The following is a 335,927-nucleotide window of genomic DNA, read 5'->3' as shown; positions in this document are numbered from 1 at the left end:
TACCGGACGCCCGACATCAGCGGGCTGATCGAAACGGTGATCGGCGCCGACGGGGCCACGAACGCCGCCCTGGCCTTCATCGTCGCGGGCAGCGGCAGCCGGGTGGCGAGCAGCTTCGACAGCGGCGACGCGCCCGAGTTGGTCCTCGTGCTCGACGACGGAAGCGCGCTCACACTGTGAGCCCACGCATGCGCCCCCGGCCGGAAAAGCGGCCGGGGGCGTATGCCATTCCATGTTCCTTGGCGTTGCGGGGCATTGGGAATGGCACTTGAGTGCTCGGCAGTTCGCCCCGCATCACCCATAGGCTTCTGATCCGCTTACTGCTTATGTCGCAAAGTAGTGATTTGAAGGCTTTAGCAGGCGATACGTCGAAACCTCACGAATTTCCAAGCTGTGATAGGTTAGGACACGGCACCTACGAACAGGGTGACTTCCTACCCCGCCGCCTGATCAATTCATCTCATAAGTTGTCGGATGTGATACAGAGAGACTTCAGGCACGACCAAGCCAGTTGACCGGAACTCGAACACTGGCTTGAGCTACCAGTCACTGATCCGCCAGCCATACGTTCGCTGCCATATCCCGCCTCTCGACGACAGTCATGGGCAGTTTGACGCAGCGGGTCTGGGGCTCTCTGGCGAGACGACAGCGCAGCCAAACGCCGGCGCAATCGCGATACTTTCCCGGTAAAAACGACCTGACGAAAGCGGCTGGCCGTCGAGGATCTCCAGCCATCATTCGTCCAATTGCCCCTCCCCGACCTTGCAGGTCAGGGGAGTACGGACCAAGGCACATCCATAGCCCCGATCGGAAGTCTCAGGACCAAGTCCAAGCTACCAAACCGCAATGGGCACGGTCGAGCAACGACCCACAGCCCTCTGCCGCCGCTAAGACATCCACCGTTGTCAGCGATTGGCCCGTGCCAGAAATCCGACCGCGACCAGACCGACAGCTGTGATCATCAAAGCCGCCGGCGCCGCCTCGGCAATGTTCTCGAGGCTGGCCTTGGCATGCACCCGCGTCGCCAGCGTGTCATAGCCGAACGGCCGCAGCAGCAGCGTCGCCGGCAGTTCCTTCATGCAGTCGACGAAGACCAGCAGCAGCGCCGAGCCGACGCTGGCCCGGATCAAGGGGACATGGATGCGCCGCAAGGTGCCCCCGGCGCTCTGGCCGAGCGAACGCGCGGCCATCGGCAGACTGGGCGAAACCCGGCCCAAGGCCGCGTCGGCGGTGCCTTGCGCGATGGCGAAGAAGCGCACGCAATAGGCCAGGACCAGCCCCGCCGCGGTGCCGGTGAAGATCAACCCGGGATCGCGGCCGGTGAGTTCGAGGATCGCGTCGGCCAAGGCGTTGTCGAAGAACGCGAGCGGAATCAGGATGCCGATCCCAAGCACCGCGCCCGGAGCCGCGTAGCCGATCGCCGTCACCGGCAGCAGCAGCACCGGCAGGCGGCGCCCCGAGAGCCGGGTGCCATAGACCATGAAAAGCCCCGCCAGAACGGTCAGGAACGCCGCGGTGCCGCCCGTGGCCAGCGTGTGGAACAGCGCCCGGCTCAGCCCCGGCGCCGCCCATTCGTGGGCGTCGAGCGCGTGGCTCGCCAGCACCGCCACCGGCAGCACGAACCCCGCAAGGAAAGGCAGCAGGCAGGCGATGAATGCCAAGATGCCCTGACCGCCGCTCAGTCGCATCGGTGTCACGGGGCGCGGCTGGCGGGCCGAGCCGAAGAAACGCAGCCGCCTGCGGCTCAGCTTCTCCAAGGTTACCAGAAAGACGATCATCGCCAGCACCAGCGTCGCGATCTGCGCCGCACCACCGAGATTGCCCGCCTGCAACCAGACGGTGAAGATGCCGGTGGTCAGCGTCTGCACCGCGAAATAATCGACCACGCCGAAATCATTGACCGTTTCCATCATCACCACCGCGACGCCCGCCGCGATGGCCGGCCGGATCAGCGGCAGCCCGACCCGGAAGAACCGGCCCCACGGCCCCACGCCCAGCGCGCGGGCCACCTCGAAACCGGCGCCGGACTGTTCGCGCAGCGCCGCGCGGGCGAGCAGGTAGACATAGGGGTAGAGCGCGGCCGAAAGCACGAGAATCGCCGCGCCTCGTGATCGGATCTGCGGAAAGGCATAGTCGCGCGCGTCCTGCCAGCCCATCAGGCCGCGCAGGCCGGTCTGCACCGGACCTGCATATTCGAGGAAATCCACCAGCGCATAGGCGCCGACATAAGCCGGCACCGCGAGCGGCAGCAGCAGCGCCCATTGCAGCCAGGAATGACCTGGAAAGCGATACATCACCACCAGCCATGCCGCTCCCGCCCCCACGGCCGCCGTGATCGCGCCGACCGACAGCATCAGCAGCACCGTGTTGCCCAGATAGCGCGGCAGCGTCGTCGAAAGCAGATGCGGCCAGATGTTGTCTTCGGGATGGAAGGCAAGCCAGACCACCGAAATCACGGGCAAAAGCACCAGCGCCGCGATCGACACCGCCCCGACCGACCATGGATCGAAGCTGCGCCACGCGCCGCCGGGAGCGATTGTCTGACTGGTTTTATCGGACATGGATGCGGCGGTAGCTCATAGCGGTTTCGCTGTCCAGACAACTCATTATATTGGCCGGAACATGGGCGGAGGGGCCGGCGTCGCACCGCCCGGACCGGCCGACGGATTATGACCGCCCCGGCGGAAGAAAACAGCCCCGCAACAGGCGGGAAAGGGACCACGCGCGCATGGAGATCGCCTTTCACATCGGCGCCAACTGCACCGATGACGACCGGCTGCTGAAGTCGGTGACCAAGAACCAGCCGACGCTGGCGGAACGGGGCATCCGTGTGCCGGGACCCGCGCGCTACCGGCGCCTGCTGCGCGAGACGATCCAGCACCTGCGCGGCGCCGAGCCAGAGCCCGGCACGCGCGACGTGCTGGTCGATGCGATCATCGATCACGGCGAAACCACAGAGCGGCTGGTGCTGGGCAACCCGGCTTTCATCTGCACCCCAGCCCGCATCTGCGACGCAGGCTGCTTCCATGAGCTCGCGGGCTTCAAAGCGCGCGCGCTCGCGACGCTGTTTCCCGACGACCGGATCGAGCTGTTCTTGGGCATCCGCAACCCGGCGAGCTTTCTCCCCGCCTGCTGGGAGCAGACGCGCGGCCGAGCCTTCGAGGAATTCATGGCCGATCTCGATCCGCGCACGATTCTCTGGTCGGACGTGCTGGTGCGGCTACGCGAAGCGGCGCCCCGCGCGCAGCTCACGGTCTGGTGCGACGAGGATTCGGCGCTGCTATGGCCCGAGCTGGTCCGGGCCTTGGCCGGGATGGCATCCGACAGCCCGGTCGAGGGAGCGCATGATCTGGTGGACGAGATCATGCGCCCCGAGGGGGCCGCGCGGCTGCGCGCCTATCTCGACAAACACCCGCCGGCCAATGCTGCGCAGCACCGGCGCATCGTCTCGGCCTTTCTCGACAAATATGCCCGCGACGATGCGGTCGAGACGGTGATCGACCTGCCGGGCTGGGATGCCGCGCTCGTGGCGGAGCTGACAGCGATCTACGAAGCCGATCTGAAGCGTATCGCGGCCATGGAGGGGGTGCGCTTCATCTCACCCTGAGATGCGATGGCGCCCCCGTCGGGCTCAGCTCATGCCGAGCGCGGCCTTGTACATGTCGAGCACCGCCTCTTCCTCGGCGATGTCGTCGGCGTCGCGCTTCCTGAGCGCGATCACCTTGCGCATGACCTTAGTATCGTAGCCGCGGCCCTTGGCCTCGGCCATGACTTCCTTGATCTGCTCGGCGATGTCCTTTTTCTCGGCCTCGAGATGCTCGACGCGCTCGATGAACTGGCGCAGCTCCTCGCCTGCCGCGTTGCTCTGCACGTCGATCACGGATGCGTCGCTCATGTGGGTCTCCTGATGGGCCGATGGTCGGGCCTTCTCCCTAGCGCCGGGCCGGGGCGGCATCAAGCGCCCGGTCCAGCCTGCCGCGACGGCGCGCGGGCTTGTGCCGTATCGCCGCTGGCGCTAGTCCGATCTGCGAAAAACAGGGAGTGCTGGCATGGACATCGTCATCTGGATCGGCGCGGCGATCACGCTGGCAGGTTTCGCCGCCATCCTGTGGAGCCTGCTCGCGGTGATGCGACTGCGGCGTCAGGGCCTCGACGACGCGCAGATGCGGGCGCGGCTGGCGCGGGTGGTGCCGCTCAACATCGGGGCGCTGATGTTGTCGATGCTGGGGCTGATGATGGTCGTGGTCGGCATCATCCTGTCTTGATCTCGGCCACCCGGCCGCGTCGCAGCGCCGCATCGAGATCGCCATCCGTATCGACCGACGCGCGCAGCAATGGCGGCACCTCGAACACCGGGTTCGCCCCGGCCCAGTCTTCCATCATGGCCACGAGTTCGGCCATGCCGAAGCTCCGCGCCGCGTGAAACGGCCCGCCTGACAACCGCGACCAGCCGAGGCCATGCACTGCCAGCGCGTCGAGATCGGCGCTGCGCGCCACGCGTCCGGCGGCAAGGAGACGCGCGCCCTGCGCCACAGCCGCGGCGAGCCGCATTTCGCCCTCCAGCCCCTCGCCGCCGCGGCCCAGCGCAGCCAGCAGGCTGCGCCCCTGAGCGGTCGGTGCGGGGGTTCCGCCGTCCCGTTCGAGCAGCGACGGCGAAATCCGCCTTTCGGCAAAGTAGACATGGCGCAGCGCCGCGAATTGCGGGTCCGCCAGCGCGTCCAGATGCGCCGTCCGCTCGAAACGCAGGGCCGAGGCCGCCGGCAGCAGCAGCGCCGCCTCGATGCAATCGACGACGCGCGAGGCGCTGCGCAGCGGCGCGCCGTCGGTGGCGCGGCGGCGGCGCTGCACCGCATCGAGCCACGCCATGCCATCGACCATGAGCTCGCGGCGACCGGCGACCGGCCGGGGCCGGATGCCCGCTGCGGCGAGCTGCGCCGCCAAGGCGCGAGCCGAGGCATCGATGTCCTCCTCCACCACGCCGTCGATCAGCCCCGCCTGCCGCGCCATCTGCGCCGTGATCGGTCGGCCCCGCAGCAGCATATCGAGCGCCGTCTCGGCTCCGCACAGGGCGGCGAGCCTCTGTCCGCCCCCCGCCCCGGGCGGCAGGCCGAGAACGATGTCCGGCAGACCGATCCGGGCCGAGGGCACGGCCAGTCGGTAATGCGCGGCTAGGGCCAGCTCGGCCCCGCCGCCGATGGCGCTGCCCGGCAGCGCCGCCACCACCGGGATCGGCAAGCGTTCGATCCGCGCGCAGATCTCGTGCAAGGCGGGCGTCCCGGAAGCGGCCTCGGCATCGATCTCGCGCAGGTCGAGACCGACCGAGAACACTTCGTTGGCGCTGCCGAGCACCATGCCGCGCGGTGCCTCCGCGGTGTCAAGAGAGGCCTCGATCCCGTCGAGCGCCGCCGCGAGACCGCGCAGCGTATCGGCGCCGAGCGCGTTGCCCGGCGGGAGATCGAGCGTCACCGCCGCGATCTGGTCGGTGATCCGTGTCGTGACCGGCCCGCCACCCATCGCCGCCATCCCTCTCTGCCCAGTTGTGACCATGATCGGCGGCGGATCGCCCATGCGCAAGGCCCCGCGCGGTCGCCGTCCCAAGGAGATGGCCAAGGCGCAACGCCGCTGGACGCGCGCGTGACGGCGCGGTAATCATCCGCCATGGATATACGCCGCATCAGCCCCGACTACGCCGTCAGCCCGCAGATCGAGCCGGAGGACATTCCCGCCATCGCCGAGGCAGGCTTTGCCACGGTGCTTTGCAACCGTCCGGATGAAGAGGTGCCCGCCGAGTTGCAGGCCGAGACGCTGCGCATCGCTGCCGAGGCGGCCGGCCTGCGCTTTGCCACGAACCCGGTGACCCACCAGGGGCTGAACCGCGAGATCATCGACCGGCAGATGCAGGTGCTCGATAGTTCCGACGGCCCGGTGCTGGCCTATTGCGCCTCCGGCACCCGCTCCTCGATCGTCTGGTCCCTGGGCCAAGTCGGACGGCAGGGAACCGACGAGATCATCGCCGCCACGGCCAAGGCCGGATATGACCTCGAGCGGCTGCGCCCGCAGCTCGAAGCCCTGCGCGAAGACGAAGGCGAAGACGACGCCGCACCCGAAGAGTGAGCTCATACCCTCATCCCGGAAGCCGCGGCGGGATCTCCGGCAGGTCTTCCTGAGGCTCCGGCGGGGCAAGGCGCACCGCCCGCAGCCCTGCCCGCTGCCCCAGCCTCACCTTGGCGACCTCACGCCCCCGGGCGTCTTCTAGCCGCACCGCGGACAGGTCCACGCCCGGCAGCATCACGAGGTCGCCCGGGGCGAAACCCTCGGCTTCTCGCGCGGGGACACGCCATCGGTGAAGCACCGCCTCGAGCTCGGCCGGGGCCTGCAAGACCGTTTCTCGCAAAGCCCTCTGCCACCGCTCGGCCCCGGTGTCATCGGCGGCCTTGGCAGGTTCCGACAGCGCCAGCAGGAGACGTCCGAAACGACCGCTTGCCGGACCGATCTCCACCTCGAAACTCAGTCGTCCGTAACGCGCCTCCGGCAGAATCAGCCCCGCCGCCCGGGCATCCGGCAGCCGCTGGCCAGGTCGTACGTCGCGTATCGGCGGCAGACCCGGCATGTCGAGCGCCGCCAGACGGCTCAACAGCCCATGCAGCAATGGCGCCATCATCGCCGCCTCCGTGCCGGTGACGGGACCGGGCGTGACCGCGCTTCCGCGGGGCGCCCCGAGTGTCTGGCTCTCGACCACGGCGCAGCGCAGTTGGGGCTCGATCGCGGCCAAGCCGGTAATCGCCCCCGGTGGCCCCAATCCTACCAGCAGTGCCGACGCATCGAGCCCGGCCACGAGTTGCGCGCGCTCCTCGGACCCGCGCGCCACGCTAAGCGTGACGAGCGGCAGGCCGATGCTGTCCTGCGCCGCGCGCGCCAGCGCCAGCCCCAACGCGCCCTCTGATGCAGGAGGCGGCGCGGCGCCGGTTTCGCCGCCTACCAACCTGCGCAACACGCTCTCCAACATCATTCGGCCATCCCGTCCCACGGCAGCGGCGAAACGAACCGCTGCCAAGCGCAGATCTACACCGCGACCGGTTGATCGATCGCTAATGCCGCAGCGTTTCGCGGCAGCTCGACCCGAAAGGTCGTGCCTTCGGAGCCCGGCAGGTGCCGCACCGCGCCGCCCAGGCGCGTCATGATCTCGCGACAGATCGCCAAGCCAAGCCCGGCGCCACCGGCGCGGCCGGGGTCGCTCAGCCGCGAGAATTTTTCGAAGATCACCCGCCCCTGCTCGGCCGGAATGCCCGAGCCGTTGTCGATGAAATCGACGGCGCCGGGTTCGGGCCGCCAGACGATACGCAGCTCGGGCTCTGCCGCGTCACAGTATTTTCGGGCATTGGCGATCAGGTTGATGAAGACCTGCGCCAGCCGATCCGGGTCGGTCTCTATCTCCACCGCTTCGGCGGCGCGGTCCCGAAGAAGCCGCAGCCCGCCGGGATCGGGCAAGGCGGCGGCCAATGCCCGGTCCAGCACCTCGGCCAACACCACGCGCCGCAGATCGAGCCGCCCCTGCCCCGCCTCCAGCACCGCGAGATCGAGCAGATCATCGAGCAGCCGCGTAAGCCGTCCCGCCTCGTCGCCAATGATCGCCGCGAACCGCGCCTGCTCATCGGGGGCGAGCCCGCCCTCCCGCAGGATCTCGGCAAAGGCACGGATCGAGGTCATCGGCGTGCGCAATTCGTGGCTGACCTGGCTCAGGAAGCCGTCCTTCTGCACCGAGAGCGCTGTGAGGTTCGCATTGGCCTCGCGCAGCGCCATGGCGGTGCGTTCCAGCTCGGCCGACTTCTGTTCGAGGCGACCGGAGTATTCCATGATCTGTGCCGTCTCGTCGGCCACGGCGATCAGCTCCTCGACCGTCACGCTCGCGCCTTCGGTCATCTGGCCGATCATCGCATGGGCCGTCGCCGCGCCGACCGAGCCGGCAAGCTCGCGCTCGAGCGCACGGATAAATTCGGGCGTGACGTCGGGCAAGGCACCGTCGCGCCCCTGCGCCGCAGCGGCGCCCGCGAAGATCGCCTGCGCCTCGGCGGATCCGAGAATGCGTTGCGCCATGACCAGCAGGGTTTCGGCATCCGCGGCACCGCGAGCCCATCCGCCTGGTCCGCCGGAATGGTCGAACACGCCGACGAACTGCGCGCCTTGCAGCCGCTCCACCGGACCCGGAAAGCTCGCCAGCGACACCGCCACGAAGGCCATGCTGTTGAGCACCAGCGACCACAGCGCCGCGTGCAGAACCGGGTCGAGCCCTTCGGCCCCGAACAGTGCCTGCGGCCGCAGCCATGCCAGCCCGAATGGCCCCTGCGTCATTACGGCGGCCGGGATCGCCGTGCCGTCGCCGACGCTGGGCAGGAACATGCTCCAGAGCCAGACCGCGAAGCCGATCACGAGCCCCGCCGCCGCCCCGTTGCGTGTGGCGCCGCGCCAGAACAGCCCGCCGAGCATCGCCGGAAGCACCTGAACAACGCCGACGAATGCCACCAGACCGATCGACGCCAATGCGGCACCGCCGCCCGAGAGCCGGAAATAGAGATAGCCCAGCCCCAGCACGCCGAGGATCGACAGCCTGCGCGAGATCAGCACCATGCCTCGCACATCGCCGGACATCACCGCGCCCTGCGCCCGCGCATGCAGCCAGAGCGGCACGACGATGTGGTTCGACACCATGGTCGCCAAGGCGATGGTCGCCACCATCACCATGGAGGCGGCCGAGGAAAAGCCGCCGAGAAAGGCCCAGGCCGCCAGCCCGTCGCGCCCCTCGGCCAAGGGTAGCGTCAACACGAACATGTCCGGATTGGAGCCGTCGGGCAGACGCTCGAGCCCCATCACGGCGATCGGCACCACGAAAAGGCTCATCAACAGCAGGTAGAGCGGAAAGGCCCAGCTCGCCGTGCCCAAGTGCGATTCATCTGCGTTTTCGACGACCAGCACTTGGAACATGCGCGGCAGGCAGAGCAGCGCCGCCGCCGAGAGCAGGGTGAAGCCGATCCAGCGCCCGCCCGACTGCTCCCAGGCGGCGATTGGCGAGGCATCGATCCGCTCCAGCATCGCCGAAGGGCCGCCGCCCAGATCCCAGACCACGAAGATGCCCACCGCGAGCAAGGCGCCGATCTTGACCACCGCCTCGACCGCGATCGCCATGACGATGCCGTGGTGGCGTTCGTTTGCGTCGAGATTGCGGGTGCCGAAGAGGATGGTGAACAAGGCCAGCCCGATGGCCGACCAAAGTGCCACCGAACCGCCATCCGCCGCCGTGTCGCCGGGTCCGGCGAAGACATCGAGCGACTGTGCGATGGATTGCAACTGCAGCGCGATATAGGGGGTGACACCGACCACCGCGAGCAAGGTGACGATTACGCCCAGCAGCGTCGACTTGCCGAAGCGCGAGGAAATCAGGTCGGCGATTGAGGTGATACGCTGCGCCCGACCGACCCGCACCAGCTTGCGCAGGAGCCACCACCAACCCAGCATCACGAGGCTTGGGCCGAGATAGATGGTCAGGTATTCGAGGCCGGAGCGCGCGGCGTATCCGACCGCCCCGTAGAAGGTCCAGGCGGTGCAGTAGATCGACAGCGACAGCGTGTAGATCCAAGGGCTTCGGAGCCAGCCATCTCGGCCCTGCGCGGCACGGCGTTCGGCGGCAAAGGCGACACCGAACAGGAAGGCCACGTAGAGCAGCGCGATTCCGACCAGCCCGTTGAAGCCGAGCATCTCAGCTCTCCTCGGCGCGGGCGGCACGGCGCAGCGCGCGCGCCAGCAGCACCGCGACCAGCACGCTCAGCGCCCATGTCACGAAGAGATAGACCAGCACCCGCGAGGCCGGCGTATCGCCGCGGGGCCACAGGAGCGGCAGGGCCCAGAGAAAGCCCGCCGCGAGCGGCGCCAGCAGCGCCGCGTCGCGCAGCCTGCGACGGCGATAGGAGGCGCGGGCGAGGAAGATCGGCCGCCGCCCGGGGCGCGTGTCCTCACCCCCCGGCAAGGGCGCGGACCCGGTCGAGAACCTCGGCGTTCGAGAAGGGCTTGGTCATGAAATGCGTAGCGCCGAGGCTGAGCGCCAGTTCGCGGTCGCGGGCCTGACCGCGCGCGGTGAGCATCATCACCGGAATGCCGCGCGTTTCCTCGGCATCGCGCAGCTCCTGCAGGATGTCATAGCCCGAACGTCCCGGCAGCATCGCGTCGAGGATCACGAGATCGGGAGGATGCGCGCGGACCCGCTCCGCGGCGCTGGCGCCGTCGGAATGGGTGTGCACGGTCCAGCCGTCGCGCGACAGGATGAAGCTCACGGCCTCGATGATGTTCGGTTCGTCCTCGATCAGCAGGACACGTCTGGCCATGAACGACCCCTCCCCCGGGCCACGCCTCTCCCCCGGTGCGCGGCCGCGAGGATACTATCGTCACCCGGCGGGGCGGTGTCAAAGCATGCGCGACGGTGTCGGCAGAAGCGACGGCTCGCGACGCGCCGGACAGTTGTCGCGCGGGCACAGGCTACAGCCGGGACCGACGGCGCGGCGCGTGGTCTCCGCAGGAGCGATGTCCGAGGGCAGCATCAGCATAACCGCCACCATACGAGGCGGCGCCGTCCAATCAGGGCCAGCCTCAATCGTCGAGACCGCATAGCACAGGGCGGCCGAGGCCGTCTCACCGGGCATCATCGCCAGCGCGCGCAAGGGCCGGCCAGGCTGCGACAGCGCCTCATATATTGGCCAGAGCGGGCAGGCTACGGCGCCGCGCTGCAAGGTCAGCCCGTCGAGAGCACGGCGCGGCCCCAGCGCGCCGCCAGCGTCGCTGGTGACGAGCCCGGCGCGTGCCGGCCCGGCCCCCGGCGGCAGCGCGGCGAGGCGGCGCAACAGTCGCGGCAAGGCGCAGCCCAGACGCGACGCGAGCGCCAGCGGCTCCGGCGTTTCGCGCCAGCCCCGCGCCACGGTCTCGACCGGCAGCGCGGCCGCATCGGCGCGGTAGGTCCTCAGCCAGACGGTGAGGATATCCTGCGCCGCCTCGTCCAGTCCGGACACGCCCTTCGCCACCTCTTCCGGGCTCATCGCGGGGTCAGGGCCCTCGAGCGCCGGGACGTGATGCCCGAGCCGGTCGAGCGCCGCTTCGACCTGGTCGAGCGGCGAGAGCGCCGCGGCGCCTGCCCCGTCACCCTCACCCGGCGCCTCCAGATAGCCGGCCAATCTGCGGCTGCTTTCGGCCAGTCGCAGGCTCTCGGCATGGATGTTGCGGTGGAACCGCGCCTGCCAGTCGCGGTCGAGAGCCTCGTTCCCCGCGAGGATCGAGGCGGTCGAGCGGATCGCCGTGGCGGCAGTGATGACCTGATGCAGCGAGGCCGAAAGCTCAGGATCATGCGCCAGCCGGTCGCTCAGCCCCGCGACCTGCGCCTTGAGCGTTTCGATCATCTCGGCTTGCGTCTCGACCAGGGCCGCCCAGTCCGGAAAGCGGCTCGCGAAAGCCTCGGCGTCCGACGTCGGACGCCCGCGCGCCAAGGCTGCCGCGCTAAGCCGCTCGACACGCGCGCCCCCCGCGCCTTCAGCGATCTGCGCGGGTTCGAGATCGAGCGCCCGGGCCAAGGCATTGAGAAGCCGCCCCCCGATCCGCCGCCGATCATGCTCGATAAGATTGAGGTATGAAGGCGAAATCCCGACCTGCCGCGCGAGTTCGGCCTGCGCCATCCCGGCATCGAGCCGCCGGGCCCGGATCCGACCGCCTGCCAGCATGCGGCGCGAGGATGGTTCAGCCATAACAAAGGCCTAGCCCGATCAAGGGCTTGCTGCGTTCGCGAGAAAATGAATTTACAGCTTTTTGCACTTTCATGTCGATCAATTTACAGAAAAACTCCCTGTCTCCAAGGATTTGTTGCCTCGTTTTCAGTTTCGCCCCGATACTCGGGCTGCACTGATAGGTGTGGCGGCGCGCGGGGGCGGAGGAGGTCCCGGCCGCGTCGACCGGAACTTCAGGGAGGAGACTACATGAGACGACAGAACTTCTCGCGGCGCGGGCTGCTGAAGACCGGCGCGGTGGGCGGCGCCGGTCTGGCCTTGCCGACGATCTTCACCTCGCGCGCATCGGCTTTCACCAACGAACCGACCGGGTCGAGCGTCACTCTCGGCTTCAACGTTCCGCTGACCGGAGCCTATGCCGACGAGGGCGCCGACGAGTTGCGCGCTCTCGAACTCGCGGTCGAGCACCTCAATGGCGGCGGCGATGGCGGCATGCTGCAGACCTTCTCGAGCCAGGCGCTCGACGGCACCGGTATCCTCGGCAAGAAGGTCGAATACGTCACCGGCGACGACCAGACCAAGTCCGACGTCGCCCGCGCCACGGCGCAGTCGATGATCCAGAAGGACGGCGCGGTGATGATCACCGGCGGCTCCTCCTCGGGCACGGCGATCGCGGTGCAGGGCCTGTGCCAGGAAGCCGGCGTCATCTTCATGGCCGGTCTCACCCACTCCAACGACACCACGGGCAAGGATCGCAAGGCCAACGGCTTCCGGCACTTCTTCAACGCCTACATGTCAGCGCAGGCGCTGGCCCCGGTGCTGCAGGGTCTCTACGGCACCGACCGCAAGGCTTACCACCTGACCGCCGACTACACCTGGGGCTGGACCCAGGAGGAATCGATCGCTGCGGCGACCGAGGCAATGGGCTGGCAGACCACCGAGAAGGTGCGCACGCCGCTCGGCGCCGGCGATTTCTCCTCCTACATCGCGCCGGTGCTGAACTCGGGCGCGGACGTGCTAGTGCTCAATCACTACGGCGGCGACATGGTGAACTCGCTGACCCAAGCCGTGCAGTTCGGCCTGCGCGACCGCCAGGCGAACGGCAAGGATTTCCAGATCGTGGTGCCGCTCTACTCCGAACTGATGGCACGCGGCGCCGGCCAGGCGATCAAGGGCATCCCCGGCTCGCAGAACTGGGACTGGAAACTGGAGGATGCCGGCACACAGGCCTTCGTGAAGAGCTTCGGCGAGAAATACGGCTTCCCGCCGAGCCAGGCCGCCCATACCTGCTACGTGCAGACGCTGCTCTATGCCGATGCCGTGGCGCGAGCCGGCGACTTCAACCCCTGCGCGGTGGTCGAGGCGCTGGAGGGCTACGAGTTCGACGGGCTCGGCAACGGTCCGACGCTGTACCGCGCCGACGACCACCAGTGCTTCAAGGACGTGGTCGTGGTGAAGGGCGCCGAGAGCCCGCAGGACGAGTTCCACCTCGTGGAAATCGTCGAGGTCACGCCGACCGAGCAGGTCACCTACCCGCACGACCACCCGATGTTCGCGGGCGGTGCGCTGGGCGAGTGCAACCCGGGGGCCTGAGGCCCCCCTTCGACACCACCGGCCGCGCGGCGCGCGGCCGGTCCCTCCCGACGCGTGCCCCTGACCGGCGCGCGACTGGGGGCGGCTTGACCATCCTCACATATGGACGGGGACCATGGACGCCATACTCATCCAGATCCTGAACGGGCTCGACAAGGGCTCGGCCTACGCGCTAATCGCGCTCGGCCTGACGCTGATCTTCGGCACGCTCGGCGTGGTGAACTTCGCCCACGGCGCGCTATTCATGATCGGCGCCTTCTGCGCCGTGACGCTGCAGAAGATCCTGACGATCAGCGTCACCACCATCGACCCCGAACGCACCGATTTCCTCGGCAATCCGCTGAAGGTGCAGACCCCTTATGTGGAAAACTGGTTCGGCCCCGAGATCGGCGCCACCATCGTCGATTGGGCTGTGCCCCTGGCGATCCTGCTGGCCATCCCGGTGATGATCCTCGTCGGTTTCGCGATGGAGCGCGGCCTGATCAAGCATTTCTACAAGCGCCCGCATGCCGACCAGATCCTCGTCACCTTCGGCCTCGCCATCGTGCTGCAGGAAATCATCAAGTATTTCTACGGCGCCAATCCAATCCCGACCCCGGCCCCCAGCACCTTTCGCGGCAGCCTCGACATCGGCGTTTGGCTCGGCTTCGACCCGTTCACGATCATCTATCCCTACTGGCGACTGGTCTATTTCTTCTTTGCCGGCACCATCATCGCCGCCGTCTTCGCCTTCCTGCAATTCACCACATTCGGCATGGTGGTGCGCGCCGGCATGGCCGACCGCGAGACGGTGGGGCTCTTGGGCATCGACATCGACCGCCGCTTCACGCTGATGTTCGGCCTTGCGGCCGCGGTCGCGGGTCTTGCGGGGGTGATGTACACGCCGATCCTCAGCCCGAATTACCACATGGGCATGGATTTCCTGGTGCTGAGCTTCGTGGTCGTCGTGGTCGGCGGCATGGGGTCGCTGCCCGGCGCGGTGCTGGCCGGGTTCCTGCTCGGTATCCTGCAGAGCTTTGCCTCGATGAACGAGGTCAAGTCGCTGCTGCCCGGCATCGACCAGATCATCATTTACCTCGTCGCCATCGTCATTCTGCTGACGCGCCCCCGCGGCCTGATGGGCCGCCGTGGCGTGATGGAGGACTAAGCCATGCTCGGATTGGAGCGCAAAGACACCTACCTGATGCTGGCGGTGGCCTTCATCACCCTGTTCGCGCCGATCATCCTGAACCCGTTCCCCGCCGGATCGGCGCTGGCGCAGTTCAACGCGGGCTATCCGGACCTGATGCAGCGCTTCGTCATCTTCGGGATCTTCGCGATCGGCTTCAACATTCTGTTCGGCCTCACCGGCTACCTCTCCTTCGGCCACGCGGCCTTCCTCGGGATCGGCTCCTACTCGGCGGTGTGGATGTTCAAGTTGCTGAGCATGAACGTGATCCCGGCGATCCTCCTGTCGATCGTCATGGCTGGCCTGTTCGCACTGGTGATCGGCTTCGTCAGCCTGCGCCGCTCGGGCATCTACTTCTCGATCCTGACGCTGGCCTTCGCGCAGATGAGCTACAACCTCGCCTACTCGGTGCTGACGCCGGTGACCAATGGCGAGACAGGGCTGCAGATCAGCCTGAACGATCCGCGCATCCTCGACGGCCCCTCGAACGGTGGCCTGCCCGTGACCTCACTGTTCGGCGCCGAGATGCGCGACAGCACGACGCTCTTCGTCGGGCCTTGGAGCTGGGATTTCTCCGTCGGCTACTATGTCTGCGCAGCGCTGATGCTTCTGGCCTTCTACCTCTCGGTCCGGATCTTCCGCTCGCCCTTCGGGATGATGCTGCGCGCGGTGAAATCGAACCAGCAGCGGATGAACTACACCGGCCTCAACACCCGCCCCTACACGCTGGCGGCCTTCGTGATCTCCGGCATGTATGCCGGTCTCGCCGGTGGGCTTCTGGCGGCGATGGACCCGCTCGCCGGCGCCGACCGGATGCAGTGGACGGCGAGCGGAGAGGTGGTGCTGATGACCATCCTCGGCGGCGCCGGGACGTTGATCGGCCCGGTGCTGGGCGCGGGCTTCATCAAGTATTTTGAGAACATCTTCTCGAAGATCAACGACGGCATCCTGCACCAGTGGTTCGCCTTCATGCCCGACGGGCTGGAGAACGTCATGGTGACGCTCATCCATCCCTTCATCGGCAAGGGCTGGCACCTGACGCTGGGCATCATGTTCATGCTGGTGGTGATCTTCCTGCCGGGCGGGCTGGTCGAGGGGGCGCAACGCACCGGGCGGCTGTTCCGCCGCCGCGACCGCAACGCCGGCCATGTGGAATCCGACGCCGCGCGTCAGCGCGCCGCCGCGGAATAAGGAGGCCGATATGGGCATTCTCGAAGTCAAGGGCGTCAACAAGCGCTTCGGTGGACTGCAGGCGCTGGGGGACGTCAACCTCTCGGTCAAGGAGAACTCGGTCCACGCGATCATCGGCCCGAACGGGGCCGGCAAGTCGACGCTGCTCAACTGCCTCGTCGGCAAGCTGATCCCGGACTCGGGCAGCGTGATGTTCGACGGCAAGTCGGTGCTCGGCCGCAAGCCGCACGAGATCAACCAGATGGGCATTTCCCGGGTGTTCCAGACACCCGAGATCTTCGGCGATCTCAGCGTTCTGGAGAACGTGATGATCCCCTGCTTCGCGCGGCGCGACGGCGCGTTCCGGCTGCACGCCTACGAGACGGTGCGCAAGGAGACGGACATCCGCGAACAGGCCGAGGCGATGCTCGAGGACGTCGACATGCTCGACAAGCGGCACATGACCGCCTCGAGCCTGTCGCGCGGCGACAAGCGGCGGCTGGAAATGGCGATGTGCCTCGTGCAGGCGCCCAAGCTTCTGTTGCTGGACGAGCCGACCGCGGGGATGGCGCGGGCCGACACCAACAACACCATCGACTTGCTCAAGGAGATCAAGGCCAAGCGCGACATCACCATGTGCATCATCGAGCACGACATGCACGTGGTGTTCTCCCTTGCCGAGCGGATCACCGTGCTCGCGCAGGGCACGCCGCTGGTCGAGGAGACGCCCGAGAACATCAAGGGCCACCCCAAGGTGCGCGAAGCCTATCTGGGCGAAGCGCAGGTCTGAGGCGCAATTTCCTTCGAAGGAAATTGCAAAAACTCTTCGAAGAGTTTTGCGGGAGAACGACATGAACGAGACAGCGACATTCGACCGCGATCGCAGCAGCGCCGCGACCCACCCCAAATTCCTCTCGGTCTGGGACATCCAAGCCTATTACGGCGAGAGCTACATCGTCCAAGGCGTCAGCTTCGACATTCACGAGGGCGAGATCCTGGCACTGCTGGGCCGCAACGGCGCCGGCAAGACTTCGACGCTCAGGACCATAGCCCGGCTCGACAACCCGGCGCTCAGGCATGGCGAGATCTGGCTCGACCACAAGCCGCTGCACAAAATGAGATCGCATGAGGCGGCGGCCAATGGCATCGCCCTGGTCCCCGAGGATCGGCGCATCATCCCCGGGCTCACGGTCGAGGAGAACCTGCAGCTCGCGCAGATCGCGCCGCCCGTCGGCTGGTCGCTGGAACGGATCTACGGCCTGTTCCCGCGACTCAAGGAGCGCCGCCGGCAGGAAGGCGTCACCCTCTCGGGCGGCGAGCAGCAGATGCTGGCCATCGCCCGCGCCTTGGCACGCGACATCAAGGTCCTGCTGCTCGACGAGCCCTATGAGGGGCTCGCGCCGGTGATCGTGCAGGAGATCGCCAAGACGCTGAACATCATCCGCGATCAGGGCATCACCACCATCATCGTCGAGCAGAACGCCGTGGCTGCGCTCAAGCTCGCGGACCGGGCCGTGATCCTTGACACCGGCTCGGTGGTCTATGACGGATCGGCACAGGAGGTGCTCGAGGACGAGGAATTGCGGCAGCGCTACCTCGCGATCTGAGCACGAGGGAGAGGATGAAGGATCAGCTCATGACACCGCAGCTTCACGAGCCGAATGAGGAGGTGCGCGCCCGCGCCCATATTGATCGCGCCGGCTATGACCGGCTCTATGCCCAATCGGTGAACGACCCCGACGCGTTCTGGGGCGAGCAGGGCAAGCGGCTCGACTGGATCAAGCCCTTTTCCAAGGTCAAGAACACCGACTTCACGCTGGGCCGGGTCGCGATCAACTGGTTCGAGGACGGCACGCTCAACGTCGCGCAGAACTGCATCGACCGGCACCTCGCCACGCGCGGCGCCCAGACCGCGATCATCTGGGAGCCCGACGACCCGCAGGCAGAAGCCCAGCACATCACTTATCAGCAGTTGCACGCGCATGTCGGCAAATTCGCCAACGTGCTGAAGAAGATGGGCGTAGAAAAAGGCGACCGGGTCGTCATCTACATGCCGATGATCCCACAGGCGGCCTACGCGATGCTGGCCTGCGCCCGGATCGGCGCGATCCACTCCGTGGTCTTCGCGGGTTTCTCGCCCGACGCGCTCTCGGCGCGGGTGACGGGCTGCGACGCCAAGGTGGTGATCACTGCCGACGAGGCCCCGCGCGGGGGCCGCAACACCCCGCTCAAGACCAATGCCGACAAGGCTTTCGAGAAATGCCCAGAAGGCACGCAGATGCTGGTGGTCAAGCGCACCGGCGGTGCGGTCGAGATGGTCGAGGGCCGCGACCACTGGCTGCACGAGATGGAGGACGGCGTCTCCGAGGAGTGCCCGGCCGAAGCGATGGGGGCCGAAGATCCGCTCTTCATCCTCTACACCTCCGGCTCCACCGGACAGCCCAAGGGCGTCGTGCACACCACCGGCGGCTATCTCGCCTATGCCGCGATGACGCATCATTACGTCTTCGACTACCATGACGGCGAGGTATTCTGGTGCACCGCCGATGTCGGCTGGGTCACCGGGCACAGCTACATCGTCTACGGGCCGCTCGCGAACGGCGCGACCACGTTAATGTTCGAAGGCGTGCCGACCTACCCCGACGCCTCGCGCTTCTGGAAGGTTTGCGAAAAGCACAAAGTGAACCAGTTCTACACCGCCCCCACCGCGATCCGGGCCCTGATGGGCAAGGGGGAGCAGTGGGCCGAGGGCTGCGATCTGTCCTCGCTCAGGGTGCTGGGCACGGTGGGCGAGCCAATCAACCCCGAGGCCTGGGAATGGTACGACCGGGTCATCGGCAAGGGTAAGGTACCGATCGTCGACACGTGGTGGCAGACCGAAACCGGCGGCCACATGATCACCTCTCTGCCCGGCGCCATCGCGACCAAGCCGGGCTCCGCCACCCTGCCCTTCTTCGGCGTCAAACCGGTGGTGCTCGACCCGCAATCGGGCGCCGTGATCGAGGAGACCGAGGCCGAGGGCGTGCTCGCCATCGCCGACAGCTGGCCAGGGCAAATGCGTACCATCTGGGGCGATCACGACCGGTTCGAGCAGACCTATTTCTCGCAGTATCCGGGCTACTACTTCTCAGGCGATGGCTGCCGCCGCGACGCCGATGGCTATTACTGGATCACCGGCCGGGTCGACGACGTGATCAACGTTTCCGGCCACCGCATGGGTACGGCCGAGGTCGAGAGCGCGCTGGTCGCGCACAAGGCGGTCTCCGAGGCGGCCGTCGTCGGTTATCCGCACGAGGTGAAGGGTCAGGGCATATACGCCTATGTCACGCTGATGGAGGGGGTCGAGGCCAGCGACGCGCTGCGCAAGGAACTCGAGGATTGGGTACGTCAGGAGATCGGACCGATCGCCAAGCCCGACTGCATCCAGTGGGCGCCGGGCCTGCCCAAGACCCGCTCGGGCAAGATCATGCGCCGCATCCTGCGCAAGATCGCCGAGAACGACTACGGCAGCCTTGGCGACACCTCGACGCTGGCCGAGCCGCAAGTGGTCGAGGATCTGATCCAAAACCGCATGAACCGCGGCTGAGCTTGTATCAAGCGCTATGGGCCGGTTTTGCGCCGGCCCGCAGCGAGGCTCTGTCCCTTCATCCTTTTTTCATAATCTGCCGGGATCATGGCCTCGTGGGGCTTCTGATTCGGGAGCATGAGATGGATCTTGTCAGACAGATGCCGCCTATGTCCTGGCTGGCGACCGGGGATATCGCGCAGTCACGGCACGAGGCGGCCTCCGCGGCGCGGCCTCGCCCTGACCTGCCGCCCGTGACCGCCCCCGAGCGCCCGGACTTCGTCGCCCCGCGCCCGCCGGATCAGAGCCGCTTCGGTCTCGTGCGGGCAGGGCTCATGTCGCCCTCCACATCGATCAAGGAATATTCGCCTGAGCGGGTGCTCAAACCATGGGGCGTCGCCATGCTGCCAGACAGCGCGCGTCAGGAGGAACTCCGCGAAGCGAGGGCTGCCCTCGAAGCGAAGGCGGATTCCCGAATTTCAGAAACGGCGCCAGCGCCCGCCCCGCTCCCCGAGGCGGCTCCTGTGACGGCCGTCGCCGATCTGGCCCCGGCGTCTCCGGTCACGCTGCGCGACGACGACCCCATCGAACCGACCCCCACGGACCCCGGCACCGGCGACGCCTGACGCGGCACCGCTTTGCGCCCCTCGGTCGGGGGCTGCTTTCCTCGCCCTTCGAACCGGCGTATAAGCCCCCGGAACTGCAGCCCGGACGGGCGTGATACGAGGGGCCCAGAGCTATGAGCGACAAGACCAGCCACGACAGCGATGTCAGCTTCATCCGCGCGCTGGCGGAACTGCTGAACCAGAACGATCTGACCGAACTTCAGGTGAAGCGCGATTACGGAGAGAATGACAGCCTGAACGTCCGGGTCAGCCGCGCCCGCGAAGTCGTGCAACAGTTCGCCATGCCCGCGCAGCAGAGCCAGCCCGCGCCGATGGCTGCCGCCGCGGCTCCGAGCCCGGCCGCGGCTCCCGCCGCCGCGGTCTCCGACGACCCCGCGAGCCATCCGGGCGCCGTCACCTCGCCCATGGTCGGCACCGCCTATCTGCAGGCCGAGCCGGGCTCGCCGCCCTTCGTATCGCCGGGTGCGCAGGTGAAGGAGGGCGATACCGTCCTCATCATCGAGGCGATGAAGACCATGAACCAGATCCCCGCCCCCCGCTCCGGCACCGTCAAGCGCATCCTCGTCGAGGATGGCAGCCCGGTCGAGTTCGGCGCGCCGCTGATGATCATCGAGTGAGCCCCATGTTCGACAAGATCCTCATCGCCAACCGCGGCGAAATCGCGCTGCGCGTCGTGCGCGCCGCGCGCGAGATGGGCATCAAGTCCGTCGCCGTGCATTCCACCGCCGATTCGGATGCCATGCATGTGCGCATGGCCGATGAGGCGATCTGCATCGGCCCGCCCCCCTCGGGCCAATCTTACCTCTCCTTCCCGGCCATCCTTTCGGCCTGCGAGATCACAGGCGCCCAAGCGATTCATCCGGGCTACGGCTTCCTGTCCGAGAACGCCGCCTTCGTGCAGGCGGTCGAAGATCACGGCCTGACCTTCATCGGCCCCTCGGCCGAGCACATCCGCATGATGGGCGACAAGATCACCGCCAAGGACACGATGAAGGCGCTGGGCGTGCCCTGCGTGCCCGGCTCCGACGGCGGCGTGCCGTCGGTCGAGGCGGCCCGCAAGATCGGCGCCGATATCGGCTACCCGGTGATCATCAAGGCCACCGCCGGCGGCGGCGGGCGCGGCATGAAGGTTGCCAAGTCCGAGGCCGAGATCGAGCGCGCCTTCCAGACCGCGCGCTCCGAGGCGAAGGCCGCCTTCGGCAATGACGAGGTCTATATCGAGAAATACCTCACTACGCCGCGCCACATCGAAATCCAGGTCTTCGGCGATGGCAAGGGCGGCGCGGTGCATCTGGGCGAGCGCGACTGCTCGCTGCAGCGTCGCCACCAGAAGGTGCTCGAAGAGGCCCCCGGCCCCTGCATCACGCCCGAGCTGCGCGACAGGATCGGCAAGGTCTGCGCCGATGCTGTGGCCAAGATCAAGTATTCCGGCGCCGGCACGATCGAGTTTCTGTTCGAGAATGACGAGTTCTACTTCATCGAGATGAACACTCGCCTGCAGGTGGAGCATCCGGTGACCGAGGCGATCTTCGGCGTCGATCTCGTGCGCGAGCAGATCCGGGTCGCCTCGGGCCTGCCGATGTCATTCGCGCAGGAAGATCTGCAGATCCGCGGTCACGCGATCGAGGTGCGGATCAACGCCGAAAAGCTGCCGAACTTCGCGCCCTGCCCGGGCCGGATCACGCAGTATCACGCCCCGGGCGGTCTTGGCGTCCGGATGGACAGCGCGCTCTATGACGGCTACCGCATCCCGCCCTATTACGACAGCCTGATCGCCAAGCTGATCGTGCACGGCCAGGACCGGGCCGAGGCGCTGGCCCGTCTCAACCGGGCGTTGGGCGAGCTGATCGTCGATGGCGTCGACACCACCGTGCCGCTGCACCACGCGCTCTTGGGCGAACCCGACATCCTCAAGGGGGATTACAACATCCACTGGCTCGAGCGCTGGCTCGACCAGACCCTGCAAGGATAAGGCGGGGGCCGCGCATGGTCTCGCGGCCCGAGCCACGGCTGACGCCGGAACTGCTGCTGCACGGCTATGCACAGGGCGTGTTCCCCATGGCCGAAAGCCGGGACGACCCGGAGATTTTCTGGGTCGACCCGCAGCGGCGCGGCGTCCTGCCGCTCGACCGCTTTCGCATCTCGCGCAGTCTTGCCCGGCGGATGCGTCGCGGCGGCTTCGAGATCGCTGTAAACGGTGATTTCCAGGCGGTTCTGGAAGGCTGCGCCGACCGGCCGGAGACCTGGATCAACGACGAGATCTTCGATCTCTACACGGCGCTGCACCGCATGGGCTTTGCCCATTCGGTCGAGATACGCCATGACGGCGCGTTGACCGGCGGCATCTACGGCGTCACGTTGGGCAGCGCCTTTTTCGGCGAAAGCATGTTCTCGCGCCGCACCGATGCGTCGAAACTGGCGATGGCGTGGTTGGTGGACCGGTTGCGCCTCGGCGGTTTCACCCTGTTCGATGCGCAGTTCCTGACCCCGCATCTCGCCAGCCTCGGCTTCGTCGAGATCCCGCGCGCCCGCTACAAGGCGGCGCTGGCAGAAGCACTGGCACTACCGGGCGATTTCATCGCCCCCGGTCCGCCCGCGCCCGCTCAGGAGGTTCTGCAGCGCAGCGCCCAGACGTCGTAGCGCGGGTGATCCATCGCGTTGAGCGCGGGTGCGGAGGCAATGATCCAGCCTCGAAACACCGGCTCCTCGATCTTCTGGTAACGCACGATGAGATGCTCGTAAGCGTCGCCCGCCGGGTTGTCGGCGGGATACCGGCACTCTTCCAGCTCGATCGAGAGATGCCCCACCGTGCCGGTTTCGCCCGCCGCGAGATCGAGATCGGTGACGATACCGGTGATCTTGTCGAGCACGCGCAATACACCACCAGGGGCCACGGCAGCTTCCTGCGCGGCCACCGGCGCAGCGAGGAGCGCCAGAGCAAGGCTCGCGGCGCGGATCACTCGGGCTGCCACGCGTCGTAATCCTTCATGTCGGTCGGTGCCGCACGGCGGATCGAGCCCTTCGGCGCATAGGCCATCTCGGTACCGGTATGGTTCGGCTCGTGCGGTTTTTCCCAAGGACGGTGCACCAAGGGCCGTTCGGTCGGTGGCTGATCCCAGATCCGGTGCAGCCAGCCATGCCATTCGGGGTCGATACGGCTCGCTTCGACTTCGCCGTTGAAGATGACCCAGCGCTTCGAATCGTCGGCGGTGCGGTAGAAGATGTTGCCCTGCCGGTCCTCGCCCACCTTCTGGCCGTTGCGCCAGGTGAAGAGCTGGGTGCCGAAGGTCTGCCCGTTCCACCAGGTGAAGAAGCGCTTGAGGGTGCTGCCAAAGCTCATGACCGGTCTCCTGTCCTGCGCCCCGTCATGCCGCAAACGGCGACCGAGGTCCAGTGGTGAGCGCGGCTCAGAGGGCCCGCGCGGTGGCCTCGATCTCGATCCGCATCTGGGGCTCCATCAGCCCGCATTCGATCATCGTCGCGGCCGGTGCCGCATCGCCCCAGGCGGCGCGCAGCAGCGGCCAGCAGGCCGGGAAATTGCCCCGGTCAGGCAGCATGTAGGTGACGCGCACCACATGCGCCATGTTGGAGCCCGCAAACTTCAACGCCGTTTCGAGATTGGCAAGCGCCTGTCGGCACTGCGCCTCGATGCCCTCGGGCAGCGTCATCGTGGCGTAGTCGTAGCCGGTGGTGCCGGAAACGAAGACCCACCCATCGCAAAGGACGGACCGGCTGTAGCCGATCCGTCCTTCGAACTCCGATCCGGAGGTGAATCGCTGCATCGCCTCAGCCGGCCGAGGCGGCCTCTTTCTTGGCTCCGTCGGCATGGATCATCAGCGGTTTGCCATCGCTCACCGCCTCTTCGTTGACCACGACCTCGGTGACGCTCGACAGGCTCGGCAGCTCGAACATCGTATCGAGCAGGATACCCTCCATGATCGAGCGCAGGCCGCGCGCACCGGTCTTGCGCTCGATTGCCTTGCGGGCGATCGCGGTGAGCGCATCCTCGGTGAAGGTCAGCTTGGTGTCCTCGATGTCGAACAGCCGCTGGTACTGCTTGACCAGCGCGTTCTTCGGCTGGGTCAGGATCGTGACGAGGGCCTCCTCGTCGAGATCGGTCAGCGTCGCGATCACCGGCAGGCGGCCGACGAATTCGGGGATCAGGCCGAACTTCAGCAGGTCCTCGGGCTCGAGATCACCGAAGATCTCGCCGATGCCGCGGTCGTCCTGCCCGCGCACGTCGGCGTTGAAGCCCATGGCCGAACCCTTGCCGCGCTGCGCGATGATCTTGTCGAGGCCGGCGAAGGCGCCGCCGCAGATGAACAGGATGTTGGTCGTGTCGACCTGCAGGAATTCCTGCTGCGGATGCTTGCGCCCGCCCTGCGGGGGCACGGAGGCGACGGTGCCTTCCATGATCTTCAGAAGCGCCTGCTGCACCCCCTCGCCCGAGACGTCGCGGGTGATCGACGGGTTGTCGGACTTGCGGGTGATCTTGTCGACTTCGTCGATATAGACGATGCCGCGCTGCGCCCGCTCGACGTTGTACTCGGAGGCCTGAAGCAGCTTCAGGATGATGTTCTCGACATCCTCGCCGACATAGCCGGCCTCGGTCAGCGTCGTGGCGTCCGCCATGGTGAAGGGCACGTCGAGGATACGGGCCAGCGTCTGCGCGAGCAGCGTCTTGCCGCAACCGGTCGGGCCGATCAGCATGATGTTGGATTTCGACAGCTCGATATCCGAGGACTTGGCCGCGTGATTGAGGCGCTTGTAGTGGTTATGCACCGCGACCGAGAGCACGCGCTTGGCATGCATCTGACCGATCACGTAGTCATCGAGCACGTCGCAGATCTCGCGCGGAGTCGGCACCCCTTCGGAGGATTTCAGGCCGGAGCCCTTGGTCTCCTCGCGGATGATGTCCATGCACAGCTCGACGCATTCGTCGCAGATGAACACGGTCGGTCCCGCGATGAGCTTGCGCACCTCGTGCTGGCTCTTGCCGCAGAAGCTGCAGTAGAGCGTGTTCTTGCTGTCGCCGCCGGACGTGCTTGCCATATCGAACCCCCGGGCCATCGGCCCTGCTTTATCTCTCTCGGACTGCCCTTGATCAGACGATAAGGCAGCCATTTCGCGGCCACAACGCCAAAATCCCGGCGCGCTATCGGCGATCACCCCGGTTTGACAGGGGTGATCGCCTGCCGGATCAACCGGCGGTGTTGGGCGTCTTGTCCTCGCCCTGATCGCGGCTGGTCAGGATCTCATCGATCAGGCCCCAGTCGCGCGCCTCTTCGGGCGACATGAAGTTGTCGCGCTCGAGCGCCGCCTCGACCTTTTCCAGCGGCTGGCCGGTGTGGTGGACGTAGATCTCGTTGAGCCGGTTCTTGAGCTTCTGGGTTTCGGCGGCGTGGATCATGATGTCCGTGGCCTGACCCTGATAGCCGCCCGAGGGCTGGTGCACCATGACGCGGGAGTTGGGCAGCGAGAAGCGCATGCCCTTCTCGCCCGCGGTCAGCAGCAGCGAGCCCATCGAGGCGGCTTGGCCGATCACAAGGGTCGAGACCTTGGGCCGGATGTACTGCATGGTGTCGTAGATCGACAGGCCGGAGGTGACGACACCGCCGGGGCTGTTGATGTACATCGAGATTTCTTTCTTCGGGTTCTCGGCCTCGAGGTGCAGAAGCTGCGCGACGATGAGCTGGCTCATGCCGTCATGCACCGGGCCGTTGACGAAGATCACGCGCTCTTTCAGCAGGCGCGAGAAGATGTCGTAGGCGCGCTCGCCGCGGCTGGTCTGCTCGACCACCATCGGGACGAGGTTCATGTAGGTCTCAACGGGATCGTGCATCTGCTCTGCCTTTTCGGGAACGCTTGCGTCTCGTGCGGATCTTGTCCTTCGAGAGTCTTAGTGGTCTGCCCGGGGGGTTTCAACTGCACCCCGGCGCGAGCGCCGGGTCAGCAGGCGCGGCATCGGCCTCGGACCGGTGAAAGTAGGTAGGGAATTGGCGCGGGGGACCGGGTCGCCTATCGTACCCAAGCAGTACGGGCGCGACAGGCGACACCGGGTGACCGTCCGGCAGCGAAACGGCCATGGTGCTCCCCACCTTCCATCAGTCGTCTCCGCCCGTAAGCAGGAAGATCAGGAACGCAACCACCACCAGACCCGCAAGGGCGGCCACCATCGTTGCGATGGTCATGGCGTCCTCCTGGTCGTGTCGGGGCCAACGCGGAGTGTGGCTGGCGGTTCCGCCGCGCCGCGGCGCGGCGCGGCTCAGACCATCGCCTCCGGGATCCCCGGAAGGTTGCGTCCGAGCCGCCAAGCGGGGCGCAGCGGATAAGGCAGGAGCAGCCCCTGACGCAACTCCGGCACGCGGGCGCTGTCGGCCCGCACCATGCCGCGCCACCGTGCCACGAGATCGCGGCCGCTCTCGCCCGGTCGCTGCGGCCCGGCCTCGCCCATCCAGTGACGCATGCAGGCGTCGCGCAGCGGCTCCACCGCCGCCCTGCCCGCAAGCCGCACCCCGGCCTCGGTGTCCCAATGCATCGAGCGACCGTTCAAGTTGGCCGAGGATACCAGCGCGTCGACATTATCGGCGATCGCGATCTTGGCGTGGACATAGATGATCGGCGCGCGCCACATGCGTGCCCGTGGTCCGACATCCTTCTGGCCGGCGCGGCGCGGCGCGGCCGGTGACAGGATCAGGGCCCGGTCCCCGAATGCGCGGCGGATCTTGCCGATGCAGCGCGCCTGCAGGTAATCGCCGTAGCGCGCATCAATCCGCGCGCGGGCGAAGGCTGCATCCTCCGGCGCGGCCGGTAGCACCATGATAAGGCCGAGATCGGGGTTGGCCCGCGCCGCATGGACAAGGGACCGGGCGATATCCCGGTCGCGCATGAACTGGGTTTCGACATAGATCAGGTCGCGCCCCCCTGCGAAAAGGTCGCGATGCGCGTCGAACAACTCCTCGACCTGCCGCTTGGGCGACATGCGCAGGATCGAGGGCGTGCGATGCGCCGAGAGCGTGCGCAGGATCCGGCCCGTGGGCTCGGGCGTGGCGCCCGCGTTGATCCGCAGATAGCTGTCGAGATGCCGGTGCGCGTCGGCCACGGCCTCGCCGCCCATCAGCAATTGGACGTCGTGCCAGGTTTCCTGTGCGGGCCGGTCATGGCGCGGCGTGTCGAAACGACGGTCGTCGAGATCGAGACCACCGATATACAGCCATTTGTCGTCGAAGACCGCGAGCTTCTGGTGATGCGTCGCGAGATAGAGTTCGGGGATCGGCCAAGGCTTGGCCACGAGCCGCCCCCTGCGTTCAGTGATGTGATCCCTCAACCCGGGGCGCAGCTGCAGCATTTCGGCACGGTCCTCGGGCGGCAGCCCACTCAGCTGGCAGGCCGTGCGATGCAACTCGCGCCAGGTCTTGTACCACAGTAGAACCCGTGGCACCGCGCCGACCCGCGCCGGATGCATCGCCGGTCGCAGCACCAACCGTTCCGGATGGCCCGAGGCCTCCCCGGCCGCGATCAGGCCACGGATCGAATCCCACGTCATCGCGTGCATCGAGGTCACGGCGATCGGGTCGAAATCGGTGATCGCGATCTCGACCCGCAGCCCCTTGCGCAGCTTGTGGGCGATAAGGTCGAACCAGATTTCGCCGACCTTGCGCGCCGACACGGAATGCAGCTGCGTAAACGGGTCGAAGACGCGAAACGACATGCGCACCCGGTCGCGCGCCTCTAGGAAGCAGCGCTCGAACACCGGGTAGGCCTGTTCGGCGGTAATCAGGGGTAACGGGATATCGGGGTCGTCGGGCAGTTCCGGATCGGGGAGCGCCGCCCAAGCCCAGCGGGCATGCGAGGGGTCGTTCTCGCCACGATCGGTATCGGTGCGACCGGTCCCGCGCCGCTCGCGCAACGGAAAGCCCAACTCCTCATCCATGGCATCCGGCCCTAATAGTCCTGCGGATCATACTGCATTTCGCGCACCGGAAACCCGGTAGACAGGCGATATATACCCGCCTCGTGCATGGTCTCGCTAGGTCCGCCCAGTTGTGCCGCGAAGGCTTGGATGAGGTTCATCCCCAAGCCCTGCGCCCGCGCCCCCTTGGAGGCCGTCTTCTGGTCGGGCATGGCGCTGGGGGCGGAGTTGGAAATCTCCAGCCGCACTGTCCCGCCGTTTTCGCGCCGCAGCGACACCGAGACCCAAGTGGTGCCTTCGGCGTCCGGCGTGGCGTTGGCCATGGCATTGGCGAGCGCCTCGGAGGTCAGAAGCGACAGCGGCACCGCCTGATCCGGCAGCAGCTCCAGATCTTCGAGGTCCAGCCGCGTCGTCATCTCGGGGCGAGCGCCGGAGGCGCCGGATTGCTGCGCGACGATCTCGCGCAGGAGCCGTGCCGCGTTGACCCGCCCGACATCCTCGCTCTCGTAGAGAGTCCGGTGGATCGTGGCGAGGCCCAGAACCCTGTCCTGCAGGCGGCTCAGGATCTCGCGCGTGGCAGGATCCTGGGTCCGGCGCATCTGCATCGACATGATCGAGGATATGAGCTGAAGGTTGTTCTTGACCCGGTGGTGTACCTCCTTGAGCAGGATCCCGCGCTCGCGCAGCTGATCCTCGAGCCGGGCTTCGTCCTGCAGGATGTTACCCGCCATCTGCACAAATTCGCCCTCGATCTCGCGCAACTCACGCGACATGTCGCCCGCCGTTCCCTGCGGTGGCAGCTGCCTGTTGGCACCGAAGCGGCGCATCGAGCGGCCCAGCCGACGCACATGGCGGATCACCAGCCGATGGATCGCGTAATAGGCCACCAGAAGGCTGGCCGCCCACATCAGGATCGGAAAGAGGTTGGTCAGCCAAGGCGTCGCGAAGCCTTCCGCGGCGGGCCAAATACCGAGCGCGAAGACCGCGCCCGTCACCAGCGGCGTCACCGCGTAGACCAGTCGTTCGCCTGAGGGCGCGCGGGCGGCGGAAGCGGTGGCCCGCAATCCGGTTTGTTCGCTGAGATCAAACCCTTCCGGCAGCAGATCCTCAAGCGGTTTCCCGGCATTCTGTACCGTCAGCACTTCCCCCAGCTCGTTATAGGTGACGAGCTGGATCGGTTTGCGGTCGGGCGAAACCGAGCTGACCGGGGATGCGATGCGGCGCTGCGGGATCGCGAGCTGCACATAGCCCTTGAACCCGTTCCCGGTCTCGATCGGGCTGGCGACGTTGATCACCGGCTCATCGGCGATCTCGGTGCGCTGGCTCAGCGTCACGATGGAGTTGGGCGAGACCGACATCTGTTCCCAGATGCGGGTCTCGCGCATGTCGAGCGGCGCATCGAGCGACGAGCACCGCATAATGCCGTCGGCATCGACCAGGCCGATCATCGCGTAGAGACGGCGTCCCTCGATGTAGCGGTCGAGATAGCTCGAACAGCTCTCGGCATCGTCGAGCTCATCGATGACGACGCCCAGAGCCTCGGCCACGCCGAAGGCGCGCTCAATGGTCTGCTCCACCGGCGCGCCCGCCTGCGCGGTGAGCGCAAGCAGTGACAGTTCGGACCGCCGCAGCGTCTCGCGCTGGAACTCGGCGGTCTGATAGATCGCGATAAGCCCGATCGGCATCAGCGCGATGGTCAGGAAGGCGACCACCCGCAGCACCAGCCCATGCGCGCTGAACCAGCCGCCGGCCTGCGCCGCCCGGTCCCGCTCGCCCGTCGTTTCGGTCACAAGTGAGGCCCACCATGGGCCGCAAGAACGGCCATCGTTGCCTCATCCGTCATTCCCAGCCCGTCCTCGTCTTCGAGCTCCAGCAGCTCGGCGAGCCGGACGCGCGCCCGGTTGGCACGGCTCTTGATGGTGCCGATCGCCACGCCGCACATGCCGGCCGCTTCCTCGTAGGAAAAGCCCGAAGCCCCGACGAGCGCCAGCGCCTCGCGCTGTTCGTCCGGCAGCTGCGCAAAGGCCCGCAGGAAGTCGTTCATCTGCAGGCGACCGTCATGCGCGGGCTTTTCGGCCAGCGACGCGGTGAACACGCCGTCGACATCCGCCACCTCGCGCTGTGCCTTGCGACGACCCGAGTAGAAGGTGTTGCGCAAAATGGTAAACAGCCAGGCCCGCAGGTTGGTGCCGGGTTTGAACTTGTCGAAATTGGTCCACGCCTTGACCACCGTGTCCTGCACGAGGTCGTCGGCTTGGGCGCCATTGCGCGTCAGCGACAGCGCGAAGGCCCTCATGGCCGGGAGGTGCCCGACCAGCTCGTCTCTCGGATCTTGATGGCTCATTCTAGCCCCTGCCCACCTTGCCTGCATCCGCCGTTTCCCTGTCCGGCGTGGTCTGGTCGGCGTCGGACGATGCGGCAGACGCATCCTCACCGGCCTTCAGCCGCGCCAGCAGATCGGTGAACCGGTCTGGCAAAGCCTCGTCGGTGAGCTGCTGGAAGGCGCGCTTCAAATGGGCGTCGATGTCTCCACGCGCGCTCCCCTGGTCCCTCTGTGTCATTCCCGCTTATACCCTCGTCATTGTCCGCAGCCTCGCTTAGCATGACCGCATCATGGAACCACAATGCAAGCGGCCGCGTTCGGTTCCAGAAAAAATGAATTTGGGGACTCTCAGCCGATGACGACAACCACCACCGCACCCGACCTCGCCACGGTGATCGGGCACGAGCTGCCCTATCTGCGCCGCTATGCGCGGGCGCTGACAGGAAGCCAGAACAGCGGTGATACCTACGCCGCGGCCACCCTTGAGGCGATCCTCGAGGACCGCTCCGTCTTTGACACGGACGCCTCGCCCCGCACGGCGCTGTTCCGCGTCTTCCACATGATCTGGATCAGCTCCGGCGCCCCCGTCTCGGGCGACGAGAGCGGTCTGGCTGCCGCCGCACAGGCGCATCTGTCGAAGCTGACCCCGAACACCCGCGAGGCGCTGCTCCTCAACACGATCGAGGATTTTTCGACCTCCGAGATCGCCGAGATCATGCAGACCGACCAAGAAGAAGTCGAGCATCTGGTCAAGATTGCCCGCCAGGAGATGGAAGACAGCATCTCGGGCCGCATCCTCGTGATCGAGGACGAGGCGATCATCGCCATGGATCTGCAATCCATCGTCTCCGACATGGGACACGCCATTACCGGCGTCGCACGCACCCGCGACGACGCGGTCAAGCTGGCCCAGCAGGAAAAGCCCGATCTGGTGCTGGCCGACATTCAGCTGGCCGACAACTCCTCGGGCATCGACGCGGTGCGCGACATCCTCGAAGCGCATGGCAGCCTCCCGGTGATCTTCATCACCGCCTTCCCCGAGCGGCTGCTCACCGGCGAACGCCCCGAGCCTGCCTTCCTGATCTCGAAGCCCTATGGCGAGGAGCAGGTCCGTTCGGCGGTCAGCCAAGCGATGTTCTTCTCCTCGACTGGCCCGCTGCACGGCTGAGGCCCAATGGATCGTTCCGGCTCCCGCTCGGGGGCCGGAACTCTTCGAACGCTGCCCGAAATGGTTGGTAGTGTCAGATATGAGCGGCGAATTCATGTCGCTCTATATTCAGGCCGCTAGGATCTCGTGACCCTCTTGATGGTCTCTGCATTTTATCTCGTGCAGGCGGGATCAGCCTAGGTCAGCGCGCAGCTTCTGGAAGTCGAGCCGACGTCACGCCGGCACCTGATAGCAAGCCAGCCGATGCTCAGACAGCATTAACGATGGGCCCTCACCCGATCTCGCTCGGTCCGATATCCGGGCGTATCTCGGCCGGCCCCTCCTCGGACCTGGCAATCCGGGCCCAGACCACGTTGATCGCGGCGCCGAACAGTACCAACCAGGCCGAGATGAACAGCCACATTAACAGCGCTACCACGGCCCCGATCGAGCCGTAGACTTCGTTGTAGTTACCGAAGTTCGACAGGTAGTAGGAGAACCCCGCCGAGGCGGCGAGCCAGAACAGGATCACCAGAAAGGCGCCCGGCGTGACCCACCCGCCGCGGGCACCGCGCATGTTCGGCCCGAAACGGTAGACCACGCCCAGCCCTGCCAGCACCACGCCGAAGGCCGCGATCCAGCGGATGGCCTCAAGCACCCAACCGGTGCGGCTGCCCAGCGGCAGTACCGTCAGAAGGATCGGTGCGATCACCACGACCAGCATCGCCAGTACAGCGATCGCGATCAGCGACAGCGTCAAAAGGATCGCCACGAAGATCTGCCGCACGCCGTTTCGATTGGGACGCCCGTAAATCTGGTTGAGCCCGAGGATCAGCGAAGCGACGCCGTTGCGGGCCGAGAACAATGCCACCAAGGTTGACAGGAGCGTAGCAAAGCCAAGCGTTTCGGGCCGGGTCGACACCATCAGCGTCAGCTGCTCGCGCAGGAGCCCATAAGCCTCCACGGGGATGATCTCGCGCATCATCTCAAGCTGAGTCTCGAGCACCGCCGGGTCCGCCAGCAGGCTGAAGATCGCGATGAGCGCGGCAATGGCGGGAAAGATCGCGAAAATCGAGTAGAAGGCGACTCCTGCCGCGATCAGGCCGAGTTGCACCTCGCTCGAAAGGGTCCAAAGCCCGACCAGCAACCGCCAGAACCGTCGCGGCGTCAGACGCGGGCCGTACCTTTCTTGAGACATGCGCGCTCCACTCCCCATGAGCGGATAGTCGCCCAGTGGCAAGATTGCATGTCGATCGCAGGTTGTGAAGGCTTTGGGAGAATGGGGGTGGCCGGCGGGGGATCTTCCCCGAGGGAATGATCAGGAAGGTCCGCCGCCGGCCTTTGGGGAATGAGAGAGGCGAGGGAACGGCGCCTCTTCATCCATCAAACTTGCGGCGCCGGGGTTGGTTCCCGAAAAACTTGGCAACCGTCCGTTTAGTTGCCGGGCCCCGCCAGCGGCTTCTGCAGCGCGGCCAGGTAGGTCCTTGTCCACCAGCCGATATCGGCCTCGCGGATGCTCTGCATCAGGCTCAGATGCCGGGCCTGCCGCTCGTGCAGCGGCATCGAGAGCGCCTGTTCAATGGCGCGTGCGGTTTCGCCCGGATCATAGGGGTTCACCATCAGCGCCGCTTCCATCTGCTCCGCCGCACCGGCGAAATGCGACAGGATCAGCACGCCCGGATCGGCGCCATCCTGCGCCGCCACGAACTCCTTGGCCACGAGGTTCATCCCGTCGGCCAGCGGCGTCACCAGACAGGCATCGGCGCGGCGATAGAGCCCGGCGAGGACTTCGCGCTCGATGTTGCGGCGGATGTAGCGGATCGGGGTCCAGTCGAGCTCGGCCATCTCTCCATTGACCCGGCCAGTAATGGTTTCGAGTTCCTGGCGGATCTCGCGATAGGCTTCGACATCCTCCCGAGAAGGCGGCGCGATCTGCAGCAGCGTAGCACGGATCTGCGGATCGGGCCGATGCGACAGATATTCGCCGAAGGCCGCGAAGCGCTGCGGCAGCCCCTTGGAATAGTCGAGCCGGTCGACGCCCAGCACCAGCCGCTCGCCCGGCGACAGCCGCAGATGCTCACCCGCATCGGCGTTTTCTTCGGCGGCCTTGATAAAGCCGTCAACATCGATGCCGATCGGGAAACTGGCAACTTCGAAGCGCCGGTCACCCATCTTGAGCCTGCCGTTCAGCAGGATCTCGGCACCGCTATCGCGTAGGAAATCAAGCGCGTTCGACACGTCGCGCCGGGTCTGCAGCCCGATCAGGTCGAAGGCCGAAAGCCAGCCCGGCATCAACTTGCGCTCAGAAAGTGCCGGAAGATCGGAGGGATTGGGGAACGGGATGTGAAGGAAAAACCCGATACGATTGTGCACGCCTCGCCTGCGCAACGCCTCGGCAAGCGGCAGGAAATGATAATCGTGCACCCAGATCGCGTCGCCGGGCTGCACCACCTCGGCGATCAGCTTCGCCACACGCTCGTTCACCTCCCTGTAGATCCGCGCCTGATCGGGATCGACCGCGAGCAGGTCGGTGCGGTGATGGAACAGTGGCCAGAGCGTGGCATTGGAATAGCCGAGATAGAAGCCCTGATGCTCCTCTTCGGTCAGATCGAAGCTGTAGCGCTCATAGGGGGTCTCGGCGATGCGGGTCAGCCCCCTCGCCGCCTCTTCCGGATAGACACGCTTGCCCGAATTGCCGATCCACACGCCGCCACGCTCCTTGAGCGCGTCGTGCAGCGCCACGACGAGACCGCCCGAGGGGGCGGCCTCCGTGGGGATGCGGTTCGAGACGACGATGAGACGGCCTTCGGACATGGTTACGCCCCGACCCAGCGCCGCAGCGTCCTCCGCGCGGCCTCCGGATCGCCAAGCCGGCAACCGGCAGCGGTCTCGCCCTCGCCCACCTTGACGGCGATGCCGCCCTGCTCGGCCACCCAGTGCAGCGCCGGCTCGTCGGTGACGTCGTCGCCGAAGAAGATCGGCATCGTGCCTTTGAAGCCCTCACCCTCCATCATCCGCCGCATCGAGACGTCCTTGCCGATCCCGGCGGGGCGCAGCTCGTAGGCCATCTTGGAGTGATGCAGGTCGAAGCCGTCATGGGTTTCCGACAGAGCCCGCAGGAAGGCATAGGCCTGCGCCGCGAGATCTTCGTTCTGGCGGAAATGCAGCACCACGCCGGTGGGCTTGCGCTCGCAGATCAGCCCCGGATGGGTCGCGGCGAATGCGGTGGTCATCTCGCCCAGATACTTGACCGTCTCGGGGTCGGCCAGCTCGTGGTTGCGGATCTCGCCGCCCACGCGTTCCTGCGCCCCGTGACCGCCGATGATCGGACCATCGAACCCCTTGAGATACTGGGTTACGTCCTCGATCGCGCGGCCGGTGATGATTACGACGCGGCCCTGCGTCTTCTCCGACAGGCCGCGCAACAGGTCTTCCAGACCCTCGTCGACGCGGATCGCGTCGGGGCGGTCCGCCAGTTCGACCAAGGTACCGTCGAAATCGAGAAACAGGGTCGATCGATCCAGCTTCGGCTCGGGCACCCCGTCGACGGTATGCTCGCTCTGGTGCTCCCCGTGAAATCCGATCATCTCGTAGTACATTCCCTGTCTCCAATTCGAGGGCTCGCGGCCCGTGGCCACCCGGAATCCGGACATCCGGATGGCTTCCGTTTTCAACCCCAACGCGCCTGCGCGGGTTCCCGCCATCCCGTCCTCCACGGCCTGCCGTGGCGGCAGGCCCTACTCCATTTGTCGGAGATGGGCGGGCGGTTTACAAGCGCTCCATTGGGTCTGATCCGGCCAGTGCCCAGTGCCCAGTGCCCAGTGCCCGCCTCAGCCGGTGCTGACCCCCGAATGGGTGTTGAGCAGGAACTGCGCGAAGATTGGCGCGCAGGCGGCGCCGAGACCGCGCGCATTGCCGCCCACCGCACCCGCCTCGATCCGTGGCGGGATCAAACCGCGCAGATCGACCCGGTCGAGTCCAGCCCTGACCCGCTCCACCAAGGACGCGCGCACCTGCTCGGGAAAGCCGCCATCGATTAGCACCGCCTCGAAGTCGATCACCGCGCAGACCGTGGCGGCGGCGCGCGCCAGTTCCTCGCCCGCCTCGTCGAGCCAGGGCTCGATCACGTCGCTCATGCCGGACCAGTCCTGCGGCAGGCTCCACAGCCGCGCCGGGTCGTGGCCGGCCGCCTCGAGTCGCCGCTCGAGCATGTGCAGCGAGGCCGTGTCGATGAGCTGCGCCGGCCGGCCCGCGGCGTCGCGCGTTGGCAACGACCCCATGGCCCCGGCATTGCCGCGCGCCCCCTCGAACACCGAATGGTTCAGCACTACGCCGCCGCCAATGAAGGAGCCCACGAAGAAATAGGCATAGTCGCGAAACGCCCGCCCCCTTCCATAGACATGCTCGGCGCGGCAGGCGGCAGTGGTGTCGTTGTCGACGAAGACGGGCAAGGCCGAGAACCGGCCGATCTCGGCGGCAAAGTCAAAGTCGCGCCAGCCGTCGAGCGCCGCGGGCGGCGCGCCGACCGTCTCCTGCCAGATCCAGAGCTCATGCGGCCGGGCGACGCCGATCCCTGCGACCCGGTCACGCAGCCGCGCTGGCAGCCGGGTCACAAGATCCCCGATGCCTGCCTCGAGAAAGCGCATGATGCCCCTCGGGTCGGGATAGCGGTAGGTATCGTGCAGCTGGCCGCGCGGCTGGCCCAGTAGATCGACGATCAGCAGGTCGGCGCTGCGGCGGCCGATCTTCAGGCCGATCGAGAAGGCCCCGTCCGGATCGAGCCCCACGGGCACGCGCGGCTTGCCCACGCGCCCGCGCTGCGGCGCGCCGCGCGACACCATGCCATCCTCATCGAGACGGCGCAGGATCACCGAGACGGTCTGGGGAGAGAGGCCCGAAAGCCGCGCCAGATCGCTGCCGGGCAACGGCCCGTGCCGCTGCATCAGCGACAGAAGCAGTCGCTCGTTATGGTCGCGCAGCCCACGCTGGTTGGCGCCGCCCGCGAGGCTGCGCACCTCGGAACTCTCCATTCGAATTCCTCCCTGCGAACAGGATGACTGCGGCCCGTTTAATAAATCAAGATGATTTATTTATTGACCAGCTTCGGGAATCGTCATTACCGTTGGGGCAATCCCGGATGTTGAGGAGCGTCCGGGGTCACATCTGGGAGGATATTGACGATGAAACGACTTTTCGCGGGGACCGCGCTTGCCCTGATCGCTGCGGGTGCAGCGCAGGCTGAAAGCCACATGCAGGACGTCTCGGCCTGCCTGATCACCAAGACCGACACCAACCCGTTCTTCGTGAAGATGCGCGAGGGCGCGCAGCAGGCCGCCGACGAGTTGGGCATCACGCTCAACTCCTACGCCGGCAATGTCGACGGCGACCATGAAACCCAGGTCGACGCGATCGAGACCTGCATTGCCAACGGCGCCTCGGGCATCCTGATCACCGCGTCCGACACCTCCGCCATCGTCTCGGCCGTGCAGCAGGCCCGCGATGCGGGCCTCTTGGTGATCGCGCTCGACACGCCGCTCAGCCCGATTGACGCCGCCGACGCCACCTTCGCCACCGACAACTTCCTCGCGGGCGAACTGATCGGCAAATGGGCCGCTGCCAAGCTCGGCGAAGAAGCCGCGAACGCCAAGATCGCGATGCTCGACCTCGGCGTCAGCCAGCCTTCGGTCGACGTTCTGCGCGATCAGGGCTTCCTGACCGGTTTCGGCATCGACACCAAGGATCCGAACAAATGGGGCGACGAGGACGACCCGCGCATCGTCGGCAATGACGTGACCGCCGGCAACGAGGAAGGCGGCCGCACGGCGATGGAGAACCTTCTCGCCAAGGACCCCGAGATCAACGTCGTCTACACCATCAACGAGCCCGCCGCCGCGGGTGCCTACGAGGCGCTCAAGGCGATCGGCCGTGAGAACGACGTGCTGATCGTTTCGGTCGATGGCGGCTGCCCCGGTGTCCAGAACGTCGCCGACGGCATCATCGGCGCGACCTCGCAGCAATACCCGCTCGAGATGGCCAGGCTCGGCGTTGAGGCGATCGCCCAATATGCCGAGGATGGTACCCTGCCCGAGAACACCGAAGGCAAGGACTTCTACGATACCGGCGTGAAGCTCGTCACCGACGAGCCGGTCGAGGGCGTCGAGTCGATCTCGGTCGAGGAAGGTCAGGAGCTCTGCTGGGGCTGAGCCCCGCCGAGACCATTCCATCCTGCGCGTCTTCGGGCGGCGCAGGATGTCCCTGACGGGGCGGGCCCCGCGCCCGCCCCGATGACGAGGGGCCGCGCGAGGGGGCGCGCCCTGCCACACGCCACGGGAGGGGCGCGTCATGCCGACAGATACCGATCACTATGAATCTTCGGTGCGCGAGAGACGCGCCGAGACCGTCGCCGAATTCAAAAGCCACAAGGCCGGCCCGCTGCAACGGGTCCAGCATGCGCTGCACGTCACGCCGGCCTTGGTGCCGCTGATCGTGCTGCTGGTCTCGATCATCGTCTTCGGGCTGCTTCTGGGCTCACGTTTCTTCTCGCCCTTCGCGCTGACCCTGATCCTGCAGCAGGTGCAGATCGTTGGCATCGTCGCCGCCGCGCAGAGCCTCGTGATCCTGACCGCGGGCATCGACCTGTCGGTCGGCGCGATCATGGTGCTGAGCTCGGTGGTGATGGGCCAGTTCACCTTTCGCTACGGCATCCCTGCCCCCGTCGCCGTCGCCTGCGGCCTTGCCGTCGGCACGGCCTGCGGCTTCGTCAATGGCTGGCTCGTTTCGGTGATGCGACTGCCGCCCTTCATCGTTACGCTGGGCAGCTGGCAGATCTTCCTCGCCACCAACTACCTCTATTCCGCCAACGAGACGATCCGCGCTCAGGAGATCGAGGCGGCCGCGCCGATCCTTCAGCTCTTCGGGGCCAAGTTCCAGATCGGCGGCGCGGTCTTCACCGTCGGAGTGGTGTTCATGATCGCGCTGATCGTGGTGCTTGGCTGGACGCTGCGGCAGACCGCCTGGGGTCGGCACGTCTATGCGGTGGGCGACGACGCCGAGGCGGCGCAGCTGTCGGGTGTCAACGTCAAGCGCACGCTGATCTCGGTCTACATGCTGTCCGGGCTGATCTGCGCCTTCGCCGGCTGGGCCCTGATCGGACGCATCGGCTCGGTCTCGCCCACCTCCGGCTACGATGCCAACATCGAGAGTATCACCGCCGTGGTGATCGGGGGCATCTCGCTCTTCGGCGGGCGCGGCTCGATCATGGGCTCGCTGTTCGGCGCGCTGATCGTGGGGGTGTTCTCGCTCGGGCTGCGCCTGCTCGGGGCCGACGCGCAGTGGACCTATTTCTTCATCGGCGTGCTGATCATTGCCGCCGTGGCCGTGGACCAATGGATAAGGAAGGTGTCGGCATGAGCATCGAACAGAAACGCGAACCCATCCTCAAGGGCCGAAACCTCGTCAAGCGTTACGGCAAGGTGGTCGCCCTCGACCATTGCGACTTCGACCTCTACCCGGGCGAGATCCTCGCGGTGATCGGAGATAACGGGGCCGGCAAGTCGACGCTGATCAAGGCGCTTTCTGGCGCGGTCATCCCCGACGAAGGCGAGGTCTATCTCGAAGGAAAGCAGGTCCATTTCCACTCGCCCAACGACGCGCGCCATGCCGGCATCGAGACGGTCTACCAGACGCTGGCGATGTCGCCCGCGCTCTCGATCACCGACAACATGTTCATGGGGCGCGAGCTGCGCAAACCCGGCTTTCGCGGCAAATGGCTGCGCCAGCTCGACCGGGCCGGCATGGAGAAGTTCGCCCGTGACAAGCTCAACGACCTCGGGCTGATGACGATCCAGAACATCAACCAGGCGGTCGAGACGCTGTCTGGCGGGCAACGGCAGGGCGTGGCCGTGGCCCGCGCGGCGGCCTTCGGCTCCAAGGTGATCATCCTCGACGAACCCACCGCCGCGCTTGGCGTCAAGGAAAGTCGGCGGGTGCTGGAGCTGATCCTCGACGTGAAGTCGCGCGGAATCCCGATCATCCTGATCTCGCACAACATGCCGCACGTGTTCGAGTTGGCGGACCGGGTTCATGTGCATCGGCTGGGCCAGCGGCTTTGCGTCATCGACCCCAAGAATCATTCGATGTCCGACGCCGTTGCCTTTATGACTGGAGCCAAGGAACCCGAGACCGAGTTCGAAGCCGCTTAACCTCCAGACTCCCGTAGAGGCACGATTGCTCGACCTGACAGCCTACATCAATCCGCTGGCCGAAATGATCCATGAGGCCGCGGCCAAGAAACCCCGGGTCATCGTCGGTGTCGCCGGCGCGCCCGGAAGCGGCAAGTCGACATTGGCGTCCGAACTGGCCCGGCGGCTCGAGCGTCAGAAGCTCAAGGCGCGCATCGTGCCGATGGATGGCTTTCATCTCGACAATGTGGTGCTGGACCAGCGCGGGCTGCGCACGCGCAAGGGCGCGCCGGAGACCTTCGACGCGCGCGGCTTCGTGCTTCTGATCAAGCGTCTGGCACGGGGCGAAGAGGTGGTGGCCCCGGTCTTCGACCGCGCCCGCGACATCGCCATCGCCGGGGCGCAGTTGGTCGAGGCCGACGCGCAGGTTGTGATCGTCGAGGGCAACTACCTGCTGTTCGACGAGGCGCCTTGGTCCGAACTGGCCCGGATCTGGGACGTCTCGGCCTATCTCGACGTGCCGTTGCCCGAGCTACGGGCCCGTCTGATCGCGCGCTGGCTCGGACACGGGTTGAGCCGTACCGCCGCGACGCAGCGCGCGACGTATAACGACGTGCCCAACGCCCAGCGCGTGATCGACCGGGTCCTGCCTGCCGATCTGGTGCTGCGCCCCGCATATGAAAGCGGACCCGCGCAACAGCGCAGCGGCATCTGAAGACCGGCGACCCGTGTCATCGACCGCGCGCTTGGCTCGTACGGCGCCGCGCGGGGGGCTTGCTGAAAAAATGCGTGAATTCCGTATCTTCCTGCACGGTTTTTAACATTGCGGCACCCCGATTCTGGCCTATGCTCGGCCTCGACGATCGCGGTCCGCGGAGGGAGCGGCGCGGCCGATCGGTTGACGAGTTCACGGGACAGGGAGGCCCATTACCATGCCACAGCCACATCGCAGACTATCCCAGCGTTCCATGGCCTTCGTCCTTGCGGGCGGACGCGGTTCGCGGTTGCGCGAACTGACCGACCGGCGCGTGAAACCGGCAGTCTATTTCGGCGGCAAGGCGCGGATCATCGATTTCGCGCTCTCGAACGCCATGAATTCCGGCATCCGCAAGATCGCGGTGGCGACCCAGTACAAGGCGCACAGCCTGATCCGCCACTGCCAGCGCGGCTGGAACTTCTTCCGCGCCGAGCGCAACGAGTTCCTCGACATCCTGCCCGCCTCGCAGCGCGTGGATGAAAGCATGTGGTATCGCGGTACCGCCGACGCGGTGACCCAGAACATCGACATCGTCGACGGCTACGACGTCGATTACGTCGTGATCCTCGCGGGCGACCACATCTACAAGATGGATTACGAGGTGATGCTGCAGCAGCACGTGGATTCGGGGGCGGATGTGACCGTCGGCTGTCTCACCGTGCCGCGCATGGAGGCGGTGGCGTTCGGCGTGATGCATGTCGACGAGAACAGCCGCATCACCTCCTTCCTCGAAAAGCCGAAGGACCCGCCTTCGATTCCGGGCCAGCCCGACAAGGCACTCGCCTCGATGGGCATCTACGTCTTTTCCTGGAAATTCCTGCGCGAACTGCTGATCAAGGATGCCGAGGACGAGAACTCCAGCCACGATTTTGGCACCGATCTGATCCCCGACATCGTCAAGAACGGCAAAGCCATCGCGCATCGCTTCGACGATTCCTGCGTCCGTCCCGAAGGCCGCGAGGCCTATTGGCGCGACGTGGGCACGGTCGATGCCTTCTGGCAGGCCAATATCGACCTGACCAATTTCGACCCCGAGCTGAATCTTTGGGATCGCGACTGGCCGGTCTGGACCTACTCCGAGAGCGTGCCGCCGGCGAAGTTCATCCATGACGAGAAGGACCGACGCGGCTCCGCCGTCTCCTCGATGGTCTCGGGCGGCTGTATCATCTCGGGCACCGAGGTGCGCAATTCCCTGCTGTTCACGCAGGTGCACACCAACTCCTACTCGGTTCTCGACCACACGGTCGTGCTGCCTTACGTCAACGTTTCGCGCCACGCCCGCCTCAAGAACGCGGTGATCGACGCGGGCGTGATGATCCCCGAGGGCCTCGTCGTGGGCGAGGACCCGGAGGAGGACGCCAAGCATTTCCGCGTCTCAGAGGGCGGCGTCACCCTGATCACCCAGGCGATGCTCGACAAGCGCGCGGCGTCGCTCTGATGCGCGTCCTCTCGGTCGCCTCCGAATGCGCGCCGCTGGTCAAGACCGGCGGTCTCGCCGACGTGGCGGGCGCCCTGCCCGCCGCGCTGCGGGCCGAAGCGGTCGAGATGCGGACCATCCTGCCGGGCTACCCGGCGGTCATGGCCGCGCTCGCCGCGGACGCGGTGCAGGTGATGACCGAGCACGACCTGTTCGGCGGTCCCGCCCGGGTGCTCGCCGGACAGGCTGCCGGGCTCGATCTCTTCGTGATCGACGCGCCGCATCTCTATCGGCGCGAGGGGTCGATCTATCTCGGCCCCGACGGGCAGGACTGGCCCGACAATCCCGAACGCTTTGCCGCGCTGAGCCTCGTGGCGGCGCGGATCGGCACCGAGGGCGTGACGCTGGGCGGCCAGCTCTGGCAGCCGCAGATCTTGCATTGCCATGATTGGCAGGCGGGTTTCGTGCCCGACTATCTCGCGCAGGCCGGCGGCGACTGCGCCACGGTGCTGACGATCCACAACATCGCCTTCCAGGGGTTGACCGGTCACCACATGATCGAGCCGCTGCGCCTGCCCCGATCGCGTTTTCACGCGGAAGGCTTCGAATATTACGGCAAGCTGTCGGCGCTCAAGGCCGGGCTGATGCGGGCCGACAGGCTGACCACCGTTTCGCCCACCTACGCGGCCGAGCTGATGCGGTCCGAATTCGGCATGGGGCTCGACGGGGTGATGCGGGCGCGCCGGCGCGATCTGTCCGGCATCCTCAACGGCATCGACGAGACCGCCTGGAACCCCGCCAACGATCCGCATGTCCCGGAGGGCTATCGCCACCCGGCGGGCAAGATCCCGAACCGCGATGCGCTGCGCGCCGAAATGGGCCTGCCGGATTCCGCCGGACCGCTTTGCTGCGTGGTGTCGCGGCTGACCGAGCAGAAAGGCCTCGACCTGCTGCTCGAAGCCCTGCCGACGCTCCTGGATCGCGGCGGGCAGCTCGCGCTTCTGGGCTCGGGCGACAAGGCGCTGGAGCAGGCGTTTCGCGACGCGGCGCGCGAGGATGGCGTGGCGGTGCGGATCGGCTATGACGAGGCGCTGTCGCACCGGCTCATCGCCGGGGCGGACGCGATCTTGGTGCCCTCGCGCTTCGAGCCCTGCGGCCTGACCCAGCTCTACGGCCTGCGCTACGGCACGATCCCGGTGGTGGCACTGACCGGCGGCCTCGCCGATACCGTAATCAATGCCTCGCCCGCCGCGCTCGACCGGGGCGTCGCGACAGGAATCCAGTTCCACCCCGTCGCGGCCGATCCGCTTGCCGTCGCGCTGGACCGGCTCTGCGATCTTTATGCGCAACCCGACATCTGGGCCCAGATGCAGGCCAACGCGATGCGCCAGCCGGTGGGCTGGGCGAGCTCGGCTAGGGCCTATGCGGCGCTGTACCGGGATGCTATCGCCACCGCATGAGCACCAGAACCCGGATCAGCGCCGGTCGGCCACACCCGCTCGGCGCCACGCCCGATGCAGGCGGCGTCAACTTTGCCGTCTTCTCCCAGAACGCCACGCGCATGCAGCTTTGCCTGTTCGAGCGCTACGGCCGAGAAACCGCGCGGATCGACATGCCGGAGCGCGAGGGCCATGTCTGGCACTGCTACATCCACGGGCTCAAGCCCGGCCAGCACTACGGTTTTCGCGCGCACGGCCCCTACCGCCCCGACGAGGGGCACCGCTTCAACCCCAACAAGCTGCTGCTCGACCCCTATGCGCGCCAGATCAGCGGCCACGCGATCTGGCACGATGCGCTGCATGGCTACGACACCCGCTCGAAGCTGCAGGATCTGAGCTACGACACCCGCGACAGCGCCCCCTACATGCCGCGCGCCGTGGTCGCCGACACCTCGAAGCTGCTGCCCGCGAGACATCCCGACCGCCCGATGGCCGATACGGTGATCTACGAGGCACATGTCGCGGGTCTCACCGCCGATCGCCCCGACATCGCCTGCCGAGGCCGGTTCCAGGGGCTCGCCTCCGATAAGATCATCGATCATCTCGGCCGGCTCGGGGTCACCGCGATCGAGTTGCTGCCGGTCCACGCCTTCATCAACGACCGCTTTCTGGTGGAAAAGGGACTGTCGAACTACTGGGGCTACCAGTCGATCGGCTTCTTCGCGCCGGAGCCGCGCTATCTCGCGAGCCACGACATCGCCGAGTTCCGCGCCATGGTCGACCGGTTCCATGCGGCCGGGATCGAGGTGCTGCTCGACGTGGTCTACAACCACACCGGCGAGGGCAACCAGCTCGGGCCCACCCTATGCTTCCGCGGCCTCGACAACGCCAGCTATTACCGGCTTGCCGAGAACCGGCGCTACAATATCGACGACACCGGCACCGGAAACACCCTCAACATCGAACATCCGATGGTGCTGCGCATGGTGATGGACAGCCTGCGCTACTGGGTGGAGGTGATGGGGGTCGACGGCTTCCGCTTCGACCTATGCACCACGCTGGGTCGCAGGGCCCATGGTTTCGACCGCAACGCCCCGTTCTTTCAGGTGCTGCGACAGGATCCGGTGCTGGGCCGGGTCAAGCTGATCGCGGAGCCGTGGGATATCGGCCCCGGCGGCTACCAGCTAGGGGCCTATCCCGCGCCCTTTGCCGAGTGGAACGACAAGTTCCGCGACGAGGTGCGCGACTTCTGGCGCGGCACGCCCTCGATGATCGGCAAGCTCGCGGCCCGGATCTCCGGCTCGGCGCAGCAGTTCGACCACGACAACCGCCCCGCGACCTCCTCGATCAACTTCCTGACCGCGCATGACGGCTTCACGCTCATGGATGTCGTGTCCTACAACGAGAAGCACAACGAGGCCAATGGCGAGGACAACCGCGACGGCCACTCCGCCAATCACAGCGACAACATGGGTGTCGAGGGGCCGACCGACGACAGCAGCATCAACGCCGCCCGCGCCCGCAGACGGCGCAACATGCTGGCGACGCTGATGATCAGCCAGGGCACGCCGATGATCCTCGCCGGCGACGAGCTGGGCAATTCGCAGCAGGGCAACAACAACGCCTATTGCCAGAACAACGAGATCGGCTGGGTCAACTGGGACGCCAACGACCCCGAGTTCCTGGGTTTCGTGCGCAAGCTCGTGGCGTTCCGGCGGCTGCACCCGATCCTGCGGCAGAAGCGGTTCCTGCATGCGCGCAGCCGCAAGATCGACAACCGCACTGACCTGTTCTGGCGACGCGCCGATGGTCGCCCGATGACCGAGGCCGACTGGGAGGATCCCGAACGGCGGCTTCTGGCCTTCGAGCTTCGCACCGCTTCGGGCACGCCCGATTACGCGGCGCTCGAATACGCGCTCTTCGCCGTCATCAACAATGGCGGGCCCTGCTCCGTTACCCTGCCCGCCCCGCCCGAGGGCCATGTCTGGGTGCGTCATATCGACAGCGCCCGCCCGCAGGCCGACCCCAGACCGCATGGCGGCCGGACCCGGATCCGGGGCCGGTCGGTTGTGGTCATGGTGCTGGAGCCGTCGCAAGAAGCCCCGAACGAACCCGCAAGCCGAGGAGATTGAACCAGTGGAACAGATCACGGTGAACACGAAGCCCATTCAGGGCCAGAAGCCCGGCACCAGCGGGCTGCGCAAGAAGACCCGCACCTTCATGGAGCCGCATTTCCTCGAGAACTACGTGCAGTCGATCTTCGATGGCATCGGCGGCATTGAGGGCAAGACGCTCGTGCTCGGCGGCGACGGCCGCTACTTCAACGACCGCGCCAGCCAGGTGATCCTGCGCATGGCCGCCGCCAATGGCGCGGCCAAGGTCATCGTCGGGCAGGACGCGATCCTTTCCACTCCCGCCGCCTCGAACCTGATCCGCAAGCGCGGCACCGATGGCGGGCTGATCCTCTCGGCAAGCCACAACCCCGGCGGCCCGGACGAGGATTTCGGCCTGAAATACAACACCCCCAATGGCGGCCCGGCGCCCGAGAACATCACCGACAAGATCCACGCCGCGACGCAGGGGCTGACCCGCTACCGCATCACCGAGGCGCAGGACATCGATCTCACCTCGCCGGGCGTCACCACGCTCGGACAGTTGGAGATCGAGGTGGTCGATCCGGTGGCGGACTACGCCATGCTGATGGAAGAGATTTTCGACTTCGACGCGATCCGCGAGCTGCTGGCGGGCGGCTTCCGCATCCGCTTCGACGCGATGCACGCCGTGACCGGCCCCTATGCGGTCGAGATCCTCGAGAACCGGCTCGGCGCGGCCTCGGGCTCTGTCGTCAACGCCACCCCCTCGCCCGATTTCGGCGGCGGCCACCCGGACCCGAACCCGATCTGGGCCAAGGATCTGGTGGACGCGATGATGTCGGACGATGCCCCCGATTTCGGCGCGGCCTCGGACGGCGATGGCGACCGCAATATGATCATGGGGCGCGGCGTCTACGTCACCCCCTCCGACAGCCTCGCGCTGCTAGCGGCCCATGCGCATCTCGCCCCGGCCTACAAGGGCGGGTTGAAGGGCGTCGCGCGATCCATGCCGACCTCCGCCGCGGTCGACCGTGTTGCCGAGAAGAAGGGCATCGCCTGCTACGAGACGCCCACCGGTTGGAAGTTCTTCGGCAACCTGCTCGATGCCGGACGTGTGACGCTCTGCGGCGAGGAAAGCGCAGGCACCGGTTCGGACCATGTGCGCGAGAAAGACGGACTCTGGGCGGTGCTGCTGTGGCTCAACATCCTCGCCGAAACCAGGAAGAGCGTGAAGGACCTGCTGTCGGAGCATTACGCCGAGTACGGGCGCAACTACTACTCGCGCCATGATTACGAGGATGTCGAGGCCGAGAAGGCCAATGCGCTGATGGACGGTCTCCGCGCGAGGCTGGGCGAGCTTCAGGGGAAGAGCTTCGGCGGCCTAACGGTGAAGACCGCCGACGAATTCTCCTATGACGACCCGGTCGACGGCTCGCGCGCCACGGCGCAGGGGCTGCGCGTCGGCTTCGAGGATGGCGGCCGCGTCGTGTTCCGCCTCTCGGGCACCGGCACGGTGGGCGCGACGCTGCGCGTCTATCTCGAATCGCTCGAAACCGATCCCGCGAAGTGCGACCGCGACCCGCAGGAGGCGCTGGCGCCGATCATCGCCGCCGCCGACGAGATCGCCGGTATCAAATCCCATACCGGGCGCGACGCGCCCAACGTCATCACCTGATCCTGCCCCCCGAGGCCCCGGCGCACCTGCAACGGGGCCTCGCAGCCAGCTCTCAAAGCCAGCCCTTGGCCTTGAACCAGATCCAGGTCCCCGCTGCCGAGGCGACCATCGCGCCGAGCGCGATGAAATAGGCGTTCTGGTTGTCCAGTTCCGGCATATGGGCAAAATTCATCCCGTAGATCGAGGCGATCAGAGTCGGCGGCAGGAACAGCGCCGCGACGACCGACAGCGTGCGCACCACCGCGTTCTCGTCGAGATTGATCATGCCCAGCGTCGCGTCGGTCGCCAGCGCCACCCGGCTGTTGAGGAAATCGAGATGCACCTCGAGCGCGTTGATGTCGCGCATCTGCGCCTTGGCCAGCGTCGCGATCTGCGGGTCGCGGTGCTTCATAGTGCCGTTCCAGACGATGAAGGTCGAAAGCATCCGCTCCATGGTGAACAGGGCCAGCCGCACCTTGGCCGTCAGTTCCCCCTGCTGGCCGATGTCGCGCAGCGCCAGCCGCAGCCCCTCCACGTCGTTCATCTCCTCGCCGAACACCTCGCCCGCCACCCGGTCGAGCACCCGCCCCGTCGCCTCCAGCAGGTCGGCCTGACGGGCGATGATCTCCTCGACGAGACCGAGAAAGACACGCACGGGCGTGCTGCTCCCGGAACTCGACCGCTCGGCGCGGCTGCCGAAGGTCTCGAAGGGGCGTGGCGAGTGGTGGCGCACCGTGACGAGCCGCTCCGGCGTCAGCATGAAGGTTACTGGCGCCGAGAACTGCCGCCCCTCGGCGTCGCGGCCGGGCAGCATCACCGTCATCACCTGGCAGTCGCCTTCCCGGTGCAACCGGTTGGAGATCTCGATCTCCTCCATGTCCTCGAGCGTGGGCACGCTCAAACCGAAGGCCTCGACCCTTTCGACCTCGGCCGCGTCGGGGGCGAAGAGATCGATCCAGAGCGCGTCACCGATATCCTTGGACGGTCCGAGCGGGGCGAGGCCCTTGCCCTCTGGATGATAGGCGGCGAGCATCGGCGGTCTCCTCTTTCCTGCGTCGAAAGAAGCAGATAGCGCGCTGTCGCCCCCGTCCAGATCAGTCCTCGAACGCCGTGAATGCCGGGTCGGTCTCGACCCGGAGCGCGCGCAGCGGCCCCGCCATGACGATAAGCGAATAGAGATCGACCCCGGGCGGCACGCCGCGCGGATGGTGACCGCGCGGCACCAGCGTCACGTCGCCGTCGCGGATCGTCAGCGTCACATCGAGCCCGTTGCCGTCGAAAATGCGCTGCACCGCGAAGCCGCACTCTGGCGCGACCCGGTGATATGATATTTCTTCCAGCCGCGTGATGCGGGGGAAATCATCCTTGTCATGCCGGTGACCGGGCCATGAGGCCCAGGCCCCGCCCGGCGTGACCACTTCGCGCACCAGAAGTGTGTCGGCCCCCTCCTGCGCCTCCATCGCGATCTCGGTGACGCGGCGCGCGAGGATGCCCTCGCCCCGGTTCACCGGGTGCAGCCCCTTGGGTCCGAGGCAGCGCGCTGCATGGCCCGGCCGCGCGGGCGCGGAACAGACGGCGATGATGCAGTCGCTCGTGGCGCGCGCGCTCCAGTCGCTTTCCGCCGGCACGTAAAGCGCATGCGGCAGCCCCTTGAACGGGCTCGTCCGGTCGCCCATCTCGCCGAACCGTTCCTCGCCCGCCGACATCTCGGCCCGGCCCTCGATCAGCACAAGGATCGCTTCGCGGTCCTTGGTAGCGCGTGACAGCCCTTCGCCCTGCCTCAGCCGATGCACGGCGAGACCGGCATGGTCCCAGCCCGCGCTTTCAGGTGTGATGTCGTGCAGGGTTCCCGTGGCGGCCAAGGGCCGGCGCAGCAGATCCGTCATGGCTCAGCCCTCCCCGGCATCCTTTCGCGGCGGATCGAAGACGATGAAGAACTGGTAGGCACACCACATCCCCGCCGCGCCGAACAGCAGCGCCCAACCCGGCGCGCCGTGCGCCAGTTCGACCAGCGCCCAGCCAAGCGCCAGCCCGACCACGAGCAACCGCCGCCACAACGGGATAAAGAACGGGCTCTGGACATCGAAAAGCTTGCCCATGGGGTCTCCTCGCGGTTCTGCCTCGATCCCATCATGACGCGACCTGGGGCAGCCCTGCAAGGGCTTCAACGGAGGTGCCGAACGAAGCGGCCCCTCTCGTTCCGTCGACCGCGAGTTTCCTAGCGAAGGCCGGTCCTTGCGATGATCCCGGCTAGCTCGGTCATCGCCGCGGCACGCGCCGCGGCAAGGCCGCTGGCGCCGCTGCCTTGCGCGATCGGCACCGCGATTTCGAAGGTCTCGGCGCGGTCGCGGCCCAACGCATCGCGCGTCGCCACGAAATACTGCCCCGCCACGCGGAAGCGGCCCTGCGCATCTGCGAGGAACTCCTCGACTCGCACCTCGACACGGGCCTCGGCGAAATCGTCGAAGGGCCAAGGTTCGGAGGCCACCCGCGCCCCGGTCGACAACCGAAGCGCGCGGGCAAGCTCAAGCGTCGCCGCACGCACCGGATCATCGGCCCAGAGCAGGTCATCGGCCGGGGTGATCACCCCTTCGGGCGTCTCGACATAGATCTCCTCGAGCGCCGCGTAGGTCGGCAGAGTGATCTCGCGCAGCTCGACCGAACCGAAGGCGATGGCGACCTTCTCGGTCGGCACGACCTGCGGCACCGCGTAGCGCAGCTCCGGCCCCCCGCAAGCAGCGAGACCGGACATAAGGGCCATGGCGGGAAGGATGCGGTTCATCATGGCCTAGCGTCCTGTCAGAAGCGAGTTGGGGCGGCGTTCGATGGCGCGGGCAAGAGAGCCCACGGCTTCGGCGGCCTTGGAGACGTCACGCAGAGCCGCGCGCAGGTCGCGCAGCGCCGGCTCGGTGCCGCTGCCGATCGTGCCGATAGTGCCGTTCGAGGTCACCAGCAACGCCTCGGCGCGGCTGACCAGCGATGGCAGCGTCCGGGCGGCCTCGGCCAGCCGGTCGGCGGCATTCGCGGCCGAGGCAAAAGTGGCGTTGGCGTTCTCGACCACGCCGCCCTCGCTCACCTGCGCGAGGATCACCCGCAGCTCGGACAGCGCGCCGTTCAGCTCGCCCGGCAGCGCCCGCGCCGTGTCCTGCTTGAGGATGCGGTCGGCGCTGTTGAGCAGGCTGTTGGCCTCCGCGACCAGCACCTCGAGCGGCAGGTCGGCAGCCTTGCCGGCCACCGCGTTCAGGCTGTCTATCAGCTGCGGCGCACCTGCCAGCGAGCGGTCGAGGCTGTCGGCGGCGCGCGCGGCGCTGTCGATCGCGGCGACGAGGCTTTCGCCGCCACCACCCGCATTGACCTCGGCCAGGAGCGTCCGTGCTTCGGCCACGCCCAGTTCCAGCTCGCCCGCAAGCGTACCGATCTGGCCGGGCAGCGCGCGCGCCGCATCGGTGCCGATCAAGGCGCGCGCGTCCTGCGCTAGCCCCGACACGCGATCGAGCAGAGCTTCCACCGGCAGGTCCTGCGCCATCGCCGCGACGGCATCGATCCGCTCCACGAGTTGCGGGACACCTTCGAGCGAGGCGTCGAGCGAGGCCGCCGCCGCGCCCGCCGCATCCACGGTCTCCAGAAGTCGCGCTACGCCCTGCTCCTCGTTGAGGCTGGCGATCAAGCTGCGCGCCTCGGCGGTGCCGCCCTCCAGCTCGGCCAGAAGCGCGTTGACGCGACCCGGCAGGGCGCGCGTCTCGTCGGTATCGATTAGACCGCGCGCTGCACCGGCCAGCCCCGACACCTCGGTCAGAAGCGTCTCGAGCGGCAGCTCGTTGGCGGTGGCGACGAGCGTGTCAATCCGGCTCACTAGCTGCGGCACGCCCGCGAGCGAACGGTCAAGCGTGGTGACGGCGGCATTCGCGGCATCGACCGTCTCGAGCAGTCGCGTCACTGCCTGCTGCTCGTTCAACCCGGCGATCAGGGTCCGAGCCTCGGCGGTGCCGCCTTCGAGCTCGGCCAGCAGCGCGTTCACGCGGCCCGGCAACGCTTGGGTCTCCTCGGAGCCGACCAGCGCACGCGCCTCCTCGGCCAGCCCCGATACCTCGGTCAGCAGCCGGTCCAGCGGCAGCTCGGCTGCGTTCTCCGCGACCCGGTTGAGATTGCCGATCAGCTCCGGCACACCGTCGAGCGCGGTGTCGAGATCGGCGGTCACGGCGGTGGCGCCGTCCACCGCCTCGAGCACCCTGCGCACCGCCTCGGCCTCCCGCACATCGTCGAGGATCAGCCGTACGTCATTCACCGCCAGCTCGATCTCGTTCATCACGGTGCCGATCTGCTCTGGCACCGCCTGTACCTCTTCGGAGCCGACGAGACCGCGGATGTCGCCCAAGAGCGCGCGCACGTCGCCCGGCGTCTGCTGCAGATCCTCGGAGCCGATCAGGCGGGCCGAATTCTCGAGAAAACTGGTGGCCGAGGCGAGCAGCTCCTCGATCGGCAGGTTGTTGATCCGGTCCAGCGTCCCTTGGGCGGTCGCCTGCACATCGGAGATCTCGCTATCGGTCACCGGGACCGAGGGATAGGGCAACGCATCGACATTGAGAGATGCAGGCTCGGCGCCCGGCACGTCGATCAGCTGCACCTTGAGGCCGCCGGTGAGGATCGAGCCGGTCACGAGCCGCGCGCGCAGCCCGTCGGCGACCTCGCCGACGAAATATTCGAGCGCCTGCTCGACACCGCCTTCGTCGGCCATTCCGAGACGCGATGGCAGGATGTTGAGCACGGTCTGCAGCCGCACGCCGCGATCGCCGAAGCGTTCCTCGTCGACGAGGCCGTTGAGCCCGGAGACCGAGCCGATCCGCACGCCATCGAGTTCGACCGGCGCACCGACGGCAAGGCCGGAAACGTTACCGTCGAACACGGCGACGAGGTTGAGCGATGGGCCGTCGGGGGTATTGAACACCGAGTTCCGCGCCGTTTCCTCGGCATCGTAGACCTCGAAGATCTGGCCGTCCTCGGCCAGCGTCGCGCCGGACACGAAGGTATCGAAGGCAAGGCCACCCGCGAGCAGAGCCGCGACGCTGTCGAAGTCGATTTCGGCGCCGCCGGTGCCTATCTTGACCGAGAAGCCGGAGGTGTCCCAGAACCGGGTCGTTTCGGTGACGAGGTTGTCATAGGGCGCGTAGATCACCGCCGGAGCCTCGACGTAGAAGCCGTCGGTCGAGACGCCCGCCGCGCCGATCCGGCCCGCCTCGACCCCCTTGTAGAGGATCGGGCTGTTGCCCGACAGCACGCCCTCGGTCGCGCGCAGCGTGATTTCGATGCCCTGCTGGTCGGGTCCCAGCAGCGGCGCCCGCGCCAGCCCCTCGAAACGGGTCTCGGCGGTCCCGGGGCGCCCGTCCCACTGGCCGCGAATATAGACGCCCGACAGCACCGTATCGAGACCGGTCACGCCTTCGGTGCTGACCTCGGGACGGACGATCCAGAAATCGGATCCGGAATCGATATAGGGCGCGACGTCCTTGTCCACCCGGATCGCGATGCGAACCCGGTCCAGCCCTGCGGTGAAACCCACCTCCTCGACGAGACCGACCGCGACGTCACGAAACCGCAGCTCGGTCTCGTTTGCCAGAACACCGCCCGCATCCTCGAACAGCACCTCGATCAGGGGGCCCTGATCGCTCCAGCTTTTCCAGCCGATGCCCAGCGCCACGGCGAGCGCTCCCACCGGCACCAGCCAGACGATGGAGACACGGCTGCGCAGGGAACGCTTCTCGCCTTCCACCGGGACTTCGGGCAGATCAGCGCTCACGCGCGGTCGCCCATGTCGTCGTCGTCATCCGCGCGATCCCAGATCAGGCGCGGGTCGAAGGATTGGGCGGAGAGCATCGTGAAGATCACCGAGAGTGCGAAGGCGAGCGCCGCCGGGCCCGGCTTGATCGAGGCGGCGAGATTCAACTGCACCAGCGCCGTCAGGATCGCAACCACGAAGACGTCGATCATCGACCAGCGCCCGATATACTCCACGATTTCATAGAGCCTGTGGCGCGCATGCGGCGTCGCGGCCGAACCGCGGCGCACCGAAATGGCGAGCCAAGCGATGGCGGCGAACTTGCCGATCGGGATCGCCACGGATGCCACGAGGATGATCAGCGCGACGAAGGGCGCGCCATGCAGCGCCAGCTCTATCGCGCCGCCGACGATCGTGTCCTCGGAGACGGTGAACAGCACCTGCGTGCGCAGCATCGGGTAGAGGTTGGCCGGGAAATAGCACATGAGCCCCGCGACCCACCACGCCCAGACCCGGCTCAGGCTGTGGGTGTCGCGCGACACCAAGGGCTTGCCGCAGCGGCCGCAACGCTCCGTGCCCATCGGCCAGACGCGGGTGCAGCGGGTGCAGGCGACGAGCCCCGCCTCGCGCGCGGTGACCGCGGCGCTCATGCCGGGACCTTCCGCTGCCGGGCGGTGTAGCCATGCTCCAGCGCCTCCCAGACCGACCAGCGGCACATCCAGCGATCATGGATCACGGTCAGAAACACCAGCGCCGCGAACATCCAGAAAGCCGGACCGAAGCTCAGATTCGCAAGATCCGCCACCTTGACCAGCGCCACGGCGCAGCCCAGCGCGAAGATCTCGGCCATCGACCAAGGTCTGAGCGCCTCGGCCAGGGCGAAGAGCCGCAGCGCTCCCGGGGGCGCGGGGCGGTCGAAGACCAGCGGGCCCAGCACGTAGATGGTGAGGATCGCGCGGGCCAGCGGCACCAGCACGATGAGCGCGGTCACCGCAAGAGACAGCACCAGAAGCGGCCCGCCCGTGAAGCTCAGCGCCGCATCAAGGAGCGTCGCCTCGTTGACGAAGCCCTGCCGGCTGATCTTGAGAAAAGGAAACCAGACCGCGCCCAGCACCAGCACCAGCGAGGCAGCGGAAAGCGCGATGATGATCATGCCGGCGCGCTTGCGGGGCGCGATCAGCACGGTATGGCAACGTGCGCAGACCGCGCGCTCGCCATGCGCAGGCATCTTCGCGCGATAGAGCGCGTCGCATTGCGGACAGGCGATCAGTTCGGCCGGGTCGGCGCGCGCGATATCGATGCGGGGCATGGGATCCGTCCGACAGCCATCATTCGCGTGGATGATAGGAGCCTGGGAGGGGAATGACCACGGGCGGCGGCGCACGCTGCCGTGACGCGGGAGCGCCACGGCATTGTTGCCACCGGTCATCCACATGCGGCGCAGGTCAGGCCATCCGCGGCATGGCGAAGAGCGGCACGCCCCCCGCCCAGATGCGCCTGCTCCGGCCTAGGCCTTGCCGATCCCGCCCGGCGTCGGTGTCACCACCGTCACCGCCTCACCCGACTTCAGCCGGGTCTGCGCGCAGGCGGGCAGCGTCTCGGTGCTGCCGTCCAGCCGCCGGATCTCGGTGCGCCCGACCTCGCCCGCGCCGCCGCCATCCAGCCCCTCCGGCGGGCGGTGACGATGCGAGGACAGGATCGACAGGTCCATCTCCTCGAGAAAGCGCAGCGTCCGGCGGGTGCCGTCGCCACCCGGGAACGCGCCTGCACCACCCGATCCCGGCCGCAGCGCGAAACTCTCCAGCAGCACCGGAAAGCGGGTCTCCAGCACCTCGGGATCGGTCAGCCGCGAATTGGTCATGTGGGTATGCACCCCCGACGTCCCGGCGAAACCGCGCCCGTCATTCATCCGCCCCGCCGGGCTGCCCGAGCAGATGGTCTCGTAATACTGGTGCCGTGTATTGCCGAAGGTGAGGTTGTTCATCGTCCCCTGCGCATTGGCCAGGGCGCCCAGCGCCTGGAACAAGGCGTTGGTCACGTGCTGCGAGGTCTCGACATTGCCCGCCACCACGGCGCGCGGATAGGCGGGCCGCAGCATCGAGCCCTCGGGGATCACGATATCGATGGGGCGCAGGCAGCCCGCGTTCATCGGGATCGGCTGCTCGCACATCACCCGGAACACGTAGAGCACGGCGGCGCGCGCCACCGGTTCGGGCGCGTTGAAGTTGTTGTCGCGCGCCTCCGAGGTGCCGGTGAAATCGACCGTCGCGCGCCGCGCCTCGCGGTCGACGGTGATCCGCACCCGGATCACCTGTCCGGTATCGGTTTCGTAGTCGCATTCGCAGTCAGAGAGCTGGCCCAGCAGCCGCGCCACCTCCTCGGCGGCATTGTCCTGCACGTGCCCCATATAGGCGCGCACCACGTCGAGACCGAACTCGGCCACCATGCGCCGCAGCTCCGCCGCACCGCGCGCATTGGCCGCGACCTGCGCCTTGAGATCGGCGATGTTCTGTTCGGGATTGCGGCAGGGCCAGGGATGGTCGGTCAGCAGGTGACGCAGCGCCTCTTCGCGGAACTGGCCGCGATCCACGAGGTGGAAGTTGTCGATCAGCACCCCCTCCTCGTCCACCGTGGTCGCCAGCGGCGTCATCGAGCCGGGTGCGGTGCCGCCGACATCGGCGTGGTGGCCCCGGCTGGCGGTCCAGAACAGGATCTCGCGGCCCGCCTCGTCGAAGACCGGCGAGACCACCGTGATGTCCGGCAGATGCGTACCGCCATTGTAGGGCGCGTTCAGGGCAAAGACGTCGCCCGGGCGGATCACCTCGTTCTGCCGGATCACCGCCTCGACCGAGCGGTCCATGGAGCCCAGATGCACCGGCATGTGCGGCGCATTGGCGACCAGCGCGCCATCCTGGTCGAACACCGCGCAGGAGAAGTCGAGCCGCTCCTTGATGTTCACCGACTGCGCGGTGTTCTGAAGCGCCACGCCCATCTGCTCGGCGATGTTCATGAAGAGATTGTTGAACACTTCGAGCAGGATCGGATCGGCCTCGGTCCCGGCGGCGAGCTGGCGCGGCGCAGCCTCGTGGCGCGCAAGCAGGATATCGTCGCGCCCCGTGAGCCGCGCGGTCCAGCCCGGCTCGACCACGATGGTCTGGTTCGGCTCGATGATAAGCGCCGGCCCGCGCATCTCGTGGCCGGACGTGATCCCCTCGCGCCGATACACCATGGCCTTGTGCCATTCCCCACCGGAAAAGAAGCGCGCCGTCTCCGCCGGGCGCGCCTCGCCCCGATCGGGCGCGGCACCACCGGTCTCGGCCAGCGCATGCGGCGGCTCCGTGCCTTCCACCTCGACCGCCTCGACCACCAGCCCCCGCTCGGGGCTGAGAAAGCCGAACTGCGCCTCGTGGGCGGCCTCGAAGGCGGCGCGCGCTCGCGCCATGTCGCCCTCAAAGGGGATTTGCAGCGCGGTATCCGTGCCCTCGTACCGCAGATGCAGCCGCGCGACGTAGCTCTCATCCGACACGCCCTGCCCGGCCAGGTCGTCGCGTACCTGCGCCGTCAGATCCGCGATCACCGCGTCCAGCGCGGTGCGGCTATCCTCGGCGAGCGGTCGCACCAAGCCCTGCTGGCGGCTGGCCGAGACGGTGGCGAGGCCGATGCCATAGGCCGAGAGCAGCCCCGAAAGCGGATGCACCAGCACCGCCTCCATGCACAGCGCGTCGGCGACGAGACAGGCATGCTGCCCGCCCGCGCCACCGAAGGAATTGAGCAGGTAGCGGGTCACGTCATGGCCGCGCTGGACGCTGATCTTCTTGATCGCGTTGGCCATGTTCTCGATCGCGATCCGCACGAAGCCTTCCGCCGCCTCTTCCGGGCTCCGATCGCCCGCCACCTTTGCGAAAGCCGCGCGCACGCCGTCGCGGTCGAGCTTCTGGTCCTGACCGGGGCCGAAGATCGCCGGAAACAGGTCTGGGTCGAGCTTGCCCAGCATGACGTTGGCGTCGGTCACGGTGAGCGGCCCGCCGCGCCGGTAGCAGAGCGGCCCGGGATCGGCGCCGGCGCTGTCGGGGCCGACGCGAAACCGGCCGGGGTCGGCGTGCAGCACCGAACCGCCCCCCGCCGCCACGGTATGGATGCGCATCATCGGCGCGCGGATGCGCACCCCGGCTACCTCGGTGTCGAAAGCGCGCTCGTATTCGCCGGCGCAATGAGCCACGTCGGTGGAGGTGCCACCCATGTCGAAGCCGATCACCTTGTCCCAACCGGCGGCACGGCCCGTCTCGACCATGCCGACGACACCGCCCGCGGGGCCGGACAGGATCGCGTCCTTGCCTTGGAACGCCTCGGCCGCGGTCATGCCGCCGGAGGACATCATGAATTGCAGCGTCGGCCCCGCCTCGCCCGGCGGCGTCGCACCGAGGGCCCCGGCCACCCGCGCCACGTAGCGCCGCAGGATCGGCGAGAGATAGGCATCGACCACCGTGGTATCGCCACGCCCCACGAGCTTCAGCAGCGGCGAGACCTCGTGGCTGACCGAGACCTGCCCGAACCCCATGCCACGCACCATTTCCGCGAGCCGTGCTTCGTGTCCGGGCGCGTTCCACGAATGCATCAGCACGATAGCGACAGCGTCGATGCCATCGGCACGGAGCCGCTCCAACTCGGGGCGCAGGGCCTCGGCGTCCAAGGCTGTCTCGATGGCGCCATCCGCCCGCACCCGTTCCTCCACCTCGATCACGCGGTCGTAGAGCTGTTCGGGGAGCAGGATCTCCTTGGCGAAGATGTCGGGCCGCGCCTGATAGGCGATCCTGAGCGCGTCGCGGAAGCCGCGCGTGACAAGCAGGGCGGTCCGGTCGCCCTTTCGTTCGAGCAGCGCGTTGGTGGCGACGGTGGTGCCCATCTTGACGGTGCCGATGCGCGCGGGCTCGACGGTACCGCCCAACAGCCTTCGAATGCCCTCGATCGCAGCATCCTCGTAGGCCTGAGCGTTTTCGGACAGGAGTTTCAGCGGATGCAGCGTGCCATCCGGGGCCCGGCCGACCACGTCGGTAAAGGTGCCGCCACGATCCACCCAGAAATCCCAAACACTCATGCTCCACCCCCTTGTGCTGTCCGCCAAGGGGTGCGCAATCCACCGGAAGCGGTCAAGCCGCCTGACTATCTCGCGCATTAGCTCAGGCTATGGGCAAATGCTCGCGATTGTGGCACTCTCCAGCCGGAGGAGACGAATTGCGGCGAACTGCAGGGAGGATGGCATGACGCGCAACTGGGATCTGATCATATTCGACTGCGACGGCGTGCTGATCGACAGCGAACTGCTCAGCGCCGAAGTTCTGATCGAGCTTCTCGCCGCAGACGGGGTGGAAATCGATTTCGATCATGTGCGTCGCAACTTCCTCGGCCGAAGCTTTCCGACCGTGGCGCGGCATATCCGCGAAGAGCTGGGCCATCCCCTCGCCCCGGATTTCGAAAGCCTCTACCGGGCGCGGCTCCTGAGGCGCTTCGAGCGCGAGTTGAAGCCGATGCCGGGCATCGCCGAGGCCGTCGCGATGCTAACCGCGCGTGGCGTGCCGCTCTGCGTCGCCACCTCGTCCTCGCCGCCGCGTGTTGCGCGATCGCTGGCCATTGCCGGCCTTGCTCAGGCGTTGCCGCATGTCTTCACCGCGAGTCAGGTGGCGCGGGGCAAGCCCGCCCCCGACCTGTTCCTGCTTGCGGCCGAGACCATGGGCGCAAAACCGGCCCGCTGCCTCGTGATCGAGGACAGCCTCCCGGGGCTCGAGGCGGCAGCGGCGGCGGGCATGACCGCCGTGCGCTTTCTGGGCGGCAGCCACCTTGCCACCGCCACGCTGCGCCACGATCCCGCCCTGCCCCTCCTGCACCATTGGACCGATCTGCCCGCGCTTCTCGACAGCCTGCCCGCGCCGGAGGTGGTATGAGCCAGTCGCGCTTCACCCCCGAGACGACCCGCCTCGACGATGCGGCACGCGCGGGCTGGCTCTACTATGTCGCGGGCAACACCCAGGACGAGATCGCCAAGAAGCTCGGCGTTTCGCGCCAATCGGCGCAAAGGCTGGTATCGCTCGCCGTGTCGGAAAAGCTGGTCAAGGTCCGGCTCGATCATCCGATCGCGCGCTGCATGGATCTCTCGGGCGCGTTGTCGGAACGCTTCGGCCTGCGGGTGATCGAGGTGGTGCCGTCCGACCCGTCGGTCCCCGAGCTTCTCACCGGCATCGCCATTGCCGCTGCGGCCGTGTTGGAAAAGACCCTCAAGAGCCCCGAGGAGAAGATCATTGCGCTGGGCACCGGCCGGGCGCTGCGGGCCTGCGTCGAACAGCTGCCGCGCATGGATTGCCCACAGCACCGCATCGTCTCGCGGCTGGGCAACATGATGTCGGACGGCTCGGCCACCCCTTACAACGCGGTGATCCGCATGGCCGAGCGCGTCGGCGCACGGCATTACCCCTACCCGCTCCCCGTGGTCGCGCGCGACGAGGAGGAACTGCGGGTCATGCATGGCCAGGAGGCGGTGCGGCACACGATGGAGCTGTGCACCCGTGCTGATCTGACCCTAGTCGGCGTCGGCCAGATCGGCCTGAACGCGCCGCTGCGGGTCGACGGCTTCATGACCGCCGAGGAGATGGAGGCGCTCATGGCCGAGGGAGCGGCGGGCGAGATCACGAGCTGGGTCTACGACGCCGACGGCCGGGTCATGGATTGCGCCTTCAATCGCCGCGTGGCCTCGGCACCGCTGCCGGTGCCCGGCAGCGGTCCGGTGGTCGGTCTCGCGGTCGGCAAGGACAAGGCGGGGGCGATCCGTGCCGCCCTGCACGGCCGGTTGATCAACGGGCTGATCACCGACGAGGCGACGGCCGAGCGGCTGCTGAAGCAGTAGCCGCCCGGCCCTCGGGGCGCCTCAGCCCCGCGCGTAGCGCTCGAGCGTGGCGGCGACGCCGTCGTTCCACAGGGAGGCCAGCTGGCGCGCGAAGGCGTCGGCGAAGGCAGGCTGCCGCCCCAGATCGCCGAACACCGTCTCGTTCGAGAGGAAGGCCGAAGGATCGTCCTTCGCGGCGAGCGCGCGGGTCTTCAGCTCTTCGGCATTGTCGTCATTCGGCGCGATCGCCTCGCCCGCATCATTGGTGCCGGCGCAATAGCGGCACCACAGGGCCACCTCGAGCGCGAGCCCATCGACGTTCCGACCCGCCGCAAGCGCGTCGCGGATCACCGGCAGCACGAATTTCGGCTGGCGGTTCCAGCCGTCGAAACACAGCCGCGGGATCGTGTCGCCGATCTCGGGGTTGGAGAAGCGCTCCTCGACCTTGCGGCGATAGGCCTCGAAGTCGACGCCTTCGATCGGCTCCAGCGTTGGGATGATCTCGCGCGTCTCCAGCGCCTCGAGCCAGGCGCGGATGCGCGGATCGGCCATGGCGTCATGGACGAAGTGATGCCCCAGAAGCGCCGAGGGATAGGCGATGGCCGCGTGGCCGCCATTGAGGATACGCAGCTTCATCAGCTCGTAGGGCGCGACGTCGGCGACGAATTCCGCGCCGACCTTCTCCAACGCCGGACGGCCCTGCGGGAAGTTGTCCTCAAGCACCCATTGCCGGAACGGCTCGCACACCACGGGGGCGGCGTCGGTGATGCCGAAACGGTCCTTTACCAAGGCCCGCTCTCGATCCGAGGTCGCGGGCGTGATGCAGTCCACCATGGTGTTGGGGAATGCGACGTTCTCCGCGACCCAGTCGGCAAAGGCAGGGTCGGCAAGCTTGGCCAGCCCCACCACCGTCTGCTTCGCGACATGCCCGTTCTCGGGCAGGTTGTCGCAGGACATCACGGTGAAGGGCGCCTCTCCCGCATCGCGGCGGCGACGCAGCGCGGCGAGGATCATGCCAAAGGCGGTTCTGGGCTGGTCCGGCTGCTCGGCGTCGTGGCGGATGTCCGGGTTCGAGGTGTCGAGGCCGCCGGTGCGCGCATCGACGAACCAGCCACCTTCGGTCACCGTGAGCGAGACGATGCGGATCGCGGGGTCCGACATCCGGGCTACGAGCTTCTGCGCGTCGATCTCGGTGAACTCGATCATCGCGCCGGTGACGCGGGCCGAAAGCCCGGCCGGGTCGAGCTCGACCACCGTGGTGAGGAAGTCCTGCTTTTCCAGCGCCTCGCGCATCTTCGCGTCGCCGGGCCGCACGCCGGCGCCGCTGATGGCCCAGTCGTGATCGGCACCGGTGCCGAACAGCCGGTCGAGATAGACCGCCATATGCGCGCGATGAAAATTGCCGACGCCGATATGCACGATACCGGCGGAGAGTTTCGCGCGATCGTAATCGGGCCCGGCGACGCCTTCGGGAAGGCGGTCGAGAGCCGCGGCGTTGAGATCAATGGCCATCATCAGCCTCCTGTAGAATTGTAACGAGCCGTCAGCTCATCCATTGGCCGCCATCGACGTTGTAGGTCTGCGACACGATGTAATCGGCCTCGTTCGAGACCAGGAACACGGCCATGCCGGTCAGGTCGTCGGGCGTGGCGAAGCGGCCGGCGGGAACGCCGGCGGCGACCTCGGCCTTCTTCTGGCCGGGCTGCTTGCCTTCGAGCTTGGCGAACATGCTGTCGACATGCTCCCAATGCGCGCCGTCGACGACGCCCGGTGCGATGGCGTTGACGTTGATGCCGTGCTTGATGAGGTTCAGCCCGGCCGACTGGGTCATCGAGATGACGGCGGCCTTGGTCGAGCAATAAACGAGTACGAGGGGCTCACCGCGACGTCCGGCCTGGCTTGCCATGTTGATGATCTTGCCGCCATGGCCTTGGGCGATCATCTGCCGGGCGGCGGCCTGCATGGTGAACAGCGTGCCCGCGACGTTGACGGCGTAGAGCCGGTCGAAGCTCTCGCGGGTGATGTCGACGGTCTCGGCCGCGTCGAACAGCGCGGCGTTGTTGACGAGGATGTCGATCCTGCCCGCGCGCTCCACCACCGTGGCGATGGCGGCGTCGATGCTGTCCTGTCTCGCGACGTCGATCTGCACCGCATAGGCGCCCGCCCCGATCTCGGTCGCGGCGGCCTGCGCCGCGTCGAGATTGATGTCGGCGATGGCCACCGTCGCGCCTTCGCGCACGTAGCGCTCGGCAAAGGCGCGACCGATGCCGCGTGCGGCACCGGTGATCAGCGCGGATTTTCCCGCCAATCGGCTCATGCGATGCGCAGCCCCTGCGCGTCGAAGCGGTGGATCTTGTCGGCCTGCGGGGTCAGGAACACGGTGTCGCCGTGGCGCAGCGCGACCTCGCCACTGGCGCGGATCGTGAGCGTTTCGGCCAGACCCGTGTCATGCACGTGGAAGAAGGTGTCCGAGCCCAAGTGCTCGGCGACGCCGATGCGACCCTTCCAGGTGCCCTCGCTGGCCGAGACGTCGATATGCTCGGGCCGTACGCCGATCGTCTCGGCGCTGTGCTTCTTGGCCTCGGCGCCATCGATCAGGTTCATCTTGGGCGAGCCGATGAAGCCCGCCACGAAGGTGTTGCGCGGGTTGCGATAAAGCTCGAGTGGGCTGCCGACCTGCTCGATGTTGCCGGCGCGCAGCACCACGATCTTGTCGGCCATGGTCATCGCCTCGACCTGGTCGTGGGTGACGTAGATCATCGTGGTGTCGAGCTTCTTGTGCAACTCGGAGATCTCCATCCGCATGCCGACGCGCAGCGCCGCGTCGAGGTTCGACAGCGGCTCGTCGAACAGGAAGGCCGCCGGTTCGCGGACGATGGCGCGGCCGATCGCGACCCGCTGGCGCTGGCCGCCCGAGAGCTGGCCGGGGCGCCGGTCGAGATAGTCGGTGAGGTTGAGCGCGCGCGCCGCGTTGTCGATGCGCCGCTTCTGCTCGTCCTCGGGCATGCCCGCCATCTTCATCGGGAAGGCGATGTTCTTGCGCACCGACATGTGCGGGTAGAGCGCGTAGCTCTGGAACACCATGGCCAGGCCGCGCTTGGCGGGCGGCAGGTCGGTGGCGGGCTTGCCGTCGATGCGGATCTCGCCGCCCGAGACGTCCTCGAGCCCGGCGATCAGCCGCAGCAGCGTGGACTTGCCGCAGCCCGAGGGGCCGACGAAGACCACGAACTCCCCGTCATCGATGGTCAGGTCGAGCGGCGGGATGACCTCCACGTCGCCGAATTTCTTGGTCACCTTGTCGAGCGTGATGCGTCCCATGGGTATATTCCTTATTTCACTGCGCCGAAGGTGAGCCCGCGGACGAGCTGCTTCTGGCTGAACCAGCCGAGGATGAGGATCGGCGCGATGGCCATGGTCGAAGCGGCCGAGAGCTTGGCGTAGAACAGGCCCTCGGGGCTCGAATAGCTGGCGATGAAGGCGGTGAGCGGGGCGGCCTTGGCGGCCGTGAGGTTGAGCGTCCAGAACGCCTCGTTCCAGGCGAGGATGACGTTGAGGAGCAGCGTCGAAGCGATGCCCGGCACGGCCATCGGCGTCAGCACGTAGATGATCTCGTCGCGCAGGGACGCGCCGTCCATCCGCGAGGCCTCGAGGATCTCGCCGGGGATCTCCTTGAAGTAGGTGTAGAGCATCCAGACGATGATCGGCAGGTTGATCAGCGTCAGCACGATCACCAGGCCGGTCTTGGTGTCGAGAAGGCCGACGTCGCGGAAGATCAGGTAGATCGGGATCAGCACGCCGACGGGCGGCAGCATCTTGGTCGAGAGCATCCACATCAGCACGTTCTTGGTGTGCTTGGCGGGGACGAAGGCCATCGACCAGGCGGCGGGGATCGCGATGATCAGGCCCAGCACGGTCGAGCCCAGCGAGATCACCACCGAGTTCCAGAAGTGCCGGAAGTAGTTCGAGCGCTCCAGCACGGTGGTGTAGTTCTCGGTGGTCCAGTTGAAGAACATGAAGCTGGGCGGCGAGGAGATCGCCTCGGCCTCGGTCTTGAAGCTGGTGACGATGGTCCACAGGATCGGGAAGAAGATCGCGAGACCGATGATCCAGGCGGCGATGGTATAGCCGACCTTGCGGCGGTTGGAGACGGCGCGGGCCATGTCAGGCGCTCCCTCTGTTCGGCGTGCGGGGCGGGCGCGGGGTCAGGCCCCGCGCGGCGAAGGTGATCTGCTCAGGCATCGAGGTTCTTTCCGATCATCCGCATCAGGAAGATCGCGACGATGTTGGCGAGGATGATCGCGACCACGCCGCCGGCCGAGCCGCCGCCAACGTCGAAGTTCAGAAGCGAACGGGCGTAGACGAGGTAGGTCAGGTTGGTCGAGGCGTTGCCCGGGCCGCCATTGGTGGTCACCAGGATCTCGGCGAAGACCGACAGCAGGAAGATCGTCTGGATCAGGATCACCACGGTGATGGCGCGCGAGAGGTGCGGCAGGGTGATGTACCAGAACCGCGACAGCGGCGAGGCGCCATCCATCTCGGCCGCTTCCATCTGCTCGCTGTCGAGCGACTGGATCGCGGTGAGCAGGATCAGCGTCGCGAAAGGCAGCCACTGCCACGACACGATGCCGATGATCGAGGCCAGAGGCGCGTGGGTCAGGAAGTCGAAAGGTTGCAACCCGACCGCCTTGGAGAACTCCGCGAAGAGCCCCGAGACCGGGTTCATGAACATGTTCTTCCAGACCAGCGCCGAGACGGTCGGCATGACGAAGAACGGCGCGATGACGAGGATGCGCACGATCCCCTGCCCCCACATCGGCTGATCCAGAAGGATCGCCAGCAGGATGCCACCGACCACGGTGATGATCAGCACCCCCCCGACCAGCAGCAGCGTGTTGAGGAGCGCCGTGAAGAAGGCCGGGTTGTTGAAGAACAGCTTGTAGTTCAGCAGCCCCACGAAGCGCTCGGTGCCCGGCATCAGCAGGTTGTAGCGCAGCAGCGAGAAGTAGATCGTCAGCGCCAGCGGAACGATCATCCACGCCAGCAACAGCAGCACGGCGGGCGAAATCATGATCCGTGCGGCGGAGCGGGAATGTTGGGTGGCCATCGGTCTCTCCGATATCTGGGACGGGCGGCGGCGCGCGATCCCCGGGCCCGGTCGCGCGGGCGACCGGAGAGGATGGCAGGCGGCGGCCCGTGACGGTGATGGGGTGATCGGCGGGGGGAGGCGGGGCCGGCCGGGAGGGTCCGGCCCCGCCTGTCATGCGGTGGCGGTTACTGGCCGTAACCCGCCGCCTGCATCTCCTGGGAAGTCAGGTCCTGAGCCGCCTGCAGCGCTTCCTCGGCCGACATCTGACCGGCAAGCGCCGCCGAGAACTGCTGGCCCACCGCGGTGGCAATGCCCTGGAACTCGGGGATGGCGACGAACTGCACCCCGGTATAGGGCACCGGATCCACGGTCGGGTTGTTCGGGTCGGCCGCGTTGATGCTGTCGAGCGTCATCTGCGCGAAGGGCGCCGCATCCAGGTATTCCTGGTTCTCGTAGAGCGAGGTGCGGGTGCCCGGCGGCACGTTGGCCCAGCCTTCCTTCTCGGCGACCAGCTCGGCGTACTCCTTGGAGGTCGCCCAGGCCACGAAGGTCTTGGCAGCATCCTCGGCATCGGTGCCGGCCGGGATACCGAGGCTCCAAGCCCAGAGCCAGTTGCCGCGCTTGCCCAGACCGTTGTCGGGGGCGAGTGCGAAGCCGACCTTGTCGGCCACGGTGCTGTCGTCACCGGTCACGAAGGAAGCGGCGACGGTGGCGTCGATCCACATGCCGCACTTGCCCTGCTGGAACAGCGCAAGGTTCTCGTTGAAGCCGTTGTTCGCGGCACCCGGGGGGCCGTATTCGTTCAGCAGCATCAGGTAGTCGTCGAGCGCAGCCTTCCACTCGGGGCTGTCGAACTGCGGTACCCAGTTCTCGTCGAACCAGCGCGCGCCATAGCTGTTGGACATGGCGGTCAGGAAGGCCATGTTCTCGCCCCAGCCGGCCTTGCCGCGCAGGCAGATGCCGTAGACCTCGTTCTCCTTGTCGGTCATCGCCGCCGCAGCTTCCTTGATGAAGTCCCAAGTCGGCGCGTCGGGCATCTCGAGCCCGGCCTCTTCCATCAGGTCGGTGCGGTACATGACCATGGAGCTCTCGCCGTAGAACGGCGCAGCATAGAGCGTGCCGTCGACCGACAGGCCCCCGGCGATCGCGGGCAGGATGTCCTCGGCGTCGTACTCCTCGGGGAGGTCGTCGAGGGGCACGAGCCAGTTCTGCTTGGCCCAGATCGGAACCTCGTAGGTGCCGATGGTCATCACGTCGTACTGGCCGCCCTTGGTGGCGATGTCGGTGGTCACGCGCTGACGCAGCACGTTCTCTTCGAGGGTCACCCAGTCGAGTTCGATGTCCGGGTGCTTCTCGGTGAAATCCGAAGACAGCTCCTGCATGCGGATCATGTCGCCGTTGTTGACGGTCGCGATGGTCAGCGTTTCTGCCTGCGCGATCGCGGCCATGCCGCACAATGCGGTCGCCCCCATCAGGATACGGGTCGTCTTGGTCATGTCTCTCCTCCCACTCACTGCTAGAGCATTTGCCTAGCCGATGGGCAATTACTCACTCATTTGCCGAGTCGAGTCAAGAGCGGCGCATGACGGCATTGCGCTGGACGCATGGTTAACGCAGGGTTAATGGCCGGAACGTGATCCGACCCGGCTTCGCAAGCTATGAGGTCGCCGTTAGGCTTTCCCGGCTGCAGCGAGGGGCATGACGGATGAACGAGAGCGGAACGACGAGCCGGGCGGAAGCACGCGGGCTGCGCCAGTCGCGCGAAATCGAGGGGCACCTCGCCTGGCTCGACAGCTTCACCGGCACCGCACTCGGCGTGCTCGCCGTGGCAAGCGGTATCTACACCTATCTCGGCGTGTCGTCGCTGCTCGACGATACCGGGGCGCTCTCGATCTTCGCGGCGATGGCCTATTCGATCGCCGTCTCGGTCGGCATTTTCGTTTTCTGGTCCTACATGCTGCGGCTCCTGCCCGCCGTCCGCTCCGCCGCCTCGCGGATCGGTCTCTTGGCTTCGATGGGCTTGGGCTCGCTCGCGATCGTCGCCATGTCGTCATGGCTCAACGCCGCGGCACTGGCCGGCGCCGCGGCGGTGGAGCAGCACCTCGCGACGACGGTGCAGGACTACCAGGGCGCGCTCGAGCGGGCGAACACGATCGCGGTCTCGGCCCAGGGGCTCGGGCGCGACGTGTCCCGGGTGCGCACGAGCTTCGAGGATCTGGGCGAACAGGAGGCATCGGGCGGGCTGTCGGGCCTGGCCGGGCGCGGCGCGGTGTTCCGGCTGCTGCGCCAGAAATCGGACGAGCTATCGGCGCTCGAGGCACAGATCGCCAGCCAGCAGCCGCTTCTCGACGCGGCCTTCGCCGAAGGCAACGCGATCCTGAGCCGGATGCGCGCGCTCACCGTCGCGCCCGGCCCGGTCGAGGCACGTTCGGTCGAGTTCTCGGAAGAGGCGGTGCGGCTCGCCGGCGTGATCACCACGCTGCGCCAACTCTCGGTCGCGCCGCTGGTGGTGCGCGCGGCGAGCGATTTGTCCGCTTCCGTGGTGTTGCCGCAGCTCGATGGCGGCGACGATGCGGCCCGCTCGGGCCAGCGGGCGACCATCGAGTCGGTGCTGACCGTGCTGGGCCAGCGTGCCGACACGCTTCGTCAGGCCGCCGAGGCGGTGATCGCGATGCCGCCGCCAGCCGACACCACCTATACCCCGATTTCGGCCGCCGACGCCGTGATCCTTTATGCCCGCAACTTCGTGCCCTCCTGGGCCGGCGCGATTGCCATCGACCTGCTGCCTGCGGTGCTGGTGCTCATCGTTTCGGTGGCACAGGCGGCGATCCGAACCGGGCGCGACGGCGTCGCGGTCGAGGACCAGATGACGCTGGCCGAGCTGCGCGGCGCGCTGATCGCGCTGCGCGAGATCGAGGCCGCCACCCCGGCCGAGAAGTCGCAGGAGCCAAACGCGACTGCCGCGCCGACGCCGGTCGACATCGCCCGGCCCGCCGAATGAGCACGCCGCGCCGCTGGCTCGTGGCCGTGCTGATGGCCGAGATCGCCCTCGGCGCGCTGCTGTTCGGCGGCGACCTCGCGCGGGCCCTGCCGCGGATCGTCTGGCCCTCCAGCGCGCCGCAAATCACCGAACCGGTGCGCCCCGGCGACCAGACCCGCCGCTTCCGCCCCGACCGGCTGCCCGCGCGCGAGCGCCCCGATGGCACGCCGATGCCGGATACCGGCGACATGCCCGACCGGCTCGCGATCGACCTGCGCGACGGGGCGCTGTTCCTCAGGGGACGCATCGCGCCCGGCGATGCCGCCCGCCTTACCGCCGCGCTCGATCTCGCCGAGGCGACGCCGGGCACTGCTTGGCTCGACAGCCCCGGTGGCTCGGTCATCGATGCGCTGGAGATCGGGCGGCTGCTGCGGGGGGCCGCGACCGACACGCGGATGAGCGCCGAGGCGATCTGTCTCTCGGCCTGCCCCTACATACTGGCGGGCGGGATCGAGCGCCGCGTGGCCGAGGGCGCTTGGGTCGGCCTGCATCAGCACTATTTCGACCAGAACACCGCCCTGCCCGCGATCTTCGCGGTCGAGGACATCCAGCGCGGACAGGGTGAGGTGATGGGCTACCTGATCGAGATGGGTGTCGATCCGGCACTGATGCGCCACGCGCTCGCCACACCCCCCGACGAGATCTACCTGCTGCTACCCGAAGAACTGGAACGGTACCGGCTGAGCCACGCCGCGCCCGATCCCGCCGGTTGAACGCCGCCCCCGGCCCCTCCCTCTTGACGCCGCGCCTGCGCCTGTCACAAGGCGGGCCATGAGCACCGGCGCCCTTACCATCGATCTCGACGCGCTCGCCGCCAACTGGCGCGCGCTTGACGCCATGACCTCCTGCGAGACGGGGGCGGTCGTCAAGGCCGACGGCTACGGCCTCGGGGCTGCGCGCGTCGCCCGCAGGCTCGCCCATGAAGGCGCGCGGCGCTTCTTCGTGGCGGTGGCCGAAGAGGGCGCGGCGCTCCGCAGGGCGCTGGGCCCGGCGCCCGAAATCTACGTCTTCTCGGGGCACATGGAGGGTGATACGCGCCGCCTTGCCGCGGCCGCGCTGATCCCGATGCTCAATTCGATCGATCAGCTTGCCCGCCATCTCGAGGCGCTGCCGGGCCACGCCTTCGGCATCCAGCTCGACACCGGGATGAACCGGCTCGGCTTCGAATGGTCCGACTGGTCAGAGGCGGCCGGGATCGCGCTCGATCACGCGCCGGTCTGGCTGACGAGCCATCTCGCCTGCGCGGACGAGCCCGACCACGAGATGAACCCCTACCAGCTCGACATCTTCCGGCAGATGACCGACGGGCTCGGCGTGCCGCGCTCCCTCTCGGCCACCGGCGGCATCCTGCTCGGCCGCGACTATCATTTCGACATGACCCGCCCCGGCATCGGCCTGTACGGCGGGCTGCCCTTCGATGCGGCCCAGCCTGTGGTCCGGCTCGACCTGCCGGTGGTGCAGTGCCGCGATCTCGTCGAGGGCGAAGTGGTGGGCTACGGCAATTCCTGGCAGGCCGATCGCCCCAGCCGCATCGCCACGATCTCCGGCGGCTATGCCGACGGGCTGATCCGGGCGATGTCGGGGCGCGCCACCTTCTGGCATGGCGACACGCCCTGCCCGCTCGTCGGGCGTGTCTCGATGGACCTGATTACCGTGGACGTCACCGATCTGGGCGAGGACCCCGAATATCTGACCCTGCTCGGCCCGCATCAGGGCGTTGATTCGCTGGCCGAGGCCGCGGGCACGATCGGCTACGAAATCCTCACCTCGCTCGGCTCGCGCTACGCCAGGATTGAAATTCCGGGGTGATGAGGGGCGCACGACCCGCATCGATTACGGTTTAGCGACAATACCGTCACAATTTTTGGTGAAGCGACGCTTTGAGGAACCGGCAAAGAGCCGCCGAGGTTAGAGTGGAAACTGACACATCCGTGCCGGAGACCGCTCGTGACCAAGTCCAGCCCCGCCGCCCTCGCCACCCGCGCCCTGCAGATGATCGCGATGACCGTGCTGGCGCTTGCTGCCGCCGCAGCCCTCGCCGCCACCATCGCCGCCACGCTGGGATACCTGCCATGGCTACAGCTGAGCGCCAGCTTCGGCGAGACCGCCCTGCCTTGGGCCGGAATGGCGCTGCAGATCTTCCTGACCGGCCTGCTGGTCACGCTGGTCTTCTTCCTGCCCTCCTCGGGCCGCGTCCTGTCCCTCGAAAAGAGCCACCGCGATTTCCGCATCTCGATGGATGACGTAGCGCGGGCCTACCACGTGGCCCATACCGCCGATCGGGCCGGTGTCTTCACCATGTCCTCCGAATTCGACGCGGTGCGCGAGCGCCTCGCCTTCCTGCGCGACCACCCTGATCTGGGCCATCTCGAGCACGACGTGATGGAGGTCGCTGCGCAGATGGGCGAACAGGCGCGCAATCTGGCGGATATCTATTCCGACGAGAAAGTGGCCCGCGCCCGCAAGTTCCTCACGCAACGGCAGGAGGATGCCGAGCGCCAGCAGGAACGCATCGTCGAGGCGCTGCACATCTGCCGCGAGCTGAAGCGCTGGTCCGATCAGGTCGAGCTCGAGGAAAGCGTGGTGGCGAGCCAGCTGGCGCAGCTCGACGATCAGCTCCGCACCATCCTTCCCGAACTGGGCTACGACGCGACCAAGCGCGATGCCGAGGACGACCGGTCCCCGGACGACCTGCCCAAGGTCGTGAACATGAAGCCTGCCGCCGAATAGGCCATGGCCCCGGTGGCGGAGCATGCCGTCAACGTAAGGTGAACATCGATGGCCCGGCGCATCGCGTCGGGCCATTGCTCGTATGACCGGGATCGGCGAAAAGAGCGGCATGGCCAAGGATCTCAATTTCGTCTGCACCGAATGCGGCGCGACCCATTCGAAATGGTCGGGGCGCTGCGACGCCTGCGGCGCATGGAACACCATTCAGGAAGAGGCGCCGTTGACCTCGGGGCCCGGCGCCAAGGCGCTGGGGGCGCAGCGCGGCCGCAAGATCGCGCTCACCGATCTCGCCTCCACGCCCGAGGCGCCGCCGCGCACCATCTCCGGAGTGGCCGAACTTGACCGTGTGCTTGGCGGCGGCCTCGTCGCCGCCTCGGCGCTGCTGGTCGGCGGCGATCCGGGCATCGGCAAGTCGACCCTGCTGTTGCAGGCGGCGGCGCGCTTTGCCCGGGGCGGGCTCAAGGTGATCTACGTCACCGGCGAGGAATCGGCGGCGCAGGTGCAGATGCGCGCCCAGCGCCTCGGCCTGACCGAGAGCCCGGTGACGCTCGCCGCCGAAACCAACCTGCGCGACATCCTGACCACGCTGGATGCCGAGCGGCCCGACCTCGTGATCATCGACTCCATCCAGACCATGTGGTCGGACAAGGTCGAGGCCGCGCCGGGATCGGTCAGCCAGGTGCGCACCGCGGCGCATGAACTGACGACATTCGCCAAGACCCGCGGCATCGCGGTGATCATGGTTGGCCACGTCACCAAGGAGGGCACGCTCGCCGGCCCCCGCGTGGTCGAGCACATGGTCGATTGCGTGCTTTATTTCGAGGGCGAGCGCGGCCACCAGTTTCGCATCCTGCGCGCCCATAAGAACCGCTTCGGCCCGGCCGACGAGATCGGCGTGTTCGAGATGACCGGCAAGGGACTGGCCGAGGTCAAGAATCCCTCGGCGCTGTTCCTCTCCGAGCGCGACACCGCGACACCGGGCTCGGTGGTCTTCGCGGGTATCGAGGGCACGCGGCCGATCCTGTGCGAGATCCAGGCGCTGGTTTCACCCGCACAGCCCGGCCAGACCCGGCGCTCGGTGGTGGGCTGGGATGGCGGGCGGCTGGCGATGATCCTCGCGGTGCTCGAAAGCCGCTGCGGCGTCTCCTTCGCCGGGCTCGACGTCTATCTCAACGTCGCGGGCGGGCTTCGCATCGGCGAGCCCGCCGCCGATCTCGCCGTGGCGGCCGCGCTGATCAGCGCCCGCGAGGACAGTGCGCTGCCGGTGGATTGCGCGATCTTCGGCGAGATTTCTCTCTCGGGCGCGGTGCGACCGGTGTCGCAGATGGAAAACAGGTTGAAAGAAGCCGCGAAACTTGGTTTCACGCAGGCCATCCTGCCGCAGCGCCCGAAGCGTCGCGCCGGGGCGGAAATGGCAGCCGGGCTCGACCTGCGCGAGATGCGCGACCTGCCGGGCTTCGTCGACACGGTGTTCGGACTGGCGCCCGGCGAACGGGAATAAGGGTTCTCATGGAAAGTTTCACGATCATCGACGGCATCGTCGCGCTCATCGTCGTGGTGTCGGCGCTTCTTGCCTATTCACGCGGATTGGTGCGCGAGGCACTGGCCATCGCGGGCTGGATCGGCGCAACGATCCTCGCCTTCATCTTCGCCGATCAGGTTCGACCGCTTGTGCGGCAGATCCCGGTGGTGGGCGATTTCATCGGCGACAGCTGCGAGCTGTCGATCATCGCCGCCTTCGCTGTGGTCTTCGCCATCGCCCTGGTGCTGTTTTCGATCTTCACGCCGGTCTTCTCCGGCGCGGTGCAGCGCTCGGCGCTGGGCGGCATCGATCAGGGCCTGGGCTTCCTGTTCGGCGTGGCGCGCGGCATCCTGCTCGTGGCGGTGGGCTTCTTCGTCTACGAGGTGATCCTCTCGGCACAGCAGATCCCGATGGTCGAGAACAGCCGCGCGGCGGCGGTGTTCAGCCAGATCACCGAGGGCTTCTCGACCGAGGAACCGCAGGCGGCGCTGGCTTGGGTGACGCTGCAATACGAGCAGCTCGTCGGCCTCTGCGCCGCCCCGGCCTGAGCCTCATAGCAGAACGGCGCGGATGGCATAGGCCACCGCGCCGACCGCTGCGACCCCCGCGGCCCAGAGCGCCACGAACCAGACCACCCGCCTCAGCATCAGTGATACCCCTTCTCAGGGTCGAGCTTGCCGCGGAACACCCAGTAGGCGTAGCCGGTATAGGCTAGGATGATCGGCACCAGCACGATCGCGCCTACGAACATGAAGAGCTGGCTCTTGGCCGGCGCCGCCGCCTCCCAGATCGTGATCTCCTGCGGGATGGCCAGCGGCCAGATCGAGATCCCGAGCCCCAGGAAACACAGCGCGAAGAGCACCAGCCCGAGGATGAAGGGCAGCCGGTCGCGCGTCGGGTGGAACAGCGAGCGCAGCAGCAGCAGCGCAATGCCCCCGATCAGGATCGGCACCGGCGCGGTCAGCGCGATCTGCGGCCAGCCGAACCAGCGCGCGGCATAGCCCGCGCCGAGGAACGGGGTCGCGAGGCTCACCGCCACGATGCCGACTATCGTCGCCACGAAGAAGGCCCGCGCCATGACCCGCACCCGGTGCTGGATCTCGCCCTCGAGCTTCATGTTGAGCCAGCAGGCGCCGAGAAAGGCGTAACCGACCACTACTGACACGCCGCACAGGATCGAAAACGGCGTGAGCCAGTCCCACCAGCCGCCCGCATAGGCGCGGCCCTCGACCTCGATCCCCTGTAGGAAGGCGCCGAGGATGATCCCCTGCGCCAGCGCCGCCGTGACCGAGCCGCCGATGAAGGCCGCGTCCCAAGCCCGCTTGGACAGGCGCGAACTGGCCCGCCAGCGGTATTCGAACGCCACGCCGCGAAAGATTAGCGCCAGCAGCATCGCGATGATCGCCGGATACACGGCGGGCATGATGACCGCATAGGCTAGGGGAAAGGCGGCGAAGAGACCGCCGCCCCCCAGCACGAGCCATGTCTCGTTGCCGTCCCAGACCGGCGCGACCGAGTTCATCATGATGTCCCGGTCCGACTTCTCCCGGAAGAACGGGTAGAGGATGCCGATGCCCAGATCGAAACCGTCCAGCACGACATAGACGAAGACCGAGAAGGCCAGCAGCAGGGCCCATGCGACGGTGAGATCGATGGAATAGAACATCAGCTGGTCTCCGGTGCGATGTCACGGCCGCTTTCGCGCATCTGCCGATCGGGGTTGATGCCCGAGGTGCGGATCGGCCCGGGCTCCACCCGCACGCCGCGCTCGCCCAGCGCCGGCGCGTGATGCATCAGCTTGAGGATATAGGCCACGCCCGCGCCGAAGATCACGAAGTAGATCACCACGAAGGCGATGAGCGAGGTGCCGACCGCGCTGGCCCCCAGCGGCGAATGCGCCTCGGACGTCCGTAGCGCGCCATAGACCACATAGGGCTGGCGACCGACCTCAGTGGTGATCCATCCCGCGATGACCGCGACAAGCCCCGACGGCCCCATCACCAGCGCCGCGCGATGCAGCCACTTGGCATCGTAGAGCCGCGCGCGGAACCGCGCCCAGAGCGAGAACAGCCCCACCCCCAGCATCGCGAAGCCCAGGCCCACCATGACACGGAAGCTCCAGAACACGATGGCGACCGGGGGCTGCTCATCGCGCGGGATCGTGTCGAGACCGGCCAGCGGCGCGTTCAGGTCGTGCTCGAGAATCAGCGAGGACAGCTTCGGAATGCCGATCGCGTATTTCAGCTCCTGCGCCTCCTGATCGGGAATGCCGAACAGGTAGAGCGGCGCGCCATGTTCATGGCTTTCGAAATGCCCCTCCATCGCCATCACCTTGGCCGGCTGGTGCTTCAGCGTGTTGATGCCGTGCATGTCGCCGAGGAATATCTGCAGCGGCGCGACGATGGCCGCCATCCACATCGCCATGGAGAACATGGTGCGCACGCCGGGGTTCTCGCGCTGCCCGCGCAGCAGGTGCCATGCCCCGACGCCGCCGACGATGAAGGCGGTGGTCAGATAGGCCGCCGTCAGCGTGTGCGCGAGCCGGTAGGGGAAGGACGGGTTGAAGATGATCGCCCACCAGTCCTCGGGCAGGTACTGCCCGTTCTCGCCGATCGAGAAGCCCTGCGGCGTCTGCATCCACGAATTCACCGAGAGGATCCATGTCGCCGAAATCGCGGTGCCGACCGCCACCATCAGGCAGGCGAACATGTGCAGCCCCGGCCCCACCTTATCGCGCCCGAAGATCATGATCCCGAGGAAACCCGCCTCTAGGAAGAAGGCGGTCAGGACCTCGTATGCCATGAGCGGCCCGATCACCGGTCCCGCGATGTCGGAAAACACCGACCAGTTGGTGCCGAACTGGTAGGACATGGTGATGCCCGACACGACCCCCATGGCGAAGGTGATCGCGAAGATCTTCAGCCAGTACTTGAACAGTCGGAGATAGGCCTCGTTCTTGGTCCACAGATACAGCGCGTTGAGCACCGCGAGAAAGCTCGCCAGCCCGATCGAGACCGCCGGGAAGATGAAGTGGAAGGCCACGGTGAAGCCGAACTGCATCCGCGCCAGCGTGACCGCGTCGAAGCCGAGAAAGGTGTCCATGGGCGAAATCCTTCTGCCTTCCCCTGACTTAGGGACAGGGTGCGCCGAGGCAACGCGACATCCTGCCTCCAAGGGGCGAACGCGACATCGTGCCTCGCCGGGTGCGCGCGCGGCGGGCCATGGTCGGCGGCGGGCGCGACAACGTGACCTCGAAACGCTGCCTTCGCCTTGCGTAACGGCGCGCGACAGGGCATTGGGCGACCCGACGGAAAGGATGATATGATCCTTTCGTGACACTCGGACGCGAAGGCCGTAAATGGTCCTCGCAACGCACCGTATTCGGAGCCAGCCAGATGCGCGATTTTCCCGCCCACCCCTTCGACGACGACAAGCTCAAGGAGGAATGCGGCGTATTCGGCGTCATCGGCGTCTCGGACGCCGCGAACTTTCTCGCTTTGGGCCTGCACGCGCTGCAGCATCGCGGACAGGAAGCCGCCGGCATGGTCACCCACGACCCCGAGGCGGGGTTCTGCTCGGCCCGCCGCATGGGCTATGTGCGCGACAACTTCACCTCGCGCGAGGTGCTCGAAACCCTGCCCGGCACGCTCGGGATCGGCCATGTCCGCTACTCGACCTCCGGCCACAAGGGTCAGACCGCGATCCGCGACGTGCAGCCCTTCTTCGGCGAATTCTCGATGGGCGGCGCCGCCGTGGCCCATAACGGCAACCTGACCAACGCCGCCGCGCTGCGCCGCGAGTTGATCGAGCGTGGCTCGATCTTCCAGTCCTCCTCGGACACCGAATGCATCATCCACCTGATGGCGCGCTCGATGGGCCGCTCGATCCCCGACCGCATGGAAGAGGCGCTGCGCAAATGCGAGGGCGCCTTCTCGATCGTCGCGATGACCCGCACCAAGCTGATCGGCTGCCGCGACCCGCTGGGCGTGCGCCCGCTGGTGCTGGGTAGGCTGGGCGATGGCTGGGTGCTGTCGTCGGAGACCTGCGCGCTCGACATCGTCGGTGCCGAGCTGGTGCGCGAGATCGAGCCGGGCGAGATGGTGGTAATCACCCCCAAGGGCGTCGAAAGCAACTTCCCCTTCAAGAACCGCGCCTCGCGCTTCTGCATCTTCGAGCATGTCTATTTCTCGCGGCCCGACAGCATCCTCGGCGGCCGCTCGGTCTACGAGACCCGGCGCCAGATCGGCGTCGAGCTGGCGCGCGAAGCCCCGGTCGAGGCGGATCTCGTCTGCCCGGTGCCGGATTCGGGCACGCCCGCGGCCATCGGCTACAGCCATGAAAGCGGTATCCCTTATGGCATGGGGATCATCCGCAACCAGTATATGGGCCGGACCTTCATCGAGCCCTCCGAGCAGATCCGCAACATGGGCGTGCGGCTCAAGCTCAACGTCAACCGCGCCCTGATCCGCGGCAAGCGGGTGATCCTCGTTGACGACTCGGTGGTGCGCGGCACCACCTCGCGCAAGATCAAGGAGATGATCCTCGACGCGGGCGCCGCCGAGGTGCATTTCCGCATCGCGTCCCCGCCGACCGCCTGGCCCTGTTTCTACGGTGTCGACACGCCCGAGCGCGAGAAGCTGCTGGCCTCGCATATGAGCGAGGAGGAGATGCGCCGCCATCTCGACGTCGACAGCCTCAAATTCATCTCGCTCGACGGGCTTTACCGTGCCGTGGGCGTGGCCGAGGGGCGTGACGCCAAGGCGCCGCGCTATTGCGACGCCTGCTTCTCGGGCGACTACCCGGTGGTGCCCGCCGACATGGTCGACAAGGGCTTCCAGCTCAAGACCGCGGCTGAATAAGCCCGCAGCCCGGCGCCGCTTCGGCGGCGCGACGGCCCTTGCGTCAAGCCTGATGCAGGCCGGTATCGTCGAAGGCGGCCTCGAGTTCGGCGATCTCGATCCGGCCCATCTCCAGCAGGCGCTGCGCGACCCGCCCGGCGGCGTCGCGATCCGCCTGGGCCAGCAGACGCGGCAGCGCCTCGGGCAGAACCTGCCAGGGAAGGCCGAAACGGTCGCGCAGCCAGCCGCAGCGCCCGCCCTCGCCGCCTTCCGCGATCAGCGCGTTCCAAAGCCGATCCGTCTCGCCCTGATCTCGGGTCAGGACCGATATCGGCACCGCCTCGGTAAGCCGCAGATGCGGCCCGCCGTTGATGGCGAGATAACCGATACCGCCCAGACGGAACTCGACGATGTTGACGGTGCCGCTCGCAGGATCGCGCAGCACCCTTTCGATCCGGCTGTCCGGTAGCAGCGAGACGTAGAACCGCGCGGCCTGCTCGCCCTGTGTATAGAACCATAGGCAGATCCGCTGTTGCGCTGGTTCCATCAACGCGCCTCCCAACCCTGTCAGGCTAGGACGGACCCGGCCGCGACGCAATTGCCGCAAGGTAAGCATGAGGTAACGATAGCGGAGATCCGCCAAGCTGGTGGCGCCGTAATGCGGCGGGGCGGGTCACCCGGTGCGATGCGTGCCACCCTTGCCGGACGGCGCGATATGCTTCACATGCAGGGCGAATGACCCAGCCGCATCCCACTTCCCTCGCGCCCCATCGCCCCCGATCGCGTCCCCATGCCGGGGGCCGGGCGCTGCGGCTCGACGCCGCTCGTGCCGAGCTGGCGCGCCGCCACCACGCGACCCAAGGAGACCTTTCGGCATGACCGAGACTGCAAAGCCCATCCTGATCACCGGCGCCAGCCGCGGCCTTGGCGCCGCGATCGCCGAGGCGCTGGCACCCGGCCGCCACCTCGTCGCCGTGGGCCGGACCACCGGCGCGCTCGAAGAACTCGATGACCGGATCCGCGCCGCGGGCGGTCAGGCGACGCTGGCGCCGATGGACATCACCGTGCCCGAGGCGATGCAGCAGCTCTGCCGCTCGATCCACGACCGCTGGGGCGGCATCGACATGTGGATCCACACCGCGATCCACGCGGGCCCGCTGGCCCCCGCGCCGCATCTCGCCGACAAGGATCTCGACCGCTCGATCGCGGTGAACCTGCGCGCCACGGCGCGACTGATCGCCTATGTCGCGCCGCTTCTGGGCCAGACAGGCCGCGCCGTCTTCTTCGACGACCCGCAGGGCGGCGAGAAGTTCTTTGGGCATTACGGATCGACCAAGGCGGCGCAGATGGCGCTCGTGCGGTCCTGGCAGGCCGAAACCGTGAAGACCGGCCCCGAAATCCGCATCCTCGCACCCCGTCCGATGCCCACCGCCACCCGCGCGCGGTTCTACCCGGGCGAAGACCGGAGCGATCTGACCGATATCCGGGCCGAGGCGGCACGGCTGCTCCCCGAGCTTCTCGAGGACTGAAAGGCTGGCGGCCGCGCGCCGGTCGCCGTCGTTCTCCGGGTTTTGCCCAAGGCGATCCGCACGATCGCCTGCGCCCCGTCTTGCAATGCTTGCCGCCCCCCTGCCGCTCCCGTAACAAGGGGCCAAAGGGGGCCGCATGCGCATTCTCATCACCAATGACGACGGCATCAACGCACCGGGGCTGAAGGTGCTCGAGGAGATCGCGGCCGAGATCGCCGGTCCCTCGGGCGAGGTCTGGGTCGTCGCACCCGCCTTCGAGCAGTCCGGCGTGGCGCATTGCATCTCCTACACCCACCCCACGATGATCGCCGAGCTCGGCCCGCGCCGCTTCGCAGCCGAGGGCAGCCCCGCCGATTGCGTCATGGCCGGCCTGCATGACGTGCTGGCCGACGGGCGCCCCGACCTCGTGCTCTCGGGCGTCAACCGCGGCAACAACGCCGCCGAGAACGCCATGTATTCGGGCACCATCGGCGGCGCCATGGAGGCGGCGCTGCACGGGCTGCCGGCGATCGCGCTGTCGCAGTTTTACGGGCCCGCCAATGTTTCGCTCGATGATCCGTTCGACGCGGCAAGGCGGCATGGCGCGGCCACGGTCAGGCGGCTGCTCGACCACGCCATCTGGGATTCCGAGGCCGATTACCGGCTGTTCTACAACGTCAATTTCCCGGCCCTGCCCGGCGCCGACGTGCGCGGATTGCGGGTCGGGCGGCAAGGGTTCCGGCGCGACACCTCCTTTGGCGTCGAGCCGCATGTCTCGCCATCGGGCCGGCGTTTCCTGTGGGTGCGCGGCGGGCGGCAGGACGTGCCGACCGGACCCGGCACCGACGCGCAGGACAATCTCGACGGCTATATCTCGGTCGTGCCGATGCGCGCGGATCTCACCGCCCACGACGCGCTCGACGCGGTGACGGCCGCGCTGGGAGATGCCGTGGCATGAGCTTCGACGCCGACGCCAAGATGCGCTTTCTCTACGCCCTGCGCTCGCACGGGGTGACGGATGCGCGGGTGCTCGACGCGATGGAGAAGATCGACCGCGCGCGCTTCGTGAAGGGACTTTTCGCTGAGCGCGCCTATGCCGACATGCCGCTGCCGATCGCCTGCGGCCAGACCATTTCGCAGCCCTCGGTGGTCGGTCTGATGACACAGGCGCTCGATGTGCAGCCGCGCGACAAGGTACTCGAAGTGGGCTGCGGCTCGGGCTACCAGGCCGCGATCCTGAGCCTACTCGGGCGGCGCATCTACACGATCGACCGGTTTCGCAGCCTCGTGGCCGAGGCGCGCGCCGTGTTCGAAGCGATGGACCTGCCCAACATCACCGCGATCACCGCCGATGGCTCCTTCGGCCTGCCCGAGCAGGCACCGTTCGACCGAATCATCGTGACCGCCGCGGCCGAGGATCCCCCCGGCCCGCTCTTGGCGCAGCTCAGGGTGGGCGGTATCATGGTGCTTCCCGTCGGCCAGTCCGACACGGTGCAAAGCCTGATCCGGGTGACGCGCAAGGATACGGGCTTCGACTACGAGGAATTGCGCGCGGTGCGCTTCGTGCCCCTGGTCGAAGGGCTGGGACAGGACTGAGACGGAGCGGGGCGGCGCGCCTCGCATATACGAACCCCCGGAGAACAGGGGGGCAGAAGGGATACGAGGACAGATCGATGCAGAACACATCTCTCCGCCGGGCATGGCGCCTGCTGTCTTGCACCACGGCGCTGGCATTGCTGGCGGCCTGTGCCGAACCGTTCGACCCCGACCTGCGCGACATGGGCAACGGCTTCGATACCTCGGCCGCGGCGCTCAACCCCGCGCCGCGACCGCGCCCCGATGATCGCGGCGTGATCTCCTACCCGAACTACCAGGTCGCCGTGGCGCGCGAAGGCGACACGGTCGTCACCTTGGCCAGCCGGCTCGGGCTCGAGGCCGGGGCGCTGGCGCGCTACAACGGCGTCTCGGCCGATGCCAGCCTGCGCGGCGGCGAGGTCATCGCCTTGCCCAGCCGCGTCGCGGAACCCTCGCCCGCCACCGGGGCGAGCGTCACCGGCCCGATCACCCCGTCGAATACCGGCACCCCGCCCGTGAGCACCGGTCGGATCGACGTCACGACCTTGGCCGGCGCCGCGATCGACCGCGCCGCGCCGCAGACGCAGAGCCAGCCCAGCTTCCCGCCGCAGACGCCCGCCGCCAGCAGCGCCGCCAGCTCGGCCTCGGTCGCGACGCCGCGTGCCCTGCCCAGCGGTGAGGAGCCGGTGCGCCACCAGGTGGGCCGGGGCGAGACCGCCTATTCCATCGCCCGCCTCTACAACGTGCCGGTGCGCAGCCTCGCGGAATGGAACGGTCTCGGCTCCGATCTCGCGGTGCGCGAGGGGCAGTTCCTGCTGATCCCGCCCGCGGGCGCCGCCCCCGCGGCCCCGGCCACCCCGACTCCGACCGCCGTGACCCCGCCCGGCGCCGGTAGCCCGACACCGACCCCGCCCTCCGCCGCCGCACCGCTGCCGCAGGAAGAGCCGCCCGCTGCCGCGCCGGCCCCTGCCGCGCCGGCCCCCGTCCCGGAGCCGCAGCCGGTGGCCGAGCAGGCCCAGCCGAAAGCATCGGCCATGGCGATGCCGGCACAGGGCAGCATCATCCGCGCCTATGCCAAGGGCCGCAACGACGGCATCGACATCGGCGCGCCGGCTGGCAGCGCGGTGAAGGCCGCCGCCGCGGGCACCGTGGCCGCGATCACCACCAATACCGAGGGCATCCAGATCGTGGTGATCCGCCATCCCGACGAGCTGCTCACGGTCTACACCCATGTCGTCGATCTGACGGTCGAGCGCGGCGCCAGCGTCACCAAGGGCCAGACCATCGGCAAGGTGAAGGCGGGCTCCCCGAGCCTGCTGCATTTCGAGGTGCGCAAGGGCATGGAAAGCCAGGACCCGACCAATTACCTGCCCTGAGCTTCAGGCACGCCAATGCGAAAAGGGCCGCCCCGAGGGGCGGCCCTTCTTCGTTTCGGCTCAAGGCCTCCTCAGCCGATCTTCACGCCCTCGCGGCCAGCGAGATCGGTGAAGAACTGCCATGCCACCCGGCCCGAACGCCCGCCGCGCGTGGCCTGCCATTCGATCGCCTCGGCGCGCAGCCGCGCATCGTCGATGCCGACACCGAAAGCGTCGCAATAGCCCCGGATCATCGACAGGAACTCGTCCTGATCGCAGGGGTGAAACCCGAGCCAGAGGCCGAAGCGATCCGACAGCGACACCTTTTCCTCGACCGCCTCGGAGGGGCTGATCGCGGTGGAGCGCTCGTTCTCAATCATGTCGCGTGGCATCAGGTGGCGGCGGTTCGAGGTGGCATAGAGCACCACGTTTTCGGGCCGCCCCTCGATGCCGCCATCGAGCACCGCCTTGAGCGACTTGTAATGCGCGTCATCATGGGAAAACGACAGGTCGTCGCAGAACAGGATGAAACGCTGCGGCGCGGCGCGCAGGATCGACAGGCAACGATCGATGCTCTGGAGATCCTCGCGCTGCACCTCGACGATCTTCAGATCCGGGAACTCGGCCTCAAGAGCGCCATGCACCGCCTTGACGAGGCTGGACTTTCCCATGCCGCGCGCACCCCACAGTAGGGCATTGTTGGCCGGCAACCCCTGCGCGAAGCGGCGGGTATTCGACAAGAGCGTGTCGCGGGCCCGGTCGATACCGAGCAGCAATTGCAGCGCCACCCGGCTCACCTTCGGCACGGGTGCGAGCCGATCCGGATCCGGCTGCCACATATAGGCGGGCGCGCCGCGCAGCGAGGCGGCGGGCTGGGGCGGCGGGCTCATCCGCTCCAGTGCCGCCGCGATGCGATCGAGCGCGTCGCCGCTCACTTCGCATCCTCCGCGTCCTCATCCTCGTCCTCGATCCAGAGACCTTCGGCCCGCAGCCGTGCCTCGCGCTTGCGCTCGACGCGCGCTACCAGAAGGATCGAGACCTCGTAGAGACCGTAGACCACGGTGAACAGGATCACCTGGCTCACCACGTCCGGCGGCGTCGCGACGGCGGCGAGCAGCAGGATGGCGACCACGGCATATTTGCGCACCGAGCCGAGACCCTTGGCAGAGACCAGCCCCGCCTTGCCCATCAGCGTCAGCAGAACCGGCAGCTGGAAGCACAGCCCGAAGGCCACGATGAACTTGATGGTCAGGGCGAGATAGGCCTGCGCCGAGCCCTGGAAGGCGATGCCGGCCACCGCCGTGTCGCTCTCGACGCCGGTGGTCAGGCTGCCGGGCTGCTGGAAGCCGAGGAAGAAGTCGAAGGCCAGCGGCGTCACGACGTAATAGGCGAAGGAAGCGCCCAGGAAGAACATGAAGGGCGAGGCGATCATGAAGGGCAGGAACGCGCCCTTCTCGGACTTGTAGAGCCCCGGCGCCACGAAGCGCCACATCTGGAACGATATCACCGGGAAGGCCAGCACCAGCCCCCCCAGCATCGAGATCGACACCGCGACGAAGAAGCCCTCCTGCAGCGCGATCAGGATCAACCCGCAATCCTCCTGACCGCGCGACGCCATCGCGGCGCAGAGCGGCCGGGTCAGGAAATCGAAGATCGGGTTCCAGACGGTGAAGCAGACGATCATGCCTGCCACGAAGGCGAGCACGGAGCGGATCAGCCGCGTGCGCAGCTCGGCCAGATGCTCGATCAACGGCGCCGAGCTGTCCTCGATCTCATCCACGGGGCTCATGATGTCGTGTCGTCCTTTCGCGCGGGCGAAGCGGGCTTGGCGGGCTCGACCGGCTCCGCCGGGGCGCTGATCGGCTCGGGCTCCAGCTCCGGTTCGAAATCGGGCTCGAGATCGGCCAGTTCCTCGTCGGTCGGCGCCGCGGCCTCGCGCGCCCGCCGCTCGGACGCGGCCTTGCCCGTCGCCTCCTCAACCTTGCGGCGCGTCTCGGCTCGTTCCTCGGAGAGCTTTTCGGTGGCGCCGCCCGGCTTCAGGTTCTTCTTCAGCGCATCGGTGCCAAAGCCCTTGGGGTCGGCGGCCGCCTTGATCGTCTTCTGGATATCCCGCACGCCGCTCTCGTCGGCCGCGTCCTCCATGGCGCGGGAGAATTCGCGCGCCATCGCCTTGGCCTTGCCGGTGAAGCGGCCGATTTCACGGAACATCCCCGGCAGGTCCTTGGGGCCGACCACGATCAGCGCCACGACCCCGATCAGCAGAAGCTCGCTCCAGCCCAGATCGAACATCTCGGTCTATCCTGTCTCGGGCCTCAGACCCGGTCCTTGTCCTCGGCGGCGTGCGGCTCGTGCACGGTGCCGGCCTCGTTGATGGTCTTCGACTGATCGTCGATTTCTTTCTTGCCGTCATCGACGCCGCGCTTGAAGGCGGTGATGCCCTTGCCGACCTCGCCCATCAGCGAGGAAATCTTGCCGCGGCCGAACAGCACCAGCACCACGACGGCGATCAGAAGGAGGCCCGGAAGGCCGATATTGTTGAGCATGGCGTGTCTCCCATCCCGGCGGCCCGCTCCGGACCGCGCCTTGTCTCGCAGCCTCCAGATACGCGCCCCGGGGACCGGGTAAAAGGGCGGAAACCCTTTTCGCGCGGAAGCCCGCCGCTTTTATTGACACGAAGTTGTCAGTTGGCAATTTAACGGCAGGAGGACCCCGCTCATGCCCCGTGCCGACCGACTCGTGGAAATGATCCGCATCCTGCGCGATGGCCGGCTGCACCGGGCCGAGGATCTGGCGCAGCGGCTCGGCACCTCGCTCAGGACCGTCTACCGGGACATGGACCGGCTCATCGCTTCCGGCGTGCCGGTCGAAGGCCGGCGCGGTCTTGGCTACCGTGCCACGGCCGCGGTGACGCTGCCGCCCATGAACCTGACCATGACCGAACTGGAGGCACTGCATCTGGGGCTGGCGGCGGTGGCGCAGGGTGGGGATTCCGAGCTGGGCGCGGCGGCGCGGTCGCTCTCGGGCCGGATCGACGCGGTGCTGCCGGAGGACCGCGACCACCCCGGCGGCTGGAGCTTCGCAACCCCGCCCTTGGGCGACGCGGTGGCCGGGTTCCGTCATATGAGCAGCCTGCGCGCGGCGATCCGCGCGCGCCAGAAGCTGCAGATCACGATGCGCGACGCTTCGGACCCGATGGTGCTGCGGCCGCTCCGGCTCGACTACTGGGGCCGGGTCTGGACCCTGACGAGCTGGAGCGAGACGACGCGCGGCTTCGCCGAATTGCGGGTCGACCGGATCGCGGCGCTGCGCGTGCTGCCGCAGCTTTTCGTGGATGAGCCGGGACGGACGCTTCAGGACCTGGAAGCGCAGCGCCTCGCCTCGACCTAGCGTTTGCGTATTTGGAGGAAGATGAACCGGGGAGGCGCGCCCCTTGGTTCATCTTTCCTCAAATACGCAAATCCCGAGGCCTCAGCCAGCGCGTCGCTTCGGAAAGACGAAGCAGCGGTCGCGTCGCATCATCAGCCAGAGCCGCGTGCCGGGCTTAGGCAGGAAGACCGAAGGCACAGAAGCGCGTAGGATCTCGCCGTCATGGTCCATGCGGAATTCCACGAGGCTGGAGGCCCCGAGAAAGCGCGCGCGCTCGACCGTGCCGGCGGCAGGGGTACCCTCGCGGGTGGTCGGGTTCGGGCCGCGCCCCTGTCGGTCGAAATCGATCTTCAGATGCTGCGGCCGGATCACGATCTCGACTTCGGTGCCATCCGGCAGGCCCGGCGTCAGGAAATCCCCGAACGGCGTGTCGCACAGCGCGCCCTGAACGCGGCCCTCGATCACGTTGATGTCGCTGAAGAAGGCGGCGGCCTCCCGGTCCTTGGGCGCGTTGTAGATGTTGTAGGGCGCGCCGTACTGCACGACGTGGCCGTCGCGCATCAACGCGATCTCATCGGCCATGCGCATCGCCTCGGCGGGCTCATGCGTGACCAGCAGCACCGCCGTGCCCTCGGCCTTGAGCACGCCGAGCGTCTCGTCGCGGATATCATCGCGCAACCGGTCGTCGAGCCCCGAAAACGGCTCGTCCATCAAGAGGATGCGCGGGCTGGGCGCCAGCGCCCGCGCCAGCGCCACGCGTTGCTGCTCACCCCCCGAAAGCTCGTGCGGGTAGCGGTCGATGTGGCGGCGCATGCCCACCTTGTCGAGCAGCGTTTCGACCCGGGCCCGGATCTCGGCCTTGGGCCCCTTGAGGCCGAAGCCCACATTGCGCGCCACGTCGAGATGGGGAAACAGCGCGAAGTCCTGGAACATCAGGCCGATGCCGCGCGCCTCCGGCGGCATGTGCAGCGCGCCCTCCGAGATCGGGCGGCCGTCGACATAGACGCCGCCCGCATCCTGCCGGTCGACGCCGGCGATGATCCGGAGCGTGGTGGACTTGCCGCAGCCCGACGGGCCGAGCAGGCAGGTCACCTGCCCCGGCATCACCTTGAGCGATACGCCGCTGACGACCTCGCGGCCCGAAAAGACGCGGGTCAGGTCGCGGATCTCCAGCCGCGGGGCGGGCGCGGTCTGCTGCGGCGTGCGGGGCGGGGAGGTCTCGAACAAGGGCCAAATCCCGATCAATTGCGTCGGAATGCCCTAGCAATCCCGCCCCGCGCCCGCAAGCTTACATGGTCTGGTTGCCCGCGCCGCCATCCAGAAGAACGTTCTGCCCGACCATGAATCCCGCATGCTGCGAGCACATGAAGGCGCAGGTCGCGCCGAACTCGGCGGCCGTGCCGTAGCGCCGGGTCGGGATCGTCGCCTCGCGGCGGGCGCGGGCTTCCTCGACGCTGATCCCCTCCTTCTTCGACACGCCGCCATCGAGCGAGGCGGCCCGGTCGGTGTCATGGATGCCGGGCAGCAGGTTGTTGATGTTCACGCCCGAGGGCGCGACCTGCCGCGAGGTGCCCGCGACATAGCCGGTGAGACCGGCGCGCGCCGAGTTCGACAGGCCCAGCGCCGGGATCGGCGATTTCACCGATTGCGAGGTGATGTTGACCACCCGTCCCCAGCCGCGATCCATCATGCCGGGCACCAGCGCCTTCATCAGCGCGATCGGCGTCAGCATGTTGGCATCGAGCGCACGGATGAAATCCTCGCGGTCCCAATCGGTCCACATGCCCGGCGGCGGGCCGCCCGCATTGGTGACGAGGATGTCGACACCCTGCGCCGCGTCGATCACCTGCTTCTGCCCCTCCGGCGTGGTCACGTCGCAGGCGACGGTGACGACCTCGACCCCGAAACGGTCGCGGATCTCCTGCGCCGCCTGTTCCAGCGCCTCCTGCCCCCGCGCGTTCATCACCAGATCGACGCCCGCTTCGGCCAGCGCCTCGGCGCAACCGCGCCCCAGCCCCTTGGACGAGGCGCAGACCAGCGCCCGCTTGCCCCTGATACCCAGATCCATCAGATCTCTCCCTGTTTGCATGGCTGGCCTAGCATCGGCAACCGGGCCGGGCAATGATGTCGCGCGCATGCAATGCCGCTGGGGAGACGTGCATGGAAACCGGCCAACTCCAACAACTCGCCGTCATCGACGCCGCCGATTTCACCGTCTCTCAAGGCGTGGCCCGCGGCGAGGCGCTGAGCTTCGCCGACGAGTTGGTCCCCGACGACATCTATCGCCTCGCCCCTGGCGCGCGACGCCGCCAACTGACCCTGCGCCCGGACGCCGAGGGCGGCTTTCGGATCGAGGCGGGAGGCGTGGACGGGCAGGCAGGCCGATCGGTGCATATCGACAGCTGCCTGTCGCTGTCGGCCCGGGACGGCAGCATCGGCGAGGCGGTGGTGCTGGTCGAGGTCGAGGCGGGGGCCGCCGTCGCGATCTACCTGTTGCCGCTGGGCCGGATGAGCGAGGGCGAGGATTACCGCCTCGTCGGTATCGACCGCCATGCGGGCACCACCCGGCTGGCGCAGGTGGCCTGCGCCTCGTTCACCCGCGGCACGCGGATCGCCCTGAGCAGCGGCGCGCAGGTGCCGGTCGAGGAGCTGGCGCCCGGCGACCGTATCCTGACCCGCGATGACGGACCGCAGGCGCTGCGCTGGGTCGGTCGGACCACCTTGCGCGCCACTGGCCGCTTCGCGCCGGTTCTGATCCGGGCGGGCGCGCTGAACAATGCGCGCGACCTTCTGCTCAGCCCGGAACACCGGGTCTTCGTCTGGCAGCGCGAAGACCACCTCGGCACCGGCCGGTCCGAATTGATGATCAAGGTCCGCCACCTGGTCGATGACGACAGCGTGATCCAGGTCGAGGGCGGCTTCGTCGACTATTTCCAACTGGTCTTCGACGATCACCAGATCGTCTATGCCGAGGGGATCGCCGCCGAATCCCTGCTGGTGGACCGGCGCAACGCCGCGGTTCTGCCCGACGACATCGCGCGCCATAGCCATCCGCGCGGCCTGTCCTACGAGGTTTCCGAAAGCCTGCTGCCCGGCGCCGACGCCGTGGCGCTGCTGCGCCGGGCCTCCGGGCTCTAGGCGCCACCGGCCGATTGCCCCCCGCGCGGCAATTCTCTATGAGGCGCGCATGGACAACCGCCCCGCCCTCCCGCCCGAAATCGCCCGCCGTCGGACATTCGCGATCATCTCGCATCCGGACGCCGGCAAGACGACGCTGACCGAGAAGTTCCTGCTGTTCGGCGGCGCGATCCAGATGGCCGGACAGGTCCGCGCCAAGGGCGAGGCGCGGCGTACCCGCTCGGACTTCATGCAGATGGAAAAGGACCGGGGCATCTCGGTCTCGGCCTCAGCGATGTCCTTCGACTTCAAGAACTTCCGGTTCAACCTCGTCGACACGCCAGGCCACTCGGACTTTTCCGAGGACACCTACCGTACGCTGACGGCCGTTGATGCGGCCGTGATGGTGATCGACGGTGCCAAGGGCGTCGAGAGCCAGACCCGCAAGCTGTTCGAGGTTTGCCGCCTACGCGATCTGCCGATCCTGACCTTCTGCAACAAGATGGACCGCGAGAGCCGCGACACCTTCGAGATCATCGACGAGATCCAGGAGAACCTCGCCATCGACGTGACGCCCGCCTCCTGGCCGATCGGCGTCGGGCGCGATTTCCTGGGCTGCTACGACCTGCTGCGCGACCGGCTCGAGCTGATCGACCGTGCCGACCGCAACCGCGTCGCCGAGAGCATCGCCATCGACGGGCTCGACGACCCGAAGATGGCCGATCACGTGCCCGCGCATCTGCTGGAAAAGCTGCGCGAAGAGGTCGAGATGGCGCGCGAGCTCTTGCCCGCGCTCGACCCGCAGGCGGTGCTCGAGGGCCACATGACGCCGATCTGGTTCGGCTCGGCGATCAACAGCTTCGGCGTACGCGAGCTGATGGAGGGCATCGGCACCTACGGCCCCGAGCCGCAGGTCCAGAAGGCGCAGCCGCGCGAGATCGCGCCCGAAGAGGGCAAGGTCACGGGCTTCGTCTTCAAGGTGCAGGCCAACATGGACCCCAAGCACCGCGACCGCGTGGCTTTCGTCCGTCTCGCCTCGGGGCATTTCGAGCGCGGCATGAAGCTCACCCATGTGCGCTCCAAGAAGACCATGGCGATCACCAACCCGGTGCTGTTCCTCGCCTCCGACCGCGAGTTGGCCGAGGAAGCCTGGGCCGGCGACATCATCGGCATCCCCAACCACGGCCAGCTGCGCATCGGCGACACGTTGACCGAAGGCGAGATGCTGCGCGTCGCGGGCATCCCCTCCTTCGCGCCGGAACTCCTGCAGACCTGCCGCGCCGGTGATCCGATGAAGGCCAAGCATCTCGACAAGGCGCTGTCGCAATTTGCCGAGGAAGGCGCGGCCAAGGTGTTCAAGCCGACCTTCGGATCGGGCTTCATCGTCGGCGTCGTCGGCGCGCTGCAGTTCGAGGTGCTCGCCAGCCGGATCGAGATGGAATACGGGCTTCCCGTGCGCTTCGAGCCGTCGCAGTTCACATCGGCGCGCTGGATGGCGGGCGACAAGGCAGCGGTCGAGGCCTTTGCCGCCAAGAACAAGCAGCATCTCGCCACCGACAATGACGGCGATCTCGTCTATCTCACGCGGATGCAGTGGGACATCGACCGGGTGGAGCGGGATCACCCCGAGATCCGTCTCACCGCGACCAAGGAAATGATGGTGTAGAACCTCGAAGAGGCGGCCCTTCGGGACCGCCTCTCCTGTCTTGAGCGGGATCGGGCCGATCAGGCCAGCTTCGCATCCATCGTGATCTCGGCGGCCTTCAGCAGCTTCGAGACCGGGCAGCCGGTCTTTGTGGCCTCCGTCGCCTTGCGGAACTGCTCTTCCGAGGCGCCCGGGACCTTCGCGGTCACGTCGAGGTGGATCTTTGTGATCTCGAACCCCTCGCCCACCTTTTCCAGCGACACGGTGGACTGGACGTCGATGTCATCGGCGGTCAGCTCGTCCTTGCCCAATTCGAGCGACAGCGCCATCGCATAGCAGGCCGCATGCGCCGCACCGATCAACTCCTCGGGGTTGGTGCCGGGACCGCCTTCGAAACGGGCGTTGAAGCCATAGGGCTGATCCTTCAACACGCCGGTCTGGGTCGAAATTTCGCCGCCGCCCTCCTTGATGCCGCCGCTCCAATGCGCCTTGCCGTGTTTCTTGATCATCACCGCCTCCATCTCGTGGCACCCCGGTCACGGGGCTATCGGGCCCAACGCCCGCGCTCCGGGGCCGTTCCGCCGCCAAACTTGACCCGTGCGGGCTTTCGGCATATGGCGGGCCAAGTCGAACGACCCGGCAATCCGGCCGGGCGGGCCGCGCCTGCTCCTGCGGCCAATCGGTGCCGCAGTCTCGAAAGGCTCACATGACCCAGTTCAACGATCTCAACCTCGACCCCAAGGTGCTCAAGGCCGTCTCAGAGGCCGGCTACGAGACCCCGACCCCGATCCAGGCCGGCGCCATTCCGCCGGCGCTCGAGGGTCGCGACGTGCTCGGCATCGCGCAGACCGGTACCGGCAAGACCGCGAGCTTCGTGCTGCCGATGATCACGCTTCTCGGTCGTGGCCGAGCCCGCGCCCGGATGCCGCGCTCCCTCGTGCTCTGCCCGACCCGCGAGCTCGCGGCTCAGGTGGCCGAGAACTTCGACACCTATGCCAAGCACACCAAGCTCACCAAGGCGCTGCTGATCGGCGGCGTGTCGTTCAAGGAACAGGACACGCTGATCGACAAGGGCGTCGACGTGCTGATCGCCACCCCGGGCCGACTGCTCGACCATTTCGAGCGCGGCAAGCTGCTGCTCACCGGCGTGCAGATCATGGTCGTGGACGAGGCCGACCGGATGCTCGACATGGGCTTCATTCCAGATATCGAGCGGATCTTCGGCCTGACGCCCTTCACTCGCCAGACGCTGTTCTTCTCGGCCACCATGGCGCCCGAGATCGAGCGGATCACCAACACCTTCCTGTCGAACCCCGAGAAGATCGAGGTGGCTCGCGCCGCCACCACGGGCGAGAACATCAAGCAGGGCGTGGTCATGTTCCGCGCCAGCCGCAAGGACCGCGAGGCGGGCGAGAAACGCGATCTGCTGCGGGCCTTGATCGATGCCGAGGGCGAGGCCTGCACCAACGCGATCATCTTCTGCAATCGCAAGATGGATGTGGACGTGGTGGCCAAGAGTCTCAAGAAGCACGGCTACGACGCCGAGCCGATCCACGGCGATCTCGAGCAGAGCCAGCGCACCCGTACGCTCGACGGCTTCCGTGCCGGCGAGGTGAAGATCCTCGTGGCCTCCGACGTCGCCGCGCGCGGCCTCGACGTGCCTTCGGTCAGCCACGTCTTCAACTTCGACGTGCCGAGCCACGCCGAGGACTACGTGCACCGGATCGGCCGCACCGGCCGCGCCGGCCGCAAGGGCACCGCGATCATGATCTGCAGCCCGCGCGACGAGAAGAACCTCGACGACGTCGAGCGCCTCGTGCAGAACGCGATCCCGCGCCTCGACGATCCGCGCGGTGCGGCGAAGCCCGCCGCGGCCGAAGCGCCCGCCACCGAGGCCGCCGGCGAAGAGGAGCGCCCGCGTCGCTCCCGCTCGCGCAGCCGGTCGCGCAGCCGCGACGAGGCGAAGCCCGAGGCCAAGCCCGAAACGGCGGCTCCGAAGCCGGTCGAGGCCAAGCCCGAAGCCGAGCCGAAGCCGGAGCCCAAGATCGAGCAGGCGCCCGAGCCCAAGCCGGAGAAGGCCGCCGAACCCGCCCCCGTCGAGCCCCGCCGCAACGAGCAGCGCGGTGGCCAGCGGAGCCATCAGGGCCGCGATCGTCGTCGCCAGGAGACCCGCGAAGAAGAGGTCGTCGGCATGGGCGAAGACACGCCCGCCTTCATCCTCAAGAGCTTCGAGGAGCGGCGCGCCGGCTGAGGCGCGCCACCACGATGCGGGTCCTTCTCTCCCTCGCTCTCGCCGCCGCGATCCCGGCCCTGCCCGCGCAGGCCGAGGAGACGCATTGCCGCGCCTCGGTCAACGGCCACGAGACGGTCGTGACCTACGATGATTCCATCGATTTCGAGACCGAGCTGGGTACGCGCGAGCGAATGTCGCGCTGGCCCGGCAAGGTCTGGAACAAGGCGTGGGGCAGCCCGCCCGCCTGCGACAGCCGGGTGCTGTTCACCTATCTCGCGGTGGAGCTGCCTCACGAGGAAACCGATGGCTACTGCCTCCAGCCCGATCCCGACGATGATGGTTGGTTGCTGGTGCCCGGCACGCGCGGCACGACCGCGCAGTGCAGCGTCACCACCTGCGACCGGGTCAATGCTGCGGTCGATACCGGCACCACCTTGGCCGGGCTGATGCTGGCACCGCCGCCGACACCTGCCGAGGCCGTGGCCGAGCCCGAGCGATTGCTACATAGCTCGGGCGCGCTGGTTCTGAAGGGAACGGCGGAATGGCTTGCCACCAGCATCGGCACCGCCGCGCCCGGCGTCACTGCCGCCCTAACCGGCCCCGTCGCGCTCGGCGCCGCCGCCGCGTCGGTTGTTGTGATCGGCGGCGCTGTCTATGTGTGCAGCGGCTAACGGCCGGACCTCTGGGCCAGAGGCACGGCGCGTCCGTCAGCACATCACCGTCTTGGCAAATCGCCAGAGATAGAGGACAGCCGACCGCGATCCGTGCTTGATCTCGATCGTGGTCAGCCCGTCGCGCCGCCAACCATGTCGCTCGTAGAAGCCGCGCGCTTGGTCGTTGCCCTGCACCACCGTGAGCGAGGCTTCGTCGTGGCCGGACAGCGCAATGTGCCGCTCCACATCGGCAAGCAACACTCGGCCGACGCCGAGGCGCCGCGCGGTTACATCAACGAAAAGTTGGGAGATTTCGGCCCCGCTGGTCAGGCAGAGGCCGACCGGCCGATCTTCCAGCCGGACCATTCGTCCGGACGGGTGCTCACGGCGAAGTCGATCCGCGAAACGTCCTCGGGAACGGGTCGCGGCGTCGTATGACGGCACGAGATGATCATGCGCCTCGTGCCAGCCATCGTGCCATAGCGACGCCAAGGGAATGATCGCCGCCTCGGGGATCGTCTCGACCTTGAGTGGCCCCGTCATCACAGCGCTCCAGACGGCCTCGCCGCTCGCCATTGCAAGCGGCCCATCGGCGGGGGACGAGCGCGCGGTGCACCCGTCCCCCTCCCGGGATCAGCTCAGCCGGCTCACCACGACGTTGACCTCGGGCTTCTTGCCGGTCTCGGCCTGAGTGGTCGAGCGCGCGATGCGCTTGAGTTCGCGGTCGAGCTTGTCCTCGTCGCGCAGCATCCGGCGGCCCGCCTTGTTGACGAACTGGGCCAGGTCGCCTTCGAGCGTCTCCACCAGCGGCGCGTTCGAGCGGCCCTTCTCCGGCAGGCCCATGATCTCGCACCACGGATCACCGAGCGGCTCGTCGTTCTCGTCGATGATCATGGTCACGGTGACATGGCCGTTGAGCGCCATCCGGATCCGGTCGCGCACGATGCCGTCCATCGCGCCGATCATCACCGAACCGTCGAGATAGCTGCGGCCGGTGTCGATGTACTCGGCCACCTTGGGCGCGTTGCCCGACAGGTCGAGCATCATGCCGTTGACCGCGACGATCCCCGGCAGACCCCGCTCGAGGCCGAGCTTCACGTGCTCACGCAGATGGCGATGCTCGCCATGCATCGGCACGAGGAACTGCGGCCGCACGATGTCGTGCAGCAGCTGCAAGTCGGGTCGGTTGGCGTGGCCCGAGACGTGGAAGAGGCCATGCGTGTCCTCGATCACGTCCACGCCCTTCTCCGAGAGCTGGTTCATGATCTTGATCACGCCGCGCTCGTTGCCCGGGATGGTGCGCGAGGAGAACAGGAAGCTGTCGCCCTCCTGCAACTTCAGCCCGAGATAGGAGCCCTGCGCCAGCTGCGCGCTGGCCGCGCGGCGCTCGCCCTGGCTGCCGGTGACCAGCAGGAGCAGGTTCTCGCGCGGGATCGAAGCGGCCTCTTCCGGGCCCACGGTCTTGGGAAAGCCGTGCAGCAGCCCGCATTCGGTCGCGGTCTCGACCATGCGGCGCATGGCGCGGCCCAGCAGGCAGACGGTGCGCCCGGCCCGGTCGGCGGCGATGGCGATGGTCTTGAGACGTGCCACGTTCGAGGCGAAGGTCGTGGCCACCACCATGCCCGGCTGCGCCGCGATCAGTTTCTCGATCTCGGGCGCCAGCGTCGCTTCGGAACGGCCCGGCAGCGGCGAGAACACGTTGGTCGAGTCGCAGACCAGCGCCTTGACGCCACCCTTGGAGATCTCGGACCAGAGGTCGGGGTTGAAGGGCTCGCCCACGACCGGGGTGTGGTCGACCTTGAAATCGCCCGAATGCAGCACCCGGCCCTCAGGGCTGTCGATCACGAGACCCGAGCTTTCGGGGATCGAGTGGCTGATCGGCACGAAGCCCACTTTGAACGGCCCGGCATCGACCGTCGCGGGCCAGGGCTCGACCACGTTCAGGATGCTTTCGGGGGCGCCATGCTCGTCGAGCTTGTGACGCGCGATCGCTGCTGTGAACTTGCGCGCGTGGATCGTGGCGCCGAGGCGCTTCCAGAAATGGCCGACCGCGCCGACATGGTCCTCATGCGCGTGGGTGATGAAGATCGCGTCGATGCGATCCTTGCGCGCCTCGAGCCACGAGATGTCGGGCATGATGAGATCGACGCCCGGGGTCGTGTCCATGTCGGGGAAGGTCACGCCGAGATCGACGACGATCAGCCGTTCCTGCCCCGGTTTGCCGTAGCCGTAGACATAGGCGTTCATGCCGATCTCGCCGGCGCCGCCGAGAGGAAGGTAGATCAGTCTTTCGCCGCTCATGCGGTCTCCTTGTTGTAGCTGTGGATGACGGTCAGCCCGTGCATCGTCAAATCGTCTTCGATATCGTCGAAGAGCATGTCGCCCTGCGCGAAGAGAGGCGCAAGCCCCCCGGTTCCGATGATCCGCATCGGACGGTCGCGCTCCGCCCGGATGCGGTCGCATATGCCGCGTACGAGGCCGACATAGCCCCAGAAGATGCCCGACTGCATGCAGGCGACCGTGTTGGTGCCGATGACCTTCTCGGGCTTGCTCACATCGACATGCGGCAGCGCCGCCGCCGCCTGGTGCAGCGCCTCGAGGCTCAGGTTCACGCCGGGCGAGATGACGCCGCCGACATAGGCGCCATCGGTATCCACAACGTCGAAGGTGGTCGCCGTGCCGAAATCCACCACGACGATGTCGCCGCCATGCCGGTCCCAGGCGCCCACCGTGTTCACCAGCCGGTCGGGACCGACCTGGGTGCCCGCGTCGACGCGCGGCGCCACCGGCAGGCGGCAGTCAGGCTTGCCGACCACGAGCGGGCGGCAGTTAAAGTAGCGGTCGCCCAAGACCCGCAGGTTGAACACCACGCGCGGCACGGTCGAGGAGATGATCATCTCGTCGATCTCGGCCTCGATGCCGCGCATCTTCATCAGCGTCGAGAGCCAGACGAAATACTGGTCGGCCGTGCGCTGCCACTCGGTCGAGGTGCGCCAAGTGGCGAGGAACTCGGTGCCGTTCCAGATCGAGAACACGGTGTTGGTGTTGCCGCAATCGATGGCGAGTAGCATCTCGGGACCTTCAGAAAAACACGTCGGCGGCGCTGATCGCGCGCAGGCCCTTGGGCGTCCTGAGCATCAGGTTGCCGGCCTCGTCCACATTCTCGAACACGCCGGTGATCTCGTCCGCCCCGGTGCGCGCGGTGATCACCTCGCCCAGCCGTGCCGCGTGGCGCAGCCAGTCCTCGCGAATCCGCCCGAAACCGAAGGCATCGAGCTTGCCCTCTTCGGTGGCGAAGGCATCGGCGAGGTGGGTCAGGAACTCCTCCGGATCGACCAGCGGCCCGCCGTTATCGGCGACCGCGACGGGCGGAAAGGCCACGCCGCGCAGCCCCGCCGGGCGCGAGGCGAGGTTCACCCCGACGCCGATGGCGAGCCAGTCGACATAGGGCCCCTGTCCGGCGCTCTCCAGCAGGATGCCCGCGACCTTGCCGCCGTCGAGCAGCACGTCGTTGGGCCATTTGAGCGACAGACGGGTCCGGTCGACATGGATCGCCAGCGCCTCGAACAGCGCCACCGCGGCAAGGAAGCTGCGACGCGCGGCCTCGGCCGGCGTGGCCTCGGGCTTGTAGACGAGCGTCGCGGCAAGGTTGCCGGGCTGGCTCGACCAGTCGCGGCCACGCCGGCCGCGGCCCGACGTCTGCTGATGCGCCATGATCCAGGTGGGCCCGGCAAGGCCAGAGGCCGCGCGTCGCGCGGCCTCGGCCATGGTGCTGTCGACGGTGTCGAGCACGACCCGTTCCCACCCCTCGGGCCAGAGCCCGCGGGATGTGGCGTCAGTTGACAAGGGTCGCCGCCGCGGCAGCGGCCAGGGGCTCGATGCCGAAGAGATTGATGACGCCGAACACCATCACGGCGGCCGAGGCCATGAGAACGCCCCAGAGCAGCGGCGAGGTGCCGGTGTCGAGCGCTTCGCGCTCTTCGCCGAAATACATGTAGTAGACGATGCGCAGGTAGTAGAAGGCACCGATCACCGAGGCGATCACGCCGAGCACCGCAAGCCAGGTCAGCCCGCCCTCATAGGCCGCGCGCAGCACGTAGAGCTTGCCGAAGAAGCCGACCATCGGCGGCACGCCGGCGAGCGAGAACAGCAGCACCAGCATCGCCAGCGCGCGCATCGGCGCGTAGCGCGAATACATGTGCAGCGCACCGATGTCGGTCACCGGGCGGCCATCGCGCTCCATCGACAGGATGAAGGCGAAGGTGCCGATGTTCATGATGACGTAGATCGCCATGTAGATCAGCATCGCCTGCACGCCGAAGGCGGTGCCCGAGGCGAGGCCCATCAGTGCAAAGCCCATATGGGCGATCGAGGAATAGGCCATCAGGCGCTTGATGTTGGTCTGACCGATCGCCGCGACGCCGCCCCAGAACACCGAGACCACCGACAGGAAAGCCACGATCTGCTGCCAGTCGCCGACCACGCCGCCGAAGCCGTCGAAGACGACCCGGGCGAAGAGCGCGATGGCGGCCATCTTGGGCGCGGTCGCCATGAAGGCGGTCACGGGGGTCGGCGCGCCCTCGTAGACGTCGGGGGTCCACATGTGGAACGGCGCGGCCGAGACCTTGAAGGCGAAGCCCACCAGCAGGAAGACGAGGCCGAAGATCAGGCCGAGCGGCACGTCCACGGCGGTCGCCAGGAAGATGCCCTCGAACTGGGTGGTGCCGGCGAAGCCGTAGACCAGCGAGGCGCCGTAGAGCATCAGCCCCGAGCTGAGCGCACCCAGCACGAAGTATTTGAGGCCGGCCTCAGTCGACTTCTCGCTGTCGCGACGCAGCGAGGCCACGACATACATGGCGAGCGACTGCAGTTCGATGCCCATGTAGAGCACCATCAGGTCGCCGGCCGAAACCATCACCATCATGCCGACCACGGCGAGGGCCACGAGCACCGGGTACTCGAACCGCAGCAGGTTGCGACGCGCCAGGTATTCCTGGCTCATCACCAGCACCACGGCGGCCGAGAGCAGGATCGTCACCTTGGAGAAGCGGGCGAAGCCGTCGTCGACGAAGCTGCCGAAGAAGGCCGGATCGGTGCCCTCGCGGGTGGCGATCAGGAACGCGACGAGCGCGAACATCGCCGCGGTCGCCCAGATCAGGAGACCGGCGGACTTATCCTTGGTGGTGTAGACGCCCGCCATGAGCGCGACCATCGCATAGACCGAGAGGATCACCTCGGGCAGGACGGTCTGGAGATCGAGTGAGAACATGTGTCCTGGTCCTTAGTGCTGTGCCGGGGCCGCGACCTCGGCCGAGGCGATGGCGCTCTCGGAGCCATGCGCCGCGACCGCGACCTCGACCTGGTCCACGAGCGCCGCGACGCTCGGTCCGGTGATGTCGGTGACGAGGCTCGGATAGACGCCGAGCAGGATCGTCATGACGACGAGCGGCGCGAAGATCCACTTCTCGCGGGCGGTCATGTCGGTGATCGACTTCAGGCTTTCCTTGATCAGGTCGCCCATGACGACCCGGCGGTAGAGATAGAGCGCGTAGGCCGCCGAGAAGATGACGCCGGTGGTGGCCACCGCCGCGACCCAGGTGTTGGCCTGGAACATGCCCATCAGCGTCAGGAATTCGCCCACGAAGCCGCTGGTGCCCGGCAGGCCGACATTGGCCATGGTGAACAGCATGAACACCGCAGCATAGGCCGGCATCCGATTCACGAGGCCGCCATAGGCGTCGATGTCGCGGGTATGCATCCGGTCGTAGATCACGCCGACGCCAAGGAAGAGCGCGCCTGAGATGAAGCCGTGGCTGATCATCTGGAACACCGCGCCGTCGAGGCCCTGTTGGTTCAGTGCGAAGATGCCGGCGGTGACGAAGCCCATATGGGCGACCGAGCTATAGGCGATCAGCTTCTTGATGTCCTTCTGCACCAGCGCCACCAGCGAGGTGTAGACGATGGCGATGGCCGAGAGCCACAGCACCAGCGGTGCCCAGATCTCGGAGGCGACCGGGAACATCGGCAGCGAGAAGCGCAGGAAGCCGTAGCCACCCATCTTCAGCAGGATTGCGGCCAGAACCACCGAACCGGCGGTCGGCGCCTGCACGTGGGCGTCGGGCAGCCAAGTATGGACCGGCCACATCGGCATCTTCACCGCGAAGCTGGCGAAGAAGGCGAACCAGAGAAGCGTCTGCACGCCGCCGACGATCTGCACCCCGAGGATCGGGAAGCTCTCGGACGAGAAGTTGTAGCCCATCAGCGTTGGGATGTCGGTCGTGCCCGCCTGCGCGAACATCACCACCATCGCCACCAGCATCAGCACCGAGCCGAGGAAGGTGTAGAGGAAGAACTTGAAGCTCGCATAGATGCGGTCCTTGCCGCCCCAGATGCCGATGATCAGGAACATCGGGATCAGGCCTGCCTCGAAGAACAGGTAGAACAGCACGAGGTCGAGCGCCACGAACACGCCGATCATCAGCGTCTCGAGCACCAGAAAGGCGATCATGTATTCCTTGACCCGGTGCGACACGTCCCAGCAGGCGGCGATGACGAGCGGCATCAGGAAGGTGGTCAGCATCACGAACAGAAGCGAGATGCCGTCGACGCCGAGCTTGTAGCGCATGCCCAAGAGCCACTGGCGATCCTCGACGAACTGGAAGCCCGGCGCCTCGGCGTCGAAGCCCGTAAGGATGAACAGCGACACCACGAAGGTGAAGACGGTGGTGGCCAGTGCCACCCACTTGGCGTTGCGCTGCGCTGCGACGTCATCGCCGCGCAGGAACAGCGCGAGGATGCCGGCACCCAGAAGCGGGATGAAGGTGGTCAGAGAGAGAAGGTTGCCCATCTGTTATTCGGCCCCCCCGGCCAAGGTCATCCAGGTCAGGATCAGGGCCAGGCCCAGAACCATCGCGAAGGCGTAGGTAAAGACGTATCCGTTCTGCGCGCGGCCGGCGAGGCGGGTGAAGAAGGGCACGATGCCCATCGCCACGCCGTTGATGCCGCCGTCGATGACGCTGCCGTCGCCCTTGGTCCAGAAGAACCGGCCGATGGCCTGCGCGGGCCGAACGAAGACGAAGTCGTAAAGCTCGTCGAAGTACCACTTGTTGAGCAGGAAGTTGTAGAGCGGCCGCTGGTTCGCCGCGAGCTGCGCGGGCAGCTCCGGACGACGGATATACATCAGCCAGGCGAGGCTCAGACCAAGCAGCATGGCGACGAAGGGGCTCACCTTGACCCAGACCGGCGCGTGGTGCGCGTCGTCGAGGACGTGGTTGTCGGGCGCCATGTAGATCGACCCCTGCCCCGGCGCCGCGATCGTGGCGACTGCGCCATGACCATCGGCCTCGACGGTGTGGCCCGCATCGTCCTCGGCCACCGCATCGGCGGCGTGCTCGAGATCGCCCTCGGCCAGCTCGTCGGTCGCGGCGACGACGCCTTCGCCATGGCCGTCACTGGCCTCGGCGTGGCCGTCACTGGCCTCGGCATGGGCCGACGGAATGCCGAAATACTGCGAGACCCGGGCGTGATCGCCGAAGAAGGGCCCGTACCACAGCATGCCGGCGAGGACCGCCCCGAGCGACAGCACGCCCAGCGGGACCAGCATCGTGCCGGGGCTCTCATGCGCATGGTCATGCGTGTGATGATCGCCGCGCGGCTTGCCGAAGAAGGTCATGAAGATAAGCCGCCAGGAATAGAAGCTCGTCATCGCGGCGGCGATCACCAGGAGCCAGAAGGCATAGGGTGTGGCACCGGCATAGGCGCTTTCGATGATCGCGTCCTTCGACAGGAAACCAGCGAAGCCGAAATGGGTCAGGGGGATGCCGACGCCGGTGATCGCCAGCGTGCCGATCATCATCGCCCAGAAGGTATAGGGGATCTTCTTCCGCAGCCCGCCATAGTTCCGCATGTCCTGCTCATGATGCATCGCATGGATGACCGAGCCGGCCCCGAGGAACAGCAGCGCCTTGAAGAAGGCGTGGGTGAAGAGATGGAACATCGCGACCGAGTAGACGCCCGAACCGGCCGCCACGAACATGTAGCCCAGCTGCGAACAGGTCGAATAGGCGATCACGCGCTTGATGTCGTTCTGCACCAGACCCACGGTCGCGGCGAAGAAGGCGGTGGTAGCGCCGATGAAGACGATGATCGCCTTGGCGTCGGGCGCGAATTCGAGGATCGGCGACATCCGGCACACGAGGAACACGCCCGCCGTCACCATGGTCGCGGCATGGATCAGCGCCGAGACCGGGGTCGGGCCTTCCATCGCGTCGGGGAGCCAGGTGTGGAGCAGCAGCTGGGCCGACTTGCCCATCGCGCCGATGAACAGCAGCAGCGAGACGATCTCGAGTGCCCGGAACTCCAGGCCGAGGAATTCGAGCTCCATCCGCGCCATCACCGGCGCCGCGGCGAAGATGTCGGAGAAGTTGATCGAATCCGCGAGGAAGAACAGCGCGAAGATCCCGAGCGCAAAGCCGAAATCGCCGACGCGGTTGACGATGAAGGCCTTCATCGCGGCGGCATTGGCCGAAGGCTTGCGATAGTAGAAGCCGATCAGCAGGTAGGATGCGACGCCGACGCCTTCCCAGCCGAAGAACATCTGCACGAGGTTGTCGGCGGTCACCAGCGCGAGCATCGCGAAGGTGAAGAAGGACAGATAGGCGAAGAAGCGCGGCCGGTAGCTTTCGCCGGGGCGGAAGTTCTCGTCATGCGCCATGTAGCCGAAGCTGTAGAGATGCACGAGGAACGAGACCGTGTTGATCACGATCAGCATGATCGCGGTCAGACGGTCGAGCCGGATCGCCCAGTCGGTCGAGAGCGAGCCGCTCTCGATCCAGCGCAGGATCTGGATCTGCTCCATCTGGCCGTCATGGCCGAGGAACACGATCCACGACAGCAGGCAGGACAGGCCGACCAGCGAGGTGGCGACCCATTGCGCGCCCGCCTCGGAGATCAGCCGCCAGCCGAAGCCCGCGATCAGTGCGCCGACGAGGGGCGCGAAGAGGATGATCGTTTCCATGCGCCCCTCAGCCTTTCATCACGTTGACGTCTTCGACGTCGATGGTGCCGCGGACCCGGAAGAAGCAGACCAGAATGGCGAGGCCGATCGCCGCCTCGGCGGCCGCGACGGTCAGCACGAAGAGCGTGAAGACCTGACCGACCAGGTCGCCCAGATAGGCCGAGAAGGCGACGAAGTTGATGTTCACCGCGAGCAGCATCAGCTCGATCGACATCAGGATGATGATGACGTTCTTGCGGTTCAGGAACAGCCCGAAGATGCCGATGACGAACAGCGCCGCCGCGACGGTGAGATAATGTTCGAGCCCTATCGGGGCTTCAGCGAGATAAGCGTCCATCAGTGTCCCTCCGGGCTTTGGCCCGTTCGCGGTCTATCAGAGGCCCTGGCCGGGCTTCACGTCCTTGAGTTCCAGCGTCTTGGCCGGATCGCGATACATCTGCGCCAGGATGTCCTGCCGCTTCACGTCCTTGCGGTGCCGCATCGTCAGCACGATCGCGCCGATCATTGCCACCAGCAGCACGAGGCCCGCGAGCTGGAACAGCAGGATGTAGCGATCGTAGATCAGCAGGCCGAGCAGCTGCGTGTTCTCGACGTCGAAGACGAAGGGCGCGGCGAGGCGCTCGTCATAGCCCTCGGAGTAGTCCCAGACGCCGAAGGCCAGGGCCAGCTGCATCAGGAGGATGACGCCGATCAGCAGCGCCAGCGGCATGTACTTGGCCATCTCCGCCTTCAGCTCGGCGAAATCGACGTCGAGCATCATCACCACGAAGAGGAACAGCACCGCGACGGCGCCGACATAGACGATGACCAGCAGCAGCGCCACGAACTCGGCGCCGACCAGGATGAACAGCCCGGCCGAGCTCAGGAAGGCGAGGATCAGCCACAGCACCGAGTGCACCGGGTTGCGGGCGATCACGGTGAACAGCCCGCCGACGATGGTCGACAGCGCGAAGAGGTAGAAGATGATGGCGGCGGCGGTCATCGTGCGGTGTCCTTTCCGGTGTCCTCGTCCATGACCTCGGTGGCGAGTTCCATCGCCTTGGTCATCGCGGGCACGCCGCCGAACATCCCCGCCTGGGCGATGGTCTCGGCGATCTCCTGTTTCGTAGCGCCCGCCTCCCGCGCGTGGCGCACGGTGAGACGGATCTGGGCCTCGGCCTGGGCGCCGAGGATGGTCAGACCGGTCAGCGTCAGCAGCAGCCGGGTCTTGGCGTCGAGCCCCTCGGGGTTGAGGGTGCGTCCCATGAACGCCTCCATCATCTCCTTGGGCATGGTCGGCCAGAGCTGCTCGAAGCCCTTCGGCGTGAAGCTCTCGAGCGCGGGATTCATCCGACGGGCCCAGTCTTGGCCCATCTTCATCATCTGCGCGAAGGGGTTCTGATCGGTCACGGCGTGGTCCTCAGCGGTACGGCGCGTCGAGCTCGAGGTTGCGGGCGATCTCGGCTTCCCAACGGTCGCCATTCGCCAGCAGCTTTTCCTTGTCGTAGTAGAGCTCCTCGCGGGTCTCGGTCGAGTATTCGAAATTCGGCCCCTCGACGATCGCGTCGACCGGGCAGGCCTCCTGACAGAAGCCGCAATAGATGCACTTGGTCATGTCGATGTCGTAGCGCGTGGTGCGGCGCGAGCCGTCCTCGCGCGGTTCGGCATCGATGGTGATTGCCTGCGCCGGGCAGACCGCCTCGCACAGCTTGCAGGCGATGCAGCGCTCTTCCCCGCTGGGGTAGCGGCGCAGCGCATGCTCGCCCCGGAAACGGGCCGAGAGCGGGCCCTTCTCGTGCGGGTAGTTCACGGTCGCCTTGGCGCCGAAGAAGTACTTCAGCCCCAGCTTCATGCCCTTGGCGAAATCCTGAAGCAGGAAATACTTGGCGGCGCGGGTGTAGTCGATTTGCGTCATGCTCAGACTCCCAGGGTCCAGCGGGCCCAGAACCCGCCCAGGACCTCGAATTTCGCGAGGAAGGCCACGATCACGACCCAGGCGAGCGACAGCGGCAGGAACACCTTCCAGCCCAGGCGCATCAGCTGGTCGTAGCGGTAGCGCGGGGTGATCGCCTTCACCATCGCGAAGATGAAGAAGACGAAGAACATCTTGAGGACCATCCACAGCACGCCGTCGGGCAGGCCGGGGATCGGCGACAGCCAACCGCCGAAGAACATCAGCGACACCAGCGCGCACATCAGCACGATCGCGACGTATTCGCCGATCATGAACAGCAGGAACGGCGTCGAGGAATATTCCACCTGGTAGCCGGCGACGAGCTCGGATTCGGCTTCGGGCAGGTCGAAGGGCGGGCGGTTGGTCTCGGCCATGGCCGAGATCAGGAACAGGAACAGCATCGGGAAATGCGGCAGCCAGTACCAGTTGAACAGGCCGAAATCGCCGTCCTGCGCCGCCACGATGGCGCCGAAGTTCAGGCTGCCCGTCGAGATGATGATGCCGACGATGATCAGGCCGATCGAGACCTCGTAGGAGATCATCTGCGCGGCCGAGCGCAGCGAGCCGAGGAACGGGTATTTTGAGTTCGAGGCCCAGCCGCCCATGATCACGCCGTAGACCTCGAGCGAGGACACCGCGAAGACGTAGAGCAGCGCCACGTTGAGGTCGGCCAGCACCCAACCATCGGCGAAGGGGATCACCGCCCAGGCGATCACCGCCATGACGAAGGAGATCATCGGCGCCAAGAAGAACACCGAGCGGTCGGCGCCGGCGGGCACGACCACCTCCTTGACGATGTATTTCAGGAAGTCGGCGAAGCTTTGCAGCAGGCCGAAGGGGCCGACCACGTTGGGCCCCTTGCGCATCTGCACCGCGGCCCAGACCTTGCGGTCGACCAGCAGCAGGAACGCCAGCGCCACCAGCAGCGGCACGATCAGCAGCAGAGACTGACCGAGGATCAGCAGCACGGCTCCGATGCTGGTTTCGGTGAAGAATTCGACCATGGTGCTTCCCTCAGACCGTCGGGATGCCGTTCAGTCCGCAGTTCTGGACGGTGACTTCGGCATCGATCGTGCGCAGCCCCTCAGGCAGGGCCGGCGAGATGGTGTAAACAGCATCGGCGCGCCAGTTTCCAGCCGATTCATCGAGTTGGGTGCGGACATGACGGGCAAATCCATAGCCCCGGATCAGCGCATATTGCGCCGCCGCACATTCCGCATAGGCGATCACGTCCTCGGCCTTGGCGCCGCCGCTCATCGCGACGTGGAAGTTCACGAGGTCGCCGTCGAGCAGCCGCGTCTCGACGCCGTCATGCCGCGGCGCGCCGCGCTCCCCCCGCCCCGCCGCGGCATCCGCCTCGGCGCAGCCGGCCACCAGGGCCGCCAGGGGAAGGAGGAGGGCGGCCCGCATCCTCACTCGGCCGCGATCTTCTGCTGCCGGCGGGTGCGGGCATTGCCCGCAAGCTCGCCCATCAGCTCGCTGGCACGGGCGATGGGGTTGGTCAGGTAGTGCTCGGCGACGATGCTCTCGAAATCGCCGAGCGCCTCGTCCATCGAGCCGAGTTCCAGCGGTTGCCAATCGTTCTCGGCCACCTCGTCGATCCGCGCCAGATGCGGATGCGCGGCCACCAGCGCCTGCCGCAGCTGCGCGAGGCTGTTCCAAGGCTGGGTCGCACCCAGCTCGGCCGAAAGCGCGCGCAGGATCGCCCAGTTCTCCTTGGCCTGGCCCGGTGCAAAGCCGGCGCGCAGGGCGAGTTGCGGGCGCCCTTCGGTGTTGACGAAGAGCCCCTGCTCCTCGACCCAGGCGGCCGCGGGCAGGATCAGGTCGGCGCGATGCGCACCCCGATCGCCATGGCTGCCCTGGTAGATCACGAAGGCGCCCGAGGGCAGCGCGATCTCGTCGGCACCCATGTTGTAGATCACCTCGGCACCCTCGAGCGCGGCCTCGACGCCGCCCTCGGAGGTGGCGCCGACATCCATGGCGCCCACTCGGCTCGCGGCCGAGTGCAGAACCATGAACTTGCTCTTGGTCCGGCTCGCCAGCTCCATCGCATAGGACAGCACGGCCTCGCCGTCGGCGCCGGTCAGCGCCCCCTGCCCCACGATGACGACCGAGTCCTCGTCGAGAATTCGGGTGAACTTGTGCTCGATGGTCCGGGACAGCGGCCCGCGGCCGGTGCCGACATGGGTGTAGTCGTAAGTCAGGTCGACGGGTTCGCCGACCAGGCCTACATTCGCCCCGGCGAGCCACGCCTTACGGATCCGCGCGTTGAGCACCGGCGCCTCGGCTGCGGGGTTGGTGCCGACGAGCATGATGTGCTTGGCGGTGTCGAGATCCTCGATCCGCGCCGTGCCGACATAGGCCGAGCGGTTGCCCGCGGGCAGCTTCGCCCCATCGGTGCGGCATTCGACGACGCCGCCCTGCCCCTCGATCAACTGCTTGAGCGCGAAGGCGGCCTCGGTCGGGGCGAGATCGCCCACGAGGCCGACCACCCGCTTGCCCTTCATGGCAGCGGCAGCGGCGGCCAGAGCCTCGGGCCAGTCGGCCTTACGCAGCTTGCCGTTCTCACGGATATAGGGCGTGTCGAGACGCTGGCGCGCGAGCCCGTCCCAGACGAAGCGCGCCTTGTCCGACAGCCATTCCTCGTTCACGCCGTCATGGTTGCGCGGCAGGATCCGCATCACCTTGCGGCCCTTGGTGTCCACGCGGATCGACGAGCCGAGCGCGTCCATCACGTCGATGGTCTCGGTCTTGGTCAGTTCCCAGGGCCGGGCGTTGAAGGCGTAGGGCTTGGAAACCAGCGCGCCCACCGGGCACAGGTCGATGATGTTGCCCTGCAGGTTCGAATCGAGCGTCTGGCCGAGATAGGAAGTGATCTCCGCATCCTCGCCGCGCCCGGTCTGGCCCATCTGGGAAATGCCGGCCACCTCAGTGGTGAAGCGCACGCAGCGGGTGCAGGAGATGCAGCGCGTCATGTGCGTCTCGACCAGCGGGCCGAGATCGAGATCCTCGGTCGCGCGCTTGGGCTCGCGGTAGCGGGAGAAGTCGACGCCGTAGGCCATCGCTTGGTCCTGCAGGTCGCATTCACCGCCCTGGTCGCAGATCGGGCAATCGAGCGGGTGGTTGATGAGCAGGAACTCCATCACCCCCTCGCGGGCCTTCTTGACCATCGGCGAGTTGGTCTTGACCTGCGGCGGCGCGCCCTCGGGCCCAGGCCGCAGATCCTTGACCTGCATGGCGCAGGAGGCGGCGGGCTTCGGCGGGCCGCCCACGACCTCGACGAGACACATGCGGCAATTGCCGGCGATGCTCAGCCGCTCGTGATAGCAGAAACGGGGGATTTCGATCCCCGCGGTCTCGCAGGCCTGGATGAGCGTCATCGCCCCCGGCACCTCGATGACCTTTCCGTCGATGCTGACTTTGCGCAAATCGGACATGGCAGGCCGCCCCTTTCCTCGCGTCGGACGCATGCCTCCGGGTCGGGGGCTGCGATCGAGGGGGGTTCTAACGCGGCTCGCCCGGCGATGCCAGACGCATCCACGCGCCGGAACGGGGAAAATGCCGCTCCGGCGCGTGGATGGGCTGCGGCACGCGCGCACAGCCCATCATCGGTCGGATCGCCGACAGGTTACTGAAGCAGCGTGCCGATCCGGCTGCCCGCCGCCATCTCGCGGCGGCCGACCTCGCAATAGGTCTCCCAGTCGCCCTCGACCCCGCCCTTTTCGCGCAAGAGGGCCCGGGCCTCGGCCTCGAGCCGATCCTTTTCCTCCTCGTCGTCGATGAAGGCGCTGATCTGAGCGCGGGTATAGCCCAGATCCAGGGCGTGGCTCCGGAGCGAGTTGAGAAAGCCGATGCCGGTCAGCCAACGCGAGTCGAGGCTGTCGCACTTGCGGCCGATCTCGTAGGCGATGGCGGTGGAAATCAGCCCGTCGCGGATCTTGGCGTTCTCGCGCAGCGCCGGCAGCGCCGCCGTCGCGCCCGCTGCGATGGTAAAGCCGAGGATCAGCGCGGCGGTGCGCGCGAGATGCGGGATGGTCATGCGTGGTCTCTCCTATCGGGCCGGTTCCGGGGCCTGCTCGCCCCCGTCCGGCGCTTCTGGCCGAGAGCTTGGCCCCGGAAGGCCGATATTCAATATCACGCTGTGGAGAGGGGCCTCGCGATGGCGGATCGCCGCCCGGCCCTCAGGCGTCGCGGCCGCCCTCTGCCTGTTCGGCTTCCTCGCGCTTCAGCTCGGCCGCGCTCTCACCCTTGGCATGGGCGAGGCGCTTTTCGACCCACGGCACCGCCACATAGGAGATGAGCGGCACCGTGAAGGCGGTGGAGATCAGGATCTCCAGCCAGAGCGGCACCCCCGGCGCCAGCCACGAGAACAGGTAGCTGGAGATCAGGACCGCCGGGTAGACCGCGAGCCAGACGCCGAAATTCTTCAGCGCCTGGTCGCGCCAGGTCATTGGGCCGCGATGGTCGCCGCGACGCCACGACCGCGAATACGGTCCTCGATCTCGTCGCGGAAGTTGCGGATCAGGCCCTGGATCGGCCATGCGGCGGCGTCGCCGAGCGCGCAGATGGTGTGACCCTCGACCTGCTTGGTCACGTCGAGCAGCATCTCGATCTCCTCGATCGCCGCGTCGCCGCGCACCATCCGCTCGAGCACCCGCATCATCCAGCCGGTGCCTTCACGGCAGGGCGTGCACTGGCCGCAACTCTCGTGCTTGTAGAATTTCGACAGCCGCCAGATCGCCTTCACCATGTCGGTGGACTGGTCCATCACGATGACGGCGGCGGTGCCGAGGCCGGAACGCTGTTCGCGCAGCCAGTCGAAATCCATGATCGCGTCTTCCATGGTTTCGGCGCGCAGCACCGGCACCGAGGAGCCGCCCGGAATCACCCCCTTGAGGTTCTTCCAGCCGCCGCGGATGCCGCCGCAATGCTTGTCGATCAGCTCCTTGAAGGAGATCGACATCTCCTCCTCGACCACGCAGGGCTTGTTGACGTGGCCCGAGATCGCGAAGAGCTTGGTGCCGGTGTTGTTCGGACGGCCGAAGCCCGCGAACCATTCCGGCCCACGACGCAGGATGGTCGGCGCGACGGCAATGGATTCGACGTTGTTCACCGTGGTCGGGCAGCCATAGAGGCCAGCCCCCGCCGGGAAGGGCGGCTTCATGCGCGGCATGCCCTTCTTGCCCTCGAGGCTTTCGAGCAACGCCGTCTCCTCGCCGCAGATATAGGCGCCGGCGCCGTGATGCAGGTAGAGATCGAAATCCCAGCCCGACCCGGCGGCGTTGCGGCCCAGAAGGCCTGCGTCGTAGCACTCGTCGATCGCCTGCTGCAGCGCCTCGCGTTCGCGGATGTACTCGCCGCGCAGGTAGATGTAGCTCGCATGCGCGTTCATCGCGAAGGAGGCGATCAGGCAGCCCTCGATCAGCGTGTGCGGATCGTGACGCATGATCTCCCGGTCCTTGCAGGTGCCGGGCTCGGATTCGTCGGCGTTGACGACGAGATAGGCGGGCCGCCCGTCGCTTTCCTTGGGCATGAAGGACCACTTCAGACCGGTCGGGAAGCCCGCGCCGCCACGACCACGCAGGCCGGACGCCTTCATCTGCTCGACGATCCAGTCGCGGCCCTTCTTGATGATGTCGCCGGTGCCGTCCCAATGGCCACGGGCCCGCGCGCCCTTCAGCGTGCGGTCGTGCATCCCGTAGATGTTGGTGAAAATGCGGTCCTGATCCTTGAGCATCGGCTCACCTTTCGTCGTCCTGGCGCGCGCGCCAGGTTTGATATGTCATCCACAATCCCATGACGAACCCCGCAAGGGCCATCAGGTCGAACAATCCGCGCCAGCGATGCGGCAGGTCGAGGGCGTTGCCCGCGAAAATCGCGATCACCCAGAACACGCCGGTGCCGGCGAGCACGAGCGCCGCGCGTCGACCTGCCGCGCCGCTCATGCCTCGTCCTTCGTCAATTCACGGGCCTGACCGATCCAGTCGTCACGCTGGATCCGGCCCTTGAACCCCTCGAGATGATCGTCGATCCAGGCCGCCTCGCCCTCGCCCCAGGAGGCGATCTGGCGCAAATGCCAGACGCCGAGACGGTTCAGCTGTTCCTCGAGCCGCGGGCCGACGCCGCGCAGCTGCTTGAGATCGTCGGGCTGGCCTTGCGGCGCGTCGAGCAGTTCGGGCTTCTCGCGCAGGTCGGCGGCGACCCCGTCGGGCATGTCAGGCTCCCCCGCAGCCTCGGCTTCGCGGTCGAGAGACTGGGTGCGCGCGACTTCCTCGCCGAGGTCATCTTCACGGCTCTCTGCTTCCGCATCGCCGTCGTCGAGCACCGCCGTGTCGTTCACGACCGGCTTGCCGCCCTGCCCCGGCGCGGCGCTGGAGGCCGTGCGGCCGCCCGTGTCCTCGGCCGGCGATGACGCCGGTGCGGGCGTCTCCTCCGTCGCGGCGGTCGCAGCAGGAACGGCCTCGGTCTCGGGAGCGGTGGTCTTCTGATCGAGCGGTGCCGGGCTCGCGGCGGCCATGTCCTCGACCTCGTCGCGGCAGACCAGCGCCAGAAGCAACAGCGCCGCCGCCACGGCGATCAGCGCCGCGATGAGGAGCGACGAGAACCAGCCACGCTCGCCCAAGGCGAGCAGGATCCACAACAGCAGCCCGCCAATCGCCGCGCCGCCGATGCTGATGGTCCGACAGTTTCCGATGTTGTTCATGCCGCGTCCTCCAGATGGCCGGAGCCTAGCGCCCCGTCATTCGTCATAGGACGCAACGCCGTCGAATCAAACGGATGCGCGGGCCGAACCGGCCCGCGTGCCCTCCGCTCCGATCCGGCAGCGCGCTTTGGCATCACTCGTCTTTCGAAGGCTTCTTGGGCTGGCCATCCTTGGCGGGATCGCCGGGCTTCTGCGTCCGGGGCGCGTTGTAGACGCCGCCCGGTGCCGCCGGGTCGGCGGTCCCGGTCTTGTCGTCGGTCGCGTCTTCGGCATCGGTCGCCGGCGCGGCCTCGCCCGACGGCGCGATCGGTTTGCCGCCCTCGGGCGCCTCGTTACCGGCGGTCGCGTCCTGCGGCTCCTCGGCCGGGAAATCGGCGGAGACCGGCTTGGCCGCGCTCGAGGCCGGGGCCTCCTGCTCGGTGACGCCGGACGCATCCGCCGGCCGGTCATGCGCCGGCATCGGCTCCTGCGGATCCTCGTAGCCTTCGGCTTCGTGATCGTCCTGGCGCTGCCATGGCGTGGTCAGGGGCACCTCGGTGCCGTCGATCCGCTTGATCGTGTCGCCCAGCTTCACGGCGAGCGCGACGGCGGCGTTGTGCTCGTCACGGTTCTCGGCGCCCTCGGCCAGCGAGGTCAGGTTGTCGATCGGCTCGGCGGCGTAGCGGCCGTTCTGCGGGCCGGGCGTCGGCACGCGGCCCGCGGCCATCTCGTCGATGATCTCGGCCAGCCGCTCGGTGGTCAGGTCCTCGTAGTAGTCCTTGCCGATCTGCGCCATCGGCGCGTTGGCGCAGGCGCCGAGACACTCGACTTCTTCCCAGGAGAACTTGCCATCGGCCGAAATCTCGTGCGGCTTCTTCGCGATCTTCTCCTGGCAGACCTTCATCAGGTCCTCGGAGCCGCAGAGCATGCAGGACAGCGTGCCGCAGACCTGGATATGCGCAACCGAGCCCACGGGCTGCAGCTGGAACATGAAGTAGAAGGTCGCGACCTCGAGCACCCGGATATAGGCCATGTCGAGCATCCGCGCGACTTCCTCGATCGCAGGGCGCGACAGCCAGCCTTCCTGTTCTTGCGCGCGCCACAGCAGCGGGATCACCGCGCTGGCCTGACGCCCCTCGGGATATTTCGTGATCTGCGCCTCGGCCCAGGCCTGGTTGGCCGGGGTGAAGGCGAAGCTCTCGGGCTGTTCGGGGTGAAGTCTGCGCAGCATTCGCTCGTTCCGGTGTTCTGGGCGCCCCCCGTCGGGCGGCGCGGATCATGTCAGGAGGGCGCGCGCCCTCAGATGCAGTTCTCGGTCAACACCCGGATGGTGCCACCATCGGAGACCTCGGCGCGGCCCTGGGCGGAGAGCTGCGGCGCGATTTCCAGCAGCTGCTGCTGCGTGAGGTTCGCCTTGAGCAGCACCTGCGCCACGTTGTCGGAGGTGATCACGCAGCCCTGCGCCTCGATCGCGGCGACGAGCCGGTCGGCCGGTGCCATCGGCGCTGCCGCGGCGGCGGCGGGGCCGACGCTGCCGACGCGCCCCTGCGCCCCGATGCCGCCGATCTGCGCCCCGGCCGTGCAGGCCCCAAGCGCGCCGAGCGCCACGAAACCCATCATCATCCGCATCGCCGTCATCTTCGAACGTCCCCGTCCTGTCTGGGGCCGATGGCAGTGCCGCCGGCCGGTTGCCTCGGATCGCCGCCTCAGCGGTCGACCTCGCCGAACACGATGTCCATTGTGCCGATGATCGCCGCCACGTCGGCGAGCTGGTGGCCCGAAGCCACGTGGTCCATCGCCTGCAGATGCAGGTAGCCCGGCCCGCGCAGCTTGGCACGGTACGGCTTGTTGGAGCCGTCGGCCACGAGATAGACGCCGAACTCGCCCTTGGGCGCTTCGACCGCGGCGTAGACCTCTCCCGCGGGCACGTGGAAGCCCTCGGTGTAGAGTTTGAAGTGATGGATCAAGGCTTCCATCGAGGTCTTCATGTCGGTGCGGGTCGGCGGCGTGACCTTGCCACGCGCCAGCACGTCGCCCTTTTCATGGCGAAGCTTCTCGCAGGCCTGACGGATGATCTTGGTCGACTCGCGCATCTCGGCCATCCGCACGAGATAACGGTCATAGCAATCGCCGTTCTTGCCGACCGGGATCTGGAAGTCGAACTCGTCGTAGCATTCGTAGGGCTGCGCGCGACGCAGGTCCCAGGCGAGGCCCGAGCCGCGCACCATCACGCCGGAAAAGCCCCAATCGGTCGCTTCCTGCTCGGTCACCACGGCGATGTCGACGTTGCGCTGCTTGAAGATGCGGTTCTCGGTCAGCAGCCCGTCGATGTCGTCGAGGAAGGCCGGGAAGCCCGCGGCCCAGGCATCGATGTCCTCGATCAACTCGGGCGGCAGGTCCTGATGCACGCCGCCGGGCCGGAAGTAGGCTGCGTGCAGGCGCGCGCCCGAGGCCCGCTCGTAGAACACCATCAGCTTCTCACGCTCTTCGAAGCCCCACAGCGGCGGCGTCAGCGCGCCGACATCCATGGCCTGGGTGGTGACGTTGAGCAGGTGGTTGAGAACCCGGCCGATCTCGGAATAGAGCACGCGGATCAGCGAGGCGCGGCGCGGCACCTCGGTGCCGGTCAGCCGCTCGATGGCCAGGCACCAGGCATGCTCCTGGTTCATCGGCGCCACGTAGTCGAGCCGGTCGAAATAGGGCAGGTTCTGCAGGTAGGTGCGGCTTTCCATCAGCTTCTCGGTGCCGCGATGCAGCAGGCCGATATGCGGATCGCAGCGCTCGACGATCTCGCCGTCGAGCTCGAGCACGAGGCGCAGCACGCCGTGCGCCGCCGGGTGCTGGGGCCCGAAGTTGATGTTGAAGTTGCGGATCTTCTGCTCGCCGGTCTTCGTGTCTTCGAAGCCCTTGGCGTTGATGGTCGAGCCGTCCATGACTTACCCCTTCGCGCCGGTTTCGGCAGCCTTGTCATCCCCCGGAAGCACGTATTGCGCGCCTTCCCACGGGCTCATGAAATCGAACTGGCGGTATTCCTGCACCAGCTTCACCGGCTCGTAGACCACCCGTTTCTGAACTTCGTCGAAGCGCACCTCGGTATAGCCCGTGGTCGGGAAGTCCTTGCGCAGCGGGAAGCCGCGGAAGCCGTAATCGGTGAGGATCCGGCGCAGGTCCGGATGGCCCGAGAACAGGATGCCGAACATGTCGAACACCTCGCGCTCGAACCAGTTGGCCGAGGGGTGGATCTCGATGATCGAGGGCACCATCTCGTCCTCGCGCACCTGCGCGCGCACACGAATGCGCTGGTTCTGGTACATGGACAGGAAGTGGTAGACCACGTCGAAGCGCTTCTCGCGGCCGGGGTAGTCCACGGCGGTGATGTCGACGAGCGTCGAGAAGCGGCAGGTCGGGTCGGTCTTCAGCAGCTCGACGAAACCGGGGATCGCCTCTGGCGTCACGGTGACGTTGAGCTCGCCGAAGGCGATCTCCCAACCGGTCACGCAGTCGGGTCGCTTGGCTTCGAGATGCGCGCCCAGGTCGTTCAGTGCCTCGCTCATGGCGATTCCCCCGAAAAAATGGTCTTGGCCGGCGCGTGGTCGCGCCGGCGGGGCCTCAGCGGACGATCGTGCCGGTGCGGCGGATCTTGCGCTGCAGCTGCAGGATTCCGTAGAGTAGCGCCTCGGCGGTCGGCGGGCAGCCGGGAACGTAGACGTCCACGGGCACGATCCGGTCGCAGCCGCGCACCACCGAGTAGCTGTAATGGTAATAGCCGCCGCCATTGGCGCAGCTGCCCATCGAGATCACGTAGCGCGGCTCGGGCATCTGGTCATAGACCTTGCGCAGCGCCGGAGCCATCTTGTTGGTCAGCGTGCCGGCGACGATCATCAGGTCGGACTGGCGCGGGGAGGCGCGCGGCGCGGTGCCGAAGCGTTCGAGATCGTAGCGCGGCATCGAGGTGTGCATCATCTCGACGGCGCAGCAGGCCAGACCGAAGGTCATCCAGTGCAGCGAGCCGGTGCGCGCCCAGTTGATCATGTCCGCGGTCGAGGTGACGAGGAAGCCCTTGTCGGTCAGCTCGCGGTTGAGGTTCTGCGTGGCGACCTCGCGGTCGGCCCCTGCCGTATTGGCGCCGGTCATCACTCCCATTCGAGAGCCCCCTTCTTCCATTCGTAGGCGAAGCCGATGGTCAGCACGCCGAGGAACACCATCATCGACCAGAACGCCAGCATCGACACCTCGCCGAAGGCCACCGCCCATGGGAACAGGAAGGCCACTTCGAGGTCGAAGATGATGAACAGGATCGAGACGAGATAGAACCGCACGTCGAACTTCATCCGCGCGTCGTCGAAGGCGTTGAAGCCGCATTCGTAGGCCGAGACCTTCTCCGGGTCGGGCCGGCGCACGGCAAGCACGACGGCGGCGAGGATCAGGATCGCACCCAAGCCGATGGCAAGGCCGAGGAAGATCAGGATGGGAAGGTATTCCGCAAGAAGCAGTTCCACGTCGGGTCCTTTCGCGCGGGAGCTGTCGATCGATTGGGCGATCCATAAACCCCGGTCCGGGAAGGGTCAACCGAGCCCGGCACCCCGGAGATGCGTCCGATGCGCGCGGCGGCGTCGCCCGGCCTCAGTCATCGCCGGAATTTCGGCTCAACTCGTGCTTTACCTGCTCCAGCTCGCGGTCGAGGAAGAAGGAGATCAGCGAGCGGATGATCACCAGAAGCCCGAGGAACACCAGATCGGCGAGTTCGAGGCTGAGCGCGGTGTGGATGATGTCCGAAACGATGAACAGCTCCAGCCCGGCGAGGATGTAGCGGCCCAGTTCGATCCGCTCCCGGTTGACGCCGCGCACCCGTGCCGCGTCCTCGCGCCGGATCTCGGCCCAGCTCACGCCGATGATGAAGCGCACCGCCCCCACCAGCAGCAGCGCGATGGCGAAGAGATCGATGATGGCCGCGACCCATTCAAGCGCGCTCACCAGCCAGCCGAGATGGTGATGCAGCACGCCGCCTTCGGATCCGAACTCCCAGATCGACCCCATGACCGGCCTCCCTTCCACATTGCCCCGCAACTGGCCCGGCCTCGGCTTCGGTCAAGCCGGCGGAACCCGCCCCGCCGCGCCGCGTTGGCCGCGCATGACACGCATGTTCCGCCTCGCCGCGCTCGCCCTCGCCCTCATCCCTGCCACCGCCCATGCCGAGATCGTCGGCAAGGTCGGCGTCGACTGGGTCGGCAACGACGTCATCGTCGAAGCGATTCCCGACCCGGATGTCGAGGGGGTGACCTGCCACATCGCCTATTTCGAACGCTCCGTGATCGACCGCCTCAGCCAGGGCAACTGGTTCGAGGACCCGTCCAACGCCTCGATCGACTGCCGCCAGACCGGGCCGATCACGCTGGGCGACATCGACCGCTCGCGCGGCGGCGAGGCGGTGTTCCGCGAAAGCCGCTCAATCATCCTGAAATCGCTCAGGATCACCCGCATCTATGACGAGACGAACCAGGTGCTGGTCTACCTCGCCCATGGCAGCGAACTGACCCAGGGCTCGGCCAAGATGTCGCTTTCGACGATCCCCCTCTACGACACCGAAGCCGCGCAGTAGAGACGCTGCGCCTGGCGGACAGGAGGCCCGTGGCGTATGGCGGCACAGGCATCGAACCCTATCGCGCCATCGCCGCGGGCTCCAGGGAGACGTCATCCCCACCGAGCAGTGGCCTCAACCCAGCGCCTGCACCGCCGCCACCAACTCGTCGTAATGACCGATCAGCGCCTCCGGATGCAGATCCGCCGTGCGATGGCCGTTGGGGCCGAACTTCACAAGGATCGACGGCACGCCGGCGGCGCGGGCCGTGATCCGGTCGGTCTCGGTATCCCCCACCAGCACACAATGCGCCGGATCGCCGCCCGCGCGTCGCACGGTTTCGCGCAGGCATTCGGGATCGGGCTTGCGCATCGTCAGCGTGTCCGCCCCGACGAGGCAGACGAAATGTTCGCGCACGCCGAGCCGGGTCATCAGCTTCTCGGCCAGCGCCTCGGGCTTGTTGGTGCAGATCGCCACCGGATGGCCGAGCCGCTTCAACTCCGCGATCGCCTCGATCGCGCCGGGAAACAGCGTCGAATGCCGGTCGATCTCCTCCTCGTAATAGGCGAGCAGCCGGGGATACTGCCGATCGACCTCGGCCTCCTCGACCTCGCCGACCCGGCTGAGCCCCAGCCGCAGCATGGCGCGCGCACCATGCATGGCAGTGGCGGCATCCTCGCGCGGGTCGAGCAGCGGTCCGAGGCCGAGATCCTCGAAACAACGATTGGCGGCCGCGATCAGATCGCCGCTGGTTTCGGCGAGCGTGCCGTCAAGGTCGAAGATCACGGCGCGCATGGGCACCTCCCCTGTAATGATGCGTAGCGGTAATTGATCCCGCCGGTGGGCCATCGGGCTTGTGCCCCTAGATGCGGCTAGTAGAAGTCGGATCAAGCAACAAGAGGGGCAGCAATGGGCACGGCACTGATCGTTCTGGCCGCGGGTCGGGGCACGCGGATGAATTCGGACCTGCCGAAGGTCCTGCACGAGATCGGGGGCGCCCCGCTGCTGCATCACGCGATGGCGGCCGGCATGGCGCTGGAGCCGTCGCGGATGATCGTCGTGGCGGGGCATGGCGCCGAGGCCGTGGAGCGCGCGGCGACCGGCTTCGACGCGGGCGTCGTCACGGTGCGCCAGGAAAGCCAGGATGGCACCGGCCACGCGGTGCGCCAGGCCCGCGCCGCGCTCGAGGGCTTTTCGGGCGACGTGATCGTGCTCTACGGCGACACGCCCTTCATCCGGCCCGAGACGCTGGAGGCGATGCGCCGGGCCCGGACCCGTGCCGATGTCGTGGTGCTGGGCTTCGAGGCCGCCGATCCGGGCCGCTACGGGCGGCTGGTGACATCGGGCGACAGCCTCGAGCGGATCGTCGAGTTCAAGGACGCCGACGCGGCCACCCGCGGCATCACCCTGTGCAATTCCGGCGTGATCGCCGCGGATCGCGAGACGCTGTTTACCCTGCTCGACCGGGTGACCAACGACAACGCCGCGGGCGAGTATTACCTGACCGACATCGTGGGCCTCGCGCGCGAAGCCGGGCTCGGGGCCGAGGTGGTGCGCTGCGACGAGGCCGAGACGCTGGGCATCAACACCCGCGCCGAGCTGGCCGCCGCCGAGGCCGCGTTCCAGTCCCGGGCCCGGACGGAGGCGATGGAGGACGGGGTGACGCTGGTGGCGCCGGAGACGGTGAGTTTCGCGCGCGACACGGTGGTGGGCCGCGACACGGTGATCGAGCCCAACGTGGTGTTCGGCCCCGGCGTGACGGTGGAGAGCGGCGCGCGGATCCGCGCCTTTTCGCATCTCGAGGGCTGCCACGTCTCGCGCGGCGCGACCGTCGGCCCCTTCGCCCGGCTGCGCCCCGGCGCCGAGCTGGCCGAGGAGGTGCATGTCGGCAACTTCGTCGAGATCAAGAACGCGCAGATCGGCACCGGCGCCAAGATCAACCACCTGACCTATCTGGGCGATGCCGATATCGGCGCCGGCACCAATGTCGGCGCGGGCACGATCACCTGCAACTATGACGGGGTGTTCAAGCACCGCACCACGGTGGGCCGCGACGCCTTCATCGGCTCCAACACCATGCTGGTGGCGCCGGTGACGCTGGGCGACGGCGCGATGACCGCGACCGGCACGGTGGTGACCCACAACGTGCCGGCGGGCGACATGGCCGTGGGCCGGGCGCGCCAGGACAACAAGCCGGGCTTCGCGACCCGGTTCTTCGAGAAGCTGCGCGCCGCGAAGGCCGCCAAGACCAAGGATAACTGAGATGTGTGGGATCGTCGGCGTATTGGGAACACACGAGGCCGCACCGCTTCTGGTCGAGGCGCTCGGCCGGCTCGAATATCGCGGCTATGACAGCGCCGGCATCGCGACGCTGGACGAGGGCCGTCTCGACCGCCGCCGGGCCGTCGGCAAGCTGGTGAACCTGTCCGACAAGCTGGTGCATGAGCCGCTGCGCGGTCTCGCGGGCATCGGCCACACCCGCTGGGCCACCCATGGCGCGCCGACCGAGGCCAACGCGCATCCCCATGCCGGGGCCCGCGTGGCCGTGGTCCATAACGGCATCATCGAGAATTACCGGGCGCTGCGCGCCGAACTGTCCGAGGCGGGGATCGGCACCGCGACCGACACCGACACCGAGACCGTGGCGCTGATCTGCCAGCTGCATCTCGACCGTGGCATGGCGCCGCGCGAAGCGGCGGCGGCCACCATCGCCAAGCTCGAGGGCGCCTATGCGCTGTGCTTCCTGTTCGAGGGCGAGCCCGACCTCTTGATCGCCGCGCGCAAGGGCAGCCCGCTGGCCATCGGCCATGGCGAGGGCGAGATGTTCGTGGGCTCGGACGCGATCGCGCTCGGCAACCTGACCGACCGGATCACCTATCTCGAGGAAGGCGACCGCGCCGAGGTGACCCGCGCGGGCGTGGTGATCTTCGACGCGCAGGGCCGCGAGGTCTCGCGCCCCGAGAAGCGCATCGCCCAGGCGGCGGCACAGGTCGACAAGGCCGGGCACAAGCACTTCATGGCCAAGGAGATCGCCGAGCAGCCCCGCGTGCTGGCCGAGGCGCTGGGGCATTACCTGACGCCCGAGGGCCAGATCGCCCTGCCCGAGCCCGGCATCGACTTCACCGCGATCGACCGGCTGACGCTGGTTGCCTGCGGCACCGCCTTCTACGCCTGCAACGTCGCGAAGTACTGGTTCGAGCAGGTGGCGCGGCTGCCCGTCGAGATCGACGTCGCCTCGGAATACCGCTACCGCGAGCCCCCGGTCCCGGCCCGGTCGGCCGCGCTCTTCGTCAGCCAGTCGGGCGAGACCGCCGACACGCTGGCGGCGCTGCGCTACGCCAAGGGCCGCGCCGACAGCATCCTGTCGGTGGTCAACGTCACCGAGAGCTCGATCGCGCGCGACAGCGACCTCGCGCTGCCGATCCTTGCTGGCGCCGAGATCGGCGTCGCCTCGACCAAGGCCTTCACCTGCCAGCTCCTGGTGCTGGGGACCCTGGCGCTCGAGGCGGCGCGGCAGCGCGGCACGCTCGACGCCGCCGAACTCGCCGCTCATCTGCGCGGCCTGCGCGAGCTGCCCGGGCTGATCCATCAGGGGCTGACCATCGAAGCCGAGTGCCAGCGCGTCGCGCGCGGGCTTTCCGAGGCCCGCGACATCCTGTTCCTCGGCCGGGGCAGGATGTATCCTCTGGCGCTGGAAGGCGCGCTGAAGCTCAAGGAAATCAGCTACATCCACGCCGAAGCTTACGCGTCGGGCGAACTCAAGCACGGCCCCATCGCGCTGGTCGACGAGCACGTGCCGGTGATCGTCATGGCGCCGCATGACGAGCTGTTCGACAAGACCGTGTCGAACATGCAGGAGGTGATGGCGCGCGGCGGCAAGGTGCTGCTGATCACCGACGCCACCGGCGCGCGGATCGCCGGCGAGGGCGCTTGGGAGGTAATCACCCTGCCCGAGATCGACCCGCTCTGGGCACCGATCCTCTACGCCCTGCCCGCGCAGCTCCTCGCCTACCACACCGCCGTGGCCAAGGGCACCGATGTCGACCAGCCCCGCAACCTCGCCAAATCCGTCACCGTCGAGTGAGACGAAAAAAAGGGGGGCAGACATGCCCCCCTTTTTACATCTCGTCAAAAAGCATCGCCCGCAAACCCGGCCGGTTGGCGCTCAGCCGCTATAGACCGTCAGTTCCGGCAGCGAAGTCAGCGACACCTCCAGCAAGCGCATCGCCGGCAGGCTGATCTCGCTGCCCGACCCGGCAGCCCCGCCCGAGGGGCGCAGTTCGAGCTTCACCGATTTGCCATTCGCCGCCTCGACCCTGCCCTGCGTGACGCTGCTCACCAAGGGCGTCTCGATCCAGAGCCCCGGATCGGCGGGCGATCCCAGCGAGGCGATGGTGGTGCCGAGCCTCTGCTCGCCCGCAGGTTCCGGCGCCGCCGTGGCCGCCGCGCGCTGTTCCGGCGTCGTGGTATCGAGCGCGGCCGCGCTTGCGGCCTCGGGCGGCGGCGGTGGCGCGCTTTGTACCGCCGGTTGCGGCGCGGCGGCGGTGGCCTCCGATGCCGGGGCCGCAGAGGGGGCGCTGGCCTGTTGCATCTCTGCGCAGGCGGACAGGAGACCGAGCGCGGCGAGGGCGGTGGGGATCATGAGGCGTGTCATGCGCTGGAGGATAGCGGCGCGCCCTGTCCGGACAAGTGCCTGTACGGCCCGGAGTTCACCGGCAGTTTGCTTGCCATCACCTCCTCCCGACCCTACCTTCGCGCCATGACAATCGCACCCGTTCCGCCCCCGGCAGCTCCGCTGATCGATCCCTTCGCGAGGGCGATCCGCTACCTGCGGGTTTCGGTCACCGATCGCTGCGACTTTCGCTGCGTCTACTGCATGTCCGAGAAGATGCAGTTCCTGCCCAAGGCCGAGCTGCTGACACTCGAAGAGCTGGACCGGCTCTGCTCGGCTTTCGTGCGGCTCGGGGTCGAAAAACTGCGCATTACCGGCGGCGAGCCCCTGGTGCGGCGCAACATCATGGAGTTCTTCCGCTCCATGACCCGCCATCTCGAATCGGGCGCGCTCAAGGAACTGACGCTGACCACCAATGGCAGCCAGCTCGGCAAATATGCGACCGAGCTTTATGCGGCGGGCGTGCGGCGGGTGAACGTCTCGCTCGACACGCTCGACGAGGCCAAGTTCGCCCGCGTTACCCGCTGGGGGCGCCTGCCTCAGGTACTGGATGGCATCGACGCGGCGCTGGCCGCCGGGCTCAGGGTCAAGATCAATACCGTCGCGCTCAAGGGCTTCAACGAAGACGAGTTGTTCACACTGTCCGAGTTCTGCGCCGCGCGCGGCATGGACCTGACCTTCATCGAGGTCATGCCGATGGGCGATATCGGCAATGAGGACCGGATCGGCCAGTACTGGAACCTGCGCGAACTGCGGGAGACGCTGGGTGAGCGTTACTCGCTGCACGATCTGCCCGACCGCACCGGCGGTCCGGCGCGCTATGTCATGCTCGGAGAGACGCGCCAGCGCGTCGGCTTCATCACCCCGATGAGCCATAATTTCTGCGAAAGCTGCAACCGGGTGCGGGTCACCTGCACCGGCGAGATCTATACCTGTCTCGGGCAGGAGGGCCATTCCGACCTGCGCGGCCCGCTGCGTGCGAGCGAGGGTGATGCCGGGCTCGAGCAGGCGATCCGCGCCGCCATCGCACTCAAGCCCAAGGGGCATGATTTCGACTATGACCGGCAGGAGGTATCGGGCCGGGTCAGCCGTCACATGAGCCATACCGGCGGATGAGTGCTGAGCCCTGGCCGCTGCGGCTCTGGCTCGGGGGAACGCTGGCGCTGCCGCGCATGGCCGAGTTCGCCTTGGCGCGCCGCGTGCATCGCGGCCAGAACTCCGCCCCCGCCCGCTTGGGCGAGCGGCTGGGTCGAGCCGGTCTTCCCCGTCCGCAAGGCCGCCTTATCTGGATCAATGCCGCCTCGGTCGGCGAGGTTGCCTCGGTGGCCGAGCTCGCCCGTGATCTCATGGACGAGGGGAACCACGTCCTCGTCACCACCACGACCACGACAGGCGGAGTGCGGGCGCGTGCCATCGAAGGTGCGCTGCACCAATACCAACCGCTCGATACCGCCCGCGCGACCCGACGATTCCTCGATCATTGGCGCCCCGATCTCGCCTGCTTCGTGGAGGGAGACCTCTGGCCACGCCTGTTGGCCGAAACTTCGGCGCGACGGGTGCCGCTGGCCCTGTTTAATGCCCGCCCCTCGCGGTCGCGGGTCCGGGCGCCGAGGCTCAGCGCCGCGATGCTGGCGCGGTTCGACCTCGTCACCACGCAGAGCGAGGCGGTGCGCGAGGAGATCGTCTCGCTCGGCCTGCCCGAAAGCACGGTCCTCGCGCCCGGCGATCTGAAATCCGCCGCCGCCCCCCTGCCCGCCGATCCGGCACGACTCGCCGCCCTGCGCGCGGAGTTCGACGGCGCCCCGCTCTGGGCCGCCGTTTCCACCCATGCCGAGGACGAGCCCGCGGTGATCAAGGCGCATCTGGCGGCGCGCGAGCGGCATCCGGGCCTTCGGCTGATCCTCGCGCCGCGCCATCCCGACCGGGGCGAGACCGTGGCGCGGGCGCTGGAACAGGCCGGGCTCGGTGTGTCGCGCGGCGAGACCCCGGGCCAGGCCGAGATCTGGCTGGTGGACCGGCTGGGCGAGACCGGGCTGATCTATCGCCTCGCGCCTCTGGTGTTTCTCGGCGGCTCCTTCGGCCCGCAGGGCGGGCACAACCCGTGGGAGGCGGCGGCGCTGGGGGCCGCGCTGCTGCACGGGCCGCGCGTCGGCAATGCCCAGCAGGCCCATGCGGCGCTCGACGCGGGTGGTGCGGCCCGCGAGGTGGCCGAGGCGCAGGCATTCGGTGACGCGGTGGCAGAGCTGATCGGCGCGCCCGAGCTCGACACCATGCGCGCTGCGGCACGTCGGATCATGTCGGATCGCGGTCAGGCGCGACCAAGGACGCTGGCGGCGCTGCGGCAACTCATGTCCGAGCGGGTTGCGCCGGACGATCCTTCCTCTAAGGCGGTGCAATGACCCTGCGCGCCGTGATCCTCAACGACACTTCGACCCGCTATCATCACGGCTGCGCGCGGGTGATGCGGCTTCTCGTGGAAGGGCTTGAGCGCCATGGCCTGACGGTCACCGCCCGCAGCCCGGCAAGGCACGACTGGGCCTCGGATACGGGTTTCCTCGACGCGATGCGCGCCGCGCATGTGATCGTCGTCAATGGCGAGGGCACGCTGCATCATGGTCGTCCGGCCGGTGCCCGCCTGCTCGATCTGGGCGGGCACCCCGCGCGGGGCCATACGCCGCTCGCGCTCGTGAACGCGCTCTGGCAGGACAATCCGGAAAGCTGGTCCGCGCCGCTGTCCCGCTTCGACCTGATCGCCGCGCGCGACAGCACCAGCGCCCGCAGCATGTCGGAGGCTACTGGACAGGAGGTGCGATGGCTGCCCGATCTTTCGCTCTCCGCCCCCGCCAGCACCGGTGCCGCACACCGTCACGGGGTGATCGTCGGCGACAGCGTGAAGCCCGGCCCCCGCCGGGTGCTGGGTCGCGCGGCCTCCCACCTCTCCAATGCGACGCTGGTGCCGACCAAGACGCTGTCCGCTGGGCTCTGGCGGTTTGCGCCGGCCCGCGCGGCGCTGGCGGCGGCATGGTACGAGGGGCTCGGCCTTCCGCCCTTGGAGATGCCGGCCGACGAGACCGCCTATCTCGATCGCATCGCCCGTGCCGAGCTGCACATCACGGGAAGGTTTCACGCCGTCTGCCTGTCGATGCTGACGGAAACACCTTTCCTGGCGCTCGGCTCCAACGCCTCGAAGATCGAGCGCTTGCTCGCGGATGCGGATCTCGGGGCCGCGCGGCTGCTGCAGGCGGACGCGCTGTCGCCACCCCCTGAAACAGCCGCCTTCACCCAGAGCGAACTGTCGGCGATCCGTGCCTTTCGCAAGATGGCCCAGCGCCAGGCCGAAACGCTCTATGCGGACATCGCGGCGCTGGCTGGAGGGGCCTCGTGAACAGGATCGTGTTCGAGATCGCCAAGCGGCGCGGTGACGAGACGCGACTGTCGCGGCTCGGGCTGTCCGAAGCGGCGCTGCTGTCGCGGCTCGCGGGGCGCCGCGTGGCACTGGTCGGCAACGCCCGGTCGCTGGCCGAAAAGGCGCAAGGCGCGGAGATCGACGCCGCCGACATCGTGATCCGCCTTAACGCTGCGCCGATGCCGGACCCCGCCTCGCATGGGACACGTACCGATTGGCTCGCCATGTCGATCCCGGTGCCACAGGAAGCGATCGCGGCGCGGGCACCCGAATTGCTTTTATGGATGACGCCTAAGCGCAAGCGCCTGCCATGGCGCGTAGCCCAAGTGCCGGGCTTTGCGCTGTTGCCCGCGATCCGTGCGGCGGCGCTGCGCGACGAACTGGGCGCGCGCCCCACGACGGGCATGCTCGCCATCGATCTTCTCGCGCGTTCGGATCTAGCCTCAGCACGGCTTCACGGCTTTGATTTCTTTGCGTCGAAATCGCTCTCGGGCGGCCGTGGCGCAGCTGACGTGCCGCATGATTTCGCCGCCGAGCGCGACCGGGTGGCGGCGCTCATCGCCGCCGACCCGCGCTTTTCGCTGGCCTGAGATGCTGGCCTGAGATCAGGCCGCCGGCATCCGGCGCTCGACGACACCCGCCCACCACGAACAGCCCGCCGGGATCGCCTCGTCAGAAAAATCGTATTCGGGGTGATGCACCGAGGCCGTGTCGCCATTGCCCACGAGGATGTAGGCCCCGGGGCGTTCCTCGAGCATGTAGGCGAAATCCTCGCCGCCCATGATCAGCGGCGCCTCGGCGCAGTCGCCGGAAACCTCGCGCGCCACTTCGGCCGCGAACTCGGTCTCGGCCCCGTGGTTGATCATCACCGGGTAGCCCTTCATGTAGTTGACCTTCGCCTCGGCGCCGTAGGCGCGCGCCGTGGTCTCGGCGATGGCGGTGAGCCGTTCCTGCCCCAGCTTGCGCAGCTCGGGCGACATGGTGCGGACCGTACCCTTCATGTGCACCCGCTGGGCGATCACGTTGAACGCCTTGGACGAGGTCTCGAAGGAGGTGACCGAGACCACGATCTGCTCGGTCGGGTCGGCGTTGCGGCTGGCGATCGATTGCAGGGCAAGAACAACATGGCTGGCGACGAGCGTCGAATCGACCGTCTCGTGCGGCTTGGCGGCGTGGCCGCCCTTCCCTTCGATGGTGATCTCGAACTGGTCGGTCGAGGCGAAGAAGGCGCCGGGCCGGATCGCGAACTGCCCCAGCGGGATGCCGGGCCAGTTGTGCATGCCATAGACCTCCTGGATGCCGAAGCGCTCCATCAGACCGTCGGCGCACATCTCGCGGCCGCCGCCGCCGCCCTCCTCGGCAGGCTGGAAGATGACCACCACCGTACCGTCGAAATTGCGCGTTTCGGCGAGGTATTTCGCCGCGCCCAGCAGCATCGCCGTATGGCCGTCATGGCCGCAGGCATGCATAGCGCCCGGGGTCTTGGAGGCATAGGGCTTGCCCGTCTGCTCATGAATCGGCAGCGCGTCCATGTCGGCGCGCAGGCCGATCACCTTGCCCGAGCCCGTGGTTTTGCCCCGGATCACGCCGACAACGCCGGTGCGGCCCAGCCCCTCGACCACGTCGTCGCAGCCGAATGCGCGTAGCCTTTCGGCCACGATTCCGGAGGTGCGGTGCGTCTCGTAGAGGATCTCGGGGTTCTCGTGCAGGTCGCGCCGCCAGGCGGTGATCTCGGGCAGAAGCTCGGCGAAGCGGTTCTTGATCGGCATGATGCGTCCTCAACGACGGAATTTCGGGTGCGGCGCGAGACTGCGCCCAAGCGCGGCCCGGTGCAAGCCGGTGCCGGGGCTGCCGCTTCGTCAGCGACGCCTCAGGGACGCCAGTGCTCGCCCACCCATGGTGCGGGTCGGATGTAATGGCGCAGGTAGCGCAGCGGCCGGTCCTGCCGCACGTCCGAGAACAGGCCCCGCAGATGCTCGCCAGCGCTGTCGGGGGCATAGGGCGGGTAATGCCCGTCAATCGCGTGGCTCGGATGCAGCCCGCCGGGAAAGATCACGATGCGTGCGTCGGTGGGCAGCTTGGGCGCGGCCAAGTAGTTGAGCGGGAACGGCCTGCGGCAATGCATGCGGAAATGCCGGACCCAGGCCTTGGGAAACAGCTTGGCCCCGCCCGGCGCATTTCGGGTCACGAAGCGCTGCTCGAAGCGGTACTCGTCGGCGATGCCCTGCGGGTCGGCGCGGAATCGCTCCTGCAGCGGCAGCAGCTTGCCCACCGGGAAACGGAACACCGAGGTCTGGCCCAGCTTCTCGAGCGGCGTGTTCGGGTTGCGCGACAGGATCACGTCGTCGGGGTCGCCATGCGTGAAGAAATCGTCGAGCGAGCCTGTGACGACGAGGTCGAGATCCATGAACAGCACCGGGCCGGTGAGATCGCCGAGGCGCGGCCCCCAGAGCCGGGCCTTGGGCCAGATGCCCTTGGAGTTCTTCGGCATCTCGACATCGAGCGGCGGCAGGTCCTCGCAGTTCACCTCCGGGCGGATGCCCTCGCGGTTGTCAGTGAAGCAGGTGAAGCTGAAGGGCGGCGTGATGTTGCGCGCCACCATGCCGTAGAGGCGGTTGATGAAGGGCGCGCCGTACTTGGTGCCCCAGTTGATGCAGATCACCTGCTTGATCATCGCGTGCGCCCTTTCTCGTCCTCGCGCCTAACTAGCGCGGCGGGCGCCAAACGGCCAGCCGGCCGCTGGGCAGGGGCAGGACGCGGCCTAGATCGCCCCGAATGGACGCCCTGCCCCCGATCCCCGCCCCCTACGCGACCGCCGACTGGCGCCGCCGCATCGCCGATCTCTATGCCGCGATCCGCGCCGAACCCGACCCGCAGGCGGGATGGCGGCTTTGGCACGAGACCCGCTCGAGGCTGTTTCGCGATCACCCCGCCTCGCCGCTGTCGGCCGATCAGAAGGCCCGGTTCGAAGGCATCGCGCTCTGGCCCTTTGATCCCGGCCTGCGCTTCGAGGTAGGGCTGGCGCCACAGGATGGCCCGGCCATCGATTTCGAACTGGGCCCAGATGGCCGCATGCAGGCCCGCCCGGTCGCCCGCACCGAAGGGCTCGGCGACAGGCTCGGCACCGAGCTGACGCTGTGGTGGATCGAGGGCTATGGCGGCGGGCTGTTCCTGCCGTTCCGCGACGCGACCTGCGGCGCGGGCAGCTATGGCGGCGGACGCTACGCGATCGATGCGATCAAGTCGTCGGATCTGGGCCTCGCTGCGTCGGGCCGGCTGATCCTCGACTTCAACTTCGCCTATTCGCCCTCCTGCGCCTGGAGCCCGGACTGGGTCTGCCCGCTGGCGCCGCCGGAAAACCGGCTGGAGGCCGCGATCGAGGCGGGCGAACGCGATCCTAGTGGAGCCGCTTCCTGATCCGCTGCAGCATCAGCCAGACCAGAGCAACCACCGGCAACACCAGCGCCGCCGTCAGCGCCGTCTTGTCGATGCCCATGGGGTAGGCCAGCGGCCCGAACAGGTAAGTGGCGAGGCTGACGGCGTAATAGCTGATCGCCACGACGCTGAGCCCTTCGACCGTATGCTGCAGCCTGAGCTGTGCGTCGGCACGGCGATCCATCGAGGCCAGCAGCGCCTGGTTCTGGGCCGAGCGTTCGACATCGACCCGGGTGCGCAGCAGATCGCCTGCCCGGGCCGCCCGTTCGGACATGGCGGCGAGCCGGCGGTCGGTCGATTCGACGGTGCGCATCGCCGGGTCGAAGCGGCGCATCATGAACTCCGCGAAGGTCTGCCGCCCGCCGAAGCGCCCCTCGCGCAGCACGCCGATGCGCTGGTTGACCAGCGTCTCGTAGGCCCGCGTGGCGCCCGAGCGGAACCCCGACTGCGCGCGCAGCTTCTCCAGCTCGGCCGAAACTTCGAGCAGTACGGCAAGCGTAGCGGCGGGATCGCCAGGACCCGCCGCCATCTCGGCCACGAGATCTGACAGCCGTGTCTCCAGCGCCCCGATGCGCGGCCCCATGGCGCGGGCCTGCGCCAGACCCAGCATCGCCATAGTCTTGTAGGTCTCGATCTCGCACAGCCGCTGTACCACGCGTCCGATCCGCCGCTCGCCCGTACCGGGGCGCGCGAAGACGGCAAAGCGCATGTGGCCCGCCGGATCGATGCGGAAATCCCCCGCGACGATCAGCTGGTCGTCGAGCACCCGGCTCATCGCCATGCTCTCGGCTACGAACCACGATTCCGCCCGCCGCGCGATCTCTTCCTCGCCGGTGGCGAGTTCGACACGGATCAGGGCCGAGGTGAGCCGCCGGCCCGGGATGGCCGCCAGCCATTCCGCGGGAAACCCCGCCAGCCCGTCGCGAAACGGCGGCTCGGAGGGGCCGTCGCTCAGGATCATGTAGGTGACGAACTCGGTATGGCTCTCCCATTTCAGCCGGTGTCGCCCGATCTGGCCGGACCAATGCGTGGCACCGGGCTGAGGGTGCGGCGCTCCGAACCAGTCGAGCAGCGCCAGCAGATGCGCCCGTTCGGCCTCGATGTCGCGCGGCGCGCCTTCGGCCGGACCGATCGCGAGGAAGGACGCCTGCCCCGGCGCAATGAGGCTCGGAAAGGGCCGCGCATGCAGCTCGTTGGCCAGTTCCTGGCGTAGCGGGTGATCGGCGAGGGTCATGGCGGCTCCGGCGATTGACGTCGAGGGAAGATGGCCGCGCGGCCTGTCGGTGTAAACAGGGGAAAGGGTTGCATGAACAGCTGCTTGGCGCATGCGTTCGCATACCGCGCCCGGGTTGTGCAGCAAGGATGGTTTTCGCCAGGCCGGAAGGCGCCCATATCGGGTCCGACCGCAGGAGCCATGACATGCAGACGTTTTCCCTACTCGACCTCGCCCCGGTGACCGAAACCGAGACCCCGGCGCAGGCCTTGGCCAACGCCGCCGATCTCGCGCGCCATGCCGAACGCTTGGGCTATCACCGCTACTGGTTGGCCGAGCATCACAACATGCCCGGTATCGCCTCGGCCGCCACCGCCGTGGTCATCGGCCACGTGGCGCAGGCGACATCGACGATCCGCGTCGGTGCGGGCGGCATCATGCTGCCCAATCACGCGCCGCTGGTGGTGGCCGAGCAGTTCGGCACGCTTGAGGCGCTTCACCCGGGCCGGATCGATCTCGGGCTTGGCCGCGCGCCCGGCACCGATGGCGCGACGGCGCAGGCGCTCCGGCGCTACCACCAATCGGCCGATGCCTTCCCGCAGGACGTGGCCGAGCTGATCTCCTATCTCGACGATGACGAGGGCAAGGGACCCGTGAGGGCGGTGCCGGGCATGGGCTCGCATCTGCCGGTCTGGATCCTCGGCTCCTCGACCTTCGGGGCGCAACTCGCCGCCTATCTCGGCCTGCCCTACGCCTTCGCCTCGCATTTCGCGCCGCAGATGCTGGAGCCCGCGATCCAGGCCTACCGCGAGGGATTCCGCCCCTCGGAGCGGCTCGACAAGCCCTATTTCATGATGGCCGCCGGGTTGCACGCGGCCGATACGGACGAAGAAGCGCGCTATCACCGCTCGTCGCAGATCCTCTCGTTTGCACGACTCAGGACCGGGACACCGGGCCGCCTGTCGCGCCCGGTCGAGAACGTGGCCGACCACGTTCCGGCCAGCGCCATCGCGGGCGCCGAGGCGGCGCTCTCGGTCTCGGCCACCGGCAGCCCCGACTCGGTGCGCCGCCAGCTGCGCGAGATCATCGACCGCTACCAGCCCGACGAGTTGATGCTCACCGGCATGATGTTCGATGTCGACGCTCGCAAGCGCAGCTTCGACATCGGCGCCGAGGTGCTATCCGACATGAAAACGCCCGCCATGACCTGAGGGTCATGACGGGCGCAGACCTGACCGGGAATGCAGCCCCTTGGGTCGTCGTCACCCGGGCGGCAACGCCGCCCGGTATCTCTTACAGAACCACCACGTCCAGCGGCGGGAAGCCGTTGAAGCAGACCGAGGAATAGGTCGAGGTGTAGGCGCCGGTGTTGCGGATCAGCACCCGGTCGCCGGATTTGAGGTTCAGCGGCAGGTTCATCGGCCGCTTCTCGTACAGCACGTCGGCGCTGTCGCAGGACGGGCCCGCGAGGATGCAGGGACCGGTGGCTTCGCCGTCATGCGGGGTCACGAACTGGTAGCGGATCGCCTCGCCCTCGGTCTCGGCCAGACCCGAGAAACGGCCGATCGAGAGATAGACCCAGCGATGCATGTCGCGGTCCGACTTGCGCGAGGTGAGCATCACTTCGCAGGCGATGACACCGGCCTCGGCGACCATGCCGCGGCCCGGCTCGGCCATCACCCGCTCGGCCCCCGGGAAACGGGCCTCGACCAGCTCCATCACGGCGGCGGCGTAATCGGTGGGGGCCTGGATCTCCTCGCCGTAGAAGGCCGGGAAACCACCGCCGATGTTCAGAAGCTGCAGCTTGTGGCCGGCCTCCTGCGCGGCGGTCCAGATGCGCGACAGCTCATCGAGCACCGGCACCCACATCTCGGCATGACGGGTCTGGGAGCCGACATGGAACGAGAAGCCCAGCGGCTCGAGGCCCAGCTCGGTCGCCCGGTCGAGCAGCTTGAGCGCGGTGTCGCGATCGCAGCCGAACTTGCGGGTCAGCGGCCAATCGGCCGAGGAGGTCTCGACGATCAGGCGGACATAGACCTGCGCGCCGGGCGCGTGCTCGGCGATCTTCTCGAGCTCTTCCTCGGCATCGACCGCGAACATGCGGATGCCCGCGCCGTAGGCAAAGGCGATGTCGGAGACGCGCTTGATGGTGTTGCCGAAGGAGACGTGCTCGGGGCGCGCGCCTTGGGACAGGCACAGCTCGATCTCGCCGCGCGAGGCCGCGTCGAAATGCGAGCCGAGCTGCACGAGGCGCTCGATGATCGCGGGATGCGGGTTGGCCTTCACGGCATAATGGATGTCGGCCCGGCCGAGGCCCGCCTTCAGCGCGTCATACTGGGTCTCCACGCGGTCCACGTCGATCACCAGCGTCGGCCGGTCGAACTCGGCACTGGCGGCAAAGGCCTCCAGGCGGTTGGCGACGGCGAAAGAGGGGGCGCTGGCGCCCGCGTAATATGCAGTCATGTGCATCTCCGATAGACAGACGGGGGCCCCGTGAGGCCGGCGGTTCCAAGGGAGACGTTACCGTCGCTGCATAAACGCGTGCTGGGTCTGTGCGTAGGCCCCTCGAAGAGAGGCTTGCGTCCAGGCGTGGCCAGAGGCGCGTGCGTTGGCGTCTTGAGGGGGCATTTGGGGCAAAGCCCGAGTCGGATCAAGGGGAAATCTCGGACAAAGCCCAATTTTTTAGCGGCCTTGGTTTTGCATGCCGATCCCCCTTGTTCTATAGGGGTTCACTGCATTCCGGAGGGCCCATGCCGCGTCTCGTCCTGTTCAACAAGCCGATGAACGTGCTGTCGCAGTTCACCGACGCCAAGAGCCCCAGCCCGCGCGCCACCCTGTCGGATTTCATCGACCGGCCCGGGGTCTACCCGGCGGGGCGGCTGGACCGCGACAGCGAGGGGCTGATGCTGCTCACCGATGACGGGCGGCTGCAGGCGCGCATCAGCGATCCGAAACACAAGATCGAGAAGACCTATCTCGTGCAGGTCGAGGGCAGCCCCACCGAGGCCGATCTGGAGCCGCTCAGGCGCGGCCTGACGCTCAAGGACGGTGCGACCCGTCCCGCCCGGGCCCGGCTGATCGCGGCGCCTGCGTTGTGGGAGCGCGATCCGCCGGTACGGTTCCGCAAATCCGTGCCGGACGCCTGGATCGAGGTCGCGATCCGCGAGGGGCGCAATCGTCAGGTCCGCCGCATGACCGCCGCGGCCGGTTTCCCCACGCTCAGGCTGGTGCGTTGGCGCATCGGCGACTGGACGCTGGACGGGCTGGCACCGGGGGAATGGCGCGAGATCGAGATCTGAGTCGCTTCTCTGGAGCGGCAGGATTTGCGTATTTGAAGAAAGATGAAGGGGATCAGGCGCTTGGCTGCCACAGCTCGATCGGATTGCCCTCGGGATCGTGGATTCGCGCGAAACGACCGATTTCGCTGTCCCATTCATCGCGTCGCTCGACCGCGATGCCGGCTGCCTCGAGTTGCGCCACCATTGCGTCGAGATCGGCGACGCGGAAATTGATCATCCATTGCTGCTCTGCCCGGCTGAAATACTCCGTGTCGCGCGGAAACGGCATCAGCACGGTCGGCCCCGCCTCCTGCCGCCAGATCGAGGGCCCCGGCCCCTCGATGCCCAGATGGTCGAGATACCACTTGGCAAGAGCCTCGGGATCGCGCGCCCGAAAGAACACCCCGCCGACGCCCGTCACCTTTTCCATCGCCCTCGCCTCCGATTGCCCGTCGCGGCCAGCCTAGCATGGCCCCGGTCCTGACGCGCCGGACTTTCGCGCGGGCGCCCTCCCGGCGCCCAAGCGGCGAAGCTCACCAACAGCGCCGCACCGGTGATCGCCACGACGCCCATGAGCCCCAGCCCATCCGGCGTGACCCCGAACAACGCCGCATCGAACAAAAGCGCCCAGACCAGCCCGGTGAAGTCGAACGGCGCCAGCACCGCGACCGGTGCCCGTGCCGCTGCCTCGGTCGCAGCTACATGTGCGAGCCCGCCCATGAGCCCCGCGCCCAAGAGCCAGAGCATCATCTGCGGCGACGGCATGGCCCAGCCGAAAGGCCATGTCGCCAGCCCGGCCAGAGCCGAGACCACGGCGAACCAGAAGGCGATGGTCGCGGGGCGCTCGACCGCTGTCATCGTCTTGATATGCACCCGGACGAAAGCCATGGTCACCGCATAGCCCAGCCCCGCCGCCACGCCGATCAGCGCGCCCTGCCCCGGGGCCTCCAGCGCCGCGCCGAGCATCAGGAGCACGCCGCCGAAGCCCAGAGCCGCCGCCCCCCAGGCCAGCGGCCCGATCCGCTCGCTCAGTATCCACGCCGCAAGCGGCAGCGTCAGGACGGGAGCGAGATATCCCAGCGCCTGCGCATTGGCGACCGGCAGCCAGGCCAGCGACAGGAAGGACAGCGCCATCGACAGCGCTCCGAACAGGCTGCGCGTCAGGTGCAGGCCGGGGCGGCGCGTGGCGATGGCCGAGGGAAACTCGCGGCACCAGGCCATGTAGGCGCAGATTGGGATCAACGCGACGGCAGAGCGCCAGAACACGATCTGCCCCAACCCGACCTCGCGCGTGGCCACCGCCACCATCGCCGACATCGCAGTGATGAGAAATGCGGCCAGCAGGCGCAGGCCGATGCCGTTCAAGGGAGAGTGCGCCGCCATGGCCGGAGACTCGTCCATAGGGCGATACCCTGCAACGACAAAAGGCCCCGCCGGGGCGGGGCCTTTCCTGTCGATTCGAAAGGATCAGGCAATCTTGCCGAGCAGTTCATCCAGCGATTTCTTGGCATCGCCGTAGAACATGCGTGTGTTGTCCTTGAAGAAGAGGGGGTTTTCGATGCCGGAATAGCCGGTGCCCTGGCCGCGCTTGGAGACGAAAACCTGCTTGGCCTTCCAGACCTCGAGCACCGGCATGCCGGCGATCGGGCTGTTGGGGTCGTCCTGGGCGGCGGGGTTCACGATGTCGTTCGAGCCGATGACGATGGCGACGTCCGTCTCGGGGAAGTCGTCGTTGATCTCGTCCATCTCCAGCACGATGTCGTAGGGCACCCGGGCCTCCGCGAGCAGCACGTTCATGTGGCCGGGCAGACGCCCCGCCACCGGGTGGATCGCGAAGCGCACGGTCTTGCCCTGCGCCCGGAGCCTGCGGGTCAGCTCGGAGACCGACTGCTGCGCCTGCGCCACCGCCATGCCGTAGCCGGGGATGATCACCACGCTGTCGGCGTCCTCCAGCGCCTGCGCCACGCCGTCGGCGTCGATCGCGATCTGCTCGCCCTCGACCGCCATCGCCGGGCCCGACGTGCCGCCGAAGCCGCCCAGGATCACCGAGACGAACTTGCGGTTCATCGCCTTGCACATGATGTAGCTCAGGATCGCGCCCGAGGAGCCGACCAGCGCGCCGGTGACGATCAACAGGTCGTTGCCCAGCGTGAAGCCGATCGCCGCGGCGGCCCAGCCCGAGTAGGAGTTCAGCATCGACACCACCACCGGCATGTCGGCGCCGCCGATGCCCATGATCAGGTGCCAGCCGATGAAGCCGGCGATCAGCGTCACCAGCACCATGGTCCAGATGCCGGCGCCGGTGAGGTAGAGAAGCCCCAGCGCCAGGCACAGCGCCAGCGCGGCAGCGTTGAGCATGTGGCCGCCCGGCAGCTTCTTCGGCTTGCCGTCGACGCGGCCGGCGAGCTTGCCGAAGGCCACCACCGAACCGGTGAAGGTCACCGCGCCGATGAAGATGCCCAAAAACACCTCGGTCTTGAGGATGCCGATCTCGGCCGCGTCCTTCAGCGCCAGCTTCTTGCCGAAGCCGGTGAGCTCGCCGAAGAAGCCGCCGCCCGCCTGCGCGAGCTCGGTCGGGTCCAAGAGCGCCAGCGCGGCGCGGTCGAGCCCGTTGGCTGCCAGCAGCGCGTTGACGTCGTGCAGCATGATGTCGGCGTTCAGGCCGATGAAGACGGCCGCCAGACCGACGAAGCTGTGCAGCGCGGCGACCAGCTGCGGCATCTCGGTCATCTGCACGCGGCCGGCGACGATCCAGCCGGCGAAGCCGCCCGCCGCGATCGCGACGAGGATGAGAAACAGGTTGTGCACGCCGGGGCCGAACACGGTGACGAAGACCGCCACCGCCATGCCGGCGATGCCGTACCAGACCGCGCGCTTGGCGCTCTCCTGGTTCGACAGGCCCCCGAGCGACAGGATGAAGAGAATGGCCGCGACGATATAGGCGGCGGAAACGATGCCGATGCTCATGATCCGGCCCCCTTACGACTTGCGGAACATGGCGAGCATCCGGCGCGTGACCAGGAAACCGCCGACGATGTTGATCGAGGCGATCAGCACCGCGATGAACGACAGAAACACCACCAGCCAGTTGCCCGAGCCGATCTGCAACAGCGCGCCGAGGATGACGATGCCCGAGATCGCGTTGGTCACCGCCATCAGCGGCGTGTGCAGCGAATGGCTGACGCCCCAGATCACCTGGAAGCCGACGAAGCAGGCCAGCGCGAAGACGATGAAGTGGCTCATGAAGCTCTCGGGCGCGACCGCGCCGATCAAGAGCATCACCAGCGCGCCCGCGGCCAGCAGGCCGATCTGGTCCTTGGTCTGCTTCTTGAAGGCCGCGATCTCCTGCCCGCGCTTTTCCTCGACCGTCAGCTCGCGTGCCTTCTCCTTCTTGGGCGCGGCGGCGATGGCGGCGGTCTTGGGCTTCGGCGGCGGGTAGGTGATCTCGCCGCGATGCGTCGCGGTGGCGCCGCGGATCACGTCGTCCTCCATGTTATGGTTGACGACGCCGTCCTTGGCCGGCGTCAGATCGGCCATCATGTGGCGGATGTTGGTGGCGTAGAGCGTCGAGGCCTGCGCCGCCATGCGGCTCGGGAAATCGGTGTAGCCGATGATCGTCACGCCGTTGTCGGTGACGAACTTCTCCTCCGGCACCGTCAGCTCGCAATTGCCGCCGCGCTCGGCGGCGAGATCGACGATCACCGAGCCGGGCTTCATCGCCTCGACCATGTCGCGGGTCCACAGCACCGGCGCGTCGCGGCCCGGAATCAGGGCCGTCGAGATGACGATGTCGATCTCGGGCGCCAGCTCGCGGAACTTGGCGAGCTGCTTCTCGCGGAACTCCGGGCTGGAAGGCGCGGCGTAGCCGCCCGTGGCCGCGCTGTCCTGGCTGTCCTCGAAGTCGAGATAGACAAACTCGGCGCCCATGCTCTCGATCTGCTCGGCCACCTCGGGACGCACGTCGAACGCGAGCGTCACCGCGCCCAGCGAGGTCGCGGTGCCGATCGCCGCGAGCCCCGCGACGCCGGCGCCGATCACCAGCACCCGCGCCGGCGGCACCTTGCCGGCGGCGGTCACCTGGCCGGTGAAGAAGCGGCCGAAATTGCTGCCCGCCTCGATCACCGCGCGGTAGCCCGCGATGTTGGCCATCGAGCTGAGCGCGTCCATCTTCTGGGCGCGGGAGATCCGCGGCACCATGTCCATCGCGATCACCGTGGCGCCCGCGTCTTTCGCCCGGCCCAGCGCCTCGGCGTTCTGGCCCGGGTAGAAGAACGAGATCAGCGTCTGGCCCTCGCGCAGCCGCCCGAGCTCCTCGTCCAGCGGCGGCCGCACCTTGGTGACGATCTCCGCCTCGGCCCAGAGCGTCGCGGCGTCCGGCACCACCGTGACCCCCGCCTCTTCATAGGCCGCGTCGGTGAACCCCGCCGCCAGACCCGCCCCCGCCTCGATCAGGCACGCATGCCCCAGCTTCCGCAGATCCCGCGCCGACGCAGGCGTCATCGATACCCGCGCCTCGCCGTCATGCAACTCCCTCGGTGCCCCGATCCTCACGCCACGTCCCCTCCGGTCATTCTGCGGTTGCGAGAGGAGTAGCCGGGGAAAGAATGTTTCACAAGAGCGGCAGCTGACTTTGCTGCCGCCGCGTCATGGCCGTGCTACAGCCAGCGGCGCGTGCGGGCGGCCCAATCCTCGAATGCCGCGCCGAAACCGCGACGCAGCATCGTCTCTTCGGGCCGGATGAAACGTCGCTGCAGGATCGCGGCCAGCACGGGCACCAGAAGCAGAGCCAAGGGCGCGTCGAATACCAGCGCGCCGCTCGCGAGCAGCAACAGGTCTCCGAGGTAGATCGGGTTGCGCGAGAAACGGAACGGCCCGTCGGTCACCAGCGCTGCCGCCTCCTGCCGGGGCATGACCTTCGTGCGATGACGCAGCATCGTGGCGCTGGCCCAGAGCATCAGGCCAAGCCCGACGAGGAAGACGATCCCGCCCAGCGCCACGTGATACGGCCCGAAGCCGAGCCAGACAGGCTCGACACGAGAAAGGCCCCAAGCGGAGAGCAATCCGTAGAAGGTCCAGGCGGGCGGGAAGTCGATCCAGTACATGCATCTTTTCTGCCCTGCCGTCGGGGCGCTGTCACGCGCTGTTGCGCAAGGGCAGCCGTGCTGCCACAACTTCGCGGGTTAACGCGAGGAGGAGCGCCGAGATGACCGATTTCCAAGCCACCAAGGCGCTGTTCGCCCTGCCCGAGGGCGTGACCTATCTCGATGGCAACTCGCTCGGCCCTCTACCCAAGGCCGCCCCCGACCGCACGGCCCGCGCGATGACCGGCGAATGGGGCGAAATGCTGATCACCGGCTGGAACCGAGCCGGCTGGATGGACCAGCCCGCGAAACTCGGCGACCGGATTGGCCGGCTGATCGGCGCGCCCGAAGGCACCACCGTGCTGGGCGACACGCTGTCGATCAAGGTGCATCAGGCGCTGGCCGCGGCGCTGGCGCTGCGCCCCGAGCGTCGCGTGATCCTCAGCGACAGCGGCAATTTCCCCTCGGACCTCTATATGGCGCAGGGGCTAATCGAGCAGCTCGGGCGCGGCCACGAGCTGCGCGTCGTGGCCCCCGAGGAGGTCGAGGCTGCGATCGACGACGACGTCGCGGTAATGATGATCACCGAGGTCGATTACCGTACCGGCCGCCGCCACGACATGCCCGCGCTCATCGCCAAGGCACATGAGGTCGGGGCGCTGGCGATCTGGGATCTCGCGCATTCGGCGGGGGCGGTGGATGTCGACGTCGCCGCGGCCGATACCGATTTCGCGGTGGGCTGCACCTACAAGTTCCTCAATGGCGGCCCCGGCGCGCCCGCCTTCATCCACGTGGCGCCCCGGCTGATCGACGAGGTGCAACCGGCGCTGTCCGGCTGGCTCGGCCATGCCGAGCCCTTCGCCTTCGAGCCGGGCTATCGTCCCGGCCCCGCCATCGCGCGGATGCGGGTGGGCACGCCCCCCGTGCTTGCCATGGCGGCGCTCGATGCCGCGCTCGACATCTGGGACCGGGTCGACATCGGCGATCTGCGCGCCGCCTCGCTGGCGCTTTCGGACCGCTTCATCGCGGGCGTCAAGGCCGCTTGCCCCGGCCTCGAACTGGCGACCCCTCGCGCGCATGCGCAGCGCGGCAGCCAGGTTTCGTTCCGCCATCCGCAGGGCTATGCGGTGATGCAGGCGTTGATCGCCCAAGGGGTGATCGGCGATTTCCGCGCGCCCGACATCCTGCGTTTCGGGATCACGCCGCTCTATCTCGATGAGGCCGATATCGACCGCGCCGTCGAGGTGCTGGCGACGATCCTGCGCAAAGGGTCTTGGGACCGCCCCGAATTCCACGCCCGCGCCGCCGTGACCTGAGACCGTCCCTCAGGGCACCGGCAAGCCGCTGGGCACCGCTTCGGGAATGCCGAGCCGTCCGGTCCGTGCCACCGGGTCGGTCAAGCTCTCCAGAAACGCCACCAGCGCGTCGATCTCGTCAGCTGCGAGCTTGACCGGTGGCAGTGTCACCGCCGAGGCGATGGCGTCGCTTTCGGCCGGGTCGTCGAGAATGCGCCAATCCGACACCTCCATCCGGGGCAGCACCGCCTGCCCCCGGTCATAGCCGGGCAGCGCCGCCACCGGGTCGAGGTGATCGGCCACGAAACCGCGCAGGCTCGCATGGCTGCCGGCATGGCCATAGGGCGCGGTGAGCGCCACGTTGCGCAGGGATGGCGTGCGGAACGCATGGAGATCCTCGGCCCGGCCGGTGACCCGGAACCGCCCCTCGTCGCGCGCGTGGCTCTCGAACCGCGCGGCCTTGCCCGGGCCGAGTTGCGGCGCGCCCATGGCGTGAAAGCCGTGATCGGTCTGGAACGGTCCCGAATGGCAATCGACGCAGCCTGCCGCGCCGTAGAACAGCGCCAGCCCCGCTTCGGCCTGCGGGTCGAGCGGTGCCCCCTTGCGCAGCCGCGCATCGAAGGGGCTGGTATCGGAGCGGAACTCGAAGGTGATGAAGGCTGCAATGGCGTCCGAGATGTCGGTAAAGCCGATCTCCTCCGGCGCAAGCCCATAGGTATCCTCGAAGCGCACCGCGTAATCCGGAATTGCCGCCACGCGCCGCGCGATCAGGTCCCAGGCGCCGCCCGGCCCGGTCAGCATTCCAAGCCGCACCGCCTGCGCCACCTCGTTCTCGCTGTAGTGACCGGCCATCTCGTCCGGGCTGAGCACCGGAAACATGGTCTGAGCCGAGAGCATCGAGGCGAAGCCCTCGACCATGTCGGCATCGAGCGGCGTGCGCATGCCGCCGGGTGCGCTCGGATCCATCTCGACCCGCCCGTCATGGAACATAGACACGTATTCCAGCGCGCCGACATTCCACAGCGCCTGGCTGTTGCGCGGCACCCGCTGTTCGGGCGGGTTCTCGGGATCGACGGTGCGGAGCGGTCCGAGCCCCTGCCCGCCATCGCCCAGTGGCAATGACAGCCCGTCGGATGTGCCGAATTCGGGGTGGTGGCAGGTGGCGCAGGCGACCTCGCGATTGCCCGAGAGAAGCGGGTCGTAGAACAGCAATTGCCCCAGCGCCGCCTCGCGCGGATCGACATCGGGCCAGGCCGCATCGTCGAGCGGCGCGGGCAGCTCCTGCGCCAGCCCCGTCCCGGCCCAGCCGAGAAAGGCCAGCGTTATCGTCGTCTTCCCGGTCATGTCACTCCCCCTTCGACGGAAGGTGCCGCAGCGCTTCACGCGGCGCAATGACGCAGACAACATTTGACGCAACGCTGCGGGCGGACTAGAACAAATACAGAACATTGATTTGCAGAGAGAACCCGTGACGTGGTCGCCCCCCGCTTCATGCCCCGCCCCCTCGGACGCGCTGCCGCGCAGGCCCGCGGCGTTGCGCCAGCCCACCCTGTCGGAGATCTTTCCCGAAACGGCGGTGGATGCCGCCGCCCCGGCCTTCGCGCTGGCGCATCTCGATCCCGGGGACGGGCCGGTGCTGTGGATACAGGATCGGCTGTCGTTGCGCGAGAGCGGGCGGCCGTTTCCACCGGGCCTCGGGGGCTACGAACTCCTGCACCTGCAGGTATCGCGGGCGCAGGACGTGCTCTGGGCGATGGAGCAGGGGCTCGGCTGTCCGGCACTGGGTGCGGTGATCGGCGAGATCTGGGGCACCGCCCCGGCGGTCGACTTCACCGCGACCAAGCGGCTGGCGCTGCGTTCGGAGGCGCATGGCATCCCGGCGTGGCTGATCCGGCGCGGCACCGCGCCGGAACTGAGCGCGGCGCGAGAGCGATGGCGGGTTGCCGCCTTGCCCGCCCGGCCCGAGCCGGACGACGCGCGCGCGCCTGGCGCGGCGTTGTGGAGCGCCGAGTTGTTTCGCACGCGGTTCCGCGCGCCGGGACGCTGGGTGGCTGGTCATGACCCGCAGAGCGGAAATCTGGCGTTCGACCATGCGATCGACATGGATGCGGCGGAAGCGCAGCGCGCCATGGCTTGAGCCCTGCCGTACTGGGCCGGCACCCGTCCCGCAGGCATTCCAGGCAGGGGAGACCAGTTGTGACGCGCGCTTTCGCGAAGGCATCAAGGGCAAGGCGATGACGGGGGCGGTGTTCTGGGGGACACCGCGCCGCGCATTGTCACGGCCCGCGCCGCCCGAGGCAGTCCAAGCGCATCCGCGCATCGAACAGAGCGGACGCCGACGATGAGTGGCGGGGACAAGCTGCCCGTCCTCGCCTTTCCCGCGCCTCGAACGACCGAAGCCCGCCCCCGCGCCGCCGACCCCCGCCGCCTTGCGCGGGCGGCCGAGGCGCTGCGCGCGGCCACCGAGGCCACATCGGGGGCTGAAGGCGCGTCACCGGTCGAACCGGCAGCGTCGAAACAGAAGCAAGAGCAGGAGATTTTTACACCGGTGGGGATGCCCCTCCCGCGTTGGCGCGCCGGGCCGGATGCGGCTGGTGCGCGGCCCCGGGGGACCGGCTATATGACGGGCGGATCGACGACGCCCGGCGAGGCCGACGCTGCCCGAGGCATCATGGCGCGGCGTATTCTGTCGCTGCACCTCCCGCGCTTTGCCATCGAGCGCTGGCAGGCCCATGCGGCGCGGTGCGGCCGGGCCCTGCCCGATGACGTGCCGCTGGCGCTGGCAATCGAGGGGCCGCACGGACCGGTGATCCACGCGGTGAACGCGGCTGCCGAGGCGCTGGGGATCGGGCCGGGCGCGCGCGTCGTCGACATGCGCGCGCTCTGCCCCGAGCTGCGCACCGCCTTTGCCGAGCCCCGCGCCGACAGCGCGGCGCTGGAGCGGCTCATGCTTTGGGCCCGGCGCTGGTGCCCCTGGACCGCGATAGACGGAACCGACGCGCTGATCATGGACATCACCGGTTCGGAACACCTCTGGGGCGGCGAGGTGGCGATGCGGGCCGAGATCGAGAACCGCCTGGCGGGCCTCGGTCTCACCGCCCGGACCGCCATTGCCCCTACGCGCGGCGCGGCTTGGGCGCTGGCCCGCTTCGCCCCGGCGATCTGCGATCCTGACGCGCTGTTCGCGCGCACCGATCCGCTGCCCGTGGCGGCGCTGCGGCTCGACGCCGCCACGGTGCAACTGCTCGACCGGCTTGGCCTCTCGACCATCGGTGCGCTACGCGCCGTGCCGCGCCTCTCGCTCGCGCGCCGGTTTCGCGCAAACGCGCCCGAGGCGGACCCGCTCCTGCGCCTCGACCAGCTTTCGGGCCGTACGCCCGAACCGGTCGACAGCCCCGACGACCCGCCGCGCTTCGCCGTGCAGGCCCGGCTCGCGGAGCCGGTGATCGATCCGGTGCCGCATTTGCCCGTGCTGGCCGAAGAGCTCTGCGCCGGGCTCGTCGCGGCGGGCTTCGGCGCGCGACGGCTCGGACTGGCGCTTTACCGCACCGATGGCGAGGTGGCACAGGCGCAGGCCGCGACCTCGCAGCCCTCGCGCGATCCCGCTCACATGGTGCGGCTGTTCGAAGGGCGGCTCGACGGTCTCGATCCCGGTTTCGGCTTCGACCTGATCACGCTGGCCGCGCTGGTGGCCGAAGCACTGCCCGAGCGCCAGCGCCGGCTCGACGGGACCGCCGATGATGCCGAGGATCTCGCGCGGCTGATCGACCGACTCTCGGCCCGCTTCGGCATGGGCACCCTGACCCGGCCCCTGCCGATGCCGAGCCACCTCCCCGAGCGACAGATGCTGTGGTGCCCGGCGCTGCATTTGCCACGACGCGCCTTTCCACCGCGCCCGCATCGCCCGCTGCGGCTGTTCGAGCCCCCCGAGGAGGTGCGCGTACTCTACGCCGTTCCGGAAGGCCCGCCCGCGCAGCTCCTCTGGCGCCGCCAGCGGCTGCGCGTAGCGCGCTTCGCGGGACCCGAGCGGATCGCGCCGGAATGGTGGCGCGACCGGCCGGGTACGCGCCTGCGCGACTATTTCCGCATCGAGGACCACACCGGCCGGCGCTTCTGGCTCTACCGCGAGGGGCTTCTGGACGATGGGCGCGGTGCCGAACCCCGCTGGTTCCTGCACGGGGTCTTCGCATGAGCCGGTACGACAGAACCGGAGTTTTCCAAAACTCCGGCACGGTCTTTTGCAAAAGACCGGGACCGCGCTGATGCCCGAGATCGAGAAGCCGCCGCGTCGCGAGGTGCCTTGGGAGGAAAACTTCCCGCCGAACCCGGCCGCACCATATGTCGAGTTGGGCCTTGCCACCTGCTTTTCCTTCCTGCGCGGCGCGTCCGACGCTGTCGAGTTCGCGGTACAGGGCTGGCACCAGAATTTTGACGCGCTAGGCATCGCCGATCTGAACACGCTGGCGGGCGTGGTCCGGATGCATGTCGCGGCGAAGAAGGTAAATCTGCGGCCGGTGATCGGCGCGCGGCTCGCCTTGACCACCGGCGAGACGTTCCTCGCCTATCCTACCGACCGCGCCGCCTATGGTCGGCTCTCGGTACTACTGTCCAAGGGCAAGATGCGCGATCCGGAGGGACGCTGGCAGAAGAAGGGGATCTGCGAGATCACCCTTGGAGATTTGGCCGATCATGCCGAAGGGCTGAAGCTCATCCTATTGCCGCCGGACGACCTTGCAGGGCTTGAGAGCGCCCTGCCTCGGCTCGCGCGGCGCTTGCCTGGCCTCGGCCATGTCGCGGCCTCCTATCTCTACCGGGGCTGCGACCGGGCCCGGATCAACGCGCTTGACCGCATGACCCGCGACGCCGGGCTGTCGCTGATGGCGACCAACGACGTGCTCTACCATGCGCCCGAACGGCGGCCGCTGCAGGACGCGATGACCTGTATCCGCGAGGGGATGGTTCTGGCGGAGGCCGGCGACCGGCTGCTGCCCAATGCCGAGCGGCACCTGAAATCGCCGGAGACGATGATGCGGCTTTTCGCGGAGTGGCCGCATGCGATCCGCGCCACGCGCGAGATCGCCGATGCTTGCCGCTTCGACCTCCAGGAACTGGCCTACGAGTATCCACGCGAGGTGGTGCCCGAAGGCCGCAGCCCGCAGGACTATCTCGAAAAACTGACATGGGCAGGGGCAGCGGCACGCTGGCCCGCGGGCATCCCCCCCGCCACCCATGCCGTGCTGCGCAAGGAACTGGCAATGATCGGCCGGCTCGACATCGCGCGCTATTTTCTCACCATTCACGACATCATCCGCTTCGCACGGGAAAAGGCCCAGCCGCCGATCCTATGTCAGGGACGCGGATCGGCGGCGAACTCGGCCGTGTGCTTCGTGCTGGGCATTACCGCTGTCGACCCGGCGCAGCACCAGCTGCTGTTCGAGCGCTTCATTTCCGATGAGAGAAAGGAGCCGCCCGATATCGACGTCGATTTCGAGCATGAGCGGCGCGAGGAGGTGATCCAGCACATCTACCAGAAGTACGGCCGTGCGCGCGCGGGGCTCTGCGCCACGGTGATCCATTACCGCCCCCGATCCGCGATCCGCGAGGTGGGCAAGGTGATGGGGCTGTCCGAGGACGTGACCGGCGGGCTGGCCAAGACCGTCTGGGGCCACTGGGGCAGCGGCATCGCCGAGGAGAACGTACGCGAGGCCGGGCTCGATCCCACCGACCCGCTGCTGCGCAAGGCGCTGCTGATCGCCGGGCAGCTGGTGGGGATGCCGCGCCACCTCTCCCAGCATGTCGGCGGCTTCATCCTGACAGAACGGCCTCTGACCGAGACCGTGCCGATCGGCAATGGCGCGATGGCCGATCGCAGCTTCATCGAATGGGACAAGGACGACATCGATGCGCTCGGCATCCTGAAGGTCGATATCCTCGCGCTCGGCATGCTGACCTGCATCCGCAAGAGCCTCGACCTCGTGGCGGCGCATTGGGGGCGGCGCGAGGATCTCGCCTCGATCCCGCGCGAGGACCCGCGCGTCTTCGACATGCTGTGCCGCGCCGACAGCCTCGGCGTGTTTCAGGTCGAGAGCCGGGCGCAGATGAACATGCTGCCGCGGCTGCGCCCGCGCTCCTTCTACGATCTCGTCATCCAGGTCGCCATCGTCCGCCCCGGCCCGATTCAGGGCGACATGGTGCATCCCTACCTGCGCCGCCGCGCCGGCGAAGAGGCGGTCGAATACCCCTCCCCCGGCGCGCCGCACGACCCCGAAGAGTTGAAGTCGATCCTGGGCCGGACGCTGGGCGTGCCGATCTTTCAGGAACAGGCGATGAAGATCGCCATCGACGCGGCCCGGTTTTCGCCCGCCGAGGCGAACGAGTTGCGCAAGGCCATGGCCACCTTCCGCTCGCGCGGCACGATCGCGCTTTTGCAGGAGAAGATGGTCGGGCGGATGGTGGCGCGCGGTTATGACGAGGCATTCGCGACGCGCTGCTTCGAGCAGATCAAGGGTTTTGGCGAATACGGCTTTCCCGAAAGCCACGCGGCAAGCTTCGCGCATCTGGTCTATGTCTCGTCATGGCTGAAATGCCATTTTCCCGGCGCCTTCGGAGCGGCGCTGCTGAACTCGCAACCCATGGGCTTTTACGCCCCCGCGCAGATCGTACGCGACATGCGCGAGCATGGGGTCGAGGTGCGCCCCGTCGACGTGAACATGTCGGATTGGGACTGCACGCTCGAGCCGATTTCGACGGGCGGCTTCGCGGTGCGGCTGGGGCTACGCATGGTGGGCGGGTTCGCGGCCGAGGCGGCGGCGCGGATCGTGGCGGCGCGTGATGCGCCCTTCGAGACCCCCGAGGCGCTGAAGAGCCGCGCCGGGATCGGCGCGGCGGCGGTGCGCAGGCTGGCCCAGGCGGATGCGATGCGCTCGATGTTTCTCGATCGCCGGCAGGCGCTATGGGAAACGCGGGGTCTGCGCGATGCGCCCGACCTGCCGCTGTTTCGCGAGGCACGCGACGAAGGCGCGGAGGTGCCGGTGCCGCTGCCGGCCATGCCGGTCTGCGAACAGGTGGTGGCCGATTACCAGACGCTGCGGCTGTCGCTGAAGGCGCATCCTATGGCCTTCCTGCGCCGCAGCCTGACCGCGCAGGGCTATGCCAGCGCCGCCGAGCTGAACCGCGCAGATCAGGGCCGGCGGCTGAAGCTCGCCGGGCTGGTGCTGATCCGGCAGAAACCGGGCAGCGCCAAGGGGGTATGCTTCATCACGCTCGAGGACGAGACGGGCGTGGCCAACATCGTGGTCTGGCCCAAGGTGATGGCACAGTTCCGCCGCGTGGTGATGCAGGCACGGCTTCTGGTGGTCGAGGGCTACGTGCAGCGCGACGTGGAGATCGTGCATTTCGTGGCGCAGCGGCTGGAGGACCGTTCCGATGCGCTCACTCGCCTCGCGCCAGACGGCCTTGTACCGCCGTTGAACCATGCCGACGCGGTGAAGAACCCGGTGCAGGGCTCGGCGCGGGGCAGCGACGCGCCCGCGAACGGGCATCCCCGCAATGCACGCATCCTGCCGAAAAGCCGGGATTTTCACTGAAATGTTGCGCCGTGCGTATTTATGGAAAGATGAACAAGGGAGATGCCTTCCCATTCACCTTTCTTCAAATACGCAAAGTGCCGGCCGATACCGGGCGGCAGCGTCTCAGGCGCTGCGCCGCGCCTGGGCCTGGGCGCCCTTGCAGGCTGCCCAGTCCCGCGCCGCCGCGCCGAAGGCCTCGAAGAGCGGCCGCGAGACCGGGTCAGCGCCGGCATTCCACTCAGGGTGCCACTGCACGGACATGGTAAAGCCCGGCGCGCCCTCGACATAAAGCGCCTCAGGCGTGCCATCCGGCGCGTGGCCATCGATCACGATGCGGCGGCCGGGCCGCTTGACCCCCTGACCGTGAAGGGTGTTGGTCAGCACTTCACGTGCGCCGAACAGCCGATGGAACGGACCGCCCTCGGTCAGCGTCACCACGTGGCGCAGCGCGAATTTCTCCTCGAGCGTGCCGTCGGGGGGCATTCGGTGATTGGAACGGCCCGGCAGGTCACGAATCTCGGGATAGAGCGAGCCGCCCATCGCCACGTTCACCTCCTGAAACCCGCGACAGATGCCCAGAAATGGCTGGCCGCGCTCGACGCAAGCGCGCACCAGCGGCAGGGTGATCGCATCGCGCGAGCGATCGAACGCCCCATGCGCCGGCGTCTCCGTCTCGCCGTATTCGTCCGGGTGCACGTTGGGCCGCCCGCCGGTGAGCAAAAAGCCGTCGCAGGCCTCCAGCAGTTCCTCGACCGAGACGAGCTTGGGATCCGACGGGATCACCAGCGGCAGGCCGCCTGCCACCTGCGACACCGCGGATGAGTTCATCGCGCCGCCGCCATGAGTGACGTAATGGCCGTCGATGACGTGGTTGTTGCCGATGATTCCGATGACGGGACGGGTCATGATCGCTCCGGTTGCTGTCCCCTACAGATATACAGCCACGATCTTTCTGAAAAGCATCGCGCGGCCCGGGAGACCCGGACCGCGCGCACATTCGCCGTCAATCGAGGCACATCACCGGCCCCGAAGGTCGTCCTGATCCGGAACGAGGATCAGGCAGCGCCGGTGAGCCCGGCCGCCGCGATCCCCGCCAGCGCCGCCTCGGCGTCGTTGTCGGAGGTGTCACCGGTGACCCCGACCGCGCCCAGCACCTCGCCATCGGCGCCGCGCACGATCACCCCGCCGGGGACCGGCACGACCTTGCCGCCGAAGGCGCCATTGGCGGCGGTCATGAAGTAGTGCTGCGCCTCGGCGCGCGCCATCTGCGCCGAGCCGGGCATGCCCAGCATCACCGCGCCGTAAGCCTTGCCCTCGGCGATGGCATAGCGGCCGGGCGATGCGCCGTCCTCGCGCTCGAAGGCGAGCGGGTGGCCGCCCGCGTCGAGCACGATCACCGACATGGGCTTCAGGCCCATCTCATGCGCCTTGGCGAGGGTTTCACGGATAATGGTGCGGGCGGCGTCGATGTTGAGCTTGGTCATCAGACGGTCTCCAGATTCTTGAGTTCGAGGCGACGGCGATGCAGCACCGGCTCGGTATAGCCCGAGGGCTGCTTGCGGCCCTCGAAGACGAGGTCGCAGGCCGCCTGGAAGGCGAGGCTGTCGAAATGCGGGGCCATCGGCTTGTAGAGCGGATCGCCCTCGTTCTGGCGGTCCACCACCTCGGCCATCTTCTTCATGGCGGCCATCACCTGCTCCTTGGAGACGACACCGTGATGCAGCCAGTTGGCCAAGGCCTGCGACGAGATCCGGCAGGTCGCGCGATCCTCCATCAGGCCGATATCGTTGATGTCGGGCACCTTGGAGCAACCGACCCCCTGATCGATCCAGCGCACCACGTAGCCGAGGATGCCCTGCGCGTTGTTCTCGATCTCGCGGGTGACTTCGGCATCGTCGAAATTGCGACCGGTGGCGAGCGGGATCGTCAGCAGGTCCTCGAGCGTGCCACGGGCACCGCCCTGGGCGATCTCCTCCTGCCGCGCCAGCACGTCGACATGGTGGTAATGCGTGGCATGCAGCGTCGCGGCGGTGGGAGACGGCACCCAGGCGCAGGTCGCACCGGCCTTCGGGTGGCCGATCTTCTGCTCGAGCATATCGGCCATCCGGTCGGGCATCGCCCACATCCCCTTGCCGATCTGCGCCTTGCCGCGCAGCCCGCAGGCGAGACCGATATCGACGTTGCGATCCTCGTAGGACTGGATCCAGGCCGAGGATTTCATCTCGCCCTTGGGGATCATCGGCCCGGCTTCCATCGACGTGTGGATCTCGTCGCCGGTACGGTCGAGGAAGCCGGTGTTGATGAAGGCCACCCGGTTCTTCGCGGCGCGGATGCATTCCTTGAGATTGGCCGAGGTGCGACGCTCCTCGTCCATGATGCCGAGCTTGACCGTGTATTGCGGCAGGCCGAGCATCTTCTCGACGGCCGAGAACATCTCGTCCGAGAGCTTCACCTCGTCGGGGCCGTGCATCTTCGGCTTCACGATGTAGACCGAGCCATGCACCGAGTTGCGCGGGCCTTCGGTCTTCTTCAGGTCATGCATGGCGATGAGCACGGTGATCACCGCATCCATCAGACCCTCGGAGATCTCGCGCTCGTCATCCTTGCCGATGATCGCCGGGTTGGTCATCAGGTGGCCGACATTGCGCACCAGCATCAGGGAGCGACCCTTGACGGTCCGGGCCGAGCCGTCGGGCGCGGTGAAGTGCTGGTCGCCTTCCATGCGACGGGTCATTTCCTCGCCGCCCTTCTGGAAGGTGGCCGAAAGCGTGCCCTGCATCAGGCCGAGCCAGTTGCGATAGGCCAGCACCTTGTCCTCGGCATCGACCGCCGCGACCGAATCCTCGCAATCCATGATGGTCGAGATCGCGCTCTCGAGCCGGATGTCGGAGATGCCGGCGCGGTCCGAGCCGCCGATCCGGCTCGACGGGTCGACCACGATCTCGATCAGCAGGCCGTTCTTTTCCAGCAGCACCTGCAACTCGGCCTTGCCGTCGGTCTTCGAGCCCGCAAATTGCTCGGGCTCCTTGAGACCGTGCTCGGCATCGCCCTTGCAGCCGATCAGCGTGCCGCCCTTGATTTCCAGCCGGTCGATCTCGGCCCAGGAGGCGCCATCGAGCGGGGCGACCTCGTCGAGATGCCTGCGGCCCCAGGCGATCACCTCGGCGCCGCGCTCCTCGTCATAGCCCTTGCCCTGCGGCAGGCTGCCCAGCGCATCGGTGCCATAGAGCGCGTCATAGAGGCTGCCCCAACGCGCATTCGCGGCGTTGAGCGCGAAGCGGGCATTGGTGATCGGCACTACCAGCTGCGGCCCGGGCGTGGTGGCGATCTCGGGATCGGTGTTCTCGGTGCCGATCTCGAAATCATCGCCCTCGGTCGTCAAGTAGCCGATGCCCTCCAGCATCTGCCGGTATTCGGTTGGGTCGATCTGCTGCCCCTTGCGGCTCAGATGCCAGGCGTCGATCTCGGCCTGCATCTTCGCGCGCACCGATAGCGCGTCACGGATGCGCGGCCCGAATTCCTGCGCCAGCGCGGCAAAGCCCTTCCAGAAGTCGTCGGCGTCGATCCCCGTCCCCGGAAGCGCCTCTTCCTTGATGAATTGCACCAGCTCGGGCGCCACCATCAGCCCGTGCTTGTCGATCCTCTCGGCCATCTGCCGTCTCCTCCTCGTGTTCTTCGTGCAAATGGCTAATCGATCCCGGCAGGTGCGGCAACTCGATCTCGCCGTGACGCGCAAAGGGCGCGGATCCGGGGACCCGCGCCCTTCGAGGTCGGTCGCCTATGGCTCACTGCTGTTCGGCGGTGCCGACGGTATCGTTGATCTGCTCGGGCGCGCCGACGATCTCGGCGTCATCGGCCTGCTCGACCTCTTCGCTGCCCACGGCTTCGACGGTGCTCTCGGCTTCGGGCTCGTTGCCCTGGCCGAAGCCGATGAAGACGAGGAACAGTATCAGCAGCACGCCGAAGACGGCGACGACGGCCATGCCGGTCAGGGGGCCCTTGTGGCGTTTTTCCTGTTTCTCGACGTCTGTATGCGGGGCGGACATGTCACTTCTCCTCACGGGTTGCCGCGCCGGCAAGGACGGTCGCGGTCGGGGGCGCGCTTGAAGGCCCCCTGTTGCGGCCCTAACGTCCGGCAGGCCCGAAGGTTCAGCGAAAGGTTCCCTGACATGACACAGCACGATCCCCGCACCGTCTATCTCAGGGACTACACCCCGCCTGCCTATCTGGTGGAGGAGGTGCGCCTGACCTTCCGGCTTGCGCCGCATGCGACGCGGGTGCTGTCCGAGATCCGCTTCCGGCCCAACCCGGACGCCACCGGACGGGAGTTCTTCCTGCATGGCGAGCAGCTGAAGCTGATCTCGGCGCATGTCGACGGCGCCCCGGTCACGCCGGAGCTGGTCGAGGGCGGTCTCAGGCTCGACGCCCCCGACGCGCCCTTCACCTTCGCGGCCGAGGTCGAGATCGACCCCGAGAACAATACCGCGCTCGAAGGGCTCTACCGCTCGAACGGCATGTACTGCACCCAGTGCGAGGCCGAGGGCTTTCGCAAGATCACCTTCTACCCCGACCGCCCCGACGTGATGGCACCGTTCCACGTGCGGATCGAAAGCGACCAACCGGTACTGCTGTCGAACGGCAACCCCGGCGCCTCGGGCGAGGGCTTTGCGGAATGGCACGACCCCTGGCCCAAGCCCGCCTATCTCTTCGCGCTGGTCGCGGGCGATCTCGTTGCCCATTCCGACAGCTTCACCACGATGTCTGGCCGCGAGGTCGCGCTGAACCTCTGGGTCCGTGAGGCCGATATCGACAAATGCGCCTTCGGGATGGAGGCGCTGAAGAAGTCGATGAAGTGGGACGAGGAGGTCTATGGCCGCGAATACGATCTCGACGTGTTCAACATCGTCGCGGTCGACGACTTCAACATGGGCGCGATGGAGAACAAGGGGCTGAACATCTTCAACTCCTCCGCCGTGCTGGCCTCGCCCGCCACCGCCACCGATGCCGATTTCGAGCGGATCGAGGCGATCATCGCGCATGAATACTTCCACAACTGGACCGGCAACCGCGTCACCTGCCGCGACTGGTTCCAGCTCTGCCTCAAGGAAGGTCTCACGGTGTTCCGTGACCAGCAATTCACCGGCGACATGCGCTCCCACGCGGTCAAGCGGATCGGCGACGCGATGCTGCTGCGCTCGGCCCAGTTCCGCGAGGACAACGGCCCCCTCGCCCACCCGGTGCGGCCCGAGAGCTTCGTCGAGATCAACAATTTCTACACCGTCACCGTCTACGAGAAGGGCGCCGAACTGGTCGGCATGCTTCGCAGGCTGGTGGGGGAAGAGGGCTACAGGAAGGCGCTCGACCTCTATTTCGAACGCCATGACGGCCAGGCCGTGACGATCGAGGACTGGCTCCGCGCCTTCGAGGACGCGACCGGCCGGGACCTGTCGCAATTCGCGCGCTGGTACAGCCAGGCGGGCACGCCCCGCGTTCACGTGGCCGAGGATTGGTCCGACGGTCGCTACACGCTCACGCTTCGGCAGGAGACGCCGCCGAGCCCGGACCAGCCCGAGAAACAGCCGGTGGTGATCCCGGTGGCGGTGGGGCTCTTGAACCCCAATGGCGACGAGGTGGTGCCGACGCAGGTGCTGGAGCTGACCGAGGCCGAACAGAGCTTTGCCTTCGACGGTCTCTTGGCCCGGCCCGTGCCGTCGATCCTGCGCGGTTTCTCCGCCCCGGTGATCCTCAAGCAGGAACAGTCCGACGAGACCCGTGCCTTCCTGCTCGCGCATGACACCGACCCGTTCAACAAGTGGGAAGCCGGGCGCGTCCTTGCCCGCACCGGCCTCATGGCGATGGTCCTCGACGGCGATGGCCCGCATGCGGGCTATATCGACGCCCTGGGGCGCGGCATCGCCGACGAGAGCCTCGACCCGGCCTTCCGCGCCCAGCTTCTGGCCCTGCCGGGCGAGGACGAGCTGGCGCAGGCAATATTCGAAACCGGTCAGGCCCCCGATCCCACGGCGATCCACGAGGCCCGTGAGGCGCTGCGCCGCGCCATCTCGGCACGGCTGGATGACGTGCTGATCCGCCTCTACGAGGCGCATCAGGTCAGCGGTCCCTACAGCCCCGAAGCCGAGGATGCCGGCCGCCGTGCACTCACCAACGCCGCGCTGTCGCTGCTGTCGCTCACCGAAGGCGGCGACCGGGCACGGGCGCAGTTCCAGGCCGCTGACAACATGACCCAGCAGATCGCGGCGCTGGGCACGTTGCTGACGATCGGAGAGGGCGAGGCCGAGCTGAAGGCTTTCGAAGACCAGTGGCGCCATGAGCGGTTGGTGATGAACAAGTGGTTCGGTCTGCAGGTCGCCGCCGCCAGGCCCGAGGCGGCGGCAGACACCGCCGAGGCACTGACCCGGCACCCGGCCTTCGACTGGAAGAACCCGAACCGCTTCCGCGCCGTGTTCGGCGCGCTCGCCGGCAACGCGGCGGGCTTTCATCACCCCTCCGGTGCGGGCTACCGGCTTCTGGCCGATTGGCTGTTGAAGCTCGATCCGCTGAACCCGCAGACCACGGCGCGGATGACCCAGGCCTTCTCGACCTGGAGGCGCTACGCCCCCGAGCGGCAGGCACTGATCCGGGCCGAGCTGGAGCGGATTGCCGGGACCGAGCGGCTCAGCCGCGATACCTCCGAGATGGTCGGGCGGATGCTGGCGGGCTGACGCGTCCGTGAGAGGGCGGCATGGAACGCCCCCTTAAACCTTGCGGTTCGGGCAGCGAAGACCCGAACCGCAAGGAGACGGACATGACCAATATCAAGGACGCAAAGATCCTCATCATCGCCACCGACGGCTTCGAAAAGGTCGAGCTAGAGGTGCCGCGCGACAAGCTGCGCGAAGCCGGCGCTACCGTCCATGTCGCGAGCCCTGGCGGCGACGCCATCAAGAGCTGGGACAAGACGGACTGGGGCCCGAAGGCCGATGTTGACCTGAAGATCTCGGACGCGAAGATGGATGACTATCACGCCATCGTGCTGCCGGGGGGCCAGATCAACCCCGACGTGCTGCGCACCAAGCCCGAAGCCGTGAAGCTGGTGAAGGAGTTCACCGCCGCCGGCAAGATCGTCGCGGCGATCTGCCATGGGCCTTGGCTGCTGATCGAGGCCGATGTGGTACGCGGGCGCGAAATGACCTCGTACCCCTCGATCCGCACCGATTTGAAGAACGCCGGGGCCAATGTCGTGGACAAGGAGGTCGCGACCGATCAGGGCATCGTGACCAGCCGCAATCCCGATGATCTTGAGGCATTCGTGGCCAAGATCGTTGAGGAAATCTGCAAGGGCAGACACCCCCGCCAAGCCGCGTGATCCACGCCAAATGGATGCGGTGGCGCGCCGCCGCATCCATTATAGATTGTGGCGCGCAGCCGCCGTTCCGCCCCTCCAAGGGCCACTGCCATTGCCAAATGCACAGCGATCCAGCAATTGTCACGGAACTACCGCGTGGGAATGGTTATTAAAGCTCCATGAAAGACCGCATTGACCCGCTGATTGCCGAGCGCGCGCCCTGGATGTTCCGGCAATCACCTCTCGTGAGGCCGTTGCGCGGTCTTTTGCACCTCGCCCTGTCCTATGATCGTACCGTCGCGATCGGCACCGAGCTGCGCGACGAGCCCACCTCTCGCATCATGGGTGACATGGGCGACCTGCTGGCCCGGCACCTCACCGTCGCCGGCCTCGACAATGTGCCGCGTCATGGCCCCGCCCTCATTGTCGCCAACCATCCCACCGGCATCGCCGACGGGATCATGCTCTATCACGCGCTCAAGACGATCCGCCCCGATCTCTTCATCTACGCCAATGGCGATATCCTGCGGGTGCTGCCGCAGATGGAGGATTTGATCGTGCCGGTGGAATGGCGCAAGGAAAAGCGCAGCCACGCCAAGACCAAGATGACGATGGATCTGACCAAGCAGGCGGTGAAGGAAGGCCGGCTGGGCGTGATCTTCCCCTCGGGCCGCCTTGCGAAACGGCGCGGGTTGCGGCTGCACGAGCGACCTTGGATGCCTTCGGCGGCGATGCTGGCGCGCAAGTTCGACCTGCCGGTGATCCCGGTGAACATCCGCGCCCGCAACTCGGCGCTGTTCTACCTCTTCGACCTGATCCACCCGACGCTGCGCGACATCACCCTGTTCCACGAGATGCTGAACAAGGACCGTCAGCCCTATGTCCTCACCGTGGGCGAAGAGATCTCGCCCGCCGCGCTGCCCTCGAAATCCGAGGATGGCATCGAGATGCTGCGCCGCGCAACGCTAGCGCTGGGCGGACGCGACGCGCCGACGGTGAGCCTCGTGCGCTCGACCCGCTCGGTGCTGCGCACGCGAGCCTGAAGCGTCAGGACGCCACGCCCGATCGCTCTGAACTCTCCTGAGGGCGCGCTTGCGGGCGGGGCACCGTGAGCAGCGTGCCACTCCGGCAATAGCTCTGTTCCCGAGTCCAGGCCGCCATTTCGGCGCGCATCGCGGGCTTGGTCATCGGGCCCCAATCGGAGGCGATGCCTGCCCGTCTGCCATCCTTCATCGCCACCGCGCCGTCGCGTTTGACGGTCCGGGCCATGATCCGTGCGGCGCAGCTGAGATTGCGGACCGGGTCGCGCAGCATCGCGCCGTCGCGTGCGACGCAGCCATAGCCCCGCGCCGTGCCGGGCAGGATCTGCAAAAGCCCGTGATAGAGCCCACCCCCGCCCACCGCATCGGCGCGATGCCGGCTCTCGAACCGTGCCAGAGCCGACATCACCCCGACCCAGAAGGCGCGGCGCAGCCGCGGCGGGTTCTCGGCATAGGCCGGGCACCAGGTCGCGATGTCGGCCGGGACCACCTCGGCCAGATCCGAAGCCGGGCCGCGCAACGCCGACATCAGGCCACGGGTCCAGATCCCGGTGCCCGGCTTTCCGTCCCAACGCGCCTCCGGCAGGAACGGATCGCGGGCGCGCGGCCGCAGACCCGCTTCGCCACCGGGGGCATTGGCCGCCAGCGTCGCGGGGCGAGATATCGGACGCAGCGCGATCTCCGGTCGCGGATCGGCCTGAAGCTCGGGCGCGACCACGGTCGTAAGCGCGCCGCGGGGCGGCTCGGGACCTGTCTGCGGCGGTACAGGTGTGTCTTGTGGCGGCTCGTCCGCATCGCCTCGCATCTCGATGGAGGCCGCGAGGATTTGCGCCGGGTCCGACGGCTCGGCGTGGACCATCGAACCCGGCATCACGGCCATCGATCCCCCCAGGATCATCAGTGCCACGAGCATGGGGGGATAACTGCACCGGCGCCAAGACACGATGCAACGCGAAAATGGCGCAATGCCGCGAGGTTGCCCCTCTTGACGTGGCGCCTGTGTCGCGGCGGCGACAGGCATCCGCCTCAGCCGGCCCGTTTCGATTTGGCGGCGGCCTGCGCGGTCTGGCGTGGCTGGCAGTAGCTCTGGCTGCGGGTCCAGTTCGCCATCTCGTTGCGTTTCCTCGAGGAGTGGAACGGGCCCCAGTCGGCCGCGAGACCCCGCATGCCTGCCGAGACGACGCCATCACGCCGCACGGTACGTGCGGCGATGCGCACCGCACAGGACAGGTTCGCGACACCATCCTTGAGCGCCGAACCGCTACCGGCGGCGCAGCCATAGCTGCGCGCGGTCGCGGGCGCGATCTGCACCAGCCCGAACCACTTGCCACCGCCGCCGACGGCCTCGGGGTTCCAGGTACTTTCATGCTTGGCCAGCGCCGAGAGCATCCCGGCCCAGAAGGCGGCGCGCTCGTCCTCGGAGGCTTCGGCATAGCCGGGGCACCAGTTCGCGATGTCGCCGGGCACCTGGCTCAGAAGCGGCGCGCCATGCGCCTTGAGCGCGGCCAACGTCGCGTCGGTCCATCGGGCGCTTTCGGGGCGGTGGTCCCAGGCCATCACCGGCAGCGCGGCGGGGGCGGCGGCTTCCACCTCGGGCTCGGGAATCTGGGCACAGGCAGCGCCCAGCGAGAGCAGCGCGATCGGCATGAGGCGGCGCAAACGCGCGGATACACGTGTCGGGAACATTATTCGTATGGGTCCGTTGTGGCAGCAACTGGCGTCGATCTCTCCCGCGGCACGTGTGGCTGTCGAGTCCGTGCTCCATCCACCTGGATTTTCGGCGGGATATCGCCCAGCGACTGCGTGGCTCCGCCGAGCCGTGCGCGCTCTCCCGACCCTTGAAGAAACGGTCATTCGCGCCTAATCAGGCCCGCGACAACCGTGCAAGGAGAGGCTCCCATGCTGGACCTGACATTCGAGGCCCCTGCCCCCAAGGTGATAGCGGGCGCGACCGGGGATTGGGAGCTGGTGATCGGCCTCGAGGTACACGCGCAGGTCGCGACCCGCGCCAAGCTGTTCTCCGGCGCCTCCACCGAGTTCGGCGCCGAACCCAATTCCAACGTGTCCTTCATCGACGCGGGCATGCCGGGCATGCTGCCGGTGATCAACGAGGGCTGCGTGGCGCAGGCGGTGCGCACCGGGCTCGGGCTCAAGGCGGAGATCAACCTGCGCTCGGCCTTTGATCGCAAGAACTACTTCTACCCGGACCTGCCGCAGGGCTACCAGATCAGCCAGCTCTACCACCCGATCGTCGGCGAGGGTGAGGTTATCGTCGAGATGGGCGCGGGCATCGCCCGCCGCGTGCGCATCGAGCGCATCCATCTCGAGCAGGATGCGGGCAAGTCGATCCACGACATGGACCCGAACATGTCCTTCGTCGATCTCAACCGCACCGGCGTGGCGCTGATGGAGATCGTCTCGCGGCCCGACATCCGTGGCCCCGAGGAAGCCGCCGCCTATGTCGGCAAGCTGCGCCAGATCCTTCGCTACCTCGGCACCTGCGACGGCAACATGCAGAACGGCAACCTGCGCGCCGACGTCAACGTCTCGGTCTGCCGTCCCGGCGATTACGAGCGCTATCAGGAAACGCAGGACTTCTCGCATCTCGGCACACGCTGCGAGATCAAGAACATGAACTCGATGCGCTTCATCCAGGCCGCGATCGATTTCGAGGCGCGGCGCCAGATCGCGATCCTCGAGGATGGCGGCAGCGTCGTGCAGGAAACCCGCCTCTACGATCCGGACAAGAACGAGACCCGGTCGATGCGTTCCAAGGAAGAGGCGCATGACTACCGCTACTTCCCCGACCCCGACCTGCTACCGCTCGAGATCGAGCAGGCCTGGGTAGACGACATCGCGGCGCATCTGCCCGAGCTGCCCGACGCCAAGAAGGCGCGCTTCATGGGCGATATGGGCCTGTCGGATTACGATGCGGGCGTGCTGACGGCGGAGCTCGCCAATGCCATCTACTTCGAGGCGGTGGTGAACCATCTCGACAGCGCCAAGGATGGCAAACTCGCCGCGAATTGGGTCATCAACGAGCTGTTCGGCCGGCTCAAGAAGGACGATCTAGGCATCGAGCAGAGCCCGGTCAGCCCCGCACAGCTGGGCGACATCGTCGCGCTGATCGCCAAGGGCGACATCTCGGGCAAGATCGCCAAGGACCTGTTCGAGATCGTCTACACCGAGGGCGGCGACCCGGCGAAGATCGTCGAGGAGCGCGGCATGAAGCAGGTCACGGATACCGGTGCCATCGAGGCGGCGGTCGACGAGATCATCGCCGCCAACCCGGCGCAGGTCGAGAAGGCCAAGCAGAACCCCAAGCTCGCGGGCTGGTTCGTGGGTCAGGTGATGAAATCCACCGGCGGCAAGGCCAACCCCGCCGCCGTCAACCAGATCGTCACGCAGAAGCTCGGGCTCTGAGCCCGTGCCGGAGGAGAGCGCCATGACCGCCTACGAGTATCGCGTCGTTCCCGCGCCCAAGCGCGGGGTCAAGGAGCGCGGCCTGAAGACCGGCGAGGATCGCTATGCCCATGCACTGCAGGGCACGATCAACGAACTGGGCGCGAAGGGCTGGGAGTATCTGCGCGCAGAAACGCTGCCCTGCGAGGAGCGCCAGGGCCTGCGCGGTCGCAGCACCGTCTATCATTCGGTGCTGGTGTTCCGCCGCGCCACCGGGGCTCAGCCCGCCGCCACGCCAGTGGCGGCCGAGCCGATGGCCGCGCAGCAGGGGCTGAGCGCCAGCCGCGCCGAGACCCCCGCCGCCGCGCGACCGGTGCCCGGTACCCGGGAGGCCCAGGAAATCCCCGACCGTCCTGCGCCGCAGGTCACCGCGAACCGCGGCGACTGATCCCGGCGGGCCGACGCCGAAGGGGCGGAAAATGCCCTCCGCCCCTTCAATCTCCGGCTCTTTGGACTAAACTGCCGCGTCCGACTCGAAAGGATGAGGCAGAGCATGGCAAAGAACGACCCCTTCGGTTTCGATATGTCGGTATCGGCATCGAAGAAGAAAAACCCGCGCGGCAGACGCGGGATGTCCGGCGCCTTCGAGACCTCGACGCGGGTCTGCGACCACCCGGGCTGCGAAGAGGCCGGCAAGTACCGCGCCCCGAAATCGCCCGATATCCTCGATGACTACTTTTGGTTCTGCAAGGAGCACGTGCGCGAGTACAACCTGAAGTGGAACTTCTTCGACGGCAGCACCGAGGCCGAATTCAGCGAGCAGATCGAGAACGACCGGGTCTGGGGCCGGTCGACCAAGCCCTTCGGCAAGCGCAGCGAGGAACAGCGCGCCTGGGCGCGTCTGGGCGTCGACGACCCGCACCAGGTGCTGGGTGAGAACGCCACCCGCAACCCCGGCAAGAACGCGGCCCAGCAGGGCCATACCCGCCGCCTGCCCGCCACCGAGCGCCGCGCGCTCGAGGTGCTGGATGCCAAGGACAGCTGGTCCAAGGCCGAGATCCGCAAATCCTACAAGGCGCTGATCAAGGTGCTGCATCCCGACATGAATGGCGGCGATCGCAGCCAGGAGGAGCAGCTCTCCGAGGTGGTCTGGGCATGGGACCAGATCAAGGACAGCAAGTCCTTCCGCGACAAGGATTGATCCGAGGGGCCGTCGCCACGCCGCATCGCGCGGCGCGGGAGCGTCCGTCTCTCTCCGTGAATGAACCGGTTCGGGCCCTGCAGCGGGCTCAGAGGCGTGTGACCGGCCCCGCGCCAAGCACCGCGCCGGTGGGCGCCCCAGTGGGCGATCCGCCCGCCGGTTCGTCGGAGATCGCGAGCACAGCCTGCGACAGCAGCGGCTGCAGATCTTCGGGCACCGTCACACGGCCCTCGCGATCCTCCGGCAGCACGCCAAGCGACACCGGCGCCGCATCGCCCGCGATCAGCCACAACTCCAGCGCGCGGCCCGGTGCCGCCGCGCCGCTGGGCCGCAATACGCGCAGCATCTCCGGCGCGTCGGGATCGAAGGCCACGCGCACCACGAGGCTGCGGTCATCGGCCGCGATCTCGGCACCGAACGGGGGAGCCTCCGGCCCCGGGCGCAGCAGGTCGAGATTGGTGACGACAAGGTACGTCCCCGCCGCCAAGGCCGCCGCCGAAAGCGCGGGCCACAGCCCCAGCCGCCGCAGCAACCCTTCGCGCCGCGCCCCGAACAGCCGCCGGTCGATCGCGTTACGCACCCGAACGGGCGGCGTCACCGGCGTCATGTCATGCGTCAACGAGACGAAATCCTCGGCCCAGGCCGCGTAGAGCGCGCGGTAATCCGGATCCGTCTCGAGCCGTCGTTCGGCGCGGTCGAGCTCCTCGCCCCCGAGCAATCCCAACACGTGCTCGGCGGCCAGAACGGCATCGTCCTCGTGGTGATCGCCGGGACCGGTCATCGCGTCAGGCACTCCTTGAGACGCATCAGGCTGCGCCGCAGCCATGTGCGCATCGTGTTCAACGGCACGCCGTGCCGCTCAGCGAGCTCGGCATAGCTCTCGCCTGTCAGATAGGCCCCCCGCACCGCCGCGGCACGATCGGGCTCGAGCTCCGACATGCAGCGGTCGATCCTCTGGTTTTCCGAAGCCGCGACGGCCAGGGCCTCCGGCCCCGGACCAGCATCGGCCAGATCGGCCATGGCATCCATGTCGCCGCCCCCCCGGCTCTCGGCCTTGCGTCTAGCCCGCAGCCGGTCGATGGCATGGTTGCGGGCGATGGTGATCAGCCAGGTCATCGGGCTCAGCCCGTTCACTTGGTAGCGCCCCGCATTATGCCACAGTTTCACGAAAATCTCCTGGAGCGCATCCTCGGCCTCGGCCCTGTCGTTCAACACACGCAGGCAAATCCCGAAGAGTTTCGCTGAGGTCGCGTCATAAAGCGCGCCGAAGGCCGCGCGATCGCCCAGCGCGACGCGGCCGATCATCGCCTCGATCTCGGTCTGACGCGACATGATGCTGAAGTTCCCCCGTCACTCTGGTTGCAGACAATGACGCCCCGCCTTGAAAAGGCAAGCGGGGCTCGGCCCATGGTCGCATCCTGCGGCCCTTGAACCCCGCCGCGCGATGCTCCATCACTTGCGCGACCGCCGAAAAGGGCCCTTGCCCGCACGCGAAAGGATCATCATGGCCGACGCCCAGACCGACCCCAATGCCCGCCCGACCGAGGAGATCGACATCCGCGAGACCTTCGGCTTCGACAGCGCCATGAAGGTCAAGGGCTTCGCCGAACGCTCGGACCGGGTGCCCGACATCGACCCGACCTACAAGTTCGACCCCGACACCACCCGCGCCATCCTCGCGGGCTTCGGCGCCAACCGCCGGGTCATGGTGCAGGGCTATCATGGCACCGGCAAATCGACCCATATCGAGCAAGTTGCGGCGCGGCTGAACTGGCCCTGCGTGCGCGTCAACCTCGACAGCCACATCTCCCGCATCGACCTGATCGGCAAGGACGCGATCAAGCTCAAGGACGGCAAGCAGGTGACCGAGTTCGCCGAAGGCATCCTGCCCTGGGCGCTGCGCCATCCCTGCGCCATCGTGTTCGACGAATACGACGCAGGCCGCGCCGACGTGATGTTCGTGATCCAGCGGGTGCTGGAGACCGACGGCAAGCTGACCCTGATGGACCAGAACCAGGTGCTGACGCCGAACCCGTATTTCCGGCTCTTCGCCACCGCCAACACAGTGGGCCTCGGCGACACCACCGGCCTCTATCACGGCACCCAGCAGATCAACCAGGCGCAGATGGACCGCTGGTCTCTCGTGGCGACGCTGAACTATCTCAGCCACGACGCCGAGGCCGCGATCGTTCTGTCCAAGGCCCCGCATTACAACACCGCGGAGGGACGCCAGATCATCTCCCAGATGGTCACCGTGGCCGATCTCACCCGCACCGCCTTCATGAACGGCGATCTCTCGACCGTGATGAGCCCGCGCACCGTGATCAACTGGGCCCAGAACGCCGAGATCTTCCGCGACGTGGGCTATGCCTTCCGGCTCTCGTTCCTCAACAAGTGCGACGAGCTGGAGCGCCAGACCGTGGCCGAGTTCTATCAGCGCTGCTTCGACGAGGAGCTGCCCGAGAGCGCGGTGAGCACCGCCGGGCGCTGAAATGGCGGCCGGGCTGCATATCGGCCTGATCGGCGGCATCGGCCCGGCGGCGACCATCGTCTACTACCAGCGGCTTTGCGACGCGATGCGCGCGCGCGGCGCGCCGCTGGAGCTGACGGTGGTGCAGGCCGACATCCATGCGCTGATCGAGAACAACCTCGCAGACCGGCGCGAGGCGCAGGCTGAAATCTATACTGGGCTGATCGATAGGCTGAAGGCCGCGGGTGCCGATTGCGCCGCGATCACCTCGCTCGGCGGCCATTTCTGCTATGCCGAGACCCTAGCGCGGGCGTCGCTGCCGCTGGTCTCGGGCGTCGAGCCGCTCGACGCCCATTTCGCCGCGAAAGGCCTGTCGCGGGTCGGGCTTCTGGGCACGCGCGTGGTGATGCGCAGCCGCCTCTACGGCCAACTGGCACGCACCGAGGCCGTGGCGCTCGACGACGAGATCGAGACCCTCGGCCAGCTCTATCAGGATCTGGCGGTGGCGGGGCGGTGCGACGCCACGACCCGTACCGCGCTGATAGAAGCGGGGCGCCGGATGGTCGAGGAGTTGGGAGCCGAGGCGATCGTGCTGGCCGGCACCGACCTGAACCTCGTCTTCGACGGTCAGGACCCCGGCTACCCGGTGATCGACGCGCTCGACGTCCACGTGGCGCGGCTCGCCGATCTGGCCAGCGGCGCGGCCCCGCTCGACGTCCAGGCCCCCTGACCCGCGGCGCGCGCCGCGCTATGCTCTCCCACGGGGGCCGGACCCCGGCCCTTGTCGCCCCGCAACTCAGGTGAAATACCTCTGCCCATGAGCCCGACGTCAGACAACCCCGCCGATCCGTTCAAGAAGGCCCTGACCGAGGCCACCAAGGTCATGGCCGACGACCGCGAGCTCACCATCAGTTTTTCAGTCGATCCGCCCGGCCTGACTCATGACAGCGTGCGGCTGCCGCAGGTCAGCCGCCGGATGACCAAGGACGAGGTGCTGCTCGCGCGCGGAACCGCCGACGCGCTGGCGCTGCGCCACCGCTACCACGACGCGGGCGTCAACGCGCGCTACCAGCCGCAATCGGGGATCGCCCGCGATCTCTACGACGCGATGGAAGGCGCGCGGGTCGAAGCCGTGGGCGCAAAGAACATGCCCGGCACGGCGGGCAACATCGACGCCAAGATCGGCGCCGAGGCGCGGCGCAAGGGTTACGACCAGATCCGCGACAAGGCCGATGCGCCGCTCGCCGTCGCCGCCGGTTACCTGATCCGTCACCTCGCTACGGGCCGCGACCTGCCGCAAGGCGCTGACAACGTCATGGATCTGTGGCGCGGCTTCATCGAGGAGATGGGCGGCGACCGGCTGGAAGGGCTGACCGAAGCACTGCACGACCAGAAGAGCTTCGCCCGCTTCGCGCGCGATCTGATCCGCGATCTCGGCTATGGCGACCAGCTTGGCGACGACCCGGACATGGAAGATCCCGACCAGGAGGACGAGGCCTCCGAGGAGGAGGACGACCAGGAGCCGGATTCGACCGGCGAGGATGAAGACCAGGACGAGGAGGACGAGACCTCTCCCGAGCAGTCTCAGGACCAGCAGCAGGACCAGTCCCAGGCGCAGGTTTCGATGGAGGACCAGGCCGAGGCCGAAGAGGCCGAGGAACAGGAAATGCCCGAGGGCGAGGCGCCGCAGGACCCGCCGCCGCCCGCCCATTCCGACGCTGATCCGAATTATACCGTGTTCGAGACCAAGCATGACGAGGAAATCGGCGCCGAGGAACTGGCCGAGGCGGCCGAGCTGGAGCGGCTGCGAGCCTATCTCGACCAGCAGCTCGACCCGCTGAAGGGTGCCGTGTCGCGGCTCGCGAACAAGCTGCAGCGCCGCCTGCAGGCGCAGCAGAACCGGTCATGGGAATTCGACCGAGAAGAGGGCATCCTCGACGCGGGCAGGCTGGCCCGCGTCGTCGCCAACCCTACCACGCCGCTCTCGTTCAAGGTCGAGAAGGACACCGAGTTCCGCGATACCGTGGTGACGCTCCTGATCGACAACTCCGGCTCGATGCGCGGGCGGCCGATCTCGATCGCCGCGATCTGCGCCGACGTGCTGGCCCGCACGCTGGAGCGCTGCTCGGTCAAGGTCGAGATCCTCGGCTTCACCACCCGCGCCTGGAAGGGCGGGCAGAGCCGCGAGGACTGGCTCGCCGCCGGGCGCCCGCCCCTGCCCGGTCGCCTCAACGACCTGCGCCACATCATATACAAGCGCGCCGACGCGCCGTGGCGGCGCACCCGCGACAATCTCGGGCTGATGATGAAGGAGGGGCTCCTGAAGGAGAACATCGACGGCGAGGCGCTGGAATGGGCGCATCGCCGGCTGCTGGCGCGGCGCGAGGCGCGCAAGGTGCTGATGGTGATCTCCGATGGCGCGCCGGTCGATGACAGCACTCTGTCGGTGAACCCTGCCAACTATCTCGAAAAGCACCTGCGCGACGTGATCGCCATGGTCGAAAAGCGCAAGGCGGTGGAACTCACCGCCATCGGCATCGGCCACGACGTGACGCGCTATTACGACCGCGCGGTGACGATCACCGACGTGGACCAGCTCGCCGGGGCGATGACCGAACAGCTCGCCTCGCTCTTCGACGCCGATCCGCGCAAGCGGGCCCGCGTCCTCGGAATGAACAGGGTCGCCTGATGTACCAGAACTTCGTCACCACCGCCCGCCCCGAACAGGGGCCGCCGCGTCTCGCCGCGCTGCGCGAGCGCATGAAGGCCGTTGCGCTCGATGGTTGGATCGTGCCGCGCGGCGACACATGGCGCGGCGAGAACGTCCGTGCCCGCGACGAGCGCCTCGCCTGGCTTACCGGTTTCACCGGTTCGGCGGGCTTCGCGGCGATCCTCGACCACAAGGCGGGGGTCTTCATCGACGGCCGCTACAAGATCCAGATCAAGAGCCAGGTCGCGCCCGAGTTCACGCCCGTCGACTGGCCCGCCACCAAGCTCGCCGACTGGCTGATCGCCGAGCTGCCCGAGGGCGGCACCGTGGGTTACGACGCCTGGCTGCACACGCCCGAGGAAATCCGCGAGCTGCACGGCAAGCTGCACCCGAGGGGCATCGGCCTCAAGCCCTGCGACAACCTCGTCGACGCGATCTGGGAGGACCGCCCGGCCCCGCCGCCCGCGCCCTTCATCGCCTGGCCCGAGGAGTTCGCCGGCAAGAGCCATGCCGAGAAGCGCGCCGAGATCGCCGCAGCCCTGCGCGAGGCTGGTCAACGCTGCGCCGTGCTTACCCTGCCCGACTCGATCGCATGGCTTCTGAACATCCGCGGTGACGACGTGCCTTGCACGCCGGTGCCGCTCAGCTTCGCGATCATAGACGATACCGGTCGGTGCGAGCTGTTCTGTCCGAATGGCAAGGCCGACAACCTACGCGATCATCTCGGCGCAGAGGTCGACCTGCTCGACATCGATGCCTTCCTCGGCGCGCTAGGCCAGCTTTCGGGCCCCGTACGCCTCGATCCGAAATCCGCGCCTGCGATCATCGAGACCACGCTCAAGGGCTGGGAGACCGAGATCGCCGAAGCCGAGGATCCCTGCATCCTGCCCAAGGCCCGCAAGAACGCGGCCGAGATCGAGGGCGCGCGGCAGGCGCATCTGCGCGACGGCGCCGCTGTCTGCCGTTTCCTGCACTGGCTCGACACAGAGGCCTCGCGCCTGGCGCAGGAGCCGGATCACAAACTGACCGAAATCGGCGTCGTCACCGCGCTCGAGGGTTTCCGCCGCGAGACGAACGAGCTGCGCGGTATCAGCTTCGAGACCATCGCGGGTGCGGGCGAGCATGGCGCGATCACCCATTACCGCGTCACCGAGGACACCGACCGCGAAGTGCGCCCAGGCGAGCTGCTATTGGTGGATTCAGGCGGCCAGTATCTCGACGGCACCACCGACATCACCCGCACCATCGCAATCGGCACCCCGCCCATGGATGCCGCCGAATGCTACACTCGCGTGCTGCAGGGCATGATCGCGCTGAGCCGGGCACGGTTCCCCAAGGGCCTCGTTGGGCGCGATCTCGATGCGCTGGCCCGCTTTCCGCTCTGGACCGCCGGTCTCGACTACGATCACGGCACAGGGCACGGCGTTGGTGCCTTCCTGTCGGTGCATGAGGGGCCGCAGCGGATCTCCAAGGGGTCCGAGACCCCGCTGGAGCCGGGGATGATCCTGTCGAACGAGCCGGGCTATTACCGCGAAGGTGCCTTCGGCATCCGCATCGAGAACCTGATCGTCACCCGCGAGGCCCCGGCCCTGCCCGGCGCCGACGACCGCGAGATGTATGATTTCGAGACGCTGACCTTCGTGCCGCTCGAGCGGCGGCTGATCGTCGCGGGCATGCTTTCTCCCACCGAGCGGGACTGGATCGACGCCTACCACGCGGCTACATTCCACGCGATAGCCCCGCGCCTCGATGGCGCGGCGCGGGACTGGCTCGAGGCCGCCTGCGCGCCGCTCTGACCGGCGGGACGTTTACAGGGAGCAAGACGACATGAGCGATCACATCACGATTCGCCCCGCCGAGGGCACCTGGGTGGTGCGCGCCGGTGGCGCCGTGCTCGGCGAGAGCAGCCGGGCGCTGGAACTGGTCGAGGGCGACTACCCGCCGGTGATCTATTTCCCGCGCGAGGATATCGCGATGGCCTTTCTCGAACCGTCGAAGACCCGCTCGCACTGCCCGTGGAAGGGTGACGCGCATTATTACACCATCATCGCCAAGAGCGGCGCGATCGAGGATGCGGTCTGGTCCTACGAGGACCCCAAGGAAGGCATGGAGCAGATCAAGGACTGCCTCGCCTTCTACAAGAACAAGGTCGCGGTCGAGCAGGTCTGATCCCGATCGATGCGGCGGTCAGGAATGCTCCTCGGCCGCCAGCCGTGTTAGCGCGCGGTTGACCGCGCGCAGCCCGTCCACCTGAAACAGCGCACCCCAGAGCTCCGGCGTCTCATCGCCGGGGCAGAAGCGGACCACCGGCACGAAGGGCCGCTGCACCGTCTCGAACAGCGGCATCGCCTGTTCCAGCGTCGCCCCCGATTGCACGAAGACCCCTTCCGCGATCATTTCCCGGCAGGCCTCCTCGGGGGCGGCGCGCGGCGCGCCGGTGGCCCGCATCACCGTCTCGACCCGGATCGTGCCGAGGAGCCAGGCCTGCGGCCCGGCAGCCAAGTGCACCCCCCGCCGCGCCAACTGCGTCAGGAAGAACGAGCGCTGCACCAGTCGCGAGGCCAGCGCCGATGACAGCGACACCGCCACCATCACCGCGAGCCCAGTCTGCCAGTCGCCTGTCAACTCGAACACGATCAGCGTGGTCGAGATCGGTGCGCCCAGCACGGCGGCCGCTACAGCCCCCATCCCTGCTAGCGCATAGAGCGTACCCTCGCCCGAGAAGTCCGGCGCGATGGCAGTGGCGACTGTGCCGAAGGCGAGCCCGGTAAGTGCGCCGATCATCAGCGAGGGCGAAAATATACCGCCACCCATGCGCCCGGCCATGGTGACTGCCACCGCGGCCACCTTGACCACCACGAAGATCACCGCGAGGTCGAAGGCGATGTTGCCCTGCAGCGCTGCCGAGGTGGTCTCGTAGCCCACGCCGATGATGTGCGGGAAGAAAATCGCGATGACGCCGAGGATCAGTCCCGTGGCCGCAGGCCGAAGCCAGCGCGGCAGCGCGATGCGTGCCTGCACCCGGTTCGCCACGTCGTCGGCCCAGAAGATGGACCGCATCAGCACCACGGCGACGAGACCACATAGAAGCCCCAGTAGCAGGAAGGCGGGCAGTTCCACGTAGAAGGCCAGCGCGTTCTTGTCGGGCAGCGTGAACTCCGTCACGTCGCCCCAGACCAAGCGTCCCAGAACCGTGCCGGCGACGCTGGCGATGGCGATGGGCGCGAAGGCGTGGACCGCGAAATGCCGCAACACCACTTCGAGCGCGAAGAGCGCGCCCGCGATCGGCGCGTTGAAGCTGGCCGAGACGGCGGCCGCCACGGCGCAGCCCAGTAGATCGCGACCGGTGATCCCGTCGGCGCGGATCCAGCTTGAAACATATGTGGCCAGAACCGAAGCGAGGTGCACCACCGGCCCCTCGCGCCCCGTCGAACCGCCGGTGGACAGCGTGATCATCGATGCCAAGGCGGAAATAAGCCCGCGCTTGCGTTCCACCCGCCCCTCGCGCAGCGCCGCGCCCTCGATCACCTCGGCCACGGAACGCACCCGCGCATCCTCGGTGAACCGGTCGAGCAGCAGCCCGACGACCAGGCCGCCCGCCACCGGTAGGCATAGCAGCCAATACCAAGGCAGCGAGGCCGCGAAGCTGTGCAGCATCGCCACGTCGTCGGTGCCGTAAAGCGTGGCCTGCAGCCATTCGATCCCGGCGCGAAAGCCGATCGCGGCGATCCCGGCAGCGCTGCCAAGCGCCAGAGCGATGAACCAGAACTGCACCTGACTCGGCCCATGGCTGCGGATCAGCGCCCAACCGTCGCTCCAGACCCGCGCCAGTCGTCCCAGCACCCCCGGCCCGTCTTCTCGCTGCTCGACGCCGCTCATCGCATCCTGCTGCCAGCCATCCACATGCGCCTCTGCTTCTAGAGGGAATCCTCGTCCGATTGAAGCTGCGCGGGCGATGCTCGCCCCCTGCCTCGCCATATCGGGCACCAGAGGGTACACTCGGTCTCAACTACGGATGAGGGAGGCAAGCATGCCGGAACAGGCACGACGGCATCTCGCGGTCTTGCCGACACCGGACGAGGCCGAGTCGCTGATCGACCTCATTTACGATGCCGCGATCGATCCCGACCGGCTCGGCACCCTGATCGACAACTGGGAACCGGTGATGGCCCCGCTGCGGCAGGCCATCCATGATGGCGATCTTCGGGGGCTGCAGCCTTTCGATCGGCACGCCGTCCGGCTACGGCGGCTGATCGACCAGCATTCCGGCTCGGCCACCTCCCCCGCGCTTGCCGGTATCGAGCGCGCCGCCGCCTTCGTGATCGGGTCGGACATGCTCCTGACGTCGGCCAATGCCGCCGCCGCGCGCGTGCTTGGCGCTGTCGTGGGCGAAGGTCTGGAGCGCCTGAAGCTCGAGCCCGCGGAGCGCGAACGGCTGAGGACACGCATCCATGGCATCATCGCCGGGACCGAAGACACGACGGCAATTCTGCGCGGCCATGGGCCCGAGGGCGAGCGGGGGATCCTGCTGGCGTTGCGACTCCTGCCGGGCAGTTCCGAGCCGCGCGTCCTCGTCATCACCTCGGAGCTCGACTGGCCCGCCGATCTGCCGGACATGCTGCGGGACGCCTTCGGCCTGACCCCGGCGGAGACGGACGTGCTGCGCGAACTGAGCCAGGGCGCGGCACTGCCCGACATCGCCATCGCGCGGGGCCGCAGCGTCGAGACCGTTCGCGCGCAGCTCAAATCGATCATGGGCAAGACCGAGATCCGCAGCCAAGCGGAGCTTGTGCGGCTGACGCTGTCGATGCTGCAAATGATACCGGTCAATCCGAACTCGACCCCGCTGCGCTTCGCGGAGACGGACCAGGCTGTCCAGCCCCGGCGGATGCGGCTTTCGGATGGGCGGCGTCTCGACTACCTGATTTTGGGCGACCCGGGCGGGCGTCCCTGCCTGTTCCTCGCTCCGCTGCTTGGCCCGACACGCTGGCCCGCCGCGGCGGAAAGCACGGCGGCGCGTCAGGGGCTTTGCGTGATCGTACCGCTTCGGGCCGGACAGGGTGAGACCGACCCGCCGCCGCCTTATGCCGACCCGGTGCGGCAGTTCGTCCACGACGTCGCGGCCTTGCTCGAACATCTCGTCCGCGAGCCGGTGCCGGTTCTCACCATGGGCGATGAAAGCCTGATCGCCATGGCGCTGCACCGGGCGCATCCGCGTCGCAGCGGTGCGCTGATCGCCTGCGGCGGCACGCTGCCGCTATCCTCGCCGGAACAATTCACCCCCATGCACAAATGGCACCGCGCCATGCTGGGGGCGGCGCGCTACACGCCGCATCTGCTACCGGTCCTGCTCGAGGCGGCCGCGGTACGGCTGCGGCGCGGTGAGGGACGGCAGATCCTGCGCGAAGTCTATGCCGAGAGTTCGGCCGATCTCGCGCTTGTCGAAGATCACGAGATCGCGGCACTGCTGCTCGCGCCGCGGGGAGGGTCTACCGTGGCGTTGGCCCAGGAAATGACGCGTCGATCCGCCATGGACTGGCGGCCTTCGCTGGCCTCGCTGCGGGATCTGCCGGTGCATTTCCTGTCCGGATTGCAAGATCCCCAAGTGCCGCCAGAGATCTTGGCACAATTTCAGCGCGACCATCCTTGGATCGAATTTCGCGCCTACGACGATGCGGGCCAGCTTCTGTTCCTCTCCAAGTGGCCGGATGCGCTTGATCTTCTGAACCTATACGCATGAGCATGGCTTTCCGGACCACCATACCCCAAATAGGGTATGACGTATGGTTGTCCCACGCGGTACCAATGGGACATTGACCAGAGATATTCGCCGCAATTCACGATCGCGGTACGTAGCTTGGGCCGATGGCGGAGGTGAGTGGCCGCTTGAGGCAAGATCAATTTAGAACCCGACCGGCCGGGCAATGCCGAACTTTGGCGGTGTGATGTTCGGGGAACCAACCTTGTCCAACATGCCGCCTTTTTCTTTTCGAATGCCTACCAACCCCGAGTACCACGAGCGGCAGCATCTCTGCCTCTCGCCAGCAGGACTCAGGCCGCGTCCGCATCCTCAAGCAGAACACGCGCCGCGCCGCGCGCGGCTTCGGTGACGGTATCGCCTGCCAGCATCCTCGCGATTTCGTCGATGCGATCGGTTTCGCCCAGCGGCACGACGCGCGAGGTGGTGATCTCGCCCGTGGGTCCGGCGCTCACAGACTTTTCGACCCGCCAGTGATGCGCCCCCAGCGCCGCCACTTGCGGAGAATGGGTTACCACCAGCACCTGCGCGCCATCGGCCAGACGCGCGAGTCGCCTGCCCACCGCGTTTGCGGTAGCACCGCCGAGACCGCGGTCGATTTCGTCGAAGATCAACGTCTTGCCGGCATTGTCCCCGGTCAGGCAGACCTTCAGCGCCAGCAAAAAGCGTGACAGCTCGCCGCCTGATGCGATGCGCGACAACGGCCCGGCAGGCGCTCCGGGATTGGTGGCGACGCGGAAACTCACATCATCGCGCCCCTCGGGGCCTGGTTCGGCCGGGGCGATGTCGACTTCGAACACGGCCCGATCGAGCTTGAGCGGCGCCAGTTCCGCCGCCATCGCGCTCGACAGCCGCGTGCCGGCCTCCGAACGGAGCGAAGTCAGAGCCCGCGCCGCCGCGTCATAGGCCGCATCGGCCGCTCGAACGGCCGCTTCCAGCTCGGCCATGTCACCTTCGGAAGCATCGAGCGCCCGCAGGCGGCCGCGCAACCCGTCGGCGAACTCGGCCAGCTCGTCCACCATGACGTCGTGCTTGCGCGCGAGACCACGCAGAGCGAAGAGTCGCTCTTCGGCCGCTTCGAGCGCGCGGGGATCGACCTCCATCGCGTCGAGCGCGTCGCGCACCCCGGTTTCGGCCTCTCCGAGCGCGTCGAGCGCGCGCGCGAGCGCCTCCATCACCGGATCCAGACGGCCCTCGGCGGCCTCGACCGCGCCGTCGAGCCAGCGCATCGCATCGGCGACCAGCCCCTCGGCGCCCTCGCCAGAGATCACCTGATGCGCCCGGGCAATGTCGCCGCGCACCCGCTCGGCGCCCTGCATCCGTCGACGGGTCGAGTCGAGCTCGGCCTCCTCGCCGGGCTGAGGGTCGAGCGCGTCGAGCTCGGCGACCGCGTGGCGGAGATACTCTTCCTCGGCCTTGAGCGCGGCGATCTGCTCCTGCGCGGCGGCCAGCGTCTTGCGCGCTGCGCGACGCGCGGCCCAGGCGGCCCGGGTTTCGGCGATGGCCGGACCCGCCTGTGCAAACTCGTCCAGCATCAGCCTGTGACCGCGCGGATCGAGCAGACCGCGATCGTCATGCTGGCCATGCAGTTCCAGAAGTTCGTCGGAGAGCGCGCGCAATACCTCGCCCGAGACGCGACGATCGTTGACCCAGGCGGTCTTGCGGCCGCCTTCGGTGTTGACCCGCCGCAGGATCAGCTCGCCCTCCGCCTCGATCCCCGCCTCGGCCAAGACCCGGCGCGCCGGATGGTCCGACGCCAGTTCGAACACCGCCGTCACCTCGCCCTGCGCCGCCCCGGCGCGCACCAGCTCGGCACGACCGCGCCAGCCCAAGACGAAGCCCAGCGAATCCAGAAGGATCGACTTGCCCGCCCCGGTCTCGCCGGTCAGCACGTTGAGACCGGGCTGAAACTCAAGCTCCAGCCGGTCGATGATCAGCATGTCCCGAATGTCGAGCGCGCGCAGCATGGTCTTAACCCCCCGAGCGGAACGTCAGCACGCGCAAATCAGATCCACTCGCCGCGCACCAGCTGGCGGTAGATCGCGGCCAGCCAGTTGTCGCCCGCCGCTTCCGGCCTGAGACCGCGCCCGGTGAGCAGCGCGTAGCTGTCCTGATACCAGTCGGTGCCACGGTAGTTGTAGCCCAGAATCGCGCCGGCGGTCTGCGCCTCCTCGAGAAGGCCCAGCGAGAGATAGGATTCGACCAACCGGTGCAGCGCCTCGGCGGTGTGGGTCGTGGTTTGGAAGTCCTCGACCACCACCCGGAAACGACGGGCCGCGGCGGCATAATGGTTGCGCTTGAGATAGTAACGCCCGATTTCCATTTCCTTGGCCGCGAGGTGATCGAAGGCAAGATCGAACTTGAGCTTGGCCTCGGCGGCATAGCTGCTGTCGGGATACTGCTCGATCACCGCGCGCAGCGCCTGCAGTGCCTGAAAGGTCAGGCCCTGATCGCGGCCGATATCGTCGATCTGGTCGTAGTAGCTCAGCGCCAGCAGGTACTGCGCATAGGCCGCGTCCTCGCTGGTCGGATAGAAATCGAGATAGCGCTGCGCGCTGGCCCGGCTCTCGTCGTAGGCGCGGTCCTTGTGATGCGCGAAGGCCTGCATGATCAGGCCGCGCTTGGCCCATTCCGAATAAGGGTAGAGGCGCTCGATCTCGCCGAAATAGAAAGCGGCGTCTTCGGACTGGCCGCCTTCGAGGCTGCCCTCGCCTTTCTGGTAGATCTCGACCGCACTCATCTGTTCGAGCTCGCCGGAGGCCAGACGGTTGGTGGTGTTGCCGCAAGCCGAAAGTAGCCCCAAGGCCAAAATCAGGCCCAAGCTGGCCCGTGTTCCGCTGCCTGCCATCCGCGCGTCCTGCATCCTGTCGGTCATCTGCCCATCCCGGGGTCGGCGCCCCGTTCACGCCCCGTTTCGGGGCCGCTCGGCCTTGGGTCTAGCATGAAAAAATCGGGGGCAAAATGGCTTTTCCCTCGACCGCTTGGCGACCGCCTTCGTCAGGCAACGGCGGCGAGATCCGCCGACTTGATCCGGCTGCCCGGCAACTGGTCGGCAAGCGCCGCATCGCAGGTAACGAGACGCCAGGCATCGGGCTGCGCGAAGAGCGCCCGCAGCAGCCGGTTGGTCATCGCATGGCCGGCACGCCGCCCTTCGTACACGCCCAGGATCGGCAGCCCGGCCGTGGTCAGGTCACCCAGCGCATCGAGCATTTTGTGGCGCACCGCCTCGTCGGCATGGCGCAGCCCGCCCGGGCTCAGCACCTCGGCGCCATCGACCACGACGGCGTTGTCGAAGGTGCCACCCAAGGCCAGCCCCTGCGCCTGCATCGCCTCGACATCGGAAAGCCGACAGAAGGTCCGGCTGTCGCAGAGCTCGCGCAGGAAGGCCCCATTGGCCATGTCGAGCACCCGGTTCTGACGGCCGATCGCTGCATCCGGAAAGTCGATCTCGAAATCGATGCGCAACCCGCGCGGCTCATAAGGCGTCTGCGGCCGCAGCCGCGCCACGGCGGCACCATGCACCGCTTCGACCGGCGCGAGGATCTCGATGGCGTGGAGCGGCGCATCGAGCCTCGTCAGACCAGCGCCAAAGATGGCGCGCGCGAAACCGGCGGCGCTGCCGTCGAGGATCGGCACTTCGGGCCCGTCGATCTCGACGAGAACGTTGTGCACGCCGCAGCCCGCCAGGGCCGCCATCAAATGTTCGATGGTAGAGACGGAGACTCCGGCCTCGTTGACGATGCGGGTGTTGAGCGGTGAGATCTCGACGAGGTCCCAGCGGGCCGGGACCCGTGCGTCGATGCCGACCACGTCCATCCGGCGAAAGACGATGCCATGTCCGGCAGGTGCGGGGCGCAGGCACAGCCGGACCGGTCGCCCCGAATGGAGCCCGATGCCGGTAAACCCGACCTGCGTGATCAGCGTAGTCTGCACGTCTCTCTGCCCGGATCCGTTTCGGATTTCGTTACCCAAGTGACCTAAGAGCTTCATGCATCAGTCACAATTCACTCTTTGCGACAGCGTGAAACATGTGACCGGGGACACGCATCGGCAGAAATTCGGTACAGGAAAACAAAGGGCCGCCCAGAGGGCGGCCCTTTTCGCACAGCAGTTGTGCGGAGCGGTCAGTTGGCCTGACGACGCAGGAAAGCCGGAATCTCGATGCGTTCCTGCTCGGGATCGGTCTCGCCATCATCCGACCAGTTCGGTGCCTGGCGCGGGCCGGTGGGCTGCTGCGGCGCCGGGCGCTGGGCCTGCGGCTGCTGGCGCGGCTGGCTCGCGGGCTGACCGGAAGGCTGCTCGCCATGGCCGGTCATCCGGTTGATTAGCGAGTTGATCCCGAAACGCGGCTGCTGGCGGTCGGCCTCGGCGCCACGTGCCGGGGCGGCGGGGCTGCGCGGCTCGGCGCGCGGCATTTCCTGCCGCTCGGACTGCTGCGGGCGCGGCTGGTTCTGAGCCGCGGCGCGCAGCCGGGCCATGTCACCGGCCGAGCTGCCACCCGAGCGCGGCGCGGGCGCCACGAAGCTCTCGGGTGCGGCTTCTGCCTGCGGCGCCTCGCGGCGCGGCTCATAGGCGGGAGGCGGCAGGTCGTCGTCGCGCTGCGGCTGGTAGCGCGCCTCTTCGCGCGGTGCCGGACGGCGCGTGTCGAAGCCCTCGGCGTAATCCTCTTCCTCGAAGCTTTGCTCAGGCTCACGGCGGGACTGCGGCTGCGCCTCGCGGCGCGGCGCGGCGGCCTGAGCGCGCGGCGCGGGCTGCTGCGGCGCCTCGCGGCGCGGCGGCACCGGGGCGGCGGGCGCCTCGTCCTCGGCCGAAACGCGCTCGCGCAGCGGCTCGCTCATCTTGCGACGCGGCACCGGCACTTCCTCGGGCTTGGCCAGCGCATCGATGCCGGTGGCCACGACCGAGACACGCATCCGGCCTTCCATGCCGGTATCGAGCGTCGAGCCAACGATGATGTTGGCCTCGGGATCGACCTTTTCGCGGATCTTGTTCGCCGCCTCGTCGAGTTCGAACAGGGTGAGGTCGTAGCCGCCGGTGATGTTGATCAGCACGCCGCGCGCGCCCTCGAGGCTGATCTCGTCCAAGAGCGGGTTCGCTATCGCCTTCTCGGCCGCCTGCACGGCGCGATCCTCGCCATCGGCCTCGCCGGTGCCCATCATCGCCTTGCCCATCTCGTCCATCACCGCGCGCACGTCGGCGAAGTCGAGGTTGATCAGGCCCGGACGCACCATCAGGTCGGTCACGCCCTTGACGCCTTGGTAGAGAACGTCATCGGCGAGCGCGAAGGCCTCGGTGAAGGTGGTGTTCTCATTGGCGAGCCGGAACAGGTTCTGGTTCGGAATGATGATCAGCGTGTCGACCACCTTCTGCAGCGCCTCGACGCCGGCCTCGGCCTGCTTCATGCGCTTGCCGCCCTCGAACTGGAACGGCTTGGTGACGACGCCGACGGTCAGCACGCCGAGCTCGCGCGCGGCCTGGGCGATGATCGGCGCGGCACCGGTGCCGGTGCCACCACCCATGCCGGCGGTGATGAAGCACATGTGGGCCCCGGCGAGGTGATCGACGATCTCTTCGATCGATTCCTCGGCTGCGGCGGCACCGACGGTCGCGCGGGCGCCGGCGCCAAGGCCTTCGGTGACCTTCACGCCCATCTGGATCTTGGCCGTGGCGCGCGACTGCTGAAGCGCCTGCGCATCGGTGTTGGCGACCACGAACTCGACACCGTCGAGTTCCTTCTCGATCATGTTGTTGACCGCGTTGCCACCAGCGCCGCCCACGCCGAAGACGGTGATCCGGGGCTTGAGATCTTCCTGCCCCGGCAGAGAGAGGTTGAGTGCCATCGCTGTCTGCCTGTCCTGAATCTGGCCCGTCCCGCCGGGCGTATCTGCCATTATCTGGCCAAACTATCCGCGCGCGTCCGCATCGTCACGGGGAAACTCGGGCATTCCTACTTATTTTCTGCCGTTTCCGCAGCGTCGATTCTCGGTGGTCGGCGACATCTCGCGTATTACCAGTTGTCCTTGAACCACTTGAAGGCCCGCTTCAGCGACCGCGCCGGGTGCTTTTCGGCGGGCACGTCGAAATCCCACCATTCGTCCTGCGGGTGCGCGGCGAAGAGGCACAGCCCGACCGAGCCCGCGAAGGCCGGCCCCGTGGCGGCCTGAGGCAGCCCCTGCACCCTGAGCGGGCGGCCGAGCCGGACCTGCTGACCGAGGATGCGAGTCGCCAGCCCGTCGAGGCCGGGGATCTGGCTGCCGCCGCCGGTGAGCACGATCTGCTGGCTGGGCAGATGCTCGAAACCGGCCGCGTCGAGTCGCTGGCGCACCTCCTCGAGGATCTCCTCGACCCGCGGCCGCATGATGCCGATCAGTTCGGCCCGGCTGACGGTGCGGCGGTCATGTTCCCAATCGCCGGTATCGCCGCCGATCTCGATCATCTCGCGGTCATCCATGCCGGTGGCGACGACGCCCCCATAGAAGGTCTTGATCCGCTCGGCGGTGGCCATCGGCACCTGCAGGCCCATCGAGATGTCCGAGGTGACGTGATCGCCGCCCATGCGCACCGAATCCGCGTAGATCATGTGCTTGCGGATGAACACCGAGATGCCGGTCGAGCCGCCGCCCAGATCGATGCAGGCCGCGCCCAGTTCCTGCTCGTCCTCGACCAGGCTGGAGATGCCCGAGACATAGGCCGATGAGGCCAGCCCCGCGACTTCGAGATCGCAGCGCTTGATGCAGTAGAGCAAGTTCTCGATCGCGGTGGCGTCGACCGTGAGCAGGTGCATGTCGGTGGTCAGCCGCTGGCCGATCTGGCCGCGCGGATCGGCGAGACCCGAGCGGTGGTCGAGCGCGAAGTTGACCGGCTGCGCGTGCAGCACCTCGCGGCCATCGCCGTAATCGGGCAGCTCGCAGGCCGCCAGCACACGGCCGATATCGCCGTCGGTGACCTGCCCGGCCTCCACCTCGACCTCGCCATCGAGCCCGTAGCTGCGCGGCCGCGCGCCGGACAGCGTGGCGATGACGTGATCGACCCGGACCCCGGCCATCTTCTGCGCCGCCTGCACCGCGGTGCGGATCGCGCGCTCGGTCTCGGCCATCGCCGCGACCTCACCGAAGGAGACGCCTCGCGAGCGGGTGGTGGCGGCGCCGATGATGCGGAAATTGGACTGCCCGGCCATCGAGCCCACGCCCTCGAGCGCCGGAGCATCGCCGTCGAATCGCAGCACCAGGCAGGCAATCTTAGAGGTGCCGACGTCGAGAATGGCGATCACGCCACGCTGCATCGCCGCCTTGCGCATGTGGCGCATAGCCCGCTGGGTCTGGTAGAGCTGCCCCATCTGTTCGTCCCCGCTCCGTTTTCTAGTTGTTCTCGCTGACGCGGCGGAGCCGCACCAGAGCCTGCTCGGTCAGCCTTATGGTCGGCCGATCCTCGTTCCGCACATCCACGGCCGCGATGTCGCGCGCCAGCATTTCCTCGGCCCCGTCGAGCGCCATCACCCGCTCCAGCGCCTGCACCGGGTTCTCGGCCGGCAGCAAGATCCGCTGGTCGCGATCGAGGACCAGGTCCCAGCGCCGTTCGCCCATCCGCACAAGCCCCCGGATGCGCGGCGCGACCGGCGCGGCGGCGGCGAAGAGCGCCAGCGCCTCGTCGATTTTCTCGCGCGCGCCGTCGCCCGCGATCAGCGGCAGGTCAGCCCGGTCGGAGCGCTGCGCGATCATGCCGGTCATCACGCCCTCGGCATCGACCAGCCGCAGCCCGTCGACATAGCGCCAGACCGCGACCGGCACCCGCTGCGTCACCGCGATTTCCAATGTGCCGCCGGGACGGACCCGCACCGTGGCGTCGGCCACCGCCGTCAGTTCACGAATCCGGGTACGGATCTCGGGGAGGTCGAGATCGAACGAGGAAACTGGCATCGTCTCGGGCAGGAAAGCCCGGATCGCGGCGGCGAGCGCCGGCTCTGCCCCCTCGGTCTCGACCGCCCCGACCATGAATTCGGGGCGCTGCTGGATCGTCGCCTTGAGCCGGTCGATCTGTTTTGCAAAGGTGGCCCGGTTGTCCTCCTGGCCGAACCAGATGCCACCGACCAGAGCGACGAACAGGACCGGCAGGCCGAAGCGCACACCGATCCGGAAGGTCGGCGTCAGCATCAGCCGCTGGTAGCGGTAGCCCCAGCGCGTCGGCGCCGGATCGCGGCGGTTGCCGTATTGCGGCTCGCGCCGGAACAGCGACTTCAGCGATCGCACGAGGCATCCTCCACCAGCCAGCGGCACAGGTCCGGAAAGGAGATCCCGGTCCTCGCCGCCTGCTCGGGCGCGAGCGAGGTGGGCGTCATGCCGGGCTGGGTGTTGGTCTCGAGCAGCACCAGACCGTCGAGCCCGCGCGCCTCGTCCCAGCGGAAATCGGTACGCGACAGGCCACGGCAGCCCAGCGCCCGATGCGCCCGAAGCGCATAATCGAGGCAGGCCTCGAAGATCTCGGCCGGGATGTCGGCGGGCACGACATGGTGCGAGCCGCCGGTCTTGTACTTGGCGTCGTAATCGTACCAGCCGCTCGTGACGATGTCCGTTACTGTGAGCGCCCGGTCCCCCATCACCGTCGTCGTCAGCTCGCGCCCCGGCAGGTAGCTCTCGACCATCACCGTCTCGGGCATGTCATCGGAAAGCTGCGGCGGCGCGTTCGCGCCCTCGGCCACGATGTAGACGCCGACGCTGGAGCCTTCGTTGTTGGGCTTGATCACGTAGGGCAGCGGCAGCAGATGCGTCGCCATCGCCTCGGCCTTCGAGGCCAGACGGCTTTCGGCCACGGGCAGGCCGGCGGCGCGGAAGGCGGCCTTGGATGCCTCCTTGTCCATGGCGAGCGCCGAGGCCAGCACTCCGGAATGGGTATAGGGGATGCGCAGCCATTCCAGCAGGCCCTGAACGCATCCATCCTCGCCGCGGCGGCCGTGCAGCGCGTTGAAGACGACGTCGGGCGCATGGGATTGGAGTTGCGACGGCAGGTCGGGGCCGGCATCGACCTCGACGACCTCGTATCCCGCCTGCCGCAAGGCCGCCGCGCATTCGCGCCCGGATGACAAGGAGACCTCGCGCTCGGCCGAGGGTCCGCCCATCAACACGACGACCTTGGGATGTGTCCCGCTCGACATTCCCAGACTGCCCCATTCGCGCGCCGCTGAACGACGCGTCATTGTTATAACCCATTCCGGGCCTTCCCCGCTTTGCGGGGACCGAATTATTCGCTTGTCACGCGGACGGCTGCCCGACCCGCATGATTTCCCACTCTAGCGTCAGGCCGGAATGCTCGTAAACCCTTTTCCGGACCTTCTCGCCCAGAGCTTCGAGCTCGGCCGCCGTGGCCTCGCCGGCATTGGTGAGGAAATTCGGGTGCTTTTCGTTCATCACCGCGCCGCCGAGCCGTGCCCCGCGCAGCCCGGCCTCGTCGATCACCTTCCAGGCCTTCAGCTCGTGGCTGTCATCAGCGCGCCCCGTGGAGGAAAACCCGGCCGGATTGCGGAAGGTCGAGCCCGCGGTCCTGTCCTTGGTGGGCTGGCTGGCGTCGCGCTTCGCGATCTGCTCCTCCATCCGCGCCTCGAGCGCAGCCGCCTCGCCGGGGCCTGCGTCGAAAACGGCCTCGACGATCACCGCCCCCTCCGGCAAGGAACTGGAGCGATAGCCCAGCTCAAGCGCTTCTGCAGGCAGCACCTCGGTCCGGCCGTCGCGGTGGATCACGCTCACCTCGCGCAGCACATCGGCGACATAGGCCCCGTAACAGCCCGCATTCATCCGCACCGCGCCGCCGATGGCGCCCGGGATGGTGCGCAGGAAGGTCAGGTCGCGCCCCGCCTGCGCCGCCTTGCGCGCGACATGCGAATCGAGCGCGGCCGCGCCGGCCGTGACGCTGCCGTCATCGCCGATCTCGATGCCGTTGAAGCCGCGACCGAGCCGGATCACCACGCCCCGCACCCCGCCATCGCGCACGATCAGGTTCGAGCCGACCCCCATCGGGAAGACCGGCACCGAAGGGTCGAGATCACGCAGGAAATCGGCGAGATCCTCGCGATCGGCGGGCTGGAACAGCCAGTCGGCCGGACCGCCGACCCGCAGCCATGTCAGATCGGAGAGTGGCCGGTTCGGCGTCAGCCGGCCGCGCACCTGCGGCAGAGGATCGGAAAGATCGGTCATCATGCTCCTCCCAGTCGACGCAGCCGCCGCCCGGCGGCCCTCAGGGGCCAGCGCAGCACCGAGGCGCCGCCAGCCATCAGCATCACGCCCAGGACCGGGCCCAGCGCGAAGGTGACCCAGCCCAGAAGCGGCACGCCGATCACCACCAGCACGCTGGCACATTTACGGTGATTGTCGCGCGGCAGCATGGCCGCCATATTGGCCGCAATTAGCCAGAGGCAGGCGGCCGCCAGCGGCAGGGCCTGCACTGCGCTCATCCGTCCTGTCCCAGCCTTGCGGGCAGTGCGCCGGCCCAGGCGCTGATCGTGCCGGCGCCGAGACAGACCACGATGTCGCCCGGCCGCGCCTGCTCGCGCACAAGTCGCGCGAGATCTTCCTCGGAGGTGACGGCGCGGGCATGGCGATGGCCGTGGCGGATCAGCCCGGCGACGAGGTCGTCGCGCCCCGCCCCCTCGATCGGCTCTTCACCAGCAGCATAGATGTCGGAGATGCCGACCACGTCGGCATCGTTGAAGCAGGTGCAGAAATCATCGAAGAGCGAGGACAGGCGGGTGTAGCGATGCGGCTGGTGCACCGCGATCACCCGCCCCTCGCTCGCCTGACGCGCGGCCCGCAGCACCGCGGCGATCTCGACCGGGTGGTGGCCGTAATCGTCGATGATCGCCACGCCGTTCCATTCGCCCACCTTGGTGAAGCGGCGATTGACGCCGCCGAAAGCCGCTAGCGCCGCGCGGATTTCATCGCGCTTCATGCCCAGATGCCGTGCCACCGCGACAGCGGCCAGCGCGTTCGAGACGTTGTGGTCCCCCGGCATCGGCAGGCTGCAGCCCTCGATCACCGCGTCCTCGGCCCGCAGCACGATGTCGAAATGCGCTACGCCAGCCTTGTATGTCAGGTTCGCGGCCCGCACATCGGCCTGCGCGTTGAAACCGAAGGTAACGACCCGGCGATCAGTGATCTTGCCGACCAGCGCCTGCACTTCAGGATGATCGGTGCAGCACACCGCGAGGCCGTAAAAGGGGATGTTCGAGACGAAGTCGAGGAAGCCCTTCCTGAGCCCCTCGATCGAACCCCAGTGATCCATGTGCTCGGGGTCGATATTGGTGACGATGGCGATGGTCGCGGGCAGCCGGTTGAAGGTGCCGTCGCTCTCGTCAGCCTCGACCACCATCCATTCGCCCTGCCCCATCCGGGCGTTCGAGCCATAGGCATGGATGATGCCGCCATTGATGACCGTGGGGTCGAAATGCCCGGCGTCGAGCAGCGTCGCCACCATGGTGGTGGTGGTGGTCTTGCCATGGGTGCCGCCGACAGCGACGTTCGAGCGCAGCCGCATCAGTTCGGCCAGCATCTCGGCGCGGCGCACCACCGGCAGGCCCCGCCGGCGCGCCTCGTCGAGTTCGGGATTGCCCGGCTTGATGGCGGAGGAGATCACCACCACCTCGGCGCCATCGAGGTTCTCCCCCGACTGACCGATGAAGATGCGGGCGCCCAGCCCTTCGAGACGCTCGGTGATCTTCGAGCCCTTCAGGTCCGAGCCCTGGATCGTGTAGCCTTGGTTGAGCAGCACCTCGGCGATGCCGGACATGCCGATCCCGCCGATGCCCACGAAGTGAATCGGACCGACATCGAGCGGCAGTTTCGTGGCGGCGTTCATCGGTTGCGTCCCGTCCATCAAGAATCTTTCCCCTTCTCTGCGTCCACGAGGCGCTCCACAACCCCCGCAAGGCGCTCCGCCGCGTCCGGTACGCCTGCGTCGCGCGCCGCATGGGCCATGCGCATCGCGCCGTCGCTGTCACCGAGCACCAAGGCGATCTTCTCGCTCAGCGCCTCGACGTGGAATTTCTTCTCGGGGAACATGATCGCCGCGCCGGCTTCGACAAGGCCCCGCGCGTTCGCGGTCTGGTGGTCGGCGGCGGCGGAGGCAAAGGGAACGAGGATCGCCGGCCGGCCGATCACGCTCAGATCGGCCACCGTCGACGCGCCGGAGCGGCAGATCACTAGCTGGGCCTCGCTCATCCGGGTCGGCACGTCCGCAAAAAAGGTCTGAACGTCGGCGTCGATGCCCTCGTCGGAATAGTAGGTCGAGACGCGTTGCACGTCCTCTTCGCGGGCCTGATGGCTGACGCGGACCCGGCGGCGCAGCTCTGCTGGCAGGTTGGCGATTGCCGGCGGCACCACGTCCGACAGGATCCGCGCGCCTTGGCTGCCGCCGATCACCAGCACCGACATCGGGTAATCGCCCGGCGGGATATAGGCCGCGCCGACGCGGTCGAGCACGGCGCGTCGTACCGGGTTGCCGGTGTGGACCGCCTCGACACCCGGGGGCAGCTCGGTGGGCCACGTCCCGCATGCCACCGCATGGACACGCCGTGCGAAGAGCGCGTTCACCCGTCCCAGCACGCCATTCTGCTCGTGGATCATCCTCGGCAGCTTGAGCAGTGTTGCCGCGGCCAGCGCCGGGATCGACGGGTAGCCGCCGAACCCCACCACGGCGGCCGGCCGATCGCGCATCATCCGGCTCACCGCCGCGGCGACACCGGCCGTGATGCGAAAGGGCGCGATCGCCTTTGCCGAAAGTCCGCCCCGGGCGAAGGTGGCGGCGCCGACTTGCTCGATCTCGACCTCGCGCGGAAAGCCCTGCGTGTAGCGCGCGCCGCGCGCATCGGTGGAGAGCTTCACCCGCCAGCCACGGGTGAGCATCAGCTCGGCCAGCGCCTGGGCGGGGAACATGTGTCCGCCGGTGCCGCCGGCGGCGATCACGAGGAGCGGCGCCGACATCAGCGGCCCCGCCGCAGCAGGATGTCGCCAATGCCGCCCTGCGGACGGGTGCGGGTAAAGGCCAGAAGCATGCCCAGCGCGATGCCCGACGCGATCACCGAGGAGCCGCCATAGCTCACGAAGGGAAGCGTCATGCCCTTGGCGGGCAGCAGCCGCACCGCGACGCCCATGTTGATCATCGCCTGCACGCCGAAGGCGCAGGCGAGGCCGGTGCCGGCGAGCCGGATGAAGGTGTCGCGTTCCTTCATCAGCCGCAGCAGCGAGCGCACCACCACCGTGGCATAGAGCGCGATGATCACCAGAACGCAGATCAGGCCGTATTCCTCGGCCGCCACCGCAATGATGAAATCGGTATGCGCATCGGGCAGCGACCATTTCACCTGCCCCTCACCAACGCCGACACCGAAGAAGCCGCCCTCGCGGATCGCGTTGGTGGCGTAGCCCAGCTGGGTATTGGGATCGACTTCGGCGGCAAGGAAGCCGTCGATGCGGCGCGCGAAGTGTTCGGAGTTGCTATAGGCCAGCGTGCCGCCGGCGACGACGGCGCCAGCAAGGCCGAGAAGCAGCACCATCGGTGCGCCGCCCACGAAATACATCACGCCCCAAGAGAACAGCACCAGCGCCGCCTGACCGAAATCGGGCTGCAGTGCGAGGAACATCACGATGGTGAAGGCAAGCGCAAAGGACCACATCCGCCCCGGAGGGCCGGAGGGCTCCATCCCCGCGGCCATGAACCAGGCCGCCACCACCACGAAGCCGGGCTTGAGGAACTCGGAGGGCTGCACGGAGGCAAAGCCGAAGGAGAACCAGCGCACGGCGCCCTTGCCGAAATCGGTGCCGAAGAACGGCAGCAGCATCAGCGCGACGAAGGCGCCCGCGAATCCCAGCACCGCGAGACGGCGCACCATCTGCGGGGTCATCATCGAGATGCCCATCATCACCGCGAGTGAGACGATGCCGAAGAAGGCCTGGCGGCTGACGTAATAGAACGGGTCGAGACCGTTGCGCGAGGCCAGCGGCGGCGAGGCCGCGAGGCCCAGCAGGATGCCGATCGCAAACAGCAACAGGATGCAGGACATGGTCCAGACATCGATGGTGCGCCACCAGCGCGGGAGTATCGGATCGACGGTCCTGACCGGGACCGCCCCATGCACCATTTCGGTCATGAACCTGCTGCCTGATTGCCTCTGCCCTGCCCGCTTGTGCGGGTCTGCGGGAGAGACTAGCGCGCTCATGCCGGATTGACCATGAAAATAACGTCCAGTCTTTGCCGCCACGAGGCTTGAGCCCGTGGCAGAAAAGCGGCAGGTGCCCAGTCATGAACAATATTCGGCAGATCAACACCCTGATCCTCGGGGCCGGCGCCGCCGGTCTTTTCGCGGCCATCCATGCGGGGGGCGACGCGCTGGTGATCGATCACGCCCGCAACCCCGGCGAGAAGATTCGCATTTCGGGCGGCGGCCGCTGCAACTTCACCAACCTGCGGACCGCGCCTGAATGTTTTCTCGGCGCGAATCCCCATTTCCACAAATCGGCGCTGGCGCGCTACACGGCTTGGGATTTCCTCGACCTGGTGCAGAAGCACGGCATCGCCTGGCATGAAAAGACGCTGGGCCAGCTGTTCTGCGACGGCAAGGCCACCCAGATCGTCGCCATGCTGCTGACCGAGATGCGCGAAGCCGGCGCCGAATTGTCGCTCGAGACATCGCTGGTCGAACTGTCCCGCGAGGAGAGCGGGTTCCGGGCGGTGATCGAACGCGCGGGCCAACGCGAGTCGATCCGCGCGGCCCGCGTCGTCGTGGCGACGGGCGGCAAGTCGATTCCCAAGATGGGCGCGACGGGTCTGGCCTACCGGATCGCCGAACAGTTCGGCCTGCCGCTGGCCGAAACGCGGCCGGGACTCGTGCCGCTGACCTTTCCCGACCGTTTCGCCGGGCTGTCCGGCGTGGCGCTACCAGTGCGCGCGCAGGCCGACGGCCCCGCCTTCGACGAGGCGCTGCTCTTCACCCATCGCGGCCTATCAGGCCCCGCGATCCTGCAGGCCTCCTCCTATTGGCGCGAGGGCGGCGAGATCCGCCTCGATCTCGCCCCTAGCGGCACGCTTGCCGAAAGCCTCCGCGCGGCGCGGCGCAGCGACGGGAAGAAGGCGTTGAAGACGGTTCTGGCGCAGCATCTGCCTGCGCGGCTGGTCGAGGCCTGGGTCACGGAGCATCCGATGCAGGGCAACATGGCGGACCAATCCGACCGTGCCATCGATGCGCTCTGCGAGGGCTTGCGGAATTGGCGGCTCACCCCCACCGGCACCGAGGGCTACCGCACGGCAGAGGTGACCCTGGGCGGTGTTTCGACCGATGCCCTGTCATCGAAGACGATGGAGGCCAAATCGGTGCCGGGGCTGCATTTCATCGGCGAATGCGTCGACGTCACCGGCTGGCTCGGCGGCTACAACTTTCAATGGGCCTGGGCGTCGGGCTTTGCTGCGGGGACGGCGATCGCGCAGGGCGGCTGAGCGCCCCGCGGCCCTTAGAGGAGCCCTCGGACGCAGGCTACGAAATCATCGCCGCGCTTCTCGAAGTTGTCGTACTGGTCGAAGCTCGCCGCCGCGGGCGCCAGCAGAACCACCTCGCCCGGCTCGGCCTCTTCCATGGCGCGCTTCACCGCGACCGCCATCGTGCCGCACACCTCCGCCTCGACGCCCGAGAGCTTCACCGCGAAGGCCTCGGCCTCGCGGCCGATCACATAGGCCTTGGCGACATGCGACAGGCCCTCGCCCAGCCCCGACAGGCCGCCCTCCTTCTCCAGCCCGCCACAGATCCAGCGGATGCGCGGAAAGGCCGCAAGGGCCTTGGCGGCTGCGTCGACATTGGTGGCCTTGCTGTCGTTGACGAAGGCCACGCCATCCTTTTCGGCCACGCGCTGCGAGCGATGCGGCAGGCCGGGATAGGAGCGCAGCGCCGCTTCGATGCCGCGCGGGCCGAGGCCAAGGCTGCGCGCCACGGCCCAAGCGGCGCAGGCGTTCTGGTGGTTATGCGCGCCCGGCAGACCGGGGATGTCGCGCAGATCGACCGAGGCCACCTGCCGCCCCTTGCGGTATTCGGCGAGAAAGCCCTTGCGCGCGAAGACGTTCCAGCCCGGACCGGTCAGCTTGCGCCCCGAGGAGATGGCGATGACGCGATCGTCGGCCATTCCCGTGGCGAGCTGATTGGCAAGGTATCGCCCCTCGTTCTCGTCGACGCCGATCACGGCGCGGTCCGGCCCGCCTTCGGAGAACAGTCGTCGCTTGGCGGCGAAGTAGCCGCCCGGCCCGGCATGCCGGTCGAGGTGATCGGGCGAGAGGTTGGTCAGCACCGCGATATCGGGGGTCAGGGCGCGCGCCAGCTCGGTCTGGTAGCTCGACAGCTCCAGCACCACCACCTCGCCGTCATGCGGCGGATCGAGGTCGAGCACGCCGCGGCCGATATTGCCGGCAAGCTGCGCCGGCCGGCCGTTCTCGGTGAGGATGTGGTGGATCAGCGCCGAAGTGGTCGATTTGCCGTTCGAGCCGGTAACGGCGACGATGCGCGGCATCGTGTCGAACTGGTCGAAGCCCTCGGCGGCGAAGCTGCGGAAGAACAGGCCAATGTCGTTGTCGACCGGCACCCCCGCCTCCCAGGCCGCGGCGATGGCGGCGTGCGGCGCCGGGTAAAGATGCGGGATGCCCGGCGAGGTGACGAGCAGCGACACGCCCTCGAAGGCGCTCGCGCGTGTCAGGTCGCGCAGCTCGATCCCCTCGGCTTCGGCCGCCTCGCGCCCAGAGGGGCCGTCATCCCAGGCGACGACCTGCGCACCGCCCGCCTTCAGCGCCGCCGCGGTTGCCCGGCCGGACCGGCCCAGCCCCAGCACCGCGACGGTCTGGCCCTCATGTCCGCGAACCGGGATCATAGCTCTCTCCGTGGAATGCGCCTCAGCGCAGCTTCAGCGTGGCGAGGCCGATCATCGCGAGGATCAGCGAGATGATCCAGAAGCGGATCACGATCTGCGGCTCGGACCAGCCCTTCTTCTCGTAATGGTGGTGGATCGGCGCCATCAGGAACACCCGGCGGCCGGTGCGCTTGAAGTAGAGCACTTGGATGATCACCGAGAGCGCCTCGACCACGAAGAGGCCGCCGACGACCGACAGCACGATCTCGTGCTTGGTCGCCACCGCGATGGCGCCGAGGCCACCACCCAGCGCGAGGCTGCCGGTGTCGCCCATGAAGACCGCCGCGGGCGGCGCGTTGTACCACAGGAAGCCCAGCCCGCCGCCGATCAGCCCCATGGTGAAGATCAGGATCTCGCCGGTGTCGGGTACGTAGTGGACGCCCAGATACTCGGTGAAGTCGGTTCGGCCCACCGCGTAGGCGATGACGCCGAAGGCTCCGGCGGCGATCATCACCGGCATGATCGCGAGTCCGTCGAGACCGTCCGTCAGGTTCACCGCGTTGGCGGCGCCGACGATCACCACCATGGCAAAGGGTACGAACAGAATGCCGAGGTTGAGCAGCATCTCGTTATAGACCGGAAAGGCGAGCTGGTTGGTGAGGTTGTCGGGATGGTACATCGCCGCCCACCAGCCCGCGAGACCGGCGATGGCGAAGCCGATCAGCAGCCGCAGCTTGCCCGAGACGCCGTCCGTGTTCTGCTTGCGAACCTTCGCGTAATCATCGGCGAAACCGATCATCGCGAAGCCCAGCGTCACGAAGAGCACCATCAGCACGTAGGGGTTGTCGAGCCGCGCCCAGAGCAGCGTCGAGGTCATCACCGCGCCGACGATCAGGAGCCCGCCCATGGTCGGCGTGCCTGCCTTGACGAAATGCCCCTCCGGCCCGTCGGTGCGGATCGGCTGACCCTTGCCTTGGGTGCGGCGCAGCACGTTGATCAGCGGCGGCCCGAACAGGAACCCGAACAGCAGCGACGTGAGGAAGGCCCCGCCGGCACGGAAGGTGATGTAGCGAAACAAGTTGAAGAAGTCGCCGCCGTCGGACAGCAGCGTCAGCAGATAGAGCATGGGCCTCAGGCCTCCTTGTCGCCGGAGAGGGTCCGTTGCCCCAGTTTGCGGATCGCGTCAACAAGACGGCTGACATGGCTGCCCTTGGAGCCCTTGACCAGCACGACATCGCCGGAATCGACCAGCCGCGCGGTTTCGGGGATCAACTCCTCGACCTTCTCGACCCAACGACCGCGCTGCGCATCGGGCAGCGCCTCGTGCAGCGCGCGCATTCTCGGGCCCACGCAATGCACGGTCCTGAGCGCCGCCATGGACGGATCGGCGGCCATCTCGGCATGCATCTCGCGCTCGCGCGGGCCCAGCTCCAGCATGTCGCCGAGAATCGCGATGCGGCGACCGCGATGCACCCGGCCCACGCCGTCGCGGGTCTGCGCCGCAGCCAGCACCGCGAGCGCGGCCGAGAGCGAGGTCGGGTTGGCGTTGAAAGCGTCGTCGATCAGTTCCAGCGTCTCGCCGTCGCGGGCCGGGTCGAGCACCACGGTCTCGCGGGTCCCGCGTCCAGCCGGCGGCGCCCAGGCCGAGAGGTTGCAGATGGCGCGTGCACGGTCGGCGCCCAGTGCCTGTGCCACGGCAATGACGCCCAGCGCGTTGACCATGAAATGCCGCCCCTCGGTCGCGACCTTGAGCGACACCTCGGTGCGCCATAGCCGGGCCCGCCCCACCGTGACTCCGTCGCGCACATGCGCTTCCTTGAGGCGGTGGTGGTTGCTGACGCCGTTGCCGAAACCGATGATCCGCGCCCCGGCGGCACGGGCCGCGGCGCGCAGGATCGGGCTGGTCGGCAGGTCGCCATTGACCACGGCGCAGCCGCCCGGCTCCAGCCCCTCGAAGATCGCGGCCTTTTCACGCGCGATCCCCTCGACATTCTCGAAGGCCTCGAGATGGACGGCGGCGACGGTCGTGATCATCGCCACGTGCGGCCGTGCCATGCGCGCCAGCGGCGCGATCTCGCCGGGGTGGTTCATGCCGATCTCGATCACCGCGAAATCGGTGTCGGCAGGCATCCGCGCCAGTGTCAGCGGCACGCCCCAATGGTTGTTGTAGCTCGCCTCGGCCGCATGGACCCGTCCCTGCCCCTCAAGGGCCGCGCGCAGCATCTCCTTGGTCGAGGTCTTGCCGACCGAACCGGTGATCGCGGCGACGCGGGCCCGGGTACGGGCACGACCCGCGATGCCGAGCCGCTCCAGCGCCGGCAGCACCTCGTCGACGAGCAGGAGCGGCGCGTCTTCGGCCAGGCCCTCCGGAATGCGGCTCACCATCGCGGCCGCGGCACCCTTCTCGAGCGCCTGCGCCACGAAATCATGCCCGTCGCGCGCCGCCTCCAGCGCCACGAAGAGATCGCCGGGCTTTAGGGTGCGGGTATCGATCGAGACGCCAGTAGCGCTCCATCCCGTGGTGGCGCGCCCACCGGTCGCGGTGGCGGCGTCGGCTGCGGTCCAGAGCGTCATGCATGGCCCTCCAACGCGGCCACGGCGACCGAGGCCTGCTCGGCATCGTCGAAGGGCAGGATGTCGTCGCCGACGATCTGGCCGGTCTCGTGGCCCTTGCCGCAGATCAGCAGCGCATCGCCCGGCCCCAGCGCATCGACACCGCGCAGGATCGCCTCGGCGCGGTCGCCGGTCTCGGTGATGCTCTCGGCGCCGCCCACCACGCCGCGCGCGCCCGCCATCACGGCGGCGCGAATCGCTGCGGGATCCTCGCTCCGGGGGTTGTCGTCGGTGACGATCACCGCTTCGGCATTGTGAGCGGCGGCCGCGCCCATCAGCGGTCGCTTGGTACGATCGCGGTCACCGCCCGCGCCGACGATGGCGATGATCCGTCCCATCACATGCGGGCGCAGAGCCTTGAGCGCCGTCTCCACCGCATCCGGCGTATGCGCGTAATCCACGAAGACGGTGCCGCCATTGCCGCGCTGGGCGGCGAGCTGCATCCGGCCGCGCACCGTAGTGAGCTCCGGCAGCGACCGGAATACCTCGTCGGGGTCTTCGCCCGCACCAATGACAAGAGCGGCGGCCAAAAGCACATTCTCGGCCTGGAAACCGCCGACGAGATCGAGCCGGCACATCCGGGCCGTGCCCTGCCAAGCAAAACGCAGCTCCTGCCCGGTGGCGTCGAAACGTTGCGCCAGAAGCCTGAGCCGCGCCCCCTCGGCACGACCGACCCCGATCACCTCCTGGCCGCGCGCAGCGCAGCGTCGGGCGATCTCGGCACCCTTGGGATCATCGAGATTGACCGCAACCACGCCCTCATCGGGCAGCACCCGGTCGAACAGCGCCAGCTTGGCCTCGAAATAGGCCTCGAAGCTGTGGTGATAATCGAGATGGTCCTGGCTGAAATTGGTGAAGCCCGCCGCGGCCGGGATCACCCCGTCGAGTCGGTGCTGATCAAGCCCGTGGCTGGAGGCTTCCATCGCCACGTGGGTCACGCCTTCGCGCGCGGCCTGAGCCAGCGCGCGGTGCAGGGTGATCGGCTCGGGCGTCGTGTGCTTGAGCGGGTGGGTCCATGCCCCCTCGACCCCCGTGGTGCCGAGATTGACGGCGCGGCGGCCCATCGCGACCCAGATCTGGCGTGCAAATGTAGAAACGGAGGTCTTGCCGTTGGTGCCGGTGACGGCAACGATGGTTTCCGGCGTCGGGCCGAACCACAGTGCAGCGGCGCGCGCCAGCGCCTGTCGCGGCTCCTCGGCCACGATCAGCGCCACCTCGCTGCCCGACAGGGCGGGCGCGGCGATGCGGGCACCTTCGGCATCGGTAAGAATCGCGACAGCGCCCTTTTCGAGCGCAACTTCGACGAAGCCTGCCCCATGCGCGACGCTGCCCGGCAGCGCCGCGAAGAGATGACCCGGCCGCACCTCGCGGCTATCCACCGAAAGCCCGGTCAGGCGCGCCTCGCGGCCGCCTTGCGCCGTCAGCCCCAATTCGGCCAGCGTGGCCTGTTTGCCGTCCATGTCAGCCCCTCGCCGCCCTAGTTCGCGGCCAGCGATATACCCTCATAGGGCGCACCTTCAACCTGCGGCCGGAGCCCCAGCAGCGGTGCCGTACGCCGGATCATCTCGGCGGCCACCGGTACGGCGGTCCAGCCGGCGGTGCGGCGCGGGATCGAACCCGTGGTTTCCACCGGTTCGTCGAAGGTCACCACGAAGACGTATTTCGGATCGGTGGCCGGGAACATGCCGGCGAAGGTGGAGATCACCTTGTCCTTGTAATAGCCGCCGCCGTTTTCCTTGGGCTTGTCGGCGGTGCCGGTCTTGCCACCGACCTCGTAGCCTTCGACATCGCCCAGACTCGCGGTGCCGCGGCTGACCACGGCGCGCAGCATGGCGCGGGTCGCGGCGGCGGTCTGCTCGCTGACCACCCGCTCCCCGGGAGCACGGTTGGCCTTGTGCAGCAGCGTCGGCGTAACCTTGAGACCGCCATTGGCCAGTGTCGCGTAGCCGGCGGCGAGATGCAGCGGCGTGACCGAGAGGCCGTGGCCATAGGAGATGGTCATGGTCGAGATCTCGGACCATTGCGCCGGCAGCAGGGGCTTGCCGGTGGGCGCTTCGATCATCTCAACCGCCGTGGGTTCGAGCATGCCGAGCTCTCCCAGGAATTCCCGTTGCTTCTCCGCGCCGAACATCAGCGCGATGCGCGAGGTGCCGATGTTGGAGCTCTCGACGATCACGTCGGTGGCCGAGAGCTGCGGGCCGTAGTCGTGGAAGTCGCGGATTCGGAACCGGCCCCAAGTCATCGGACCCTTGGTGTCGATCATGGTCGAGGGCTGGATCAGGCCCATCTCGAGCCCCTGCGCCACGGCGAAGATCTTGAACACCGAGCCCAGTTCGTAGACGCCCTGCACCATGCGGTTGAAGAGCGGGCTGTCGGCGGGCGAGCCTTTGGTCAGCGGCCGGGGCCGGTTGTTCGGGTCGAAGTCTGGCAGGCTCGCCATGGCGACGATCTCACCGGTCTTGGCCTCCATCAGCACCGCCGCCGCCCCGCGCGCGTTGAGCAGATTCATGCCGCCCAGCAGGACCTCTTCAACCGCAGATTGCACGGTAAGGTCGAGAGACAGCCTGAGCGGAGCCCCCTCATTGGCAGGATCGCGCAAATAGGCATCGAATCGGCGTTCCACCCCCGCAACGCCGATCACCTCGGCCGATGAGACCCCTTCGCGGCCATAGCTGGCGCCGCCCAGGATATGCGCGGCGATCGGCCCGTTTGGATAGATCCGCATTTCGCGCGGACCGAACAACAGGCCCGGATCGCCGATGTCATGCACCGCCTGGCGCTGCTCGGGGCTGATCTGCTTGCGGATCCACATGAACTTGCGCGGGCCGGTGAAATCCTCGAGCAACTCCTGCTCGTCGAGTTCCGGGAAGATCCGCACCAGTTCGGCCGCCGAGCGAACCGGGTCGACCATCTGCGGCGGCTGCGCATAGAGCGCGTAGGTATCGAGATTGGTGGCGAGGATCCGACCCTTGCGATCGGTAATGTCGGCACGCTGGGCAATGATCGGGTTGCCGGAGGCGGACGCGCGGGGTTCCTCGGCAGGCGCGCCTGCCATGCCCCCCATCTTCAAGCCGATGGCCCCAAAGGCAAGGAAGAAGCAGCCGCCCAACACCAACAGCCGGCCCTCGGCGCGCGAACGGGCACGGTCGCGGTTTTCCTCGTGACGCAGTCGCAGGTTCTCGCGCTCGATCGCGTCGGGATTTTCGCCGCGCTCGCGCGCCTTGAGGATTCGCGCCAGCGGGCGCAACGGCCGTCTGATCACAGCGGTTCCTCATCGGTGTTCATGAAGGCCGAAGACACCTCGACCGGGTTCATGATCGGCGGCAGCATCTCGGGCGGAAAGCCGACCTGTTCGATCTGGCCGAAGGCCTCGGGGCGCAGCGGCAGCAGACCCAGCCGGTCGAAGTTCAGGTCGGCGAGGTCGCGTAGCCGGTCGGGACGGTTGAGATAGGCCCATTCGGCGTTGAGCATGCCCAGACGGGCATGTGCCGCGCCGATCCGCGCATAGAGCTGGCGCACCTCGCGCAGGCTCTGCTGCGTGCTGTAATTCTCCTGATAGGCCCAGAAGCCCAAGGCGACGACGGCCAGCGCCGACAGCACGTAGATCACGCCCCTCATCGACGTTTCTCCCCTTTGTCCAGAATAGGCATGCCCAGCGCGGCCGGATCGGCCCGCCCCGCCGGGGCTGTGGTGCGCCGCGCCACCCTGAGCCGCGCCGAGCGAGCGCGCGGGTTGGCGGCAAGTTCCTCGTCGTCGGGCCCGGCGGCCTTGCGCCCGACCAGTTCGAAGGCCGGCGGCGGCCCCTCGACCTCGGGGGCGAAGCGGTTGGCGTTGCCGGTGGCACCGGCGCGCAGCTGCATGAAGCGTTTGACCATGCGGTCCTCGACCGAGTGGAAGGTCACCACGCCCAGCAGCCCCCCGGGCTTCAGCGCCCGCTCGGCCGCGGCGAGCCCTTCGTAGAGCTCGTCATATTCCTCGTTCACCGCGATGCGCAGCGCCTGGAAGCTACGGGTCGCCGGATTGGACTGGCCCGGCTTCTGGCGTGGCAGGCATCGCGCGATGATCTCGGCCAGTTGCAGCGTCGTGGTGACGGGGCGCGCAGCGACGATGGCGCGGGCGATGCGGCGGCTCTGCCGCTCCTCGCCATAGAGGAACAGGATCCGCGCGAGATGCGCCTCGTCCGCCTCGTTGACGATATCGGCGGCCGAGGGACCGGTGGTGCCCATGCGCATGTCGAGCGGGCCGTCCTTCTGGAAGGAGAATCCGCGCTCGGGCTGGTCGATCTGCATCGAGGAGACGCCGAGATCGAGCACGACGCCGTCGAGCGGCTCGCCCGCGAGTTGATCGAGTTGAGAGAATCGCCCCTCGCGCATCTGCAGCCGGTCACCATATTGCCCGGCCCAAGCCTTGGCCATCTCGAAGGTCGAGGGATCGCGATCCACCGCGAATACCTTGTCGGCGCCGGCATCGAGCAGCGCCCGCGTATAGCCGCCCGCACCGAAAGTGCCGTCGAGCCAGACCCCCTGGATCGGCTGCAGCGCCGCGATCAGCGGCCGCAGCAATACCGGCACATGAGGCGCATCAACCATGGTTCAGAGCCCTTCCACGAGGCTGAGCGGGTCGAAGCCCTCGGGCTGTTCCTCGAGCCAGTCGGTGACCTCCTGGCCCACGGTCTGCTCGAATGTGTCGGCTTTCCAGATCTCGAAATAGTCGCCGACGCCCATGAACAGAACCTCGCCCTGCTCCAGCCCCAGCTTGCGACGCTGGCGGATCGGCATGACGATCCGGCCGTCGCGGTCGACCTCGAGCTTCATCGACTGGCCAAGATAGAGCCGGCTGACCATCTGCTTTTGCTTGGAGCCGGCGGGCATGGCCCGGATCTGGGCCGCGATACGGTCGAATTCCTCGACCGAATAGACCCGCAGGTTGTCCTTAAGATGGTCACCGAACTGCAGGTAAAGCTTGGGAGAAAGTCCCTCGGTCCAATCCGGATCACCGGCTTCGAGCACGCGGCGGAAGTCGGCCGGGATGGACATGCGCCCTTTCCCGTCGATCTTCTGCGGATACTCTCCGGTGAAACCCAGCACGCGTATCGAGACCCTTGCCCATGCCCGCCCAGGTCAGAGACCTCGTGATACGAAAACGGCGGACCGAGCTGCTGCCACTGCTCGATCCGCCGCATCGTCCCGTTTCCGGGATGTCCGATCGCGCGCGCCACCTGGGGGGATGTCTGCTCGCTCGCGCGCCGGATCTCTTGTTAGAAAACAGCGGGTTGCCTGTATGAACCTGCTAATTTTTTGCCGATGGGGTCTTGGTGCCCCTAGTCCGTTTGTCCACCGTTTCCTTGGCCACAGGGATGCCATGGGAATTCATGGGAGGCAACAAATTTCAGGTCTAAAATGCCGGTTCGAGGGACGGTCTTTACCCCCCGCTCCCTAAAAATTCCGCCGATTTCGTCGAAAAACCACACGATCTAGAGATCATGCCGATGCAAATACAAGATATTGCGATTTGAGATTGTGACCTAAAATCCTCGCCTTTCCAAAAGAGCGGCGCGGTTCGCTTAGCGGCATCCCGCGCAGGGATCGGCAAAAAGCCCCACATTCTCAACAGAGTCGCCTAAGTTGTGGATAAGACCGGGGATAACCCTACCAACCTGCCCGAATCGACAGGCTCGATTCGAATAACGGCCCAGAGGTTCCATGAGTTCCCGGCCCGAGATCCCATGAGATCCCGGACCGGGGCGCGATCAGGCCATGCCGCCTGCGATCAGCCCATGTGCGATCTTGGCATAGGCCTCGGACATGGCCCCTTCGCCGGCCGCCACAGGTGTCCCCGCATCGCCCGCAAGACGCGTGTCGAGATCGATGGGCAAGCTACCCAACAGAGGCACGCCCAGCCGCTCGGCCTCGAGCCCCACACCGCCATGGCCGAAGATATGCGCCTCGTGGCCGCATTGCGGGCATATATAAAGAGACATGTTCTCTATCAGGCCCAGCACCGGGGTCTTGAGCGTCTTGAACATGTCGATCGCCTTGCGGGCATCGAGCAGCGCCACGTCCTGCGGCGTCGACACCACGAGCGCGCCGGTCAGATGCGTGCGCTGGCACAATGTAAGCTGCACGTCGCCGGTGCCGGGCGGCAGGTCGACGATCAGCACGTCGAGCTCGCCCCAGGCCACCTGGCCGATCAATTGCTGCAGCGCCCCCATCAGCATCGGGCCGCGCCAGACCACCGCCTTGTCGGGGTCCACCATAAGCCCGATCGACATCATGGTGACGCCATGTGCATGCAGCGGCTCGATGGTTTTGCCGTCCGGCGAGCCGGGGCGCTTGTTCACCCCCATCATGCGTGGCTGCGAGGGGCCGTAGATGTCGGCGTCGAGCAACCCGACGCGCCGCCCTTGGCGCGCCAGCGCCACGGCGAGATTCGAGGCGACGGTCGATTTGCCCACGCCGCCCTTGCCAGATCCCACCGCGAGAATGCGGTCGACGCCGGCGACCCGCTGCGGCCCGGTCTGACCGGGGGCCTGCGGCGTCGGATGACGACCGATCTTGAGCGAGGGCGCCTCGCCCTGCGGCGCCTGCTTCGCAGCGGGGCTCGCCGGACCATGCGCCGTCAGCAGAACGCTGACATGGTCGACGCCGGGAAGCGCCGCCACCGCGGCCTCGGCCGCCCGGCGGACCGGCTCCATGCCACGCGCGGCGTCGGAATCGGAAGCCTCGATGACGAACCGCACATGGCCGCCATCGATTCCAATGGCGCGGACCATGTCGCGCGTCACCAGATCGCCGCCACCGGGCAGCCCGATGCGGCGCAATTCGTCGAGGATTTGGTCACGCGTCACTGTCATCTCGGTTCCGTTTCCTATGTTCCATCAGGGCCCTGCCCGATTGTCGCGCAAGACTCGTGCTTTGCCGCCCAATGCGCAAGCAGCCACGAAAAAGCTGACGTGACGCTAAGGAAGACCATGTTTTCATGAAATTTTTACCATGCGCTCGCTGCATAGCAGCATTGTCGTTCCGAGGGATTGTGCATCCGCAGCACGTGGCTATTTTGATCCTCGAAGACGCAATACGGCGCCTTCGACGACCGGTCCCGAGATCTGGGATCGACCAGAACTGAGCAGACCGGCCCGCCGATTGGGCCCCGAATGAAAGAGGTATGCGACATGGCATACACGACCGAAACCCGCAGCGCCGGCCTGGGCCAGCGCATCGCCGCCTTCCGCGCCACTCTGGCCGACCGTGTGGCGAAGAACAAGATCTATCGCTCGACTTACAACGAGCTGCAGGCGCTGAGCGATCGCGATCTGGCCGATCTCGGCCTGAGCCGTTCGATGATCAAGCGCGTGGCGATCGAGGCCGCCGAGGCCAAGTAAAAGTTTCCCAGTTCCCGACCGGTTCCTCCTCCTCCCTGAACCGGTCGCGAGCCGCGGTCCCGCCCCTCCTCCTCCCTGGGTGGCCCGCAACGAGGCGACGGCATCTTCCTCCTCCCTGATGCCGTCGCCTTGAAGAACGACAGAGTTACGGGCCGCCCCCTCCTCCTCCCTGGGGCGTGCACGTAGATCAGACCGGCAGGGTCCTCCTCCTCCCTGACCCGGCCGGTCGCACACCACGGGCGCTTCTCCTCCTCCCTTAGAGCGCACGCGGACCATAGAGCGGCGGGGCTTCCTCCTCCCTGCCCCGTCGCTCGCAGGAATTCACGGATACGGGCCGCCCCCTCCTCCTCCCTGGGGCGCGCACGTAGATCAGACCGGCAGGGTCCTCCTCCTCCCTGACCCAGCCGGTCGCACACCACGGGCGCTTCTCCTCCTCCCTTGGAGCGCACGCGGATCAGAGCGACGGGACTTCCTCCTCCCTGTCCCGTCGCTCGCGAAATTCGAATACGGGCCGTTCCCTCCTCCTCCCTGGAACGGCGCGCATCAGACCGGCGGGGTCCTCCTCCTCCCTGACCCCGCCGGTCGCACAGGATACGGATGCCCCTCCTCCCAAAACGGCATTCGTTGCATAGACCGGCCGGGCCCTCCTCCTCTCTGGTTCGTGCCGGTCGACCGAGACGGTAGCGGGTTCTCCTCCTCCTCCCTGAGGATCCGCCGACCGGAACAGACGGCGGCGCCCCTCGTCCCTGGGCGTCGCCGTTTCTCGTTTTGGGCCTTTCCATTCCCCGCGACGCGTGCAGATTGACGGCATGACCTCGCTCGCGCTCCTGCCCGCCCTGATGGGCTTCGCCCTCGTGACCCTGTTCACGCCGGGGCCGAACAACTTCATGCTGATGGCCTCGGGCGCCAATTTTGGGCTTCGCCGCTCGGTACCGCACATGGCGGGCGTGGCGCTGGGATTTGCCGGCATGGCCGGACTCGTAGGCCTCGGGCTGGCACGGGTGTTCGAGCTGTGGCCCGCGCTGACCACGGTGCTGCGGATCGCCTCGATCGGCTTCCTGCTATGGCTGGCCTGGAAGATCGCCACTGCGGCGCCGAAATCGGCCGACGCGCCCGAGACCGAAGGCCGCCCCCTCACCTTCCTGCAGGCGGCGGCGTTCCAGTGGGTAAACCCCAAGGCCTGGGCGATGTCGGTGACGGCGACCAGCGCCTATGTCGGGGATGCCGGGCTCTGGGGTGTGGCGATGGTGGTGGCGGTCTTCGCCGCGATGGGCACGGTTTCGGCTGGGCTATGGACCGTGCTCGGGACTTCGCTGCGGCGCCTGCTGTCGCGGCCCCGCCGTCTCAGGATCTTCAACGTCACGATGGCGGCGCTGCTGGTCGCCACCCTCTGGCCGATCCTCGCGGCGCTCTGACGAGAAACGCCGGAGACCTGTCTGGCCCCCGGCGTCGCAGTCGTTTCCGTCGGCGTGAGCCTCAGACCTCAGCCTTCGGCATAGGCCTGCATCACCTCGTCGGAAGCGTCGACATTGGTGGTGACGGTCTGCACGTCGTCGTCATCCTCGAGCGTCTCGACCAGCTTCATCAGCTTCGCGAATTCCTCGGCGCCGAGCGGCGTGCGGTTCTGCGGCTTCCAGATCAGCTTGGTGGTCTCGCTCTCGCCGAGCGATGCCTCAAGGGCCGTCGCCACCTCGTTGAGATCGGTGTCGGCGCAATAGATCCAATGGCCGTCCTCGTCGCTCTCGACATCCTCGGCACCGGCTTCGATCGCGGCCATCATCACCGAGTCGGCGTCGCCGACTTCGGGCTTGTAGAAGATCTCGCCCTTGCGATCGAACATGAAGGACACCGAGCCGGTCTCGCCGAGATTGCCGCCGCTCTTGCCGAAGGTCGAGCGCACGTTCGAGGCGGTTCGGTTGCGGTTGTCGGTCATCGCCTCGACGATGACGGCGACGCCGCCGGGACCGTAGCCCTCGTAGCGGATCTCGTCATAGCTCTCGGCGTCACCGCCCTGCGACTTCTTGATGGCGCGGTCGATCACGTCCTTGGGGACCGAGACCGACTTGGCCTCCTTCACGGCCATGCGCAGGCGCGGGTTCTTGTCAGGATCGGGATCGCCCATCTTGGCGGCGACAGTGATCTCCTTGGAGAGCTTCGAGAACAGCTTGGAGCGCGCGGCGTCCTGCCGCCCCTTGCGGTGCTGGATGTTGGCCCATTTGGAATGGCCGGCCATGGCGGGGCTCCTGTCGTGATATGCGAAAGTCCGGGTCTCTATATGCCAGCCCCTGCAAAGGGGGCAAGCGGGCACTCAGAGCGGAAAGAACAGAGGGATCACCAAAGAGGCGGTGAGCGCGGTCAGCACGTTCAGCGGCACGCCGATCTTCAGGAAATCAGAGAACTTGTAGCCCCCCGGTCCGTAGACCAGCGTGTTGGTCTGATAGCCGATCGGTGTCGCGAAGGCGGCCGAAGCGCCGAACATCACCGCCACGATCAGCGGCCGCGGATCGACGCCCAAAGCCTGCGCCAGACCGATTGCCACCGGCGTCAGGATCACCGCCACGGCGTTGTTCGACACGATCTCGGTCAGCACGGAAGCCAACAGATAGACCACCAGCACCAGCGCCCAGCTCGGCAGATGCATGAGACTGGGTGTCAGCCAGTCGACCAGCAGCGACACCGCGCCGGAATGGTCGAGCCCCGCTCCCACTGCCAGCATCCCGAAGATCAGCGCCAGCAAGCGCCCGTCGATGAAGCCGAACGCCTCGTCGGCATCGATGCAGCGGGTCAGCAGCACCACCGCCACGCCGATGAAGCTCATCACCGCGATGTTGGCGACACCGATAGCCGAGAGGCCAACGATGGCAAAAAGCACCGCGATCACGATCGGTGCATGGCTGCGACGATACGCACGCTCGGTCGGCTGGGCGACATTGACAAGGTTCATGTCGGTGGCAAGCCGCTGGATATCGGCCATCGCGCCTTCGAGCAGCAGCGTATCGCCGACCCGCACCACAAGATCGTCGATCTGACGGCCGATGTTCTTGTCCCGGCGATGCACCGCGAGGGTATAGACGCCGTAGCGGCGGCGCAGGCGCAGATCGCCGAGCTTGCGGCCCACCATGCGGCAGTCGGGCGTGATCAGCACCTCGACCGTGGTGGTTTCCACCGCCGACACCTGATCGACCCGGCGCAGGCTCTTGTTGGCCTGAAGTGACAGGAGTTCGGTCATCGCGGTCCGCAGCACCACCCGATCGCCTACCTCGAGCGTGACGCCGGTGAGGTTGCGCCTGAGCGAGGCGTCGCCGCGCACCACGTCGATCAGCCGCACGCCGTCGCGCTTGAACAGCTGCACATCGGTGACCTCGCGGCCGATCAGGTTGCTGTCGGGCGGGATCACCGCCTCTGTGAAGAAGCGCATCTTCGACTTGCCCGAAAGTAGCCCCGCCATGGAATCGCGGTCGGGCAACAACTTGCGGCCGATCAGCCCCAGATAGGCCACCGCCACACCGGCCATGAGAAGCCCGGCGCCGGTGATCTCGAAGATGCCGAAAGGCTCCATGCCGGCGGCCTGTACCACACCATCGACTAGCAGGTTGGTCGAGGTACCGATCAGTGTCAGCATGCCGCCGAAGATGGCGAAGTAGCTCAGCGGGATCAGCAGCTTCGAAGGCTGATGCCCCATCTGCGCCGAAAGCCGCACGAAGATCGGGATCATCACCACCACGATCGGCGTGTTGTTGACGAAGGCCGACATGGCGAGCACGGTGAAGGTGAGCGTGATCAGCGTCGTCTTGGGGCGTTTTTCGACATGACGGGCGGCTTGGGCCGAGATCCAGTCGAGCGCGCCGGTCCGCACGAGGGCACCCACCACCACGAAAAGCGCCGCGATGGTCCATGGGGCCGGGTTGGCGAAGACTCCGATGGCGGCGGCCTCGGGCAGGATGCCCAGCACCAGCATCGTGATGGCGCCGGTGATCGCCACCACCTCGACGGGATAGATCTCGCGCAGGAACGCTAGGAACATGGCCAGCACGATCAGCATCGCGGCGATCGCTTCGGCCTCGGACGACAGGGAAATGCCGAGCATCGTCAAAACCTTCCGGGGCGGCCGCGTGTCACGGCCGGAACTCTACTATGGCCAATGGCCGAAATCTCACGCGGGGCCCGTCTGCGACAACCGGCCGCCCTGTCGCACCATCTCCACCCGCGAGGCGAGGCCAGTGCGGTCGTCGGTCTCGACATAGAGGCCGCACAGGGTGACCTCCTCCATCGCCGGGGTGAAGCGCCCGCCCGGCATGCCGGTGACGAAGCGCCTAAGCGGCTCGTCCTTCTGCATGCCGATGACGCTGTCGTAATCGCCGCACATGCCGGCATCCGACTGGAATGCCGTTCCGCGTGGCAGGATCGTCGCATCCGCCGTGGGTACATGGGTATGGGTGCCCACCACGATCGAGGCGCGACCGTCACAGAAATGGCCGACGCCCATCTTCTCGCTGGTCGCCTCGCAATGGATGTCGATCAGGCTCGCCGCGACCGCGCCACCCGGCGGGTGCGCCTTGAGCACCGGCTCCAGCGCCGAGAAGGGATCGTCATAGGGGCGGCTCATGAAGACCTGCCCCAGAACCTGCGCCACCAGCACCTTGCGGCCCCGCGTCGCCTCGAACACCCGTGCGCCGGTGCCGGGGGCGGATTTGGAGTAGTTCAGCGGCCGGATGATGCGCGGCTCGGCCTCGCAGAACCGGAGCATGTCCTTCTGGTCGAAGGCGTGATCGCCCAGCGTGATGACGTCGGCGCCCGCTTCGAGAAGGCCCTTGGCATGCTCGGTCGAGAGACCACGCCCGCCGGTGGCGTTCTCGCCGTTGACCACCACGAAATCGAGCCGCCAGTCGCGGCGCAGCCCCGGGAGCCGCTCCGCCACGGCCTGTCGGCCACCGCGACCCATCACGTCGCCAAGGAACAATATTCTCATCCCGCCGGTGTTAGGGCGGCCATTTGCAAAGGGCAAGCGAAGCGTCGCCACCATGCGATGTCACGTTGCGATGCCGCGCGAACCGCCTGATCCGGCGGCAGGGGCCGTGGCGAAACGCCCGTTCCGCCAGCCCGGCTCAGCCCGGCACGACGATTCCGGTTTCGGTCACGATCAGGTCCAGCGGTTGGTCCGTGGGTTCGACCGGAATTTCATCCGCTTCCTGCGCGGCGAAGGCAAAACCCACCGCCGTGACCGGGCCCGCGGCCCGCAGCCGTTCAAGCGTCCGGTCGTAGAAACCGCCGCCATAGCCGAGCCTGTGCCCCTGCCGGTCGAAGGCCACCAGCGGCACGATGACGATCTCGGGCGTGATCCACTCACCCGCCACCGGGACATGGGCGCCGAAATGCCCCTCTTCGAGCGCGCAGCCCGGGGTCCATTCGCGAAACCGTAGCGGTCGCCCCGCCCCTTCAATCACCGGCACGCCGATGCGCGCTCGGGCGGCGGCAGCCTCCATGGCGGGCAGCGGGTCGATCTCGCTGCGCATCGGCATGTAGCCCGCGATCGGTCGGGCCGGATGTTCCAGCAGCCAGCGCGTCAGGTGTTCGGCCTGGGTGCTGGCGGAACGGTGCGCCAATTCGCGGCGCAGAAACGCCGCCTCACGCGCGGCCTTCTTGCGGGCAGCAAGGCCTGTGATGCCGCTCACAGCAGGATCACCGAGGCGAGGCCGAGGAAGGCGAAGAAGCCCACCACGTCCGTGACCGTGGTCACGAAGGTGCCCGAGGCCAGCGCCGGATCGATGCCGAAGCGGTCGAGCACGACCGGCACGACCACACCCGACAGCCCCGCCACCACGAGGTTGATCACCATGGCCACGGCGATCACTGCGCCGAGCATCGGCGAGCCGAACCAGACGAGGCCGACGATCCCCATCACCACCGCGAAGGCCAATCCGTTGATCAGCCCCACCGCCACCTCGCGCCGGATCACCCGCCATACGTTCGAGGTGGTCAGGTCGCGCGTTGCGATGGCACGCACCGCGACGGTGAGCGACTGGGTGCCCGCATTGCCGCCCATCGAAGCGACGATCGGCATCAGCACTGCGAGGGCCACGAGACCGGCGATGGTCTCCTCGAACAGAGAGATGACCAGCGAGGCGATGATCGCCGTGCCGAGATTCACCGCGAGCCATGGCAGCCGCTGCTTGGTGGTTTCGCGCACCGAATCCGACAGCTCGCTCTCGCCGCCGACGCCGGCGAGGCGCAGGATGTCCTCCTCGTGTTCCTCGTCGAGCACGTTCATCGCGTCGTCGATGGTGATCACGCCGACCAACCGGTCGTCGTCATCCACGACCGGCGCCGAGATCAGGTGATACTGGTTGAAGGCGTAAGCCACCGCGCCCTCGTCATCCTCGATATGAAAGGTACGGAAGCTTTCCTCTGTGATGTCGCGCAGTGGCGTCGAGCGAGGCTTGGACAGGAGCCGCCCGATCTGCACGTAGCCCACGGGCTTCATGCGCGGATCGACCAGCATCACGTGGTAGAACTGGTCCGGCAGCGTATCCGAGCGGCGCAGGAAATCGATCGCCTCGCCCACGGTCCAGTGCTCTGGCGCGCGCACCACCTCGACCTGCATCAGGCGGCCGGCGGATTCCTCCGGGTAGGCCAGCGCCTTTTCGACCGCGATCCGGTCGGTGGCGGCGAGCGCGTCGAGCACGGCGGCCTGCTGATCCTCGTCGAGATACTCGACGAGGTCGACCACGTCATCGGATTCGAGCTCGCGGACCGCCTCGGCCAGCTCCGTCGGCGCGAGCGATTGGATGATCTCTTCGCGAAGGTTGTCGTCGAGTTCCGAGAGGATCTCGCCATCCATCCCGCCCTTCCAAAGGGCCAGCAGCGCGCGGCGATCGCGCGCGTCGATCTGCTCCAGCAGGTCGGCGATGTCGGCGGGGTGGAGCGGCTCGAAGATCGTGTCGAGCCGCGCCGCATCGCCGGCCTCGACCGCGTCGAGCACCTCGTCGAAGAGCCGCGCCGGAAGTCCGAAATCGTCCTCGTCGCTGTCCGGCTCGTGGCTTTCGATCTGGTCGTCCATGGCATCTCCCGGTGTTGGCGCGGACCATAATGGATGTTCGCGCAACGGCAACCGGAGCGCAGGGCACCGGCCGATTTACCTGCGCGCGCGCCGCTCCTATCCTTCGCCCATGACACAGACATTGCACCTGGGCCAGACCCTGAACTTCACCGGCGATCCCTTCATCGAAGGTCCTGCCGCCGCCACCCATTCAAGCCGCGGCGCGGTGCTGGTCGAGGGTGGCCAAGTCGTCGCTACCGGCGAGGCCGACACGTTGCGTGCGCGGCATGGCGAGGCGGAGGTGATCGATCACGGCGAGGGGCTGATCCTGCCGGGCTTCGTCGATGCGCATATGCATTATCCCCAGACCGCGATGATCGCGAGTTGGGGCAAGCGGCTGATCGACTGGCTCAACAGCTATACCTTTCCTGAGGAGGGCAAGTTCGCCGACCGCGCCTATGCCGACGAAGTCGCTGGCCGCACGCTCGACCTCGCCATCGCCAACGGCACCACGACGCTCACGAGCTTCTGCACGATCCATCCCGGCAGCGTCGATGCCTTCTTCGAGGCAGCCGAGGCGCGCGGCATGGCGGCCTTCGCGGGGAAGACCTGCATGGACCGCAACGCACCCGACTTCCTGCGGGACGATGCGCGTTCGGCCCATGACGACAGCAAGGCGCTGATCGCACGCTGGCACAACGTAGGCCGCGCCCGCTATGTCATCACGCCGCGCTTTTCGCCCACCTCGACGCCCGAGCAGCTCGACGCGCTGGGCGCGCTCTGGGCCGAACATCCGACCTGCCTGATGCAGACGCACCTGTCCGAGCAGGTGGACGAAATCGAATGGGTGAAGGGCCTGTACCCGGAGGCGCGCGACTATCTCGACACCTACGAGGCGCACGGTCTCTTGGGCGAACGCGGTCTCTACGGCCACGCCATCCACTTGGAGCCGCGCGAGGCCGACCGCCTGCGCGAAATCGGGGCCGGGCTCGTGCATTGCCCGACATCGAACACCTTCATCGGCTCGGGCATCTTCGACATGGCCGCGCGGGTGGCCGAGGGGCAGCGGATCGGGCTGGCCTCGGATACGGGTGGCGGTTCGTCCTTCTCGATGCTGCGGGTGATGGGTGCCGCCTATGAACTGGGCCAGCTCAGGCGCAACCCGATCCACCCCGCGCAGCTCCTGTGGCTCGCCACCGAGGGCTCGGCCAAGGTACTGCATGCTGAAGGCGAGATTGGCCGCCTCGCGCCCGGCGCAGCTGCCGACATGATCGTGCTGGATCTCGCCTCGACGCCCGGAATCGCGCAGCGCTCGGCGCTAGCCTCGGACATCTGGGAGGCGCTGTTCCCGACGATCATGATGGGGGACGACCGCGCGATCACCGCCACCTATGTGGCGGGCCAGCGCATGAAGGGCTAGTACCCGCTTCTGGAAGCTGCGCGCCACGGCGAGATCACCTTTGCCACGGTGCGCAGCGGCCTGATGACTTTGTTCCTGAGATACGCAAATCCTGCCATTGCCGGCCGCGCACCGCTCAGCCGGTTTGGCGCAGCAGTTCCAGCGCCTCGGCGTGAATGCCTGCATTGGCGGCGGCAATGACGCGCCCGCCCTCATGCGCTGGGCCGCCCTGCCAGTTGGTGACGACACCGCCCGCAGCCTCGATCACCGCGATGGGGGCGCAGATGTCATAGCTGTTAAGCCCGGCCTCGATCACCAGGTCGACCTGCCCTAGCGCCACCAAGGCATAGGCGTAGCAATCCATGCCATAGCGCGTCAGCCGGGCCTTTCGGCTCACGGCTTCGAAGCCCGCCTGCTCGGCCGGGCTCCCGATTTCGGGAAAGGTGGTCATCACGATCGCCTCGGGAAGCGCGCGGGACGCACAGGTCGCAAGACGGCTTTCACCCAACGGCCCGTCGAGACGCGCGATGCCGAAGCCCCCCTCGAAACGCTCGCCGATATAGGGCTGGTCGATCACTCCGAAGATCGGCCCGTGCTCGTCGCGAACCGAGATCAGAACGCCCCATGTCGGGGTTCCGGCAATATAGGCGCGGGTGCCGTCGATCGGGTCGAGCACCCAGGTCAGTCCGCTGGTCCCGGACTTGGCGCCGTATTCCTCGCCGAGGATCGCGTCCGCGGGACGGCGTTGCGCCAAGATTGCCCGCATGGCGCGTTCGGCCGCGCGGTCGGCTTCGGTGACCGGGTCGAAACCGACCCCGTCGCCGGTCTTGTCATCGACGCCGATGCCCTGCCGGAAATGGCGCAGCGTTTCGGGCCGCGCGGCATCGGCCAAGGCATGGGCCGTGGCAACGATGTCGCGGATGAGATCGGGTGAGTATGTGCCGGTCATGAAGCGCCCATCCTGCTCGGACGGATCGGCCGCCCGACGGCGGCGGTAGCGCGCGGACGGCGCCCCGGTCAAGACCGGGGACCGTCCTCCGACGGGTGCTTTCAGGCGGCGTCGCTCAGCACGCGGGCCAGGTCGAACAGGCGGCGGCGCTGCTGTTCAGGGATCGCGTAATAGGACCGCAGCAGTTCCAGCGCCTCGCGGTCGGCCATCACGTCGCCGGGCATGTCGCCGGGCCGGGCCTCGGGCTCCGCCGCGTCCATGCCCTCGAAGAAGAAGGACACCGGCACGCCGAGCGCGTGGGCGATGTCCCACAAACGCGAAGCGCTGACGCGGTTCATGCCGGTTTCGTATTTCTGGATCTGCTGGAACTTGATGCCAACCTTCTCGGCCAGCTGCTGCTGGGTCGTGCCATTCATCCAACGGCGATGACGGATGCGCTTGCCAACATGGACGTCAACGGGATGCTTCATCGGCTGTCCTTCTTAACCTTCTGCGCCCAAATGCGGTACTCGACCGGACGCTGCGCGTTGCAAATGTTTTTCGGGCACGCATGCCCATCAGTATATATCCATTTAGACACGCATCGGTTGCAAAGGTCATCATGGCTTTTTGGTCATGACCCGGGTCAAATGGACAGTGAAACTGTCCGGAAGGTCAGGACAGATGAGCAAACCCGCGTTTCCTTTGGCGAATCGTGGCTGAGTAGCGCGGGATCGGTCCATGAACGCGTCTTGAACCGGGCGCTGACGATCAGGGGCCGCCAAACTGACCCGGGAAGCCGTCCACGGCACGGCTCGTTCCCGCGCTTCCTAGCGCGCATCGGCGCCGCGATCAGTGGCCTTCGACCCTTATTACCACACAGCGGCGCCAACGGCGTCAGGCTTGAAAAGCGTCGCCCGATCCCCAATATCGGAACCGAGCAGTTTTTCTTCTGACCGGAGGTCTCAATGGCTGAATTCAATACGATCCGCGCGACGGCCGGGGCCCGCTCCGCTCGGATCGACGAAGGGCTTCGCGCCCACATGAACAAGGTCTACGGCACCATGTCCGTGGGCATGCTGATCACCGCTGCGGCGGCATGGGCTATTTCGGGTCTGGCGACCACGACCGACCCGGCGCTCGCGGCCGCGCAGATCGGCACTGGCAAGTATCTGACCAGCTTCGGCGCCGCGATCTATGCTTCGCCGCTGAAATGGCTGATCATGTTCGCGCCGCTGCTGTTCGTCTTCGGCTTCTCCGCCGGCATGAACCGCATGTCGGCCGCTACCGCGCAGGTCGTCTTCTACGCCTTCGCCGCGGTGATGGGCCTGTCGCTGAGCTCGATCTTCCTCGTCTTCACCGGCGTCTCGATCATTCAGGTGTTCCTGATCACCGCCATCGCCTTCGCGGGGCTGTCGCTTTACGGCTATACCACGAAGAAGGACCTGTCGGGTTTCGGCACCTTCCTGATCATGGGCGTGATCGGCCTGATCGTGGCCTCGATCGTGAACATCTTCCTCGCCTCCTCGGCGGTGGCTTTCGCGATCTCGGTGCTGGGCGTGCTGATCTTCGCCGGCCTGACCGCCTATGACACGCAGAACATCAAGAACATCTACGTGAGCCACGCGGCCCACGGTGACAGCGAGTGGCTGGGCAAGGCCGCCATCATGGGCGCGCTGCAGCTCTACCTCGACTTCATCAACATGTTCATGTTCCTGCTGCAGCTTTTCGGCAATCGCGAATAAATTTCAGGACAGATGACATCGATCCAGGGGTCGGCGGCAACGCCGGCCCTTTTTCCATGTGAGGCTATTTGTCCGGCAATTGGGCTTTCACGCACCAGGCCCGCGCCGGCAGGCGGATCGGTCCGCCATGGTCGAGCCGCTGCGCCAACGCGCCGCGCAGCCGCGCCCGCGCATCGGGGTCGAGACCGTCGAGGTACCGCTTCGCCGTGCTGGGTGCCTGGGTGAAGGGACGCCAGTAGGCCTCGAAATCCTCGTGCTCGCTCATCGTGTCGATCTGCCCGATCGCCGGTTCAAGCCCGACGGCGCGGCAGGCCCGATCGAGACCGGCGAAGTCGCATTTGGCAAAGCGGTGCCTTTCTGACGACCGCTCCGCCTCGGGATCGACAGACATGGCCGCCTGCCAAAACGCATCCAGCATGCCCATGCCGCCGGAGGGGTAATCCCAGACATAGAACCCCAGCAGGCCGCCGGGGCGCAGCACCCGGCGCATCTCGGCCAGTGCCGCTTCCATAGATGTTGCGAAGTTGACGAAAAGCCCGGACACGGCAACGTCGCGACTCTCCGCCGGCAATGGCAGTTGGAGCGCGTCGCCACGCTCGATGCTGAGGCGGGCGTCGGAGAAACGATGATGCAGATGCGCGACGAAGCTCTCCGACCCCTCGACCGCAAGCAGGTGCCGGGGCGCCGAGCGTTCGAGGATCGCGGCGGTCAGGACGCCGGTCCCGGCACCGATATCGATCCAGTCGCCTCCGGTGGGCGCCTTGAGCCAATCCAGGAACCGATCGGCGACGGGGCGACTCCAGCGCCCCATGAACAACTCGTAGGCCTCGGCTTCGGCCCGCGCGACAATCCCGTCCATGGCGCACCCCTCCACGATCTCCCTCGCCCTATCTTATCATGATCGGGCACGTGGCGCTGCATCGCGGTTCGCCGTGCGGGTGGGTCACCTGCCCCGTCGCGTGGCCAAGGGCACGCGTCCGGGAGGATGCGAGTGCGCTGGCCGGGGTGATCGTCGTCTCACCCCGCCCGCTACGCTACTTGCCCATCTTCGAAAGCTTGGACTGCAGCTCGGCAAGCTGCTTCTTGATGTCGTCGAGGTTGTCGTCTTCCTTTTCCGGCTTGGGACCGGTGGAGCCCATCATGCCCCCGGTCATCGCCTTGAAGAAGGCCTGCTGCTGTGCGCGCATCGCCTCGAAGCCGGGCATCTGCCCCATCGGCGAAACCTTGGTCATGTTCTCCATGAGCTTCGACTGCCCGTCGCGCAGCATCTCGAACGAGGCGGCGAGGAACTGCGGCACCACGGAGCTGGCCTGGCTGGTATAGCTGCGCACCAGATCCGTCAGCACATCGACCGGCAGCACGCTTTCGCCCCGGCTTTCGTGTTCTGCGATGATCTGCAGCAGGTATTGGCGGGTCAGGTCGTCGCCGGATTTGAGATCGACGATCTGCACCTCGCGGCCCGCGCGGATGAAGCCCGCGATATCCTCGAGCGTGACGTAGTCGCTGGTTTCGGTGTTGTAGAGCCGCCGGCTGGCATATCGCTTGATCAGAAGCGGTTTCGTGGTTTCGGCCATCTCTTTCCCCCCGGCATGATGCACTGCAGCAAAGCCTAGGACGGTGTTTCGCAAAAAGAAAGGGCGGGCTGTCGATGACAGCCCGCCCGCCGCGGCGTGGGAGGAGCGCCGCAGTGCGGCTTACTTCGAGGCCGCCTGAGCGGTCTGCGAAGAGGCCTTGCGGGTCGCGGCCTGAGCATCGGCGCCGGCCTTCTTGGCGGCAGCGGTCATGTCGTCGCTCATGTCCTTGCCGGCCGAAAGCATCAGCTCGAGGGTCTCGGTCTGCAGCTTCTTCGCGATTTCCGCGAAGGCGGCCATGTGCTCGGACGCGGCTTCGGCGGAGGACGAGGCGAAGTCGCTCATCGCCTTGGCGTAATCGGCGGGCTCCGACTTGGCGCGGGTCACTTCGCCGAACTTGGCGAGCGTGTCCTGAGCCCACTTGGCCGAAAGCTCGGTCGATTTCTGCGCCGCTTCGAGATTGGCGGCAGAAAGCTTCTCGGCAAGCGCGGATTGGTTCTTGAACATCTCTTCCATGTTCTTGGTGTCGACGGGGAAGGAGCCCATCATGTCTTTGAAGATCGCGGTGAAGTCTTGCGTATTGGCCATCAGAAGTCCCTTTCTGGTCGCTGCGGCAGCACCATGGCCCCGCTCTGTCGAACTCATGAGCTGAATATGAATGCTGCGCCGCAGCATTTCAAGATGTTTTTCTGCGGTGCAGCAAAAAACTTCCCCAAGGGCAGGTAGCGCCCTATTCGGCTGCGAGGCGCCCCCCCGTCACGTAGCGCCCCGGGGCCGGGCCCAGCGCCGGATGCGCTTTGGAACCGGGCTGACGCGCAGGGACCAGTTCGCCCGATCGCGGCTTCAGCCATTCGATCCAGACCGGCCACCAGGAGCCTTCGTGCTTGGTCGCGGCCGCGCGCCATTCCTCAGGCGTCTTTGCCGGTTTGTCGTTGGTCCAGTAGCCGTATTTCTTCTTGGCAGGCGGGTTCACGATGCCCGCGATATGACCCGAGCCCGACAGCACGAAGGTCTTGTCCTTCGAGCCCATCTTCTGAATGCCGCGCCAGCTCGAATCCCACGCCGCGATGTGGTCGCTTTCGCATCCGACCGCGAAGACCGGCACCGTCACTTCCGAGATCTTGGCCAGATGCCCGGCCACGGTGAAGCCCTCGGTCGCGAACAGGTCCTGCTGGCACAGGCCGCGCAGATACTCGACCGCCATGCGCGCCGGCAGGTTGGTGCCGTCGCCGTTCCAATAGAGCAGGTCGAAGGCAGGGGGCGCCTCGCCCATCATGTAGCTGCGGATCGCGGGTTGGTAGATCAGATCGCGTGCGCGCAGGAAGGAGAAGGTGCGCGACATGTAGAACTTGTCGAGCACGCCCGCCTCGCGCGCCTCCGCCTCGATGCCGTCGACGAAGTCGTCGTCGAGGAACACGCCCACCTCGCCCTGATCCGAGAAGTCGGTGAGGGTGGTGAAGAAGGTCGCCGAGTTGACCGAGTTGTCCTTGCGCGCTTTGAGCACCGACAGCGTCAGGCTCAGCGTTGTCCCGGCGATGCAATAACCCACGGCGTTGACTTTCTTGACGCCGCAGATCTCCTTCACCGTCTCGATCGCCTGAAGATAGCCGTCCTCCACATAGTCGGTCATGCCAATCTCGGCATAACTCGGATCGGGGTTGATCCAGCTCACCACGAAAAGCGTGTAGCCCTGCTCGACGACGTGGCGGATCAGGCTGTTCTGCGGCTTCAGGTCGAGGATGTAGTACTTGTTGATCCAGGGCGGGAACAGCACCACCGGCGTCTCGTGCACGTCCTCGGTCTGCGGCGCGTACTGGATCAGTTCGAACAGATGGTTGCGAAACACCACCTCGCCCGGCGTAGTAGCGAGGTTCTCGCCCACCCGGAACGCATTGCCATCGGCCAGCGTCACGACGAGGTCGCCCTTGTTGGCCTCAAGGTCGCGGACCAGGTTCTCGAGCCCGTCGATCAGGCTCTGGCCTTCCGTCTCGAGCGCCTTTTGCAGCGCGTCGGGATTGGTGGCGAGAAAATTGGTCGGGCTGAACATGTCGACGATCTGGGTCGCGAAGTAGTCGAGCCGCTTCTTCTCGCGCGGCTCCAGCCCCTCGATCGAGTCGATGGCCATCCGCACCGTCTCGGCATTGGTCAGGTATTGCTGCTTGATGAAGTTGAACCAGGGGTGGGTGTCCCATAGCGGGTTGGAAAACCGGCGGTCGCCCTTTTTGTCGCTGGCAACGGGGGCCGCGCCGGGCACCAACTGCTGCTGCGCCTCGACGTAATGCCTCAGCGTCTTGCCCCAGTAGCCGAGCTGGTGCTCCATCATCCGGGCCGGGTCGCGCATCATCTCGGCCCAGTAGGTCCCGGCGGCCTTCATGTAGAGGTCGTGGCTCGGCCCCTGCAGGCTGGGCGGCACCTGCCGCCCCTGCCCCATCGCGCCGACGAGCCGCTGCGTCAGCTCCTCGATCCGGGTCAGATTGGCTTCCAGCCGTGCCTTGGCGCCCGTGGCCAAACCGTCACCGGTCTCGCCCTGATCCGCGTCCTTGCCGTGATCGTCAGTTGTCATACACCCTCCCGCGCCCTAGTTTGCAGGCGCAGCATGCGGCCTGCCGGGGCGGGCCTGTGCGCCCCGCGTGCCGCCGAGGCGGGGCTGGCCCCCGACGGACCTACGACCCCTGCCTGGAGCAACCTTATGAAGTATATGCCGACCTACGACCTGATGGAAAGCGTGCGCAATACCAACCAGTGGTTGGGTGCGACCGCGCGCGCCATGAGCGACTACCCGGCGATGGCAATGACCGCCAACCCGGCGATGCAATTGCTCAAGGCATGGGGCGACGTGACCGAGCGCAGCTTCGCACGCATGGTGGCCAAGCCTGACTGGGGCATCCCCTCGATCACTGGCCCCGATGGCAAGGACCACATCGTCCGCGTCGAGACGCTGGTCGAGCGCCCCTTCGGCGACCTGATCCGCTTTACCACCCCCGGCAGAAAATCGCCGAAGAGGCGAGTGTTGCTGGTTGCGCCGATGTCCGGCCACTACGCCACCCTCCTGCGCAAGACGGTGATCAGCCTGCTGCCCGATTGCGACGTGCACATCACCGATTGGCACAACGCCCGTGACATCCCGGTGAGCAAGGGCAAGTTCGACGTCGAGGACTACACCAAATACGTGGCCGAGTTCATGCGTCATCTCGGTCCGGACCTGCACGTGATCGCGGTGTGCCAGCCGGTACCGCTCACGCTCGCGGCGACGGCGATGCTGGCCGAGGACGACCCCGAGGCGCAGCCGCGCTCGCTGACGCTGATCGGCGGACCGGTGGATCCCGACGCCGCCGCTACCGACGTCACCGATTTCGGCAGCCGCGTCACGATGGGCCAGCTGGAGCATTCGATGATCCAGCGGGTCGGTTTCAAGTACAAGGGCGTGGGCCGCGAGGTCTATCCTGGGCTGTTGCAGCTCGCCTCCTTCATCGCTATGAACGCCGCCACCCATGCGCAGGCCTTCACCGACCAGATCTTCCGTGCCGCCCATGGCAAGGCCTCCGAGCATGACAAGCACAACCAGTTCTACGACGAGTACCTCGCCGTGATGGACATGACGGCCGAGTTCTATCTCTCGACCGTCGAGCGCGTCTTCAAGTCGCGTGACATCGCGCGCAACGTCTTCACCGTGGATGGTCGCCAGCTCGATCTGGGCAAGATCACCTCGGTGGCGGTGAAGATCGTTGAAGGCGAAAAGGACGACATCTCGGCCCCGGGCCAGTGCCTCGCCGCGCTCGACCTGCTGACCGGCCTGCCCGATGATCGCAAGGCGGCGCATCTGGAGCCCGGCGCTGGGCATTACGGGATCTTCGCCGGGTCGAGCTGGCGCAAGAATATCCGGCCGCTGGTACTTCAGTTCATCGACGCCAACTCCGATGCGCCGGGCAAGCACACGGCCAAGGTCGAATCGCCGAAGCCGGCCCAGCCGTCGAAGCCCGCCCGGAGGGCCAAGCCCGCCGCCGCAAAGGCAAAGCCGTCCGAGACGAGCAAACCCAAGGCCACGAAGCCCGAGGCGAAGGTCGCGAAGGACATCGTCAAAGGGGCCGAGGCCGTGACCGGTGAGGCAAAGCCGGCGCCGGAGAGGGCCCAAGCCGCCGAACCGGTAGTGGCGAAGCAGCCGGCGGGCGAACCCGCCGCCCCCAAGCCGGCCGTTTCGAAGCCGACCCTGGTGAGTTCGAACAGCGCGACCCCGGCGCAGGAGCCGGCCAAACCCGCTGCGGCCCCGCAGGCGGCCGATGCGCCGAAGGCCGAGCCTTCGAAGCCGGACGCGCCGAAGGACGAAGCTGCCAAGCCCGTTGAGGCGAAACCCGAGGCCGCGCAGGCCGGCAAGCCGACCCGCGCCGCCAACGACTGAACGATCAGGCGGCGGCCAGCGCCTTGGCCGCCGCCGTCACGCCGCCCGGGCCATGCGGGATCGACAGGGCGGAGAGCCCCGCCTCGATGGTTCCGAGCGCGCCCAGCACCATATGTGCGTTCACATGGCCCATATGGCCGATACGGAACCAGCCCTCGGGCGGTGTCCGTCCCAGCCCGATCCCGAGCGTCACTCCCATTTCCGTCTCGCACCAGCCGCGCAGCCGGTCCGCGTCAGGTGCGCCCAGATGGATCGAGGTCACGGCGTGGCTGCGGTCCTCCGCCGAGCGCACGCCAAGCCGCATCTCTCCTTCGCGGCCCCATGCCTCCACAGCCGCCCAGATCGAGTTTGCGAGGCGGGCATGCCGGCTCCAGACCGCCTCGATGCCCTCCTCGACGATCAGGTCCAGCGCGGCGCGCAGCGCGTAGAGGTGATGGGTCGGCGCGGTGCCCGCGAAGTATTGATAATACAACTCAGGCGCGGCGCGCGGCCGCCAGTCCCAGTAGGGCGTGACCATGTCGGCGCGTCTCCGGGCTTCGGCCGCCCGCTCGTTGAAGAAGGCAAAGCCCAGCCCCGGCGGCGTCATCAGCCCCTTCTGGCTCGCGGTGATCGCAACATCGACACCCATCGCGTCCATCTCGAAGCGGTCGCAGCCCATCGAGGCGATGCAATCGGCCATCAGGAGCGCCGGGTGTCCCGCCGCGTCGAGCGCGGCGCGGTAGCCGGCCATGTCGGCGCGTACCCCGGTCGCGGTGTCGACGTGGCAGGAGATGACGGCACGGATCTCGTGGCTCCGGTCGGCGCGGAGCCGGTCGGCGAGCCGGTCCGGATCGACCGGCCCGGCCCCGTCGCTCTCTATCACCTCGACCTCGGCGCCCAGCGCCCGTGCCGTGGCGACCCAGCCATGGCCGAAATGCCCCGCCACCAGCGCCAGAATCCGGTCGCCCCGCGCCAGCACGTTCAGAAACGCCGCCTCCCACATGCCGTGGCCGTTGGAGATGTAGATCGCGGCGTGATGCGCGGTGCCGGCGGCGCGCTTCAGGTCGGGAAACAGCGTCGCGGTCATCTCGTGCAGCGCGCCGGTATAGATGTTTGGCGCCGGGCGCTGCATCGCCGCGAGCACCCGGTCGGGCATGACGGAGGGGCCGGGAATGGCGAGATAGGGGCGACCGTGGGAAAGCGACATGCGGGGGCCTCGCGAGGGTTGATCGGCGCGCAGCCTCGCGCCGGCCGACGCCGCCGTCAACGCCCTCTCAGCGCCCCAGCGCCCGCGCCAGCGCCGCCTCGACCGCCGCTACCTCGGCCTCGCCATCTTCGGGCATCGCGCCGTGCAGGTTGTTGAGGTCGCTCACATAGCCACGGATCTGCTCGCGCAGCGAGGCACGGCTGCGGTCCGGGACGATGCCCGCCTCGCGCAGTTCCGCCTCGGTGGCCGGCGCCTTTTCCGGATACTTGGTCAGATCGGCAAGCCTCAGCCCGGCGGTGATCCCGCGTCCGCGCGAGAAGAAGCTGCGATAGTCGCGCACCGCCACCAGCCCCATCGGCTCGGGACCGAGCCCTGCCGCGTGCAACCTTTGGAACATCACCCAATTCTCGGCCACCCGGCGCAACACTGGCGTCGAAAAGGCCCGTGCCCAATCCTCGGCATCGCGGCGCCGGTCGAAGCCGCCCAGCACCTCCTCGCGCCGGGGCGCCTTGTAGTAGATGCAATGCTGCCGCCCCGCCACCGCGTGCATCAACTTGATCTGCGGGCCGGGCAGGTACACAGCCCAAGCGCCCCATTTCACCCGATGCGGCCGCCCGGCGATCATCGCGTGACTGGGCCACAGCCGTACCTTGTCGATCAGCTCGATGCCTTCGTGATCCATGCCCGCCTCTTTCATCGCTCCGCCCTGCCCTAGGCCGCGCCTGCGGCCCCGTCAAACCCGCCTGCCTTGCGAGAGGGGCTCGGGATGCTTATTGAATGCCGGATGCGTGGGATAGGACCGATGATGAAGCTTCTCGAGGATCTGAAGGCCTGGGAGCGGCGCGCCCGCACCGGGCGGCATCATCACCTCGACGATGCCGGCGCCCGCCGCCGCGCGCTGGCGAGCTACCTGATCCTGGACCACGCGATCCTGCGCTATTGGTGGACCAATTTCCATCTCGTCACCCCGGGCGTGTTCCGTTCGAACCAGCCGACGCATGGCCGGTTCGAGAAGATGGCCAAGATCGGTATTCGCACGGTCATCAACCTGCGCGGCGAGGGCGGGCATCCGCGCTACCTGTTCGAAGCCGAGAGCTGCCGGGCACTGGGGCTACGGCTTGTCTCGACCCAGCTTTCGGCGCGTCGCGCCGCGCCGCGTGGCCAGATCCTGCGGCTGTTCGAGTTGCTGCGCGAGGCCGAGCGCCCGGTGGTGATGCATTGCAAATCGGGTGCCGACCGCGCCGGTTTCGCCTCGGCCCTGCATCTTCTGGCCGAGGGCCGGCCGATCGAGGAGGCGCGCCGCCAGCTGCATCCGCGCTTCTTGCATTTCCGCCGCTCTCGCACCGGCATTCTCGACCACATCCTCGACCTCTATGCCGCGCGGCAGGAGCGCGGTCCGATCGGGATCGAGGACTGGATCGCCACCGAGTACGATGCCGAGGCCGCGCAGAGCAGCTTCGAGGCCGGGCGGGCCAAGCGATGACCACCGCGCTGCGCCCACCCGCCGACGCCGATCCGGCTGCGCCGCGCCCTGATCGCCGCGGGCTGTTTCTATGGCTGTGGCGCAGCTACCTCTCGCGGCACTGGCGCTGGCTGGTGGTCGCGATGGTCCTGATGGCGATCGAGGGCGGCTCGCTGGGGCTGTTCGCCTCGATGATGAAGCCGATGTTCGACGAGGTCTTCGTCGCCGGACGGACCGAGGCGCTGTGGATCGTCGGCGTCGTGGTGATGGGCATCTTCATCGTGCGCGCCGTGACCTCGCTGGGCCAGCGGGTGCTGATGACCACGATCCGCGAACGCAGCGCCGCCCAGCTGCGGGCCGACCTGCTGGCGCATCTGATGCGGCTCGACGGTGGCTGGCACCAAGCGCATCCGCCGGGCTACCTGATCGAGCGGGTGCAGGGCGACGTCAACTCGATCAACCAAGTCTGGGCCGCGCTCATCACCGGGGCCGGGCGCGACGTGACCTCGGTGATCGCGCTGTTCGCCGTGGCACTCTCGGTTGACTGGCGCTGGACGCTGGTGGCGCTGATCGGCATCCCGATCCTCGTGCTGCCCTCGCTGCTCGCGCAGAAATACGTGCGCCGCCGTTCGCGCAGCTCGCGCGAGATCGCGGCGCGCATGTCGACCCGGCTCGACGAGGTGTTCCACGGCATCGCGCCGATCAAGCTCAACGGGCTCGAGCGCTACCAGTCCGAGCGCTATGACCGGCTGATCGGCGCCCGTGTGCGCGCCGAAATACATGCCTCCTCCGGTCAGGCCGCTATTCCCTCCATGATCGACATCATGACCGGCCTCGGCTTTCTGGGCGTGCTGTTCTACGGCGGCGCCGAGATCATCGCCGGTGACAAATCGGTCGGTCAGTTCATGGCCTTCTTCACCGCCATGAGCCTTGCCTTCGAACCGCTGCGTCGGCTCGGCAACATCTCGGGCCAATGGCAGACCGCCGCCGCCAGCCTCGAGCGAATGCGCGCCATCTTCGACGCGAAGCCCTCTCTCGTTTCGCCCGCGACGCCGCGCCCTGCCCCACGAGGGGCTCCGGAGATCCGGCTCGACGACGTGCGCCTCCACTATGGCGATCTGCCGGTGCTGCGCGGCGCGAGCTTCACCGCCAAGGCTGGCCGCACCACCGCGCTGGTCGGCGCATCGGGGGCAGGCAAGAGCACGGTGTTCAACCTGCTGGCCCGGCTCGTCGATCCGCAATCGGGCGAGATCACCATCGGCGGCGTGCCGACCCGCGCGCTTGCGCTCGAGGATCTGCGCGGGCTGATCTCGGTGGTGACGCAGGACGCGCTGCTGTTCGACGAATCGATCCGCGACAACATATTGCTCGGCCGTACCGACGTCTCCGAGAAGAGGCTGCGCGAGGTGCTCGACGCGGCGCATGTCTCCGATTTCCTGCCGCGACTGGCCAAGGGCCTCGACAGCCCCGCCGGGCCGCGCGGTTCGGCGCTTTCGGGCGGACAGCGCCAGCGCGTCGCCATCGCCCGCGCGCTTCTGCGCGATACGCCGGTGTTGCTGCTCGACGAGGCGACCAGCGCGCTCGACACGAAATCCGAGGCGGTGGTGCAACAGGCGCTGGAGCGGCTTTCAGAGGGACGCACGACGCTGGTGATCGCGCACCGCCTGTCCACAGTGCAGGGTGCCGACAGCATCGTGGTGATGGATCACGGTCAGGTGGTCGATCAGGGCAGCCATGCCGAGTTGCTGGCGCGGGGCGGTCTTTATGCCGATCTGCACGCGTTGCAGTTCCGCGATCCCGAGACGGGCTGACGCCGGCCGCATGGCCCCCTATGTAGGGCGGCATGACACAGGATCGTAGCATCATCGCCGTCACCGGCACCGACCGCGAGGAGTTCCTTCAAGGGCTCGTCACCAACGACATCGCCCGGGCAAAGGACGGCCTCGCCTATGCGGCGCTGCTGACCCCGCAGGGCAAGCTCATCGCCGATTTCTTCCTCAAGGGAGAGAGCGACCGTTTCCTGATCGATGTCGCTGCCGACGTGGCGCCGCAGCTGTTCCAGCGGCTGTCGATGTACAAGCTCCGCGCCGACGTGGCATTGGCCGAGGCCGACCTCAAGGTCTCGCGCGGGACCGGTCCCGCACCCGAAGGTGCCCTGCCCGATCCGCGCCACGCCGCGTTGGGCTGGCGCCTTTACGGCGCGCAGACGGGCGATGACGGCAGCGACTGGACGGCGCTGCGGGTCGAACACCTGATCCCCGAATGGGGTCATGAACTGGGGCCGGAGAGCTACATACTCGAAGCCGGGTTCGAGCGCATGAACGGCGTGGATTTCCGCAAGGGCTGCTATGTCGGGCAGGAGGTCACCGCGCGGATGAAACACAAGACCGAACTGCGCAAGGGCTTTGCCCGCGTTAAGGTGGAAGGTCCGGCAGAGCCCGGTACCGAGATCACGAGCGGCGAGAAGATCGTGGGCACGCTGCACAGCCGTGCGGGCGATCGCGCCATCGCCTGGCTGCGCTTCGACAGGGCATCGGAAGGAATGCAGGCCGGCGAGGCAAGGGTGACACGGCTCGACTAGAGCAGCGCTGGGCCGAGCCGGGCCGCCACGGCCTCCCAGGCCGCCTCGCTCGACGCGGTGAGCAGATAGCCCGCGTCGCGCGGTAGGCCGAGATGGTAGCTGCGACCGTCCAGCATCCGAGCCACGCCGCCCGCGCGCGTCACCGCCAAGGCGCCGGCGGCGTGGTCCCATGGGTTCAGCACCGCGGCCAGCGTCGCCTCGGCATGGCCTTGGGCGATCAGCCGGTATTCGTGGCAGGAGCAGCGCAGGCTCGTCACCCGGCCGAAACCGGGAAAGGCGGCGGCGACGGCATGCTGTCGGTCAGCTGGCAAGAGCGCCAGCGGCACGTAGAGGTTCATGCGATCGGGATCGCTGATCTCCGATGTCGACAAGACCCGACGCCCGCCATCCGACGTCACCAGCTCGCAAGGACCGTCCTCATGCGCTTCGATCCGGTCATCAAGCAACGGGTCGTAGAGGAGGCCGTGCGTCACGCGGCCTCGTTCCCCGAGAGCCAGGATCATTCCGAAGAGCGCCAGGCCGCGCGCAAAGTTCCAGGTGCCGTCGACCGGGTCGATGATCGCCGAAAGCTCGGCCGTGCCCAGCCCGTCGAGGAGCGTGGCATCCTCGGAGACTGACTCCTCCCCGACGATCAACGCGCCGGGCAGCAAATCGCGCAGCGCCGCCGTGATGCGGATCTCGGCCATGGTGTCGGCTTCGGTGACGAGGTCGTCGGGACCGCTCTTGGTGGCGATGTCACCTGCCCCGAGCCGCCGGAACCGGGGCAGGATCTCGGCCCGCGCCGCAGCCTTCAGGATCTCCGCCAGCTCTCCGTTGTCGATCATCGCCGCCTCCCGCCAGAAAAAAGGGGCGGCCCCGGTGGAGCCGCCCCCGATCGGGCGCAGTCTGCCGATCCCCGGCCCGGCCGCAAGGCCGGAGGGGCTCAGGCGCGCTCGGCGTATTCCATGGTCTCGGTGTTGACGACGATGTCCTCGTCCTGGCCAATGAAGGGTGGCACCATCACCCGCACGCCATTGTCGAGCAGTGCCGGCTTGAAGCTGTTGGCCGCGGTCTGGCCTTTCACCACCGGCTCGGTCTCGACGATCTTGCAGGTCACCTTCTGCGGCAGCGATACGTTCAGCGCCTCGTCACCGTAATATTCGATATGCACGGTCATGCCGTCCTGCAGGAACGGGCGGCGATCGCCCAGAAGCTCGGCCGGCAGCACGATCTGGTCGTAGGTCTCGCTGTCCATGAAGGTCAGCATGCCGTCGGCTTCGAACAGGAACTGCTGATCCTTCTGCTCGAGGCGCACGCGCTCGACCTTGTCGGCGGAGCGGAAGCGCTCGTTGAGCTTGGAGCCGTTGCGCAGGTTCTTCATCTCGACCTGCGCGAAGGCGCCGCCCTTGCCGGGTTTCACATGATCGACCTTCACGGCAGCCCACAGGCCGCCATTGTGCTCGAGAATGTTGCCGGGGCGGATTTCGTTACCGTTGATCTTGGGCATGTCGGTCCATGTGACGGAATTGTGGCGATGGGTTGATCGAGATTGGCCCACGCCTATATCTCGCGGGTCGCCCCAAGGCAAGCTGAGCCGACTCGCCCCAGCCCCGCAAGGTCGTCACGCGCGGAGCCATGCACTGAACACATGGCTGACATTCCGAAAACGGTGACCCGAATCACCGTGGTTTCGGGCTAGTCACTCTGACGCATTGGCGACAAGAGCAAAAAGAACGTAAGGAAGCATGATGAAGGATTTCGTTGACGGCACCGCCTACAACAACGAGCAGGGCAACCGCGCCCGCAAGCTCTTTGCGGCCGTCGTGCTTGCCGCTCTGGACGACGCCATCGCCGACGACAAGAAATATGGTAACGGCCCGGAACAGATCGCCCGTTGGGCGCGGTCGCGTGACGGGCGCGAGGTGCTGTCCTGCGCCGGCATCGATCCCAACGAGCGCGTCGTGGCGGGTCTGATGGAATTCGTGGGCAAGGGTGTGCGCACCTCGGTCGCGCTGTCGCGCGAAGAGAGCGAGCGTCGTCATGCGGCCGAGCTGGAATCCCGCGCCGCCTGATCCACGCTTTTCCGACCTGCTGAAAAAACGCGGCTTCCATCTGGAGCCGCGTTTTTTCTTGCCCGGTGCTCGCTTCAGAAGACGAAGCGCCAGATCCCCGACGACCCCAGCTCAGCCGCCAGCAGCAGCACCAGCCCTGCCCGCAGAACGAGGCTTTTGAACCGCCAGAGCATGAAACCCGTCAGCAACACGGACAGGCCCGCCTCCAGTGGTCCGATGATCCCCGCATGGTGGCTGCGGTCCCAGTAGCTCAGTGGCGAAACGAACCGCCAGTCGCTCAGCGGCCAGAACATCGGCCGGGCATCCGCCCCATGCAGCGGCAGGTCGAGCGCAAGGTGCAGCAGCCCTGCCCCGGCAAAGGCGATGATGACGGGCCAGCGCCGCCAGATCGCGAGCGCCAGCAGCGCGCCCCAGATCGGGAACGAGTTGTCGACGGCGAAGACGGCCATCCACGCATCCGAGAAATAGTATTCGCGAAAGATCGTGCGGGCCGGCACGTCGCCGACGAATCGTGCCCAAGCCACCATGAGGTAGAGCGACAGGTCCGGTGCCAGTCCTCCGAGCAGCGCCGCCGACGTCACAGCGGGCCTCCCCGGCTGGCCGAAAGCTGCCGCCCCGAAGATCAGATGCGCGGGGGTGTTCATGGGCTTTCCCTTGGGCCGTGCCGTCCCTAGACAGCTATCTCAGGCGACAGACGACGGAAAGCGGCGGCAGGCATGGCACGAGCGATCATGATCCAGGGGGCGGGCTCGAATGTCGGCAAGTCGATGATCGTTGCCGGGCTTGCCCGCGCGGCGCGGCGGCGCGGTCTCTCGGTGGCTCCTTTCAAACCCCAGAACATGTCGAACAACGCCGCCGTGACCGAGGATGGCGGCGAGATCGGCCGGGCGCAGGCGCTGCAGGCCCGTGCCGCCGGGGTCCCGCCGCATAGCGACATGAACCCGGTTCTGCTCAAGCCCGAAAGCGAAACCGGCGCGCAGGTCGTGGTGCAGGGCCAGCGTCTTACCACGGCGCGGGCCCGCGATTACGCGGCCCTGAAGCCGCAACTCTTGCCGCGGGTGCTGCAAAGCTTTCGCAGGCTCGCGGCCGCGCATGATCTCGTCATCGTCGAAGGCGCGGGCAGCCCTGCCGAGGTCAACCTGCGGTCGGGCGACATCGCGAATATGGGCTTCGCCCTGGCGGCCGGCGTGCCGGTGGTGCTTTTGGGGGATATCGACAGGGGCGGCGTGATCGCGCAGCTGGTCGGAAGCCATGCGGTTCTGGATGCCGACGACGCGGCCCTGATACGAGGCTTTGCCGTCAACAAGTTCCGGGGCGACGCCAGCCTATTTGCCGAAGGGATGCGTTTCATCGCAGGGCGCACTGGCTGGGCGCCGCTGGGGATCGTGCCGCATTTCGCCGAAGCCTGGCGGCTGCCCGCGGAGGACGCGGCCGAGATCGTTTCGCGGCCCGGCGGTGCGCTGAAGATCGCGGTGCCGCGACTGAACCGGATCGCCAATTTCGACGATCTCGACCCGCTCTCCGCTGAGCCCGGTATCAGCGTCACGATGATCGAACCGGGGCGCCCCCTGCCCGGCGATGCCGATCTCGTGCTGATCCCCGGCTCCAAATCCACCATCGCGGATCTCGCAGCCTTTCGGGCCGAGGGCTGGGACATCGACCTGCGCGCACATCTGCGTCGCGGCGGCCGCGTCATGGGTATCTGCGGTGGGTACCAGATGCTGGGCCGCTCGATCGCAGACCCCGAGGGCATCGAAGGGCCGCCGGGCCGGGTCGAGGGGCTGGGCCTGCTCGATGTCGAGACGGTCATGCGGCCCGAAAAGCGGCTAGGCCTCGTGGCGGCGCGGCTGCGCGCAGATGGTACGCCGCTCCGGGGCTACGAGATCCATATCGGCCGGACCACCGGGCCGGATCACGCCGCGCGGGCCTGGCTCGACATCGAGGGCCGCCCCGAAGGCGCGGCGAGCGCCGACGGGCTTGTGCACGGCTGTTATCTGCACGGGCTGTTTTCTGAGGACGCTTTCCGCGCCGCCTTTCTTGCCGAACTGGGCGTCGTTTCGCGCCCCGGCTATGATGATGCGGTGGAGACGACGCTCGACGCGCTGGCCGCGCATCTCGAGCGGCATCTCGATATCGACCGGCTGCTCGCTCTCGCGGCGCCGGTCTGAGGGATCACTCGAATTCGCCGCTTGCCAGTGCCCGGAAGATCTCGCGGCGCACCAGCTTGCGCAGATTGCCGGTGATCCGGTCGCCCAATGGACCGCGCAGTTCTTCGCGCAGCACCTCGGTGATCAGACGACGCAGCGTGTCCTCATCGACAAGAGCTTCGGGGGACGGCATTGGAGCTGTCGCCTCGACTGACTTGGCCGCTGGCTCTGCGATCTCAGGCTGAGAACGCACATTCGCCGCCGACTGCTCCTGCGGCTCGGCGACCGTTTCCGGCTCGCTCAGGGGTCGCTGATCTTCGACATCGGGGCCGGGCGCCTGCGGTTGCGGCGCGCTCTGCATCTCGCGCGGAACGCTTGGCGCGGCGCGCCCGGTAGACACAGGGCCGACATGGCGACGGCTCAGGAACGGGGTATCCTCGGCCCGCGCGGCGGACCAGTCCATCACCGGCGCCGGTTCGCTGCCGTCGGGCTCCCACTCGTCGGCGCGATGGGTGATCGCCGATTCGAGTTCGGCAATCGTCTCCTCGAGGCGCGAGCGCAGCGAGCCGCTCTTGTCGGAGGACGCGGCAGTCAGGTCGGCAGGCTCGAAATCATCATCGGCCGATGGTGCGCCGGGCGTCCCCGTGTTCGCCGCGACGGGCGCCGGAAAGCGCGATGGCCGCTCGGCCGCGCCCTCTCGGCCTGACACCCTCAGCGCGGGCGTCAGGACCAGCGGCGCATCGCCGCGTCTTTCGGCCCGCACCCGCGATGGCGCCACCGGCGATCTGCTGGTTGCATCGGCCGTTTGCTGCGGCGCGGGACGGCCCCCGCCCTGCCCCTCGCCATCCGCAAGCAGTCTGCGGATGGAGGAGAGCACATCCTCGATTTCGACGCTCTTGACCGGATCGGACATGATCTACCCTGCTTGCCTCGAAAGAAGTCTAGCGAAGCCCCGGGCGCCCGGCAACAACCCCGCCAGCAGTGGTTCAGCGGCCAATCGCTTCGAGCACACGGTCCAGCGCCTTGCCCTGCGCCGATGTGGCGGCGGGCGCGTTGCGCACGAGGTTGTAATAGGCCACCGGGTCATAGACCTGCACCGGCAGCCCCAGCTGCTCGGCGGTCAACCGGCCGATCGCGGCCAGCACGACATAGCCCGCCAGCGTCTCGTCGATCTGCGCCGAAACCAGCGTGGCACGCGCGTCGAGCAGGTCCTGCTCGGCATTGAGCACGTCGAGCGTGGTCCGCGCCCCAAGCCGGGCCTCCTCGCGCAGCCCGTCGAAAGCCACTTGCGCCGCCCGGACTTCGCGGGTCGAGGCCTCGATGCTGGCGCGCGCGACGGAGAGCAGCGAATAGGCGTTGGCCACGGTCTGCTCGACCGTGCGGCTGGTGTTGAGCAGATCGCCCCGCGCCGCGTCGCGATTGGCCTTGGCTTGCCGAATCTGGCTGGCCAGCTGGCCGCCCGAATAGATCGACTGCTGCATCCTGATGCCGATCTGCTCTTCGTCGTCGAAATTGTCGTCGACCGAGATGCTGCCGGTGAGCGACAGTTCCGGACGAGTCGTCGCCTCGGCCCGAGCGATGTTGAGCTCCGCGACGGTGACGGCATACTGCGCGCCCTTGATCGACGGATGCTCGCGCCGCGCAATGGCTTGCGCCTCGGCGAGGCTGCCCGGAATTCGGGCATCGGGCGCCTGGGCAAGGCCATCCGGATTGCGCCCGACCGCCGCACGGAATTCGGCGATGGCTTGGGTCAATCCACCCTCTTCGGAGGCCAGAAGGCTGCGCGCGGAAGCCAATGCGGCCTCGGCCAGCGACACGTCGGTCCTCGTGACCTCACCTACTTCGAATCGGTCCTGCGCGGCGCGCAGTTCCTGAGTGATCAGGCGCAAGTTGTTGCGGCGCAGTTCGACGAAGGCGCTGGCGCGCTGGACTTCCATGTAGGCTTGGACGATCCGCTGCAACACCTGCTGCTCCACGCCGCGGAGCCCTTCGCGCGTGGAAAGCACCAGCGCCTTTTGCGCGTCGATGCCGTAGCGGCTCTGACCGCCATCATAGAGCAGCAGCGATGCGGAAAGGGTAGCGGAGCTGGAGACATCGAAGCTGTCGACACCGTTCGTGCCGGGAGCGGCATCGCGCAGCGCGCTGCTGGTGGAGAGAGCGGTCTGAGCCGACCAGCTGATGATCGGCCTCAGCGCACCGATCGCCTGCGCCACGTCCTCGTCGGCCGCGCGCAGCAGCGCCCGGTTCTGATCGAGAAGCCCGCTGTTCTCATAGCCATAGGCCAAGGCTTGCGCGAGCGTATCAGCCCGCGCGGGCGCCACGACGGCGGCGGCAAGGCCGGCACCCAGAATCAAGCTACCTACAATTCGCCGCATACCACCCTGCCCTCTTGTTTTTCACTCGTGCCCTTACAGCACGAAGTCCTGTTCCGCCTCGAAACCCTTCAGAAGCGGCGCTCCCGCGTTGAACGCGAAGCGCCACGAGATTCGCCCGTCGATCTTGTAGCCGATCCGGACCACGCCCAGCGCGCCTTCGGCGAAGATCGCCGCGACCCGGCCGCCTTCGCGCAGCTGCGCGTCCAGCGCATCGGGAAAACGTTCGATCGCACCCTCGATGATGATGACGTCATAGGGGCCGCTCTTGGGTGCACCCTCGGCCAGCGGGGCGCAGATCACCGCCGCGTTGTCGACGCCATGCTCGGAGAGGATCGACTGCGCCTCGGCGGCGCGCGCCTCGTCATCCTCGACCGCTGCGACGAAGCCCGCGAGCCGCGCCAAGAGCGCGGTCGAGTAGCCCAGGCCGCAACCCAGATCGAGCACCGCGTCCTGCGGATCGATCTCGAGCCCGTCGAGCATCTTGGCCAGCGTCCGCGGCTCCAGCACCACGCGGTCCCCGCCAAGCGACAGGTTTTCGCCCACATAGGCCGCCTCGCGCAGCGCCGCGGGCACGTAGGCCTCGCGCGGCACATCGAGCATCGCGTCGATGATCGGAAATTTCGTCACGTCAGAAGGCCGCACCTGCGTATCGACCATGAAGACGCGGCGGGTCGCATAATCAACCACGGACCGGACTCTTTCGTTCAATTTCTCCACGGCCGTGATGCCACAACCTCCGGCAAGCGGCAACTGCTCTGCGCCTCTGCCCAGCCGCCGCGCCGCTTTGGTCGTGTCTTGCGGCCACACTTGCAGATTGTTCGTGGATGCCGCGACGCCGTCCCACGCTGGCCACGAGCTTCGGGCGGAAGCCCGCGAGACGATGCTCGCGGAGTTGCACAGTGATTGGATGCAGACTTTGGGCCGCCAGACGGAGTCGCTGTGCAGGCAGCCATACCCTCATGCTTTTGCACGTCTCGCGACATGAGCAACTCGAAACCATCCTTCGACGGGTCGCGCATTCAGGCCCACCAGCCTGCTCGGAAAGACCTCGATAATTGCTTGACGCCTGCCACGACAAACCATAGTGAAGCCGACACCGAGGCGGGTTGGCGGAGAGGTTACGCAGCGGATTGCAAATCCGTGTAGACCGGTTCGATTCCGGTACCCGCCTCCATATCCCGACATATCCACTCATGACGCAGGCAGACGGACTTTGACCCGCGCCGCCGGTGTGAAGGGATATGTTTTCCAGTCAACCAACCCTGCATCCAGCCCGGCCTCCGCGCGCCAGAAGCCCGCTCGAAAGACCGGATGCCAACGCATTCCCTTTAGCGCTCTGCGGACCCGAGGGCCCGTGCCCCTTGCTTTTCGGATGATTGATCCATGGCCCAGCCGACGCTGAAGCCGTGCAGGAAGGTCGAGGCGAGGATGACCAGCGCTACGAGGGACCACAATGAATCCTCGTCGACGAACTCCATGTGGCTCCCGGCATAGCACAGGTAGTAGATCGACCCGATACCGCGGACGCCGTAGACCGCGACGATGCTGCGGTCGCGCCATCCAAGCCCGCTTCGCCCCAGCGACAACCAGCCGGCAGCCGGGCGTATCACCAGGAGAAGCACCGCCGCCACGGCGATCTGGGACCAGGTGAGATCGCGAAACAGCAGCGGCAGCACCGTGCCGAGCGCCACCAGCAGCGCCGCCGTGAGGGCATGCTCGATCGATTCGGAGAAATCGTGCAGTCGCTTGTGGAAATGGTGGTCCTTCTCGATCCGCCGCAAGGTCAGGCCGAGAACGGCCACCGAGATGAAGCCGTAGCCTTCGATCAACTCCGTCGAGCCGTAGCACAACAGGATTCCCGCCAGCGCGACCACCCCCGAGCCGGTCTGGGCCAAGGCCGCATCGGCAGGGAAGCGGAACAGCACGTAACCCAGCGCCTTGCCGCCAAGCCAGCCCATCGCGGTGCCCAGAGCGATCCGGTAGATCACGTCGCGCAACAGCCAGTCGAGCGCCCAGGCACCCGGGTTGAGCCCCTCGGCCGCGAGGATCAGCCCGAGATAGACGAAGGGAAAGGCCAGACCGTCGTTCAACGCCGCCTCGGTGGTCAGAGTGAAACGGACGGGATGCTCGGCCCCTTCCTGTGGGGGCCCGACCTGCACATCGGCCGCAAGCACCGGATCGGTCGGGGCGAGAACCGCGCCCAGCAGCACCGCGCCGGCCACCGTCATGCCGGTGAGGCCGACCCCCAGGAAAGCCACCGCGAAGATGGTCAGCGGCATCGCGATGCCGAGCATTCGGAAGGTTGGCCTCCAACGCGACCAAGGGCGAAGCTCGTCGAGCCGCATTCCCGAGCCGAACAGCGCGACGATCACCGTGAGTTCGCTCGCCAACTCCCATGGCAGCGGCGTCTCGCGAGGGTCGGGCAACGTCGCGAGATCCGGCAGCCAGACCGCGATTCCCGCGCCGAACAGGATCATCAACGGTGCTGCCGCCGGTTCGCGGCGCGAGATCAGCCGGGGTAGCCAGCGCGCGAGGATGATCACGAGGCCCAGCACCGCCAAGGCGATGTGATACCGATTCAGCCCGAAAAACGGCTCGCCCTCCACTGGCCCCTCCTCCATCACCCTTCCGAGACCGACAAACTGCGCCGCCCGGGCGCTGCGACAAGGGGACGTCGCGCAGCGGCAGGCGGGATCGCGCCCGCAGGCGGCAAGGCGGCCCCACCCCGCCGTGACAGCGCGGCCGACGCCGCCTAGGCTGGCGCCGTATCCCCGAACCGATCGGAACGAACGCCCCCATGCTGCGCATTCTCGCCTTGCTTCTCGCCCTTCTCCCCGCCTCCCTTGCCGCGCAGGACCGCGCCGCGCTCGAACGGCAATTTCGGGGCTGGCTGCAGCAGACCGTCTGGCCGCGCGCCCAAGGCGCGGGCGTATCCCGCTCCACATTCGATGCGGCCTTTTCGGGGGTCACGCTCGATTGGGACCTGCCCGATCTCGCCCCGCCGGGCGCACCGGCGCAGCCGCAACGGCAGCGACAGGCCGAGTTCGGCAGCCCCGGCGCCTATTTCAGCGCAGGCGCGGTACAGGGCGCGGCCTCGGTGGGGCGGCAGATGGCGGCGCGCCATGCCGCCACGCTGACCCGTATCGAGCGGGCGACCGGTGTGCCCGGACACATCGTTCTCGCCATCTGGGGCCGCGAAAGCGGCTATGGCCGCGCCGCGATTCCGCACAACGTCTTTCGGGTACTGGGCACCAAGGGCTTCATCGGGCGTCGCGCCGAGTATTTCACCGAAGAACTGGTCGCGGCGCTGCGCATCGCCCAGGCGGGTCACGCACCGGGCGCCGCGATGAAATCGAGCTGGGCTGGCGCGCTCGGCCAGCCGCAATTCATGCCGACGAGCTTCCTCAAATACGCAGCCGATGGCGATGGCGACGGGCGCGCCGACATCTGGCGTTCGGAGGCCGACACGCTCGCCTCGATCGCCACCTATCTCGCCCGGCATGGCTGGGTCGCGGGACGCGACTGGGGCTTCGAAGTCCGCGTACCGGAGGCGGTTTCCTGCACGCTGGAAGGGCCCGATCAGGGGCGGCTCATCCGCGACTGGGCGGCCATGGGCATCACCCGCGTTTCCGGCAAACCCTTTCCGGACCACGAGGCCGCGCGCGAGGGCTTCTTGCTGATGCCGGCCGGGCGGCACGGCCCCGCCTTCGTGGTGACGCCCAACTTCTACGTGCTCAAGAGCTACAACATGAGCGATCTCTACGCGCTTTTCGTCGGCCATGTCGGTGACCGCATCGCCTATGGGGTGGGTGATTTCGCGGGCGGCTGGGGCCGCGTGGGCGGGCTGATGCGCTCGGACGTGGCCGCGATGCAGCGCGCGCTCGAGGCGAAAGGGCACGACGTGGGCGGCGCCGATGGGCTGGCGGGCTTCAAGACCCGGCGTTCGATCGGTCGCTGGCAGGAAGCGCAGGGCCATGCCGCCACCTGCTTTCCCGATACCGGAATGCGCGGCGCGCTGAACGGCTGAACCCGCTCAATCAGTCAAATGGCGGAACGCGGGCGGGCAGCGCCCGTTTGTCTCGTGACCGCAAGAGCAGGAGACCAGCGATGAGTTCCCCCGATCCGACGCGACCCATTCTGCGCGAGGGCGAGACCTGCTGGCGCATCGCGCGGGCAGACCGGCTGGCCGTGATCGTCGATGCGGCCGATTACTTCGCGACGATCCGCGAGGTGGTGCGCCATGCCAAGCGCAGCGTACTGTTCATCGGCTGGGATTTCGACACGCGGATCGAGCTTGAACCCGATGCCGAGGAGGACGGTGTGCCCAACACGCTGGGCGCCTATCTCGAATGGGTGGTTGAGAAGACGCCCGACCTGCAGGTGCATCTGCTGAAGTGGGATCTCGGCATCATCGAGACGCTGTCGCGCGGCTCGACACCGCTGGTTCTGGCAGACTGGATGACCAATGGACGCATCCACATGAAGCTTGACCATGCCCACCCTTCCGGGGCCGCGCATCATCAGAAGATCGTGGTGATCGATGACGTGCTGGCCTTCTGCGGCGGCATCGACATCACCGCCAAGCGCTGGGACACCCGGTCGCATCTCGACGAGGACCCGCGCCGCAGGCGACCCACCTCGAAACGCCATTACGGGCCGTGGCACGATATCACCACCGCCCTAAGCGGCGAGGCGGCGAAGGCGCTGGGCGATCTCGCGCGGCAGCGCTGGTTCGACGCCACGGGCGAGACGCTGGAGGCCCCGGGACCGCAGGCGCCGATCTGGCCCTCGGGGCTGGAACCCATTGCCGCGGGCCATCCGGCAGCCATCTCGCGCACTCTGCCTGCCTACAAGGAGCGCGAGGAAGTGCGCGAGATCGAGGCGCTCTATCTCGAGGTCATCGCCCGCGCCAAGAAGACGCTTTACATCGAGAGCCAGTATTTCGCCTCGCGCCGCATCGCCGAGGCGATGGCCACGCGGCTGCGCGAGCCCGACGGGCCGGAGATCGTGGTGGTCAACCCGCACACCGCGCAGGGCTGGCTCGAGGAGAAGGCGATGGGCACGGCACGGGCGCGGCTGCTGAGGCTGGTGCGCGATGCCGACCGCTACGACCGGTTCCGGCTCTACACCCCCGTGGCCGAGGGCGGCGCGCATATCTATGTCCACGCCAAGGTGGTCATCATGGACGACCTGCTCATGCGGGTGGGCTCGTCCAACATGAACAACCGCTCCATGGGCTTCGATACCGAATGCGATGTCTCGATCGAGGCGCGTGGCGCCACCGCGCCGGAGCTGCGCGAGCGGATCGTCGGGCTGCGCAACGATCTTCTGGCCGAGCATCTGGGCCGCTCGAACGCCGAGGTGGAAGAGGAGATCCAGGCGCGTGGCTCGCTCGTCCGGGCCATCGACGCGCTAAGCGGCAAGGGGCGCAGCCTCGTGCCATTCGAAGCACCCGACTTCTCCGACATCGTCGAATACGAGCTCGCCGAGACCGACCTGCTCGATCCCGAAAGCACCTCTTCCTCCTGGACCGGCTGACATAAGAAGGGCCGGTGCACATGGCACCGGCCCCTTTGACACATCCGGGCATCGCCGACTTCAGCCGCCGATCTTGTCCTGCGTCTTCGTCTCGAAGTCATCCGCCGAGTGCCGCTCATGCAGTTGCAGCGCCGGGTCGCCGAAGCTCCGATTGACCATCCGGCCCCGTTGCACCGCCGGGCGGGCGTCGATCGCCTTGGCCCAGCGCATCACATGCGTGTAGCTCTCCACATCGAGGAACTCGGCCGCGTCGTAAAGCCGACCCAGCACGAGCTGCCCGTACCACGACCAGATCGCCATGTCGGCGATGGAGTATTCGTCCGCCATGAACTCGTGCTCGGCCAAGTGCCGGTCGAGCACGTCGAGCTGGCGCTTGGTCTCCATGGCGAAGCGGTTGATCGGGTATTCGAACTTCTCGGGCGCATAGGCATAGAAGTGACCGAAGCCGCCGCCCAGATAGGGCGCGCTGCCCATCTGCCAGAACAGCCAGCTCAGCGCCTCGGTGCGCTGACCGGGATCTTTCGGCAGGAAGGCACCGAATTTCTCGGCCAGATGCAACAGGATCGCCCCGGATTCGAACACACGCTGCGGCTTGTCGCCACTCAAGTCGAGCAGGGCCGGGATCTTGGAATTCGGGTTGATCTCCACAAATTCCGAGCCGAACTGGTCGCCGTCGCCGATCCGGATCAGCCAAGCATCGTATTCGGCGCCCGAATGGCCGGCCTCGAGCAGTTCCTCGAACAGCACCGTGACCTTCACCCCATTGGGCGTGGCCATGGAATAGAGCTGGAACGGATGCTCGCCGCGCGGCAGTTCCGCATCATGGGTCGCACCGGCGACGGGGCGATTGGTCTTGGCGAACTGGCCGCCATTCTCTGCGTCCCAAGTCCAGACCTTGGGCGGCGTATAGTCGTTGAGATCCTTCATCGAGCGTCCTGTCGGTTTGTCCGGATTGATGACTGAAATGCGACCCCGACCCCAGTCTGTCGAGGGGAAACCCGCGCACAAGGTTGTGCGCCCTAACGCACGACACACCGATCAGCCTGCAATCATGACCTTTCACTGGTCCGGTTTCCCGCCAAACCGGAAAAATCCGGCCGGATTTCCCCTACCCCGGTGGCAATTCTCCGCTAGTTCCGTCATAAAGCGCCTTTCGAAACAGCTAGGAGAACGCTCCCACGTGACCGATAGAAACCTGCCTTCCCTCGGACTGGCGCTGCTGCCGGTCGTGCTGACGCTGGGCCTGCTGGCCCTGCAGCTCTTCTATTTCGGCGACTTCACGCCGCATATCCCGCTGGTGATCGGCCTCGCCATCACCGGCCTTCTGGGCGTGATGCGCGGCCAGAAATGGACCGATATCCGCGAAGGCGTGTTCCACGTCATCCACGTCTCCCTTCCCTCGCTTTCCGTTCTGATCGTGGTCGGCATGATCATCGGCGTCTGGATCGCCTCGGGCACCGTGCCGACGCTGATCTATTACGGCCTGACCCTTCTGAACCCCTCGATCTTCCTTGCCGCCGCGATGATCCTCTGTGCGGTCGTCTCGCTGTCGCTGGGCACGTCTTGGGGCACCGTCGGCACCATCGGCGTTGCGCTGATGGGCATCGGTGCTGGCTTCGGCATTCCGATGTACTGGACCGCGGGCGCGATCGTCTCGGGAGCCTTCTTCGGCGACAAGATCTCGCCGCTGTCGGATACTACCAACCTCGCTCCCGCCGTGACCGGCGTGAACATCTTCGACCACATCCAGAACATGCTGCCGACCACCGTACCCGCGATGCTGATCGCGCTGGGCGTCTACATCGTGGCGGGTTACGGCTTGATCGAACCTGCCGACACCTCGCTCGAGGCGATCACCCAGATCACCGCGCGGCTCGAGCAGGACTTCGCCCTCGGGCTGATCCCGCTGACCCCGGCATTGCTGGTCATCGGCCTCGCGCTGTTCCGCCAGCCGCCGCTGCCCTCGCTCTTCGCGGGCGTGCTGCTGGGTGGCATTATCGCCATTTTCCAGCAGGGTGTGGGCCTGCATGACGTGTTCACCTACGCGCAGTCGGGCTACTCGATCGAGACCGGCATCGCCGATATCGACGCGCTGCTGAACAAGGGCGGCATCCAGTCGATGATGTGGACCATCTCGCTGATGCTGATCGCGCTGGGCTTCGGCGGTGCGCTGGAGCGCACCGGCTGCCTCGAGGCGATCATCCTCGCCATCGTCAACCGGGTGAAGAGCTTTGCCGCGGTGCAGTCCTCGGCCATCGTCACCTCCTTCGCCACCAACGTGGTCGCGGGCGACCCCTACATCTCGATCGCCCTGCCGGGCCGGATGTATGCGCCGCTCTATCGCGGCATGGGCTACTCCACGCTCAACCTGAGCCGCGCCACCGAGGAAGGCGGCACGCTGATGAGCCCGCTGATCCCGTGGAATGCCGGCGGTGCCTTCGTCATCACCGCGCTGGGCCTCGGCATCATGGACGGCAACATGGAGAACCTGCTCTACATCCCGCTGGCCTTCGCCTGTTGGACCGCGCCGGTGATCGGCATCTTCTACGCCATCACCGGGTTCTTCTCGCCGAAGGCGTCCGAGAAGGACCGCGCCAACTGGGAGCGCGACAACGAGGACATCATGGACCTGTCGGAGCATGACCACCTCGGCGATCCCGGCCCGGCCAAGGAAGCCATGCCGGTCTGATCCAAGGCTCCGAGATGCGAGCCATACGACGGAACGCCCCGCCCTCACCGGCGGGGCGTTTCGCGTCTCACGGGTTGGATCGCGATGGGATCTGCCTATGTCGGGATCAGACCTCATGCGAAAGGACATCACATGGCCGGAGGCTGGGCCCGCGACGGTGCGGTGGAAGAGCAGATCGAAGCCTCGATCAATGACGAGCTGAAGCGCATGCAGGCGCGGCGTGGCCCCTCGGGCGAAAGCCGCACCCATTGCGCCGAATGCGAGGAGGAGATCCCCGAAAGGCGGCGCGCGGCGATCCCGGGGGTCAAGCTCTGCGTCGATTGCCAGCAGGGGCGCGACAGCCGCCCGGAGGCGCGGGGCGGCATCAACCGGCGCGGCTCCAAGGACAGCCAGCTGCGCTGATTTCCGGCGGCAAATCCGGGTATGCGAAGAAGGATCAAGCGACGGGCGGGCCTGTCTGTCAGACCGCGCCGCCCACATCGTCCGGCGCCACCGCGCTGGCCTTGACGATAGCCCAGACCCGTTGACCGGGCTCTAGCCTGAGTGCGCGAGCCGAACGGCGGGTGACCCGGGCAAGCAGCCTGTCCGTGCCGCATAGCAGCCCTACCGCCGCGCCCTCCGGCCCCTCGTCGACGGCCGTCACCTCGGCGGGCAGGATGTTCAGCGCGCTCAGCCCTTGCGGCTTTTCGCGCGCGAGGATCACGTCCTGCGCCGAGATCCTAAGACGAAGATGCGTGCCGAGTTGCCCCAGCCGCCCCGGCAGCACGATCCGCCCGCCCGACAGCGCCAATTCGGTCAGGCCGTCGATCCGGTCGAGACCCGCGATGCGCGCGCGCACCACCGCGCCCGCCTCCTGCGCGCCGATCATGCCGACGGCGGCCGGATCGGAGAGCACCTCGGCCACCGCGCCGACCCGGCGCACGCCCCCCGCCTCCATCACCACCACCGTGGTGGCGAGCCGCGCGACCTCGGAGGCGGCGTGGCTGACATAGAGGATCGGCAGCCCCGCCTCGTCGCGAAGCCGCTCCAGCCACGGCAGGATCTCTGCCTTGCGCTCGGCATCGAGCGCCGAAAGCGGCTCGTCCATCAGCAACAGGCGCGGATCCGACATCAGCGCCCGGCCAATCGCCACGCGCTGTCGCTCGCCTCCCGACAGTGCGGCGGGGCGGCGATCTAGCAGCGTGTCCAGCCCCAGCAGGTCGATCACCCTGTCGCGGTCGTGGCGGCCGCCATAGGCGAGGTTCTTCGCCACGCTCATATGCGGGAACAGCCGCGCATCCTGAAAGACATAGCCGACGCGCCGACGATGCACGGGGATGTCGATGCGCGCGGCCCCGTCGAAGAGCACCGCCCCGTCCACCTCGATCCGCCCCGCCTCGGGACGCAGGAGCCCCGCCACGGCGTTGATCAGGCTGGTCTTGCCCGAGCCCGATTTTCCGAACAGCGCGATGACGCCGGGCGGCGCCTCGAAGCCCGCATCGAGATCGAAGGCACCCAAGCGCTTTTTCACGTGAATCGCGATCATGCCGCGACCCGCCGCGCGATCCGCCGCGACAGCCATTCGGATGCCAGCAGGGCGCCCATGGCCAGCGCCACCGACACCGCGACCAACCGCAGCGCCGCGCCCTCGCCACCCGGCATCTGCAAGAAGGCATAGATCGCCGTCGGGATGGTCCGGGTTTCGCCGGGGATGTTGGAGACGAAGGTGATCGTTGCGCCGAATTCGCCCATCGCCTTGGCAAAGGCGAGGATCGCACCCGCCACGACGCCCGGCAGCGCCAGCGGCAGCGTCACCGTTGCAAAGACCCTGAGCCGCGAGGCCCCGAGCGTCGCCGCCGCCGCTTCGAGCCCCGGATCGACCGCCTCGAAGGCAAGCCGCATCGGCCGCACCATGAGGGGGAACGCCATGATCGCGGCGGCCAGCGCTGCGCCGGTCCAGCTGAAGGCGAACGATATTCCAAACGGTTCGAGCAGCGACCCCAACGGGCCCTGCCGCGAGAAGGCGATCAGCAGCAGGTAGCCCGTCACCACCGGCGGCAGGATCAGCGGCAGATGCACCAGCCCGTTGAGCAATTGTCGCCCCGGAAACCGGCCCTTGGCCAGCGCCAACGCGCAGATCAACCCCAGCGGCAGACTCGCGGCGACGGCGCTGGCCGAAACCTTGAGCGACAGCCGCACCGCCTGCCATTCCTCTGGCCCAAGCCAGTCGGTCATGGAGAAACCTTCTCGTCAGGTTGAGAGGTCCAGGGCACGGAGAACCCCGCCGCCTCGAAAATCGCGGCCGCCTCCGCGCCGGAGAGGAAATCGAGAAACGCAGCCGCCTCGGCATCGGCATCCGCGACGAGCGCCGCAGGGTAACGGATCGGCGGATGGCTATCCGCGGGAAACCGACCCAATACCGTCACACGCGGCTCCTCGATGGCATCGGTGCCATAGACGATGCCGAGCGGCGCGGCACCGCTGGCCACGAGGGCCAGCGCCGCGCGCACGTTTTCGGATTGCGCGACCCGAGCTTCCACCTCCGCCCAGAGACCAAAGCTTTCCAACGCGGCGCGACCATACTGGCCGGCGGGCACGGCATCGACCAGCGCCATGGCGAGGCGGCCCGAGCCCAGCATCGTGACGAGGTCGAGATCGGGGCCAATATCGACCGGGACAGCCTGCGGATCGGCAGCGATCAGGACGAGGTCGTTGCCCAGAAGGTCGCGGCGGCTGCCCGGTCCGATCAGGGCAGCCCCTTCGAGATCATCCATCCACTCCGCGCTGGCCGAGATGAAGATATCCGCCGGCGCACCCGCCGCGATCTGCCGTGCGAGGGCCGAACTCCCTGCATAGGAGACCGTCACCTCCGCACCGCCCTGCTCTTCCCACGCCGCGACCACCCGGTCCAGCGGGCCTCCGAGACTCGCCGCCGCGAAAACCAGCAGGTCGGCCCGCGCGGCACCGGGCAGCGCCAGCAGCAGCGCCGCGATCAGGGGTTTCAACAGCATCATCCACCTCGTGTCTCGGCCTCCCTCTCGCATCCCGTGGCCCCGCGCCGCAAGAGCACGTCTCAAACCCAAGCCAAGAGCCGTGCCTCAAGCGTCGCGACACGGTCCCGAAACACGTCCGGGATCTCGCCCGGGCGCGGCGGATCGAGCAGCGTCGTGAGCCAGTTTTCGGGCGGCGAGACAGCCCGCCTCTGCTTGTGCCATTCCAGCCCCCGCAGCACCGCTTGCGCGGGCACTGGCAGGTGATCGGGAATCTCGCGGCCCGACAGCACCCCCCACGCGGCGGTCCACAGTCGCCCGACGCTCCAGGGGTTGTAGCCGCCGCCGCCCAGCAGAAGAAAACGCGGCGCGAGCGGCAGCAAAGCCCGCAGCACTCCGAGATGCGCATGCCCCGACATGGCGAGCCGCGATTGCGGATCCTCGAGCAACGCATCGGCACCGCATTGCAGCACGATGGCATCGGGGCGAAACATCGCGACGGCGGGCAGGATCACGCGATCGCGCGCCAATGCCATGACATCGTCGCCCGCGCCGCTGGGCAGCGGCAGGTTGAAGACCTGGCCCGCCCCCTCGTCCTCGACCGCGCCGGTACGGGGCCAGCGGTTCTCTTCATGGGTCGAGACGATCAGCGTGTCGGGGTCATGCGCGAAGCCCGCCTCGACCCCGTCGCAGTGATGCGCGTCGATATCGACATAGGCGATGCGCCGGGCGCCATGCGCCCTGAGCGAACCGATCGCCAGAACCGGGTCGTTGAGGTAGCAAAACCCGTTGGCCCGGTCGGGGAGGCCGTGATGAGTGCCACCGCCCGGCAGGTGCAACCGGCCGCCATGCCGCAGCAACTCGCCCGCCAGCAGTGCGCCCCCGGCTCCCGTGGCCGGGCGGCGGAACATCTCCGCGAAGACCGGGTTCGCGGGGGTGCCGAGATGGTGCCTGGCGCGGATCTCGGGTCCGACCTGCTGCGTCGCCTCGGCCGCGATCAGGGCGGCCACGTATTCGGGCGTGTGAAACCCGTGCAGCGCCGCCGGCCGGGCGCGCGGACTGCGCAGATAGACATCGGGCGGCAGCCAGCCAAGCGCCCGGGCCAGATCCATGACCGTGGAGACGCGCGGCACCCGTAGCGGGTGCCACGCCCCGTAGCTCGAGCCGCGATAGATCTCGGATCCGATGAAACGTGCCGTGGCGGTCATGCGGCCCTTTCGCTGCAACCTCTGCGGGACCCGACGCGAAGTCGCCACCGCCCGCGTGGCAGATAGCACCGATTGCAGTCTTGCCAGCCCCGGCGCGGTCGTGGAACCTCGCCCGGGCAGGCGCGATCCCAGAGGCCCCATGATTCAGCTTCCGCTCCGCGTCGCAAGGCGCCACCAGCGCCTCGGGCGCACCCAGTTCGCCGCCCTGCCCTGGCGCATGGTGAACGACTCGCTAGAAGTCTGCCTGATCACCAGCCGGGGGCGTGGCCGCTGGATCCTGCCCAAGGGCTGGCCGATGGACCGCGCCACCCCCGCAGAGGCCGCAGCGCGGGAGGCGCGCGAAGAGGCCGGTCTCATCGGCCTGCCCGAGGATCGCTGCCTCGGTGTGTGGTCCTACGTGAAGGGCGGCGCCAAGACCGGGTCTCCGCATTTCGCGATGGTGTTCCCGGTGCATGTCACGCAGGTGCTCGGCGACTGGCCCGAGCGCGGCCAGAGGCGGCGCAAATGGTTCTCGCGCGAGCGTGCGGCGGCCAAGCTCGACGCGCCCGAACTGCGGCAGATGGTGCTGCTGTTCGACCCGGCGCCGCTGCGCCCGGTTGCGGCGCCGCAGCCACCCTTTGCAGGCTCGTGATCGACCGCGCTTTGCACCCGGTCGAGACAGCGCCTATCTGAAGCATATCCGCCACCGGGACCGATGCCGATGATCCGCTATGACCTCACCTGCAAGAACGGCCACGCCTTCGACAGCTGGTTCGCCTCCGCGAGCGCCTATGACGCCTTGGAGCGCGCCGGACAGCTGTCCTGCGCGGTCTGCGGCGATGCGCGGGTCTCCAAGGCGCTGATGGCGCCGTCGGTGCGTGAGAACGTCAAGGCGCCCGCGCGCCGTCTCTCCGAGCCCGGCAACCCGTTGGAGCGGGCGATGGCCGAACTCAGGCGCAAGGTCGAAAGCAGTTCCGATTACGTCGGCGACGCCTTCGCGCGCGAGGCCCGCGCCATGCATGAAGGCAAGACGCCGGAGCGCGCGATCCATGGCGAGGCAAGGCTCGACGAGGCGCGCCGGCTGATCGAGGACGGCATCCCCGTGGCTCCCCTGCCCTTCGCGCCGAAGCGCCGGACCAACTGAGGCGCGGTCGCGCATTGCCCTCGCGTCGCCCGGCCGCTATGGAGGCGCCGGAATCTGCGCGAGGAGAGCCATGTCGGTCCTGGTGATGAAATTCGGTGGCACCTCGGTCGCCACGCTCGACCGGATCCACCGGGCCGCGAAACGCGTGGCCGTCGAGGTGGCCAAGGGGCACGAGGTGATCGTGATCGTGTCGGCGATGGCCGGCAAGACCAACGAACTGGTCGGCTGGGTGAACGAGACCTCGCCCATGTATGACGCCCGCGAATACGACGCCGTCACCTCCTCGGGCGAGAACGTGACCGCCGGTCTCATGGCGCTCCGGTTGCAGGAAATGGATATCCCGGCGCGCAGCTGGCAGGGCTGGCAGGTGCCGGTCCAGACCACGAGCGCGCATGGCGCGGCGCGTATCCTCGACATCCCGCCCGCCAATATCCGCGCCAAATTCGCCGAGGGCATGAAGGTCGCCGTCGTCGCGGGCTTCCAGGGCGTGAGCCCCGAGGGCCGGATTACCACGCTTGGGCGCGGCGGCTCCGACACCACGGCGGTGGCCTTCGCCGCCGCCTTCGAGGCCGAGCGCTGCGACATCTATACCGACGTGGACGGCATCTACACGACCGACCCGCGGATCTGCGAAAAGGCCCGCAAGCTCGACCGCATCGCCTTCGAGGAGATGCTGGAGCTGGCCTCGCTCGGGGCCAAGGTGCTGCAGACCCGCTCGGTCGAGCTGGCGATGCGATACAAGGTGAAGCTGCGCGTGCTGTCGAGCTTCGAGGAACAGTCCGACGACGCGGGAACGCTCGTCTGCGACGAGGAGGAAATCATGGAAAGCAACGTGGTCGCCGGTGTCGCCTATTCCCGCGACGAGGCCAAGATGACGCTCATCTCCGTGGCCGACCGGCCCGGCATCGCCTCGGCGATCTTCGGGGCGCTGGCGGATGCGGGCGTGAACGTGGACATGATCGTCCAGAACATCTCGGAAGAGGGTCGCACCGACATGACCTTCTCCTGCCCCAACGATCAGGTGATGCGCGCCGAGAAGGCGGTCGAGGCGGCCCGCGATCGCGGCGACATCCGCTTCAACGATCTGGTCACCGATACCGGCGTGGCCAAGGTCTCGGTGGTCGGCATCGGCATGCGCAGCCATACCGGCGTCGCCGCCGACATGTTCAAGGCGCTTGCCGCCGAAGGCATCAACATCAAGGTCATCACCACCTCGGAGATCAAGATTTCCGTGCTGATCGACCGGAAATACATGGAACTCGCGGTGCAGGCCCTCCATGATGCCTTCGGGCTGGACAAGGCCGCCTGACCGGGACCACTCCCCCCCGGACATGGTGGCGAGAGGGCGGCGATGGTCGATCGACTTGTAGAATCCGAAAGCCGCAAGCTTCTGGGCCGCCTTTCGGCGGTCATGGCCGAGGGCGGTGCCGGTCAGGCGCGGCTTGACCGCATCGTCGGGTTGATCGCCTCGTCGATGAAGACCGAAGTCTGCTCGATCTACCTGTTTCGCGATGCCGAAACGCTCGAGCTCTGCGCGACCGAAGGTCTCAAGGCCGAATCCGTGCACCAGACGCGGATGCGGCTGGGTGAGGGCCTCGTCGGCCGCACCGCCCGCACGCGCCAGGTGGTCAACACCGCCAACGCCCCCGGCGAGCCCGGTTTCCGCTACATGCCTGAGACCGGCGAGGAGCGCTATTCGAGCTTCTGCGGCGTGCCGATCCAGCGGCTGGGCGAACCATTGGGCGTGCTGGTGGTCCAGTCCAAGAATGCCCGCGAGTTCACCACCGACGAGGTCTACGCGCTCGAGGTCGTGGCCATGGTGCTGGCCGAAATGACCGAGCTGGGCGCATTCGTCGATACCGGCGCGGCGCTCTCGGCGCGGCATCAGCAGGCCGTCATGTTCAAGGGTACCTCCGGCCAGGAGGGTGCTGCCGAGGGCCATGTCTGGCTGCACGAGCCGCGCGTCGTCGTCACCAACCCGATCGCCGACGACCCGGCGATCGAGCTGGAGCGGCTGCGCCACGCTGTGGACAAGCTGCGGGTGACAGTCGACGAGCTGCTCTCGGGGGCGACCAGCGCCCATCCTGACCAAGTGCAGGTGCTTGAGACCTACCGCATGTTCGCCAATTCACGCAGCTGGATGCGACGGATGGAGGAGGACATCGAGAGCGGTCTTTCGGCCGAGGCCGCGGTCGAGAAGGAGCAGTCTCTAGCGCGCTCGCGCATGAACCGCTCCGGCGATCACTACATGCGCGAGCGGCTCTCGGATCTCGACGATCTGTCGAACCGGCTCCTGCGCATTCTGACCGGTCAGGGCCGCGACACCGGTGCCGAACTCCCGGACGATCCGGTTCTGGTGGCCCGCAACATCGGCCCCGGCGAACTCTTGGAATATGGCAAGAAGCTCAGGGGCATCGTGCTCGAGGAGGGCTCGGTCGGCTCGCACGCCGCGATCGTAGCCCGGGCCTGGGCGATTCCTTTGATAATCCACGCCAAGAACATCACCTCCGAGGCGCTTAACGGCGATGTGATCCTCGTCGATGGCGACCAGGGCGTTGCGCATCTGCGCCCGGAGGAGACGGTGAAGACCGCCTTCCGCGACAAGATCGCGATGCAGGCTCGGGCGCTAGAGCGTTACGCCTCGATCCGCGACATGAAGGCCACGGCGCTGTGCGGCACCACGATCTCGCTGCACATGAATGCCGGGTTGATGGCCGACCTGCCCTCGCTCGAAGGATCGGGCGCCGAGGGTGTCGGCCTGTTCCGCACCGAGTTGCAGTTCCTGATCCGCAACAAGATGCCCAAGCGGGCCGAGCTGTCCGCGCTCTATGCCCGGGTGATGGACGCCGCCGACGGCAAGCGCGTCGCCTTTCGCACCCTAGATATCGGCTCGGACAAGGTGCTGAGCTACATGAAGCCCAATGACGAGCCGAACCCGGCGATGGGCTGGCGCGCGGTGCGCGTGGGGCTCGACAAGCCCGGCGTGCTCAGGATGCAGCTGCAGGCGCTGATCCGCGCGTCCAATGGCCGCCCGCTTTCGGTGATGTTCCCCTTCATCGCGCTGCCCGCGGAGTTCTATGCCGCGCGCGAGGAGTTCGAGAAGGCAATGGAGCGCGAGCGGATCCTTGGCCACCCGCTGCCCGAGACCGTCGAGGTCGGCGCCATGCTCGAAACCCCGAGCCTCGCCTGGGCGCCGGACCAGTTCTTCCGGGAGGTCGATTTCCTCTCGGTGGGCGGCAACGATCTCAAGCAGTTCTTCTTCGCAGCCGACCGAGAAAACGAGCGGGTGCGCCGGCGCTACGACACGTTGGACGTGAGCTTTCTGGGGCTTCTCGATCACATCCTCGCCCGGACGACCGCCGCCGGCACGCCGATCTCGTTTTGCGGCGAGGATGCGGGCCGGCCAATGGAGGCACTGTGCCTCGCGGCCTTGGGCTTTCCGATGCTGTCGATGCGTCCTGCCTCGGTCGGCCCGGTCAAGCACCTGATCCGTCACTGCAATCTCAAGGCGCTCAGGGGCGTGATCCACGAAGCCCGCGACAGCGGCGTGGCCTCGGTCCGCCCCGCCGTGACGAAATGGCTGACCTCGCAAGGCTGGCTCATGTGACGGCTTGATCCTCAGAAATCATTTCCATATATCTTGAATATTGGAAATGAGGAGACGGTCATGCCCGACCTGCCCAATCTCGACCTCGACCTCCTGGCGCCGGTCGATCCCGCGCTCTATGTCGCGCCCGGCGATCCGGGTCATGCTCCGCGCATTCTGATCCTGTATGGCAGCCTGCGCGATCGTTCCTATTCGCGCTTCGTGGCCGAAGAGGCGGCGCGGCTTCTGGAACATCTGGGCGCGGAGGTCCGGCTGTTCGATCCCACCGGTCTGCCCCTACCCGACGCGGCACCCGTCGACTACCCCAAGGTGGCGGAACTGCGCGAGCTGGTGGGATGGTCCGAGGGCATGGTCTGGTCGAGCCCGGAGCGGCATGGCGCGATGACCGGCATCCTCAAGGCGCAGATCGACTGGATCCCGCTCTCGCTCGGCAGCGTCCGCCCGACCCAAGGCAAGACGCTGGCGCTGGCACAGGTCTGCGGCGGCTCGCAAAGCTTCAACGCGCTCAACCAGATGCGCGTGCTGGGGCGCTGGATGCGGATGGTGACGATTCCCAACCAATCCTCGGTGGCCAAGGCTTGGGACGAGTTCGACGAGGCAGGCCGGATGAAGCCCTCGCCCTATTACAACCGCATCGTCGATGTGATGGAGGAACTGGTGAAGTTCACGCTGATGACCCGGGGCCGTCCCCACCTCACCGATCGCTATTCCGAGCGCGTCGAAAGCGCCGAGGCGCTGTCGCGGCGGGTCAATACCGGCCGTATCTAGCGCTTCGTCGGCATGCGGCGGCGCTCCAGTGCCGCGTGGAAGGCGTCGAGCACCTGTTCGTCGCCATGGATCCGCGCCAGCCGCCGCAGCCCGAAATGCACATGCGCCACCTCGACATAGTAATCGACGAAGGCATAGTTCGTCCCCGCCCCCGCCGCGGCGCCGAGGATCGGCACCGCCTGCCCCGCCAGCTTCTGTCCCAGCACCGTGGCAAAGCGCGGCGCGATGCGCGAGATCAGCCGGTTCACCGCAACGCCCGAGAGCCCGAGCCGGGCTCCGAGAAAGGCGGTATCGATCCCCTCATCCTCCTCGCCCGGACCACCGGCGCCGAAGACCCGAAGACATTCGGCCCGGGTCTCGTCGCTGGCCGGGTCTTCGCCATTCGCCTCGGCGACGCGTTGCACGGCACGAAAGATCATCGTCGTCGCCACCGGAAGTTCGGCCAAGGCGGTGGTAAGGCCGCCCAATCCGCCCACCGCACCCGAAATCGTGGCCATGACCCGCGCCGCCCCATCCGTACCGAAGGCCGCCTCGAGCGCGCCTGCGCCATTGCCCGGACGCCGCGTGCGCGCCGCGACGTCGTAGCTGCGCGAGAGCGCCGCGCGCGCCGCCGCCTCGATCCGGGCCCGGGCAGGCTTCGGCAGCATCCGCATGCCACCTTCGACCCGATCTCCGGCGAGGTTGATGATCCGCATCAGGCCGCGGCCCGCGCGCGCCTGTCGCTCGGCCAGAGCCGCGATCTCGGCCTTGACGCTGTCGTCGAGGGGCCGCGGCGGCACTTCGGGATTGATCTCGCGCATGGGTGTGCTCATGCGCCGATAATTGGTCTGCGCGACCGGGTTTTCAATCGGTCGGATCGGCGGCACGCGTGACTTCGCCGCCGATGCCGTCCCAAGCGCCATCTTGAAGTGCCAGGCCAAGCACCCGCTCGGGATTGGTCGGCGGCGGCATGAGAACGCCATCGAGGCGCGAGAAGCCGAAACGGGAATAGTAAGGCGCGTCGCCCACCAGCATCATCCGCGGATGCCCGGCCATGCGCGCCCGTTCGATCACCTCGAAGATCAGCAGTCCGCCCAGCCCCTCGCCCTGACGCGTGGGATGGACCGCGACCGGCCCCAGCAGCAGCGCGGCATGGTCGCCCACTCGCACAGGCCAGGTCCGGATCGCGCCCGCCGCCTCGCCGGCGCGGCCCCGCGCCACGAGGCAAAGCTCCGCCTCGGGGGGCACGCCGTCGCGCAACCGGTAGGAGGAGAGCGCCTCGCGGCCGGGCGCGAAGCACAGGTCGTATAGCGCCTCGACCTCGTGATGGTCTCCGGGCTGCTCCTGCGCGATCTCGGCCATGCGTCACTCCCGCCCCTTGGCGGCGATGCGCGCCGCGCGCGCGCCCTAGCACGCCGCGGGGACGGTGCAAACCGCTCGCACCGCTGGACCCGCCCCGACCCAGTCGCTACCTCTTGGCGCGACCAAGGAGGAAACGCATGTTCTACCGCCCCGAGGATGGCCACGGCCTGCCGCACAACCCGTTCAACGCCATCGTCGCGCCGCGGCCCATCGCTTGGGTCTCGACCCGCGGGCCGGACGGGACCGAGAACCTCGCGCCCTACTCCTTCTTCAACGCCGTGGCCTATGTGCCGCCGCAGGTGATGTTCGCCTCGACCTCGGCCAAGGAGGATCGACCCTTTTCGAAGGACACGATGTTCAACATCCGCGAGACCGGCCAGTTCTGCGTCAACATCGTCGAATACGCCGCCCGCGACGCGATGAACGCCACCTCGGGGCCTTGGCCCAAGGACGAGGATGAGTTCGCCAAGGCCGGCATCGAACGCGCCACCTGCGAGACGATCGCCTGTTCGCGGGTGGCGAACGCACCTGCGTCGCTCGAATGCCGACTGGTGCAGATCGTGGAACTGGAAGGTGCGCACAACTTCATGGCAATCGGCGAGGTCACGGGCGTGCACATGCGCGACGACTGCATCCGCGAGGGCCGGTTCGACGTGACCGCCTTCCAGCCGCTCGCGCGGCTCGGCTACCGTGACTATGCCCGCGTGACCGAGCTGTTCAGCCTGACCCGTCCGGGCCAGTAGCCGGTCTGACAGGCGCGAAGGGCGGCCCATCCGGGCCGCCCTTCGCGTTTTCTTACACCTGACATACGCGGATCTGGCCGTCGAAACCGGGCGCGCGTTTCAGTCCTCAGTGCCCGCCACCCAACACGCCGGGCCGAATGTCGTAATCCACCGCCACGCCGTAGTTCGGATCGTCGTCGCTCTCGACCACGAGCTGGCCGGCGCGGCGCAGCAGCGCATGGCAGTCGGGCGACAGGTGCCGCAGCACCAGTCGCTTGCCCGCGGCGGTATAGCGGTCGGCCATAGTCTCGATCGCGGCCAGTGCCGACTGGTCGGCGACCCGACTGTGCTCGAAATCGACGATCACGTGATCGGGGTCCTTATCGATCTGGAACAGCTCGGAAAAGCCGTCAGCCGAGCCGAAGAACAGCGGGCCCTGGATCTGGTAGACCTTGGCGCCGTCATCGGTGCGGAATGTACGCGCCCCGATCCGTGTGGCGTTCTGCCAGGCATAGGCCAGCGCCGAGACGATGACGCCCGCCACCACGGCGGTGGCGAGGTCGGTCAGCACGGTGATGACGGTCACCAGCACGATGACGATGGCATCGACGCGCGGCACCCGGCGCATCACCCGGAAGGTGTTCCAGGCGAAGGTGCCGATCACGACCATGAACATCACGCCCACGAGGGCTGCGAGCGGGATCTGCTCGATCACCGGGGCGGCGAAGAGGATGAAGCACAGAAGGAAGATCGCGGCCGAGGCGGCGGCGAGACGGGTGCGTCCGCCAGAGGAGACGTTGATCATCGACTGACCGATCATGGCGCAGCCGCCCATGCCCCCGAAGAAGCCGGTAACCACGTTGGCGATGCCCTGCGCCACGCATTCCTGGCTCGCACCGCCGCGCTTGCCGGTGATCTCGGAAACGAGGTTGAGCGTCAGCAGGCTCTCGATCAGGCCGATCGCGGCGAGGATCAGCGCGTAGGGCAGGATGATGCCCAAGGTCTCTAGGCTCAGCGGCACCAGCGGGATCGAGAATTCGGGCAGCCCGCCCGAAATCTGCGCGAGGTCGCCGACGCGCGGCACCGGCAGGCCGAGGCCGATGACAATCGCCGCGACGATGCCGATCGCGGCAAGCGGCGCGGGAATGGCACGGGTCAGGCGCGGCATGATCCAGATGATGAACATGGTGAGCGCCACCAGCGCCAGCATCAGCACCAGGCGCCCGCCCGATAGGAAGCCCCCTGTCGCCGGGTCATGGAACTGCTCGAGCTGCGACAGGCCGATGACGATGGCCAGTCCGTTGACGAAACCGAGCATCACCGGATGCGGCACCAGCCGCATGAACTTGCCCAGCCGGAAGATCCCCGCGAGCACCTGCAGGATGCCCATCAGCACGACGGTGGCGAAGAGGTATTCGACGCCATGTTCCGCCACGAGGCTGACCATGACGACGGCGAGCGCACCCGTAGCACCCGAGATCATGCCGGGCCGCCCGCCGATCAGCGCGGTGATGATTCCGACGAGAAAGGCCGCGTAGAGACCCACCAGCGGGTTCACCCCCGCAACGAAGGCGAAGGCCACAGCCTCGGGGACGAGGGCCAGCGCCACGGTCAGGCCGGAGAGGATCTCGGTCTTGTAATCGGCCGCGTTGCGCGGCAGGGCCGGGGCGTTTTCCGAGGAAACGGCGTTGGCCACCACGGCCAGGGGAGATCGGCTCATCGGCTCACTTTCGCTTGGTGGGTCTTCGGGCTGCGGTGGCGGCATAGCCCAGCCGGCCCGCCGACGGAACCCGCAAACGCGCCGTTTCCCCGAATCGGGCTTCGCAAGGGGCATCGCACGCCTTATGAACGCGCCGCCCCCACTTCGGGGTACGAGACCCGATGCGGGCCCCGCCCCGCCCCCCAGGACAGGAGCCGTCATGGCCCATGTGACCGATTACATCCGCACCATCCCCGATTTCCCGCATAAGGGAATCCTGTTCCGGGACGTGACGACCCTGTTTGCCGACCGCGACGGGCTGCGCCTCGCCATCGAGGGGCTGGTAGAAGCCTGCGAAGGGCTGGAGATCGACACGGTGGCGGGGCTGGAGGCGCGCGGCTTCATCCTGGGCGGCGCGCTGGCCGACCGGCTGGGCACCGGCTTCGTGCCGATCCGCAAGAAGGGCAAGCTGCCGGGCCGCACCATCGGCCAGAGCTACAAGCTCGAATACGGCGAGGCCGAGGTCGAGTTGCATGACGACGCGCTGCACCGCGGGCAGAAGGTACTGCTGGTCGACGACCTGCTGGCCACCGGCGGCACCGCCGAGGCGGGTATCAAGCTGATCGAGCGTCTGGGGGCCGAAGTTGTGGCCTGTGCCTTCATAATCGACCTCGAGGATCTCGGCGGTCGCAAGCTGCTCGAGGGGCTCGGCCACCGGGTCGAGGCGCTCTGCGCCTATGCGGGCGACTGAAGCTTGTCAGGGGGTTTGCGTATTTGAGGGAGAACGAGCCAGGGAGCGCCTCTCCCCGGTTCATCTTTCTCCGAATACGCAATTCCGACCTCAGCTCCGCAGCACGGCGCCGGGGTTGAGGATGCCATGCGGATCGAGCGCCGACTTGATCGCCCGCATCATGGCGAGCTTTGCCGGGTCGCCGTAGCGCTCCAGATCACCGACCTTGAGCCGCCCGATGCCGTGCTCGGCGCTGACCGAGCCGCCGAAGGCATGGGCAAGATCATGGACGATCTCCTTCACGCGCGGCCGGATGTCCTCGTAATCCATGCGATCTCGGCCTTGGGGCGGGAACACGTTGTAATGCAGGTTGCCATCGCCCAGATGGCCGAAGCAGTTGATCCGCACTTCGCCAAGCGCGCGCAGTGCCGGGCCGCCCTGCGCGATGAAGTCCGGCACCGAGGAGAGCGGCACCGAGATGTCGTGCGAGGAGATCGAGCCGATCCGGCGATTGGCCTCGGGGATCGTCTCACGCACTGACCAAAGCGCCGCGGCCTGTGCCTCCGACGAGGCGATGACGCCGTCCTCGGACAACCCGGCCGCTACCGCCGCCTCGAAGATCGCGGCGAGGCTGTCCTCGGGGCGCAGCCCTTCGGGCAGGCCCAGTTCGACCAGCACCATCCATTCGGGCATGGGATCGAGAGGCACCCGCGCGTCGAGCCCGGCTTCGATCAGGAATTCGGGGCCCTGCCGGTGCATCAGTTCGAAGGCGGTGACGTTGTCGCCGACCCGGTCGCGCGCCAGCGCCAGGAGATCGAGCGCGGCGCGCGGCGAGGCCACTTGGAACAGCGCCGTGCCTGAGGCGGCGGGAACTGGCGCCAGCTTGAGCGCGGCGGCGGTGATGACCCCGAGGGTGCCTTCCGCCCCGATCATCAGGTCGCGCAGGTCATAGCCCGTGTTGTCCTTATAGAGCCGGGTGAGCCCGGCCCAGACCTCACCCTGCGCCGTCACCACCTCGAGCCCGAGGCATTGTGCCCGGGCATTGCCGTAACGCAGCACGTTCAGGCCACCCGCATTAGTCGCCAGAAGACCGCCGATCCGCGCCGAGCCCTCCGAGGCGAGCGAGAGCGGGAACATTCGTCTCGCCTCGCGCGCGGCACTCTGGACGTCGGCAAGGATCGCGCCGGCCTCGGCCACGAGCACGTTTTCGGCTGGATAGACGTCGCGGATCCGGTCCATACGCGCCAGCGACAGGATGACCGGCGCCACCCCGTCCTGCATCACCTGCCCGCCGACAAGCCCGGTGCCGCCGCCATGCGGCACCACGCCCACCCGCGCCGCGTGACAGGCGCGCAGGATCGTCGCCACCTCTTCGGTCGAACCGGGGGCGAGCAGCATGCCCTGCCCCTTGTAGCGGCCGCGCGGCTCCTCGAGGTGTTCGGGTCCGGCCTGACGGAAGGCGGGCGCGGGAAGCCTGTCCCTCAGAGTGTCGAGGAACTCCGGCGTGGCGGCGTTCAGCATGGCGGTCTCCTCCTCAGCCCGTTGCGGTACGACCGCGCCGATCGGCCCTCAGATTGGCGTAGAGCACGTGATTGCGCCAGCGCCCGTCGATCTGCAGGTAGCTTTGCGCCACGCCTTCATACTTGTAGCCGCAGCTTTCAAGGAGCCGTCGCGACGGCGTGTTCTCGGGCAGGCAGCCCGCCTCGATCCGGCTCAGATCCATGACGGTGAAGGCATGGTGCACCACCGCCTGCACCGCCTCGCGCATATACCCCATGCGCGCAAAGGGCTCGCCGATCCAGTAGCCCGTAGTACCCGCCTGCGCCGGACCGCGCCGGATGTTGTCGAGGGTGATCGCGCCGAGAAGCATCTGGTCGGCGCGGCGGATCAGGAACAGCGGCAGCGCCGTGTTCTGGCTGATCGAGCGCTGTGCCCAATAGACCCGGTTCGTGAAGGCGCGACGGGTCAGGTGATCGGCGGCCCAGGTCGGCTCCCAGCGGGTCAGGAAGTTCGCAGAATCGCGACGCAGCGCCGCCCAGGCCCGGAAGTCGCCATGCACGGGCGGGCGCAAAACGAGCCGCTCGGTCTCGATCTGGACCCGCCGGCGCTGGCCGAGCATCAGGCGGCGAGCCTTTCCTTCAGCTCCTCCAGACGCGGCGCGGTCTCGGCCGGTCCATAGAGCGCCAGCGCGCTGCCCGCTCCGCCCGCAGCATGGGCAGCGAAATCGCGCACCGCTTCGACGGTGACGGCGTCGATCTTCTCGACCGCCTCCTCGACCGCCGGCACGCGCCCCCAGATCGCGAGCATCCGCGCCAGACGCTCGGCCCGGTTCGAGGGGCTCTCCAACCCCATCAGCATCCCGGCCTTCATCTGCGCCCGGGCGCGGGCCACCTCGGCCTCGCTCATGTCGCCCGCCGCGCGCTTCATCTCGTCCATGGTGATCCGTGCCAGATCGCCGATCTCCTCGGCAGAGGTGCCGGCATAGATCGTGGTCATGCCGGTATCCTCGTAGGCCCCGGCCTGCGCGAATATGGTGTAGCACAACCCCCGATCCTCGCGGATCTTCTGGAACAGCCGCGAGGACATGCCGCCGCCGAGCGCGGTGGCATAGATCTGCGCGGTGTAGATCGCCGGGTCGCGGTAATGCGGACCTTCTAGCGCCATCGCGAAATGCACCTGCTCGAGCGGCTTGATCACCCGCTTCTCGCCGCCCATGAAGCGCGCCGGCGGCTGGATCGGTGCCGTGACACGCGGCGCCAGCCCGCCGAACAGACGCTCTGCCGCGCGCACGATCTCGTCGTGATCCACGTCGCCCGCAGCGGAAAGGATCAGCTGGCCCGGCCCGTAATGCGACCGGGTGAAATCCTGCAGATCGGCGCGGCTGAACTGCGCTACGCGCTCGGCCGGGCCGAGAATGGTGCGCCCCAGCGGCTGGTCCGGATAGGCCTCTTCCTGAAGCCAGTCGAAGATGATGTCGTCGGGCGTGTCCAGCGCCTGGCCGATCTCCTGCAGGATCACGCCGCGCTCGACCTCGATCTCCTCCTCCGAGAACACCGGGTTCAGCAGGATGTCCGAAATCACGTCGAGCGCGAGCCCCACGTCCTGCCCCAGCACGCGGGCGTAATAGGCGGTCATCTCCCGCGAGGTATAGGCGTTGATGTAGCCGCCAACATCCTCGATCGCCTCGGCAATGGCGAGCGCCGAGCGCGTCTTGGTACCCTTGAAAGCCATGTGCTCGAGGAAATGCGCGATGCCGTTCTGGTCCGCCGTCTCATGGCGTCCGCCAGCCAGCACCCAAATGCCGATCGAGGCCGATTGCAGCCCCGGCATCCGCTCCGTGGCGATGCGGAAACCATTGGACAGGGTGTGAAGCTGGACACTCACCGCGCGATCTTCTCCCGAATGACGGATTGCAGGGCGGCGAGATCGTTCTCGACCCGCGTCACCCGCTCCGCGCGGTCATACAGCCCCGCCATCCGGGTTGGAAGGGGCGGCCGGATCGTGGTGGCGGCCTCGACCGCGTCGGGGAACTTGGCCGGATGCGCGGTGGCGAGGGTGACCATCGGGTTCGTACCGAGATGTGCCTCGGCCACGTGCACACCCACCGCCGAATGCGGGCAGAGCAGTTCACCGGTCTGCTCGTGGATGCGACGGATCGTCTCGCGGGTGTCCTCCTCGCTGGCGCGGCCCGAGGCAAAGCTGTCGCGCAGCCGGCCGATTGCGCCCTGGCTCACCGCGAAACCGCCATTCGCCTTCAACTCGTCCATCAGCTGCGCCACGGCGGCACCGTCGCGGCCATAGGCGTCCCACAAGGCCCGCTCGAAATTCGAGGACACCTGGATGTCCATCGAGGGGCTGATGGTCGGCGTCACGCCCGACTTGCGATGCTCGCCGTTCTCGATGGTGCGGTGCAGGATGTCGTTGCGGTTGGTGGCGATGACCAGCCGCCCGATCGTCAGGCCCATCCGCCGGGCGATGTCACCCGCATAGATGTCGCCAAAATTGCCGGTGGGTACCGTGAAGTCGATTTCGCGATGCGGCGCGCCAAGGCTGGTGGCGGCCGTGAAGTAGTAGACCACCTGCGCCAGCACCCTGCCCCAGTTGATCGAGTTCACGCCTGCGAGCCGCACCTCGTCGCGGAAAGCGAAATCGTTGAACATGTCCTTGAGCGCGGCTTGGCAATCGTCGAAATCGCCGGTCACCGCGAGGGTATGGACGTTCTTTTCGCGCGGCGTGGTCATCTGCCGACGCTGCACCTCGGAGATCCGCTCATGCGGGTAGAGGATCACCACATCGACATTGGCGAGCCCGCGGAACGCCTCGATCGCCGCCGAGCCGGTATCGCCCGAGGTGGCGCCGACGATCGTGATACGCTCGCCGGAGCGTTCCAGAGATGCCTGGAACAGCTGACCGATCAGCTGCATGGCGAAGTCCTTGAAGGCCAAGGTCGGCCCGTGGAACAGCTCCAGCAGGTGATGGTTCGGACCAAGCTGGCTGAGCGGTGCCCGCGCCGGATGCGCAAAACTCGCATAGGCCTTGGCGATCAGACGGCGGAACTGGTCATCGGTGAAGGCGTCGCCGATGAAGGGGCGCATCACCCGGAAGGCCACCTCCTCGTAGGGCTGACCCGCCATGGCCGCGATCTGCGCGCGATCGAACATCGGCACGGTTTCGGGGACATAGAGACCGCCATCGCGGGCGAGGCCGGTCAGCATCGCCTCCTCGAAGGAAAGGCTCGGGGCCTGGCCGCGGGTCGAGACATAGCGCATGGGTCTGTCCTTCGAAGTCAGGACGCGGCGCGGCGGCCGCGCCACAGGAAGAATCCGGTCATCACGGCCCAGACGGCGGCCAGCGAGAACCAGGTGATGGCGTAACCGAGGTGGTCGTTCGGCACGGCGCCGCTGTCAAGCGGCATGGGCGCGGTTCCGATCGCCGGCGTGATGCGACGCGCCACCACCAGAAGCGGCGCGGTGCCGAGCGCCGCGGCCATCGGCCCGACGTCGCGGGCATACCAGATATTGGCGGCCGTGTCGGGGGCCGGGGTCCAATCGTCCACCTCCTGCGGCCAATGCAGGTTTCCGGTGATCATCGCCTGCGGCGTGGCGCGGCTCAGATCCTTAGCCCCGAGCGGCACGAAGCCCAGATCAGCCATGACCCGGCGCCCGCCGGTCTCGAGCACTCCGATCACCCGGTAACCCGGCCCGTCGGCGGCGCTGAGCACGTGAATCTCCTCGCCGGTGAGCCGTCCCTCCGCCACCACCGGCAAGAAGCGCTGCGCCTGTGGATCAGCGGTGCCGACGCCCGAGAGCGGCACGGGGGCGGCGAGGATGCGCGCGTCGAGATCGGCGAGGATCGCGGTCTTCCAGCTCAGGCGTTGCACCTGCCAGACCCCGAGGCCGATCAGGATCGCGCAGCCCAGGACGCCCATCAGCAGCGGTAGAACAATGCGTCGCATCTTGTCTCCGGAAACGAGAAGGACGCGCGAGAGGGCCCGCGCGTCCGTGTTGGGAGGGCTGTTGTGGCGGGCGCGAGGCCCTGCGGTATCAGCTGCCCCAAACGTAGATCGAGAAGAACAGGAACAGCCACACCACGTCGACGAAGTGCCAGTACCAAGCTGCCGCCTCGAATCCGACATGTTTCTCGGGGGTGAAATCGCCGCGCTGCAGGCGGTACAGACAGACCGCGAGGAAGATCGTGCCGATGATCACATGCGCGCCGTGAAAGCCGGTCGCCATGAAGAACACACCGCCATAGACGTTGCCGCCGAAGCTGAACGGCGCTTCCCAGTACTCCAGCGCCTGGAACGCAGTGAAGATCACGCCGAGGCCGATGGCGATCAGCAGACCGTTGCGCATATCCTTGCGGTTGTTCTCATGCACCAGCGCGTGGTGCGCCCAGGTCGCCGCCGCGCCCGAGCACAGCAGGATCAGCGTGTTGATCAGCGGCAGGTGCCAGGGATCGAAGGTGGTGATGCCCTCGGGCGGCCAAGTGCCGTCGACCATCGGGCTTTCGGGGCCCATCGGGTAGAGCGCGTTCTTGAAGAAGGCCCAGAACCATGCCGCGAAGAACATGACTTCGGACATGATGAACATGATGAAGCCATAGCGCAGGCCGATCCGCACCACCGGGGTGTGGTCGCCTTGGCGGCTTTCGCCGATCACGTCGGCCCACCAGCCATACATGGTGTAGAGCACCGCCGCGAGGCCGATCAGGAACAGCCAGGGGCCGGAGCCGTGCATCCAGACGACCGCGCCGAACAGCATGGCGAAGGCGCCGGTGGCCGACAGGAACGGCCAGATGGACGGGGCCAGGATGTGGTAATCGTGGTTCTTTTCATGCGCCATTCGTTCGGTCCCTCGGGCCTTTCGTTCAGTTCGTGTCTATCGCCTGAGCGGCGGTGCGTGTCAAAGACTCGTTGCCCGGCGCCAGTGCCGCCGTCTCCGTGTCCTCAGGCAGGTCGATCTCGTAAAAGGTGTAGCTCAGCGTGATCTCGTGGACATACTTCGCCTCGCGGTCCTCGACGATCTCGGGGTCCACGAAGAAACTGACCGGCATCAGCACCGTCTCGCCGGGCTGCAACACCTGCTCGGTGAAGCAGAAACATTCGATCTTCTCGAAATAGCCGCCCGCCGAATAGGGCGCGACGTTGTAGCTCGCCTGACCCGCGACGGCCCGGTCGGTCGGGTTGTGCGCCTCGTAGAAGGCGAGGCCCGTCTCGCCGATCCGGATCTCCATCTCGCGCTCGACCGGCTTGAACTCCCACGGCATGCCGCGGTCGAGCGAGGCGTCGAAGCGCACGGTGATGGTCTGGTCCAGCACCGTGTCCGAGCCCGCCTCGGCCACCGAGGTGGCGCCGCCGAAGCCGGTGACGCGGCAGAACCACGAGTAGAAGGGCACGGCCGCCCAGGCTAGGGCGCCCATCACGACGACCACGCCGACCATCTGCAGCGCGGTACGGCGCAGCTTGCGGTCGCGATCGGTCATTGTGCGGCCCCCTCCTGCGGCACGAGTTGCGGGCGCGCCACGTGGTCGAAGCGCTCCAGCTCGACGATCGAGCCGAGCGATAGCGTCTTGACCACGGTCAGGCCGAAGATCAGGGCGACGAAGCCGACAAGCAGCAGCCCGACGCCCCAGTTGCGGCCCCGCCGGCGGTGATGCAGTTCATGTTCGACACGCATGGACATGTCTCCTTATGCCCCGACCAGCCCCGACAGGATCTGCCAGGAACCGCCCCAGGGACGCAGCGCCGCCTCGATCAGAAGCGCGCCGAAATGCAGGAAGAGATAGCCGAGCGAGATCTTGAAGACCTTCTTCTCGGCGGCGTAGCCATCGGCCTCGGCCTGCTCCTCGCTGCGGCGGAACAGCTGCCACGCACCGCCCAGAAACTGCAGGTTCAACACCACGGCGATGGCAAGGTAGATCGGCCCGCCGATCGAGGTAAATCCGAGGCCCAGCGCCACCGGCACCAGAAGCACGGTGTAGGCGAGGATATGGCGGCGGGTGGAGCGGCGGCCATGCGTCTCGGTCAGCATCGGCACGCCCGCATCGCCGTAATCCGACTTCACGAACAGCGCCAGCGCCCAGAAATGCGGTGGCGTCCACATGAAGGTCAGTGCGAACATCAGGACGCTTTCGATGGCGATGTTGCCGGTGGCGGCGGCCCAGCCGATCATCGGAGGAAAGGCGCCCGCGGCGCCGCCGATGACGATGTTCTGCGGCGTCGAGCGCTTGAGCCACATCGTGTAGATCACGGCGTAGAAGAAGATGGTGAAGGCCAGCAGCCCCGCGGCGAGAGGGCCGGCGGCGAGGAACAGCACCAGCACAGAGAAGCCCGACAGCGCCAGGCCCAGCGCCAGCGCGTCGCCGGGCGTGGTCTTGCCAGCGGGGATCGGACGCGACTTGGTGCGGCGCATGATCGCGTCGATGTCGGCGTCCCACCACATGTTGAGCGCGCCGGAAGCGCCGCCGCCCACCGCGATGCACAGGATCGCCACGAAGCCCAGGAACGGGTTCACCGCGACCGGGGCCACGAGCAGGCCCACCAGCGCAGTGAAGACCACGAGCGACATCACCCGCGGCTTGAGCAGCGCGAAGTAGTCCTTGAGCCCGGCCTCGGGGGCCCCGGGATAGCTCAGATCGGTCATGCTGGCATCGGTCATGCGGGCTCCCGTCCGGCGGTCATCATCCGCCGTGGCTGCTGGCGCGGTCGCGGGGTGCCTCGCCCCCGGCTGCGCGGCCGGGCGGTCCCGGCCGGTCGTCATGTCGAATGGCGGCGGCGCCGCCCCGTCGGGCGGGCGCCTGCGCGCCCTGCCCCTCGGTTCACGACCCGGCTCAGGCCGGGAACTCTTCCTTGGCGCCCGCGAGCCACTGCTCATAGGCCTCGGGGCTCACCACCTTGACGGTGATCGGCATGTAGGCGTGGTCCTTGCCGCAGAGCTCGGAGCACTGGCCGAAATAGACGCCTTCCTGCTCGGCCTCGAACCAAAGTTGGGCGATCCGGCCCGGCACCGCGTCCTGCTTCACGCCGAAGGCGGGAATGGTCCAGGAGTGGATCACGTCGGCGGCGGTGACGTCCATCACCACGGTCGCGCCGACGGGGACCACCACGGCGGTGTCGGTCGCCAGCTTGAACTCGTCGGCGCCGTAGCCGGCTTCGTTCAGCTCGGCCAGGATCTCTTCGTTGAGGTTGCCCATGCCCGCGCCGATCATGAAGCTCTCGAAGGCGACCTCCTCGTCGGGATACTCGTAGCCCCAGTACCACTGGAAGCCGGTCACCTTGATGTGCACGTCGCCCTCGGGGATCTCCTGCTGGTCGAACAGCACCGGCAGGGAGAAGGCGCCGATGAAGATCAGGATGACGATCGGCACCACGGTCCAGGCGATCTCGAGCGGCGAGTTGTGGGTGAAGGTCGCCGGGTTGGGGTTGGACTTGCGATTGTAGCGCAGGATCACGAAGGCCAGCAGGCCGGTAACGAAGAGCGTGATCGCGGTGATGATGACGAGCAGCATACCGTCGAGCCAGTGGATGTCGCGCGCCAGCTTGGTCGCGGCGGGCTGCCAGCCCACGGCCCCATCGACCGGACGGCCGATGATCGGCAGTTCGGCGATCTGCTCCTGTGCCGAGACCATGCCCGCCGTCAGTGTGGCGGCGGCGGTCCCGAGCACGGCGAGGGGCTTTGTGAGGTGCATGTCTCTACCTTGCGTGTGTGGCGTAAGTCGGCGCCCCGAGGCCCCCGCCGCGGCGGAATCCCCTGTCGTCCGCGGGTCTATTCCCATAAACTGTCGCGCAGAACAAGCTGTCGGGTTGCGGCAAACGGACGCTCGCCCTACCTGCCCGTCGCCTTCATTCCCCGCCCAGACCCCCGACGAGGACGCCAGATGACCGCACGACAGGCCGAGCCCGCCTTCGACCCTTTCGCCACCCATCTCGACCGCGCCGGGGCATTGCGGCTGCTGCGCGAGGCGGTGGCCGGCGCCGATGACGGCGAGCTGTTCTTGGAGCGCCGCCGCTCCGAGGTGCTGGGCTTCGACGATGGCCGTATGAAGCACGCCAATTTCGACGCGGCCGAGGGCTTCGGGCTGCGCGCGGTGCGTGGCGAGACCTCGGGCTATGCGCATTCGACCAGTATCGACGAGGCGGCGCTGAAGCGCGCGGTGGCGACCGCACGGCTCGCGGTGGGCGATGGCGGCGGCAGCCTCGCGGAGGCGCCCGCCCGCACCAATAGGCACCTCTATACCGATGCCGACCCGATCGCCGGCGCCGCCTTCGGGGTGAAGGTCGATCTGCTGCGCGAGATAGACGCCTTTGCCCGTGCGCTCGATCCAAAGGTGGTACAGGTCACCGCGAGCCTCGCCGCCTCGCACCAGGAGGTGGCGATCCTGCGGCCCGAGGACGGTCTTTATACCGACATCCGCCCGATGGCGCGGATCTCGATCGGTGTCATCGTCGAGAAGGACGGACGCCGCGAGAGCGGCCATATGGGCGGCGGCGGTCGCTTCGGCCTCGACGGGCTGATGGCGCGCGACCACTGGGAGCCGGTGGTTCGCGAGGCGCTCAGGATCGCGCTGGTGAACCTCGACGCCGAGGCAGCACCCGCCGGTGTGATGGACGTGGTGCTGGGGCCGGGCTGGCCCGGGATCCTGCTGCACGAGGCGGTGGGCCACGGGCTCGAGGGCGACTTCAATCGCAAGGGATCTTCGGCCTTCGCCGGTCTGATGGGCAGCCAGGTCGCCGCCAGGGGCGTCACCGTGCTCGATGACGGCACCATCCCCGACCGGCGCGGCTCGCTCACCTTCGATGACGAGGGCACTCCGTCGAACCGCACCACGCTGATCGAGGACGGCAAGCTGGTGGGTTACATGCAGGACCGGCAGAACGCGCGGCTGATGGGCGTGGCCCCCACCGGCAATGGCCGTCGCGAGAGTTTTGCCCACACGCCGATGCCGCGCATGACCAACACCTATATGCTGGCCGGAAACGACGACCCGGCCGGGATGGTAGCGGATTTGAAGGACGGGATCTGGGCCGTGGGGTTCGGCGGCGGACAGGTCGATATCACGAGTGGCAAGTTCGTCTTTTCCTGCACCGAGGCCTACCGGGTGAAGAACGGTAAGGTGGGCGCCCCGGTCAAGGGCGCGACGCTGATCGGCGACGGTGCCACGGCGCTGCAGAAGATCCGCGCCATCGGCAACGATCTCGCGCTTGACCCCGGGATCGGTAATTGCGGCAAGGCCGGGCAATGGGTGCCGGTGGGGGTGGGCCAGCCCTCCCTGACGATCGGCGGACTGACGGTGGGCGGGTCGGGAAGCTGACCTCCGCATACCTACCCACCATGCCCGCTGCGGTTTACGCCTCATTAACCGAGTCGCCTTAAATCTGAGCGGGCAACAGGCGAGGCGCGGATGTCCCAGGAACCGACTTCTTCCGCTCACCCCCCACTCCCACCCACCTCGGAAGAAGACACGCTGTCCCGCCTCCGCCTGTTGCGCTCTCGCCGCGTGGGCATCGCCACTTACTGGCGCCTGCTGGCCGAGCATGGTTCGGCCCGGGCCGCGCTGGATGCGCTGCCCGACGTCGCCCGCGCTGCCGGCATCGAGGATTATGCCCCTTGCTCGGTCGAGGCCGCACGTGCCGAGATGGCGGCGGCCCGATCCGCAGGCGCGCATCTGCTGGCGCATGGCGATCCGCTCTACCCTGCCGATCTCGCCACCCTGCCCGACGCCCCTCCGCTTCTCTGGCTACGCGGCCGCGCGGCCCTGCTGCGCCGCCCGATGCTGGCCTTGGTGGGTGCCCGAAACGCCTCGTCACTGGGGCTGCGCATGGCGCGTCGGCTGGCGGCCGAGTTGTCGGAGGCAGGTTGGATCGTGGTGTCGGGTCTGGCACGCGGCATCGATGCGCACGCACATGAGGCCGCATTGACCGGCGGCACCATCGCCGTCGCCGCCGGGGGCGTCGATGTCGTCTACCCGCCGGAGAACGCGGATCTGACGGCGCGCATCGCCCGCGACGGGCTGATCCTTTCCGAACAGCCGCCCGGGCTCGCGCCGCAGGGGCGACATTTCCCGGCGCGCAACCGCATCGTCGCCGGGCTGTCGCGGGCGGTGCTGGTGGTCGAGGCGGCGGCGCGCTCTGGCAGCCTGATCACCGCGCGTGCCGGGCTCGATGCGGGACGCGAGGTGATGGCGGTGCCGGGACACCCCTTCGATGCACGCGCCGGCGGCTGCAACCTGCTGATCCGCGATGGTGCGATATTGGTCCGGGGCGCCAGGGACGTGCTCGACATCATCGGCCGCATCGCACCATCGACATCGGCGTTGCCAAAGCACTCAAACGCCCCACCGGAACCGCGCGAGAGCCCGAGCGACGCAGTGTCGGTGCGCATTCTCAACCGACTCGGCGCTGCGCCGCTTGCCGAAGATCAACTACTGCGCGATCTCGGCCTGCCCGCCGCTCAGGTCAGCCAGGCGCTTGTCGATCTTGAACTGTCAGGCCAAGTCGCCCGACAGCCGGGCGGTCTGCTGGCGCGGCACGGCCCCGCGAATGGCGCGGGGTAAGCCCGAACGCTACCGGACAGAGGGCGCATTGACATTGCGGCGGCCCCCGCCACATGTTGCCCGCCCAAAGCGCCCCTCCCCTGTCCCGAGGATTCCCCATGCCCGTCGTCGTCGTCGAATCTCCGGCCAAGGCCAAGACGATCAACACTTATCTCGGGTCGGACTATACCGTTCTCGCCTCCTACGGGCATGTCCGTGACCTGCCGCCCAAGGATGGTTCGGTCGATACCGACAATGATTTCGACATGCGCTGGGAAGTCGGTGCGGATTCGCGCAAGCACGTGAAGGCGATCGCCGACGCGCTCAAATCCGACCCGAACCTGATCCTCGCCACCGACCCCGATCGCGAGGGGGAGGCGATCTCGTGGCACCTGCAGGAGGCGCTGACCGCGCGCAAGGTGCTCAAGAAGGACACGCCGGTCAGCCGCGTCGTGTTCAACGCGATCACCAAGGCCGCCGTGACCGAGGCGATGAAGAACCCGCGCGAGGTCGACGCGCCCTTGGTGCACGCCTATCTGGCGCGCCGCGCCCTCGACTACCTCGTGGGTTTCAACCTGTCGCCCGTGCTGTGGCGCAAGCTGCCCGGCGCGAAATCCGCCGGTCGGGTGCAGTCGGTCTGCCTGCGGCTCATCGTCGAGCGCGAGATGGAGATCGAGGCGTTCAAGCCCCGCGAATACTGGAGCGTGAAGGCGCAGCTGGTCACGCCGCGTGGCCAGGAATACGAAGCGCGCCTCACCGTTCTGGCCGGCAAGAAGCTCGACCGCTTTGACATCGCCGACCGGACCCAGGCAGAGATGGCGGTGCAGGCGGTGGCCTCGCGCGATCTCACCGTGTCTTCGGTCGAGGCGAAGCCGGCGTCACGCAACCCCTCCGCGCCCTTCATGACCTCGACGCTGCAGCAGGAAGCCAGCCGCAAGTTCGGCATGGGCGCGCGCGCCACGATGTCGGCCGCCCAGCGCCTCTACGAGGCAGGCTACATCACCTACATGCGGACCGACGGCATCGACATGGCGCCCGAGGCGGTGATGGCCGCCCGCGACGAGATCAAGTCGCGCTACGGCGAGGCCTACGTGCCCAAGAGCCCGCGCATGTACAAGAACAAGGCCAAGAACGCGCAGGAAGCCCACGAGTGCATTCGGCCTACCGACATGTCGCGCGACGCGTCGAAGCTGGCGCGGCTGGAAGCGGACCAGCGCAAGCTCTACGACCTGATCTGGAAGCGCACCCTCGCCTGCCAGATGGAAGCGGCGCGGATGGAGCGCACCACCGTCGACATCGCCAGCCGGGACGAGCAGGTCGTGCTGCGCGCCACCGGCCAGGTCGTGCTCTTCGACGGCTTCCTCAAGGTCTATGAAGAGGGTCGCGACGACGTCGAAAGCGACGACGACCGCCGCCTGCCGCAGATCCATCAAGGCGAGGCTGCCAAGTTCGCCTCCGGCACGCTCAAGGCTGCCTTCGCCAGGGCGACCGAAGAGAACACGGACGCTGCCGTGCTCGGCGGACCCGACGCCGTTCTGGCGCTGCAGCACTACACCCAGCCACCGCCGCGCTACACCGAGGCGACGTTGGTGAAGCGGATGGAAGAGCTCGGCATTGGCCGTCCCTCGACCTACGCCAGCGTCATCGGCACGATTCAGGACCGCGACTACGTCACCAAGGACAAGAACCGGCTGATCCCGCAGGACAAGGGCCGGATCGTCACGATCTTCCTGCTGAACTTCTTCAAGCGCTACGTGGAGTACGACTTCACCGCCGAGCTCGAGGAGCAGCTCGACGACGTCTCGGCTGGCAAGGCGGATTACAAGGAGCTGCTGGCCCAGTTCTGGCGCGATTTCTCGGCCGCCATCGCCGAAACCTCGGAGCTGCGCATCACCGAGGTGCTCGACGTGCTCGACGCGGCGCTGGCGCCGCAACTCTATCCGCCGCGCGAGGATGGCTCCGATCCGCGCATCTGCCCGCAATGCGGCACCGGCAAGCTGCATCTGAAGACCTCGCGCACCGGCGGCTTCGTCGGCTGCGGCAACTATCCCGAATGCCGCTATACCCGTCCCATCGGCGGTGACGGCGCCGACACCGGCGCCGACCGGGTGCTGGGTGAGGATGGCGGCGACGAGATCTGGCTCAAGACCGGACGCTTCGGACCCTATGTCCAGCGCGGCGAGCCGACCGAGGATCAGCCCAAGCCGCCGCGTGCCTCGCTGCCCAAGGGCTGGCAGGCCGACGCGATGGACCTCGACAAGGCGCTGACGCTCCTGTCGCTGCCACGCCTCGTCGGTCATCACCCGGAGGATGGCGAACCGGTCGAGGCCGGGTTGGGGCGCTTCGGCCCCTTCGTCAAGCACGGCAAGCTCTATGCCAACCTCAAGGAGGTCGACGAGGTCTTCGAGATCGGCATGAACCGCGCGGTCGAGGTGCTGGCGCAGAAGGCAGCAGGACGCGGCGGCCGCGGCGCGGCTGCCAAGGCGCTCAAGGAGCTGGGCGAGCACCCCTCTGGCGGCGCGATTTCCGTGATGCCGGGGCGTTACGGCCCCTATGTGAAGTGGGAGAAGGTCAACGCGACCCTGCCCAAGGACATGGAGCCCGAGGCGGTGACGCTGGAGCAGGCGATCGCCCTGGTCGATGAGAAGGCCGCCAAGGGCGGCAAGAAGAAGGCCCCGGCCAAGAAGGCGGCAGCGAAGAAGCCGGCTGCCAAGAAGACCGCGGCCGGCAAAACCACTGCGACCAAGAAGACCACGCCCAAATCGACGGCGGCCAAGAAGACCCCCGCCAAGAAAGCGCCTGCGAAGAAGGCCGAGGCCCCCGACGAGGCGGCCGAATAGGCCCGCGAACGGGTTGAATGCCGCGCCGCCCGCTGCGGCGCGGCATCCGCATTGACTTCGCGCGCTGCCGGCGCAAGTCTCGCCCCCGTGACAACAGGGGGAGACGCATGAACAAGATCTATCCGGACGCGGCCGCCGCGCTCGACGGGCTCCTGTCCGACGGGATGCTGATCGCCGCCGGAGGCTTTGGCCTCTGCGGCATTCCAGAGCTTCTGATCGCCGCCATCCGCGACGCGGGCACGAAGGATCTGACCTTCGCGTCGAACAATGCGGGCGTCGATGATTTCGGCCTGGGGCTTCTGTTGCAGACCCGACAGGTGAAGAAGATGATCTCCTCCTATGTGGGCGAGAACGCCGAATTCATGCGCCAGTATCTCTCGGGCGAGCTGGAACTGGAGTTCACGCCGCAGGGCACGCTCGCCGAGCGGATGCGCGCCGGCGGCTCCGGCATCCCCGGCTTCTACACCAAAACCGGCGTCGGCACGAAGGTGGCCGAGGGCAAGGAAGAAAAGGTCTTCGACGGCGAGACCTACATTCTCGAGCGCGGCATCGTGGCCGACCTATCAATTGTAAAGGCGTGGAAGGCCGACGAGACCGGCAACCTCGTCTTTCGTAAGACCGCCCGCAACTTCAACCCGCCCGCTGCGATGGCAGGGCGCGTCTGCGTGGCCGAGGTCGAGGAAATCGTACCCGCCGGATCGCTCGACCCCGACCATATCCACCTGCCCGGCATCTACGTGCACCGCCTGATCCAGGGCGAGCACGAAAAGCGCATCGAACAGCGCACCATCAGGGAGGCTTGATCATGGGCTGGGATCGCAAGCAGATGGCGGCACGGGCCGCGCAGGAACTTGAGGACGGCACCTATGTGAACCTCGGGATCGGCATTCCGACCCTGGTGCCGAACTACATTCCCGAGGGGGTGCACGTGACGCTGCAATCTGAGAACGGCATGCTCGGCATGGGCCCCTTCCCGACCGAGGACGAGATCGACCCGGATCTCATCAACGCGGGCAAGCAGACCATCACCGAGCTGCCGCATACCGCCTATTTCGACAGCGCCACCAGCTTTGGCATGATCCGCGGTGGCAAGATCGCGATGGCGATCCTCGGCGCGATGGAAGTGGCCGAGAACGGCGATCTGGCGAACTGGATGATTCCCGGAAAGCTGGTGAAGGGCATGGGCGGCGCGATGGATCTAGTCGCCGGCGTCGGCCGCGTCGTGGTGGTGATGGACCACACCTCCAAGCATGGCGACAGCAAGCTGCTGAAGGAATGCACGTTGCCGCTCACCGGCAAGGGCGTGGTCGACCGGGTGATCACCAATCTCGGTGTGCTCGACGTGGTCGAGGGCGGGCTGAAGATCGTGGAGACGGCGCCCGGCGTGACCGAGCAGGATATCCGCGACGCTACCGAGGCGACCATTGTCTGATCGAGAGATCCGCCGCGAAGGCGGCCCCGACAGGGGCCGCTACGCGCTCGACCTCGGCGGCGGCGCCGAGGCCGAGCTGACTTGGCTGGCGCGGGGCGCTACCCGCATTGCCACGCATACCGGCGTGCCGCGCGAGCAGGAGGGGCAGGGCCACGCCGCCGCCCTCGTCGCGGCTATGGTCGAGGACGCGAAGGCCGAGGGTTTCCGCATCGTCCCCGCCTGCTCCTATGTCGCACTCTGGGCGCGCAGGCATCCCGAGGCGGCAGCGCAATTCGCCTGATCAGAGGCTGTTGACCGAGAAGACGCACCCGTCGCTCATCAGCACCGGCGGCGTCAGGCACAGCCCGCGCGCCACCGTCCACGCCGCGAGCACCTTGGGCACATAGGCACGGGTCTCGGCGTAGGGCGGCACGCCGGCATTGTCGCGCACCGATCCTTCGCCCGCATTGTACCCTGCGAGAGCGAGGATCGGGTCGCGGCCGAAATGCTCCATCAACCAGTCGAGATAGGCGATCCCGCCGCGAATGTTCTCCGGCGCGATCGCGCGGTCCTTCACCCCGAATCGTGCCGCCGTAGCCGGCATCAGCTGCATCAGCCCCTGCGCGCCCGCGGAACTGATCGCATCGGCCCGGCCGGCGCTTTCGACCGAGATCACCGCCAACACCAGCGCCGGCGACACGCGGGTGCCGATCGTGGCCCGCATGATGTCGGCTCCATACCGCCCGGCGATCTCCTGCAGCTGCTGCAGCCGTGGCCCCGGCGCCGCGCCGGGCGGTGCGTCGCGCAGCGCCGCCAGCGCCGGCTCCAGCCGTCCCGGCCCACCATCGGCCAGCCGTGGCGACACCGCGCTCCAGAACCAGGCCGCCGTCGCATCGCCGCTCTTCCTCCCGGCGCCGGAGGCAGATCCTGCAGCAGCGGGTGCCGAGGGGGCGGCGGGTGCGACCGGCGCGGCGGGAGAGATCTGCACGGTGATGCGCCGAGCACCGGGCTGCGGCACGGCGATGCGCCGGAAGGTGAAGTCGGTTCCGATTCGCTCGGCTGCGACCTCGCCCGCCAGCGCGAATCCCAGCGCCACCGCCAGGGCGATTCCGGGTAATCTCCTGCCGATCCGCATCCGCCCGCCTCGTGGTACCGTGATTCCGGCTTCAGCCTAGCGTTGCGCATCCGGCAACGATGCCCCCCGGACGCGGGGATTTCGCCGTTGATGAAAATTCGACACGGCCTTTGGTATAGGGAGGGGCCCCACATGCGGATAGGCGCAAGCTTCACGTGCTGTGAAAACGCGCCAAGACCGACAAACTCCCGCCCCAATCCGACGTCCATATGGGTACATCCACTGCGGTTATCGGGTCAGAGCCTGACAGACACCAGACAGTCCGCACGGGTAGGGAACGAAATCATCACCCATAGGAGGGTCCTCACATGCTCAACTTCTTCAAGAAATTCTCCCGCGACGAAGCCGGCGCCGTCACCGTCGATTGGGTCGTGCTCACTGCCGCCATCGTCGGCCTCGGCGTCGCGATCATGACGCAGGTGACCACCGGCGCCAAAACGCTGGCCGGAGACATCAGCAGCGACCTGAGCGGCCAAGTCGGAAAAACGTACTAAGTTCCGTTCAGATCCGAACACGGATGCCGTCAAGCACGAGAGGCCGCACTAAGGTGCGGCCTTTCTTATCATCCAGTGGTGAGATGCCCCAGGCACGGCCCTGTAAGCCCATCGAGCCGCCATAATCTACTGCGAAGATCCGAACAGCTCATCCTAGTTTATAGCATTGATAGCAGGAATTGCAGCATGACGAGAGACATCGAAGCTATTTGGTATCAGGACGAAGGCGCTGTAACTGTCGATTGGGTCGTACTGACTGCAGCAATCATTGGCCTCACCGTTTCCATCATGGCGATCTTCGTTTCGGCCGCCGGAACACCTGAAGAGGCCTATGGCACAAATATGGATGCAGCGAGGACGTTCATTGGCTCATTACGGAACTGATTTGTAGCCGATCGAGGAAGGAGACGTGAGATGAGAGCTGTATTTGGTATCGTCTTCGCGCTGGGCCTTGGCCTTGCAAGCTATGCGGTCTACATGGTGAAGGGCTATTTCGATCAGCAGGAGGCCGTTTTGGCAGCCGAGCGCGCAGCCGCAGCCAACCGCCTGCCGACCGTCGAGGTGGTAGGGGTGAAGAACCCCCTGCCCTACGGCACCGTGATCACCCGCGAGGATCTCAAGCCGATCCAGTACACCGAGGCGTTCCTGCCTGAAGGCACCTTCCCTGATCTCGAGGCGCTGTTCCCCGAGGGCGAGGATGTGCCGCGCCTGGTGCTTCGGCCGATGGAGCCGAACGAGCCGATCCTCGCCGCCAAGATCACCGCGCCGGGCGGCGATGCCGGGATCAGCACGCGGCTCGGCGCGGGCATGCGCGCCTTCGCGATCAGCGTCAACGCGACCAGCGGCGTCTCCGGCTTCCTGCGGCCGGGCGACCGGGTCGATGTCTACTGGACCGGCTCAGTCTCGGTGGGTGGCAACTCGCGTGAGGTCACCAAGCTGATCGAAACCGGCCTCGAACTGGTAGGTGTCGATCAGACCGCCGACCAAGGCCGCTCAGAAGCCATGGTGGCGCGCACCGTGACCGTGCAGGCCTCGCCGCAGCAGGTCGCCAAGCTGGCACAGGCGCAATCCACCGGCACGCTGGCGCTGTCGCTGGTCGGGCTGCGCGATGACAGCGTCGCGGGTGCCGTCGAGGTCGATCAGCGCAGCCTGCTCGGCATCGTCGAGGAAGAGAAAGAAGAGCCGCAGATCATCGCAGCACCTGCGCCCGCCCCGGAAGTCTGCACCGTGCGCACCCGGCGCGGCGCCGAGGTGGTCGAGATCGCGATCCCCTGCACCAACTGAGCCTGCTCCGTGGCGTTCGGCCTGTGGCCGGACGCCCACAACCCCGCGCAACAGGGCGGCGCGCGTTGCAATGCCCCGTCCCCTCGGGCAGGCTCGGCGCGGACGGGGCGATCCCAAGACCCCGACGCACGACCTGCAGCGAGGCGGCCGAATGAGCATCCGACACACCCTGAGAGCCGGCCTCGCCGGCCTCGCGCTGAGCCTTGCAGGGCTGGGTCCGACGGCCGAGGCGCATGCCGAGGCGCTCCAGGTTCGGGCCGGCGCGCCGTCGCGCGCCCTGCAGGTGCCGATGAACCGCGCCGTTGTGGTCGAAAGCGACGTGCCCTTCACCGAATTGTCGATTGCCAATCCCGGCATCGCCGACATCTCTTCGCTGACCGATCGCACCATCTATGTGCTGGGCAAGGCGCCCGGACGCACCACGCTCACCGTGCTGGGCGAGAACGGGCGGCTGATCACCAATGTCGAAGTGCATGTCACCCCTGACATTGCCGAATTCAAGGAACGGCTGGAGCAGATCCTGCCCGGCGAGCCGATCGAGGTCCGCACCGCCAATGACGGTATCGTCATGTCCGGCGTGGTCAGTTCGATCGGCAAACTCGACCGGGCGCTGGAGTTGGCTCAACGTTATGCCCCCGACCGGGTATCGAACCTGATGAGCGTCGGCGGTACGCAGCAGGTGATGCTCAAGGTCCGTTTCTCGGAGATGCAGCGTTCGGTGAGCAAGTCGCTCTCGGCCTCGCTGGGCGCACGCGGCACCGCCTTCGGCGACAATCTTGGCCTCGCGGTGGGCACCAACACGCTTGGAAACTCCACGGCTCTGGGCTCCGCGCTCGGCGGCTCCCTTCCCAGCTCCAGCTCGGCCAATGCCTCCACCCTGTTCGGCTTCAACGCCGGTGGCGTCGAGGTGGGGCTGCTGCTCGAGGCACTGGAAAGCCGCGGCGTCGTGCGCACGCTGGCCGAACCCAATCTCACCGCCCTGTCGGGCCAGGAAGCGAGCTTTCTTGCAGGCGGTGAATATCCGGTCCCGGTGAGCCAGGAAAACGGCACGGCCACGATCGAGTACAAGCCGTTCGGCGTCGAGCTGACCTTCGTGCCTCGCGTGGTGGAAGGCGACCTGATCAATCTCGAGCTCAAGGCGTCGGTCAGCTCGATCGACCCGAGCAACGGCTTCACCGCGGACGGCTTTACCATCGACGCATTCCGCCGGCGCGAGACCGCGACGACCGTGGAAATGCGCGATGGCGAAAGCTTTGCCATCGCAGGCCTCCTTTCGGACGATTTTCAGGACCTCAACGGTCAGGTGCCTTGGCTTGGGGACATTCCCGTGCTGGGCGCGCTGTTCCGTTCCGCCGAATACACCCGCCAGCAATCCGAGTTGGTGATCATCATCACGCCGCATCTGGTGACCCCGACCCGCGGCGAGACGCTGGCCATGCCGACCGACCGGGTCCGTCCGCCTTCCGAGCGCGAGCTGTTCCTGTTCGGGCGCGTCTCGGCCGACCGCGCGCCCCAGAGTGGCACCGCCGGCGAAATCGCGCGACAGGATTTCTCGGGCTCCTACGGCTATGTGCTCGACTGAAGGGAGATCCGCGATGCGCCGCGTCCTGACCGCCTTGGGCTGCGCCCTTTCGCTCGCCGCCTGTGCAGCGCCTCCCGGCTTCGACGACGAAGCTGGCCGTGCCGGGCCGGCCTTCGGCACGGCGACGCGCGACAACGTCATCGCCCATAGCAGCGCCTCCGAGGGCCTGCGCGTGAACCTGGCGCGGCAGTTCGCGGCCGAGGTCGACACCACGATCACCTTCGCCTTCGATTCCGCCCAGCTCGATGCCAATGCGCTCGCCGTGCTGCAGCGCCAAGCGGCCTGGATCCGTCGCTATCCGGAGCTGCGATTCCGGGTCTACGGCCATACCGACCTCGTCGGCCCGGCCAGCTACAATCAGGCGCTGGGCTTGCGCCGGGCCCGAGCGGCGGTGGCCTATCTGGTGTCACAGGGCCTCGATGCGAGCCGCCTCGAGGCGGTGGCCTCCTTCGGCGAAACCCGGCCCCTGATCGCCACGACCGATCCCGAGCGGGCCAACCGGCGAACCGTCACCGAGGTGTCGGGCTTCGTGCGCGGCCACCCCAACCTTCTCAACGGCAAATACGCCGCGGTGATCTTTGAGGGCTACGTGGAAAGCGCGGTGCCCGAAAGCACGCTCGGCGAGGGCGGATCTGGCGGCGATGGTGTCGAAGCCGCGGCGCCTTGAGCCCGGTGTGACAAATTCGAACCGTGCGTCGTGATCGTTGCCAGCGCCCCAACAATTACAGTTTTTCAGCCCCATTGCAGCCATCATTGATCTGCAAAACTGAACCGGTGGAGGGGATGGTCTCTGCACCGTCTTCCGGGCCGCCCGACCCGCTTCGGCGGGCCCTCCCGCCTTGACAGAGGATACGAAGGAATGAGCAGCACGGCCCCCCTGCAACCCGAACCCCAGCCGATCGCGGCCTGCACGATCAGTCGTGACGTGCAGCAGTTCGACCTGCTGATCGAGGACATGGAGGCCGCGATGGGCGAGAACTGGGGTGATCTCGGCTTCGCGGACGCCCTCGCCTTCCTCGAGCAGCCCGAGGCCGCGGAACTCGAATTCGTGGCGGTCGCCCTGAGCAAGGAAGACGAGCGCCAGCTGCCGCTGATCGCGGACATCATCGCCCATGCAAAGCGGCGCGGCATCAAGGTGGTGTTGATCGCCGATGACGTGAGCCCGGCCGCGCTGCACCAACTTCTGCGCGAGGGCGGCGACGAATTCGTGCCCTATCCCTTGCCCGAGGGCGAACTGGCCCAGGCGATCGAGCGGCTGCGCTCGGGCGCCGGGCCGCTTCTGCCCGAAGCCGAGCCGACGGAGCCCCGCGCCACCAATGACCGCTCCGGCGTGGTGATCCCGGTGCAGGGCCTTGCAGGCGGCAGCGGCGCCACGACGCTCGCGGTGAACCTTGCCTGGGAGCTGGCCAATATCGACCGCAAGGCGCCGCCGCGGGTCTGCCTGATCGATCTCGACCTGCAATTCGGCACCACCGCCACTTATCTCGACCTGCCGCGCCGCGAGGCGGTGCTGGAAATCCTGAGCGATACCGCGGGCGCCGACAGCGAGAGCTTGCTCGCCGCGATGATGGTGCATCAGGAGCGGCTTCACGTGCTGACCTCTCCGGCCGAGCTGGTGCCGCTCGATCTCATGGGTCCCGCTGACGTGGCGCGGCTGATCGAGATGGCGCGCGTCAATTTCGACTACGTCGTGATCGACATGCCTTCTAGCGTGGTCGACTGGTCGGAGACGGTGCTGCAGGCGGCGCATGTCTACTTCGCCACGCTCGAACTCGACATGCGTTCGGCTCAGAACACGATGCGACTCAAGCGGGCGCTGCAATCCGAGGAGCTACCCTTCGAGAAGCTGCGCTTCGTGCTCAACCGCGCGCCCGGCTTTACCGATCTGTCGGGCAAGAGCCGGGCCAAGAGGCTCGCCGACTCGCTGGGCATCTCTATCGAGGTGCAGCTTCCCGATGGGGGCCGCGCGGTCACGCAGAGCGCCGATCACGGCACGCCGCTGGCCGAGGGCGCGGCCAAGAACCCGCTGCGGCGCGAGATCGCCAAGCTTGCCCGTTCCGTTCACAAGGTCAACGTCGCCGAGGCCAAGGCCTGAGGGCCGGCGCCGCAGCCAGGAGAGCACCATGTTCTCGAAATACAGGAAGCCCGATCCGAGCCGGAACGCCGGTGCAACCGCTGCCCGCACCCCGGCGGCCAAGCCCGCGGCCCCCGCGCCGCAAGCGGCAGCGCCCTCGACACCGGCGCTAGCCCTGCCCGGCCCCGCCACCGCTTCGATGCGCCGGTCGGTTCCTGCAGCCGACGCCGCGCGCCGTGCCGCCGAGGCCGCGCCCGCCGACAAGGAGCGTCGCCGCAAGGAACGGCTGGCCGAGATCAAGCTCGAGGTGCACAAGGCGCTGCTCGACACGCTCAACCTCGCCGCACTCGACAAGGCGAGCGAGCAGGATCTGCGCAACGAGATAAATTCGATCGCGACCGAAACGCTCGACACCATGGGAGTCGTTCTGAACCGCGACGAGCGTCAGAGCCTCAACCAAGATCTCTTTTTCGAGGTCACCGGGCTTGGCCCGCTCGAGACGCTGCTCAAGGATGACAGCGTCAACGACATCCTCGTCAACGGCCCGCACCAGATCTTCGTGGAACGGGGCGGCAAGCTGCAATTGACCGACATCACCTTCAAGGACGAACGGCACCTGCTGCGGATCATCGACAAGATCGTCTCTGCCGTCGGCCGCCGGGTCGACGAATCGAACCCCTATGTCGACGCGCGCCTCGCCGATGGATCACGCTTCAACGCCATGGTCGGGCCGATCGCGGTGGATGGCAGCCTTGTCTCGATCCGCAAGTTCAAGAAGGATAAGCTCGGCATCGACGACCTGATCCGCTTCGGCGCGATGACTGAGGAGATGGCCGCCTATCTCGAAGCGGCGGTGGCGACGCGGCTGAACATCATCGTCTCGGGCGGCACCGGTTCGGGCAAGACCACGACCCTGAACGCCCTGTCATCCTTCATCGACAACAACGAACGGATCCTGACGATCGAGGACACCGCCGAGCTTCAGCTCCAGCAGACCCATGTCGGCCGGATGGAAAGCCGCCCCGCCAACGTCGAGGGCCGCGGTGCGGTGAGCCAGCGCGATTGCCTCAAGAACGCGCTCAGGATGCGGCCTGACCGGATCATCGTCGGCGAAACGCGCGGCGAGGAGGTGATCGACATGCTGCAGGCGATGAACACCGGCCATGACGGCTCGATGACCACGATCCACGCTAACTCGGCCCGGGACGGTATCTCGCGTCTCGAGAACATGATCGCGATGGCCGGGATCGAGATGCCGATCAAGGCGGTGCGCAGCCAGATCGCCAGCGCCGTGAACCTGATCGTGCAGGCCAGCCGCCTGCAGGACGGCTCGCGCCGGATGACCTCGATCACCGAGATCACCGGCATGGAAGGCGACGTGATCTCGATGCAGGAGGTGTTCCGCTACCGCCGCGTCGGTCTCACCCCCGACAACAAGATCATCGGCCATTTCACGGCCACCGGCGTGCGCAGCCACTTCTCGGAGCGGTTCCGCCTCTGGGGCTACGACCTGCCGGCGACGATCTTCGAACCGATGGCGGCGGAGTAGGAACATGAACCTCAGCGCGGAACCGATCATCTACGGCCTCGTCTTCGTCGCCGTCCTGGTGCTGGTCGAGGGGCTCTACCTCACCATCTTCGGACGCTCGATCAGCCTCAACAACCGGGTCAACCGCCGCCTGACGCTGCTGGAGAAGGGCGGCCGGCGCGAAGAGGTGCTTGAGCAGCTGCGCAAGGAGATGACGCAGCACCTGAAATCGCGCCGCGTGCCGCTCTACTCGATCCTCGCCCACAAGGCGCAGAAGGCCAATATCGCCTTCACCCCGACCCAGCTGGTGCTGCTGATGGCGGGGCTGGGGCTTCTGGCCTTCGCCGGCCTCTCGATAGGCACGGCGGCGAGCCTGCCCATTCGGATCGCGGTCGGCGCGGCGATGGGGGTGGGCGGCGTCTATGTCTGGGTCAACAACAAGGCCAAGAAGCGCCTCGGGCTGATCGAGTCGCAACTGCCCGAAGCGATCGAGTTGATGGTGCGATCGCTGCGCGTGGGTCACCCCTTCTCATCGGCCATCGGCATCGTCGCGCGCGAGGTGCCTGATCCGCTCGGTTCGGAGATGGGCGTGATCGCCGACGAGGCCGCCTATGGACGCGACATGAGCGAAAGCCTGAAGGCCATGGCCGAGCGGCTCGACATGCAGGATCTGCGCTTTCTCGCCGTGGCGGTGACGATCCAGCGACAGGCCGGCGGTAACCTCGCCGAGATCCTCGACGGCCTCGCCAAGGTGGTGCGCGCCCGGTTCCGACTGTTCCGGAGGGTCAAGGCAATCACCGCCGAGGCCAAATGGTCGGGCATGTTCCTTTCCGGCTTCCCGCTGGCGGCGCTGGTGGGGATCAACCTGATGGACCCCAACTACTACGACGAGGTGAGGGATACGGCAGTGTTCATCCCGGCCTGCTTCGTGGTCGGCGCCTTCTTGACTGTGAACGTCATCGTCATGCGTGCCCTCGTCAACATTAAGGTCTGAGCCATGCCCGTGTTCCAGCAGATCCAGGCGATCCTCGTCGAACAGCTCGGCCCGGCCGGACCACTCATCGTGGTGGGTCTGCTCGGCCTCGCGATGATCCTCCTGACGCTGCCAGCCCTACTGCGCCGCCGCGAGGACCCGCTCGACAAGCTCAGGGCCCAGAACGCGCGCGAGGTGGGCGAAGCCCAAGCCAGTTCGGTCGACCGGCTGCGGGCGCCATCGGCAGCCGACAAGCTCGATCGCTACGCCACGTTTCTCGAGCCGCAGAACGCCGAGGAGCTCTCGGCCGTGCGGCTACGGCTGATGCAGGCGGGCTACCGCGCGCGCAACGCGGTACGGATCTACCATTTCAGCCAGTTCGCTTTGGGCATCAGCGCGCTACTGGCCGGATTGATCTGGGCGCTGAGCCGCGGCGAGGCCACGACGCAGGACCTGATCGCCGCGACGCTGATCCCGGCTGCGATCGGCTACATGGGACCGAAATACTGGGTCACCCGGCGCCGCGAGGCGCGCAAGCAACAGATCACCGACGGTTTCCCCGACAGTCTCGACATGATGCTGGTCTGCGTCGAGGCGGGCCAATCGCTAGACCAGTCGATCATCCGCGTCAGCCACGAACTGCGGGCGGGCTATCCGGACCTCGCCTTCGAATACAGCCAGGTCGCGCATGAAATGAAAGCTGGCAAGGACAAGTCCCTGGTGCTGCGTGACCTGTCAGAGCGCTGCGGCGTGGTCGATATTTCAAGCTTCGTCACGGTGCTGGTGCAAAGCCAGCAATTCGGTACCTCCATCGCCGAAGCGCTGCGGGTCTTCTCGGCCGAGATGCGCGACAAGCGTGTGATGCGTGCCGAGGAAAAGGCCAACACCCTGCCCACCAAGATGACTTTGGCGACGATGATGTTGACGGTGCCGCCGCTGCTGATCATCCTGATCGGGCCGTCGATCTTCGACATCTACATGACCCTTGGCGGCGGGGCTGCCGGGAACTGACCCTCTCACATATGCGATCGATCGCCATTCTTGCCGCCCTCGCCTTGCTGGCCGCCTGCTCGGATGCGGGCGGCCTCTCCGCATCCGCGGGCGGCGTCTATGCCCCCGGCCCCTCCGGGGAGCCCGATGTGGACGGGTTGATCGTCGGGCACCGGCTGATGGCGGCGAACGAGCCGGAACTGGCGCTGAACGCCTATGGCCGCGCCGCTGGCCAGCAGGGGCTCGACGTCGACACGCTCTCGGCGATGGGCTCGGCCAATCTGCGGCTGGGCCGTCTAGGCCAGGCGGAGCGGCTGCTGCGCCGCGCCGTGGCCGAGGATCCGGACTTCGCGCCGGCCTGGAACAATCTCGGCGTGGTGCTGATGGAGACCGACCGCGCCGCGGAGGCGGCCGAGAGCTTTCGCCGCGCCTTCGCGCTGGTGGATGGCGGCGATGACATGGTACGCGACAACCTGCGCCGGGCCCTCGCCAAGCGTGACGGTGCGCTCTATGCTGGCCCGCAGGAAACGGAAGAGTTCCAGCTGGTGCGGCGCGGATCGGGGCAATACGCGATCCTGACCGCGCTGTGAGGATGTCGAGCACAAAGGACGCGCCCATGCGCCTTCCCCTCAGCTGTTGCGCCCTGTTGTCGGCGCTGATCCTCGTGGGATGCGGCGATTCCGAGGGCCAAGTGTCGCGCGCGGTCGGGGATCTGCGCGAGGCCCGCGACGCCGACCTCAACGAGATCATGCTGACGGTGGCCGAGCCATCCGAGAGCGTCGCCTATTTTCAGCGCCTCGTCACGGCGGAGCCCTCTGCCATCGCCCCGCAGCGTGGTCTGGCCACCTCGCTGGTCCGCGCCAAGCGCAGCGCCGAGGGCGTGGCCGCGTGGCGCAAGGTGGTCGCGCATCCGGAATCCGGCCCGGCCGACAGCGTCGAGCTGGCCGACGCGCTGATCCGCACCAATGCCTGGGACGAGGCCGAGGCCGTGCTCGACGGCATTCCGCCGACCTTCGAAACCTTCCAGCGCTACCGGCTCGAGGCGATGGTCGCCGACAGCAACGAGGAATGGAGCCGCGCCGACAGCTTCTACGAGACCGCGGCTGGGCTGACCACGACGCCCGCGGGCGTGCTCAACAACTGGGGTTATTCCAAGCTCACCCGCGGCGACTACAACGGCGCCGAGCGGCTCTTCACTGACGCGCTGCGGCAGGAGCCGGGGCTCTTCACCGCCAAGAACAACCTCGTTCTCGCGCGGGGTGCCCAGCGCAACTACCAGCTGCCTGTGGTGCCGATGACCCAGACCGAGCGGGCGCAGCTGCTCTACACGCTGGCGCTCGCCGCGATCAAGCAGAACGACGTGACGATCGGCAAGGGGCTGCTGCGCGACGCGGTCGAGACGCATCCGCAGCATTTTGAAGAGGCCGCGCGGGCGCTGAACGCCCTCGAAGGTGGCGCGACCAACTAGCGCCGGGCTGCTTCCCCGCTGCTGCCACAATCGCCTGCGACGCTTTGGCGGCAGGGCCGAATGGCCGCGGCAGTGACGGGAGATCTCGATGAACATGCAGATCGGCGCGATGGCGCCGCAGGTACCGCGCAGCCTCGAGGCGGCCGGACTGCCGATGGTGATGATGCGCGACATCGCCCTCAAAACGATCTTCCGCATGAATGCCCGATTGGTCAGCGAGGTCGCCCGAGCCACCTGTCTGCCCGTCAACGTCGCACAGGAACTCGTCGACCTGTTGCGCGGTCAGAAGCTGATCGAGGCGATGGGCACGCTCACCGGTCCCGGTGCCAGTGCCGAAATGCCCTACCAGCTCACCGAGGCAGGCCGGGCCCGGGCGCTCGACGCGCTGGCGCAATCGGAATATTTCGGTGCCATGCCGGTGCCGCTCACCGATTACCGTGAGCAGGTTGCCAAGCAGTCGGTACGCAACCTGACCATGACCCGCGACAGGCTGCAGGCGGCGATGGGGCATCTAGTGCTGCCGCCCGGGCTGATCGGCCAGCTCGGGCCCGCCATCGGCGCCGGACGCTCGATCCTCATGTACGGTCCTCCCGGTAACGGCAAATCCTCGATCTCGAACGGCATTCGCGCGGCGCTGGGCGATCTCGTCTACGTGCCGCGCGCGCTCGAATATGGCGGGCAGGTCATCACCGTCTACGACCCGATCATCCATGCCAGCATCGAGGATGCGCCGGAGGACCCGAACGCGCTGCGCCGTTCGACCACGCGCTTCGACACCCGCTACGTGCGCTGCGAGCGACCCACGGTCGTCACCGGGGGCGAGTTGTCGCTCGACATGCTCGATCTCGTCTACAACCCGGTGGCGCGAACCTATCAGGCACCGTTGCAGCTCAAGGCCACCGGCGGCGTCTTCATCGTCGACGATCTGGGTCGACAGGCCGAACCGCCCCAGAAGCTGGTGAACCGCTGGATCGTGCCGCTCGAGGAGAACCGCGACATCCTCGCGCTGCAATCCGGCGAAAAGTTCGAAGTGCCCTTCGACACGCTGGTGATCTTTTCCACCAACTTCCATCCCAACGAAATCTTCGACCAGGCTGCGTTGCGCCGGATCTTCTTCAAGATCCGCGTGGACGGGCCGAGCCAGGAGGATTTCCTCAAGATCTTCGCGCTGGTGGCGCGCAAGAAGAAGATGCCGCTGAGCCAAGCCGCGCTGATCCATCTGCTCAAGGCCAAGTACCCGACCATCGGCAATGTCTATGCCAACTACCAGCCGGTATTCCTGATCGACCAGATCATCTCGATCTGCGAGTTCGAGGGAATCCCGTACCAGATGACGCCCGAGCTGATCGACCGGGCCTGGGACAACATGTTCGTGCGCGAGGGCGCGGTGGTGCGCTGAATCCCCTCACGCTTCGGCCAAGGGCACCTCTCGCAAGAGCAGCGTGACGGCGAAGGCCAACGTGGCTATCCCTGCCGCCAGCAGGAAGATCGGGTCGAGCGCCGCGGCGAAGCCTGCCAGCACGCTCTCGCGCAGCTGCGGATCTAGCGCCATCACGCTGTCGCGGCTGATCGTGCCGAGCCCCGCCCCCTCGACGCGGCCCGCGAGGTTCTGCGCCAGTCCGGCGCCGAACACCGCCCCGAAGATAGAGGTGCCGAGCGAGCCGCCGATAAGCCGGAACATGTTGGCGCTTGCGGTGCCTACACCCAGCATCGAGCGCGGCACCGCGTTCTGGATCGCCGCGACGCCGACGCTCATCATCGGCCCGATGCCAAGCCCGGTGGCCATCATCAATGCCAAGACCTGCCAGAGCGGCGTGTCGGGACCAAGCCGTGACAGACCCAGCATCGCCAAGGCCAACAGCGCGGTGGAAGCCACCGGTAAAGCCTTGTAGCGGCCCGTACGGCCCATCACCCGCCCTGAGACCATCGAGGCGCCGATCAGCCCCCCCATCATCGGAAGCAGGAACATCCCCGACAACACCGGCGAGACTCCCTGCACCACTTGCAGATAGAGAGGCAAGAAGGTGATCGTGCCAAACATCGCCATGCCGACCAACAGCCCCGCCGCGTTGACCACCGCCACCGCGTTGAGCCGGAACAGCGATAGCGGCAGGATCGGCGCCACGGCACGGCTTTCGACGAAGAGGAACCCCATGAGCGACGCCAACGTCGCGCCGATCAGCGCTAGCATCGCCGGCTCGCCCCAGCCCAGCACGGTGCCGCCCATGCTCGTTACCAGCACCAGCCCCGACAAAGTCGCGGTCAAGAGCGCCGCCCCCGCCACGTCGATCCGAGGCCGGGCGCCCGGCGCGCGGCCCCGCAGCGCCGATTGCAGCACGACCCATGCGACGGCGACCACCGGCAGGTTGGCGAAGAAGATCCAGTGCCAGCCGAGGCTTTGCACCAGAAAGCCCCCGACCAGCGGTCCCACTACCGTGGAGAGGCCGAACACCCCGCCCAGCGCGCCCTGCACGCGGCTACGTTCGCGCGGGGGCAGCAGGTCGGCCACCACCGCCATCGCCACCACGATCAGGCCCCCACCGCCCAGCCCTTGGACCGCGCGTCCCGCAATCAGCACTTCCATCGACGGCGCGACGCCGCAGATCAGTGCGCCAAGCGTGAACACCCCCAGCCCGGCCTGCATCACCGCCTTGCGACCGAACAGGTCGCCCAGCTTGCCGAAGATCGGCGCACCGACGGTCGAGGCCAGAAGATAGGCCGTGACCACCCAGGTCATCCGGTTCAGCCCTCCGAGATCGGCGGTGATCACCGGCAGCGCCGTGGATACGATGGTCTGGCCGGTCGAGGCCACGAAAAGCGTCACCGCCACCGCCCAGATGGCCAGTCGCCGATGATGGCCGGGCGTCTCCATGGCTTGGGGTGTGGCGGTCATGCGAAACTCCGGGCTATCAGAGTACAAGTCTGCACGCTCCGCCGAAGGGCGGAGAGGCTTGCGGAAACGGGGCGGTGACGCCAGATATGTGACACTAGCAGATTCATGTCAATGGCATGCAATTTGGAAAGGCGGGGAATGGCCGAACGCGACGAGGAACTGATCGGGGACATGGCGCGGGCCGGGATCGATCCGGAGGTGACGCGGGCGGCACTCGCCTTCGACGCGGTGCTGCAACGCTGGCGCCGACGGGTGCGCACGCGCGAGCTGGGGCACCGGGCGCTCTCTGAACTGGGGCTGCCGCTCGATCTCGCGCAGCTCGACGTGATGATCGCGATCCATGCGCCTGCCAACGAGTTCGGCGACGATCCCGCCGAGGAGACCATGGTTTCGACCGTGGCGCAGCGGCTCAACATTGACCCGTCGCGCGCCAGCCGAATTGTCTCGGACCTGATCGCGCGCGGCTTTGCCGAACGCGCCGCGAGCCAAGCGGACGCGCGGCGAACCATCGTTGCGCTCACCCCCTCGGGGCTGGCCATCGTCGAGGCGGTGCGGCGCTACAAGTTCCTGCTTCTGGGCGGGTTTCTTTCCGACTGGACGGTGGAGGAGCGCGAAACCCTGTTGCCGCTGCTGGAGCGGTTCTCGCACTGGTCCGAAACCGGCGCCACCGCCGACGAGGCGGATCTGGAGAACCGGATCGGTCGGCTGCGCGACGATCTGGCGCAGAAGCTCGCCGCGCTTTGAAAGCGGGGGGCGCGCGCCCTAGATGGGGGTGATGAGCGCCCTGCCCCCCATTTTCGAGGACTGGTTTTCCAAACGCGGCTGGAGCGTTCACCCGCACCAGCAGGAAATGCTCGACCGGTCCGACGCGGCCGCGCTCATGCTCATCGCACCGACCGGTGGCGGCAAGACGCTCGCGGGTTTCCTGCCGACGCTTGCCGAGCTGGCGGAGGGCGATCACAAGGGGCTCCACACGCTCTACGTCTCGCCGCTGAAGGCTCTCGCCACTGACATCAGGCGCAACTTGACCATCCCGGTCGAAGAAATGGGTCTGCCGATCCGGATCGAGGATCGGACCGGCGACACCAAGCAGACCGCCAAGAAACGCCAGCGCGCCGATCCGCCGCATGTACTGCTGACCACGCCCGAGAGCCTCGCGCTGATGATCTCCTACGAGGACGCACCGCGCATCTTTGCCGGGCTGCAACGGGTCGTGGTCGATGAGATCCACGCGCTGATGGAGGGCAAGCGCGGCGACCAGCTGATGCTGTCGCTGGGACGGCTCGAAAGCCTGGCCCCTGGGCTGCGCCGGGTCGGGCTTTCGGCCACGGTGGACGACCCCGAGGCGCTGGCCGCGCAACTCGCGCGGCATCCCGACCCGTGCGAGATTATCGAGGCCGATCCCGGCCCCGACCCCGACATCTCGATGTTGCGCACTGAGGCGCCACCGCCATGGGCCGGCGCAGGCGGCGGCTATGCCGTGCGCGAGGTGCTGGCGCAGGTGAAACAACACAAGACCACGCTGATCTTCCACAACACCCGCGCCCAGGCCGAGATCTTCTTTCACAAGCTCTGGCTCGCCAATGAGGACGATCTGCCGATTGGCATCCACCATGGCAGCCTGTCACGACAGGTGCGCGAGAATGTCGAGGCCGCGATGGTCGCGGGCGAGCTGCGCGCCATCGTCTGCACCGGCAGTCTCGATCTCGGGATCGACTGGGGCGACGTGGATCTGGTGATCCAGATCGGCGCGCCCAAGAACATCAAGCGGCTTGTGCAGCGCATCGGCCGGGCCAACCACCACTACAACGCGCCATCCAAGGCGCTTCTGGTGCCCGCCAATCGTTTCGAGGTGGTCGAATGCATGGCGGCGCTCGAGGCGGTGCGTGACCACGAGCTCGACGGCAGCCCGCGCGGCCCCGGCCCCCTCGACGTGCTTTGCCAGCACATCATGATCACCGCCTGCGCCGGACCTTTCGATGAGGACGCGCTCTTTTCCGAGGTGAAGAGCGTCGGTCCCTATGCCGGGATCAGCCGGGCGCAATTCGACGACTGCCTCGATTTCGTGGCCACCGGCGGCTATGCGCTGCGCGCCTATGACAAGTGGAAGCGATTGCTGCGGCGCCCCGACGGGCTGTGGCAGCTGCGCGACCCGCGCTCCAGTTTGCGCATCCGCATGAATATCGGCACGATCCAAGATGCCGACATGCTGAAGGTGCGGATGCGCGGCGGCGGCGGCAAGCCCTTGGGCGAGGTCGAGGAAGGATTCGCCTCATCGCTCACCCCGGGCGACACGTTTCTCATCGGCGGGCAGGTCGTGCGCTACGAGACGCTGCGCGAAATGACGGTGGAGGTCACTCGCCGCGCCGATCGCGAACCGCGCATCGCCACCTATGCCGGGGCCAAGATGCCAACCTCGGCGCAGCTCGCGCATCGCATCCTCGACGATCTGCAACGCCCCGACTGGCCCGAACTGCCGCCCCATACGCGCGACTGGCTGCATCTCCAGCGTGAGGTGTCGAAGATGCCCGAGCGGGGCCGCATCCTCGTGGAGACCTTCGAGCATGACGGGCGTCACCATGCCTGCTTCCACACCTTCGCGGGCCGCCACGCGCAGCAGACGCTGGGTCTGCTTCTGACACGGCGGATGGAGACGCTGGGCCTGCACCCCTTAGGCTTCGTCGGCACCGACTACGCGACGCTGATCTGGGGGCTCGACGAGCTCACCGATCCGGCGCCGCTATTCGAGGCGCGCGAGTTGCGCGAGGGGCTGGAAGGCTGGCTGACCTCGAACGCAGTGATGAAGCGCACCTTCCGGGGCGTGGCGAGCATCGCCGGGCTGATCGAGAAGAACCTGCCGCAGGTCCGCAAGACCGGCCGGCAGGCGACGTTCAGCTCCGACATCCTGTACGACACGCTGGCGAAATACGACCCCGAGCACCTGATCCTGCGGGTCACCCGCGAAGAGGCGATGCGCGGTCTCGTCGACTTCGCCCGGGTCGAGGAAATGCTAGAGCGCACCAAGGGCCGGGTCGATCTCGTCCGCGCCACCCGCCCCACCCCGCTGGCCGCCGCTATGCTGCTCGAGCGCGACCGGGTGCCCGTCGCGGGTGCCGGCCGCGAGCGGCTGGCCGAGGAGGAGGCGGCCCGCCTGTTGAAGGAATCGGGTCTCGCGGCCTTCGGAGCCCCCAACGTCGCGGGGGTGTGAGGGAGGTCCCGCTTGCATGCGGCGTCCCACGCGGGCATGGGACCGTTCCATGAACGGAATCGAGATCCCCTTTCAAGGCGAGACGCTCTGTGCGCTGGGCTCCGGCGCGCTCTACTGGGCCGCGCGGGACCTGCTAATCGTCTCGGACCTGCATTTCGGCAAGTCCGAGCGCATCGCGCGCCGTCGCGGCACCATGCTGCCGCCCTACGAGACCCGCGCGACGCTGGAGCGGCTGGAGGCGGATCTTCTGGAAACGGGCGCTGGCGGCGTGCTCTGTTTGGGCGACAGCTTCGACGATCTCGACGCCGCGAACGGGCTGGACGGCGAGGACCGCGCGCATCTCGTCTCGCTGATCGAAGGACGCGCCTGGCACTGGGTCGAGGGCAATCACGATCCCGGACCGGCGGGACTGCCGGGCGAGCATCACGCCGAGCTGGTCATCGGTCCGCTCGTCTTCCGCCACATTGCCGAGCCGGGCGCGCGGGGCGAATTGTCAGGGCATTACCATCCCAAGCTCGGCTTGCCCGGTTGCGGCGGAACAAGGCCATGCTTCCTGTTCGACGCGGACCGAATGATCCTGCCTGCCTATGGCGCCTATACCGGCGGCATGCCCGCCACCGCACCGGAGTTCGCGGCGCTGATCGGCAGCCCGGCTTTCGCGGTGCTCACGGGTGCCAAGCCCCTGCTCGTCCCCTACCCCGCACGCAAGGGCACGGGGCGGGGACGCAGGCGCTTCTAGCCCGGGATCAGACCGTCAGCCCCTCGGGCTCTGGCAGGCCGTTCGCCCGACAAGCGGCGGTCAGCGTGTTGGCGAGCAGGCAGGCGATGGTCATCGGTCCGACACCGCCGGGCACCGGGGTGATCGCCCCCGCGACCTCGCGGGCTGCGTCGAAATCGACATCGCCCACGAGCCGTGTCTTGCCGCCCTCGGCCTCGACACGGTTGATGCCCACGTCGATCACCGTGGCGCCCGGCTTGATCCAGTCGCCCTTGATCATCTTGGGCCGGCCCACCGCCGCCACCACGATGTCGGCGCGGCGCACCACGTCGGCGATGTCCTTCGTACGGCTGTGCGCGATGCTTACCGTGCAGCTCTCGCCCAGCAGAAGATGCGCCATCGGCTTGCCGACGATGTTGGAGCGACCGATGACGATGGCCTCCTTGCCCGACATGTCACCCAGATGCTCGCGCAGCATCATCAGGCAACCCAGCGGCGTGCAGGGCACCATCGCCTTCTGCCCGGTGCCCAACAGGCCGACATTGGAGATGTGAAACCCGTCCACGTCCTTGGTCGGATCGATGGCGTTGATCACCGCGTCGGAATTCATGTGCCCAGGCAGCGGCAGCTGCACCAGGATGCCATGCACTGCCGGGTCGGCGTTCAGCTGCGCGATAAGCGCCAGCAGATCGGCCTCGGAGGTCTCTTCGGGCAGGCGATGCTCGAAGCTCTCCATGCCGACCTCGACCGTCATCCGGCCCTTGGACCGTACATAGACCTCGGAGGCCGCGTCGGAGCCGACCAGCACCACGGCGAGACCGGGGGTGATACCGTGATCGGTTTTCAACGCCGCGACCTGTTCGGCCACCCGGCTACGGATGTCGGCGGCGAAGGCCTTGCCGTCGATGATGGTGGCGCTCATTCGGCGTCTCCCTTGCCCAGAACCTCTTCCTCGCGTGCGATGAAATGCTCCATCATCTCGCGCCACAGCCGCTCCGCAAGGCCGGTATCGAGCCCCTCGGCATGGGCGCGGGCGATCACCTTGTCGAGCACGTCCTGCACCCGGCTCTCGATCCGCGCGGGCAGTCCCTCGCCCGGTTTCAGCTCGATCGCACGTTCGATCATCGTCGAGCGGCGCGCCAGCAAGCGCACCAGCTCCGCATCGATCGCGTCGATCTCGCGCCTGAGCGCCGCCATGTCGCCGATTTCGGCCGCTGCCGTCATTCGAAACCCTCCGAAAGCTCGTTCGGGGGCCTTTTCCCACAGTGCGGCGGCCTAGAACAGACCCTCGACATGGCCGGCTTCGCACAGGCGGATCTTCTCGGCGGCGGGGCGGCTCGGCAGGCCGGGCATGGTCATGATCTCGCCGCAGACCGCGACGACGAAGCCCGCCCCCGCCGACAGCCGCACCTCACGGACCGGCACGTCGTGGCCGGTAGGCGCGCCGCGACGGGTCGGATCGGTGGTGAAGGAATATTGCGTCTTGGCCATGCAGACCGGCAGATGGCCGTAGCCCTGTGCCTCCCAAGCATGGAGCTGGTCGCGGATCTTGGCATCCGCGATGGCCTGATCGGCGTGGTAGATGCGCCGGGCGATGGTGTCGATCTTGTCGAAGAGGCCCATCTCGTCCTCGTAGAGCGGTGCGAAGGCGGAAGCGCCGCTCTCGGCCAGCTTCACGACCCGCTCGGCCAGCGCCTCGGCGCCCTTGCCGCCCTCGGCCCAATGCCGGCACAGCACCGCCTCGGAGCCGTGCTGGTGAACATAGTCCATGACGGCCGCGATCTCCGCCTCGCTGTCGCCCGCGAAGTGGTTGATCGCCACGATCACCGGCACGCCGAAGCCCTTGAGATTGGCGAGGTGCCGCCCGAGATTGGCGCAGCCGCGCGCGACGGCCTCGGCATCCGGCGTGCCGAGATCCTCCTTGGCGGTGCCGCCATTCATCTTCAGCGCCCGGATCGTCGCCACCAGCACCGCCGCGTCGGGATGCAGACCGGCCTTGCGGCACTTGATGTCGAAGAACTTTTCCGCCCCCAGATCGGCGCCGAAGCCGGCCTCGGTCACCACGAAATCGGCAAGCTTGAGCGCCGTCCGGGTGGCAATGACCGAGTTGCAGCCATGCGCGATGTTGGCGAAAGGGCCGCCATGCACGAAGGCGGGGTTGTTCTCGAGCGTCTGCACGAGGTTGGGCTGCATCGCATCGCGCAGCAACACCGTCATCGCGCCATCGGCCTTGAGGTCGCGGGCAAAGACCGGCGACCTGTCACGCCTGTAGGCCACGATCATGTCGCCCAGCCGCCCTTGCAGATCGCGCAAATCGGTGGCGAGGCAGAGGATTGCCATGACTTCGGACGCGACGGTGATGTCGAACCCCGCCTCGCGCGGGAAACCGTTGGTCACGCCGCCAAGGCTCGCGGTGATCTGCCGCAGCGCCCGGTCGTTCATGTCGATCACCCGGCGCCATGTGATGCGGCGGGTGTCGATGTCGAGATCGTTGCCCCAGTAGATGTGGTTGTCGATCATCGCCGCGAGCAGGTTGTGGGCACTGGTGATCGCGTGGAAATCGCCGGTGAAATGGAGGTTCATCTCCTCCATCGGCACGATCTGCGCGTAACCGCCGCCTGCCGCCCCGCCCTTCATGCCGAAATTCGGCCCGAGCGAGGCTTCGCGGATGCAGATCGCGGCGCGGCGGCCGATCCGGTTGATCGCATCGCCTAGCCCAACGGTGGTGGTGGTCTTGCCTTCGCCGGCGGGGGTCGGATTGATCGCCGTCACCAGGATCAGCTTGCCATCGGGCTGGCCTTCGAGGCTGTCAATGAAGCGTTGCGAGATCTTGGCCTTGTCATGCCCGTAAGGCAGCAGGTCGGCCTCGCCGATGCCCAGCCGCGCGCCAATCTCCCGGATCGGCAGCTTGTCCGCCGCGCGGGCGATCTCGATATCCGATTTCTGCACCATGTCCGCTCTCCCCTCTCCCTGCCGTCCAGCCTCGCGATTGCGGGCCGGTCCGTGCCGCGTCGGCGCGACCCTTCTGCGTCCTTAAGCGTCGTTTCGGGCCTCGGGACGCCACGCCCTCTGGTCGGGCAGGTGCAGTCGCAGCGCATCGCCGGGGCGAAGCGTACCCGGACGCTCGACCCAGGCCGTGACCCCCCGTAGCCCCTTGGAGGCCTGCTTGAACGCCTTGCCATGGCCGGGACGGGCCGCTTCGATGGTCATTGCAGGGAACTGGCAGGGCCGGTTCTGCATGTCGACGACCAGCGTGCAGCCATCGGGCCCCTGTAGCCGTGCCGATGGCGGCAGGTGGCTGAAATCCGGCAGGCCCGCCACCACCACGGACGCACCGAGCCAAGCGGGGTCGAGCGCGTCCAGCCCCAGCCTCGCCGCGATCTCGTCCAGCTCCTCGGCCCCAAGCAGGCTGAGCTGGCGGGTGTTGCGGATCTCGGTGCCCTTGGAATGCTGCGCGGTGACGCGCGAACAGGAGGGCCGGGTCAGGCCGGCATGGACCTCTCCCTCCATACCGCCGAAGCCGAGGGGCATCTCGCTCAGCGCCTCGGTTTCGATCGGCGCGGCGTCGCGATGCGGCACGCGGCCCAGCCAAGTGATGCGGCCGGTATAACCGGTAGGGGCAAGGGCGGGCATGGAAACTCCTGCGATGGTTGCGTTCCTCATGCCAGTCCGCCCGGTATTGCTCAAGCGCGCATGAAAAGCCCCGGCGCCTTGCGGGGCCGGGGCTCTTTTCGATTCACGTGGAACGTCTGATCAGGCGCTGGGCTCGGGTAGCCCGCCATCCGTCGGCTTGGGCTTGCGCGTCTTCGGGATCGCGGTGATCGACGCGCCGCCGCCCTGCTCGGGCTTCTGGCTGTCGTCGTCATCGCCCCGGTTCAGCGGCTCGCCCGCGATCACGCGGGTGATCTCGTTGCCGGTTAGCGTCTCGTATTCGAGAAGACCCTGCGCCAGACGCTCCAGATCCTCGCGGCGCTCGGTCAGGATGCGCTTGGCGGTCTCGTAGCCCTCGTCGATGATCCGGCGAACCTCTTCGTCGATGATCTTCTGGGTCTCGGCCGAGTGGCTCGCCCCGCCGGAGTAGGAGCCGAGATAGCTCTGCTGCTCGTTGGCGTAGTCGATATGGCCGATCTTGTCCGAAAAGCCGAACTGCGTGACCATCGCACGGGCGATCTTGGTCACCTGCTGGATGTCCGAGGTAGCGCCCGAGGTCACGTTCTCCTTGCCGAAGATCAGCTCCTCGGCGACCTTGCCGCCCATCGCCATGGCGATCTTGGACTTGTACTTGGTGTAGGTGACCGAGAGCTGGTCGCGCTCGGGCAGCGACAGCACCAGACCGAGCGCACGGCCGCGCGGGATGATCGTCGCCTTGTGGATCGGGTCGTGCTGCGGGACGTTGAGGCCGACGATGGCGTGACCGGCCTCGTGATAGGCGGTCAGCTTCTTTTCGTCCTCGGTCATGACCATGGAGCGGCGCTCCGAGCCCATCATGACCTTGTCCTTGGCGTTCTCGAAATCGATCATCGTGACGAACCGGCGGCCGACACGTGCGGCCATCAGCGCCGCCTCGTTCACGAGGTTGGCAAGGTCCGCGCCCGAGAAGCCGGGCGTGCCGCGCGCGATGATGCGCAGGTCCACGTCGGGGCCAAGCGGCACCTTGCGGGCATGCACGCCGAGGATCTTCTCGCGGCCCTTGATGTCGGGGTTCGGCACCTGCACCTGGCGGTCGAAGCGGCCGGGGCGCAGCAGAGCCGGGTCGAGCACGTCGGGACGGTTGGTCGCCGCGACGATGATGATGCCCTCGTTCGCCTCGAAGCCGTCCATCTCGACCAAGAGCTGGTTCAGCGTCTGCTCGCGCTCGTCATTGCCGCCGCCATAGCCTACGCCACGCGACCGGCCCACGGCGTCGATCTCGTCGATGAACACGATGCAGGGCGCGTTCTTCTTGGCCTGCTCGAACATGTCGCGCACGCGGGAAGCACCAACGCCCACGAACATCTCGACAAAGTCGGAGCCCGAAATGGTGAAGAATGGCACGCCCGCCTCGCCCGCGATGGCGCGCGCCAGAAGCGTCTTACCGGTGCCCGGAGGGCCCACCAGCAGCGCACCCTTGGGGATCTTGCCGCCAAGGCGCGAGAACTTCTGCGGGTTGCGCAGGAATTCGACGATCTCTTCGAGTTCGTCCTTCGCCTCGTCGATGCCCGCCACGTCGTCGAAGGTGACACGGCCATGCTTTTCCGTGAGCAGCTTGGCACGGCTCTTTCCAAAGCCCATGGCACCGCCACGGCCACCGCCCTGCATCCGGTTCATGAAGTAGATCCAGACACCGATCAGCAGCAGGAAGGGCAACAGCGACAGCAGGAAGGTGGTGAAGCCCGACTGCTCCTGGCTGCGCGCGCTCACCGGGATGTCACGCTCGATCAAAAGCTGCGTGACCTCGGCATCCTCGGGCTTGATGGTGACGTAGTCGCGCCCGTCGGTACCGCGATAGCGCACTTCCTCGCCATCAAGCGTGACCTGCGACACGTTGCCGGTCTCCACCGCCTCGACGAAGTCGGAATAGTTGCGGGAATTCGACTGGAGCGTGGACTGCCCGCCGCTGAACAGGTTGAACAGCGCCAGGATCAGCAAGAAGAGCACGACCCAGAAGGCGATGTTGCGCGCGTTGCCCAAAGGATTTCCTCCGAAATTGGTTTGGCCGCGCTTAATGGCACGCGGACCATGGAATCAAGATAGAGATTGGCGCGGTATCTTCAATGCGGAAGCACCCGATAAGGGAAATCCGCGACAATCCGCGCGGACCATTCACCGGGCTCGCCGGCGCAGGGGGCTGCTACGAGCGTCTCGCCCCGCCAGACCGCCGGGCTGGCCAGCAGCGCCGCGCGCGGCAGCCCCAATTCGCGCCACTTGGGACAAAGCGGCATGCCCCTCTCCCCGAGCGCCGCGACATGCGCACCCGAAAGCTCGGGCCCCGACAGCTGCCAGCGCCCGTCCCACAAGGCATCGGGCTTGGCATCGGGCCCCGTTGCCGCGACCTCCCGGCTCAACCACAACGTGCCGCGCCAGGTCTCCAGCACGACGCCGCCCAGCGTGCGACGCCTGACACTCGCTCCGGCAAGGGCCGCCCGCAGCGCCTCGATCCGGGGACGGTAGTCGCTACCCGCGATCCAGCGCAGCGCAGCGGAGACCAGTCGCAGCCGTGTTTCCTCCGGAGCTTCGGTCAGGGCCCTTTGGTCGATCGCCACCGCCCCCGCCGCGAGATGCACGGCCCTGGCAGACAGCGTATCCGCGAGATGCTCCAGCGCCGCACGGGCCAAGGCCATCCGCTCGGCGGTGGCCACGAGGCCGTTCGGCGTCACCCCGACCGGCTCGAGCACCGTCAGGGCGCGGCGTGCCCGTACCCTTTGGAACCTTATATCGGCGTTGGAGGGGTCTTCGTCCCAACCGATGCCTCGGCTCTCCAGCCAATCCCTCAGTTCGACGCGACCGAGATCCAGCAAGGGGCGCAACCAGAGCAGCCCGGCCGCCGTGCGCGCTGGCGCCATGCCCGACAGCCCGTCGACGCCGGAGCCGCGCGCGAGCCGCATCAGGACGGTTTCGGCCTGATCGTCACGCGTGTGGCCAAGCGCCACCGCGTCGAGATTATGACGCCTGGCCCAATCCGCCAGCAACGCCTGCCGCGCGCGACGGGCCGCATCCTGCAGGTTGCCGCGCTCGTCCCAGCCGGTCCAGTCGAGGATCTCATGCGGCAGATCGAGGCGCGCGCAGGCCGCGGCCACGCGCTCGGCCTCGGCCCGCGCTTCGGGGCGCAGGCCGTGATCGACGGTCGCCACGCGGCAGGCCAGACCGCGCGCGCGAGCTGCGGGACCGATCATGTGCAGCAAAGCCATGGAATCGCCGCCCCCCGAAACGGCGAGACCGAGCCCGTTGCGGGGCCCGGTCTCAAGGCATCGGGTCGCGCTACGGACGAGATCGTCCGGTTCGGCGGTCACTGACAGGACAGGCTCTGCATCGCGGTCTGTGCCTCGGTCGCGGCCGGGTTGCCCGGAAAACGGGAGCCGACCTCGCCCAGCGTCACGCAGGCATCGGGCACCTGCCCCAGCGCCGCCAGCGACTGGCCGAGTTCCAGCAGCGCCTGCGCCGCGACCTTGCCGTCGGGATCGCCCGAGAAGCTGTCGAGATAGGCTCGTGCCGCGCCCGCGTTGTCGCCGAGACCGGAAAGCGCCTCGCCGCGCTTGTAAAGCGCCTCGGCGCTCAGCGCACCACCCGGGTAGGTCTGGAGATAGGCCGCAAACTGGTCAGCGGCGCCGCGAAAGTCACCTTGAGCGAGCGCCTCCGACGCCCGCTCGAAATCCGCCTTCTCGCCAATCGCCAGCGCGGGTCCGGAGCCGGTCGTGGCCGGCGCCGCAGGGGTGGGCACGTTCGAGGCGCTGTCGACACCACCGAGCGACGGCGTGTCGCCGAGCTGGCTGATGTCGCAGTTCTCGTCGAGCTCACAGATCCGGAATTCGAGATCGCCGACGCGGTTGGTGCCGTCGGTGGTGATCCGATTGATGCGGAACTCCAGCTCCTCGGTCTTCGAGGTCAACCCCTGAAGCTGCGCCTCGATGGCATTGAGCCGTTCGAGCGCGGAATTGCCGCCCACCGCCTGCGGTGCGGCACCGGTGGTGTTGAGCTCGCCCCTGAGCGACTGGATATCGCCATAGAGAACCGACAGTTCCTGACGGATGTCGGCGAGCGTCTTGTCCTGCCCCTGCGCAAGCCCCGCGGCCGGAGCCGCAAGGGCGCACAGGAGCGCGAGGCTGCGCAGGGGGGCCATCATCAGCTCAGCGCCCCGGCCGCGATCACGGTGACCGCGCGACGGTTCTGCGCGTAGCAGCTCGGATCGGAACAGGTCGCGACCGGGCGCTCCTTGCCGTAGGAGATCGTACGCAGGCGCGAGGCCGGCACGCCGCGCGAAATCAGGTATTCGCGCGCCGCGTTGGCGCGCCGCGCGCCGAGAGCCACGTTGTATTCGCGCGTGCCCTGCTCGTCGGCATGGCCCTCGATCACCGCGAGGTAGTCGGTGTTGGTCATCAGCCACTGGGCCTGGCCGTCCAGCGTTGCCATGGCCTCGGAGCTCAGCGTCGACTGGTCGACCGCGAACAGCACCCGGTCGCCGATGCTCTGAGCGAAGTACTCGGGGCTGTTGGGGTTGCCGGCGCCGAGGCCGCCCTGCCCGATCGCCGACTGGTCGAAACCGGCACCCATGCCGGCGCCGGCGCCCATGCCGTCGGCGCCCGCGCCTGCGCCGCCGCCGAAGCGGTCGGGCCGCGTGCAGGCCGAAAGAGCCAGCGCGCCGACGAGGATGGAAGCGGTGAGATACTTGTTCATGTGTTTGGTCCTGCCCCTCGAGGAGTGATTATTGGCATGCGTAGCACGGGGTCGCCCCCATGCAAACGCCGCGTCATTACTGCTGCAACGGTCCCCAGGACGGATCGGAGGCGAAGCCGCCCGTCGGCACCTGCTTGAGATTGCGGCCCGAGATGTCGACCGAATAGATCTGCGGCCCGCCCGAGGCGCCCTGCGTCTCGCGCGTGAACATCAGCACCCGCCCGTTCGGCGCCCAGGTCGGGCTCTCGTCGAGGAAGGAGGAGGTGAGCAGCCGCTCCTCGGAGCCGTCGGTGCGCATCACGCCGATATGGAACCGGCCCGCATTCTGCTTGGTGAAGGCGATCAGATCGCCGCGCGGCGACCAGACCGGGGAGCCGTAGCGCCCTTCGCCGAAGGAAATGCGCCGCGGCTCGCCGCCCGACGCGGGCATGACGTAGAGCTGCTGGGTGCCGGAACGGTCGCTCTCAAACACGATCTGGCTGCCATCGGGCGACAGCGAGGGCGAGGTTTCGATCGAGGGCGCCGAGGTGAGGCGACTATGCGAGCCGGAGCCGAGTTCGGTGCGGTAGATGTCGGTGTTGCCCCCCGTCGAAACCGAGTAGATCACCGCGCCGCCATCCTTAGAAAAGCGAGGGCTGAAAGCCATTTCGCCCTCGACCGTGGTGATCTGCCGTCGGCCGACGCTGGCCACGTCCAGAAGGTTGATCCGCGGGAAGCCGCTCTCATAGCTGGTATAGAGCACCCGGTCGCCATTGGGCGAGAAGCGCGGCGCTAGCACGAGCGAGTTGCTGTCGGTCAGGAATTGCCGGTTCTCGCCGTCGTAATCCATGATGCCGAGACGGCGGGCACGGTTGTCCTTGGGGCCGCTCTCGGAGACGAAGACGACGCGGCTGTCGAAATAGCCGCTCTCGCCGGTGATGCGCGAATAGACCGCGTCGGCCACCTTGTGACCCATGCGGCGCCAGCCGCCCGTGGTGCCCGCGAATTGCAGCCCCTCGCCCAGTTCGGCGCCGGTAAAGACGTCGTAGAGGCGGAACTTCACGGTAAGCTGGTCGCCATTGACGGCGACCGCCCCGGTGATCAGCGCCTGCGCGTTGATCGCGCGCCAGTCTGGATAGGCGACCGGGCTGGCGAAGCTCGCCGGCGTGGAGATGAAGGACGAGGCCGGGATTTCGCGGAACAGCCCGGTGCCGCTCAGATCCTGCGCCACGACGCGGGTGATGTCGGCGGCGATCTGCTCAGCACCGGCGGTCTCGGCCTGGAAGCCCGGCACGGCGAAGGGCAGCGGCTCGATCACGCCCTCGGAGATGGTGATCCGCAAGGGGCCGCTCTGGGCGGTCACGGGGGCGGGAAGCACGGTCGCCGCGACGAGCGGCGCCAGCAGAAGCGCGATGGTTCTGGTCAGCATCTTGGTCCTCGTTCCGTCAGGCCGCGGGGGTCTGGCGCCCCTTTGTGCGCAGCGGCGTGTGTTTGGGCAACGCCCCTTCGGGCGCGCGGGTTCAACGGTTTCGTGAGCGGGCCGAAACATCAGCGCATCCTCATGCCGGAAGGATCGAAGGTCATCTCGACCTCCTTCCACTGCTCGTACTTGTCGGCGGGCAGCACGTAACCGTCGCGCTGGCACCGCAGGATCGCGCGCCGGGCGGCTTGGAAGGCCGCCTCGATCGCGCCGTCGCTGCCGCCCGCGCCGGAAATGCGCCGCACGTCGCCCTGCACCCGCCCCTGCGGGTCGAGGTCGAAGGCCACGGTCAACGTCACCCGCGCGGCTTCGGAGCCGACATCGACGTTCCAGCACTGCTGCACCGCGAAGCGGAACGCATCCTGCTCGGCACCGGTCATCGGCGGGCCGGGATTGGCGGCGGCGGCCGGGGCCGATGGTGCAGGCGTCGAGGCCAGGGCCGCGGCCAGCGCATCCGCCACGGCGTCGCTCGTGTCGGTGCTCGGCGCCGGTTCGGGCTCGGGCGTGACGTTCTCGGAGGCGGCCGTCTGGGTCTGCGCCGGGGTTTCGGGTGCCGGTTCGGGTTCGGGGGCGGCGCGCGCGGGGCGCGACGGCGGGCGCGGCGCCGAAGGCGGCGCCAGCGCCGCCACCTGCGGCGCGGGCGGGGTTTCGGGCGCCGAGGCGGGCTCCTCGGCCTCGGTCACGATCTCGGTCGTGGCCTCCTCCGGCGCGGTGGCCTCTTCCTCGATCTCGGCTACCTCGGCGCTCTCGGCTTCGGGCGTCGCCGCCTCGCGCACGACATCGGCCACCTGCGCATCCGGCGGCGGCGGCGCGACGGCCTCAGGCGCCACGCGCGGCGCCGGGCGCGGCACCGGGCGCTCGGCGATCTCGGGCACCTGGGTCGGCGCGGGCGCGGCGGCAGGCGGCGGCGGCGGTGGAGCGATCTCCTCGGCCATCTCGGCCGGCGGCTCGGGCAGCGGCTCCGGCGCGGGCGGCGGCGGGGTCTCCTCGGCCGGTGCCTCGGGGGCGGGCGGCGGCGGTGCCGCCTCGGCCGGAGTCTCGACCGGTGTCTCGGGCGCGGGCGGGGTTTCCTCGACCACCGGGCTCTCAAGCGCGGGTGGCAGCTCGGTCTGCGGCTGCGGCGAGGTGGCGGCGACGAGAGCCGCGTATTCCTCGCCCGAGACCACGGAAACGGGTGCGACCTCGAAGTCCAGAGGCTCGCTGTCGAACCCCCAGCCCATGACGAGCCAGATGAGCAGGCCGGCATGGCCGATGCCCGAGATGTAGCCCCCCGTGCTCATCGCGAATGCCTCAGCCGCCCGAGGGCAGCGCGGTCGGCGCGCCTGCCCCGAAATCCGAGCCGCCGACATCCGTGACGAGACCGATATTCGAGAAGCCGCCAGCATTGAGCGCGCCCATCACCTCGGCGACCCGATCCCAGGCATTGGCGCCGTCGGCGCGCAGGAAGATGCGGTTGCTCGACCGCTCGGCGGCGATCGCCTGCAGCCGCGTGATCAGCTCGCCCTGCGGCACCTCGGTGGTCTGGATCAGCAGCCCGCCCTCAGCGGTGACAGTCACCGTCAGCGGCTCTTCCTCGTCGGAAGGCAGCGCCGAGGCGGCGGTCTGCGGCAGTTCCACCGGGATGCCCACGGTCATCAGCGGCGCCGCGACCATGAAGATGATCAGCAGCACCAGCATCACGTCCACGAAGGGCGTGATGTTGATCTCGGCCATCGGCTGCGCCCGGCCCCTGCGGCGTCCGCGGCGATTGCCGCCGCCGCCGCCCGATTTCATGACACCTGCGCCCATCTCAGCTGTCCAGCTGGCGCGACAGGATGGTCGAGAACTCGTCCGCGAAGGCTTCGTAACCGCCTAGCAGCCGGTCGGAATCGGCCGAGAGCTTGTTGTAGAAGATCACCGCCGGAATCGCGGCCATCAGGCCGAGGCCGGTGGCGAGCAGCGCCTCGGCGATGCCCGGCGCCACCACGGCGAGGTTGGTGTTCTGAGCCTCGGCGATCTCGATGAAGGCGTTCATAATGCCGAAGACCGTGCCGAACAGCCCCACGAAGGGCGCGGTCGAACCAGTCGTGGCGAGCACCGGCAGACCGCGCTGAAGCCGCGAGGCCTCCTTGGCGATGGCCACGTCCATGCCGCGGTCGATGCGCGCCTGCGCGCCGGCGATCAGCCCACCATCCTGGCGGTGCGAGCGGCGCCACTCGGTCATGCCGGCGGCGAAGATGCGCTGCGAGGCACCCCTCGGGTCGGCGCCGATCTCGTCGAACAGCTGGTCGAGCGGCTCGCCGGACCAGAAGGCGCGGTCAAAGCGCGCGGCCTCGGCGCGGGCGGCGCGGTACTGGATCACCTTGTCGACGATCACGGCCCAGCACCAGATCGAGGCCAGGATCAGCGCGATCATGACGAATTTGACGGTGATCGTCGCGCGGGCAAAGAGCCCCCACATCGAGAAGTCTACAACCTGATCCATCTGCCTGCTCTTTAGTGACGCGCGTGGCCTCTCGCGGGCCGCTAGTGGCGCGCATAACCGATCCGTGGCGCGAAATCCACTTCGCGCTTTGCACGGCGTCGTGACAGGCAACAGCCCTCCGCCTGTCGTCCCAACCCGGATCGGCGGAACTCCGCGCAAGCGGAACGGGCGCGGATCATCCAATCCCGCGCCCCTTGCCCACCCTGCCCTTCGCTCAGGCCAAAGGCGGCTGGCCGTTCGAGGCGGTCAGCCCGCCATCCACCGGCAGGATCACCCCGTTGACGAAACTGGCATCCTCGCTGGCAAGGAACGCCACCACGCCGGCGATCTCCTCGGGCTGGCCATCGCGGCCCATCGGGATGCGGCTGTGCATCCGCTCGAGGAACTTCGCGTTGTTCATCATGTCGGCCGTCAGCCCGGTCTCGGTGAAACCCGGCGCCACCGCGTTGACTCGAATGCCATGGCGCTGGAAGTCGAGCGCGAGCGAGCGTACCAGGTTCGAGATGCCGGCCTTGGAGGTCGCGTAGGCAAAGGCTCCGAAATCGCCGCGCATGCCTGAAACCGAAGAGGTCGCGATGATCGTGCCCTTGGATTTCTTGAGCGGCTCCCAAGCCGCCTTGATGGTGCGGTAGGTCCCGGTGAGATTGTTCTCGATCACCCCGGCGAAATTCTCGTCGGAGACCTCCTCCATCGGCCCCATCACCGCAAATCCCGCATTGGCCACGAGGATGTCGAGCCCGCCGAAATTCTCCACCGCGGTGGTGACCATCGCCTCGCAGTCGGCGGGCTTGGCGATATCGCCGGTGATGGTTCGCGTATGCGCCGCCGGAAGGTCGCGCACCACCTGGGCCAGCTTGTCCGAGTCGGTGTCGGACAGCACCACATTCGCGCCTTCGCGCGAGAATCGCCGTGCCGTGGCCGCGCCGATCCCCGAGGCCGCGCCCGTGACAAGAACCGTTTTCCCCTTGTAACGCATCGTGAAACTCCTTGCTGTCGGTGGCGCTGCCCGCGGGCAACGGCATGGCAAGGAGGATGGTTCCGGGTTTGTGCGATCAGGAACCAGCGCCAGCGGAGGCGAGCCGTTCCCGCAGATCCGCCGGGAGCCGCGCCGGTGCGCCGCTCGCGGACAGCGCCGCCAGCGTCACGCGCGCTGCAAAACAGGTATCCTCGCCACGAAGCACGCGCTGCTCCAGCTCGATCCTGGCGCCGCCGATCCGGGCCGGCGTCGTCTCGACCTCCAGCAGATCGTCGAATCGCGCCGGCGTCAGATAGTCGGCCTCGATCCGTCGCACGGCAAAAACGATCCCGGTCTCGGATTTGAGCCGGGACTGGTCGATCCCGAGCCCCCGCACCCATTCGGTGCGCGCGCGTTCGATGAACTTCAGGTAGTTCGCGTAATAGACGATCCCCGCGAGGTCGGTATCCTCGTAATAGACGCGGATCTGCAGCTTGTGGCTCAATGTCCCATCCGCGCAGCAAGCCGCAGCGCTGTGGCCGGATCGTCGGAGGCGGCGGGCAGCACCGGGTCGTAGGCCGCCTTGATCAGCGCCGCGATCTCGGGCTTGAGCACCACCGTGCCGTCCGGCGCCGAGGCCAGCGGCGAGGTGTCGTCGAAGGCGCTTTCGGACCATGTGAGCATCGAGAGCACCGCCTGGCTCAGTGCCAGCACGTCAGCGGGCGTCTCGGCCGCCTCGCCCTTCATGCGCAGGAACACGATCCCTGCCCGGATCGCGCCGTCGGGCTCGAAACGAAAGGCGCGGTACTGGCTGGCATCGCCCGCCTCGAGCTTGGACAAGAGATCGGGCAGGCCCGGCACCAGCTTGTCGAGATCGGGTACGGCGGTGAGTTCGTCCCATTCGCGACAGAAGAAGACCAGCAGGTTCACCCCGAGCTCGGGGTCGGTCTCGGCCATGTCGTGATCGGCAAGCTGGCACAGCGCCTGCAGCGCCGATTTCATCACCGAAAGCGTCTCATCCTCGACGCCGAACACCACCGGCGCGATCGGCCGGCCCCAGCGAGCGCACATGTAGCCGCCATCGTCCCGGGTGAACATCGCCTCGACAGCTTTCGCATCCAGCATGACCGGTCCTCCTGTTTCCGGGTCGGGATACGCGCCATGACCCCGGCGGGCAAGCGCCGGGGCTTCAGTCGAACAGCACGCCCTGCCCCGATTCCGGGCCGCGCGGCACCGCTAGCCCAAGATGGCGCCATGCCGCATGGGCCAGCATCCGGCCGCGCGGCGTGCGCTGGATCAGCCCCTGTTGCAGCAGGAAGGGCTCGATCACCTCCTCCAGCGCATCGCGGCTTTCCGACAGGGCAGCCGACAGCGTCTCGATCCCGACCGGGCCACCGCCATAGGCCTCGGCGATGAGCCGCAGGTAGCGCCGGTCGGCCCCGTCGAGGCCGAGGTCATCGACGCCGAGCCGCGTCAGCGCGCTGTCGGCGATCTCGCGGGTGACGCGCCCGTCGCCCTCGACCACCGCGAAATCGACGACGCGGCGCAACAGCCTCCCCGCGATGCGCGGGGTGCCGCGCGCGCGCCGCGCGATCTCACGCGCGCCGTCGTCATCGGCAGGGGTTCCGAGGAGCCGCGCGTTGCGGGTGACGATCTCGTGCAGCTCGTCGACGCTGTAGAACTGCAACCGCGTCGGGATGCCGAAGCGGTCGCGCAGCGGCGTGGTCAGCAGGCCGAGCCGGGTTGTCGCGCCGACCAGCGTGAAGGGCTGCAGCTCGATCCGCACGGTGCGCGCGGCCGGGCCTTCGCCGATCACCAGATCGAGCGCGTAATCCTCGAGCGCGGGGTACAGCACCTCCTCAACCGCCGGGTTCAACCGGTGAATCTCGTCGATGAACAGCACGTCGCGCGGTTCGAGATTGGTGAGGATCGCGGCGAGATCGCCAGCCTTGGCCAGCACCGGCCCGGAGGTCATGCGGAAGCCCACGCCGAGTTCGCGCGAGATGATCTGCGCCAACGTCGTCTTGCCCAGCCCCGGGGGGCCATGGAACAGCGTGTGGTCCATCGCCTCGCCACGGATCCGCGCGCTTTCGATGAAGATGCGCAGGTTGGCGCGCGCCTCGGCCTGGCCGATGAACTCGTTCAGGCCCTGCGGCCGCAAGGCACGGTCGTGGTCCTCGGGAAGCCGTTCGGGGCGCAGCGCGGGATCGGGGGCGTCGGTCATCGTCCAGTCCTAAGCATCGCAAGGCGGCATTGTAAGGCGTCGCGGCAACCTGCCGCTGCTTCGGCGCGCGTCATCTCACCGCTCCTTGGGGGCGAGCTTGCGCAGCGCCGCGCGGATCAGGCCTGCCGTGTCCGCATCCGGCGTTTCATGCGCGGCCTCGGCCACAGCACCCGCCGCCTCCGAAAGACCGTAGCCAAGATTGCCCAGCGCCGAGAGCGCCTCGGCCTGCGCCGCGGCGTTGCCCTCATCCTTCTTCCTGGGTGCCGAACGCTTGGGGGCGGCTACTTCGGCGGGCGCATCCTCGATCACCGCAGCCGCGTCGTCTCCCCGCATCGCAGCGGGCTGCGCGCCCATCGCCATGATCGACGGGGCCTTGTCCTTCAACTCGTTGACCACGCGCTGCGCGGTCTTGGGACCCACCCCCTTGGCGCGCGCGACGGCCGACCAGTCGGCCAGGGCGATGGCGCGCGACAGCCCGTCCGCGCCCAGCGCGCCGAGGATCGCCAGAGACGCCTTGGCGCCGATGCCCTGCACCGTCAGCAGCAGCCGGTGCCATTCCTTTTCCACCAGCGTCGGAAAGCCGAAGAGCTGCAGGATGTCCTCGCGCACCAGAAGCTCGGTATAGAGCGCCACCGCCTCGCCCGACCCAGGGAGCTGCGCCAGCACCCGGTCGGAGACATAGACCACGTAGCCGACGCCGCGCACGTCGATCAGGACGTGATCGGCGGCGCGGTATTCGAGCCGTCCGGCGATACGGCCGATCATGCGCGCGCCCTCGCCGCCTCGGCCCGGGCCACAGCGGCCGCGAGATGCCCCGCCGATTGCAGGTGATGCGCATGGCAGATCGCGACCGCGAGCGCGTCGGCCGCGTCGGGTCCGTCGAGTCTCACGCCGGGGAGTTGGAGCTTCACCATGTGCTGCACCTGCGCCTTGGCCGCAGCGCCGTTGCCGACCACCGCCTTCTTGATGGTCGAAGGCATGTACTCGCCCACCGCAAGGCCCGCCTCGGCCGGGATCATCAACGCGATACCACGCGCCTGCCCCAGCTTGAGCGTACCGGCGCCGTCGGAATTCACGAAGACATGCTCGACCGCCGCCGCCTCGGGGCCATGCTCGGCGATTACCGCGCGCAGCTGGTGGGCCAGCGACAGCAGCCGCTCGGCCAGGTCGTCTCCCTCGGAATGGCAGGTGCCGTTGGCGACGTGCCGCAGCCGCGCGCCCGTGACCTCGATCACGCCCCAGCCGAGATTTCGCAGACCCGGATCGATACCGATGACTCGCATGTGCCCCCATCCGCCGATCGCGGCTGCTCTCCGCCCCGGCCTGTTCTGTCTGGTTTTTCCGATCCCTAGCACAAAGGGCGAACGCAAGCCATGGGTCGCGGACAGCTCCGCCTCAAAGACCGAGGCGCGCGATCCCCTCCGCGAGTTGGCGCTGCATGTAGGGCTTGGCGAGACGCGGAAGCTCGAGCGCCTCGCCCTCCGGGAGCTCCGCATAGCCGGTCGCCAGCAAGATGGGCAGTGCAGGGCGCAGCTTGCGCGCGGCACGTGCCAACTCGCCACCATTCATTCGCGGCATCGAGAAATCGGTGATCAGCAGGTCGATCGGCTCGGCGCTTTCGATCACCTTCAGCGCCTCTGGCCCCGAGGAAGCCTCGATCACCTGATGGCCCAGATCCTCCAACAGATCGACGGTGCTCATCGCGATGAGCGCGTCGTCATCGACGAAGAGGATGCGCAGGGCGCCACGCCGTTCGCCCGATGCCGGGGCGGCCTCGGCGGCACGGGCGGCCTCGGCTCTGGTTCCGACCGTTGCAGTGGGCAGCCAGAGTTCGGCGCGGGTGCCCTGCCCCGGCGCACTCGACAGTCGCAGCGCGCCGCCGAGTTGCTGAGCGAGGCCATGGATCATCGACAGGCCGAGCCCGGTGCCCTTGCCCAGCTCCTTGGTCGAGAAGAAGGGATGAGTCGCCTGTTCCAGCGTGGCGGCGTCCATGCCGCTCCCGGTATCGGTGACCGAAAGCCGCAGATAGCTGCCGGGGGCGAGATCTGAAGCCTCGGCAACGTCGCACAGCGCCAGCGCTACATCGAGGCTACCGCCGCCGGTCATCGCGTCGCGGGCATTGACCGCGAGGTTGAGGAGCGCGAGGTCGAACTGGTTACCGTCCACCTGCGCACGGGGCAGCCCCTGCGGCAGGTCGAAGCGTAGCTCCACCAGATCACCGACGGATCGGCGCAACAGTTCCTCGGAGCCGCGCACCAGTTCGGCGAGATCGCGCGGCTCGACGCTGAGCTCCTGTCGCCGGGCAAAGGCCAGCAGGCGCTGGGTCAGTGCCGCGCCGCGCTGCGCGCCCTGGATCGCGCCGTCGATCAGGCGGGTCGCGCGCGCATCCTCGGCGACATGGCGCGACAGCAGGTCCAGATTGCCCATCACCGCCATCAGCAGGTTGTTGAAATCATGCGCGACGCCACCGGTGAGCTGGCCGATCGCCTCCATCTTCTGGCTTTGCAGGAGCTGGCCCTCGGTGCGCTCGCGTTGACGGATCTCCTCCAGCACCCGGGCATGGGCGCTTTCCAACTCGGCGGTCCGTTGCGCCACACGCCGCTCGAGTTCCTCGGTCTGCTCACGGTGGATCGCCTCGACCTGCTTGCGGGCGGTGACATCCGTGGTCACCCCAACCAGCCGCACCTCGCCTTCCGGCCCGCGCTCGATCCGCGCCAGAGCCGCGACCCAGCGCAGACTGCCATCGGGCCAGATCACGCGAAACTCGACCTCGTAATCGGTGCCCTCGCGCGTGGCCCCCTCGATCGTCTCGATCACGTGGGCCTTGTCGCCGGGATGCAGGCTGTCGATGAAGTCTCCGAAACCGAAGGGCGCCATCTCGGACCGCCCGAAGATCGCGCGCAGTGTCGGCGAGGACATCAGCTCCTGCGTCGCAGGATGGAATTCCCAGGCCCCGAGGCGACCGGCCTTGAGGGCGGTGCGCAGCGTCTCTTCGCTGCGATGCAGCCGCTCGACCGCAGCGCGGGCCTCGAACTGGCGATCTCGGCCGCGCCGGGCGCCGCGTGCGACGCTGACGAAGGTGGTGGCGTGGAACGGCCGTTCGAGGAAGGTAACGTTGCCGAGGATTTCGGACAGCCTCGCCGCCTCGGGATTGCGCTCCGGGCCGCCGCCATGCCGGGTCAACACGATGAAGGGGAGCGCCGACCAGCTCGGCTGCGCCTCGATGGCTGCCGCCAGCACGCTGAGATCGGCATGTCGCACCGTTTCTTCGGTGAGAAGGCCGAACGCGGTGTTCTCGTCCAACCGGGCTGCAAAGCTCGGGATGTCGTCGCAGATGGTCGATTCCTGGCCGATCTCTGACAGCAGCGCCGCCGCGAGCTGCGCGTCCCGCCCTTCCGGCGCGAGGATCAGCGCCCGGGCGAGATCAAAGCCCCGCGTCATCGGCGCCTACCTTCATCAGCGGATCGGCGGACCCGACGAAATCCGGCACGCCGCGCAATACACCCTGGAATCCTTGCAGCGGCGCACCGAGCTCGAGCCCAGCGGCGCCGATCCGGTATTCGCGGATGGTGTCCTCGTGCGCCCCGGTGCGCTTCTTGATGATCGAGACCGCGCGGCGCACTTTTCCCATCGCTTCGAAGTAGCGCAACAGGATCACGGTATCGGCCAGATAGGTGACGTCGATCGGTGACTTCATGTCGCCCACCAGACCGTGCTGCGCAACGGTGAGGAATGTCGAGGCGCCCTGACGGTTCAGGAATTGCAGCAGCTCGTGGATGTGCAGCACCAGCGCGTTCTCCTGCGGCATTGCTGCTTGATAGCCGGTCATGCTGTCGATCACGACGCAGCGCACCTCGCGTTCGACCACGCTGTCGCGGACCTTCTGCGCGAACTCGCCGGGCGACATTTCGGCCGCATCCACCTGCTCGACCTGCAGGGCGCCGCTGGCGCGCAGTGCAGGGATGTCGATGCCAAGCTTGGCCAGCCGGGCCTCCATAAGGCCCAGCTCCTCGTCGAAGACAAAGAGCGCCGCGCGTTCGCCACGATCGATGGCGGCCAAGGCGAATTGCAGCGAGAACAAGCTTTTGCCGGTGCCGGATGGTCCCAGCACCAGCGTGCTCGAGCCCTGCTCGATACCGCCGCCAAGCAGCTGGTCGAGCGCCGGGATGCCGCTACCGTTGGGGCGGCGGTCGAAGTCGGTGCGGTGTTCGAGAGCCACGAGGCGCGGAAACACCTCGATCCCGCCGGTCTTGATGGCGAAATCGTGATAGCCGCCGCGATAGCGCTGGCCGCGATATTTGGTGACCCGCAGCCGCCGTCGTTCGGCGCCGTAATCAGGCGCCAGTTCCTCGAGTTGGATCACGCCATGCACGACGCTATGCACCGTGCGGTCATGCGCCTCGGCCGTCAGGTCGTCGAGCATCAGCACCGTGGCGTCTTGACGGGCGAAGTAATGCTTCATGGCAAGGATCTGGCGGCGGTAGCGCAAGGAGCCCTGCGCCAGCAGCCGGATTTCCGAGAGGCTGTCGATCACTACGCGCTGCGGTCGGACTCGTTCGAAGGCGGCGAAGATCTGCCGCGTCGCCTCGCCCAATTCGAGATCGGACGAATAGAGCAGACTCTGCTGCTGGTCGGCGTCGAGCAGGCTTTCGGCGGGAACCACCTCGAAGATCGAGATCCGGTTGTCCAGCGTCCAGCCATGCGAGGCAGCGCTGTCGTGCAGTTCCTCCTCGGTCTCGGACAGCGTCACGTAGAGGCAGGCCTCGCCTCGCTCCGCCCCCTCGAGCAGGAACCGCATCGCTGTCGTGGTCTTACCCGTGCCGGGCGCCCCTTCGAGAAGAAAGACATGGTTGCGCGTGAGCCCTCCGGAGAGAACGTCATCGAGCCCCGGAACGCCGGTCCGGGCATGGGTCTTGGGGGTCATCGGTCCGATCCTTTAGCCGGTTGTGCCCTCCTAGCAGTTTTGCCGGAGGGTCAAAAGACGGCTTGGAGGAGGCACGGCGCGGCCTCGGGCGGGCCGCGCCGCATGGGCGTTACTTCAGCCGGGCGATCAGCGCGCCGTTGGGGCCGAGCCAGACCTTGCCATTGTCGGTCTGGGCCTCGAGCGCGAACAGCGTCTCATCGATGCCATCGATCTCGATCTCCTGCGGCTGGTTCGACAGGTTGAAGGCGCAGACCGTCTTCTCGCCGCGATGGAAGGCCAGTACCGGCTCCTCGGTCTCGGCGAACATGGTGCGGCCCTCGCGCAGGTCGGGCGTCTCGCGGCGCAGCTTCAGCAGCGCCCGGTAGGTTTCGAGAACGGAGCCCTCGACGCCCTTTTGCGTGTCGACCGCGCGCGCGGCCTGCGGCGCCTTTACCGGCAGCCAGGGCTCGACCCGGCCAAAGCCCGCATGGGGGGCGTCCTTTTCCCAGACCATCGGCGTGCGGCAACCGTCGCGCCCCTTGTCGGCGGGCCAGAAGTTGATGCCCTGCGGGTCGGTCAGTTCGTGAAACTCCAGTTCGGTCTCGGTCTGGCCCAGCTCCTCGCCCTGATAGAGGCAGATCGAGCCCTCCATCGTCAGCAACATCGCCGCGGCGAGCTTGGCCACCGCGTCCTGGTCGCCATGCTCGGCCCAGCGCGTCACGTGGCGCGGCACGTCATGGTTCGACATCGCCCAGCAGGGCCAGCCCTTGGGTGCCAGCTTGAAGAACTGGTCGATCTGGTGGCGGAAATGCTCGGCGGTGAATTTCGGGCCCAGCATCTCGAAGCTGTAGGCCATGTGCAGCCGGTTGGCAGAGGTGTACTCGCCCATGATCTCGATCGGGTGGTGGCTCTCGCCGACCTCGCCGACCAGCGTGCGGTCCTCGTATTCATCCATCAGCTTCCGCATCTTTTCGAGGAAGGCGATGTTGTCGGGCTGGTTCTTCGAGAAGATGTGGTACTGCATGTCGTAAGGCTTGACCGCCTGGGTGCCGTTCAAACGGAAATCAGCCGGGTCGTCGCGCAGATGCTTGTCATGGAAGTAGAAGTTCACCGTGTCGAGGCGGAAGCCGTCTACGCCGCGATCGAGCCAGAACCGCATGGTGCCGAGCAGCCATTCCTGCACTTCCGGATTATGGAAGTTGAAATCGGGCTGCTCCTTCAGGAAGTTGTGGAAGTAATACTGCCGGCGACGCGGCTCCCATTCCCATGCGATGCCGCCGAAGATGGCCTGCCAGTTGTTCGGTGCCGATCCGTCATGCTTGGGGTCGGCCCAGACGTACCAGTCGGCCTTGGGGTTGTCGCGGCTCGAACGGCTCTCCTCGAAGAAAGGGTGCTGGTTCGAGCTGTGCGACAGCACTTGGTCGATCATCACCTTGAGCCCGAGCTCGTGCGCGCAGGCGACCATCTCGTCGAAATCCGCGAGAGTGCCGAAGGTGGGGTCGATGTCGGTGTAGTTCGACACGTCGTAGCCCATGTCGGCCATCGGCGAGGTGAAGATCGGCGACAGCCAGATCGCGTCGGCGCCGAGATCGGCGATATGCGGCAACCGCGCGGTGATCCCCTTGAGATCGCCGATGCCGTCGTCATTGCCGTCCTGATAGGAGCGCGGGTAGATCTGGTAGATCACCGCGCCCTTCCACCAATTCGCCTTGCTCATCTCGAATCCTTTCGTCCCTTGGGAGCCGGGGGTTTCGATCAGGCTTGCCCGAAGCGTTTCGGGTTGGCAAGTTGCAACCGCGCATCGAGGGAAAGACATGTCGGCAACGCTCAAGGACATCGCGGCCAGCACCGGCCTGTCGGTCACGCAGGTGAGCCGCGCGCTCAACGATCATGACGATGTCAGCGCCGAGACCAAGATCCGTGTGCGCGAAGCGGCCAACGCCCTGAATTACCGGCCGAACCTTTCGGCCCGCAAACTCGCCTCCGGGCGCTCCGGCATTGTCGGGCTGGTGCTGCCGCCGCAGGACCGGACCCCGCGCGACAGCATGTTCGTGCAGATGGTGCGCGGGCTGTCGAGCGCGTTCTCGCGGCGCGGCCGGCTGTTCGTGCTGCATGCCGCCGAAGAGGGCGAGGACGTGGTCGCGGTGCATCGTCGGCTGATCGATGGCGGCTCGCTCGATGGCTTCGTGCTGATTGAGCCGGAGGAGAACGACCCGCGGGTCGCCTATCTGCGCCGCCGCGGCGTGCCGATGGTGATGCATGGACGCGGCACAGCGAAGCCCGATTACCCGTTCTATGACATCGACAACATCGCCGTCGGGCGCGAATTGACGGCGATGCTCCTGCGCGCCGGGCATCGGCGGATCGGCTTCGTCAACGGCATCGCCGCCACCTGCTACGCGGCGCATCGCCGGACCGGTTGGGAAATGGCGCTGCGCGAGGCCGGCCTCGGAATCGACCCCGATCTGCACGAACACGGGCAGATGACCGAAAGCGTCGGAGCCCTTGCCACGTTGCGGATGATGAATGGTGAGGCAGCGCCGACCGCCCTGATCGCAGGCAACATGCTGATCGCCAAGGGCATCTACAACGCGCTGTCGATGCTCGGGCTGAAGGTGCCGGGCGACGTGTCGGTGGTGGTGCATGACGACATGCTGCCGGGCGAGGACCTGATGTCCCTGCCGGCCAGCTCCGGCACGCGCTCGGCACTGGCGCTGAGCTGGGAGCCGCTGGCGCAGGGACTGATCGGCGCGATCGAGGGCAAGCCGCTGGCCGAGTTGCAGCAGTTGGGCGGGTTCGAAATCGTCGAAGCGGGATCGATCGCGCCGCCTAACAGTTAGCACCCCGAAACGGTTCGGAAATTCTTGTTCCAAGGGGCATCGAAGGGGTGACGGGCCATGCAGTGTCTGCAGGGCGCTGCGGCGTGCTTGGATGTGGTAGCGGCGGGTCCGAAGGTCCAGATGGGGCTCATCGGCGCCGATGACGACGCCTACCTCATATCGCGGCCAAGAGGCCGCCTTCGACGCCCAAGGATCAAGAGACATGACGACCTTCAGCACCAACCAGACCGCCCGCCCCGCCTCCCTGCTCGCTCGCCTCTTCGCCGGCATCGCCGAGCGCCGCGCCCAATCGCAGGCCTATCGCATCACCCGTCGCGAACTCTCGGCGCTCAGCGAGCGCGAGCTGGCCGATCTGGGCATCCACCGCGCCATGATCGAGGACATCGCGACCCAGGCGGCGCGGCGCGCCTGACCTTTTGGCCAAGGCGCGGACCTTTTCCAGCGTCTTGGTGTTTACCTTTCGAGACGGCGCTGATCCTCCCCAGCAAGTCTCGAAATAGCGGCGGCGGCTTCCTTCCTCCCGGGAACCGCCGCCTTTCTTTTGCGCTCAGGCCTGATGCAGGCCGAGCTGCGCCTCGTCAAAGCCCAATTCCACCGTCAGCCCCTCGCTGCCGCCGGAGGTGCGCACGAAGCCGCCATGCTTCTGCACCATGGTCCGGATCATCCGCCATCCGAGCGAATCCGAGCGTTCCGGCCGTTCCATCCCCGGCGCGAGACCGCAGCCATCGTCGGAGACCACCAGCTTCAGCATCCCCTCCTCCCGCGTGAGCGAGACATGGAGGCGACCGCGTTCGCGATCCGCGAAGGCGTGCTTGCAGGCATTGGTCATCAGCTCGCCCGCCGCGAGGGCGAGATCGGTCGCGGCATTGCCCGACAGGCTCAGCGCCTCGCCGGTGACGACTACCGTGACCTCCTGATCGGGCGTCGAGAATGCCTGACGCGTGTGCTCGGCCACATCGCGCAAGAGCGGCAGCAGCGGCGCGTGATCGGCGGCGGCGGCGCGTTGCAGCTGATCGTGGATCGTGGTGATCGCCCGCACCCGAAGCTCCAGATCGCGCAGCACCCGCTTGGTCTCCTCGCTCTGGGCCGCGTTGCGGCTGAGCCGCATCAACCCGGTGACGAGAGCGAGGTTGTTCTTGGTGCGGTGATGCACCTCGGCCATGAGCAGGTCCCGTTCCTCGATGGCGTCGAGCAGGTCGCGGTTCTGCTGCGCCAGCATCGCGGCGGGATCGGCGCGACGCAGCGCCGCCAGCGCCTCGCCGATCGCGGCGCCGATGCGCGCCGCCTCGTTCGCGGCGAGACGGGTGTCGAAGCCGGCCTTGATCCGAGTCCCTTCGGGACCGCTGTCGACCTCCATCCGGTCGGCGATGCGCTGCACGCCGCGTAGCCCGAGGCCGAGCCCCGGCTGGCGTCCGGCGCCGGGCAGAGGGTCGCCCCCGGCGAGGCGGGCTTCCAGATCGGGGATGCCCGGCCCCTGATCGATCGCCTCCACCGCAAGCTCGAGGTTGCCGGCCACCGGTTCCAGCGACAGGGTCATCCGCCCGCCGCCGCCATGCTGGATGATGTTGCGCCCCAGCTCGAGGAGCGCGGTGACGATCCGGGTTTCGGCGAACTTGGCAAAGCCGCAATGCCGCGCCACCTCCTGACCGACCATGCGCAGCCGCACGATGTCCTCGTCGGCCTCGATCTTCAGCGTGGTCAGTCTCATTCGGCGTCCTCCGAAGCGAGCCGCGCCACCAGCACGCAACAATCGTCGCGTCCCTTGTTACGGTCGCGCATCAGATGTGCCGCGATCATCGCGCTGCTCATTCCTGCAAGTGGGGGCAGTTCCGCGTGGCTGCGCAGCGTCGAAAGGCCGTCGCTATGCAGGATGAGCACGTCGCCCCGGCCCATCTCCGCGCTCTCGACCGGGGGCAGGCGCACCGCGCCGCCTAGCCGCCCCTCGCGGCTTATTAGACGTCGCACCTGCCCATCGGCCCTCACCAAGAGCGCCGCGATGTTGCCTATTCCGGCCAGTCGCAGCCGCCCATCCGCCGCCTCGATCTGCGCCAGCGCCGCCACGGATCCGCGGCTGCCGGCAAGCCGGGCGGACAACTCGGACAACAGCCGCGCAGGGTCCTCGCCGCGGAGGGGTTCGATTCCCGCCACCGCTTCGGCCGCCGCCACTTCGGCGCGCGGGCCGTGGCCCAGCCCGTCGACGGCGAGCAGGTCGACACGACCGGCGACATCGCGCGCGAAGACCGCGTCGCCACAGGCGCGGTCGCCGGGGTAGTTCATCAGAAAGGCGCCGATCTCGACCCCCGCCAGCACCGGCGCCGGGCCAAAGCCGCAGACGGCCACGGTACCCTGCCCCGGCGTCGAGCGGATCTCGAAGCTATCGGCCAAGCGGCGCATCGCACCGAGCCCGCCACCGGCGCTCGAACCGGTGGAAAATCCATCGGACAGGGCGAGGCCGATATCGGCGATACCGGGTCCGGCATCGATGGCGGCGATACAGACGCGGGACCTGGTACCGGGTTGGCGCTGCAGCAGGAGTTGCCCGCCGCGGGCATGACGCAGGAGGTTGGTGGCCATTTCCGTGACCACGATCGCCATCGCCTCGGTGCGCTCGACCGAAAGCCCGCACTCGTCGGCCAGAGCGCGCGCCAGCCGCCGCGCCTCGGCCACGGCACTGGGATCGGATATATCGACGACATGTCTCATGGATTGGCCTCCATCTCGATCGTGGTGCCCGCCCCGACGCGACTTTCGATGCGAAAGGCATCGACCAGCCGCCGCGCACCACCGAGCCCCTTGCCCATGCTCCGCGCGGTCGAGAAGCCGTCCGTCATCGCCTGATCGATATCGGCGATGCCGGGCCCCTGATCGCTGCAGCGGATCATGATGCGGCGCGGGCGATCAAGGCGATAGATCTCGAGCACGCCGCCGCCCCCATGGTCGAGCGCGTTGCGGGCGATCTCGCTCACGGCAGTGACGAAGCGGGTCTTGCGCAGCGCCCGCGCGTTCAGCGCGTCCATCGCCTTCGACACCGCGATACGGGCTGCCGCGACATCGCGCTCCTGCCGCAACTCCACCCGCCCCGCCGGCTGCGCCGGCGGGCCGCTCACGCCAGACCCTTGGCCTTCAGCGCGCGCAGCGCGTGGCTCAGCGACAGCGCCGTTTTCGAGCCCGGCAGATCCATGCCAAGTTCGACCAGCGTCATCGCCACCGCCGGGCGCATGCCCACGATGTAGGTCTCGGCCGCCAACAGCCGCGAAATCGAGGAAAGCTGCGCGAGGATGCGGCCGACGAAGGTATCGACGATCTCGAGCGCGGCAATATCGATCACCACGCCACGCGCCGCCTCACTCACGATCCGCTCGGAGAGATCCTCCTGCAGGTTGATGATGTCGGTGTCGGTGATGTTGTCGCGAATCGCGACGAGCAGGACCTTGTCGACGGTGTAGATCGAGGCCGCTTCAGACACGGGTGTCCTCGATGCGGCTGATCTGGAAGCCGACGCGACGGAATGCCTCGGCGAGCGCGGCACGGATCGAGGGGCGGGTCGTCACCTCGCCCACGTCGACGCCAAGCTCGACCATGGTCTGGGCGATCTTGGGCGAGATGCCCGAGATGATCGCCTCGGCCCCCATCAGTCGGACCGCCGCGGCGGTCCGCAGCAGGTGCTGCGCGACCTGCGTGTCGACCACACGCACGCCGGTGATATCGACGATCACTACCTCGGCGCTGTGCTCGACGATGGAATTCAGCAGGTTCTCCATCACCTCCTGCGCCCGCATCGAATCGAGCGTGCCGATCAGCGGGATGGTCAGCACCCGTTCCCACAGCTGCACCACCGGGGTGGAGAGCTCCATCATCTCGGCCCGCTGGCGTTCTATGATCTCGTCGCGCTCGGCGATGAAGTATTCGTTGATATGCATTGCAAGCGCATCGACCACGCGGCCGAAATCGGCAGCCTCGGCGAGCAGACGGTCGGTCCGATCCGCGAGGTTCTTGCTCAGCATCTCGAAGACGGGCTGCTTCAGCGCCAGCATGAAGGCCGTCATCTCCCATGGCGCGACGCCGCGCTCGGTGCGCACCAGCGTGATCTCCGACAGCGCCATGCGAAGTTCGGACCAGTTGTCGGCATCAATGTCGACGGCCTCGGTGATGTCGATGCGCGACAGCGCCTCGGAGAAGGCCCGCAGCAGATCGGACAGCTGGCGCCGGCTCTCGCGGTCGGAGAACAGGTCGGGGCGTCGCACGCCCTCGCGCTTCTGGGTGGCGAACCAAGCGTCGAGAACGCTGTCGAATTCTTCCCGCAGGAGGCGGCTCACTTCGGTGGTCGGCGCAACGGTCATCATCGGTCCTAACTGGTCACGGCGACATACGGATATGGTGCGGCGACAGGGAAGGAAAGGCTTGTACGGCTTCACTTGGCGGGAACTGGCCCGGCGGCGCGATGCGGCGGCTCAGCCTTTGCGGCGGCGCCCCAGCAGCGCATCGGCCCGGCCCAGCGCCGCGTCGAGCTCGGCGAAGGCGCGCGTCATCGCCTCGGGGTCCGGTTGAGGCGCGGGCGTAGGCGCCGGCCCCGCCCGTCGCGGCCGCGCCGCCAAGCGTTCGGCCAGGCCCGGCACCGACCAGATCCGGGCCGTCCGTCTACGGGTGATCTCGCGCAGCAGGCCGAGGCTCACCAGCTCGTCGATCAGGTTGGTCGCGCCACGCGGCGTCACACCGATGCGCTCCGCCAAAAGGTTCGAGGTCAGGCAGGGCGCCGAGGCGAATGCCTGTGCCGCATCACCCAGCCGCGACCGGCCGTGTCGCCCCTCGCCGCAGGCGCGGGCCCGGCGCAGCCAGTCACGCGCCCGGCCGATCCGCCCGATTTCCATGCCCAATACCGTGCCCAGCCCATCGAGTAACTCGGTCATCCCCGCGACGCTGCCCGGGGACCAGGGCCGGTAGCGCCCTACAGAGAGCGCCAGCGCGGGGGTCGCGACCCAATCGGCGTCGACCCGTCCCGACAGGCCGCGCATCGGGTCCTCCTCGAAGGCTACGACAACGCCGGGTCCCGGCGTGAGGCGGCGCCGGGCGCTCTCGACCGCCATGAACAAGGCTCGCTCGACCATCGGGTGGGCCCGCTCCGTCGCAAGGCCATAGGCCGCGCTGACCCTCAGCGCTGCGAGAATCGGTGGATCGTCGGGATGTAAGGCCGAGAGACACGCGGCAAGCGCCGCCGGGTCGGCAAAGACCTCCTCCGAGTTCGCCCCCCGTTCGACTTCCGCAAGCCCTCCTGCCAGCCGTTCGAGCCGGGCGATCGTCTTGTCGGGATGCGCTATCGGGTCGCCGGGCATCTTGAGGGCGCGGATCAGCCCCAGCGCCAGTTCACCCGCGACCGGGTCGCCTTGGCCGGAACCACCGCCCGCGATCCGCGGTAACAGCTCGGTCTCGGACAGTCGGCGCCCTTCGAGTGCCACCGAGGCCACTGCCTCGGCCACCGCCAGCTCCGAGCGCCATAGATTGCCGGCATCTGGATCGGCCCGGCCGAAGGCTTCGATCCGCGCAGCGAGCACTTCGACCCGCAGCAGGTCGAGCGCGCTCGGCCCACCGCTCCTGCTCGTCTTGGCCATGCATCGCCCTCATCCGCCCCGGTGCCGCGCCCGCCAGACTGGACAGATACCCGAGTACTTGTCCACCTCGCAGAGGCTTGCGGCCAGACAGGCCCCATGGACTTGGCTTCACCATTGCCCCGCCGACACATCTGATCGGCGCTCGGCCATCAGCGGCATGAGAGGTGGGCGCATGAATGCGTCGACAACCAGTGCAGCCCGAAGCTTGCGTTATTCGAACGCTGGCACGACCCTCAGGCGGCCACTGCGGGCAGTTCCACCCGGCCGCGGCTGATACGGAAAGGTTCGCATTGACCGGAGACAACCTTGGTCTCGATCATCCACTCCTCCCCATCGGTGTCGCGTCCTTCGAGCGTCAGAACACCGTTGAAGTCCTGCATGGCCGAAAGGCCGGTCTCGAGCCTAGTCCAGGTCCGAAGCCAATCGGTATAATCAGGATCCAGCAAAGCTGGCCGAGGCGGGTGATCCTCGTGCAGCTGCCGCTCGAGGCGAAACAGGCGCAGGGCACCCTCGCCATCGATCTCGAAGGTCTGAAAGCCACGTCCGAAACTTCTGGTGCGCCACTCGGTGACAGCGGTGATTTCGGCCGGCAGAGCCATCTTGCAGCGAACGAGATCGTATAGTGCCATGTCCATCCTCTTTCTTGCTCTGGCTTCGGCAGACGTGCCGACCCATTGGAAGAACTTGGCCTGCGGTCATGGCACCATGCCGACAACATCTGGGCCTTGTCACGACAGATGCCGTCGGCTCGTGGAGGACTGAGAAAGCGGCTGCGGCAACCGGACGCCGCTCCTAGGTTGTCGTAACGACGGCCAGAAGCAACAGCACCAGACAGCCCGCGGCTATCAGCGTGCTGCTTGCAATGCGCATCACCGCATCGCGCCACGATCCGGTTTGCTCCGCGTAATGGACCAGCAGGAAGCACAAGACCGGCACGAGGAGCCAAGCCCAAGGAGAAATGCCAAACAGGTCTGGGGATACCGTTTTCATACCTTAACAATAGTCCAGTTCGACGCCCTCCGCAGCTGAGCAATGGGAGGGCGAGGCTCTGCGGAGGTATAGGGCGGCCACGCTCCCGCCTTCGGCAAGGTACGAAAAGAGCATCGACATTTCATCGTTCTGCCTTGAAGACCGACACTGACATGACCTCTTGTAGAGCCGCCGCGCCGAGGCCTCCGTCGTAGAATGAGGCGACCGTTTGAGCCGGAAGCCGCCACCACGAGGCCGGCAGGCTACAAGGTGCAGAAACCAGTGCCGCTGAAAAACGCAGCGGCCGAGGGGACCTTCCGCTTGCGAGGATACGATCGAGTTCCGCAGCCAGATCTTCGCTACACTCCGCCCGTTGCTCGCCACATTCCGGCCTCTGCCGAACGGCAATGAAGTGGCGAATTACCGAGTGAGTTTGCTTATCGTGACGACCGACTACGCATTGCGTTTCCTTTCCACCCTCTTTTTCGTGACGGGCATCGGTATCGTCGCCCTGCTGGGCCTGCGCTTGTGTGCGAATGTGGAAGTAGCGGGCCACCCTCGCCAACCGGTGGAATCTGCCGGAGCAGCCTTTCGCCCCACCCTGTGACAGCCTTCCTCGCTGGCCTCTTTTGGGCCTGTGCCGCGAATGCGCGAAGGTCCCGCTACGCAGCCCAACTCTAGGCCGCTATCGCGGACACTTGCCGCCTTACCTTGGGGACCAACTCCATTTCCCATCTCCCGCCTCGACAAAGCAGGACATAGCCCCGGCCGAACTCGATACGGAACAAAGAGGAGGTGGATTGAAGGCGCCGGAACGAACTAAGATGCAAAGCCGTCGGCTACGTATCAGTTAGATGGCGGAGGAGGTGGGATTCGAACCCACGGTACGCTCTCACGCACGGCGGTTTTCAAGACCGCTGCAATCGACCACTCTGCCACTCCTCCGGCGCGCCTCGCCTAAGCACTGCGCGGCGATTCGGGAAGGGCTTCCGATCACGCGATTTTCCGCCCCGGGCGGCGCTAGCCGCTTTCATTGCGGCCGTCCCCCCGATATGTTCGCGTCGCGCCGCCCCGGCCTGCCGGGCCGCGGCGCCGAAACAAGAGCGGGCCGGGCAACGGTCCGAGCGGGGCAATCGAGGGACGTCACATGACAGCCACCAATTCCGTGCGGCCGGTCGCCATGCTGCTGGGCGCGCTGCTGACGCTGGGCGCCTGCGGCGAAACCGGCGGCACCTCCTCCCCCGGCGATCCCAGCCGTACCGAGATCGTGTCGCGCGATGTCGAGGCGCCCGGCATCTTCCAGGTTACCGAGCCCGGCCTGTGGGACGGGCGGCCGTCGCTGGGCGGCGTCTGGGTCGCCTATCCCGAGGTCGATGTGGAGCAGATCGGCCAGGTAGTGATCCGCAACCAGGCCAATGGCCGCTTCGTGATCGGCGCGCTGTTCCGCCGCGAGCGCGAGACGCCGGGCCCGGCGCTGCAGGTCAGTTCGGAGGCTGCAGAGGCGCTCGGTATGCTCGCCGGGGCGCCCGCGATGCTCAACGTCACTGCGCTGCGCCGTGACGAAACCGCCGCACCGGAGGCGCCGGGGGCGACCACGGATTTCGACGATCCCACGCCGATCGCCGCCGTGCCTCTGCCGCCCGCCTCCGGGGATACCGGGGCGGCGGAGACGACCGCGGTTGCCTCTGCGCCGGCACCCGTCGCCCCTGCCGAGAGCACCCTTGAACGGCCCTTCATCCAGATTGGCATCTTCTCGGTCGAAGCCAACGCCCGTGACACCGCGACGGCGATGGAGGTCGAGGGGCTGGGCGCGCGCGTCGTGGCCTCGCAGATCCAGGGCGCCGATTACTGGCGTGTCATCGTCGGCCCGGCCAAGAACGAGGCCGCGCGCGACGCCGCCCTAACCCGTGTCAAGGCGCTGGGCTTCACAGACGCCTATTTCGTGCGAAACTGACAAGGAGCCGGGCCGCCTGAGGCCCGGGCCAGACCCTTCCGCCGGCCGTGACGAGCGGCCGCCAACCGACCGGAGCGACCCCAGATGATCCGTGCCGTCTTTCTCGCCGCCGCGACGCTCGTGGCCTTCGCGCCGCTCGCGCGCGCCCAGAGCTTCGACACCCCCGCCCGAGCGGCCTATGTGCTCGACCACACCACGGGGACCGAGCTTCTCGCCAAGAATGCCGACGAGCCGCTGCCGCCCGCTTCGATGTCCAAGCTGATGACGCTCTACATGGCCTTCGAGGCCATCGCCTCGGGGCGGCTGTCGATCGACCAGCGGCTCCCGGTGTCCGAGCACGCCGCCTCCTATGGCGGCTCTTCGATGTTCCTCGACACCACCGACCGGGTGCGGGTCGAGGATCTGCTGCGCGGTGTCATCGTGCTGTCGGGCAACGACGCCTCCGCCGTGCTCGCCGAGGCGCTGTCGCCCGACGGCACCGAGGCCGGCTTCGCGCGGCTGATGACCGAGCGGGCCCGCGACATGGGCATGGAGAACTCCACTTTCGCCAATTCGAATGGCTGGCCCGCCCCGAACCAGCGCATGTCGATGCGCGACCTGGGCATCCTCGCGAGCCACCTGATCCGCGATTTCCCGACCTTCTACCCGATGTTCGCTGAACAGGAGTTCGAGTTCGACGGTCGCGTGCCCTCCAACAGCCAGAACCGCAACCCGATCCTGGGCCTCGGTATCGGCGCCGACGGGCTCAAGACCGGCCACACCTCCGAGGCCGGCTACGGCCTCGTCGGATCGGCCGCGCAGGACGACCGGCGGGTGATCTTCGTGATCACCGGTCTCGAGAGCACCGAGTCTCGCCGGGTCGAGGCAGAGCGCATCGTCAACTGGTCGTTCCGCCAGTTCGCGCAGCGCGACATAGGCGAGGCCGGCACCCGGATCGCCGAGGCCGAGGTCTGGATGGGCGAGCGCAACCGCGTCGGTCTGACCCTGGCCGATGACGTGTCGGTGCTGCTGCCGGTGATGTCGAATGACGATCTCGCGGCCGAGGTGGTCTATCAGGGCCCGATCGAGGCGCCGATCGAACAGGGTCAGGAATTGGCCGAGTTGGTAATCGCGCGTGAGGGGATGTCAGAGACCCGGGTGCCGCTGGTCGCCGAGACGGCCGTGGCGCGCGGCGGCTTCATGCCGCGGGTCAAGGTCGCGGCCACGGTGCTGTTCGACCGGTTCGGCCCGGAAGGGGTCACCCTGCCGGGGCTGGATCCGCTGGCCGAGGAACCGGCGCCCGAGCCAGCCGCGGAGCCCGAGGCACCGGCCGAAGCCGAAGCCGACGAAACCTGAGCCCGTGGCAACAGGGCTCTTCATCAGCTTCGAGGGCATCGACGGCTCCGGCAAATCGACACAGGCGCGGCTGCTGGCCGATCGGCTACGTGGTCTAGGCCACGAGACGGTGCTGACGCGCGAGCCTGGCGGCAGCCCAGGCGCCGAGGAGATCCGGCAGCTGCTGCTCACCGGGGACACCGCCCGCTGGTCGGCCGAGACCGAGCTGCTGCTGTTCACCGCGGCACGGCGCGATCACTTGGAACGGACCATTCGTCCGGCCCTTGACCATGGCCAGACCGTGATCACCGATCGCTTCGCTGACAGCACCCGCGTCTATCAGGGCGCGACGCGTGGCGATCTGCGTGCGACGGTCGACCGCCTGCACGATCTGATGATCGGCACCGAGCCCGACCTTACATTCCTGATCGATATGGACCCGGCCACGGCCCTGGCCCGTGGCCTCGCACGCGGTTCCGGCGAGGACCGGTTCGAGGATATGGGCCTCGGCTTCCAGAACACCCTGCGCGCGGGCTTTCTCGGTCTCGCAAAAGATGCGCCCCGGCGATTTCAGGTGATCGACGGCAACCGGACGCCCGAATCCGTGGCGGCGGAGATCGCCGACATTGCCCTGCCCCGCCTGGGGCTCGTGCCATGAGCGAGGATCTTCCCGATCCGACCGGCCTGCCCGGACTGCCGCATCCGCGCGAAACCGCCCGGCTGCTCGGCCAGGATGCTGCCGAGGCCGAGTTCCTCGCGGCACAGGCCGGCGGGCGGCTGCATTCGGGCTGGCTGCTCACCGGGCCGATGGGGGTCGGCAAGGCGACCCTTGCCTATCGGATCGCGGCACATCTGCTGGCCGGGCGCCAGGCCGCGGACGGGCTCGATCTGCAAGACGACGATCCCGACCTGCGCCGCATCCGTGCCGGATCGCACCCACGGCTCTTCGTGCTCAAGCGTGGGCCCAACGACAAGGGCGACAGGCTCTCGGCGCAGATCCGGGTCGAGGAGATGCGCAAGCTGAAAAGCTTCTTCCATCTCAGCTCGGCCGATGGCGGACACCGCGCGGTGATCGTCGACGCCGCCGACGAGATGAACGTCTCAGCCGCCAATGCGCTTCTCAAGGAACTGGAGGAGCCGCCGGCCAACACCACGCTGCTGCTGATCTCGCACCAGCCCTCCGCCCTGCTGCCGACCATCCGTTCGCGCTGCCGCGTGCTGCGGCTGCGACCGCTGGAGCCCGCCCCCTTGGCCGAGGCGCTGGCGCAGGCCGGGGTTTCCAGCGAAGCTCCCGAGGCGCTTGCCGTTCTGGCCGCGGGGTCGGTCGGCGGCGCCGCGCGGATCGCCCAGTCCGACGGGCGCGCGCTCTATGCCGATCTCGTGGGGCTCCTGTCGGGACTGCCGCATATCGACCGCCCCCGAGCCATCGCCATGGCTGAGGCCTGCGGCGGCAAGGGTGCCGAGCTGCGTTTTCCGCTGATGCTGGACCTGATCGACCTGCTGCTGATCCGCGCCGCGCGTGCCGGACTGATGGGCGAGCCCGACCTGCAAGGCGCGCCCGGCGAGGCCCGGCTGCTGATGACGCTGGCGCCCGACGCGCGGGCGGCGCGTCGCATCGCCGAGCTGGGTCAGGAGCTTTCGGCCCGGGCGCGGCACGGGCGGGCAGTCAACCTTGACCCTTCGGCGCTGCTTCTAGATATGCTGCTGAGGATCGAAGCCACCGCAGCCGGATCCGCCGCAGCCTGAGGCCAGATGACTTCTCAAGACTTTCAGCTCGTCGACGCGCATTGCCATCTCGACTTCCCCGACTTCGCCGAGGAACGGGAGGCCGTCATCGCGCGGGCGCTCGACGCCGGCGTCACCCGCATGGTCACGATCTGCACGAAATTGAAGAACGCCGACAGCGTGCGCGCGATCTCCGAGACGCATGACCCGGTCTTCTGGGCGGCGGGCACCCACCCGATGAGCGCCGCCGACGAACCGCTGGCCTCGGTCGAGGATCTGGAGGTCCTGGCCCGGCATCCCAAGATGGTCGGCATCGGCGAGACCGGGCTCGACTACCACTACACCGCCGAGAGCAAGGGCGTGCAGCAGGAGTCCCTGCGCATCCATATCGAGGCGGCGCGCCGTACCGGGTTGCCGCTGATCATCCATGCGCGGGACGCCGATGACGACATGGCCCGTATCCTCGCCGAGGAGCACGCGGCCGGCGCCTATGACTGCATGATGCACTGTTTCTCCTCCTCGGCCGCACTGGGCCGCGCGGCGCTCGATCTCGGATTTTACCTGTCGATGTCGGGCATCGCCGCGTTTCCGCGCTCGAAGGAGCTGCGCGAAATCTTCGCATCCGCCCCGCTCGACCGCATCCTCGTCGAGACCGACAGCCCCTATCTTGCGCCGCCGCCGCATCGCGGGCGCCGCAACGAGCCCGCCTATACCGCGCATACCGCCAAGGTCGGCGCCGATCTCTTCGGCCTGTCCCTGCCGGATTTCGCGGCGCGGACCTCGGCCAATTTCGACCGTCTCTTTGCCAAGGCCGCCGCCTGGACCCCGGAACGGAGCCCCGCGTGAGCGACCGTCTGGAGGCGCGCATTCTCGGCTGCGGCTCTTCGGGTGGCGTGCCGCGACTGGGCAATCTCTGGGGCGATTGCGACCCAGCCGAGCCGCGCAACGCGCGAAGCCGCTGCTCGCTGCTGCTGACCCGCCATGGGCCGAGGGGCGTCACCCGGGTGCTGATCGACACCTCCCCCGACCTGCGCGCGCAGCTGCTCGCGGCCGAGGTCGGCGAGTTGGACGGCGTGGTCTGGACCCATGCCCATGCCGACCATGTGCATGGCATCGACGACCTGCGGATGATCGCCTTCAACATGCGCAGCCGGCTGCAGTGCTGGGCCGACGCGCCGACCCATGCGGCGCTCATACAGCGCTTCGGCTATGCGTTCGAGACGCCGCCGGGCTCGTCCTACCCGCCGATCTGCGATCTGCATCGGATCGAGGGAGAAATCGTGATCGACGGCGCTGGCGGCGAGATCCGCTTGACGCCCTTCGATCTCGTGCATGGAGATATCACGGCGCTGGGCCTGCGCTGCGGCGGGCTCGCCTACCTGCCGGATGTCAGCGAGATCCCCGGCGCCGCTTGGCGCCACCTCGACGGGCTCGTCTGCATGATCGTCGACGCGCTGCGACGCAAGCCGCATCCCAGCCACGCGCATCTCGACCTCACCCTCGAGTGGATCGCACGGGCCGCACCGGCACGGGCGGTTCTGACCAACATGCATTTCGACCTAGACTACGCGACGCTCGAAGCCGAAACCCCGGAGCACGTCTCCCCGGCCTTCGACGGGATGACGCTCGCCTTCGATCTCTAGGGCGAAGGGGTCCCGCCCCTTCACCAATTCGACCTGACGCATATCCGCGGCACCCGCCCGCGCGGAGGCCTTCGGATGATCCTGCTGCTCACCGTCACCCTGCCGGTCTTCCTCGTGCTGGGCTTTGGCTATCTGGCCTCGTGGCGCGCCTGGATCACCGAGCCCGCGATCGACGGGCTCATGAAGTTCGCCCAGGGCTTCGCTATCCCCTGTCTGCTGTTCCTCGCCATCGCGCGGCTCGATCTCGCGCAGGAATTCGACATGGCGCTTCTGGGCAGCTTCTATGCCGGGGCGCTGGCGGGCTTCGCCGCAGGGCTCTTGGGTGCGCGGCTGATTTTCGGCCGTTCCTGGGAGGATGCGGTTGCGATCGGTTTCGTCGGGCTGTTCTCGAACTCGTTGCTTCTGGGCCTGCCGATCACCGAGCGCGCCTATGGCCCCGATGCGCTGCAGGCCAACTTCGCGATCATCGCTCTGCATTCGCCGTTCTGCTACGCGGTGGGCATTACGGCGATGGAACTCGCCCGCGCCAAGGGCGGCTCGCTCAGGGAACTGCCGGCACAGGTTCTGCGCGGCATGGGACGCAACGCTCTGATCCTCGGCATCCTCATGGGCGCAGCGGTCAACCTGTCGGGGCTGCCGCTGCCGGAGGTGCTGATCGAGGCTTTGGAGCTAATGGCACGAGCGGCATTGCCGGCGGCATTGTTCGGACTGGGCGGCATCCTCCACCGATACCGCCCCGAGGGCGACATGCGGGTGATCCTCTACGTGGTCGCGGTGTCGCTCGTGCTGCATCCGGCGGTGGTCTGGGGGCTGGGCTCGCTGGTCGGGCTGAAGGTTCCGGCCTTCCGCTCGGCGATCATCACCGCGGCGATGGCGCCGGGGGTAAACGCCTATCTCTTTGCCAGCATCTACGGCCACGCCAAGCGCGTCGCCGCCTCGGCGGTCTTGATCGGGACGGTGGCCTCGGTACTGTCGGCCACCATCTGGCTGGCGCTGCTGCCCTGACGCCGAACCCTTGGAAGGGTTCGGACAAGATCCTTTGAAGTATCTTGTCCCGGAATGACAACGCCCCGCTCTTTGGGCGGCGCGTCGCGGTCGGCGGTGGCGGCGGGCCTCAGCCCGGCGACATGCCGCGCAGCCGCTCGGAACGGCGCCGCAGCACTTCGAGCGTCACCAGCAGCACCACCGAGATCGAAATCAGCACCGTCGCGGCAGCGAGGATGGTGGGCGAGATTTGCTCGCGCAGACCGGTGAACATCTGCCACGGGAGCGTCTTCTGGCCCGCGGAGCCCACGAAGAGCACCACCACCACCTCGTCGAAGGAGGTGATGAAGGCGAACAGGCCGCCCGAGACCACGCCCGGCAGGATCAGCGGCATCTGCACCTTAAAGAAGGTACGCACCGGCCCCGCCCCGAGATTGGCTGCAGCGCGCGTCAGAGAGCGATCGAAGCCCACCAGCGTCGCTGTCACGGTGATGATCACAAAGGGAATGCCCAGCGCGGCATGGGCCAGCACCACGCCCCAGTAGGTGCCCTGCAGCCCGATCCGGCTGTAGAAGAAGTACATGCCCGCGGCCGAGATGATCAGCGGCACGATCATCGGAGAGATCAGGATCGCCATGATCGCCCGGCGGAACGGCACGTGCGGCTGGCTCAGGCCGATGGCCGCGAGCGTGCCCAAGGCCACCGACAGGAAGGTCGCCACGGGCGCGATCTTCAGCGAATTCCACAGCGGCACCTGCCAATCCGGGTTTCCGAAGAAGTCGCGGTAGTGCTTGAGCGAGTAGCCCTCCGGGTCGAGCCTGAGCATCTCGGGCGTGAAGGTGAAGAAGTTCTCCGCGTTGAAGGAGAGCGGGATGATCACCAGGATCGGCGCGATCAGGAAGAAGAAGATCGCCGCGCAGATCACCAGGTAGGAATAGTGCCAGACCTTCTGGCCGGTCGAGGCATAGGGGGGAAGTCCAGCCATGTCTCAGCCTCCCAGCTTGACGTTGTCGATGCCGACGATCCGGTCGTAGACCCAGTAGAGGGTGAGCACGAGCGCCAGCAGGATCGTGCCCAGCGCGGCCGCGAGGCCCCAGTTCAGCGACGACGAGATGTGATAGGCGATCCGGTTCGAAATGAAGACACCCTCGGTTCCGCCGACGATCTCGGGCGTGATGTAGTAGCCGATCGACAGGATGAAGGCGAGGATGCTGCCCGCGCCGATGCCCGGCACCGAAAGCGGGAACCACACCCGCCAGAAGGCGGTCCAGTCATTCGCGCCCATCGATTTGGCGGCGCGCATGTAGCTCGGGGGGATCGTCTTCATCACCGAATAGAGCGGCAGGATCATGAAAGGCAGCAGGATATGCGTCATCGCGATCACCGTGCCGGTGGCGTTGTTGATCAGCGCGAGGCGGTTGGCGTCGGACACGATGCCGAGCCAGACCAGCGTGTCGTTGATCACACCCTGCTGTTGCAGCAGCACCTTCCAGGCCGATGTGCGCACCAGCAGCGACGTCCAGAACGGCAGCAGCACGAGGATCATCAGCACGTTGGCCGAGCGCAGCGGCAGCGTCGAGAGCAGGTAGGCGATCGGGTATCCCAGCAGGATGCAGGAGAAGGTGATCGCCAGCGACATCCACATCGTGCGCCAGAACAGCTTGAGATAGATCTGCTCGTCGGCGGGGCGCCACTGGGCGTCGCCGTCGGGGCCGTTCATCATGTCGACCGAATTCAGGAAATAGCCGTCGGTATAGGCCGGGCTGTAGGTCTTGATGACCTGCCAGATCTCGGGATCGACCCAATCCTCGTCCGACTCCTCGAACAGCGCCTTGATCGAGACGGTCTCGAACTCCGAGACGTCGACATCGGGGAACCCTTCCGGATCGGCACCGTTGGCGAGATCGCGGTAGAGCGCGGTATAGACGAAATCCTCGACATCCTCTTCGAGAGGATCGTCCTCGTTGGCCTCGACGGTCAGCTTGACCCAGGCGTCCCACGCATCGGCGGTAAAGGGCAGCCCGGCGCGAATCTCGTCCTGCTCCATCCAGTTGGTCCAAGCGACCGGGTCCTCGAGCGCCGGCTCGGCCTCGATGAACTGGTCGGTGTAGATGTCGGTGTCGAAGCGGCCGACGTCGCGGCCGGTGCCGCGGAACAGCGAGCTCAGGCCGGTCATCTCGTAGTTGAGGCGGCTGCCGAGCCGGGTGTGGCTCTTGTATTCGGCGGCGATGAAGAGATCGGTGTAGAGCGCCTCGTAGACCGGCTCGCCGGGGGCGGCCTGGGGCAGGTTCTGGTCCTCGCGCAGCGCCGCGACGGTACGCGGCAGCGTCTCGGAGACGATCTGGTTCTCGACTGAGCGGAACAACATGTCCGCGATCGGCGCCACGAAGGCCACGAGGATGAAGATCAGCAGCGGCGAGACCAAAAGGAAGGCGCGCAGCTTCTCGCGGCGCAGCGCCCGGTTCAGGCTGTGCTTGAGCGGCCTGCCATCGGCGGCCAGCATCGGGCCCTCTTCGGTCACCTCGCCGCCCGGGAGCGCCGCCATCGGCTGTCTCGGGGGTGTCGTCGCGCTGTCGGTCATCATGCCTCCGGGTTTGGGGGTGGGACGGGGCCGCAGCGGCCCCGTCCCCTCATGCGCTCAGGCGCGCGACGTTACTGGGCGAGCCAGGCCTGGAACTTGCTGTCCAGGTCGTCGCGGTAATCGGCCCACCACTCATAGTTCTGCACGAAGGCGTTGGTGGCGTTCTCGGGGTTGGTCGGCATGTGCGGCGCCATGTCGATGCCGAGCTCGGCATGCTGACCCACCAGCGGTGCGGAGGATTTGCGGGCCGGGCCGTAGGAGATGTACTTGGCCTGGTCCGCGAGACGCTGGGTGTCAGTCGCGAAGTAGAGGAAGTCCTTGACGCGGGCGAGCGACGCCTCGTCGAGACCCTCGGGGATGATCCAGCCGTCGAGATCGTAGGACTGGGTGTCCCACATCATGCTGACCGGCTGATCCTGCTCGACGATCAGGCTGAACAGGCGACCATTGTAGGTCGAGCCGAAGACGACTTCGCCATCGGCGAGCAGCTGCGGCGTGTCGGCGCCCGAGGACCACCAGATGGTCTCGTCCTTGATGGTGTCGAGCTTGGCGAAGGCGCGGTCCTGGCCTTCCTCGGTCTCGAGCACGTCGTAGACGTCCTCGTAGGCGACGCCGTCACAGATCAGCGCCCATTCGAGGTTGTTATGCGGCCGCTTTTCGAGCGAGCGCTGGCCCGGGAAGTTCTCGAGATCGAAGACGTCGCAGATGTCGTCGGGCTCGCGGCCTTCCCACTCGGCCACGTCGTTGCGGTAGCCGAAGGTGTAGGAGTAGGCGATCTGCGGGATGAAGCAGTCGGAGACCAGCATCTCCTCGCCGAAATCCTCGGAGGCCGGGGTGCCGTCCGGCGCCGGGGCGAGATCCTCATCCGGGTCGATCTCCATCGCGAGACCCTCGTCGCACAGGCGCATTGCGTCCGCGGCGGTGGCGTCGACGAGGTCCCAGGTGACGTTGCCCGCCTCGTTCTGGGCGCGCAGCTTGGCCACGGCCTCGGCCGAGCTTTCGTCCCAGGTGACGGTCACGCCGGGGTTCTGCTCGAGATAGGGCTCGACATAGGCCTTGAGCTGGCTCTCCTGATAGGCGCCGCCCCAGCTGACGATGGTCATCTCGTCGGCCATTTCCACGTGGCTCTCGGCTCCGGCGATGGTCGCCGTGGCGACGAGCGCGGTACTGGCAGTCAGAAGACGTGTGATGTTCATTTAGAACTCCCGTTGAATACCCGGTTCTTGGTTCACAGGGGACGCGGTCCGGGTGACGACGCCCCGCATTGGCCGCGCCCCCTTGGGGGACGCGGTGGCGCGATCGACGTCAGGCGTCGAGCGCGCGGCAATCTTCGGCGAGCCAGCCGATGCGGATCTGCTCGCCCGGCTTCAGCCGCGGCTGGTCGGGGGCATTGCGCGTCTTCATGATGAAGTCGTCGCGCCCGGCGACCTTGAGCCGCGTGCGGAAGGTGTCGCCCATGTAGATGAATTCCTGCACCGTGGCCGGCAGCGTGTGCGCGTCGGGATGCAGGCGCTCGAGATTGGATTCGACCCGCTCGGGACGGATCGAGACGCGGGTGCGCTCGCCCACCTTCGAGACGTTGACCGGCAGCGCGTCGATCACCTCGCCACCATCGAGCCGCACCAAGCAGGTGGTCGCGTCGATCTTCTCGACCACGCCTTCGAGCGTGTTGTTCTCGCCGATGAACTGGGCGACGAAGCTGTTCTGCGGCTTCTCGTAGAGTTCGTCGGGCGGCGCCAGCTGCTGGATCCGGCCATCGTCGAACACCGCGACGCGATCCGACATGGTCAACGCCTCGGTCTGGTCGTGGGTGACGTAGACCACGGTGATCCCGAGCCGGTGCGCCAGCTCGGTGATCTCGAACTGCAACGTCTCGCGCAGCTGCTTGTCGAGCGCGCCCAGCGGCTCGTCCATCAGCACCAGCTCGGGCTCGAACACCAAGGCGCGCGCCAGCGCGATCCGCTGCTGCTGGCCGCCCGAAAGCTGGGTGGGACGGCGGTTCTTGAACTCGCCCATCTGCACCATGTCGAGGGCGCGAGCGATCTTCTGTTCACGCTCCGACTTGCTCAGCTTGCGCACCTCGAGCGGGAAGGAGAGGTTTTCTCCCACCGTCATGTGCGGGAACAGCGCGTAGTTCTGGAACACCATGCCGATGCCGCGCTTGTGCGGCGGGATGTTGTTGATCGACTTGCCGTCGAGACGGATCTCGCCATGCGTGGCGGTCTCGAAGCCCGCTAGCATCATCAGGCAGGTGGTCTTGCCGGAGCCCGATGGCCCCAGCATCGTCAGAAACTCGCCTTTCGGCAGCGAGAGATTGAGATCCTTAACGACGAGTTTCTCGCCGTCATAGCTTTTCTGCACGCGTTCGAACTCCACGAACGCTTCCGTACTCGAGCCTTGGGCCAAGCCTCGCTCCCCGTTGTTGTGCCGGCGGATTTGTTTCCGCGCTTGTCGAGCAAGACTAAAACAAGCTGCCCCCCGCATTGCAACCGAATAGCCGATCCGAAGATGTGACGCCAAGTCACTTGCGCTGCGGCGCGGCATGAAGCTCCTGCCAGAAAGGTGTCTCGGAGGTAGCAATGCGGTGAGATGCCGCAGGAACAAATCGCCGAAAATGGCGCAACTAAAAGATGTATTTTCGAAACCACCCTCCCCCCGAAGAAGTTCGACGTGCCTCATGGCGACATCGCGAGGTCTCGAAACGACAGCCGCGCGCCGACCCGAGCGCCCTCATGAGGGACATGTCGGGAGACTGTCCACGGATGCGATGGACATGAAAAAGGGCCTGCGTTTCCGCGGCCCTGCCAGTCGATCTTCGTTCTGTCTTGGGAGATCCGGCGGCCCTCCTTGCCGGCGGGCCTGCCTGAATGGTGCGGTCGAGAAGACTCGAACTTCCACGGGTGTTACCCCACAGCGACCTCAACGCTGCGCGTCTACCAATTCCGCCACGACCGCACGTGATCAGGTAGGATGGCGGCCTCATAGCCTTGGGCTTCGGGGAAGCGCAAGAGCGAAAATCGCCAGACCCGGCGTCAACCCCGAGAAAATCGCAAAGCCTGGGCGCTTTGACTTTTTGGCCGCGCCGCGCCACCCCATCTGGGACAGGATCGAAGCGGGAGCGCGGGCAATGGTGGACTGGATCGTGAGCGATGGGCTGACGCCCTATCAGGACGCAGTGGCCGCCATGGAAGCTCGCGCCAAGGCGATCGCGATGGGCGAGGCCCGCGAGGCGATCTGGCTGCTCGAACACCCGCCGCTCTATACCGCCGGCACCTCGGCCCGGCCCGCCGATCTCACCGATCCCAACCGTTTTCCGGTGCATGAGACCAAGCGCGGCGGCCAGTACACCTATCACGGACCCGGCCAGCGCGTGGTCTACGTGATGCTCGACGTGGGCGCGCGGGGCCGCGACGTCCGCGCCTTCGTCAAGGCGTTGGAGGGCTGGATCATCGGCACGCTGGCCGAGTTCAATGTCACCGGCGAACTGCGAGAGGGCCGCGTCGGCGTCTGGGTGCAACGCCCCGACAAGCCGTTGACCGCCACCGGTGCCGTGGCGGAGGACAAGATCGCGGCGCTGGGCATCCGGCTGCACAAATGGGTCAGCTATCATGGGCTGGCGATCAACGTGGAGCCGGACCTGTCGCATTTCACCGGCATCGTGCCCTGCGGCATCGCCGAGCATGGCGTCACGAGCCTCGTCGATCTCGGGTTGCCGGTTACCTTGGCCGATCTCGACACGGCATTGGAGCGCAGCTTCGGAGATCATTTCGATGGATTGCTGCACCGCGCCACGTCATTATGAAGAAAGCGAGATCCGTCTTTTTCCCAATGCTCCAACTATGAAACGGCAGTCTTGCGAGGCGGCACTCCGGAGCGCAGATGGCGGGGGAGAATCTCGATGGACGTCACGATCCAAGGACTGGCAACGGCTCTCCCCGATCATGAACTGCCGCAAGACTTGGTGCGCCAAGCCGCCCAGCGGGTCCTAGGCCCGAAATTCGAGAACTTCGAGCGGTTGATCCCGAGCTTCGAGCAGGCCGGAATAGGTCGGCGTTGGTCGGTTGCGCCTCTGGAATGGTTCGAACGGCCACATGGCTGGGCCGACCGTAACCAAGTCTACCTCGAAGGCACGCGGAAGATGTTCCGTGATGCAGCGACGGCGGCGCTCGAACGGGCGGGCTGGCGCGCAGACGAGGTGGACGTCGTCATCACCGTTTCCTCGACCGGCATCGCCACGCCGACCTTGGAAGCTCAGCTTGCGGACTGCATGGACTTTCGCAGCGACGTGATGCGGGTACCGGTGTTCGGCCTCGGCTGCGCAGGCGGCATATCGGGGCTCGCGATAGCTGCCCGTCTCGCGCAAGCGCAACCGGGCGCGAAGGTGCTTCTGGTGGTGGTCGAGGCTTGCACCCCTTCTTTCCGCTCCGACAGGCTCCAGAAGGCCGATATTATCGCGACAGTGCTGTTCGGCGATGGCGCGGCCGCCGCCTGTCTATCGACCGATTCCGTTCGCCGCGGCGCAGAGCCTCGCCTTTCCATGAAGGCCGAGCATCAGCACATGTGGCCCGACACTTTGGGGATCATGGGCTGGGAAGTGAACGATGACGGGCTTGGCGTGATCTTCGACCGCTCGATTCCGGGCTTTGCGGCCGAGCATTTCGCGCCAGCGGTCGACGGCGCGCTCGCGGCGGCAGGGCTGGAACGGGCCGATATCGACCGCTTCGTCTGCCATCCCGGCGGAGCCAAGGTCGTGCAGGCAATCGAGACGGCGCTCGATCTCCCACCAGACAGTCTCGATGCCGAGCGGGCGGTGCTCCATGATTGCGGCAACATGAGCGCACCCACCGCACTGTTCGTGCTTGAGCGTGTGCTGGCCGCCGGCCAGACGGGGCGAATGCTGACCTGCGCGCTAGGACCCGGCTTCACGGCCTCTTTCGCGGTGCTGGAGAGAGCCGAATGACCGTGGCCGCGGCATCCTTCCTCGGCTTCGTCATAGCGCAGCGACTTTTCGAACTCTGGCTCGCACGGCGAAATACGGCACGATTGCTCGCCAAGGGGGCGGTCGAACATGGAGCCGCCCATTATCCCTTCATGGTGGCCCTGCATGCCTCCTGGGTCCTGGCGCTTGTCTGGTTCGGCCATGATCAGGAACTGCGCCTTGGCTGGCTCGCACTATATGCCGTCCTGCAAGTGTTCCGGGTCTGGATTCTCGCGACACTGGGGCGTCGATGGACGACGCGGGTTATCGTTTCGGGCGAGCCGCTGGTGGCGCGAGGTCCGTTCAGACTGATCTCGCATCCAAACTACGCCCTCGTGGTTGCCGAGATTGCCGTTGCACCCATGGTGCTTGGGTTGGGTGGGATGGCCCTGATCTTCACGCTGCTCAACGCGGCGATGCTGTGGATACGGGTCCGCTCGGAGAATCGCGCGCTTGCCCCCTACCGCGATCCTTGAGCGCGCTCTGAGTCGATCAGGCTGCGGCACCGTGACCGTTGCCCTGCCTAGCATCTCCTTCTAGAAGGACGCCAATTGCCTGCGCGAGTCTGCGTGCGGGCCCGTCAGGCAACCAAACTCGGGAGAGCCACATGGCAGACGCCGCCATCCACGGCCACGGGCATGACGACAAGCGGGGCTTCTTCACCCGCTGGTTCATGTCCACCAACCACAAGGACATCGGGATCCTCTATCTCTTCGCGGCGGGCGCTGTGGGCCTGCTGTCGGTGATGCTGACCATCCACATGCGGCTCGAGCTGATGCAGCCGGGCGTGCAGTTCATGTGCACCGAGAACGTCAGCGGCAACCCGATCGCGACCGCCCTGCGGTCCTGGGTGCCGACCGCGACCGAGGCCTGTACCCCGAACGGCCATCTGTGGAACGTCGCGATCACCTATCACGGCGTGCTGATGATGTTCTTCGTCGTCATCCCCGCGCTGTTCGGCGGCTTCGGCAACTACTTCATGCCGCTGCAGATCGGTGCGCCGGACATGGCCTTCCCGCGCATGAACAACCTCTCCTTCTGGATGTTCATCGCCGGCGTCGCGCTCGGCGTCGCCTCGCTCTTCTCGCCCGGCGGCAATGGCCAGCATGGCTCGGGCGTCGGCTGGGTGCTCTACCCGCCGCTCTCGACCTCCGAGCCCGGCATGTCGATGGATCTCGCGATCTTCGCGGTGCACGTCTCGGGCGCCTCGTCGATCCTCGGTGCGATCAACATCATCACCACCTTCCTCAACATGCGCGCGCCCGGCATGACCCTGCACAAGGTGCCGCTCTTCGCCTGGTCGATCTTCGTCACCGCCTGGCTGATCCTCCTTGCCCTGCCCGTTCTGGCCGGCGCGATCACCATGCTGCTGACCGACCGCAACTTCGGCACCTCGTTCTTCCAGCCCGCTGGCGGCGGCGACCCGATCCTGTACCAGCACATCCTGTGGTTCTTCGGGCACCCCGAGGTCTACATCATCATCATTCCCGCCTTCGGCATCATCAGCCACGTGATCGCGACCTTCTCCAAGAAGCCGATCTTCGGCTACCTGCCGATGGTCTACGCGATGGTGGCGATCGGCGTGCTGGGCTTCGTCGTCTGGGCGCACCACATGTACACCGTGGGCATGTCGCTGACGCAGCAGTCCTACTTCATGATGGCCACCATGGTCATCGCGGTGCCAACCGGCGTGAAGATCTTCTCGTGGATCGCGACGATGTGGGGCGGCTCGGTCGAGTTCAAGACGCCGATGCTCTGGGCCTTCGGCTTCCTGTTCCTATTCACCGTGGGCGGCGTCACCGGCATCGTGCTGTCGCAGGCCGGCATCGACCGCGCCTATCACGACACCTACTACGTGGTGGCGCACTTCCACTACGTGATGAGCTTGGGCGCCGTGTTCGGGATCTTCGCGGGGATCTACTTCTACTTCCCCAAGATGACCGGCAAGATGCTTCCCGAATGGGCCGGCAAGCTGCACTTCTGGGCGATGTTCATTGGTGCGAACATCACCTTCTTCCCGCAGCACTTCCTCGGCCGCCAGGGCATGCCGCGCCGCTACATCGACTATCCGGAGGCCTTCGCCACCTGGAACATGGTCTCCTCGATCGGCGCCTTCATCGCCTTCGCGTCCTTCATCTTCTTCATCGTGGTGCTGTTCTACACCCTCGCCCGGGGCAAGGTGCATGGCCTCGCCAACCCCTGGAACGAGTACGCCGATACGCTCGAGTGGACCCTGCCCTCGCCGCCGCCGGAGCACACCTTCGAGACGCTCCCCAAGCAGAGCGACTGGGACCGCAGCCACGCCCACTGAGGCACGGCCCGCGACAGTCGACAGGGCCCGGCGGAAACGCCGGGCCCTTTTTCTTCCCGATCCAGAGGCAAGTGATGCCGCACGAGTGGACAAGACGCCCCACCGAAGCCGGTCCGGTCGAGGCCGAGTTGCAACTCTGGCCCTACCGTTCACTGCCCAAGCGCGGCTTCGCCGCCTTCATCGGCGGCACGGCGGCCCTGATCGCGCTCCCGTTGCTGATGGTGCTGGGCACCCCGGTGATGTGGGCACTGTTGCCGTTCCTCATGGCAGCGGTCGGCGCGGTCTGGTGGGCGCTGGCGCGCAGCTACCGCGACGGCGAAGTGCTGGAGCGACTGGAGATCAACCAACGGCGCATTCGCCTGACCCGCAGCGACCGCGGCCGCCCGGACCGGGTTTGGGAGGCCGATCCGTACTGGGTCGAACTCCAGTTGCACGAGGGCGAGAGGCCGGTCCCCGGCTATCTCACCCTGCGCGGCGCGGGGCGGGAGGTCGAGCTGGGGGCGTTTCTTCCGGAAGAGGAAAGGCGGGCATTGGCGGAGGATCTCCAACGCCTTCTGGTCCGGATCGCCCGGCGCTGATCCGCCCGCGGCGCGCCGCGTCGTTACGTCGCGATGGAACTCCGACCCGAAGATAGGCATTTTCATGACAACGGAGGATTCGATATGCCCAAGCACACCGCCCCGAAGGACACGATCCGCAAGCTGGCCGAAGCCGGCCGGGCCATTCTCGATGGAGTGATCGGGGCACTGCTGCCGCAGCCCCGGCCGGAATATCGCCCGATCCCGATTCGCACATCCGAACCGCGCCGACGCTAGGTCCAATCTCATTCGATGCCGAAAGGGCGGCTCCCATGCGGGAGCCGCCCTTTGCATTTACCGTACCGCTCGTTCAGCGTGGTCTCAGCCCTTCTTGTCGGGCAGATCCTCGCGCTTGGTCTGCGCGAAATCCTCCAACTGGGATTCGCTCATGTCGTCGTACATTTCCTTCGAGGCGCCCTTGAGATCCTTGACCTTCGTATCGCCTCGCTTCGCCGAAAGCGCCGCGCCGGCCGCCTTCTGCTGTGCCTTGGACTGTGCAGGCATATCGGTCCTCCATGGATTGGACGACCGTCAAACGCGAAGCCACAGCACCGCGTTCCCGCGAGCTCAGCCGAGCCGGTCGCGCACCACTGGGCCGACCCGGCCGAAATCCATGCGCCCCGTATAGCGCGCCTTGAGCGCTGCCATGACACGGCCCATGTCGCGGATCGAGGTCGCTTCGGTTTCGGAGATCGCCTGGCTCACCGCGGCCTCGGTCTCGGCTTCGGTCAGCTGGCGCGGCAGGAAATCCTCGATCACCGCGATCTCGGCGCGCTCCTTCTCGGCAAGCTCGATGCGTCCCGCCTCGTCATAGGCGCGCGCGCTCTCCTGACGTTGCTTGACCATCTTGCCGAGGATCGCGAGCACCACCTCGTCGGGGACCAGCCCCTCCTCGCCCTCGCCCCTTGCGGCGATGTCGCGATCCTTGATGGCGGCGTTGATGAGGCGCAGCGTGGACAGCCGGTCCGCCTCCTTGGCCTTCATCGCATCCTTGAGGGAGGCGTTGATCTTGTCGCGCAGGGTCATCTGGTCCGTTCCGGATTGTTTCAGACACAAGCGCGCAAGCTACCCGTTTCGTGCCCGCCTGACAACAAGTGCCGCCGGGTGCCGCCGCGTCTTGATTCTTCCGAGCCCTGCCCCTAGGTAGCGGCGGGTTTCACTACAGGAGCAATGACGCCATGCCGCATAATGTTTCCGGCAAGCCGACCGCCTGCCTCGCGCTCGCAGACGGGACCGTGTTCTACGGGCAGGGCTTCGGCGCTCCGGGCCGCACCGTGGCCGAGCTTTGCTTCAACACCGCGATGACCGGCTATCAAGAGATCATGACCGACCCCTCCTATGCGGGCCAGGCCGTGACCTTCACCTTCCCGCATGTCGGCAACACCGGCACTACCGAGGAGGACGAGGAGGCCGCCGATCCGGTGGCCGCCGCGATGATCGTCAAGTGGAACCCGACCGAGCCGTCGAACTGGCGCGCCACCGACACCCTCTCGAACTGGCTCGCCAAGCGCGGCCGCATCGGCATGGGCGGCATCGACACGCGGCGACTGACCCGGGCGATCCGCCAGCAGGGTGCGCCGCATGTCGCGATCGAGCACAACCCCGACGGCGTGTTCGACCTCGAGGCGCTTGTCGCGCAGGCGCGTGACTTCAAGGGGCTCGTCGGCCTCGACCTCGCCAAGGAAGTCAGCTGCGTCCAGTCCTATCGCTGGGACGAGATGCGCTGGGCCTGGCCCGACGGCTTCAAGAAGCAGGAAAACCCGCGCCACAAGGTCGTCGCCATCGATTACGGCGCCAAGCGCAACATTCTGCGCAGCCTCGCCTCCTCCGGTTGCGAGGTCACCGTCCTGCCTGCCACCGCCACCGCCGAGGAGATCCTCGCGCTGAACCCCGACGGGCTGTTCCTGTCGAACGGTCCCGGCGACCCGGCGGCGACCGGCAAATACGCGGTCCCGGCGATCAAGTCGGTGCTCGAACAGTCCGACATCCCGGTCTTCGGGATCTGCCTTGGCCACCAGATGCTGGCGCGCGCTCTGGGCGCCCAGACCGTGAAGATGAACCACGGCCATCATGGCGCCAACCACCCTGTGAAGGACCAGGAGACCGGCAAGGTCGAGATCACCTCGATGAACCACGGCTTTACCGTTGACAGCCAGTCGCTGCCCGAGGGCGTGATCGAGACCCACGTGTCGCTCTTCGACGGCTCGAACTGCGGCATCCGCATGACCGACCGGCCGGTCTTTTCGGTGCAGTACCACCCCGAGGCCAGCCCCGGCCCGCAGGACAGCTACTACCTGTTCGAGCGTTTCGCCGAAGCAATGGCGGCGCGGCAGGCAGGTTAACCGCTTCTTAATCGCGGGCAACGAGCATCGGGCGGCCCTTCGCAGCGAAAGCGAGCCCGATGATCGCCCCCGCTCCACTTGGTCGGGCGCAAAGCGCGTCCGGCCATGGCTCTTCCGCGCCGCCCTTGCCCGATCGCATCGATCCGGTCGCGCTGCCTCCCGATCCGCGCCTTTTGCGCCGGTTCGGCGTGTTGCGGGCGCTGCGGCTTGGGGTGTTGCCATGGCGCCGGATCGGCGGGCGCGTGGTCGTACTCTGCGCCACGCCGCCCGAGCCCGAGACCATCGCGGCACTGGCGAGCGCGGGCTTCGGGCGCCCACGCTGCGCGATCTGCGCGCCGGAGGTGCTGCGTAGGGCGCTACTGCCGCTTGCGGAACCTGTACTGCTGCTGCGCGCCGAAACCCGGGTACCGCTGCACCAAAGCTGCCGAATCGTCGGTCGCAAACCGCTTTGCCTGCTGCTCGTCGTCGCGCTGAGCGTCACTGCCCTGTCGGTGGCGCTGGCCCCCTGGGCCGCTTTTGCGCTGCTCTGTGCGCTTTGCGCTCTGACGCTTGTCGTCAATACCGCGGTGAAACTCGCGGCCGCGCTCGCCAGCTTCAGACCTGTCCCACGCCACCGTCTCCTTGCGCTTCCCGGGGACGATGTCATGCCGGTGATATCGCTGCTGGTGCCCCTTTACCGCGAAGGTGCCATGCTGGTGCCGCTGCTGGAACGGCTGGACGGGCTCGACTACCCGCGCGACCGGCTCGACCTGTGTCTGATCGTCGAGGCCTGCGATACCGAGACCCGTGCAGCCCTGTCATCCATGCCGTTGCCAAGCTGGGCGCAGATCGTGGTCGTGCCGACGGGCCGCCTGCGCACCAAGCCGCGCGCGCTCAACTACGCCCTGCCCTTCGCACGCGGCAGCATCATCGGCATCTACGACGCCGAGGATGCGCCCGCCGCCGATCAGCTGCGGCAGGTGGTGGCGCGGTTCGCGACGAGTGATCGCCGAACCGGATGCCTGCAAGGCGTTCTCGACTATTACAACGCACGCTCCAACTGGATCGCACGCTGTTTCACCCTGGAATACGCGAGCTGGTTTCGCGTGATACTGCCGGGTCTGGAGCGTCTCGGCCTCGTCGTGCCGCTCGGGGGCACGACGCTGTTCCTGCGCCGCCATGCGATCGAGGCGGTCGGCGGCTGGGACGCGCACAACGTCACCGAAGACGCCGATCTTGGCGTGCGACTGGCGCGCCACGGCTTTCGGACCGAGCTGATGGACAGCGTCACGCTGGAGGAAGCCAATGCCCGTCCTTGGCCTTGGAACAAGCAGCGGTCACGCTGGCTCAAGGGCTATGCCATGAGCTGGGGCGTCGCCATGCACGATCCCGGGCGGCTCTGGCGGGAGCTGGGCGCTTGGCGCTTTCTCGGGGTCCAGGTGCTGTTTCTCGGAACGCTGGCGCAGTTCGCACTGGCACCTGTGCTCTGGTCGTTCTGGCTGGTGATCCTTGGAATGCCGCATCCGATGTCGCCGTGGTTGCGGTCCGAAACTCTCTGGGGGCTCGCCCTTGTCTTCGCGCTGTCCGAATGCGTGAGCTGGGCGATCGCTGCGCTGGCGGCACGGCGGGCCGGGCAGCCGTGGCTAGCGCTCTGGGCGCCGATGCTGCAGGTCTATTTCCCGCTGGCGACGATCGCCGTCTGGCGCGCGCTGTGGCAGGTGCTGCGTCGTCCGTTCTTGTGGGAGAAGACGCGGCATGGCGTCTTCAACCCCACCACGCCGCTTACTTTGCCGCCTCCACCTTCGCCGCGTCGAGCTTCAGCCGGGTGACGAAGGCGTGGCTGATATGATCGCGCAGCGCCCGGTCCGCGGCGTCGCCATCGCCCGCCTCGATCGCCGCGACGATCGCTGCATGCTCCTCGAGCGCGCCGCGCCCTCGGCCCTCCGCCGCAAGCGAAGTCGAGGCCAGAAGCGCCATCGAACGATGCACGAGGTCGAGTTGCCGCACCAGGAAACGGTTGTGGCTGGCGAGATGGATCTGCTTGTGGAAGCGGCGATTGGCGCGGGCCAGCGCGGCAGGGTCGTTCACCAGCGCCTGGTCGGCTTCGAGCATGTCGCGCAGCACCCGCACCTCTTCGGGCGCGGCATGTCGCGCGGCGAGCCGCGCCGCCAGCCCCTCCAACTCGCCCCGCACCACGTAAAGCTCCGCGAGTTGCGTGTGATCGAGAGAGGCCACGATCAGCGAACGGCCGTCGCGGGTCAGCATGCCTTGGGTCTCGAGCCGTTGCAGCGCCTCGCGCACCGGGGTACGCGACACGCCGAACCGATCCGCCAGCTCGCTTTCGACCAGCCGGTCGCCGGGGCGGTAGATGCCGCTGTCGATCGATTCGAGGATCAGCCCGTAGGCGTCCTTCTGCGAGGGTCTGGTATCCTGCATCCGCGGCCTTCCCATGGGTCGAACGACGATACCCCCGGCGCGGTCCGAGGTTCAAGCCGCGCCCGCCTTGCCGCTCCAGGCCCGTGCGCCTAGGGTCGCGTCCATGACAGCCCTTCTCACCGACATCGCCGCCGAGTTCTCCCATGTCCGGGCCTGGGTCTTCGACCTCGACAACACGCTCTATCCGCCCCGGGTGCGGCTTTTCGATCAAATCGAGGCTCGGATGCGGGCCTGGATGATGCGCGAGCTGCGCGTTGAGGCGACCGAGGCCGACCGGCTGCGCGCCGATTACTGGACCCGCTACGGCACGACGCTGGCCGGGCTCATGGCCGAGCACGGGCTGCCGGCCGATGATTTCCTGCTCGACGTACACGATATAGACATGGGTGGGCTGGAGGCCGATCCCGGCCTCGCCGCCGCGATCGCCGCGCTGCCGGGCCGGCGCATCGTCTATACAAACGGCACCCGCCCCTATGCGCAGCGCGTGCTTGCGGCGCGCGGACTTACCGGTGTCTTCGACGCGGTCTACGGGGTCGAACATGCCGGGCTGGTGCCAAAACCCGAGCGCGCCGCCTTCGAAGCCGTCTTCGCGCTCGACGGTCTGGCCCCCGATCAGGGCGCGATGTTCGAGGACGACCCGCGCAACCTCGCCGTGCCGCATGCCATGGGCATGCGCACGGTCCTGGTCGGCCCGCCCGAGGCGCTGCGCGCCGACCATATTCACCACCACACCGCTGATCTGGCAGGCTTTGTGTCGCAGCTGGCCCCTTAGGCTTTCCCACGGGACCGCCGCGGCCTATCTCAGCCCCATGACACGGACCATCGACATTCTAGTTTCCGGCGGCGGCATTGCCGGGCTTTCGGCCGCGGCCGTCTTCGGAGCGCGCGGTTTTTCGGTGCTCTGTGTCGATCCGGCGCCACCCGTCCGAAAAATGGAGGACAGCGGCGCCGACCTGCGGTCCACCGCCTTTCTGCAGCCTGCCCGCGACCTCCTCGAAACGGCCGGGCTCTGGGATCGGCTGGCGCCTCATGCCACGCCCCTGCAAGTGATGCGGATCGTCGAGGCCGGACACGGCGCGCCGGTCAGTCGCGATTTCGATGCTACAGATCTCGGCCCCCTCCCCTTCGGCTGGAACCTCCCGAACTGGCTGCTACGCCGGGAGATGGCGGCGCGGATCGCCGACATGGACCGGGTGGAGTTCCGCGCCGGCACGGGCTTTGCCGGGCTGACCGCGCGCGAGGACCGGGCGCTTGTGCGCCTTACCGATGGCAGCCGAGTGGCCGCGAAGCTGGTCGTCGCCGCCGACGGGCGGAGCAGCGCGGTGCGTGAGGCCTGTGGCATCGAAGTGCGCA

At 67.4% G+C, this 335,927-nt stretch carries 319 protein-coding genes, 3 tRNA genes and 2 pseudogenes (1 of these 324 only partly in view); 132 read left to right on the top strand and 192 right to left on the bottom strand.

Annotated elements, in window-relative coordinates; translation table 11 throughout:
• The coding region (locus LOS8367_RS18970; protein ID WP_165761370.1) for a hypothetical protein at positions 1-180 on the top strand (180 nt) is incomplete at its 5' end.
• 725 nt (positions 181-905) lie between these two features.
• Here LOS8367_RS18970 and LOS8367_RS02625 read toward each other — a convergent pair.
• Positions 906-2,561: an ABC transporter permease gene (locus LOS8367_RS02625; protein ID WP_085894876.1), complete on the bottom strand. Its 1,656-nt coding sequence runs from the start codon at positions 2,559-2,561 to the stop codon at positions 906-908.
• 167 nt (positions 2,562-2,728) lie between these two features.
• Between LOS8367_RS02625 and LOS8367_RS02620 the strand changes: the two genes are divergently transcribed.
• A complete protein-coding gene (locus LOS8367_RS02620; protein WP_085894875.1) occupies positions 2,729-3,607 on the top strand; it encodes a hypothetical protein in 879 nt (292 codons plus the stop codon).
• A 24-nt stretch (positions 3,608-3,631) separates the two neighbouring features.
• Here LOS8367_RS02620 and LOS8367_RS02615 read toward each other — a convergent pair whose 3' ends face one another.
• Complete coding sequence (locus LOS8367_RS02615) at positions 3,632-3,895, bottom strand: DUF2312 domain-containing protein (protein ID WP_085894874.1); 264 nt, start codon at positions 3,893-3,895, stop codon at positions 3,632-3,634.
• A gap of 154 nt (positions 3,896-4,049) precedes the next feature.
• Between LOS8367_RS02615 and LOS8367_RS02610 the strand changes: the two genes are divergently transcribed.
• Positions 4,050-4,265, top strand: a complete 216-nt coding sequence (locus LOS8367_RS02610; protein ID WP_085894873.1) for a hypothetical protein — start codon at positions 4,050-4,052, stop codon at positions 4,263-4,265.
• On the opposite strand, the gene LOS8367_RS02605 is transcribed toward LOS8367_RS02610, so the two are convergent.
• Positions 4,252-5,568: an enoyl-CoA hydratase/isomerase family protein gene (locus LOS8367_RS02605; protein ID WP_085894872.1), complete on the bottom strand. Its 1,317-nt coding sequence runs from the start codon at positions 5,566-5,568 to the stop codon at positions 4,252-4,254. The genes LOS8367_RS02610 and LOS8367_RS02605 overlap by 14 nt on opposite strands.
• A 90-nt stretch (positions 5,569-5,658) precedes the next feature.
• Between LOS8367_RS02605 and LOS8367_RS02600 the strand changes: the two genes are divergently transcribed.
• The gene (locus tag LOS8367_RS02600) at positions 5,659-6,114 is read left to right on the top strand and encodes a protein tyrosine phosphatase family protein (RefSeq protein ID WP_085894871.1); all 456 of its coding nucleotides are present in this window, start codon (positions 5,659-5,661) and stop codon (positions 6,112-6,114) included.
• Positions 6,115-6,124: 10 nt separating this feature from the next.
• On the opposite strand, the gene LOS8367_RS02595 is transcribed toward LOS8367_RS02600, so the two are convergent.
• The 5 genes from LOS8367_RS02595 to LOS8367_RS02575 all read right to left on the bottom strand — a co-directional run bounded on the left by LOS8367_RS02595 (position 6,125) and on the right by LOS8367_RS02575 (position 11,777).
• A complete protein-coding gene (locus LOS8367_RS02595) occupies positions 6,125-7,009 on the bottom strand; it encodes a flagellar motor switch protein FliM (RefSeq protein WP_085894870.1) in 885 nt (294 codons plus the stop codon).
• A gap of 53 nt (positions 7,010-7,062) precedes the next feature.
• Positions 7,063-9,750, bottom strand: coding sequence for a sensor histidine kinase (locus LOS8367_RS02590; protein WP_085894869.1), 2,688 nt, complete (start codon positions 9,748-9,750; stop codon positions 7,063-7,065).
• Between the two features lies 1 nt (position 9,751).
• Positions 9,752-10,018: a hypothetical protein gene (locus tag LOS8367_RS02585; RefSeq protein ID WP_085894868.1), complete on the bottom strand. Its 267-nt coding sequence runs from the start codon at positions 10,016-10,018 to the stop codon at positions 9,752-9,754.
• A complete protein-coding gene (locus LOS8367_RS02580) occupies positions 10,005-10,373 on the bottom strand; it encodes a response regulator transcription factor (protein ID WP_085894867.1) in 369 nt (122 codons plus the stop codon). Before LOS8367_RS02580 ends, LOS8367_RS02585 begins: the two co-directional genes overlap by 14 nt.
• A 78-nt stretch (positions 10,374-10,451) precedes the next feature.
• Positions 10,452-11,777 carry an XRE family transcriptional regulator gene (locus LOS8367_RS02575; RefSeq protein ID WP_085894866.1) on the bottom strand — a complete coding sequence of 442 codons (1,326 nt, stop codon included), beginning with the start codon at positions 11,775-11,777 and terminating at the stop codon, positions 10,452-10,454.
• A gap of 228 nt (positions 11,778-12,005) precedes the next feature.
• Between LOS8367_RS02575 and LOS8367_RS02570 the strand changes: the two genes are divergently transcribed.
• From LOS8367_RS02570 to aat, 10 genes are all read left to right on the top strand, one after another.
• Positions 12,006-13,349: a substrate-binding protein gene (locus LOS8367_RS02570; RefSeq protein WP_085894865.1), complete on the top strand. Its 1,344-nt coding sequence runs from the start codon at positions 12,006-12,008 to the stop codon at positions 13,347-13,349.
• Between the two features lie 115 nt (positions 13,350-13,464).
• Entirely contained in the window at positions 13,465-14,496 is a 1,032-nt protein-coding gene (locus LOS8367_RS02565) for a branched-chain amino acid ABC transporter permease (RefSeq protein WP_085894864.1), read from the top strand.
• A 3-nt stretch (positions 14,497-14,499) separates the two neighbouring features.
• The gene (locus LOS8367_RS02560) at positions 14,500-15,708 is read left to right on the top strand and encodes a branched-chain amino acid ABC transporter permease (protein ID WP_085894863.1); all 1,209 of its coding nucleotides are present in this window, start codon (positions 14,500-14,502) and stop codon (positions 15,706-15,708) included.
• A gap of 10 nt (positions 15,709-15,718) precedes the next feature.
• Positions 15,719-16,477, top strand: a complete 759-nt coding sequence (locus LOS8367_RS02555) for an ABC transporter ATP-binding protein (RefSeq protein WP_085894862.1) — start codon at positions 15,719-15,721, stop codon at positions 16,475-16,477.
• Positions 16,478-16,538: 61 nt separating this feature from the next.
• A complete protein-coding gene (locus LOS8367_RS02550; RefSeq protein WP_085894919.1) occupies positions 16,539-17,294 on the top strand; it encodes an ABC transporter ATP-binding protein in 756 nt (251 codons plus the stop codon).
• Between the two features lie 29 nt (positions 17,295-17,323).
• Positions 17,324-19,273 (top strand): acetate--CoA ligase, encoded by a 1,950-nt coding sequence (gene acs / locus LOS8367_RS02545; RefSeq protein ID WP_085894918.1) that lies wholly within the window; start codon positions 17,324-17,326, stop codon positions 19,271-19,273.
• A gap of 122 nt (positions 19,274-19,395) precedes the next feature.
• On the top strand, positions 19,396-19,878 hold the full coding sequence (locus LOS8367_RS02540) for a hypothetical protein (protein ID WP_133056277.1): 483 nt from the start codon (positions 19,396-19,398) through the stop codon (positions 19,876-19,878).
• Positions 19,879-19,991: 113 nt separating this feature from the next.
• Positions 19,992-20,495, top strand: a complete 504-nt coding sequence (gene accB / locus LOS8367_RS02535; RefSeq protein ID WP_085894860.1) for an acetyl-CoA carboxylase biotin carboxyl carrier protein — start codon at positions 19,992-19,994, stop codon at positions 20,493-20,495.
• A gap of 5 nt (positions 20,496-20,500) precedes the next feature.
• The gene (accC, locus tag LOS8367_RS02530) at positions 20,501-21,850 is read left to right on the top strand and encodes an acetyl-CoA carboxylase biotin carboxylase subunit (RefSeq protein ID WP_085894859.1); all 1,350 of its coding nucleotides are present in this window, start codon (positions 20,501-20,503) and stop codon (positions 21,848-21,850) included.
• Between the two features lie 14 nt (positions 21,851-21,864).
• The gene (aat, locus tag LOS8367_RS02525; RefSeq protein WP_085894858.1) at positions 21,865-22,518 is read left to right on the top strand and encodes a leucyl/phenylalanyl-tRNA--protein transferase; all 654 of its coding nucleotides are present in this window, start codon (positions 21,865-21,867) and stop codon (positions 22,516-22,518) included.
• On the opposite strand, the gene LOS8367_RS02520 is transcribed toward aat, so the two are convergent.
• The 9 genes from LOS8367_RS02520 to LOS8367_RS02480 all read right to left on the bottom strand — a co-directional run bounded on the left by LOS8367_RS02520 (position 22,482) and on the right by LOS8367_RS02480 (position 30,351).
• Positions 22,482-22,838, bottom strand: coding sequence for a DUF2155 domain-containing protein (locus LOS8367_RS02520; protein WP_085894857.1), 357 nt, complete (start codon positions 22,836-22,838; stop codon positions 22,482-22,484). The two genes, aat and LOS8367_RS02520, sit on opposite strands and share 37 nt — an antisense overlap.
• Positions 22,835-23,218, bottom strand: coding sequence for an NADH:ubiquinone oxidoreductase subunit NDUFA12 (locus LOS8367_RS02515; protein WP_085894856.1), 384 nt, complete (start codon positions 23,216-23,218; stop codon positions 22,835-22,837). The genes LOS8367_RS02520 and LOS8367_RS02515 overlap by 4 nt, the downstream gene beginning before the upstream one ends.
• Positions 23,219-23,285: 67 nt before the next feature.
• The gene (locus tag LOS8367_RS02510) at positions 23,286-23,660 is read right to left on the bottom strand and encodes a RidA family protein (protein WP_085894855.1); all 375 of its coding nucleotides are present in this window, start codon (positions 23,658-23,660) and stop codon (positions 23,286-23,288) included.
• 4 nt (positions 23,661-23,664) lie between these two features.
• The gene (gene clpX, locus LOS8367_RS02505) at positions 23,665-24,930 is read right to left on the bottom strand and encodes an ATP-dependent Clp protease ATP-binding subunit ClpX (protein WP_085894917.1); all 1,266 of its coding nucleotides are present in this window, start codon (positions 24,928-24,930) and stop codon (positions 23,665-23,667) included.
• A 148-nt stretch (positions 24,931-25,078) separates the two neighbouring features.
• Positions 25,079-25,720 (bottom strand): ATP-dependent Clp protease proteolytic subunit, encoded by a 642-nt coding sequence (locus LOS8367_RS02500; RefSeq protein WP_085894854.1) that lies wholly within the window; start codon positions 25,718-25,720, stop codon positions 25,079-25,081.
• 423 nt (positions 25,721-26,143) lie between these two features.
• Positions 26,144-27,811 (bottom strand): phospholipase D-like domain-containing protein, encoded by a 1,668-nt coding sequence (locus tag LOS8367_RS02495; protein WP_085894853.1) that lies wholly within the window; start codon positions 27,809-27,811, stop codon positions 26,144-26,146.
• An 11-nt stretch (positions 27,812-27,822) separates the two neighbouring features.
• Entirely contained in the window at positions 27,823-29,580 is a 1,758-nt protein-coding gene (locus tag LOS8367_RS02490; protein ID WP_085894852.1) for a sensor histidine kinase, read from the bottom strand.
• Positions 29,577-30,134: an RNA polymerase sigma factor gene (locus tag LOS8367_RS02485; protein WP_085894851.1), complete on the bottom strand. Its 558-nt coding sequence runs from the start codon at positions 30,132-30,134 to the stop codon at positions 29,577-29,579. The genes LOS8367_RS02490 and LOS8367_RS02485 overlap by 4 nt, the downstream gene beginning before the upstream one ends.
• A 1-nt stretch (position 30,135) precedes the next feature.
• Complete coding sequence (locus LOS8367_RS02480; protein ID WP_085894850.1) at positions 30,136-30,351, bottom strand: NepR family anti-sigma factor; 216 nt, start codon at positions 30,349-30,351, stop codon at positions 30,136-30,138.
• 117 nt (positions 30,352-30,468) lie between these two features.
• Here LOS8367_RS02480 and LOS8367_RS02475 point away from each other — a divergent pair, with 117 nt between their 5' ends.
• Entirely contained in the window at positions 30,469-31,281 is an 813-nt protein-coding gene (locus LOS8367_RS02475; protein WP_085894849.1) for a response regulator, read from the top strand.
• 271 nt (positions 31,282-31,552) lie between these two features.
• Here the strand turns inward: LOS8367_RS02475 and LOS8367_RS02470 are convergent, their stop codons facing one another.
• From LOS8367_RS02470 to LOS8367_RS02455, 4 genes are all read right to left on the bottom strand, one after another.
• Positions 31,553-32,458: a YihY/virulence factor BrkB family protein gene (locus tag LOS8367_RS02470; protein WP_085894848.1), complete on the bottom strand. Its 906-nt coding sequence runs from the start codon at positions 32,456-32,458 to the stop codon at positions 31,553-31,555.
• A 236-nt stretch (positions 32,459-32,694) separates the two neighbouring features.
• The gene (locus tag LOS8367_RS02465; protein WP_085894847.1) at positions 32,695-34,074 is read right to left on the bottom strand and encodes an alpha,alpha-trehalose-phosphate synthase (UDP-forming); all 1,380 of its coding nucleotides are present in this window, start codon (positions 34,072-34,074) and stop codon (positions 32,695-32,697) included.
• A gap of 2 nt (positions 34,075-34,076) precedes the next feature.
• Positions 34,077-34,859 carry a trehalose-phosphatase gene (otsB, locus tag LOS8367_RS02460; protein ID WP_085894846.1) on the bottom strand — a complete coding sequence of 261 codons (783 nt, stop codon included), beginning with the start codon at positions 34,857-34,859 and terminating at the stop codon, positions 34,077-34,079.
• A gap of 231 nt (positions 34,860-35,090) precedes the next feature.
• Positions 35,091-36,290: an ROK family transcriptional regulator gene (locus tag LOS8367_RS02455; RefSeq protein WP_085894845.1), complete on the bottom strand. Its 1,200-nt coding sequence runs from the start codon at positions 36,288-36,290 to the stop codon at positions 35,091-35,093.
• A gap of 150 nt (positions 36,291-36,440) precedes the next feature.
• On the opposite strand from LOS8367_RS02455, the gene LOS8367_RS02450 reads away from it, so the two are divergent.
• From LOS8367_RS02450 to LOS8367_RS02415, 8 genes are all read left to right on the top strand, one after another.
• Positions 36,441-37,463 carry a sugar ABC transporter substrate-binding protein gene (locus tag LOS8367_RS02450; protein WP_085894844.1) on the top strand — a complete coding sequence of 341 codons (1,023 nt, stop codon included), beginning with the start codon at positions 36,441-36,443 and terminating at the stop codon, positions 37,461-37,463.
• A 139-nt stretch (positions 37,464-37,602) separates the two neighbouring features.
• Positions 37,603-38,670 carry an ABC transporter permease gene (locus tag LOS8367_RS02445; protein WP_085894843.1) on the top strand — a complete coding sequence of 356 codons (1,068 nt, stop codon included), beginning with the start codon at positions 37,603-37,605 and terminating at the stop codon, positions 38,668-38,670.
• A complete protein-coding gene (locus tag LOS8367_RS02440) occupies positions 38,667-39,461 on the top strand; it encodes an ATP-binding cassette domain-containing protein (protein ID WP_085894842.1) in 795 nt (264 codons plus the stop codon). The genes LOS8367_RS02445 and LOS8367_RS02440 overlap by 4 nt, the downstream gene beginning before the upstream one ends.
• A 25-nt stretch (positions 39,462-39,486) precedes the next feature.
• Positions 39,487-40,155 (top strand): nucleoside/nucleotide kinase family protein, encoded by a 669-nt coding sequence (locus LOS8367_RS02435; RefSeq protein WP_085894841.1) that lies wholly within the window; start codon positions 39,487-39,489, stop codon positions 40,153-40,155.
• A gap of 217 nt (positions 40,156-40,372) precedes the next feature.
• Positions 40,373-41,635 (top strand): glucose-1-phosphate adenylyltransferase, encoded by a 1,263-nt coding sequence (glgC, locus tag LOS8367_RS02430; protein WP_085894840.1) that lies wholly within the window; start codon positions 40,373-40,375, stop codon positions 41,633-41,635.
• Positions 41,635-43,074, top strand: a complete 1,440-nt coding sequence (gene glgA / locus LOS8367_RS02425; protein WP_085894839.1) for a glycogen synthase GlgA — start codon at positions 41,635-41,637, stop codon at positions 43,072-43,074. Before glgC ends, glgA begins: the two co-directional genes overlap by 1 nt.
• Entirely contained in the window at positions 43,071-45,185 is a 2,115-nt protein-coding gene (gene glgX / locus LOS8367_RS02420) for a glycogen debranching protein GlgX (protein WP_085894838.1), read from the top strand. Before glgA ends, glgX begins: the two co-directional genes overlap by 4 nt.
• Positions 45,186-45,189: 4 nt before the next feature.
• Positions 45,190-46,821 (top strand): alpha-D-glucose phosphate-specific phosphoglucomutase, encoded by a 1,632-nt coding sequence (locus LOS8367_RS02415; protein ID WP_085894837.1) that lies wholly within the window; start codon positions 45,190-45,192, stop codon positions 46,819-46,821.
• A gap of 52 nt (positions 46,822-46,873) precedes the next feature.
• Here the strand turns inward: LOS8367_RS02415 and LOS8367_RS02410 are convergent, their stop codons facing one another.
• From LOS8367_RS02410 to LOS8367_RS02375, 8 genes are all read right to left on the bottom strand, one after another.
• Positions 46,874-47,833, bottom strand: a complete 960-nt coding sequence (locus tag LOS8367_RS02410; RefSeq protein ID WP_085894836.1) for a magnesium transporter CorA family protein — start codon at positions 47,831-47,833, stop codon at positions 46,874-46,876.
• Between the two features lie 61 nt (positions 47,834-47,894).
• Complete coding sequence (gene iolB / locus LOS8367_RS02405) at positions 47,895-48,686, bottom strand: 5-deoxy-glucuronate isomerase (RefSeq protein ID WP_085894835.1); 792 nt, start codon at positions 48,684-48,686, stop codon at positions 47,895-47,897.
• Positions 48,687-48,689: 3 nt separating this feature from the next.
• Positions 48,690-48,899 carry a hypothetical protein gene (locus LOS8367_RS02400; RefSeq protein ID WP_085894834.1) on the bottom strand — a complete coding sequence of 70 codons (210 nt, stop codon included), beginning with the start codon at positions 48,897-48,899 and terminating at the stop codon, positions 48,690-48,692.
• A 119-nt stretch (positions 48,900-49,018) separates the two neighbouring features.
• Positions 49,019-49,585: a PqiC family protein gene (locus tag LOS8367_RS02395; protein WP_085894833.1), complete on the bottom strand. Its 567-nt coding sequence runs from the start codon at positions 49,583-49,585 to the stop codon at positions 49,019-49,021.
• A 3-nt stretch (positions 49,586-49,588) separates the two neighbouring features.
• Positions 49,589-52,594 (bottom strand): MlaD family protein, encoded by a 3,006-nt coding sequence (locus LOS8367_RS02390; RefSeq protein ID WP_085894832.1) that lies wholly within the window; start codon positions 52,592-52,594, stop codon positions 49,589-49,591.
• Positions 52,591-53,223 carry a paraquat-inducible protein A gene (locus LOS8367_RS02385; RefSeq protein WP_085894831.1) on the bottom strand — a complete coding sequence of 211 codons (633 nt, stop codon included), beginning with the start codon at positions 53,221-53,223 and terminating at the stop codon, positions 52,591-52,593. The genes LOS8367_RS02390 and LOS8367_RS02385 overlap by 4 nt, the downstream gene beginning before the upstream one ends.
• Positions 53,220-53,882 carry a paraquat-inducible protein A gene (locus LOS8367_RS02380; RefSeq protein WP_085894830.1) on the bottom strand — a complete coding sequence of 221 codons (663 nt, stop codon included), beginning with the start codon at positions 53,880-53,882 and terminating at the stop codon, positions 53,220-53,222. The genes LOS8367_RS02385 and LOS8367_RS02380 overlap by 4 nt, the downstream gene beginning before the upstream one ends.
• 198 nt (positions 53,883-54,080) lie before the next feature.
• Entirely contained in the window at positions 54,081-57,668 is a 3,588-nt protein-coding gene (locus tag LOS8367_RS02375) for a hydantoinase B/oxoprolinase family protein (RefSeq protein ID WP_085894829.1), read from the bottom strand.
• Positions 57,669-57,831: 163 nt separating this feature from the next.
• On the opposite strand from LOS8367_RS02375, the gene LOS8367_RS02370 reads away from it, so the two are divergent.
• Entirely contained in the window at positions 57,832-58,512 is a 681-nt protein-coding gene (locus LOS8367_RS02370) for an HAD family hydrolase (protein ID WP_085894828.1), read from the top strand.
• A complete protein-coding gene (locus LOS8367_RS02365; protein ID WP_085894827.1) occupies positions 58,509-59,468 on the top strand; it encodes a sugar-binding transcriptional regulator in 960 nt (319 codons plus the stop codon). The genes LOS8367_RS02370 and LOS8367_RS02365 overlap by 4 nt, the downstream gene beginning before the upstream one ends.
• 21 nt (positions 59,469-59,489) lie before the next feature.
• Here the strand turns inward: LOS8367_RS02365 and LOS8367_RS02360 are convergent, their stop codons facing one another.
• The 6 genes from LOS8367_RS02360 to LOS8367_RS02335 all read right to left on the bottom strand — a co-directional run bounded on the left by LOS8367_RS02360 (position 59,490) and on the right by LOS8367_RS02335 (position 66,029).
• Positions 59,490-60,959: a mannitol dehydrogenase family protein gene (locus LOS8367_RS02360; RefSeq protein ID WP_085894916.1), complete on the bottom strand. Its 1,470-nt coding sequence runs from the start codon at positions 60,957-60,959 to the stop codon at positions 59,490-59,492.
• 31 nt (positions 60,960-60,990) lie between these two features.
• Positions 60,991-61,764: an L-iditol 2-dehydrogenase gene (locus tag LOS8367_RS02355; RefSeq protein ID WP_085894826.1), complete on the bottom strand. Its 774-nt coding sequence runs from the start codon at positions 61,762-61,764 to the stop codon at positions 60,991-60,993.
• On the bottom strand, positions 61,761-62,765 hold the full coding sequence (locus LOS8367_RS02350) for an ABC transporter ATP-binding protein (protein ID WP_085894825.1): 1,005 nt from the start codon (positions 62,763-62,765) through the stop codon (positions 61,761-61,763). The genes LOS8367_RS02355 and LOS8367_RS02350 overlap by 4 nt, the downstream gene beginning before the upstream one ends.
• An 11-nt stretch (positions 62,766-62,776) precedes the next feature.
• Entirely contained in the window at positions 62,777-63,607 is an 831-nt protein-coding gene (locus tag LOS8367_RS02345; protein WP_085894824.1) for a carbohydrate ABC transporter permease, read from the bottom strand.
• A gap of 71 nt (positions 63,608-63,678) precedes the next feature.
• Positions 63,679-64,551, bottom strand: a complete 873-nt coding sequence (locus LOS8367_RS02340; protein WP_085894823.1) for a carbohydrate ABC transporter permease — start codon at positions 64,549-64,551, stop codon at positions 63,679-63,681.
• Positions 64,552-64,718: 167 nt separating this feature from the next.
• Entirely contained in the window at positions 64,719-66,029 is a 1,311-nt protein-coding gene (locus tag LOS8367_RS02335; protein ID WP_085894822.1) for an ABC transporter substrate-binding protein, read from the bottom strand.
• A gap of 209 nt (positions 66,030-66,238) precedes the next feature.
• Between LOS8367_RS02335 and LOS8367_RS02330 the strand changes: the two genes are divergently transcribed.
• The 6 genes from LOS8367_RS02330 (at position 66,239) to LOS8367_RS02305 (ending at position 72,373) form a co-directional block, all read left to right on the top strand.
• Entirely contained in the window at positions 66,239-67,534 is a 1,296-nt protein-coding gene (locus LOS8367_RS02330) for a hypothetical protein (RefSeq protein ID WP_085894821.1), read from the top strand.
• Positions 67,531-68,286, top strand: a complete 756-nt coding sequence (locus LOS8367_RS02325) for a COG3904 family protein (protein ID WP_085894820.1) — start codon at positions 67,531-67,533, stop codon at positions 68,284-68,286. Before LOS8367_RS02330 ends, LOS8367_RS02325 begins: the two co-directional genes overlap by 4 nt.
• A 58-nt stretch (positions 68,287-68,344) precedes the next feature.
• Complete coding sequence (gene alr, locus LOS8367_RS02320) at positions 68,345-69,382, top strand: alanine racemase (protein WP_085894819.1); 1,038 nt, start codon at positions 68,345-68,347, stop codon at positions 69,380-69,382.
• Between the two features lie 192 nt (positions 69,383-69,574).
• The gene (locus LOS8367_RS02315) at positions 69,575-70,303 is read left to right on the top strand and encodes a DNA repair protein (RefSeq protein WP_085894915.1); all 729 of its coding nucleotides are present in this window, start codon (positions 69,575-69,577) and stop codon (positions 70,301-70,303) included.
• A gap of 109 nt (positions 70,304-70,412) precedes the next feature.
• A complete protein-coding gene (gene radA / locus LOS8367_RS02310) occupies positions 70,413-71,804 on the top strand; it encodes a DNA repair protein RadA (protein ID WP_085894818.1) in 1,392 nt (463 codons plus the stop codon).
• Between the two features lie 8 nt (positions 71,805-71,812).
• Entirely contained in the window at positions 71,813-72,373 is a 561-nt protein-coding gene (locus tag LOS8367_RS02305; protein ID WP_085894817.1) for a CvpA family protein, read from the top strand.
• A gap of 3 nt (positions 72,374-72,376) precedes the next feature.
• On the opposite strand, the gene LOS8367_RS02300 is transcribed toward LOS8367_RS02305, so the two are convergent.
• Genes LOS8367_RS02300 through LOS8367_RS02290 form a run of 3 tightly spaced genes read right to left on the bottom strand, consistent with a single transcriptional unit; the run spans position 72,377 to position 74,927 of the window.
• A complete protein-coding gene (locus LOS8367_RS02300) occupies positions 72,377-72,472 on the bottom strand; it encodes a DUF2474 family protein (RefSeq protein WP_085894816.1) in 96 nt (31 codons plus the stop codon).
• A complete protein-coding gene (gene cydB / locus LOS8367_RS02295) occupies positions 72,472-73,491 on the bottom strand; it encodes a cytochrome d ubiquinol oxidase subunit II (RefSeq protein WP_085894815.1) in 1,020 nt (339 codons plus the stop codon). Before cydB ends, LOS8367_RS02300 begins: the two co-directional genes overlap by 1 nt.
• Positions 73,491-74,927 carry a cytochrome ubiquinol oxidase subunit I gene (locus LOS8367_RS02290; protein ID WP_085894814.1) on the bottom strand — a complete coding sequence of 479 codons (1,437 nt, stop codon included), beginning with the start codon at positions 74,925-74,927 and terminating at the stop codon, positions 73,491-73,493. Before LOS8367_RS02290 ends, cydB begins: the two co-directional genes overlap by 1 nt.
• Before the next feature lie 293 nt (positions 74,928-75,220).
• Here LOS8367_RS02290 and purF point away from each other — a divergent pair, with 293 nt between their 5' ends.
• A complete protein-coding gene (purF, locus tag LOS8367_RS02285; protein WP_085894813.1) occupies positions 75,221-76,684 on the top strand; it encodes an amidophosphoribosyltransferase in 1,464 nt (487 codons plus the stop codon).
• A 43-nt stretch (positions 76,685-76,727) separates the two neighbouring features.
• On the opposite strand, the gene LOS8367_RS02280 is transcribed toward purF, so the two are convergent.
• Positions 76,728-77,210 carry a VOC family protein gene (locus tag LOS8367_RS02280; protein ID WP_085894812.1) on the bottom strand — a complete coding sequence of 161 codons (483 nt, stop codon included), beginning with the start codon at positions 77,208-77,210 and terminating at the stop codon, positions 76,728-76,730.
• Between the two features lie 328 nt (positions 77,211-77,538).
• On the opposite strand from LOS8367_RS02280, the gene LOS8367_RS02275 reads away from it, so the two are divergent.
• The 4 genes from LOS8367_RS02275 to LOS8367_RS02260 all read left to right on the top strand — a co-directional run bounded on the left by LOS8367_RS02275 (position 77,539) and on the right by LOS8367_RS02260 (position 81,122).
• A complete protein-coding gene (locus LOS8367_RS02275; RefSeq protein WP_085894811.1) occupies positions 77,539-78,192 on the top strand; it encodes an SDR family NAD(P)-dependent oxidoreductase in 654 nt (217 codons plus the stop codon).
• Positions 78,193-78,328: 136 nt separating this feature from the next.
• Positions 78,329-79,129 (top strand): 5'/3'-nucleotidase SurE, encoded by an 801-nt coding sequence (gene surE / locus LOS8367_RS02270; RefSeq protein ID WP_085894810.1) that lies wholly within the window; start codon positions 78,329-78,331, stop codon positions 79,127-79,129.
• On the top strand, positions 79,126-79,767 hold the full coding sequence (locus tag LOS8367_RS02265) for a protein-L-isoaspartate(D-aspartate) O-methyltransferase (RefSeq protein WP_085894809.1): 642 nt from the start codon (positions 79,126-79,128) through the stop codon (positions 79,765-79,767). The genes surE and LOS8367_RS02265 overlap by 4 nt, the downstream gene beginning before the upstream one ends.
• A 77-nt stretch (positions 79,768-79,844) precedes the next feature.
• Positions 79,845-81,122, top strand: coding sequence for a M23 family metallopeptidase (locus tag LOS8367_RS02260; RefSeq protein WP_085894808.1), 1,278 nt, complete (start codon positions 79,845-79,847; stop codon positions 81,120-81,122).
• 71 nt (positions 81,123-81,193) lie between these two features.
• Here the strand turns inward: LOS8367_RS02260 and LOS8367_RS02255 are convergent, their stop codons facing one another.
• From LOS8367_RS02255 to LOS8367_RS02240, 4 genes are read right to left on the bottom strand one after another with little or no spacing between them, the layout of a single operon-like run.
• Positions 81,194-81,991 carry an ATP-binding protein gene (locus LOS8367_RS02255; RefSeq protein WP_085894914.1) on the bottom strand — a complete coding sequence of 266 codons (798 nt, stop codon included), beginning with the start codon at positions 81,989-81,991 and terminating at the stop codon, positions 81,194-81,196.
• Positions 81,992-82,032: 41 nt separating this feature from the next.
• A complete protein-coding gene (gene tatC, locus LOS8367_RS02250) occupies positions 82,033-82,890 on the bottom strand; it encodes a twin-arginine translocase subunit TatC (RefSeq protein WP_085894807.1) in 858 nt (285 codons plus the stop codon).
• Positions 82,887-83,390 (bottom strand): Sec-independent protein translocase protein TatB, encoded by a 504-nt coding sequence (gene tatB, locus LOS8367_RS02245; RefSeq protein ID WP_085894806.1) that lies wholly within the window; start codon positions 83,388-83,390, stop codon positions 82,887-82,889. Before tatB ends, tatC begins: the two co-directional genes overlap by 4 nt.
• Positions 83,391-83,413: 23 nt before the next feature.
• A complete protein-coding gene (locus tag LOS8367_RS02240) occupies positions 83,414-83,644 on the bottom strand; it encodes a twin-arginine translocase TatA/TatE family subunit (RefSeq protein ID WP_085894805.1) in 231 nt (76 codons plus the stop codon).
• 172 nt (positions 83,645-83,816) lie between these two features.
• On the opposite strand from LOS8367_RS02240, the gene LOS8367_RS02235 reads away from it, so the two are divergent.
• Positions 83,817-84,488: a helix-turn-helix transcriptional regulator gene (locus LOS8367_RS02235; RefSeq protein WP_085894804.1), complete on the top strand. Its 672-nt coding sequence runs from the start codon at positions 83,817-83,819 to the stop codon at positions 84,486-84,488.
• Between the two features lie 81 nt (positions 84,489-84,569).
• Here LOS8367_RS02235 and LOS8367_RS02230 read toward each other — a convergent pair whose 3' ends face one another.
• Positions 84,570-85,694 (bottom strand): ABC transporter ATP-binding protein, encoded by a 1,125-nt coding sequence (locus tag LOS8367_RS02230; RefSeq protein ID WP_085894803.1) that lies wholly within the window; start codon positions 85,692-85,694, stop codon positions 84,570-84,572.
• 61 nt (positions 85,695-85,755) lie between these two features.
• A complete protein-coding gene (locus tag LOS8367_RS02225) occupies positions 85,756-86,535 on the bottom strand; it encodes an SDR family oxidoreductase (protein WP_085894802.1) in 780 nt (259 codons plus the stop codon).
• 92 nt (positions 86,536-86,627) lie between these two features.
• On the opposite strand from LOS8367_RS02225, the gene LOS8367_RS02220 reads away from it, so the two are divergent.
• Both LOS8367_RS02220 and LOS8367_RS02215 read left to right on the top strand, forming a co-directional pair.
• On the top strand, positions 86,628-87,605 hold the full coding sequence (locus LOS8367_RS02220; RefSeq protein WP_085894801.1) for a Hint domain-containing protein: 978 nt from the start codon (positions 86,628-86,630) through the stop codon (positions 87,603-87,605).
• A gap of 49 nt (positions 87,606-87,654) precedes the next feature.
• Positions 87,655-89,250: a peptide chain release factor 3 gene (locus LOS8367_RS02215; protein WP_085894800.1), complete on the top strand. Its 1,596-nt coding sequence runs from the start codon at positions 87,655-87,657 to the stop codon at positions 89,248-89,250.
• 59 nt (positions 89,251-89,309) lie between these two features.
• On the opposite strand, the gene LOS8367_RS02210 is transcribed toward LOS8367_RS02215, so the two are convergent.
• Positions 89,310-89,738, bottom strand: coding sequence for an OsmC family peroxiredoxin (locus tag LOS8367_RS02210; protein WP_278247955.1), 429 nt, complete (start codon positions 89,736-89,738; stop codon positions 89,310-89,312).
• A 197-nt stretch (positions 89,739-89,935) separates the two neighbouring features.
• Between LOS8367_RS02210 and LOS8367_RS02205 the strand changes: the two genes are divergently transcribed.
• Together LOS8367_RS02205 and LOS8367_RS02200 are read left to right on the top strand one after the other, a co-directional pair.
• The gene (locus LOS8367_RS02205) at positions 89,936-91,480 is read left to right on the top strand and encodes a DEAD/DEAH box helicase (protein WP_085894799.1); all 1,545 of its coding nucleotides are present in this window, start codon (positions 89,936-89,938) and stop codon (positions 91,478-91,480) included.
• A 14-nt stretch (positions 91,481-91,494) separates the two neighbouring features.
• The gene (locus LOS8367_RS02200; RefSeq protein WP_085894798.1) at positions 91,495-92,133 is read left to right on the top strand and encodes a hypothetical protein; all 639 of its coding nucleotides are present in this window, start codon (positions 91,495-91,497) and stop codon (positions 92,131-92,133) included.
• Between the two features lie 36 nt (positions 92,134-92,169).
• Here LOS8367_RS02200 and LOS8367_RS02195 read toward each other — a convergent pair whose 3' ends face one another.
• From LOS8367_RS02195 to LOS8367_RS02070, 26 genes are all read right to left on the bottom strand, one after another.
• Positions 92,170-92,691, bottom strand: coding sequence for a GNAT family N-acetyltransferase (locus tag LOS8367_RS02195; RefSeq protein WP_085894797.1), 522 nt, complete (start codon positions 92,689-92,691; stop codon positions 92,170-92,172).
• A 57-nt stretch (positions 92,692-92,748) separates the two neighbouring features.
• Positions 92,749-94,416 carry a ribonuclease J gene (locus LOS8367_RS02190; RefSeq protein ID WP_085894796.1) on the bottom strand — a complete coding sequence of 556 codons (1,668 nt, stop codon included), beginning with the start codon at positions 94,414-94,416 and terminating at the stop codon, positions 92,749-92,751.
• The gene (locus tag LOS8367_RS02185) at positions 94,413-95,186 is read right to left on the bottom strand and encodes a type III pantothenate kinase (protein WP_085894795.1); all 774 of its coding nucleotides are present in this window, start codon (positions 95,184-95,186) and stop codon (positions 94,413-94,415) included. The genes LOS8367_RS02190 and LOS8367_RS02185 overlap by 4 nt, the downstream gene beginning before the upstream one ends.
• A 10-nt stretch (positions 95,187-95,196) precedes the next feature.
• A complete protein-coding gene (locus tag LOS8367_RS02180) occupies positions 95,197-95,907 on the bottom strand; it encodes a biotin--[acetyl-CoA-carboxylase] ligase (protein ID WP_085894794.1) in 711 nt (236 codons plus the stop codon).
• 43 nt (positions 95,908-95,950) lie between these two features.
• Positions 95,951-97,384, bottom strand: a complete 1,434-nt coding sequence (nuoN, locus tag LOS8367_RS02175; RefSeq protein ID WP_085894793.1) for an NADH-quinone oxidoreductase subunit NuoN — start codon at positions 97,382-97,384, stop codon at positions 95,951-95,953.
• Positions 97,385-97,396: 12 nt separating this feature from the next.
• Positions 97,397-98,962, bottom strand: coding sequence for an NADH-quinone oxidoreductase subunit M (locus LOS8367_RS02170; RefSeq protein WP_085894792.1), 1,566 nt, complete (start codon positions 98,960-98,962; stop codon positions 97,397-97,399).
• 3 nt (positions 98,963-98,965) lie between these two features.
• Positions 98,966-101,131 carry an NADH-quinone oxidoreductase subunit L gene (gene nuoL, locus LOS8367_RS02165; RefSeq protein ID WP_085894791.1) on the bottom strand — a complete coding sequence of 722 codons (2,166 nt, stop codon included), beginning with the start codon at positions 101,129-101,131 and terminating at the stop codon, positions 98,966-98,968.
• A gap of 7 nt (positions 101,132-101,138) precedes the next feature.
• The gene (gene nuoK / locus LOS8367_RS02160) at positions 101,139-101,468 is read right to left on the bottom strand and encodes an NADH-quinone oxidoreductase subunit NuoK (protein ID WP_085894790.1); all 330 of its coding nucleotides are present in this window, start codon (positions 101,466-101,468) and stop codon (positions 101,139-101,141) included.
• A gap of 36 nt (positions 101,469-101,504) precedes the next feature.
• Positions 101,505-102,113, bottom strand: a complete 609-nt coding sequence (locus tag LOS8367_RS02155; RefSeq protein ID WP_085894789.1) for an NADH-quinone oxidoreductase subunit J — start codon at positions 102,111-102,113, stop codon at positions 101,505-101,507.
• A complete protein-coding gene (locus tag LOS8367_RS02150; RefSeq protein ID WP_085894788.1) occupies positions 102,110-102,520 on the bottom strand; it encodes a carboxymuconolactone decarboxylase family protein in 411 nt (136 codons plus the stop codon). The genes LOS8367_RS02155 and LOS8367_RS02150 overlap by 4 nt, the downstream gene beginning before the upstream one ends.
• A 10-nt stretch (positions 102,521-102,530) precedes the next feature.
• Entirely contained in the window at positions 102,531-103,025 is a 495-nt protein-coding gene (gene nuoI, locus LOS8367_RS02145; RefSeq protein ID WP_085894787.1) for an NADH-quinone oxidoreductase subunit NuoI, read from the bottom strand.
• Positions 103,026-103,027: 2 nt separating this feature from the next.
• The gene (gene nuoH, locus LOS8367_RS02140) at positions 103,028-104,068 is read right to left on the bottom strand and encodes an NADH-quinone oxidoreductase subunit NuoH (protein WP_085894786.1); all 1,041 of its coding nucleotides are present in this window, start codon (positions 104,066-104,068) and stop codon (positions 103,028-103,030) included.
• A gap of 10 nt (positions 104,069-104,078) precedes the next feature.
• Complete coding sequence (locus LOS8367_RS02135) at positions 104,079-104,474, bottom strand: YNQ4 family lipoprotein (protein WP_085894785.1); 396 nt, start codon at positions 104,472-104,474, stop codon at positions 104,079-104,081.
• Between the two features lie 2 nt (positions 104,475-104,476).
• Complete coding sequence (gene nuoG, locus LOS8367_RS02130) at positions 104,477-106,501, bottom strand: NADH-quinone oxidoreductase subunit NuoG (protein WP_085894784.1); 2,025 nt, start codon at positions 106,499-106,501, stop codon at positions 104,477-104,479.
• 191 nt (positions 106,502-106,692) lie between these two features.
• Positions 106,693-107,103, bottom strand: coding sequence for a DUF5333 domain-containing protein (locus LOS8367_RS02125; RefSeq protein ID WP_085894783.1), 411 nt, complete (start codon positions 107,101-107,103; stop codon positions 106,693-106,695).
• Between the two features lie 142 nt (positions 107,104-107,245).
• On the bottom strand, positions 107,246-107,515 hold the full coding sequence (locus LOS8367_RS02120) for a putative antibiotic biosynthesis monooxygenase (protein ID WP_085894782.1): 270 nt from the start codon (positions 107,513-107,515) through the stop codon (positions 107,246-107,248).
• Positions 107,512-108,801: an NADH-quinone oxidoreductase subunit NuoF gene (nuoF, locus tag LOS8367_RS02115; protein WP_085894781.1), complete on the bottom strand. Its 1,290-nt coding sequence runs from the start codon at positions 108,799-108,801 to the stop codon at positions 107,512-107,514. Before nuoF ends, LOS8367_RS02120 begins: the two co-directional genes overlap by 4 nt.
• Before the next feature lie 4 nt (positions 108,802-108,805).
• Entirely contained in the window at positions 108,806-109,009 is a 204-nt protein-coding gene (locus LOS8367_RS02110) for a DUF5337 domain-containing protein (protein WP_085894780.1), read from the bottom strand.
• A complete protein-coding gene (locus tag LOS8367_RS02105) occupies positions 109,006-109,767 on the bottom strand; it encodes a helix-hairpin-helix domain-containing protein (RefSeq protein WP_085894779.1) in 762 nt (253 codons plus the stop codon). Before LOS8367_RS02105 ends, LOS8367_RS02110 begins: the two co-directional genes overlap by 4 nt.
• Before the next feature lie 133 nt (positions 109,768-109,900).
• Entirely contained in the window at positions 109,901-110,977 is a 1,077-nt protein-coding gene (gene nuoE / locus LOS8367_RS02100) for an NADH-quinone oxidoreductase subunit NuoE (RefSeq protein ID WP_085894778.1), read from the bottom strand.
• Positions 110,978-111,045: 68 nt separating this feature from the next.
• Complete coding sequence (locus LOS8367_RS02095; protein ID WP_106535105.1) at positions 111,046-111,384, bottom strand: hypothetical protein; 339 nt, start codon at positions 111,382-111,384, stop codon at positions 111,046-111,048.
• 68 nt (positions 111,385-111,452) lie between these two features.
• Positions 111,453-112,679, bottom strand: a complete 1,227-nt coding sequence (locus LOS8367_RS02090) for an NADH-quinone oxidoreductase subunit D (protein ID WP_085894777.1) — start codon at positions 112,677-112,679, stop codon at positions 111,453-111,455.
• 3 nt (positions 112,680-112,682) lie between these two features.
• Entirely contained in the window at positions 112,683-113,300 is a 618-nt protein-coding gene (locus tag LOS8367_RS02085; protein ID WP_085894776.1) for an NADH-quinone oxidoreductase subunit C, read from the bottom strand.
• 55 nt (positions 113,301-113,355) lie between these two features.
• Positions 113,356-113,880, bottom strand: a complete 525-nt coding sequence (locus LOS8367_RS02080) for a NuoB/complex I 20 kDa subunit family protein (RefSeq protein ID WP_085894775.1) — start codon at positions 113,878-113,880, stop codon at positions 113,356-113,358.
• Positions 113,880-114,245: an NADH-quinone oxidoreductase subunit A gene (locus tag LOS8367_RS02075; RefSeq protein WP_085894774.1), complete on the bottom strand. Its 366-nt coding sequence runs from the start codon at positions 114,243-114,245 to the stop codon at positions 113,880-113,882. Before LOS8367_RS02075 ends, LOS8367_RS02080 begins: the two co-directional genes overlap by 1 nt.
• 124 nt (positions 114,246-114,369) lie before the next feature.
• Positions 114,370-114,783, bottom strand: a complete 414-nt coding sequence (locus LOS8367_RS02070; RefSeq protein ID WP_085894773.1) for a DUF1622 domain-containing protein — start codon at positions 114,781-114,783, stop codon at positions 114,370-114,372.
• A gap of 94 nt (positions 114,784-114,877) precedes the next feature.
• On the opposite strand from LOS8367_RS02070, the gene LOS8367_RS02065 reads away from it, so the two are divergent.
• Entirely contained in the window at positions 114,878-115,345 is a 468-nt protein-coding gene (locus LOS8367_RS02065) for a CreA family protein (protein WP_085894911.1), read from the top strand.
• Positions 115,346-115,459: 114 nt separating this feature from the next.
• On the opposite strand, the gene LOS8367_RS02060 is transcribed toward LOS8367_RS02065, so the two are convergent.
• Entirely contained in the window at positions 115,460-116,119 is a 660-nt protein-coding gene (locus LOS8367_RS02060; protein WP_085894772.1) for an HAD-IA family hydrolase, read from the bottom strand.
• Between the two features lie 114 nt (positions 116,120-116,233).
• On the opposite strand from LOS8367_RS02060, the gene glmU reads away from it, so the two are divergent.
• Complete coding sequence (gene glmU, locus LOS8367_RS02055) at positions 116,234-117,586, top strand: bifunctional UDP-N-acetylglucosamine diphosphorylase/glucosamine-1-phosphate N-acetyltransferase GlmU (protein WP_085894771.1); 1,353 nt, start codon at positions 116,234-116,236, stop codon at positions 117,584-117,586.
• A 1-nt stretch (position 117,587) separates the two neighbouring features.
• Complete coding sequence (gene glmS, locus LOS8367_RS02050) at positions 117,588-119,408, top strand: glutamine--fructose-6-phosphate transaminase (isomerizing) (protein WP_085894770.1); 1,821 nt, start codon at positions 117,588-117,590, stop codon at positions 119,406-119,408.
• 81 nt (positions 119,409-119,489) lie between these two features.
• Here glmS and LOS8367_RS02045 read toward each other — a convergent pair whose 3' ends face one another.
• Positions 119,490-119,978, bottom strand: coding sequence for a D-galactarate dehydratase (locus LOS8367_RS02045; protein ID WP_242665484.1), 489 nt, complete (start codon positions 119,976-119,978; stop codon positions 119,490-119,492).
• 105 nt (positions 119,979-120,083) lie between these two features.
• Here LOS8367_RS02045 and moaA point away from each other — a divergent pair, with 105 nt between their 5' ends.
• From moaA to LOS8367_RS02025, 4 genes are read left to right on the top strand one after another with little or no spacing between them, the layout of a single operon-like run.
• Positions 120,084-121,112 (top strand): GTP 3',8-cyclase MoaA, encoded by a 1,029-nt coding sequence (gene moaA / locus LOS8367_RS02040; RefSeq protein WP_085894910.1) that lies wholly within the window; start codon positions 120,084-120,086, stop codon positions 121,110-121,112.
• Positions 121,109-122,395 (top strand): 3-deoxy-D-manno-octulosonic acid transferase, encoded by a 1,287-nt coding sequence (locus tag LOS8367_RS02035; protein WP_085894768.1) that lies wholly within the window; start codon positions 121,109-121,111, stop codon positions 122,393-122,395. The genes moaA and LOS8367_RS02035 overlap by 4 nt, the downstream gene beginning before the upstream one ends.
• Positions 122,392-123,381: a polysaccharide pyruvyl transferase family protein gene (locus tag LOS8367_RS02030; protein ID WP_085894767.1), complete on the top strand. Its 990-nt coding sequence runs from the start codon at positions 122,392-122,394 to the stop codon at positions 123,379-123,381. Before LOS8367_RS02035 ends, LOS8367_RS02030 begins: the two co-directional genes overlap by 4 nt.
• Positions 123,378-123,992: a glycosyltransferase family 29 protein gene (locus LOS8367_RS02025; protein ID WP_085894766.1), complete on the top strand. Its 615-nt coding sequence runs from the start codon at positions 123,378-123,380 to the stop codon at positions 123,990-123,992. Before LOS8367_RS02030 ends, LOS8367_RS02025 begins: the two co-directional genes overlap by 4 nt.
• 15 nt (positions 123,993-124,007) lie before the next feature.
• Here the strand turns inward: LOS8367_RS02025 and LOS8367_RS02020 are convergent, their stop codons facing one another.
• Together LOS8367_RS02020 and LOS8367_RS02015 are read right to left on the bottom strand one after the other, a co-directional pair.
• The gene (locus LOS8367_RS02020) at positions 124,008-125,171 is read right to left on the bottom strand and encodes a M20 aminoacylase family protein (RefSeq protein WP_085894765.1); all 1,164 of its coding nucleotides are present in this window, start codon (positions 125,169-125,171) and stop codon (positions 124,008-124,010) included.
• 101 nt (positions 125,172-125,272) lie between these two features.
• Positions 125,273-126,076 carry a glycosyl transferase gene (locus tag LOS8367_RS02015; protein ID WP_085894764.1) on the bottom strand — a complete coding sequence of 268 codons (804 nt, stop codon included), beginning with the start codon at positions 126,074-126,076 and terminating at the stop codon, positions 125,273-125,275.
• Positions 126,077-126,177: 101 nt separating this feature from the next.
• On the opposite strand from LOS8367_RS02015, the gene LOS8367_RS02010 reads away from it, so the two are divergent.
• The gene (locus tag LOS8367_RS02010) at positions 126,178-126,819 is read left to right on the top strand and encodes a DUF1684 domain-containing protein (protein WP_085894763.1); all 642 of its coding nucleotides are present in this window, start codon (positions 126,178-126,180) and stop codon (positions 126,817-126,819) included.
• Here LOS8367_RS02010 and LOS8367_RS02005 read toward each other — a convergent pair.
• The gene (locus LOS8367_RS02005) at positions 126,800-128,071 is read right to left on the bottom strand and encodes a DUF3422 family protein (protein ID WP_085894762.1); all 1,272 of its coding nucleotides are present in this window, start codon (positions 128,069-128,071) and stop codon (positions 126,800-126,802) included. The two genes, LOS8367_RS02010 and LOS8367_RS02005, sit on opposite strands and share 20 nt — an antisense overlap.
• 185 nt (positions 128,072-128,256) lie before the next feature.
• On the opposite strand from LOS8367_RS02005, the gene LOS8367_RS02000 reads away from it, so the two are divergent.
• Entirely contained in the window at positions 128,257-129,261 is a 1,005-nt protein-coding gene (locus tag LOS8367_RS02000) for an LLM class flavin-dependent oxidoreductase (RefSeq protein ID WP_085894761.1), read from the top strand.
• Positions 129,262-129,343: 82 nt separating this feature from the next.
• Here the strand turns inward: LOS8367_RS02000 and LOS8367_RS01995 are convergent, their stop codons facing one another.
• The gene (locus tag LOS8367_RS01995; protein WP_085894760.1) at positions 129,344-130,513 is read right to left on the bottom strand and encodes a type III PLP-dependent enzyme; all 1,170 of its coding nucleotides are present in this window, start codon (positions 130,511-130,513) and stop codon (positions 129,344-129,346) included.
• 287 nt (positions 130,514-130,800) lie between these two features.
• Here LOS8367_RS01995 and LOS8367_RS01990 point away from each other — a divergent pair, with 287 nt between their 5' ends.
• Positions 130,801-131,349 carry a pseudouridine synthase gene (locus LOS8367_RS01990; protein ID WP_085894759.1) on the top strand — a complete coding sequence of 183 codons (549 nt, stop codon included), beginning with the start codon at positions 130,801-130,803 and terminating at the stop codon, positions 131,347-131,349.
• A 52-nt stretch (positions 131,350-131,401) separates the two neighbouring features.
• Here the strand turns inward: LOS8367_RS01990 and LOS8367_RS01985 are convergent, their stop codons facing one another.
• The 5 genes from LOS8367_RS01985 to LOS8367_RS01965 form a co-directional block, all read right to left on the bottom strand.
• Positions 131,402-131,758, bottom strand: a complete 357-nt coding sequence (locus tag LOS8367_RS01985) for a VOC family protein (RefSeq protein WP_085894758.1) — start codon at positions 131,756-131,758, stop codon at positions 131,402-131,404.
• Positions 131,746-132,693 carry a DMT family transporter gene (locus LOS8367_RS01980; RefSeq protein WP_242665483.1) on the bottom strand — a complete coding sequence of 316 codons (948 nt, stop codon included), beginning with the start codon at positions 132,691-132,693 and terminating at the stop codon, positions 131,746-131,748. The genes LOS8367_RS01985 and LOS8367_RS01980 overlap by 13 nt, the downstream gene beginning before the upstream one ends.
• 102 nt (positions 132,694-132,795) lie before the next feature.
• On the bottom strand, positions 132,796-134,295 hold the full coding sequence (locus LOS8367_RS01975) for an NAD(P)(+) transhydrogenase (Re/Si-specific) subunit beta (RefSeq protein ID WP_085894756.1): 1,500 nt from the start codon (positions 134,293-134,295) through the stop codon (positions 132,796-132,798).
• Between the two features lie 12 nt (positions 134,296-134,307).
• The gene (locus LOS8367_RS01970; protein WP_085894755.1) at positions 134,308-135,879 is read right to left on the bottom strand and encodes a Re/Si-specific NAD(P)(+) transhydrogenase subunit alpha; all 1,572 of its coding nucleotides are present in this window, start codon (positions 135,877-135,879) and stop codon (positions 134,308-134,310) included.
• 104 nt (positions 135,880-135,983) lie between these two features.
• The gene (locus LOS8367_RS01965; RefSeq protein WP_085894754.1) at positions 135,984-136,430 is read right to left on the bottom strand and encodes a methyltransferase family protein; all 447 of its coding nucleotides are present in this window, start codon (positions 136,428-136,430) and stop codon (positions 135,984-135,986) included.
• A gap of 101 nt (positions 136,431-136,531) precedes the next feature.
• Between LOS8367_RS01965 and kynU the strand changes: the two genes are divergently transcribed.
• A complete protein-coding gene (gene kynU / locus LOS8367_RS01960) occupies positions 136,532-137,725 on the top strand; it encodes a kynureninase (protein ID WP_085894753.1) in 1,194 nt (397 codons plus the stop codon).
• A 9-nt stretch (positions 137,726-137,734) separates the two neighbouring features.
• Here kynU and LOS8367_RS01955 read toward each other — a convergent pair whose 3' ends face one another.
• On the bottom strand, positions 137,735-139,048 hold the full coding sequence (locus LOS8367_RS01955) for a cytochrome-c peroxidase (protein ID WP_085894752.1): 1,314 nt from the start codon (positions 139,046-139,048) through the stop codon (positions 137,735-137,737).
• A 190-nt stretch (positions 139,049-139,238) separates the two neighbouring features.
• Between LOS8367_RS01955 and LOS8367_RS01950 the strand changes: the two genes are divergently transcribed.
• The 3 genes from LOS8367_RS01950 (at position 139,239) to LOS8367_RS01940 (ending at position 145,290) form a co-directional block, all read left to right on the top strand.
• Positions 139,239-139,841, top strand: a complete 603-nt coding sequence (locus LOS8367_RS01950; protein WP_106535008.1) for a hypothetical protein — start codon at positions 139,239-139,241, stop codon at positions 139,839-139,841.
• Between the two features lie 483 nt (positions 139,842-140,324).
• The gene (locus LOS8367_RS01945; protein ID WP_242665482.1) at positions 140,325-141,896 is read left to right on the top strand and encodes a Y-family DNA polymerase; all 1,572 of its coding nucleotides are present in this window, start codon (positions 140,325-140,327) and stop codon (positions 141,894-141,896) included.
• Between the two features lie 70 nt (positions 141,897-141,966).
• Positions 141,967-145,290: an error-prone DNA polymerase gene (locus LOS8367_RS01940; RefSeq protein WP_085894750.1), complete on the top strand. Its 3,324-nt coding sequence runs from the start codon at positions 141,967-141,969 to the stop codon at positions 145,288-145,290.
• Between the two features lie 105 nt (positions 145,291-145,395).
• Here the strand turns inward: LOS8367_RS01940 and LOS8367_RS01935 are convergent, their stop codons facing one another.
• From LOS8367_RS01935 to LOS8367_RS01920, 4 genes are all read right to left on the bottom strand, one after another.
• Complete coding sequence (locus LOS8367_RS01935; RefSeq protein ID WP_085894749.1) at positions 145,396-146,178, bottom strand: gamma-glutamyl-gamma-aminobutyrate hydrolase family protein; 783 nt, start codon at positions 146,176-146,178, stop codon at positions 145,396-145,398.
• Positions 146,179-146,327: 149 nt separating this feature from the next.
• Entirely contained in the window at positions 146,328-146,756 is a 429-nt protein-coding gene (locus LOS8367_RS01930; protein WP_085894748.1) for a GlcG/HbpS family heme-binding protein, read from the bottom strand.
• Positions 146,756-148,924: a malate synthase G gene (locus LOS8367_RS01925; protein ID WP_085894747.1), complete on the bottom strand. Its 2,169-nt coding sequence runs from the start codon at positions 148,922-148,924 to the stop codon at positions 146,756-146,758. The genes LOS8367_RS01930 and LOS8367_RS01925 overlap by 1 nt, the downstream gene beginning before the upstream one ends.
• A gap of 133 nt (positions 148,925-149,057) precedes the next feature.
• Positions 149,058-149,318 carry an OadG family protein gene (locus LOS8367_RS01920; protein ID WP_085894746.1) on the bottom strand — a complete coding sequence of 87 codons (261 nt, stop codon included), beginning with the start codon at positions 149,316-149,318 and terminating at the stop codon, positions 149,058-149,060.
• Between the two features lie 123 nt (positions 149,319-149,441).
• Between LOS8367_RS01920 and pepN the strand changes: the two genes are divergently transcribed.
• From pepN to LOS8367_RS01905, 3 genes are all read left to right on the top strand, one after another.
• Positions 149,442-151,994 carry an aminopeptidase N gene (gene pepN / locus LOS8367_RS01915; RefSeq protein ID WP_085894745.1) on the top strand — a complete coding sequence of 851 codons (2,553 nt, stop codon included), beginning with the start codon at positions 149,442-149,444 and terminating at the stop codon, positions 151,992-151,994.
• Positions 151,995-152,077: 83 nt separating this feature from the next.
• Positions 152,078-152,638 (top strand): type 1 glutamine amidotransferase domain-containing protein, encoded by a 561-nt coding sequence (locus LOS8367_RS01910; protein ID WP_085894744.1) that lies wholly within the window; start codon positions 152,078-152,080, stop codon positions 152,636-152,638.
• A 158-nt stretch (positions 152,639-152,796) separates the two neighbouring features.
• Positions 152,797-153,660 carry a lysophospholipid acyltransferase family protein gene (locus LOS8367_RS01905; protein ID WP_085894743.1) on the top strand — a complete coding sequence of 288 codons (864 nt, stop codon included), beginning with the start codon at positions 152,797-152,799 and terminating at the stop codon, positions 153,658-153,660.
• Between the two features lie 4 nt (positions 153,661-153,664).
• Here the strand turns inward: LOS8367_RS01905 and LOS8367_RS01900 are convergent, their stop codons facing one another.
• Both LOS8367_RS01900 and LOS8367_RS01895 read right to left on the bottom strand, forming a co-directional pair.
• Positions 153,665-154,570: a transglycosylase SLT domain-containing protein gene (locus LOS8367_RS01900; protein ID WP_242665481.1), complete on the bottom strand. Its 906-nt coding sequence runs from the start codon at positions 154,568-154,570 to the stop codon at positions 153,665-153,667.
• 113 nt (positions 154,571-154,683) lie between these two features.
• The gene (locus tag LOS8367_RS01895) at positions 154,684-155,304 is read right to left on the bottom strand and encodes a transglycosylase SLT domain-containing protein (RefSeq protein WP_165761369.1); all 621 of its coding nucleotides are present in this window, start codon (positions 155,302-155,304) and stop codon (positions 154,684-154,686) included.
• Positions 155,305-155,556: 252 nt separating this feature from the next.
• On the opposite strand from LOS8367_RS01895, the gene gatB reads away from it, so the two are divergent.
• The 3 genes from gatB (at position 155,557) to LOS8367_RS01880 (ending at position 158,260) form a co-directional block, all read left to right on the top strand.
• A complete protein-coding gene (gene gatB, locus LOS8367_RS01890; RefSeq protein WP_085894741.1) occupies positions 155,557-157,080 on the top strand; it encodes an Asp-tRNA(Asn)/Glu-tRNA(Gln) amidotransferase subunit GatB in 1,524 nt (507 codons plus the stop codon).
• A gap of 22 nt (positions 157,081-157,102) precedes the next feature.
• Positions 157,103-157,507 carry a DUF4177 domain-containing protein gene (locus LOS8367_RS01885; RefSeq protein ID WP_085894740.1) on the top strand — a complete coding sequence of 135 codons (405 nt, stop codon included), beginning with the start codon at positions 157,103-157,105 and terminating at the stop codon, positions 157,505-157,507.
• A gap of 105 nt (positions 157,508-157,612) precedes the next feature.
• Entirely contained in the window at positions 157,613-158,260 is a 648-nt protein-coding gene (locus tag LOS8367_RS01880) for a J domain-containing protein (protein ID WP_085894739.1), read from the top strand.
• 88 nt (positions 158,261-158,348) lie between these two features.
• Here the strand turns inward: LOS8367_RS01880 and LOS8367_RS01875 are convergent, their stop codons facing one another.
• Both LOS8367_RS01875 and LOS8367_RS01870 read right to left on the bottom strand, forming a co-directional pair.
• A complete protein-coding gene (locus LOS8367_RS01875) occupies positions 158,349-159,041 on the bottom strand; it encodes an anti-sigma factor (RefSeq protein ID WP_165761368.1) in 693 nt (230 codons plus the stop codon).
• Positions 159,038-159,592: a sigma-70 family RNA polymerase sigma factor gene (locus LOS8367_RS01870; RefSeq protein ID WP_085894737.1), complete on the bottom strand. Its 555-nt coding sequence runs from the start codon at positions 159,590-159,592 to the stop codon at positions 159,038-159,040. The genes LOS8367_RS01875 and LOS8367_RS01870 overlap by 4 nt, the downstream gene beginning before the upstream one ends.
• 172 nt (positions 159,593-159,764) lie before the next feature.
• Here LOS8367_RS01870 and cobS point away from each other — a divergent pair, with 172 nt between their 5' ends.
• The 5 genes from cobS to LOS8367_RS01845 all read left to right on the top strand — a co-directional run bounded on the left by cobS (position 159,765) and on the right by LOS8367_RS01845 (position 165,609).
• Positions 159,765-160,751, top strand: a complete 987-nt coding sequence (cobS, locus tag LOS8367_RS01865; RefSeq protein ID WP_085894736.1) for a cobaltochelatase subunit CobS — start codon at positions 159,765-159,767, stop codon at positions 160,749-160,751.
• Between the two features lies 1 nt (position 160,752).
• Positions 160,753-161,460 carry an aspartate/glutamate racemase family protein gene (locus LOS8367_RS01860; RefSeq protein WP_242665480.1) on the top strand — a complete coding sequence of 236 codons (708 nt, stop codon included), beginning with the start codon at positions 160,753-160,755 and terminating at the stop codon, positions 161,458-161,460.
• Between the two features lie 87 nt (positions 161,461-161,547).
• Complete coding sequence (cobT, locus tag LOS8367_RS01855; RefSeq protein WP_085894735.1) at positions 161,548-163,419, top strand: cobaltochelatase subunit CobT; 1,872 nt, start codon at positions 161,548-161,550, stop codon at positions 163,417-163,419.
• Positions 163,419-165,236, top strand: a complete 1,818-nt coding sequence (locus tag LOS8367_RS01850) for an aminopeptidase P family protein (RefSeq protein WP_085894734.1) — start codon at positions 163,419-163,421, stop codon at positions 165,234-165,236. Before cobT ends, LOS8367_RS01850 begins: the two co-directional genes overlap by 1 nt.
• 31 nt (positions 165,237-165,267) lie before the next feature.
• The gene (locus tag LOS8367_RS01845; protein WP_085894733.1) at positions 165,268-165,609 is read left to right on the top strand and encodes a DUF427 domain-containing protein; all 342 of its coding nucleotides are present in this window, start codon (positions 165,268-165,270) and stop codon (positions 165,607-165,609) included.
• 18 nt (positions 165,610-165,627) lie between these two features.
• Here LOS8367_RS01845 and LOS8367_RS01840 read toward each other — a convergent pair whose 3' ends face one another.
• Complete coding sequence (locus LOS8367_RS01840; RefSeq protein WP_085894906.1) at positions 165,628-167,319, bottom strand: chloride channel protein; 1,692 nt, start codon at positions 167,317-167,319, stop codon at positions 165,628-165,630.
• A gap of 151 nt (positions 167,320-167,470) precedes the next feature.
• Here LOS8367_RS01840 and LOS8367_RS01835 point away from each other — a divergent pair, with 151 nt between their 5' ends.
• The gene (locus LOS8367_RS01835; RefSeq protein ID WP_165761367.1) at positions 167,471-169,180 is read left to right on the top strand and encodes a bifunctional helix-turn-helix transcriptional regulator/alpha/beta hydrolase; all 1,710 of its coding nucleotides are present in this window, start codon (positions 167,471-167,473) and stop codon (positions 169,178-169,180) included.
• Positions 169,181-169,491: 311 nt separating this feature from the next.
• Here LOS8367_RS01835 and recN read toward each other — a convergent pair whose 3' ends face one another.
• The 12 genes from recN to LOS8367_RS01775 all read right to left on the bottom strand — a co-directional run bounded on the left by recN (position 169,492) and on the right by LOS8367_RS01775 (position 183,329).
• Positions 169,492-171,165 carry a DNA repair protein RecN gene (gene recN / locus LOS8367_RS01830; RefSeq protein WP_085894731.1) on the bottom strand — a complete coding sequence of 558 codons (1,674 nt, stop codon included), beginning with the start codon at positions 171,163-171,165 and terminating at the stop codon, positions 169,492-169,494.
• Positions 171,166-171,203: 38 nt separating this feature from the next.
• Entirely contained in the window at positions 171,204-172,073 is an 870-nt protein-coding gene (locus LOS8367_RS01825; protein ID WP_370161060.1) for an outer membrane protein assembly factor BamD, read from the bottom strand.
• Between the two features lie 122 nt (positions 172,074-172,195).
• The gene (gene lpxC, locus LOS8367_RS01820) at positions 172,196-173,131 is read right to left on the bottom strand and encodes a UDP-3-O-acyl-N-acetylglucosamine deacetylase (RefSeq protein ID WP_085894730.1); all 936 of its coding nucleotides are present in this window, start codon (positions 173,129-173,131) and stop codon (positions 172,196-172,198) included.
• 191 nt (positions 173,132-173,322) lie between these two features.
• Positions 173,323-175,038 carry a cell division protein FtsZ gene (gene ftsZ, locus LOS8367_RS01815; protein ID WP_085894729.1) on the bottom strand — a complete coding sequence of 572 codons (1,716 nt, stop codon included), beginning with the start codon at positions 175,036-175,038 and terminating at the stop codon, positions 173,323-173,325.
• A gap of 167 nt (positions 175,039-175,205) precedes the next feature.
• Positions 175,206-176,534 carry a cell division protein FtsA gene (gene ftsA / locus LOS8367_RS01810; RefSeq protein ID WP_085894728.1) on the bottom strand — a complete coding sequence of 443 codons (1,329 nt, stop codon included), beginning with the start codon at positions 176,532-176,534 and terminating at the stop codon, positions 175,206-175,208.
• Positions 176,535-176,556: 22 nt separating this feature from the next.
• A complete protein-coding gene (locus tag LOS8367_RS01805; RefSeq protein ID WP_085894727.1) occupies positions 176,557-177,444 on the bottom strand; it encodes a cell division protein FtsQ/DivIB in 888 nt (295 codons plus the stop codon).
• Entirely contained in the window at positions 177,432-178,346 is a 915-nt protein-coding gene (locus LOS8367_RS01800) for a D-alanine--D-alanine ligase (RefSeq protein WP_085894726.1), read from the bottom strand. The genes LOS8367_RS01805 and LOS8367_RS01800 overlap by 13 nt, the downstream gene beginning before the upstream one ends.
• 97 nt (positions 178,347-178,443) lie before the next feature.
• Positions 178,444-179,382, bottom strand: coding sequence for a UDP-N-acetylmuramate dehydrogenase (murB, locus tag LOS8367_RS01795; protein ID WP_106535009.1), 939 nt, complete (start codon positions 179,380-179,382; stop codon positions 178,444-178,446).
• Positions 179,382-179,639: a DUF2484 family protein gene (locus LOS8367_RS01790; RefSeq protein WP_085894724.1), complete on the bottom strand. Its 258-nt coding sequence runs from the start codon at positions 179,637-179,639 to the stop codon at positions 179,382-179,384. Before LOS8367_RS01790 ends, murB begins: the two co-directional genes overlap by 1 nt.
• Positions 179,636-181,039, bottom strand: a complete 1,404-nt coding sequence (gene murC / locus LOS8367_RS01785) for a UDP-N-acetylmuramate--L-alanine ligase (protein WP_085894904.1) — start codon at positions 181,037-181,039, stop codon at positions 179,636-179,638. The genes LOS8367_RS01790 and murC overlap by 4 nt, the downstream gene beginning before the upstream one ends.
• Before the next feature lie 17 nt (positions 181,040-181,056).
• The gene (locus LOS8367_RS01780) at positions 181,057-182,163 is read right to left on the bottom strand and encodes a UDP-N-acetylglucosamine--N-acetylmuramyl-(pentapeptide) pyrophosphoryl-undecaprenol N-acetylglucosamine transferase (RefSeq protein ID WP_085894723.1); all 1,107 of its coding nucleotides are present in this window, start codon (positions 182,161-182,163) and stop codon (positions 181,057-181,059) included.
• A complete protein-coding gene (locus LOS8367_RS01775) occupies positions 182,163-183,329 on the bottom strand; it encodes a peptidoglycan glycosyltransferase FtsW (RefSeq protein ID WP_085894722.1) in 1,167 nt (388 codons plus the stop codon). Before LOS8367_RS01775 ends, LOS8367_RS01780 begins: the two co-directional genes overlap by 1 nt.
• Before the next feature lie 152 nt (positions 183,330-183,481).
• Here LOS8367_RS01775 and LOS8367_RS01770 point away from each other — a divergent pair, with 152 nt between their 5' ends.
• Positions 183,482-184,672 carry a BaiN/RdsA family NAD(P)/FAD-dependent oxidoreductase gene (locus LOS8367_RS01770; protein ID WP_085894721.1) on the top strand — a complete coding sequence of 397 codons (1,191 nt, stop codon included), beginning with the start codon at positions 183,482-183,484 and terminating at the stop codon, positions 184,670-184,672.
• Between the two features lie 14 nt (positions 184,673-184,686).
• Here the strand turns inward: LOS8367_RS01770 and murD are convergent, their stop codons facing one another.
• The 9 genes from murD to LOS8367_RS01725 all read right to left on the bottom strand — a co-directional run bounded on the left by murD (position 184,687) and on the right by LOS8367_RS01725 (position 195,529).
• Positions 184,687-186,084 carry a UDP-N-acetylmuramoyl-L-alanine--D-glutamate ligase gene (gene murD, locus LOS8367_RS01765; protein WP_085894720.1) on the bottom strand — a complete coding sequence of 466 codons (1,398 nt, stop codon included), beginning with the start codon at positions 186,082-186,084 and terminating at the stop codon, positions 184,687-184,689.
• Between the two features lie 22 nt (positions 186,085-186,106).
• Positions 186,107-187,189 (bottom strand): phospho-N-acetylmuramoyl-pentapeptide-transferase, encoded by a 1,083-nt coding sequence (gene mraY / locus LOS8367_RS01760; protein ID WP_085894719.1) that lies wholly within the window; start codon positions 187,187-187,189, stop codon positions 186,107-186,109.
• Between the two features lie 5 nt (positions 187,190-187,194).
• Positions 187,195-188,637: a UDP-N-acetylmuramoyl-tripeptide--D-alanyl-D-alanine ligase gene (locus tag LOS8367_RS01755; protein WP_085894718.1), complete on the bottom strand. Its 1,443-nt coding sequence runs from the start codon at positions 188,635-188,637 to the stop codon at positions 187,195-187,197.
• A complete protein-coding gene (locus LOS8367_RS01750) occupies positions 188,634-190,136 on the bottom strand; it encodes a UDP-N-acetylmuramoyl-L-alanyl-D-glutamate--2,6-diaminopimelate ligase (protein WP_085894717.1) in 1,503 nt (500 codons plus the stop codon). The genes LOS8367_RS01755 and LOS8367_RS01750 overlap by 4 nt, the downstream gene beginning before the upstream one ends.
• Positions 190,137-190,153: 17 nt before the next feature.
• The gene (locus tag LOS8367_RS01745; protein ID WP_085894716.1) at positions 190,154-191,938 is read right to left on the bottom strand and encodes a peptidoglycan D,D-transpeptidase FtsI family protein; all 1,785 of its coding nucleotides are present in this window, start codon (positions 191,936-191,938) and stop codon (positions 190,154-190,156) included.
• Positions 191,935-192,294 carry a cell division protein FtsL gene (ftsL, locus tag LOS8367_RS01740; protein ID WP_085894715.1) on the bottom strand — a complete coding sequence of 120 codons (360 nt, stop codon included), beginning with the start codon at positions 192,292-192,294 and terminating at the stop codon, positions 191,935-191,937. The genes LOS8367_RS01745 and ftsL overlap by 4 nt, the downstream gene beginning before the upstream one ends.
• A complete protein-coding gene (rsmH, locus tag LOS8367_RS01735; RefSeq protein WP_085894714.1) occupies positions 192,291-193,265 on the bottom strand; it encodes a 16S rRNA (cytosine(1402)-N(4))-methyltransferase RsmH in 975 nt (324 codons plus the stop codon). Before rsmH ends, ftsL begins: the two co-directional genes overlap by 4 nt.
• Before the next feature lie 3 nt (positions 193,266-193,268).
• Positions 193,269-193,763 carry a division/cell wall cluster transcriptional repressor MraZ gene (locus LOS8367_RS01730; protein ID WP_085894713.1) on the bottom strand — a complete coding sequence of 165 codons (495 nt, stop codon included), beginning with the start codon at positions 193,761-193,763 and terminating at the stop codon, positions 193,269-193,271.
• Between the two features lie 662 nt (positions 193,764-194,425).
• A complete protein-coding gene (locus tag LOS8367_RS01725; protein ID WP_085894712.1) occupies positions 194,426-195,529 on the bottom strand; it encodes an Mrp/NBP35 family ATP-binding protein in 1,104 nt (367 codons plus the stop codon).
• Between the two features lie 318 nt (positions 195,530-195,847).
• Between LOS8367_RS01725 and LOS8367_RS01720 the strand changes: the two genes are divergently transcribed.
• Together LOS8367_RS01720 and LOS8367_RS01715 are read left to right on the top strand one after the other, a co-directional pair.
• Entirely contained in the window at positions 195,848-196,057 is a 210-nt protein-coding gene (locus LOS8367_RS01720) for a DUF1127 domain-containing protein (RefSeq protein WP_085894711.1), read from the top strand.
• A gap of 809 nt (positions 196,058-196,866) precedes the next feature.
• A complete protein-coding gene (locus LOS8367_RS01715; RefSeq protein ID WP_085894710.1) occupies positions 196,867-197,472 on the top strand; it encodes a LysE family translocator in 606 nt (201 codons plus the stop codon).
• A 68-nt stretch (positions 197,473-197,540) separates the two neighbouring features.
• Here the strand turns inward: LOS8367_RS01715 and LOS8367_RS01710 are convergent, their stop codons facing one another.
• The 5 genes from LOS8367_RS01710 to mgtE form a co-directional block, all read right to left on the bottom strand.
• Positions 197,541-198,290: a YebC/PmpR family DNA-binding transcriptional regulator gene (locus LOS8367_RS01710; protein ID WP_085894709.1), complete on the bottom strand. Its 750-nt coding sequence runs from the start codon at positions 198,288-198,290 to the stop codon at positions 197,541-197,543.
• A gap of 75 nt (positions 198,291-198,365) precedes the next feature.
• Positions 198,366-200,144, bottom strand: a complete 1,779-nt coding sequence (locus LOS8367_RS01705) for an SLC13 family permease (protein ID WP_085894708.1) — start codon at positions 200,142-200,144, stop codon at positions 198,366-198,368.
• 66 nt (positions 200,145-200,210) lie between these two features.
• The gene (locus LOS8367_RS01700; RefSeq protein ID WP_085894903.1) at positions 200,211-201,026 is read right to left on the bottom strand and encodes a TIGR00282 family metallophosphoesterase; all 816 of its coding nucleotides are present in this window, start codon (positions 201,024-201,026) and stop codon (positions 200,211-200,213) included.
• Positions 201,027-201,162: 136 nt separating this feature from the next.
• The gene (locus LOS8367_RS01695) at positions 201,163-201,729 is read right to left on the bottom strand and encodes a 5-formyltetrahydrofolate cyclo-ligase (protein WP_085894707.1); all 567 of its coding nucleotides are present in this window, start codon (positions 201,727-201,729) and stop codon (positions 201,163-201,165) included.
• On the bottom strand, positions 201,726-203,114 hold the full coding sequence (gene mgtE, locus LOS8367_RS01690; RefSeq protein ID WP_085894706.1) for a magnesium transporter: 1,389 nt from the start codon (positions 203,112-203,114) through the stop codon (positions 201,726-201,728). Before mgtE ends, LOS8367_RS01695 begins: the two co-directional genes overlap by 4 nt.
• A 109-nt stretch (positions 203,115-203,223) precedes the next feature.
• On the opposite strand from mgtE, the gene guaD reads away from it, so the two are divergent.
• Entirely contained in the window at positions 203,224-204,513 is a 1,290-nt protein-coding gene (gene guaD, locus LOS8367_RS01685) for a guanine deaminase (protein WP_085894705.1), read from the top strand.
• Positions 204,514-204,628: 115 nt separating this feature from the next.
• Here the strand turns inward: guaD and hisN are convergent, their stop codons facing one another.
• Both hisN and LOS8367_RS01675 read right to left on the bottom strand, forming a co-directional pair.
• On the bottom strand, positions 204,629-205,441 hold the full coding sequence (gene hisN, locus LOS8367_RS01680) for a histidinol-phosphatase (protein ID WP_085894902.1): 813 nt from the start codon (positions 205,439-205,441) through the stop codon (positions 204,629-204,631).
• A 101-nt stretch (positions 205,442-205,542) separates the two neighbouring features.
• Entirely contained in the window at positions 205,543-205,911 is a 369-nt protein-coding gene (locus tag LOS8367_RS01675; protein WP_085894704.1) for a helix-turn-helix domain-containing protein, read from the bottom strand.
• Positions 205,912-206,070: 159 nt separating this feature from the next.
• Between LOS8367_RS01675 and LOS8367_RS18965 the strand changes: the two genes are divergently transcribed.
• Entirely contained in the window at positions 206,071-206,376 is a 306-nt protein-coding gene (locus LOS8367_RS18965) for a hypothetical protein (protein ID WP_133166681.1), read from the top strand.
• Positions 206,377-206,388: 12 nt separating this feature from the next.
• A complete protein-coding gene (locus LOS8367_RS01670; RefSeq protein ID WP_085894703.1) occupies positions 206,389-207,165 on the top strand; it encodes a Bax inhibitor-1/YccA family protein in 777 nt (258 codons plus the stop codon).
• Between the two features lie 64 nt (positions 207,166-207,229).
• Here the strand turns inward: LOS8367_RS01670 and LOS8367_RS01665 are convergent, their stop codons facing one another.
• From LOS8367_RS01665 to LOS8367_RS01650, 4 genes are all read right to left on the bottom strand, one after another.
• Positions 207,230-208,024 (bottom strand): class I SAM-dependent methyltransferase, encoded by a 795-nt coding sequence (locus LOS8367_RS01665; RefSeq protein WP_085894702.1) that lies wholly within the window; start codon positions 208,022-208,024, stop codon positions 207,230-207,232.
• Between the two features lie 175 nt (positions 208,025-208,199).
• A complete protein-coding gene (phaR, locus tag LOS8367_RS01660; RefSeq protein WP_085894701.1) occupies positions 208,200-208,739 on the bottom strand; it encodes a polyhydroxyalkanoate synthesis repressor PhaR in 540 nt (179 codons plus the stop codon).
• 120 nt (positions 208,740-208,859) lie between these two features.
• Positions 208,860-209,324, bottom strand: a complete 465-nt coding sequence (locus LOS8367_RS01655) for a phasin family protein (RefSeq protein WP_085894700.1) — start codon at positions 209,322-209,324, stop codon at positions 208,860-208,862.
• A gap of 142 nt (positions 209,325-209,466) precedes the next feature.
• Positions 209,467-211,299, bottom strand: a complete 1,833-nt coding sequence (locus LOS8367_RS01650) for a PHA/PHB synthase family protein (RefSeq protein ID WP_085894699.1) — start codon at positions 211,297-211,299, stop codon at positions 209,467-209,469.
• Positions 211,300-211,425: 126 nt separating this feature from the next.
• Here LOS8367_RS01650 and phaZ point away from each other — a divergent pair.
• Positions 211,426-212,679, top strand: a pseudogene (gene phaZ, locus LOS8367_RS01645) (polyhydroxyalkanoate depolymerase); the annotation flags it as partial.
• Between the two features lie 457 nt (positions 212,680-213,136).
• Here phaZ and LOS8367_RS01640 read toward each other — a convergent pair.
• Positions 213,137-214,318: a pyridoxal-phosphate-dependent aminotransferase family protein gene (locus LOS8367_RS01640; protein WP_085894697.1), complete on the bottom strand. Its 1,182-nt coding sequence runs from the start codon at positions 214,316-214,318 to the stop codon at positions 213,137-213,139.
• Between the two features lie 67 nt (positions 214,319-214,385).
• A complete protein-coding gene (locus tag LOS8367_RS01635) occupies positions 214,386-215,000 on the bottom strand; it encodes a hypothetical protein (RefSeq protein ID WP_085894696.1) in 615 nt (204 codons plus the stop codon).
• A gap of 120 nt (positions 215,001-215,120) precedes the next feature.
• On the opposite strand from LOS8367_RS01635, the gene LOS8367_RS01630 reads away from it, so the two are divergent.
• The 3 genes from LOS8367_RS01630 to ygfZ are packed head-to-tail and all read left to right on the top strand — an operon-like array spanning position 215,121 to position 218,361.
• Positions 215,121-215,801 carry a tyrosine-protein phosphatase gene (locus tag LOS8367_RS01630; RefSeq protein ID WP_242665478.1) on the top strand — a complete coding sequence of 227 codons (681 nt, stop codon included), beginning with the start codon at positions 215,121-215,123 and terminating at the stop codon, positions 215,799-215,801.
• Positions 215,798-217,591: an ABC transporter ATP-binding protein gene (locus LOS8367_RS01625; RefSeq protein WP_106535010.1), complete on the top strand. Its 1,794-nt coding sequence runs from the start codon at positions 215,798-215,800 to the stop codon at positions 217,589-217,591. Before LOS8367_RS01630 ends, LOS8367_RS01625 begins: the two co-directional genes overlap by 4 nt.
• A 32-nt stretch (positions 217,592-217,623) precedes the next feature.
• A complete protein-coding gene (gene ygfZ / locus LOS8367_RS01620) occupies positions 217,624-218,361 on the top strand; it encodes a CAF17-like 4Fe-4S cluster assembly/insertion protein YgfZ (protein WP_085894695.1) in 738 nt (245 codons plus the stop codon).
• On the opposite strand, the gene LOS8367_RS01615 is transcribed toward ygfZ, so the two are convergent.
• On the bottom strand, positions 218,358-219,185 hold the full coding sequence (locus LOS8367_RS01615; RefSeq protein ID WP_085894694.1) for an inositol monophosphatase family protein: 828 nt from the start codon (positions 219,183-219,185) through the stop codon (positions 218,358-218,360). The genes ygfZ and LOS8367_RS01615 overlap by 4 nt on opposite strands.
• Before the next feature lie 98 nt (positions 219,186-219,283).
• Entirely contained in the window at positions 219,284-219,847 is a 564-nt protein-coding gene (gene efp, locus LOS8367_RS01610) for an elongation factor P (RefSeq protein ID WP_085894693.1), read from the bottom strand.
• A 241-nt stretch (positions 219,848-220,088) separates the two neighbouring features.
• On the opposite strand from efp, the gene LOS8367_RS01605 reads away from it, so the two are divergent.
• Entirely contained in the window at positions 220,089-220,412 is a 324-nt protein-coding gene (locus tag LOS8367_RS01605) for a DUF6280 family protein (RefSeq protein ID WP_026147324.1), read from the top strand.
• Between the two features lie 74 nt (positions 220,413-220,486).
• Here LOS8367_RS01605 and LOS8367_RS01600 read toward each other — a convergent pair whose 3' ends face one another.
• Positions 220,487-221,056: a cobalamin biosynthesis protein CobQ gene (locus LOS8367_RS01600; RefSeq protein WP_085894692.1), complete on the bottom strand. Its 570-nt coding sequence runs from the start codon at positions 221,054-221,056 to the stop codon at positions 220,487-220,489.
• Between the two features lie 72 nt (positions 221,057-221,128).
• Between LOS8367_RS01600 and LOS8367_RS01595 the strand changes: the two genes are divergently transcribed.
• Positions 221,129-222,580, top strand: a complete 1,452-nt coding sequence (locus tag LOS8367_RS01595) for a cobyric acid synthase (RefSeq protein ID WP_085894691.1) — start codon at positions 221,129-221,131, stop codon at positions 222,578-222,580.
• 4 nt (positions 222,581-222,584) lie between these two features.
• Here LOS8367_RS01595 and LOS8367_RS01590 read toward each other — a convergent pair whose 3' ends face one another.
• From LOS8367_RS01590 to LOS8367_RS01580, 3 genes are all read right to left on the bottom strand, one after another.
• Positions 222,585-223,472: a hypothetical protein gene (locus tag LOS8367_RS01590; protein ID WP_085894690.1), complete on the bottom strand. Its 888-nt coding sequence runs from the start codon at positions 223,470-223,472 to the stop codon at positions 222,585-222,587.
• Between the two features lie 73 nt (positions 223,473-223,545).
• Complete coding sequence (locus tag LOS8367_RS01585) at positions 223,546-224,913, bottom strand: TolC family outer membrane protein (protein WP_106535011.1); 1,368 nt, start codon at positions 224,911-224,913, stop codon at positions 223,546-223,548.
• Positions 224,914-224,967: 54 nt separating this feature from the next.
• Complete coding sequence (locus LOS8367_RS01580) at positions 224,968-225,621, bottom strand: protein-L-isoaspartate O-methyltransferase family protein (RefSeq protein ID WP_085894688.1); 654 nt, start codon at positions 225,619-225,621, stop codon at positions 224,968-224,970.
• A 413-nt stretch (positions 225,622-226,034) separates the two neighbouring features.
• Here LOS8367_RS01580 and LOS8367_RS01575 point away from each other — a divergent pair.
• A tRNA-Cys gene (locus LOS8367_RS01575) sits at positions 226,035-226,108 on the top strand.
• A 154-nt stretch (positions 226,109-226,262) separates the two neighbouring features.
• Here the strand turns inward: LOS8367_RS01575 and LOS8367_RS01570 are convergent.
• Entirely contained in the window at positions 226,263-227,555 is a 1,293-nt protein-coding gene (locus LOS8367_RS01570; RefSeq protein ID WP_242665477.1) for a cation:proton antiporter, read from the bottom strand.
• 176 nt (positions 227,556-227,731) lie between these two features.
• Here LOS8367_RS01570 and LOS8367_RS01565 point away from each other — a divergent pair, with 176 nt between their 5' ends.
• Both LOS8367_RS01565 and LOS8367_RS01560 read left to right on the top strand, forming a co-directional pair.
• Positions 227,732-228,961 carry a lytic murein transglycosylase gene (locus tag LOS8367_RS01565; RefSeq protein WP_085894686.1) on the top strand — a complete coding sequence of 410 codons (1,230 nt, stop codon included), beginning with the start codon at positions 227,732-227,734 and terminating at the stop codon, positions 228,959-228,961.
• A gap of 80 nt (positions 228,962-229,041) precedes the next feature.
• Positions 229,042-230,472, top strand: coding sequence for a phospholipase D-like domain-containing protein (locus tag LOS8367_RS01560; protein WP_085894685.1), 1,431 nt, complete (start codon positions 229,042-229,044; stop codon positions 230,470-230,472).
• A gap of 60 nt (positions 230,473-230,532) precedes the next feature.
• Here LOS8367_RS01560 and yghU read toward each other — a convergent pair whose 3' ends face one another.
• Entirely contained in the window at positions 230,533-231,399 is an 867-nt protein-coding gene (yghU, locus tag LOS8367_RS01555) for a glutathione-dependent disulfide-bond oxidoreductase (protein WP_085894684.1), read from the bottom strand.
• A gap of 253 nt (positions 231,400-231,652) precedes the next feature.
• On the opposite strand from yghU, the gene nhaC reads away from it, so the two are divergent.
• Together nhaC and LOS8367_RS01545 are read left to right on the top strand one after the other, a co-directional pair.
• Entirely contained in the window at positions 231,653-233,161 is a 1,509-nt protein-coding gene (gene nhaC / locus LOS8367_RS01550) for a Na+/H+ antiporter NhaC (RefSeq protein ID WP_085894683.1), read from the top strand.
• A 132-nt stretch (positions 233,162-233,293) separates the two neighbouring features.
• The gene (locus LOS8367_RS01545) at positions 233,294-233,563 is read left to right on the top strand and encodes a DksA/TraR family C4-type zinc finger protein (RefSeq protein WP_085894682.1); all 270 of its coding nucleotides are present in this window, start codon (positions 233,294-233,296) and stop codon (positions 233,561-233,563) included.
• Positions 233,564-233,621: 58 nt separating this feature from the next.
• On the opposite strand, the gene modC is transcribed toward LOS8367_RS01545, so the two are convergent.
• From modC to LOS8367_RS01525, 4 genes are all read right to left on the bottom strand, one after another.
• Positions 233,622-234,686 carry a molybdenum ABC transporter ATP-binding protein gene (gene modC, locus LOS8367_RS01540; protein ID WP_085894900.1) on the bottom strand — a complete coding sequence of 355 codons (1,065 nt, stop codon included), beginning with the start codon at positions 234,684-234,686 and terminating at the stop codon, positions 233,622-233,624.
• Positions 234,683-235,375 carry a molybdate ABC transporter permease subunit gene (gene modB / locus LOS8367_RS01535; protein WP_085894681.1) on the bottom strand — a complete coding sequence of 231 codons (693 nt, stop codon included), beginning with the start codon at positions 235,373-235,375 and terminating at the stop codon, positions 234,683-234,685. Before modB ends, modC begins: the two co-directional genes overlap by 4 nt.
• Positions 235,372-236,151 carry a molybdate ABC transporter substrate-binding protein gene (modA, locus tag LOS8367_RS01530; protein ID WP_085894899.1) on the bottom strand — a complete coding sequence of 260 codons (780 nt, stop codon included), beginning with the start codon at positions 236,149-236,151 and terminating at the stop codon, positions 235,372-235,374. Before modA ends, modB begins: the two co-directional genes overlap by 4 nt.
• Positions 236,152-236,213: 62 nt before the next feature.
• A complete protein-coding gene (locus LOS8367_RS01525) occupies positions 236,214-237,338 on the bottom strand; it encodes an acetoin utilization protein AcuC (RefSeq protein WP_085894680.1) in 1,125 nt (374 codons plus the stop codon).
• A 139-nt stretch (positions 237,339-237,477) separates the two neighbouring features.
• Between LOS8367_RS01525 and LOS8367_RS01520 the strand changes: the two genes are divergently transcribed.
• The 5 genes from LOS8367_RS01520 to arsH all read left to right on the top strand — a co-directional run bounded on the left by LOS8367_RS01520 (position 237,478) and on the right by arsH (position 242,836).
• Positions 237,478-237,969 carry an NUDIX hydrolase gene (locus tag LOS8367_RS01520; RefSeq protein WP_085894679.1) on the top strand — a complete coding sequence of 164 codons (492 nt, stop codon included), beginning with the start codon at positions 237,478-237,480 and terminating at the stop codon, positions 237,967-237,969.
• 69 nt (positions 237,970-238,038) lie between these two features.
• Positions 238,039-238,461 carry a DUF1178 family protein gene (locus tag LOS8367_RS01515; RefSeq protein ID WP_085894898.1) on the top strand — a complete coding sequence of 141 codons (423 nt, stop codon included), beginning with the start codon at positions 238,039-238,041 and terminating at the stop codon, positions 238,459-238,461.
• A 70-nt stretch (positions 238,462-238,531) separates the two neighbouring features.
• Complete coding sequence (locus LOS8367_RS01510) at positions 238,532-239,770, top strand: aspartate kinase (RefSeq protein ID WP_085894678.1); 1,239 nt, start codon at positions 238,532-238,534, stop codon at positions 239,768-239,770.
• A gap of 42 nt (positions 239,771-239,812) precedes the next feature.
• Positions 239,813-242,068: a phosphoenolpyruvate--protein phosphotransferase gene (gene ptsP / locus LOS8367_RS01505; RefSeq protein ID WP_085894677.1), complete on the top strand. Its 2,256-nt coding sequence runs from the start codon at positions 239,813-239,815 to the stop codon at positions 242,066-242,068.
• A gap of 60 nt (positions 242,069-242,128) precedes the next feature.
• Complete coding sequence (gene arsH, locus LOS8367_RS01500; RefSeq protein WP_085894676.1) at positions 242,129-242,836, top strand: arsenical resistance protein ArsH; 708 nt, start codon at positions 242,129-242,131, stop codon at positions 242,834-242,836.
• Here arsH and LOS8367_RS01495 read toward each other — a convergent pair.
• Together LOS8367_RS01495 and LOS8367_RS01490 are read right to left on the bottom strand one after the other, a co-directional pair.
• Positions 242,833-243,648: an EcsC family protein gene (locus LOS8367_RS01495; protein ID WP_242665476.1), complete on the bottom strand. Its 816-nt coding sequence runs from the start codon at positions 243,646-243,648 to the stop codon at positions 242,833-242,835. The two genes, arsH and LOS8367_RS01495, sit on opposite strands and share 4 nt — an antisense overlap.
• Positions 243,649-243,679: 31 nt before the next feature.
• Entirely contained in the window at positions 243,680-244,177 is a 498-nt protein-coding gene (locus tag LOS8367_RS01490; protein ID WP_085894674.1) for a GNAT family N-acetyltransferase, read from the bottom strand.
• A 137-nt stretch (positions 244,178-244,314) separates the two neighbouring features.
• Between LOS8367_RS01490 and LOS8367_RS01485 the strand changes: the two genes are divergently transcribed.
• Complete coding sequence (locus LOS8367_RS01485; RefSeq protein ID WP_085894673.1) at positions 244,315-244,920, top strand: flavin reductase family protein; 606 nt, start codon at positions 244,315-244,317, stop codon at positions 244,918-244,920.
• A gap of 106 nt (positions 244,921-245,026) precedes the next feature.
• Here LOS8367_RS01485 and LOS8367_RS01480 read toward each other — a convergent pair whose 3' ends face one another.
• Positions 245,027-246,619 (bottom strand): SulP family inorganic anion transporter, encoded by a 1,593-nt coding sequence (locus tag LOS8367_RS01480; protein WP_085894672.1) that lies wholly within the window; start codon positions 246,617-246,619, stop codon positions 245,027-245,029.
• 199 nt (positions 246,620-246,818) lie between these two features.
• Between LOS8367_RS01480 and LOS8367_RS01475 the strand changes: the two genes are divergently transcribed.
• The gene (locus LOS8367_RS01475; RefSeq protein WP_085894671.1) at positions 246,819-247,349 is read left to right on the top strand and encodes an adenine phosphoribosyltransferase; all 531 of its coding nucleotides are present in this window, start codon (positions 246,819-246,821) and stop codon (positions 247,347-247,349) included.
• 90 nt (positions 247,350-247,439) lie between these two features.
• Here the strand turns inward: LOS8367_RS01475 and LOS8367_RS01470 are convergent, their stop codons facing one another.
• From LOS8367_RS01470 to coxB, 10 genes are all read right to left on the bottom strand, one after another.
• Positions 247,440-248,849 carry an FAD-binding oxidoreductase gene (locus LOS8367_RS01470; protein ID WP_085894670.1) on the bottom strand — a complete coding sequence of 470 codons (1,410 nt, stop codon included), beginning with the start codon at positions 248,847-248,849 and terminating at the stop codon, positions 247,440-247,442.
• Between the two features lie 13 nt (positions 248,850-248,862).
• The gene (locus LOS8367_RS01465) at positions 248,863-249,447 is read right to left on the bottom strand and encodes a GNAT family N-acetyltransferase (protein WP_085894669.1); all 585 of its coding nucleotides are present in this window, start codon (positions 249,445-249,447) and stop codon (positions 248,863-248,865) included.
• A complete protein-coding gene (locus LOS8367_RS01460) occupies positions 249,447-250,712 on the bottom strand; it encodes a M16 family metallopeptidase (protein WP_085894668.1) in 1,266 nt (421 codons plus the stop codon). The genes LOS8367_RS01465 and LOS8367_RS01460 overlap by 1 nt, the downstream gene beginning before the upstream one ends.
• Positions 250,709-252,097, bottom strand: a complete 1,389-nt coding sequence (thrC, locus tag LOS8367_RS01455; protein ID WP_085894667.1) for a threonine synthase — start codon at positions 252,095-252,097, stop codon at positions 250,709-250,711. Before thrC ends, LOS8367_RS01460 begins: the two co-directional genes overlap by 4 nt.
• Positions 252,098-252,114: 17 nt before the next feature.
• The gene (locus LOS8367_RS01450) at positions 252,115-252,783 is read right to left on the bottom strand and encodes an SURF1 family protein (protein ID WP_085894666.1); all 669 of its coding nucleotides are present in this window, start codon (positions 252,781-252,783) and stop codon (positions 252,115-252,117) included.
• An 88-nt stretch (positions 252,784-252,871) separates the two neighbouring features.
• Positions 252,872-253,672 (bottom strand): cytochrome c oxidase subunit 3, encoded by an 801-nt coding sequence (locus LOS8367_RS01445; RefSeq protein WP_085894665.1) that lies wholly within the window; start codon positions 253,670-253,672, stop codon positions 252,872-252,874.
• A 25-nt stretch (positions 253,673-253,697) separates the two neighbouring features.
• Complete coding sequence (locus LOS8367_RS01440) at positions 253,698-254,312, bottom strand: cytochrome c oxidase assembly protein (protein ID WP_085894664.1); 615 nt, start codon at positions 254,310-254,312, stop codon at positions 253,698-253,700.
• On the bottom strand, positions 254,309-254,512 hold the full coding sequence (locus LOS8367_RS01435) for a cytochrome c oxidase system small membrane protein (RefSeq protein ID WP_085894663.1): 204 nt from the start codon (positions 254,510-254,512) through the stop codon (positions 254,309-254,311). The genes LOS8367_RS01440 and LOS8367_RS01435 overlap by 4 nt, the downstream gene beginning before the upstream one ends.
• Positions 254,513-254,518: 6 nt before the next feature.
• Entirely contained in the window at positions 254,519-255,487 is a 969-nt protein-coding gene (gene cyoE / locus LOS8367_RS01430; RefSeq protein WP_085894662.1) for a heme o synthase, read from the bottom strand.
• Positions 255,488-255,659: 172 nt separating this feature from the next.
• Complete coding sequence (coxB, locus tag LOS8367_RS01425) at positions 255,660-256,517, bottom strand: cytochrome c oxidase subunit II (protein WP_085894661.1); 858 nt, start codon at positions 256,515-256,517, stop codon at positions 255,660-255,662.
• 189 nt (positions 256,518-256,706) lie between these two features.
• Here coxB and tldD point away from each other — a divergent pair, with 189 nt between their 5' ends.
• The 6 genes from tldD to LOS8367_RS01395 all read left to right on the top strand — a co-directional run bounded on the left by tldD (position 256,707) and on the right by LOS8367_RS01395 (position 263,913).
• Complete coding sequence (tldD, locus tag LOS8367_RS01420; RefSeq protein ID WP_085894660.1) at positions 256,707-258,140, top strand: metalloprotease TldD; 1,434 nt, start codon at positions 256,707-256,709, stop codon at positions 258,138-258,140.
• Between the two features lie 90 nt (positions 258,141-258,230).
• The gene (dprA, locus tag LOS8367_RS01415) at positions 258,231-259,382 is read left to right on the top strand and encodes a DNA-processing protein DprA (protein ID WP_085894659.1); all 1,152 of its coding nucleotides are present in this window, start codon (positions 258,231-258,233) and stop codon (positions 259,380-259,382) included.
• A gap of 98 nt (positions 259,383-259,480) precedes the next feature.
• Positions 259,481-262,201 carry a type I DNA topoisomerase gene (gene topA, locus LOS8367_RS01410; protein WP_085894658.1) on the top strand — a complete coding sequence of 907 codons (2,721 nt, stop codon included), beginning with the start codon at positions 259,481-259,483 and terminating at the stop codon, positions 262,199-262,201.
• 107 nt (positions 262,202-262,308) lie between these two features.
• A complete protein-coding gene (locus LOS8367_RS01405) occupies positions 262,309-263,004 on the top strand; it encodes a CoA transferase subunit A (RefSeq protein ID WP_085894657.1) in 696 nt (231 codons plus the stop codon).
• Positions 263,005-263,006: 2 nt separating this feature from the next.
• Positions 263,007-263,633 (top strand): 3-oxoacid CoA-transferase subunit B, encoded by a 627-nt coding sequence (locus LOS8367_RS01400; RefSeq protein ID WP_085894656.1) that lies wholly within the window; start codon positions 263,007-263,009, stop codon positions 263,631-263,633.
• Positions 263,626-263,913, top strand: coding sequence for a GNAT family N-acetyltransferase (locus tag LOS8367_RS01395; RefSeq protein ID WP_085894655.1), 288 nt, complete (start codon positions 263,626-263,628; stop codon positions 263,911-263,913). Before LOS8367_RS01400 ends, LOS8367_RS01395 begins: the two co-directional genes overlap by 8 nt.
• On the opposite strand, the gene LOS8367_RS01390 is transcribed toward LOS8367_RS01395, so the two are convergent.
• Entirely contained in the window at positions 263,914-264,747 is an 834-nt protein-coding gene (locus LOS8367_RS01390; RefSeq protein ID WP_085894654.1) for a lytic transglycosylase domain-containing protein, read from the bottom strand.
• A 308-nt stretch (positions 264,748-265,055) separates the two neighbouring features.
• Between LOS8367_RS01390 and LOS8367_RS01385 the strand changes: the two genes are divergently transcribed.
• From LOS8367_RS01385 to LOS8367_RS01330, 12 genes are all read left to right on the top strand, one after another.
• Entirely contained in the window at positions 265,056-265,241 is a 186-nt protein-coding gene (locus tag LOS8367_RS01385; protein WP_085894653.1) for a hypothetical protein, read from the top strand.
• A gap of 186 nt (positions 265,242-265,427) precedes the next feature.
• The gene (locus tag LOS8367_RS01380; RefSeq protein WP_085894652.1) at positions 265,428-265,625 is read left to right on the top strand and encodes a hypothetical protein; all 198 of its coding nucleotides are present in this window, start codon (positions 265,428-265,430) and stop codon (positions 265,623-265,625) included.
• Between the two features lie 30 nt (positions 265,626-265,655).
• The gene (cpaB, locus tag LOS8367_RS01375) at positions 265,656-266,525 is read left to right on the top strand and encodes a Flp pilus assembly protein CpaB (protein ID WP_165761366.1); all 870 of its coding nucleotides are present in this window, start codon (positions 265,656-265,658) and stop codon (positions 266,523-266,525) included.
• A gap of 151 nt (positions 266,526-266,676) precedes the next feature.
• Complete coding sequence (locus LOS8367_RS01370) at positions 266,677-268,107, top strand: type II and III secretion system protein family protein (protein WP_085894651.1); 1,431 nt, start codon at positions 266,677-266,679, stop codon at positions 268,105-268,107.
• A gap of 13 nt (positions 268,108-268,120) precedes the next feature.
• Positions 268,121-268,774 (top strand): OmpA family protein, encoded by a 654-nt coding sequence (locus LOS8367_RS01365; RefSeq protein WP_085894650.1) that lies wholly within the window; start codon positions 268,121-268,123, stop codon positions 268,772-268,774.
• A 192-nt stretch (positions 268,775-268,966) separates the two neighbouring features.
• On the top strand, positions 268,967-270,202 hold the full coding sequence (locus tag LOS8367_RS01360) for a CpaE/TadZ family protein (RefSeq protein WP_085894649.1): 1,236 nt from the start codon (positions 268,967-268,969) through the stop codon (positions 270,200-270,202).
• 28 nt (positions 270,203-270,230) lie between these two features.
• Positions 270,231-271,730, top strand: coding sequence for a TadA family conjugal transfer-associated ATPase (locus LOS8367_RS01355; protein ID WP_085894648.1), 1,500 nt, complete (start codon positions 270,231-270,233; stop codon positions 271,728-271,730).
• A 4-nt stretch (positions 271,731-271,734) separates the two neighbouring features.
• Positions 271,735-272,703 carry a type II secretion system F family protein gene (locus LOS8367_RS01350; RefSeq protein ID WP_085894647.1) on the top strand — a complete coding sequence of 323 codons (969 nt, stop codon included), beginning with the start codon at positions 271,735-271,737 and terminating at the stop codon, positions 272,701-272,703.
• 3 nt (positions 272,704-272,706) lie between these two features.
• Complete coding sequence (locus tag LOS8367_RS01345; RefSeq protein ID WP_085894646.1) at positions 272,707-273,693, top strand: type II secretion system F family protein; 987 nt, start codon at positions 272,707-272,709, stop codon at positions 273,691-273,693.
• 11 nt (positions 273,694-273,704) lie between these two features.
• Positions 273,705-274,262 carry a tetratricopeptide repeat protein gene (locus LOS8367_RS01340; RefSeq protein WP_085894645.1) on the top strand — a complete coding sequence of 186 codons (558 nt, stop codon included), beginning with the start codon at positions 273,705-273,707 and terminating at the stop codon, positions 274,260-274,262.
• A gap of 26 nt (positions 274,263-274,288) precedes the next feature.
• Positions 274,289-275,140 carry a tetratricopeptide repeat protein gene (locus tag LOS8367_RS01335; RefSeq protein ID WP_085894644.1) on the top strand — a complete coding sequence of 284 codons (852 nt, stop codon included), beginning with the start codon at positions 274,289-274,291 and terminating at the stop codon, positions 275,138-275,140.
• Positions 275,141-275,228: 88 nt separating this feature from the next.
• Positions 275,229-276,539, top strand: a complete 1,311-nt coding sequence (locus LOS8367_RS01330; protein ID WP_085894643.1) for a DUF8689 domain-containing protein — start codon at positions 275,229-275,231, stop codon at positions 276,537-276,539.
• A 6-nt stretch (positions 276,540-276,545) separates the two neighbouring features.
• Here the strand turns inward: LOS8367_RS01330 and LOS8367_RS01325 are convergent, their stop codons facing one another.
• Positions 276,546-278,033: an MDR family MFS transporter gene (locus LOS8367_RS01325; RefSeq protein WP_085894642.1), complete on the bottom strand. Its 1,488-nt coding sequence runs from the start codon at positions 278,031-278,033 to the stop codon at positions 276,546-276,548.
• 138 nt (positions 278,034-278,171) lie between these two features.
• On the opposite strand from LOS8367_RS01325, the gene LOS8367_RS01320 reads away from it, so the two are divergent.
• From LOS8367_RS01320 to pdeM, 3 genes are read left to right on the top strand one after another with little or no spacing between them, the layout of a single operon-like run.
• Positions 278,172-278,777, top strand: a complete 606-nt coding sequence (locus LOS8367_RS01320) for a MarR family winged helix-turn-helix transcriptional regulator (protein WP_085894641.1) — start codon at positions 278,172-278,174, stop codon at positions 278,775-278,777.
• 31 nt (positions 278,778-278,808) lie between these two features.
• Positions 278,809-281,241, top strand: coding sequence for a ligase-associated DNA damage response DEXH box helicase (locus LOS8367_RS01315; protein WP_085894640.1), 2,433 nt, complete (start codon positions 278,809-278,811; stop codon positions 281,239-281,241).
• Between the two features lie 49 nt (positions 281,242-281,290).
• Entirely contained in the window at positions 281,291-281,980 is a 690-nt protein-coding gene (gene pdeM, locus LOS8367_RS01310) for a ligase-associated DNA damage response endonuclease PdeM (RefSeq protein WP_085894639.1), read from the top strand.
• A 7-nt stretch (positions 281,981-281,987) separates the two neighbouring features.
• Here pdeM and folD read toward each other — a convergent pair whose 3' ends face one another.
• From folD to LOS8367_RS01205, 21 genes are all read right to left on the bottom strand, one after another.
• The gene (folD, locus tag LOS8367_RS01305; RefSeq protein ID WP_085894638.1) at positions 281,988-282,881 is read right to left on the bottom strand and encodes a bifunctional methylenetetrahydrofolate dehydrogenase/methenyltetrahydrofolate cyclohydrolase FolD; all 894 of its coding nucleotides are present in this window, start codon (positions 282,879-282,881) and stop codon (positions 281,988-281,990) included.
• Positions 282,878-283,183, bottom strand: a complete 306-nt coding sequence (locus LOS8367_RS01300; RefSeq protein ID WP_085894637.1) for a chorismate mutase — start codon at positions 283,181-283,183, stop codon at positions 282,878-282,880. The genes folD and LOS8367_RS01300 overlap by 4 nt, the downstream gene beginning before the upstream one ends.
• A 51-nt stretch (positions 283,184-283,234) precedes the next feature.
• Positions 283,235-284,911, bottom strand: coding sequence for a formate--tetrahydrofolate ligase (locus tag LOS8367_RS01295; RefSeq protein ID WP_085894636.1), 1,677 nt, complete (start codon positions 284,909-284,911; stop codon positions 283,235-283,237).
• Positions 284,912-284,992: 81 nt separating this feature from the next.
• Positions 284,993-285,592, bottom strand: a complete 600-nt coding sequence (locus LOS8367_RS01290; RefSeq protein ID WP_085894635.1) for an MOSC domain-containing protein — start codon at positions 285,590-285,592, stop codon at positions 284,993-284,995.
• Positions 285,593-285,712: 120 nt separating this feature from the next.
• Complete coding sequence (gene ftsH / locus LOS8367_RS01285; RefSeq protein ID WP_085894634.1) at positions 285,713-287,629, bottom strand: ATP-dependent zinc metalloprotease FtsH; 1,917 nt, start codon at positions 287,627-287,629, stop codon at positions 285,713-285,715.
• Positions 287,630-287,709: 80 nt separating this feature from the next.
• The gene (tilS, locus tag LOS8367_RS01280; protein WP_278247954.1) at positions 287,710-288,948 is read right to left on the bottom strand and encodes a tRNA lysidine(34) synthetase TilS; all 1,239 of its coding nucleotides are present in this window, start codon (positions 288,946-288,948) and stop codon (positions 287,710-287,712) included.
• The gene (ybgF, locus tag LOS8367_RS01275; RefSeq protein ID WP_106535012.1) at positions 288,945-289,778 is read right to left on the bottom strand and encodes a tol-pal system protein YbgF; all 834 of its coding nucleotides are present in this window, start codon (positions 289,776-289,778) and stop codon (positions 288,945-288,947) included. The genes tilS and ybgF overlap by 4 nt, the downstream gene beginning before the upstream one ends.
• The gene (gene pal / locus LOS8367_RS01270; RefSeq protein ID WP_085894632.1) at positions 289,778-290,329 is read right to left on the bottom strand and encodes a peptidoglycan-associated lipoprotein Pal; all 552 of its coding nucleotides are present in this window, start codon (positions 290,327-290,329) and stop codon (positions 289,778-289,780) included. Before pal ends, ybgF begins: the two co-directional genes overlap by 1 nt.
• A 76-nt stretch (positions 290,330-290,405) precedes the next feature.
• Positions 290,406-291,737, bottom strand: coding sequence for a Tol-Pal system beta propeller repeat protein TolB (gene tolB / locus LOS8367_RS01265; protein ID WP_106535013.1), 1,332 nt, complete (start codon positions 291,735-291,737; stop codon positions 290,406-290,408).
• 119 nt (positions 291,738-291,856) lie between these two features.
• Entirely contained in the window at positions 291,857-293,068 is a 1,212-nt protein-coding gene (gene tolA / locus LOS8367_RS01260) for a cell envelope integrity protein TolA (protein WP_085894631.1), read from the bottom strand.
• Between the two features lie 10 nt (positions 293,069-293,078).
• Entirely contained in the window at positions 293,079-293,576 is a 498-nt protein-coding gene (locus tag LOS8367_RS01255) for an ExbD/TolR family protein (protein ID WP_085894630.1), read from the bottom strand.
• Position 293,577: 1 nt separating this feature from the next.
• A complete protein-coding gene (tolQ, locus tag LOS8367_RS01250) occupies positions 293,578-294,252 on the bottom strand; it encodes a protein TolQ (RefSeq protein WP_207569209.1) in 675 nt (224 codons plus the stop codon).
• Positions 294,253-294,466: 214 nt separating this feature from the next.
• Positions 294,467-295,228 carry a meso-2,3-butanediol dehydrogenase gene (gene budC / locus LOS8367_RS01245; RefSeq protein ID WP_085894629.1) on the bottom strand — a complete coding sequence of 254 codons (762 nt, stop codon included), beginning with the start codon at positions 295,226-295,228 and terminating at the stop codon, positions 294,467-294,469.
• 76 nt (positions 295,229-295,304) lie between these two features.
• Entirely contained in the window at positions 295,305-295,712 is a 408-nt protein-coding gene (ybgC, locus tag LOS8367_RS01240; protein WP_085894628.1) for a tol-pal system-associated acyl-CoA thioesterase, read from the bottom strand.
• A complete protein-coding gene (locus LOS8367_RS01235; RefSeq protein ID WP_085894627.1) occupies positions 295,709-296,332 on the bottom strand; it encodes a hypothetical protein in 624 nt (207 codons plus the stop codon). The genes ybgC and LOS8367_RS01235 overlap by 4 nt, the downstream gene beginning before the upstream one ends.
• A gap of 64 nt (positions 296,333-296,396) precedes the next feature.
• Positions 296,397-297,431, bottom strand: coding sequence for a Holliday junction branch migration DNA helicase RuvB (gene ruvB / locus LOS8367_RS01230; protein WP_085894626.1), 1,035 nt, complete (start codon positions 297,429-297,431; stop codon positions 296,397-296,399).
• Positions 297,432-297,506: 75 nt separating this feature from the next.
• Positions 297,507-298,196 (bottom strand): Holliday junction branch migration protein RuvA, encoded by a 690-nt coding sequence (gene ruvA, locus LOS8367_RS01225; RefSeq protein WP_085894625.1) that lies wholly within the window; start codon positions 298,194-298,196, stop codon positions 297,507-297,509.
• Positions 298,193-298,714: a crossover junction endodeoxyribonuclease RuvC gene (gene ruvC / locus LOS8367_RS01220; protein ID WP_085894624.1), complete on the bottom strand. Its 522-nt coding sequence runs from the start codon at positions 298,712-298,714 to the stop codon at positions 298,193-298,195. Before ruvC ends, ruvA begins: the two co-directional genes overlap by 4 nt.
• 112 nt (positions 298,715-298,826) lie before the next feature.
• Positions 298,827-300,872 carry a hybrid sensor histidine kinase/response regulator gene (locus LOS8367_RS01215; RefSeq protein ID WP_085894623.1) on the bottom strand — a complete coding sequence of 682 codons (2,046 nt, stop codon included), beginning with the start codon at positions 300,870-300,872 and terminating at the stop codon, positions 298,827-298,829.
• Positions 300,856-302,355: an ATPase domain-containing protein gene (locus LOS8367_RS01210; RefSeq protein ID WP_085894622.1), complete on the bottom strand. Its 1,500-nt coding sequence runs from the start codon at positions 302,353-302,355 to the stop codon at positions 300,856-300,858. Before LOS8367_RS01210 ends, LOS8367_RS01215 begins: the two co-directional genes overlap by 17 nt.
• A 109-nt stretch (positions 302,356-302,464) precedes the next feature.
• Positions 302,465-304,051 carry an alpha-amylase family glycosyl hydrolase gene (locus tag LOS8367_RS01205; RefSeq protein ID WP_085894621.1) on the bottom strand — a complete coding sequence of 529 codons (1,587 nt, stop codon included), beginning with the start codon at positions 304,049-304,051 and terminating at the stop codon, positions 302,465-302,467.
• A gap of 97 nt (positions 304,052-304,148) precedes the next feature.
• On the opposite strand from LOS8367_RS01205, the gene LOS8367_RS01200 reads away from it, so the two are divergent.
• Complete coding sequence (locus LOS8367_RS01200; RefSeq protein WP_085894620.1) at positions 304,149-305,174, top strand: substrate-binding domain-containing protein; 1,026 nt, start codon at positions 304,149-304,151, stop codon at positions 305,172-305,174.
• Between the two features lie 202 nt (positions 305,175-305,376).
• On the top strand, positions 305,377-305,586 hold the full coding sequence (locus LOS8367_RS01195; protein WP_085894619.1) for a DUF1127 domain-containing protein: 210 nt from the start codon (positions 305,377-305,379) through the stop codon (positions 305,584-305,586).
• A 135-nt stretch (positions 305,587-305,721) separates the two neighbouring features.
• Here the strand turns inward: LOS8367_RS01195 and LOS8367_RS01190 are convergent, their stop codons facing one another.
• From LOS8367_RS01190 to LOS8367_RS01155, 8 genes are all read right to left on the bottom strand, one after another.
• Positions 305,722-306,882, bottom strand: a complete 1,161-nt coding sequence (locus LOS8367_RS01190; protein WP_085894618.1) for a sensor histidine kinase — start codon at positions 306,880-306,882, stop codon at positions 305,722-305,724.
• Positions 306,879-307,877, bottom strand: a complete 999-nt coding sequence (locus LOS8367_RS01185; RefSeq protein ID WP_085894617.1) for a SpoIIE family protein phosphatase — start codon at positions 307,875-307,877, stop codon at positions 306,879-306,881. The genes LOS8367_RS01190 and LOS8367_RS01185 overlap by 4 nt, the downstream gene beginning before the upstream one ends.
• The gene (locus tag LOS8367_RS01180) at positions 307,874-308,281 is read right to left on the bottom strand and encodes an ATP-binding protein (RefSeq protein ID WP_085894616.1); all 408 of its coding nucleotides are present in this window, start codon (positions 308,279-308,281) and stop codon (positions 307,874-307,876) included. Before LOS8367_RS01180 ends, LOS8367_RS01185 begins: the two co-directional genes overlap by 4 nt.
• Positions 308,278-308,640: an STAS domain-containing protein gene (locus LOS8367_RS01175; RefSeq protein ID WP_085894615.1), complete on the bottom strand. Its 363-nt coding sequence runs from the start codon at positions 308,638-308,640 to the stop codon at positions 308,278-308,280. The genes LOS8367_RS01180 and LOS8367_RS01175 overlap by 4 nt, the downstream gene beginning before the upstream one ends.
• Positions 308,633-309,514, bottom strand: coding sequence for an STAS domain-containing protein (locus LOS8367_RS01170; RefSeq protein ID WP_085894893.1), 882 nt, complete (start codon positions 309,512-309,514; stop codon positions 308,633-308,635). The genes LOS8367_RS01175 and LOS8367_RS01170 overlap by 8 nt, the downstream gene beginning before the upstream one ends.
• 111 nt (positions 309,515-309,625) lie before the next feature.
• Positions 309,626-310,780 carry a hypothetical protein gene (locus tag LOS8367_RS01165; RefSeq protein WP_085894614.1) on the bottom strand — a complete coding sequence of 385 codons (1,155 nt, stop codon included), beginning with the start codon at positions 310,778-310,780 and terminating at the stop codon, positions 309,626-309,628.
• Between the two features lie 233 nt (positions 310,781-311,013).
• Positions 311,014-311,379 carry a hypothetical protein gene (locus LOS8367_RS01160; RefSeq protein ID WP_165761365.1) on the bottom strand — a complete coding sequence of 122 codons (366 nt, stop codon included), beginning with the start codon at positions 311,377-311,379 and terminating at the stop codon, positions 311,014-311,016.
• A gap of 193 nt (positions 311,380-311,572) precedes the next feature.
• Complete coding sequence (locus tag LOS8367_RS01155; protein ID WP_085894612.1) at positions 311,573-311,770, bottom strand: hypothetical protein; 198 nt, start codon at positions 311,768-311,770, stop codon at positions 311,573-311,575.
• Positions 311,771-312,191: 421 nt separating this feature from the next.
• Here LOS8367_RS01155 and LOS8367_RS18960 point away from each other — a divergent pair, with 421 nt between their 5' ends.
• Positions 312,192-312,356, top strand: coding sequence for a hypothetical protein (locus tag LOS8367_RS18960; RefSeq protein WP_165761364.1), 165 nt, complete (start codon positions 312,192-312,194; stop codon positions 312,354-312,356).
• A gap of 248 nt (positions 312,357-312,604) precedes the next feature.
• Here LOS8367_RS18960 and LOS8367_RS01150 read toward each other — a convergent pair.
• Positions 312,605-312,694 (bottom strand) — tRNA-Ser (locus LOS8367_RS01150).
• Between the two features lie 202 nt (positions 312,695-312,896).
• On the opposite strand from LOS8367_RS01150, the gene LOS8367_RS01145 reads away from it, so the two are divergent.
• The 7 genes from LOS8367_RS01145 (at position 312,897) to LOS8367_RS01115 (ending at position 319,390) form a co-directional block, all read left to right on the top strand.
• Entirely contained in the window at positions 312,897-313,703 is an 807-nt protein-coding gene (locus LOS8367_RS01145) for an SPOR domain-containing protein (RefSeq protein ID WP_085894611.1), read from the top strand.
• 84 nt (positions 313,704-313,787) lie between these two features.
• A complete protein-coding gene (locus tag LOS8367_RS01140; protein ID WP_085894610.1) occupies positions 313,788-315,038 on the top strand; it encodes a D-alanyl-D-alanine carboxypeptidase family protein in 1,251 nt (416 codons plus the stop codon).
• A 4-nt stretch (positions 315,039-315,042) separates the two neighbouring features.
• Complete coding sequence (gene tmk, locus LOS8367_RS01135; RefSeq protein WP_085894609.1) at positions 315,043-315,675, top strand: dTMP kinase; 633 nt, start codon at positions 315,043-315,045, stop codon at positions 315,673-315,675.
• The gene (locus LOS8367_RS01130; protein ID WP_085894608.1) at positions 315,672-316,763 is read left to right on the top strand and encodes a DNA polymerase III subunit delta'; all 1,092 of its coding nucleotides are present in this window, start codon (positions 315,672-315,674) and stop codon (positions 316,761-316,763) included. Before tmk ends, LOS8367_RS01130 begins: the two co-directional genes overlap by 4 nt.
• Positions 316,764-316,769: 6 nt before the next feature.
• Positions 316,770-317,588: a TatD family hydrolase gene (locus LOS8367_RS01125; protein ID WP_085894607.1), complete on the top strand. Its 819-nt coding sequence runs from the start codon at positions 316,770-316,772 to the stop codon at positions 317,586-317,588.
• Complete coding sequence (locus tag LOS8367_RS01120; protein WP_085894606.1) at positions 317,585-318,385, top strand: MBL fold metallo-hydrolase; 801 nt, start codon at positions 317,585-317,587, stop codon at positions 318,383-318,385. Before LOS8367_RS01125 ends, LOS8367_RS01120 begins: the two co-directional genes overlap by 4 nt.
• A gap of 75 nt (positions 318,386-318,460) precedes the next feature.
• The gene (locus tag LOS8367_RS01115; protein ID WP_085894605.1) at positions 318,461-319,390 is read left to right on the top strand and encodes an AEC family transporter; all 930 of its coding nucleotides are present in this window, start codon (positions 318,461-318,463) and stop codon (positions 319,388-319,390) included.
• Positions 319,391-319,499: 109 nt separating this feature from the next.
• Here LOS8367_RS01115 and LOS8367_RS01110 read toward each other — a convergent pair.
• The 5 genes and pseudogenes from LOS8367_RS01110 to LOS8367_RS01090 form a co-directional block, all read right to left on the bottom strand.
• Positions 319,500-320,345 (bottom strand): annotated as a pseudogene (locus LOS8367_RS01110) (ABC transporter permease); the annotation flags it as partial.
• A gap of 12 nt (positions 320,346-320,357) precedes the next feature.
• Positions 320,358-321,914, bottom strand: coding sequence for an ABC transporter permease (locus tag LOS8367_RS01105; RefSeq protein ID WP_085894603.1), 1,557 nt, complete (start codon positions 321,912-321,914; stop codon positions 320,358-320,360).
• A gap of 107 nt (positions 321,915-322,021) precedes the next feature.
• Complete coding sequence (locus LOS8367_RS01100; protein ID WP_085894602.1) at positions 322,022-323,146, bottom strand: extracellular solute-binding protein; 1,125 nt, start codon at positions 323,144-323,146, stop codon at positions 322,022-322,024.
• Between the two features lie 109 nt (positions 323,147-323,255).
• A complete protein-coding gene (locus tag LOS8367_RS01095; protein WP_370737689.1) occupies positions 323,256-324,326 on the bottom strand; it encodes an ABC transporter ATP-binding protein in 1,071 nt (356 codons plus the stop codon).
• A 492-nt stretch (positions 324,327-324,818) separates the two neighbouring features.
• Positions 324,819-324,905: transfer RNA gene (locus LOS8367_RS01090), tRNA-Leu, on the bottom strand.
• Between the two features lie 172 nt (positions 324,906-325,077).
• On the opposite strand from LOS8367_RS01090, the gene lipB reads away from it, so the two are divergent.
• The 6 genes from lipB (at position 325,078) to LOS8367_RS18955 (ending at position 330,054) form a co-directional block, all read left to right on the top strand.
• Positions 325,078-325,752 carry a lipoyl(octanoyl) transferase LipB gene (gene lipB / locus LOS8367_RS01085; protein ID WP_085894600.1) on the top strand — a complete coding sequence of 225 codons (675 nt, stop codon included), beginning with the start codon at positions 325,078-325,080 and terminating at the stop codon, positions 325,750-325,752.
• 96 nt (positions 325,753-325,848) lie between these two features.
• Positions 325,849-326,910: a type III polyketide synthase gene (locus LOS8367_RS01080; protein WP_106535015.1), complete on the top strand. Its 1,062-nt coding sequence runs from the start codon at positions 325,849-325,851 to the stop codon at positions 326,908-326,910.
• The gene (locus tag LOS8367_RS01075; protein ID WP_085894599.1) at positions 326,907-327,404 is read left to right on the top strand and encodes an isoprenylcysteine carboxyl methyltransferase family protein; all 498 of its coding nucleotides are present in this window, start codon (positions 326,907-326,909) and stop codon (positions 327,402-327,404) included. The genes LOS8367_RS01080 and LOS8367_RS01075 overlap by 4 nt, the downstream gene beginning before the upstream one ends.
• A gap of 131 nt (positions 327,405-327,535) precedes the next feature.
• The gene (ctaD, locus tag LOS8367_RS01070; RefSeq protein WP_085894598.1) at positions 327,536-329,239 is read left to right on the top strand and encodes a cytochrome c oxidase subunit I; all 1,704 of its coding nucleotides are present in this window, start codon (positions 327,536-327,538) and stop codon (positions 329,237-329,239) included.
• A gap of 74 nt (positions 329,240-329,313) precedes the next feature.
• Positions 329,314-329,817 carry a DUF2244 domain-containing protein gene (locus LOS8367_RS01065; RefSeq protein ID WP_085894597.1) on the top strand — a complete coding sequence of 168 codons (504 nt, stop codon included), beginning with the start codon at positions 329,314-329,316 and terminating at the stop codon, positions 329,815-329,817.
• 84 nt (positions 329,818-329,901) lie between these two features.
• Entirely contained in the window at positions 329,902-330,054 is a 153-nt protein-coding gene (locus LOS8367_RS18955; protein ID WP_165761363.1) for a hypothetical protein, read from the top strand.
• A gap of 84 nt (positions 330,055-330,138) precedes the next feature.
• Here the strand turns inward: LOS8367_RS18955 and LOS8367_RS01060 are convergent, their stop codons facing one another.
• A complete protein-coding gene (locus LOS8367_RS01060) occupies positions 330,139-330,321 on the bottom strand; it encodes a DUF3008 family protein (RefSeq protein WP_085894596.1) in 183 nt (60 codons plus the stop codon).
• A gap of 63 nt (positions 330,322-330,384) precedes the next feature.
• On the bottom strand, positions 330,385-330,843 hold the full coding sequence (locus LOS8367_RS01055) for a GatB/YqeY domain-containing protein (RefSeq protein WP_085894595.1): 459 nt from the start codon (positions 330,841-330,843) through the stop codon (positions 330,385-330,387).
• A gap of 152 nt (positions 330,844-330,995) precedes the next feature.
• Between LOS8367_RS01055 and carA the strand changes: the two genes are divergently transcribed.
• Positions 330,996-332,159: a glutamine-hydrolyzing carbamoyl-phosphate synthase small subunit gene (gene carA, locus LOS8367_RS01050; RefSeq protein ID WP_085894594.1), complete on the top strand. Its 1,164-nt coding sequence runs from the start codon at positions 330,996-330,998 to the stop codon at positions 332,157-332,159.
• Positions 332,160-332,284: 125 nt separating this feature from the next.
• A complete protein-coding gene (locus tag LOS8367_RS01045) occupies positions 332,285-333,967 on the top strand; it encodes a glycosyltransferase (RefSeq protein WP_242665475.1) in 1,683 nt (560 codons plus the stop codon).
• On the opposite strand, the gene LOS8367_RS01040 is transcribed toward LOS8367_RS01045, so the two are convergent.
• The gene (locus LOS8367_RS01040; RefSeq protein ID WP_085894592.1) at positions 333,921-334,574 is read right to left on the bottom strand and encodes a GntR family transcriptional regulator; all 654 of its coding nucleotides are present in this window, start codon (positions 334,572-334,574) and stop codon (positions 333,921-333,923) included. The two genes, LOS8367_RS01045 and LOS8367_RS01040, sit on opposite strands and share 47 nt — an antisense overlap.
• A gap of 103 nt (positions 334,575-334,677) precedes the next feature.
• Between LOS8367_RS01040 and LOS8367_RS01035 the strand changes: the two genes are divergently transcribed.
• The gene (locus LOS8367_RS01035; protein ID WP_085894591.1) at positions 334,678-335,346 is read left to right on the top strand and encodes a pyrimidine 5'-nucleotidase; all 669 of its coding nucleotides are present in this window, start codon (positions 334,678-334,680) and stop codon (positions 335,344-335,346) included.
• Between the two features lie 37 nt (positions 335,347-335,383).
• A protein-coding gene (locus LOS8367_RS01030) for an FAD-dependent monooxygenase (protein ID WP_085894590.1) crosses the window boundary here: on the top strand, positions 335,384-335,927 show its 5' end (the start). Its footprint extends 647 nt past the window's final position; 544 of the gene's 1,191 nt are visible here — the first part of the coding sequence; it begins with the start codon at positions 335,384-335,386; the stop codon falls past the right edge of the window.

The organism is Limimaricola soesokkakensis (assembly GCF_900172345.1).
Classification (GTDB): Bacteria; Pseudomonadota; Alphaproteobacteria; order Rhodobacterales; family Rhodobacteraceae; genus Limimaricola; species Limimaricola soesokkakensis.
The sequence above is the reverse complement of the archived record's forward strand: the minus strand, read 5'-3'. Positions and strand labels throughout refer to the sequence as shown.

Coding starts and splice junctions, on each gene's coding strand:
- LOS8367_RS02625 (WP_085894876.1), bottom strand. CDS start 2,561: ATGTCCGATAAAACCAGTCAGACAATCGCTCCCGGCGGCGCGTGGCGC.
- LOS8367_RS02620 (WP_085894875.1), top strand. CDS start 2,729: ATGGAGATCGCCTTTCACATCGGCGCCAACTGCACCGATGACGACCGG.
- LOS8367_RS02615 (WP_085894874.1), bottom strand. CDS start 3,895: ATGAGCGACGCATCCGTGATCGACGTGCAGAGCAACGCGGCAGGCGAG.
- LOS8367_RS02610 (WP_085894873.1), top strand. CDS start 4,050: ATGGACATCGTCATCTGGATCGGCGCGGCGATCACGCTGGCAGGTTTC.
- LOS8367_RS02605 (WP_085894872.1), bottom strand. CDS start 5,568: ATGGGCGATCCGCCGCCGATCATGGTCACAACTGGGCAGAGAGGGATG.
- LOS8367_RS02600 (WP_085894871.1), top strand. CDS start 5,659: ATGGATATACGCCGCATCAGCCCCGACTACGCCGTCAGCCCGCAGATC.
- LOS8367_RS02595 (WP_085894870.1), bottom strand. CDS start 7,009: ATGATGTTGGAGAGCGTGTTGCGCAGGTTGGTAGGCGGCGAAACCGGC.
- LOS8367_RS02590 (WP_085894869.1), bottom strand. CDS start 9,750: ATGCTCGGCTTCAACGGGCTGGTCGGAATCGCGCTGCTCTACGTGGCC.
- LOS8367_RS02580 (WP_085894867.1), bottom strand. CDS start 10,373: ATGGCCAGACGTGTCCTGCTGATCGAGGACGAACCGAACATCATCGAG.
- LOS8367_RS02575 (WP_085894866.1), bottom strand. CDS start 11,777: ATGGCTGAACCATCCTCGCGCCGCATGCTGGCAGGCGGTCGGATCCGG.
- LOS8367_RS02570 (WP_085894865.1), top strand. CDS start 12,006: ATGAGACGACAGAACTTCTCGCGGCGCGGGCTGCTGAAGACCGGCGCG.
- LOS8367_RS02565 (WP_085894864.1), top strand. CDS start 13,465: ATGGACGCCATACTCATCCAGATCCTGAACGGGCTCGACAAGGGCTCG.
- LOS8367_RS02560 (WP_085894863.1), top strand. CDS start 14,500: ATGCTCGGATTGGAGCGCAAAGACACCTACCTGATGCTGGCGGTGGCC.
- LOS8367_RS02555 (WP_085894862.1), top strand. CDS start 15,719: ATGGGCATTCTCGAAGTCAAGGGCGTCAACAAGCGCTTCGGTGGACTG.
- LOS8367_RS02550 (WP_085894919.1), top strand. CDS start 16,539: ATGAACGAGACAGCGACATTCGACCGCGATCGCAGCAGCGCCGCGACC.
- acs (WP_085894918.1), top strand. CDS start 17,324: ATGACACCGCAGCTTCACGAGCCGAATGAGGAGGTGCGCGCCCGCGCC.
- LOS8367_RS02540 (WP_133056277.1), top strand. CDS start 19,396: ATGGATCTTGTCAGACAGATGCCGCCTATGTCCTGGCTGGCGACCGGG.
- accB (WP_085894860.1), top strand. CDS start 19,992: ATGAGCGACAAGACCAGCCACGACAGCGATGTCAGCTTCATCCGCGCG.
- accC (WP_085894859.1), top strand. CDS start 20,501: ATGTTCGACAAGATCCTCATCGCCAACCGCGGCGAAATCGCGCTGCGC.
- aat (WP_085894858.1), top strand. CDS start 21,865: ATGGTCTCGCGGCCCGAGCCACGGCTGACGCCGGAACTGCTGCTGCAC.
- LOS8367_RS02515 (WP_085894856.1), bottom strand. CDS start 23,218: ATGAGCTTTGGCAGCACCCTCAAGCGCTTCTTCACCTGGTGGAACGGG.
- LOS8367_RS02510 (WP_085894855.1), bottom strand. CDS start 23,660: ATGCAGCGATTCACCTCCGGATCGGAGTTCGAAGGACGGATCGGCTAC.
- clpX (WP_085894917.1), bottom strand. CDS start 24,930: ATGGCAAGCACGTCCGGCGGCGACAGCAAGAACACGCTCTACTGCAGC.
- LOS8367_RS02500 (WP_085894854.1), bottom strand. CDS start 25,720: ATGCACGATCCCGTTGAGACCTACATGAACCTCGTCCCGATGGTGGTC.
- LOS8367_RS02495 (WP_085894853.1), bottom strand. CDS start 27,811: ATGGATGAGGAGTTGGGCTTTCCGTTGCGCGAGCGGCGCGGGACCGGT.
- LOS8367_RS02485 (WP_085894851.1), bottom strand. CDS start 30,134: ATGAGCCATCAAGATCCGAGAGACGAGCTGGTCGGGCACCTCCCGGCC.
- LOS8367_RS02480 (WP_085894850.1), bottom strand. CDS start 30,351: ATGACACAGAGGGACCAGGGGAGCGCGCGTGGAGACATCGACGCCCAT.
- LOS8367_RS02475 (WP_085894849.1), top strand. CDS start 30,469: ATGACGACAACCACCACCGCACCCGACCTCGCCACGGTGATCGGGCAC.
- LOS8367_RS02470 (WP_085894848.1), bottom strand. CDS start 32,458: ATGTCTCAAGAAAGGTACGGCCCGCGTCTGACGCCGCGACGGTTCTGG.
- LOS8367_RS02465 (WP_085894847.1), bottom strand. CDS start 34,074: ATGTCCGAAGGCCGTCTCATCGTCGTCTCGAACCGCATCCCCACGGAG.
- otsB (WP_085894846.1), bottom strand. CDS start 34,859: ATGTACTACGAGATGATCGGATTTCACGGGGAGCACCAGAGCGAGCAT.
- LOS8367_RS02455 (WP_085894845.1), bottom strand. CDS start 36,290: ATGGAGAGTTCCGAGGTGCGCAGCCTCGCGGGCGGCGCCAACCAGCGT.
- LOS8367_RS02450 (WP_085894844.1), top strand. CDS start 36,441: ATGAAACGACTTTTCGCGGGGACCGCGCTTGCCCTGATCGCTGCGGGT.
- LOS8367_RS02445 (WP_085894843.1), top strand. CDS start 37,603: ATGCCGACAGATACCGATCACTATGAATCTTCGGTGCGCGAGAGACGC.
- LOS8367_RS02440 (WP_085894842.1), top strand. CDS start 38,667: ATGAGCATCGAACAGAAACGCGAACCCATCCTCAAGGGCCGAAACCTC.
- glgC (WP_085894840.1), top strand. CDS start 40,373: ATGCCACAGCCACATCGCAGACTATCCCAGCGTTCCATGGCCTTCGTC.
- glgA (WP_085894839.1), top strand. CDS start 41,635: ATGCGCGTCCTCTCGGTCGCCTCCGAATGCGCGCCGCTGGTCAAGACC.
- glgX (WP_085894838.1), top strand. CDS start 43,071: ATGAGCACCAGAACCCGGATCAGCGCCGGTCGGCCACACCCGCTCGGC.
- LOS8367_RS02410 (WP_085894836.1), bottom strand. CDS start 47,833: ATGCTCGCCGCCTATCATCCAGAGGGCAAGGGCCTCGCCCCGCTCGGA.
- iolB (WP_085894835.1), bottom strand. CDS start 48,686: ATGACGGATCTGCTGCGCCGGCCCTTGGCCGCCACGGGAACCCTGCAC.
- LOS8367_RS02400 (WP_085894834.1), bottom strand. CDS start 48,899: ATGGGCAAGCTTTTCGATGTCCAGAGCCCGTTCTTTATCCCGTTGTGG.
- LOS8367_RS02395 (WP_085894833.1), bottom strand. CDS start 49,585: ATGATGAACCGCATCCTTCCCGCCATGGCCCTTATGTCCGGTCTCGCT.
- LOS8367_RS02385 (WP_085894831.1), bottom strand. CDS start 53,223: ATGAGCGCCGCGGTCACCGCGCGCGAGGCGGGGCTCGTCGCCTGCACC.
- LOS8367_RS02380 (WP_085894830.1), bottom strand. CDS start 53,882: ATGCCCCGCATCGATATCGCGCGCGCCGACCCGGCCGAACTGATCGCC.
- LOS8367_RS02375 (WP_085894829.1), bottom strand. CDS start 57,668: ATGAGTGTTTGGGATTTCTGGGTGGATCGTGGCGGCACCTTTACCGAC.
- LOS8367_RS02370 (WP_085894828.1), top strand. CDS start 57,832: ATGACGCGCAACTGGGATCTGATCATATTCGACTGCGACGGCGTGCTG.
- LOS8367_RS02365 (WP_085894827.1), top strand. CDS start 58,509: ATGAGCCAGTCGCGCTTCACCCCCGAGACGACCCGCCTCGACGATGCG.
- LOS8367_RS02360 (WP_085894916.1), bottom strand. CDS start 60,959: ATGGCCATTGATCTCAACGCCGCGGCTCTCGACCGCCTTCCCGAAGGC.
- LOS8367_RS02355 (WP_085894826.1), bottom strand. CDS start 61,764: ATGAGCCGATTGGCGGGAAAATCCGCGCTGATCACCGGTGCCGCACGC.
- LOS8367_RS02350 (WP_085894825.1), bottom strand. CDS start 62,765: ATGGGACGCATCACGCTCGACAAGGTGACCAAGAAATTCGGCGACGTG.
- LOS8367_RS02345 (WP_085894824.1), bottom strand. CDS start 63,607: ATGGCCCGCGCCGTCTCCAACCGCCGCAAGGTCGGCTATACCATCGCC.
- LOS8367_RS02340 (WP_085894823.1), bottom strand. CDS start 64,551: ATGGCCACCCAACATTCCCGCTCCGCCGCACGGATCATGATTTCGCCC.
- LOS8367_RS02335 (WP_085894822.1), bottom strand. CDS start 66,029: ATGACCAAGACGACCCGTATCCTGATGGGGGCGACCGCATTGTGCGGC.
- LOS8367_RS02330 (WP_085894821.1), top strand. CDS start 66,239: ATGAACGAGAGCGGAACGACGAGCCGGGCGGAAGCACGCGGGCTGCGC.
- LOS8367_RS02325 (WP_085894820.1), top strand. CDS start 67,531: ATGAGCACGCCGCGCCGCTGGCTCGTGGCCGTGCTGATGGCCGAGATC.
- alr (WP_085894819.1), top strand. CDS start 68,345: ATGAGCACCGGCGCCCTTACCATCGATCTCGACGCGCTCGCCGCCAAC.
- LOS8367_RS02315 (WP_085894915.1), top strand. CDS start 69,575: ATGACCGTGCTGGCGCTTGCTGCCGCCGCAGCCCTCGCCGCCACCATC.
- radA (WP_085894818.1), top strand. CDS start 70,413: ATGGCCAAGGATCTCAATTTCGTCTGCACCGAATGCGGCGCGACCCAT.
- LOS8367_RS02305 (WP_085894817.1), top strand. CDS start 71,813: ATGGAAAGTTTCACGATCATCGACGGCATCGTCGCGCTCATCGTCGTG.
- LOS8367_RS02300 (WP_085894816.1), bottom strand. CDS start 72,472: ATGCTGAGGCGGGTGGTCTGGTTCGTGGCGCTCTGGGCCGCGGGGGTC.
- cydB (WP_085894815.1), bottom strand. CDS start 73,491: ATGTTCTATTCCATCGATCTCACCGTCGCATGGGCCCTGCTGCTGGCC.
- LOS8367_RS02290 (WP_085894814.1), bottom strand. CDS start 74,927: ATGGACACCTTTCTCGGCTTCGACGCGGTCACGCTGGCGCGGATGCAG.
- purF (WP_085894813.1), top strand. CDS start 75,221: ATGCGCGATTTTCCCGCCCACCCCTTCGACGACGACAAGCTCAAGGAG.
- LOS8367_RS02280 (WP_085894812.1), bottom strand. CDS start 77,210: ATGGAACCAGCGCAACAGCGGATCTGCCTATGGTTCTATACACAGGGC.
- LOS8367_RS02275 (WP_085894811.1), top strand. CDS start 77,539: ATGACCGAGACTGCAAAGCCCATCCTGATCACCGGCGCCAGCCGCGGC.
- surE (WP_085894810.1), top strand. CDS start 78,329: ATGCGCATTCTCATCACCAATGACGACGGCATCAACGCACCGGGGCTG.
- LOS8367_RS02265 (WP_085894809.1), top strand. CDS start 79,126: ATGAGCTTCGACGCCGACGCCAAGATGCGCTTTCTCTACGCCCTGCGC.
- LOS8367_RS02260 (WP_085894808.1), top strand. CDS start 79,845: ATGCAGAACACATCTCTCCGCCGGGCATGGCGCCTGCTGTCTTGCACC.
- LOS8367_RS02255 (WP_085894914.1), bottom strand. CDS start 81,991: ATGAGCCCGCCGCCCCAGCCCGCCGCCTCGCTGCGCGGCGCGCCCGCC.
- tatC (WP_085894807.1), bottom strand. CDS start 82,890: ATGAGCCCCGTGGATGAGATCGAGGACAGCTCGGCGCCGTTGATCGAG.
- tatB (WP_085894806.1), bottom strand. CDS start 83,390: ATGTTCGATCTGGGCTGGAGCGAGCTTCTGCTGATCGGGGTCGTGGCG.
- LOS8367_RS02240 (WP_085894805.1), bottom strand. CDS start 83,644: ATGCTCAACAATATCGGCCTTCCGGGCCTCCTTCTGATCGCCGTCGTG.
- LOS8367_RS02235 (WP_085894804.1), top strand. CDS start 83,817: ATGCCCCGTGCCGACCGACTCGTGGAAATGATCCGCATCCTGCGCGAT.
- LOS8367_RS02225 (WP_085894802.1), bottom strand. CDS start 86,535: ATGGATCTGGGTATCAGGGGCAAGCGGGCGCTGGTCTGCGCCTCGTCC.
- LOS8367_RS02220 (WP_085894801.1), top strand. CDS start 86,628: ATGGAAACCGGCCAACTCCAACAACTCGCCGTCATCGACGCCGCCGAT.
- LOS8367_RS02215 (WP_085894800.1), top strand. CDS start 87,655: ATGGACAACCGCCCCGCCCTCCCGCCCGAAATCGCCCGCCGTCGGACA.
- LOS8367_RS02210 (WP_278247955.1), bottom strand. CDS start 89,738: ATGATCAAGAAACACGGCAAGGCGCATTGGAGCGGCGGCATCAAGGAG.
- LOS8367_RS02205 (WP_085894799.1), top strand. CDS start 89,936: ATGACCCAGTTCAACGATCTCAACCTCGACCCCAAGGTGCTCAAGGCC.
- LOS8367_RS02200 (WP_085894798.1), top strand. CDS start 91,495: ATGCGGGTCCTTCTCTCCCTCGCTCTCGCCGCCGCGATCCCGGCCCTG.
- LOS8367_RS02195 (WP_085894797.1), bottom strand. CDS start 92,691: ATGGCGAGCGGCGAGGCCGTCTGGAGCGCTGTGATGACGGGGCCACTC.
- LOS8367_RS02190 (WP_085894796.1), bottom strand. CDS start 94,416: ATGAGCGGCGAAAGACTGATCTACCTTCCTCTCGGCGGCGCCGGCGAG.
- LOS8367_RS02185 (WP_085894795.1), bottom strand. CDS start 95,186: ATGCTACTCGCCATCGATTGCGGCAACACCAACACCGTGTTCTCGATC.
- nuoN (WP_085894793.1), bottom strand. CDS start 97,384: ATGTTCTCACTCGATCTCCAGACCGTCCTGCCCGAGGTGATCCTCTCG.
- LOS8367_RS02170 (WP_085894792.1), bottom strand. CDS start 98,962: ATGGGCAACCTTCTCTCTCTGACCACCTTCATCCCGCTTCTGGGTGCC.
- nuoL (WP_085894791.1), bottom strand. CDS start 101,131: ATGGAAACGATCATCCTCTTCGCGCCCCTCGTCGGCGCACTGATCGCG.
- nuoK (WP_085894790.1), bottom strand. CDS start 101,468: ATGGACGCTTATCTCGCTGAAGCCCCGATAGGGCTCGAACATTATCTC.
- LOS8367_RS02155 (WP_085894789.1), bottom strand. CDS start 102,113: ATGACCGCCGCCGCCATCATCTTCTACCTCTTCGCGCTGTCGACCATC.
- nuoI (WP_085894787.1), bottom strand. CDS start 103,025: ATGACGCAAATCGACTACACCCGCGCCGCCAAGTATTTCCTGCTTCAG.
- nuoH (WP_085894786.1), bottom strand. CDS start 104,068: ATGGTCGAATTCTTCACCGAAACCAGCATCGGAGCCGTGCTGCTGATC.
- LOS8367_RS02135 (WP_085894785.1), bottom strand. CDS start 104,474: ATGCGGGCCGCCCTCCTCCTTCCCCTGGCGGCCCTGGTGGCCGGCTGC.
- nuoG (WP_085894784.1), bottom strand. CDS start 106,501: ATGTCCGATTTGCGCAAAGTCAGCATCGACGGAAAGGTCATCGAGGTG.
- LOS8367_RS02125 (WP_085894783.1), bottom strand. CDS start 107,103: ATGACCATCCCGCATCTCGCGCGCACCGCCGCGCTGATCCTCGGCTTT.
- LOS8367_RS02120 (WP_085894782.1), bottom strand. CDS start 107,515: ATGACCTGGCGCGACCAGGCGCTGAAGAATTTCGGCGTCTGGCTCGCG.
- nuoF (WP_085894781.1), bottom strand. CDS start 108,801: ATGCTCAAGGATCAGGACCGCATTTTCACCAACATCTACGGGATGCAC.
- LOS8367_RS02110 (WP_085894780.1), bottom strand. CDS start 109,009: ATGAGCGGCGCGGCAGGTCGACGCGCGGCGCTCGTGCTCGCCGGCACC.
- LOS8367_RS02105 (WP_085894779.1), bottom strand. CDS start 109,767: ATGAACAACATCGGAAACTGTCGGACCATCAGCATCGGCGGCGCGGCG.
- nuoE (WP_085894778.1), bottom strand. CDS start 110,977: ATGCTGCGCAGACTTCACCCCGAACAGCCCGAGAGCTTCGCCTTCACC.
- LOS8367_RS02095 (WP_106535105.1), bottom strand. CDS start 111,384: ATGACGGCGATGCGGATGATGATGGGTTTCGTGGCGCTCGGCGCGCTT.
- LOS8367_RS02090 (WP_085894777.1), bottom strand. CDS start 112,679: ATGGACGGCTCGACCATCAACGCCAAGGGCTTCGAAGACACGAAGACC.
- LOS8367_RS02085 (WP_085894776.1), bottom strand. CDS start 113,300: ATGAGCGAGGCACTGAACGACCTGGGCGCGCATCTCGAAGCCAAGCGA.
- LOS8367_RS02080 (WP_085894775.1), bottom strand. CDS start 113,880: ATGACCGGCGCCAATACGGCAGGGGCCGACCGCGAGGTCGCCACGCAG.
- LOS8367_RS02070 (WP_085894773.1), bottom strand. CDS start 114,783: ATGGGGTCGATCTGGGAGTTCGGATCCGAAGGCGGCGTGCTGCATCAC.
- LOS8367_RS02065 (WP_085894911.1), top strand. CDS start 114,878: ATGACACGCATGTTCCGCCTCGCCGCGCTCGCCCTCGCCCTCATCCCT.
- LOS8367_RS02060 (WP_085894772.1), bottom strand. CDS start 116,119: ATGCGCGCCGTGATCTTCGACCTTGACGGCACGCTCGCCGAAACCAGC.
- glmU (WP_085894771.1), top strand. CDS start 116,234: ATGGGCACGGCACTGATCGTTCTGGCCGCGGGTCGGGGCACGCGGATG.
- glmS (WP_085894770.1), top strand. CDS start 117,588: ATGTGTGGGATCGTCGGCGTATTGGGAACACACGAGGCCGCACCGCTT.
- LOS8367_RS02045 (WP_242665484.1), bottom strand. CDS start 119,978: ATGACACGCCTCATGATCCCCACCGCCCTCGCCGCGCTCGGTCTCCTG.
- moaA (WP_085894910.1), top strand. CDS start 120,084: ATGACAATCGCACCCGTTCCGCCCCCGGCAGCTCCGCTGATCGATCCC.
- LOS8367_RS02035 (WP_085894768.1), top strand. CDS start 121,109: ATGAGTGCTGAGCCCTGGCCGCTGCGGCTCTGGCTCGGGGGAACGCTG.
- LOS8367_RS02030 (WP_085894767.1), top strand. CDS start 122,392: ATGACCCTGCGCGCCGTGATCCTCAACGACACTTCGACCCGCTATCAT.
- LOS8367_RS02020 (WP_085894765.1), bottom strand. CDS start 125,171: ATGCCGATCAAGAACCGCTTCGCCGAGCTTCTGCCCGAGATCACCGCC.
- LOS8367_RS02015 (WP_085894764.1), bottom strand. CDS start 126,076: ATGATCAAGCAGGTGATCTGCATCAACTGGGGCACCAAGTACGGCGCG.
- LOS8367_RS02010 (WP_085894763.1), top strand. CDS start 126,178: ATGGACGCCCTGCCCCCGATCCCCGCCCCCTACGCGACCGCCGACTGG.
- LOS8367_RS02005 (WP_085894762.1), bottom strand. CDS start 128,071: ATGACCCTCGCCGATCACCCGCTACGCCAGGAACTGGCCAACGAGCTG.
- LOS8367_RS02000 (WP_085894761.1), top strand. CDS start 128,257: ATGCAGACGTTTTCCCTACTCGACCTCGCCCCGGTGACCGAAACCGAG.
- LOS8367_RS01995 (WP_085894760.1), bottom strand. CDS start 130,513: ATGACTGCATATTACGCGGGCGCCAGCGCCCCCTCTTTCGCCGTCGCC.
- LOS8367_RS01990 (WP_085894759.1), top strand. CDS start 130,801: ATGCCGCGTCTCGTCCTGTTCAACAAGCCGATGAACGTGCTGTCGCAG.
- LOS8367_RS01985 (WP_085894758.1), bottom strand. CDS start 131,758: ATGGAAAAGGTGACGGGCGTCGGCGGGGTGTTCTTTCGGGCGCGCGAT.
- LOS8367_RS01975 (WP_085894756.1), bottom strand. CDS start 134,295: ATGAGCATCGGCATCGTTTCCGCCGCCTATATCGTCGCGGCCATTCTC.
- LOS8367_RS01965 (WP_085894754.1), bottom strand. CDS start 136,430: ATGTACTGGATCGACTTCCCGCCCGCCTGGACCTTCTACGGATTGCTC.
- kynU (WP_085894753.1), top strand. CDS start 136,532: ATGACCGATTTCCAAGCCACCAAGGCGCTGTTCGCCCTGCCCGAGGGC.
- LOS8367_RS01955 (WP_085894752.1), bottom strand. CDS start 139,048: ATGACCGGGAAGACGACGATAACGCTGGCCTTTCTCGGCTGGGCCGGG.
- LOS8367_RS01945 (WP_242665482.1), top strand. CDS start 140,325: ATGACGGGCGGATCGACGACGCCCGGCGAGGCCGACGCTGCCCGAGGC.
- LOS8367_RS01940 (WP_085894750.1), top strand. CDS start 141,967: ATGCCCGAGATCGAGAAGCCGCCGCGTCGCGAGGTGCCTTGGGAGGAA.
- LOS8367_RS01935 (WP_085894749.1), bottom strand. CDS start 146,178: ATGACCCGTCCCGTCATCGGAATCATCGGCAACAACCACGTCATCGAC.
- LOS8367_RS01930 (WP_085894748.1), bottom strand. CDS start 146,756: ATGACCAAGCTCAACATCGACGCCGCCCGCACCATTATCCGTGAAACC.
- LOS8367_RS01925 (WP_085894747.1), bottom strand. CDS start 148,924: ATGGCCGAGAGGATCGACAAGCACGGGCTGATGGTGGCGCCCGAGCTG.
- LOS8367_RS01920 (WP_085894746.1), bottom strand. CDS start 149,318: ATGTCCGCCCCGCATACAGACGTCGAGAAACAGGAAAAACGCCACAAG.
- pepN (WP_085894745.1), top strand. CDS start 149,442: ATGACACAGCACGATCCCCGCACCGTCTATCTCAGGGACTACACCCCG.
- LOS8367_RS01910 (WP_085894744.1), top strand. CDS start 152,078: ATGACCAATATCAAGGACGCAAAGATCCTCATCATCGCCACCGACGGC.
- LOS8367_RS01905 (WP_085894743.1), top strand. CDS start 152,797: ATGAAAGACCGCATTGACCCGCTGATTGCCGAGCGCGCGCCCTGGATG.
- LOS8367_RS01900 (WP_242665481.1), bottom strand. CDS start 154,570: ATGCTCGTGGCACTGATGATCCTGGGGGGATCGATGGCCGTGATGCCG.
- LOS8367_RS01895 (WP_165761369.1), bottom strand. CDS start 155,304: ATGCCGATCGCGCTGCTCTCGCTGGGCGCTGCCTGTGCCCAGATTCCC.
- gatB (WP_085894741.1), top strand. CDS start 155,557: ATGCTGGACCTGACATTCGAGGCCCCTGCCCCCAAGGTGATAGCGGGC.
- LOS8367_RS01885 (WP_085894740.1), top strand. CDS start 157,103: ATGACCGCCTACGAGTATCGCGTCGTTCCCGCGCCCAAGCGCGGGGTC.
- LOS8367_RS01880 (WP_085894739.1), top strand. CDS start 157,613: ATGGCAAAGAACGACCCCTTCGGTTTCGATATGTCGGTATCGGCATCG.
- LOS8367_RS01875 (WP_165761368.1), bottom strand. CDS start 159,041: ATGACCGGTCCCGGCGATCACCACGAGGACGATGCCGTTCTGGCCGCC.
- LOS8367_RS01870 (WP_085894737.1), bottom strand. CDS start 159,592: ATGTCGCGTCAGACCGAGATCGAGGCGATGATCGGCCGCGTCGCGCTG.
- cobS (WP_085894736.1), top strand. CDS start 159,765: ATGGCCGACGCCCAGACCGACCCCAATGCCCGCCCGACCGAGGAGATC.
- LOS8367_RS01860 (WP_242665480.1), top strand. CDS start 160,753: ATGGCGGCCGGGCTGCATATCGGCCTGATCGGCGGCATCGGCCCGGCG.
- cobT (WP_085894735.1), top strand. CDS start 161,548: ATGAGCCCGACGTCAGACAACCCCGCCGATCCGTTCAAGAAGGCCCTG.
- LOS8367_RS01850 (WP_085894734.1), top strand. CDS start 163,419: ATGTACCAGAACTTCGTCACCACCGCCCGCCCCGAACAGGGGCCGCCG.
- LOS8367_RS01845 (WP_085894733.1), top strand. CDS start 165,268: ATGAGCGATCACATCACGATTCGCCCCGCCGAGGGCACCTGGGTGGTG.
- LOS8367_RS01840 (WP_085894906.1), bottom strand. CDS start 167,319: ATGAGCGGCGTCGAGCAGCGAGAAGACGGGCCGGGGGTGCTGGGACGA.
- LOS8367_RS01835 (WP_165761367.1), top strand. CDS start 167,471: ATGCCGGAACAGGCACGACGGCATCTCGCGGTCTTGCCGACACCGGAC.
- recN (WP_085894731.1), bottom strand. CDS start 171,165: ATGCTGCGCGCGCTCGACATTCGGGACATGCTGATCATCGACCGGCTG.
- LOS8367_RS01825 (WP_370161060.1), bottom strand. CDS start 172,073: ATGACCGACAGGATGCAGGACGCGCGGATGGCAGGCAGCGGAACACGG.
- ftsZ (WP_085894729.1), bottom strand. CDS start 175,038: ATGGCACTCAACCTCTCTCTGCCGGGGCAGGAAGATCTCAAGCCCCGG.
- ftsA (WP_085894728.1), bottom strand. CDS start 176,534: ATGGGGCAGCTCTACCAGACCCAGCGGGCTATGCGCCACATGCGCAAG.
- LOS8367_RS01800 (WP_085894726.1), bottom strand. CDS start 178,346: ATGTCGAGCGGGACACATCCCAAGGTCGTCGTGTTGATGGGCGGACCC.
- murB (WP_106535009.1), bottom strand. CDS start 179,382: ATGACCGATCTTTCCGATCCTCTGCCGCAGGTGCGCGGCCGGCTGACG.
- LOS8367_RS01790 (WP_085894724.1), bottom strand. CDS start 179,639: ATGAGCGCAGTGCAGGCCCTGCCGCTGGCGGCCGCCTGCCTCTGGCTA.
- murC (WP_085894904.1), bottom strand. CDS start 181,039: ATGAACGCCGCCACGAAACTGCCGCTCGATGTCGGTCCGATTCACTTC.
- LOS8367_RS01780 (WP_085894723.1), bottom strand. CDS start 182,163: ATGTCGGCGCCGCTCCTCGTGATCGCCGCCGGCGGCACCGGCGGACAC.
- LOS8367_RS01775 (WP_085894722.1), bottom strand. CDS start 183,329: ATGACCGAAATGGTGCATGGGGCGGTCCCGGTCAGGACCGTCGATCCG.
- LOS8367_RS01770 (WP_085894721.1), top strand. CDS start 183,482: ATGAACAATATTCGGCAGATCAACACCCTGATCCTCGGGGCCGGCGCC.
- murD (WP_085894720.1), bottom strand. CDS start 186,084: ATGATCCCGGTTCGCGGACATGAGGGCCAGACCGTCGCGGTGCTGGGG.
- mraY (WP_085894719.1), bottom strand. CDS start 187,189: ATGCTCTATCTGCTGACGCTGCTGTCCGACGGCGGCGACTTCTTCAAC.
- LOS8367_RS01755 (WP_085894718.1), bottom strand. CDS start 188,637: ATGACGCTCTGGACCGCAGCCGACGCCGCCACCGCGACCGGTGGGCGC.
- LOS8367_RS01750 (WP_085894717.1), bottom strand. CDS start 190,136: ATGGACGGCAAACAGGCCACGCTGGCCGAATTGGGGCTGACGGCGCAA.
- ftsL (WP_085894715.1), bottom strand. CDS start 192,294: ATGAGGGGCGTGATCTACGTGCTGTCGGCGCTGGCCGTCGTCGCCTTG.
- rsmH (WP_085894714.1), bottom strand. CDS start 193,265: ATGGTTGATGCGCCTCATGTGCCGGTATTGCTGCGGCCGCTGATCGCG.
- LOS8367_RS01725 (WP_085894712.1), bottom strand. CDS start 195,529: ATGACAGTGACGCGTGACCAAATCCTCGACGAATTGCGCCGCATCGGG.
- LOS8367_RS01720 (WP_085894711.1), top strand. CDS start 195,848: ATGGCATACACGACCGAAACCCGCAGCGCCGGCCTGGGCCAGCGCATC.
- LOS8367_RS01715 (WP_085894710.1), top strand. CDS start 196,867: ATGACCTCGCTCGCGCTCCTGCCCGCCCTGATGGGCTTCGCCCTCGTG.
- LOS8367_RS01710 (WP_085894709.1), bottom strand. CDS start 198,290: ATGGCCGGCCATTCCAAATGGGCCAACATCCAGCACCGCAAGGGGCGG.
- LOS8367_RS01705 (WP_085894708.1), bottom strand. CDS start 200,144: ATGCTCGGCATTTCCCTGTCGTCCGAGGCCGAAGCGATCGCCGCGATG.
- LOS8367_RS01700 (WP_085894903.1), bottom strand. CDS start 201,026: ATGAGAATATTGTTCCTTGGCGACGTGATGGGTCGCGGTGGCCGACAG.
- mgtE (WP_085894706.1), bottom strand. CDS start 203,114: ATGGACGACCAGATCGAAAGCCACGAGCCGGACAGCGACGAGGACGAT.
- guaD (WP_085894705.1), top strand. CDS start 203,224: ATGACACAGACATTGCACCTGGGCCAGACCCTGAACTTCACCGGCGAT.
- hisN (WP_085894902.1), bottom strand. CDS start 205,441: ATGACCGGCACATACTCACCCGATCTCATCCGCGACATCGTTGCCACG.
- LOS8367_RS01675 (WP_085894704.1), bottom strand. CDS start 205,911: ATGAAGCATCCCGTTGACGTCCATGTTGGCAAGCGCATCCGTCATCGC.
- LOS8367_RS18965 (WP_133166681.1), top strand. CDS start 206,071: ATGGACAGTGAAACTGTCCGGAAGGTCAGGACAGATGAGCAAACCCGC.
- LOS8367_RS01670 (WP_085894703.1), top strand. CDS start 206,389: ATGGCTGAATTCAATACGATCCGCGCGACGGCCGGGGCCCGCTCCGCT.
- LOS8367_RS01665 (WP_085894702.1), bottom strand. CDS start 208,024: ATGGACGGGATTGTCGCGCGGGCCGAAGCCGAGGCCTACGAGTTGTTC.
- phaR (WP_085894701.1), bottom strand. CDS start 208,739: ATGGCCGAAACCACGAAACCGCTTCTGATCAAGCGATATGCCAGCCGG.
- LOS8367_RS01655 (WP_085894700.1), bottom strand. CDS start 209,324: ATGGCCAATACGCAAGACTTCACCGCGATCTTCAAAGACATGATGGGC.
- LOS8367_RS01650 (WP_085894699.1), bottom strand. CDS start 211,299: ATGACAACTGACGATCACGGCAAGGACGCGGATCAGGGCGAGACCGGT.
- LOS8367_RS01640 (WP_085894697.1), bottom strand. CDS start 214,318: ATGTCGCTTTCCCACGGTCGCCCCTATCTCGCCATTCCCGGCCCCTCC.
- LOS8367_RS01635 (WP_085894696.1), bottom strand. CDS start 215,000: ATGGATCACGAAGGCATCGAGCTGATCGACAAGGTACGGCTGTGGCCC.
- LOS8367_RS01630 (WP_242665478.1), top strand. CDS start 215,121: ATGATGAAGCTTCTCGAGGATCTGAAGGCCTGGGAGCGGCGCGCCCGC.
- LOS8367_RS01625 (WP_106535010.1), top strand. CDS start 215,798: ATGACCACCGCGCTGCGCCCACCCGCCGACGCCGATCCGGCTGCGCCG.
- ygfZ (WP_085894695.1), top strand. CDS start 217,624: ATGACACAGGATCGTAGCATCATCGCCGTCACCGGCACCGACCGCGAG.
- LOS8367_RS01615 (WP_085894694.1), bottom strand. CDS start 219,185: ATGATCGACAACGGAGAGCTGGCGGAGATCCTGAAGGCTGCGGCGCGG.
- efp (WP_085894693.1), bottom strand. CDS start 219,847: ATGCCCAAGATCAACGGTAACGAAATCCGCCCCGGCAACATTCTCGAG.
- LOS8367_RS01605 (WP_026147324.1), top strand. CDS start 220,089: ATGAAGGATTTCGTTGACGGCACCGCCTACAACAACGAGCAGGGCAAC.
- LOS8367_RS01600 (WP_085894692.1), bottom strand. CDS start 221,056: ATGAACACCCCCGCGCATCTGATCTTCGGGGCGGCAGCTTTCGGCCAG.
- LOS8367_RS01595 (WP_085894691.1), top strand. CDS start 221,129: ATGGCACGAGCGATCATGATCCAGGGGGCGGGCTCGAATGTCGGCAAG.
- LOS8367_RS01590 (WP_085894690.1), bottom strand. CDS start 223,472: ATGTCCGATCCGGTCAAGAGCGTCGAAATCGAGGATGTGCTCTCCTCC.
- LOS8367_RS01570 (WP_242665477.1), bottom strand. CDS start 227,555: ATGGAGGAGGGGCCAGTGGAGGGCGAGCCGTTTTTCGGGCTGAATCGG.
- LOS8367_RS01565 (WP_085894686.1), top strand. CDS start 227,732: ATGCTGCGCATTCTCGCCTTGCTTCTCGCCCTTCTCCCCGCCTCCCTT.
- LOS8367_RS01560 (WP_085894685.1), top strand. CDS start 229,042: ATGAGTTCCCCCGATCCGACGCGACCCATTCTGCGCGAGGGCGAGACC.
- yghU (WP_085894684.1), bottom strand. CDS start 231,399: ATGAAGGATCTCAACGACTATACGCCGCCCAAGGTCTGGACTTGGGAC.
- LOS8367_RS01545 (WP_085894682.1), top strand. CDS start 233,294: ATGGCCGGAGGCTGGGCCCGCGACGGTGCGGTGGAAGAGCAGATCGAA.
- modC (WP_085894900.1), bottom strand. CDS start 234,686: ATGATCGCGATTCACGTGAAAAAGCGCTTGGGTGCCTTCGATCTCGAT.
- modB (WP_085894681.1), bottom strand. CDS start 235,375: ATGACCGACTGGCTTGGGCCAGAGGAATGGCAGGCGGTGCGGCTGTCG.
- modA (WP_085894899.1), bottom strand. CDS start 236,151: ATGCTGTTGAAACCCCTGATCGCGGCGCTGCTGCTGGCGCTGCCCGGT.
- LOS8367_RS01525 (WP_085894680.1), bottom strand. CDS start 237,338: ATGACCGCCACGGCACGTTTCATCGGATCCGAGATCTATCGCGGCTCG.
- LOS8367_RS01520 (WP_085894679.1), top strand. CDS start 237,478: ATGATTCAGCTTCCGCTCCGCGTCGCAAGGCGCCACCAGCGCCTCGGG.
- LOS8367_RS01515 (WP_085894898.1), top strand. CDS start 238,039: ATGATCCGCTATGACCTCACCTGCAAGAACGGCCACGCCTTCGACAGC.
- LOS8367_RS01510 (WP_085894678.1), top strand. CDS start 238,532: ATGTCGGTCCTGGTGATGAAATTCGGTGGCACCTCGGTCGCCACGCTC.
- ptsP (WP_085894677.1), top strand. CDS start 239,813: ATGGTCGATCGACTTGTAGAATCCGAAAGCCGCAAGCTTCTGGGCCGC.
- arsH (WP_085894676.1), top strand. CDS start 242,129: ATGCCCGACCTGCCCAATCTCGACCTCGACCTCCTGGCGCCGGTCGAT.
- LOS8367_RS01495 (WP_242665476.1), bottom strand. CDS start 243,648: ATGAGCACACCCATGCGCGAGATCAATCCCGAAGTGCCGCCGCGGCCC.
- LOS8367_RS01490 (WP_085894674.1), bottom strand. CDS start 244,177: ATGGCCGAGATCGCGCAGGAGCAGCCCGGAGACCATCACGAGGTCGAG.
- LOS8367_RS01485 (WP_085894673.1), top strand. CDS start 244,315: ATGTTCTACCGCCCCGAGGATGGCCACGGCCTGCCGCACAACCCGTTC.
- LOS8367_RS01480 (WP_085894672.1), bottom strand. CDS start 246,619: ATGAGCCGATCTCCCCTGGCCGTGGTGGCCAACGCCGTTTCCTCGGAA.
- LOS8367_RS01475 (WP_085894671.1), top strand. CDS start 246,819: ATGGCCCATGTGACCGATTACATCCGCACCATCCCCGATTTCCCGCAT.
- LOS8367_RS01470 (WP_085894670.1), bottom strand. CDS start 248,849: ATGCTGAACGCCGCCACGCCGGAGTTCCTCGACACTCTGAGGGACAGG.
- LOS8367_RS01465 (WP_085894669.1), bottom strand. CDS start 249,447: ATGCTCGGCCAGCGCCGGCGGGTCCAGATCGAGACCGAGCGGCTCGTT.
- thrC (WP_085894667.1), bottom strand. CDS start 252,097: ATGCGCTATGTCTCGACCCGCGGCCAGGCCCCGAGCCTTTCCTTCGAG.
- LOS8367_RS01450 (WP_085894666.1), bottom strand. CDS start 252,783: ATGCGACGCATTGTTCTACCGCTGCTGATGGGCGTCCTGGGCTGCGCG.
- LOS8367_RS01445 (WP_085894665.1), bottom strand. CDS start 253,672: ATGGCGCATGAAAAGAACCACGATTACCACATCCTGGCCCCGTCCATC.
- LOS8367_RS01440 (WP_085894664.1), bottom strand. CDS start 254,312: ATGACCGATCGCGACCGCAAGCTGCGCCGTACCGCGCTGCAGATGGTC.
- LOS8367_RS01435 (WP_085894663.1), bottom strand. CDS start 254,512: ATGTCCATGCGTGTCGAACATGAACTGCATCACCGCCGGCGGGGCCGC.
- cyoE (WP_085894662.1), bottom strand. CDS start 255,487: ATGACCGATGCCAGCATGACCGATCTGAGCTATCCCGGGGCCCCCGAG.
- coxB (WP_085894661.1), bottom strand. CDS start 256,517: ATGCACCTCACAAAGCCCCTCGCCGTGCTCGGGACCGCCGCCGCCACA.
- tldD (WP_085894660.1), top strand. CDS start 256,707: ATGACCGCACGACAGGCCGAGCCCGCCTTCGACCCTTTCGCCACCCAT.
- dprA (WP_085894659.1), top strand. CDS start 258,231: ATGTCCCAGGAACCGACTTCTTCCGCTCACCCCCCACTCCCACCCACC.
- topA (WP_085894658.1), top strand. CDS start 259,481: ATGCCCGTCGTCGTCGTCGAATCTCCGGCCAAGGCCAAGACGATCAAC.
- LOS8367_RS01405 (WP_085894657.1), top strand. CDS start 262,309: ATGAACAAGATCTATCCGGACGCGGCCGCCGCGCTCGACGGGCTCCTG.
- LOS8367_RS01400 (WP_085894656.1), top strand. CDS start 263,007: ATGGGCTGGGATCGCAAGCAGATGGCGGCACGGGCCGCGCAGGAACTT.
- LOS8367_RS01390 (WP_085894654.1), bottom strand. CDS start 264,747: ATGCGGATCGGCAGGAGATTACCCGGAATCGCCCTGGCGGTGGCGCTG.
- LOS8367_RS01385 (WP_085894653.1), top strand. CDS start 265,056: ATGCTCAACTTCTTCAAGAAATTCTCCCGCGACGAAGCCGGCGCCGTC.
- LOS8367_RS01380 (WP_085894652.1), top strand. CDS start 265,428: ATGACGAGAGACATCGAAGCTATTTGGTATCAGGACGAAGGCGCTGTA.
- cpaB (WP_165761366.1), top strand. CDS start 265,656: ATGAGAGCTGTATTTGGTATCGTCTTCGCGCTGGGCCTTGGCCTTGCA.
- LOS8367_RS01370 (WP_085894651.1), top strand. CDS start 266,677: ATGAGCATCCGACACACCCTGAGAGCCGGCCTCGCCGGCCTCGCGCTG.
- LOS8367_RS01365 (WP_085894650.1), top strand. CDS start 268,121: ATGCGCCGCGTCCTGACCGCCTTGGGCTGCGCCCTTTCGCTCGCCGCC.
- LOS8367_RS01360 (WP_085894649.1), top strand. CDS start 268,967: ATGAGCAGCACGGCCCCCCTGCAACCCGAACCCCAGCCGATCGCGGCC.
- LOS8367_RS01355 (WP_085894648.1), top strand. CDS start 270,231: ATGTTCTCGAAATACAGGAAGCCCGATCCGAGCCGGAACGCCGGTGCA.
- LOS8367_RS01350 (WP_085894647.1), top strand. CDS start 271,735: ATGAACCTCAGCGCGGAACCGATCATCTACGGCCTCGTCTTCGTCGCC.
- LOS8367_RS01345 (WP_085894646.1), top strand. CDS start 272,707: ATGCCCGTGTTCCAGCAGATCCAGGCGATCCTCGTCGAACAGCTCGGC.
- LOS8367_RS01340 (WP_085894645.1), top strand. CDS start 273,705: ATGCGATCGATCGCCATTCTTGCCGCCCTCGCCTTGCTGGCCGCCTGC.
- LOS8367_RS01335 (WP_085894644.1), top strand. CDS start 274,289: ATGCGCCTTCCCCTCAGCTGTTGCGCCCTGTTGTCGGCGCTGATCCTC.
- LOS8367_RS01330 (WP_085894643.1), top strand. CDS start 275,229: ATGAACATGCAGATCGGCGCGATGGCGCCGCAGGTACCGCGCAGCCTC.
- LOS8367_RS01325 (WP_085894642.1), bottom strand. CDS start 278,033: ATGACCGCCACACCCCAAGCCATGGAGACGCCCGGCCATCATCGGCGA.
- LOS8367_RS01320 (WP_085894641.1), top strand. CDS start 278,172: ATGGCCGAACGCGACGAGGAACTGATCGGGGACATGGCGCGGGCCGGG.
- LOS8367_RS01315 (WP_085894640.1), top strand. CDS start 278,809: ATGAGCGCCCTGCCCCCCATTTTCGAGGACTGGTTTTCCAAACGCGGC.
- pdeM (WP_085894639.1), top strand. CDS start 281,291: ATGAACGGAATCGAGATCCCCTTTCAAGGCGAGACGCTCTGTGCGCTG.
- folD (WP_085894638.1), bottom strand. CDS start 282,881: ATGAGCGCCACCATCATCGACGGCAAGGCCTTCGCCGCCGACATCCGT.
- LOS8367_RS01300 (WP_085894637.1), bottom strand. CDS start 283,183: ATGACGGCAGCGGCCGAAATCGGCGACATGGCGGCGCTCAGGCGCGAG.
- LOS8367_RS01295 (WP_085894636.1), bottom strand. CDS start 284,911: ATGGTGCAGAAATCGGATATCGAGATCGCCCGCGCGGCGGACAAGCTG.
- LOS8367_RS01290 (WP_085894635.1), bottom strand. CDS start 285,592: ATGCCCGCCCTTGCCCCTACCGGTTATACCGGCCGCATCACTTGGCTG.
- ybgF (WP_106535012.1), bottom strand. CDS start 289,778: ATGATGGCCCCCCTGCGCAGCCTCGCGCTCCTGTGCGCCCTTGCGGCT.
- pal (WP_085894632.1), bottom strand. CDS start 290,329: ATGAACAAGTATCTCACCGCTTCCATCCTCGTCGGCGCGCTGGCTCTT.
- tolB (WP_106535013.1), bottom strand. CDS start 291,737: ATGCTGACCAGAACCATCGCGCTTCTGCTGGCGCCGCTCGTCGCGGCG.
- tolA (WP_085894631.1), bottom strand. CDS start 293,068: ATGAGCACGGGGGGCTACATCTCGGGCATCGGCCATGCCGGCCTGCTC.
- LOS8367_RS01255 (WP_085894630.1), bottom strand. CDS start 293,576: ATGGGCGCAGGTGTCATGAAATCGGGCGGCGGCGGCGGCAATCGCCGC.
- tolQ (WP_207569209.1), bottom strand. CDS start 294,252: ATGGATCAGGTTGTAGACTTCTCGATGTGGGGGCTCTTTGCCCGCGCG.
- budC (WP_085894629.1), bottom strand. CDS start 295,228: ATGCGTTACAAGGGGAAAACGGTTCTTGTCACGGGCGCGGCCTCGGGG.
- LOS8367_RS01235 (WP_085894627.1), bottom strand. CDS start 296,332: ATGCTGGATGCGAAAGCTGTCGAGGCGATGTTCACCCGGGACGATGGC.
- ruvB (WP_085894626.1), bottom strand. CDS start 297,431: ATGACCGACGCCCCCGATCCCGCGCTGCGCCCCGAACGGCTTCCCGAG.
- ruvA (WP_085894625.1), bottom strand. CDS start 298,196: ATGATCGGCCGTATCGCCGGACGGCTCGAATACCGCGCCGCCGATCAC.
- ruvC (WP_085894624.1), bottom strand. CDS start 298,714: ATGCGAGTCATCGGTATCGATCCGGGTCTGCGAAATCTCGGCTGGGGC.
- LOS8367_RS01215 (WP_085894623.1), bottom strand. CDS start 300,872: ATGACGCGGGGCTTTGATCTCGCCCGGGCGCTGATCCTCGCGCCGGAA.
- LOS8367_RS01210 (WP_085894622.1), bottom strand. CDS start 302,355: ATGACCCCCAAGACCCATGCCCGGACCGGCGTTCCGGGGCTCGATGAC.
- LOS8367_RS01205 (WP_085894621.1), bottom strand. CDS start 304,051: ATGAGCAAGGCGAATTGGTGGAAGGGCGCGGTGATCTACCAGATCTAC.
- LOS8367_RS01200 (WP_085894620.1), top strand. CDS start 304,149: ATGTCGGCAACGCTCAAGGACATCGCGGCCAGCACCGGCCTGTCGGTC.
- LOS8367_RS01195 (WP_085894619.1), top strand. CDS start 305,377: ATGACGACCTTCAGCACCAACCAGACCGCCCGCCCCGCCTCCCTGCTC.
- LOS8367_RS01190 (WP_085894618.1), bottom strand. CDS start 306,882: ATGAGACTGACCACGCTGAAGATCGAGGCCGACGAGGACATCGTGCGG.
- LOS8367_RS01185 (WP_085894617.1), bottom strand. CDS start 307,877: ATGAGACATGTCGTCGATATATCCGATCCCAGTGCCGTGGCCGAGGCG.
- LOS8367_RS01170 (WP_085894893.1), bottom strand. CDS start 309,514: ATGACCGTTGCGCCGACCACCGAAGTGAGCCGCCTCCTGCGGGAAGAA.
- LOS8367_RS01165 (WP_085894614.1), bottom strand. CDS start 310,780: ATGGCCAAGACGAGCAGGAGCGGTGGGCCGAGCGCGCTCGACCTGCTG.
- LOS8367_RS01160 (WP_165761365.1), bottom strand. CDS start 311,379: ATGGCTCTGCCGGCCGAAATCACCGCTGTCACCGAGTGGCGCACCAGA.
- LOS8367_RS01155 (WP_085894612.1), bottom strand. CDS start 311,770: ATGAAAACGGTATCCCCAGACCTGTTTGGCATTTCTCCTTGGGCTTGG.
- LOS8367_RS01145 (WP_085894611.1), top strand. CDS start 312,897: ATGACAGCCACCAATTCCGTGCGGCCGGTCGCCATGCTGCTGGGCGCG.
- LOS8367_RS01140 (WP_085894610.1), top strand. CDS start 313,788: ATGATCCGTGCCGTCTTTCTCGCCGCCGCGACGCTCGTGGCCTTCGCG.
- LOS8367_RS01130 (WP_085894608.1), top strand. CDS start 315,672: ATGAGCGAGGATCTTCCCGATCCGACCGGCCTGCCCGGACTGCCGCAT.
- LOS8367_RS01125 (WP_085894607.1), top strand. CDS start 316,770: ATGACTTCTCAAGACTTTCAGCTCGTCGACGCGCATTGCCATCTCGAC.
- LOS8367_RS01115 (WP_085894605.1), top strand. CDS start 318,461: ATGATCCTGCTGCTCACCGTCACCCTGCCGGTCTTCCTCGTGCTGGGC.
- LOS8367_RS01105 (WP_085894603.1), bottom strand. CDS start 321,914: ATGGCGGCGCTCCCGGGCGGCGAGGTGACCGAAGAGGGCCCGATGCTG.
- LOS8367_RS01100 (WP_085894602.1), bottom strand. CDS start 323,146: ATGAACATCACACGTCTTCTGACTGCCAGTACCGCGCTCGTCGCCACG.
- lipB (WP_085894600.1), top strand. CDS start 325,078: ATGGTGGACTGGATCGTGAGCGATGGGCTGACGCCCTATCAGGACGCA.
- LOS8367_RS01080 (WP_106535015.1), top strand. CDS start 325,849: ATGGACGTCACGATCCAAGGACTGGCAACGGCTCTCCCCGATCATGAA.
- LOS8367_RS01075 (WP_085894599.1), top strand. CDS start 326,907: ATGACCGTGGCCGCGGCATCCTTCCTCGGCTTCGTCATAGCGCAGCGA.
- ctaD (WP_085894598.1), top strand. CDS start 327,536: ATGGCAGACGCCGCCATCCACGGCCACGGGCATGACGACAAGCGGGGC.
- LOS8367_RS01065 (WP_085894597.1), top strand. CDS start 329,314: ATGCCGCACGAGTGGACAAGACGCCCCACCGAAGCCGGTCCGGTCGAG.
- LOS8367_RS18955 (WP_165761363.1), top strand. CDS start 329,902: ATGCCCAAGCACACCGCCCCGAAGGACACGATCCGCAAGCTGGCCGAA.
- LOS8367_RS01060 (WP_085894596.1), bottom strand. CDS start 330,321: ATGCCTGCACAGTCCAAGGCACAGCAGAAGGCGGCCGGCGCGGCGCTT.
- LOS8367_RS01055 (WP_085894595.1), bottom strand. CDS start 330,843: ATGACCCTGCGCGACAAGATCAACGCCTCCCTCAAGGATGCGATGAAG.
- carA (WP_085894594.1), top strand. CDS start 330,996: ATGCCGCATAATGTTTCCGGCAAGCCGACCGCCTGCCTCGCGCTCGCA.
- LOS8367_RS01040 (WP_085894592.1), bottom strand. CDS start 334,574: ATGCAGGATACCAGACCCTCGCAGAAGGACGCCTACGGGCTGATCCTC.
- LOS8367_RS01035 (WP_085894591.1), top strand. CDS start 334,678: ATGACAGCCCTTCTCACCGACATCGCCGCCGAGTTCTCCCATGTCCGG.